Source organism: Pseudomonas sp. WHRI 8519, from assembly GCF_040224055.2.
Lineage (GTDB): Bacteria > Pseudomonadota > Gammaproteobacteria > Pseudomonadales > Pseudomonadaceae > Aquipseudomonas > Aquipseudomonas putida_X.
Genome location: NZ_CP167996.1, coordinates 5,468,631 through 5,924,668, shown reverse-complemented (window position 1 = coordinate 5,924,668; position 456,038 = coordinate 5,468,631). Strand labels below are relative to the sequence as shown.

At 61.3% G+C, this 456,038-nt stretch carries 401 protein-coding genes, 11 tRNA genes, 3 rRNA genes, 1 other RNA gene, 7 pseudogenes and 1 riboswitch (2 of these 424 cut by a window edge); of the genes and pseudogenes, 261 read left to right on the top strand and 162 right to left on the bottom strand.

Annotation, left to right across the window (positions count from 1 at the left end):
• From ABRP30_RS27135 to ABRP30_RS27110, 6 genes are all read left to right on the top strand, one after another.
• Positions 1-4,672: the final stretch of an immunoglobulin-like domain-containing protein gene (locus ABRP30_RS27135; protein WP_372490376.1), read on the top strand. It extends 19,883 nt beyond the left edge of the window; the window shows 4,672 of its 24,555 coding nt (coding positions 19,884-24,555); its start codon lies beyond the left edge, outside the window; it ends in the stop codon at positions 4,670-4,672.
• Between the two features lie 156 nt (positions 4,673-4,828).
• A complete protein-coding gene (locus ABRP30_RS27130) occupies positions 4,829-5,170 on the top strand; it encodes a tryptophan synthase subunit beta (protein WP_241805699.1) in 342 nt (113 codons plus the stop codon).
• Positions 5,171-5,387: 217 nt separating this feature from the next.
• Positions 5,388-6,287: a TauD/TfdA family dioxygenase gene (locus ABRP30_RS27125; protein ID WP_349976026.1), complete on the top strand. Its 900-nt coding sequence runs from the start codon at positions 5,388-5,390 to the stop codon at positions 6,285-6,287.
• A gap of 17 nt (positions 6,288-6,304) precedes the next feature.
• Positions 6,305-7,324, top strand: coding sequence for an ABC transporter substrate-binding protein (locus ABRP30_RS27120; protein WP_267819609.1), 1,020 nt, complete (start codon positions 6,305-6,307; stop codon positions 7,322-7,324).
• A gap of 6 nt (positions 7,325-7,330) precedes the next feature.
• Positions 7,331-8,194 (top strand): ABC transporter ATP-binding protein, encoded by an 864-nt coding sequence (locus ABRP30_RS27115; RefSeq protein WP_267819608.1) that lies wholly within the window; start codon positions 7,331-7,333, stop codon positions 8,192-8,194.
• Between the two features lie 14 nt (positions 8,195-8,208).
• Positions 8,209-9,072 (top strand): ABC transporter permease, encoded by an 864-nt coding sequence (locus ABRP30_RS27110; RefSeq protein ID WP_349976025.1) that lies wholly within the window; start codon positions 8,209-8,211, stop codon positions 9,070-9,072.
• Between the two features lie 13 nt (positions 9,073-9,085).
• Here ABRP30_RS27110 and ABRP30_RS27105 read toward each other — a convergent pair whose 3' ends face one another.
• Positions 9,086-9,643: a WYL domain-containing protein gene (locus ABRP30_RS27105; protein WP_267819603.1), complete on the bottom strand. Its 558-nt coding sequence runs from the start codon at positions 9,641-9,643 to the stop codon at positions 9,086-9,088.
• 206 nt (positions 9,644-9,849) lie between these two features.
• Here ABRP30_RS27105 and ABRP30_RS27100 point away from each other — a divergent pair, with 206 nt between their 5' ends.
• From ABRP30_RS27100 to ABRP30_RS27070, 7 genes and pseudogenes are all read left to right on the top strand, one after another.
• A complete protein-coding gene (locus ABRP30_RS27100; RefSeq protein ID WP_349976024.1) occupies positions 9,850-10,647 on the top strand; it encodes a tetratricopeptide repeat protein in 798 nt (265 codons plus the stop codon).
• A 102-nt stretch (positions 10,648-10,749) separates the two neighbouring features.
• On the top strand, positions 10,750-11,202 hold the full coding sequence (locus ABRP30_RS27095) for a MarR family transcriptional regulator (RefSeq protein WP_349976023.1): 453 nt from the start codon (positions 10,750-10,752) through the stop codon (positions 11,200-11,202).
• Entirely contained in the window at positions 11,199-13,286 is a 2,088-nt protein-coding gene (locus tag ABRP30_RS27090; protein ID WP_349976022.1) for an FUSC family protein, read from the top strand. Before ABRP30_RS27095 ends, ABRP30_RS27090 begins: the two co-directional genes overlap by 4 nt.
• A complete protein-coding gene (locus tag ABRP30_RS27085; RefSeq protein ID WP_209862598.1) occupies positions 13,283-13,495 on the top strand; it encodes a DUF1656 domain-containing protein in 213 nt (70 codons plus the stop codon). The genes ABRP30_RS27090 and ABRP30_RS27085 overlap by 4 nt, the downstream gene beginning before the upstream one ends.
• The gene (locus ABRP30_RS27080; RefSeq protein WP_241805469.1) at positions 13,492-14,367 is read left to right on the top strand and encodes an HlyD family secretion protein; all 876 of its coding nucleotides are present in this window, start codon (positions 13,492-13,494) and stop codon (positions 14,365-14,367) included. Before ABRP30_RS27085 ends, ABRP30_RS27080 begins: the two co-directional genes overlap by 4 nt.
• A complete protein-coding gene (locus ABRP30_RS27075; protein ID WP_349976021.1) occupies positions 14,364-15,782 on the top strand; it encodes an efflux transporter outer membrane subunit in 1,419 nt (472 codons plus the stop codon). The genes ABRP30_RS27080 and ABRP30_RS27075 overlap by 4 nt, the downstream gene beginning before the upstream one ends.
• Positions 15,758-15,862 (top strand): annotated as a pseudogene (locus tag ABRP30_RS27070) (hypothetical protein); the annotation flags it as partial. The gene ABRP30_RS27075 and the pseudogene ABRP30_RS27070, both read left to right, overlap by 25 nt.
• 14 nt (positions 15,863-15,876) lie before the next feature.
• On the opposite strand, the gene ABRP30_RS27065 reads toward ABRP30_RS27070, so the two are convergent.
• The gene (locus tag ABRP30_RS27065) at positions 15,877-16,332 is read right to left on the bottom strand and encodes a transposase (RefSeq protein ID WP_267819591.1); all 456 of its coding nucleotides are present in this window, start codon (positions 16,330-16,332) and stop codon (positions 15,877-15,879) included.
• 519 nt (positions 16,333-16,851) lie between these two features.
• Between ABRP30_RS27065 and ABRP30_RS27060 the strand changes: the two genes are divergently transcribed.
• From ABRP30_RS27060 to ABRP30_RS27050, 3 genes are all read left to right on the top strand, one after another.
• Complete coding sequence (locus ABRP30_RS27060) at positions 16,852-17,115, top strand: hypothetical protein (protein ID WP_267819589.1); 264 nt, start codon at positions 16,852-16,854, stop codon at positions 17,113-17,115.
• Positions 17,112-17,360, top strand: coding sequence for a DUF3077 domain-containing protein (locus ABRP30_RS27055; RefSeq protein ID WP_267819587.1), 249 nt, complete (start codon positions 17,112-17,114; stop codon positions 17,358-17,360). Before ABRP30_RS27060 ends, ABRP30_RS27055 begins: the two co-directional genes overlap by 4 nt.
• Before the next feature lie 345 nt (positions 17,361-17,705).
• A complete protein-coding gene (locus ABRP30_RS27050; RefSeq protein ID WP_241805471.1) occupies positions 17,706-18,158 on the top strand; it encodes a YaiI/YqxD family protein in 453 nt (150 codons plus the stop codon).
• On the opposite strand, the gene elbB is transcribed toward ABRP30_RS27050, so the two are convergent.
• Complete coding sequence (gene elbB / locus ABRP30_RS27045; RefSeq protein ID WP_349976019.1) at positions 18,159-18,824, bottom strand: isoprenoid biosynthesis glyoxalase ElbB; 666 nt, start codon at positions 18,822-18,824, stop codon at positions 18,159-18,161.
• Positions 18,825-18,937: 113 nt separating this feature from the next.
• On the opposite strand from elbB, the pseudogene ABRP30_RS27040 reads away from it, so the two are divergent.
• Positions 18,938-19,516 (top strand): annotated as a pseudogene (locus ABRP30_RS27040) (sterol desaturase family protein); the annotation flags it as partial.
• A 549-nt stretch (positions 19,517-20,065) separates the two neighbouring features.
• Here ABRP30_RS27040 and ABRP30_RS27035 read toward each other — a convergent pair.
• The gene (locus ABRP30_RS27035; protein ID WP_241805473.1) at positions 20,066-20,710 is read right to left on the bottom strand and encodes a DedA family protein; all 645 of its coding nucleotides are present in this window, start codon (positions 20,708-20,710) and stop codon (positions 20,066-20,068) included.
• A gap of 275 nt (positions 20,711-20,985) precedes the next feature.
• Between ABRP30_RS27035 and ppk1 the strand changes: the two genes are divergently transcribed.
• Complete coding sequence (ppk1, locus tag ABRP30_RS27030; RefSeq protein ID WP_372490516.1) at positions 20,986-23,166, top strand: polyphosphate kinase 1; 2,181 nt, start codon at positions 20,986-20,988, stop codon at positions 23,164-23,166.
• On the opposite strand, the gene ppx is transcribed toward ppk1, so the two are convergent.
• The gene (ppx, locus tag ABRP30_RS27025; RefSeq protein WP_349976018.1) at positions 23,153-24,655 is read right to left on the bottom strand and encodes an exopolyphosphatase; all 1,503 of its coding nucleotides are present in this window, start codon (positions 24,653-24,655) and stop codon (positions 23,153-23,155) included. The genes ppk1 and ppx overlap by 14 nt on opposite strands.
• A 243-nt stretch (positions 24,656-24,898) precedes the next feature.
• Here ppx and trxA point away from each other — a divergent pair, with 243 nt between their 5' ends.
• The 5 genes from trxA (at position 24,899) to ABRP30_RS27000 (ending at position 30,251) form a co-directional block, all read left to right on the top strand.
• Positions 24,899-25,228 carry a thioredoxin TrxA gene (gene trxA, locus ABRP30_RS27020; RefSeq protein WP_009684153.1) on the top strand — a complete coding sequence of 110 codons (330 nt, stop codon included), beginning with the start codon at positions 24,899-24,901 and terminating at the stop codon, positions 25,226-25,228.
• Positions 25,229-25,456: 228 nt separating this feature from the next.
• Entirely contained in the window at positions 25,457-26,716 is a 1,260-nt protein-coding gene (gene rho / locus ABRP30_RS27015; protein WP_003253661.1) for a transcription termination factor Rho, read from the top strand.
• 204 nt (positions 26,717-26,920) lie between these two features.
• Complete coding sequence (ubiD, locus tag ABRP30_RS27010; protein ID WP_012316791.1) at positions 26,921-28,387, top strand: 4-hydroxy-3-polyprenylbenzoate decarboxylase; 1,467 nt, start codon at positions 26,921-26,923, stop codon at positions 28,385-28,387.
• Positions 28,387-29,355 (top strand): CDP-6-deoxy-delta-3,4-glucoseen reductase, encoded by a 969-nt coding sequence (locus ABRP30_RS27005; protein ID WP_241805476.1) that lies wholly within the window; start codon positions 28,387-28,389, stop codon positions 29,353-29,355. Before ubiD ends, ABRP30_RS27005 begins: the two co-directional genes overlap by 1 nt.
• A gap of 245 nt (positions 29,356-29,600) precedes the next feature.
• A complete protein-coding gene (locus tag ABRP30_RS27000; RefSeq protein WP_349976017.1) occupies positions 29,601-30,251 on the top strand; it encodes a gamma-glutamylcyclotransferase in 651 nt (216 codons plus the stop codon).
• A 70-nt stretch (positions 30,252-30,321) separates the two neighbouring features.
• Here ABRP30_RS27000 and ABRP30_RS26995 read toward each other — a convergent pair whose 3' ends face one another.
• Complete coding sequence (locus tag ABRP30_RS26995) at positions 30,322-31,299, bottom strand: NADPH:quinone oxidoreductase family protein (protein WP_267819571.1); 978 nt, start codon at positions 31,297-31,299, stop codon at positions 30,322-30,324.
• Positions 31,300-31,455: 156 nt separating this feature from the next.
• On the opposite strand from ABRP30_RS26995, the gene ABRP30_RS26990 reads away from it, so the two are divergent.
• Positions 31,456-31,860: a flagellar basal body-associated protein FliL gene (locus ABRP30_RS26990; RefSeq protein WP_241805479.1), complete on the top strand. Its 405-nt coding sequence runs from the start codon at positions 31,456-31,458 to the stop codon at positions 31,858-31,860.
• A gap of 33 nt (positions 31,861-31,893) precedes the next feature.
• On the opposite strand, the gene ABRP30_RS26985 is transcribed toward ABRP30_RS26990, so the two are convergent.
• On the bottom strand, positions 31,894-32,346 hold the full coding sequence (locus tag ABRP30_RS26985; RefSeq protein ID WP_267819568.1) for an EVE domain-containing protein: 453 nt from the start codon (positions 32,344-32,346) through the stop codon (positions 31,894-31,896).
• A gap of 178 nt (positions 32,347-32,524) precedes the next feature.
• Here ABRP30_RS26985 and ABRP30_RS26980 point away from each other — a divergent pair, with 178 nt between their 5' ends.
• Complete coding sequence (locus tag ABRP30_RS26980) at positions 32,525-32,674, top strand: hypothetical protein (RefSeq protein ID WP_241805481.1); 150 nt, start codon at positions 32,525-32,527, stop codon at positions 32,672-32,674.
• Positions 32,675-32,694: 20 nt separating this feature from the next.
• Here ABRP30_RS26980 and ABRP30_RS26975 read toward each other — a convergent pair whose 3' ends face one another.
• The 4 genes from ABRP30_RS26975 to ABRP30_RS26960 all read right to left on the bottom strand — a co-directional run bounded on the left by ABRP30_RS26975 (position 32,695) and on the right by ABRP30_RS26960 (position 34,067).
• On the bottom strand, positions 32,695-33,303 hold the full coding sequence (locus ABRP30_RS26975) for a 5-formyltetrahydrofolate cyclo-ligase (protein WP_349976016.1): 609 nt from the start codon (positions 33,301-33,303) through the stop codon (positions 32,695-32,697).
• A 67-nt stretch (positions 33,304-33,370) separates the two neighbouring features.
• Positions 33,371-33,550: non-coding RNA, 6S RNA (ssrS, locus tag ABRP30_RS26970), on the bottom strand.
• Between the two features lie 17 nt (positions 33,551-33,567).
• Positions 33,568-33,888, bottom strand: coding sequence for a cell division protein ZapA (locus ABRP30_RS26965; RefSeq protein ID WP_012316783.1), 321 nt, complete (start codon positions 33,886-33,888; stop codon positions 33,568-33,570).
• Positions 33,885-34,067: a TIGR02449 family protein gene (locus ABRP30_RS26960; protein WP_042112137.1), complete on the bottom strand. Its 183-nt coding sequence runs from the start codon at positions 34,065-34,067 to the stop codon at positions 33,885-33,887. Before ABRP30_RS26960 ends, ABRP30_RS26965 begins: the two co-directional genes overlap by 4 nt.
• 181 nt (positions 34,068-34,248) lie before the next feature.
• Here ABRP30_RS26960 and ABRP30_RS26955 point away from each other — a divergent pair, with 181 nt between their 5' ends.
• From ABRP30_RS26955 to gcvP, 10 genes are all read left to right on the top strand, one after another.
• Positions 34,249-34,803, top strand: coding sequence for a YecA family protein (locus ABRP30_RS26955; protein ID WP_241805484.1), 555 nt, complete (start codon positions 34,249-34,251; stop codon positions 34,801-34,803).
• Positions 34,804-34,825: 22 nt separating this feature from the next.
• Positions 34,826-36,160 carry a Xaa-Pro aminopeptidase gene (gene pepP, locus ABRP30_RS26950; protein WP_241805485.1) on the top strand — a complete coding sequence of 445 codons (1,335 nt, stop codon included), beginning with the start codon at positions 34,826-34,828 and terminating at the stop codon, positions 36,158-36,160.
• Positions 36,157-37,356 (top strand): 2-octaprenyl-6-methoxyphenyl hydroxylase, encoded by a 1,200-nt coding sequence (gene ubiH, locus ABRP30_RS26945; RefSeq protein WP_267819563.1) that lies wholly within the window; start codon positions 36,157-36,159, stop codon positions 37,354-37,356. Before pepP ends, ubiH begins: the two co-directional genes overlap by 4 nt.
• Positions 37,353-37,835 carry a DUF4442 domain-containing protein gene (locus ABRP30_RS26940; protein ID WP_241805487.1) on the top strand — a complete coding sequence of 161 codons (483 nt, stop codon included), beginning with the start codon at positions 37,353-37,355 and terminating at the stop codon, positions 37,833-37,835. The genes ubiH and ABRP30_RS26940 overlap by 4 nt, the downstream gene beginning before the upstream one ends.
• Before the next feature lie 9 nt (positions 37,836-37,844).
• Positions 37,845-39,062 (top strand): 2-octaprenyl-3-methyl-6-methoxy-1,4-benzoquinol hydroxylase, encoded by a 1,218-nt coding sequence (locus ABRP30_RS26935; protein ID WP_349976029.1) that lies wholly within the window; start codon positions 37,845-37,847, stop codon positions 39,060-39,062.
• A gap of 155 nt (positions 39,063-39,217) precedes the next feature.
• Positions 39,218-40,219, top strand: a complete 1,002-nt coding sequence (locus ABRP30_RS26930) for an extracellular solute-binding protein (RefSeq protein WP_267819559.1) — start codon at positions 39,218-39,220, stop codon at positions 40,217-40,219.
• 90 nt (positions 40,220-40,309) lie between these two features.
• Positions 40,310-41,932: an iron ABC transporter permease gene (locus ABRP30_RS26925; RefSeq protein ID WP_349976015.1), complete on the top strand. Its 1,623-nt coding sequence runs from the start codon at positions 40,310-40,312 to the stop codon at positions 41,930-41,932.
• Positions 41,933-42,055: 123 nt separating this feature from the next.
• A complete protein-coding gene (gene gcvT, locus ABRP30_RS26920; RefSeq protein ID WP_267819555.1) occupies positions 42,056-43,138 on the top strand; it encodes a glycine cleavage system aminomethyltransferase GcvT in 1,083 nt (360 codons plus the stop codon).
• Between the two features lie 47 nt (positions 43,139-43,185).
• Positions 43,186-43,569 (top strand): glycine cleavage system protein GcvH, encoded by a 384-nt coding sequence (gene gcvH / locus ABRP30_RS26915; protein WP_267819553.1) that lies wholly within the window; start codon positions 43,186-43,188, stop codon positions 43,567-43,569.
• 131 nt (positions 43,570-43,700) lie between these two features.
• Positions 43,701-46,574, top strand: coding sequence for an aminomethyl-transferring glycine dehydrogenase (gene gcvP / locus ABRP30_RS26910; RefSeq protein ID WP_349976014.1), 2,874 nt, complete (start codon positions 43,701-43,703; stop codon positions 46,572-46,574).
• 34 nt (positions 46,575-46,608) lie between these two features.
• Here gcvP and ABRP30_RS26905 read toward each other — a convergent pair whose 3' ends face one another.
• Positions 46,609-46,923, bottom strand: coding sequence for a DUF2388 domain-containing protein (locus tag ABRP30_RS26905; RefSeq protein WP_267819549.1), 315 nt, complete (start codon positions 46,921-46,923; stop codon positions 46,609-46,611).
• Between the two features lie 89 nt (positions 46,924-47,012).
• Positions 47,013-48,698 (bottom strand): GspE/PulE family protein, encoded by a 1,686-nt coding sequence (locus ABRP30_RS26900; protein ID WP_349976013.1) that lies wholly within the window; start codon positions 48,696-48,698, stop codon positions 47,013-47,015.
• A 198-nt stretch (positions 48,699-48,896) separates the two neighbouring features.
• Here ABRP30_RS26900 and ABRP30_RS26895 point away from each other — a divergent pair, with 198 nt between their 5' ends.
• From ABRP30_RS26895 to ABRP30_RS26860, 8 genes are all read left to right on the top strand, one after another.
• Complete coding sequence (locus tag ABRP30_RS26895; RefSeq protein ID WP_349976012.1) at positions 48,897-49,646, top strand: GntR family transcriptional regulator; 750 nt, start codon at positions 48,897-48,899, stop codon at positions 49,644-49,646.
• On the top strand, positions 49,643-51,367 hold the full coding sequence (locus tag ABRP30_RS26890) for a fumarate reductase/succinate dehydrogenase flavoprotein subunit (protein ID WP_349976011.1): 1,725 nt from the start codon (positions 49,643-49,645) through the stop codon (positions 51,365-51,367). Before ABRP30_RS26895 ends, ABRP30_RS26890 begins: the two co-directional genes overlap by 4 nt.
• A 69-nt stretch (positions 51,368-51,436) precedes the next feature.
• A complete protein-coding gene (locus tag ABRP30_RS26885) occupies positions 51,437-51,682 on the top strand; it encodes a ferredoxin family protein (RefSeq protein WP_267819540.1) in 246 nt (81 codons plus the stop codon).
• Positions 51,683-51,802: 120 nt separating this feature from the next.
• Positions 51,803-53,209: an ABC transporter substrate-binding protein gene (locus ABRP30_RS26880; RefSeq protein ID WP_267819538.1), complete on the top strand. Its 1,407-nt coding sequence runs from the start codon at positions 51,803-51,805 to the stop codon at positions 53,207-53,209.
• 15 nt (positions 53,210-53,224) lie between these two features.
• Entirely contained in the window at positions 53,225-54,010 is a 786-nt protein-coding gene (locus ABRP30_RS26875) for an ABC transporter permease (protein ID WP_349976010.1), read from the top strand.
• Positions 54,007-54,864 (top strand): ABC transporter ATP-binding protein, encoded by an 858-nt coding sequence (locus tag ABRP30_RS26870; protein WP_267819534.1) that lies wholly within the window; start codon positions 54,007-54,009, stop codon positions 54,862-54,864. Before ABRP30_RS26875 ends, ABRP30_RS26870 begins: the two co-directional genes overlap by 4 nt.
• Positions 54,861-55,826 (top strand): HEAT repeat domain-containing protein, encoded by a 966-nt coding sequence (locus ABRP30_RS26865; RefSeq protein WP_349976009.1) that lies wholly within the window; start codon positions 54,861-54,863, stop codon positions 55,824-55,826. Before ABRP30_RS26870 ends, ABRP30_RS26865 begins: the two co-directional genes overlap by 4 nt.
• Positions 55,826-56,125 (top strand): gamma-butyrobetaine hydroxylase-like domain-containing protein, encoded by a 300-nt coding sequence (locus tag ABRP30_RS26860; RefSeq protein ID WP_349976008.1) that lies wholly within the window; start codon positions 55,826-55,828, stop codon positions 56,123-56,125. Before ABRP30_RS26865 ends, ABRP30_RS26860 begins: the two co-directional genes overlap by 1 nt.
• 5 nt (positions 56,126-56,130) lie before the next feature.
• Here ABRP30_RS26860 and ABRP30_RS26855 read toward each other — a convergent pair whose 3' ends face one another.
• The gene (locus ABRP30_RS26855; RefSeq protein WP_267819528.1) at positions 56,131-56,994 is read right to left on the bottom strand and encodes an ABC transporter ATP-binding protein; all 864 of its coding nucleotides are present in this window, start codon (positions 56,992-56,994) and stop codon (positions 56,131-56,133) included.
• Positions 56,991-58,577: an ABC transporter permease gene (locus tag ABRP30_RS26850; RefSeq protein WP_349976007.1), complete on the bottom strand. Its 1,587-nt coding sequence runs from the start codon at positions 58,575-58,577 to the stop codon at positions 56,991-56,993. The genes ABRP30_RS26855 and ABRP30_RS26850 overlap by 4 nt, the downstream gene beginning before the upstream one ends.
• A gap of 298 nt (positions 58,578-58,875) precedes the next feature.
• Here ABRP30_RS26850 and ABRP30_RS26845 point away from each other — a divergent pair, with 298 nt between their 5' ends.
• Complete coding sequence (locus ABRP30_RS26845) at positions 58,876-59,919, top strand: ABC transporter substrate-binding protein (protein WP_267819525.1); 1,044 nt, start codon at positions 58,876-58,878, stop codon at positions 59,917-59,919.
• Positions 59,920-59,956: 37 nt separating this feature from the next.
• Positions 59,957-60,862 carry a TauD/TfdA family dioxygenase gene (locus ABRP30_RS26840; RefSeq protein WP_349976006.1) on the top strand — a complete coding sequence of 302 codons (906 nt, stop codon included), beginning with the start codon at positions 59,957-59,959 and terminating at the stop codon, positions 60,860-60,862.
• Positions 60,863-60,909: 47 nt separating this feature from the next.
• Here the strand turns inward: ABRP30_RS26840 and ABRP30_RS26835 are convergent, their stop codons facing one another.
• Positions 60,910-61,824, bottom strand: coding sequence for a LysR family transcriptional regulator (locus tag ABRP30_RS26835; protein ID WP_267819520.1), 915 nt, complete (start codon positions 61,822-61,824; stop codon positions 60,910-60,912).
• 191 nt (positions 61,825-62,015) lie between these two features.
• Between ABRP30_RS26835 and ABRP30_RS26830 the strand changes: the two genes are divergently transcribed.
• From ABRP30_RS26830 to ABRP30_RS26810, 5 genes are all read left to right on the top strand, one after another.
• The gene (locus ABRP30_RS26830) at positions 62,016-64,352 is read left to right on the top strand and encodes a TonB-dependent receptor (RefSeq protein ID WP_349976005.1); all 2,337 of its coding nucleotides are present in this window, start codon (positions 62,016-62,018) and stop codon (positions 64,350-64,352) included.
• A 16-nt stretch (positions 64,353-64,368) separates the two neighbouring features.
• Entirely contained in the window at positions 64,369-66,045 is a 1,677-nt protein-coding gene (locus ABRP30_RS26825) for an aryl-sulfate sulfotransferase (RefSeq protein ID WP_267819517.1), read from the top strand.
• Between the two features lie 264 nt (positions 66,046-66,309).
• A complete protein-coding gene (gene gabD, locus ABRP30_RS26820) occupies positions 66,310-67,752 on the top strand; it encodes an NADP-dependent succinate-semialdehyde dehydrogenase (protein WP_349976004.1) in 1,443 nt (480 codons plus the stop codon).
• Positions 67,753-67,930: 178 nt separating this feature from the next.
• On the top strand, positions 67,931-69,208 hold the full coding sequence (gene gabT / locus ABRP30_RS26815) for a 4-aminobutyrate--2-oxoglutarate transaminase (protein ID WP_349976003.1): 1,278 nt from the start codon (positions 67,931-67,933) through the stop codon (positions 69,206-69,208).
• Between the two features lie 137 nt (positions 69,209-69,345).
• Positions 69,346-70,605: a response regulator gene (locus ABRP30_RS26810; protein WP_349976002.1), complete on the top strand. Its 1,260-nt coding sequence runs from the start codon at positions 69,346-69,348 to the stop codon at positions 70,603-70,605.
• A 36-nt stretch (positions 70,606-70,641) separates the two neighbouring features.
• On the opposite strand, the gene ABRP30_RS26805 is transcribed toward ABRP30_RS26810, so the two are convergent.
• Positions 70,642-71,628: a sensor domain-containing diguanylate cyclase gene (locus tag ABRP30_RS26805; RefSeq protein WP_267824130.1), complete on the bottom strand. Its 987-nt coding sequence runs from the start codon at positions 71,626-71,628 to the stop codon at positions 70,642-70,644.
• A gap of 141 nt (positions 71,629-71,769) precedes the next feature.
• Positions 71,770-72,954 carry a delta-9 fatty acid desaturase DesA gene (gene desA, locus ABRP30_RS26800; protein WP_349976001.1) on the bottom strand — a complete coding sequence of 395 codons (1,185 nt, stop codon included), beginning with the start codon at positions 72,952-72,954 and terminating at the stop codon, positions 71,770-71,772.
• 146 nt (positions 72,955-73,100) lie between these two features.
• Between desA and dibA the strand changes: the two genes are divergently transcribed.
• Positions 73,101-74,996 (top strand): phosphodiesterase DibA, encoded by a 1,896-nt coding sequence (gene dibA, locus ABRP30_RS26795; protein ID WP_267819509.1) that lies wholly within the window; start codon positions 73,101-73,103, stop codon positions 74,994-74,996.
• Between the two features lie 24 nt (positions 74,997-75,020).
• Here the strand turns inward: dibA and ABRP30_RS26790 are convergent, their stop codons facing one another.
• From ABRP30_RS26790 to tcyJ, 9 genes are all read right to left on the bottom strand, one after another.
• Complete coding sequence (locus ABRP30_RS26790) at positions 75,021-75,665, bottom strand: methionine ABC transporter permease (protein ID WP_349976000.1); 645 nt, start codon at positions 75,663-75,665, stop codon at positions 75,021-75,023.
• Complete coding sequence (locus ABRP30_RS26785) at positions 75,655-76,764, bottom strand: methionine ABC transporter ATP-binding protein (RefSeq protein WP_349975999.1); 1,110 nt, start codon at positions 76,762-76,764, stop codon at positions 75,655-75,657. The genes ABRP30_RS26790 and ABRP30_RS26785 overlap by 11 nt, the downstream gene beginning before the upstream one ends.
• 1 nt (position 76,765) lies before the next feature.
• On the bottom strand, positions 76,766-77,566 hold the full coding sequence (locus tag ABRP30_RS26780) for a MetQ/NlpA family ABC transporter substrate-binding protein (RefSeq protein WP_267819503.1): 801 nt from the start codon (positions 77,564-77,566) through the stop codon (positions 76,766-76,768).
• Positions 77,559-78,950 carry an LLM class flavin-dependent oxidoreductase gene (locus ABRP30_RS26775; RefSeq protein WP_267819501.1) on the bottom strand — a complete coding sequence of 464 codons (1,392 nt, stop codon included), beginning with the start codon at positions 78,948-78,950 and terminating at the stop codon, positions 77,559-77,561. The genes ABRP30_RS26780 and ABRP30_RS26775 overlap by 8 nt, the downstream gene beginning before the upstream one ends.
• Positions 78,950-80,131: an SfnB family sulfur acquisition oxidoreductase gene (locus ABRP30_RS26770; RefSeq protein WP_267819499.1), complete on the bottom strand. Its 1,182-nt coding sequence runs from the start codon at positions 80,129-80,131 to the stop codon at positions 78,950-78,952. The genes ABRP30_RS26775 and ABRP30_RS26770 overlap by 1 nt, the downstream gene beginning before the upstream one ends.
• Before the next feature lie 73 nt (positions 80,132-80,204).
• Positions 80,205-81,446, bottom strand: coding sequence for an SfnB family sulfur acquisition oxidoreductase (locus ABRP30_RS26765; protein WP_349975998.1), 1,242 nt, complete (start codon positions 81,444-81,446; stop codon positions 80,205-80,207).
• 270 nt (positions 81,447-81,716) lie between these two features.
• Positions 81,717-82,475 carry an L-cystine ABC transporter ATP-binding protein TcyN gene (gene tcyN, locus ABRP30_RS26760; RefSeq protein ID WP_267819495.1) on the bottom strand — a complete coding sequence of 253 codons (759 nt, stop codon included), beginning with the start codon at positions 82,473-82,475 and terminating at the stop codon, positions 81,717-81,719.
• Between the two features lie 2 nt (positions 82,476-82,477).
• Entirely contained in the window at positions 82,478-83,146 is a 669-nt protein-coding gene (gene tcyL / locus ABRP30_RS26755; RefSeq protein WP_012316742.1) for a cystine ABC transporter permease, read from the bottom strand.
• The gene (tcyJ, locus tag ABRP30_RS26750) at positions 83,143-83,937 is read right to left on the bottom strand and encodes a cystine ABC transporter substrate-binding protein (protein ID WP_267819493.1); all 795 of its coding nucleotides are present in this window, start codon (positions 83,935-83,937) and stop codon (positions 83,143-83,145) included. Before tcyJ ends, tcyL begins: the two co-directional genes overlap by 4 nt.
• A gap of 269 nt (positions 83,938-84,206) precedes the next feature.
• On the opposite strand from tcyJ, the gene epsC reads away from it, so the two are divergent.
• Together epsC and betT are read left to right on the top strand one after the other, a co-directional pair.
• A complete protein-coding gene (epsC, locus tag ABRP30_RS26745; protein WP_267819491.1) occupies positions 84,207-85,139 on the top strand; it encodes a serine O-acetyltransferase EpsC in 933 nt (310 codons plus the stop codon).
• 322 nt (positions 85,140-85,461) lie between these two features.
• Positions 85,462-87,423 carry a choline transporter BetT gene (gene betT, locus ABRP30_RS26740; protein WP_267824128.1) on the top strand — a complete coding sequence of 654 codons (1,962 nt, stop codon included), beginning with the start codon at positions 85,462-85,464 and terminating at the stop codon, positions 87,421-87,423.
• A gap of 81 nt (positions 87,424-87,504) precedes the next feature.
• On the opposite strand, the gene tauD is transcribed toward betT, so the two are convergent.
• From tauD to tauA, 4 genes and pseudogenes are all read right to left on the bottom strand, one after another.
• Positions 87,505-88,338 (bottom strand): taurine dioxygenase, encoded by an 834-nt coding sequence (gene tauD / locus ABRP30_RS26735; protein ID WP_349975997.1) that lies wholly within the window; start codon positions 88,336-88,338, stop codon positions 87,505-87,507.
• Positions 88,339-88,389: 51 nt separating this feature from the next.
• Positions 88,390-89,229 carry a taurine ABC transporter permease TauC gene (gene tauC / locus ABRP30_RS26730; RefSeq protein WP_349975996.1) on the bottom strand — a complete coding sequence of 280 codons (840 nt, stop codon included), beginning with the start codon at positions 89,227-89,229 and terminating at the stop codon, positions 88,390-88,392.
• The gene (gene tauB, locus ABRP30_RS26725; protein WP_349975995.1) at positions 89,226-90,014 is read right to left on the bottom strand and encodes a taurine ABC transporter ATP-binding subunit; all 789 of its coding nucleotides are present in this window, start codon (positions 90,012-90,014) and stop codon (positions 89,226-89,228) included. Before tauB ends, tauC begins: the two co-directional genes overlap by 4 nt.
• A gap of 13 nt (positions 90,015-90,027) precedes the next feature.
• Positions 90,028-91,006: pseudogene (tauA, locus tag ABRP30_RS26720) on the bottom strand (taurine ABC transporter substrate-binding protein).
• A gap of 500 nt (positions 91,007-91,506) precedes the next feature.
• On the opposite strand from tauA, the gene ABRP30_RS26715 reads away from it, so the two are divergent.
• From ABRP30_RS26715 to ABRP30_RS26680, 8 genes are all read left to right on the top strand, one after another.
• A complete protein-coding gene (locus ABRP30_RS26715; RefSeq protein ID WP_349975994.1) occupies positions 91,507-92,820 on the top strand; it encodes an OprD family porin in 1,314 nt (437 codons plus the stop codon).
• 166 nt (positions 92,821-92,986) lie between these two features.
• Complete coding sequence (locus ABRP30_RS26710; protein WP_267819480.1) at positions 92,987-93,625, top strand: peroxiredoxin; 639 nt, start codon at positions 92,987-92,989, stop codon at positions 93,623-93,625.
• Positions 93,626-93,820: 195 nt separating this feature from the next.
• Positions 93,821-94,414 (top strand): NADPH-dependent FMN reductase, encoded by a 594-nt coding sequence (ssuE, locus tag ABRP30_RS26705; protein ID WP_349975993.1) that lies wholly within the window; start codon positions 93,821-93,823, stop codon positions 94,412-94,414.
• Positions 94,415-94,507: 93 nt separating this feature from the next.
• Positions 94,508-95,473, top strand: a complete 966-nt coding sequence (locus ABRP30_RS26700) for a sulfonate ABC transporter substrate-binding protein (protein WP_349975992.1) — start codon at positions 94,508-94,510, stop codon at positions 95,471-95,473.
• A gap of 60 nt (positions 95,474-95,533) precedes the next feature.
• Positions 95,534-96,682 (top strand): FMNH2-dependent alkanesulfonate monooxygenase, encoded by a 1,149-nt coding sequence (ssuD, locus tag ABRP30_RS26695; protein WP_267819474.1) that lies wholly within the window; start codon positions 95,534-95,536, stop codon positions 96,680-96,682.
• Positions 96,683-96,692: 10 nt separating this feature from the next.
• Positions 96,693-97,490 carry an aliphatic sulfonate ABC transporter permease SsuC gene (gene ssuC, locus ABRP30_RS26690; RefSeq protein WP_267819472.1) on the top strand — a complete coding sequence of 266 codons (798 nt, stop codon included), beginning with the start codon at positions 96,693-96,695 and terminating at the stop codon, positions 97,488-97,490.
• The gene (gene ssuB / locus ABRP30_RS26685; RefSeq protein ID WP_267819470.1) at positions 97,487-98,299 is read left to right on the top strand and encodes an aliphatic sulfonates ABC transporter ATP-binding protein; all 813 of its coding nucleotides are present in this window, start codon (positions 97,487-97,489) and stop codon (positions 98,297-98,299) included. The genes ssuC and ssuB overlap by 4 nt, the downstream gene beginning before the upstream one ends.
• Positions 98,300-98,343: 44 nt before the next feature.
• Positions 98,344-98,559, top strand: a complete 216-nt coding sequence (locus tag ABRP30_RS26680; RefSeq protein ID WP_008095172.1) for a molybdopterin-binding protein — start codon at positions 98,344-98,346, stop codon at positions 98,557-98,559.
• A gap of 139 nt (positions 98,560-98,698) precedes the next feature.
• On the opposite strand, the gene ABRP30_RS26675 is transcribed toward ABRP30_RS26680, so the two are convergent.
• From ABRP30_RS26675 to ABRP30_RS26660, 4 genes are all read right to left on the bottom strand, one after another.
• Entirely contained in the window at positions 98,699-99,337 is a 639-nt protein-coding gene (locus ABRP30_RS26675) for a TetR/AcrR family transcriptional regulator (protein WP_349975991.1), read from the bottom strand.
• Positions 99,337-100,914 (bottom strand): glutamate--cysteine ligase, encoded by a 1,578-nt coding sequence (gene gshA, locus ABRP30_RS26670; RefSeq protein ID WP_372490371.1) that lies wholly within the window; start codon positions 100,912-100,914, stop codon positions 99,337-99,339. The genes ABRP30_RS26675 and gshA overlap by 1 nt, the downstream gene beginning before the upstream one ends.
• A gap of 154 nt (positions 100,915-101,068) precedes the next feature.
• Complete coding sequence (locus ABRP30_RS26665; RefSeq protein WP_267819463.1) at positions 101,069-101,452, bottom strand: PaaI family thioesterase; 384 nt, start codon at positions 101,450-101,452, stop codon at positions 101,069-101,071.
• Positions 101,452-103,776 (bottom strand): Tex family protein, encoded by a 2,325-nt coding sequence (locus ABRP30_RS26660; RefSeq protein WP_349975988.1) that lies wholly within the window; start codon positions 103,774-103,776, stop codon positions 101,452-101,454. The genes ABRP30_RS26665 and ABRP30_RS26660 overlap by 1 nt, the downstream gene beginning before the upstream one ends.
• Positions 103,777-104,004: 228 nt before the next feature.
• Here ABRP30_RS26660 and ompR point away from each other — a divergent pair, with 228 nt between their 5' ends.
• A complete protein-coding gene (ompR, locus tag ABRP30_RS26655; protein WP_241805515.1) occupies positions 104,005-104,745 on the top strand; it encodes a two-component system response regulator OmpR in 741 nt (246 codons plus the stop codon).
• A 13-nt stretch (positions 104,746-104,758) separates the two neighbouring features.
• On the top strand, positions 104,759-106,072 hold the full coding sequence (locus ABRP30_RS26650; RefSeq protein WP_012316722.1) for an ATP-binding protein: 1,314 nt from the start codon (positions 104,759-104,761) through the stop codon (positions 106,070-106,072).
• A gap of 43 nt (positions 106,073-106,115) precedes the next feature.
• Here the strand turns inward: ABRP30_RS26650 and rimK are convergent, their stop codons facing one another.
• Positions 106,116-107,021, bottom strand: coding sequence for a 30S ribosomal protein S6--L-glutamate ligase (rimK, locus tag ABRP30_RS26645; RefSeq protein WP_012316721.1), 906 nt, complete (start codon positions 107,019-107,021; stop codon positions 106,116-106,118).
• The gene (locus ABRP30_RS26640; RefSeq protein WP_372490515.1) at positions 107,018-107,434 is read right to left on the bottom strand and encodes an ATP-dependent zinc protease; all 417 of its coding nucleotides are present in this window, start codon (positions 107,432-107,434) and stop codon (positions 107,018-107,020) included. Before ABRP30_RS26640 ends, rimK begins: the two co-directional genes overlap by 4 nt.
• A 175-nt stretch (positions 107,435-107,609) precedes the next feature.
• On the opposite strand from ABRP30_RS26640, the gene ABRP30_RS26635 reads away from it, so the two are divergent.
• Positions 107,610-108,011, top strand: coding sequence for a S4 domain-containing protein (locus ABRP30_RS26635; protein WP_349975987.1), 402 nt, complete (start codon positions 107,610-107,612; stop codon positions 108,009-108,011).
• Positions 108,012-108,038: 27 nt separating this feature from the next.
• On the opposite strand, the gene ABRP30_RS26630 is transcribed toward ABRP30_RS26635, so the two are convergent.
• A complete protein-coding gene (locus ABRP30_RS26630; RefSeq protein ID WP_349975986.1) occupies positions 108,039-108,833 on the bottom strand; it encodes a phosphatase PAP2 family protein in 795 nt (264 codons plus the stop codon).
• 119 nt (positions 108,834-108,952) lie between these two features.
• Here ABRP30_RS26630 and hslO point away from each other — a divergent pair, with 119 nt between their 5' ends.
• The 3 genes from hslO (at position 108,953) to ABRP30_RS26615 (ending at position 112,244) form a co-directional block, all read left to right on the top strand.
• Complete coding sequence (hslO, locus tag ABRP30_RS26625; RefSeq protein ID WP_241805520.1) at positions 108,953-109,852, top strand: Hsp33 family molecular chaperone HslO; 900 nt, start codon at positions 108,953-108,955, stop codon at positions 109,850-109,852.
• 179 nt (positions 109,853-110,031) lie between these two features.
• A complete protein-coding gene (locus ABRP30_RS26620; protein ID WP_241805526.1) occupies positions 110,032-111,573 on the top strand; it encodes a phosphoenolpyruvate carboxykinase in 1,542 nt (513 codons plus the stop codon).
• A 230-nt stretch (positions 111,574-111,803) separates the two neighbouring features.
• Positions 111,804-112,244 (top strand): thioesterase family protein, encoded by a 441-nt coding sequence (locus ABRP30_RS26615; RefSeq protein ID WP_267819450.1) that lies wholly within the window; start codon positions 111,804-111,806, stop codon positions 112,242-112,244.
• A gap of 54 nt (positions 112,245-112,298) precedes the next feature.
• Here ABRP30_RS26615 and ABRP30_RS26610 read toward each other — a convergent pair whose 3' ends face one another.
• The 3 genes from ABRP30_RS26610 to fdhD form a co-directional block, all read right to left on the bottom strand.
• The gene (locus ABRP30_RS26610; protein WP_241805529.1) at positions 112,299-112,778 is read right to left on the bottom strand and encodes a glycine zipper domain-containing protein; all 480 of its coding nucleotides are present in this window, start codon (positions 112,776-112,778) and stop codon (positions 112,299-112,301) included.
• 213 nt (positions 112,779-112,991) lie between these two features.
• Positions 112,992-115,337, bottom strand: coding sequence for an FdhF/YdeP family oxidoreductase (locus ABRP30_RS26605; RefSeq protein ID WP_349975985.1), 2,346 nt, complete (start codon positions 115,335-115,337; stop codon positions 112,992-112,994).
• A gap of 5 nt (positions 115,338-115,342) precedes the next feature.
• Positions 115,343-116,173 carry a formate dehydrogenase accessory sulfurtransferase FdhD gene (gene fdhD / locus ABRP30_RS26600; RefSeq protein ID WP_241805536.1) on the bottom strand — a complete coding sequence of 277 codons (831 nt, stop codon included), beginning with the start codon at positions 116,171-116,173 and terminating at the stop codon, positions 115,343-115,345.
• A gap of 192 nt (positions 116,174-116,365) precedes the next feature.
• On the opposite strand from fdhD, the gene lysM reads away from it, so the two are divergent.
• Complete coding sequence (gene lysM / locus ABRP30_RS26595; protein ID WP_349975984.1) at positions 116,366-116,806, top strand: peptidoglycan-binding protein LysM; 441 nt, start codon at positions 116,366-116,368, stop codon at positions 116,804-116,806.
• Between the two features lie 262 nt (positions 116,807-117,068).
• Here the strand turns inward: lysM and yrfG are convergent, their stop codons facing one another.
• Positions 117,069-117,731, bottom strand: coding sequence for a GMP/IMP nucleotidase (gene yrfG, locus ABRP30_RS26590; protein WP_349975983.1), 663 nt, complete (start codon positions 117,729-117,731; stop codon positions 117,069-117,071).
• A 64-nt stretch (positions 117,732-117,795) separates the two neighbouring features.
• On the opposite strand from yrfG, the gene nudE reads away from it, so the two are divergent.
• Positions 117,796-118,362, top strand: a complete 567-nt coding sequence (nudE, locus tag ABRP30_RS26585; RefSeq protein WP_241805538.1) for an ADP compounds hydrolase NudE — start codon at positions 117,796-117,798, stop codon at positions 118,360-118,362.
• Positions 118,359-119,186: a 3'(2'),5'-bisphosphate nucleotidase CysQ gene (gene cysQ, locus ABRP30_RS26580; RefSeq protein WP_267819441.1), complete on the top strand. Its 828-nt coding sequence runs from the start codon at positions 118,359-118,361 to the stop codon at positions 119,184-119,186. The genes nudE and cysQ overlap by 4 nt, the downstream gene beginning before the upstream one ends.
• Here cysQ and ABRP30_RS26575 read toward each other — a convergent pair.
• From ABRP30_RS26575 to rfbC, 5 genes are read right to left on the bottom strand one after another with little or no spacing between them, the layout of a single operon-like run.
• On the bottom strand, positions 119,175-119,630 hold the full coding sequence (locus ABRP30_RS26575) for a YiiD C-terminal domain-containing protein (protein WP_349975982.1): 456 nt from the start codon (positions 119,628-119,630) through the stop codon (positions 119,175-119,177). The genes cysQ and ABRP30_RS26575 overlap by 12 nt on opposite strands.
• A complete protein-coding gene (locus tag ABRP30_RS26570) occupies positions 119,627-121,036 on the bottom strand; it encodes a sigma-54 dependent transcriptional regulator (RefSeq protein WP_349975981.1) in 1,410 nt (469 codons plus the stop codon). Before ABRP30_RS26570 ends, ABRP30_RS26575 begins: the two co-directional genes overlap by 4 nt.
• The gene (locus ABRP30_RS26565; RefSeq protein WP_267819435.1) at positions 121,033-122,847 is read right to left on the bottom strand and encodes an ATP-binding protein; all 1,815 of its coding nucleotides are present in this window, start codon (positions 122,845-122,847) and stop codon (positions 121,033-121,035) included. Before ABRP30_RS26565 ends, ABRP30_RS26570 begins: the two co-directional genes overlap by 4 nt.
• A gap of 38 nt (positions 122,848-122,885) precedes the next feature.
• Complete coding sequence (gene rfbD / locus ABRP30_RS26560) at positions 122,886-123,746, bottom strand: dTDP-4-dehydrorhamnose reductase (protein ID WP_349975980.1); 861 nt, start codon at positions 123,744-123,746, stop codon at positions 122,886-122,888.
• Positions 123,743-124,285 (bottom strand): dTDP-4-dehydrorhamnose 3,5-epimerase, encoded by a 543-nt coding sequence (rfbC, locus tag ABRP30_RS26555; RefSeq protein WP_349975979.1) that lies wholly within the window; start codon positions 124,283-124,285, stop codon positions 123,743-123,745. The genes rfbD and rfbC overlap by 4 nt, the downstream gene beginning before the upstream one ends.
• Before the next feature lie 191 nt (positions 124,286-124,476).
• Between rfbC and ABRP30_RS26550 the strand changes: the two genes are divergently transcribed.
• The 6 genes from ABRP30_RS26550 (at position 124,477) to ABRP30_RS26525 (ending at position 131,996) form a co-directional block, all read left to right on the top strand.
• Complete coding sequence (locus ABRP30_RS26550) at positions 124,477-127,377, top strand: aminotransferase (protein ID WP_349975978.1); 2,901 nt, start codon at positions 124,477-124,479, stop codon at positions 127,375-127,377.
• A gap of 153 nt (positions 127,378-127,530) precedes the next feature.
• Positions 127,531-128,637 carry an agmatine deiminase gene (gene aguA, locus ABRP30_RS26545; protein WP_349975977.1) on the top strand — a complete coding sequence of 369 codons (1,107 nt, stop codon included), beginning with the start codon at positions 127,531-127,533 and terminating at the stop codon, positions 128,635-128,637.
• Between the two features lie 180 nt (positions 128,638-128,817).
• Positions 128,818-129,015 (top strand): hypothetical protein, encoded by a 198-nt coding sequence (locus ABRP30_RS26540; protein WP_241805553.1) that lies wholly within the window; start codon positions 128,818-128,820, stop codon positions 129,013-129,015.
• A gap of 474 nt (positions 129,016-129,489) precedes the next feature.
• Positions 129,490-130,779 (top strand): OprD family porin, encoded by a 1,290-nt coding sequence (locus ABRP30_RS26535; protein WP_267819426.1) that lies wholly within the window; start codon positions 129,490-129,492, stop codon positions 130,777-130,779.
• A gap of 519 nt (positions 130,780-131,298) precedes the next feature.
• Positions 131,299-131,478, top strand: coding sequence for a type II toxin-antitoxin system HicA family toxin (locus ABRP30_RS26530; protein WP_267819423.1), 180 nt, complete (start codon positions 131,299-131,301; stop codon positions 131,476-131,478).
• Between the two features lie 110 nt (positions 131,479-131,588).
• Positions 131,589-131,996, top strand: coding sequence for a type II toxin-antitoxin system HicB family antitoxin (locus ABRP30_RS26525; RefSeq protein ID WP_349975976.1), 408 nt, complete (start codon positions 131,589-131,591; stop codon positions 131,994-131,996).
• A 343-nt stretch (positions 131,997-132,339) separates the two neighbouring features.
• Here ABRP30_RS26525 and ABRP30_RS26520 read toward each other — a convergent pair whose 3' ends face one another.
• From ABRP30_RS26520 to ABRP30_RS26505, 4 genes and pseudogenes are all read right to left on the bottom strand, one after another.
• Positions 132,340-132,987: a hypothetical protein gene (locus ABRP30_RS26520; protein WP_349975975.1), complete on the bottom strand. Its 648-nt coding sequence runs from the start codon at positions 132,985-132,987 to the stop codon at positions 132,340-132,342.
• Between the two features lie 509 nt (positions 132,988-133,496).
• Positions 133,497-135,368 carry a hypothetical protein gene (locus ABRP30_RS26515; protein ID WP_349975974.1) on the bottom strand — a complete coding sequence of 624 codons (1,872 nt, stop codon included), beginning with the start codon at positions 135,366-135,368 and terminating at the stop codon, positions 133,497-133,499.
• The gene (locus ABRP30_RS26510; protein WP_349975973.1) at positions 135,365-141,241 is read right to left on the bottom strand and encodes a hypothetical protein; all 5,877 of its coding nucleotides are present in this window, start codon (positions 141,239-141,241) and stop codon (positions 135,365-135,367) included. Before ABRP30_RS26510 ends, ABRP30_RS26515 begins: the two co-directional genes overlap by 4 nt.
• Positions 141,242-142,524: 1,283 nt before the next feature.
• Positions 142,525-142,845 (bottom strand): annotated as a pseudogene (locus ABRP30_RS26505) (tyrosine-type recombinase/integrase); the annotation flags it as partial.
• 173 nt (positions 142,846-143,018) lie between these two features.
• Between ABRP30_RS26505 and ABRP30_RS26500 the strand changes: the two are divergent.
• The gene (locus ABRP30_RS26500) at positions 143,019-143,369 is read left to right on the top strand and encodes a type II toxin-antitoxin system RelE/ParE family toxin (protein ID WP_349976028.1); all 351 of its coding nucleotides are present in this window, start codon (positions 143,019-143,021) and stop codon (positions 143,367-143,369) included.
• On the opposite strand, the gene ABRP30_RS26495 is transcribed toward ABRP30_RS26500, so the two are convergent.
• The 3 genes from ABRP30_RS26495 to ABRP30_RS26485 form a co-directional block, all read right to left on the bottom strand.
• Positions 143,366-143,689 carry a helix-turn-helix transcriptional regulator gene (locus ABRP30_RS26495; RefSeq protein ID WP_349975972.1) on the bottom strand — a complete coding sequence of 108 codons (324 nt, stop codon included), beginning with the start codon at positions 143,687-143,689 and terminating at the stop codon, positions 143,366-143,368. The genes ABRP30_RS26500 and ABRP30_RS26495 overlap by 4 nt on opposite strands.
• Before the next feature lie 288 nt (positions 143,690-143,977).
• Positions 143,978-144,053 (bottom strand) — tRNA-Thr (locus ABRP30_RS26490).
• Between the two features lie 98 nt (positions 144,054-144,151).
• Positions 144,152-144,406, bottom strand: a complete 255-nt coding sequence (locus tag ABRP30_RS26485) for a hypothetical protein (protein WP_349975971.1) — start codon at positions 144,404-144,406, stop codon at positions 144,152-144,154.
• Between the two features lie 543 nt (positions 144,407-144,949).
• Between ABRP30_RS26485 and ABRP30_RS26480 the strand changes: the two genes are divergently transcribed.
• Both ABRP30_RS26480 and ABRP30_RS26475 read left to right on the top strand, forming a co-directional pair.
• Positions 144,950-145,225 carry a hypothetical protein gene (locus ABRP30_RS26480; RefSeq protein ID WP_349975970.1) on the top strand — a complete coding sequence of 92 codons (276 nt, stop codon included), beginning with the start codon at positions 144,950-144,952 and terminating at the stop codon, positions 145,223-145,225.
• On the top strand, positions 145,222-145,494 hold the full coding sequence (locus ABRP30_RS26475) for a DUF3077 domain-containing protein (RefSeq protein WP_241805570.1): 273 nt from the start codon (positions 145,222-145,224) through the stop codon (positions 145,492-145,494). The genes ABRP30_RS26480 and ABRP30_RS26475 overlap by 4 nt, the downstream gene beginning before the upstream one ends.
• 282 nt (positions 145,495-145,776) lie before the next feature.
• On the opposite strand, the gene ABRP30_RS26470 is transcribed toward ABRP30_RS26475, so the two are convergent.
• The 5 genes from ABRP30_RS26470 to ABRP30_RS26450 all read right to left on the bottom strand — a co-directional run bounded on the left by ABRP30_RS26470 (position 145,777) and on the right by ABRP30_RS26450 (position 150,041).
• Positions 145,777-146,982: a methyltransferase gene (locus tag ABRP30_RS26470; RefSeq protein ID WP_349975969.1), complete on the bottom strand. Its 1,206-nt coding sequence runs from the start codon at positions 146,980-146,982 to the stop codon at positions 145,777-145,779.
• 84 nt (positions 146,983-147,066) lie between these two features.
• Positions 147,067-147,756 carry an ABC transporter permease gene (locus tag ABRP30_RS26465; RefSeq protein ID WP_012316687.1) on the bottom strand — a complete coding sequence of 230 codons (690 nt, stop codon included), beginning with the start codon at positions 147,754-147,756 and terminating at the stop codon, positions 147,067-147,069.
• Positions 147,753-148,448 (bottom strand): ABC transporter permease, encoded by a 696-nt coding sequence (locus tag ABRP30_RS26460; RefSeq protein ID WP_241805573.1) that lies wholly within the window; start codon positions 148,446-148,448, stop codon positions 147,753-147,755. The genes ABRP30_RS26465 and ABRP30_RS26460 overlap by 4 nt, the downstream gene beginning before the upstream one ends.
• 55 nt (positions 148,449-148,503) lie before the next feature.
• Positions 148,504-149,256, bottom strand: coding sequence for an ABC transporter substrate-binding protein (locus ABRP30_RS26455; RefSeq protein WP_115273105.1), 753 nt, complete (start codon positions 149,254-149,256; stop codon positions 148,504-148,506).
• Between the two features lie 11 nt (positions 149,257-149,267).
• On the bottom strand, positions 149,268-150,041 hold the full coding sequence (locus ABRP30_RS26450) for an ABC transporter ATP-binding protein (RefSeq protein ID WP_012316684.1): 774 nt from the start codon (positions 150,039-150,041) through the stop codon (positions 149,268-149,270).
• A gap of 640 nt (positions 150,042-150,681) precedes the next feature.
• Here ABRP30_RS26450 and gabP point away from each other — a divergent pair.
• The gene (gabP, locus tag ABRP30_RS26445) at positions 150,682-152,067 is read left to right on the top strand and encodes a GABA permease (protein WP_241805574.1); all 1,386 of its coding nucleotides are present in this window, start codon (positions 150,682-150,684) and stop codon (positions 152,065-152,067) included.
• Between the two features lie 442 nt (positions 152,068-152,509).
• On the opposite strand, the gene ABRP30_RS26440 is transcribed toward gabP, so the two are convergent.
• The 6 genes from ABRP30_RS26440 to ABRP30_RS26415 all read right to left on the bottom strand — a co-directional run bounded on the left by ABRP30_RS26440 (position 152,510) and on the right by ABRP30_RS26415 (position 157,950).
• Positions 152,510-152,953 (bottom strand): hypothetical protein, encoded by a 444-nt coding sequence (locus ABRP30_RS26440; RefSeq protein ID WP_241805575.1) that lies wholly within the window; start codon positions 152,951-152,953, stop codon positions 152,510-152,512.
• A 74-nt stretch (positions 152,954-153,027) separates the two neighbouring features.
• Positions 153,028-154,017, bottom strand: coding sequence for a polyphosphate kinase 2 (ppk2, locus tag ABRP30_RS26435; protein WP_267819397.1), 990 nt, complete (start codon positions 154,015-154,017; stop codon positions 153,028-153,030).
• Positions 154,018-154,207: 190 nt separating this feature from the next.
• Positions 154,208-154,283 (bottom strand) — tRNA-Phe (locus ABRP30_RS26430).
• Between the two features lie 90 nt (positions 154,284-154,373).
• Positions 154,374-154,646 carry an oxidative damage protection protein gene (locus ABRP30_RS26425; protein ID WP_125924973.1) on the bottom strand — a complete coding sequence of 91 codons (273 nt, stop codon included), beginning with the start codon at positions 154,644-154,646 and terminating at the stop codon, positions 154,374-154,376.
• Complete coding sequence (mutY, locus tag ABRP30_RS26420; RefSeq protein WP_349975967.1) at positions 154,643-155,710, bottom strand: A/G-specific adenine glycosylase; 1,068 nt, start codon at positions 155,708-155,710, stop codon at positions 154,643-154,645. Before mutY ends, ABRP30_RS26425 begins: the two co-directional genes overlap by 4 nt.
• Positions 155,707-157,950, bottom strand: coding sequence for an AsmA family protein (locus ABRP30_RS26415; protein ID WP_349975966.1), 2,244 nt, complete (start codon positions 157,948-157,950; stop codon positions 155,707-155,709). The genes mutY and ABRP30_RS26415 overlap by 4 nt, the downstream gene beginning before the upstream one ends.
• Positions 157,951-158,320: 370 nt before the next feature.
• Here ABRP30_RS26415 and ABRP30_RS26410 point away from each other — a divergent pair, with 370 nt between their 5' ends.
• The 6 genes from ABRP30_RS26410 to hisF all read left to right on the top strand — a co-directional run bounded on the left by ABRP30_RS26410 (position 158,321) and on the right by hisF (position 163,602).
• A complete protein-coding gene (locus tag ABRP30_RS26410) occupies positions 158,321-159,979 on the top strand; it encodes an OFA family MFS transporter (protein ID WP_241805579.1) in 1,659 nt (552 codons plus the stop codon).
• Positions 159,980-160,477: 498 nt separating this feature from the next.
• Positions 160,478-161,071 (top strand): imidazoleglycerol-phosphate dehydratase HisB, encoded by a 594-nt coding sequence (gene hisB, locus ABRP30_RS26405; RefSeq protein WP_012316676.1) that lies wholly within the window; start codon positions 160,478-160,480, stop codon positions 161,069-161,071.
• Entirely contained in the window at positions 161,072-161,710 is a 639-nt protein-coding gene (hisH, locus tag ABRP30_RS26400; protein WP_241805581.1) for an imidazole glycerol phosphate synthase subunit HisH, read from the top strand.
• Complete coding sequence (locus tag ABRP30_RS26395) at positions 161,711-161,971, top strand: DUF2164 domain-containing protein (protein ID WP_241805582.1); 261 nt, start codon at positions 161,711-161,713, stop codon at positions 161,969-161,971. It abuts the gene before it with no gap.
• A 112-nt stretch (positions 161,972-162,083) separates the two neighbouring features.
• On the top strand, positions 162,084-162,821 hold the full coding sequence (gene hisA, locus ABRP30_RS26390; RefSeq protein ID WP_003255731.1) for a 1-(5-phosphoribosyl)-5-[(5-phosphoribosylamino)methylideneamino]imidazole-4-carboxamide isomerase: 738 nt from the start codon (positions 162,084-162,086) through the stop codon (positions 162,819-162,821).
• A 10-nt stretch (positions 162,822-162,831) separates the two neighbouring features.
• A complete protein-coding gene (gene hisF / locus ABRP30_RS26385; protein ID WP_267819386.1) occupies positions 162,832-163,602 on the top strand; it encodes an imidazole glycerol phosphate synthase subunit HisF in 771 nt (256 codons plus the stop codon).
• 235 nt (positions 163,603-163,837) lie between these two features.
• Here hisF and choV read toward each other — a convergent pair whose 3' ends face one another.
• The 3 genes from choV to ABRP30_RS26370 form a co-directional block, all read right to left on the bottom strand.
• The gene (choV, locus tag ABRP30_RS26380; RefSeq protein WP_241805586.1) at positions 163,838-165,016 is read right to left on the bottom strand and encodes a choline ABC transporter ATP-binding protein; all 1,179 of its coding nucleotides are present in this window, start codon (positions 165,014-165,016) and stop codon (positions 163,838-163,840) included.
• A complete protein-coding gene (choW, locus tag ABRP30_RS26375; protein ID WP_267824124.1) occupies positions 165,013-165,861 on the bottom strand; it encodes a choline ABC transporter permease subunit in 849 nt (282 codons plus the stop codon). The genes choV and choW overlap by 4 nt, the downstream gene beginning before the upstream one ends.
• Positions 165,862-165,940: 79 nt before the next feature.
• The gene (locus ABRP30_RS26370) at positions 165,941-166,888 is read right to left on the bottom strand and encodes a choline ABC transporter substrate-binding protein (RefSeq protein ID WP_349975965.1); all 948 of its coding nucleotides are present in this window, start codon (positions 166,886-166,888) and stop codon (positions 165,941-165,943) included.
• 441 nt (positions 166,889-167,329) lie between these two features.
• Here ABRP30_RS26370 and ABRP30_RS26365 point away from each other — a divergent pair, with 441 nt between their 5' ends.
• The 8 genes from ABRP30_RS26365 (at position 167,330) to ABRP30_RS26330 (ending at position 179,422) form a co-directional block, all read left to right on the top strand.
• Positions 167,330-168,706, top strand: a complete 1,377-nt coding sequence (locus tag ABRP30_RS26365; protein WP_241805588.1) for an L-serine ammonia-lyase — start codon at positions 167,330-167,332, stop codon at positions 168,704-168,706.
• A 39-nt stretch (positions 168,707-168,745) separates the two neighbouring features.
• Positions 168,746-169,003 carry a hypothetical protein gene (locus ABRP30_RS26360; RefSeq protein WP_349975964.1) on the top strand — a complete coding sequence of 86 codons (258 nt, stop codon included), beginning with the start codon at positions 168,746-168,748 and terminating at the stop codon, positions 169,001-169,003.
• A 93-nt stretch (positions 169,004-169,096) separates the two neighbouring features.
• Entirely contained in the window at positions 169,097-170,203 is a 1,107-nt protein-coding gene (locus tag ABRP30_RS26355) for a GlxA family transcriptional regulator (RefSeq protein ID WP_241805589.1), read from the top strand.
• A 197-nt stretch (positions 170,204-170,400) separates the two neighbouring features.
• Positions 170,401-170,901 carry a sigma-70 family RNA polymerase sigma factor gene (locus ABRP30_RS26350; protein WP_267824122.1) on the top strand — a complete coding sequence of 167 codons (501 nt, stop codon included), beginning with the start codon at positions 170,401-170,403 and terminating at the stop codon, positions 170,899-170,901.
• Between the two features lie 88 nt (positions 170,902-170,989).
• Positions 170,990-171,952: a FecR family protein gene (locus ABRP30_RS26345; RefSeq protein ID WP_349975963.1), complete on the top strand. Its 963-nt coding sequence runs from the start codon at positions 170,990-170,992 to the stop codon at positions 171,950-171,952.
• A gap of 165 nt (positions 171,953-172,117) precedes the next feature.
• Positions 172,118-174,949: a TonB-dependent receptor gene (locus ABRP30_RS26340; RefSeq protein ID WP_349975962.1), complete on the top strand. Its 2,832-nt coding sequence runs from the start codon at positions 172,118-172,120 to the stop codon at positions 174,947-174,949.
• A gap of 25 nt (positions 174,950-174,974) precedes the next feature.
• A complete protein-coding gene (locus ABRP30_RS26335) occupies positions 174,975-177,758 on the top strand; it encodes a pitrilysin family protein (RefSeq protein ID WP_349975961.1) in 2,784 nt (927 codons plus the stop codon).
• Positions 177,755-179,422, top strand: a complete 1,668-nt coding sequence (locus tag ABRP30_RS26330) for an ABC transporter ATP-binding protein/permease (RefSeq protein WP_349975960.1) — start codon at positions 177,755-177,757, stop codon at positions 179,420-179,422. The genes ABRP30_RS26335 and ABRP30_RS26330 overlap by 4 nt, the downstream gene beginning before the upstream one ends.
• A 120-nt stretch (positions 179,423-179,542) precedes the next feature.
• On the opposite strand, the gene ABRP30_RS26325 is transcribed toward ABRP30_RS26330, so the two are convergent.
• The 5 genes from ABRP30_RS26325 to choX form a co-directional block, all read right to left on the bottom strand.
• A complete protein-coding gene (locus ABRP30_RS26325; protein WP_039604371.1) occupies positions 179,543-179,800 on the bottom strand; it encodes a hypothetical protein in 258 nt (85 codons plus the stop codon).
• A 366-nt stretch (positions 179,801-180,166) separates the two neighbouring features.
• The gene (locus ABRP30_RS26320; protein WP_267819370.1) at positions 180,167-180,637 is read right to left on the bottom strand and encodes a thioesterase family protein; all 471 of its coding nucleotides are present in this window, start codon (positions 180,635-180,637) and stop codon (positions 180,167-180,169) included.
• A gap of 10 nt (positions 180,638-180,647) precedes the next feature.
• A complete protein-coding gene (locus ABRP30_RS26315; protein WP_267819368.1) occupies positions 180,648-181,613 on the bottom strand; it encodes an L-carnitine dehydrogenase in 966 nt (321 codons plus the stop codon).
• Between the two features lie 18 nt (positions 181,614-181,631).
• Positions 181,632-182,516: a 3-keto-5-aminohexanoate cleavage protein gene (locus ABRP30_RS26310; RefSeq protein ID WP_267819366.1), complete on the bottom strand. Its 885-nt coding sequence runs from the start codon at positions 182,514-182,516 to the stop codon at positions 181,632-181,634.
• Positions 182,517-182,639: 123 nt separating this feature from the next.
• Entirely contained in the window at positions 182,640-183,584 is a 945-nt protein-coding gene (choX, locus tag ABRP30_RS26305) for a choline ABC transporter substrate-binding protein (RefSeq protein ID WP_349975959.1), read from the bottom strand.
• Positions 183,585-183,730: 146 nt separating this feature from the next.
• Here choX and ABRP30_RS26300 point away from each other — a divergent pair, with 146 nt between their 5' ends.
• Positions 183,731-184,675 (top strand): GlxA family transcriptional regulator, encoded by a 945-nt coding sequence (locus ABRP30_RS26300; protein WP_349975958.1) that lies wholly within the window; start codon positions 183,731-183,733, stop codon positions 184,673-184,675.
• A gap of 248 nt (positions 184,676-184,923) precedes the next feature.
• Here ABRP30_RS26300 and ABRP30_RS26295 read toward each other — a convergent pair whose 3' ends face one another.
• Positions 184,924-185,340 carry a lysozyme inhibitor LprI family protein gene (locus tag ABRP30_RS26295; RefSeq protein WP_267819361.1) on the bottom strand — a complete coding sequence of 139 codons (417 nt, stop codon included), beginning with the start codon at positions 185,338-185,340 and terminating at the stop codon, positions 184,924-184,926.
• Positions 185,341-185,624: 284 nt separating this feature from the next.
• Between ABRP30_RS26295 and ABRP30_RS26290 the strand changes: the two genes are divergently transcribed.
• The 3 genes from ABRP30_RS26290 (at position 185,625) to dgcA (ending at position 189,285) form a co-directional block, all read left to right on the top strand.
• Positions 185,625-186,602: a dipeptidase gene (locus ABRP30_RS26290; RefSeq protein WP_016392223.1), complete on the top strand. Its 978-nt coding sequence runs from the start codon at positions 185,625-185,627 to the stop codon at positions 186,600-186,602.
• A 76-nt stretch (positions 186,603-186,678) separates the two neighbouring features.
• On the top strand, positions 186,679-187,209 hold the full coding sequence (locus ABRP30_RS26285) for a DUF5943 domain-containing protein (RefSeq protein ID WP_267819358.1): 531 nt from the start codon (positions 186,679-186,681) through the stop codon (positions 187,207-187,209).
• A 15-nt stretch (positions 187,210-187,224) separates the two neighbouring features.
• Positions 187,225-189,285 carry a dimethylglycine demethylation protein DgcA gene (dgcA, locus tag ABRP30_RS26280; protein ID WP_349975957.1) on the top strand — a complete coding sequence of 687 codons (2,061 nt, stop codon included), beginning with the start codon at positions 187,225-187,227 and terminating at the stop codon, positions 189,283-189,285.
• 14 nt (positions 189,286-189,299) lie between these two features.
• On the opposite strand, the gene ABRP30_RS26275 is transcribed toward dgcA, so the two are convergent.
• A complete protein-coding gene (locus ABRP30_RS26275) occupies positions 189,300-189,488 on the bottom strand; it encodes a hypothetical protein (protein WP_267819354.1) in 189 nt (62 codons plus the stop codon).
• Here ABRP30_RS26275 and dgcB point away from each other — a divergent pair.
• The 4 genes from dgcB (at position 189,487) to ABRP30_RS26255 (ending at position 195,172) form a co-directional block, all read left to right on the top strand.
• Positions 189,487-191,439, top strand: a complete 1,953-nt coding sequence (gene dgcB / locus ABRP30_RS26270; RefSeq protein WP_349975956.1) for a dimethylglycine demethylation protein DgcB — start codon at positions 189,487-189,489, stop codon at positions 191,437-191,439. The two genes, ABRP30_RS26275 and dgcB, sit on opposite strands and share 2 nt — an antisense overlap.
• Positions 191,439-192,671 carry an electron transfer flavoprotein subunit alpha/FixB family protein gene (locus ABRP30_RS26265; protein ID WP_349975955.1) on the top strand — a complete coding sequence of 411 codons (1,233 nt, stop codon included), beginning with the start codon at positions 191,439-191,441 and terminating at the stop codon, positions 192,669-192,671. The genes dgcB and ABRP30_RS26265 overlap by 1 nt, the downstream gene beginning before the upstream one ends.
• A 10-nt stretch (positions 192,672-192,681) precedes the next feature.
• The gene (locus ABRP30_RS26260; RefSeq protein ID WP_019096849.1) at positions 192,682-193,452 is read left to right on the top strand and encodes an electron transfer flavoprotein subunit beta; all 771 of its coding nucleotides are present in this window, start codon (positions 192,682-192,684) and stop codon (positions 193,450-193,452) included.
• Between the two features lie 811 nt (positions 193,453-194,263).
• Positions 194,264-195,172, top strand: a complete 909-nt coding sequence (locus tag ABRP30_RS26255; protein WP_349975954.1) for an RHS repeat-associated core domain-containing protein — start codon at positions 194,264-194,266, stop codon at positions 195,170-195,172.
• On the opposite strand, the gene gbcA is transcribed toward ABRP30_RS26255, so the two are convergent.
• Complete coding sequence (gbcA, locus tag ABRP30_RS26250; protein WP_241805609.1) at positions 195,166-196,458, bottom strand: glycine-betaine demethylase subunit GbcA; 1,293 nt, start codon at positions 196,456-196,458, stop codon at positions 195,166-195,168. The two genes, ABRP30_RS26255 and gbcA, sit on opposite strands and share 7 nt — an antisense overlap.
• 296 nt (positions 196,459-196,754) lie before the next feature.
• On the opposite strand from gbcA, the gene gbcB reads away from it, so the two are divergent.
• On the top strand, positions 196,755-197,855 hold the full coding sequence (gene gbcB, locus ABRP30_RS26245) for a glycine-betaine demethylase subunit GbcB (protein ID WP_267819346.1): 1,101 nt from the start codon (positions 196,755-196,757) through the stop codon (positions 197,853-197,855).
• 209 nt (positions 197,856-198,064) lie between these two features.
• Here gbcB and ABRP30_RS26240 read toward each other — a convergent pair whose 3' ends face one another.
• Positions 198,065-199,690, bottom strand: coding sequence for a methyl-accepting chemotaxis protein (locus tag ABRP30_RS26240; protein ID WP_349975953.1), 1,626 nt, complete (start codon positions 199,688-199,690; stop codon positions 198,065-198,067).
• 277 nt (positions 199,691-199,967) lie between these two features.
• Here ABRP30_RS26240 and ABRP30_RS26235 point away from each other — a divergent pair, with 277 nt between their 5' ends.
• From ABRP30_RS26235 to ABRP30_RS26225, 3 genes are all read left to right on the top strand, one after another.
• Positions 199,968-200,198, top strand: coding sequence for a hypothetical protein (locus ABRP30_RS26235; RefSeq protein WP_012316647.1), 231 nt, complete (start codon positions 199,968-199,970; stop codon positions 200,196-200,198).
• Positions 200,195-200,497 (top strand): cell division protein ZapA, encoded by a 303-nt coding sequence (locus ABRP30_RS26230; RefSeq protein ID WP_012316646.1) that lies wholly within the window; start codon positions 200,195-200,197, stop codon positions 200,495-200,497. The genes ABRP30_RS26235 and ABRP30_RS26230 overlap by 4 nt, the downstream gene beginning before the upstream one ends.
• Positions 200,498-200,634: 137 nt before the next feature.
• A complete protein-coding gene (locus ABRP30_RS26225) occupies positions 200,635-202,572 on the top strand; it encodes a methyl-accepting chemotaxis protein (RefSeq protein WP_349975952.1) in 1,938 nt (645 codons plus the stop codon).
• A gap of 103 nt (positions 202,573-202,675) precedes the next feature.
• On the opposite strand, the gene ABRP30_RS26220 is transcribed toward ABRP30_RS26225, so the two are convergent.
• Positions 202,676-203,158: a hypothetical protein gene (locus ABRP30_RS26220; RefSeq protein ID WP_349975951.1), complete on the bottom strand. Its 483-nt coding sequence runs from the start codon at positions 203,156-203,158 to the stop codon at positions 202,676-202,678.
• Between the two features lie 170 nt (positions 203,159-203,328).
• Positions 203,329-204,369 (bottom strand): low specificity L-threonine aldolase, encoded by a 1,041-nt coding sequence (locus ABRP30_RS26215; protein ID WP_241805616.1) that lies wholly within the window; start codon positions 204,367-204,369, stop codon positions 203,329-203,331.
• A gap of 469 nt (positions 204,370-204,838) precedes the next feature.
• On the opposite strand from ABRP30_RS26215, the gene ABRP30_RS26210 reads away from it, so the two are divergent.
• The 6 genes from ABRP30_RS26210 to purU all read left to right on the top strand — a co-directional run bounded on the left by ABRP30_RS26210 (position 204,839) and on the right by purU (position 212,402).
• Positions 204,839-206,092 (top strand): serine hydroxymethyltransferase, encoded by a 1,254-nt coding sequence (locus ABRP30_RS26210; protein WP_349975950.1) that lies wholly within the window; start codon positions 204,839-204,841, stop codon positions 206,090-206,092.
• Positions 206,093-206,107: 15 nt separating this feature from the next.
• A complete protein-coding gene (locus tag ABRP30_RS26205) occupies positions 206,108-207,358 on the top strand; it encodes a sarcosine oxidase subunit beta family protein (protein WP_241805618.1) in 1,251 nt (416 codons plus the stop codon).
• Between the two features lie 14 nt (positions 207,359-207,372).
• Positions 207,373-207,708, top strand: a complete 336-nt coding sequence (locus tag ABRP30_RS26200) for a sarcosine oxidase subunit delta (RefSeq protein WP_241805619.1) — start codon at positions 207,373-207,375, stop codon at positions 207,706-207,708.
• A complete protein-coding gene (locus ABRP30_RS26195; RefSeq protein ID WP_267819337.1) occupies positions 207,705-210,722 on the top strand; it encodes a sarcosine oxidase subunit alpha in 3,018 nt (1,005 codons plus the stop codon). Before ABRP30_RS26200 ends, ABRP30_RS26195 begins: the two co-directional genes overlap by 4 nt.
• Before the next feature lie 179 nt (positions 210,723-210,901).
• Complete coding sequence (locus ABRP30_RS26190) at positions 210,902-211,534, top strand: sarcosine oxidase subunit gamma (protein ID WP_267819335.1); 633 nt, start codon at positions 210,902-210,904, stop codon at positions 211,532-211,534.
• 10 nt (positions 211,535-211,544) lie between these two features.
• Positions 211,545-212,402, top strand: coding sequence for a formyltetrahydrofolate deformylase (purU, locus tag ABRP30_RS26185; RefSeq protein ID WP_241805625.1), 858 nt, complete (start codon positions 211,545-211,547; stop codon positions 212,400-212,402).
• Positions 212,403-212,543: 141 nt separating this feature from the next.
• Here the strand turns inward: purU and ABRP30_RS26180 are convergent, their stop codons facing one another.
• Positions 212,544-213,497: an IS110 family transposase gene (locus ABRP30_RS26180; RefSeq protein WP_372490323.1), complete on the bottom strand. Its 954-nt coding sequence runs from the start codon at positions 213,495-213,497 to the stop codon at positions 212,544-212,546.
• Between the two features lie 391 nt (positions 213,498-213,888).
• Here ABRP30_RS26180 and fdhA point away from each other — a divergent pair, with 391 nt between their 5' ends.
• Entirely contained in the window at positions 213,889-215,088 is a 1,200-nt protein-coding gene (gene fdhA, locus ABRP30_RS26175) for a formaldehyde dehydrogenase, glutathione-independent (RefSeq protein ID WP_241805626.1), read from the top strand.
• Between the two features lie 42 nt (positions 215,089-215,130).
• Here the strand turns inward: fdhA and ABRP30_RS26170 are convergent, their stop codons facing one another.
• From ABRP30_RS26170 to ABRP30_RS26155, 4 genes are all read right to left on the bottom strand, one after another.
• A complete protein-coding gene (locus ABRP30_RS26170) occupies positions 215,131-215,340 on the bottom strand; it encodes a hypothetical protein (RefSeq protein WP_241805628.1) in 210 nt (69 codons plus the stop codon).
• 153 nt (positions 215,341-215,493) lie between these two features.
• Positions 215,494-215,757, bottom strand: a complete 264-nt coding sequence (locus tag ABRP30_RS26165; protein WP_267819330.1) for a DUF3077 domain-containing protein — start codon at positions 215,755-215,757, stop codon at positions 215,494-215,496.
• Positions 215,758-215,853: 96 nt separating this feature from the next.
• Positions 215,854-216,096 (bottom strand): hypothetical protein, encoded by a 243-nt coding sequence (locus tag ABRP30_RS26160; protein ID WP_267819328.1) that lies wholly within the window; start codon positions 216,094-216,096, stop codon positions 215,854-215,856.
• A gap of 456 nt (positions 216,097-216,552) precedes the next feature.
• Positions 216,553-217,281, bottom strand: a complete 729-nt coding sequence (locus tag ABRP30_RS26155; protein ID WP_372490369.1) for an RHS repeat-associated core domain-containing protein — start codon at positions 217,279-217,281, stop codon at positions 216,553-216,555.
• A 221-nt stretch (positions 217,282-217,502) separates the two neighbouring features.
• Here ABRP30_RS26155 and ABRP30_RS26150 point away from each other — a divergent pair, with 221 nt between their 5' ends.
• Together ABRP30_RS26150 and ABRP30_RS26145 are read left to right on the top strand one after the other, a co-directional pair.
• The gene (locus ABRP30_RS26150) at positions 217,503-218,081 is read left to right on the top strand and encodes a DUF2780 domain-containing protein (RefSeq protein WP_349976580.1); all 579 of its coding nucleotides are present in this window, start codon (positions 217,503-217,505) and stop codon (positions 218,079-218,081) included.
• A gap of 194 nt (positions 218,082-218,275) precedes the next feature.
• Positions 218,276-218,455 carry a hypothetical protein gene (locus ABRP30_RS26145; protein ID WP_267819325.1) on the top strand — a complete coding sequence of 60 codons (180 nt, stop codon included), beginning with the start codon at positions 218,276-218,278 and terminating at the stop codon, positions 218,453-218,455.
• Here the strand turns inward: ABRP30_RS26145 and ABRP30_RS26140 are convergent.
• The gene (locus ABRP30_RS26140; protein WP_372490514.1) at positions 218,452-219,345 is read right to left on the bottom strand and encodes an RHS repeat-associated core domain-containing protein; all 894 of its coding nucleotides are present in this window, start codon (positions 219,343-219,345) and stop codon (positions 218,452-218,454) included. The genes ABRP30_RS26145 and ABRP30_RS26140 overlap by 4 nt on opposite strands.
• Positions 219,346-219,664: 319 nt before the next feature.
• A complete protein-coding gene (locus ABRP30_RS26135) occupies positions 219,665-220,552 on the bottom strand; it encodes an acyltransferase (RefSeq protein WP_349976582.1) in 888 nt (295 codons plus the stop codon).
• 182 nt (positions 220,553-220,734) lie between these two features.
• Here ABRP30_RS26135 and ABRP30_RS26130 point away from each other — a divergent pair, with 182 nt between their 5' ends.
• The 4 genes from ABRP30_RS26130 to creD all read left to right on the top strand — a co-directional run bounded on the left by ABRP30_RS26130 (position 220,735) and on the right by creD (position 225,058).
• Positions 220,735-221,235 (top strand): ATP-dependent zinc protease, encoded by a 501-nt coding sequence (locus ABRP30_RS26130; RefSeq protein WP_267819320.1) that lies wholly within the window; start codon positions 220,735-220,737, stop codon positions 221,233-221,235.
• Positions 221,236-221,346: 111 nt separating this feature from the next.
• The gene (gene creB, locus ABRP30_RS26125) at positions 221,347-222,027 is read left to right on the top strand and encodes a two-component system response regulator CreB (RefSeq protein WP_241805638.1); all 681 of its coding nucleotides are present in this window, start codon (positions 221,347-221,349) and stop codon (positions 222,025-222,027) included.
• Positions 222,027-223,460 (top strand): two-component system sensor histidine kinase CreC, encoded by a 1,434-nt coding sequence (creC, locus tag ABRP30_RS26120; protein WP_349976583.1) that lies wholly within the window; start codon positions 222,027-222,029, stop codon positions 223,458-223,460. Before creB ends, creC begins: the two co-directional genes overlap by 1 nt.
• A 269-nt stretch (positions 223,461-223,729) precedes the next feature.
• A complete protein-coding gene (gene creD, locus ABRP30_RS26115) occupies positions 223,730-225,058 on the top strand; it encodes a cell envelope integrity protein CreD (protein ID WP_241805643.1) in 1,329 nt (442 codons plus the stop codon).
• Between the two features lie 229 nt (positions 225,059-225,287).
• Here the strand turns inward: creD and ABRP30_RS26110 are convergent, their stop codons facing one another.
• From ABRP30_RS26110 to aceE, 5 genes are all read right to left on the bottom strand, one after another.
• Positions 225,288-225,911: a glutathione S-transferase gene (locus ABRP30_RS26110; RefSeq protein WP_267819312.1), complete on the bottom strand. Its 624-nt coding sequence runs from the start codon at positions 225,909-225,911 to the stop codon at positions 225,288-225,290.
• A gap of 3 nt (positions 225,912-225,914) precedes the next feature.
• On the bottom strand, positions 225,915-226,583 hold the full coding sequence (gene msrA, locus ABRP30_RS26105) for a peptide-methionine (S)-S-oxide reductase MsrA (RefSeq protein WP_267819310.1): 669 nt from the start codon (positions 226,581-226,583) through the stop codon (positions 225,915-225,917).
• 165 nt (positions 226,584-226,748) lie between these two features.
• Positions 226,749-229,439 carry a bifunctional diguanylate cyclase/phosphodiesterase gene (locus ABRP30_RS26100; RefSeq protein ID WP_241805649.1) on the bottom strand — a complete coding sequence of 897 codons (2,691 nt, stop codon included), beginning with the start codon at positions 229,437-229,439 and terminating at the stop codon, positions 226,749-226,751.
• Positions 229,440-229,707: 268 nt separating this feature from the next.
• Positions 229,708-231,357, bottom strand: a complete 1,650-nt coding sequence (aceF, locus tag ABRP30_RS26095) for a dihydrolipoyllysine-residue acetyltransferase (RefSeq protein WP_349976584.1) — start codon at positions 231,355-231,357, stop codon at positions 229,708-229,710.
• A 13-nt stretch (positions 231,358-231,370) separates the two neighbouring features.
• The gene (aceE, locus tag ABRP30_RS26090) at positions 231,371-234,016 is read right to left on the bottom strand and encodes a pyruvate dehydrogenase (acetyl-transferring), homodimeric type (protein ID WP_349976585.1); all 2,646 of its coding nucleotides are present in this window, start codon (positions 234,014-234,016) and stop codon (positions 231,371-231,373) included.
• Positions 234,017-234,399: 383 nt separating this feature from the next.
• Between aceE and glnE the strand changes: the two genes are divergently transcribed.
• The 8 genes from glnE (at position 234,400) to ABRP30_RS26050 (ending at position 244,493) form a co-directional block, all read left to right on the top strand.
• Positions 234,400-237,333, top strand: coding sequence for a bifunctional [glutamate--ammonia ligase]-adenylyl-L-tyrosine phosphorylase/[glutamate--ammonia-ligase] adenylyltransferase (glnE, locus tag ABRP30_RS26085; protein ID WP_349976586.1), 2,934 nt, complete (start codon positions 234,400-234,402; stop codon positions 237,331-237,333).
• Between the two features lie 199 nt (positions 237,334-237,532).
• The gene (gene waaF / locus ABRP30_RS26080; RefSeq protein WP_267819302.1) at positions 237,533-238,582 is read left to right on the top strand and encodes a lipopolysaccharide heptosyltransferase II; all 1,050 of its coding nucleotides are present in this window, start codon (positions 237,533-237,535) and stop codon (positions 238,580-238,582) included.
• Positions 238,583-239,641: a lipopolysaccharide heptosyltransferase I gene (gene waaC, locus ABRP30_RS26075; RefSeq protein WP_241805654.1), complete on the top strand. Its 1,059-nt coding sequence runs from the start codon at positions 238,583-238,585 to the stop codon at positions 239,639-239,641. It begins immediately after the preceding gene.
• Positions 239,641-240,765, top strand: coding sequence for a glycosyltransferase family 4 protein (locus ABRP30_RS26070; RefSeq protein WP_349976587.1), 1,125 nt, complete (start codon positions 239,641-239,643; stop codon positions 240,763-240,765). Before waaC ends, ABRP30_RS26070 begins: the two co-directional genes overlap by 1 nt.
• Positions 240,762-241,568: a lipopolysaccharide core heptose(I) kinase RfaP gene (gene rfaP / locus ABRP30_RS26065; RefSeq protein ID WP_241805656.1), complete on the top strand. Its 807-nt coding sequence runs from the start codon at positions 240,762-240,764 to the stop codon at positions 241,566-241,568. The genes ABRP30_RS26070 and rfaP overlap by 4 nt, the downstream gene beginning before the upstream one ends.
• A complete protein-coding gene (locus ABRP30_RS26060; protein ID WP_349976588.1) occupies positions 241,568-242,302 on the top strand; it encodes a lipopolysaccharide kinase InaA family protein in 735 nt (244 codons plus the stop codon). Before rfaP ends, ABRP30_RS26060 begins: the two co-directional genes overlap by 1 nt.
• Complete coding sequence (locus tag ABRP30_RS26055; RefSeq protein ID WP_241805658.1) at positions 242,299-243,051, top strand: lipopolysaccharide kinase InaA family protein; 753 nt, start codon at positions 242,299-242,301, stop codon at positions 243,049-243,051. Before ABRP30_RS26060 ends, ABRP30_RS26055 begins: the two co-directional genes overlap by 4 nt.
• A complete protein-coding gene (locus ABRP30_RS26050) occupies positions 243,051-244,493 on the top strand; it encodes a lipopolysaccharide kinase InaA family protein (RefSeq protein WP_349976589.1) in 1,443 nt (480 codons plus the stop codon). The genes ABRP30_RS26055 and ABRP30_RS26050 overlap by 1 nt, the downstream gene beginning before the upstream one ends.
• Here ABRP30_RS26050 and ABRP30_RS26045 read toward each other — a convergent pair.
• The 8 genes from ABRP30_RS26045 to ABRP30_RS26010 all read right to left on the bottom strand — a co-directional run bounded on the left by ABRP30_RS26045 (position 244,454) and on the right by ABRP30_RS26010 (position 255,587).
• Entirely contained in the window at positions 244,454-247,255 is a 2,802-nt protein-coding gene (locus ABRP30_RS26045; protein WP_349976590.1) for a dermonecrotic toxin domain-containing protein, read from the bottom strand. The genes ABRP30_RS26050 and ABRP30_RS26045 overlap by 40 nt on opposite strands.
• Before the next feature lie 66 nt (positions 247,256-247,321).
• Positions 247,322-247,498, bottom strand: a complete 177-nt coding sequence (locus ABRP30_RS26040) for a hypothetical protein (protein WP_267819288.1) — start codon at positions 247,496-247,498, stop codon at positions 247,322-247,324.
• The gene (locus ABRP30_RS26035; RefSeq protein ID WP_349976591.1) at positions 247,495-248,607 is read right to left on the bottom strand and encodes a PepSY-associated TM helix domain-containing protein; all 1,113 of its coding nucleotides are present in this window, start codon (positions 248,605-248,607) and stop codon (positions 247,495-247,497) included. The genes ABRP30_RS26040 and ABRP30_RS26035 overlap by 4 nt, the downstream gene beginning before the upstream one ends.
• Before the next feature lie 55 nt (positions 248,608-248,662).
• Positions 248,663-251,098: a TonB-dependent siderophore receptor gene (locus ABRP30_RS26030; RefSeq protein WP_349976592.1), complete on the bottom strand. Its 2,436-nt coding sequence runs from the start codon at positions 251,096-251,098 to the stop codon at positions 248,663-248,665.
• A gap of 217 nt (positions 251,099-251,315) precedes the next feature.
• Entirely contained in the window at positions 251,316-252,272 is a 957-nt protein-coding gene (locus ABRP30_RS26025) for a FecR domain-containing protein (RefSeq protein ID WP_241805664.1), read from the bottom strand.
• On the bottom strand, positions 252,269-252,787 hold the full coding sequence (locus ABRP30_RS26020) for an RNA polymerase sigma factor (RefSeq protein WP_241805665.1): 519 nt from the start codon (positions 252,785-252,787) through the stop codon (positions 252,269-252,271). Before ABRP30_RS26020 ends, ABRP30_RS26025 begins: the two co-directional genes overlap by 4 nt.
• 155 nt (positions 252,788-252,942) lie before the next feature.
• Entirely contained in the window at positions 252,943-253,653 is a 711-nt protein-coding gene (locus ABRP30_RS26015) for a PolC-type DNA polymerase III (protein WP_267819281.1), read from the bottom strand.
• Positions 253,650-255,587, bottom strand: coding sequence for a putative nucleotidyltransferase substrate binding domain-containing protein (locus ABRP30_RS26010; RefSeq protein WP_349976593.1), 1,938 nt, complete (start codon positions 255,585-255,587; stop codon positions 253,650-253,652). The genes ABRP30_RS26015 and ABRP30_RS26010 overlap by 4 nt, the downstream gene beginning before the upstream one ends.
• A 185-nt stretch (positions 255,588-255,772) precedes the next feature.
• On the opposite strand from ABRP30_RS26010, the gene ABRP30_RS26005 reads away from it, so the two are divergent.
• A complete protein-coding gene (locus ABRP30_RS26005) occupies positions 255,773-256,216 on the top strand; it encodes a response regulator (RefSeq protein WP_241805668.1) in 444 nt (147 codons plus the stop codon).
• Between the two features lie 129 nt (positions 256,217-256,345).
• Here the strand turns inward: ABRP30_RS26005 and ABRP30_RS26000 are convergent, their stop codons facing one another.
• Positions 256,346-258,523, bottom strand: a complete 2,178-nt coding sequence (locus ABRP30_RS26000) for a malate synthase G (RefSeq protein ID WP_241805669.1) — start codon at positions 258,521-258,523, stop codon at positions 256,346-256,348.
• 446 nt (positions 258,524-258,969) lie between these two features.
• Here ABRP30_RS26000 and ABRP30_RS25995 point away from each other — a divergent pair, with 446 nt between their 5' ends.
• Positions 258,970-259,488, top strand: a complete 519-nt coding sequence (locus tag ABRP30_RS25995; RefSeq protein ID WP_241805670.1) for a glycine cleavage system protein R — start codon at positions 258,970-258,972, stop codon at positions 259,486-259,488.
• Positions 259,489-259,716: 228 nt separating this feature from the next.
• On the opposite strand, the gene rarD is transcribed toward ABRP30_RS25995, so the two are convergent.
• The 4 genes from rarD to ABRP30_RS25975 all read right to left on the bottom strand — a co-directional run bounded on the left by rarD (position 259,717) and on the right by ABRP30_RS25975 (position 263,242).
• On the bottom strand, positions 259,717-260,604 hold the full coding sequence (gene rarD, locus ABRP30_RS25990; protein ID WP_267819278.1) for an EamA family transporter RarD: 888 nt from the start codon (positions 260,602-260,604) through the stop codon (positions 259,717-259,719).
• A gap of 64 nt (positions 260,605-260,668) precedes the next feature.
• Entirely contained in the window at positions 260,669-261,643 is a 975-nt protein-coding gene (locus ABRP30_RS25985) for a serine/threonine protein kinase (RefSeq protein ID WP_241805672.1), read from the bottom strand.
• Between the two features lie 70 nt (positions 261,644-261,713).
• Positions 261,714-262,478, bottom strand: coding sequence for a TOBE domain-containing protein (locus ABRP30_RS25980; RefSeq protein ID WP_267819276.1), 765 nt, complete (start codon positions 262,476-262,478; stop codon positions 261,714-261,716).
• Between the two features lie 26 nt (positions 262,479-262,504).
• Positions 262,505-263,242 (bottom strand): ComF family protein, encoded by a 738-nt coding sequence (locus ABRP30_RS25975; RefSeq protein ID WP_349976594.1) that lies wholly within the window; start codon positions 263,240-263,242, stop codon positions 262,505-262,507.
• Between the two features lie 89 nt (positions 263,243-263,331).
• On the opposite strand from ABRP30_RS25975, the gene bioB reads away from it, so the two are divergent.
• From bioB to ABRP30_RS25925, 10 genes are all read left to right on the top strand, one after another.
• Positions 263,332-264,390 carry a biotin synthase BioB gene (bioB, locus tag ABRP30_RS25970; protein WP_039602863.1) on the top strand — a complete coding sequence of 353 codons (1,059 nt, stop codon included), beginning with the start codon at positions 263,332-263,334 and terminating at the stop codon, positions 264,388-264,390.
• Position 264,391: 1 nt separating this feature from the next.
• On the top strand, positions 264,392-265,564 hold the full coding sequence (gene bioF, locus ABRP30_RS25965; protein WP_349976595.1) for an 8-amino-7-oxononanoate synthase: 1,173 nt from the start codon (positions 264,392-264,394) through the stop codon (positions 265,562-265,564).
• Positions 265,557-266,288, top strand: a complete 732-nt coding sequence (locus tag ABRP30_RS25960; RefSeq protein ID WP_267819269.1) for an alpha/beta fold hydrolase — start codon at positions 265,557-265,559, stop codon at positions 266,286-266,288. Before bioF ends, ABRP30_RS25960 begins: the two co-directional genes overlap by 8 nt.
• Positions 266,281-267,099, top strand: coding sequence for a malonyl-ACP O-methyltransferase BioC (gene bioC / locus ABRP30_RS25955; RefSeq protein WP_267819267.1), 819 nt, complete (start codon positions 266,281-266,283; stop codon positions 267,097-267,099). Before ABRP30_RS25960 ends, bioC begins: the two co-directional genes overlap by 8 nt.
• Before the next feature lie 10 nt (positions 267,100-267,109).
• Positions 267,110-267,790 (top strand): dethiobiotin synthase, encoded by a 681-nt coding sequence (bioD, locus tag ABRP30_RS25950; protein ID WP_241805678.1) that lies wholly within the window; start codon positions 267,110-267,112, stop codon positions 267,788-267,790.
• A gap of 118 nt (positions 267,791-267,908) precedes the next feature.
• Positions 267,909-268,205 carry a pyrroloquinoline quinone biosynthesis protein PqqE gene (locus ABRP30_RS25945; RefSeq protein WP_267819264.1) on the top strand — a complete coding sequence of 99 codons (297 nt, stop codon included), beginning with the start codon at positions 267,909-267,911 and terminating at the stop codon, positions 268,203-268,205.
• A 305-nt stretch (positions 268,206-268,510) separates the two neighbouring features.
• A complete protein-coding gene (locus tag ABRP30_RS25940; RefSeq protein WP_241805680.1) occupies positions 268,511-270,316 on the top strand; it encodes a phenylacyl-CoA dehydrogenase in 1,806 nt (601 codons plus the stop codon).
• Between the two features lie 482 nt (positions 270,317-270,798).
• On the top strand, positions 270,799-272,220 hold the full coding sequence (gene ltrA / locus ABRP30_RS25935) for a group II intron reverse transcriptase/maturase (RefSeq protein WP_372490368.1): 1,422 nt from the start codon (positions 270,799-270,801) through the stop codon (positions 272,218-272,220).
• Between the two features lie 228 nt (positions 272,221-272,448).
• A complete protein-coding gene (locus ABRP30_RS25930) occupies positions 272,449-273,732 on the top strand; it encodes a GGDEF domain-containing protein (protein WP_267819259.1) in 1,284 nt (427 codons plus the stop codon).
• A 123-nt stretch (positions 273,733-273,855) separates the two neighbouring features.
• A complete protein-coding gene (locus tag ABRP30_RS25925; protein ID WP_349976511.1) occupies positions 273,856-275,634 on the top strand; it encodes an acyl-CoA dehydrogenase C-terminal domain-containing protein in 1,779 nt (592 codons plus the stop codon).
• A gap of 259 nt (positions 275,635-275,893) precedes the next feature.
• Here ABRP30_RS25925 and ABRP30_RS25920 read toward each other — a convergent pair whose 3' ends face one another.
• Positions 275,894-276,817: a LysR family transcriptional regulator gene (locus ABRP30_RS25920; RefSeq protein WP_349976510.1), complete on the bottom strand. Its 924-nt coding sequence runs from the start codon at positions 276,815-276,817 to the stop codon at positions 275,894-275,896.
• A 208-nt stretch (positions 276,818-277,025) separates the two neighbouring features.
• On the opposite strand from ABRP30_RS25920, the gene ABRP30_RS25915 reads away from it, so the two are divergent.
• Entirely contained in the window at positions 277,026-278,306 is a 1,281-nt protein-coding gene (locus ABRP30_RS25915) for an aminotransferase class III-fold pyridoxal phosphate-dependent enzyme (protein ID WP_349976509.1), read from the top strand.
• Between the two features lie 227 nt (positions 278,307-278,533).
• Entirely contained in the window at positions 278,534-278,692 is a 159-nt protein-coding gene (locus ABRP30_RS25910) for a YqaE/Pmp3 family membrane protein (protein ID WP_012316587.1), read from the top strand.
• A gap of 31 nt (positions 278,693-278,723) precedes the next feature.
• Here ABRP30_RS25910 and ABRP30_RS25905 read toward each other — a convergent pair whose 3' ends face one another.
• From ABRP30_RS25905 to ABRP30_RS25860, 10 genes are all read right to left on the bottom strand, one after another.
• Positions 278,724-280,547 (bottom strand): S9 family peptidase, encoded by a 1,824-nt coding sequence (locus tag ABRP30_RS25905; RefSeq protein WP_349976508.1) that lies wholly within the window; start codon positions 280,545-280,547, stop codon positions 278,724-278,726.
• Positions 280,513-281,661, bottom strand: a complete 1,149-nt coding sequence (gene pqqE / locus ABRP30_RS25900) for a pyrroloquinoline quinone biosynthesis protein PqqE (RefSeq protein WP_241805686.1) — start codon at positions 281,659-281,661, stop codon at positions 280,513-280,515. Before pqqE ends, ABRP30_RS25905 begins: the two co-directional genes overlap by 35 nt.
• Positions 281,633-281,908 carry a pyrroloquinoline quinone biosynthesis peptide chaperone PqqD gene (gene pqqD, locus ABRP30_RS25895; protein WP_012316584.1) on the bottom strand — a complete coding sequence of 92 codons (276 nt, stop codon included), beginning with the start codon at positions 281,906-281,908 and terminating at the stop codon, positions 281,633-281,635. Before pqqD ends, pqqE begins: the two co-directional genes overlap by 29 nt.
• The gene (pqqC, locus tag ABRP30_RS25890; RefSeq protein WP_012316583.1) at positions 281,905-282,660 is read right to left on the bottom strand and encodes a pyrroloquinoline-quinone synthase PqqC; all 756 of its coding nucleotides are present in this window, start codon (positions 282,658-282,660) and stop codon (positions 281,905-281,907) included. Before pqqC ends, pqqD begins: the two co-directional genes overlap by 4 nt.
• Positions 282,661-282,669: 9 nt before the next feature.
• Complete coding sequence (gene pqqB / locus ABRP30_RS25885; protein WP_349976507.1) at positions 282,670-283,581, bottom strand: pyrroloquinoline quinone biosynthesis protein PqqB; 912 nt, start codon at positions 283,579-283,581, stop codon at positions 282,670-282,672.
• An 89-nt stretch (positions 283,582-283,670) separates the two neighbouring features.
• Positions 283,671-283,742 carry a pyrroloquinoline quinone precursor peptide PqqA gene (gene pqqA / locus ABRP30_RS25880; RefSeq protein ID WP_008365141.1) on the bottom strand — a complete coding sequence of 24 codons (72 nt, stop codon included), beginning with the start codon at positions 283,740-283,742 and terminating at the stop codon, positions 283,671-283,673.
• 169 nt (positions 283,743-283,911) lie between these two features.
• Positions 283,912-286,197 (bottom strand): pyrroloquinoline quinone biosynthesis protein PqqF, encoded by a 2,286-nt coding sequence (pqqF, locus tag ABRP30_RS25875; RefSeq protein WP_349976506.1) that lies wholly within the window; start codon positions 286,195-286,197, stop codon positions 283,912-283,914.
• A gap of 46 nt (positions 286,198-286,243) precedes the next feature.
• Positions 286,244-287,038, bottom strand: coding sequence for a carbon-nitrogen hydrolase family protein (locus ABRP30_RS25870; protein ID WP_349976505.1), 795 nt, complete (start codon positions 287,036-287,038; stop codon positions 286,244-286,246).
• 14 nt (positions 287,039-287,052) lie between these two features.
• Positions 287,053-288,735 carry an NAD(P)/FAD-dependent oxidoreductase gene (locus ABRP30_RS25865; RefSeq protein WP_349976504.1) on the bottom strand — a complete coding sequence of 561 codons (1,683 nt, stop codon included), beginning with the start codon at positions 288,733-288,735 and terminating at the stop codon, positions 287,053-287,055.
• 190 nt (positions 288,736-288,925) lie between these two features.
• Positions 288,926-289,387 (bottom strand): Lrp/AsnC family transcriptional regulator, encoded by a 462-nt coding sequence (locus ABRP30_RS25860; protein ID WP_012316578.1) that lies wholly within the window; start codon positions 289,385-289,387, stop codon positions 288,926-288,928.
• Between the two features lie 124 nt (positions 289,388-289,511).
• Here ABRP30_RS25860 and ABRP30_RS25855 point away from each other — a divergent pair, with 124 nt between their 5' ends.
• The gene (locus ABRP30_RS25855) at positions 289,512-290,069 is read left to right on the top strand and encodes a serine acetyltransferase (RefSeq protein WP_267819235.1); all 558 of its coding nucleotides are present in this window, start codon (positions 289,512-289,514) and stop codon (positions 290,067-290,069) included.
• Between the two features lie 75 nt (positions 290,070-290,144).
• Here ABRP30_RS25855 and ABRP30_RS25850 read toward each other — a convergent pair whose 3' ends face one another.
• The 7 genes and pseudogenes from ABRP30_RS25850 to rpsU all read right to left on the bottom strand — a co-directional run bounded on the left by ABRP30_RS25850 (position 290,145) and on the right by rpsU (position 300,332).
• Entirely contained in the window at positions 290,145-291,299 is a 1,155-nt protein-coding gene (locus ABRP30_RS25850; protein WP_349976503.1) for a Fic family protein, read from the bottom strand.
• A gap of 421 nt (positions 291,300-291,720) precedes the next feature.
• Positions 291,721-291,924, bottom strand: a pseudogene (locus ABRP30_RS25845) (site-specific integrase); the annotation flags it as partial.
• A 33-nt stretch (positions 291,925-291,957) separates the two neighbouring features.
• Positions 291,958-292,034: transfer RNA gene (locus ABRP30_RS25840), tRNA-Ile, on the bottom strand.
• A 16-nt stretch (positions 292,035-292,050) separates the two neighbouring features.
• Complete coding sequence (locus ABRP30_RS25835) at positions 292,051-295,794, bottom strand: EAL domain-containing protein (RefSeq protein ID WP_349976502.1); 3,744 nt, start codon at positions 295,792-295,794, stop codon at positions 292,051-292,053.
• Positions 295,795-295,915: 121 nt separating this feature from the next.
• The gene (gene rpoD, locus ABRP30_RS25830; protein WP_241807057.1) at positions 295,916-297,766 is read right to left on the bottom strand and encodes an RNA polymerase sigma factor RpoD; all 1,851 of its coding nucleotides are present in this window, start codon (positions 297,764-297,766) and stop codon (positions 295,916-295,918) included.
• A 67-nt stretch (positions 297,767-297,833) separates the two neighbouring features.
• A complete protein-coding gene (dnaG, locus tag ABRP30_RS25825) occupies positions 297,834-299,816 on the bottom strand; it encodes a DNA primase (RefSeq protein ID WP_349976501.1) in 1,983 nt (660 codons plus the stop codon).
• A 300-nt stretch (positions 299,817-300,116) separates the two neighbouring features.
• Complete coding sequence (gene rpsU / locus ABRP30_RS25820) at positions 300,117-300,332, bottom strand: 30S ribosomal protein S21 (RefSeq protein ID WP_003255575.1); 216 nt, start codon at positions 300,330-300,332, stop codon at positions 300,117-300,119.
• A gap of 204 nt (positions 300,333-300,536) precedes the next feature.
• Here rpsU and tsaD point away from each other — a divergent pair, with 204 nt between their 5' ends.
• Positions 300,537-301,562, top strand: coding sequence for a tRNA (adenosine(37)-N6)-threonylcarbamoyltransferase complex transferase subunit TsaD (gene tsaD, locus ABRP30_RS25815; RefSeq protein WP_241807059.1), 1,026 nt, complete (start codon positions 300,537-300,539; stop codon positions 301,560-301,562).
• 16 nt (positions 301,563-301,578) lie between these two features.
• On the opposite strand, the gene plsY is transcribed toward tsaD, so the two are convergent.
• Complete coding sequence (gene plsY / locus ABRP30_RS25810; RefSeq protein WP_267819226.1) at positions 301,579-302,148, bottom strand: glycerol-3-phosphate 1-O-acyltransferase PlsY; 570 nt, start codon at positions 302,146-302,148, stop codon at positions 301,579-301,581.
• Between the two features lie 74 nt (positions 302,149-302,222).
• Here plsY and folB point away from each other — a divergent pair, with 74 nt between their 5' ends.
• Both folB and folK read left to right on the top strand, forming a co-directional pair.
• Positions 302,223-302,579: a dihydroneopterin aldolase gene (gene folB / locus ABRP30_RS25805; protein WP_241807061.1), complete on the top strand. Its 357-nt coding sequence runs from the start codon at positions 302,223-302,225 to the stop codon at positions 302,577-302,579.
• Complete coding sequence (folK, locus tag ABRP30_RS25800; RefSeq protein ID WP_241807062.1) at positions 302,570-303,079, top strand: 2-amino-4-hydroxy-6-hydroxymethyldihydropteridine diphosphokinase; 510 nt, start codon at positions 302,570-302,572, stop codon at positions 303,077-303,079. The genes folB and folK overlap by 10 nt, the downstream gene beginning before the upstream one ends.
• Positions 303,080-303,138: 59 nt before the next feature.
• Here folK and ABRP30_RS25795 read toward each other — a convergent pair whose 3' ends face one another.
• The 11 genes from ABRP30_RS25795 to ABRP30_RS25745 form a co-directional block, all read right to left on the bottom strand.
• Positions 303,139-304,251 (bottom strand): multifunctional CCA addition/repair protein, encoded by a 1,113-nt coding sequence (locus ABRP30_RS25795; protein ID WP_267819223.1) that lies wholly within the window; start codon positions 304,249-304,251, stop codon positions 303,139-303,141.
• 58 nt (positions 304,252-304,309) lie between these two features.
• Positions 304,310-305,878, bottom strand: a complete 1,569-nt coding sequence (locus tag ABRP30_RS25790) for a SpoVR family protein (RefSeq protein ID WP_241807064.1) — start codon at positions 305,876-305,878, stop codon at positions 304,310-304,312.
• A complete protein-coding gene (locus ABRP30_RS25785) occupies positions 305,875-307,146 on the bottom strand; it encodes a YeaH/YhbH family protein (protein ID WP_012316567.1) in 1,272 nt (423 codons plus the stop codon). The genes ABRP30_RS25790 and ABRP30_RS25785 overlap by 4 nt, the downstream gene beginning before the upstream one ends.
• Positions 307,147-307,323: 177 nt before the next feature.
• Positions 307,324-309,246: a PrkA family serine protein kinase gene (locus ABRP30_RS25780; protein WP_012316566.1), complete on the bottom strand. Its 1,923-nt coding sequence runs from the start codon at positions 309,244-309,246 to the stop codon at positions 307,324-307,326.
• A 281-nt stretch (positions 309,247-309,527) separates the two neighbouring features.
• The gene (gene glpE, locus ABRP30_RS25775) at positions 309,528-309,857 is read right to left on the bottom strand and encodes a thiosulfate sulfurtransferase GlpE (RefSeq protein ID WP_241807065.1); all 330 of its coding nucleotides are present in this window, start codon (positions 309,855-309,857) and stop codon (positions 309,528-309,530) included.
• Between the two features lie 15 nt (positions 309,858-309,872).
• Positions 309,873-310,739: a symmetrical bis(5'-nucleosyl)-tetraphosphatase gene (locus ABRP30_RS25770; protein WP_241807066.1), complete on the bottom strand. Its 867-nt coding sequence runs from the start codon at positions 310,737-310,739 to the stop codon at positions 309,873-309,875.
• Positions 310,739-311,119: a Co2+/Mg2+ efflux protein ApaG gene (apaG, locus tag ABRP30_RS25765; protein ID WP_012316563.1), complete on the bottom strand. Its 381-nt coding sequence runs from the start codon at positions 311,117-311,119 to the stop codon at positions 310,739-310,741. The genes ABRP30_RS25770 and apaG overlap by 1 nt, the downstream gene beginning before the upstream one ends.
• Before the next feature lie 157 nt (positions 311,120-311,276).
• Positions 311,277-312,077: a 16S rRNA (adenine(1518)-N(6)/adenine(1519)-N(6))-dimethyltransferase RsmA gene (gene rsmA / locus ABRP30_RS25760; protein ID WP_241807067.1), complete on the bottom strand. Its 801-nt coding sequence runs from the start codon at positions 312,075-312,077 to the stop codon at positions 311,277-311,279.
• Positions 312,074-313,063, bottom strand: coding sequence for a 4-hydroxythreonine-4-phosphate dehydrogenase PdxA (gene pdxA, locus ABRP30_RS25755; RefSeq protein ID WP_267819217.1), 990 nt, complete (start codon positions 313,061-313,063; stop codon positions 312,074-312,076). The genes rsmA and pdxA overlap by 4 nt, the downstream gene beginning before the upstream one ends.
• Complete coding sequence (surA, locus tag ABRP30_RS25750) at positions 313,060-314,385, bottom strand: peptidylprolyl isomerase SurA (RefSeq protein WP_241807069.1); 1,326 nt, start codon at positions 314,383-314,385, stop codon at positions 313,060-313,062. The genes pdxA and surA overlap by 4 nt, the downstream gene beginning before the upstream one ends.
• A complete protein-coding gene (locus tag ABRP30_RS25745; RefSeq protein WP_267819214.1) occupies positions 314,360-317,164 on the bottom strand; it encodes an LPS-assembly protein LptD in 2,805 nt (934 codons plus the stop codon). The genes surA and ABRP30_RS25745 overlap by 26 nt, the downstream gene beginning before the upstream one ends.
• Before the next feature lie 130 nt (positions 317,165-317,294).
• Here ABRP30_RS25745 and ABRP30_RS25740 point away from each other — a divergent pair, with 130 nt between their 5' ends.
• The 3 genes from ABRP30_RS25740 to ABRP30_RS25730 are packed head-to-tail and all read left to right on the top strand — an operon-like array spanning position 317,295 to position 319,748.
• Positions 317,295-318,314: an aminoglycoside phosphotransferase family protein gene (locus ABRP30_RS25740; protein ID WP_267819212.1), complete on the top strand. Its 1,020-nt coding sequence runs from the start codon at positions 317,295-317,297 to the stop codon at positions 318,312-318,314.
• Positions 318,311-318,982 (top strand): N-acetylmuramate alpha-1-phosphate uridylyltransferase MurU, encoded by a 672-nt coding sequence (gene murU / locus ABRP30_RS25735; RefSeq protein WP_267819210.1) that lies wholly within the window; start codon positions 318,311-318,313, stop codon positions 318,980-318,982. The genes ABRP30_RS25740 and murU overlap by 4 nt, the downstream gene beginning before the upstream one ends.
• Before the next feature lies 1 nt (position 318,983).
• The gene (locus ABRP30_RS25730) at positions 318,984-319,748 is read left to right on the top strand and encodes a TerB family tellurite resistance protein (protein WP_241807073.1); all 765 of its coding nucleotides are present in this window, start codon (positions 318,984-318,986) and stop codon (positions 319,746-319,748) included.
• 78 nt (positions 319,749-319,826) lie between these two features.
• On the opposite strand, the gene ABRP30_RS25725 is transcribed toward ABRP30_RS25730, so the two are convergent.
• Positions 319,827-320,822, bottom strand: coding sequence for an alpha/beta hydrolase family protein (locus tag ABRP30_RS25725; RefSeq protein WP_267819207.1), 996 nt, complete (start codon positions 320,820-320,822; stop codon positions 319,827-319,829).
• Positions 320,823-320,917: 95 nt separating this feature from the next.
• On the opposite strand from ABRP30_RS25725, the gene ABRP30_RS25720 reads away from it, so the two are divergent.
• From ABRP30_RS25720 to trpE, 9 genes are all read left to right on the top strand, one after another.
• Complete coding sequence (locus ABRP30_RS25720; protein ID WP_267819205.1) at positions 320,918-323,305, top strand: PAS domain S-box protein; 2,388 nt, start codon at positions 320,918-320,920, stop codon at positions 323,303-323,305.
• 7 nt (positions 323,306-323,312) lie between these two features.
• Positions 323,313-323,945, top strand: a complete 633-nt coding sequence (locus ABRP30_RS25715; protein WP_267824111.1) for a response regulator transcription factor — start codon at positions 323,313-323,315, stop codon at positions 323,943-323,945.
• A 211-nt stretch (positions 323,946-324,156) separates the two neighbouring features.
• Positions 324,157-325,281 (top strand): ABC transporter ATP-binding protein, encoded by a 1,125-nt coding sequence (locus ABRP30_RS25710; RefSeq protein ID WP_241807076.1) that lies wholly within the window; start codon positions 324,157-324,159, stop codon positions 325,279-325,281.
• A gap of 40 nt (positions 325,282-325,321) precedes the next feature.
• Entirely contained in the window at positions 325,322-326,356 is a 1,035-nt protein-coding gene (locus ABRP30_RS25705; RefSeq protein WP_267819202.1) for an ABC transporter substrate-binding protein, read from the top strand.
• Between the two features lie 67 nt (positions 326,357-326,423).
• Entirely contained in the window at positions 326,424-327,671 is a 1,248-nt protein-coding gene (locus tag ABRP30_RS25700; protein ID WP_241807078.1) for an ABC transporter permease, read from the top strand.
• An 11-nt stretch (positions 327,672-327,682) separates the two neighbouring features.
• Entirely contained in the window at positions 327,683-328,510 is an 828-nt protein-coding gene (locus ABRP30_RS25695) for an ABC transporter permease (protein ID WP_012316549.1), read from the top strand.
• A 156-nt stretch (positions 328,511-328,666) separates the two neighbouring features.
• Positions 328,667-329,341 (top strand): ribulose-phosphate 3-epimerase, encoded by a 675-nt coding sequence (rpe, locus tag ABRP30_RS25690; protein ID WP_136912648.1) that lies wholly within the window; start codon positions 328,667-328,669, stop codon positions 329,339-329,341.
• Positions 329,338-330,156: a phosphoglycolate phosphatase gene (locus ABRP30_RS25685; RefSeq protein ID WP_241807080.1), complete on the top strand. Its 819-nt coding sequence runs from the start codon at positions 329,338-329,340 to the stop codon at positions 330,154-330,156. The genes rpe and ABRP30_RS25685 overlap by 4 nt, the downstream gene beginning before the upstream one ends.
• Positions 330,157-330,223: 67 nt before the next feature.
• Positions 330,224-331,705, top strand: a complete 1,482-nt coding sequence (gene trpE / locus ABRP30_RS25680; RefSeq protein ID WP_267819197.1) for an anthranilate synthase component I — start codon at positions 330,224-330,226, stop codon at positions 331,703-331,705.
• Between the two features lie 36 nt (positions 331,706-331,741).
• Here the strand turns inward: trpE and estP are convergent, their stop codons facing one another.
• The gene (estP, locus tag ABRP30_RS25675) at positions 331,742-333,631 is read right to left on the bottom strand and encodes an esterase EstP (RefSeq protein WP_267819195.1); all 1,890 of its coding nucleotides are present in this window, start codon (positions 333,629-333,631) and stop codon (positions 331,742-331,744) included.
• A gap of 373 nt (positions 333,632-334,004) precedes the next feature.
• On the opposite strand from estP, the gene ABRP30_RS25670 reads away from it, so the two are divergent.
• Genes ABRP30_RS25670 through ABRP30_RS25655 form a run of 4 tightly spaced genes read left to right on the top strand, consistent with a single transcriptional unit; the run spans position 334,005 to position 337,237 of the window.
• Positions 334,005-334,598 (top strand): aminodeoxychorismate/anthranilate synthase component II, encoded by a 594-nt coding sequence (locus tag ABRP30_RS25670; protein ID WP_267819192.1) that lies wholly within the window; start codon positions 334,005-334,007, stop codon positions 334,596-334,598.
• Between the two features lie 9 nt (positions 334,599-334,607).
• Positions 334,608-335,657: an anthranilate phosphoribosyltransferase gene (gene trpD / locus ABRP30_RS25665; protein ID WP_267819190.1), complete on the top strand. Its 1,050-nt coding sequence runs from the start codon at positions 334,608-334,610 to the stop codon at positions 335,655-335,657.
• Positions 335,654-336,487, top strand: a complete 834-nt coding sequence (gene trpC / locus ABRP30_RS25660) for an indole-3-glycerol phosphate synthase TrpC (protein ID WP_267819188.1) — start codon at positions 335,654-335,656, stop codon at positions 336,485-336,487. Before trpD ends, trpC begins: the two co-directional genes overlap by 4 nt.
• 45 nt (positions 336,488-336,532) lie before the next feature.
• Positions 336,533-337,237: a lipoate--protein ligase family protein gene (locus ABRP30_RS25655; RefSeq protein ID WP_267819186.1), complete on the top strand. Its 705-nt coding sequence runs from the start codon at positions 336,533-336,535 to the stop codon at positions 337,235-337,237.
• On the opposite strand, the gene crp is transcribed toward ABRP30_RS25655, so the two are convergent.
• The gene (crp, locus tag ABRP30_RS25650; protein ID WP_241807087.1) at positions 337,234-337,878 is read right to left on the bottom strand and encodes a cAMP-activated global transcriptional regulator CRP; all 645 of its coding nucleotides are present in this window, start codon (positions 337,876-337,878) and stop codon (positions 337,234-337,236) included. The two genes, ABRP30_RS25655 and crp, sit on opposite strands and share 4 nt — an antisense overlap.
• A 192-nt stretch (positions 337,879-338,070) precedes the next feature.
• Between crp and ABRP30_RS25645 the strand changes: the two genes are divergently transcribed.
• On the top strand, positions 338,071-338,493 hold the full coding sequence (locus tag ABRP30_RS25645; RefSeq protein ID WP_004376171.1) for an OsmC family protein: 423 nt from the start codon (positions 338,071-338,073) through the stop codon (positions 338,491-338,493).
• Between the two features lie 33 nt (positions 338,494-338,526).
• On the opposite strand, the gene ABRP30_RS25640 is transcribed toward ABRP30_RS25645, so the two are convergent.
• The 6 genes from ABRP30_RS25640 to hemJ all read right to left on the bottom strand — a co-directional run bounded on the left by ABRP30_RS25640 (position 338,527) and on the right by hemJ (position 342,958).
• Positions 338,527-339,567 (bottom strand): DUF2157 domain-containing protein, encoded by a 1,041-nt coding sequence (locus ABRP30_RS25640; protein ID WP_267819183.1) that lies wholly within the window; start codon positions 339,565-339,567, stop codon positions 338,527-338,529.
• A 10-nt stretch (positions 339,568-339,577) separates the two neighbouring features.
• On the bottom strand, positions 339,578-340,225 hold the full coding sequence (gene coq7, locus ABRP30_RS25635) for a 2-polyprenyl-3-methyl-6-methoxy-1,4-benzoquinone monooxygenase (protein ID WP_012316538.1): 648 nt from the start codon (positions 340,223-340,225) through the stop codon (positions 339,578-339,580).
• A 66-nt stretch (positions 340,226-340,291) separates the two neighbouring features.
• Positions 340,292-340,630, bottom strand: coding sequence for a histidine triad nucleotide-binding protein (locus tag ABRP30_RS25630; RefSeq protein WP_012316537.1), 339 nt, complete (start codon positions 340,628-340,630; stop codon positions 340,292-340,294).
• Positions 340,631-340,695: 65 nt separating this feature from the next.
• Positions 340,696-341,478 (bottom strand): SDR family oxidoreductase, encoded by a 783-nt coding sequence (locus ABRP30_RS25625; protein WP_241807089.1) that lies wholly within the window; start codon positions 341,476-341,478, stop codon positions 340,696-340,698.
• 70 nt (positions 341,479-341,548) lie between these two features.
• The gene (locus ABRP30_RS25620; protein ID WP_267819179.1) at positions 341,549-342,502 is read right to left on the bottom strand and encodes a nitronate monooxygenase family protein; all 954 of its coding nucleotides are present in this window, start codon (positions 342,500-342,502) and stop codon (positions 341,549-341,551) included.
• 30 nt (positions 342,503-342,532) lie between these two features.
• Positions 342,533-342,958: a protoporphyrinogen oxidase HemJ gene (hemJ, locus tag ABRP30_RS25615; RefSeq protein ID WP_267819177.1), complete on the bottom strand. Its 426-nt coding sequence runs from the start codon at positions 342,956-342,958 to the stop codon at positions 342,533-342,535.
• 142 nt (positions 342,959-343,100) lie between these two features.
• Here hemJ and argC point away from each other — a divergent pair, with 142 nt between their 5' ends.
• The gene (argC, locus tag ABRP30_RS25610) at positions 343,101-344,135 is read left to right on the top strand and encodes an N-acetyl-gamma-glutamyl-phosphate reductase (RefSeq protein WP_196997117.1); all 1,035 of its coding nucleotides are present in this window, start codon (positions 343,101-343,103) and stop codon (positions 344,133-344,135) included.
• Between the two features lie 153 nt (positions 344,136-344,288).
• On the top strand, positions 344,289-344,639 hold the full coding sequence (erpA, locus tag ABRP30_RS25605) for an iron-sulfur cluster insertion protein ErpA (protein ID WP_046787605.1): 351 nt from the start codon (positions 344,289-344,291) through the stop codon (positions 344,637-344,639).
• 60 nt (positions 344,640-344,699) lie between these two features.
• On the opposite strand, the gene ABRP30_RS25600 is transcribed toward erpA, so the two are convergent.
• Together ABRP30_RS25600 and ABRP30_RS25595 are read right to left on the bottom strand one after the other, a co-directional pair.
• Positions 344,700-345,791 carry an anhydro-N-acetylmuramic acid kinase gene (locus tag ABRP30_RS25600; protein WP_267819173.1) on the bottom strand — a complete coding sequence of 364 codons (1,092 nt, stop codon included), beginning with the start codon at positions 345,789-345,791 and terminating at the stop codon, positions 344,700-344,702.
• A 3-nt stretch (positions 345,792-345,794) separates the two neighbouring features.
• Positions 345,795-347,213 carry a peptidoglycan DD-metalloendopeptidase family protein gene (locus ABRP30_RS25595; RefSeq protein WP_267819171.1) on the bottom strand — a complete coding sequence of 473 codons (1,419 nt, stop codon included), beginning with the start codon at positions 347,211-347,213 and terminating at the stop codon, positions 345,795-345,797.
• A gap of 217 nt (positions 347,214-347,430) precedes the next feature.
• On the opposite strand from ABRP30_RS25595, the gene tyrS reads away from it, so the two are divergent.
• The 56 genes from tyrS (at position 347,431) to bfr (ending at position 391,046) form a co-directional block, all read left to right on the top strand.
• A complete protein-coding gene (gene tyrS / locus ABRP30_RS25590) occupies positions 347,431-348,630 on the top strand; it encodes a tyrosine--tRNA ligase (protein ID WP_267819169.1) in 1,200 nt (399 codons plus the stop codon).
• A 574-nt stretch (positions 348,631-349,204) separates the two neighbouring features.
• A 16S ribosomal RNA gene (locus tag ABRP30_RS25585) occupies positions 349,205-350,741 on the top strand.
• Between the two features lie 86 nt (positions 350,742-350,827).
• A tRNA-Ile gene (locus ABRP30_RS25580) sits at positions 350,828-350,904 on the top strand.
• Between the two features lie 26 nt (positions 350,905-350,930).
• A tRNA-Ala gene (locus ABRP30_RS25575) sits at positions 350,931-351,006 on the top strand.
• A 242-nt stretch (positions 351,007-351,248) separates the two neighbouring features.
• A 23S ribosomal RNA gene (locus ABRP30_RS25570) occupies positions 351,249-354,140 on the top strand.
• Positions 354,141-354,274: 134 nt separating this feature from the next.
• A 5S ribosomal RNA gene (rrf, locus tag ABRP30_RS25565) occupies positions 354,275-354,390 on the top strand.
• Together the 16S, 23S and 5S rRNA genes with 2 tRNA genes alongside form the textbook arrangement of a ribosomal RNA operon.
• 154 nt (positions 354,391-354,544) lie before the next feature.
• Positions 354,545-355,504 carry a bifunctional biotin--[acetyl-CoA-carboxylase] ligase/biotin operon repressor BirA gene (gene birA, locus ABRP30_RS25560; RefSeq protein WP_267819167.1) on the top strand — a complete coding sequence of 320 codons (960 nt, stop codon included), beginning with the start codon at positions 354,545-354,547 and terminating at the stop codon, positions 355,502-355,504.
• Positions 355,494-356,243, top strand: a complete 750-nt coding sequence (locus ABRP30_RS25555; RefSeq protein ID WP_267824109.1) for a pantothenate kinase — start codon at positions 355,494-355,496, stop codon at positions 356,241-356,243. Before birA ends, ABRP30_RS25555 begins: the two co-directional genes overlap by 11 nt.
• Positions 356,244-356,250: 7 nt before the next feature.
• Positions 356,251-356,676, top strand: coding sequence for a hypothetical protein (locus ABRP30_RS25550; protein ID WP_267819165.1), 426 nt, complete (start codon positions 356,251-356,253; stop codon positions 356,674-356,676).
• A gap of 152 nt (positions 356,677-356,828) precedes the next feature.
• Positions 356,829-356,912 (top strand) — tRNA-Tyr (locus ABRP30_RS25545).
• Positions 356,913-356,936: 24 nt separating this feature from the next.
• Positions 356,937-357,010: transfer RNA gene (locus ABRP30_RS25540), tRNA-Gly, on the top strand.
• Between the two features lie 29 nt (positions 357,011-357,039).
• Positions 357,040-357,115, top strand: a tRNA-Thr gene (locus tag ABRP30_RS25535).
• A gap of 78 nt (positions 357,116-357,193) precedes the next feature.
• Positions 357,194-358,387 (top strand): elongation factor Tu, encoded by a 1,194-nt coding sequence (gene tuf / locus ABRP30_RS25530; RefSeq protein ID WP_003255489.1) that lies wholly within the window; start codon positions 357,194-357,196, stop codon positions 358,385-358,387.
• Between the two features lie 54 nt (positions 358,388-358,441).
• A tRNA-Trp gene (locus ABRP30_RS25525) sits at positions 358,442-358,517 on the top strand.
• Between the two features lie 44 nt (positions 358,518-358,561).
• Entirely contained in the window at positions 358,562-358,930 is a 369-nt protein-coding gene (gene secE, locus ABRP30_RS25520; protein WP_008089117.1) for a preprotein translocase subunit SecE, read from the top strand.
• A 9-nt stretch (positions 358,931-358,939) separates the two neighbouring features.
• A complete protein-coding gene (gene nusG, locus ABRP30_RS25515; RefSeq protein WP_012316525.1) occupies positions 358,940-359,473 on the top strand; it encodes a transcription termination/antitermination protein NusG in 534 nt (177 codons plus the stop codon).
• Between the two features lie 119 nt (positions 359,474-359,592).
• Complete coding sequence (rplK, locus tag ABRP30_RS25510) at positions 359,593-360,024, top strand: 50S ribosomal protein L11 (protein WP_003255500.1); 432 nt, start codon at positions 359,593-359,595, stop codon at positions 360,022-360,024.
• Entirely contained in the window at positions 360,024-360,719 is a 696-nt protein-coding gene (rplA, locus tag ABRP30_RS25505; protein ID WP_012316524.1) for a 50S ribosomal protein L1, read from the top strand. The genes rplK and rplA overlap by 1 nt, the downstream gene beginning before the upstream one ends.
• A 196-nt stretch (positions 360,720-360,915) precedes the next feature.
• Positions 360,916-361,416 carry a 50S ribosomal protein L10 gene (gene rplJ / locus ABRP30_RS25500; RefSeq protein ID WP_012316523.1) on the top strand — a complete coding sequence of 167 codons (501 nt, stop codon included), beginning with the start codon at positions 360,916-360,918 and terminating at the stop codon, positions 361,414-361,416.
• A 78-nt stretch (positions 361,417-361,494) separates the two neighbouring features.
• Positions 361,495-361,860 carry a 50S ribosomal protein L7/L12 gene (gene rplL / locus ABRP30_RS25495; RefSeq protein ID WP_003255496.1) on the top strand — a complete coding sequence of 122 codons (366 nt, stop codon included), beginning with the start codon at positions 361,495-361,497 and terminating at the stop codon, positions 361,858-361,860.
• Positions 361,861-362,079: 219 nt separating this feature from the next.
• On the top strand, positions 362,080-366,153 hold the full coding sequence (gene rpoB / locus ABRP30_RS25490; protein ID WP_039601743.1) for a DNA-directed RNA polymerase subunit beta: 4,074 nt from the start codon (positions 362,080-362,082) through the stop codon (positions 366,151-366,153).
• A gap of 64 nt (positions 366,154-366,217) precedes the next feature.
• On the top strand, positions 366,218-370,417 hold the full coding sequence (rpoC, locus tag ABRP30_RS25485; RefSeq protein ID WP_241806277.1) for a DNA-directed RNA polymerase subunit beta': 4,200 nt from the start codon (positions 366,218-366,220) through the stop codon (positions 370,415-370,417).
• A 211-nt stretch (positions 370,418-370,628) separates the two neighbouring features.
• Positions 370,629-371,000: a 30S ribosomal protein S12 gene (gene rpsL / locus ABRP30_RS25480; protein ID WP_003255492.1), complete on the top strand. Its 372-nt coding sequence runs from the start codon at positions 370,629-370,631 to the stop codon at positions 370,998-371,000.
• Positions 371,001-371,106: 106 nt separating this feature from the next.
• Positions 371,107-371,577, top strand: coding sequence for a 30S ribosomal protein S7 (gene rpsG / locus ABRP30_RS25475; RefSeq protein ID WP_003246741.1), 471 nt, complete (start codon positions 371,107-371,109; stop codon positions 371,575-371,577).
• Positions 371,578-371,607: 30 nt separating this feature from the next.
• Positions 371,608-373,755 carry an elongation factor G gene (gene fusA, locus ABRP30_RS25470; RefSeq protein ID WP_267819157.1) on the top strand — a complete coding sequence of 716 codons (2,148 nt, stop codon included), beginning with the start codon at positions 371,608-371,610 and terminating at the stop codon, positions 373,753-373,755.
• A 27-nt stretch (positions 373,756-373,782) separates the two neighbouring features.
• Positions 373,783-374,976, top strand: a complete 1,194-nt coding sequence (tuf, locus tag ABRP30_RS25465; RefSeq protein ID WP_003255489.1) for an elongation factor Tu — start codon at positions 373,783-373,785, stop codon at positions 374,974-374,976.
• 141 nt (positions 374,977-375,117) lie between these two features.
• Entirely contained in the window at positions 375,118-375,429 is a 312-nt protein-coding gene (rpsJ, locus tag ABRP30_RS25460; RefSeq protein ID WP_003186070.1) for a 30S ribosomal protein S10, read from the top strand.
• 80 nt (positions 375,430-375,509) lie between these two features.
• Positions 375,510-376,145, top strand: a complete 636-nt coding sequence (rplC, locus tag ABRP30_RS25455) for a 50S ribosomal protein L3 (RefSeq protein ID WP_012316519.1) — start codon at positions 375,510-375,512, stop codon at positions 376,143-376,145.
• Positions 376,146-376,157: 12 nt separating this feature from the next.
• Positions 376,158-376,760, top strand: a complete 603-nt coding sequence (gene rplD, locus ABRP30_RS25450; RefSeq protein WP_003255485.1) for a 50S ribosomal protein L4 — start codon at positions 376,158-376,160, stop codon at positions 376,758-376,760.
• Positions 376,757-377,056: a 50S ribosomal protein L23 gene (gene rplW / locus ABRP30_RS25445; RefSeq protein ID WP_003255484.1), complete on the top strand. Its 300-nt coding sequence runs from the start codon at positions 376,757-376,759 to the stop codon at positions 377,054-377,056. The genes rplD and rplW overlap by 4 nt, the downstream gene beginning before the upstream one ends.
• Before the next feature lie 14 nt (positions 377,057-377,070).
• Positions 377,071-377,895, top strand: coding sequence for a 50S ribosomal protein L2 (rplB, locus tag ABRP30_RS25440; protein ID WP_012316518.1), 825 nt, complete (start codon positions 377,071-377,073; stop codon positions 377,893-377,895).
• 16 nt (positions 377,896-377,911) lie between these two features.
• The gene (gene rpsS / locus ABRP30_RS25435) at positions 377,912-378,187 is read left to right on the top strand and encodes a 30S ribosomal protein S19 (RefSeq protein WP_010486981.1); all 276 of its coding nucleotides are present in this window, start codon (positions 377,912-377,914) and stop codon (positions 378,185-378,187) included.
• 11 nt (positions 378,188-378,198) lie between these two features.
• Positions 378,199-378,531 (top strand): 50S ribosomal protein L22, encoded by a 333-nt coding sequence (gene rplV, locus ABRP30_RS25430; protein ID WP_003103908.1) that lies wholly within the window; start codon positions 378,199-378,201, stop codon positions 378,529-378,531.
• Between the two features lie 13 nt (positions 378,532-378,544).
• Positions 378,545-379,231: a 30S ribosomal protein S3 gene (rpsC, locus tag ABRP30_RS25425; protein ID WP_003255481.1), complete on the top strand. Its 687-nt coding sequence runs from the start codon at positions 378,545-378,547 to the stop codon at positions 379,229-379,231.
• 12 nt (positions 379,232-379,243) lie between these two features.
• On the top strand, positions 379,244-379,657 hold the full coding sequence (rplP, locus tag ABRP30_RS25420) for a 50S ribosomal protein L16 (protein ID WP_003255479.1): 414 nt from the start codon (positions 379,244-379,246) through the stop codon (positions 379,655-379,657).
• Positions 379,657-379,848, top strand: a complete 192-nt coding sequence (gene rpmC, locus ABRP30_RS25415; protein WP_002555481.1) for a 50S ribosomal protein L29 — start codon at positions 379,657-379,659, stop codon at positions 379,846-379,848. Before rplP ends, rpmC begins: the two co-directional genes overlap by 1 nt.
• Before the next feature lie 2 nt (positions 379,849-379,850).
• On the top strand, positions 379,851-380,117 hold the full coding sequence (gene rpsQ, locus ABRP30_RS25410) for a 30S ribosomal protein S17 (protein ID WP_008089812.1): 267 nt from the start codon (positions 379,851-379,853) through the stop codon (positions 380,115-380,117).
• Positions 380,118-380,140: 23 nt separating this feature from the next.
• Positions 380,141-380,509 carry a 50S ribosomal protein L14 gene (gene rplN, locus ABRP30_RS25405; RefSeq protein WP_008089810.1) on the top strand — a complete coding sequence of 123 codons (369 nt, stop codon included), beginning with the start codon at positions 380,141-380,143 and terminating at the stop codon, positions 380,507-380,509.
• 11 nt (positions 380,510-380,520) lie between these two features.
• Positions 380,521-380,835: a 50S ribosomal protein L24 gene (gene rplX / locus ABRP30_RS25400; protein ID WP_003255476.1), complete on the top strand. Its 315-nt coding sequence runs from the start codon at positions 380,521-380,523 to the stop codon at positions 380,833-380,835.
• A gap of 20 nt (positions 380,836-380,855) precedes the next feature.
• Entirely contained in the window at positions 380,856-381,395 is a 540-nt protein-coding gene (rplE, locus tag ABRP30_RS25395) for a 50S ribosomal protein L5 (protein ID WP_012316517.1), read from the top strand.
• Between the two features lie 13 nt (positions 381,396-381,408).
• Positions 381,409-381,714, top strand: a complete 306-nt coding sequence (gene rpsN, locus ABRP30_RS25390) for a 30S ribosomal protein S14 (protein ID WP_012316516.1) — start codon at positions 381,409-381,411, stop codon at positions 381,712-381,714.
• 208 nt (positions 381,715-381,922) lie between these two features.
• Entirely contained in the window at positions 381,923-382,315 is a 393-nt protein-coding gene (gene rpsH, locus ABRP30_RS25385) for a 30S ribosomal protein S8 (protein WP_008089805.1), read from the top strand.
• Between the two features lie 12 nt (positions 382,316-382,327).
• A complete protein-coding gene (rplF, locus tag ABRP30_RS25380) occupies positions 382,328-382,861 on the top strand; it encodes a 50S ribosomal protein L6 (protein WP_009681972.1) in 534 nt (177 codons plus the stop codon).
• 10 nt (positions 382,862-382,871) lie between these two features.
• Entirely contained in the window at positions 382,872-383,222 is a 351-nt protein-coding gene (rplR, locus tag ABRP30_RS25375; protein ID WP_008089801.1) for a 50S ribosomal protein L18, read from the top strand.
• Positions 383,223-383,225: 3 nt separating this feature from the next.
• Entirely contained in the window at positions 383,226-383,726 is a 501-nt protein-coding gene (gene rpsE / locus ABRP30_RS25370) for a 30S ribosomal protein S5 (protein WP_003255465.1), read from the top strand.
• A gap of 2 nt (positions 383,727-383,728) precedes the next feature.
• Positions 383,729-383,905, top strand: coding sequence for a 50S ribosomal protein L30 (rpmD, locus tag ABRP30_RS25365; protein WP_008089798.1), 177 nt, complete (start codon positions 383,729-383,731; stop codon positions 383,903-383,905).
• A 3-nt stretch (positions 383,906-383,908) separates the two neighbouring features.
• The gene (gene rplO / locus ABRP30_RS25360; protein ID WP_349976290.1) at positions 383,909-384,343 is read left to right on the top strand and encodes a 50S ribosomal protein L15; all 435 of its coding nucleotides are present in this window, start codon (positions 383,909-383,911) and stop codon (positions 384,341-384,343) included.
• Complete coding sequence (gene secY / locus ABRP30_RS25355; protein ID WP_003255459.1) at positions 384,344-385,675, top strand: preprotein translocase subunit SecY; 1,332 nt, start codon at positions 384,344-384,346, stop codon at positions 385,673-385,675.
• A gap of 28 nt (positions 385,676-385,703) precedes the next feature.
• Positions 385,704-385,820 (top strand): 50S ribosomal protein L36, encoded by a 117-nt coding sequence (rpmJ, locus tag ABRP30_RS25350; RefSeq protein ID WP_002555468.1) that lies wholly within the window; start codon positions 385,704-385,706, stop codon positions 385,818-385,820.
• Positions 385,821-385,951: 131 nt separating this feature from the next.
• The gene (gene rpsM / locus ABRP30_RS25345) at positions 385,952-386,308 is read left to right on the top strand and encodes a 30S ribosomal protein S13 (protein ID WP_012316515.1); all 357 of its coding nucleotides are present in this window, start codon (positions 385,952-385,954) and stop codon (positions 386,306-386,308) included.
• 18 nt (positions 386,309-386,326) lie between these two features.
• Positions 386,327-386,716, top strand: coding sequence for a 30S ribosomal protein S11 (rpsK, locus tag ABRP30_RS25340; RefSeq protein WP_003255454.1), 390 nt, complete (start codon positions 386,327-386,329; stop codon positions 386,714-386,716).
• 15 nt (positions 386,717-386,731) lie between these two features.
• Complete coding sequence (gene rpsD, locus ABRP30_RS25335; RefSeq protein WP_012316514.1) at positions 386,732-387,352, top strand: 30S ribosomal protein S4; 621 nt, start codon at positions 386,732-386,734, stop codon at positions 387,350-387,352.
• 22 nt (positions 387,353-387,374) lie between these two features.
• Positions 387,375-388,376, top strand: a complete 1,002-nt coding sequence (gene rpoA / locus ABRP30_RS25330; protein ID WP_003255452.1) for a DNA-directed RNA polymerase subunit alpha — start codon at positions 387,375-387,377, stop codon at positions 388,374-388,376.
• Positions 388,377-388,418: 42 nt separating this feature from the next.
• Positions 388,419-388,805 (top strand): 50S ribosomal protein L17, encoded by a 387-nt coding sequence (rplQ, locus tag ABRP30_RS25325; protein WP_003255451.1) that lies wholly within the window; start codon positions 388,419-388,421, stop codon positions 388,803-388,805.
• 172 nt (positions 388,806-388,977) lie between these two features.
• A complete protein-coding gene (locus tag ABRP30_RS25320) occupies positions 388,978-390,417 on the top strand; it encodes a catalase (RefSeq protein ID WP_349976289.1) in 1,440 nt (479 codons plus the stop codon).
• Positions 390,418-390,581: 164 nt separating this feature from the next.
• Positions 390,582-391,046, top strand: a complete 465-nt coding sequence (bfr, locus tag ABRP30_RS25315) for a bacterioferritin (RefSeq protein WP_012316512.1) — start codon at positions 390,582-390,584, stop codon at positions 391,044-391,046.
• A gap of 67 nt (positions 391,047-391,113) precedes the next feature.
• On the opposite strand, the gene uvrA is transcribed toward bfr, so the two are convergent.
• Positions 391,114-393,948, bottom strand: coding sequence for an excinuclease ABC subunit UvrA (gene uvrA / locus ABRP30_RS25310; protein ID WP_241806274.1), 2,835 nt, complete (start codon positions 393,946-393,948; stop codon positions 391,114-391,116).
• Positions 393,949-394,077: 129 nt separating this feature from the next.
• Between uvrA and ABRP30_RS25305 the strand changes: the two genes are divergently transcribed.
• Positions 394,078-395,472, top strand: a complete 1,395-nt coding sequence (locus tag ABRP30_RS25305) for an MFS transporter (RefSeq protein WP_241806273.1) — start codon at positions 394,078-394,080, stop codon at positions 395,470-395,472.
• A gap of 9 nt (positions 395,473-395,481) precedes the next feature.
• Entirely contained in the window at positions 395,482-396,033 is a 552-nt protein-coding gene (locus ABRP30_RS25300; RefSeq protein WP_012316509.1) for a single-stranded DNA-binding protein, read from the top strand.
• Positions 396,034-396,175: 142 nt separating this feature from the next.
• On the opposite strand, the gene ABRP30_RS25295 is transcribed toward ABRP30_RS25300, so the two are convergent.
• Positions 396,176-397,609, bottom strand: coding sequence for a TolC family outer membrane protein (locus ABRP30_RS25295; protein WP_241806272.1), 1,434 nt, complete (start codon positions 397,607-397,609; stop codon positions 396,176-396,178).
• Between the two features lie 161 nt (positions 397,610-397,770).
• Positions 397,771-397,877: riboswitch (TPP riboswitch) on the top strand.
• 156 nt (positions 397,878-398,033) lie between these two features.
• Between ABRP30_RS25295 and thiC the strand changes: the two genes are divergently transcribed.
• Both thiC and cytX read left to right on the top strand, forming a co-directional pair.
• The gene (thiC, locus tag ABRP30_RS25290; protein ID WP_267819146.1) at positions 398,034-399,920 is read left to right on the top strand and encodes a phosphomethylpyrimidine synthase ThiC; all 1,887 of its coding nucleotides are present in this window, start codon (positions 398,034-398,036) and stop codon (positions 399,918-399,920) included.
• Between the two features lie 86 nt (positions 399,921-400,006).
• A complete protein-coding gene (cytX, locus tag ABRP30_RS25285) occupies positions 400,007-401,290 on the top strand; it encodes a putative hydroxymethylpyrimidine transporter CytX (protein ID WP_241806270.1) in 1,284 nt (427 codons plus the stop codon).
• Here cytX and ABRP30_RS25280 read toward each other — a convergent pair.
• Positions 401,259-402,005, bottom strand: coding sequence for an RsiV family protein (locus ABRP30_RS25280; RefSeq protein WP_241806269.1), 747 nt, complete (start codon positions 402,003-402,005; stop codon positions 401,259-401,261). The two genes, cytX and ABRP30_RS25280, sit on opposite strands and share 32 nt — an antisense overlap.
• 185 nt (positions 402,006-402,190) lie before the next feature.
• Here ABRP30_RS25280 and ABRP30_RS25275 point away from each other — a divergent pair, with 185 nt between their 5' ends.
• The 9 genes from ABRP30_RS25275 to ABRP30_RS25235 all read left to right on the top strand — a co-directional run bounded on the left by ABRP30_RS25275 (position 402,191) and on the right by ABRP30_RS25235 (position 411,471).
• Positions 402,191-402,808, top strand: coding sequence for an NUDIX domain-containing protein (locus ABRP30_RS25275; protein WP_241806268.1), 618 nt, complete (start codon positions 402,191-402,193; stop codon positions 402,806-402,808).
• Positions 402,799-403,251 (top strand): DUF1249 domain-containing protein, encoded by a 453-nt coding sequence (locus tag ABRP30_RS25270; RefSeq protein WP_042111790.1) that lies wholly within the window; start codon positions 402,799-402,801, stop codon positions 403,249-403,251. Before ABRP30_RS25275 ends, ABRP30_RS25270 begins: the two co-directional genes overlap by 10 nt.
• An 85-nt stretch (positions 403,252-403,336) precedes the next feature.
• Positions 403,337-404,140, top strand: a complete 804-nt coding sequence (gene cpdA / locus ABRP30_RS25265) for a 3',5'-cyclic-AMP phosphodiesterase (RefSeq protein ID WP_349976288.1) — start codon at positions 403,337-403,339, stop codon at positions 404,138-404,140.
• Between the two features lie 130 nt (positions 404,141-404,270).
• Positions 404,271-404,879: a YqiA/YcfP family alpha/beta fold hydrolase gene (locus ABRP30_RS25260; protein WP_349976287.1), complete on the top strand. Its 609-nt coding sequence runs from the start codon at positions 404,271-404,273 to the stop codon at positions 404,877-404,879.
• Between the two features lie 35 nt (positions 404,880-404,914).
• Positions 404,915-406,819 carry a DNA topoisomerase IV subunit B gene (parE, locus tag ABRP30_RS25255; protein ID WP_012316499.1) on the top strand — a complete coding sequence of 635 codons (1,905 nt, stop codon included), beginning with the start codon at positions 404,915-404,917 and terminating at the stop codon, positions 406,817-406,819.
• Positions 406,816-407,802 carry an esterase-like activity of phytase family protein gene (locus ABRP30_RS25250; protein ID WP_241806265.1) on the top strand — a complete coding sequence of 329 codons (987 nt, stop codon included), beginning with the start codon at positions 406,816-406,818 and terminating at the stop codon, positions 407,800-407,802. Before parE ends, ABRP30_RS25250 begins: the two co-directional genes overlap by 4 nt.
• Positions 407,799-408,317 (top strand): TIGR02281 family clan AA aspartic protease, encoded by a 519-nt coding sequence (locus tag ABRP30_RS25245; protein ID WP_046788114.1) that lies wholly within the window; start codon positions 407,799-407,801, stop codon positions 408,315-408,317. Before ABRP30_RS25250 ends, ABRP30_RS25245 begins: the two co-directional genes overlap by 4 nt.
• Before the next feature lie 10 nt (positions 408,318-408,327).
• Positions 408,328-410,586 carry a DNA topoisomerase IV subunit A gene (gene parC, locus ABRP30_RS25240; protein ID WP_267819132.1) on the top strand — a complete coding sequence of 753 codons (2,259 nt, stop codon included), beginning with the start codon at positions 408,328-408,330 and terminating at the stop codon, positions 410,584-410,586.
• Between the two features lie 174 nt (positions 410,587-410,760).
• Entirely contained in the window at positions 410,761-411,471 is a 711-nt protein-coding gene (locus ABRP30_RS25235; RefSeq protein ID WP_241806263.1) for a membrane integrity-associated transporter subunit PqiC, read from the top strand.
• A gap of 73 nt (positions 411,472-411,544) precedes the next feature.
• Here ABRP30_RS25235 and ABRP30_RS25230 read toward each other — a convergent pair whose 3' ends face one another.
• Entirely contained in the window at positions 411,545-413,011 is a 1,467-nt protein-coding gene (locus tag ABRP30_RS25230; RefSeq protein WP_267819130.1) for an AhpA/YtjB family protein, read from the bottom strand.
• Positions 413,012-413,146: 135 nt separating this feature from the next.
• Here ABRP30_RS25230 and serB point away from each other — a divergent pair, with 135 nt between their 5' ends.
• Positions 413,147-414,361 (top strand): phosphoserine phosphatase SerB, encoded by a 1,215-nt coding sequence (gene serB / locus ABRP30_RS25225; RefSeq protein WP_241806261.1) that lies wholly within the window; start codon positions 413,147-413,149, stop codon positions 414,359-414,361.
• Positions 414,362-414,430: 69 nt separating this feature from the next.
• Here serB and asd read toward each other — a convergent pair whose 3' ends face one another.
• Genes asd through ABRP30_RS25210 form a run of 3 tightly spaced genes read right to left on the bottom strand, consistent with a single transcriptional unit; the run spans position 414,431 to position 417,693 of the window.
• Entirely contained in the window at positions 414,431-415,294 is an 864-nt protein-coding gene (asd, locus tag ABRP30_RS25220) for an archaetidylserine decarboxylase (RefSeq protein ID WP_267819128.1), read from the bottom strand.
• 9 nt (positions 415,295-415,303) lie between these two features.
• Positions 415,304-416,113, bottom strand: coding sequence for a rhodanese-like domain-containing protein (locus ABRP30_RS25215; protein ID WP_267819126.1), 810 nt, complete (start codon positions 416,111-416,113; stop codon positions 415,304-415,306).
• Positions 416,114-416,157: 44 nt separating this feature from the next.
• Positions 416,158-417,693, bottom strand: coding sequence for an HDOD domain-containing protein (locus ABRP30_RS25210; RefSeq protein ID WP_349976286.1), 1,536 nt, complete (start codon positions 417,691-417,693; stop codon positions 416,158-416,160).
• A gap of 130 nt (positions 417,694-417,823) precedes the next feature.
• On the opposite strand from ABRP30_RS25210, the gene motA reads away from it, so the two are divergent.
• Together motA and motB are read left to right on the top strand one after the other, a co-directional pair.
• Complete coding sequence (motA, locus tag ABRP30_RS25205) at positions 417,824-418,675, top strand: flagellar motor stator protein MotA (RefSeq protein ID WP_267819122.1); 852 nt, start codon at positions 417,824-417,826, stop codon at positions 418,673-418,675.
• A gap of 3 nt (positions 418,676-418,678) precedes the next feature.
• Complete coding sequence (gene motB, locus ABRP30_RS25200) at positions 418,679-419,698, top strand: flagellar motor protein MotB (RefSeq protein ID WP_267819120.1); 1,020 nt, start codon at positions 418,679-418,681, stop codon at positions 419,696-419,698.
• Between the two features lie 29 nt (positions 419,699-419,727).
• Here motB and ABRP30_RS25195 read toward each other — a convergent pair whose 3' ends face one another.
• Both ABRP30_RS25195 and rsgA read right to left on the bottom strand, forming a co-directional pair.
• Positions 419,728-420,207, bottom strand: coding sequence for a molecular chaperone Tir (locus ABRP30_RS25195; protein WP_267819118.1), 480 nt, complete (start codon positions 420,205-420,207; stop codon positions 419,728-419,730).
• A gap of 114 nt (positions 420,208-420,321) precedes the next feature.
• Positions 420,322-421,353, bottom strand: a complete 1,032-nt coding sequence (rsgA, locus tag ABRP30_RS25190; protein WP_241806254.1) for a small ribosomal subunit biogenesis GTPase RsgA — start codon at positions 421,351-421,353, stop codon at positions 420,322-420,324.
• A 160-nt stretch (positions 421,354-421,513) separates the two neighbouring features.
• Between rsgA and orn the strand changes: the two genes are divergently transcribed.
• Positions 421,514-422,056, top strand: coding sequence for an oligoribonuclease (gene orn / locus ABRP30_RS25185; RefSeq protein ID WP_241806253.1), 543 nt, complete (start codon positions 421,514-421,516; stop codon positions 422,054-422,056).
• A 93-nt stretch (positions 422,057-422,149) separates the two neighbouring features.
• Positions 422,150-422,761 carry a trimeric intracellular cation channel family protein gene (locus ABRP30_RS25180; protein WP_003249516.1) on the top strand — a complete coding sequence of 204 codons (612 nt, stop codon included), beginning with the start codon at positions 422,150-422,152 and terminating at the stop codon, positions 422,759-422,761.
• A gap of 27 nt (positions 422,762-422,788) precedes the next feature.
• On the opposite strand, the gene queG is transcribed toward ABRP30_RS25180, so the two are convergent.
• Positions 422,789-423,853, bottom strand: a complete 1,065-nt coding sequence (gene queG / locus ABRP30_RS25175) for a tRNA epoxyqueuosine(34) reductase QueG (RefSeq protein WP_349976285.1) — start codon at positions 423,851-423,853, stop codon at positions 422,789-422,791.
• Positions 423,854-423,918: 65 nt separating this feature from the next.
• On the opposite strand from queG, the gene ABRP30_RS25170 reads away from it, so the two are divergent.
• From ABRP30_RS25170 to ABRP30_RS25105, 14 genes and pseudogenes are all read left to right on the top strand, one after another.
• Positions 423,919-424,779: an NAD(P)H-hydrate dehydratase gene (locus tag ABRP30_RS25170; protein ID WP_267819115.1), complete on the top strand. Its 861-nt coding sequence runs from the start codon at positions 423,919-423,921 to the stop codon at positions 424,777-424,779.
• Positions 424,767-425,240, top strand: a complete 474-nt coding sequence (tsaE, locus tag ABRP30_RS25165) for a tRNA (adenosine(37)-N6)-threonylcarbamoyltransferase complex ATPase subunit type 1 TsaE (protein ID WP_267819113.1) — start codon at positions 424,767-424,769, stop codon at positions 425,238-425,240. Before ABRP30_RS25170 ends, tsaE begins: the two co-directional genes overlap by 13 nt.
• Positions 425,241-425,251: 11 nt before the next feature.
• A complete protein-coding gene (locus tag ABRP30_RS25160; RefSeq protein ID WP_267819111.1) occupies positions 425,252-426,685 on the top strand; it encodes an N-acetylmuramoyl-L-alanine amidase in 1,434 nt (477 codons plus the stop codon).
• The gene (gene mutL / locus ABRP30_RS25155; protein ID WP_267819109.1) at positions 426,682-428,583 is read left to right on the top strand and encodes a DNA mismatch repair endonuclease MutL; all 1,902 of its coding nucleotides are present in this window, start codon (positions 426,682-426,684) and stop codon (positions 428,581-428,583) included. The genes ABRP30_RS25160 and mutL overlap by 4 nt, the downstream gene beginning before the upstream one ends.
• Position 428,584: 1 nt before the next feature.
• Positions 428,585-429,556 (top strand): tRNA (adenosine(37)-N6)-dimethylallyltransferase MiaA, encoded by a 972-nt coding sequence (gene miaA, locus ABRP30_RS25150; protein WP_241806247.1) that lies wholly within the window; start codon positions 428,585-428,587, stop codon positions 429,554-429,556.
• A 94-nt stretch (positions 429,557-429,650) separates the two neighbouring features.
• Entirely contained in the window at positions 429,651-429,911 is a 261-nt protein-coding gene (hfq, locus tag ABRP30_RS25145; RefSeq protein WP_003258160.1) for an RNA chaperone Hfq, read from the top strand.
• Positions 429,912-429,923: 12 nt separating this feature from the next.
• A complete protein-coding gene (gene hflX, locus ABRP30_RS25140; protein WP_267819103.1) occupies positions 429,924-431,225 on the top strand; it encodes a ribosome rescue GTPase HflX in 1,302 nt (433 codons plus the stop codon).
• A 96-nt stretch (positions 431,226-431,321) separates the two neighbouring features.
• Positions 431,322-432,503 (top strand): FtsH protease activity modulator HflK, encoded by a 1,182-nt coding sequence (gene hflK, locus ABRP30_RS25135; RefSeq protein ID WP_267819101.1) that lies wholly within the window; start codon positions 431,322-431,324, stop codon positions 432,501-432,503.
• Entirely contained in the window at positions 432,503-433,372 is an 870-nt protein-coding gene (gene hflC / locus ABRP30_RS25130) for a protease modulator HflC (RefSeq protein ID WP_267819099.1), read from the top strand. Before hflK ends, hflC begins: the two co-directional genes overlap by 1 nt.
• 290 nt (positions 433,373-433,662) lie before the next feature.
• Positions 433,663-434,850: an ATP phosphoribosyltransferase regulatory subunit gene (locus ABRP30_RS25125; protein ID WP_349976284.1), complete on the top strand. Its 1,188-nt coding sequence runs from the start codon at positions 433,663-433,665 to the stop codon at positions 434,848-434,850.
• Between the two features lie 56 nt (positions 434,851-434,906).
• Positions 434,907-436,199, top strand: coding sequence for an adenylosuccinate synthase (locus tag ABRP30_RS25120; protein ID WP_241806242.1), 1,293 nt, complete (start codon positions 434,907-434,909; stop codon positions 436,197-436,199).
• A gap of 524 nt (positions 436,200-436,723) precedes the next feature.
• Positions 436,724-437,416 (top strand): annotated as a pseudogene (locus ABRP30_RS25115) (methyl-accepting chemotaxis protein); the annotation flags it as partial.
• A 21-nt stretch (positions 437,417-437,437) separates the two neighbouring features.
• Complete coding sequence (locus ABRP30_RS25110) at positions 437,438-438,322, top strand: methyl-accepting chemotaxis protein (protein WP_372490513.1); 885 nt, start codon at positions 437,438-437,440, stop codon at positions 438,320-438,322.
• 1,212 nt (positions 438,323-439,534) lie between these two features.
• Positions 439,535-439,909 (top strand): hypothetical protein, encoded by a 375-nt coding sequence (locus ABRP30_RS25105; protein ID WP_349976282.1) that lies wholly within the window; start codon positions 439,535-439,537, stop codon positions 439,907-439,909.
• 63 nt (positions 439,910-439,972) lie between these two features.
• On the opposite strand, the pseudogene ABRP30_RS25100 reads toward ABRP30_RS25105, so the two are convergent.
• The 5 genes and pseudogenes from ABRP30_RS25100 to ABRP30_RS25080 form a co-directional block, all read right to left on the bottom strand.
• A pseudogene (locus ABRP30_RS25100) lies at positions 439,973-440,396 on the bottom strand (ABC transporter permease subunit); the annotation flags it as partial.
• Between the two features lie 855 nt (positions 440,397-441,251).
• On the bottom strand, positions 441,252-442,817 hold the full coding sequence (locus tag ABRP30_RS25095) for an ABC transporter permease (protein WP_372490365.1): 1,566 nt from the start codon (positions 442,815-442,817) through the stop codon (positions 441,252-441,254).
• Positions 442,817-443,830, bottom strand: a complete 1,014-nt coding sequence (locus ABRP30_RS25090; protein WP_349976281.1) for an extracellular solute-binding protein — start codon at positions 443,828-443,830, stop codon at positions 442,817-442,819. Before ABRP30_RS25090 ends, ABRP30_RS25095 begins: the two co-directional genes overlap by 1 nt.
• Positions 443,831-444,013: 183 nt before the next feature.
• Positions 444,014-444,100 (bottom strand) — tRNA-Leu (locus ABRP30_RS25085).
• An 86-nt stretch (positions 444,101-444,186) separates the two neighbouring features.
• Positions 444,187-444,273: transfer RNA gene (locus ABRP30_RS25080), tRNA-Leu, on the bottom strand.
• A 271-nt stretch (positions 444,274-444,544) separates the two neighbouring features.
• On the opposite strand from ABRP30_RS25080, the gene rnr reads away from it, so the two are divergent.
• The 8 genes from rnr to ABRP30_RS25040 all read left to right on the top strand — a co-directional run bounded on the left by rnr (position 444,545) and on the right by ABRP30_RS25040 (position 454,217).
• Positions 444,545-447,133 carry a ribonuclease R gene (gene rnr / locus ABRP30_RS25075; protein ID WP_241806237.1) on the top strand — a complete coding sequence of 863 codons (2,589 nt, stop codon included), beginning with the start codon at positions 444,545-444,547 and terminating at the stop codon, positions 447,131-447,133.
• Positions 447,130-447,876 carry a 23S rRNA (guanosine(2251)-2'-O)-methyltransferase RlmB gene (gene rlmB / locus ABRP30_RS25070; RefSeq protein WP_349976280.1) on the top strand — a complete coding sequence of 249 codons (747 nt, stop codon included), beginning with the start codon at positions 447,130-447,132 and terminating at the stop codon, positions 447,874-447,876. Before rnr ends, rlmB begins: the two co-directional genes overlap by 4 nt.
• Positions 447,877-448,231: 355 nt before the next feature.
• Complete coding sequence (rpsF, locus tag ABRP30_RS25065) at positions 448,232-448,657, top strand: 30S ribosomal protein S6 (RefSeq protein WP_003249557.1); 426 nt, start codon at positions 448,232-448,234, stop codon at positions 448,655-448,657.
• A 28-nt stretch (positions 448,658-448,685) separates the two neighbouring features.
• Positions 448,686-448,916 carry a 30S ribosomal protein S18 gene (rpsR, locus tag ABRP30_RS25060; RefSeq protein ID WP_003249563.1) on the top strand — a complete coding sequence of 77 codons (231 nt, stop codon included), beginning with the start codon at positions 448,686-448,688 and terminating at the stop codon, positions 448,914-448,916.
• 33 nt (positions 448,917-448,949) lie between these two features.
• The gene (locus tag ABRP30_RS25055; protein ID WP_241806236.1) at positions 448,950-449,813 is read left to right on the top strand and encodes a hypothetical protein; all 864 of its coding nucleotides are present in this window, start codon (positions 448,950-448,952) and stop codon (positions 449,811-449,813) included.
• A 20-nt stretch (positions 449,814-449,833) separates the two neighbouring features.
• Entirely contained in the window at positions 449,834-450,280 is a 447-nt protein-coding gene (rplI, locus tag ABRP30_RS25050) for a 50S ribosomal protein L9 (protein WP_012316464.1), read from the top strand.
• Between the two features lie 113 nt (positions 450,281-450,393).
• A complete protein-coding gene (gene dnaB / locus ABRP30_RS25045) occupies positions 450,394-451,791 on the top strand; it encodes a replicative DNA helicase (RefSeq protein WP_241806235.1) in 1,398 nt (465 codons plus the stop codon).
• Between the two features lie 122 nt (positions 451,792-451,913).
• Positions 451,914-454,217, top strand: a complete 2,304-nt coding sequence (locus ABRP30_RS25040; RefSeq protein ID WP_349976279.1) for a YgiQ family radical SAM protein — start codon at positions 451,914-451,916, stop codon at positions 454,215-454,217.
• A 160-nt stretch (positions 454,218-454,377) separates the two neighbouring features.
• Here ABRP30_RS25040 and ABRP30_RS25035 read toward each other — a convergent pair whose 3' ends face one another.
• Positions 454,378-454,965: a TIGR00730 family Rossman fold protein gene (locus ABRP30_RS25035; protein ID WP_349976278.1), complete on the bottom strand. Its 588-nt coding sequence runs from the start codon at positions 454,963-454,965 to the stop codon at positions 454,378-454,380.
• A gap of 348 nt (positions 454,966-455,313) precedes the next feature.
• On the opposite strand from ABRP30_RS25035, the gene azu reads away from it, so the two are divergent.
• A complete protein-coding gene (azu, locus tag ABRP30_RS25030; RefSeq protein WP_267824107.1) occupies positions 455,314-455,763 on the top strand; it encodes an azurin in 450 nt (149 codons plus the stop codon).
• Between the two features lie 108 nt (positions 455,764-455,871).
• On the opposite strand, the gene nadE is transcribed toward azu, so the two are convergent.
• On the bottom strand, positions 455,872-456,038 hold the 3' end of the coding sequence (gene nadE, locus ABRP30_RS25025; RefSeq protein WP_267819080.1) for an ammonia-dependent NAD(+) synthetase. Its footprint extends 661 nt past the window's final position; only the last 167 of its 828 coding nucleotides appear in the window; its start codon lies beyond the right edge, outside the window; the stop codon is at positions 455,872-455,874.

Sequence of the window (456,038 nt, the reverse complement as noted above, 5' to 3'; positions counted from 1 at the left end):
GCAAGCCGTGACTAACGTCAGCGACACGCTCGACACGTCGACCGTCACGTTGACCGCCACTCCAAGCGTGGTCGAGGGCGGCACCGTGGTGTACACCGCGTCCGTGTCGGCCCCAGTCACCGGCAGCCCACTGGTGGTCACCCTGGCCAACGGCCAGAGCATCACCATCGGTGTCGGTGAGTCGTCCGGCTCGGTCAACTTCACCGCGCCGAACAACGTCTACAACACCAACACCGCGCTGACCAACAGCATCACCAAGGTCGACGGCGGCAATTACGAGAAGTTGGTCACCGCTGGCTCCCCGTCAACGACGGTAACGGATGTGGCAGGCACCAAGGACACCACGAGCCTTGTCCTGAGCGCGACGCCAACGGTCGCCGAAGGCGGCAAGATCACCTACACCGCAACCTTGTCCAACAAGGCCGGTTCTGACATGACCATCAAATTGAGCAATGGCGAGACCATCTCAATCGCCAAAGGTCAGACCGAGGGCAGCATCACCCTCAACGCGCCAGGCGATGACCCCTACATCGATGCTGGCTCGGTACAGGTCAAGATCGACGGCAGCACCGGCGGCGATTTCGAATTGCTGGCCGTTGACGGCGCTTACGCGGTCACCAAGGTCTCCGACACCATCGACAATACCAGCCTGACCCTCAGCGCCACGCCCACGGTCGCCGAAGGTGGCCAGATCACCTATACCGCCACGTTGAGCAACCCGGCGGGCACGGCGATGACGGTCACCCTGAGCAATGGCCAGACCATCAACATTGCAGCAGGCAAAACGTCAGGCTCGGTGATTGTCGCCGCGCCCGCCGAGGATGTGTACATCGATGCAGCGGACGTGTCGGCGAAAATTACCGGCACTTCAGGGGGCAACTTCGAAAACCTCGTCGTCAGTAACACGCCAGCGGTCACCGCCGTGACCGACACCATCCAGACGACCACCCTGAGCATCAGTGGTACAACCGCTGTTGCCGAAGGTGGCAACGCAACTTACACGCTGAACCTCAGCAACAATGCGCAAACCGATGTGACGGTGAAGCTTTCGTATACCGGCACCGCCGCCAATGGCGCCGACTACACCGGTGTGGCCATCGTCACGATCAAAGCGGGCAGCAACTCAGCCACCTTCACCATCCCGACCATCAAGGACAACGTCACCGAAGGTACCGAGCAGTTCACCGTCAAGATCGACTCGGCCACCGGCGGCAACTTCGAAAACCTGGCGGTCAGCGGCAGCGCTGGTAGCGTCACCACCCAGATCTTCGAGCCGGCGCCCGTCCTGGACCTGGACGCCAACAATTCTAGCGGCAAGACCGGCGCCGACTACCAGACCACGTTCACCGAGAACCAACCAGGCAGCGGTGTTTCGATCGGCGATATCGACGTGTCGATCACCGACTTCGACAGCTCGATGCTGACCGGCGCGACGGTGACCCTGACCAACCGCCAGCCAGGCGATGCCCTGAACCTGGGCAACAGCGTCAATGGCATATCGATCAACGCCAACAGCACCGATGGCAAGGTGGTCCTGACCCTGAGCGGCACCGCTTCGCTGGCTGACTACATCCAGGCGATCAAGAACATCACCTTCATCAACACCAGTGAAGACCCGAGCACCGTCCCTCGGATCATCACGGTCACGGTGACTGACGGTGTGAACACCTCGAACACGGCCACCACCACGGTCAACGTCGTGGCGGTCAATGACCTGCCCACCACTACCGGCGGAGCGGTCACCGGCACCGAGGACACCGACTTGGTGCTGGGTTGGAGCGACTTCAACATCAGCGATGTCGACTCCTCGCTTAGCAGCCTAGGGGTGACCATCACCCAGCTGCCAGGGGCCGGTACCTTGAAGCTGTACAACGGCACCAGCTGGGTCGATGTGAAGGCAGGCCAGACCATCAGCCAGGCCGACATCGCCGCCGGCAAGCTCAAGTTCGTTCCTGTGGCTAACCAGTCGGGTGTCGACGGTTACGGTGGTACCGGTGTGGGCAACAAGCAGGCGGACTACGCGCAGATCAAGTATGCGCCTACCGATGGCAAGGGCACGGGCAGCGAAGCCACGCTCAAGGTCGATATCACGCCGATGGCCGACAAGCCGGACCTGAGCATTGGCAGCAACAACGTCAATTCGCTGGGCCTGACCAAGGAAACCTGGACCAGCCTCAACGGCCTGGGCACCAACGGCAATGGCATCACCGGTGACGCGCTGAAGAACGTGTTCGCCAACTCCGGCAGCGCCGGCAAGAGCGAACAGGTGACCACGGTCGACACCACGGCCACCGTCACCCCGGGGTCGGGCTCGAAGACCTCAGGCCTGATCTACCTGGAGGCTGGCAAGACCTACACCTTCAGTGGCACCGCTGACGACAGCCTGCAAATCGTCATCGGCGGCAAGAACGTCGCCGGCGGTACCTGGGGCTCGGCCAGCGGCAGCATTTCCGGCAGCTACACCCCGACCACCAGCGGCTATTACACCCTGGAGATCTACAACGCCAACCAGGCCGGGCCAGGCAGCCTTGACGTCAACATCAAGGTGGGTAATGGCGCAGTCACAGACCTTAGCAGCGCCAACATCCCGATGTACCCGAACGTCGCCGCGCTGGCCAACGCCGGTGTCACGGTGTCCGACCTGCATGGCAGCAACGGCGTGGGTTACTACGACGGCTACAAGCTCAACGAAGGCGGCGAGAATGGTGCGCCGGTCAAGCTGGTAGGCATCAGTACCGCACTGACCGACACCGATGGTTCCGAGAGCCTGAGCGTCAAGCTCAGCGGCATCCCGACAGGCTCGGTAGTGGCCGACAATGCAGGCCATACCTTCACCGTTGGTGCCAGTGCGGTGGATGTCACGGGTTGGAATCTGGGCAGCCTGACCATCAAGCCGCCGGCCTACTACTCCGGCCAGTTCGACGTGAAAGTCACTTCGACGTCCACCGAAAGCGTTGGCGGCAGCACTGCCACCAGCGAAGGCAGCATCAAGGTCACGGTCTACCCGCAGTCGTACACCACCAGCAACCTGTCGTCCGACAGCGATACCATCACCGGCACCGATGGCAATGACATCGTGGTCGCGGATGTCAGCGGCCTGCACGTGGTACCAGGCAAGGACTACAACATCGCCTTCATCGTCGACACCTCGGGCAGCATGGGCTCTGCGGGCGTCGATGCCGCGAAGCAATCGCTGGAGTCGGTGTTCAAGACCTTGGCTGCAAGCGTCAAGGGCGCACAGTCCGGGACGGTGAATATTCTGTTGGTCGACTTTGCTACCCAGGTAAAGAGCAGCGTATCGGTGACCCTCAACGATGCGGGCCTGAAAACCCTGCTGAGTGCGCTGGGCACGTTGAACTCCAATGGCGGCACCAACTATGAGGATGCCTTCAAAACGACAGCCAACTGGTTCGCCAACCTCAAGGCTGCAGGTAGCACCGGTAGTAACCAGACATTCTTCATCACTGACGGTGAGCCGACCTACTACCAGACCAGTGAACAGGGCAACCCGAACCTGGGCAACACCAACGTCAAGCTCGATACGTTCCTGTCGTCGATCAACTACAAGATGGGCGATACCGTTACCAACTATCAGTTGGATACCAACAACCGTCTCTCGATCGACAGCAGCGGCAAGTTGACCATGCAGGTTCGCGAGTTGGACTGGAGCTGGAACTCGGGTTACTACTACAAATGGTCCACCCAGAGCACAGCCACTATACGTGCCGAGGGTAATGGGGGTTATGAGCTGTCGACCCGCGACGGCACGGGCAACTCGACTGACCGGGCAACCACCAACAACTCGACTGACAGCTTCAAGATCCTCGCTGGTTTGTCCGACGTCGAGGCGATTGGCCTCAACAGCGGCGTGAACAAGGATGACCTGAAGCCCTATGACTCCGATGGCAAGCCACAGGCCAACATCGACCCGAGCAAACTGGCAGATGCCATCCTCGGCCACACCGAAGTCACCCAGCCGGGCAACGACACGGTCAACGGTGGTGATGGCAACGACATCATCTTCGGCGACCTGCTGACCTTCCCGACGGTCGCCGGCACGGGTGTAGAGGCGATCCAGGGTTACGTGGCGAACAAGCTCGGTGTGGATGCGGGCGATGTCGACGCGCGGGCAATGCACAAGTACATCTCCGAGCATTACACCGAGTTCGATATTGCGGGCAGCAATGATGGCGCCGACACCCTGATGGGGGGCGCAGGCAATGACATCCTCTTCGGCCAGGGGGGTAATGACACCCTCGATGGTGGCAAAGGTAATGACATCCTGCTGGGCGGCACTGGCAACGACACCCTGATCGGCGGCCAAGGCAATGACATGCTGATCGGTGGCAGCGGTGCCGACACCTTCGTGTGGAAGTCCGGTGACATTGGCAGTGACGTGATCAAGGACTTCAAAGTCAGCGAGGGTGACCGCCTGGACTTGCGCGACCTGCTGCAAGGTGAGAAGGCCAGCACTATCGACAACTTCCTGAAGATCACCACCGTCGATGGGTCCTCGACCTTGCAGGTCAGCACCGAAGGCAAGCTCAACGCAGCCGGTGGCCTGGCCAATGCCGATGTGTCTATCAAGCTGGAAGGGGTCAACTGGTCCAACACCACGGTCAACTCGTTGATCAGCGGTGCCGACCCCACCATCAAGATCGACAACGCCTGATCCCGTCTGCGCGGTGGCCACCCCGGCCACCGCGCAGCGCGGTCTTTTCTGTCATCCTCGTGCAGCGCATACTTCTGCGCCGGGCTGTCATGCCCGATGAACTTTGCCTATGCTGCTGACTACCAACAAGGAACCATCGTGACGAGGGATGACGCCATGTTCTACGTGCAACGCGACGCCGAGGGCCAGTTGCTGCGGGTAGAAGCTGCACCTTATGCCGAACACACGGAGATCCTCCCAGCAGATCATGCCGAGATTCAGGAGTGGTTTGCTGACGATGTCGTCGAAAATAGCCTCAAGCAGCTGAAACAGAGCGACTTGGACATGATTCGGGTGCTTGAGGACTTGATCGAGGTGCTCACTGCCAAAGGTGTCTTCAGCATCACCGACCTGCCGCCTGGCGCCCAAGCCAAGCTGCTCAGTCGCTCCACCGCGCGAAAGGCGCTCGGCAGCTTGAACAACCTGATCGAAGAGGAGGAGGAGGGCGGGCTGATTTAATCCTCCGTGCTTGTCTGCTTGGCCGGCAGACAACTGCCCTCTCATATCGTTATTCCTTAAAGGTATTTAAAATATTATTTTAATTACCTTATAGTCACTCCACTGCGTACCCGTCGACCAATCGATGCGCCGCACGACTTGAACCCACACGGGTAAACCCCCGTGCGTTTCTGATCGTTGCGCGTCATTGAAGTCGCGCACTGCGTGGGAGTGAAAAATGTCCGCCGCCTCGAACGCCTTGCCGTCCAACCACAGCGCTCAGCCGCAAACCTTTGAAATCCGCCCGTTCTCGGGTGCCGTTGGCGCCGAGATCATCGGCCTGGACCTGACTAAACCGGTCAACGCCGAGGACTTCAGCCTCATTCATCGCGCCCACCTCGACCACCACGTACTGGTGCTGCGCGACCAGCGCATCAGCCCTGAACAGCAGATCGCTTTCAGCCGCCGTTTCGGGCAACTGCAGATCCATGTGCTGAAGCAGTTTCTGCTCACAGGCCACCCCGAGATACTGATCGTCTCCAACATCATCGAGAACGGCCAAAACATCGGCCTGGGCGATGCCGGCAAGTTCTGGCATTCAGACCTCTCATACAAAGCGCTCCCCAGCCTGGGGTCCATGCTGCATGCCCAAGAGTTGCCCAGCGAAGGTGGCGACACCCTGTTCGCCGACATGCACAAAGCCTGGGACGCGGTACCTCAAGCACTGCGCAAGCAGGTCGAGGGCCGCAGCGCCGCTCACTCCTACACCGCCCGTTATGCCGAGACCAAGTTCGCAGGCAACTGGCGCCCGACCCTTAGCGCCGAGCAGCTTGCACAGGTGCAGGAAGTGATCCATCCGGTGGTGCGTACCCACCCGGAAAACGGCCGCAAGGCCCTGTTCGTCAGCGAAGGGTTCACTACCCGGATCATCGGCCTGCCGGATGATGAAAGCCGCGATGTGTTGCAGCAGCTTTATGCCCTGAGCGTGCTCGAACAGAACATCTACCGCCACCAGTGGCAGCCACACGACCTGGTGTTCTGGGACAACCGCTCGCTGATCCACCTTGCCACAGGCTGCCCGGCCCACCTGCGGCGCAAGCTTTTCCGCACCACCATCCAGGGCGATGCCCCGTTCTGACGACTGAGGAAACCATCATGCGCAAATCCATCAGCCGCCTGGCGGCAAGTATCAGCCTGGGCGCAAGCCTGGTCGTGGGCAGCCTTGCGGCCCCCACCCTGGCCCATGCCGAAGGCAAGATCCGCATCGCCGAGCAGTTCGGCATCGTCTATCTGCTGCTCAATGTGGTGCGTGACCAACAACTGATTGAAAAGCACGGCAAGGAGCAGGGCATCGACATCGATGTCGACTGGGCCCAGCTATCCGGGGGGGCTGCGATCAACGACGCGCTGTTGTCCGGCTCGGTGGACATCGCCGGTGCCGGCGTTGGGCCATTGCTGACCGTATGGGATCGCACCAAAGGCCGGCAGAACGTCAAAGCAGTGGCCTCGCTGGGCAATTTCCCGTACTACTTGGTCAGCAGCAACCCGAACGTGAAGACCATCGCCGACATTTCCGATAAGGACCGCATTGCCGTGCCGGCCGTGGGCGTGTCGGTACAATCACGCTTGCTGCAGTACGCCGCTGCCCAGCAGTGGGGCGACACGCAATACAACCGCCTCGACAAGTACACCCTGGCCGTACCGCACCCAGATGCCACCGCCGCGTTGCTCGCTGGCGGCACCGAGCTCAATGGGCACTTCTCCAACCCGCCGTTCCAGGACCAGGTGTTGGCCAACAAGGACGTGCACGTGGTGCTCAACAGCTATGACCTGCTCGGCCCCAACTCGCCGACCTTGCTGTTTGCCACCGAGAAATTCCGCAACGACAACCCCAAGACTTACAAGGCGTTCGTCGATGCCCTGGCCGAGGCTGCGGACTTTGCCCAGAAGGACAAGGCGGCGGCTGCCGATACCTATATCCGCGTCACCAAGGCCAAGATTGATCGCGATGTGCTGATCAAGCTGATCGACAACCCCCAGTACGAGTTCACGGTAACCCCGAAGAACACCTACAAGCTGGCCGAGTTTCTCTACCGGGTAGGCGCCATCAAGCACAAGCCAGAGTCGTGGAAGGACTATTTCTTCCAGGATGAACGCCCACTGCAGGGGAGCTGATCGACCATGACCGCCCCATTGCCAGGCCACACGGCCAGCAACCTTAGCCGTGTGGCCACACCGCCCTTGCTCAAGGTGGATAACCTGAGCCTCGAATACCGTACTGCGCAGCGCGTGGTGCGGGCCACCCATCAGGTCAGCTTCGAAGTCGACCGTGCCGACCGCTTTGTCTTGCTGGGCCCCTCGGGGTGTGGCAAGTCCACGTTGCTCAAGGCCGTGGCCGGGTTCATCAGCCCGCAACAAGGGCAGATCCTGCTGCAGGGCCAGCCGGTCAACGGCCCTGGCCCCGATCGCATCGTGGTGTTCCAAGAGTTCGACCAGCTGCCGCCGTGGAAGACGGTGAAGCAGAACGTCATGTTCCCGCTGCTCGTTTCCGGCCAGCTCAAGCGAGCCGAGGCCGAAGAGCGCGCGTTGCATTACCTCGACAAGGTTGGCCTGGCGGCGTTTGCCGACGCTTATCCGCATACCCTGTCGGGCGGCATGAAAGCACGCGTGGCAATTGCCCGTGCACTGGCCACGCAACCGAAGGTCCTGTTGATGGACGAACCGTTCGCCGCGCTCGATGCGCTGACCCGGCGCAAGATGCAGGAAGAGCTGCTGCTGCTGTGGGAGGAAGTGCGCTTCACCCTGTTGTTCGTCACCCATTCCATCGAAGAGGCGCTGGTAGTGGGCAACCGCATTCTGTTGCTGTCACCTCATCCGGGGCGGGTGCGGGCCGAGGTGCACAGCCATCAGTATGATCTCGGCAGCCTCGGCGCCAGTGACTTCCAGGCCAGCGCCCGGCGCATCCATCGGCTGTTGTTCGACGAGGCCGATGCCCCCGGGCCGGCCGAAGAGCTGGGTTTCAACGACATCCGCATCGCCTACTGACAGGAGCTTGAGCCATGACCACTACACCTGTACGACAGGAATACGAGGTGCAGCTCGAGCCGCTGCTCAGTGTGCCTCTGGAACGCAACCTGCCGCTGGCGCAACGCTTGTGGCAGCACGGCTGGTTACGCAAGGCGGTGATCCTGGTGGTGATCGCAGCATTGTGGGAGGCCATTGCCCGCTACCAAGGCAACGACCTGCTGCTGCCGAGCTTCTTGCAGACTACCGCAGCGCTGTGGGACGGCCTGCTCAGCGGTGAGCTGCCGGCCAAAGTCGGCGTGTCGCTGGTGATCCTGCTCAAGGGGTACGTGCTGGGTATCGTGCTGGCGTTCGGTCTTACCAGCCTGGCGGTATCCACCCAGTTGGGCCGTGACTTGCTCGGTACCTTGACCTCAATGTTCAACCCGCTGCCGGCGATTGCCCTGCTGCCTCTGGCTTTGTTGTGGTTCGGCCTGGGCGACAACAGCCTGATCTTCGTGCTGGTGCATTCAGTGCTCTGGGCGCTGGCGCTCAATACCTACGCAGGCTTTCTGGGGGTGTCGGAGACGTTGCGCATGGCGGGGCGCAACTATGGCCTAAAGGGGCTACGGTTGGTGCTGCACATCCTGGTGCCCGCGGCACTGCCGTCGATCCTGTCGGGGCTGAAGATCGGCTGGGCCTTTGCCTGGCGCACGTTGATCGCCGCCGAGCTGGTGTTCGGTGCCAGCAGCGGCAAGGGCGGGCTGGGCTGGTACATCTTCCAGAACCGCAACGAGCTGTATACCGACAAGGTTTTTGCCGGGTTGGCGGTGGTGATCCTGATCGGGCTGCTGGTCGAAGGGCTGGTATTCAATACTCTGGAACGGGCGACCGTGCGGCGCTGGGGGATGCAGCGCTGATCTGCAGTGGCCCCTAATTCTGGTACTGCGCAGCCGCCTTGCTCAGGGTCTGGGCAATCTCACTGCGCAGTTCATCCGGCTGTTCGACCTTCACGGCGTCCCCTTGGCTCAACACCCACCAGCGTAGCGCCCAGCCATCTTCCATCGTCGCCTGCAGCCGATGCCCATGCTCCAGGGCAGTCAGCTGCATGTCTGCACTCAACGGCTGATCGCGCAACTGCCGCGCCACCCTGTCGTTGACCCAGGCTTGCAGCACCAGCCCATCACCTTGCGCCGGTTGTAGCGCCTCACCGCGCAAGTAGCCCTGCAGGTCGAAATTCCCGCGCAGCTCCCCCGCAGCGTTGACCGACCAGTGCCAGCCGAACGGAATGCTCTTGTCATTGCGCTCCAGCGGAAAGATCAACGACAGCTCATTGAGGTCGCGTTCAACCGTGCGTTTACTGACGCTGAAACCCACATCGCGCAGGCGCCACACCAGTTCTGCGCTGGTAATGCCCGGGGAACGGCTGGGTAGCTGGCGCAACAGCGCCCACTGACGGCTGAGGGTGGCGCGGGTGGTGGCGAACGGCAAAAGGTAACGTCCTTGTCTAGGCTTGCCGCATCAGGATGGCGGCATTAGCGGGTCATGGCAATTAGCCACGATCCGATCAGATCAAGCAGCCGCCAATTGGTTGCCTGGCGTCGAATCGTTCGCGACAGGTTTTGACGTGACGTCGCGCAGAATCACGCCTCATCACAGCCGCAGTAAGGCCTGTGGGTCGTTCAATGAGGATGAACATGTCAGCTGTCAGCAATATCCACTCGCTGCTCGCCCGTCTTCTGCCTGAGCAGGTCATTTCCGCGCCGACCCCCGCTGGCAGGCGACAGCGGCTGTTCGCCGGGGTGGGGTTGCCCAGCCAGCGGGCGCTGCTGGTCAACCGCCTGGACGAAGCCGCGGACCTGCAAGCGGTGTATGCCGACCTGCGCCATCAAGCGCTGGCTGGCCATGTGGCGGCGCTCAATGACCTGGGTTGGGTCTGGCTCAACGGCAAGTACTGGCGTGCCGACACCGTGTTGGCTGGGCACCTGCTGCGCATGGCGGCCATGCAGGGCAATGCCGCCGCCTGGTTCAACCTGGGGCAGCAACACTACTTCGGCAAGGGCGTGGAGGTTTCCTACGCCCAGGCCGCAGAGTGTTATCGCCATGCTTTTGACCGCGGCCTGCTGCATGCCGCAGCCGCACTCGGCGATTTGTACGAAGAAGAAGTCTGCGATGCGCAACTGGGCTGGCAGGTCGATCTTGCGCAGGCTTACCAATGGTTTCTTCGTGGCGCCGAACGGGGCGAGGTGCGTTGCCGCTTCGAGGTGGGCTACCGCTTGTTGCATGGCTTGAGTGTGCAGGCCGATATCAAGGCCGCGCTGTATTGGCTGGAGCTGGCGGCGGCGACCGGGGTCATGCAGGCGGCCGAGGAGCTGGCCGTGCATTTCAGCCGTAGCGATGCGGCGCGCTATCTGGATTGGCGGGATCGGGCCGTGCAGATGGGCAGTACGCTGGCATTGGCGATGAAGTTGGAGGACCAGGTACAGCCTCGATGAACAACAATTCATGTACACCCCCCGTCGCCCGCGGTTGACGACAGGGGGAGGGCCAGGCGTATATTGATAGTTAGCAAACTATGAATATCCCTGGTTCTTTACATGACACTTGATTCACTGCGCCTGCAAGTCAGCACTGGCATGATCGTTTCCGCTCGCCATTGGCGGCGCATCTGCCATACGGCGCTGACCAGTTACGGCATTTCCGAAGCCTGCGCCGCACCTTTGCTGATGATCGTGCGCCTGGGCGATGGAGTGCACCAGGTAGCCGTGGCTCAGGCCGCGGGCCTGGAAAGCCCGTCGCTCGTGCGCCTGCTTGACCAGCTGTGCAAGGCCGGCCTGGTATGCCGTAGCGAGGATCCGCTGGACCGCCGTGCCAAGGCCCTGAGCCTGACGGGCGAGGGTCGGGCTTTGGCCGAAGCCATCGAAGCTGAGCTGGTGCGAGTCCGCCACGAAGTGCTGCAGGGCATCGATGAAGCTGACCTGCATGCCGCCTTGCGCGTGCTTCGTGCCTTCGAGGCGGCAGGCCTTGGAAGCACTGGCGGGGTGGCATGAACGGTTTCTTCAGTTCCCTACCGCCGGCCCGCGACTGGTTCTATGGTGTGCGTACCTTTGCCGCGTCGATGATCGCGTTGTACATCGCACTGCTCATGCAGCTGCCACGCCCGTACTGGGCGATGGCGACGGTCTATATCGTTTCCAGCCCGTTCGTTGGGCCTACCAGCTCCAAGGCCCTGTACCGCGCACTTGGCACGCTGCTCGGCGCTGGCGGGGCAATCTTCCTGGTACCGCCGCTGGTGCAGTCGCCATTGTTGCTGACCGTCGCGATCGCCCTGTGGACCGGCACATTGCTGTACCTCTCGCTGAACCTGCGCACCGCGAACAACTACATGCTGATGCTGGCAGGCTATACGTTGCCGATGATCGCCCTGGCGGTGGTCGACAACCCGCTGGCAGTGTTCGACGTTGCGTCTTCACGTGCTCAGGAAATCTGCCTGGGGATCGTCTGCGCCGCTGTGGTCGGCGCCATTTTTTGGCCGCGACGCCTGGCGCCTGTCGTGGTCGGCTCGACCGGCACCTGGTTCACCGAGGCGATTCGTTACAGCGATACCTACCTCGCCCGGGATATGGCTGCCGACAAAGTAGGGGGTATGCGCGGTGCCATGGTCACCACCTTCAACTCGCTGGAGTTGATGATTGGCCAGCTGGGCCATGAGGGGGCAGGCCCGCATATGGTAAAGAACGCACGCGAACTGCGTGGGCGGATGATCCACCTGTTGCCGGTCATAGACGCCCTCGACGACGCCCTGGTGGCCCTCGAAGGCCGCGCTCCTGCGCAGTTCGCCCAATTGCAGCCTGTGTTGGCCGCCGCTCGCGAATGGCTCAAGGGCACCGCCGACAGTGCCTCGGTAGCACGCTGGACCGCCTTGCATGAACAGATCGACCGCCTGCAGCCCGGAGCCGCCGCCCTCGACCAGCGTGCTGAGTTGCTGTTGTCCAATGCACTGTATCGCCTGACCGAGTGGGCCGACCTCTGGCAGGACTGCTGCACCTTGCAGCATGCCCTGCGCATGGATGACCCCAAGCCTTGGCGCGCAGTTTACCGCCACTGGCGCCTGGGCCGCCTGACGCCCTTCTTCGACCGTGGCTTGATGCTGTATTCGGTAGTTTCCACCGTGCTGGCGATCATCGTCGCCTGCGGCCTGTGGATTGGCCTGGGCTGGAACGACGGCGCCAGTGCGGTGATTCTCGCCGCCGTGTCATGCAGCTTCTTCGCCGCCATGGACGACCCCGCACCGCAGATCTACCGGTTCTTCTTCTGGACCCTGATGTCGGTCATCTTCTCCAGCCTGTACTTGTTCCTGGTGCTGCCCAACCTGCACGATTTCCCGATGCTGGTGCTGGCATTCGCCGTGCCGTTCATATGCGTCGGCACCCTGACCGTGCAGCCCCGCTTCTACCTTGGCACCTTGCTGACCATCGTCAACACCTCCACCTTCATCAGCATCCAGGGCGCCTACGACGCTGATTTCTTCACCTTCCTCAACTCCAACCTGGCAGGCCCGGCAGGGCTTCTGTTCGCGTTCATCTGGACCCTGGTGATGCGCCCCTTCGGGGTGGAACTGGCCGCCAAGCGCATGACTCGCTTCGCCTGGCGGGACATCGTCGAGATGACTGCACCGGCGACCCTGGCCGAACGTCGCCAGCTCGGCGTGCAGATGCTCGACCGCCTGATGCAGCACCTGCCGCGCCTGTCGCAGACCGGCCAGGACACTGGCGCAGCCCTGCGCGACCTGCGCGTGGGGCTGAACCTGCTCGACCTGCTGGCCTACCTGCCGCGCGCAGGCACCCAGGCCCGCGAACGCCTGCAAACGGTGATCAAGGAAGTGGGCGGCCACTACCAGGCCTGCCTGCGCGCCGGTCAGCGCCTGCATGCCCCTGCGGCGCTGCTGCGCAACATGGAGCGGGCACGCCTGGTGCTGAACCTGGATGAGCTGTACGAACGCGGCGATGCCCGCACGCACCTGCTGCATGCCCTGAGTGGCCTGCGCCTGGCATTGCTGCCGGGTGTCGAGGTGATGCTCGAGCCTGCCGAACAACCGCAACTGCCCCCCGGCCTCGACGGAGCGCCCCTGTGATCGGTGAACTGGATATCAGCGGGGTGTTCCTGCCCACGCTGCTGGTGATGATGGTCTGCACTTACGTGCTGTTTCTCGGGGTGCACGCGGTGCTGGTGCGCCTGCACTTCTACCGCCTGGTCTGGCACCGGGCGTTGTTCAACGTTGCTCTGTATGCCGTGCTGCTTGGCGCGGTGGACCATTTTTGCCGAAGCCTGATGCTGCCATGAAAAAACCTTTGCTGACCCTGGGCCGTGTGGTCCTGACCTTGCTGGTAGTGACCTTCGCCGCTGTGCTCGTGTGGCAGATGGTGGTGTACTACATGTTCGCCCCCTGGACCCGCGACGGCCATATCCGCGCCGACGTGATCCAGATCGCCCCGGATGTTTCCGGGTTGATCCAAAAGGTCGAAGTGCATGACAACCAGACCGTCAAGCGCGGCGACGTGCTGTTCACCATCGATCAGGACCGCTTCACCCTGGCGCTGCGCCAGGCCAAGGCGACCCTTGGCGAACGCCAGGAAACCCTGGCCCAGGCCTCTCGCGAAGCGCAGCGCAACCGTAAGCTGGGCAACCTGGTGGCAGCCGAGCAACTGGAAGAAAGCCAGTCCCGCGAGGCCCGTGCCCGTTCGGCGGTGAGCGAGGCCCAAGTGGCGGTCGACACCGCCCAGCTCAACCTTGACCGTTCGGTGGTGCGCAGCCCGGTGGACGGCTACCTCAACGATCGCGCGCCACGTAACCACGAATTTGTCACGGCTGGCCGCCCAGTGCTTTCGGTCGTCGACAGTGCTTCGTATCACGTCGATGGCTATTTCGAAGAGACCAAATTGGGCGGCATCCACATTGGCGATGCCGTGGACATCCGTGTGATGGGCGACAACACTCGCCTGCGTGGCCATGTGCAGAGCTTTGCCGCCGGCATCGAAGACCGCGACCGCAGCAGCGGCAGCAACCTGCTGCCCAACGTCAACCCGGCGTTCAGCTGGGTGCGCCTGGCCCAGCGGATCCCAGTACGCATCGCCTTCGATGAAGTGCCGCAAGACTTCCGCATGATCGCCGGGCGTACCGCCACGGTCTCGATCATCGAGGGCCCGCGCCCATGAAACAGCTGATCCTGGCTGGCGTTTGCCTGTCGCTTGGGGCCTGCATGATGGTCGGCCCGGACTATGAAGTGCCCAAGGATGCGGCAGTGCAGCGCAGCGACCTCAGTGGGCCACTGCGCCAGGATGCTGCCAGCGTGGTGTCGGCGCCGGTACCTGAGGACTGGTGGCAGCTGTATCAGGATCAACGCCTCAATGAGCTGGTGCGCCAGGCATTGAGTGCCAACACCGAACTGCGCGTGGCGGCGGCCAACATTGCCAAGGCCCGTGCGCAGGTCGAGGTCGCGCAGTCGCAGGGTGGCTTCAATGGCGGCATCAAGGCCGGCGCCCAGCGCTTGCAGGAGTCTGGCGAGGCGTTCCTGCTGACCGAGAAGGTGCCAGTGGCCAACATCGGCGAGGCGATCATCAGTGCCTCCTACCAGTTTGACCTCTGGGGCACCTTCAAGCGCGGCACCGAAGCCGCCAAAGCCAATGCCGACGCTGTGCAGGCCGCCGCCGATACTGCCCGCATCACGCTGGTGGCCGATGTGGTCAAGGCTTACACCCAGGTGTGTTCGGCCAACGAGGAATACCACATCGCCCGTGAGTCGCTCGATCTGCAGCAGCAGAGCGTGCAGCTCAACCAGCGCCTGCGTGATGCTGGCCGGGGTGACGAAACCCAGGTCACCCGCTCGCAGACCCAGTTCAAATCGCTGCGCGCAGAGTTGCCGCGCTTCAAGGCCGAGCGGGAAACTGGCTTGTATACGTTGGCTGCGCTGCTGGCCAAGCCTGTGGAGCAACTGCCGGCCGGCACTGCCGATTGTGCCGAGCTGCCACATCTGAACCAGCTGTTGCCGGTCGGTGATGGCGCCGCGCTGCTCAAGCGCCGCCCCGACGTGCGCCAGGCCGAACGCCAGTTGGCGGCGTCTACAGCGAATATCGGCGTGGCCACGGGCGCGCTGTATCCCGACATCAGCATCGGCGCCCAGGTCGGTACCATCGGTATTCTCGAAAACCTGGGGGAGCCTGCAACCAACCGTTGGGGCTTCGGCCCGCAGATCAGCTGGAGCATCCCCACCAACGGTACCCGTGCGCGCATTCGCATGGCCGAGGCCTCGACCCAGGCGGCGCTGGCGCATTTCGACGGCGTGGTGCTCAACGCCATTCGCGAAACTCAGACCCGCCTGGCCCAGTACAGCGCCTTGCTCGACCGGCGTGATGCGCTGGCCGAGGCGGAAAAATCGGCGAAAGAAGCGGCGGACCAGACGCACCGGTATTACCAGGCGGGGCGTGAGTCATTCCTGGCGGACTTGCAGGCGACACGGACGTATACCGATATGCGTGCGCAGCTGGCTGCGGCCAACAGCCAGGTAGCCATGGGGCAGATCGGGGTGTTCCTGGCGTTGGGCGGTGGGTGGAAGGATACCGCCAAGCCTTGAGGCCCCATCGCCGGCAAGCCGGCCACAGGAATTGCACTGAACCTGAGGGCAGCGCTTTACCTGTTGGAGCCAGGTGGCGATGTGGCCATGGCCGTCAAACCCAGATCGCGTCCCAATGCGGATAATCCCCCACCCGCTCAACCAGACCTGCGCGCTTAGGATTCATGACGATATACCGCGCCACAGCCTGCAAATCCTCTTCTCGCCGCAACGCCCTGTCATGAAAGCTCTTCTGCCAAAGCCGCCCATATCGCCCGAGATGGCGGTTGATGGCACAGGTGCTGCGCGACTTCACTCGGCGCATCAACGTTTTCAGGCTCACCGGCCCCAGCTCGATCAACCAGTGGAAATGATCAGGCATTACAACCCAGGCTAAAGACCGCGCCGCACCTTCTGCCTCGGCCTCGCGCAGCTGGCTGACCAACAAGCGGGCCGAGTGAAACTCACCCAGTACAGGGGCCCTGTGCAATGTGGTGCTGGTGAGAAGGTACAACCGATTCCTTTCTGAGAACCTGCCAACCCTTAGCTGATTTGAATGGGGACGATCCATGTTCCCTGCCTCCTGATGGTTTGCTCATGAGGCTAGTAGCGACGGTTCCACAAGGTTGGGCTCAATTGGTTACCTGCTGTTTCTGCAGGGCCATCGCCGACAAACCGGCCAATGGGCTTCGGCAGTTCTTGAGGCTTGCACCGTATTTGTGGGAGCCGGCTTGCCGGCGATCGAGGGCGAAGCCCTCGCAGCCGCCGCAAAGCCGTAAGACATTTCCGAACCTGAAACCAAATGCTTCAGTTCTTTCACTCTGGCGACTTATCCTACGACGCCTATCGGAAGGTGCCGTCTTGGCTGGCAAGCGCTCCGGGAATAATGTCCTCGGGTCGCCGCACAAGGCGATCGGGCGTGAGACACCCGGTTCACATTCGGTAGCGCCGCTCCATGGCGGTCGTGCGCGGGCAGACTTCGGTCTGGCCGGGGTTACCGTATGTCCCGGGTCTCACCCCGTGCACGACTGCCACCCAAATCCGTGAGACGAGGAGGAAGGCAGGTCAGTCCAACATACGGAGATCCGCCATGAAAAAGCTCGTCCCAGACCCACCTCCATCTGCCCTGCTTCTTCTCGACCCTCCCGCCATCTCGCTCCCCGAACCGCCCAACACCCAAGAGTGCACCGCACTCATCTGCGCTTTGACCCTGACCATAAAACAGACCTCCAGCGTGCTGCTCGACAGCCCTCAAGGCCCTGTGCGTGACGCCATGGGCATGAGCATCCGCCTGCTGTGCCGGATGATCAATGCGCTGAACGAGCACGCCGGTGCGCAAGGAGCGTCACAATGAGCGAGGGCCTCAACCAAGCATCAACGGCAGGCGTAGAAACCTTCGACCTGTTCAGCCTCAGGCCTGATGTCCCGTTCGATCATGCGTTCTCGCAGCTTTCCATACTGCTAGGCTGCATCCGCCACCTCACCACCGAAGCGGAAATGGAAAACGACCGCATCGCTGGCAGCGCCGCGCGGATCCTCAGCGAGATGGCCAAGGCATTGATCGATGATCTGGAGCGGGGGATGAACAAGGCTCACTGAGGCCTTGCAGTCATGGCAGGCAGCGAGCGGCGTTAGTGCTGCTTGCTCTGCGCACTCCACGTGGCCATTGAAATAGATGTGCCATTGCGTGTTTCTTTCGCCGGGACGAGTAACATGACCCTAGTCGCGAAAGGAGAGCGCAGGCTTGATGCCAGTCGTTAGGGTTTCGGGGCTGCTCTGCAGCCCATCGCCGGCAAGCCAGCTCCACCGGTACCTCGCCGTTCCTAAGCTGTGCGTCCATACCTGTGGGAGCCGGCTTGCCGGCGATGGGCCGCAAAGCGGCCCCAAATCGCGCAACCGAACGGCATCGGGCACTGCCCCACCTGCTTCAAGAGGAAAAATGCAATGCGCATATGGATCGACGCCGACGCCTGCCCCAAGGCAGCCAAGGACCTGATCGTCAAATTCGCCCTCAAGCGCAAGCTCGAGGTGGTAATGGTGGCCGGGCAGGCCGTGGCCAAACCGGCCTTCGCCGTGGTGCGGCTGATCGTGGTACCCAGCGGCATGGATGCCGCCGATGATTACCTGGTCGAGCACGCCGTGCCAGGTGAGCTGGTCATCTGCAGCGATGTGCCGCTGGCCGACCGCCTGATCAAGAAGGGTGTAGCGGCACTGGACCCACGTGGCCGTGAGTTCGACGAACGCAACATGGGCGACCGCCTGGCAGTGCGCAACCTGTTTACCGAGTTGCGCGAGCAGGGCCAGGTCGGCGGCGGGCAGGCGCCTTATGGCGAACGCGAGAAGCAGGCGTTCGCCAATGCGCTGGACCGTATTCTGGCCCGCTTGGCCAAGGGCTGATCAGTCAGCCTCGTGGGTCATTTCCAGCACACGATCCACCAACTTGTAAATGCCGCCAGCCGCCTCGCTGATCGACTGGGCCAGCATGTACGCCGGCGTAGTCACCAGCTTGCGCTGGGTGTCTTCGACAATGTCATGCACATCGCACTCTTCATGGGTGCCACCCATCTTGACCACCGCAGCGGCAGTATCGGCATCGTTACCGATGGTGCAGACCACGCCAGGGCCGTAGATCTTCGCCGCCAGTGCCGGTGAAATGCACATCAGGCCAACCGGCTTGCAGGCTTCGGCAAAGGCTTCGGCCAAGGCCAGTACCTGAGGGTTGACCGTGCATTCGCTACCTTGGGTGGCAAAGTCGGACAAGTTCTTCGCCGCGCCGAAACCACCTGGCACGATCAGCGCGTCGAAGTCCTCGGCCCTGGCCTCGCTGATGTCCTTGACCTCACCGCGGGCGATGCGCGCCGATTCCACCAGCACATTGCGCGACTCAGCCACCTGCTCACCGGTGAGGTGGTTGATCACATGCATCTGCGCGATGTTCGGCGCGAAGCACTGCACCTGTGCGCCGCGCTGGTCGAGGCGCAGCAGGGTGATCACGCTTTCATGGATTTCGGCGCCATCGTAGACGCCACAGCCGGAAAGAATCACCGCTACTTTTTTCGTCATGCTCATTACTCCAGTGTCGAGGCGCTAAATGTCCTCTAGTTTGGCAGATGTGGCCATAGGGGTTGCCATGGGAGCATCCTAATCTCTCTGGGTACCCTTGGAGGCAGCTGTCCATGGACCTGATTCTGCTGGCCGTACCGTTCTTTTTCGTGCTGATCGCGGTTGAACTGGTCGCCGACCGTGTGCGCGGCCAGCGTAATTTCACCGTGGCCGATTCGATCAACAGCCTGAGCACTGGCGTGCTTTCCACCAGCACCGGCCTGCTGACCAAGGGGGTAGGGGTGGTGACCTATGCACTGGCGTGGGAGCATCTGGCGCTGCTGCACTTGCCGGACCACGCCCTCTGGGTCTGGTTGCTGGCGTTCGTGCTGTACGACTTCTGCTATTACTGGCTGCACCGCTTGGGCCATGAGCGCAATGTGCTGTGGGCAGCCCATTCGGTGCATCACCAGAGCGAGGAGTACAACCTCACCACCGCGTTGCGCCAGACCAGCAGCGGTTTCCTCTTTTCGTGGATCTTCTACCTGCCGCTGGCGCTGCTCGGCGTGTCGCCCTGGGTGTTCATAACGGTGGCGTCGCTCAACCTGCTGTACCAGTTCTGGGTGCATACCCGGCACATTCCCAAGTTGGGCTGGCTCGAATGGATACTGATCACTCCGTCCAACCATCGCGTCCACCATGCGCAAAATCCTGTTTATTTGGATCGCAACTACGGCGGTGTGTTCATTCTTTGGGACCGTCTGTTTGGCACATTCAAGGAGGAAGATCCGGCCGAGCCCGTGGTGTTTGGCGTGACCACGCCGCTGGCCAGCTGGAACCCGTTATGGGCCAACCTGCAGTTCTATGCCCAGCTCTGGGATGATGCCCGGCGCACCGAAAGCCTGTGGGACAAACTGCGTATCTGGTTCATGCCCACGGGCTGGCGGCCGGCGGATGTGGCTGCGCGTTATCCACAGGCCAAGCAGAACCTGGCGCTGTTCCGGAAGTTCGCGGTAGCACTGGGGCGGGCGCAGCAGGTTTACGTGGTGCTGCAGTTCGCTGTTTACGTGGCATTGGGCAGCTACTTGATGAGCGTTGCCGAGCAGGTGCCGACAGCGGCCCTGGTGCTGGGCTGGGCGGTGATGGCGTTGGGCCTGTCTGCCTTGGGCGCGGCCTTGGAGAACCGGCCGTGGGCAGCGCGCCTGGAGCTGGTGCGCCTGCTATTGAATGCGCCCGCACTGTATCTGGCTGGCGCTCTGGGCTTAGGGGTTGTCACGCCCTTGGTCTGGGCCATGCTCGCGCTTTACAGTTTGCTCAGCCTCGTCGGCCTGGGCTTGTGCGGCGGCCTTGCGCTCGGCGCGCAAGGTGCGAAAACGCCGGCGCAGCCACAGCAGGGCACCGAGCAGCAGCAGGCCACCGAGCACCCATAGCTCGTACTTCTTCACGTTGCCCAGCATGCCTTCCAGAATGGCGCCGAAGTGGTACGCGGCAGCGCCCAGGGCCAAGGCCCATACGGCTGCACCGATGCCGTTGAGCAGCAGGTAACGCCGGGGTGGGTAGCCAGACAGGCCGATAGCCACGGGCATCACCGTGCGCAGGCCATAGACGAAGCGGAAGCTCAGTACCCAGATGTCGGGGTGGCGGCGGATATGCTCCAGCGCCCGGTCGCCCATCGCCTGCCAGCGCGGCTTGCGCGCAAGGATCTTGCGCCCGTGCCGGCGGCCCATGAAGTACCACAGCTGGTCGCCGGCATAGCTGCCGAAGAATGCCACGATCACCACCAGGCTGATGTCCATGTACCCGCGGAACGCAAGGAATCCTGCAAGCACCAGGATGGTCTCGCCTTCAAAGAAGGTGCCTAGAAAAAGGGCAAAATAGCCGAAATCCTGCAGGAATTGTTGAAGCATTTTCTGAGGTGCTGGCGAAATGAACGCGCAGCCTACCCCTTCACGCGCGTTCGTGAAAGTGCCCAGGCGCGTCTCGACGTGAACAATTGGTAGAAGGACAATGGCTTGAGCCACAAGTCGCGGGCTTGCCTATAGATGTAACACAGACGTCATAATGGCCGCTTATCGTCCCGCTCAATTGATGATAGGGCGTTAACGTCCTCCAGGAACGCCAGATGAATAATGAAGTGCTAACCCCTGTCGCGATCAAGGATGCTCAGGCAGTCCCTGAAGAGATGGTGCAGACCCCGCCAGATCTCCCAGAGGCCCCGGAGCCTGCAGCAGAGGCCGCCGCCCCCGCGCCCGTGCATGCTGCCCCCGCGCCGGCCATCGCCATCCCAAGCCTGGACGACAGCAGCCTGTACATTCATCGCGAGCTGTCGCAACTGCAGTTCAACATCCGCGTGCTGGAGCAGGCGCTGGATGAGTCCTACCCGCTGCTCGAGCGCCTGAAATTCCTGCTGATCTTCTCCAGCAACCTCGATGAGTTCTTCGAGATCCGCGTCGCGGGCCTGAAGAAGCAGATCAACTTCGCCCGTGAACAGGCCGGTGCCGACGGCCTGCAGCCGCATCAGGCGCTGGCGCGCATCAGCGAGCTGGTGCACACCGAAGTGGAGCGCCAGTACGCCATCCTCAATGACGTGCTGCTGCCGGAGCTGGAAAAGCACGCGATTCGCTTCATCCGCCGCCGTTATTGGACGCCCAAACTCAAGACCTGGGTGCGCCGCTACTTCCGTGACGAAATTGCGCCGATCATCACCCCGATCGGTCTGGACCCGACGCACCCGTTCCCGTTGCTGGTGAACAAGAGCCTGAACTTCATCGTCGAACTCGAAGGGGTCGATGCCTTCGGTCGTGATTCGGGCCTGGCGATCATCCCGGCGCCGCGCCTGCTGCCGCGGGTCATCCGTGTGCCGGAAGACGTCGGTGGCCCTGGGGACAACTACGTGTTCCTGTCCTCGATGATCCACGCCCATGCCGATGATTTGTTCCAAGGCATGAAGGTCAAGGGTTGCTACCAGTTCCGCCTGACCCGTAACGCCGACCTGGCACTGGATTCGGAAGAAGTCGACGACCTGGCGCGCGCCCTGCGCGGTGAGCTGTTCTCGCGCCGCTACGGTGATGCCGTGCGCCTGGAAGTGGCTGACACTTGCCCCAAGCACCTGTCCGACTACCTGCTCAAGCAGTTCAGCCTCAGCGAAAGCGAGCTGTACCAGGTCAACGGCCCGGTCAACCTGACCCGCCTGTTCAGCATCACCGGGCTGGACAGCCACCCGGAGCTGCAGTACACGCCGTTCACCCCGGCGATCCCCAAGCTGCTGGCCAACGCCGACAACATCTTCAGTGTCATCAGCAAGCAGGACATCCTGCTGATGCACCCGTTCGAGTCCTTCACCCCCGTGGTCGACCTGCTGCGCCAGGCCGCCAAGGACCCGCACGTGCTCGCTGTGCGCCAGACGCTGTACCGTTCAGGGGCCAACTCGGAAATTGTCGATGCGCTGGTGGATGCGGCACGTAATGGCAAGGAGGTCACTGCGGTGATCGAGCTGCGTGCGCGTTTCGACGAAGAGTCCAACCTGCAGATGGCCAGCCGCCTGCAGGCCGCCGGTGCCGTGGTCATCTATGGCGTGGTGGGCTTCAAGACCCACGCCAAGATGATGCTGATCCTGCGCCGCGAGCAGGGCGAGATCGTCCGCTACGCCCACCTGGGCACCGGTAACTACCACGCCGGTAATGCCCGCCTGTACACCGACTACAGCTTGCTGACCTCCGACGACGCCCTCACCGAGGATGTGGGCAAGCTGTTCAGCCAGTTGATCGGCATGGGCAAGACCTTGCGCATGAAAAAGCTGCTGCACGCGCCGTTCACCCTGAAAAAGGGCATGCTCGATATGATTGCCCGGGAAACCCAGTTCGCCCTGGAAGGTAAACCCGCGCATATCATCGCCAAGTTCAACTCGCTGACCGATGCCAAGGTCATCAAGGCCCTGTACAAGGCCAGCCAGTCGGGTGTGAAGATCGACCTGGTGGTCCGTGGTATGTGCTGCTTACGCCCAGGCATTCCGGGGGTTTCGCATAATATCCAGGTGCGTTCGATCATCGGCCGCTTCCTGGAGCATACCCGTGTGTTCTACTTCCTTAACGGCGGCGACGAGCAGATCTACCTGTCCAGCGCCGACTGGATGGAGCGTAACCTCGACAAGCGTGTGGAGACCTGCTTCCCGGTGGAGGGCAAGAAGCTGCTGCTGCGGGTGAAAAAGGAACTGGAAGGCTACCTGACCGACAACACCCACGCCTGGACGCTGCAGCCGGACGGGCGCTATGTGCGCAGCACGCCGACCGGCAACCAGAACCCGCGCAGCGCCCAGGCGACCCTGTTGGAGCGCCTGAGCAACCCGGTACTTAACGTACGCTGAGGACGAAGTTGACCCGGTCCAGCCACTCCGCCTCGTTGGCGAAGTCGGCCTGGGTCAGCTGGTTCTGCTCCAGCCAGCCGGCCGGGAAGGCCACGTCGAGGCTATTGTCTGCGGCATGCAGTTGCACCTTCGGCATCTGTTGGGTGCCGCGGATGTGATGGAACAAAATGGCGAAGCGCAGCAGTACGCAAAGACGCAGCAGTTTCACCCCTTCATCGCCCAGTTCGGCGAACTTTTCCTTGGGGATGTTGCGCCGATGGCCACGGACCAGCAGCGCCATCATCTGCTGGTCTTCACGCGAGAAGCCCGACAGGTCGGAGTGTTCGATCAGGTAGGCGCCATGCTTGTGGTAGTGATAGTGGGCGATGTCCAGGCCGATTTCGTGAATTTTGGCAGCCCAGCCCAGTAGATCGCGCCAGTTACCCTCTTCAAGGTCCCAGGCTTTGGCCACCTGGTCAAAAGCATGCAGCGCCTTGCGCTCGACGCGCGCCGCCTGGCCCTGATCGACGTGGTAGCGTTCCATCAGCGAGTTCAGGGTGCGTTCGCGCACGTCTTCGTGGTGGTGGCGGCCAAGCAGGTCGAACAGCACGCCTTCACGCAGCGCGCCATCGCAATGGTCCATGCGTTGCAGTTCCAGCGCGTCGAAGATCGCTTCGAGAATCGCCATGCCGGCTGGGAAAATGGCGCGGCGGTCGGGTTTGACCCCGTCGAAGTCGATCTTGTCGGTGTCGCCCAGCTTGAACAGCCTGCGTTTGACCCATGCCAGCCCCTCGGCGTTGACTTCGCCATTGCCCAGGCCAGCAGCCTTGATCGCGGCGCCGATGGCGCGGATGGTACCGGACGAGCCAATCGCTTCATCCCAGGTCAGGCGGTGCAGGGCGTTCTCGATGCTCATCAGCTCCAGGCGCGCTGCCGTGTAGGCCTGGGCGTAGCGGGCCGGGGTGATCTTGCCATCGCGGAAATAGCGCTGGGTGAAGCTGACGCAGCCCATCTGCAGGCTTTCACGCAGCAGCGGCTCAAAGCGCTGGCCGATGATGAACTCGGTGCTACCGCCGCCGATGTCAGCGACCAGGCGTTTACCGGGGGTGTCGGCCAGGGTATGGGACACGCCCAGGTAGATCAGGCGCGCTTCTTCGCGGCCGGAGATCACTTCCACAGGGTGGCCGAGGATCACTTCGGCACGCTGGATGAATTCGTTGCGGTTGCGCGCCTCGCGCAGGGCGTTGGTGCCAACGATGCGCACGGCGCCTGCAGGCATGCCGTTGATCAGTTGGGCAAAGCGTTTCAGGCATTCCAGGCCCCGGACCATGGCTTCTTCACTGAGCATGCGTGCTTCGTCGATGCCAGCGGCGAGCTGAACCTTTTCCCCAAGCCGTTCCAGAATGCGGATTTCGGTATGGTGAGCCTTGGCCACGACCATGTGAAAACTGTTGGAGCCCAGGTCGATGGCGGCAATCAGGGACAGGTTCTTCGCTAAGGTATGCGGCATGATCTGAGTAGTCTCGGTCGGTAACCCGGCAATCGTGCCACGTTAGCAGGCTGTCGCCAACGCGCGACTCGCCAGGGCTTGATGCAAGGCAATGTGCCAGTCGATGCTATGACACTTCTGTGACAGTTTCGATTCGCGGCGTCTTGCACAACTATAGTGACACTCAATCGTCCGTGACTTCCTGTAGCGCGTGGGTGCGGCTATGATGGGCCACGATTTTTGCTTACGACCCTGGAGATATCCATGAGCAGCGACCTTATCAAACACGTCACCGACGCCACCTTTGAGGCCGAAGTCCTGCAAGCCCAAGGCCCGGTGCTGGTCGACTACTGGGCTGAATGGTGCGGCCCATGCAAGATGATCGCTCCAGTTCTGGACGACATCGCCAGCACCTACGAGGGTAAACTGACCGTCGCCAAGCTGAACATCGACGACAATCAGGAAACCCCGGCCAAGCACGGCGTGCGTGGCATCCCGACGCTGATGCTGTTCAAGAACGGCAACGTCGAGGCCACCAAGGTCGGCGCCCTGTCCAAATCCCAGCTGGCTGCGTTCCTCGACGCCCACCTGTGATGTGAAAAAGCCCCGGAATTTCCGGGGCTTTTCTTTTCCAACCCACTAGACGTCTAAAAAAGCAAGTGTTACATTCGGCCTCGCACTGTTTCTCCAGTGCCCCCTGCACGCCGTCGCCGACGCACTCCTAATTAGAATCTGTGCGCGATCCTATCGCCTTCTAGCGGCGCGGCTTCATTAAGCCAGAAGCTTAATCCTCCCTTCATACATGATTACGTCATTCCCCTTATGAACCTGACTGAACTCAAGCAAAAGCCGATTACCGATCTGCTGGAAATGGCCGAACAGATGGGCATCGAAAACATGGCCCGTTCGCGCAAACAGGACGTGATTTTCGCCCTGCTGAAGAAGCACGCGAAAAGCGGCGAAGAGATCTCAGGTGACGGCGTGCTGGAGATTCTCCAGGATGGTTTCGGTTTCCTGCGTTCGGCTGATGCGTCCTATCTGGCCGGCCCCGACGACATCTACGTCTCGCCTAGCCAGATCCGCCGCTTCAACCTGCGTACCGGCGATACCATCGTCGGCAAGATTCGCCCGCCGAAGGAAGGGGAGCGTTACTTCGCGCTGCTCAAGGTCGACACGATCAACTTCGATCGCCCGGAAAACGCAAAGAACAAGATCCTCTTCGAAAACCTGACGCCGCTGTTCCCGAACAAGCGCCTGAAGATGGAAGCCGGCAACGGTTCCACCGAAGACCTGACCGGCCGCGTCATCGACCTGTGCGCACCGATCGGCAAGGGTCAGCGTGGCCTGATCGTCGCCCCGCCGAAAGCCGGTAAAACGATCATGCTGCAGAACATCGCGGCCAACATCACCCGTAACAACCCCGAGTGCCACCTGATCGTTCTGCTGATCGACGAGCGCCCGGAAGAAGTGACCGAAATGCAGCGCACCGTGCGCGGTGAAGTGGTTGCTTCGACCTTCGATGAGCCGCCAACCCGCCACGTGCAGGTTGCCGAAATGGTCATCGAGAAGGCCAAGCGCCTGGTCGAGCACAAGAAGGATGTGGTCATTCTGCTCGACTCCATCACCCGTCTGGCGCGTGCCTATAACACCGTGATCCCGAGCTCCGGCAAGGTACTGACCGGTGGTGTCGATGCCCACGCCCTGGAGAAGCCAAAGCGCTTCTTCGGTGCTGCGCGTAACATCGAGGAAGGCGGTTCGCTGACCATCATCGCCACCGCGCTGGTAGAAACCGGTTCGAAGATGGACGAAGTGATCTACGAAGAATTCAAGGGTACCGGCAACATGGAGCTGCCCCTGGACCGTCGTATCGCCGAGAAGCGTGTGTTCCCGGCCATCAACATCAACCGCTCGGGCACCCGCCGTGAAGAGCTGCTGACCGCCGACGACGAACTCCAGCGCATGTGGATCCTGCGCAAGCTGCTGCACCCGATGGACGAAATCGCCGCCATCGAGTTCTTGGTCGACAAGCTCAAGCAGACCAAGACCAACGACGAGTTCTTCCTGTCGATGAAGCGCAAGTAAGCGCTCAGATCGTCCAAGCAATGATTGGGGCTGCTTCGCGCCCCATCGCCGGCAAACCGGCTTCCACAGGTCCTCTGCGACCCTTGTGGCGGCCGGCCTGCCGGCGATGGGGCGCGAAGCGGCCCCAAGTCATTTTTGGCCATTGAGCACTGAACGGCGCTACACTCTGCACCCCGACCGATACGGCCAACACGAGGCTCATGCATGCAGTATCGCGACTTGCGCGACTTCATCCGTGGCCTGGAACAGCGCGGTGAACTCAAGCGCATCCAGGTTCCGATCTCCCCCGTCCTGGAAATGACCGAGGTGTGTGACCGCACCCTGCGTGCGAAGGGGCCGGCGTTGTTGTTCGAAAAGCCCACGGGCTTCGATATCCCGGTGCTCGGCAACCTGTTCGGCACCCCGGAGCGGGTGGCCATGGGCATGGGCGCCGAATCGGTCGAGGAGCTGCGCGAGATCGGCAAGCTGTTGGCCTTCCTCAAGGAACCGGAGCCGCCGAAAGGCCTCAAGGATGCCTGGTCGAAACTGCCGATCTTCAAGAAGGTCGTGTCCATGGCACCGAAGGTGGTCAAGGATGCCGTTTGCCAGGAGGTGGTGGTCGAGGGCGATGACGTCGACCTTGGCCAACTGCCGATCCAGCACTGCTGGCCGGGCGACGTGGCGCCGCTGATCACCTGGGGCCTGACCGTGACTCGCGGGCCTAACAAGGACCGCCAGAACCTGGGCATTTATCGCCAGCAGGTCATCGGACGCAACAAGGTCATCATGCGCTGGTTGAGCCACCGCGGTGGTGCGCTGGATTATCGCGAGTGGTGCGAGAAGAACCCCGGCCAGCCGTTCCCGGTCGCCGTTGCCCTGGGCGCTGACCCGGCAACCATCCTCGGCGCCGTCACGCCGGTGCCCGATACGCTTTCCGAGTACGCCTTCGCTGGCCTGCTGCGCGGCAACCGCACCGAGCTGGTCAAATGCCGAGGCAGCAACCTGCAGGTGCCGGCCACCGCCGAGATCATCCTTGAAGGTGTGATCCACCCGGGCGAGATGGCCCCGGAGGGCCCCTATGGTGACCACACCGGCTACTACAACGAAGTGGACAGCTTCCCGGTGTTCACCGTCGAACGCATCACTCACCGGCAGAAACCGATCTACCACAGCACCTATACCGGTCGGCCGCCAGATGAGCCAGCCATCCTTGGCGTGGCGCTCAATGAAGTGTTCGTGCCAATCCTGCAAAAGCAGTTCCCGGAGATCGTCGACTTCTACCTGCCGCCGGAAGGGTGCTCGTACCGCATGGCGGTGGTGACGATGAAGAAGCAGTACCCGGGCCACGCCAAGCGCGTGATGCTGGGTGTGTGGTCGTTCCTGAGACAGTTCATGTACACCAAGTTCGTTATCGTCACCGATGACGACATCAACGCCCGTGACTGGAATGACGTGATCTGGGCCATCACCACGCGCATGGACCCCAAGCGTGATACGGTGATGATCGACAACACGCCGATCGACTACCTGGACTTTGCGTCGCCGGTATCGGGCCTGGGGTCGAAGATGGGCCTGGATGCCACCCACAAGTGGCCGGGCGAGACTACACGCGAATGGGGCCGGGTCATCGTCAAGGACGAGGCCGTCACCCGCCGCATCGATGAGTTGTGGGACCAGTTGGGAATAGATTGATGCAGGTAACGTTGCAGCCGTCCGGGGCGGTGCTGGCGCTCGAACCCGGGGAACGGATCCTGGATGGAGCGCGGCGGCTGGGCTATGACTGCCCGAACAGCTGTCGCAATGGCAATTGCCATGTGTGCGCCGCATTGTTGGTCGAGGGTCGCGTTCGCCAGAATGGTGAGGTGCGCGACCATGGTGAGCTGTTCACCTGCATCGCCGAACCACTGGAGGACTGCGTGCTGCTCTGGGATGGTGTGCTGGCCTTGGGCGAGCTGCCAGTGCGCAAGCTGGCATGCAGCGTCACTGAATGCGTCGAGGTAGGTGGCGACGTCTGGCGCGTGCGCTTGCGTGCGCCGGCGGGCAAGCCACTGCGCTATCACGCCGGGCAGTACCTGATGATCGAGCGCGAGGGCGGCAAGCCGGCGGCCTTCTCGCTGGCGTCTGCCCCCCACAGTGGGCGCGACCTTGAGCTTCACGTGCTGGTCCGCGAAGACAGTGCCAGGCAGCTGTTGGCGCAGTTGCAGCGCGACCCTGTCGCGCGCATCGAGATGCCATTCGGGGACACCCACCTGGCCGAGCTGCCCGATGGGCCCCTGGTGCTCATCGCTGCGGGGACCGGCATGGGGCAGATGCACAGCCTGGTCGAGCATTGCCGCGCCCAGGGCTTCAAGCACCCGGTGCACCTCTACTGGGGGGTGCGACGCCCTGAAGATTTCTACGCCATCGAGCACTGGGCCGAGTGGGAGCGCCTGCCCAACCTGTTCCTGCACAAGGTGGTGAGCGACTTGTGTGGCTGGGAAGGCCGTTGTGGCATGTTGCACGAGGCGGTATGCGAGGACGTGCAAGACCTCAATACGGTTCACGTTTATGCCAGTGGCTCGCCCAACATGGTTTATGCCACGCTCGACGCCCTGGTCGAGGCCGGTATGGATGCGCATCGCATGCGCGCTGATGTGTTTGCCTACGCCCCGCGTGGTTAATAACCGAAGTTCCAAGTACTGGGTATAAGGCGGTAATTCCTGCCGCCTTGCCTAATAACTTTCACTATACTTTGCAGCAAGGCTCTCCAGTCGTCGGAAGTTCGCGTGAAACTCAGGCTTCAGGGCTTGAGTGTTGGCGCGCTTCTTCTTAAGGTGATTGCAGCTTCCAAGGGCATCGGCGCAAGCCCCGCCCTACAGGGCTTTTCGCGCTATCAGTAGTTCACAGGGAATAATGGCGGCAGCTTATGTCGGCACTTGAAAGTTTATCCTGGAAAAGCACTTATCCTCCGGCACTCGACTTCGGCCAGCAACTGACCCGCGAGCAATTGATCAACTCGATGCATACCACCATGTCGCGCCATCACGGCGGCCCGGTCTGGTTATTTGCCTATGGTTCGTTGATATGGCGCCCGGAGTGCAGTTCGGTCGAGCGCCAGCGTGCACGGGTGCATGGCTATCACCGTGGCCTTTATCTGTGGTCGCACGAGCATCGGGGCACGCCGGAAACGCCAGGCCTGGTGTTCGGCCTCGACCGCGGCGGTTCGTGCAGCGGTTTTGCCTACCGCCTCGATGAAAGCAACCTCGACGACTCGCTGATGGCCTTGTGGCAAAGAGAGATGCCGTACCCGGCGTACCGGCCACACTGGCTCAGCTGCCGGCTGGGTGATGGCAACAAGGTGCAGGCCTTGGGCTTCGTGCTTGAGCGACACCTGCCGTGCTACGCCGGCAATTTGCCCGATACGCTGCTTAGCCAGATTCTTGCCAGTGCCAAAGGGCGCTATGGCACCACGCGTGAGTATGTCGAGCAGACGTTGAACGCACTGCGCAGCCACCAGATGCCCGACCGCAACCTCGAAGCGCGCTTCAGGCGCTGCCACAACCTGCGTGAGGTCTGATCGGGCGGTGCAGCGCTCTTCGCGGGCTCATCCGCGAAGAACGCTGCGGGGTCAGCCTTTTCTCAAATGATCATCTGGCCTGTACCACCAACTTACCTACCGCTTTCCTTTGGCCCAGCTGCTCGATCGCCGCGCCCGCCTCGGCCAGCGGGTAAGTCTTCGATACCAGGGGCTTCAGCTTGCCCTCGGCATGCCAGGCAAACAGCTGGCTGAAGTTGGCCGCATTGTCCTGCGGCTGGCGCTGGGCAAAGGCCCCCCAGAATACCCCCAGCACCGCGGCGCCCTTGAGCAGTACCAGGTTCGCCGCCATCTGTGGAATCGTCCCGCTGGCGAAGCCGACCACCAGCAACCGCCCGTTCCACGCCAGCCCGCGCACGGCCTGGTCGAACAGTTCACCGCCGACCGGGTCGTAGATCACATCTACCCCTTGGCCGCCGGTCAGACGCTTGATTTCCTCCTTGAGGCTGGCCTGGCTGTAGTCGATCAGCTCGTCCGCACCTGCAGACTTGGCCACAGCCAGTTTCTCGGCGCTGCTGGCAGCTGCGATCACCTTGGCGCCCATCGCCTTGCCGATCTCCACGGCCGCCAGGCCGACGCCACCGGACGCACCTAGCACCAACAGGGTTTCCCCTGGCTGCAACTGGCCGCGCTGCTTGAGCGCGTGCATCGAGGTGCCGTAGGTCATGCCAAAGGCGGCAGCGGTGGTGAAGTCCATGCTTTCGGGGATGGGCAGCACGTTGTAGAACGGCACGGCCACCTGTTCGGCGAACGCCCCCCAGCCGGTCAGGGCCATCACTCTGTCCCCGACCTGGAAGGCACCGGCGCGCTCGCCCACAGCGGCGACCACACCCGCCGCCTCGCCACCTGGAGAGAACGGTAGCGGTGGCTGGAACTGGTATTTGCCTTCGATGATCAGGGTATCTGGGAAGTTGACCCCGGCCGCATGCACCTCGAGCAGAATCTCGTTTTTCTTCGGTACCGGGCTGGCCACCTCTTCCAGAACCAGGTTGCGTGCGGGCCCCAAGGTTTTACACAACACAGCTTTCATCGGGCTATTCCTTTGCGGGTAGTGGCCGATAAGTGTAGGAGGGCGACCTGCCGGGTCAACGAGCATGGCTCGCCCTGATGGGGTGGCATAAGCCCGGGCTTGGGTTTGGGTCGCATGCTGGGTAAGCTGGCGCCAATTGTTTTGAGGAGCGAATTCGTGAAAGCGTGGATCTTGATGGTGCTGGCCCTGATGCTGCCAGCGGCGGCTCTGGCCGAAGAAGCCAAGGAAGGAGCCCCCAAGGTCTCCTATATCAGCCTGAGCCCGCCCTTTGTAGGCAACTATGCCCTCGATGGTGGCCCCAGGTTGCGCGTGTACAAGGCTGACGTGGCCCTGCGCGTGACTGGCGACGAGGCAGCCAAGGCGGTCAAGCACCACGAGCCGTTGATTCGCAACCAGCTGGTGGCGCTGTTCACCCAGCAGGGTGTGGATAACTTGAGCAACGTCGAAGCGAAGGAAAAACTGCGCCAAGAGGCACTCAAGCAAGTGCAGCAGGTGATGGAAGCAGAAGAGGGCAAGCCGATTGTCGAGGACCTGCTGTTCAATAACCTGATCGTGCAGTGAGCGAGAACCAGGCTGGCCCCTTCGCGGGGCCGGTCATTTGTTTAGCGCAATGATCGCCGCCCACTGCTCTGCGGTCACCGGCATCACCGACAGCCGAGTGCCTTTCTGGACCAGCGGCAATTCCTCCAGCGCGCTTTGCTGCTTGAGTAAGCCCAGCCCCAGTACCTGCCTGAATGTCTTCACGTGCGCCACATCCACGGCGCTCCAAGGGTTCTTTTCGGCAGTGGCCTTGGCGTCGTAGTAATGGCTCTGAGGGTCCAGCGCAGTCGGGTCCGGGTAGGCCGCTGCAGTGATTCGGGCGATCCCGGCAATGCCAGGTTGAGGGCAGCTGGAGTGGTAGAAGAAAAACTCATCGCCTACCTTCATGGCGCGCAGAAAGTTGCGCGCCTGGTAGTTGCGCACGCCGTCCCAGCGAGCTTCCCCCAAGCGGCCCAGGCCTTCGATCGAAAGCTCATCGGGCTCGGATTTCATCAGCCAGTAGGCCATGGATACTGCTCCTGAAAAGGTTTGAAATAACCTGTTGCACGAAACCGACAGCCGGTTGGCGTCAACGTTTGCGTGTCGACTCAGGTTGTCGGAAAATGCGCCGATTTTAACGTCATATGCTCCGGCGGCACCAAGAAGGTCGCCGAGCCAGTAAGTATGCCTAGGGGGGCATTCTTCGATGAATCAACGCAAACCGGACCTGCTCTGGGTCCTAGTCTTCATTTTTGGTCTGGGTGTGGTTACCACCGGTTACGCGCAAGGTATCTGGGAGCGCAAGCTCGATACCGCGTACCAGACACCGGTCGAAGCCGGCCAGCAGCAGCGCTGAACCTTCCCCGCTGACGCCGGTTATTTCGGCGCCAGGTACCAGGCACGGTCCGAAACCGTGCCCTGCAGTGGTACATCCCAGCTGGCCTGCGCCAGTCGTTCGACCTTCTGGCATTCATGGGCCAGCCCCAGCAGCAGGGGTTTTTTCCATGTCTTGCGTCGCGCCTGGTAAGCCAGGCTGCGATCGTAGAAGCCCCCGCCCATGCCTAGCCGCCCGCCGGCTTCATCGAAGCCCACCAGTGGCAGCAGGATCAGGTCCAGCGACCAGATCGGGCGCTGGCGCTTGCGGTCAGTCAGCGGCTCGGGGATACGGAAACGGTTGCGCTTGAGCCGTTCACCCTGCTCGAACCGCTGGAACACCATGCGCGTACGCGGCCAGGCGTGCAGTACCGGCAAGTAAGTACGTTTGCCGCGCCGTTGCGCCTCGCGCAGCAGCAGCTGCGGGTCGATTTCACCGTCGTTGGGGAGGTACAGGGCGATGTGCCGGGCGCGGCGGAAAAGCGGGTTTTGCGCCAACTGCCGATACAGCCCAAGGGAGGCCTGGCGTTGCTGGGCTGGCGTGAGTGCGCGGCGGGCATTGCGAAGCAAGCGACGAAGCTGGGGGCGTGTGAGCGGCGCGGTGTCGGTCATGGCACGGGCGTTCCCAGGTGTCGAAGCTCAAAGCGAGAACTGCCCACCGGGGTGGGCAATCGAAAACAGGCTCCCCGATAAGACCGCTATCGGTGTAGCCCTTGAACCCGAAAGTTCAAGGTGGAGATTGCAGGGGGCGTTAAGGCTTTCCGTCGGGCGGACATGCACACCGGCCCCAGCGTGCAACCCCCGTGGTTGTGCGTATCGGCTCAGGGACATAACCGACTGGCGCATCCACCAGGGAGTGGCGCCAGTATACCAACCTCAGCCGATTTTGGTATCCGTGTCGTCGGACAAAGCCTTGTCGACGCGATCGAGCAGGTCGCGGACCTGTTCGCGGGTGGCGCTGCCAGCGGGGGCGTCGGTGCGGTCTTCCTGGCGGTGGAGCATCTCGTGGGTGATGTTCAATGCGGCCATCACCGCGATCCGGTCGGCACCGATCACCTTGCCGCTGCTGCGGATCTCGCGCATCTTGCCGTCCAGGTAGCGTGCGGCGCTGACCAGGTTGTTGCGTTCTTCCGGCGGGCAGATGATCGAGTATTCCTTGTCCAGGATCTGCACGGTGACACTATTGCTTGAGCTCATGAGTCTTGCTCCAGGGCCTTGAGGCGTAAGATCATCGACTCGACCTTGCGCTTGGCGATCTCGTTCTTTTCGATGAGGTGGGCGCGCTCTTCGCGCCAGGATTTTTCCTGAGCTACTAGGAGTGCATTTTGCCGTTTTAGTTGCTCGACCCGCTCGATCAGCGACTCGAACCGGCTCATCAATGCTTGCAGGTCGTTCTCTTGCGTGGGTTGCACTCGATTCGCTCCGTCATGAATCACCCGTCGATGATGCCTCTCCCTGAGCGGTGACGGCCAGTGCCGATGGTCTTGGCGCGCCTGCCGGTGCTAGGATACAAGGCCTTCATTCTAGTCAAATGCGCCGTCTGGCGCCTAGCCGCCCATGCCTAATACCCAATCGCCCTACACCGCATTCGCCGCACTGCTCTCGAGCAACGGCCACCCTGTTTCCCCCGCCGAGCTGCACGGCCTGCTGATTGGCCGCAGTTGCGCCGGTGCCGGCTTCGACGCCGATGCCTGGCTGGCCGATGCTGCCGGGGTGCTGGAAAACGAACCTGAAGACAATGTGCGCGCTGCACTGATCGGCCTGCAGGAGATGGTCAAGGCCGAGCTGACCGGCGAGGACATTGCCATCGTGCTGCTGCTGCCAACCGATGAAACCTCGCTGACCGAGCGTGCCACGGCCCTGGGCCAGTGGTGCCAGGGCTTCATCGCCGGCTTCGGGCTGAATGCTGGCGGCAAGGACCTGTCCACTGATGCCAAGGAAGTGCTCCAGGACCTGGTGGCCATTTCCCAGGTCCAGGAAGCGCTGGAGGAATCCGAGGACGGCGAAAGCGACTACATGGAAGTCATGGAGTATCTGCGCGTTGCGCCGCTGTTGCTCTACACAGAGCTGGCTGCGCCCGCCGCGCCCGCGCCAAAACCTTCGCTGCACTGATCAACCGGGGGTAGTCCTGCCCATGAGCCGCATACCCAAGGCCGAATATGCCCGTCGGCGCAAGGCGCTGATGGCGCAGATGGTCCCCAACAGCATTGCCATCCTGCCGGCTGCCGCGGTCGCCATTCGTAACCGCGATGTCGAACACGTGTACCGCCAGGACAGCGATTTCCAGTACCTGAGCGGCTTCCCGGAGCCGGAGGCGGTGATTGCGCTGATCCCGGGGCGCGAGCATGGCGAGTACGTACTGTTCTGCCGCGAGCGTAATCCCGAGCGTGAGCTATGGGACGGCCTGCGGGCCGGCCAGGAAGGTGCCATCCGCGACTTTGGCGCGGACGATGCCTTCCCGATCACCGACATCGACGAGATCCTCCCAGGCCTCATCGAAGGTCGCGAACGGGTCTACAGCGCCATGGGCAGCAACCCCGAGTTCGACCGCCGGCTGATGGACTGGATCAACGTGATCCGCTCCAAGGCGCGCCTTGGCGCCCAGCCTCCCAACGAGTTCGTTGCCCTGGATCATCTGCTGCACGACATGCGTCTGTATAAATCAGCGGCGGAAGTGAAAGTGATGCGCGCCGCTGCAGACATTTCCGCACGCGCACATGTGCGGGCCATGCAGGCCTGCCGGGCAGGGCTGCACGAGTACAGCCTGGAAGCCGAGCTGGACTACGAATTCCGTAAGGGTGGGGCAAGAATGCCAGCCTACGGGTCGATCGTCGCGGCTGGCCGCAATGGCTGTATCCTGCACTATCAAGAAAACAATGCCGCGCTCAAGGACGGTGACCTGGTGCTGATCGACGCCGGTTGCGAAATCGATTGCTATGCCAGCGACATCACCCGCACCTTCCCGGTCAGTGGGCGTTTTTCGCCTGAGCAGAAGGCCATTTATGAACTGGTGCTCAAGGCCCAGGCCGCTGCCTTCGCCGAAATTGCTCCCGGCAAGCACTGGAACCACGCCCATGAAGCGACCGTGCGGGTGATCACCGAAGGGCTGGTGGAGTTGGGGTTGCTCAAGGGCAAGGTGCAGGCGCTGATCGAAAGTGAAGCGTACCGCGCCTTCTACATGCACCGTGCCGGGCACTGGCTCGGCATGGATGTGCACGATGTGGGCGAGTACAAGGTCGGCGGCCAGTGGCGAGTGCTGGAGCCCGGCATGGCGCTGACCGTCGAACCGGGTATCTACATTGCCGCCGACAATCAGCAGGTCGCGAAGAAATGGCGTGGCATCGGCGTAAGGATCGAGGACGACGTGGTGGTGACCAGGCAAGGTTGTGAAATTCTGACGTCGGGCGTGCCCCGGACGGTCGCCGAGATCGAGGCGCTGATGCTGGCGGCACGTAAGGACGCGGCATGAATCGAGTCAACCTGGCGATCATTGGTGGCGGCCTGGTCGGCGCCAGCCTGGCGCTGGCCCTGCAGGCTGGCGCCAAGGCGCGTGGCTGGAAGATCCTGCTGATCGAGCCGTTCGCCCCGGGCGACAGCTTCCAGCCCAGCTATGATGCACGCTCCTCTGCGCTATCGTTCGGTACCCGGCAGATCTATCAGCACCTGGGCATGTGGCAAGCGATCAGCCCGCGCGCCGAGCCGATCCGGCAAATTCAGGTCTCCGACCGTGGGCGCTTTGGCTGCACCCGCCTGGATGCGCTGGAGGAGGGTGTGCCAGCGTTGGGCTACGTGGTCGAGAACGCCTGGCTTGGCCAGTGCCTTTGGCAAGGGCTGGACAGTGAGGTGGTGAGCTGGCGCTGCCCGGCCGAAGTGAAGGCGATGCAGGCTGTTGCCGGTGGTTATCGCTTGCAGCTGGACGATGACACCAGCCTGGAGTGCGACCTGGCAGTGCTGGCCGACGGTGGCCGCTCGGGCTTGCGCGAGCAGTTGGGCATCCATGTGCGCCGCACGCCGTACGAGCAGAGCGCGCTGATCGCCAACATCACCCCAGGCGAATCCCATCGCGGGCAAGCCTTCGAGCGTTTTACCGAGCAAGGCCCCATGGCACTGCTGCCGCTGCCCGAGAATCGCTGTGCGTTGGTCTGGACCCGTCAGGGTATGGACGCCAAGCGCCTGGCCGAGATCGACGAGCGCAGCTTCCTGCGCGAGCTTCAGGATGTATTCGGCTATCGCCTCGGCGCCCTGCGCCAGGTCGGCGCACGGCATCTTTACCCGCTGGCACTGGTCGAAGCCCAGGAGCAGGTGCGCCCTCATCTGGTTGTATTAGGCAATGCCGCGCACAGCCTGCACCCCATTGCCGGGCAGGGCTTCAACCTGTCGCTGCGTGACGTGCAGTCGCTGGCCGATGCGCTGCTGGCCGGCCCGCAGCAGCCAGGCGATCTGGCCACCCTGCAGGCGTACCATCGACGCCAGCAACTCGATCAGGCCATGACCATCGGTTTTTCCGACCAGGTCACCCGCCTGTTCGGCAGCAACCAGCCATTGTTGGCCGCTGGGCGCAACATCGGTTTGCTTGGGCTCGACTTGCTGCCGCCGGCAAGAAGCTGGTTCGCCCGCCAGGCCATGGGCTTGGGCACCCGCCCTGATCCGCGGGGTCAGGCATGAGCAACCCGCGCAAGCTGGCGCGCCGGGCGCGCATGTTGCGCTGGCTGCTGAACCTTTACCCACCGTACCTGGGTGCTGGCATTCGCATTCAGCACATCAGCCCAGACATGCGCAGTGTCAGGGTGCGCATGAAGTTGACGCGCTGGAACCGCAACTACGTCGGTACCCAGTTTGGCGGTAGCTTGTATTCGATGGTCGATCCGTTCTACATGCTGATGCTGATCGAACTGCTGGGCCGTGAGTACATTGTCTGGGACAAGGCTGCCAGCATTGATTTCATCACACCCGGCAAAGGCCCGGTGTACGCCGATTTCCACATCGAAGACGCCCTGCTGGATGAGATCCGCCAGCAGACCGCCGGCGGCAAGAAATACCTGCCACGTTTGCAGGTCGATGTCCGTGACGGTGCCGGCGAGCTGGTGGCGCGGGTCGATAAAACCCTATACGTGCGGCTAAAGCCGCAAGCGAGGCAGGCGTAAGGCATGGAAATGCGCGCAGATCTGTTGGTTGTCGGTGCTGGTATGGTCGGCAGCGCCTTGGCCTTGGCGTTGCGCCACAGTGGCCTGGAAATACTCCTGCTCGACGGTGGTTCGCTGACGGTGAAGCCGTTTGACAGCGATGCGCCATTCGAGGCGCGGGTCAGCGCCCTCTCGGCGGCCAGCCAGCGCATCCTCGAGCGGTTGGGCGCCTGGGAAGAAATTGCCAAACGGCGTGTTTCGCCCTACTCGGACATGCATGTCTGGGACGGCAGCGGCACTGGGCAGATTCACTTCTCCGCCGCCAGCGTGCACGCGCAGGTGCTTGGCCATATCGTCGAAAACCGGGTGGTGCAGGATGGCCTGCTGGAGCGCCTGCATGACAGCGATATCGGCCTGCTGCCCAACGCCCGCCTGGAGCAGATGCGCCGTTCTGGCGATGAGTGGTTGCTGACCCTGGCCGATGGTCGCCGCCTGCGGGCGCCGCTGGTGGTGGCTGCCGACGGTGCCAATTCGGCGGTGCGGCGCCTGGCCGGCTGCCAGACCCGTGAATGGGATTACCTGCACCACGCCATCGTAACCAGCGTGCGCTGCAGCGCTGCACACCAGGCCACTGCCTGGCAGCGCTTCACCGATGAAGGGCCGCTGGCCTTTTTGCCCTTGTCGCGAGACGGCCAGCAGGGCTGGTGCTCGATCGTATGGTCGACCACGCCCGAGCAGGCCGAGCAGTTGATGGCGCTGGATGATCACGCTTTCCTCAAGGCCTTGGAGCGTGGCTTCGAGGGGCGACTGGGCCAAGTGCTGCACGCCGACCCTCGGGTCTGTGTGCCGTTGCGTCAGCGCCACGCCAAGCGCTACGTGGATGAGGGGCTGGCACTGATCGGTGATGCCGCGCACACCATTCATCCGCTGGCTGGGCAAGGCGTGAACCTGGGCTTTCTCGATGCAGCGGTACTGGCTGAGGTGCTGGCGAAGGCGTGCGAGCGTGGTGAACGGCTGGCCGATGTGAAAGTGCTCAGCCGTTATGAGCGCCGACGCATGCCGCACAACCTGGCGTTGATGGCTGCGATGGAGGGCTTTGAGCGGCTGTTCCAGGCCAACCCGCTGCCGTTGCGCTGGTTGCGTAACAGCGGCCTGAAGCTGGTGCAGCAAATGCCCGAGGCCAAGGCGCTGTTCGTGCGCCAGGCGTTGGGGCTTTCAGGCGACTTGCCGGACCTGGCCAAGCCTTGAGATTGAGGGGCCGCTTTGCGGCCCTTTCGCGACACAGGGCCATTGCTGGAAGCAGCAGGGTACCCTTGCAACATCTGGTAACGGCTGGGTAGGTGAGCCAGAAAATGGGATTCACTACCATTTGCGCCTCTCATACGATTCGAGGAGTGCATCCCATGTTGCCACGCAAGCCCCTACTGGCCGCCCTGGCCCTGACGCTGTTGGGCGGCAACGCCCAGGCGGCGGACGAAGTAGTGGTGTACTCCTCGCGCATCGACGAGCTGATCAAGCCGGTGTTCGACGCCTACACCGCCGAGACCGGCGTCAAGATCAAGTTCATCACCGACAAAGAAGCCCCGCTGATGCAACGCATCAAGGCCGAGGGCGACAACGGGGTGGCCGACCTGCTGCTGACCGTCGATGCCGGTAACCTGTGGCAGGCCGAGCAGATGGGTATCCTGCAGCCCATCGAGTCGACCATCATCGACCAGAACATCCCCGCTCAGTATCGCGCCTCGTCCCATGAATGGACCGGCCTGAGCCTGCGTGCACGGACCATCATCTACTCCACCGAGCGCGTCAAGCCTGAAGAGCTGAGCACCTACGAGGCACTGGCAGACAAGCAGTGGGAAGGGCGCCTGTGCCTGCGCACGGCGAAGAAGGTCTACAACCAGTCGCTGACCGCCACCCTGATCGAGAACCATGGCGAGGCCAAGACCGAACAGATCGTCAAAGGGTGGGTCAACAACCTGTCTACCGACGTGTTCTCTGACGACAACTCGGTTATCCAGGCCATCGAGGCCGGCCAGTGCGATGTGGGGGTGGTGAACACTTACTACTACGGCCGCCTGCACAAGCAGAACCCGGACCTGCCCGTGAAGATCTTCTGGCCTAACCAGGGTGACCGTGGCGTGCACGTCAACCTGTCCGGTATCGGCCTGACCAAGCACGCACCGCATCCGCAAGCGGCCAAGAAGCTGGTGGAGTGGATGACCGGGGAGCAGGCGCAAAAGCTGTTCGCCGACATCAACCAGGAGTTCCCGGCCAATCCGAAGGTCAAGCCATCGGACGAGGTCCAGGCATGGGGCAGCTTCAAGGCTGACAGCATTCCGGTCGAGGTGGCGGGCAAACGCCAGGCCGAGGCCATTCGCTTGATGGATCGGGCTGGCTGGAACTAAGCCCCAGGCTTTATCCTTCTGAGGCCCGCAGGGGCCTCTTCGCGGGGCAAGCCCGCGCAGCGGTTGCCATCTGCCACAGAGACAGTTGCCTTGCCCCACGCTCCTCAACGCCGCTGGTACCTCCCGGTCATCCTGATCGCCGCCCTCGTGCTCCTGCCCTTGAGCGTCTTGCTGCTGTCCTGGCAATCGATCGACGTGCAGATCTGGTCGCACCTGCTCGACACCCAGATGAGCCGCCTGCTCGGCAACACATTGACCTTGGTGGCGGGCGTAGGCGCAGGCGTCACCGTGCTCGGCGTGAGCCTGGCCTGGCTCACCAGCCTTTGCCAGTTCCCCGGCAGGCGCTGGCTGGACTGGGCACTGATGCTGCCGTTTGCCATCCCCGCCTATGTCTTGGCGTTCGTCTTCGTCGGCCTGCTTGATTTCGCCGGCCCCGTGCAGAGCGCCTTGCGTGAAGTGTTCGGGCCCATGCGCCTGCCGCGGGTGCGCTCCACCGGCGGGGTGATTGTGGTACTGGTGCTGGTGTTCTACCCGTATGTCTACCTGCTCGCACGCACGGCATTCCTGGCCCAGGGCAAGGGGCTCATGGAAGCGGCGCGGGTGCTGGGCCTTTCGCCGCTGCAAGCCTTCTGGCGGGTTGCCCTGCCCATGGCGCGGCCGGCCATCGGCGCAGGCATCGCCCTGGCCCTGATGGAGACCTTGGCAGATTTTGGCGCGGTGGCGGTGTTCAATTTCGACACGTTCACCACTGCCATCTACAAGACCTGGTATGGCTTCTTCAGCCTGTCCAGCGCGGCCCAGCTGGCCAGCCTGCTGTTGCTGGCGGTCATGCTGGTGCTGTACGCAGAGCGCCGCGCTCGTGGTGCCTCGCGCAGCGCCAATGAACGCCCTCGGGGTCAGGCCCTCTATCACCTGCGCGGGGTGAAGGCACTGCTGGCCAGTGGCTGGTGCCTGCTGGTATTTGCCTGTGCCTTCGTCATCCCGGTGCTGCAGCTGCTGGTATGGTTCTGGCAGCGTGGGCGGCATGACCTGGACGAGCGCTATTTCGGCCTGGTGCTGCACACCCTGTACCTGGGCGCCATGGCAGCCCTGATCACGGTGTGCGTCGCGCTGGTGCTGGCCTTTGCACGGCGCCAGGCGCCGACTGGCGGCATCCGTGCCGGGGTCGGCCTGGCCAACCTGGGCTATGCCTTGCCCGGCTCTGTGCTGGCGGTTTCGATCATGCTGGCCTTCAGTTACCTGGACAACCACCTGGTGATTCCCCTTTCGACGTGGCTGGGCGGGGCAGGCAAGCCCTTGCTGCTGGGCAGCCTCGCGGCATTGCTGGTGGCCTATCTGGTACGTTTCATCGCCGTGGCCTATGGGCCACTGGAAGGCAGCCTGGAGCGCATTCGCCCGTCGTTGCCCGAGGTTTCACGGAGCCTGGGTGTGGGAGGGGCGAGATTGTTTTTCAAAGTGTATATGCCGCTGCTGGTTCCCGGTGCACTCAGTGCCGCACTGCTGGTGTTCGTCGATGTGCTCAAGGAAATGCCCGCGACATTGCTGATGCGGCCCTTCGGCTGGGATACCCTCGCCGTACGGGTGTTCGAGATGACCAGTGAAGGCGAGTGGGCCCGTGCCTCACTGCCTGCCTTGACCTTGGTGCTGGTTGGCCTGCTGCCGGTCATCGGCCTGATTCGTCGTTCAGCCAGGCGCCCAGGTCACAGTCACTGAGGGTGCCAGCCCGCGCCCATGCGGCTACAATGCGCGGCATTCGCGCGACGGGTCCTACAAGAAGAGCTGACGACCAAACGTCATCGACCGCCGCCGCTTCGCCACGCCCGGAAGGAGAAACCCATGGGACAGCGCACGCTTTTGTACGACTTGCACCTGGCGCTAGGCGCCAAGACAGTCGATTTCGGTGGCTGGGACATGCCCCTGCACTACGGCTCGCAAGTCGAAGAGCACCATCAGGTGCGCAGTGACTGTGGGGTGTTCGATGTTTCCCACATGACCGTGATCGACATCGATGGCACCGATGCCACCGTCTGGCTGCAGCATTTGCTGGCCAACGATGTTGCCCGCCTCGGCAGTGTCGGCAAGGCGTTGTACAGCCCGTTGCTCAACGAGGAGGGCGGGGTGATCGATGACCTGATCGCCTACCGCACGGCAAATGGCTACCGGCTGATCACCAATGCCGCTACCCGCGCCAACGTACTGGCGTGGCTGGAGGCCCACAGTAGCGGCTTTTCGGTCGGGTTCAAGGTGCGCCCTGACCTGGCCATCCTCGCCATCCAAGGGCCCCAGGCCCGCGATAAGGTCGCTGCCTTGCTCAGCGCTGCGCGCGCTGCGCTCATCCGTGAGCTGCGCCCGTTCGAAGGGGTGAGCGAGGGCGACTGGTTCATTGCCCGCACCGGCTATACCGGTGAAGACGGGTTGGAAATCATCCTGCCGGGCCATGAGGCCGTGGCCTTCTTCAACGACCTGGTCGGCGCTGGCATCGCCCCCAGTGGCCTTGGCGCCCGCGACACCTTGCGCCTGGAAGCCGGCATGAACCTGTACGGCCAGGACATCGACGAAGCCCACACCCCGCTTACCTCCAACTTGGGCTGGAGCATCGCCTGGGAGCCGGCCGAGCGCGATTTCATCGGCCGCGCTGGCCTGCTGGCGGAAATCGAGCGCGGCGTACAGGACAAATTGGTCGGCCTGGTGCTGGAGGAGCGCGGTGTTTTGCGCGCCCATCAGGTGGTTCGCGTTGCCGGCATTGGCGAAGGGGAGATCACCAGTGGTAGTTTCTCTCCTACGCTGAGCAAATCCATTGCCCTGGCGCGTGTACCCATGGCCACCGGTGATCGCGCCGAGGTCGAGATCCGCGGCAAGTGGTACCCGGTGCGGGTGGTCAAACCGACCTTCGTGCGTCACGGCAAGATTCTGATCTGAACAATCAACGGCGGGCCGACCGCTGACCCAATCGAGGAATACAAGACATGAGCAATATCCCCGCCGAACTGCGTTTTGCCGAAAGCCACGAGTGGGCGCGCCTGGAAGCCGACGGCACTGTGACCGTGGGCATCAGCGACCACGCTCAAGAGGCCCTGGGTGATGTGGTGTTCGTGGAGCTGGCAGAGGTTGGCAAAGTATTCGCTGCCGGCGATGCGGCTGGCGTGGTCGAGTCGGTCAAGGCCGCTTCGGATATCTATGCCCCGGTGGGTGGCGAGGTGATCGCGGTCAACGAAGAGCTGGCCGACAGCCCGGAGCTGCTCAACGAAGACCCTTACGGCGCCTGGATCTTCAAGCTCAAGCCAAGCGACAAGGCCGAGCTGGACAAGCTCCTGGATGCTGCTGGTTACCGCGCCGCTATCGGCGAGTGATCATTCTGGCCTCATCGCGGCCTTGCCAGCGATGAGGCCGGGACTGGCGAAGCAAGTTTTCCCGCAGTATCGGCAATCCTTCCTAGACTTATAAGTCTCCACGAGGCCTGGTCTAGGAAGAGAGCGTCGTCATGTCCCAGTCGCCGTCCCTGCATCAACTGCAAGAGCTCAGCCCATTCCTGCGTCGTCACCTGGGGCCTGATGCCTCGGAGCAGCAGGCCATGCTCAGTGCCCTGGGCTTGAGCAGCCGCAGCGAGCTGATCGAGCAGACCGTCCCCCCGGATATCCGCTTCAACCGCGCCCTCGACCTGCCCGCCGCCCTGGATGAACAGGCCGCGTTGGCCAAGCTCGCCAGTTATGCCGAGCAGAACCAGGTGTGGACCAGCCTGATCGGCATGGGTTACCACGGCACCGTCACGCCAACCGTCATCCTGCGCAACGTGCTGGAGAACCCCGGCTGGTACACCGCCTATACGCCTTACCAGCCAGAAATCGCCCAAGGCCGGCTGGAAGCCCTGCTCAACTTTCAGCAAATGGTCATCGATCTGAGCGGCCTGGCCCTGGCCAATGCCTCACTGCTCGATGAAGCCACCGCCGCAGCCGAAGCCATGGCCTTGGCCAAACGTGTGGCGCGCAACAAGAGCAATGCTTTCTTTGCCGATGAACACTGCCACCCGCAGACACTGTCGGTGTTGCGAACCCGGGCTGAAGGTTTTGGTTTCGAACTGATCGTCGACGCTGTGGATAACCTTGCCCAGCACCAGGTATTCGGCGCGTTGCTGCAGTACCCGGATACCCATGGGGAAGTGCGTGACCTGCGCCCGCTGATTGACCAGTTGCACGGCCAGCATGCCCTGGCATGCGTGGCGGCAGACCTGTTGAGCCTGGTGCTGCTCACGCCGCCGGGTGAACTTGGTGCAGACGTGGTGCTTGGCTCGACCCAGCGCTTTGGCGTGCCCATGGGCTACGGCGGCCCGCACGCGGCCTATTTTGCCTGCCGTGACGACTACAAGCGGGCGATGCCGGGGCGCATCATCGGTGTGTCGCGTGACGCCCGTGGCAACACCGCCCTGCGAATGGCCCTGCAGACCCGCGAGCAACACATCCGCCGCGAAAAAGCCAACTCCAACATCTGCACGGCCCAGGTACTGCTGGCCAACATCGCCGGTTTCTACGCGGTGTACCACGGCCCTGAAGGCTTGCAGCGCATCGCGCAGCGCGTGCACCGGCTGACCGTCGTGTTGGCTGCCGGCCTTGAGGCCAAGGGCATCAAACGCCTCAACCCGCATTTCTTCGACACCCTTACCCTGGAGGTCGGCGGTGCCCAGGCGGCCATCATCGAAAGTGCGCAAGCGGCGCGCATCAACTTGCGCATTCTGGGCCGCGGCCACCTGGGTGTGAGCCTGGACGAAACGTGCAGCGAAGACACTGTGCTTCGGCTGTTCGACATCTTCCTTGGCGTGGATCACGGTCTTGAGGTCACCGCGCTGGACCAGCAGGCCCTGGCAGGCGGCATTCCCGCCGGGCTGCAACGGCGCACGCCGTTCCTTTCCCACCCTGTGTTCAACCTGCATCACAGCGAAACGCAGATGCTGCGCTACCTCAAGCAGCTGGAGAACAAGGACCTGGCGCTGAACCAATCGATGATCCCGCTGGGTTCCTGCACCATGAAGCTCAACGCCAGCAGCGAAATGATCCCCATTACCTGGCCCGGGTTCGCTCAGCTTCATCCCTTTGCGCCCGAAGCTCAGGTCGTGGGTTACAAAACGATGATCGACGAGTTGGAGCGCTGGCTGTGCGCTCTTACCGGTTTCGACGCCATCTGCATGCAGCCCAACTCGGGTGCCCAGGGCGAATACGCCGGGCTGATGGCAATCACCCGTTACCACCGCAGCCGTCATCAACACCAGCGCACGCTGTGCCTGATCCCTTCGTCGGCCCACGGCACCAACCCTGCTTCGGCGCAGATGGCAGGCATGGACGTGGTGATCGTCGACTGCGATGACCACGGCAACGTTGACCTCGACGACCTCAAGGCCAAGGCCCATGCTGCAGGCGAGCGTCTTTCCTGCCTGATGGTTACCTACCCGTCGACCCATGGTGTGTATGAGGAGGGCATTCGGGAAATCTGTGAAGTCGTTCATAAGCAGGGCGGGCAGGTGTACATGGACGGCGCCAACCTCAATGCCCAGGTCGGCCTCACGCGGCCGGCTGACATTGGCGCCGATGTCTCGCACATGAATCTGCACAAGACGTTCTGCATCCCGCACGGCGGCGGGGGCCCCGGCATGGGGCCGATTGGCATCCGCGCGCACCTCAAGCCGTTCGTCGCCAGTCATCCGGTGGTGCCGGTGCCGGGCCTGGACCCGAACAACAGCGCGGTCAGCGCCGCGCCCTGGGGCAGCGCGAGCATCTTGCCGATCAGCTGGATGTACATCGCCATGATGGGGCCGCAACTGGCCGATGCGAGCGAAGTGGCCATCCTGTCGGCCAACTACCTGGCCAGGCAGCTCGAGGGTGCCTTCCCGGTGCTTTACAGAGGCCGAAACCAGCGGGTGGCGCATGAGTGCATCCTTGACCTGCGGCCGCTCAAGGCCATTACCGGGATAACGGAAGAGGATGTGGCCAAGCGCCTGATGGACTATGGCTTCCATGCCCCCACCATGTCATTCCCGGTTCCTGGGACCTTGATGATCGAACCGACAGAGAGTGAGTCCAAAGCCGAGCTGGACCGGTTCGTCGAAGCCATGCTGGCGATCCGGGCGGAGATTGAAGAGGTACAAGAGGGTCACTGGCCGGCGCAAGACAATCCGCTCAAACATGCCCCGCATACCCTGGCCGATGTGCTGGCGCCGTGGAACCGGCCTTACAGTCTTGAGCAGGCGGTGGCCCCCAGCGCTCACGTGCGCCAGCACAAGTACTGGCCAGCGGTGAACCGGGTCGACAATGTGTACGGGGACAGGAATCTGTTTTGTGCGTGTGTACCGGTGGAGGCGTATCGCTGAGTTGAAGCTGGGGCTGCACGGCAGCCCCAGGGCCTTACTCGGCTATCGCATTCTTCGCCAGGATGGCATTTGCCAGTTCCATGTCGCTGGCTTGCATGCCTGGGTTCTCAGCCCGCACCTGGCGCATTGCCGCCTCCAGGAACGGCCCACGAATAGCTCCTTCACTGGCCACGAAGCTGCCGGCGTCTTCCTGCGCCGCGACGACCAACTTGTGATCTTTGGAGGTCAGGTAGGTCGATCCCGTGGTCGCGCCGGAAGAAATCACGTTGCGCCAGAAGGTATCGGCCATGGCGGAGCCAATGGGCAGCGAAAGCAGGGCAGCGGCGGCGATGGCGGTTGGGAGACGCATGATGAAACACCTCGAAGGGTGAGGGCTGATGGAGCCCGATTTGATTGTGCCTGCGGGGCGCAAGTTCCTCGAAAACAAGGGTTTTTTGCTCACGCGCAGACCCGCAGCACTTCCTCTTGGCAGGTCAGCCCACGGGCCACTTTGGCTTCCCCGCAGCGTTTCAGGTCCAGCAACCCTTCGCTCAACGCCTGTAGCCGCAAGCTGGCAAGGTCCGCCCCAGCGCCTATCCGGGCGCGTAGGTTTTCGCTCGGCACCAGCAGCTCGAACAAGCCCGTTCGGCCATGAAAGCCGGTGCCCCGGCACATCAGGCAAGGCTGGCCGCTGGCCGATGCTGCGCGGCGCTGGCACTCACGGCAAATCAAGCGCACCAAGCGCTGCGCCATCACCCCACCGAGGGAGGCCTTGATCAGGTAATCGGGCACGCCAAGCTCCAACAGGCGGGTAATGGCAGCACAGCTGTCGTCGGTGTGCAGCGTCGAGAGCACCAGGTGCCCGGTAAGGGCAGCTTGCACGGCTACCAGAGCCGTCTCGCGATCACGGATCTCGCCGATCATGATGATGTCCGGGTCTTGGCGTAACAGCGCGCGTACGCCGTTGGCGAAGCTGAGGTCCAGTGTGGGCTGCACCTGCAGTTGATTGAATGCCGGCTCCAGACGTTCGATCGGGTCCTCGATGGTGCACAGGTTGACCTCGGGCGTGGCCAACTGCTTCAGGCTCGCGTAAAGCGTGCTGGTCTTGCCTGAGCCGGTAGGGCCGGTGACCAGCAGGATGCCTTGACGGCGCTGCAGCAGGGCCAGCCACTGGTGCAGTTGTTCACCTTCCAGCCCCAGGCGGTCGAAGTCTTCCTGTAGCTGTTGTGGGTCGAACAACCGCAGCACCAGCTTTTCGCCAAAGGGGGTGGGCAGCGTAGACAGGCGTAGCTCCACTTCGCGGCCACCTGGCAGGCTGCACTTCACGCGGCCATCCTGCGGGCGGCGTTTCTCCGCGACATCCATGCGGCCCAAGTGCTTCAGGCGGCTGACGACCGCCAGGGTGACGCCGGCCGGGAAGGCGTAGACCGTATGCAGGAGGCCGTCTATGCGATAGCGCAAGCGGCCCTGCTCGCGGCGCGGCTCAAGATGGATGTCACTGGCGCGCTGTTCGACAGCGTACTGCAGCAGCCAGTCGACGATGTGCACGATATGCGCGTCATCTGCCGTGGCGTTGCCCAGGCGCTTGTCCTGCTCCAGCAATTGCTCGAGCTCACCGAGGCTTGCCGACTGCTGATGCTGGGCGCCTTGCACCGAGTGGGCAAGGCGAAACAGTGACTGGCCCACCTGGCGCAATTGCAGGGGGCTGGCGAACACGCGGCGGATCGGCTTGCCCAGGCTGCGGGCCAGATCGGTTTGCCAGTCACACTGGTAAGGCTGCGCGCTGGCCACGGTGATGCTCAGGCTGTCGCTGGCCAGGATGAGTATGCCGTGGCGCTGGGCGAACGCTGGCGATATCAGCCCGTTGACCTTGGACAGGTCGAGTTGCAGTGGGTCGATACGTTCATAGGGCTGGCCGACTGTTCTGGCGAGCCATTGGCACAGGCCGTCCAGATCCAGGCGCTGGCCGGGGTGCCGGCGGTCTTGGAGTTCCAGCGCCGCTACGGCTTCGAGCGGATGGCAAGGTGGCCGTGCGTTGGCGTATTCGAGTACTTGCCGGGCGTCGCTGGCGCTCAGGAGCTGGTCGGCTTGCAACGCGCCCAGCACGCGCTTGAGGTCGAGGGATTGATCGTCAGGGTTGTGCATGGCGGCGTCCGTGCCAGGTTATGAGGTCCTCATCAAGGCTAGCCGGGCCCGGCATCCCTGCGCCGATAAAGGATTTCTGGATTTTGCCCGCAAACCTCTCTATGCATATGCAATAACAGTATTTCACCCGTAATTCTTATGCCGGCTATTCTCTGGTCACAACTTGTTATAACAAGTGCACAATCAGTGAAGATAACCATGGCCCAACTGCTCCCACTTTCACCGGTACCGCTCTACACCCAGCTCAAGGAATTGCTGCGCGAGCGCATACTCGACGGCACCTACGCCCCCCACAGCCGCATGCCTTCGGAAAGCGAACTGGGCAAAGCGTTCGACGTCAGCCGCATCACTGTGCGGCAGGCCTTGGGCGACCTGCAGAAGGAGGGCCTGATCTTCAAGATTCACGGCAAAGGCACCTTCGTCGCCAAGCCCAAGGCGTTTCAGAACGTGAGCACCCTGCAAGGTTTGGCCGAATCCATGACGCAGATGGGCTACGAAGTGCTGAACCGGCTGCGCAGCTTTCGCCATGTGCCCGCCAATGCGTTGGTGGCGGCACGCCTGCAGGTCGAGGAAGGCAGCCTTGTGACTGAGATTCGCCGGGTGCGCCTGATCAACCGTGAGCCGGTATCGCTGGAGCTGACCTGGTTACCAAAGGCGGTGGGGGAGAAGCTGGAAAAAGCTGACTTGGTTACCCGCGACATTTTCTTGCTGCTGGAAAACGACTGTGGCATCGCGCTTGGCCATGCTGACCTGGCCATCGATGCGGTTCTGGCCGACAGCGACCTGGCCCAGGCACTGGAAGTGGAAGAGGGGGCGCCGATCATGCGCATCGAGCGCCTCACCCATGCCGCTGATGGCACACCGCTGGACTTCGAACACCTTTACTACCGCGGCGATGCCTTCCAGTACCGCCTGCGCATCGACCGTCAGAAGGGGGGCAAGGCATGAGCATCGAGACCCATGACTACGACATCATCGTCATCGGCGGTGGCACTGCTGGCCCGATGGCCGCCATCAAAGCCAAAGAGCAGGACAGAAGTCTGCGCGTGTTGCTGCTGGACAAGGCCAACGTCAAGCGCAGTGGCGCCATCAGCATGGGCATGGATGGCCTGAACAACGCGATCATCCCTGGGCACGCTACACCCGAGCAGTACACCAAGGAAATTACCATCGCCAATGACGGGATCGTCAACCAGGCCACAGTACATGCCTATGCCACCCACAGCTTCGCAACCATTGAACAGCTCGATCGCTGGGGCGTGAAGTTCGAGAAGGACGAGACTGGCGACTACGCGGTGAAGAAGGTCCATCACATGGGCGCCTACGTGCTGCCCATGCCAGAAGGCCATGACATCAAAAAGGTGCTCTACCGCCAGCTCAAGCGGGCCCGTGTCGAGATCACCAACCGCATGGTTTGCACCCGTGTGTTGCTCGACAGCGAGGGGGCGGCTGGCGGAGTACTCGGGTTCGACTGCCGCACCGGCGAGTTTCGCGTCGTGCGGGCCAAGGCGGTGATCCTTGCCTGCGGTGCTGCCGGGCGCCTGGGCCTGCCGTCTTCGGGATACTTGATGGGGACGTACGAGAACCCCACCAATGCGGGTGATGGATACGCCATGGCCTATCACGCAGGTGCCGAACTGGCCAACCTTGAGTGCTTCCAGATCAACCCATTGATCAAGGACTACAACGGCCCTGCCTGCGCCTACGTGACGGGCCCACTGGGGGGTTATACCGCGAATAGCAAAGGCGAGCGCTTCATCGAGTGCGACTACTGGAGCGGGCAGATGATGTGGGAGTTCCATCAGGAGCTCGAAGGCGGCAATGGCCCGGTGTTCCTCAAACTGGATCACCTGGCAGAGGAGACCATCCAGAACATCGAACATATCCTGCACAGCAACGAGCGCCCCAGCCGTGGCCAGTTCCATGCCGGGCGCGGTACCGACTACCGCCAGCACATGGTCGAGATGCACATCTCCGAGATCGGTTTCTGCTCCGGGCATTCGGCTTCGGGCGTGTGGGTCAACGAGAAGGCCGAGACCAGCGTCAAGGGCCTGTACGCCGCGGGAGACATGGCTGCGGTGCCGCACAACTACATGCTCGGTGCATTCACCTATGGCTGGTTTGCTGGTGTCAATGCCGCGCAGTACGTGGCCGGGCGCGAGCTGGCCGAGGTCGATGCGGCCCAGGTCGAGCGCGAACGTGAACGCGTGTTCGCGCCGTTGCACCGCGAGTACGGCCAGCCGCCAGCGCACGTCGAGTACAAGCTGCGGCGCATGGTCAACGACTATCTGCAGCCCCCCAAGGTGACCAGGAAAATGGAAATCGGCCTGGCGCGCTTCGCCGAAATCGAGCGTGACCTTGACCAGATCAAGGCCAACAACCCTCACGAGTTGATGCGTGCGATGGAGGTGTCGGTGATCCGCGACTGTGCCGAAATGGCCGCCCGCGCTTCGCTGTTCCGCGAAGAAAGCCGCTGGGGGCTTTACCACCATCGGGTCGATTATCCCGAGCGCAACGATGGTCAGTGGTTCTGTCATTGCCACCTGAAAAAGGGCGAGGACGGTGAAATGATCAGTTTCAAGAAAGCCGTCGAACCCTACCTCATTGCATTGGATGCCGAGGAACAGACTGCCTATGACCGGCTACGGGTGAAGGCCGATGCCGCGTGAGTGGGGTGGCGTACAGCGGCCCCGGCGATCAATCACAACGAGGGCCGAAGGCCCCGAGGAATCCGTGAAATGGCCTACCAACCCCAAGAGATTTTCTTTCGCAGCAGCGCCCCGGTGACCATCGATGAAGACAAGTGCATCGCTGAAAAGGGCTGCACCGTGTGCGTTGACGTCTGCCCAATGGACCTGCTGGCCATCAACCCGGCCACCCAGAAGGCCTATATGGCCTTTGATGAATGCTGGTATTGCATGCCCTGCGAAAAAGATTGCCCTACCGGTGCAGTAAAGGTCGACATCCCTTACCTGCTGCGCTGACCCTCTCAGGCCACCCGGCACGCCACCGGACGCCCTCTGCAATGCCCCTCGTTTCCCACCACCACAAGCCTGGTGGCGGAGACGATGCCAATACTTCAAACGATTCGAGGGGAAGCACCCATGCGCCTTGTAGCAAACTTGGCCGGCCTTGCGCTGGCGCTCGCTGGCCTTAACGCCAGTGCCGAGACCATCCGTGTCGCCATCGGCACCCAGGACACTACCATCAACTGCGCCACCGGCGGCTTGCTGATTCGCGAACTTGGCCTGCTGGAGAAGTATCTGCCGCATGATGGCAGGTACAAGGATGCCCAGTACCAGGTCGAGTGGAAGAACTTCACCAGCGGTGCGCCACTGACCAACGAAATGGTCGCAGGCAAGCTCGATTTCGGTGCCATGGCCGACTTCCCTGGCTCGTTCAACGGTGTCGCCCACCTGGATGCAGGCAAACGCAGCCTGTTCATCAGTGTGCTGTCGGGCAGTGTGCACGGCAGCGGCAACGGCATCGTCGTGCCAGCGGCCTCCGCCGTGCAATCGCTGAGCGAACTCAAGGGCAAGACCATTTCTGTGCCGTTTGCCTCCACGGCCCACGGTATGCTGCTGCGCGCCATCGCTGCCCAGGGCTGGGACCCGCACAAAGACGTGCGCATCATCGCCCAGGCCCCCGAGATCGCCGGCTCCGCCTTGCGCAGCAACCGCATCGACGCCCACGCCGACTTCGTGCCGTTCGCCGAACTGTTCCCCAACCGAGGGTTCGCTCGCAAGATCTATGACGGTGCCCAGGCCAACGCGCCGACCTTCCATGGTGCCTTGGTCGATGCCCAATACGCCCGCCAATACCCCGAGGTCGTCACCGCCTACCTGCGTGCCAGCCTTGAGGCTGACCGCCTGATGGCCGCCGAGCCGGAGAAGTACAGTGAGCTGATCGAGAAGGTCACCGGGATTGAAGCCGAGGTCAATTACCTGTTCCATGGGCCGCTGGGCCTGCAAACCCGCGATCTGACCTGGAAGCCCGAGTACCGCAAAGCAGTCGCCACCTCCATCGACACCCTCAAGCTGCTGAAGAAGACCGATCGGGAGCTCGACACCCGCCAGTTCATCGATGACCAATACATCCGCGCCGCCTTCAAGCAGGCGGGTGTGGACTACGACAAGGCGCTGCAGGACTACGATCCGCTGCCGCTCAAGGCTGCTGATGCGCTGACCGGCAAACCGATCACCGATTTCAGCCGCCTGGCGCAGATCTGGGTGCGGGGGGAAGACAAGGTTCGCCACTATGCCTCGCCTGAGGCTGCCCTCGGTGCCCTTGCCCAACTTGAGCAGGAGGGCAAGGACATCCGCGCCATCTACGCCCAGGCCGCCGACAGTGGCATCAAGCTGCTGGCCAACCAGGCCTGGTTCGCGCGCAACGCCAAGGGTGAGCTGGCCGCCTTTCTGCTGAAGGATCAGGCCGAGCGGTACGCCAAGGCTCACGACGCAGAAGTGCTGGACTTCGTCAGCGCCAACCAGAAGCTGGTTGCCCAGCGCTGACCGGGAGGCATGGTAATGACCCCTGAACTCAAACGTTGGCCTCTGCGCCTTGCTTCGCTGCTTGCCTGCCTGTTGTTCTGGCAGGTGGCAGCCAGCGCCAAGCTCGACCTCGGTCTGTTCATCTTCACCTATGTGCCCACCCCCAAAGCGGTGCTGGATGCCGCAGGGCAATTGCTCACCTCCAGTGCCCTGCCGGAGCACCTGGGCAGCAGCCTGTCGCGGGTTTTTGCCGGCTATGGCGTGGCGGCGCTGCTGGGTGTGGCGCTCGGGCTGTTGATCGGCCGTTCGCAATGGGCCGAAGACACGCTGTTGCCGCCTCTTGAGGTGCTGCGGCCAATTCCGGCGGTGGCCTGGATACCGTTGGCGATCCTGATGTTCCCTTCTTCGGAGCTGTCGATGGTATTCATCACCTTTACCGGCGCGCTGTTCCCCATCTTGCTCAATACCGTGCATGGCGTAGAGGCCGTCGACCCGCGCCTGGTGGCCTCGGCGCGTAGTTTGGGCGCCGGGCGCTGGGCGATCCTGCGTGAAGTGATATTGCCTGGTGCGCTGCCCAGTATCGTCACAGGGCTTGCCATCGGCATGGGAACCTCGTGGTTCTGCCTGGTCACTGCCGAGATGATCTCAGGGCAGTTCGGCATTGGCTATTACACCTGGGAGTCATACACCTTACAGAACTACCCGCAGATCATCGTTGGCATGTTGCTGATCGGCGTGCTGGGCATGGGCAGCAGTACACTGGTCAAGCAGCTCGGGGCACTGGCAACGCCTTGGTATCACACGCGCAGGGCCGCCCGATGAACCGCTATCGACAGGCCTTGGAGCCTGGGCGCATCGAAGGGCGCGGCCTGTCCATTCGTCTGGGCCAAGGTGCTGAAGCGTTCGAGGCAGTGCAGCGTCTGGACTTCGCCGTCGCGCCGGGTGAGTTCGTGTGCATCCTTGGGCCTTCCGGTTGTGGCAAATCAACGTTGCTAGGCGCGCTTGCCGGGCACTTGGTCCCCAACAGTGGCTCACTGACAGTGGATGATCAGGCCATCAATGGGCCGTCGCCGCAGCGCGGCATGGTGTTTCAGCATCACACCCTGCTGCCTTGGCGCAGGGTGCTCGACAACGTCGCGTTCGGCCTGAAGATGCAAGGCATGGGCAAGGCCGAGCGCCAGCGTCAGGCGCGCGAGATGCTGCAGCTGGTGGGCCTGGCCGACTTTGCCGGGCGTTGGCCCAGCCAGCTGTCCGGTGGCATGCAGCAGCGCGCTGAAATCGCCCGTGTGCTGATCAATCGTCCGCGCCTGTTACTCATGGACGAACCTTTCGGCGCCCTGGACGCACAAACCCGCTCACGCATGCAGGAACTGTTGCTGGAAGTCTGGGCGCAGATCCGCACCACGGTGGTGTTCGTCACCCATGACATCGATGAAGCCTTGTTCCTCGCCGATCGCATCCTGGTGATGAGCCCGCGCCCTGGGCGTTTCATCGAGGACCTGCCGCTGGACTTCCCGCGGCCACGCCGCGCCAGCGTGTTGACCAGCCCGCAATTCACCCATCTCAAACGTCATTGCCTGGCCTTGCTGCGCCACGAAGAAGGGCGCGAACTGCCGCGCCTGACCCCGTTGGGCCTGCCGGACACCGACCACCCTCCGCTACGGATCGCGCTATGACTGAACGCAACATCGACAACCCGGCCATCATTGCTCTGCTGCCTCGCCTTGAAGACGTCGACGCAGGTGTGCGGCGCATCGCGCTGATCGAACTGGCCGACCTGGAAGACCCTGACGGTTTGCCCTGGCTCACCGATGCGCTGCTGGCCGATGTGGCCGATGAGGTCCGCACCGAAGCCGCGCGGCTGCTCGAAGCGTGGGAAGAGGCAGAGGTGGTCCAGGCGCTATGCGCTGCGTTGGCCGACCCCGCCGAGCCGGTGCGGCTGGCCGCAGCGCAGAGTCTCAGTGAACTCAAGAGCCTGGAAGCCGGGCAACTGATACTGCCCTGGGTCAACCACGCAGCGGCCTTTGTTCGCACCAGCGCCCTGCGTGCGTTGCGTGAGCTGCGCCTGGAGGATGCCGCGGCGCCTGCGCTGCTGGCGCTGGCGGATGACGATGCGGCCGTGCGGCGTGAGGCGGTGGGCATCCTCGGTTGGCTCAAGCATCACCCCGCGCTGCCGGCGCTGGCAAGGCTGGCCGAGGGGGAGCCGGACACGGACGTGCGTCGTGCAGCTATTGGTGCGCTTGGGCTTGCGCGTGACAGCTGCGTGCTGCCTGCGCTGGTGGCAGCGTTGAACGATACGGCCTGGCAAGTGCGTGAAGAAGCCGCGACCACCCTGGGCAAGGTAGGTCAGGCTGAGGCTGGGCCGGCGCTGGTGGATGCACTGGCCGATGGTTTCTGGCAGGTGCGCCTGCGTGCAGCGCGTTCACTGGGCCGCCTGCGCTACGCCGCTGCAGTGGATGCCCTCGGCGAACTGCTCGGCCATGGCATCGCCAACCTGCGCAAGGAGGCGGCCTTGGCCCTCGGCGAACTGGGCCAAGCGCGTGCCTTGCCGATGCTGCAGGCCGCGGAGGCTGATAGCGACCCGGAGGTGCGAAAGGCGGTGCGCATTGCCTTGGCGCAATTGCGCGGGGTGGCGTAATGAACGCGCCGGGTGCAATCAGCAACCTGCGCAGTGCTGGGCAGTTGCTATTGGAGTGGGGGGATGGGGAGCAGAGTATCAGCCATGCTCGCTTGCGCGGTGCATGCCCTTGCTCGCAATGCCGCGCCGCGCGCTTGCTGGGCGGCATTGCGGTGGTTGCCGCCGATGTCCGCATCGAACGGATCGAAACGCAGGGGTATGGCGTGCAGTTGGTATTCAGCGATGGCCATGAGCGGGGGATCTATCCTTGGGCGTACTTGTACGGTCTGTGCAGATACTGCTCCACAGCTACTGCCTGATTCAGTCAGAGCGCAATCAGCTCCGGCCGCAACCCCTCCACCCGCCGCGTTGGCGGCGGCAGGTAACCGCCATCACCGGTGATCAGGTGCAGCACCTGCTCACGCAGCCCATGCAGCGCCACGCCTGTGCGCAGCCGCGGGTGCGGTAGATCAATCTCGACCACCGACTTGATTCGGCCCGGGCGCGGCTCCAGCACCACTACGCGGTCTGCCAGGTAAGTTGCTTCCTCGGCGTCGTGGGTGACCAGCAACGTGGTGATGCCGGCACGTTCGCGGATGGCCAGCAGTTCATCCTGTAACTGCTGGCGGGTCAACGCATCGAGCGCACCGAACGGCTCGTCCAGCAGCAGGATGCGAGGGCTGGCCACCAAGCCTCGGGCGATGGCCACGCGTTGGGCCATGCCACCTGAAAGCTGATGCGGGTAGGCAGACTCGAAGCCGACCAGGCCTACCAGCAGCACGAACTCATGCACGCGGCGGGCACGCTCGCCCTGAGTCAGCTGCTCATTGACCAGCCCCAGGGCGATGTTCTGCTCCACCGTCAGCCACGGGAACAAACGATGCTCCTGGAATACGATGCCACGCTCGCCACCGATGCCGCTCACCGGCTGGCCATCGACACGAATGCTGCCGCTGTAGTCCGTGTCCAGCCCGACCAACAAGCGCAGCAGGGTGGACTTGCCGCATCCGGAGGCGCCGACGATGGCGATGAACTCGCCCTCGTTGATCGATAAATTGAAATTGCGGATGGCTTCCAAGGCGTGTCCATCGACGGTGAAAACCTTACCCACCCCGTCAAAGCTCACCAACGCTGGCGTGGTATCAGGTTGGTTGGCCGCAAGCAGCTGTGAAGTGTTGAAAGCGTTCATGCGGTTCTCCAGCGCGTGGCGCGCAGTTCGAGGCGTTGTCCAAGGTTGCCCAGCAGGGCGCCGACCAGGCCGATCACGAGCATGGCGGCCATGACCTGGTCCATGCGGAACAGCTGTTGTGCGCCTATCATCAGGCTGGCGATGCCGCCGTCTGAAGGCATGAAATATTCAGCCCCGATGGTGCCTAGCCAGGCATAGATCAGCGACAGACGCAGCCCGGCAAAGATGGCCGGAGCAGCGCCGGGCAGCACCAGCAGGCGCAGGCGTTGCCACAGGTTCAGGCGCAGCGTGCGGCCAGCTTCGCCCAGTTGTGGCGAGAGGCTGGCTATACCGCGCTGCGTAGCGATCAGCAGGGGGAAGAATGCTGCCAGGCCGACAAATACATTCTTGGCGCCCTCACCCAGGCCGAACCAGGCCGTCAGCAGCGGCACCCAGGCGAACAACGCCACCTGGCGCAACGCCGAAAGGCTTGGTCCGAACAGGCGCTCGGCGTTGCGTGAAAGCCCCAGCAACAGGCCCCACAGCAACCCCGCACTGCCGCCAAGCACCAAGCCGATCAAGGTGCGCTGCAGGCTCAGCAGCATGGCTTCAGGCAGCGAGCCATCGGCCAGGCCTGTGAATAGCGTGCGCACGACATCCAAGGGCGAGGTCAGAATGTTTTGATCGATCCAGCCGAAGCTGCTGCTCGCCTGCCAGAGCAGCAGGAGGGCCACGGGCAGCAATAGGCTCAGCCAGCCTGTGGGCAGTGGCACACGCTGGTGTTCGCCCGTGGCCGGTTGCGGCCAATACAGCAGGCGCTTCTCCAGCGTCGAAAAGCCTCGGTCCATGAGCCCACCGACCAGTCCGATCACCAGGATGCACAGCAGCACCAGGTCCAGCATGAACAGTTGCCTGCCCCATACCATCAAATAACCGATGCCTTCGCTGGAGGCCAGCAGCTCAACGGCCAGCAACGAGGTCCAGCCGGTAGCCAGAGCCAGGCGTACGCCAGTGAGGAAAGCGGGCAGGGCGGCGGGCAGCAGCAGGCGGAGCAATAGCAGATGAGGCGGCAGGCGCAATGCCGCAGCCGCTTCACGCAGCTTGGGTTGGGCATCGCGTACGCCGACCAGCGTATGCAGGGTCACCGGCACCACCACGGCTTTTACCAGTACGACCAGTTTGAGCAGTTCCCCGATACCGAAAAACAGCATGAACAATGGGATCCACGCCAAGGTAGGGATCTGTGCCAGCGCCACGAAGGTCGGCAGCACCAGCGTCTGCGCATGGCGCGAAGTCCCGAGCCACGCTCCCAGCAGCAAGCCGCTGGCAATTCCCACCAGCAATCCCCAGCACAGCCGCTGCAGACTTATCCACAAATGCCCCCAAAGTTCACCAGAGCCAAATTCCCCGGCGCTTTGCCAGACCAGTGAGGGCGCAGGCAGTACCTGCTCGCTCATCCAGTGCTGCCGGCTCGCCGCCACCCACAACAGTGCGATCAGCATCGGCAACAACACCGCAAGTACGCGGGAGCGGCCTTGGGCCGTGGATGGGCTGTGTAGCGGCCCTCTCCGTCGCCACGCTCCTTTGCTCAGAATTCCATTCATCGGGCCATCTCTCGAAGAGTTTGAAGGTTATTCATTTATGGAATTAAAAATTCACATATGCGTACTTCAAGAGATAAGAGCATGCGCAACTTGCATACGGAAGCCTCATGTCATTGCGTTTTCGTCATATTTTCCATGCGTTTTCCGCAAGCCGTCCGCCAAGCCGCGTACTGCGTGGTTTATGCCTTTGAGCTACTGAAAAATGAGGTTTTGATATTTGTAGCTTCTAACCAGACCTGCCTAGCTTCTGGCCAAAGCGCCGGCCATCGCCGGTGGCAGCCTGCCAAGGAGCCTTGCCATGAAAACCCCGCTGCGCCACCTGACCACCGCCCTCGGGCTGCTCGTTTTGTTCGCCTCCAGCGCTCAAGCAGCCGATTCGGCCAAGCCTGAGAGCATCCGCATCGCCGTGCCCGATCTGAGCGCTGGCAGCAAGCACAGCGCTGGCGGTGTCGTCGATGTGCTGCGTGACCAGCAGCTGCTGGAAAAGGAATTTGCCAAGGACGGTATTCGTATCGACTGGCGGTTCTTCAAGGGTGCCGGGCCGGTGGTCAACGAGGCACTGGCCAATGGGCAGGCCGACTTCGCCTACCTGGGGGACCTGGCCGCGATCGTCGGCAAGGCCAATGGCCTCGACACCCGTGTGCTGGCTGCCGGTGTGCGTGGGGTGAAAAGCTATTTGGGCGTCGTACCAGGGTCGGGCATCAAGACCTTGCACGACCTCAAGGGCAAGCGCGTCGCGGTGTTCCGCGGCACAGCCAACCAGCTGTCGTTTGCCAGCGCCCTCGCCAGCCAAGGGCTGTCTGAGCGCGATTTGAAAGTGATCAACCTCGATTTCAATGCAGCCAACGCCGCGCTCGCCGCCAAGCAGATCGACGCCACTTGGGGCCTTGCCAGCCTGCTTTCGTTGCGTGAGCGCGGCCTGGTCGAGCTACCGGTCAACTCCCGCGACCTGGAAGGCGCCGGTAGCACTCAGGCGGTATTGCTGGGTACCGGCGAGTTCATCGGCAAATACCCCGAGCTGGTTCAGCGGCTGGTCAACGCCCAGCAGCAGGCAACCCGCTGGCTGCGCGACGAACACAACCGCGATGCCTTCGTCGATCTGGTGGCAAGCAATGCAAGCTGGCCGCGCAGCATCCTCAGTGACGACCTGGCCAAGGAAGACCTTGCCCACTACTTCGACCCGCGCCTGGATGCCGACTTCCTCGCCCAGTTGCAACAAGGTGTCGACCTTGCGGCGCGGGAGCGCCTTATCCGCCGCAGCTTCCAGGTAGCTGACTGGGTCGAGCCGCGCTTCCTCGATAGCGCGTTGCAACAGGAACAACCCGTACAAGCCGCCCGCTGAACGCTTGACCCCAACAATGACCGTGAGGACCACGACCATGAGTACTGCTGCACTGGCCACTGCGCCGCAAGCCCTCGAACTCGATATCCAACCTGTCGCCGGTCGTATCGGCGCGCACATTCGTGGCGTGAAGCTCTCCGCCGACCTCGACGCCGCCACGGTCGCGGCTATTCAGGCTGCCCTTGTGCAGTACAAGGTGATCTTCTTCCGCGGCCAAGCTCATCTGGATGACCAAAGCCAGGAAGGCTTCGCCAAGCTGCTGGGCGAGCCGGTCGCTCACCCCACCGTACCGGTGGTCGACGGCACCCGCTATCTGCTTCAGCTCGACGGTGCCGAAGGTCAGCGGGCCAACTCCTGGCATACCGACGTGACCTTCATCGATGCCTACCCCAAGGCCTCGATCCTGCGCAGCGTGGTCGCGCCAGCCTCAGGCGGGGATACCGTGTGGGCCAATACGGCTGCCGCCTATCAGGAGCTGCCCGAGCCGTTGCGCGCTCTGGCCGACGAACTCTGGGCGGTGCACAGCAACGAATATGACTACGCCAGCATCAAGCCGGATGTGGACCCAGCCAAGCTCGAGCGTTATCGCCAAGTCTTCACCTCGACGGTGTACGAGACCGAGCACCCGGTGGTGCGGGTGCACCCGATCAGTGGCGAGCGGGCGCTGCAGCTGGGGCACTTCGTCAAACGCATAAAGGGCTACTCGCTGGCCGACTCACAGCACCTGTTCGCGGTGCTGCAAGGACATGTCACTCGCCTGGAAAACACCGTGCGCTGGCGCTGGGAAGCGGGGGATGTGGCGATCTGGGACAACCGAGCGACGCAGCATTATGCGGTGGATGATTACGGCACCCAGCCGCGCATCGTGCGCCGGGTGACCTTGGCCGGTGAGGTACCGGTTGGGGTTGATGGGCAACGGAGCCGGACTACGCGCAAAGGCTGATAGCGTCAGGGCCGCGTTGCGGCCCTTTCGCGGCGCCAGGTCGCTGCTTACTCTTCGGCATCACAGGCCACCAACTGCCTGACCATTCCCTGCGCCAATGGCGACAACCCATACCCCACCCGGCTCACCACGCCATAGCGAGTGTAGAAAGACTCCTCCTGCTCCGGCGCCAGGTCCGCCAACCGCAGCGGCGTCAGCCCCTGCCCCGACTGATAAGGCCGCAAATTGGCACTGCAGGCAATGCCGATGGTGTCCGAGTGCATCACCACGTTGAGCAATGCATAACCATGCTCGCACTCTACCGAGGGTAGAAAGTCCTGCCTGCCGCTCAGTTCACTGAGGATCTTTCGGATGTTCGGCGGGCGGAAAGTGGTCGCCAGCGGGTAATCGAATACATCCCGCGCATTAACCCAGGGGCGCTCGGTCAGTGGGTGTCCGGCGCGGCAGCAAAAGTGCCAGCGCTGTGGTGTCAGCTTGTGAACCCGGTAGTCCGGGTCGGACTCGAACTGGCGGGTGTCGGCAACGAAGAATTCGATCTCCTCGGCAATCAGCTTGCGGTTCAAGGCCTGCCAGTTATCCACCTGAAAGCAGGTACGTGCCGCCGGGAATTCGGCGACGAAGCGCGCGACTGCCCGTGGTACCAGGCCACCCGCGGGGGCAGGGCCCGATCCGAAGCGCACGACGCCCGTGGTGGCGCCATTGAACTGGTGGATTTCGTTGACCAGATTGTGCGCGCCATGCACCAGCCGGCGGGAGTGCTCCAGCACCAACAGGCCCTGACGGGTGGGTGAAAGATCCTTGCTGGCGCGGTCGACCAAGCGGCAGCCGACGTTGTGCTCCAAGGTCTGGATGCTGCGGCTGAAGGCCGATTGCGACAGGTTCACCGCCGCCGCCGCAGCGACGAAACTGCGGTGTTCGACAAGGGCGATGAAGTGGCGGAGCTGGCGAAGGTCGATATGCATTTTTTACATGAAAACTTTCGGTCGAATGCAATTGATGAACAGGCTGAGCACCCTTATAAAGGCTGTTACTTATTCCTCAAAATATGAATAGAACATATTTATATCTCTTAAAAGAATATAAGCCCCTCTAGCCGCGATTCGGTTCCGCCAACGGAAATGCTCGCCAGGGCAATGCCTCAAGGAGCATTTGCATGTCCCGAATTTCCCGTTGGCCTGCGCGCGCGTCGCGCTTTACCTTGCAGCCTTTGGCCGCCGGCGTTCTGCTGGCGGCTTCCAGTGCCAGCTTCGCCGAAGAGCCGGTCGACACTGCCCCCGCCGTGGAGCAGAACGCCAAGCTTGGCACTGTCACCGTCAATGCCCGTCGCCGTGAGGAAACCGCGCAAAGCGTGCCCACGCCGATCAGCGTGCTCGACAGCGAGACCCTGGAAACACAGCGCATCTACCGTGTCCAGGACCTGCAACAACTGGTGCCCAGCACCAACGTGTCCTATGTGCATGCTCGCCAGTCGAGCATCTCGATCCGCGGCCTGGGCAACAACCCGGCCAGCGATGGCCTGGAAGGCAGCGTCGGCATCTACCTGGACAACGTCTATCTCGGCCGCCCTGGCATGGCGGTATTCGACCTGCTGGATGTCGAACAACTGGAAGTACTGCGGGGTCCGCAAGGTACGCTGTTCGGCAAGAACACCACGGCAGGCGTGCTGAACATCGTCTCGCGCAAACCGACCTTTCACCGTGAGGGCAGCATCCAGCAGTCCATTGGCGAGGATGGTTACCTGCAGACCCAGGGCAGTTTTTCCGGGCCGATCAGCGACACCTTGGCCGGGCGCATCAGTGCCTACCGAACCGAAGACGACGGCTATGTGAAGAACATCCACAACGGCGATCATCTGAACGGGGGCAAGCGGCAGGGCTTTCGGACCCAGTTGCTGTTCCAGCCGAGCGAAACCTTCAACCTGCGCTGGATCGGCGAGTACAACGAAGAGGATTCCAACAACGGCATCCTCAGCCTGTACAGCTCCGGGCCGACCATCAATGGTGTCAATCGTTACGAAAGCCTGGCTGCCCAGGCCGGTGCCACACTGGTTTCGGGCAAGGACCGCAAGGTCAATTTCGATTCCGACCAGCAGGTAACAGTGTTCCAGGGAGGCACCTCGGTGGAAGCCAACTGGACCCTGCCCAACGACTTCACCCTCACCTCGATAACCGCCTACCGCTGGTGGGACTTCACCCCGCGCAACGACGATGGTCTCAACGTGCCGGTGGCCTACAACGCCGGGGTCGCGGTGCGCGACAAGCAGTATTCACAGGAAATCCGCCTGGCGTCGCCCACCGGGGGGCTTTTCGATTATGTGCTCGGTGCCTATTACTTCAAGCAGGACCTGGACAACAAATCGTTCACCTATTACGGCCCGCAGGCCGACGTCTGGAACGCTACGCCCGCCGGTGCCCTGAACGACGTCACAACACTGGGTGACGGGCACATCGATACCGACAGCTATGCCCTGTTCGCCCAAGGCACCTGGCACATCACCGACCGCCTCGACTTCACCGCCGGTGTGCGCGGCACCTACGAAGAGAAGAGCGCCTCGGTGACACGGGATGCGCCGGTGGGCGGTGCGCCGGTGACCGGCGCCGCTGCTGCGGCGCGCCAAGGCAGGGTAGGGGCCTACGACTCGGGTGACCTCAACCAGTACAGCTTCAGCCCCTCCGGGCTGCTCGGCCTGAGTTACCGCTTCAACGAGCAACTGCTGGGCTACGCCACCCTGACCCACGGTGAAAAATCCGGAGGGATCAACCTGACTGTCGGCGCGGCGCCGCGGCTGGGCACAGATTCCTTGGTGGTCGGTACAGAGCGGGTCAACAACGCTGAAGTCGGTCTCAAGAGCACCCTGTTCGATGACCGTCTGCAGCTCAATGCCAACCTGTTCTGGGCCGAGGTGCATGGCTACCAGGCCAACGTCTACGACCAGACCAACCGCGTGCAGTACCTGGCCAATGCCGGGCGCGTGCGTTCGCGGGGGCTTGAGTTCGAGGCTACCGCGCTGCCGATCCGTGGGCTGACGGTCAACTTCAATGGCTCGTGGAATGACGTGCGTTACACCGAATACGACGATGCGCCATGCCCGCCCGAGGTCAGCCTGGTCAATGCCACCGCCACTTGCGACCTGTCCGGCCACCAGGTGGTCGGCGCCTCCAAGTACATCGCCAACCTCAACGGCCAGTACAAGTGGCAGTTGACCGAGCACATCGAGCCTTACGTCACCGCCAGCTATGCCTTCCGCTCCAAGGCGGTCGGCACCATCGATGATTCCGACTTCGGCCAGATCCCCAGCTACGCGCTGGTCAATCTGTCCACGGGTGTACGCCTGGACCAGGGCGACGGGGTACTCGATCTGTCGCTGTGGGTGAAGAACGCCGGCGACAAGACCTATTTCACCAGTTTGTGGAATTCCGCCAACGGCGGGTATGCCGGCGTGCTCGGCACCCCGCGCACCTTCGGCGCCACCGCCCGCTACGATTTCTGAGCACAAGGAGCTTTGCATGAACGCCAAGACCGAAACCCACGCACTGCCCGAGGGCGCCTGCCTGACTGCCACGGTGCCGCAGCGTGATGAAGCGCTGCTCGGCGATGTGGTGGTCAACCCGTATCGCCTGGCGCCGTTGACCGCAATCGTCCGCGATGGCGGGCGCACCCTGACCGCTGCCCATGTTCGCGTGCTGGGCCGCGGTGAACGTGGTGTGGATATCGCCTATGAGGTGTCCGACCGTTCGCTGTGGACCTACGGGGGCATCCCCGTGTTCGGGTTGTACCCTGACCATGTGAACCAGGTGGAAGTAACCTACAAGCTCGACGGTGAGCGTATTCGTGAGCGCTATCAGATCTACGCCCCGGCAGTGCGCTTGCCGGTAGTGGCCAAGCAGACCGCCGCACTGCCCGAAGTCGAGCCAGTCAAAGTTGCCCCCGGTTTTGCGAACCGTCTTTACCTGTTCAACCACTTGCTCGGTGACATTCCCGGTGGCCGCGCCTTCAAGTGGAATGGCCTGGGTGGTGCCGCCGAGTGGGACCAGGTTGGCAACAACTGGATCGCCGACAGCAACGGCGATGTGCGTTGGTATCTGGACATCGAACAAATCCACGATTCCAACCGCCGCGACGGCCTGGGCGGCACCATGGGCTTCCAGCAGACCCGCGACGGCAAGCTGATCTGGGGCCAAGGCCAGACCTACTCCAAGTACGACCTGCTGGGCCGGCGCATCTGGCAGCGCAGCTTGCCGGACAAGTTCGCTGACTTCTCCCACGAAATCCGCGAAACGGCCAACGGCACCTACCTGCTGCGTGTCGGTACCAGCGATTACCGTCGGCCTGATGGCAAACGGGTGCGCTCGATCCGCGACCACATCATCGAGGTCAATGAAGCCGGGGATGTCCTGGAATTCTGGGACCTCAACCAGATTCTCGACCCTTACCGCGGCGACCTGCTGGAGACGTTGGGCAAGGCCGCCATTCAATTGCCCGAAGGGGTACAGAAGCAGGACGACCGCCTGGCCAATGAATTGGCTGAAGGGGACCTGCCGTTCGGTGACACCCCGGGGGTGGGCACAGGGCGCAACTGGGCGCACGTCAATGCCATCGACTACGATGCCGATGACGACAGCATCATCGTTTCAGCGCGCCATCAGGGCGTGGTGAAGATCGGCCGTGACAAGGCGGTGAAGTGGATTCTGGCTTCGCCGCAGGGCTGGCCGCAGCGGCTGCAGGATAAGGTGCTCAAACCTGTTGGCAGTGAGGCCTTCGATTGGTCGTGGACCCAGCACACTGCCTGGCTGACCGGCAAAGGCACGTTGACGGTATTCGACAATGGCTGGGGGCGTGATTTTGCGCCGACAAAGCTTACCGGCAACTACAGCCGTGCGGTGGAGTACAGAATCGACGAAGCCAAGGGCACGGTCGAGCAGGTGTGGGAGTACGGCAAAGAGCGGGGCGACGAGTGGTACAGCCCGGTGACGTCGGTGGTCGCTTACCGTCCTGAAACCGATACCCAGTTCATCTATTCGGCATCGGTTGATTTCCTCACCCCCGAGAAGCTCACCACTACGGTGCTCAACGAGGTGCGCCGCGGTAGTCAGGAGGTACTGGTGGAGCTGAAGGTGCATAGCCGTCAGCCGGGCAGCGTCGGGTACCGCGCACTGGTGATCGACCTGGCCAAGGCCTTCTGATTATTCCCCTCGGGAGGGCCGTCGGTCCTCCCTTCACATTTCTTTCAGTTCATTCGTCTAACCTGTACTGGCTTTGGCGACGCTAAGGCCGGTTCGCTTAACCATTCATCCAGATCGAGCGCCGGCCTGTTCAACCATTCGTTCTTTTTTTCGAACAGCCTATTGTCCTATACCCCAGCAGCCGCTTAGCATTCGTTTGAGATTTCAAACGCTCGATGCCCTGCCTTGGGCGCTTTTCAACAATCAACAATTCGGGAAGCCGACATGCAGCTCAAAGACGCTCAGTTGTTCCGCCAGCAAGCCTTCATCAATGGTGAATGGCTGGATGCGGACAGCGGCCAGACCATCAATGTGACCAACCCGGCCACTGGTGAAGTCATCGGTACCGTGCCGAAGATGGGCACTGCGGAAACCCGCCGCGCCATCGAAGCTGCCGACAAGGCCCTGCCGGCCTGGCGTGCTCTGACCGCCAAAGAGCGCTCGAACAAGCTGCGCCGCTGGTTCGAACTGATGATCGAGAACCAGGACGACCTGGCTCGTCTGATGACCACCGAACAAGGCAAGCCACTGGCCGAAGCCAAAGGCGAAATCGCTTACGCAGCCTCGTTCATCGAGTGGTTCGCCGAAGAAGCCAAGCGCGTTTACGGTGATACCATCCCAGGTCACCAGCCTGACAAGCGCCTGATCGTCATCAAGCAGCCGATCGGTGTTACCGCCGCCATCACCCCGTGGAACTTCCCGGCGGCGATGATCACCCGTAAAGCCGGCCCGGCCCTGGCCGCTGGCTGCACCATGGTGCTCAAGCCTGCTTCGCAAACCCCTTACTCTGCCCTTGCCCTGGTCGAGCTGGCTACCCGTGCCGGCATCCCGGCTGGTGTGCTGAGCGTGGTGACCGGCAGCGCTGGCGAAGTCGGCGGCGAGCTGACCGGCAACTCCCTGGTGCGCAAACTGTCCTTCACCGGCTCGACCGAAATCGGTCGCCAGCTGATGGAAGAATGTGCCAAGGACATCAAGAAGGTTTCCCTGGAGCTGGGTGGCAACGCCCCGTTCATCGTGTTCGACGATGCCGACCTGGACAAGGCGGTAGAGGGCGCGATCATCTCCAAATACCGCAACAACGGCCAGACCTGCGTTTGCGCCAACCGTATCTACGTGCAGGACGGCGTCTACGATGCCTTCGCCGAGAAGCTCAAGGCCGCTGTGGCCAAGCTGAAGATCGGTAACGGCCTGGACGACGGCACCACCACTGGCCCGCTGATCGATGGCAAGGCCGTCGCCAAGGTTCAGGAGCACATCGAGGACGCCGTCTCCAAAGGCGCCAAGGTGCTGTCCGGTGGCAAGCTGATCGAAGGCAACTTCTTCGAGCCGACCATCCTGGTCGACGTGCCGAAGACCGCTGCCGTCGCCAAGGAAGAGACCTTCGGCCCGCTGGCGCCGCTGTTCCGCTTCAAGGACGAGGCCGAAGTCATCGCCATGTCCAACGACACCGAGTTCGGCCTGGCCTCGTACTTCTATGCCCGCGACATGAGCCGTGTGTTCCGTGTTGCCGAAGCGCTGGAATACGGCATGGTGGGTATCAACACCGGCCTGATCTCCAACGAAGTCGCGCCGTTTGGCGGTATCAAGGCTTCGGGCCTGGGCCGTGAAGGTTCCAAGTACGGTATCGAGGACTACCTCGAAATCAAGTACCTGTGCATCAGCGTCTGATGCGCTGAAGGCTTTACCTCTGCCAGCGGGGCGCGAGAGCGACGTCTCGCTGGCTTTTTTGACATCGCAGCACCTGGTGGCCAGGGCGTTCACGGCAGTCGATCAACGAATACTGTTCGCGAGCACTCCCAGCCACCCCCGAATAAAAGCGCCGCTGATCGGCGCAAATGAGGGCATTATGAGCAAGACCAACGAATCCTTGATGCAACGTCGTGCAGCCGCCGTCCCGCGTGGCGTAGGCCAGATCCACCCGATCTTCGTCGAAAGCGCGAAGAACTCGACCGTGATCGACGTTGAAGGCCGCGAACTGATCGACTTCGCTGGCGGCATCGCAGTCCTGAACACCGGCCATCTGCACCCTAAAGTGGTTGCCGCTGTTCAAGAGCAGCTGACCAAAGTCAGCCACACCTGCTTCCAGGTACTGGCTTACGAGCCTTACGTAGAGCTGTGCGAGAAGATCAACAAACTGGTCCCAGGTGACTTCGACAAGAAGACCCTGCTGGTTTCTACCGGCTCCGAAGCCGTTGAGAACGCCGTGAAAATCGCCCGTGCCGCCACTGGCCGTGCTGGCGTGATCGCCTTCACCGGCGGCTACCACGGCCGCACCATGATGACCTTGGGCCTGACCGGCAAGGTTGTACCGTACTCCGCTGGCATGGGCCTGATGCCGGGCGGCATCTTCCGCGCCCTGTTCCCGAGCGAACTGCACGGTGTCAGCGTTGACGACGCCATCGCTTCGGTCGAGCGCATCTTCAAGAACGACGCCGAGCCGCGCGACATCGCCGCGATCATCCTCGAGCCGGTACAGGGCGAAGGCGGCTTCCTGCCAGCGCCTAAAGAGCTGATGAAGCGCCTGCGGGCCCTGTGCGACCAGCACGGTATTCTGCTGATCGCCGACGAAGTACAGACTGGCGCTGGCCGTACCGGCACCTTCTTCGCCATGGAACAGATGGGCGTAGCGCCGGACCTGACCACCTTCGCCAAATCCATTGCTGGCGGCTTCCCGCTGGCCGGTGTTTGCGGCAAGGCCGAGATCATGGACGCCATCGCTCCGGGCGGCCTGGGCGGTACTTACGCCGGTTCGCCGATCGCCTGCGCCGCGGCTCTGGCCGTCATCCAGGTGTTCGAGGAAGAGAAGCTGCTGGACCGCAGCAAGGCAGTAGGTGAGCACCTGACCACCGGCCTGCGCAAGATCCAGGAAAAGCACCCGATCATTGGCGATGTCCGTGGTCTGGGTTCGATGATCGCTGTGGAAGTCTTCGAAAAAGGCACCCACACCCCGAACGCCGCCGCCGTTGCTCAAGTGGTTGCCAAAGCGCGCGACAAGGGCCTGATCCTGCTGTCCTGCGGCACCTACGGCAACGTCCTGCGTATCCTGGTTCCGCTGACCGCCGAAGATGAGCTGCTCGACAAGGGCCTGGCCATCATCGAAGAGTGCTTCGCTGAACTGGCCTGATGTGACAGGCTTCATAAAAAAACCCGCCTAGGCGGGTTTTTTTTGTGCCTAACAAAGGGCTGTGGCGCTATGGTTGTCACAGGACTTGCCTTGGAAGCTGCAACGGATTGCGTGTCAGGGATATTCAGGAGTTGGCCATGAGCGCTGCAGACCCCACCCCACCTTGCGTACTGATTGCCGAAGGCGACCCTTGGGTGCGCGACATGCTGCGTGAGATGTTGCTCAGCGTGCGTTGTGATGCCCGGCTGCAGGTATGCGCCGATGGCTCCCAGGCGCTCACGGCATTGGCCAGCAAGCCTGACCTGATCATCGCCGCCCGTGAGCTTGCAGGTGTCGATGGCCTGGACCTGTTGCGCAAGGTGCGCGCCAAGGGGCCGGGGTTGCCGTTCATTCTCATGAGCAACCGCAGTGACAGTGCCAGCGTGCGTGAGGCGCTGCCGCTGCACCCCACGGCTTACCTGAGCAAGCCACTGAACATGGACAACCTGCGCAAGCGTCTGGAAGAGCTGCTGCTTGAAGTGGGTGAGCAGATCGCCTGCCCGGTGCCGCCGTTGCAGCCTGGGGCAAGCCTGCCGGCCTTCCTTGAGCAGCGCCGCGCCACCGCCGATGGCGGGCCGCTGTTCGCGGATGTGCAGGTGGCGATCAAGCGCGCGCTGAACCCTCAGGGGCTGGACCTCAAGGTGCTCGAAGAGGAGGTGCGCAACGACCCGCAGGTGACTGCCGTACTGATCGCTGCCGCCAACAGTGCTGCCCTGCACCGCGATGCACCGGTGCAGACCTTGCTACAAGCCCTGCACAAGCTTGGCAGCACGCAGAGCATGAACCTGATCCTGGGCCTGGCCCTCAAACGCAGCGCCCGCCTGACCGATCCACTGCTGGCGCAGCAGGCGGCGCATTTCTGGAACTTGTCGCTGCATACCGCCGAATACGCGCGTTCGCTGGCGCGCATGCTCGAACTCGACGAAGAGCTGTGTTACTGCGCCGGGCTGTTGCACTGCCTGGGTGACCTTGCGGTGCTGCGCTGCCTGCAGGAATGGCGGCTGGCCGGTGGGGAACTGCACGATGGCCTGGTGCAGGCGTCACTGAGCGACTTCGGCGCAGCGTTCGGCTCGGCACTGCGAACCCGCTGGCGCTTGCCGCTGGGCCTGCGCGAGCTGATCGCGGCAATCTATCAGTTGGGTGGTGGGGTTTATTCTCGGGAGATCCTGGCCATGAACCTCGCCGGGCAACTGGCGCGACTGCCGGCGAGCCAAGAGTTGGAGAGGGTTGCCGAGAGCAAGACCGCGCGCTTGCTCAAGGTTGGGTTGGCGCAGTTGAGCCGGTTGCGCAAGGTGGAGAATCCAGAGGTAAAACCGCCGGAGCAAGAGCCGCCTGTGGCTGAGGAGAGGGGTACGTAACTGAGTTTTTGGGTGCCGCTGTGCGCACCCAAGGGTTCAGCCCCGCACGATCTGGTTCTTTCCCTGCCGCTTGGCCCGGTACATCGCCGCATCAGCCCGGGCGAAGAGGCTGTCCAGTGAGTCATCCTCTTCCGTGAGCCCGGTCAGCCCCTGGCTTACCGTCACGCCATACACCTGCTCGCCATGGCTGAAGCTCAGCCGCTGAATCTCGCGCTGCAGGCGCTCGGCGATCTGCTCGGCGACCTGCGCATTGCAGCCAGGGAACACCGCAGCAAACTCCTCGCCACCAATACGCCCGAACAGGTCGCCGCGGCGCAGCACCGCCTTGCCGCTGTCGGCAATGCGTTGCAGCACCTGATCGCCCTCCTGATGGCCATAGTTGTCGTTGATCTGCTTGAAATCGTCGATATCCAGCAGCAGGAATGCCAGGGGTGTGCCGTCTTCGCGTGCGTTGTCGAAGGCTTGGCCTGCACATTCGAAAAAGTGCCGGCGGTTGCTGCTTTGGGTCAGCACGTCGGTGGTAGCCAGGCGATGCAGTTCGCCTTCAAGCTGCTTCTTTTCGGTGATGTCCTCGGCAATGCCGACGATGATCACCCGCTCACCTTCATGCTGCTGGTTGATGTAGCACTTGTCACTCAGCCAGCGCACTTGGCCGTTTGCGTTGAGGATGCGGTATTCGCGGTCTTCAACCGCGCCTTTGATCAGCACCTGGGCCAGGCTGCGCTCGGCGTACTCCAGGTCATCGGGGTAGATGCTATCGCGCCACTCGTTGAAGTCGGCCAACACCAGGCTGGTAGGCCGGCCGAAAATGCGTTCGTAGGCGGGGCTGACGTAGAGCACCTGGCGTGTTTCCCAGTCGAACGCCCAGAGCACCGCATTGACGCTGTCGAGCAACGAGCTGAAGAGCTGTTCACGTTCGCTCAGGCGAGCCACTTCGCCTTGGGCATGCAGCAAGGCCAGCAGAGTTTGGGCTGCCTCGGGAGCTGAATTGCCGGGCAACGTTGGATGGATGTTCTTGGCCATGTGCACGGAGTGGCTCTCGACGGGTAAGCGTGCGGCCACAGACCGGCCCGCCACGCGGGCGATGTGCCGGGTTTGAGTGGTTTTTCAGAGGGGAAGTTCCAGCGGGCACGCCCCGTTGCAGGGCGTGCCGATCAACGGTGGTCAGGCGCCGTGCGGGCGCAGGGAGTAGGTTTTCAATTGCGCTGCAAAGTCGTGCAGTGCATGAATGCCACTGGCCTCCGCCTCGTGTACCCAGTCTTTCATGGCGGCGAGCATGTCGTGGCCGTTGGCGCTGGTACGGGCCCAGATCTGCTGCAAGGCCAAACGCTTTTCATAGATGGTCTTGAGTGCCTGGCTCTGCGCCAGCAGGGACTCGATACGCACATGGTGACGCTCTTCGAGCAGGCTGGGCTCCCGCGATAGCAGGCGTTTGGCCCGGCGGAAGCGATGGCGTACCGAGGCGTCGACCTTGGCCAGTTCCTGCTTGACCAGGGGGCCGATCACCAGCTTGCGGTATTGGGCCATGATCTGGAAGCGGTTGTTGAGGATGGCCATGGTGGTGTCCATGTCCAGGTTGGCCTTGCCCTCGACGCGGTGGGCGATGGGGGCCACTCGTTGCACTTTGGCCAGGCGCAGCAGGCACAACAGGCGTATCCAGGCCCAGCCCATGTCGAACTCCCAGCGCTTGACCGACAGCTTGGCCGAGTTGGGGTAGGTGTGGTGGTTGTTGTGCAGTTCTTCGCCACCGATGACGATGCCCCATGGCACCAGGTTGGTCGCCGCGTCACGGCACTCGAAGTTGCGGTAGCCCACCGCATGGCCCAAGCCGTTGACCACCCCCGCTGCCCAGAACGGAATCCACATCATCTGCACCGCCCAGATGGTGATGCCGATGGTGCCGAACAGCAGCAGGTCGAGCACTGCCAGCAGGGCGATACCGCCATGTTTGTAGCGTGAGTAGAGGTTGCGCTCGATCCAGTCATCCGGGCAATTTTTGCCATAGATCCGCAGGGTTTCGGGGTTGAGCGCTTCTTCCCGGTAGAGTTCGGCGCCCTTGCGCAGCACCGTGCCCAGGCCTTTGTGCACCGGGCTGTGCGGGTCGTCCGGGGTTTCGCACTTGGCGTGGTGCTTGCGGTGAACGGCTGTCCACTCGCGGGTGTTCTGCGCCGTGGTCAGCCACAGCCAGAAGCGGAAGAAGTGCTTGAGCGCGCCATTGAGCTCCAGGGCGCGGTGGGCCGAGTAGCGGTGCAGGTAGATGGTGACACTGATGATGGTCACGTGAGTCATCAGCAGGGTAACGCCAACCAGTTGCCAGGCCGACAAGTCGAGCAGACCGTAATACCACATAGGTGTAAAAGCCCTCGAAGAAACAGGGAAAGGCCTGATTATCCCTTGGTAGGGAAATAAAACCAGTCACCCTTTCAGATAGGACGTCACTGCATGTTTCTGCCTCTATAATGCCCCATCATTTTTCATGGACTTTTGTTGCCGACATGTCTGTTTCCGTTCGCGACGCCTTGCGCATGGCCGCGCTGTATCTGGTGCTCTCGATCCTCTGGCTGGTGCTGTCAGAGGTGGTTTTGCGCAGTATGTCTGAAGATCCCCTGGCCTTGGCCGTAGGGCGGCAGATCAATGTTGTCCTTTGGGTGCTGGCCAGTGCGGCGCTGATTTTCTTCACCCGGGCCCGTCTGCTCAATTTCATCGGTGTCGGCGCCCGTCTTCGCAGCGAGGACCGCGCCCGTCTGCGTATGGCCGCAGCCGTGTTCGACTGTACCCTGGAGGGCGTGCTGGTCACCGACCGCCAGGGGCTGATCGTGCACGTCAACCGCGCGTTCATGCGGATCACCGGCTACCAGCAGGAAGAAGTACTCGGCCAGCGCCCGAGCAAGTTCAAGTCCGGCCGGCATGGCGTGCCGTTCTATCAGCAGATTTATGCCACCCTGGCAGAGAAAGGCGAGTGGAGCGGGGAGATATGGAACCGGCGCAAGAGTGGTGAAATCTACCCGCAATGGCAGACGATCCGTGCCATTCACGACGATGACGGCGAGCTGACCCATTATGTCGCGGTATTCAGCGACATCAGCGCAATCAAGCATACCGAGCAGGAATTGGCCTACCTGGCCCACCACGACCCCCTTACCGGCTTGCCCAACCGTTTGCTGTTCAACGACCGGGCCGAGCAGGCACTGGCTTCGGCACAGGCCAACAAGCGTGGATGTGCGTTGTTGCTGCTCGATCTGGACCACTTCCAGAGCATCAACGATGGGCTAGGCCACACCATCGGTGATCAGCTGCTCAAGCTGGTAGGCGAGCGTCTGGCCGAGGTGGTTGGCAATGGTGTGACCTTGGCGCGCCTGGGCGGTGACGAGTTCGGTGTGCTGGCGGAGAACTGCCAGCAGGTCGGCCAGGCCGGCAAACTGGCACAGGCCCTCATCGAACGCATGCGCGAACCGTTCGAGTTCGATGGGCATCGGCTGTTCATCAGCGTCAGCGTTGGTATCAGCCTGTTCCCCAGTGATGCGTTGAGCGCCGAACAGCTGCTGCGCAACGCCGACTCGGCGCTGTACAAGGCCAAGCACAATGGCCGCGCCTGTTACGCGCTGTACACCGAAGAGCTGACGGCGCACGCCCAGCACCGTGTGGAAACGGCAGGCGAACTGCGCCGCGCGCTGGCCCAAGACGAGCTGCGGGTGTTCTACCAGCCGGTGTTCGACCTGTTCACGTCGAAGATGGTTGGGGTGGAGGCGCTGGTGCGTTGGCAGCACCCGCAACGTGGCTTGGTGCCGCCAAGCGAATTCATTCCTATCGCCGAGCGCACTGGGCTGATTGCCGACATCGACGCCTGGGTGATGCGCGAGGCGTGCCGGCAGATGGTCAGTTGGCAGGCTGACGGGCGCCTGCTCGAGTTCGTTGCAGTCAACATTTCCAGCCGGCTGTTCGGCCAGCGTGAGCTTTACCGGCAAGTGGCCGGTGTGTTGCACGAGACCGGCCTGGATCCGTCGCTACTGGAGGTGGAGGTGACCGAGAGTGCCGTCATGGAAGACCCCGAAGTCGCGCTGGAGCAACTGCACCGGTTGCGTGAGCTGGGCTTGAACCTGGCAATCGACGACTTTGGCACCGGCTATTCGTCGTTGCTGCGGCTCAAGCGCCTGCCAGTGCAGAAGCTGAAGATCGACCAGGGCTTCGTCGCCGGCTTGCCGATGGATGACGATGACGTCGCCATCGTGCGGGTGGTCATCGCCCTGGCGCGGAGCATGGGCATGCAGGTGCACGCCGAAGGCATCGAGCAGGCGGAGCAAGCCAGGTTCCTGCTCGAGCAGCAGTGCCAGTTGGGGCAGGGCTACTGGTTCGGGCGGCCCGTGCCGGCTGAGGGTTTGCGCTGGCACTGAGCCGGGCGCGAAGCGGTCCTTGCTTCAGCGCTTGTTCAACCCTTTCGCCAACCTGTCCCCACCCACTTGAATCACCGCCACCAGCGCCACCAGCATGGCAATCACCGTCAGCATGATCTGGCTGTCGAAGCGTTGGTACCCATACCGGTAGGCAATATCCCCCAACCCACCTGCACCGATCGCCCCAGCCATGGCGGAGGAGTTGATCAGCGTCACCAAGGTAATGGTGAAACCGCCGACGATCCCTGGCAGTGCCTCGGGCAGCAATACATGCCAGATGATGTGCCAACGTCGACACCCCATGGCCTGGGCCGCTTCCACCAAGCCGTGGTCCACTTCGCGAAGGCTGACTTCGGCAATCCGCGCGAAGAACGGCGTGGCGGCGATGGTCAGCGGCACCACGGCGGCCCACACACCATAAGTGGTACCGACCAGCAGGCGGGTGAACGGGATCAGCGCGACCATCAGGATCAGAAACGGGATTGAACGGAACAGGTTGACGAAGGCACCCAGCACCCGGTTCAGCAGGTGCGCCTCGAAAATGCCGCCTTTATCACTGGTCACCAGCAGCACGGCCATCGGCACGCCCACCAGCAGGGCGATAAATGACGACACGCCGACCATCAGCAGGGTGTCGAGCAAGCCTTCGAGCAAGCGGTCAAACCACATGGCCCAATACCTCCACATCTTCGGCCCAGCGGCGGGCATGTTCGAGCAAGTGATGGGTGTCGTGCGGGGAGCCGTGTACCGACAGGATCAGTTGCCCAAGGGCATGCTCGCCGATTGTTTCGATCCCGCCCTGCAGCAGGCGCACACGCCCACCCAGGTCGCTGAACAAGTCGGACAGCGCCGGCTCGCCAAGCACCGTGAGCTTGAGCACGACGGCGGCGTTGCGACTTGCCGGGCTGGCTTGCAGGCTCGCCTGCAAAGCTGCAGGCAGCTTGGCCTGCAAGGGCGCGAGCAAGGTGCGGGTGACTTCATGGCGGGGTGTGCCAAATACTCGCCAGACTTCACCCTGTTCGATAATTTCACCGCGTTCGAGCACCACCACGCGCTGGCAGATATCGCGGATGACGGCCATTTCGTGGGTAATCAGCACCACTGTGAGGCCCAGGCGCTGGTTGATGTCGCGCAGCAGCTCGAGGATAGATGCCGTGGTCTCTGGGTCCAGCGCCGAGGTAGCCTCGTCGCACAAGAGGATTTCGGGGTCATGTACCAAAGCCCGGGCGATGCCCACACGCTGCTTTTGCCCACCCGACAGCTGTGCCGGATACATGTGATGTTTTTCCTGCAGGCCCACCAGTTCGAGCAGCGCACGGACCTTGTGCTGGCGTTCGGCCTTGGCCACGCCAGCCACCTTCAGCGGCAGCTCGACGTTCTGCCATACGGTCTTGGCCGACATCAGATTGAAATGCTGAAAGATCATGCCGATCCGGCGGCGCAGCGCTACCAGGCGGTCTTCGTCGAACGCAGCGATGTCGACCTGATCGATCAGTACGCGGCCTTGGCTGGGCTGTTCCAGCCGGTTGATGGTGCGCAACAGTGACGATTTACCTGCGCCGCTGCGGCCGATGATGCCGAAGATCTCGCCACGGCGAATATTCAGGTCGATGCCCTGCAACGCCGGCTGCTGCTGGCCCGGATAGGTCTTGCCAAGGCCGATGAAGCGTACATGCGCGTCATTGACTTCCTGGCGCAAAGGCTGCTCCCGCGCAGGTGGCGGCGCGGGTTGAAGGGAGGGCGCCCTGAGGGCGCTGGCCTGACTCATTTCAGCCTTCCCAGCCGGCTTGGTAGAGGTTGCCGTGGGCTTTGTTCAGTGCTGCACGCACGGCAGGTGAATGCTGGTAGATGTCGACGAACTTGGCCAGGCGCGGATCGTCCTTGCTCTGTGGGCGTATGACGAACTGAATCACGTACTCCTTGTTCTCCAGGCCGTCGAACAGCAGCGCCGAGGTGGCATCGAAGGTGTTGGCCAGGCGAATGTAGGCCGGGTAGCCCTGCACCAGGTCGGCGTCGTCGTAGGCGCGTACCAGTTGTACGGCTTCGACTTGCAGGATTTTCAGCTTCTTGGGGTTGGCGACGATGTCGTCCTCGGTCGCTTTGTAGCCCACACCCGGTTTGAGCGTGATCAGCCCGGCCTTGGCGAGCAACTGCAGCCCTCGGCCACTGTTGATCGGGTCATTGGCGATGGCGACGCTGGCACCTTCGGGCAGCTCAGCAAAGCTTTTGTAGTGCTTTGAATAGAGCCCGACGTTGTTGATGATGCCGGGAGCGAAGGGCACCAGGTTGAAACCGGCTGCGGCCTTGGCGTTTTCCAGGAAGGGGATGTGCTGGAAGTAGTTCACGTCGATGTCGCCGCTGTTCAGGCTGACATTGGGCGCAATCCAGTCGCTGAATTCGATCAGCTTCACCTCCAGGCCTTGCTTGTGCGCTTCTTCCACTGCCGCCTCCAGCGGTATGGCGAAGGCAGACGTGGTGCCGATCTTCAGCGGTTCGGCAGCGCAGGCACCTGCGCTCAGGCTGAAGGACAGGGCAATGGCCGCGACGGGCCGGAACAGTTTCTCAAGCATGGTGCGCAACTCCAGTCGTGGCAGGGGTAGAGGTGTGGCGATAGGTAGCGCCTGGATGGTCGGCGGGCAGGTGCGGGTGATCGCTCTGGAACAGCTTCTCGCGCAGGGTGCCTTCGGCGTAGGCGGTTTTGTAGCGGCCGCGCTGTTGCAGGTGCGGGACCACCAGGTCGATGAAGTCCTCATAGCTTTCCGGGGTGACGGTGCGGGTCAGGTTGAAGCCGTCCAGGCCCGTTTCGTCGACCCAGGCGATCAGCTGTTCGGCCACAGCTTCTGGGGCACCGACCAAGGTCACGTAGCGCCCGCCCAGGGCGTGCTGTTCCAGCAGGCGGCGGCGGGTCCAGGCGTTTTCCTGCAATTGACGGGTGGCCGACTGAATAGCGTTGCCCGTGCTGGCGCCAATCGGCTCATCCAGCTCATAGGCGGCAAAGTCGATACCGGTCGAGGCGGCGAAGTGGGCCACACCCGCTTCCGGACTGGCATAGCGCAGGTATTCGGCGTACTTGGCCTGCGCCTGCTGCTCGGTGGGCGCGACGATCACCGTAATGCCCATGAACACCTTCACCCCCTGGGGGTCGCGGCCGGCAGCCTGTGCTGCGGCGCGTACCTTGTCGACCTGGGCACGGGTGGCAGCCTTGTCCTGGCCGCTGATGAACACGCATTCAGCATGGTTACCGGCGAAGGCCAGACCGCGGGGTGAACTGCCCGCCTGGAACAATACCGGGGTGCGCTGTGGCGAGGGCTCGCACAGGTGGTAGCCCTCGACCTTATAGAACTCGCCGTGGTGATGGATCTTGCGTACCTTTTCGGGGTCGGCATACACCCGTCGCGCGCGGTCTTCGACCACCGCATCGTCGGCCCAGCTGCCTTCGAGGAGTTTGTACAGCACTTGCAGATACTCATCGGCCTGGTCGTACCGGCGATCGTGCTGCGGCTGCTGCTCCAGGCCCATGGCGCGGGCGGCGCTGTCGAGGTAACCGGTGACAATATTCCAGCCAACCCGGCCATTACTCAGGTGATCGAGCGTGGACAGGCGCCGCGCAAAAAGGTATGGCGCCTCGTAAGTCAGGTTGGCGGTAAGGCCGAAGCCAAGATTTTGGGTGACGGCGGCCATGGCCGAAACCAGCAGCAGCGGGTCGTTGACCGGTAACTGGATCGATTCCTTCAGTGTCACGTCCAGCGACTTGCCGTAGATGTCGTAGGTGCCGACGATATCGGCGATGAACAGGCCATCGAACAGCCCACGCTCCAGCAGGCGCGCCAGGTCTGTCCAGTAGCTGATGGACGTGTATTGGTTCGAGGTGTCCCGTGGATGCGTCCACAAGCCGTGGTTGATATGCCCGATGCAATTCATGTTGAAGGCATTGAGCAGGATCTGCCTGGCCATCAGATGGTCCCCCGGCGCGGTGGGTTTTCATCATTGAGGTAGTAGTTGCCGATGGCGTGGTACTTCCAGCGCACCGGGTCGTGCAGGGTGTGCACGCGGGCGTTGCGCCAGTGGCGGTCGAGGTTGTGTTCGGCCAGGGTGGCCTGGCTGCCGGCCAGCTCGAACAACGTGGTGCCTGCCGCGAGGGCTATTTCGGTGCTGAGCGCACGGGCTTGTGCAACGGCGATGGAGGCAGCGGCGACGGTGTCGGTGGTGCTGTCGGCCTGGGCGCGGTCGAGGAATTCGCCGGCGCGCTCGAGCAAGGCCTCGGCGGCGTGCAAGCGGATGGCAAGGTGGCCGAAGCTCTTTAGCGTCAGCGGATCTTCACAGGCCTTCTCTTGGCCGGAGTCGACCCACGGCCGGCTGCGTGTGCGCACGAAGTGCAGGGCATCCTCATAAGCGGCGCGCGCGATCCCGGTGTCGATGGCGGCGTGAAGAATCTGCGCCAGCGGGCCGACCGGAGTAGGGCGCTCGAAGGCCGACTGGAAGGGCACCACGTCTTCAGCGCGGACCAGCACGTTGTCGAACACCACCGAGCCACTGCCTGTGGTGCGTTGGCCGAACCCGCTCCAGTCGTCGATCACTTGCAATCCTTGGCTGTCGGCCGGGACGAAGGCCAACTGCTGCACGCCGTGATCATCGATCACCGACGTCGGTATGCGCTGTGCGTAGAGGGCCCCCGTTGCGTAAAACTTGCGGCCGTTGATGCGGTAGCCGTCGCCTTCGCGGGACAGGCGGGTGGTTCGGTCATGGGCGGTCTTGGTGCCCAGCTCTGCCAGGGCGTTGCCCAAGCGTTGACCGGCCAGGACTTCGGCGTAGAGGCGTTGCTGTTGGTGCGGGCTGCCGTTCACTCGCAGTACTTCCAGGGCGTAGAAGTGGTTCTGAGGGATCTGCCCGAGTGAGGCGTCGGCCTGGGCGATGCGAGCGATGACGTTGGCCAGGGTGACGTTGGAAACACCGGCGCCGCCGAATGCCTTGGGTACGCTGATGGCCCACAGGCCGGATTGGCTGAACAGGTCCAGCTCTGCGTGTGGCAGGCGGCGCTCACGGTCGCGCAATGCGCTGTCGCGGCGTAGTTGCTGAGCGACGTGTTCGGCAACGGCCAGGGCTTGGCTGTCGCTGGTGATAACGGATGTTGTCATGGTGTGCTCCGGGGCCTTGGGCCGCTGTGCGGCCGGTTCGAGGGGCAAGACTGCTCCCCCGAAAAGGCAGAAATCAGATCCAGGAATGCCGCGCAGGCAGGGTGCCGTTCAGGTGGTAATCGCCCACCGCGTGATACTTCCAGCGCACCGGGTCATGCAGTGTGTGCACCCGGGCGTTGCGCCAGTGGCGGTCGAGGTTGAACTCGGCAAGGGTGGCGCGGCTGCCGGCCAGCTCGAACAACTTTTCACTGGCCTGCAGTGCTATCTCGGTGGTCAGCACCTTGGCCTCGGCCACTGCAATCGAGGCGCGTGCGGCTGCGGCTGCGTCGATCGGTGCAGCGTTGACTTCATCGAGTACCCGCGCAGCCTTGCGCAGCAGTGCTTGGGCAGCATGCAGTTCGAGTGTCAGGCGGCCGATGTCAGCAATCACATAGGGGTCATCGCTGGCGCGCTCGACCTTGGCCTCGATCCACGGGCGCGATGTTTCGCGCACGAAGCGTATTGCGTCTTCAATCGCGGCTTCGGCAATGCCGGCATCGATGGCTGCCTGGATCAGTTGCGAGCCTGCGCCCTGGATATTGGGGATATCGCGCTGGCGCCAGTTGTCGATCACCAGGTCGGCATCGACCGGTACCTGATCGAGCAGCACGGTGCCACTGGCGGTGGTGCGCTGGCCGAAGCCTGACCAGTCATCGACGATGCGCAGCCCGGGGGCGCCGCGGCGGACGAAGGCCAGGCGCTGGCGGCCGTCGTCGTCCAGTGCCTTGACGGCCACCCAATGGGCGAACAGCGCACCGGTGGAATAGAACTTCTCACCGCTGATGCGAAAGCCGTCGCCGGCCCGGGTAATCGTCGCCTTGAGCGTCAGGGTGTCCTTGGTGCCGCGCTCCGGCCCGGCGTTGCCGATGCGCCAGCCGTCCAGCACGCGGCGGAAGATCAGCGCCTGTTGGGCTTGTGTCGCGGTCAGGCGCAGCAGCAGCAAAATGCCGAACTGGTTCTGTGGGATCTGCCCCAGGGCCGGGTCCGCGGCGCTGATGATACGGAACACTTCGGCGATGGTTTCGAACGAGACGTCGGGGCCGCCATACGCCTTGGGCACACTGATGCTGCCCAGGCCGCTACGGGTGAATTGTTCGATTTCTGCCCAAGGCAACTTGCGCTGCTGGTCGCGGCGGGCGGCCTGCTGGCGAGCGGTCTCGGCAAGTTCGCGGGCCGCTTGCAGGGCTTGTGCGTCGTTACGCAGTATTTTCGCTGGTAGCAGCTGCGGGGAGCTGTCGAGATCGCTATGGAATTGGGTGTTTGGCTGGCTGGACATCAGTGCTGCTCCTTGGCTGCACGCGATGCCCTGGTGTTACGCACTGGGGGGGTGATGATCCTGACCATTCCTGACCTCACAAATTGAATATGTCGCTACAGCTGATGGCGACTGACGTTTGCTGGTCCGGTGGTCCGGTTCATATACCCTAATGGCCTATTAATTGATTATGAAATACCCTTTTTGAATATATATAGAAGTGGGGATTCGTACGAAGGACACCGCCCCATCGCCGGCTTGCCGACAACAGGGAAGTGAACCGAAGGCAGATTATTCGGAAGCCGCAGTCCCGAGAAACTTGCGCAAGAACTGTCGAGTCCGCTCCTGCTTGGGGTGGGCAAACAGGGCCTTGGCCTCGCCTTGCTCGACGATCACCCCCTTGTCGAAGAAGATCACCCGGTTAGCCACATCACGCGCAAAGCTCATCTCGTGGGTGACGATGATCATGGTGCGCTTTTCTTCGGCCAGGCCGCGGATGGTCGCCAGCACCTCGCCGACCAGCTCAGGGTCCAGCGCCGAGGTGGGTTCATCGAACAGGATCACCTCAGGTTCCATGGCCAGCGCCCGGGCGATTGCAACGCGCTGTTGCTGCCCGCCGGAAAGGCGTTTGGGGTAGGCGTCTTCCTTGCCCGCCAGCCCGACCTTGGCCAGCAGCGTGCGGCCCAGCTCCATGGCTTGGGCACGGGGTGTCTTCTTGACGATCACCGGGCCTTCCATGACGTTCTCCAGCGCGGTGCGATGAGGGAACAGGTTGAAGCTCTGGAACACGAAGCCGGCCTGCTGGCGCAAACGGCGAATGGCACTTTGCTGGTTGCCAAGCGGACGGTTGGCATCGATGCTGATGGCACCGATCTGGATGCGCCCGGCGTCAGGCGTTTCCAGAAGGTTCAGGCACCGCAGGAAGGTAGTCTTGCCCGAGCCGCTGGGGCCGATGATGGCCACCACTTCGCCCGGTTGCACGGTCAGGTCGATGCCGTTGAGCACGGTCTGGCCTTTGAACTGCTTGGTCAGGCCTTCTACTACGATCATCTTCAGTGCTCCTGATCGTGCTGGTTGACCCGCGCTTCCATGCGGTTCTGGAAGTGCGCGAGGATGCTGCAGAGAATCCAGTACACCACTGCAACGGCCAGGTACATGGTGAAAACTTCGAAGGTCCGTGCAGTAATCAGCTGCGCCTGGCGGAACAGTTCGGGCACCTGGATGGTCGCCGCCAGGGCGGTATCCTTGACCAGCGAGATGAAGCTGTTCCCCAGCGGTGGCAGTGCCGTGCGCAGGGCTTGCGGCAGGATCGCCCGGCGCATGGCCTGGGTGCGGGTCATGCCGATACTGGCGGCTGCTTCCCACTGGCCACGGTCGATCGAGGAGATCGCCGCACGCAGGATTTCGCAGATGTACGCTGCCATGTTCAGCGACAGGCCAATCAGCGAGGCCGGGATGGGGTCGAGTTCGATGCCGATCTGCGGCATGCCGAAATAGATCACGAACAGCTGCACCAGCAGCGGCGTGCCCCGGAAGAACGACACATAAATGCGTGCCAGCCAGTCCAGCGGCAGGATCTTCGACAGGCGCATCAGTGCCAGGGCAAAACCCAACACCAGGCCGAAGAACATGCCGCCGACACTCAGCAGCACTGTATAACCCGCGCCCTTGAGCAGGAAGGGCGCGGAGTCGACAACGAGTTGCAGGCTTTCAGCGATCATTGGGTGACATCGGCACCGAAGTATTTCTCGGACAGCTTGGCCAGGGTGCCGTCGGCCTTGAGCTTGTCGATGGCCTTGTTGATGGCTGCCAGCAGCTCAGGCTCACCCTTGCGCAGGGCCACGCCGCTTTCCAGGCGCGAGAAGGCGTCGCCGGCAAGCTGGGTATCCTTGGCTTTTTGCGCGTATTCCAGGGCGGCCAGGCGGTCGATCAGGATGGCGTCGATCCGGCCGTTGCGCAGATCGGCGAACTTGCTCGGGTCATCTTCATAGGTGCGCACTTCAGCGTTCGGAACGTCCTGCTTCACCCACTGTTCATAATTGGTGCCCAGGCCCACGCCGACTTTCTTGCCGGCCAGATCCTGCGCGGTCTTGATGTTCAACTGCTCGGCTTTTTTCTTCAGGATCAGCGCCTGGATGCCGGAGACGGTGTAAGGCTCGGAGAAGTCGTACTTCTTCTTGCGCTCCTCGGAGATGGTCACTTGGTTGACCACCACGTCTAGGCGTTTGGATTCCAGCGCTGCAAGGATGCCATCCCATTTGGTCGGCTGAATCTTGGCCTTGACGCCCAGCTCCTTGGCCAGCAGTTCCGAAAGCTCGACCTCGAAGCCGGCAAGCTTGCCGTTTTCATCCTGGAAACTGAATGGCGGGTAGGTGCCTTCGAGGCCGACGTTGATCACGCCTTTTTCCTGGATGGTTTTCAGTTGCTCGCCGGCGAATGCCTGGCTGAACAGACCGGTGCCCAGCAGGATGGCCAGGCTGGCATTGAGAAGCGGTTTGGCGAATTTCGACATGTCAGGCCCCGCGCTTGTTGTGGGAGTGGTGGGTGGCGACTATAGGGTTGGCTTCATAGGCCAGGAAATAATAAAAACTTGTTTTGTTATTTCCTTTTTTATCTCTGCCAGGGTTCGGCTGCTTTGAGGGTAGGCGACGATGCCGGGTACGTCGTCGCAGCTTATGCCCGACTTAGTGCAGGATGGAATAAAGCGTTGTTTTTTCCAAGGGGCTGATTTGCCGTAAAGTGGATTGCAAACTATCAGCTTGGCCCTGCCAGGAGATCACCGTGAGCGAACACCCTTCATCCGCGCATTGGCAGTTGCACAGTATCGTCAGTGGCTTGCGCAGCGCCCGTGAGCAGTGGCGCAGCCGCAATGGCCGCAGTATTGGCGAGCAGGGCGGGCGCGAGTTGCCGTCGCGCGAGGCGATGCGGCACATCCTTGAGCAACTGTGCGGCGCACTGTTCCCGATGCGCCTGGGGCCGGTAGACCTGCGCGAGGAGAGTGAGGACTTTTACGTTGGCCACACCCTGGATGCCGCGCTGACTGCGTTGCTGGCCCAGGCACGCCTGGAGCTGCGTTATGCCACACGCCAGAGCAAGGCTGACCTGACGGCCGTCGATGCCCAGGCGCTGCGCTTGATACAGGATTTTGCCGCGGCGTTGCCGGCCCTGCGTGTGCTGCTCGATACCGATGTGCTGGCGGCGTACCACGGTGACCCAGCAGCGCGTAGTGTCGACGAAGTCTTGCTGTGCTACCCGGGTATCCTGGCAATCATCCACCACCGCCTGGCCCACCACCTGTACAAGGCTGGCTTGCCGCTGCTGGCACGCATCAGTTCGGAACTGGCGCACTCGGCCACCGGCATCGACATCCATCCAGGGGCGCAGATTGGGCAGAGCTTCTTCATCGACCACGGCACCGGTGTAGTGATCGGTGAGACTGCGATCATCGGCGAGCGGGTGCGTATCTATCAGGCCGTGACCTTGGGGGCCAAGCGCTTCCCGAGCGACGAGTCGGGCTCGCTGCACAAAGGCCTGGCGCGGCACCCGATCGTCGAAGACGATGTGGTGATCTACGCCGGCGCGACCATTTTGGGGCGCATCACCATCGGCAAGGGTTCGACCATTGGTGGCAACGTGTGGCTGACCCGCAGCGTGCCGGCGCAAAGCAACATTACCCAGGCCAATCTACAGTTGGATTGCCAGGACAAGAACTGACCTTTATTCGGCGGTGTTCGTACCGGCCCCATCGCCGGCAAGCCGGCTGCCACGGGTTCACCGCCACACCTGAGTGCAGTGGCGTGGCTGTGTGCGGCTTGCCCGCGACAGGGCCGGTACGAACACACCGATCGGCGCCCCGGGTCGCATCGAATCCCGATCCATGGTTAACTTGAACGCTTGTTCAACGAAAAAACGCTGGTCCGTTGCCGGTGTTCAACAGGAGGATTCCTTTGCTGAACCCGTTCATTCCGAACCTCACGTCAATCGACGAGGTGCATGCCCCATGAGTGCACCGACCCCTTCCAACAGCCAGATCCGCATGAACCCTCCGGTGTTCTATTTTGCGGCAAGTTTCATCCTCATCTTCGGCCTGGTGGTCATCGCCCAACCTCAAGCAGCGGGCGACTGGCTCTTGGCGGCGCAGAACTGGGCGGCCAATACGGTCGGCTGGTACTACATGCTGGCCATGACCCTGTATCTGGTCTTCGTGGTGGTCACCGCCTTGTCCGGCTACGGCAAGATCAAGCTCGGTGCCGACCACGACGAACCCGAGTTCAGCTACCTGTCGTGGGCCGGCATGTTGTTCGCCGCCGGTATCAGCATCACCCTGTTTTTCTTCTGCGTTTCCGAACCCCTGACCCACATGCTCCAGCCCCCCCAGGGTGAGGCGGGCACGGCGGAAGCAGGGCGCCAGGCGATGCAGATACTGTTCCTGCACTGGGGCCTGCATGGCTGGGGCGTGTTCGCCTTCGTCGGCATGGCGCTGGCCTATTTCGCCTACCGCCACAACCTGCCGCTGGCGTTGCGTTCGGCGCTGTACCCGTTGATTGGCAAACGGATCAACGGGCCGATCGGCTATGCGGTGGACGGCTTCGGCATTATCGCTACGGTGTTCGGCCTGGGGGCCGACATGGGCTTCGGCGTGTTGCACCTGAATGCCGGCCTGGACTACTTGTTCGGCATCAGCCATAGCCAGTGGGTGCAGGTGATCCTCATCGCCCTGATGATGGGCGCGGCCGTGGCGGTGGCAGTCGCTGGGGTGGAGAAGGGCGTGCGGGTGATGAGCGACATCAACCTGTTCCTGGCCTGCGCGCTGTTGCTGTTCGTGTTGTTCGCCGGCCCAACCCAGCACCTGTTCAACACCCTGATCCAGAACCTGGGTGATTACCTCGGCGCGTTACCCCGCAAGAGCTTCGACGTGTATGCCTACGGCGAAAACCGTGACTGGCTGGGTGGCTGGACGGTGTTCTACTGGGCCTGGTGGATTGCCTGGGCGCCGTTCGTAGGGCTGTTCATCGCCCGTATCTCGCGTGGCCGCACCATCCGCGAATTCGTCTTCGGTGTGCTGCTGATCCCGCTGGGCTTCACCCTGGCGTGGATGTCGATCTTCGGCAACAGCGCGCTGGACCAGGTACTGAACCATGGCATGACGGCGCTTGGGCAGTCGGCCATCGATAACCCGTCGATGAGCCTGTATCTGCTGCTGGAGACCTACCCGTGGAGCAAGGTCGTCATCGCGGTGACGGTGTTCATCAGCTTCGTGTTCTTCGTCACCTCGGCAGACTCGGGCACGGTGGTGCTGTCGACCTTGTCCGCCAAGGACGGCGGTGCTGATGAAGACGGCCCGAACTGGTTGCGGATCTTCTGGGGCGCGATGACTGCGCTGATCACCAGCAGCCTGCTGTTCGCCGGCAGCATCGATTCGCTCAAATCGGCGGTGGTGCTGACCTCGTTGCCGTTCTCGTTGATCCTGCTATGCATGATGTGGGGGCTGCATAAGGCGTTCTACCTGGAGTCGCAGCGCCAGATCGCCCAGCTGCATTCGCTGGCCCCGTTCGCCCAGTCCCGCCGTGGCCGTGGTGGCTGGCGCCAGCGCCTGAGCCAGGCGGTGCATTTCCCGTCACGCGATGAGGTGTACCGCTTCATGGACGATGTGGTGCGCCCAGCGATTGCCGATGTGCGCGAGGTGTTCGAGCAGAAAGGTCTGGTGCTGGTGACCCAGGATGATCCCAGCCACGACAACGTCAGCCTGAAAGTCGGCCACGGTGAGGAGCAGCCGTTCATCTATCAGGTGCAAATGCGTGGGTATTTCACACCGTCGTTCGCGCTGGGTGGGTTGGGCTCGCAGGACTTGAAGAACCGCCGTTATTACCGCGCGGAGGTGCATCTTAGCGAGGGCAGCCAGAACTACGACCTAGTGGGCTACAGCAAGGAGCAGATCATCAACGACATCCTCGACCAGTACGAACGGCACATGCAGTTCTTGCACCTGGTCCGCTAGAGCGCCGGGGCCGCTGCGCGGCCCTTTCGCCGGCAAGCCGGCTCCACAAGGATCCTGTAGGAGCCGGCTTGCCCGCCACCCTCAGAACGGCGCATCCCCCAAGATGGTCGCCCGATGCATCACCCGCCGGTTGGGTCGGTAATCATCCACCGCAAAATGCTGGGTGACGCGGTTGTCCCAGAACGCCACGTCGTTTTCCTGCCAACGCCAGCGGATGCTGAACTCCGGCCGCGTCGCATGGGTGAACAGCAGCTTGAGCAATGCTTCACTCTCCAGTTCGCTGAGCTCATTGATGCGTGTGGTGAACCCTTCATTGACGAACAACGCCTTGCGCCCGCTCACTGGGTGGGTACGCACTACCGGGTGCGACAGCGGCGGGTTGTTACGCCGGGTGGCTTCCCAGCGTGCCAGGTCTTCAGGCGTAGTGCCGAAGCGCTCGAGCGGAAACGACTTGGTGAAATCGTGCGTTGCAGTCAGGCCATCGAGCATCTCGCGCAGCGGCGCCGACAGGGCTTGGTACGCGGCAATGCCGCTGGCCCACAGGGTATCGCCGCCATAGGCCGGCAACTGCTTGGCACTGAGCACCGCACCCAGCGCCGGGGTCGGCAGGAAGGTCACGTCGGTGTGCCACACGGCATTATCGCGTACGTCGGTGACCGCAGTGTCGAGGATCAGCACCTGCGGGGTTTGCGGGACGTTGGGATATATCGGGTGGATGTGCAGGTCGCCGAAGCGCGCGGCGAAGCGCGCTTGCTGCTCAGGCGTGATCGGCTGGTCCCGGAAGAACAGCACCTGGTGTTGCAGCAGTGCCTGCTCGATGGCATCGCGCTGCTCGGCAGTAACCTCGCGGCTGATGTCCACACCGCTGATCTGGGCACCAAGGGCCGGGCTGAGGGGGGTAACGGTAAGCGTCATGTCTTTTTCACTCCAGGCGCCGGGTAGTCGGCGTGGTCGGTCAGCAATCCGTCAGTGGCTTTGCCCATGCCAGGGCACCAGCTTGCGCTGCAAGGCGCGCAGGCCCATCTCCAGGGCGAAGGCGATGAGGGCGATCAGCAGGATGCCCAGCACTACCACGTCAGTCACCAGGAACTGCGCCGCCGACTGCACCATGAAGCCCAGGCCGCTGGTGGCAGCGATCAGTTCGGCGGCTACCAGGGTCGACCAGCCCACACCCAGGCCGATACGGATGCCGGTGAGGATATCGGGCAGGGCACTAGGCAGGATCACGTGGCGGATCAGTTGCACCTTGGTCGCCCCCAGCGATTGCGCAGCGCGCAACCTGGCCGGGTCGACGGTGCGCACGCCGGTAGCCGTGGCGATCGCGATCGGGGCGAAGATTGCCAGGTAGATGAGCAGCACTTTGGACAGCTCGCCGATACCGCACCAGATGACGATCAGCGGCAGGTAGGCCAGGGGCGGTATGGGGCGGTAGAACTCGATCAGTGGGTCGAGAATGCCGCGGGCTACACGGTTGTAGCCGATGGCGATACCAACCGGGATGGCGGTCAGGGTCGCAGCAACCAGCGCCAGGCCGATGCGCCCCAGGCTCGCGCCCAGGTGTTGCCACAGGCTGGCGTCCATGTAGCCTTGGGTGAGCAAGCTCCAGGCTTTGGCCAGGATGTCGCCGGGCGCAGGCAGGAACAGGGGCTCTATCCAGCCGGCGGCGGTCACCAGCCACCAGACCAGCAGCAGGCTGGCCAGGGTTAACGTGCTGATCCAGCGGGTGGAAAGCTGGCGGCGCGCTTTTTCGACGGGCCGCGCGTGGCTGTCGCGCTTGCTGGCGACCGGCAGATCGAGGCTGCTCATGCGTGCTCCTGCAGGCTTTGGCGTTGGGAGAAAACCCGCGCCAGCACATGCTCGCGGGTTTCAATGAAGCGGGGGTCAGACTTGATCGCCCGAGCCGACTCGCCAGCGGCATAACGTTGGCCGAAGTCCAGCTGCAGGCGCTCGACCACACGGCCCGGGGCTGGGGCCAGCAGCACCAGTTCGGTTGCAAGGAATACCGCTTCCTCAATGTCGTGAGTAATAAGGAAAACCGGTTTGGCAGTGCGCTGCCAGACTTGCAGCAGCAGTTCCTGCATCTGCTCGCGGGTGAATGCGTCAAGGGCGCCGAACGGCTCGTCCATCAGCAGTACCCTTGGGTCGGCCGCCAGCGCGCGGGCAAGGCCCACACGCTGCTTCTGGCCGCCGGACAGTTGCCAGATGCGCCGCTCGCCAAAGCCATCCAGATCGACCAGGGCCAGCAGTTGCCGTGCCTTGGCCTCCCGCTCTGCGCGGGCCACACCGGCCAGCTCCAAACCGAAAGCGACATTGCCCAGCACGTTCTGCCACGGCAGCAGGGCATCGTCCTGAAACACCACGCCGCGTTCGGCGCCGGGGCCTTGCACCGCAACGCCGTCAAGGGTGATACGCCCGCCGCTGGGGGTGACGAAGCCCGCGATAAGGTTGAGCAGCGACGTCTTGCCACTGCCGGAGGGCCCCAGCGCGACCAGCAACTGGCCTGGGCCCAGGCTGAGGTTGATGTCCGCCAGCACAGGGGTGCTGGCGCCGGGGTACTGTGCGCTGATGCGCTCCAGTTCTAGCAAGGCCATGACGAGCTCCGGATCAATTGGGCAGGAACTTGGCGCTGACGTAGGCCGAGTAGTCCGGCAACACGGCGTCGACCTTGCCTTGCTGCTTGAGGAAGGTGGCGGTGTCGGTCAGTGCTTGAGTGGTCGGTGCGCCCAGGGCGTTGGCCTGGTCGGCGGCCAGCGGGTAGACGTTACCCTCCAACAGCACCGGGATATCGCTGGCCTTGGCGCCGGACAGCTTCACCAGCTTGGCCACGTTGTCTTTGTTGGCCAGCCAGGCCGCCGGGTCTTTGCGGTAGTCGGCGTAGGCGTCGAGGGTGACCTTGGCAAAGGCTTTGACCACCTCGGGGTGCTTGTCGGCGAAGTCCTTGCGCACGATCCAGGCATCGAAGGTGGGTGCGCCTTTTTCTGCCAGTTCCCCGGAGGTGATCAGTACCTTGCCGTTTTCCTTGGCCACGCCCAGTGCCGGGTCCCAAACGTACGTGGCATCGATGTCGCCGCGCTTCCAGGCCGCGATGATCGCCGGTGGGGCGAGGTTGAGGATCTGCACCTTCGGCCTTGGACGGGTCGATGTTCCAGCTTTTGAGCGCGGCCAAGAGGCTGTAGTGGCCGGTCGAAACGAAAGGCACTGCGACCTTCTTGCCGATCAGGTCTTGTGGGGTCTTGATGCTGTCGCGGGCCACCAGCGCCTCGCCGGCGCCGATCTGAGTGGCGATCAGGAAGGTTTCCACCGGCAGCTTGCGGCTGGCAGCAGCGGCCAGCGGGCTGGAGCCCAGGTAGCCGATCTGCACGTCGCCGCTGGCCACCGCAGTGATCACATCGGCGCCGTTATCGAACTTGCGCCAGTCGATGCTGGCCTTGCTGGCTTTTTCGTAGTCGCCATCGACCTGGGCCACCTTGGCCGGGTCGACGGTGGTCTGGTAGGCGACGGTGAGGTCGGCGGCTTGGGCGAACCAGCTGGTGCCGGCGAGGGCCAGGGGAGCGAACAGGCGCAGTGGAGCGTGCGGGATCATGGTCGGACCTCTTGTCAGACAATCGAAGTGATGAATGGCAAGAAGGCTAGATGATCTAAGAAATATAAAATAAATAACTTTTTGGAATTAGCATAGGAGCCATTCGCTTTAAGCCCAGGAGTTCGGCGAGGCTTCAGGAGCAAAACCGAGTGCAGCGCTAGGTTTTTATCGGCTGCACAGATCAGTTAGGAATAAGGATATGAGCAAACGTTTGCAAATAACCTAAAGCTATTACAGGCTTGTGCCGATACAGTTTTTGGCAGTAAAGGTTTCAACCATATGCCTTAAAAATCTTAGAAATTCATAAAACGGTCATTTTGGATTTATAGGATTGTCATTATCCTGTAGCGCAGGTGGCGTCTTAGACCAAAGTCGTGAAATGTTCAGTAACGATTGACTTGTTGGTCATTCTTTGTGACTAAATCGCCAATCCACGGTGAGCGGGGCATCAGATCCTGCCGCCAGAGATACACAAAAATTAGAACGTAGAGGAGCAAAACATGTACAAGTCCAGCCTGGCTCTGGCCGTGGCACTGGGGGTTCTCGCCCAGCAAGCAGGCGCTGCCGGTTTCGTTGAAGACAGCAAACTGTCGCTTAGCTCGCGCACCATGTATTTCAATGGCGACAACCGTGACGGTGGTGCTGACAACCGTGAATCGGGTCAGGGCTTCAAGCTCGACTATCTGTCCGGTTTCACTGAAGGTACCGTTGGGTTTGGTGTTGATGTCCAAGCTCTGTGGGGCATTCATCTGGACGGCGGCCGTGGCAAGCATCCAGACACCAGCAGTTTCTTCCCAAGCGACTCCGACGGGTCCGCTGAGAGCCAGTGGGCACGTCTCGGTGCTAACGCCAAAGCTCGCTTCTCCAAGACTGAAGTCCACTACGGCAGCGCTCTGGCGCCAAACCTGCCAATCCTCGTTTCCAACGATGGCCGTCTGCTGCCCCAGACCTTCGAGGGTGGCACCATCCAGTCGAAGGAAATCGACAACCTGACCATCAACGCCGGTCAGTTGACCCACGCCATGGGTCGTGCATCGAGCAACCGTACCGGTCTTTCGGTACAGGGTGCTACTGAGGAGAGCAACAAGTTCCGCTACGCCGGTCTGGATTACAAGCTCACTCCCGACCTGACCTTGCAGTACTACTACTCGAATCTGGAAGACTTCTACAAGCAGCACTTCCTGGGTGCCACTCACGTCTTCAAGATTGCTGACGATCAGTCGTTCAAAACCGACCTGCGCTACTTCGATAGCAGCAAGGACGGTCGCAATGGTGAGGCTGGCTACGAGTTCAAAAACAACAACGGCTATGCCAAGAACCCAGGTGAAGTGGACAACAAGACTTGGTCCGCCATGTTCACCTACACGCTGGGCGGCCACGCTCTGATGTTGGGTCACCAGCAGGTCAGCGATGACGGTGGCTTCGTCTGGCTGAACCAAGGCAGCCTGGTCGATGAAGGCGCTGGCGGTTCCAGCTTCTACCTGTTCACCGACAGCATGATCAACCAGTTCGCCAAGGCCGGTGAGAACACCACCTTCGGTCAGTACTCGTATGACTTTGCTCGCCTGGGCGTGCCTGGCCTGAAAGCGTCCGTTTCCTACCTGCGTGGTGAAGACGGTCGCAGCACCAATGGTAACGGGACCTTCAGCGAGTGGGAGCGTGATGCTCGCGTTGATTACGTCCTGCAGGAAGGCACCCTTAAAGGTCTGGGCTTCAGCCTGCGTCAAGGCGTCTATCGCGGCACCGGTTCTGGCTCTTCTAACGATCAAGACCAGACCCGCTTCATCGTGAACTACACTTACAACTTCATGTAAGACGTAGTTGCGCAAAAGAGCCTCGCCTAGTGCGAGGCTTTTTTTTGCCCATCGATTTCTTTATTTTTTGGTTATAAATAAAGCGTTATTTATTCTTTTTGTTTTTATCTGAATGAAGGCACATTGAACCCCACTAGGCCAGTCCACAGCACAGGAGCCGCACCCTATGAGCCTCAAACTCGGCGACATCGCCCCCGATTTCGAACAGGATTCCAGCGAAGGCAAGATCCGCTTCCACGAGTGGCTCGGTAGCAGCTGGGGCGTGCTGTTCTCTCACCCGGCCGACTTCACCCCGGTGTGCACCACCGAGCTGGGCCTGACCGCCAAGCTCAAGGACGACTTCGCCAAACGTGGGGTCAAGGCCATCGCCCTGTCCGTGGACCCGGTCGACTCGCACCACAAATGGATCGAGGACATCAACGAGACCCAGAACACCGTGGTCAACTTCCCGATCATCGCCGACGCCGACCGTAAGGTTTCAGACCTGTACGACCTGATACACCCGAACGCCAGCGACACCCTGACCGTGCGCTCGCTGTTCGTCATCGACCCGAACAAGAAGGTGCGCCTGACCATCACCTATCCGGCCAGTACCGGGCGCAACTTCAACGAAATACTGCGGGTAATCGACTCGCTGCAGCTCACCGACAACCACAAGGTCGCCACGCCAGGTAACTGGCAGGACGGCGACGAAGTAGTGATCGTGCCTTCGCTGAAGGATGAGGAAGAGATCAAGCAACGCTTCCCAAAAGGCTACCGCGCCGTAAAACCCTACCTGCGACTCACCCCGCAACCTAATCGCTGAGGCGAGCTGCAAGCTGCAAGCTACAAGCTACAAGCTACAAGCTGGGCCAGTTTTTCTTGAAGTTTGCGGCTTACAGCTTGCAGCTTGCAGCTTAAAACTTGAAGCTAAAAAGCATAAGCAAATGAATAAATATGATTTCTAGGAATATGTGAGGGCTGGTAATGTCAGCTCAACAGAACACGAGGAAGCACTTCAATGCTGGTCGTCTCAATCGGTGGTAGCCCAAGTCTCCGTTCACGCTCCGGCGTGCTGCTCCAGCGCTCGCGCCAGTGGCTGCAGGAGCGTGGTGCCGAGGTGGTGACCTTCCAGGTACGAGACTTCCCCGCTGAAGACCTGCTCCACGCCCGCTTCGACAGCCCACACGTGCAGCACTTCCAGCAACTGGTGGCTCAGGCCGACGGCCTGATCGTCGCCACCCCGGTATACAAGGCATCGTTTGCCGGGGCACTGAAAACATTGCTCGACCTGCTACCCGAACGCGCCCTGGCCCACAAGATCGTACTGCCAATCGCCACCGGCGGCAGCATCGCCCACATGCTCGCGGTCGATTACGCGTTAAAGCCGGTGCTGTCGGCACTCAAGGCGCAAGAGACCCTGCAAGGGATCTTCGCCGACGACAGCCAGGTCGCCTACGCAGAAGGCGCCCAGCCGGCACAGTTGTCACCCGCTCTGCAAGAGCGGCTGCAGGACGCGCTGGAGACCTTCCACCTGGCCCTGGCCCGTCGGCCGCGGCCCGTGGCCCCCGGCGTACTCAACGAACGCTTGATCAGTGCCCGCTGGAGCATCTGACCCGCCACAACGGCTTTATCGCGTCACCCACCTTACTCGCCCGTCAACGAGGCAAGCAGGTGCAACCCGAACCTACTCGCACAGGAGAGCGCCATGCGCACAGTCTTCTTGCGTCGTGGTCTGGTCGCCCTGTTTGCGGCGGCTGTGTCCTTCGGCGCCATCACTCAAGCCCAGGCTGAAAGCCTGCGCATCGGCTATCAGAAATACGGCACCCTGGTGCTGCTCAAAGCCAAGGGCACGCTGGAAAAGCGCCTGGCCGATCAGGGCGTCCAGGTGCAATGGACCGAATTCCCCGGTGGCCCGCAGCTGCTCGAAGGCTTGAATGTCGGCTCCATCGACTTTGGCGTAACCGGTGAAACGCCCCCGGTATTCGCTCAGGCTGCTGGGGCCGATCTGCTCTATGTGGCCTACGAACCGCCTGCGCCGCACAGTGAAGCGATCCTTGTGCCAAAGGGTTCGCCGATCCAGTCAGTGAAGGAGCTCAAGGGCAAGAAGGTTGCCCTCAACAAAGGCTCGAACGTTCATTACCTGCTGGTCCGCGCCCTGGAAGAAGCGGGCCTCAAGTACAGCGACATACAGCCCGTCTACCTGCCGCCGGCCGATGCCCGCGCCGCGTTCGAGCGTGGCAGCGTCGATGCCTGGGTGATCTGGGACCCGTACCAGGCTGCCGCCGAACAGCAGTTGCAGGCACGCACCCTGCGTGACGGCAAAGCGCTGGTCGACAACCACCAGTTCTACCTGGCCACCCGCAACTACGCGACCCAGCATCCGGCTGTGATCAACGCCCTCATCGAAGAAGTACGCGCCGTGGGCAGATGGTCGCAGGCCAACCCTCAGGAAGTGACCGACCAGGTCGCTCCGCTGCTCGGGCTGCCCGCCGATATCACCCTGACCTCAGTCAAACGCCAAGGCTACGGTGCCGCGCCGCTGACACCCGAGGTGGTGGCCGCACAACAGAAAATCGCCGACACCTTCCACGCGCTGAAGCTGATTCCCAAGCCGCTGAGCATCAAGGACGTGATCTGGACACCCCCGGCCAAGGTCGCCAGCGCGCCTTGATCGATTCGCCTGTGCCGGGGCGCCGCTGTGGCCCTCGCCACCTTTGAGGAGACAACTCCAATGAGCCTTAACATTTTCTGGTTCCTCCCGACCCATGGTGACGGCAAGTACCTGGGCACATCCGAGGGCGCCCGCGCGGTCGACCACGGTTACCTGCAGCAGATCGCGCAGGCCGCCGACCGCCTTGGTTTTGGTGGGGTGCTGATCCCTACCGGGCGTTCCTGCGAGGACTCGTGGCTGGTGGCAGCGTCGCTGATTCCCGTGACCCAGCATCTGAAATTCCTGGTTGCCCTGCGCCCAGGCATCATTTCGCCGACCGTGGCAGCACGTCAGGCTGCAACGTTGGACCGCCTGTCCAATGGCCGTGCGCTGTTCAACCTGGTGACCGGTGGCGACCCCGATGAACTGGCGGGTGATGGGCTGCACCTGAACCACCAGGAGCGCTACGAAGCCTCGGTCGAGTTCACCCGTATCTGGCGCAAGGTGCTGGAAGGCGAAAACGTCGATTACGACGGCAAGCACATCCAGGTGAAGGGCGCCAAGCTGCTCTACCCGCCGATCCAGCAACCACGCCCGCCGCTGTATTTCGGCGGTTCGTCGCAGGCCGCTCAGGACCTGGCCGCCGAACAGGTCGAGTTGTACCTGACCTGGGGCGAGCCGCCAGCAGCCGTGGCCGAGAAGATCGCCCAGGTGCGCGAAAAAGCCGCTGCTCAAGGCCGCGAAGTACGCTTCGGCATTCGCCTGCACGTGATCGTGCGCGAAACCAACGAACAAGCATGGGCTGCGGCTGACCGCCTGATCTCGCACCTGGACGATGACACCATCGCCCGTGCCCAGGCCTCGCTGGCGCGCTTCGACTCGGTGGGCCAGCAGCGCATGGCTGCGCTGCACGGCGGCAACCGCGACAACCTGGAAGTCAGCCCCAACTTGTGGGCAGGCGTTGGCCTGGTGCGTGGCGGTGCCGGCACCGCCCTGGTGGGCGATGGCCCGACTGTCGCGGCGCGGGTGAAGGAATATGCCGACCTGGGGATCGATACCTTCATCTTCTCGGGTTATCCACACCTGGAAGAATCGTATCGGGTTGCCGAACTGCTGTTCCCGCACCTCGATGTACAGCGCCCGGAGCAACCGAAAACCGGAGGCTACGTAAGCCCGTTCGGCGAGATGGTGGCCAACGACATCCTGCCCAAGTCCGTGTCGCAGAGCTGAGGGCCGGGCCATGAGTCGTGCAACATCCTCCACCCTGACCCAGCGCCTGGCGCCGTGGGCACTGCCGGTGCTGCTGTTGGCAGTCTGGCAACTGGCGGTCAGCGCTGGCTGGCTGTCGACGCGCATCTTGCCAGCACCTAGCGCAGTGGTCAGCGCAGGTGTCGAGCTGGTGCGTAGCGGCGATATCTGGACCCACCTGGCCATCAGCGGCTGGCGTGCCGGCCTGGGCTTTCTGATCGGCGGCAGCATTGGGCTGGTGCTGGGCTTCATCACCGGCCTGTCGAACTGGGGCGAGCGCCTGCTCGACAGCTCGGTGCAGATGATCCGCAACGTGCCGCACCTGGCACTGATCCCGCTGGTGATCCTGTGGTTCGGTATCGACGAGTCGGCAAAGATCTTCCTGGTCGCGCTGGGCACGCTGTTCCCGATCTACCTGAACACCTACCACGGCATCCGCAATGTCGACCCGGCGCTGGTGGAAATGGCGCGCAGCTACGGCTTGTCCGGCTTCAGCCTGTTCCGTCAGGTGATCCTGCCGGGTGCACTGCCATCAATCCTGGTGGGCGTGCGCTTCGCACTGGGTTTCATGTGGCTGACCCTGATCGTGGCCGAGACCATTTCAGCGAACGCCGGCATCGGTTACCTGGCGATGAACGCCCGTGAGTTCCTGCAGACCGACGTGGTGGTACTGGCCATCGTTCTGTATGCCGTGCTCGGCAAACTTGCCGACCTCGCCGCCCGTGGCCTGGAGCGTGTGTGGCTGCGCTGGCACCCGGCCTATCAAGTGGCCAAGAAGGAGGGCGCATGACCGTGCTCAAGGAACAGCCGCCACGCCTGTTGCGTGGCATCCCGCTGGCCTGCGACGGCCTGCGCAAGACCTTTGGCCAGCGCGAAGTCTTGAAGGGCATCGACCTGCACATTCCGGCGGGGCAGTTCGTGGCCATCGTTGGCCGCAGCGGCTGCGGCAAAAGCACCCTGTTGCGGCTGCTGGCCGGGCTCGACCAGCCTACGGGCGGGCAGTTGCTGGCCGGCGCTGCGCCGCTGGAAGAGGCCCGTGAAGAAACCCGCCTGATGTTCCAGGACGCTCGCTTGCTGCCGTGGAAGAAGGTGATCGACAACGTGGGCCTGGGCCTGTCGGGTGACTGGCGCCCCCGTGCGCTGCAAGCGCTGGAGGCGGTTGGCCTGGCTGACCGCGCCAATGAATGGCCGGCAGCCCTGTCGGGTGGCCAGAAACAGCGCGTGGCCTTGGCGCGTGCGCTGATCCACCAGCCACGCCTGCTGCTGCTGGACGAGCCGCTGGGTGCGCTGGATGCATTGACCCGCATCGAGATGCAGCAACTGATAGAACGCCTGTGGCGTGAGCACGGCTTCACCGTGCTGCTGGTCACTCACGATGTCAGCGAGGCGGTTGCCGTGGCTGATCGGGTGATCCTGATCGAGGACGGCGAAGTCGGGCTCGACCTCACCGTCGACCTGGCACGGCCCCGCGCGCGCGGTACACACCGCCTGGCCGCGCTGGAAAGCGAAGTGCTCAACCGTGTTCTGTCGGCACCGGGCACTGCGCCCGAGCCGGATCCTGTAGCCCCTCTGCCCACGCAATTGCGTTGGGCGCATTGAACGACTCACTCACCAGACTGAAGCCATAGTGAAGGAAGACCATCATGACCATCAAAGCTATCAACGTCCGTAACCAGTTCAAAGGCACCGTCAAAGAAATCCTCGAAGGCCCGGTACTGTCGGAAATCGACGTGCAGACGGCCTCAGGTATCGTCACATCCGTGATCACCACCCGCTCGGTAAAAGAGCTGGAGCTGCAGGTGGGCAGTGAAGTGATTGCGTTCGTGAAGTCCACCGAGGTGTCCATCGCCAAGCTGTAATGGCCGTGGCGGCGCTGTGCGACCCAGTCGCGGCTTGGCCCGCGAATGGGCCGCCATAAGGCGTCAGGCGAGTCCCAGCCCGCGTGACCAATCGCTCCGCACCGCGCCTCGCTCTTGCAGCTACAGCTGAGGGCCTGGCTCAGGGCGCTGTGTGGCGTTTACCCAGAAACGGTGGCAGGTAGAGCCCCAGATACGCCTCGCATACCCGCATACCTTCCTCTGCCATGCGCGGCGTGATCTGGTCATGCAGCTGCATCGAGCGGGCATAGACCCGGTCACTGAGCTCCATGGCCAAGGCAAACACATCCACATCCAGCGGCATCGCCGGCAGATGGAAATGCTGGTCGAACAGCTTGTGCATCAGGTCGCCCAGTTCCATGTCGTGCTGCCGGTCGGCCTGCACCACCTCGCTCAGGCCATGCTGCGCCAGAATCAGCTGCCGCGCCGCCGCATCCTCGTTGTAGATGGCAAGCATGCGCTCTTCGATCAGCCGTGACAGTTGCTGCCAGGTGCTCAATGCGCTGCTGTCGATCGGTGCGCTCAGGGCTTCGCGAAACGCCCGGTGCACATCGGCTGTCAGGGCTTCCAGCAAGGCCGGCACGCTGGCGAAGAAGTGATACACCGACGAGGGTGGAATCTGCGCCCGCTCGGCCACGCTGTAGATGGAAAGTGCCGCCACCCCTTGTTCAGCCAGCAGTTCGCGCGCCGCCGCCAGGATGGCTTCGATCCTGGCCTGGCTGCTGGCGCGCGGCTTGCGCGGGGTGGTCGAGCGGTTCATCAGTTGCTGATTGCCAGGATACTGGCCTGGTAGGCGCCGACGAACAGGTCGAAGTCACCGACTTCGTCTTGCTCCAGCTCGGACTGCTTGGCGAGCGATTCGCGTGCCAGCGTTTCGAATGCCTGCTGCTTGTCGTTGCTCAGTGGCTGCTCGCGGAAAGCCTCGGCGTGGAGCCGGCTTTGGCGAAGCGAGAACTGGACGAAGCTTTCGTCATGCTCGGCCATGCGTGCCAAGACCTGGGCAGAGGGGGTCAGCGACGCGTCGTCGACCTTGGCCTGCTGGGCATCCAGGGCCTTGGCGTGCTCATCAGAGCCTTGCGCCTGGTCGAGCAGGTTGGCCAATAGCCGGATACGCTCGATCAGTTCACTGGCCCAGTCTTTCAGGCCGATCGGCAGGCCATTGCGGTGCAGCTCAAGGCCTGGGCGACGGCCTTCCTTGACCACGGTCAGGAAGTTGTCGGTGCACTGGCCGCATTCGCCGTTGTCCAGCTGCGGGCTGTCTTCCAGCGCACAGAACAGCAGGAACGCATCGATGAAGCGCGCCTCGGTGAGGTCGATGCCTACCGGCAGGAACGGGTTGATGTCCAGGCAACGCACCTCGACATACTGCACGCCGCGGGAGGTCAGGGCCTGGATCGGCCGTTCGCCGGTGTAGGTGACACGTTTGGGACGAATGTTCGAGTAGTACTCGTTCTCGATCTGCAGGATGTTGGTGTTCAACTGCACCCATTCGCCGTCGACATGCGTGCCGATCTCGACGTAGGGCGGGTAGGGCGTGCCCACTGCCTTGCGCAGGCTGTCGGTATAACTGGCCAGGTTGTTGTAGCAGGGCGTCAGGCCCGCCTGAGCATTGCTCTGGTAACCCAGGTCGCTCATGCGCAGGCTGGTGGCGTAGGGCAGGTACAGGGTTTCGGCGTCCAGCTCTTCGAGCTGGTGCGGGCGACCGCGCAGGAAGCCTTTGTCCAGGACTGGCGAGGCACCGAACAGGTACATCAGCAGCCAGCTGTAACGGCGGAAGTTGCGGATCAGCGCAATGTAAGCCGCCGATTGATAGTCGCGGTCGCTCTGATCGTTGCCTTCGGCGGCGCGCAGCAGGGGCCACAGCGCTTCAGGCAACGAGAAGTTGTAGTGGATGCCGGCGATGCACTGCATGGTGCGGCCGTAGCGCAGGGCCAGGCCCTTGCGGTAGACGTGCTTCAGCTTGCCGATGTTCGAGGTCCCGTACTCGGCGATCGGGATGTCCTCCTCGGCCGGCAGCGTGCACGGCATCGACGGGCTCCACAGCAGTTCGTCGCCAAGCTTGCTGTAGACGAAACGGTGGGTTTGCTCGAGGCTTTCCAGCACCTGGGCCGGGTCAGCCAGGGCCGGGGTGATGAACTCCAGCAGCGACTCGGAATAATCGGTGGTTATCTGCTCGTTGGTCAGCGCCGAACCCAGGCTTTCCGGGTGTGGGGTCTGAGCCAGGCGACCTTCGTCGGTGACGCGCAGGCATTCGCGCTCAATACCGTGCAGGCACTGCTTGAGCAGGGGAAGATTGGCGCCGAGCAGGCTCAGGCGGCGGTTGAGGAGGTCGCTCAAGATGGTTTCCTTCACGCATCAGTCGCCCCAATATGGGGGTAGAGTTGACGGTCTACAAGGGTAGGAGGAAAGGAACTGGCGTTGTCGCCTGGTTTACGCGGTTACGGCAGTGCCAGCGCACTGCCGCAAAATACCGCAGATACCATTTGGTGAGCTAGAGAACTGCGAAGGTTCCCTGCGCTTTGGCGACCAGTTTGTCGCCTTGGACTACGTCGGCGTCGACCACCAAGGTACGCCGCCCGGCGTGCAGCACCCGCGCCGTGCACAGTACCTCGCCGTCACCGACCGCGCGCATGTAGTTGATCTTGCATTCGATGGTCACGCTCTGCTGGTCAAAACCATGGCTGGCCGAGCAGGCCAGGCCCATGGCGATGTCCACCAGGCTGAATATCGCCCCGCCGTGCAGCTTCTGGCCGCGGTTGCGCAGGTGCGGCTCAAGCGCCAGAGCCACCTCTGCCACGCCGGTGTCCAGGCGTTGCAGGCGGCAGCCCAGCAGCTGGCTGTAGGCACTTTCAACCAGCGCCTTGGGGATCTCCATCACTTCTTCTTCAACTGCTTGGCGTTGGCAAAGAGCGCAGCCATGGCGTTGTTCGCCGGTGCGGCGCTAGCGGTTTCGCGCTGGCGCGGTGCCTGCTGCTGGCGGTTGCCGCCATTGCCACGGTTGCCACCGCGGTTGCCTTCGACTTTTTCGCCCGGGGTATCGCTCATGCGCATGGACAGGCCGACACGCTTGCGCGGGATGTCCACTTCCATGACCTTGACCTTGACCACGTCGCCGGCCTTGACCGCCTCGCGCGGGTCCTTGACGAATTTCTCGGACAGCGCCGAGATGTGCACCAGGCCGTCCTGGTGCACGCCGATGTCGACGAACGCACCGAAGTTGGTGACGTTGGTGACCACGCCTTCGAGAATCATGCCAGGCTCCAGGTCCTTGAGGTCTTCGACGCCGTCCTGGAAGGTGGCGGTCTTGAACTCGGGGCGCGGGTCACGCCCGGGCTTGTCCAGTTCCTGGAGGATGTCGGTGACGGTGGGCAGGCCGAAGGTTTCGTCGGTGAACTGCTTGGGGTCCAGGCGCTTGAGGAAGCCGCTGTCGCCGATGAGCGAGCGGATGTCACGGCCGGTGTCGGCGGCGATGCGTTTCACCAGCGGGTAGGCCTCCGGGTGCACGGCGGAGGCATCCAGCGGGTTGTCGCCGTTCATGACGCGCAGGAAGCCGGCGGCCTGCTCGAAGGTTTTCTCGCCCAGCCGGCTGACCTTCTTGAGTGCGGCACGGGTGGCGAACGGGCCATTGGCATCGCGGTGCGCGACGATGTTCTGCGCCAGGGTGGCGTTGAGGCCAGAGATACGGGTCAGCAGCGCGACCGAAGCGGTGTTGACGTCCACACCCACGGCGTTCACACAGTCTTCGACCACTGCGTCCAGCCCGCGCGCCAGCTTCACCTGGGATACATCGTGCTGATACTGGCCGACACCGATGGATTTGGGGTCGATCTTCACCAGTTCGGCCAGCGGGTCCTGCAGGCGGCGGGCAATCGACACGGCGCCACGGATCGAGACGTCCAGGTCAGGGAATTCACGGGCAGCCAGCTCCGATGCCGAGTACACCGACGCTCCGGCTTCGGACACCATGATCTTGGTGATCTTCAGCGCCGGGTATTTTTTAACCAGCTCAGCGATCAGCTTGTCGCTTTCGCGGCTGGCGGTGCCGTTGCCAATGGCGATCAGCTCCACCGAGTGCTTGGCGCACAGCGCGGCCAGTACCGAAATCGTGCGGTCCCAGTCGTTGCGTGGCGCGTGCGGATAGACCGTCGCGGTGTCCAGCAGCTTGCCGGTGGCATCGACCACTGCGACCTTGCAGCCGGTACGCAGGCCCGGGTCGAAGCCCAGGGTGGCACGCGGGCCGGCCGGGGCGGCCAGCAGCAAGTCATGCAGGTTGTGGGCGAAGACATTGATCGCCTCGCTTTCGGCGTTGTCGCGCAACTCACCGAACAGGTCGGTTTCCAGGTGGGTGTACAGCTTGACCTTCCAGGTCCAGCGCACCACCTCGCCCAGCCACTTGTCAGCCGGGCGGTTGCGGTTTTCCACGCCGAAGTGCCCGCCAATCATCATTTCGCAGGGGTGCAGGGTGCCCGGCAGCTCTTCGCCGACTTTCAGCGATGCGCTCAGCACGCCTTCGTTACGGCCGCGGAAAATCGCCAGTGCGCGGTGCGACGGGCAATTGCGCAGCAGTTCGTCATGGGCGAAATAGTCGCGGAACTTGGCGCCTTCCTCTTCCTTGCCAGCCACCACGCGGGCACTGAGCACCGCTTCCTGCTTGAGGAAGTTGCGCAGCTTGTCGAGCAGGGCAGCGTCCTCGGCGAAGCGCTCCATGAGGATGTACTTGGCGCCCTCGAGGGCGGCCTTGACGTCGGCGACACCCTTTTCGGCATCGACGAAGCGCGCCGCTTCGCTTTCCGGCGCCAGTTGCGGGTCGTTGAACAGGCCGTCGGCCAACTCGCCCAGGCCCGCTTCCAGGGCGATCTGGCCCTTGGTGCGGCGCTTTTGCTTGTAGGGCAGGTAAAGGTCTTCGAGGCGGGTCTTGGTGTCGGCCAGCTTGATCTCGCGGGCCAGTTCAGGGGTCAGCTTGCCCTGTTCCTCGATGCTGGACAGGATGCTCGCACGTCGCTCGTCCAGCTCGCGCAGGTAGCGCAGGCGCTCTTCCAGGTGCCGCAACTGGGTGTCGTCCAGGCTACCGGTCACTTCCTTGCGGTAACGGGCGATGAAGGGCACGGTCGAGCCTTCGTCCAACAGGCCCACGGCCGCCTCGACCTGCTGAGGGCGTACGCCCAGTTCCTCGGCGATACGGCTGTTGATGCTGTCCATGTAAACCACCTGACAATTGTGAATACGGGGGCTGCGAGGCGCTTGTTCCGCCCGGCGGCGCTGGATGAAAGCCGCGCATTATACCCATCGGAGAAGGCTTGCGGTGATGGCGCCAGGCCAGTCGCCGAGGCCGGGAACTGGCGCCGGGGGAAAAATCTGCTAACAATGCTCACGGCACGCGTGGCAATGGCTACGCCATAATGCGCGGCGATCTCAGAGGAGTTATTCATGACCGGCACCGCAAATACCGCTGAAGGTGACAAGATTCTCATCGTCGACGACGATCCGGGGCTCAGCAGCCTGCTGGAACGTTTCTTCACCAGCAAGGGCTACCGTGCCCGTGCGGTGCCCAACACCGAACAGATGGACCGCCTGCTGCAGCGCGAGGTGTTCAACCTGGTGGTGCTCGACCTGATGCTGCCCGGCGAGGATGGCCTGTCAGCGTGCAAGCGCCTGCGCCAGTCGAACAACCAGATCCCGATCATCATGCTCACCGCCAAGGGTGACGAGCTCAGCCGCATCAAGGGGCTTGAGCTGGGCGCTGACGATTACCTGGGCAAGCCGTTCAACCCGGACGAGCTGATGGCGCGGGTCAAGGCCGTGTTGCGCCGTCAGGCACCGACGGTGCCGGGCGCCCCGGGCAGCGAGGACGAGTTGGTCACCTTCGGCGATTACGAGCTGTCGCTGGCCACCCGTGAACTCAAGCGTGGTGAAGAAGTGCACATGCTCACCACCGGTGAGTTCGCCGTGCTCAAGGCGCTGGTCATGCACGCCCGCGAGCCGTTGACCCGCGACAAGCTGATGAACCTGGCCCGTGGCCGAGAGTGGGATGCCCTGGAGCGCTCGATCGACGTACAGATCTCGCGCCTGCGCCGCATGATCGAACCGGACCCGTCCAAACCGCGGTATATCCAGACTGTGTGGGGCGTAGGTTACGTCTTCGTACCGGACGGAAACGCCAGCAAATGAACGCTGGCCTTCGATGAAAACTCCGGTCTGGTTCCCGCAGAGCTTCTTCGCCCGTACCCTGTGGCTGGTGCTGATCGTCGTCCTGTTCTCCAAGGCGTTGACCCTGGTCTACCTGCTGATGAACGAGGACGTGCTGGTCGATCGGCAATACAGCCATGGTGTGGCGCTGACGCTGCGCGCCTATTGGGCGGCCGATGAAGAAAACCGCGACAAGATTGCCGAAGCCGCAGGCCTGATCCGGGTGACCGGCTCTGGCGTGCCAGAGGGCGAGCAGCACTGGCCCTACAGCGAAATCTATCAACGCCAGATGCAGGCCGAGCTGGGCGAGGACACCGAAGTGCGCTTGCGCATCCACGCACCGCCGGCGTTGTGGGTCAACGCGCCAAGCCTCGGCCCAGGCTGGCTGAAAGTGCCGCTTTATCCGCACCCGTTGCGGGGCCAGAAGATCTGGAACGTGCTTGGCTGGTTCCTGGCCATCGGCCTGTTGTCCACCGCCTCGGCATGGATCTTCGTGCGCCAGCTCAACCAGCCGCTCAAACGCCTGGTGTTCGCTGCCCGCCAGTTGGGCCAGGGCCGCAGTGTGCGTCTGCCGATCAGCGATACGCCGAGCGAAATGACCGAGGTGTATCGCGCGTTCAACCAGATGGCCGAGGATGTCGAGCAGGCCGGGCGTGAGCGCGAGTTGATGCTGGCGGGGGTGTCCCACGATTTGCGCACGCCACTGACGCGTCTGCGTCTGTCGCTGTCCTTGCTCAACAGTGACAACGACCTGAGCGACGACATGGTCCGCGACATCGAGGACATGGATGCGATTCTTGACCAGTTCCTGGCTTTCATTCGCGATGGCCGCGACGAGCCGCTGGAGGAGGTCGACCTGGCCGACCTGGTGCGCGAAGTGGTGGCGCCCTACAACCAGCCGCAAGAGCGTGTGCGCTTGTGCCTTGAGCCTATTCCGCCATTCCCGCTGCGACGGGTTTCGCTCAAGCGCATGCTGGGCAACCTGATCGGTAATGCGCTGCATCATGCGGGCAAGGGGGTCGAGGTGGCCGCCTATGTGTCGGGCGATGAGAGCGCGCCTTATGTGGTGCTGAGCGTGCTGGACCGGGGCGCGGGGATCGATGAGTCTGAGCTGGAGACCATCTTCAACCCGTTCATTCGTGGGGACCGGGCGCGGGGTGGCAAGGGCACCGGGCTGGGGCTGGCGATCGTCAAGCGGATCGCCGCCCAGCATGGCGGTAATGTCGAGTTGCGCAACCGCTCCGGGGGCGGGATCGAGGCGCGGGTGAGGTTACCGTTGGGGCTGTTGCTACCGCGTAACGCGGTGTGACCTTTCGCTGCCGACGATGGGGCTGCACGGCAGCCCCGAAACCTCAGCCCTTGCCCTTGGTCCGGGTCTGATTCGGCCCGCCATTTTTCTCCAGATGCTCGATGATCATACCGGCCACGTTCTTGCCGGTTGTCACCTCGATACCTTCCAGCCCCGGTGAGGAATTCACCTCCATCACCAGCGGGCCGTGGTTGGAGCGCAGAATATCCACCCCCGCCACACTCAGTCCCATCACCTTGGCCGCACGAATGGCGGTTATACGTTCTTCGGGGGTGATTTTGATCAGGCTGGCCACCCCGCCCCGATGCAGGTTGGAGCGGAACTCGCCTGGTTTGGCCTGGCGCTTCATCGAAGCAATCACCTTGTCGCCTACCACGAAGCAGCGGATATCGGCACCGCCGGCCTCCTTGATGTATTCCTGAACCATGATGTTCTGTTTCAGGCCCATGAACGCCTCGATCACTGACTCGGCTGCTTGGGTGGTCTCGCACAACACCACGCCGATGCCTTGCGTGCCTTCCAGCACCTTGATGACCAGTGGGGCGCCATTGACCATCTGGATCAGGTCGGGGATGTCATCCGGCGAGTGGGCGAACCCGGTAATGGGCAGGCCGATGCCGCGCCGGGACAACAACTGCAACGAACGCAGCTTGTCACGCGAGCGGGCGATGGCCACCGACTCGTTGAGCGGGTAAACGCCCATCATCTCGAACTGGCGCAGCACCGCGCAGCCGTAGAACGTCACTGAGGCGCCGATGCGCGGGATCACTGCATCGAAACCCTCCAGCGGCTTGCCGCGGTAATGGATCTGCGGCTTGTGGCTGGCGATGTTCATGTAGGCGCGCAAGGTATCGATCACCACCATTTCATGGCCACGCTGAGTGCCGGCTTCGACCAGCCGGCGGGTGGAATACAGACGCGGATTGCGCGACAGCACAGCGATCTTCATGCAGCACCTGTGACAGGAGATAGGGTGGCCGGGTAGGCCGGTTTGTCTTGCACGTACTTGAGCCCGGGGTTGACCACCAGCTGGCCGTGAATGAGCGCCTTGGAGCCAAGCAGCAGGCGATAGCGCATGTTCTTGCGGCAGGCGAGGGTGAACTCTACCTCCCAGACGCCATCGCCCAACGCCAACGATGTGCGGATCACGTAACGGGTCTGGGCGTGGCCGTTGGAGCTCTTGATGGTCTTCATCGTCACCAGTGGGGCTTCGCAGCGGCGGTGGCGCAATTGCACGACCGAACCCAGGTGAGCCGTAAAGCGCACCCACGGCTGGCCGTCGCGTTCGAAAGGCTCCACCTCGGTAGCGTGCAGGCTGGAGGTGCTGGCACCGGTATCGATCTTGGCGCGCAGGCCCGCCACACCGAGGTCGGGCAAAGCGACCCACTCACGCAGGCCGATTACAGTCAGATGGTCAAATGTCTTCACGAAGCACACCCTGCGAATGAGGTGGTGAACTGTAAGCACGGCGGGGACTTTTTGCATCCGTCAGTTACGGTAGTACAGTTCGGTTAAAGACAGAATTCGAGGTAACGGGATGGCACACAAAGCGGAAGAGGACGACAAGGTACGCCTGGATAAATGGTTATGGGCGGCGCGGTTCTACAAGACCCGGGCGCTGGCCAAGGCCGCCATCGAAAGTGGCAAGGTGCATTGCCGTGGCGATCGCTGCAAACCCGGCAAAGAGCCGAGGGTGGGTGACGAGTTCGTGCTGCGTACCGGTTTCGACGAGCGTACCGTGGTGGTCAAGGCGCTGTCGGCGGTACGCAGGGGCGCGCCTGAAGCGCAGGCCCTGTACGCAGAAACCGAGGAGAGTGTGCGCCGCCGTGAGCAGGCAGCCGAGCTGCGCAAGGCCGGGGCGATGGGCGTGACCACCGACGGCCGGCCGAACAAGAAGCAGCGGCGGCAGATTCACCAACTGCACGGCCATTTTGACTGAAAGGGGCTGAGCAGCAGCCCCTGGCCTCTAGCGGAACACCGCCAGGCGCCCGACCAACGGTAGCCTGGCCCCGATGGCAAACAATGGCGCCGTCCACCGCACCAGCAATGCGCTACCCTTTGCCGCTAGCGGCGTATGGCAGCTCCAGCCCAAGGCCAGCACTGCCATCAGCACGCCACCGATGTAGTCATCCTGCCCCCAGTGCGCGCCTGCGACCAGCCGTGGCAGCATGAACAGCAACGCCAGGCCCCAGATCACCAGATGCTGGACCAGGCGCCGGCTGAACAGGCTCATGAACAAGGCCCAGATCAGCAACACCGAGGCGTGGTCGCCCGGGAAGCTGTTGCTGGAACGGTCCTTCAGCTCCCATGCCTTCTCAAGGTTCGGGTAGTAGTCGCTCAGGTGCACAGCGTTGGTGAATACCATCGATGGGCTGTCATGCTGCCAGCCCATTGCATCCACCCACTTGGAAAACAGCGCGCGAATCACCACTAAGAGGATTAGCGTAACCAGAAAGCCGAAGAAGGCTTCACGCACCTGGCTGGCTTTGAACACCCAGTCGCCGCGGATCAGCACGGCCAGAAGGACCAGGCCAACGACGATGTCGAAGGGCCGCAGGCTGCCGATGGTCCAGACATAGCGCCAGGCGGTGTTGTCGGCCAACGGTGCATTGAGGCTGTGGAACAGCCATTCGTCGAAAGTCAGGCACAGGATCTGGCCAAAGGGCCATAACCAGAAACACAGTAGAGCCATGGGCAGCAACGTGCAGGCTGCCAAGGGGCCCCAGGACCACGTTGCTTTTAACAGTGGTCGATTGTCCATAAAATACCTCTATTGCAATCAGGAATCGGAGCGCCTTGTGAGCGCTCTGTCACGGAGTCTCGCAACTGTCAGACATCCCGTGTAACCATTTTGTCATCATTTTTAGATAGCCAAAACCTATGAGCGATTTGCCGGATACCGATTTCACCCAACGTTTCATCTTCGACGACCGCGATATTCGCGGCGAGTGGGTGGCACTCGATGACAGCTACGCCGCAGTGTTGGCTCGTCACGCCTACCCACAGCCCGTTGCCACATTGCTCGGCGAACTGATGGCCGCTACCTCGCTGTTGGTAGGCGCGTTGAAGTTCGATGGCCTGCTGATCCTTCAGGCCCGCTCTGCCGGCCCCATCCCACTGTTGATGGTGGAGTGCTCGGGCGAGCGCGACATCCGGGGCATGGCGCGATACGAAGCGGACCAGATCCCCGCCGACGCGACGTTGGCTCAGCTGATGCCGGACGGCCATCTGACCCTGACCATCGACCCGGTCAAGGGCCAGCGCTACCAGGGTACCGTCGAGCTCGACGGCAAAAACCTGGCCGAGTGCTTCACCAACTACTTCGTGCAGTCGCAGCAACTCAACACGCGCTTCTGGCTCAACGCCGAAGGCGGCAAGGCCCGCGGCCTGTTGCTGCAGCAGTTGCCTGTTGATCGCCAGCGTGACGAAGAAGAGCGCGAGGACAGCTGGCAGCATGTGATTGCCCTGGCCAACACCCTCAAGCCGCAGGAGTGGGCCGAGGCCAACGAAACCTTGCTGCACCGCCTCTATCATGAAGACGCCGTGCGCCTGTTCGACATCCAGCCGCTGCGTTTCAAATGCAGCTGCTCGCGCGAACGTTCCGGCAATGCGCTGGTCAGTCTTGGCGAGCAGGATGCCAAGCAGCTGGTCGAGGAGTGCGGGGGCAAGGTCGAGATCGATTGCCAGTTCTGCAACGAGCGTTATTTCTTCGATGCCAGCGATGTGGCACAACTGTTTGCCGGTGGTGGCACCGACACGGCGTCAGAAACTCGCCACTGAAACGTTTAATTTCAGTGAATTCTCCTGTCGAATTGCGCAAAAGGGCAGTTACGACAGGAGGGGCCTACTTTTTTTGGGCGTTTCTGGCATAATCCGGCCACTTTTTTCGCTGTAGTAGTTTTTTTTAGACAACTACAAAACGTTTGGAGCACTCGGCCTCGGGCCGGATGGGGTATCTCATGACGCAAGCCAACAACACCGTGTACACCGACCTGAGCGTCGATGAGCTGGTAAAAGAAGCGCTGCAACGCGGTGAAGGCGTGCTAGCCGATACCGGCGCACTGGTCGTCGAGACCGGGCACCGTACTGGCCGTTCGCCGGCTGACCGTTTCATCGTCGAAGAACCTTCCACCCAGGACGCCATCGCCTGGGGCCCGATCAACCGCAAGTTCCCGGCCGACAAGTTCGATGCCCTGTGGGACCGCGTCGAGGCGTTCAACAACGCCCAGGATCACTTCGTTTCCTACGTTCACGTAGGGGCTGCCGCCGAGCACTACCTGCCGGTGAAGATGACCACCCAGACCGCCTGGCAGAACCTGTTCGGCCGTTGCCTGTTCATCAACCCTGAGCAGTTCAACCCGGCTGGCCGCGACCAGTGGCAGGTCCTCAACGTTGCCAACTTCGAGTGCGTGCCTGAGCGTGACGGTACCAACTCCGACGGTTGCGTCATCATCAACTTCGCCGCCAAGAAGGTGCTGATCGCTGGCATGCGTTATGCCGGCGAAATGAAGAAAGCCATGTTCTCGGTGCAGAACTTCCTGCTGCCAGCTGCCGACGTGCTGCCAATGCACTGTGCCGCCAACATCGGTGAAGAAGGCGACGTCACCCTGTTCTTCGGCCTTTCCGGCACCGGCAAGACCACCCTGTCGGCTGACGAAAGCCGTTACCTGATCGGTGATGACGAGCACGGTTGGGGCGAAGGCGTTGTCTTCAACATGGAAGGCGGCTGCTACGCCAAGTGCATCGACCTGTCCGAGAAGAACGAGCCGGTCATCTGGAAAGCCATCAAGCATGGCGCCGTGCTGGAAAACGTCGTCCTCGACGGCAACAAGCACGCCGACTACGCCGATGTCAGCCTGACCCAGAACAGCCGCGCCGCCTACCCACTGGAGCACGTCGCCAAGCGCGCCGAAGCCAACCTGGGTGGCGAGCCTAACGCGGTCATCTTCCTGACCTGCGACCTGACCGGTGTTCTGCCGCCAGTTTCGATCCTGAACAACGAGCAGGCGGCCTACCACTTCCTGTCTGGCTACACCGCGCTGGTCGGTTCTACCGAAATGGGTTCGGGCGGCGGCATCAAGTCGACCTTCTCCACCTGCTTCGGCGCACCGTTCTTCCCGCGCCCGGCAGGCGAATACGCCGAGCTGCTGATCAAGCGTATCAACGCCTTCGGCTCCAAGGTGTACCTGGTCAACACCGGTTGGACCGGTGGTGGCTATGGTGTCGGCAAGCGCTTCAGCATCCCGACCACCCGTGGCGTGATCGCTGCCATCCAGAGCGGCGCGCTGGTCGGTACCGAGACCGAGCACCTGGACATCATCAACCTGGACGTGCCGAAGGCCGTTCCGGGCGTCGAGACCGAGCTGCTCAACCCGCGCAACACCTGGGCTGACAAAGCTGCCTACGACGAAGCTGCAAAAGGCTTGGCCAAGCTGTTCACTGAAAACTTCAAGAAGTTCGACGTGTCCGACGCCATCAAGGCTGCTGGCCCACAGCTGTAAGCTGAGCCAGTCGAGTCAGCGTTAGCAGGGCTGCTTCGCAGCCCATCGCCGGCAAGCCGGCTCCCACAGGTACAACGCAGCGCTTGAGTTTTGCGCTGACCTTTGGGAGCCGGCTTGCCGGCGATGGGGCCCAATGGCTTTTCTCGCTGCCCTCTGCGCGGTGAAATACCACCGCTTCCCGAATTTCTGTTTCACTGATGGCATCCCCTGCGATCTTGCGAGACAGACAGATGACCGAATGCCCTCAGCGCAGCGCTTTCTCCCACTTCCACCCCATCCTCACCCGCCCCCAAGACAATGACCATAACGGCCACATTGCTGGCGCCACCGTGCATGGCTTCTTCGAAACCGCCATCCAGGCGTTTCTGGTCGAGCAGGCTGAAGTCGACCTGCGTGAAGGTGAGCTGGCCGCGTTCGTGGTCAGTTCGGCGGCAGACTTTTTCGCGCTGCCGGGCTTCCCGGATGTGCTAGAGGTGGGTTTGGGCGTAACTCGCCTAGCAGGTAGCACGGTGGAGTTCCGGCTGGCGCTGTATCGCCCGGGCGAGCCCGATGCTTGCGCGGCAGGGACCGTGGTACAGGTGTTTATCGAGCGCGCCAGCGGTCGGCCGGTACCGTTGCCGCAGGCGCTGCAGGTGATCTTGTCGGGCCTGCAGCTCGCGCCGCAGGCATGAAAAAGCCCCGCGGGTGAGGGCGGGGCTTTTGCTGCCTGAGGAGGGTCTCAGGTATCAGTGGCGCCAATGGCGCTTGTGCTTGCGGTGGCCGTAGTGGCGGCCACGGTCGTAATGACGGCGGTCGTCGTAGCCGCGACGGTAGCGGCGATCGTCGTGGCGCTCGTCATCATCGGCCTTGTTGCCCAGGTAGTTACCGAGCGCGCCACCGGCGCCGCCGCCTGCGGCTGCACCAATGTAGCTGCCGGTGGTACCGCCCACCGAACGACCGACCACGTTACCGCCCGCAGCGCCCAGCGCGCCACCGATGGCGGCCTCACCACGCTGACGCTTGTCGGCACCCAGGGCACCGCCGGCCGCACCGCCAAGGCCGGCACCAATGGCGCCGCCGGTGCTACCACCGATGGAGTTGCCCACTACGGAGCCGAGTACCCCACCCAATGCGCCGCCAATGCCGGCTTCGGTATTGCCACCGGCCATGGCAACGCCGCTTAGCAAGCTGAAAGACAACAACAGAATCGAGGAGTACTTCTTCATCAAGAGAGCCTCATAAGGATGACGAGGGCGAATTTGCAGTTCCTTGAGGCGGCTGGCAACGGAAAACCGACGAGTAGCACGAGTTGTACACAATTTTCTAAGTTACTGATTTAACGGTGAAACTTTATCGTTTTTCATGTGTCTGAGGTAATTGTGACAAAGCCCTGAACCCCTGTGGAACAGGGCTTTTTGCGTTTTTACCGTACCGTTCGGTTACACGATTCGCCCGTAGTCGCGCGCCCGCTCCAACTTGATGGCGACGAACTTGGAGGTCGGTGTATGGCTGCCTTGGCCAATGCTTTCCAACGGGATCAGCGGATTCACTTCCGGGTAGTACGCCGCCGCTTGCCCAGCCGGGATATCGAAAGGCAGCAGGGTGAAACCCTGCACACGGCGCACATGCGCATCACCCCACAACGATACGATGTCGACCTTCTGCCCTGGCTGGAAGCCCAGGCGGATGATGTCGGCCTCGTTGACGAACAGCACGTCACGCTGGCCACGCACGCCACGGTAGCGGTCGTCCAGGCCATAGATGGTGGTGTTGTACTGATCGTGCGAGCGCATGGATTGCATGATCAGGTCGGGTACCTGGCCGCTGGCGCGTACCCGCTCGTCGAGCAGGGTGTCCGGCAGCAGGTTGGCCTTGAAGTTGGCGCGGCCGTTGATGGTCTTCCACTGGCGGCTGGCTGCACTGTTGCCCAGGTAGAAACCGCCTGGGTGGCTCAGGCGCTGGTTGAAGTCGGCAAAGCCTGCAATGGTGTCGCCGATCAGGTCGCGGATACGGTTGTAGTCGGCCACCAGCCAGTGCCAGTCGACCGGGTTTTTGCCCAGTGTGGCCGCGGCGATGCCGGCAACCACTGCCGGCTCCGAGCGCATGTGAGTCGACAGCGGCTTGAGCTGGCCGTTGGAGGCGTGGACCATGCTGAAAGAGTCTTCAACGGTGACCGCCTGCGGCCCGTCGGCCTGTAGGTCGATGTCGGTGCGGCCCAGGCACGGCAGAATCAGCGCCTGTTTGCCATGGACCAGGTGGCTACGGTTGAGCTTGGTGCTGATGTGCACGGTCAGCGCGCAGTTGCGCAGGGCCTGGGCGGTACGCTCGGTATCCGGGGTGGCCTGGGCGAAGTTGCCACCCAGCCCGATGAACACCTTGGCGCGACCGTCGAGCATGGCGTGGATCGCTTCGACGGTATTGTGGCCATTGTGCCGCGGCACCGGGAAATTGAAGCGTTTTTCGATGGCATCGAGCAGCGCCACCGGCGGACGCTCATTGATACCCATGGTGCGGTCGCCCTGCACGTTGCTGTGGCCACGTACCGGGCACAGCCCTGCGCCAGGCACACCGATGTTACCGCGCAGCATCTGCAGGTTGACGATTTCCTGGATGGTAGGCACCGAGTGGCGGTGCTGCGTGATACCCATCGCCCAGCACATGATCACCCGCTTGCCGCGGCAGTACATGCGTGCCGCCAGCTCGATGTCCGCAAGCTCCAGGCCGGACTGCTCCTGGATGTGCGCCCACGAGGTGGCGTCTACCGCCGCCAGGTACTCATCGACGCCGTGACCATGCTCGGCGATGAATACGTGATCGAACACCGCCGGCTCACCTTTGGCCTGCGCCTCACGCTCCCATTGCAGCAGGAATTTGGCCATGCCGCGCAGCAGCGCCATGTCGCCTCCCAGCGCCGGGCGGAAGAACGCAGTGTTGGTCGGCCGGTCGCTGTTGGTCAGCATCTCCAGCGGGTTCTGGGGATGCTGGAAACGCTCCAGGCCGCGCTCCTTGAGCGGGTTGATGCACACCACCTGGGCGCCACGCTTCACGGCATCGCGCAGCGGGTCGAGCATGCGCGGGTGGTTGGTGCCGGGGTTCTGGCCCCAGACGAAGATTGCGTCGGCGTGCTCGAAGTCATCGAAAGTGACCGTCCCTTTGCCCACACCGATGCTTTGCCCCAAGGCTACGCCGCTGGCCTCGTGGCACATGTTGGAGCAGTCGGGGAAGTTGTTGGTGCCGTATGCACGCACGAACAACTGGTACAGGAACGCCGCTTCGTTGCTGGCCCGCCCGGAGGTATAGAACTCAGCCTGATCGGGGCTTGCCAGGTTGTTCAGCTCACGGGCGATCAAGGCAAAGGCTGCATCCCAGGCGATCGGCTGATAGCGGTCGCTGGCCGGGTCGTAGACCATCGGTTCGGTCAGGCGGCCTTGGTACTCCAGCCAGTAGTCGCTCTGCTCGAGCAGCGCGCTGACGCTGTACCGGGCGAAGAATGCCGCATCGACGCGGCGCTTGGTGGCTTCCCAGTTGACCGCCTTGGCGCCGTTCTCGCAGAACTTGACCATGCCGCTCTCGGGCGAGTCGCCCCAGGCGCAACCGGGGCAGTCGAAGCCGCCATTCTGGTTGGTCTTGAGCAGGGCGCGAAGGTTCTTCAGCGCATTGTCGCTGCCCACCCAGGCCTTGGCCACGCTGCGCAGTGCGCCCCAGCCGCCGGCGGGGCCGTGGTAGGGCTTGTAGCGTGGTGGGGAGGCTGGGGCGTTGTCTGGAAGAGGTTGGTACGAGGTCACGGCTATTACGACTCCGCCGCTGGGCTGTAGACCCGCGGTGCACTGTGTTTGGGCAGGTGAATGAGGTTGAGGTTGTGCTTGCGCGCCCATTGCAGGGCAAGCCCGGTAGGGGCCGAGAGGCTGACCAGGGTCTGGATGCCGGCACGCAGGACTTTCTGGATCAGCTCCAGGCTGCAGCGGCTGGTGACGATGGCCAGGCCACCTGCGGTGGCGATGTCTTGGCGCAGCAGGGCGCCGATCAGCTTGTCCAGCGCGTTGTGGCGGCCAATGTCTTCACGGCCGAGCAGCAACTCGCCCTGGGCGTTCATGAACAATGCCGCATGCACGGCGCCGCAGTGCTGGCCCAGCGGCTGGAAGGCATCGATGCGCTCACGCAGGCCCACCAACCACTGCGCCGGGGGCAATGGCGCGCCCGGCAGCTCGGCAAGCTCTGGTAGCGCTTGCTCCAGGGCTTCGACGCCACACAGGCCACAACCGCTGGTGCCAGCCAGTTGGCGACGCTGGTTTTTCAGGTTCCAGAATGCGCGGCTGGAAATTTCCAGGTCGGCGTACAACGCCGAGCCACTGCCGGAAAGTTTCAGGTCGTAGATGTCTGCGGTGCCTTCGACAATGCCGCTGCCAACGCTGAAGCCGACCGCAAAGTCTTCAAGGTCGGTGGGGCTGACGAGCATCACGGCCTGATTGAGGCCGTTGTAGACGATGGCCAGGGCGACTTCTTCGGCCAGCGGTGTGCTGGCCCGCGCAGCGTCGTCGAGCTGGACGTAATCATAGGTGTTGCTGGCGGCAGGCAAGGCCAGAGGCGTCGAGGCCGCGCAGACCGGTGGCTTGCTGTTCATCGGGGCTGGTTGTTCATCGGCGCTGACTACCGGCGGCTTTTTGATAGCACCAGCCTAGGCCTGTGGGCCGGTCACGTCTAATCGCTAGGGTCTATGCCTTGATAGACCGCGTCGATTGGTCGCAGTGGGGCGGGGGAGGAAATCCTGGCCTAGACTCGTGATTCCGAGGTTAACGTCAACATGGAGAACGCAATGAGCCTTTTCAGTTTCGTGAAAGAAGCCGGCGAGAAGTTGATCGACCTACTGACGCCAGGCAATGCCAATGCCGAGGAGCAGTTGAAAAAACATGTGGAGAACGTCGGCCTGGGCAACCCGAACATCACCGCTACGGTAGACGGTGACAAGATCACCCTCAAGGGCGAGGTTGCCAGCCAGGAGGAGAAGGAGAAGATCATCCTTGCGGCCGGTAACATAAGTGGTGTGGCCAGCGTTGACGATCAGATCACTGTAACAGGGCCGGTCGTTAAGGCTGCGCGGTTCATTACCGTTAAAACGGGTGACACGCTGTCAGCCATTGCCCTGGTCGAGTATGGCAACGCCAGCCAGTACCGCAAGATCTTCGAAGCCAACAAGCCGATGCTCAAGCATGAGGACAAGATCTATCCGGGCCAGGTGCTGCGTATTCCGGACTGACAGATCGCTATCGTCTGCCCCGGCCAATCGCCGGCAAGCCGGCTCCCACTAGACGGTGGACTGCCCCCCAGATGTTGGACTCCCATCCAACCCTGGGGGGCTGCCAGAACAACCACAGCGCTCGAAAGCGGTGCAGTACCGGTGCAACCACCTGCCTCCCAATTCCCAGAAGCCAACACCATTGCTGTGAAAGCAACTGTCTTACCTCATTCCTAAAAGCTAACACCTTCCTTGTGGGAGCCGGCTTGCCGGCGATTTGGCCCTAAAGACCGACCAGCAACTCCCGGTAATCCTCGACTGCCGCAAACTCATGGGTATCGCGCGGCGCGGCCTGGCTATCGGGCTGGCGCACTGCCAGCAAATGCCCCACGCCAAACCGCCGGGCACTGCGCAGGATAGCCAGGGTGTCGTCGATGAACAGGCTGCGCCCAGGCTCGAAGCCGATATCGGCCTGCAACGCGTCCCAGAACTGCGGGCTTTCTTTCGGGTAGCCATAATCATGCGAACTGATCAGCCGCTCGAAATACGGCGCCAGTTCCACCCGCTCCAGCTTCAACGACAGCGAATCGCGGTGTGCATTGGTGATCATCACCACGCGCTTGCCGGCCTGGCGGATCGCCGCCAGGAAGGTATCGGCGTCTGGGCGCAGGGCTATCAGGTCGGCGATCTCGCGCTTGAGTTCGCGGATCGGCAAGTTCAGCTCACGGCTCCAAAAGTCCAGGCAGTACCAGTTGAGCGTACCGGCATTGCGCTCGAACAGCGGCTGCAGCTCCATCTCAGCCATTGCCCGGCTTACGCCGTGCACCTGTGCGTAGCGCTGGGGCAGGTGCTCCAGCCAGAAGCGGTTGTCGTAATGCAGATCGAGCAGCGTGCCGTCCATATCCAGCAGGACAGTATCGATGGCAGACCAGGGAAGAACAGGCATGGGAAACTCTCGTTCAGTCGGCAAGCCACGGTATAGTAACCCGTTCACGCCAAGGAGCCGCCCCATGCGCCAGAAACCCACCGTTCTCAGCCGCGAGATCGTCGCCAGCAGCCGCTTGTTCCGCGTCGAGGCCGTGCAGTTGCGCTTCAGCAATGGCACCGAGCGTACCTACGAGCGTCTGGTCGGGCGCGGCAATGGCTACGGCGCGGTCATGATCGTGGCCATGCTCGATGCCGAACACGCCGTGTTGGTCGAGGAATATTGCGGTGGCACAGATGAATACGAAGTGTCCCTGCCCAAAGGCCTGATCGAACCGGGCGAGGATGTGCTGGCCGCGGCTGACCGGGAGCTCAAGGAAGAAGCCGGCTTTGGCGCGCGCCAGCTGGAACATTTGACCGAGCTGTCGCTGTCGCCCGGCTACATGAGCCAGAAGATCCAGGTGGTGCTGGCCACCGACCTTTACGAAGAGCGGCTGGAGGGCGACGAGCCGGAGCCGATGCGGGTCGACAAGGTCAACCTTCGCGAACTCTCGGCGCTGGCCATGCACCCCCAGTTCAGCGAGGGGCGGGCGTTGGCGGCGTTGTACTTGGCGCGCGACCTGCTGATCCAGCGGGGGCTGCTCGAGGTATGAACGACCAGCAACTGATGCATGCAGTGGTGCAACTGGCCGGCCTGGCAGGGCAGGCGATCCTGCCGTTCTGGCGCGCCGACGTCGCGGTGACCAACAAGGCGGATGATTCGCCGGTGACCGCCGCCGACCTGGCCGCACACCGGGTAATCGCCGACGGGCTGCAGGCCCTCGCGCCGCAGATCCCGGTGCTGTCCGAGGAAGACTGCAATATCCCGTTGGCCGAGCGCCAGGGCTGGCAGCGCTGGTGGCTGGTCGACCCTTTGGACGGTACCAAGGAGTTCATCGCAGGCAGCGAAGAGTTCACCGTCAATATCGCGCTGATCGAAAACGGCGAAGTGGTGTTTGGCGTGGTTTCGATGCCGACCAGCGGCCGCTGTTACTTCGGTGGCCACGGCCTGGGCGCCTGGCGGGCAGAGGCCGGCGGCGAGCCCCAGCCGGTCCAGGTGCGTAACGCGCCGCCTGCCGATGGCCGTTTCACCGTGGTCGCCAGCCGGCGCCACTCCAGCCCACAGCAGGAGGCGTTGCTGGCTGGCCTGGGCGCTGCTGTCGGCGAGCTGGAGCTGGCCAATATCGGCAGCTCGCTCAAGTTCTGCCTGCTGGCCGAAGGCAGCGCCGACTGCTACCCGCGACTGGCGCCGACATCGCAGTGGGACACCGCTGCGGCGCAAGGTGTGCTGGAAGGGGCTGGCGGCGAAGTGATTGGCGTGGACGGCCAGCCGTTTTGCTACCCGCCGCGCGAATCCCTGCTCAACCCCTTCTTCCTGGCTTTGCCCGCAGCGGCAAGCTGGCGTCAGGCGCTGATCCAGCTCGCCTCAGCGATGTAACACATACTGCCCGCTGAACCTCACGGCGGGCTCGTCGCTGCCAGCATTGCACACCGTGGTGTCCAGCGTCAGGCGCGCACGGCCGCGGCGCTGATACAGCGTCACGAAGCGCTCCCAGGTTTTTTCGTCCGGTGCGGCGCAGCGTGCCACGGCCGTGCCGGTGACCGGCAGCGGGTAGCTGATCTGCCCCTCCTGAATGACGATATGCCCGTCGTCGATGCCCAGTTCGCGCAGGCGCAGGTGCAGCCAGCCCCAGCCCACCAGAACGGCGGCGCAGTACAGGCTGCCGCCGAACATGGTGCTCTTGTGGTTGACGTTGGCGGCCAGCGGCAGTTGCAGGCGCAGGTTCTGGCCTTGCCAATCGATGACCTGCAGGCCCATTTCACGGGTCAGGGGAATGTCGCTGTGCAGTACGTCCTGCAGGTACTGGCTGTCGCTGTTCATGGGCGGTTGTCCTCTTGGTCGTCGGGCCCGCTGTGGCCACCGTCAAAACTGAGGCCGTGCTTGCGCAGCTTGTCATGCAAGGTTTTACGCGGGATACCGAGGGCCTCGGCCAGGCTGCGCATGGAGCTGTGCGGCTGGCCCAGTTCGGCGGCAATCAACGAACGCTCGAACTGCTCGACCTGTTCGCTGAGGTTGCCCAGCTGATGCGCTGTTGTGGGTGCTGCGGCAGCGGGAGCCTGGTTATCGAGCGCCAGCTCCAGGCCCAGGGCGAAACGCTCGGCGGCGTTTTGCAGTTCGCGCACATTGCCTGGCCAGGCATGGCGCAGCAGCATGGCCCGGTGCGCCGGCTGCAGGGTTTGCGGTGGCAGGCCGTGACGCTGGCTGGCGGTATCGGCGAAGTGCTGGAACAGCACCAGGATGTCATCCCCACGCTCGCGCAGCGGCGGTATGCGCAGCGGCGCCACGTTCAGGCGGTAATAAAGGTCGGCACGGAAACGGCCCTGGTCGGCAGACTGGCGCAGGTCTTCCTTGGTTGCGGCAATGATGCGGATGTCCAGCGGGATCAGTTGGTTGCCGCCCAGGCGCTCGACCACCCGTTCTTGCAGCAGGCGCAGCAACTTCACCTGCACGTCCAGGCTCATGCTCTCGATTTCGTCGAGGAACAGCGTGCCGCCATTGGCGAACTCGAATTTGCCGATGCGGCGCTTCTGCGCGCCGGTGAAAGCACCGGGCTCATGGCCGAACAGCTCGCTTTCGACCACCGACTCTGCCAGGGCGCCAGCATTGATGGCCACGAATGGCCCATCGCGGCGGCTGGACAAATCGTGCAGGGCGCGGGCGACCACCTCTTTGCCAGCGCCGGTTTCACCGAGGATGAGCACATCGGCGCGGGTGCCGGCCAGGGCACCGATCTGTTCGCGCAGGCGCTGCATGGCGGGCGACTGGCCGACCAGGCGGGTAGAGAGTTGCTGGCGGTCGCTCAAGGCCAGGCGCAGGCTGCGGTTGTCGAGCACCAGCCGGCGCAGGGCCAGGGCGCGGCGCACGCTGTCGAGCAGGGCTTCACTGGCAAACGGTTTTTCAAGGAAGTCGTAGGCGCCGGCACGCATGGCCTGCACTGCCAGGGGCACATCGCCGTGGCCGGTGATCAGCAGCACTGGCAGTTCGTTGTCCCGCCCGTGCAACTGTTCGAGCAGTTGCAGGCCATCGATGCCGGGCATGCGGATATCGCTGACGACCACGCCAGGCCAGTCGGGCTCCAGGCGCTCGGCCAGGCCTTGGGCGTCGCCCAGGGCAACCACCTTCAGCCCCGCCAGGTCGAGGGTTTGGCTCAAGGCCTGGCGCAGGTGTGGGTCGTCGTCGACCAGCAGCACCTGGGCCTGGCTGTCGATCTGTATCTCGGGGGTCATGCCGAGGGGTCCTCCGATGGTTGCAGGTTGGCGCCGGGGGCTGCCACGCGCATTTGCAGGGTGAGCAGGGCGCCGCCTTCCGGGTGGTTGGCCAGCAGCAGTTCACCGCCCAGGGCACGCATCAGGCTTTCGCAGATGGCCAGGCCCAGGCCCAAGCCCTGGGTGCGGGTCTTGGTGGTGAAGAACGGCTCCTTGGCATGCTCAAGGGCCTGCCGGCTGAAGCCCGGGCCATTGTCGCGGATGAACAGGTAGACGTAGTCATCGCGCTTTTCGGCACTGAGCCACAGGCGGCGCGGGTTGGCTTTTTCAGTCAGGGCATCGAGGGCGTTGGCCAGCAGGTTGCCGAGCACCTGGCGCAGGCGGGTTTCCCCGGCCTGCACCCACAGGGTGGCATCGGGCAGGTCACGGATCAGTTCCACGGCCATCGCCCGGCGGCGTTTGGCCAGAAGCGCCAGGGCGTCGTCCAGCGCCGGCTGCAGGGCCACGCTTTCCGGCGCGTGGCGATCACGCCGGGCGAAGGCCCGCAGGTGAGCGATGATCGAGGCCATGCGCCCGGTCAGTTCGCCGATCAGCTTGAGGTTGCCACGGGCATCTTCAGTGCGCTGGTGATCGAGCAGGATCTCGGCGTTTTCCGCGTAACTGCGGATGGCTGCCAAGGGCTGGTTGAGTTCGTGGCTGATGCTCGCCGACATGGTACCGAGCACCGACAGCTTGCCCGCCTGCACCAGCTCGTCCTGGGCGCGTACCAGCTCCTGCTGGGCATTCTCGCGCTCCAGTACCGCGCTTTTCAGGCGGTTGTTGAGGCCTTCGAGGTCGGCGGTGCGCTGAGCCACACGATTTTCCAGCTCCTGACGGCCCCGGGCTTCGAAGTCGATGCGGTCGATATAGTGCCGACGGCGTTGCATCACCAGCCCGGCCAGCAGCATCAGCACCAGCAGTGCGCCGCCACCGATGGCCATGACGGTTTGCACCGAGCGGTCGACCAGCATGCGCGGTGCGAGGATGCTGACCTGCCAGCCGGTCTCCTTGATGTCACGGGTCTGCGCCAGCCAGGCGTTCGGGTTGAGGTCCAGCGGCTGTGGCGCCTGGGTCGGGTAGGGCTGGATGGCGATGATCGCCTGGCGCTCGGCCTCGGTCAGCTCGCGGGTGGCGCGAAAACGCCAGTCGGGCCGGGAGGTGAGGATCACCACACCGTTGTGGTCGGTCAGCAGCAATTGCTCAGGCGTATTGCCCCAGAGGGTCTCGGTGTGGTCCAGGTCGACCTTGACCACCAATACCCCGACGATGCGTTCACGGTCATGTACTGCCGCGGCAAAAAAGTAGCCGCGCTTGGCCGACGTGGTGCCTTGCCCGAAGAAGCGCCCAAGTTGCCCGGCCATGGCTTCGTTGAAGTACGGGCGGAAGGCGAAATTACGGCCCACGAAGCTGTCGCGCTTGTCCCAGTTGGAAGCGGCCAGGGTATTGCCGCTGACGTCCATCAGGTACATCACCTCGGCACCGGTCTGGTGGGCGATGTCTTTGAGCAGGCGGTTGGCGTTGGTGACCGCTTCGAGCTTGAACGGGTCGGCCAGCACGCCACGCAGCGCCGGCAGTTCGCCAAGAATTTGCGGCAGGGTTTCGTAGCGGTGCAGTGTGCCGAGCAGGTTGGCGACGTACAGGTCCAGGGTCTGGCGATTCTGCGACGCCAGTTCGTCCTGGTAATAGCGTTCGGCAAGGTGATGCAGCGGCCACAGCAAAGGGGCCAGGCACAGGGCCAACAGGGCCAGGCTGCGCCAGCGGGGACGGCGTGGGTGCGTGGGTTTTGCAATCATCGCGTAAATGCGCCAGAAGAGTCTGGCGCAATTATGCGCTACTTGAGGCAGTCGATCAGCGCCTGCTGCCAGTGCGGCAGCGTCACGCCCCATTCGTGGGCCAGGCGCGAGCAGTCCAGGCGCGAGTTCGCCGGCCGGCGCGCGGGCGTGGGGTAGTCGCTGGAGGGGATCGGCAGCAGCTCGGCGCAGGGCAGGCCACGGGCCTTGAGCTGCTCGCCGATGGCCTGAGCAAAGCCGAACCATGACGTCTGGCCTTGGGCGGTCAGGTGATAGGTGCCCCAGGCTCCGGCCCCGCCGGCCTGCCAGCGTTCGATCAGCAGGCGAGTGCTGTGGGCGATGGTCGTGGCCCAGGTCGGCGCGCCGATCTGGTCGTCGACCACGCGCAGTTGCGGTTTTTCCTGCAGCAGGCGTTGCATGGTCAGCAGGAAGTTGCGCCCATGCAGCGAGTACACCCAGCTGGTACGCAGAATCAGGTGGTCGCCCCCCACGGCAGCGATGGCCTGCTCACCGGCAAGCTTGCTGCGCCCATAGACGCCGAGCGGGTTGGGTACGTCCTGCTCGGTGTAGGGCGTGGCCTTTTCCCCGTCGAACACGTAGTCCGTGGAATAGTGAATCAGTGGTGCGCCAAGGCGCAGCGCTTCTTCGGCAAGCACGCCTGGGGCCTGGCCATTGATCGCGAAGGCGGTGTCTGGCTCGCTTTCGGCCTGATCCACCGCGGTATAGGCGGCCGCATTGATGATCAGCGCGGGGGCGAGCTGGCGCAGCGGTTCGCGCAAGGCCTCGGGCTGGGCCAGGTCCAGCTGGTCGCGGCCCAGCAGGTGCACCTCGCCCAGGCCGGCCAGCTGCGTTTTCAGCGCCTGGGCGACCTGGCCGTTGTGGCCACACACGAGCACCCTCATGGGAACAGGTCCGCGTCTGCCAGCCGCGCGCCGGCCTGGTCCTTGGCCGACAGCAGCGGCGCTTCCACGCCCCAGTCGATGGCCAGCTGTGGGTCATCCCAGCGGATGCAGCGCTCGGCGGCGGGGTTGTAGTAGTCGGTGGTCTTGTACAGGAAGTCAGCCGACTCGCTCAACACCAGGAAACCATGGGCGAACCCTGGTGGGATCCAGAATTGGCGGTGGTCTTCGGCACAAAGGCGGGTGGCCACCCAGCGGCCGAATGTCGGTGAGCTGCGGCGGATATCCACGGCCACATCCAGCACTTCGCCCTGAACGACCCGCACCAGTTTCCCCTGGGGGTTGTCGATCTGGTAGTGCAGCCCGCGGAGCACGCCGCGCTGTGAGCGGGAGTGGTTGTCCTGGACGAAATGGGCGTCAAAGCCTGTCAGCCTGGCAAACTCGCGGGCATTGAAGCTTTCGAAGAAAAAGCCGCGGCTGTCACCGAAGAGCTTGGGCTCGATGATCAGTACGTCGGGAATGTCTGTAGCGATTATGTTCATGGCATTTTTCTGACCAGTGTACTCAGGGGTGGACCGTACCGGCCTCGTTCAATGTAGCCGCGTTGGTGCTTTGCAGCCCGGATTGCCATCATGACCGAGCGTGGACGCACGATCATCATTTCATCACTGCCACTTGTGTATCGGCTTCGGCAGTGGCGAGATAAGCGAAAAGTAAAAGAGGTTCCATCTTCATGCCCCTCAGTACCCTTATCCAGCGTTCCAGCTTGCCAAGCCCTTCGCTCAGCGAAGCCCAGGCGCATGCCTTGCTCCAGGCGCATTACGACCTGGCCGGCAGCCTGTCCAGGCTGGGCAGCCAGCAAGACCTGAACTTGCGGCTGGATACGGGCCAGGAGCGGTTCGTGCTCAAGGTTTGCCACGGCAATTATGCCCGGATGGAACTGGAGGCGCAGCATGCAGCGCTGGCGTACCTGCGCGCGCAAGGCTTGCCGGTACCTGCCGTACGCCCGGCACGCGACGGCCAGTCGTTGTTGGCATTGGACATCGATGGCCAACCGCTGCGCGCCCGCCTGCTCGATTATATAGAGGGGCAGCCGCTGACCCGCCTCAAGCACATGCAGCCGCGGCTGATGGCCGAACTGGGCGCGCTGTGCGCCCGGGTCGACAAAGCCTTGGCCGATTTCGACCACCCAGGCCTGGTGCGCACCCTGCAATGGGACCCGCAGCACGCCCAGGCGCTGATCGAGCATTTGTTGCCAGTGCTGCAGGATGCCGGGCAGCGCGCCCGCGTGGAACAGGCCACGCGCCTGGCGGCCGCAAACCTGGCACCGCTGGCGGACGCTTTGCCGAGCCAGGCCGTGCACCTGGACATCACCGATGACAATGCCGTCTGGGCCCGCGATGAGCAGCGCCAGTGGCAACTGCAGGGCATCATCGATTTCGGTGACCTGGTGCGTACCTGGCGCATCGCCGACCTGTCGGTTACCTGCGCGGCCCTGCTGCACCACGCCGAAGGCGACCCGCTGCGCATCCTGCCGGCCGTGAGCGCCTACCAGGCCCTCAACCCGCTGAGCGAAGCCGAGTTGCGCGCCCTGTGGCCGCTGGTGCTCAACCGCGCAGCCGTGTTGGTACTCAGCAGTGAGCAACAACTGGCCGTGGACCCCGACAACCAGTACATCCTGGACAACATCGCCCATGAGTGGGAGATCTTCGACACTGCCACCGCCGTGCCTTTTGCCCTGATGGAAGCGGCCATTTTGCAGGCCGCCGGCATCGAGCCGAGCCGACCGGACCTGACCGATTGCACCCTGTTGCTGCCGGACCTAGCGCTCGAGGCAGTAACCCGCGTCGACCTGGGCGTGCTCAGCCCCCTCTGCGAAGCGGGTAACTGGGAGCAGCCTGGCTTCGATCAGCGTCAACTGACGGCGCAACCCGCGCCTGCCTGCAGCCTGCATGGCCAGTATCGTCTGTCGCAAACCCACATCGACCGCCCCGATGAACCGGCCACCTGCGCCCTGGGCGTCGAACTGCATGTGCCCAACGGCAGCGAGGTACAGGCACCGCAGGCCGGGACCTGGCAGCGCCATGGCGATGGCCGTGGCTGCTTGCGCACGGCGCAGTGGGCCTTGTGGCTCAGTGGCCTGGAAGATACCCCCGCAGACGGCCAGGCCGTGGCCAAGGGGCAGGCGCTGGGCACCAGCTGTGGTTTTCTCAGTGTGCAGCTGTGCCTGGATGCCAGCATCCAGCCGCCACTGTTCGCTGCACCTTCCCAGGCTGCCGCCTGGCTGGCGCTGTGCCCCTCGCCTGCAGCGTTGCTGGGCTTCGATTGCGATGCCGAGCCGCTGGCCGACCCGCAGGCATTGCTGGCCCGCCGTGACGCCAGCTTCGCCCGCTCGCAGAAGCACTACTATGCACAGCCACCCCACATCGAACGCGGCTGGCGCAACTACCTGATCGACATGCAAGGCCGCTCCTACCTCGACATGCTCAACAACGTCGCGGTACTGGGCCATGGCCACCCTCGCATGGTGGCCGAGTCGGCACGGCAGTGGTCGTTGCTCAATACCAACTCACGCTTCCATTACGCGGCCATTGCCGAGTTTTCCGAGCGCCTGCTCAAGCTGGCGCCGGCGGGCTTTGACCGAGTGTTCCTGGTCAACAGTGGTACCGAGGCCAACGACCTGGCCATCCGCCTGGCCTGGGCCTACAGCGGCGGGCGCGACCTGCTCAGCGTGCTGGAGGCCTACCATGGCTGGTCGGTAGCCACCGATGCCATTTCCACCTCCATCGCCGACAACCCGCAAGCCCTGGAAACCCGGCCCGACTGGGTACACCCGGTCGAGGCGCCGAATACCTTCCGTGGCCGCTACCGCGGCGCAGACAGTGCCGGTGACTACCTGCGTGACGTCGATGCCAAGCTCGCTGACCTCGATGCCCGGGGCCGTCAGTTGGCCGGCATGATCTGCGAACCGGTTTATGGCAACGCCGGTGGCATCTCGCTGCCGGCGGGTTACCTGAAAGAAGCCTATGCCAAGGTCCGTGCCCGCGGCGGTGTGTGCATCGCCGATGAAGTGCAGGTGGGCTATGGCCGCCTGGGCGAGTACTTCTGGGGCTTCGAGGAGCAGGGTGTGGTGCCCGACATCATCACCATGGCCAAGGGTATGGGCAATGGCCAGCCACTGGGGGCCGTGATCACCCGGCGCGAGATTGCCGAGGCGCTGGAGGCGCAGGGCTACTTCTTCTCCTCGGCGGGCGGCAGCCCGGTGAGTTGCCGTATTGGCATGGCGGTGCTGGACGTGATGGACGAGGAGGGCTTGTGGCAGAACACCCGCGAAACCGGGCGCTATTTCAAAGCGCGCCTGCAAGCGTTGGTCGATAAACATCCGCTTGCTGGTGCCGTCCATGGTTCGGGCTTCTACCTGGGGCTGGAGCTGGTGCGTGATCGCCAGACCCTGGAGCCGGCCACCGAGGAAACCATGGTGCTGTGCGACCGCCTGCGTGACCTTGGGATCTTCATGCAGCCGACCGGCGATTACCTGAACATCCTCAAGATCAAACCGCCAATGTGCACCACGCGGGCCAGCGTGGACTACTTTGTGAACAGTGTGGACCGCATCCTGTCCGAAGAGCTGTAAGCATCAGCGATGCCGCTCACGTCGATTGTTATCGGCTTGGGCGGCATTTTTATTAGCCGTTCGGCTGTTTCAGGCTTTTAATGCCGATATATATCGGTTATAAAATTGCCATCCACATTGACCATCGGCCTAGGGCCTTTGCAGAGGTTACCCATGAAAACCCTCAACTCCACCCCCCGCGCCGACGGTTTCCACATGCCCGCCGAATGGGCGCCGCAAAGCCAGGTATGGATGGTCTGGCCCGAGCGTTCGGACAACTGGCGCCTGGGCGGCAAGCCTGCCCAGGCTGCCCACGTCACCCTGGCCAAGGCCATCGCCCGCTTCGAGCCAGTGACCGTTGCCGTTTCTGCCGGGCAGTACGAAAACGCCCGCCGTCAGCTCGACCTGCCCAACATCCGTGTGGTGGAAATCAGCAACGACGACGCCTGGGTGCGTGATACCGGCCCGACCTTCGTCATCAACGATGCGGGCGAAGTGCGCGGTGTGGATTGGGGCTTCAACGCCTGGGGCGGCTTCGACGGCGGCCTGTACGCGCCATGGAACCGCGATGAAGAACTGGCAGCCAAGGTGCTGGAGATGGAGCGTTGCCAGCGCTACCAGACCGAAGGCTTCGTGCTGGAGGGCGGCTCGATCCATGTGGACGGCGAGGGCACCCTGATCACGACCGAAGAGTGCCTGCTCAACCGCAACCGCAACCCGCACCTGAACCGTGAGCAGATCGAAGAGATCCTGCGTGAGCACCTGGCGGTGGAGACCATCGTCTGGCTGCCCTATGGCCTGTACAACGACGAAACCGACGGCCACGTCGACAACTTCTGCTGTTACGTCAGCCCAGGCGAAGTGTTACTGGCCTGGACCGATGATTCCAACGACCCCAACTACGCGCGCTGCCATGCCGCCTATGAGGTGCTGAAAAACAGCCGCGATGCCAAAGGCCGCGAGTTTGTGGTGCACAAGATGCCCATTCCCGGGCCGCTGTTCGCTACTGAGGAAGAGTGTGCCGGTGTCGACCACGTGGCCGGTAGCCAGGAGCGAGACCCATCGGTACGCCTGGCCGGGTCTTACGTGAACTTCCTGATCGTCAACGGCGGCATCATCGCGCCAAGCTTCAATGACCCGGCAGATGCCCAGGCCAGAGCCATCCTGGCCAAGGTTTTCCCGGACCACGAGGTGGTGATGATCCCCGGGCGTGAACTGCTGCTGGGGGGTGGCAACATCCACTGCCTGACACAGCAGCAACCGGCGCCGGTCAAGCGCTGACGCAACGCTTCCGAAAAAGCCCGTCGCCTGACGGGTTTTTTTTCGGCCGCGACGTGCGGCATGTCGGTATGGCATATGTTTTGTATTGTTTTCAGAGGGTTAACTCGCAGTACGGTCACTCCGTTCTGTAACAATCAAGCCGTAGATTAGCCGCTCACGGGGTAAGGAGTACGTGTAGACATGAACGCAGCAAGTGAGACGGCTTTGCGCCCATTGGCAGTAAACCACCAAGCGCTGAAGACCTTGGCACATTGGTTGAAACACCATGGAAGCAATCGGGTCAGGACGACCGACCCACGACGTTTGCTGGTTGGCCGCTATCCGCAGGGCCTGATCAGCGATGCGGAGCTGGAAGCGCTGCTGGGCGTGTGGCACTGAACAGGGCAGGAGCCCAAACCACCCTCTAGAAACGCCACCGCACTCGCGGTGGCGTTTTCATTTCTGCCGGGCCAAGGCCTGCCTGCACTCCAGAAGCTGCACATGAGCGTGCCACTGACGGCGCCGTGCTGAGCCTTCATTTCAGAATTGCCCTACGCAATAAAGCGGCCTATCCCACCAGAGATAAATTGCCCGCCGATAGCGCGATCATGCAAGGAATTGCCCTGCTCGATGGCCTTATTTTGGTTATATCGTTCTGCATTTCACGAATTTTTGACATTTGTAATCGCACGCGGCTAGGATTCGGCCAACGCCTGCTGGCCATGACCTGGCCATGCTGCTGCACAAGGCCCGCCCCACGACCACTGGCGGGCCTTATCAGTTCGGATCCGCATAGCGTCGAACCTACGAAGGGGCGTTGGTTCCTGGCGTCATATTGCAGAGCGTTTTTGATTACGAAACAAGGAAAACAAGATGTTGAAAACCAGGATCAGCCTGGTCGCTTTGGCGATGATCGCCGCGACCCAGGCCCAGGCCAACGAGCAGGCCGAAAGCAAAGGCTTCATCGAAGACAGCCACGCAAACATTCTTCTGCGTAACGCGTACATGGACCGTGACAAGAAACACGGCACCAAGGACCAGAGCGAGTGGGGCCAGGCGTTCATCGGCAACTTCTCCTCCGGCTTCACCCAGGGCACCGTGGGCGTAGGCGTTGACGCCTTCGGCCTGTATGCCGTGCGCCTGGACGGCGGCAAAGGCCGTAACGGCGCTGCCGGCGTCGACTTCTTCAAGGCCAGCGACACTGCGCCGGCAAACTCGCCGCACAACCTGGCGCGTGCCGGTGCCGCGATCAAGTTCCGCGTATCCAACACTGTACTGAAGTACGGTGACATGATGCCTGCGCTGCCAGTGCTGCAGTACGACGACAGCCGTCTGCTGCCAGAGAGCTACACCGGTACCTTCATCACCTCCAAGGAGATCGAGGGCCTGGAACTGAATGCCGGTCACTTCACCCAGGAGGCGCGCAAGAGTGCCGAGGGTCGTGACAGCGGCCACCTGAAGTCGATTGATGTGTTCGGTGGCAGCTATAAGTTCACCGACAACTTCACGGCCTCTGCCTACACGTCCAACATCGAAGACGTGATGAAGAAGCACTACCTGGGCCTGAACTACGTCTTCCCGATCGCGGCAGACCAGTCCCTGACCCTGGACTTCAATGGCTACAAGTCGGACATCAACAGCAAGTACGTGCAGAAAGCCGACCTGACTGGCGACGACAACACCATCTGGAGCCTGGCGGCCACCTACGCGTTCGGCCCGCACTCGGTGACCCTGGCGCACCAGCGCAGCACAGGCAGCACTGGCTACAACTATGGCTGGTACCAGGACCGCGGTGGCGTGGGTGACGGTGGTTCGACCATCTACTTGGCCAACTCCTACTGGTCTGACTTCAACGCCGAAGACGAGCGTTCCTGGCAGGTTGCCTACGGTCTGGACTTTGGCGCCTACGGCGTTCCGGGGCTGACCTACAAGATCGCTTACGTGCGTGGTGACAACATCAACACCCACGGCTACGGCGAAGGCAAGGAGCGTGAAATCTTCAACCAGCTTCGCTACGTGGTCCAAGACGGCCCGGCCAAAGACCTGTCGGTCAAGCTGCGCGGCTCCTGGCTGCGCACGTCGGAAAGCGTTCGCCAGAACGGCTACTTCGACGACGGCAACGAAGTCCGCGTATTCGTCGAGTACCCGATCAGCATCTTCTGATACTGACCTGGCTTAGGGCTGCCCTGCAGCCCATTCGCCGGCAAACCGGCCTCCCCAGATCCAAGTGGGAGCCGGCTTGCCGGCGATGAGGCCGGCACAGATGCACGGCATTCTGCCCCATGAGCAGGCTCTCCTTCCTTCTCGAGCCGCTTTTCGCTACAGCCACTTCCCCTGTCTCTAGTGCAAAGCTCTCGCCGCGCTCCATCAGCCACATTCGCGCCTATAACTCGCTTTCGCTGATCTCACCCCCTGCGCTGATGCGGATGGTCGAGCGCAGTTCAGGCCTATCAAGACGCTGTGTACATACATCACGCCTTCGCGCAAAGGCACGCCCATGTTGTCGCTGGACTTATCGCCTGCCTGACCCTGGCCGCGGGGATGAAATGCAGACCAACCGCCGCCCAGCCGGGCAGCCTTGGAACGGTGCGGCAAACAGCTAAACCACCGGTGGGTATAGTGTTGACAGTCGCAAGATCGGTGGTTATGGTAACCACCAGTGGCGCAGCGAAAGGAGGTGATGTGAATAGCCGCGAGCTGATAGCGAGGATCGAAGCGGATGGCTGGGTCGAGGTACGGGTGAAAGGGAGTCATCACCACTTCAAACACCCAACGAAACCGGGGTTGGTGACAATCCCACATCCAAAAAAAGATCTGCTGCTGAAAACGATCAACAGTATTTTGAAACAAGCCCAACTGTGAGAAGGAGGGCCTTTCAACCGCTTGATCTCCATTGAGTCCAGCGGTTGAATCTGACCTAGCTGATGTCGATAGCTAGGGGATACATCACAGCGTCCGAGGAGGACAAATCAGTGCTTTATCCAATTGCGATTCTTCCTGGCGATGAGCAACACGCTTGGGGTGTCGAAGTTCCAGATATTCCGGGCTGCTTCTCAGCGGGTGATGATCTCGACGATGCTCTGGCGATGGCCAAAGAAGCGATCGAGGGTCACTTGGAATTACTGGCCGAGGATGGAGCGGTGATTCCTACCGCAAATAAGTTAACCGTCCATTCGGCTAATCCTGAATATGCAGGCTGCACCTGGGCAGTGGTCGATATTGATATAACGAAGTATCTAGGCAAGGCTGAGAAGCTGAATATAACCTTGCCTGGGCATTTGCTTAATCGCATCGACGAGTATGTAAAACATCATCCTGAGCAAAAAAGCCGGTCTGGTTTTTTAGCCTCAGCTGCACTTAGAGTATTGCAAGAAGCCTAGTTGGGTTGTGGATGTTAGCCAGTTTCTGGGAACGAAAGACCTAGAAAGCAGATGTCTGAACAGGATGTTCGCCAGGCTCAGAGGTAGTCTGGGTCTTAGGAGATGAGGCAGCAACTGCATGGCATGCGTGTTTAGACTGCATGCCTATGCCCGCCCCTCGTGGCGGGCTTTGTTTTTCGGGCGGCGGCGGAAGATACAAATTAGGTTATTGTCAGGTGACTTCAGTACACAAGAACCGGGCGGAGAGGGGCTGTAATCACCCTCAGCGGCCACAGCCACGATGAATTACGCCACCGCTCGGGACAGGTTCCGCATCGGCGGGCCTATAGAGGGCTGGCAAATGTCACTGGCGTGAACCGCTGTGGCGTGCTGCCAACGTGTCATACCCATTGGGTAGCCGGTGAGCGTCCACAAAATGTCGGGTCTGCAGTTCAAGGACCATACTCATCAGGTGTCCCACAGGTTCAGCCACGCCCCATGCGACGGCAACCTTGTCGTATCGATTGAGTTGCTGCGCCTTTGCCAGCAGCCTTTCGTTCACGTTGCGCGACAGACTTTGCCATTTGGCGACCAGTTCCTTCATCTGATCGGCCCGCTCCGGTTCCATGCAGGGGAATCGGCGAAGCCGATCCACCAGATACATGAGTCGGCGCTTCCTGACGGGAGCGAGCCCAGGCGTTTTGAGGCGGTCTTCCAAGGCTTCATGCATATCTTCGTTTTTGTACCAAAACAAAAGCGCGAAGGTTTCTGCAACGGCCCTATCAACCTTCTCCAAAGGCATTTTGGTCGCTTGCACGACCAGGTAATCCAGTTCTTGACGGACGTGCTGGTCGTGAACCGGCAAATCTGGCGATGCAAACGCCCAGAGCTTTCCAAGACGGCTATCGGGCTGAACGGTACCCAAAGCCTTGGATACTGGCGTTTCCTTCAGGCTGGAAGCCTGAGGGCTACAGCCTTTGTCAGGGGTTTGGGTCTTGCTCTTGCGCTTCATTGAGGATTAGCCTCAGACAGCTGGTTACGTTGGTGTCGCGTGGTGGTGCTGGCGCTATGGTGTGTGATCCTTGGGCTGCCGGCCTTGTATAGGTCTGTTCCGGCCGCACGCTCGCTCAGAATCGCCCGATGAAACTAGACCAGATTTAGACGCTCCTGCACAGGTCAATGCCGAGGCCAAGTTGTTCATCTATATGGTGGCACCAGGAGTCGAAATTATATACAAGAATATGATTTCCATAGCTTTAATGTTGAGATGTGAAGGTGAACTATCTCTAAAACTATCCTTACCCGCTTACCCGCTTACCCGCTTACCCGCCTCTTGAACGCTCTGGCTGTTATAACTCCAGCGATCGCCTGGTCCTCTTTATTTCAGAAGAGGCGATCGCATTGGTATATTTTTAGCTGGCTTCGAACGAGGCAGTGGTTGCCAAGATTGCTGAGTTTTTATTACTAATTATAAAAAAATTCGCTAATTCAGCAAAAGCCTACTCGAAGGAGTCAATTGGATTAGGCTCGTGCAATGCTTTTTAAAGAAGACAGTGCTGACCTAAGAATTGAATCAGTCGAAGGTAGCGCTATATCTTTAGCTCTTTCACCGTAAATTGTGGAAACTCTTTCAAGCATTTCTCTGCAAAGATCTGAGTAGTTACTCCAATCGCTCGCGCTCACGAATGAAGTACTATGTACCTGCCGCTTCCTCACCTCATATAGTTCTAAATATTCTTGCATTTTGTGATAGTTAGGTACTAGTCTTAATTCCGGTGGGAGTTCAGACTCCCGAGTCGAGCTGATAAAAATTAACTCTGCAAAGCCAAGAACTGCGTTGTTCGCTGAAGGGCGAAATTGCATTTTGATGAAGTCAGATATCTTGGTGACCTCTTGCTCGCCCAGCTTCTCAGATTTCCAGAAGCAGATGCCAAACTTCTCATTAGCATAAACCTGTAGAATAGCTTCTGGGTGTGTCACTACAGATTGCAATGCTTGGAAAGCAGGCATTTCCTTAGCGTTCTCAAGTCTAGCATGTAGTAGCTGCCAAAAAGCTAAGGTTCCTCTATTTTTTAGTTCGTCGCAAACGTACTGTTCAAATCGAAGTTTTCCATCAAGCTTATACTTAAGAAAATAGTCGGACATTAAATCCGTAAGGTCCTCCCAGCGAAGAATGGCATTTATTGATTCGTCAAATCCAAATTTCTGGGAGTTTTCTAGAAGTTTAAGTTCGTTGATTATGGTTTTAGCGGATCGCCAGTCTTCATCAGTCCCAAATATATTGCTTAATATTTTGCATGCTGACAATATTTTCCCCATTAGGAGCCATGCTGGAGAGTCTATAGAGTCTCCAGTTTGCTGTAATCTGATAATGTCAGCAGCGCCCTGATAATTATTCGTGGATATTAGTTCTTCAATAGATAGTACAGCGTGGTTGTCAGCGATCGAAGAAAGCCTGGCCAAACACTCCCATCCAAGCATTTTAAAAACTAAAATGCCATCTTTGCCAAGAATGAGATTCCCCCAGTCATGACTGAGCACAGTTGCAGCTTCTTTGGGGTCAAGCTTTTTAGTCAACGATTTCGCGACAAGTTTCTTATATGTATGACTTTCCTCTGATGAGTCCAGCCAGTCGACTAGGCGTTCGCAGAGTTCCTTTGTTCGGCTCTTTATGTATGGTTCTACACCACCGCGCCTCATACGCGCTAAGTCCTCTGATATATCGTTTACTATTTCGGATAAGCCACCGGTAATTTTGAGCACATCAGACGCTAGATCCGGACTTCCCCCGTTCTCCTTTAATAGAGTACTAATCTCTGCCTCATTCAAGCCTTTTAAGCATTTACTCCGATGTCCTTGTCCCCAATCAGAGGCTAAGAATGGGGCCTTAAATTTATTAGATAGCTCCCAACGCTCTCTAAGAACTGGCAGCGATATTGGCAGCTCAACGACAGTTTTTAGCCCCATGTCGTGCTCAAGATTTCGAAGCACGGTCCCAATTCTTTCGCCTAGGTTTTGTAGCGCTTCATGAAATCTGTGAATTATAATTATTGGGATACGATTTTTTTCAATGACGGCTATAGTCGCAGCATTTAATACGGTGACCGGATCATCTTCTGAGGCGCTAGACGAATCAGTGACTCCCCACTTATTTGCGACTTTGCGCGCAAACAATATCTCACTACGGAAGTCGTCAGTATCCATTTTTGCAATTGCTAGTGAATATAGCTCTTTTCCAATAAAGGAAAATATTGTTTTGTCTTCAGAAAGCTTATTAAAAAAATGGCGTGACGCACTCATTGGTGGAGCAACTACAATATAATTGCTCTTTCTCTTTAGCCAAGACTCGATTATCTCTTTGCACAACACTATATGAGCTTCTGGGATTTTCATTGTTTGGCTCCTTCCAAAGTATTTGGCGAAATCGCGCTCAGTTCATGATCAATTAAAGCCCAATGCCGAGCGGAAGAATTTCTCAACGACTCCCCTAGTATAGGGATTGCAAAGAATAGCTCTTGGGCCGAAGCTGACGCCGATAGCCTCAGCAACCCGAGCTTGAGGCAGATTTCAATCCCTCTCTCTATCAGTTCTTTTGGGATTCGATATTGTTTAGAGAGCTTACTTTCCTTTGATGTTATTCTTCCTCTTAATACACGGTGGCCACTTATCGGGCTATGTAGATCCGCGACAGCGTAAAGCACTGCCCTTACAAGAACACCATCACTGTTCCGCTCTAGGGTGACGGTAGTCCTCAAATCGTCTGCTCCTGGATCACCACCCATGTCATCTAGCTTGGAGATTTTCGTGTTTTTTGAAAGCAGAGCACGTAATCCGGAGTTAATATCAGAGACCAAAATATGTGACTGAGTTGCTACCGCAAAAGTAGCACCCGCAACTAACTTCATGTAGTAAGGTATGCCTGAGCATACCCATATTAGATGTTCTAGGCTCTCTTTCGGAATTACATGACGATAGCGGATTTGGCCAGGCTCAATTATCTGCCTGCTACTTGTCTCTTGTTGCTTGGTTTTGCACGAGAATGGGGATAATTCTAAGTGTTCAATGCTGTTATAGAATGGAGACTCTGGATTGGAAATGAAAATTTCCCGGGCGGCTGACGAACCTGCAAAGACAATCCCTATATCTCTTCGTTCGGCAATGAGGTGGCGTATTTGCCAAAGGATGTCGGTGGCAAGCTTCTTTCGGCTGCCTCCTTCAAAATACATAGCTGCAAATCGGTCTATCTCGTCTATCAAGAATATTACACGGCTTCCTTGAGTGCAGTTTGAAATTAGAATGTCCGAAAGTTGGCCAATAAAGGTTCCCGCATCGGCATCAAAAGTCAAGCTTCTTCCCATGGAATCGAAGTCATTATAAAGATCCCGCAGCTCCTTGTTTGCCAAGATGCTGCAAGTCCGCTTCCATATCCACTTGTTAAATTCAAGTCCTGAAGAGAAGCTTTCATCAATAGTTAGATATATAACGAAATTGTCTCGCCCAACTTTGTGCGAAAAAGCATCTAGAATTCGGTACAGCATTGATGTCTTTCCAGACCGGCGCGGACTAGATATCCAAAGACTTCGAACAACTTTGCTGTTAAATAGCGCCTTTTCGATTTTTTGCTCGTCGTCAGCCCTTGATACGTATGCGTCATAGCGCATTTGTTGCTCAGGAAAGCTATCAAAAGCTTCATCAATGAAGTCAGGTGATAACGGTTCAAATATTTCACGTCCGGCTACTTTCAAATATAGACTTTGAGTGAATTTTGATCTCACCCCTGTAAGTGACGTCGATTCACAGTCTACATCAAGGCGAAATTGTTCGGCATTTTTGTCTAGTTGCTCGAACTCTATAGGGCGAGATGTCTCTGAGAAAAAAGGTCCTACTAGATCCCACTTAAGAGCTCCACCTTTAAATCTTATTGGTGCAGTGGGGTTGAGAGTAATTTCAATTAAGTCTGGGCAATCAACTTTGCGAGGTGTAATGTTCAATGTTCCCCTGAGTACACCATCGGCAATGAACTCTAGGCTGCCAGCCATTGACAATTTTGCTTGAGTTTCTATATGTATCGGGGCGCGCCGCATTACCATCTCAACAAAAACCTGGAATGGTTTTGCTTGGATGCTTTTACGTAAATCTACGAAACCTTGAAGAAGCTCATGTTTTCCATCAACAAGGGCTTTGTGAGATATTTCGGCCAGAGCAGATGCTCTCCTTCGATCCATATCAATAGGCGAGTATGCTAAGCAAGCAGCGGTTACGGCTGGAGCATGAAGCCTCCAAGCTATATTCATGAAAGAGGCCCTCGCCTCAGCCTGGCGACTGTCACCGGAAAAGTAGTCCCAAATCCCCCTAGTAGTGGCAGTATCGCCATTGTCTTTCAATGTGAAAGCAAATCTGAATTCTTTCGCAAACTGAGACAATAAATCGGTGTTGTTAGAAACACTTTGAAGCTTTTCTGAGGTTGTAGCCTTCGCATTTGACTCGGCGTCACCAGATGCTTCATGCAACATAAGCGTAAGAAAATCACAAGCGAACTCCCCAATCATCCCCTTCATGTTTTTCGTTGGCGTAATTGCTTTTACAACTGTGGAGCCTTTTATGTTATTAATTAGGTACAAACAAGCGGAGTACTCAGCAACGTTAAATTTAATTTTGTTCCCCAAAAGAGAACTTACACTCCAGTCAGCCAGTGACTCAAGCCAGCCTGCTGAGTGCTCTGGGTGCTCGACTAACATGCCATTTAAAGCGATATAGCTAGCGTCTTCCCAGTTCCTCATTTTGACAAGCTCATCCAATGATGTAGATGAACTCTGATGCTTTGGTCTGTGAGTAGCTAAAGCCTTAGCTTTTTTAACAAGTTGATCAAGCTGTACAGTGTTCCTTTCCTCATCTTCATCTTCTTTGTTCTTTTCTACTATTACAGATTGACTTTTCTCAGGTGGGTTGGAGGATACAGGAAATACATCTATTTCAGAATAATTCTTAGCATCTAAGCCCTTCGAATCGAAGACCCTCAGGATATCATCAACGCAACTTTCGCCCAGAATTCCCAGCTCTTTCCACATTTCAGCTGTGTCAATCAGTGCTGATACCAGATTTGAATTTTCGTCTAAGCTGCTCTCATTTGTGACAATGTTGTGAAGAAAATTAAATGTAAGTAATTTTAGTTTTTTTCCGTAAGAAGGTAAGAGGGTTCTGATGCGTCCAAGTTCAAGTGAAAGTGGGTCAACTGCTTGCTGGAAGTAATAGGCTAATAGGTCTGATGTCTGAGCATCTGGATATGGCAGGCGATCATCTAGTTGAGATACGCAACTGGTAACTTTATTTAGTAATAGTTCGTCTAGGTTTTTAACTCTAGATAACTTGCTAATTTGCTCAATATGTAGGCGGCGAGGTTGGTTTTCTTTGATTAGTGCATTTAAGAGTGAGCGCAACGAAGAAATGCTATCGTTTGGCCCTGGAGTTCTACCAAGCTTTATTATGCGGGCAGCCACTGCCTCTCGCTCTCTAGCTTCGAGATCTTCGCTTTCTGCCAAGTATAAATATTGTTCAGCGTCCGCCAACTCTTTTTCTAACTTTTTCCACTGCTGAGTGTTAAGTAGCTCTTCAGATTTTTTAATGCTATTAGTGAGGTCGTTGAAAGAACTGGTAAGGGCGTCGACTCGCTGTTTAAGAAGGCTGATTTTTGCCTGCTGCGCCGCTTCTATCTCTTCAATATTTCTTTCTACAATTCTTTCTATACTTGGGGGTACTTCTTCGTTCGACTCGCTTACAAGAGCCGCAAACGCTTCAAAAAACTGTTTATCAGCATATAACTTGATTAGTTGTGAATGTGTGTTGAAACCAGCTTCTGAAATAATAGTGTCGCCAATTATGCTGGCGTAAGTCACAATCCCATGCTCTAAATTCTCGCAGAATGCACGGGGATAGAATGCGCTAACATCATCTGCTTCGAATGATGTACCAAATGAGCCTTCTAAGCTCCTTTCGAAACATGGATACTTGACATGTTCTTTCTGTACGTGCAAATCGAGTAACCACGACTTAAGCAGTAATGCCTCAGTATCCGACGACTCAAGTATTAAACAAATGGTTTTTACAAGTTGCTCGTGTCTAGGAGCCTTGCAATTAGATTTTTTGGAGGTCGAAGTCACGTACAGTGAGAGCCAATCATTCAACTCAGAAATTTTAATGCTAACTTGATTTCGAATAAATTTATCATACTCAGATCTTTTCTTCAGGTGTTCGGGTATTTCTTGCTTCCAGCTTGCGAGATGGTTTTCTATCTCGAAGTTATTAACAAACTCCTGATAGGTTTTTGCAAACTCTGACGCACCTTTATCTTCTGCAATATTATACAGAGGCAAAAAAATGTCGTTGTAAGCAGCATTCCAAATGTGCGAGTAAGTATTGCTTCCACCTTTTTGGTGGCGCTCCAACACATTCAACAGTCGATTTTGCATCTCGACTTCTGGACTGGTGGCATTCTTTTTTTCGCTATTTGTGATCACAGCCTTAGCGACTTGCTGCACCAAAAAGCGCAGATCAACTTCTGAGCCTGGCTCAGTTGTGCAAATGTATAATGACGAAAAGAAGTCTCCAAATAAATCCACAGGGTTACTTATTAAATCATGTAGTGGATATGCACTCCAGTAGGAGTAACGATCAATGTGGCTTATTTGGTCGCTGTTCAAATATCCATGGAGTTGTGCCATGGCAATAACCGCTATGCAGTTCTCATTGTTCCGGGCAATCTCTTCTTTCTGGCCTAATGTAAGCCAAGAAGCTGCAGAGATAACCTTCGGTATTTCATCCTTTTTGTAGTCTTTTACTAAAGATGCTACCAAATCAGAAAAAGGCTGCAGCAGAAGTTCAAACTCTTTTCTAACACAGATGCCCATGAGATCATTTATGTTAGCCCTTCTGATGATCAGAAGTCCAAATTGCTTCCAAACATGGCTCAGAGATTTATCCGACAATGGATTCCATTCTAAGTCATAGTATTTCTCTTGAACTGCATCGTAGAGATAGCTTTCAGCTTGAATGCCTCGCTCAATAATATCTGCGGATTTAGCTAAAGTGTCGAGTATGTCATCGCCGGAGGGGGAGGGACCCCACACCTCTTTATGCATAACCAATTCTCGAATAGTTTTCTCACTTTTGCTCAGGATGAGATTTAATTTTTCTATTTTCTGTGAAACATCCTCTTTCGCGGAATTTACTATCTGAATCCAATCATTAAATCCATTCATGCAGAAGGAGCTAGCGATCGAAGGTGGATCAGGTAGGTCTAATGCTGCATAACCCAGCCTCAATGGAGTATTCAACTTTTCGATGATGCTTTGTCGGCGACTGTCAACCACTTCGATAAGAGCGCTTATTGACTCTGCTGATTCATGGATTCCATCGGCAATAGACTTAGCATTGTGGCTGCTCATTAAGATTGTTGCTTTTTGAGCAACGTTTTCGCTGTAAGATTTTATTTTGCTTATTGCTTCTTTAGCTTCTAATATGTCCGCACTTAATTCTTCTTGAAGCGGGTGCGTGTGCTTTACAAATTCTATATCTTCAGGATTTTCAGGCTTTTGGATATTCGCAATAGAACTTTCAGCAATAGAAGCCTTGGTCTTGCTGACCTCTAAAGGCTTCTTCCACGAGCCAGTCGAAAGTAGATCTAATATTTCAGATTGTTTATTCTTCGCTAAATCTGCAAGCAGTGCTTCTTCAAAATTTTGAAGAGAGGTTTCTCTAGGTGACTCAAATAAATTTAGAGTGCATGACTCAAACATACTCCATGCTAGGAGTGCAGAAGATACAGGATCAACTGAAGTGGAGCATAATTGTTCTGTAAATAATCCTATTTTGGTTAAGATAGGATAGCTTTTCTTAGCTTTTGAGACTTTGCAGTCACGCTTCTCGTAAAAGTCTACTAGTTCCGAAGCGTCAAAATGAAGGTTCTTATGTTTATGGGTTACGTACAGGTAAACCAGCCTGTCGAAGGTTGGGAATCCGCTTTTTTTTGAATCTTCCCATGTCTTGCGGAATTCAGCTAAAAATACAAAATTACTTAAAAATATGTAAGTATCATCTTTTGGTTTTAGCTTTTCTCCGGTGAAGCTTTCAATAATGCCCCGGATGTTGCTTGAAGATTTTGGCCAAACACTGCAGATTTGTTTTAGAAGGGAAATATTAATTTCGCCCGGTTCGCGTTCAAATACTTTCGGCAGGTCCTTCAAGCTTAAACTTTGGGTGGCCTTACTCATGCGCTCTCCATTTGGTGAACCTATCCTATTGCGAGTTGCACCTAGCAATAATAGTGCCAACGCCCGCTATTGGTTTATCGTTTCAGGTTTTGGCGTTCTGGCTCTGTGAAGGTGCCCGATACTGTTCAGTAAAAGCAGAAATACTCGTCTAGGTAATGGCTTTATGCCTTCCTCAAGGAGAAAGGTCAAATATTGTGCTCGACATGCATACGTAATCCGCCTACTGTTTCCTGCTAGCTCTTCGCTAACGCTTGATACTGAGCTTCATCCGCTAAAATATTTCGTTGAATGCAAGTGGCCCCGCGTAGCTCATTCGTCTGTCGTAGTCGAGGGCCTACCCACTAATGCCAAGTCCACCTCATCTTCCGATCTTCGATCCTCGCCCCACGTCATCCCGCCAAGAATGCTGAGTGTTATCAGCGATCAAGGCCCCTGCGACCTGTGGGGAATGTCCTCTACGCGGGACTGGCGGCTCCTTACGTCCGGGAGCAAGGGCATCTCATGATCTGCCTCCTGAGTACCGTTACCGGTGGGCGGGTGGAGGCTGCATTGGCTGACGAGGCCAGTGCCGCGAGATCCTGAGCCGGGTTAACGCAGCAATGCGATGACCGGGGCATGCCTGACTGTCAGTCAGGTGCAGTCCATTCCTTGGTCTGCGGCACCATCATCTGCATGGTTGTTGCTGGTGACATCGGCGTTTGTCACGCCGATTGTCACGAGGGGAATTGCCGCTGAGCCATGTGCGATCAGGGCTGCAGCAGTGTCAGGAGCGCCCGTCTCTTTCCAGAAGAAAGAGACGGGCACAGGTTGGCGCAAGATTCGGCCAAGCGGATAGGTTGCTGCAGGGCAGCGCAATAGGGACTTTCGTCTGGCGCACGAGGGCCATGATCTGAAGTAGGCATCCATCACCGGGGAGGTGACCGGGCGAGCTGCCCGATGCGAATCGCCCTTGGGGAGAACCACCGCGGGAGCGGCGTGACCTTTGAGGTTCGGGTCACCTGGGGTGCTGTCATCGATAGCGCTTGCAACCCCCGGTCTACGCCTGTGGACAATATTCGTCAAGCAAAGAGATTTCAGGGATTTAGCGCCTGTGGATAAAACGATCCCCCCGGTGGACATCAGTGGTTTTCCACAGACGTACGCTGTGCCAGCGGTTTTTTTCTTAGGTATGGTCCTTTCAAACGGGGCGGCTTTGCAGCCCCGTTTGAAAGGACCCGCGCGGAGGAGCTTCATGCGGTGCTGTGGGTAACTTCACAGCGAGTTTGTGATGGTGGTGCGGCGGGTTACTCGGTCCTCTTGGCACTGCGCAGGCGCGTGACGTTCTCGCCCGCCTGCCTGGCAAACTCATGCGGCGTCACATGGTCCTCGCGGTTTGCCTCCAGAAACCGGCTCCACCAGGTCATGATCATCCGGCGCTCTTCGAGGAACTCGGCCTTATGGGTATAGGCGGCGCGCACGTTGTTGCGTTCCTTGTGGTTCATCTGCCGCTCGATAGCCGTCTCCGACCACAGTCCGGACTCGATCAGCGCACTGCACGCCATGGCTCGGAATCCATGACCGCAAATATCCACCTTGGTGTCGTAGCCCATCGTCCTGAGTGCGGCAAACCCCGGCCCCAAATGAGGTCGAACTGATTTCAGCGGGCGAGAGAAACACGATATTTCAGCGTCAAACCGCGAAACATTTCTAATTCCGCCAGCTGCAAGCCACTGCGCTAGATTCCCTTCTCCTGGCATCCATGCCGTCCCCAATCCAGCATCTCGCCGTGGGTACACCGTTGAAAAAGTTTGCGTTTGTGAGTGCAGCTGCTGAGCGTGAATACAAAGACCTTCCCAAAGACGTTCAGGACGATTTTGGTAAAGACCTGCGACGCATCCAGTATGGCCAGGACCCAGAGCGGCCGATCACGTCGTTGTCCGAGTCGGTAGGGGCGGGTGCGATTGAGCTCATCATCAACGGCAGCCCTGCATTCCGATGCGTGTATGTGGCCAAATTTGCAGACATGGTCGTCGTGTTGCATTCGTTCGTAAAAACGACCAACAGGTCCGACCGGCACGCGATGCAGGTCGCCGAACAGCGGATGAAAGAGTTGAAGCAAGAACTGAGAAAAATGGGATACAGGGTTTAGCTGTCAGGCGTTTGGGTGATCACGATCTGGGGCGGTGAACCTGCATCGTTTGAGGGCAGGGTCAGGGTTGTGCGAAAGCCGAGCTTGTCCAGCATGTCCATCATGGCGTCCAAGGTGAATTTCTCGATCTTGCCATTTGCAAGCTCGGATATGCGGGATTGGGTTACGTTCAGCTTGGCTGCGGCATCATGCTGTTTGAGGCCCATTTTTTTGATGCAGTCAGTGATGAAAATGGACAAGTCCATTTTCAAGGCCATTTTGCTGGCGGTATCTGCGTCGTGGGTGGCGTGGAAAGGGCTTTCGTGGAATTGAAGCGCCATTGGCTTGCCTCGACAGAAATATCTAAAATTTTCGATAAATCGTAGTGGGGATTGGTTGGCTAGTCAAAGCGTTTGTGTTGGAGGGTGTGTCTGTTTGTGAGCTGGGCTGGTGATCAGAGAATTGCTTCTGCTTGGGGTGGTTGGGGCTGCTGCGCAGCCCATCGCAGGCAAGCCAGCGCCTACACCGATCGTGGTGGCTTCAGCGCATCTGTAAGGCAGGGGATTGGGCGCTGCGGGGGGAAAACAAAAAAGGCCCACCTTTCGGTGAGCCTTTTTTGATACTGCGTATGGTGCCGGCACCAGGAATCGAACCCGGGACCTACTGATTACAAGTCAGTTGCTCTACCATCTGAGCTATACCGGCAATGGGGCGTCATTATAACGATCGGTTGGCGCCTGTAAACCACTTCCTTGCGATTGTTTGAAAATGACCTAAGTCACCGGCCTAAAAGGAGAAATTTCCTACCAGCCGCGGTGGATGGTGTTGACGTTTGGTTCGGTCTTGCCGGGGTTGAAGAACAGCTTGTCGTTGTCGCAGCCACGCTTGCGGCAGGGGCTTTCTACGCGCAGGGGCAGACCGTTGTCGCCGCCCAGTTGCATGCCGGGGGTGTTCCAGTCCAGGTTGCTGGTGTGCTGTGGCGTGGTGCCGCTGCCATTGGCGCAGGCAGTCAGGGCCAGGGAGAAGGTCAGCAGGGCAAGGGATTTGGCGTGAGGCACGATGTCGAGGTCCGTTAGTCCATGTCGATTCTGGCGCAACGCCAGACGGTCGCGGGGCTGGCGGGGCAGCGCGCGACGTAGCTTTTTAGTGATTTGGGAGGCGGATCATACACCGTCGGGCCGGGCTCGCGGTGGATCTGCGTCGCATTGTGATCACTGTGCAGGCCTTTTCTTGGTTAAACACCGCTCCCCAAAAATACGGTGGTGCTCTTTCGCTGAGAGCGCAGCTGTAAGGTATTTCTGAATCTAAAACCAAATGCTTCAGTAACGGAGCACTTGGGAATTATCCTACGAGCGCTACCGAAGCTTCACTGTTGGCGGAAAAGTGCCTCAGGGATACCGTTCCCGGGTCGCGGATTCCTGGTGACAGGGTGTGAGAACCCAACTGTGAATAAGTGGTAGCCCTATGGCTGCCGTACGTGGGCAGACTTCGGTCTGGCCGGGCTTCCTTATTCACTCGGTTTCTCACCCCGCGTACGGCTGCCACCCAAATCCGTGAGAAAGATTTGGTGGCATCCATTTTCAGTGAATAAGGATTAAGCCATGAAGAAAATCGTTCCAGACCCACCTCGCCCTCTCATCACCACCCCGTACTTCACCATCCACAGCGACATTTCCCCAACCGACGCCATCGCCCACGCCGGTGAACTCCTGCGTGCCGTAGTCGAAACCCTCGACGACCACTGCCGTGACCACGCAGGCGAGCCCGGCCTGAACCTGCTGGCAAACGCCAACCACGCGGCCTACTCAGCCTATGTATTGATCCAGCACGCCAAGCGGAGCTGGGACGATACGCAGAATGGGGGGGCGTTCACATGAGCCTTGAAACAAAGCCCCTCACCACAGCCGGTGTCGAAACGTTTCTCGAAGTCGGCAACCCGCCCGTGAAGCTCTTGCGCGTACAACCCGGCATCCCTGTAGACCACGCCTATGAACAGGTTTCGATATTGCTGGGCTACATCAAACACCTGGTGCGCGAAGGCGATATGGAGGATGACCACAAGCTGTTGGGCGCCGCCGATTACCTCAGCGTGCTGGCCAAGGCGTTGATGAACGATATCGAGATGGCCAAGAACAAACTGCACTGACTTGCAACGCACCCGTGGGCCCGGCAAGCCGGCGCCCACAATCAGGCAGTAGCCGCACCAATCCAGCGCTATTTGCCTAATCGAATATTTGTTTATGCACAAGAGGCATCAGCCCCATGCGCGAAAGGCGTGCCGATCCCATGCACCGCTGGTCTTTGCGCAAAGGCCTGTTTTTACTGGGGTTGCAGCTGCAGCGGGAATAAGCCGAACGGTTGAAATAACGCTTGGATCCAACCATTCATCACAAGCTTGTTCACAGACTTATCCACAGGTTGTGCCGCGCTAATGATCGCGCTCGGCAAGCAGCATCAGGTTACGTGGGGTGAGTGGATAATCGCAGAACGTGCCCAGTCGTACGGCGTAGCCTTGGGCTTCGAGAAACAGGGCGCGGTCGAGCACCAGCCACATTTCCAGTGGCCTTCTGAACAAGTTGCGTACCCGTTCCAGGTTGCGCACCTGGGCAAGGCGTTGCCAGCCCTCGGCTTCTAGGGCATCCCAGTCGGGGTTGATGGTCAGGTCCAGCTCGCGCAGGTCGGCCAGATCGCGGCAGTACTGCTCGAAGGGTTTGGCCAACCAGGCCACCGGCAATGACGGTGTGGGCAGGTACTCATCACGCTGGCGCTGGCGGCGCTGCAGCAGGTCGAAGCCAAGGCGCCTGGCCATCGAGCAGTCGCGCTGGTGGCGAACCCGGGCGCCAGCGGTGACGGTTTCGCTCAGAGGCAGGCCAAGGTCCAGCAGCGACAGTTGCAGCGATGAGTGCTGCGCAGCTGTGGATAACGGCTGGTAGTGCTCGCCTTGGATGCGGTTGTAGCAGCAGGGCGCCACGGCAAGATGGCGGCAGCCTTGCTCACTGGCCACACGCAGCAAGTGCACATGCAGGTCGCCGCAGGCGTGCAGGGCGACCACGCTCTTGTCGCTGCCTAGGTGGCGGCGGCTGTCCGCTGCCATCACATCCTGGTGCACATGGGTTGCCGGTAGCTGGTGGTGGTCACTCAGCGCTTGGCCGGCGCTGACCAGTTGGGCGTCGTACTCCAGGCAGGTCAGCTGCTGGCCGGGCTGCAGCAGGCGGCGGCCGAGGTAGCCTTTGCCTGAGCACCAGTCCAGCCAGTGCTGGGTCTGCGTGTGGAAGCTCAGGCGGCGGCTGAAGGCCTCGATCTGCTGCCACTTACGGCCTGGAACATTGACGTCCAGGCGGTGTGCGGCGGGCGGCAGGCCGATGTCGGGCAGCTCGCCCAGGGCGCTCAGCCGTTGGGCTTGTTGGGCAAGGTGTGGAAACGGTGCGGGCACGCCTTGCGGGTCGAGGTCGGCTTCGGCATCGCTCAGGCTGCATTGGCGCAGGTGGGCGGACAGTGCGGGGTGTTCGGCTTCCCAGGGCAGGCGCAGGGTGGTGAACGGCCTGGGTTTCCACAGCGGCTGGTGCTCGGTCAGGAACTGGTCGAGGGCCAGGAAGCGGTCGCGTAGTTGGTGGCTGTGGAGAAAAGGGGGCATGGCGCTAGGCATTGGTTGAGGTGAAGGGCCCACCGCCGTCAAACCGGCGTGACGGCGGTGGGTAGCAGAGCAGCCCGGTGGTCGTTAACGCCCTTGGCAGGCATCCACCCGCAACCAGCGTTCCAGCAGCTTGAAACCTTGCACCAGCAGGAACGAGATCACCAGGTAGAACACCCCGGCAGCGAAGAAGATCTCCACCGGCAGGTAGGTACGGGCAATGATGGTCCGTGCCATGCCGGTCAGCTCCAGCAGGGTCACCGTACTGGCCAGGGCGCTGGCCTTGAGCATCAGGATCACTTCGTTGCTGTAGGCCGGCAGGCCGATGCGCGCAGCGCGGGGCAGCATGATGTAGAACAGCGTCTTGCCACGGGACATGCCCAGCGCCCGCGCCGCTTCAATTTCACCCTTGGGGATCGACTGCAGCGCGCCGCGCAGGATCTCGGCGATATAGGCGGCAGTGTGCAGGGTCATGGTCAGCACCGTGCACCAGAACGGATCGCGCAGGTAGGGCCAGAGGCTGCTCGAGCGCACCGCGTCGAACTGCGCCAGGCCGTAATAGACCAGGAACAGCTGCACCAGCAGCGGTGTACCGCGGAAGAAGAAGATGTAGCTGAAGGGCAGGGCGCGCACGTACCAGTGCCGCGACGAGCGGGCGATACCCAGCGGTATCGCCAGGATCAGCCCGGCAACGACCGCGATGGCTACCAGCTCCAGGGTCAGGGTGGCACCCTGGGCCAGGCGCGGCAGCCACTTGATGATCACTTCCCAGTTCATTGTTCGGCCCTCGCAAAGCCGCGAGCGGCGCGTTTTTCCATGAAGTGCATGCCGGTCATGGCGACCACGGTCAGGCCCAGGTAGATGCAGGCCGCGACCATGTAGAAGGTGAACGGCTCCTTGGTCACGGTCACGCCGATCTGCGCGTGGCGCATGATTTCTTCAAGGCCGATCACCGATACCAGGGCGGTGTCCTTCATCAGGATCATGAACAGGTTGCCAAGGCCCGGCAGGGCGATGCGCCACATTTGCGGGAGGATGATCCGCGAAAGGATGCGCCCTTTGGAAAGGCCCAGCGCCAGGCCAGCTTCACGGTGGCCCTTGGGGATCGCCAGGATGGCGCCACGGAATACCTCAGTGGCGTAGGCACCGAAGCACAGGCCCAGGGCGATCACGCCGGCGGCGAAGGCACTGAGTTCCAGGCCGGGCATGTTGAGGGCTTCGCCGAGGCTGTTCATCAGGCCGACGGTGCCGAAATAGATAAGCAGGACCCAGAGCAGTTCGGGCACGCCGCGAACCAAGGTCGAGTAGAAGCCGCCAAGCCATTGCAGGGGCTTGAGCGGGGAGGTCTTGGCCAGGGCGCCGAGCAGGCCCAGGACCAGCCCCAGCAGCAGGGCGCAAAGCGCCAGTTTTACGGTCATCAAGGTGCCAGCCGCCAGGGCCGGACCGAATCCGTGCAGGTCGATATTCATGGGCAGGGTCGTTCTAGGGACCGGCGCGCCGCAAGGGCGCGCTGGTCGGGGCGAATCATTCGATGCTGAATGGGAAGTACTTGTCGTTGATCTTCTTGTACGTTCCGTCAGCCTTGATTTCTGCCAGGGCCTTGTTCAGCTTCTCGCGCAGCGGGTCGCCCTTGCGTACGGCGATGCCGATCTTGTCGCTGTCGACCACAGGCTCGCCTTTGAACTCGAAGTTCATGCCGTCCTTGCTCTTGAGCCACTCGTACTGCACGTACTTGTCGGCCAGGATGCCGTCCACTCGGCCAGAGATCAGGTCGAGGTAGGCGTTTTCCTGGGTGTCGTACAGCTTGATGTCGATATCGCTGCCGTAGGTGTCTTCCAGCCAGGTGCCGGCCAGCGTGGCGCGCTGGGTGCCGATGATCTTGCCTTTGAGGTAGGACGCGTCGGTCTTGAAGTCGACGTTCTTCGGCGCGATGAACTGCAGCTTGTTGGAGTAGTACGGGTCGGTGAAGTCGACGGCCTGCTTGCGCTCGTCGGTGATCGACAGCGACGACACCAGGAAGTCGAACTTCTTGGCGTTGAGGGCCGGGATGATGCCGTCCCAGTCGGAGGTGACGACCGAACACTCGACTTTCATCTTGGCGCACAGGGCGTCGCCGATGTCTTTGTCGAAGCCGACCACGTTACCGCTGGCGTCCTTGTTGTTGAACGGCGGGTAGGCCGCTTCGATACCCATGCGCAGTTTTTCTGCAGCCATGGCGTTGGCCGAAAACACCAGCGTGGCGGCAGCTGCCAGGAGGAATTTCTTGTAAGTCTGCATGTGTTGCTCCGTTAGCGGTGGCTGGACATGAATTGCTTGCAACGCGCCGAGGTCGGGTTTTCGAAGACCTGCTGCGGCGATCCTTGCTCTTCAACCAGGCCCTGGTGCAGGAAAACCACTTCACTGGACACCTGGCGGGCAAAGTTCATCTCGTGCGTCACCAGCAGCATGGTACGGCCTTCTTCGGCCAATGCGCGGATAACGTTAAGCACTTCCTGGACCATTTCCGGATCGAGCGCCGAGGTGGGCTCATCGAACAGGATGACTTTAGGCCGCATGGCCAGGGTGCGGGCGATAGCAGCACGCTGCTGCTGGCCACCGGAAAGCTGGGCGGGGTAGCTGTGGCGTTTGTCGTAGATGCCGACTTTGTTCAGCAGTGCTTCGGCCGCTTCGGTGGCTTCGGCCTTGCTCTGGCCGAGCACGCGGCGTGGCGCCTCGATGATGTTGTCGAGGATCGACATGTGCGGCCACAGGTTGAAATTCTGGAAAACGAAGCCGATTTCGCTGCGCAGGCGGTTGATCTGGCGGTTGTCGGCAGCGATCAGGTCGCCGTTCTTGGCGGCCTTGAGCTTGAGAGCCTCACCGGCAACCAGGATTTCGCCCTGGTGCGGGTTTTCCAACAGGTTGATGCAGCGCAGCAGGGTGGACTTGCCGGAGCCGGACGATCCCAGAATGGAGATCACGTCACCGTCACGCGCGGTCAGCGAAATGCCCTTGAGAATTTCCTGGTCGCCGTAGCGTTTGTGCAGGTTGCGGATTTCCAGCGCGGGCGTGGCCTGGGCCATGTGCGGTCCTCATGTGTTCGGGTGCGTTCCCAGCTGTTGGCGGCCTTCCTGGCGTGCGCCAAGCTAGCATAGCGGCATCAGGGCGGCCAACAGGGTCGCAAGGGGCTTTGGGCAATGCTGGGGCAGTTTGTCGCATCGCTGCAGCGCAACGTCGCGCAGATGTCCGCGAGGGTCTCGCCCAGCGCCGTAGCCTTGATGAAAAAAGGCGCGATGGTGCCAGCTTTGGGCGGCACTGGGAAGCGCTTTTGGGCCGTTTGCGGCTAAAGGTGCTGTCGCTGGCGAGCATTCGGGGGCTACCCAACGAGAGGCCAACCGCAGCGAAGGGTTGTACCGCAGGGTTGCACTTTTTTGCATTGCAACGGTGCAAAGGTGTTACCGAGGAGCACCTTTGGTGCGATTGTAAGTGGGTATTTCTGTAATCTTACCCTTCCTGCCGCTTTTGATGGCCTTTCGGGCAGGACTTGGCCGAATGGCCTGCAGACCGCTCTTTTTGCGGCCTGCCAGCTCCATACGACGAATGTCCGGGGCAGGTGGCCCGCTTATTGCCCTATCCAACCCGCCGATTGCAGTGACGCCTTAATCAACCCCGGGCGCGCTTTAACCCACAGTCGGGCGGTCCACTCCTTACAAAGGTAGTTTTATGAGCGGTAACAATTCCAATGACCTCGCTCAGGGGCTCAAACAACGGCATGTGACCATGCTGTCCATTGCTGGCGTTATCGGCGCCGGCCTGTTCGTCGGCTCCGGCCACGCCATCGCTGCTGCAGGCCCTGCCGTGCTGCTGGCCTATGCCGCTGCGGGCACCCTGGTGGTGCTGGTGATGCGCATGCTGGGTGAAATGGCGATCGCCTCGCCGGATACCGGTTCCTTCTCCACTTACGCCGACCGCGCCATTGGCCGCTGGGCCGGTTTCACCATCGGCTGGCTGTACTGGTGGTTCTGGGTGCTGGTGATCCCGCTGGAGGCTAACGCCGCCGCCGCCATCCTGCATGCCTGGTTCCCCGCCGTGGACCTTTGGGCCTTCTCCCTTTTGATCACCTTGGCGCTGACCCTGACCAACCTGTGCAGTGTGAAGAACTACGGTGAGTTCGAGTTCTGGTTCGCCCTGCTCAAGGTGCTGGCGATCATTGGCTTCATCGTTGTTGGCTGTATCGCCATGTTCGGCCTGATGCCGAGCAGCCAGGTCAGCGGTGCCAGCCACCTGTTCGACACTCAGGGCTTCATGCCCAATGGCCTGGGCGCTGTGCTGGCGGCCATGCTGACCACCATGTTCTCGTTCATGGGTACCGAGATCGTCACCATCGCTGCTGCCGAATCCAAAGACCCGGGCAAGCAGATCAGCCGTGCCACCAACTCGGTGATCTGGCGTATCTGCCTGTTCTACCTGGTGTCGATCTTCCTGGTGGTGGCCCTGGTGCCGTGGAACGATCCGGCGCTGGCCGAGGCCGGTTCCTACCAGACTGTGCTGAGCCGCATCGGCGTGCCGAATGCCAAGCTGATCGTCGACATCGTGGTGCTGATCGCTGTAACCAGCTGCTTGAACTCGGCGCTGTACACCTCCTCACGCATGCTGTTCTCGTTGAGCAAGCGCGGTGATGCTCCGGCCATCGCCCAGCGCACCACCAAGGCGGCGACCCCGCATGTGGCCGTGTTGCTGTCCACCGCGGCGGCGTTCCTGTGTGTGTTCGCCAACTACGTGGCGCCTGCCCAGGTGTTCGAGTTCCTGCTGGCGAGCTCCGGCGCCATCGCGCTGCTGGTTTACCTGGTGATCGCCGTTTCGCAGCTGCGCATGCGTAGCCAGCGTGAAGCGCGTGGTGAAAAGATCGTCTTCAAGATGTGGCTGTTCCCAGGGCTGACCTGGGCGAGCATTGTCTTCATCGTTGCCGTGCTGGTGGTGATGGCGCTGCGTGAGGATCACCGAGCGGAGATCATTGCGACTGCACTGCTGAGTATTGGTGTGGTGGCGGCTGGCTTGCTGGTGCAACGCAAGCGCCAGGTTGCCGGGCGGGTGGCGCTGGATCACTGATCCGCGCTGGCTTCAAGGCAAAGGCCGCGCCCTGTGAAGGGTGCGGCCTTTTTTGTGTGCCTGGGCTGGCCCTATCGCCGGCTAGCCGGCTCCCACATGGATTGCGCGGCTTTTAGAAATTGGGCAAGACGGTTGCTTGTACAGGCAAAGCACAGGCCTGAAGAGCTGCGCGGTCGTGGTGGGAGCCGGCTTGCCGGCGATGGGCTGCGCAGCAGCCCCATAGCGGAGTGTAATAGCCTGAGCAGGCTCGACGGGGCCCGCGAGCATCTGGGGCCGCTTTGCGGCCCATCGCCGGCAAGCCCGGCTCCTACATGGACTGCGCCGGCTTTTGGAAATTGGGCAAGACAGTTGTTTCCAAAGGGTTAGGCAGCGCAGCACAGACGGTGGCGCAAAGAACTCACCGGCAAGGGCATCGAATTGCGCTGACAAGGCCGGTGAACATTCAGCCGAACTGTTTCTGCTGCTGTTGCTGCTTGGCCACCAATTCGGAAGCGGCGATATAGGCTTCCTGGAACTCGTCGCTCTCCAGCCAGGCCATGGTGGTGTCTTCGTCGGCGCCATCGAGCCAGGTGCGATAAGCGTTGAATACCAGCACGATGTAGTCGGTGGCGTGCTCTTCCTTGTGGCCCTTGAGCACCAGTGCCAGCAGCGGGTCCACCAGGAACACCGAGATCATCGAAACCAGGCTGGTCTCCTGGGCGGCCTTCATCTTCACGAACAGCTCTTTGTAGCTGTCGGTTTCCATGGCCTTGTTGAACACCTGCTCGACACTGGCGCTGTCACCGGCGCTGGGTTTCACGGCCTGGCCGCTGCGTACCATGCGGTTTTGCTTGGCCTTGCTGGCGGCGCGTTTGGCGCGTTTCTGTTGCTTGGTAGTGGTGGCCATGGGGCTGGAAATCCTTGGGGGCGAAAATGTGCGTATTGAAGCCTAATTGCCCGGGAAACCCAAGCCCCGGCCATTCAGCGCTCAGGCGCACAACTTTCATCCTCCTCGAACCCGCGCGAAGCCCGGCCAACCAGCAAGTCATCCGGCGCGTACGCCACGCTGGGGTCCTTGCCCGGGTAATCCAGCGAATGCAGGAAATGCCGGATGCAGTTGATCCGCGCACGCTTCTTGTCATCGGACTTGATCACCGTCCACGGTGCATCGCCAGTGTCGGTGTGGAAGAACATCGCCTCTTTGGCGGCGGTGTAGTCCTCCCACTTATCCAGTGACTTGATGTCGATAGGCGAGAGCTTCCAGTGCTTGAGCGGGTCGTCCCGGCGTGAGATGAAGCGGCGCAGCTGCTCCTCGCGGTTCACCGAAAACCAGTACTTGAACAGCAGGATGCCGCTGTTGCACAGCATGCGCTCCAGGTCCGGCGCCTGGCGCATGAACTCCAGGTACTGCAGCGGTGTGCAGAACTCCATCACCTTCTCGACCCCGGCGCGGTTGTACCAGGAGCGGTCGAAGAACACCATTTCACCAGCCGTGGGCAGGTGTTGGATGTAGCGCTGGAAATACCACTGGCCCTTTTCCTGCTCGGAAGGTTTCTCCAGCGCGACGATGCGCGCACCCCGTGGGTTCAGATGCTCCATGAAGCGCTTGATGGTGCCGCCCTTGCCTGCCGCATCCCGCCCTTCGAACAGCACCACCACGCGCTGGCCGGTGTCCTTGACCCAGCTTTGTACCTTCAGCAGCTCGATCTGCAGCGCGTGCTTGGCCTTTTCGTATTCCTGGCGGCGCATGCGGGTCGGGTAGGGGTAGCTCGCCGGCAGCCGGGCAGAGGTGCTGTCCTCGTTGCTGCCTTTCGGCGCGCTGGCCACTTCCAGGGCGGCCGGTTCCTGGCTGACCTGGGTGATGGAGGGCTCAGGTTTGCGCTGACGGGCGCGGCGGGCGCGAGGCTTTGGTGCGGTGCTGGGCGTCGGTTCTGCGGGGGCGGGGAGCAGGAGGGGGGATTCTTCGCTCATGGAGGTCCTTGCGAGGTCGATTCGAATGTTCGCCTGCAATTGTGGGTTTGAGCGAGAGGGGATTAGTTGATGCGGGTCAACTCTACGGGGTAGGCAAACAGGCTGAAAAATTCCAGACAACAAAAAACCCGCACTGGGCGGGTTTCTTGTTGTCGCTTCGGGTAACTTTGCAACCACCAGAAGCTGAAGGTGGTGCCCAGAGACGGAGTCGAACCGCCGACACGAGGATTTTCAATCCTCTGCTCTACCGACTGAGCTATCTGGGCGACGAGGTGAATTAAATAGATTTCCAGACCGCTCGTCAACGACTTTTTGAAAAAATTTTAAATTAATTCCGTCGCTTACGATTTTCAGGGTCATTCGGCCGGTGGAACGTAGCCTTCCGCCTGCGCGTAATCTTCGCCGGCGAAAAACTTGTCCATCTCGCCCTGAAGGAACTTGCGGTCCTCGGCGTTCATCATGTTCAGGCGCTTCTCGTTGATCAGCATGGTCTGGTGCTTCTGCCAGTCGGCCCAGGCTTGCTGCGAGATGTGCTCGAAGATGTCCTGGCCCTTGGCGCCGGGGTAAGGCGGGCGCTCCAGGCCTGGCAGTTGTTCTTTGTATTTGCGGCACATCACGGTGCGGGTCATCGGGCATCTCCTGCAATCAGTTCGTCGGCCGCGCGTTTGAGCAGCTTTTTGACCGGGGCGGCGAGGCCCAGGCGCGGCGGGGTGGCGAGGTTATACCAGAGCCAGTCGGCCTCGGCCACGTGCTGGCCGACGGGGTCGACACGCACCAGCCATGGCTCGATCGCCAGCTGGAAATGGCTGAAGGTATGGGTCAGGCCGTCCAGCGCGCGGCTTTCGGCCAGGCGCAGGCCATGCTGGTAGGCCAGGTCATCGAGCTGCTCGATGGCGTCCAACTCCGGCAGGCTCCACAGGCCGCCCCACAGGCCGGTGGACGGGCGCCGGTACAGCAGGATGGCGCCTTCATGGTTGGCCAACAGCGGCATCAGCGTGCGCCGCTGGGGCAGCGCCTTGCGCGGTTTGGGTTCGGGGTAGCGCGTTTCTTCGCCATGCAGGTGCGCTTCGCAGCCGCTGCGCACGGGGCACAGCAGGCAAGTTGGCTTGCTGCGGGTGCACAGCGTGGCGCCCAGGTCCATCATCGCCTGGGTATAGTGGTTGGCGCGTTGTTGCGGGGTGAAGCGCTCGGCAGTGGCCCATAGGGCATTGGCCACCTTCGGCTCGCCCGGGTAACCGGCCTGGGCGGTGAAGCGGGCCAGCACGCGTTTGACGTTGCCGTCGAGGATCGGCGCACGGATACCCATGCTGATGCTGGCAATGGCACCGGCGGTGGAGCGGCCGATACCTGGCAGCTCGGTAAGCTGTTCGACACTGCGCGGGAACTCGCCGCCGTGTTGCTCGACGACGATCTTCGCGGCCTTCTGCAGGTTGCGTGCGCGGGTGTAGTAACCCAGGCCGGTCCACAGGTGCAGCACCTCGTCCTCCGGTGCTTCGGCCAGCGCCTGCACGGTGGGCAGGGCCTGCATGAAGCGGTCGAAGTAGTTCAGCACGGTGCTGACCTGGGTCTGTTGCAGCATGATTTCCGACACCCACACCCGGTAAGGGTTGATGCCTTGCTGCCAGGGCAGGTCGTGCCGGCCGTGCTGGTCGTACCAGTCCAGCACGGCGCTGGAGAACTGCGCAGGGCTCATCGCTTGAACAGCCCCTTGAGCGCGTCTTTCAATTCTGGGCTCACTTTGTCTCCGAGTTTTTCATCAAGTTTTTCATCGATCTTGTCTTTGAGGCGGTTGCCGGCCAACTTGGCGGCAACCTTGCCCAGGCCGTCCTGGTCAAGGCGGCAGGCCTTGGCGCCAAGCTCCAGCGGGCCACGGCAACGCAGCGGCAGTTCGACGCCAACGTAACGCTCGTTGACCTGGCAGGCCGGGTCGGGCATGGCGCGCTGGTCACCTTCGACGATCACCCCGACGTTGTAGTCCATGCCGAGCACGCGCAGGTCCAGGTCGCCGTGGCCGTTGACGGTCAGGCCTGGGATGCGTGCCTTGAGGTCCGGGTTGCTGGCCACGCCGTTGCGCACCACCAGGCTGCCGCGCAACTCCTGGAACGGTGTGTCCTTGCCGCGTGGCTCGCCGCTGAGGGTCTTGCGGTTCAGCGTAGCGATGGCCTGGCAGAGCTGCTGTTCCAGGTTGGCGTTGACCAGCACGCCGTCGTTGATGGTGAAGTTTGCGTTGCCGTTGAGGGTGTCCACCAGTGCCTTCTGGCTGTTACCGGTGGCTGTCAGGTCGCTGCTGAGGGTCAACAGGCCTTTGACCGGCGGGGCCTGGTCTTTGTCTTCAGCCTTGATGAAGTGCTCGACCGGCACGCGGTTGATCTTGGTGTTGACGCCAATCTGCGGCACGGCTGGGCGTACATCGACAGTGCCTTTGGCTTCGAAGCTGCCGTTATAGAGGCCGCCGCGCAGGGTTTGCAGGGTGATCAGGCCGCCCTGGCCGTTCGCTTGCAGTTGCGCGTCGTTGATCGGCAGCTTGTCCAGGGTCAGTGAGCCGAAGGCCAGGTCGGCCTGCAGGTCGAGCGTGCGCAGGCGGTCCACCGGCAGCAGCTTGTCGTTGCTCCAGGCGACCTGGGTGGGGGCGTTAGGCAGCGGGGAACTGCCGGCACCGGCGATGGCGCTGGCTTCCTGTTGCTTGACCTCGTTCTGGCGCGCTGCGGTGGCACCCTTGGCTTCATCGCTCTTGGCCGGCATGTAGCGGTCGGCGTCGAACTTGTCGGCCTTGAGCTGCAAGCGCAACGCTTGCTTGGCAAAGTCCTCGACGGCAACGCGGCCGGTGAAGGTGCTGTCGTCGAGTTTTACCGCGAGGTCTTCCAGGGCCAGGCTGTTTGGCGTGCCCTGCAGGCGGCTGACCAGCTCCAGCTTGTTGAAGGCGGCGGGGTCGCTGGTGGCCGGCAGGGGGTGGCCGATGCCGTCGAGGAAGGTGCGCAGGTCGAACTGCGCGATGGACAGCCCACCGCTGAGCTGTGGTGTCTTGTCCAGGTCGCGCAGGTTGAGTTCGCCCAGGGCGCGCAGTTGGTTGGCCGAGATTTTCAGGCCGTTCCAGGTGGCGACGTTGGCTGCCATGTCGACCAGCAGCTGGCCTTGGGCCGCGAAGGTCATGGTCTTGCCGGCCAGCGGCTCGCCCGAGGTTTCGCCGGACAGGCGCATGTCCTCGAAGTTGTAGCGCTTGAGCTTGCGGTCAAAGCGCAGCTCGCCGGCAAGTTCGGTGCGTGCCTTCATGTTCGGCTGGCTGGCGCTGAGGAAGGCGCTGGCCTTGAGCGGGATGTTCGCACCTTCGTGAATCGGGCCGGTGCTCAGCTGGATGCTTTCGGCGCTGTAGCTCTGGCCGGTCTTGGCATCGCTGTAGTGCACGCGGGCGTTGTTCACGGTCAGGCTGTCGATGTCGAGCTTGACCGCACGTTCGCTGCTGCTCTCTGCAGAGGCGTTGGGCTGATCTGCAGGCGCAGGTGCACTGGCGGTTGCGCCGGTTTGCGCAGGCAGCGGTTTGCCGATGTCTTCCCAGTTGCCATGGCCCTGTTCATCACGGTTCAGGGTCAGGTTCAGGCCTTCGACGCGCACATCGCTCATCTGCACTTCACGGCGCAGCAAGGGCAGCACGCGGACCGACAGGCCAAGCATCTGCAGGTCGGCGAACGGCTCCTTGGGCTTGTTCAAGGTGGCGATGCTGGCTTCGTGAAGCTCCAGGCCCAGCCAGGGGAACAGGCTCCAGCCGATGTCGCCATTGAGGGTCAGCTCGACGTGGGCCTTGTCGCGCGCCAACTGGCGGATCTCGTCTTTATAGTCGTTGGGATCGAAGAGGTGGGTCAGGGCGAAGCCCAGCGCCACGATGATCAGCAGCAACCCGAGAAGCCCCAGTCCCAGGAGTTTGCCGAACGCTTTCATGGGCGAGTCCTTGTAGTCCGTATTTGATTTTCAAGCGCCAGAGTATAGCGCCGCAGTGGTATGCCCAGAGTATTCGACAAGAGATACAGAGCATTTCCTACCGATTGATCAGGTGTTGTGGCTTTCGACAGTTGTGGCTTGGGCAGTTCCTTTTAGCTGTACCGCCAGCAATACCGATTCAGCCGTGCGAAAAATAACGATATCAGATTGCTTTCATGTCATAGGCGAACTGGTACTCTTTCGGCGCCTGCGAAGCGGCCGCGACGTATTGTCGCGGAACGTTGCCATGAAACGGCCGAGCCTTACGTGCCAGCAAAAGAGCCGGGCATTCAATGCGCACGCATCGTCTACCTACAAAAGGATCACATCCATGAACAGCAGTATCACGGCAGGAGCGGTGGCCAGCGCGCCCAGCTTCTTGTCGAAGGAGCGCATCATCGCCCGCCCCGGTTTCAACCGCTGGCTGGTACCCCCGGCCGCGCTGGCCATTCACCTGTGTATCGGCATGGCCTACGGTTTTTCCGTGTTCTGGTTGCCGCTTTCCCAAGCCATCGGCATTACCGCTCCGGTAGCGTGCTCGGCGGACATGGGCTTCATTGCTCGCATGTTCAGCGCCGAGTGCGATTGGCCCATTTCCATGCTGAGCTGGATCTACACCCTGTTCTTCGTGTTCCTGGGTTGCTCGGCAGCGGTGCTGGGCGGTTGGTTGGAGCACGCAGGGCCGCGTAAGGCGGGCCTGGTGTCGGCCCTGTGCTGGTGCGGCGGCATGCTGATTTCGGCAATTGGCGTGAAGACCCATCAGCTGTGGCTGATGTGGCTGGGCTCCGGCGTGATCGGCGGTATCGGCCTGGGCCTGGGTTACATCTCGCCGGTTTCGACCTTGATCAAGTGGTTCCCGGACAAGCGCGGCATGGCCACTGGCATGGCGATCATGGGCTTTGGCGGCGGTGCCATGGTCGGTGCACCGCTGGCCACAGCGCTGATGGGGCACTTCGGCAATGAGCATGAAGTCGGCGTATGGCAGAGCTTCGTGGTCATGGCAGCGATCTACTTCGTGTTCATGACCGCTGGCGCCCTGGCGTACCGCGTGCCGCCGACCGGCTGGAAGCCAGAAGGCTGGACTGCGCCGGTGAAGAAAGCCAATGCGATGGTCACCGACCGTCACGTGCACGTCAGCGTTGCCTGGAAAACCCCACAATTCGCGCTGATCTGGCTGGTGCTGTGCCTGAACGTTTCTGCAGGCATCGGCATCCTGGGCATGGCGTCGCCGCTGCTGCAGGAAGTGTTCGCTGGCAAGCTGCTGGGCAACGAGCTGAGCTTCAGCGAGCTGAACGCCGCACAATTGGCGCAGATTGCCGCCATTGCCGCTGGCTTCACCGGCCTGCTGAGCCTGTTCAACATCGGTGGGCGGTTCTTCTGGGCATCGTTCTCGGACTACATCGGCCGCAAGAACACCTACTTTGCCTTCTTCGCCCTGGGTGTGGGCCTCTACAGCCTGGTGCCGAACATGGGCCATCTGGGCAATGTGGCACTGTTCGTGGCGGCGTTCTGCATCATCCTGTCCATGTATGGCGGTGGCTTCGCCACGGTGCCGGCCTACCTGGCTGACCTGTTCGGCACGCAGATGGTCGGTGCCATCCACGGCCGCCTGCTGACGGCCTGGGCCGCTGCTGGCGTGCTGGGCCCGGTGCTGATCACTTACCTGCGTGAGTATCAGTTGGCCGCGGGTGTGGAGCGTGCGGCGGCTTATGACATGACCCTGTACATCCTCGCTGGCCTGCTGGTGCTGGGCTTCGTCTGCAACTTGCTGGTGCGCCCGGTAGCCGACAAGCACTTCATGAGCGATGCCGAGCTTGCGGCCGAGCGTGCCCTGAGCCACGACAAAGGTGCCGATGGCGCGCGTGCGCTGGAGTGGCATGCAGCGCCAGGCAGCCTGCCGCTGGTGCTGATCGCGTGGGCGGTAGTGGTGATTCCGCTGGCCTGGGGGGTGTGGATTACCCTGCAGAAGACGGCGGTGTTGTTCCACTAAGAGGTATGACAGCCAGCTGACTGGCTGGCTGTCCTGGCCTCATCGCCGGCAAGCCGGCTCCCACCTGGATTGCGCCGGCTTTTGGAAATGGGTAAGACCGTTGCTTGCGCAGGCAAAGCGCAGGCCTTAAGAACCGCGCGTTCGAGGTGGGAGCCGGCTTGCCGGCGATTGGGCTGCGCAGCAGCCCCCATAGCGGAGCTGCAATAGCCCGAGCGCGCTCGACGGGACTCGCGAGCATCTGGGTCCGCTTTGCGGCCCATCGCCGGCAAGCCGGCTCCCACTTGGAATGCGCTGACTTTTATAAGTTGAGCAAGCCAGTTGCCCCCACAGGCTTCTCCGCTGGGCTTGTGTTCTGGCGGGGCTTTGGGGGAGGCGTCTTGCCGGTGATCGGCCTGCCGATCAGCCCCGTGCAATGCCATATGTCATCCGCGTTCCAAGCTTGAGCGTTCTGGGCCTATAATGTAGCCCTTTTCGCCCAATGATTTTGCGGAGCTGGTGATGGTCGAACGTAAGGCTTCCGTCGAGCGCAATACCCTGGAAACCCAGGTCAAGTGCTCGATCAACCTCGATGGCAGTGGCAAGGCCCGATTCGATATCGGCGTGCCTTTCCTTGAACACATGCTCGACCAGATTGCCCGGCACGGGCTGATCGATCTGGATATCGAGTGCAAGGGTGACCTGCATATCGACGATCACCATACCGTCGAAGACGTCGGTATCACGCTGGGCCAGGCATTCGCCCAGGCCATCGGCGACAAGAAAGGCATCTTCCGTTACGGCCATGCCTATGTGCCGCTGGACGAAGCGCTGTCGCGTGTGGTCATCGACTTCTCTGGCCGCCCAGGCCTGCAGATGCACGTGCCCTACACCCGCGCCACCGTTGGCGGCTTCGATGTCGACCTGTTCCAGGAGTTTTTCCAGGGCTTCGTCAACCATGCGTTGGTTACCCTGCACATCGACAACCTGCGTGGCCACAACACCCACCACCAGATCGAAACCGTGTTCAAGGCCTTCGGTCGTGCCCTGCGCATGGCCGTGACCCAGGACGAGCGCATGGCCGGGCAGATGCCATCCACCAAGGGATGCCTGTAAATGCAGACGGTAGCCGTGATCGACTATGGCATGGGCAACCTGCACTCGGTAGCCAAGGCGCTCGAGCACGTCGGCGCCGGCAAGGTGATGGTCACCAGCGATGCTGCGGTGATTCGCGAGGCTGACCGTGTGGTGTTCCCGGGTGTGGGCGCGATCCGCGACTGCATGGCCGAAATCCGCCGCCTGGGCTTCGACAGCCTGGTGCGTGAAGTCAGCCAGGACCGGCCGTTTCTGGGCATCTGTGTAGGCATGCAGGCGCTGCTGGAGCACAGCGAAGAAAACGACGGTGTGGACTGCATCGGCCTGTTCCCTGGCCAGGTGCGCTTCTTCGGTAAAGACCTGCAGGAAGGTGGCGAGCACCTGAAAGTGCCGCACATGGGCTGGAACGAAGTCACTCAGGCCGTCGACCACCCGCTGTGGCACGACATCTCTGATCGTGCGCGCTTCTATTTCGTGCACAGCTACTACATCAATGCCGGCAAGCCGGGGCAAGTGGTCGGTCGCGGCCATTATGGCGTCGACTTCGCTGCCGCGCTGGCCGAGGGCTCGCGCTTTGCCGTGCAGTTCCACCCGGAGAAGAGCCATACCCATGGCCTGCAACTGCTGCAGAACTTCGTTGCCTGGGACGGGCGCTGGTAAATGAGCAGGTCGAAGACCAAGGCCCCCGTCATCACCCTGGCCCCCGAGCAGGAGCGCGAAGCGCTCGACACCCTCAAGCGCTTCCTCGAAGACCGCTTCGAGCTGCAGCTGGGGTCGTTCGAGGTGGCTGAGGTCCTCGAGCTGTTCAGCAAAGAGATTGCACCCCATTACTACAACAGGGCGATTGCCGATGTTCAGCTGCACCTCAAGGAGCGGTTCGAGAGCATCGAGAGCGACCTGTGGGCGTTGGAAAAAAGCTGAAAGCTTCAAGCCTCAAGCTGCAAGCCAAAGCTGGACCGCCATCGAAAACACGACGCGCATGCTTGCAGCTTGTCGCTTGCAGCTTGCCGCTTGAATTGACGAAGGAAAGAGCATGCTGATTATCCCCGCTATCGATCTGAAGGACGGTGCCTGCGTGCGCCTGCGCCAGGGCCGCATGGAAGACTCCACGGTATTTTCCGACGACCCGGTGAGCATGGCCGCCAAGTGGGTCGAGGGTGGTTGCCGCCGCCTGCACCTGGTCGACCTCAACGGCGCCTTCGAAGGCCAGCCGGTCAACGGTGAAGTGGTCACTGCCATCGCCAAGCGTTACCCGAACCTGCCGATCCAGATCGGCGGGGGTATCCGTTCGCTGGAAACCATCGAGCACTACGTCAAGGCCGGCGTCAGCTACGTGATCATCGGCACCAAGGCGGTCAAGCAACCTGAGTTCGTCGCCGAAGCGTGCAAGGCCTTCCCCGGCAAGGTCATCGTCGGCCTGGACGCCAAGGACGGTTTCGTCGCCACCGACGGCTGGGCTGAAGTGAGCTCGGTGCAGGTCATCGACCTGGCCAAGCGCTTTGAGGCCGATGGCGTCTCGGCGATCGTCTACACCGACATCGCCAAGGACGGCATGATGCAGGGCTGCAATGTGCCGTTCACCAAGGCACTGGCCGAAGCCACCCGCATTCCGGTGATCGCTTCGGGCGGTATCCACAACCTGGGTGACATCAAGGCCCTGCTGGACGCCAAGGCCCCGGGCATCATTGGTGCCATCACCGGCCGTGCCATCTACGAAGGCACCCTCGATGTCGCCGAGGCCCAGGCCTTCTGCGACAACTACCAAGGCTGAGGACTGAACCATGGCACTGGCCAAGCGCATCATCCCTTGCCTGGACGTGGACAACGGCCGGGTGGTCAAGGGCGTCAAGTTCGAGAACATTCGTGATGCCGGCGACCCGGTGGAAATTGCCCGTCGCTACAACGAGCAGGGTGCCGACGAAATCACCTTCCTCGACATCACGGCAAGCGTCGATGGCCGCGATACCACCTTGCATACCGTCGAGCGCATGGCCAGCCAGGTGTTCATCCCGCTGACCGTGGGCGGTGGCGTGCGTACCGTGCAGGACATCCGCAACCTGCTCAATGCCGGTGCCGACAAGGTTTCGATCAACACCGCCGCGGTGTTCAACCCTGAGTTCGTGGGTGAGGCTGCCGACCGTTTCGGTTCGCAGTGCATCGTGGTGGCCATCGATGCCAAGAAGGTGTCTGGCCCCGGTGAAGCGCCGCGCTGGGAAATCTTCACCCATGGCGGGCGCAAGCCGACCGGGCTGGACGCGGTCGAGTGGGCGAAGAAGATGGAAGGCCTGGGTGCCGGTGAGATCCTGCTGACCAGCATGGACCAGGACGGCATGAAGAACGGTTTCGACCTGGGTGTGACCCGTGCCATCAGCGATGCGCTGGGGATCCCGGTGATCGCTTCGGGTGGTGTGGGTAACTTGCAGCACCTGGCTGACGGGATTCTGGAAGGGCATGCCAGCGCGGTACTGGCGGCTAGCATCTTCCACTTTGGTGAGTACACGGTGCCGGAAGCCAAGGCCTACATGGCTGCCCGCGGTATCGTCGTTCGCTGAGGGATTGATGGGGCTGCTTTGCAGCCCATCGCCGGCAAGCCGGCTCCCACAGGGATCGCGCCAGCTTTTAGAAATTGAGCAAGACAGTTGTTCCTACAGGGCTAGGTGCAGGAGCTAGCGCGGTGGTGGCGGCGAGCATCTTCCACTTCGGTGAGTACACAGTACCGGCAGCTGGCTCACACCAGCTGTGGGAGCCGGCTTGCCGGCGATGGGCCGCACAGCGGCCCCGGTTGCATTAGCCGTGGCTCTTGCCGAGCAGCGCGTGGTATAGCTCGGTATCCCCAAGTATCCCCACTACCTTGTCGTTATCCTGCAGCACCAGCTTGTTGCCAGTCTGGTAACGGATCTGCAGCGCTTCGCGCATGCCGATATCGGCATTGACCAGCGTCGGCCGTCGCTCCAGCAGCTCGACGTCCTCTCCAGGTGCCCAGTTCTGCAGGTCCAGCCCGTTCTGCCCTTGGCGTGCACGCTTGAGCGAGCCACCTTCGCCCAGGTCCAGCCACGAATCGATGCCTGGGTCCAGGCACACCGAACCGTTGATCCGTTTGCAGTTGTCCAGGGTGCGCATCAGGCTGCGGCCGCACAGCACGTTCAGCGGGTTGGTGTGGGCCACGAAGGTGCGTACGTAGTCGTCCGCCGGGTTGAGCACGATCTCCTCGGGCTTGCTGTACTGAACGATCCGCCCATCCTTCATGATGGCGATGCGGCTGCCCAGCTTGAGCGCTTCGTCCAGGTCGTGGCTGACGAACACGATGGTCTTGTTGAGCTTGCGCTGCAGCTCCAGCAGCTCGTCCTGCAGGCCCTGGCGGATCAGTGGGTCGAGGGCCGAGAACGGTTCGTCCATCAGCAGGATGTCAGCGTCCATCGCCAGTGCCCGGGCCAGGCCCACGCGCTGCTGCATGCCGCCGGAGAGTTCGTCCGGCTTCTTGTTGCGCCACTGGGTCAAACCCACCAGCTCAAGCTTCTCGTCCACCAGCTTGCGCCGTTCCTTTTCAGGGCGGCCCTGCATCTCCAGGCCAAAGCTGATGTTCTCGCGCACCGTCAGCCAAGGCATCAGGGCGAACTTCTGGAACACCATGGCGATGCGCTTGGTGCGCATCATCTTGAGCTCTGCCGGGGTGCAGTGGGCAATATCGATGTGCTTGCCTTCGTGCTCGACGAACAGCTTGCCGCGGCTGACGGTGTTCAGGCCGTTGATGCAGCGCAGCAGGCTCGACTTGCCCGAACCAGACAGGCCCATCAGCACGCAGATCTCGCCCTTGTTGATATCCAGGTTGGCCTTTTCGACACCCACCACCAGCCCGGTCTGCTTGAGGATCTGCTCCCGGGTCTTGCCCTGATCGAGCAGTGCCAGCGCTTCACGCGGCTTGTTGGAGAAGATGACGTCGACATCTTCGAAACGAATGATGCTCATGCTTCACCCCTTACCGTGACTTCCGGTTGCTTGCAGATACGGTCGAGCATGATGGCCAGCAGTACGATCGCCAGGCCCGCTTCGAAGCCCAGGGAAATGTCGGCGGTGTTCAGTGCGTTGACCACAGGTTTGCCCAGGCCATCGGCGCCCACCAGGGCCGCGATCACCACCATCGACAGCGACAGCATGATGCACTGGGTAACGCCGGCGGCGATGCTCGGCATCGCGTGGGGCAGTTCGATGCGGGTCAGCAACTGGCGCCGCGAGCAGCCGAAGGCCTTGCCGGCGTCCAGCAGCTCCTGCGGGACGTCGCAGATGCCCAGGTAGGTCAGGCGAATCGGCGCGGCGATGGCGAACACCACCGTGGAGATCAGCCCAGGCACCACACCCAGGCCGAACAGTGTCAGGGTTGGGATCAGGTAAACGAAGGTGGGCACCGTCTGCATCAAGTCGAGCACCGGGCGCATCGCGGTATAGAACATCGGTTTGTGCGCGGCAACGATCCCCAGCGGTACGCCGATGGCCACACAGACCACGGTGGCAAAGGTGACTTGCGCCAGGGTTTCCATGGTCTCCTGCCAGTAGCCCAGGTTGAGGATCAGCAGGAAGGAGAGGGCGACGAACACAGTCAGGGCCCATTTGCGCTGGATCAGGTGCGCGAGGGCGGCGAACAGGGCGATGAGGACGAACGGGTTGAACCAGGTCAGGGTGCTGGTGACGCCATGGATCATGAATTCCAGGCCTTGAGCGATGGCGTCGAAGTAATCGGCGCCATTCTGGGTCAGCCATTCGACGAATGACGCGATGTACTCACCCAGGGGTATTTTCTGATCGATAAGCATGATAGCGAGCTTCCACCTGCAAAGATTGAAATCAGTCCGGGGCGAGCACGGTCCCGCCCCGCGGTGTTGCCTTCGTCTTGCGTTATTGCGTCAGTTTGGCTTTGGCCGCCTCAAGGCCCGGTTTGCCGTCCACGGTGGTCACCCCGGCGAGCCAGGCGTCCAGCTTGCCTGGGTTGTCCTTGAGCCACTTCTTGGCAGCTGCCTCGGGTTTCATCTTGTCGTCCAGGACATAGCCCATCATGGTGCTTTCATCCTTGAGCTCGAACGACAGGTTCTTGAGCAGTTGGCCTACGTTGCTGCACTCCTGCACGTAGCCCTTGCGGGTATTGGTCAGCACGGTTGCCTTGCCCAGTTCGGGGCCGAAGAAGTCGTCCCCGCCGGTCAGGTACTGCATCTTGAAGCGGGTGTTCATCGGGTGAGGTTCCCAGCCGAGGAACACGATCGCCTCCCCGCGCTTCTGCGCCCGGTCCACCTGCGACAGCATGCCGGCCTCACTGGACTGCACGATCTTGAAACCGGCATCCTTCAGGCCGAAGGCGTTCTTGTCGATCATGCTCTGGATGGTGCGGTTGCCGTCGTTACCCGGCTCGATGCCGTAGATCTTGCCTTCCAGTTCCTTCTTGAACTTGGGAATGTCGGCAAAATCCTTGAGGCCCTTGTCGTACAGCGACTGGGGTACGGCCAAGGTGTACTTGGCGTTTTCCAGGTTGGCGCGCACGGTTTCGACAGTCCCGGCGTCGCGGTACTGCTTGATGTCGTTTTCCATGGTCGGCATCCAGTTGCCGAGAAACACGTCCAGGTCCTTGCCGGCGGCCAGCGACTTGTAGGTCACCGGTACCGAGATCATGGTGGTGTGAGTCTTGTAACCCAGTGCTTCGAGCACAACGCTGGTGGTCGCGGTGGTTACCGTGATGTCGGTCCAGCCGACATCGGAAAAACGTACCGTCTGACACTGCTCGGGTTCTGCGGCCTGGGCCAGCAAGGGGGCGGACAGCAACGCGGCCAGCAACAGCGAGGGTGAACCTTTCATGGATGGACTCCTGTGATTTTATCTTCGGGTTCGCGAGGGCTGCCGGGCTTTCTCAGGGTCCGGTCAACCAGGCCTGCAGAGGGCAGGATGCGAGGCCGTGCAATACGAGTCGCTTTCGATAATCCACCAGCGCCGGGCAATCGCCTACTGGTGGGGTCGTAACCAGTACGGAACGGGTCGCTTTGAGTACTGGCGATGTCGCATATGGCATTTTCCTCCCCTGGGTCCGTATTTTTCCGTCATCGGAGCGCCCGAAAGCGGCGCACCTGCAGCTGAAACGGCGCGGCGCTGCTGGACAAAAGTACGTCGGTTGCAGACGGCGAGGGGGGGCGCAAAAGCCTGATGATGCGTGCATTCGTGGCGGCTCGCAGCTTCAGCCTAGCAGTTGCCCCGCCCTGCGCATGGCGCGCAGAGACAAGCCCAGCAAGAGGTGTAGCGACAATGGCCATCAGCGTGTTCGACCTGTTCAAGATCGGAGTCGGGCCCTCCAGCTCCCATACCGTCGGCCCCATGCGTGCGGGCGCCCTGTTCGTCCAGGGCCTGCGTGAGCGCGGCGAGCTTGAGCAGGTGAAAAGGGTGCAGGTGCGGTTATACGGCTCGCTGTCGGCCACCGGTATTGGCCACGGTTCCGACCACGCCACCATCATGGGCCTGATGGGCGAATGGCCGGACGCCATCGACCCGGCCCAGATCGTCCCACGCATCGCTGACCTGCGCGAAACCAATACCCTGAAGCTGGATAACCGCCTGCCCATCGAGTTCGTCTGGGCGCGTGACATGCTGCTGCTGGACGAGAACCTGCCGTACCACCCCAATGCCATGACCCTGATCGCCGAAGGCGAGCAGGGCGAGCTGCACCGTGACACCTACTACTCGGTGGGTGGCGGTTTCGTGGTCGATGCCGCCCAGGCCGCCAGTGGTGTGCTGGATGCCGACCAGACGGTGCTGCCGTACGATTTCAACAGTGCCGCAGAGCTGCTGCGCCTGTGCAAGCAAAACGACCTGAGCGTGTCGCAATTGATGATGGCCAACGAGAAGGTCTGGCGCAGCGAGCAAGAGATCCGCGCCGGCCTGCACACGCTCTGGCAAGCCATGCAGGAATGCGTGCACAACGGCCTCAAGCATGAGGGCACGCTGCCCGGCGGGCTGAATGTGCGCCGCCGCGCCGCCAGGCTGCACCGCAGCCTGCAGGAGATCGGCAAGCCCAATGTGATCGGCTCGACCATGAGTGCCATGGAGTGGGTCAACCTGTTCGCCCTGGCGGTCAACGAAGAGAACGCCGCTGGCGGGCGCATGGTCACCGCGCCCACCAATGGCGCGGCCGGCATCATCCCGGCTGTGCTGCACTACTACATGCGTTTCAGCGATGCGGTCGACGAGTCCAACGTGGTCGACTTCTTCCTGGCCGCCGCTGCAGTGGGCATCCTGTGCAAAAAGAATGCATCGATTTCAGGTGCCGAGGTGGGTTGCCAGGGTGAAGTCGGTTCAGCGTGCGCCATGGCGGCGGCTGGCCTTGCCGAAGTGCTGGGGGCGACCCCGGCGCAGGTGGAGAACGCCGCCGAGATCGCCCTGGAGCACAACCTTGGCCTGACGTGCGACCCGGTCGGTGGCCTGGTGCAGGTGCCGTGCATCGAGCGCAACGCCATTGCCGCAGTCAAGGCCATCAACGCCGTACAGATGGCCCTGCGCGGTGACGGCGAGCACTTCATCTCCCTGGACCAGGTGATCCGCACCATGCGCGACACCGGCGCCGACATGCACGACAAGTACAAAGAGACCTCGCGCGGCGGTTTGGCGGTCAGCGCCATCGAATGTTGATGCGCTGACGGTGAGCTATTCTCGTCAGGACGCCCCGTTTTGGGGCGTCTTCGTATCAGCCGGTCGTCGGGTGTCGCGATCAGTGTCGCCATTGTCGGTGACACTAAACAGTGTCGTTTCTGGGCAACCTGCCTTGAGCGTGTCACCAAAGTGCTCATGAGTGACACGCAAAGGCGCTGGCCCGCCGGTTTGGGTTTTATCAACAACCCGATCGGCGAGCCGGAATTGCTGAAAAAAGGCGTCGTTTTTGGGTTTTTTTGGATGGCCGTTCAATTTCAGGCACGGCCCTTGCGTTGAGATTGGCAAAGCCCCTGCAAATGAATTGGGGCCATTACAAAAAATCAGTGCCCGCCTGAGGCACACCCTGTTTTTGTGTGAGGAGAAATCGCGATGACGTCGTACACCTCCGGGAATCCAACCCAGAACCGCACAGCACCCCAGTCCATCGGGTTTCTCCTTCTGGACAACTTCACCCTGATTTCCTTGGCCTCGGCCGTGGAGCCGCTGCGCATGGCCAACCAGCTTTCCGGCCGTGAGCTGTATCGCTGGCACACGCTGACCGTCGATGGCGGCCAGGTGTGGGCCAGCGATGGCTTGCAGATCACGCCAGACGCCTCCATCGCCAACGCCCCTCCCATCGATACCGTTATCGTCTGCGGTGGCGTGGGGATCCAGCGTTCGGTTACCCGTGAGCATGTCACCTGGCTGCAGGCCCAGGCGCGTCAGTCGCGCCGTTTGGGTGCTGTGTGCACCGGTAGCTGGGCGCTGGCCTGTGCCGGCCTGCTCGATGGTTTCGACTGCAGCGTGCATTGGGAATGCCTGGCGGCGATGCAGGAGGCGTTTCCGCGGGCCAACATGAGCACACGCCTGTTCACCCTCGACCGCAACCGCTTCACCAGCTCTGGCGGCACTGCGCCGCTGGACATGATGCTGCACCTGATCAGCCGCGATCATGGTCGCGAACTGTCGGCGGCGATCTCTGAGATGTTCGTCTACGAGCGCATTCGCAACGAGCAGGACCACCAGCGCGTACCGCTCAAGCACATGCTGGGAACCAACCAGCCGAAGCTGCAGGAAATCGTCGCACTGATGGAGGCCAACCTCGAAGAGCCGATCGACCTGGACGAACTGGCCGTGTATGTGGCCGTGTCGCGTCGCCAGCTTGAGCGGCTGTTCCAGAAGTACCTGCACTGCTCGCCGTCGCGCTATTACCTGAAGCTGCGCCTGATCCGTGCGCGGCAGCTGCTCAAGCAGACGCCGATGTCGATCATCGAAGTGGCCTCGGTGTGCGGCTTCGTCTCCACGCCGCACTTCTCCAAGTGCTACCGCGAGTACTTCGGCATTCCGCCGCGTGATGAACGAGTAGGTTCAAACACCGCACAGCAAGTGGCAATGATGCCGATTCCGCAAGCCATGACCCTGTCGCCGCACAGCGGGCCGATGGCTGCACTGAGCCAGGCGCGCAACGAGTCGACCTTTGCCAGTGTGAGGCTTTAAAGCATCGGGGCTGCTTTGCAGCCCTATCACCGGCAACCTCGCTCCCTCAGATCACCGCCAGGCCTGAGACCGCGCGGTACCTGTGGGAGACGGCTCGCCGGCGATGAGGCCTGGAAGGCAACAGCATATGATTGGTTGATAATGATTCTCGACTACAGGTAACATTTCCGCCCCGAAATCGCTTGGCATACCACCCCGTGGCGGACGACAAACTGCAGCTCTACCTGGCCCACCGGGCAGCATTGGTCGACTACGCCTCGCCAATCGTCGGCTGCCGCGCCCGTGCCGAAGATGTGGTGCAGGAGGCGTGGCTGCGCTTCAGTCGCCAGCAGGACGATGCCGACATTCGCCACCCGGCCAGTTACCTGTACCGCATCGTGCGCAACCTGGCCCTCGACCAGACCCGCCGTATCGCCACCGAAAAAGCCCAACCCAACGGTGATGAGATTCTCGCCGAGCTGCCCTCGACCAGTGTGTCGCCCGAGCAGGCGGTCACCCAGCAAAATGAACTCAGCGCCATCAGCCGCGCCCTTGAGGAATTGCCTCAGCGCACCCGCGTGGCGTTCGAAATGCACCGCCTGGGCGGCCATACCCTGCAAGAAGTGGCCAACCACCTGAATGTATCGGTCAGCCTGGTGCACCAACTGGTGCGCGATGCCCTGAGCCACTGCATGGCGCGCCTGGAGGATGATCTGTGAAAAAACGCGAGGCTGGTGCGTCCTTTGCCGAGCAGGGTAGCTCTGTGCGACCCTGCGCGCCCTTCAGCCCTCAGGAGACTTGCCCGACATGACGTCCGCAGCCCCGCTATCCAGCCGCCGCGAGCAGGCCCTGGAATGGCTCCTGCGCCTGCAGCAGTCACCTGACGACCCTCAGCTAAGGGATGAGTTCGAGCAATGGTGCGCCAGCGACGCGGCCAACGCCCAGGCCTTCCACAAGGCCGAACGGGTGTGGCAGCTCACCGGCCAGCTGGCGCCGACCACCCGCGAACTGTGGCCCAAGGCCGAAGTGCTGCCGCTACCGGTCAAGCGCAAGCCCCAGCGGCGCTGGTGGCTGGGGGCGGCGGTGGCAGCCTGTTTATGGGTAGCTGTCGCGCCTTCCCTGAGCCTGCGCTTGCAGGCTGACTATCGCACCGCACAAGGCGAGACCCGCGACGTCACCCTGGCTGATGGCAGCGTGGTGCAGATGGACAGCGGCACCGCCATTGCCGTGGACTACAGCGGCGATCACCGGGATGTGAAGCTGCTCGCCGGCCAGGCGTTTTTCGAGGTCATGCCCGACACGGCCAAGCCGTTCCATGTGCGTGCCAACGATGTGCAGGTGACGGTCACCGGCACGGCGTTCAATGTCGAGCTGCGGTCGGGGCGGGTAGGGGTGGATGTGCAGCATGGCTCGGTACGGGTCGAGGACACGGCCGATGCACAGGTACTGGCTGCTGCACTGACGGCGGGGCAGCGGCTGCGTTATGTGGACGGGCATGTGCAACTGCGTACTTTCGTGCCCACGCAAGCCGCCGCCTGGCGCCAGGGGCAGCTGATTGCAGACGACCAGACGGTGGCCGAGCTAGTACAGGCGCTAGCGCCGTACATGCCAGGCAAGGTGATGCTGCGTGACGATGCACTGGGGGCCAAGCGGGTGACGGGTGTGTACGACCTGCGTAAGCCCGAGGCGGCGCTGCGTGCAGTGGTCCAGCCGCACGGTGGCGAGGTGCGCAGCTATGGGCCCTGGCTGTTGGTGTTGAGCAAACCTTGACGTTGCCGGGGCCGCAAAGCGGCCCCAAAAATCCCCGCCGAAAATTAATTTCACAATTTTCTGAAAATCCCCCGCACTGCCCCGTCTTCTCCTCCGCGCGCAACAACTGATATCGATTCGTATTCTATTTTGCAGTCCGGCGCTTGCCGGGGGTGGGGATGTGGGATGACTGAAACATCAAGCCGGAAGCCGCGCAGTGCGTGGGATTGGTCGTTGCGCCTGAAACATGTTGGCGGCGCGGGCATGTTGGGGCTCTGTGCCTTGCTGGATCAGCCGCCAGCTCATGCACAGACAGACGCTGAGCATGCCCAGCTCACCCAGGTACACCCGTTCACCATTCCCAGCCAGGATCTGGCCATCGCCCTGATCACTTTCGGCCAGCAAAGTGGCCTGCAGGTCAGCGTCGACCCGGACCTGCTGGAGGGCCTGGAGTCCACCGCGGTCAGTGGCAACTTCAGCAGCGAGGCGGCGCTGTCGCGACTGCTGCAAAGCAGTGGCATCACCTGGGAGTTCGAGGCGGGCACGTTCATCTTCCGCCTGTTGCACAGCGACGGCCAAGGCCCGCTGGAGTTGCACAACACCGTGGTGCTGGGGCAGACCGAAGAGAACAGCTACATGGGCGCTACGGTCATCGGCAGCAAGGCGATCAAAGCTTTCCCGGGCGCCAATGGCGACATCACCACACTGCTGCAGATGCACCCCAGCGTGCAATTCAGCACCCGCCAGCAAAACTCCAACACGCCGGGCGAAATTGCCCCGGCGGATATCAGCATCAACGGCGCCAAGTACTACCAGAACAATTTCATGATCGACGGCATCTCGATCAACAACGACCTCGACCCTGGCGCCCATGACTTCAACGATGTGCGTCAGTTCGATTCCACCCCCAGCCGCTCCCACGGTATTGCGCTGGATGCGGACTTGCTGCAGGAAGTGAAAGTCTACGACAGCAACGTACCGGCGGAGTACGGCGGCTTCAACGGCGGCGTGGTCGATGCGATCACCCGCCGACCGAGCAAGGCGTTTCACGGCAAGGTCTCTTATGCCCTCAGCCGTTCGGCGTGGACCCGCTACCACATCACCGAAGCCGATCAGGAAAACTTCGATCAGGCCTCGGACGAGCAGTACCAGCCAGAGTTCGAGAAAACCACTGTTCGCGGCATGCTCGAAGGCCACCTGACCGATGACTTCGGCGCCATCCTGGCGTTCTCGCAGAAACGCTCGGTGCTGCCACTGAACGCCTACAGCGATGGCTACGAAAGTGGCAACGGGCCTTCGCGCAAGGACCAGACCCGCGAGCTGACCAATTACATGCTCAAGACTTACTGGAACATGAATGACCAGCTCACCCTGGATAGCTCGTTCATCTACGGCCCCGGCGAAAACACCTACTTCCGCGCCAACCAGCGCAACTCCGAGTTCGTCACCGAAGAGGGCGGCTATCAAGGCTCGGTAAAGGCCACCTGGTTGGCTGACAACGCCACGTGGACCCACACCCTGGCGGTGACGCGGCTGACCAGCTCGCGCGATTCCGAGCAGGACGACTACATCAACTGGTACTACTCCGACGTCAAGAACTGGGGCAAGTCGCTGAGCAACACATCACGCAGTGCCGAGGGTGCCTACGGCGACCTCGACCAGACCCAGGACGGCCTGGACTACGCGGTGAAGGCCCAGTGGCTGCCGGTGTGGTTCGGTGGTGTGGCGCATTCATTGGTCACGGGTATCGACCTCTCTTACAAGCGAGCTACCTGGGAGCGGTCCACCCAAGCCAGCAGTGTCACCATGAACAAGCGTGACGACGGTAGCAGCTGCGGTGACGATCCTTACTGCTCGGTTGGCCAGCTGCTCAATGGCAACACCCGGCAATGGGCCAACTCACGCATGGTGTATGAAGCAGGCAAGATCAGCCAGGACGAGAAGAAATACGCGTTCTACCTCCAGGACAGCATTCAGCTGGGCAACTTGGGCCTGCGCCCGGGTGTTCGGGTGGAAGGCGACGACTACATGGAGAAAAAGACCGTTGCCCCGCGCTTTGCCGGCGATTACGACTTCTTCGGTGACCGCTCAACGGTGCTGACCTTTGGTGCCAACCGCTACTATGGGCGCAATCTGTTCAAGACCCGCCTCAACGACGGCCGCGGCCAGCTGAATGTGCGCTACCTGCGCGCCGATCAGGACTCGCCGTGGATCGAGGCTACCCGAGTAGCCAATGACACGCGCTTCTCGACCCTGAACATCCCGTATGACGATGAGCTCACGCTCGGCCTTGAGCAGCTGTGGCTGAACACTCTGTTCGACCTCAAGTATGTCAACCGCAAGGGGCGCGACAAGATCGTGCGCTCCTACTCCAGTGTCGAAGACCTGCCAGCACTGCCCGGTTACCGCAGCAACTACTACATCTACACCAACCAAGGTCGCAGCGAGAGCGACACGGTGACGCTGACCGTTACCCCCCAGCAGGAACTCAAGCTGTTTGGCACCAGCACCAGCGCCCAGTTCGCGGCGGGCTGGCAGCGCAGCGAAGACTCGTACACCGACTACGACTCGATCCTCGACAGTGAAGAATATGACGGTAGTGCCGTGCTCTACGACGGCAAGCGAATGGACTTCGTCGAACTGCCGCCGAACAACTTCAACCGCCCATGGACCGCACGGCTGACGACCATTACCGAGATCCCCGCCTGGCACATGAGCATCAGCAACTTCCTGCGTTTTCGCAGCAAGTACAAGCAGATCATCGATACCGGGCGCACGGTCGACCTCGATAACGAAACCCTCAGCGTGTACGAGGCGGCGGCGGTCGGCAGCGCCATGACCTGGGACATGCAAGTTTACTGGGAGCTGCCAACGGCCAAGGACCAGGCCGTGTTCGCCTCGGTCGACATCACCAATGTCGCCGACAAGACCAACCCGACCGTCAGCGCCGGCAGCCAGGCCGTGACCCGCTACGAAGTCGGCCGCCAGTACTGGCTGGAAGTCGGCTACCGCTTCTGACTTTATAAAAACCGTGGATACCCTGATGAAAAAGCTCATCGCGGGCCTGCTCGGCCCGCTGTTGCTCGGCGCCTGCGCGTCGATCCCTGAACCCGATGCACCTTTGCCCTGGGACCGCCAGGTCATCCAGGGCAAGCTGGCCAACGGGCTTGCCTACCGGATGGTGCGTGAAACGGCTCAGCATGGCCGCCTGGACCTGCGTTTGACCGTCAAGGCCGGTTCGGTCGACGAGGAAGACGACCAGGTTGGCGTTGCCCACATGGTCGAACATCTGGCCTTTCACAGCCGCGCGGGCCGCCAGCAGAACGTGCGCCAGCGCATGACCGACCTGGGCTGGGTACAGGGCCGGCACTTCAATGCCATGACCAACTACGAACGCACCCAGTACCTGATTGCCCCACCCGCTGGCGTGCGCCAGGCGCCCCAGGCATTGCAGGCCCTGGCCGACCTGGCGTTCGCCGGTGACTACAACGCCCAGGACCTGGAGCGGGAGCGGCCCATCGTGATCGAGGAATGGCGCGGCGGCCTGGGTGTGGCCCAGCGCATGAACGAGCAGCGCACTGCCTCGCAGCGGGTGGGCTCGCGCTACCCCGGGCACCGGACCATCGGCAACGAGGCGGCGATCCGCGCGGCCAGCCTGCAGAACCTGCAGGCCTTCCAGAACCGCTGGTACCTGCCCAACAACATGGTGCTGTCGGCAGTCGGCGATTTCGACCCCCAGGCCATGCGCGCCCAGATCGAACAGGCCTTCGGCGCGGCCAGGGCTGGCGAAGTGCCGCGGCGCGAGCATCGGGAGCTGGTGCTGGACGACACGCTGAAAGTGTTCCGTCTGCAGGACCCGCAATCGGGCAGCAACCAGGTGGCGATGCTGTTCCGCTTGCATGAGCCGGATAGCCGCGGCACTACACGCGCCGCATTGCGCGAGCGGCTGATCGACCGCATGACCCTCGCTGCAATGCTCGACAGCCTGCGTCGCCAACCGCACGCCGCTGGGGTGCGCAGCCTCACCGCGCAGAAAACCTTGATCGGTGAACACTCCACCGTGCTCGGTATCGCCGCCGGCGTCGAAGGCCAGGCGCACGACCAGGCGCTGCAGCAACTACTGACCGAGATCGAGCGCTTGCGCCAGCATGGCTTCACCGAAACGGACCTGCAACGTGAGCGCGAGCATATCCAAGCGCTGGGCGAGAAGACGCTGGCCAAGCAAGACCCGCGCACCTTCGAGCAGTGGGTGGAACAACTCAACAACGCTGCCGTGCAGGGTAATGCCGTCACCGAGCGGCACGCCGCCGCTGCGCGCTATCTGGAAGTGTTGGGCAACATCTCGCGTGATGACCTGAACGAGCGCCTGCGTCGCTGGCTGGCCAGCGCTGACCGGGTATTGCAGGTGAGTGCGGCGGGCAACTCCGAAATCGCCTTGCCGACCGTCGCGCAGGTTGAGGCGAGGCAAGTCGAACTGGCCGGCAGATCGCTTACGGCCCCTGTGCAGACGGCGCCAGAAAAGGCGTCGGTAGCCATCCTGGAAATGCCCGCTGCGGTGCCGGCGGCTGATATTGTCGAGCGCGAGATGTTCCCTGAGCAGCATGTGCAACACTGGCAGCTGAGCAACGGTGATCGCGTGGTCTGGCTCAAGCGCAACGGCCCGGATGGCAAATGGCTGTTGCAGGTTGACTCGTCGGCCGGCTACTCCCTGCAAGGGGTACCGGCCTGGCGACTGCAGATGGCCGCGCAGCTTGGCGCGCGCAGCGGGCTGCCGGGTATGGACCCAGCGGCGCTGGCCACATGGCGCCAGACGCATCGCGCCACGCTCAGCCTCGATCATCAGCCCCACCGTTTGACGCTCAACCTTGGCGCCGAACCAGAGTACTTGTTGGCGCTGATGCAAAGCTATCGCACGAGTCAGTTGGCCAGCGTAGACCAGGCTCTGTTCACCCAGTCCCGTGACGAGTTGCTGCAACGTCTGCGCAGCCGACCGGATGACGTTCGCGAGGTGCAGGAAAGCCGCCAGCGCGTGCTCAAGTACGGTGTGGATCACTGGCAGTCGCCGGATCCGCGGGCGCTCGTCCAATTGACCGCCGAACAGCTGAGCGCCGACTGGAAGCTTTTGGCCGGTGCTCCAGTGACCTATTACCTGATGGCGGATACAGCGCCTGAACCGCTGGAGAAAATGGTCCGGGAAATGCTCGCGACCCTCCCGCGCAGCGTTTCGCTGGCCAGCCAGCAGGCCTTGCAGCAGCCCGGTCAACGCCGTGAGGACCTGGCCATCGCGCCGGAACCGCGTGTGGTATTGCGGGCCAGCAGCTTCCACCCGCAAGCCTGGAGCCCCGAGGCGGCGGTGCGGGTATCGGTGCTGCGCGACCTGGCGAACCAGCGGCTGAAGGCGCAGCTGCGTGGCGAGGCCTCAGGCGTATACCGCCTGCGTTTCGACAGCGAGCTGAATGCCGAGACGCAGCGCGTCGAAAGCAGCCTCAGCTTCACCTGCGACCCGGCGCGAGCCGATGAGCTGTGGGCCATGGCGCAGAAGACGCTTGCCAGCCTGCAGCCAGAAGCCGAGTGGGTGCTGGCCGAGCGGCGCCAGCTGCTGCGTCAGGAGAGCAAGCGCCGTGAAGACCCGCAAACCCAGTTCAAGCGCCTGATCCTCAGCGACCGCCGCTGGCACGACCCACGCTACCTGCAGACCCAGGTCCGATTGCCTGAGGCATTGACTCTGCCAGCGCTGCAACGACAGGCAGGGCAGTTGTTCCCTCGGGGCAACCAGGTACAACTTCGCCTGCTGCCCTCTGAGGCGGCGCTGGAGCAGGCACTGTGAACACCCTGCGCACCTTCTACCGCCTCAGCCGCCCGTTCTGGCACGACCGTGGGCAATGGCTGGCCTGGCTCATGTTGGCGGCGGTGATCGGCCTGGGGTTGCTGGTGGTGCAGATCAATGTGCTGATCAACAGCTGGAGCAAGGTCTTCTACGACACCCTGGCCGCGTTTGACACTGCGGGGCTGTATGGCCTGGTGGCTGAGTACGCGCTGTATCTGGGTAGTTATGTGCTGATCGTCGTGGCCATGGACTATATCCGCAAAGGGCTGGAGCTGCGCTGGCGCCAGGCGATGACCGGGCGCCTGACCGATGCCTGGCTTGCCGATCAGGCTTTCTACCGGCTGGGGTTGACTGGCGAGCCGGACAACCCCGACCAGCGCATTGCCCAGGACATCGACCTGATGGTCGGGCTGAGCATCGAACTGGTGGCCTCGCTGGTGATCAACCTTGCGCAGGTCGGCGCGTTCATGGTGATCCTGTGGAACCTGTCGGGGGTGCAGACCTTCAGCCTCTTGGGCGAGTCATTCACGGTTCAGGGCTACCTGGTGTGGATCGTGCTGGGCTACACCTTGGCCGGCAGCTGGGTGACACACCTGATCGGCAAGCCGCTGCATGCGTTGAATTACGAGCGTGAACACCGCGAAGCGGACTTTCGTGCCAGCCTGCTGCGCAAGCGCGACCATGCCGAACAGATTGCGCTCTACCGGGGCGAGGCGGTCGAACGCGAGCACCTGGCCGAGCGCTTTCGCGCCATCGCCGGCAACTGGCGCCAACTGATGGGGCGTGAACGCAATCTCAGCCTGTTTACCGTCTCTTATGAACGCTTGAGCCTGATCATCCCGGTGTTTTCCGCCTTGCCAGCCTTTATGGCCAAGACCATCACCCTGGGTGGGCTGATGCAGATCCGCAGTGCCTTCAACGCGGTGCACGGTTCGCTGAGCTGGTTCATCAAGCTTTACCACAAGCTGGTGCGTTGGAGCGCTGCATTGCAGCGGCTGGAGCAGTTCGAGCAGGCGATCACTGCCAGCCGTAGGCAGGCCGTCACTGCCACGCAGGGTGATTGCCTGTGTACGCGGGGGCTGACGCTCTGCCGGCCCGATGGCAGTGCCATGCTGCGCGATCTGGACCTGCAAGCAGGGCGGGGCCAGTGGCTACGGCTGGGTGGGCGCAGCGGGGTTGGCAAGTCGACCCTGCTGCGCACCTTGCAGGGGCTTTGGCCCTACTGCCTGGGCGAGTGGCAGCTGCCGCCGGGGCGCAGCTTGCTGCTACCGCAAAAGCCCTACATGCCGCACATGAGCCTGCGCGCGTTACTGGCTTATCCACAGGTGCAGTCGATAGACGATCTGCAGTTGATCGATGTGCTGGGCAAGGTGGGGCTGGGAGCTCTGACGGGGCAACTGGACAAGCAGGCTGAGTGGGCACGCGTGCTTTCCGGCGGGGAGCAGCAGCGGTTGAGCCTGGCGCGGGCGTTACTGTACCGGCCGGATACCTTGTACCTGGATGAGGCGACCAGCCAGCTGGATCTGGGCAGTGCCCGGGGCTTGCTGGAAATGCTCAGGCGGGAGTTGCCGGGGTGTACGGTGGTGGGTGTGACTCACCAGGAAGGGCTGGCGCGGCTGTTCGACCGCACTGCAGCGCTGGAGAAACTGGCCGAGCCTGTGTAGGGCAGGCCTGCCCCTATTGCCGGCAAGCCAGCCCCCACAGGTGCTGCACAGGCCTGGAGCTTCGTGTCATCACTGTGGGACTTGGTTTGCCGGCGATAGGGCCAGTACAGAAAACATGAATCAGGCCCGCTTGTTGAAACTCGCAAGCGCTGGCAACAACTGCTTATCGATGGCCTGGCGCACCGCCGGCAGAATCGTCGCACTGCCGGTATACATCTGCTCGACCATGCCCTTGAGTGCGCGCGCATTGGGCTCGGTCAACCCACGCACTACCGCCTCGCAGGCCTGCTCGGCACTGGCCCCGGCTGGGATATCGAACCCGCGCGCGCGCAGTTGGCCGGCGAGGTCGTCCTGATCAATCAAATCCGCATGCATCATGGCTGTTGTCCCTTTTATCGCTAAGAGAGTGCTGCTGTGATTTACGACTGATTCTGTGACGAGTGCGACATACCCGCAACAACAGAATACCGGCATGGCTGCTTTGGCTAAGAACAGGTCGTTTACGGCTAAATTCGCCGGGTCGCAACTGCGCACACTCACGCCATCTACCGCAACGGAGGGTTTGGTCACCTTCTTCATGCACAGTGGATGTTGCTCGCTCTTGGCCCCGGATGCTCACGGCTTTCCGGGGCAATTTTTTTGGGCTCATGCCAGTTGTCTACTCGTCAGCGATTGGGTCCACTGCGGGCAAACCACGGGGAGTCAACGGTATTAATGCGACCCGCTGAATACCTGGCGAAGCCTCTACCGGGCAAGACGCATCACTCTGGCAACGTGCTCGGGTGACGCCAAGTCCTTCTGTGAATCCAGGATGCTTTGCAGAGCCGCCTCGGCCTTCTGGTTAAATGGCGCAGATTTAGGCCCGGCCAAGTCTACGTGCAGCAGCATCTGCTCACTGGCCGCCAGCACGTCTTCGAACCCCGCCCTGTGCAGGCTGTGATAAACGTGCAGACGCTTACGATCAAAGCCCAAGATGTGCGTTTGTACCCACACCTCGGTACCGAGTTTCACCTCGTGCAGGTAGTTGATATGCGCTTCCAGGGTGAACAGCGAGTTGCCGCTTTGCCCACGGCTATCGGTATCCAGGCCAATGCGCTCCATCAGCGCGTCGGTGGCGTAGCTGAAAATGAGCATGTAGAAGGCATCGCGCAGATGCCCGTTGTAGTCGACCCAGTCCTCCTGGACTGGGGTGCGGTAGGTGATCAGTGCGGGCATCGCTTGCTCCTCAATCGCCAAAGGCCATGCCGTGTGTGGCTTTGCTGGTCTTCACCGCCTCCAGCACTGCCAGCAGGGTGTCATCACGATAGCGCTCCAGCGCGGCGATGCTGCGCTCGCCCAGTTGCTCGGAGGTGCCGTCGACCACATCGTCGATCAGCTTGTCGGTCAGCTCCGGCGCTGGCAGGTAGGTCCAGGGCAGCTTCAGGGCAGGGCCGAACTGCGACATGAAGTGGCGCATGCCGGCATCGCCACCGGCCAGGGTGTAGGTGAGGAAGGTACCCATGAACGACCAGCGCAGGCCGGCGCCGAAGCGGATGGCATCGTCGATCTCACCGGTGGTCGCCACACCGTCGTTGACCAGATGCAGCGCCTCGCGCCACAGCGCTTCGAGCAGGCGGTCGGCGATGAAGCCTGGCACTTCCTTGCGCACGTGCAGTGGGCGCATGCCGAGTGCGGTGTAGATGGTTTTGGCGGCTTCAATGGCATCGGGTGAAGTGCGGGAACCGCCGACGATCTCGACCAGCGGCAGCAGGTACACCGGGTTGAATGGGTGGCCGACGACGCAGCGTTCAGGGTGGGTGGACGACTCGTAGAACTCGCTGGGCAGCAGGCCCGAGGTGCTTGAACCGATGATCGCGTCAGGCTTGGCTGCGGCGCTGATTTTGGCGTGTAGGTCGAGTTTGAGGTCCAGCCGCTCTGGCGCGCTTTCCTGGATGAAGTCGGCGTTGCGCACGCACGCTTCGATGGTGCTGACGAACGTCAGCCGGCCCTGGGAGGCACCTTCGGCCAGGCCTTGCTTTTCGAGCGCTGGCCAGGCGTTGGCGATCCGCTTGCGCAGTGCCTGTTCGGCGCCGGGAGCCGGGTCCCAGGCCACCACGTCCAGGCCGTGGGCGAGGGCGCGGGCGACCCAGCCGCTGCCGATCACGCCGCTACCCAGGGCGGCAAAGGTCTTTATCTCGGTGATGAAAGGCATATCGGTCTCCTGAAGGAATCAGCGGCGCTTGAGGTTCATTTTTTCCCGGCCTTCTGCCGGGCTGAGTACACGGCCGCCCATGCGGGTAATGATCTCGGCAGCGCGTTCCACCAGCTGGCCGTTGCTGGCCAGCACGCCGCGGTCCAGGTACAGGTTGTCTTCCAGGCCGACCCGCACGTTGCCGCCCAGCAGCACAGCCTGCGCAGCCATCGGCATTTGCATGCGGCCGATGCCGAAGCCGGCCCAGGTGACATTGGCTGGCAGGTTGTCGACCATCGCCTTCATGGTGGTGGTATCGGCCGGCGCGCCCCATGGGATGCCCAGGCACAGCTGGAACAGCGGGTCGTCCAGCAGGCCTTCCTTGATCATCTGTTTGGCGAACCACAGGTGGCCGGTGTCGAAGATTTCCAGCTCGGCCTTCACGCCAAGCTCGGTGATGCGTTTGGCGCCGGCGCGCAATTGCGCCGGCGTGGAAACATAGATGGCGTTGCCGTCGCCGAAGTTGAGGGTGCCGCAATCGAGCGTGCAGATCTCCGGCAGCAGGGCTTCGACGTGGGCCAGGCGCTCCAGCGGGCCGATCAGGTCGGTGCCGGGGCCGAACGCCATGGGCGACTCGCCCGGGCCGATTTCCAGGTCGCCACCCATGCCGGCGGTGAGGTTGACGATGATGTCCACGTCGGCTTCGCGGATGCGCTCCATGACCTCGCGGTACAGGTTCACGTCGCGGCTGAAACGGCCGGTTTGCGGGTCACGGACATGGCAGTGGACCACGGTGGCGCCGGCTTTGGCGGCCTCGACGGCGGCCTCGGCGATCTGCTTTGGGGTGACCGGGACCAGGTGGCTCTTGGCGACTGTGTCGCCGGCGCCGGTGAGGGCGCAGGTGATGATGACGTCGTTATTCATGGTTGGGTTCCTTTTCTGGTCTGTGGTGGCCCAATCGCCGGCAAGCCGGCTCCCACAAGGTTCGCGGTGAACCCTGGTGGGAGATGACGCTGGGGGAGCCGGTTTGCGGGCGATCAGGCCCTGTCAGTTGGCGGTAAGCTTGAGGTTGTCCGCCGCAGGCTTGCCATCGAAGGTGGTGACCCCTTCAAGCCAGCGCGCCTTGTCCTCGGGGTGGTCCTTGAGCCACTGGCGCGCTGACTCCAGCGCGTCCTTGTGGTCGAGCAGCGGCTGCATCATGCGGCTCTCGTCTTCGGCGCTGAATTTCAGGTTGGCCAGCAGGCGATGGGCGTTGGGGCAGCGTTGGGCGTAGTCCGGCGCGGTGACGGTCCACACCGTGGCGCGGCCTTCGTCAGGGCCCAGGGCATCCTGGCTGTCGCCCAGGTAGACCATGTCGATGTTCACGTTCATCGGGTGCGGCGCCCAGCCGAAGAACACCACCGCCTGCTTGCGGCGCACGGCGCGGTCGACTGCGGCGAGCATGCCGGCCTCGCTGGACTCGACCAGCTGGAACTTGCCCAGGCCGAACTGGTTCTTGGCGATCATCGCCTTGATCTGGGTGTTGGCGCCGGACCCGGGTTCGATACCGTAGATCTTGCCGCCCAGCTCTTTCTCGAACTTGTGGATATCTGCGAAGCTTTTCAGGCCTTTGTCGGCCAGGTACTTAGGTACGGCCAGGGTGGCCCTGGCATCCTCCAGGCTCGGTTGGTCGAGCACCTTGACCTGCCCGGCATCGATGAACGGTGTAATGGTCTGGGTCATGATCGGGTTCCAGTAACCCAGGAACATGTCCAGGCGCTTGTCGCGGATGCCGGCGAAGATGATCTGCTGCGAGGCGCTGGTCTGTTTGGTCTGGTAGCCCAGGCCGTCGAGCAACACTTGCGCCATGGCGCTGGTGGCGATGACGTCGGTCCAGTTGACCACGCCAAGGCGCACGTTCTTGCAGGCCTCAGGTTCGGCGGCGAAAAGCGGTGTGACAACGATGCTGCTCAGTGCAAGGGACAACAGGCTGCGGCGGATCAAGCTGTGCATGGTGGCTCTCCATCGGCAGTGCATATTGTTATTGAGGGCGGCCTCTGCGGACCGTGTGAATACGCTACGCTGGCGGCAGGGTGGAAAATCGCACCCTGGCGACCAACATTTGCACGGAAGCGACCACCTGCGACGTGGAGCACGCAATGCCGCAACTGATCCATTTCCTGCTGCTGCCGGGGTTCTCGGCCATGGGCTTCATCAGTGCCCTGGAGCCGCTGCGCGTGGCCAACCGGTTCAAAGGGCCTTCGTACCGCTGGCGTGTGTTGAGCCTGGATGGCGGCGCAGTGGCGGCCAGTAACGGCATGTCGGTGAATGCCGATGGTGCGCTGGGGGAAGGGGAGGCGGGTGCAATACTGTTGATCGTCGCCGGCTTCGAGCCGTTGCGGTGTTGTGGCCCGGCGCTGCAGCAGGCGTTGCGCCGCCTCGATCACGAAGGCGTGATTCTCGGCGGCATCGATACCGGCCCCGTGGTGCTCGCCGAAGCGGGCCTGCTCGACGGCCACCGCGCTACGTTGCATTGGGAAGCGCTGGACGCCTTCAAAGAGCGCTACCCTCGCTTGCATGCGACCCAGGAGCTGTTCGAGATCGACCGTCGGCGCATCACGTGCGCGGGCGGCACCGCCTCCATCGACCTGATGCTCGACCTGATTGCCCAAGCGCATGGCAGTGAGCTGGCCGTGCAGGTGTCTGAGCAGTTCGTACTCGGGCGAATCCGCCCGCGCCAGGACCACCAGCGCATGCAGATCGCCAGCCGCTATGGCATCAGCAACAAGAAGCTGGTGAAGGTGATCGGGGAGATGGAGCGCAATACCGAGCAGCCACTCAATACCCAGGTGCTGGCCGATGCGGTGCAGGTGACGCGGCGGCAGCTGGAGCGGTTGTTCCGCTTGCACCTGGATGACACGCCGAGTGGGTTTTATCTGCGTTTGCGGTTGGACAAGGCGCGGCAGTTGTTGCGCCAGACTGACATGAGCGTGTTGGAGGTGGCGGTGGCGTGTGGGTTTGAATCGGCTTCGTACTTCACCCGTTGCTACCGGGCACGGTACGAACGGTGCCCAAGGGAAGATCGGCTTATCAGGGCGGTTTGACTACACCTGGGTGATGCCGTGGAAGGATCATCTTCGAGAGGTGCGCGAATGGGGGGGCAGCAGGGCACACAGGAGCCCCGATCAATTTTCCGCCCGTGGGGTAGAGACTGATCGGGAGCGCTCAAGCATCAGGGTTGAGCAACACCAGGCTTGGCGTTTGCAGCCTCTGGACGCACTCGCGAGAAAGCAGGGCATGATCAGCAGCATAGGGTTCCTATGGCGTTGATCGTTCACGCACGCGTGCCTGATCAATCCTCAGGGGCTGGTTCATCACTGTTTTGCGAGCCCAGGCTGCGCAAATACTCCGATCGCTCATCGCTACGCTGCGCAATACAGCTATTCCAGGCTATCTGGAACGCCTTGCTACCCGCTCGCTCACCGTGGGTTTCGATTTTGCAATCGGCATCGCGCAATTGAGCCCAGACCTTTCTGGCAGCCTCAATCTGCGACTGCAGGCCGGCGTCATCACCATACTGATCGAGCATCCGCTGCACCATGTCGTCATAGGCCGAGTTCAGTTCACGTTCGGCGGTCTGCTTGTTGAATTCCGCGCAGGCGAACGTCTGCTGGTCGGTGTCGACATTGTCGCAAGGCGTGCTTTCTTCCTCACCGGCCTGGGCCCCGCTCATGAAGGCCAGCAGCACCAGCCATGCCATTGATTTCATCCGTTTCTCCTCAACAGGCTGTTGAATCGCCGAGATTCTCGCTCAGGCGCAGGCTCGGCGATAGCTCCCCGGGCAAATGTTCATGCAACGGCCGAAAAGGGTCGTTATCGAGACTGTCTCGCATCCCCTGACGGCGTCCCAGACCCGCCATGTCGCGCATTGACGCTTTCGGCAAACCCCCTGTCGTTTTTGCATCGGGGCGCCCGCGGACACAGGCATATGCTGGCCCCAAAGCGCCGGCACAACGTTCGGTGCGAACCCACTCAATAAAAGGGGACAGCCTGATGAGCCCAGCCGAGCTTCACGCCGACAGCATCGTCATCGACGGTTTGATCATCGCCAAGTGGAACCGCGAACTGTTCGAGGATATGCGCAAAGGCGGGCTGACCGCAGCCAACTGCACGGTGTCGGTCTGGGAAGGCTTCAAGGCCACCGTCGACAACATCGCTGCGAGCCAGAAGCTTATCCGCGACAACAGCGACCTGGTGATGCCGGTGCGCACCACCGCCGACATCCGCAAGGCCAAGGAACTGGGCAAGACCGGGATCCTCTTCGGCTTCCAGAATGCTCACGCCTTCGAGGACCAGATCGCCTACGTGGATGTGTTCAAGCAGCTGGGCGTGGGCATCGTGCAGATGTGCTACAACACCCAGAACCTGGTCGGTACAGGCTGCTACGAGCGTGATGGCGGGCTGTCGGGTTTCGGTCGCGAAATCGTCGCCGAGATGAATCGCGTGGGCATCATGTGCGACCTGTCCCACGTTGGCTCCAAGACCTCCGAAGAGGTCATCCTGGAGTCGAAAAAGCCAGTCTGCTACTCCCACTGCCTGCCCTCGGGCCTCAAGGAGCACCCGCGCAACAAGTCGGACGCGGAGCTCAAGTTCATCGCCGACCATGGCGGTTTTGTCGGCGTGACCATGTTCGCGCCGTTCCTGGCCAAGGGCATCGACTCCACCATCGACGACTACGCCGAAGCCATCGAGTACACCATGAACATCGTCGGTGAAGACGCCATCGGTATCGGCACCGACTTCACCCAGGGCCACGGCCAGGACTTCTTCGAGTACCTGACCCACGACAAGGGTTACGCCCGCCGCCTGACCAATTTCGGCAAGATCATCAACCCGCTGGGCATCCGCACCGTCGGCGAGTTCCCCAACCTCACCGAGACCTTGCTCAAGCGCGGCCACTCCGAGCGTGTGGTGCGCAAGATCATGGGCGAGAACTGGGTAAATGTCCTCAAGGACGTCTGGGGCGAGTAAGCCGCTCTCCAAGCCTCAAGGCCCCGGCCAGCAACGTCGGGGCAATCACACAAAATTTTTATGGAGTTGAGTTTCCATGGCCAAGATCGCCCCGCAATTGCCAATCGAAGTCGACAGCGAAACCGGTGTCTGGACCAGCGACGCCCTGCCGATGCTGTATGTACCGCGCCATTTCTTCGTCAACAACCACATGGGTATCGAGGAAGTGCTGGGCGCCGACGCCTACGCCGAGATCCTCTACAAAGCTGGCTACAAGTCCGCCTGGCACTGGTGTGAAAAAGAAGCCGAGTGCCATGGCCTGGAAGGCGTGGCGGTGTTCGAGCACTACATGAAGCGCCTGTCCCAGCGTGGCTGGGGCCTGTTCGAAATCCAGGATATCGACCTGGACAAAGGCACCTGCAGCGTCAAGCTCAAGCACTCGGCGTTCGTGTACGTGTATGGCAAGTGCGGCCGCAAGGTCGACTACATGTTCACCGGCTGGTTCGCCGGCGCAATGGACCAGATTCTCGCTGCCCGTGGCAGCGCGATCCGCACCGTGGCCGAGCAGGTCTACGGCGGGTCGGAAGAAGGCCACGAAGATGGCCTGTTCGTTACAAAGCCGTTGTAAGCCGGAGATAGCGTCATGGCATTCGAAGCAATGTTCCAGCCGATCCAGATCGGCAAACTGACCATCCGCAACCGCGTGCTCAGCACCGCGCACGCCGAGGTCTACGCCACTGACGGCGGCATGACGACCGACCGCTATGTGAAGTATTACGAAGAAAAGGCCAAGGGCGGCATCGGCCTGGCGATCTGCGGCGGCTCGTCGGTGGTGGCCATCGACAGCCCGCAGGAATGGTGGTCATCGGTCAACCTGTCGACCGACCGCATCATCCCGCACTTCCAGCACCTGGCCGACGCCATGCACAAGCATGGCGCCAAGATCATGATCCAGATTACCCACATGGGTCGCCGCTCGCGCTGGGACGGTTTCAACTGGCCGACCCTGATGTCGCCTTCCGGCATCCGTGAGCCCGTGCACCGCGCCACCTGCAAGACCATCGAGGTGGAAGAGATCTGGCGGGTGATCGGCAACTACGCGCAAGCTGCGCGGCGCGCAAAAGAGGGCGGCCTGGACGGTGTCGAATTGTCCGCTGTGCACCAGCACATGATCGACCAGTTCTGGAGCCCGCGGGTCAACAAACGTACTGACGAGTGGGGCGGCACCTTCGAAGGCCGCATGAAGTTCGGCCTGGAAGTGCTCAAGGCGGTGCGCGCCGAAGTCGGCGATGACTTCTGCGTGGGCATGCGGATCTGTGGTGACGAGTTCCACCCCGATGGCCTCAGCCACGAGGACATGAAGCAGATCGCCGCCTACTACGACGGTACCGGCATGATCGACTTCATCGGCGTGGTCGGCTCGGGTTGCGATACCCACAACACCCTGGCCAACGTCATCCCCAACATGAGCTACCCGCCAGAGCCGTTCCTGCACCTGGCTGCCGGCATCAAGGAAGTGGTCAAGGTCCCGGTGCTGCACGCGCAGAACATCAAAGACCCGAACCAGGCCACGCGCATCCTCGAAGGCGGCTACGTGGACATGGTCGGCATGACCCGTGCGCACATCGCTGACCCGCACCTGATCGCCAAGATCAAGATGGGGCAGATCGACCAGATCAAGCAGTGCGTCGGTGCCAACTATTGCATCGACCGGCAGTACCAGGGCCTGGATGTGCTGTGCATCCAGAACGCTGCGACCTCCCGTGAATACATGGGCGTGCCGCACATCATCGAGAAGACCACCGGCGTCAAGCGCAAGGTGGTGGTAGTCGGTGCCGGCCCGGCCGGTATGGAGGCAGCCCGCGTGGCAGCCGAACGCGGCCACGACGTGACCCTGTTCGAGAAGAAGGACCAGATCGGCGGGCAGATCACCATCGCCGCCAAGGCGCCGCAGCGTGACCAGATTGCCGGTATCACCCGCTGGTACCAGTTGGAGCTGGCGCGCCTGAAGGTCGACCTGCGGCTGGGCACTGCCGCTGATGTGGCCACCATCGAGGACCTGCGCCCGGACGTGATCGTGCTGGCAGTAGGCGGGCACTCGTTCCTGGAGCAGAACGAGCACTGGGGCGCTGCCGAAGGCTTGGTGGTCAGCAGCTGGGACGTGCTCGACGGCAAGGTCGCGCCGGGCAAGAACGTGCTGGTGTACGACACCATCTGCGAATTCACCGGTATGTCGGTGGCCGACTTCATCGCCGACAAGGGCAGCCAGGTCGAAATCGTCACCGACGACATCAAGCCGGGCGTGGCCATGGGCGGCACGACCTTCCCGACCTACTACCGCAGCATGTACCCCAAAGAAGTGATCATGACCGGCGACATGATGCTGGAAAAGGTCTACCGCGAAGGCGACAAGCTGGTGGCGGTGCTGGAAAACGAATACACCGGCGCCAAGGAAGAACGCGTGGTCGACCAAGTGGTGGTCGAGAACGGTGTGCGTCCTGACGAAGCACTGTACTACGCGCTCAAGGAAGGCTCGCGCAACAAGGGCCAGATCGATGTGGAGGCGCTGTTCGCCATCAAGCCACAGCCGATCCTCAGCCAGCCGGGCGAAGGTTACCTGCTGTACCGCATCGGCGACTGCGTGGCCCAGCGCAACGTGCATGCGGCGATCTACGACGCCTTGCGGCTGTGCAAGGATTTCTGAAGCAGCGGCAAGCTTCAAGCGGCAAGCTGCAAGAAGAAGCCATCGTTGTCGCCTTCGCTTGCAACTGAAGTCTTGAGAGTTGCTTGGGAATGACTCTGTAACGCAGAGGTGATCTGCAAGGTACAAGCGGTAGGCAGAAGCTCCCCGGGCTTCTGCTTGCAGCTTGCGGCTTGCAGCTTGCAGCTGAAAAAGGTGCCTGCCATGTTGAACACCCTATTACCCATCCTGCTGTTCGCTGCCCTTGGCCTGGCGGTGCTCGGCGCCCTGCGCCGGGTGCGCATGTGGCGGCGTGGCCGAGCCTCCAAGGTCGATCTTCTCGGCGGCCTGCTGGCCATGCCGCGCCGCTACCTCGTGGACCTGCACCACGTGGTCGAGCGCGACAAGTACATGTCCAAGACTCACGTGGCCACTGCGGGCGGCTTTGTGCTGTCGGCGGTGCTGGCAATCCTGGTGCACGGCTTTGGCCTGCAGAGCAAGATCCTTGGCTACGCCTTGCTGGTGGCCACCGTGATCATGTTCACCGGTGCCATCTTCGTCTTCAAACGCCGGCTCAACCCGCCATCGCGCCTGTCCAAAGGCCCGTGGATGCGCCTGCCGAAAAGCCTGCTGGTGTTCGCCGCAAGCTTCTTCATTGCTACCTTGCCGGTAGCCGGCATCCTGCCAGCCAACACGGGCGGCTGGGTGATGGTCGCGATACTTGGCCTGGGCGTGCTGTGGGGCGTGTCGGAGCTGTTCTTCGGCATGACCTGGGGCGGCCCGATGAAACACGCCTTTGCCGGCGCCCTGCACCTGGCTTGGCACCGCCGCGCCGAACGCTTTGGCGGTGGCCGTTCGACCGGCCTGAAACCGCTGGACCTGGAAGACCGCAATGCCCCGCTGGGCGTGGAAAAGCCGGTGGACTTCACCTGGAACCAGCTGCTGGGTTTCGACGCCTGCGTGCAATGCGGCAAATGTGAGGCGATGTGCCCGGCGTTCGCCGCCGGCCAGCCGCTGAACCCGAAAAAACTCATTCAGGACATGGTCATCGGCTTGGCCGGTGGCACCGACGCCACGTTCGCCGGCAGCCCGTACCCTGGCAAGCCGATCGGTGAACACGGTGGCAATCCACACCAACCGATCGTCAATGGCCTGGTCGACGCCGAAACCCTGTGGTCGTGCACCACCTGCCGTGCCTGCGTCGAGGAATGCCCGATGATGATCGAGCACGTCGATGCCATCGTCGACATGCGCCGCCACCTCACCCTGGAAAAGGGCGCGACCCCGAACAAGGGCGCCGAGGTGCTGGATAACCTGATCGCTACCGACAACCCGGGCGGCTTTGCCCCTGGGGGCCGGATGAACTGGGCGGCAGACCTGAACCTGAACCTGCTGTCTGACGTGAAAACCACCGAAGTGCTGTTCTGGGTGGGTGACGGCGCGTTCGACATGCGCAACCAGCGCACCCTGCGCTCGTTCGTCAAAGTACTCAAGGCCTCGGGCGTGGACTTCGCCGTGCTCGGCCTGGAAGAACGTGACAGCGGCGACGTGGCGCGCCGCCTGGGTGACGAAGCGACCTTCCAGCAACTGGCCAAACGCAATATCCAGACCCTGGCCAAGTACAAGTTCCAGCGCATCGTCACCTGCGATCCGCACAGCTTCCATGTGCTGAAGAACGAGTACGGCGCACTGGGCGGCGACTACCAGGTGCAGCACCACAGCACCTACATCGCCGAGCTGATCGCAGCCGGGAAGCTCAACCTCGGGCAGCACAAGGGCGGCAGCGTCACCTATCACGACCCATGCTACCTGGGCCGCTACAACGGCGAATACGAGGCCCCGCGCCAAGTGTTGCAGGCGCTGGGCATCGAAGTGCGCGAAATGCAGCGCTCGGGGTTCCGTTCCCGCTGCTGTGGCGGTGGTGGCGGTGCGCCGATTACCGACATCCCGGGTAAGCAGCGTATCCCCGACATGCGCATGGATGACATCCGCGAGACCCAGGCTGAACTGGTGGCGGTCGGGTGCCCACAGTGCACTGCGATGCTCGAAGGGGTGGTCGAACCGCGCCCACAGATCAAGGACCTCGCCGAGTTGGTAGCCGATGTGCTGATCGAAGAGGAAACGCCCGCGGCCCCAAAGTCGCTAACGGTTGAACGTGAACCTGCGGAGGTGCACTGATGAGCGACATCATCCGCCGCGACCCTCGCGCCGAGTGGATCGCCCGTAACCGCCTGCACCCGCTGCATGCAGCGCTGCAGACGCAACAGACTCGCTGGATGGGGCCCAGTGGCCTCACGCGCAAAAACCCGCATGCCATCGCCGCCGGTTTCATCGGCCCCAATGGCCTCAAGCGTATCGACCGCAGCGGTGCCCAACAGGGCACCGGGGGCGGCGGGCGGCGTAGCGCGCCGGCCGAAGTGCAATTGCCGCTGCATCAGGTTGCAGCGCCTGCGTTCTACATCGCCGTGGTGCCCGACATGGTCGGTGGCCGCCTGAGCAGCCACGACCGCGACTTGCTCGGCTTGGCCCATAGCCTGGCCGGCAGCGATGGCGCGGTGTTGGCCGTGGTGTTTGGCGAGCACAAGGAAAGCACGTTTTCCACAGCCGGGGTCGATCGCCTGCTGGTTATGGAAGGTGAGGCGTTCGAAGGCTATGCACCTGAGCAACTGGTGCAAGGGCTGCGGGCTGTGGATAACCAGTTCACGCCACGCCACTGGCTGTTGCCCGATAGCCGCACCGGTGGTGGCGAACTGGGCCGGCGCTTCGCTGCCGCCGTGGGCGAGCGCCCGGCGACGCGGGTTTGGCAGGTCAAGGACGGCCAGTGCATCGGCCGTGCCGGCGCGGGCCAGCAGGACCTGCAACGCGCCATGCCACGGTTGATCCTGGCTGCGGCGGAATGTGCCGAACCTGTCAGCGAAACCCGTCATGAAGCGCTGCCAGTGGAGTTGTCCACAAGCGTTGCACGCAGCCTGTCGCGTATCGAGGACCTCGGCTCGGTGGCCGTGGACCCGGCCACCATTGCCATGGCCGAATCCGAGTTCATCGTTTCGGGCGGTAATGGCGTCAAAGACTGGGACCTGTACCACAAGGCGACCGCAGCCCTCGGCGCTACCGAAGGCGCCTCGCGCGTGGCAGTGGACGACGGCTTCATGCCGCGTCACCGCCAGGTGGGTGCTACCGGTACCTGGGTCACCGCACGGGTCTACGTGGCGGTGGGTATCTCGGGCGCGATCCAGCATCTGCAGGGTATCGGCGCTTGCGACAAGGTGGTGGCGATCAACATGGACCCGGGCTGCGACATGATCAAACGGGCCGACCTGTCGGTGATTGGCGACAGCTCGGCGATTCTCAAGGCACTGATCGAGGCTGTGGACAACTACCGCAGCGGCGGCCAGCGCGACGCGGCATAAGGGCACGAGCATGAGTACGAAAGTGATCAGCCTGGTTTCCATCGGGGCCCACCCTAGCTCCGGCCGGGCCCGGCGCGCTGAGCAGGATGCGCGCGCGGTGGAACTGGGTTTGCAGCTGGCTGGGGATAACTTGCAGGTGGTGCATGCTGGCGACCCACAGGAGGAAGCATTGCGCGCCTACCTGGGCATGGGCCTGGATCACCTGGATGTGCTGGAGCAGCCCGCCGGAGCCGATGTGCTGGGCGTGCTGGGCGATTACCTGCGCGACGCCGGGGCACAGCTGGTGCTGACCGGCAGCCAGGCCGAGACGGGTGAGGGCTCGGGCATGTTGCCCTTCCTGTTGGCCGAAAAGCTTGGCTGGCCATTGATCGTGGGGCTGGCCGAGGTGGAGTCGATTGAAAACGGCACCGCCCAGGTATTGCAGGCGCTGCCGCGTGGTCAGCGGCGCCGGCTGAAAGTGCGCCTGCCGTTGCTGGCGACTGTGGATAACGCCGCGCCCAAGCCCCGCCAGAGCGCATTCGGGCCGGCGCGCCGGGGTGTGCTGGCGGCGCGCAATGTGGCGATCGTCGAGGATGATCTGCTGGCCGAGGCCGAGTTGCAGCCGGCACGGCCACGGCCCAAGCGGCTTAAGGTGATCAAGGCCAAGAGCGGCGCCGACCGGATGAAGGCTGCGACCGCCAAGGCCAGTGGCGGTGGCGGCAAGGTGCTGAAGGATGTTTCGCCACAGGAAGGCGCCGAGGCCATCCTCAAGCTGCTGGTGGAAGAGGGCGTGCTGCGCTGAAGCCTTACAGGCTCGCCGCCAAGGCCGCCCTCACGCTGTGGGGGCGGCCCATGAACACAGGCGCATGCGGTGCCATGCACCGCGGCTGCTTCGCAGGGTAACCCCGCTCCCACAACGACTCCTGATCTGCTGCATGCACCTTCTGCCTGTGCATAAGTCCATCTTGTTCCCCACCGCACCGCTGGCTGTGGCGAAACTGGCTCAACCGTCAGGTGCAACTCTGTTTTGCCCACGGAATCTGTTCGCCAAGGTGTGGATAAAGTGTTGGTGCATGGCTGGAGGCCATGTATATAGAGGCTTCCAGGGCTTTGATCATAAACTGATCAGGTCTGAGCCGGCTTATCAGACTCAGGTGCCCTATCTTCGAGTGGATTTGCCCACAATCGCTGTTAGCGGGTCTGTGGATAATCTGTTCGGCATTAGCTGTAAGCCTTGCAAATCAAGGGCTGTGGAGAATTGTTCAGAAAGCGATCAAATTAGATAAGACGTCTAATGTTGCAGGACTAACCGAGCTTCGAATCATTTATCCACAACCAGATTGCAGCGTTTGGCTCGATTGCCCACAATCTCTGTTGGTGTCTCTGTGGACAACGTGTACGGAGTAGCCTGGAGCCCACGAGATCCAAGGGCTTCATTGCTTTGATCAAGTATTGACCAATTGCTTCGTAATCTTGCTTACAGCAGTGCAAGTGCACGCTGCAATGGGTGACTCACATGCTGTGGGTAAGTCTTGCCGCCCCGTCATTTTTGTCAGTTAGCAGCATTGCTTGCAGCTGTTAAGGTGAGGTATCACAACCAGTTGGGCTGTCACATGCACCCTGCGCCGCGAACATCCACGCGAACCCGTGTAGACGGGCTTTCAAGGCCCTATCTGCCCTACGGTGCCCGCCTACTGGACGATGGCGCGTTCCTCGCCTTTACCGGGCAGCCTGTCGATCCTCTGACGGGCTGTTACCACTTGGGTAATGGCCGGCGGGCCTACAACCCGGTGTTGATGCGCTTTCAATCCCCTGATCCTTACAGCCCATTTTCAATCGGCGGGCTGAATCCCTACGCCTATTGTGGAGGCGACCCTGTCAACCGGGTAGACCCCAGTGGAGCGAGTTGGCTGAGCATGGTGATAAGTGGCGTCAGCCTATTTTCAAGCGCGGTCACTTTAAGCGGGGCTGTTACCCGGACGGCCCGAAATGTGGTCAATCGCCTGGCCGCCCAACATTCCCAGTCCATTTATAACCCGCCGGACTACAAAACCCGGCTAGGTAACATTGCCTTCGTATACACAGGAGGTATGGGGATATTAGGGACGGGGTTCAACAGTGTAGAGCAAGGGTGGGTAGGTAATGTGCTGACCAGCCCTGGCCGTCGGCTGGGGCTGGGTAACGCGGTAGGAAACATACTAGGTGGTGGTTTCTCCAACGCCGAGGCGGCGCAGGCCGTATGGCGGGGGGTGGGGCAGCCTGGTGTGTCGGCGGGCAGGGTGGCTTGGGAAACGGTCTATGAAGTCACTGGCGCGAGGATGGTGGTTGAAGGGGCTTCCTACGTATGGGGAAGCGCAAGGGCATTGGGGGCGCGGATACATTCGGCTTATAGAGCGGCTGCGGAGACTTGGCGAAGCTGGGGTCCCCGTCAAACTCCGAGTGCACCCCCTGACATGCCTATGCAGGACATCAGAGGCCGACACGGCGATGCGCCGTGCCAGCGGGGTGGGGCGGGTTACTGAGCCTTCACCTCTTTCAGGTAGGGAGCAGGCTCTGCGCCCAAATTGGCCAATACGCGGTCGCTGTACCAGTCAATGAAGTTCACCACACCGAACTCGTAAGTCTTCGAGTAAGGCCCCGGCTGATACGCCGTCGAGTTGATACCGCGCTGGTTTTCTTCGGCCAGGCGGCGGTCCTGGTCGTTGGTGGCGTCCCACACCTTGCGCATGCGCTCAGGGTCGTAGTCCACGCCTTCCACGGCATCCTTGTGCACCAGCCACTTGGTGGTGACCATGGTCTCCTGGGCGCTGATCGGCCACACGGTGAACACGATCATGTGGTCGCCCATGCAGTGGTTCCACGAGTGCGGCAGGTGCAGGATGCGCATCGAGCCCAGGTCTGGGTTCTTGATGCGGCCCATCAGTTTCTGGCACGCCTGTTTACCGTCCATGGTCATCGACACGGTGCCCTTGAGCAGCGGCATGCGCACGATGCGGTTACGCAGGCCATGGCTCTTGTGCAGGTACGGGATCTTCTCGGCTTCCCAAGCGGCGGCGGAGGCCGCCACGTGGTCCTTGAATTCCTGGCTGGCGCGCGGGTCGTTGGTGTCGTCCCACTCCAGCAGGGTTTGCAGCAACTCCGGGTGCGAGCCGGAGCAGTGGTAGCACTCGCGGTTGTTTTCCAGCACCAGCTTCCAGTTGGCCTTTTCCATCAAGGTGGTTTGCACTGCCACCTTGGTGTTCTCCATGTCATACGGTTCCATGTAGTGGTCCAGGGTGGCCAGGAACTCGTCGATCGCAGGTGGGTTTTCCGCCAGGCTGATGAAGATGTAGCCACCGGCGACTTTTACGTTCACAGGCTTGAGGCCGTACTCTTTCATGTCGAAGTCGGCGCCCATTTCAGTACCTGCGAACAGCAGGCGACCGTCCAGTTCATACGTCCACTGGTGGTAATGGCAGACCAGCTTTGCCACTTTGCCTTTCTCGTTGACGCACAGGCGCGAGCCACGATGGCGGCAGACGTTGTGGAAGGCATGCACCTTACCTTCGCTTCCGCGCACCACGATGATCGGGTTCTTGCCGATCTGCAGGGTGATGTAGTTGCCCTTGGCCGGGATTTCGCACGTCATGCCGGCAATCAGCCATTCCTTGTGGAAGATCTCCTGCATGTCGATCTGGAACAGACGCTCGTCGGTGTAGAACGGCTGGGGCAGCGAGTAGGTGCGCTCGCGGGTCTGCAGCATCTCGGCGGTGGCCTTGCGTGCAGCTTCCAGTGGATCGCCCAGGCTCAGGGTTGCGGTGACGTCCATCGTGTAATCCTCGGGGCCGTAGGCGGCCGGCAAAAGGTGGCTAATCGTTGTTGTGGTGCCGCAAGAGCATCTGTGAAAAAACAGCAGGTTCTTTTGCCGTGGAGTGTGCGTCCGAAGACGCCGCGAACCGTATCCATGGGCGACATGGCCGATTTGAATTACGACGCGCCAGCCCTTGTAGCACGGGGCTGGTCGCGATAAGCACGCCGATGTCGCAGGCAGGAATGTGCGACGCCTTCAGCTTGCGCATTATCGCAGCCATGAAAAGGGCCATTAGTCGGCCGCTGGAGATGAACATGTCCGATACTTTCCTCAATCCGGTCACCACCCAGACCTGGGCCAATGGCCGCCACATCGTGCGTTGCGTCAAGGTCATCCAGGAGACCTGGGACGTGCGCACCTTCTGCTTCATGGCCGACCAGCCGATCATGTTCTTCTTCAAGCCTGGGCAGTTCGTCACCCTGGAACTGGAGATCGAAGGCAAGCCGGTGATGCGCTCCTACACCATCTCCAGTTCGCCGTCGGTGCCCTACAGCTTTTCGATCACCGTCAAGCGGGTGCCAGGCGGGCATGTGTCCAACTACCTGCACGACACCATGCACGAAGGCTTTGAAGTGCCTGTGCACGGCCCGGTGGGGCTGTTCAACGCCATCGACTTCCCGGCGGGCAAGGTGCTGTACCTCTCTGGCGGTGTCGGTATCACGCCGGTGATGTCCATGGCCCGCTGGTTCTACGACACCAATGCCAATGTCGACATGGTGTTCGTGCACAGCGCTCGCTCCCCCAAGGACATCATCTACCACCGCGAACTGGAGCAGATGGCTTCCCGCATCCCCAACTTCAGCCTGCACATCATTTGCGAGAAGCACGGCCTGGGTGAGCCTTGGGCGGGTTATCGCGGCTATCTTAACCAACGGCTGATGGAACTGATCGCGCCCGATTACATGGAGCGCGAGGTGTTCTGCTGCGGCCCGACGCCCTACATGACTGCGGTCAAGCGCATGCTCGAGGCGGTCGGCTTCGACATGAAGAACTACCACGAGGAGTCGTTCGGCGCGACGCCGGCAGAGGCCAAGGCCGATGCCGTGGAGCATGCCGAGCAGGCGGCCGATGCGCCGGAAGTGGACGTGTCCGAGCTCAACCTGGTGGAGTTCATCGGCAGCGAGAAGAGCATCCGGGTCGTTCCTGGCGAGACCGTGCATGCGGCGGCGGCCAAGGTCGGGCTGATGATCCCCAAAGCTTGCGGCATGGGCATCTGCGGGACCTGCAAGGTGCTCAAGCTGGGTGGCGAGGTGGAGATGGAGCACAACGGCGGGATTACCGAGGAAGATGAAGCCGAGGGCTATATCCTGTCGTGCTGCAGCGTACCCAAAGGGGACGTGCGGATCGATTACTGATCCGCTAATGGCTGGGGCTGCCTTGCAGCCCAATCGCCGGCAAGCCGGCTCCCACAGGATGGACTGCCCCCAAGAGGTTGGACACCAATCCAATGTCCTGGGGCAGGCCATTTTTGGGAGCAATGGTTTTACCCGATTTCTAACGGCTGGCGCAGACCCTGTGGGAGCCGGCTTGCCGGCGATTGGGCCGCAAAGCGGCCCTGGTGCTCTCAGGTGCGAAAGCGCGCCACCAGCCCATTCAAATCCACAGCCAGGCGCGACAGCTCTGCGCTCGCTGCGCTGGTCTGATGTGCGCCGGTCGCGCTCTGCACCGACAAGTCATTGATGTTCACAAGGTTGCGGTCAACCTCACGTGCTACCTGGGCTTGTTCTTCCGCCGCGCTGGCGATTACCAGGTTGCGTTCATTGATCTGCGCCACTGCCCCGGCAATGGTGTCCAGCGCCATACCGGCGCCCTTGGCGATGTTCAGCGTCGACTCGGCGCGTTCGGTGCTGGTGCGCATCGATTCGACCGCCTGTTCGGTGCCGCCTTGGATGCTGCCGATCATCCGTTCGATTTCGCTGGTCGATTGCTGGGTACGGTGTGCCAGCGCACGCACTTCATCCGCCACCACCGCAAACCCACGGCCCGCTTCGCCGGCCCGCGCCGCTTCGATGGCCGCATTGAGCGCCAGCAGGTTGGTCTGGTCGGCCAGGCCGCGGATCACATCCAGTACCTTGCCGATGTCGCGTGATTGTTCGGCCAAGTGAGTGATCAGTTTGGCGGTGGCCTGCACATCACCGCTCATCCGCTCGATGGCGCCTACGGTTTCCAGCACCAGGTCACGCCCGTCGCCGGTCGAGCGGCTGGCTTCGCTGGAGGCTTCTGAGGTGCTCACAGCGTTACGCGCCACTTCCTCGACGGCGCTGGTCATTTCGGTCACCGCCGTGGCGGCCTGCTCAATCTCATTGTTCTGCTGTTGCAGGCCACGCGCGCTCTCGTCGGTAACGGCGTTCAGCTCTTCGGCGGCCGACGCCAGCTGGGTAGCGGAGCCAGCGATCTGCTGCAGGGTGTCGCGCAATTTTTCCTGCATGCGCCCCATCGCGCGCAGCAGGCGCGCGGCCTCATCGGTGCCTTCGGCGCGGATGGTATGGGTCAGGTCACCGTCGGCAATCTGCTCGGCGGCCTTGAGGGCTTCGTCGATAGGTTTGACGATGCTGCGGGTCAGCAGCAACGCGCAGAGGAAGGTCAGCACGGCTGCGGCAACCAGCAGGCCGACTACCAGGACGAAGGCCGCTGAGTACTGGTTGGCGGCGGTTTCGTTGGTCGCGCGGGTCTGGTCGGTGTTGATCCGCACCAGGGTGTTCATGACTTTGTTGATTTGCTCGGAGTTGGCCAGCAGGTCGCGGTTGAGCAGGTCACGCAGTTCATCAGTGCGGTTGGCCTGGCTCAGGCTGCGCATGCGCGATTCCAGCTGACGGTACTGGTTGAGCAGTTCGGTGTACTGGTCGAAGGCGGCCTGTTCGTCTGCCGCGCTGATCAGTGGCAGGTAGGCCTGGCGAGCGCGGTCGATCTCGGCGTTGCGCTGGTCCAACAGGTTGAGGGTGTCGCGCTGTACTTCCGGTTCGCGGTTGAGCAGCAATCGGTAGGAGAGGGTGCGCAGGCGCAGGTTGAGCGAGGTCAGCTCGTCCAGGGTCTTGATACTGGGCACGCTGATGTTTTCGATGGCAAGGCCCGCCTGGCGGATGTTGCCCATCTGCATGAGCGAGAAGATACCAAGGCCGAGCATGAGCAAGCCGATCAAGGCGAACCCGAGCAAGGCGCGGGGGGCGATATTCATGTTGCGTAGGGACATGGCGGGACGAATCCAGGCAAAAGGAGTGGACGCGTTCCCTGCGACGAAATATGACTTGCCTGGCTATCGGTCGTGACCGGCCAGTCTTGAGTGTGAACGGCAAAAATTGTGAGCCTGCTATCCATTTACCTGACCGGCGGTTGACCCAAGTCGGAACAAGGCGCCCGATACCCTGTCAATCTGCGGGTTAGAAACCTTGAGATTCCGATATTTAATGGCGAGTGCTCACACTTTTCTTTATCGTGTGCGCCCTTTGCAACAACCCGAGATAGACCCCATGCTGGAAGCCTCCCTGAATCAACTCGAGCAACTGGTCAGCGACCTGATGCAGAAAAACGCTCAACTCACCGAGCAGAACACCACGCTTGGCCAGGAACTGGCCCAAGCCAAGGAAGAGAACGAAACCCTGCAACTGTCGTTGATGGAGCAGGAAGAAAAGCACGGTGCCACCGCTGCGCGCATCCAGGCGCTGGTTGAACGCGCCAGCGCAGGTGTCGTCGGCGCATGAGACTGCAAGCGCAGCCGGTCAATGTCGTGTCGATCCTCGGCAACGACTATTCGATCAAGGCGCCCGAAGGCCAGGAAGAAACCCTGGCGCAGGCGGTACGCATGCTCAACACCGCCCTTGCCGAAACCAAACGTTCGTACCCGACCCTGATCGGCGATAAGCTGCTGGTGCTGGCCGCCCTGAATCTGTGTTCCAAGCAGGTTGAACTGCAGAAGGAACATCAGCAGACACTGGAGCGTACACAGGCACAGATCGACGCCACGGTGGACGCGATCGTTCGGACCATCGCCGAGCAGTAAAAGCACGCTGTCAGTACTGCGGGGACGGGTTTGCCTGCCCCCGCAGTGTCTTCAACCTTGTCGCAGGTCGCTGGTATTAATGGATACCTGAGTGTATACACTTTCCCCCAAACAATTATTCCTGGGGAGGAAGGGGCATGGGTATCTGGCGTCGAAGTATCCAGTGGCAATTGATCGCGAGCATGGGCGCGGCACTGCTGGCGAGCATCCTGGTGGTCGTGATCATTTTCACCGTAGCGCTCAACCGCCTCACCGATCGCTATCTGGTCGACACAGCCCTCCCGGCCAGCATCGAAGCCATCCGCAACGACATCGAGCGAATGCTCGGCAAGCCGCTGGTCGCCGCAGCCGACATCGCCGGCAACACGCTGCTGCGTGACTGGCTGGCCGCTGGTGAAGACGCCGGCGAAATGCCACGCTTTATCGAATACCTGCAGGCCGCAAAGCAGCGCAACCAGGCCTTCACCACGCTTTTCGCCTCGACCGAAACCGGCCACTACTACAACGAAAATGGCTTGGACCGCACCCTCAGCCGCGACAACCCCAAAGACACGTGGTTTTACGGCTACATCGACAGCGGCGCCGAGCGCCTGATCAATATCGATATCGACGGTTCCACGGGCGAGCTGGCGCTGTTCATCGATTACCGTGTGGAAAAGGACGGCAAGCTGGTCGGTGTGGCCGGCATGGGCCTGCGCATGACCGAGTTGTCACAACTGATCCATGACTTCAGCTTTGGCGAGCACGGCAAGGTGTTTCTGGTACGTAACGATGGCTTGATCCAGGTGCATCCGGACGCTGCCCTCAGCGGCAAGCGACAGCTCGCGCAGCAGCTCGATGAACAGGCGGCCAAGGCGGTGATCAGCGGTGAGCCGGGTTTGCGCACCAGCCGATTCCAGCGTGATGGTGAAGACTTTCTGGCCTTGGGCTTACCCCTGCGCGACCTGAACTGGACCTTGGTTGCCGAGGTGCCGGAGGCAGAGATCTATGCACAGATGCGTCAGGCGCTCTGGCTTACCACGTTGATCGGCGGTGGTGTGGCGCTGCTCTCGCTGTTGCTGGTGGTGGTGCTGGCGCGTGGCTTGGTACAGCCTGTGCGCCGAGTGACTGCCGCGTTGGTGCAGATTGGTAGTGGCGGCGGCGACCTCAGCCATCGTCTGGACGATTCGCGTCAGGACGAACTGGGCGAACTGGCCCGCGGATTCAACCGATTTCTCGACAGCCAGCGCGGCCTGATCGGCGAAGTACTGCGCACCACCGAGCGTTTGCATCGTGCGGTCGAGCAGGTGACGCAGGTGGTGGACAACACGGCTGAACGTTCCGGGCGGCAGCAGGAAATGACCGAAATGGTCGCCACCGCCGTGCACGAAATGGGGCTTACCGTGCAGGACATTGCCCGCAACGCCGGCGATGCTGCGCAAGCTTCGCAGTCAGCGCGCGAGGAAGCCTTGCAGGCGCGTGAAGTGGTACGCCGGTCGATCCAGGGTATCGAGGGCATGTCGGGTGATATCGGCAAGGCGGCGGATGCGGTGGCGCAACTGGCCGACGAAGTCGCCTCCATCGATGAAGTGTTGGCGGTGATCCGCAGCATCTCCGAGCAGACCAACCTTTTGGCGCTCAATGCTGCCATCGAGGCGGCGCGGGCAGGGGAGATGGGGCGCGGCTTTGCCGTGGTGGCCGATGAGGTGCGGACGCTGGCGCGGCGTACCCAGGTGTCCACGGATGAGGTTCAGCAGATGATCCAGCGCCTCAAGCACGGCGCAGGTTCGGCGGTGACGTCGATGCAGGCGGGGCAGCAGGCGACGGGGAGTGGCGTGGCGTCGAGCCAGCGAACCGGGGCCTCGTTGGGGGCGATTACCGACCAGGTCGAGCACATCAGCGACATGAACCACCAGGTGGCCACGGCGACGGAAGAGCAGTCGGCGGTGACCGAGGAGATCAACCGCACGGTGCAGGGGATTTCTGACCTGGCCAGGCAGACCGCGGCGGAAGTGCAGGGGTGTCGGCAGGAGTGCCAGGCGTTGCGCGGGCTGGCCGATGACCTGGCCCGGCAGATGGGTGGGTTCAAGCTTTAAACACGCAGGCCAGGTTACGGTCCATCGTGACCAATGCCGCTCCCGGAGTGCCGGCGCCAATGGAAGCGGCGTTGCTACGGTGGGCGGCTAACCCAAAAGATGCTCATGCTGAGTCTTTGGTTTCAGTGATCCACCAAGATATGTTGTCCAGCACTTTATACTCGAACTGCTGTTCTTTGACCGAGTACTTGAGTTCGTCGCCGTCGCTGATGATTTCTAACTTATCGTCCTGCAATAAATTGACGAGCATGTATTTATCGGAAATGCCTTCAATTTCATAGCTTTCATCATGCGGTGTGATGAGATACACGATGGTTTCAGTGCTGTTTGCAGTGCGTTGCTCAATGGTTGCCTTGAGCGCATTCCGGGTTCTTTCACTGATTGAAACTTTTGCCTTTTGGGATTTATCCAGCGTGATTGCCACGCTCTCGTCGCCGTTGAGCCGTTCCTGCGAGATCTTGACCACGGTGCCTGAGGTTCCATGGTGGCTAAAGTAGTGCCCAGGCTTGAGAGCGCGGAAGTACTTGAGGTTCGCGGCTTCAATACCTGGCAATTCGTTATCGTTGATCAATATTTTAGTGGCCATGATACGTCCTCGTAAAACTCAGCCACTGAGGGTTGTGGCCCCGAAGAACATAAAAGCTCTGTGACGGGCTGCAAACTGGCAGAACTGTCAGGTGACATTCAGTGCAAGGCTGTTGTAAGCGTTGTTGAACAAGCGGTTTGGCGGGCCGTAAGGCCCGCCATGCAATTACGTCAGGCGCCGATGACGCTACGGATATCCGCTGCCAGTGAGCGCACCCGTTCCTCTTCGGTATCCCATGAACACATGAACCGCGCCCCGCCGCTGCCAATGAAGGTGTAGAAGCGCCAGCCTCTGGCGCGCAACGCTTCCAACGCGGGCTCCGGCATCTGCAGGAACACCCCGTTGGCCTCTACCGGGAACATCAGCTCTACCCCCGGCAGGTCACTCACCAACGACGCCAGCAACTGTGCGCAATGGTTGGCGTGGTTGCCATGGCGCAGCCAGGCGCCGTTTTCCAGCAGCCCCACCCAGGGTGCCGACAAAAAGCGCATTTTCGAGGCCAGTTGCCCGGCCTGCTTGCAGCGGTAGTCGAAGTCTTCGGCCAGGTCGCGGTTGAAGAACAGGATCGCCTCACCGACCGCCATACCGTTCTTGGTGCCGCCAAAGCACAGCACATCCACGCCGGCCTTCCAGGTCAGCTCGGCCGGGCTGCAGCCAAGAAATGCGCAGGCATTGGTGAACCGCGCGCCGTCCATGTGCAGGTTCAGGCCCAGCTCTTTGCAGGTGGCGCTGATCGCCTTGAGCTCATCGGGGCGGTACACGGTACCTACTTCGGTAGCCTGGGTCAGGGTCACCACACGTGGCTTGGGGTAGTGGATGTCTTGGCGCTTGAGCGCCACTTCACGGATCGATTGCGGCGTCAGCTTGCCGTTGACGCTGGGCGCGGTGAGCAGCTTGGAGCCGTTGGAGAAAAACTCCGGCGCGCCACATTCATCGGTTTCTACGTGGGCGGTCTCGGAGCAGATCACGCTGTGGTAGCTCTGGCACAAAGAGGCCAGGGCCAGCGAATTGGCGGCGGTGCCGTTGAAGGCGAAAAACACTTCGCAGTCGGTTTCGAACAGCTCGCGGAAGTACTGGGCGGCGCGCTCGGTCCACTGGTCGTCGCCGTAGGCGCGGTCGTGGCCGATGTTGGCCTTTTCCATCGCTGCCCAGGCTTCGGGGCAGATACCGGAATAATTGTCGCTGGCGAATTGTTGGCTTTTGTCTGTCATGACACGGTCCTGTGAACGAAGCAGAACAGCACTCTAAACCATCGATTCAGCGGTTGCCTATACAAGCTCTGCACGGTTGCTGGTGTGGGGTTCTCATGCCGGTCGAACCGCCGGTGAGCGGTGCCTGGCGGGGCTCCAGTGGCCTTGGCAGCGGTGGGGCAGTCAGTCTGATCAGGGCTGCTGCGCAGCCCATCGCCGGCAAGCCGGCTCCCACCAATACGGTGCCAGCCTCAAGAACTGCCGCAGGCCAGCCCCCGCAGATAAGACCCAGGCCTCGAACACTGCCGCAGTCCGGTGGGCGCCGGCTTGCCGGCGATAGGGCCGTTGCGAGCAACAAAAAAGCGAATGTCGTAAACGCGCCATTGCAAGGCGTGCGCAGGCATCTGACCCTCCCCGGCCAGTCATACCATCGCCACAAAGGGCCACAGTGCCTTACAGACAAGAAACGATCGCTGCCGGGAGAACCACGATGTTCAGCAAGCAAGACCAGATCCAGGGTTACGACGACGCACTGCTGGCGGCGATGAATGCCGAAGAACAGCGCCAGGAAGATCACATCGAACTGATCGCCTCGGAAAACTACACCAGCAAGCGCGTCATGCAGGCCCAAGGCAGCGGCCTGACCAACAAGTACGCCGAAGGCTACCCAGGCAAGCGCTACTACGGTGGCTGCGAGCACGTCGACAAGGTCGAGGCGCTGGCCATCGAGCGCGCCAAGCAGCTGTTCGGCGCCGACTACGCCAACGTTCAGCCGCACTCCGGCTCTTCGGCCAACAGCGCGGTTTACCTGGCCCTGCTGCAGGCCGGTGACACCATCCTTGGCATGAGCCTGGCCCACGGCGGCCACCTGACCCACGGCGCCAAAGTGTCGTCTTCGGGCAAGCTGTACAACGCCGTGCAGTACGGCATCGATACCAACACCGGGCTGATCGATTACGACGAGGTCGAGCGCCTGGCCGTCGAGCACAAGCCGAAGATGATCGTTGCCGGCTTCTCGGCATACTCCAAGACCCTCGATTTCCCACGCTTTCGCGCCATCGCCGACAAGGTCGGTGCACTGCTGTTCGTCGACATGGCCCACGTCGCCGGCCTAGTTGCCGCTGGCCTGTACCCGAACCCGATCCCGTTCGCCGACGTGGTGACCACCACCACCCACAAGACCCTGCGCGGCCCACGTGGCGGCCTGATCCTGGCCAAGTCGAACGAAGAGATCGAGAAAAAGCTCAACGCCGCTGTGTTCCCTGGCGCCCAGGGCGGCCCGCTGATGCACGTCATCGCCGCCAAGGCTGTGTGCTTCAAGGAAGCTCAGGAGGCTGGGTTCAAGAGCTACCAGAAGCAGGTCATCGAGAACGCCCAGGCCATGGCCCAGGTATTCATCGACCGCGGCTACGACGTGGTCTCCGGCGGTACCGACAACCACCTGTTCCTGGTCAGCCTCATCCGCCAGGGCCTGACCGGCAAAGATGCCGACGCTGCCCTGGGCCGCGCGCACATCACCGTCAACAAGAATGCCGTGCCGAACGACCCGCAATCGCCGTTCGTCACTTCCGGCCTGCGCATCGGTACCCCGGCTGTCACCACCCGCGGCTTCAAGGTCGCCCAGTGTGTGGCCCTGGCCGGCTGGATCTGCGACATCCTCGACAACCTCGGTGACGCTGACGTCGAAGCCGATGTGGCGAAGAACGTCGCGGCCCTGTGCGCAGACTTCCCTGTTTACCGCTGAGTGGAGTAAACGACCATGCAACGCTACTCGGGCTTCGGCCTCTTCAAACACTCCCTCAGCCACCACGAGAACTGGCAGCGCATGTGGCGCACGCCGACCCCTAAAAAGGTCTACGACGTGGTCATCGTTGGCGGTGGCGGCCATGGCCTGGCCACGGCCTACTACCTGGCCAAGGAACATGGCATCACCAATGTCGCGGTGGTTGAGAAAGGTTACCTGGGCGGCGGCAACACCGCCCGTAACACCACCATCGTGCGTTCCAACTACCTGTGGGACGAGTCGGCGCAGCTGTACGAGCACGCCATGAAGCTGTGGGAGGGCCTGTCCCAGGACATCAACTACAACGTGATGTTCTCCCAGCGCGGCGTCTACAACCTGTGCCATACCCTGCAGGACATTCGTGACTCCGAGCGCCGCGTCAGCGCCAACCGCCTCAACGGCGTCGATGGCGAACTGCTCAACACCGCCCAGGTCGCGGCCGAAATCCCGTACCTGGACTGCTCGAAGAACACCCGTTACCCGATCCTCGGCGCTACCGTTCAGCGCCGTGGCGGCGTCGCCCGTCACGACGCGGTGGCCTGGGGCTATGCCCGTGCCGCCGACGCCCTGGGCGTGGACCTGATCCAGCAGACCGAAGTGATCGGTTTCCGCAAGGAAAACGGCGCAGTGATCGGTGTGGAAACCAACAAAGGTTTCATCGGCGCCAAGCGCGTCGGCGTGGTCACCGCCGGTAACTCCGGGCACATGGCCAAGCTGGCCGGCTTCCGCCTGCCGCTGGAATCGCACCCCCTGCAAGCACTGGTGTCCGAGCCGATCAAGCCGATCATCGACAGCGTGATCATGTCCAACGCCGTGCACGGCTACATCAGCCAGTCCGACAAGGGCGACCTGGTGATCGGCGCCGGTATCGACGGCTGGGTCGGCTACGGCCAGCGCGGTTCGTACCCGGTCATCGAGCACACCCTGCAGGCCATCGTCGAGATGTTCCCCAACCTCTCGCGCGTGCGCATGAACCGCCAGTGGGGCGGCATCGTCGACACCTCGCCGGACGCCTGCCCGATCATCTCCAAGACCCCGGTCAAGAACATGTTCTTCAACTGCGGCTGGGGCACCGGCGGCTTCAAGGCGACCCCGGGCTCGGGCAACGTCTTCGCCGCCAGCCTGGCCAAAGGCGAGATGCACCCGCTGGCTGCGCCGTTCTCCATGGACCGTTTCTACAACGGCGCACTGATCGACGAACACGGCGCCGCCGCCGTCGCCCACTAACCGGAGACACCGTCATGTTGCATATTTTCTGTCCCCACTGCGGCGAGCTGCGCTCCGAAGAAGAGTTCCACGCCTCTGGCCAGGCGCACATCGCCCGCCCGCTGGACCCTAACGCCTGCTCCGACGAAGAGTGGGGCACCTACATGTTCTTCCGCGACAACCCGCGCGGTATTCACCATGAACTGTGGGACCACGTTGCCGGCTGCCGTCAGTACTTCAACGTCACCCGCGACACCGTGACCTACGAAATTCTGGAAACCTACAAGATCGGCGAGAAGCCACAGGTGACCGCAGGCGGCAAGCAAAGCAACGCACCGTCGACCGTCAAAGGCCAAGGGGAAAAAGTATGAGCCAGACCTATCGCCTCGCCAGCGGCGGCCGTATCGACCGCAGCAAGGTCCTGAACTTCACCTTCAACGGCAAGACCTACCAGGGTTATGCCGGCGACAGCCTGGCCGCCGCGCTGCTGGCCAATGGCGTCGACATCGTTGGCCGCAGCTTCAAGTACTCGCGCCCACGCGGCATCATCGCCGCCGGTACCGAAGAGCCGAACGCCATCTTGCAGATCGGCTCCAGCGAAGCCACGCAGATCCCCAACGTGCGCGCTACCCAACAGGCGCTGTACGCAGGCCTTGTCGCCACCAGCACCAACGGCTGGCCCAACGTCAACAACGACGTCATGGGCATCCTCGGCAAGGTGGGCGGCAGCATGATGCCGCCTGGCTTCTACTACAAAACCTTCATGTACCCGAAATCGTTCTGGATGACGTACGAGAAGTACATCCGTAAGGCAGCAGGCCTTGGCCGTGCGCCGCTGCAGAACGACCCGGACAGCTACGACTACATGAACCAGCACTGCGACGTGCTGATCGTCGGCGCCGGCCCTGCAGGCCTGGCCGCTGCCCTGGCGGCGGCGCGCAGCGGTGCCCGGGTGATCCTGGCAGACGAACAGGAAGAGTTCGGCGGCAGCCTGCTCGACAGCCGCGAGACCCTCGACGGCAAACCGGCCGCTGACTGGGTAAACGCCGTGGTCAAAGAGCTGCAAAGCCTGCCGGACGTGACCCTGCTGCCACGCGCCACGGTCAACGGCTACCACGACCACAACTTCCTGACCATTCACGAGCGCCTCACCGACCACCTGGGTGACCGCGCCCCGATCGGCCAGGTTCGCCACCGCGTGCACCGTGTACGTGCCAAGCGCGTCGTACTGGCCGCCGGCGCCCACGAGCGCCCGCTGGTGTACGGCAACAACGACGTGCCGGGCAACATGCTGGCAGGCGCTGTCTCGACCTATGTGCGCCGTTATGGCGTGGCACCGGGCCGCAAGCTGGTGCTGTCGACCAACAACGATCATGCCTACCGCGCTGCGCTGGATTGGCATGACGCCGGCTTGCAAGTCGTCGCCATCGCCGACGCCCGCCACAACCCACGTGGTTCGCTGGTCGAGGAAGCCCGTGCCAAAGGCATCCGCATCCTCACTTCCAGTGCTGTGATCGAGGCCAAAGGCAGCAAGCACGTCACCGGCGCCCGCGTGGCGGCCATCGATGTGCAGGCACACAAGGTCACCAGCCCAGGCGAAACCCTCGACTGCGACCTGATCGCGACCTCCGGCGGCTACAGCCCTATCGTCCACCTGGCCTCGCACCTGGGCGGTCGCCCGGTATGGCGTGACGACATCCTTGGCTTCGTGCCCGGTGATGCGCCGCAGAAGCGCGTGTGTGTGGGCGGCATCCACGGTGTGTATGCGCTGGGCGATGTGATTGCCGATGGTTTCGAAGGGGGCGTGCGCGCAGCCACTGAAGCCGGCTTCAAGGCAACCACCGGCACGCTGCCAAAAACCGTTGCGCGCAAGGAAGAGGCCACCGTGGCGCTGTTCCAGGTGCCGCACGACAAAGGCAGCAAGGGGCCGAAGCAGTTCGTCGACCAGCAGAACGATGTGACCGCCGCCGGTATCGAACTGGCCACCCGCGAAGGCTTCGAATCGGTCGAGCACGTCAAGCGCTATACCGCGCTGGGCTTCGGTACCGACCAGGGCAAACTGGGCAACATCAACGGCCTGGCCATCGCCGCCCGTTCGATCGGTATCACCATTCCGGAAATGGGCACCACCATGTTCCGCCCCAACTACACACCGGTGACTTTCGGTGCGGTAGCGGGCCGTCACTGTGGCCACTTGTTCGAACCCGTGCGCTTCACTGCCCTGCATGCCTGGCACGTGAAGAACGGCGCTGAGTTCGAAGATGTCGGCCAATGGAAGCGCCCTTGGTACTTCCCCAAGGCGGGTGAAGACATCCACACCGCCGTGGCCCGTGAGTGCAAGGCCGTGCGCGACAGCGTGGGCCTGCTGGACGCCTCGACCCTGGGCAAGATCGATATCCAGGGCCCGGATGCCCGCGAGTTCCTCAACCGCATCTACAGCAACGCCTGGACCAAGCTCGACGTGGGCAAGGCCCGTTATGGCCTGATGTGCAAAGAAGACGGCATGGTCTTCGACGACGGCGTGACCGCCTGTGTCGGCGACAACCACTTCTACATGACCACCACGACCGGCGGCGCCGCACGCGTGCTGCAGTGGCTGGAGCTGTACCACCAGACCGAATGGCCAGAGATGAAGGTGTACTTCACCTCGGTCACCGACCACTGGGCCACGCTGACCCTGTCTGGCCCCAACAGCCGCAAGCTGCTCAGCGAGCTCACCGACGACATCGACCTGGACAAGGACGCCTTCCCGTTCATGACCTGGAAGGAAGGCACTGTCGGCGGCGTGCCGGCCCGTGTGTTCCGGATTTCGTTCACCGGTGAGCTGTCGTACGAAGTCAACGTGCAGGCCAACTACGCCATGGGCGTACTGGAAAAAGTCATCGAGGCCGGCAAGAAGTACAACCTGACCCCGTACGGCACCGAAACCATGCACGTGCTGCGTGCCGAGAAGGGCTTCATCATCGTTGGCCAGGACACCGATGGTTCGATGACCCCGGACGACCTCAACATGAGCTGGTGCGTGGGCCGTAACAAGCCGTTCTCGTGGATCGGCCTGCGTGGCATGAACCGCGAGGACTGCGTGCGGGAAAACCGCAAGCAGCTGGTGGGCCTCAAGCCGGTGGACCCGACCAAGTGGCTGCCCGAAGGCGCCCAGTTGGTGTTCGATCCGAAGCAGCCGATCCCGATGGACATGGTCGGCCACGTCACCTCCAGCTACGCGGCCAACTCCCTGGGGTATTCGTTTGCCATGGGTGTGGTCAAAGGCGGCTTGAAACGCATGGGCGAGCGCGTTTATTCGCCGCAAGCCGATGGCAGCGTGATCGAGGCGGAAATCGTGTCTTCGGTGTTCTTCGATCCGAAGGGTGAGCGGCAGAACGTTTGACTCCAGGCCCTGTGTCGAGCCGGCTGGCCCAATCGCCGGCAAGCCGGCTCCCACAGGTGCGATGCAGTCCTGAAGGTAGGTGCGGTCCCTGTGGGAGCCGGCTTGCCGGCGATGAGGCCGGCAAATACGCCCTGCAAGCTGCTTCGTATCGACGACCAAGAATTCAAGGCAGGTAAGAAATGAGCGCTATCAACGTCTTCCAGCAAAACCCCGGCGCCGACGCCAAGGCGCAGTCGCCGCTGCACCACGCCGACCTGGCCAGCCTGGTTGGCAAAGGCCGCAAGAACGCAGGCGTGACCCTGCGTGAAAAGAAATTCCTCGGCCACCTGACCCTGCGCGGTAACGGCCACGACCCGGAATTCGCCGCCGGCGTGCACAAGGCCCTGGGCCTGGAGCTGCCAGTGGCCCTGACCGTAGTCGCCAACAGTGAAATGTCGCTGCAGTGGCTCGGCCCCGATGAGTGGTTGCTGATCGTCCCAGGTGGCCAGGAGTTCGCCGTCGAGCAAAAGCTGCGCGCAGCCCTCGAGGGCCAGCACATCCAGGTGGTCAACGTCAGCGGCGGGCAAAGCCTGCTGGAGCTGCGCGGCCCGCACGTGCGCGAAGTGCTGATGAAGTCCACCAGCTATGATGTTCACCCCAACAACTTCCCGGTGGGCAAAGCGGTGGGTACCGTGTTCGCCAAGTCGCAACTGGTGATCCGCCGCACGGCCGAGGACACCTGGGAACTGGTGATTCGCCGCAGCTTTGCCGATTACTGGTGGCTGTGGCTGCAGGACGCTTCTGCCGAGTACGGCCTGAGCATCGAAGCCTAAGGAGCGCAACATGAGTCGGGCACCGGATACCTGGATTCTCACCGCCGACTGCCCGAGCATGCTCGGCACCGTCGACGTGGTGACGCGTTACCTCTTCGAGCAGCGCTGCTACGTGACGGAGCACCATTCGTTCGATGACCGGCAGTCGGGGCGCTTCTTCATTCGCGTCGAGTTCCGCCAGCCGGACGGTTTTGACGAGGTCGGTTTCCGTGCCGGCCTTGCCGAGCGCGGTGATGCGTTTGGCATGGTGTTTGAACTGACCGCACCGAATCACCGCCCCAAGGTGGTCATCATGGTGTCCAAGGCCGACCATTGCCTGAACGATCTGCTTTACCGCCAGCGCATCGGCCAACTGGGCATGGACGTGGTCGCGGTGGTGTCCAACCACCCCGACCTCGAGCCACTGGCACACTGGCACAAGATTCCCTATTACCACTTCGCACTGGACCCCAGCGACAAGGCCGGGCAAGAGCGCAAGGTATTGCAGGTGATCGAAGAGAACGGGGCCGAGCTGGTTATCCTTGCCCGTTACATGCAGGTGCTGTCGCCTGAACTGTGCCGGCGCCTGGATGGTTGGGCGATCAATATCCACCATTCGCTGTTGCCGGGGTTCAAGGGCGCCAAGCCTTATCACCAGGCGTACAACAAGGGTGTGAAGATGGTGGGTGCCACGGCGCATTACATCAACAACGACCTGGATGAAGGGCCGATCATCGCCCAGGGGGTCGAGGTGGTGGACCATAGCCACTACCCCGAGGACCTGATTGCCAAGGGGCGTGACATCGAATGCCTGACGCTGGCGCGGGCGGTCGGGTATCACATCGAGCGGCGGGTGTTCCTCAACGCCAATCGGACTGTCGTTTTGTAGAGGCCTTTCGGGCCTCATCGCCGGCAAGCCGGCTCCCACCTGGATTGCGCCGGCTTCAAGGAATTGGGCAACACGGTTGCTTCCTCAGGTAAAGCGCAGGCCTGAAGAACTGCGCGGTCGAGGTGGGAGATTCTATGGTTATCAGCAAGCCATTTTCCCGCCTTTGGTAACGTATTCGTCCTGATTTCTCATCAGGGCGAATGCCACTCGTGCGAGCTTCCTGGCCAGAATTACCAACGCCTGGGTCGTTGCCTTACCGCTGTTTCTGTACTGCTCATATACCCCTTTCCAAGCGGCCGACCTGCTGGCCGCCATTGCTGCGTTATGCAGCAAACGACGGATTTCCGAGCAGCCGCGCTTGGTGAGCCGACGACGTCCATTCTTCTCTCCAGAATCATTAACCCGTAGGTCCATTCCCAGGAATGCGATGTACGAATCACTGCTCTTGAACTCGCCCCTTACAAAAGCCATTACCAGGGCTGTAGCGGTAAGAAACCCAATTCCCTCTACCGCCTGACAGCGGGCAACTTGCTCGTGCAGCCCAGCCTCTCGTAGCACTTCCTTAATCTTTTTTTGTATCAGCTGATCCAGCCGATCTATCGATGTTACGAAGGTTTTGAAGGCGGCCTTCAGCAGGCTTTCGTTTGTCCAGCTCTGAGCTAATGCAGTGCGAGCAGTCACCAAGACAGCTCTGCGTCGAAGGAGGCTCTGAAGCTTGCCGTAGACAGCAGGAGGCGGGGTCCAAGGACGAAGATCGTCGCCCTCGTTTTTCAAAAATCGGGACAGCAACCGAGCATCAGAGGGGTCAGTTTTAACCCGCCCTCCAACACTTTTCCTGTAGTTGCTCAGTTGGAAACCATCGATGACATAAACGTCGAAACCGAAGCCATGGGCTAGCTCAACCAGGTCCAGATGGTAGACATTGGTCGCCTCAACAGCGATTGCAGTGCCGAGGGGCTGTTGCTTTAGCCAGCTTTTGATTTCGGGCTTGGTATTTTTCAGCCTGATAATTTCATCACGATCATCGTGATGAATCACTAATTCGGCTTTTGCGACATCCGCACCCACGATCAGTTTGTTTACCTGCATTGCCATGGGCGGCTCCTCGCGTTATGGTTTTTGAGCTTGAAGGGTTTTCACCAAGAGGCGCTGGCTTGCTTCTATCGTCGTTTGCAAACGATGCATTCTTTATCGGCGCTTTGGTGGAAGGGGTGGGGCGATGTCTCCCACAGTCTGTACTGCGTCAACAGTCAGAATCCGGCATTTAGTCCCACCACCCCTTCAAGTCTAACCATACAAGCCGGCTTGCCGGCGATTGGCCCCACCCCGTTCGGCCTGCCGTAAAAAGGCATTCCCCTGTCGCTTTCAGTCAGTGTCTCGCGCCCCATCAAGCCCACAATTCTCTGCATTCCAGTAACACATGTCGCCCATGGACGGCGGCGCTTCAACCAACGCTGCATAAATACAAATCAAGCGAGGTAAGAGCATGTCTGGCAATCGTGGAGTGGTGTACCTGGGCGCTGGCAAGGTCGAGGTGCAGAAGATCGACTACCCGAAGATGCAGGACCCGCGCGGCAAGAAGATCGAGCACGGCGTTATCCTCAAGGTGGTCTCCACCAACATCTGCGGCTCCGACCAGCACATGGTCCGCGGCCGCACCACTGCCCAGGTCGGCCTGGTCCTGGGCCACGAAATCACCGGTGAAATCGTCGAGATGGGGCGTGATGTCGAACGCCTGAAAATCGGCGACCTGGTATCGGTGCCGTTCAACGTCGCCTGCGGCCGCTGCCGCTCGTGCAAAGAGATGCACACCGGTGTCTGCCTCACCGTCAACCCGGCCCGCGCCGGCGGTGCCTACGGCTACGTCGACATGGGCGACTGGACCGGCGGCCAGGCGGAATACGTGCTGGTACCGTACGCCGACTTTAACCTGCTGAAGCTGCCGGATCGCGACAAGGCCATGGAGAAGATCCGTGACCTGACCTGCCTGTCCGACATTCTGCCCACCGGCTATCACGGTGCCGTGACGGCTGGCGTAGGCCCAGGCAGCACCGTTTACGTCGCCGGTGCCGGCCCGGTCGGCCTGGCCGCCGCTGCCTCGGCGCGTCTGCTGGGCGCTGCCTGCGTCATCGTCGGTGACCTGAACCCGGCCCGCCTGGCGCATGCCAAGGCGCAAGGCTTCGAAGTGGTCGACCTGTCCAAGGACACCCCGCTGCACGAGCAGATCGTCGACATCCTCGGCGAGCCTGAAGTGGACTGCGCCGTCGACGCCGTTGGCTTCGAGGCACGTGGCCACGGCCACGAAGGCGCCAAGCACGAAGCCCCAGCCACGGTGCTGAACTCGCTGATGCAGGTCACCCGCGTTGCCGGCAACATCGGTATTCCGGGCCTGTATGTGACCGAAGACCCGGGCGCGGTCGATGCCGCCGCCAAGATCGGTGCGCTGAGCATCCGCTTCGGCCTGGGCTGGGCAAAATCGCACAGCTTCCACACCGGCCAGACCCCAACCATGAAGTACAACCGTCAATTGATGCAGGCGATCATGTGGGACCGCATCAATATCGCCGAGGTGGTAGGCGTGCAGGTGATCAACCTGGATCAGGCGCCGGAAGGCTATGGCGAGTTCGACGCAGGTGTGCCGAAGAAGTTTGTGATCGACCCGCACAAGATGTGGGGCGCGGCGTGATCGCGTGAAGTAACAAAGAGCCCCTTAATATGAGGGGCTCTTTTATGGCTGCTCGCTTGCCTCTTGCACAACCAGGACAGAGCCTTTGTCATCGGTGGCCAGCAAGCCGCTGGTGTGGGTTCCTTCCGTATTCACCTCTGCCAACGGTTGTTCCGCATTACGGAAGATGGCGCGATGCTGGTCGCCTTGCTTCACGGTGATGAGCATGTCGCCCTGGTAGAAGTAAAGCGAACGCTTCGGTGCTTTGCTCATGGTTCAAGTCCCTGTCGAGCTGGATGAAGAGGCTTTGCTCAAAGCCCATTCTGACCAGCCGCAGGAATTTTGATACTGGCAAAAATAACAGTTTTCGAAGCTCACGCAGGCTGTGTGGGAGCCGGCTTGCCGGCGATGAGGCCAGCACAAGGCTCAGCGCATCATACCCAGCTCGGCATCATCCATCAGCGCCTTGGCCAGCGCGCTCAGATAATGTGAAGCCCACAGCAACTGCGGCTTGTTTTCCATCAGGCCGTCTATGGTCAAATCTCGTACATAGCCCAGTAGCTCCGATGCCTGTTCGCGTGCGCTCTGGCAGGGGATGCCCGGCGCAATGCAGAACAGCGGGTGGGTCTGGCCTTCGCCCTGGTAGAAAAAAGTCTTGCCTACGGTGGTCTTGGTGTCTTCGCTGGTCATATTTCAATCTCCCTGAAGGTTCTCGGCTGCCAGGCCCTGCGCAATCCTTGTAGAAGCGGATTTATCCGCGAAGGGCCAGCCCAGCCGATACAAGCCTCAGTGCAGCGTTCGCGGCTCCGCCGGCAGCTGCACTTGGACCAACGCCGTTTCAAGCAGCACCCGCAGCGTTTCGAGTTCATGCATCGTGGCCATCATCAATATCGAAACCGGCGACTTGGGCTGCAGCAGAAGCGCCTGATGCGCGACGGTGTGGGCGCACAGTGCGTAGTCCGTGGCCTGGATGAGGGTATCTTCGAGGGAAAGGGAGGTGTGGGGTGGATCGGGGACAATCTTAAGCATGATGGAACACCTTGAATGAGGGCCATCACCATCTGCTGTCAAACAATTGGTGGCAGCTGTACATGGGTTGACAGACCGGTAGGTGAACCAAAACCCGGCGCACACGAAGTGCCCCATGCACAGCTGCCATAAGAGCGAGCCATGTGATTCATACCAAGGCGGCCTGTCAAAGCCGGTCGCTGATTTCGCAGCGACCGCCCGAGACTAGTGCCGAGCCCAGATCATCGCAATGGCTCAAGCGGCTTGGGACTGTAATTCAGAAACGTCCTACACGTAAGCGGAAAAAACTGAAACCCAGTCGAAACTCGGGCTGGGTTTCTTATGCTCGGCCTAGTTAACGCATAGTAGGATCTCGCCAAGCAAACATGCTGCCCTCTGGGTACAGGAGGCAAAGCCATGTGGTTGACGAAGGCAGTCTGTCCAGGCCAGCTGCTGAGCATGTATGTGCTTGCGTTTCTAGTAAGGAGGCCTAATGGTTCTCATGTCATAAGCGTTAGGGATTTCCAGATCCATTCCGTCGCGGACCAAGTGGAGCAACTCTGAAGTAAACCTCACCCTCAGTTTCGGACTGTACAGATTTTGCACGGTCATACGCTGAATAACGTGTGTATAGCGGCTGGTGATCTTTCTGTTGAGTCCTTCAGCTATCTGATGGTGGCGGTTTTCCAGCGAAATAAAGCGTTTGGTAGCAGTGGCTGCAGTCGCCTCACTGGAAGCACTCATAATGGCAAGCTTGGCACCGTCTAATTCCGATTTTGATATTCTGAACACATATTGATTAGCGGAATAATTCATTTCCTGTAGGCTTGCTTTACTAAAGTGCTTGGGCGCTAACGTTGTGGGGTGCGTCGGCAACTTGAGTTCCGGGCCACGCCTAGGTAATTGGATTTTTGGAGCTTTTGCTGGGTACAGGAAGGAGGCGTGCCCCGTCGGATCGATTTGATTCACGGGGTCGCCTGAACAATAGGCGTAGCTGTTTATTCCCCCATCGCCAAACGGGCTCAAGCTGTCAGCGCTGTAAAAGCGAAGCAGGCTGGGGTTGAAGGCTCTGTAGCCAGAGCCCAGAATATAAAGTGACGTATGCGCTAGTAGGTGCTCGCCATTGAAACCAAGCGCAGTTCGTGCTCGCTGGGCCGTGGCAGAAAACCCGTAGGCGGTATAAACATGTTTTTCGCCTCTGTTCATACAATTGTATCTCCATCAGGCGGAGCGCTTTGTCGCTCCGATTATTCTGGCTTCCCTGAGTATCTCGATGCCTATCGCATGTAGCTACTGGCAAAAATGACAGGTGTTCGCTACTGATCGTGGCCGCCAGAGCGTCCCGACAAGCAGCTTGGAACAATAGCTTGAAACGCCAGTCAAACCCCTCGTTTCCCAGGCCATCCCGGCCTACGAGGTCCCTCCCGATGAAAGCATTCACCCTGGCAACCCTGATGACCCTGGCTGCAAGCCCGGTGTTCGCCTTCAACCTCAGCGATGCCGCCAATGCCGTCTCGGCCATGCAAAACCAGAATCAGCAAGCCCAGGTGCAGGCGCCTGAGGCGCAGGCCAATCTGCTCAATACCCTGGGCAGCGAACTGAACATCACCCCGGAACAGGCTGTGGGCGGCGCAGGGGCGATGCTGGGGCTGGCGCGCAACAACCTCAGTAGCGACGACTACGGCCAGTTGACCAAGGCCGTGCCGGGGCTCGAGCTGCTTTCCGGTGCCAATGCCCTCGGTGGCCTCAGTGGCCTGGGTGAACTGCTGGGCAACAACAGCGAAAACCAGTCGGCCCTGAGCCAGGCACTGGGCAACGATGTGGAAAATCGCACGGACCTGGATGCAGCGTTCAAGGCGCTAGGGATGGATACCGGCATGATCGGCCAGTTCGCTCCGCTGATCCTCCAGTACCTGGGCCAGCAGGGCATTGCCGGATCGCTGCTGCAGAACCTTGGTAGCCTGTGGACTACACCGGCGCCGCTGGTACAACAGCCGTCTGTCTAAGGTAGAAGCCGATTCGCAGAGTAGGCTAGGGCTTGGGCGCAACAGCACCAGGGATTGCCAGCGTCGGCGCCGACAGAGTGCTACACAGTCGATGCATGTGTGCCGAAGAGTCTCTTGATCGGCCCGCGCAAGTTGCGGGGCGCCGCTTGACGTATTGATGCTGCAAAGAGCCCCTCAGCGGGAAGGGCTCTTGTGTGGCTGTTCGGCTGGCCGTCCACGATGAAAATAAAGCCTCCGTCACCGGTGGCCAGCGGGCCACCATCTTGCGCCTGGTCTTTGCTGAGCTTTGCCAGCGGCTGGTGCCCAGTGCGGAAGATGGTGCAATGCTGATCGCTCTTTTTTTCAGTGATCAGATGATTTCCCTAGAGTTCTAAAAGGGTCTGGGTTGGAGGACATTCAAATCCGAAGGATCTTCGCCCCGTAAAAAATTAGGTTTTGGTATCGGATCATGCCTAGGGCTGTAGTAGGCACTTCTACGAACGCCGTCGACAATCTCCACGAAATAGGGCTTTGTACGCCTTAACATAGGACTGGGTGATCGGCTTTCAGGCGGAGTCGAGTCCCTGGACGTATGCCGGCTCTCGGCCTGGCTGGATTGTATCGGATCGATAGTAAATGTAGGGGCCGCGCTTCCATTCGCTGAAGCCAGTGTAGATTCGCTTGCGGAACGCGTTGTTGGCAGGCTGGACGCGTGCCCACGGTGTGATCGAAGCTCGGGGCCTACCCTGCTTTCGTGCGCTGAGGCAGTATGCGTTTGCGCTTGCCCGAGTAAAGGGAGTGTCGGTCGGCGGGGTAAAGGGAGTGCCGCTTGGGGGGGTGGGTTCGGAATATGGGGGAGCGAGCGAGATCTCCGGAGCATTCCTAACGGGGTTCTTCCACTGGGATCCACGTTGTTCACTGGGTCACCCTCGCAATAGCAATACGCATTCAGCCCACCACGTCCAAATGGGCTCAAACTGTCGGGTGAGTTAAAGCGCATCCTCTCAGGGCTATAGGATCGATAGCCATTCCCCAATGGGTAGTCGCAGCGTAATGAGATATACGCTTCTCCATTGAACCCTAGCAATGTCAATTGCGATGGCAGTCTCGGGTCATGGCCGTAGGCGGTGTAGAGGTGAGGTTCAGCGTGGCCAATTTGTTGGACCTGTAACACGGTGCCGTTATCTTCTACTGCCAGTAAGCAAGGGCCTTGGCCATCCGATTGTTGCTCGGCGAGTGGGATGGCGTACGCGCGGAGAATTGTGCGGTGCCTGTCGCCTAGCATGATCATGATTGGCCTTTCGGCGCGATAGAAATATAACGAGCGGGTTGATGCTGTAAGCATGACTCATGTCCCTGCGGCACTGAGTGAGAGGGGTTGCCAAGAGTCCATTCTGAGCAGGCGCAGGGATATTTAAAACTGGCAGGAATACTAGTTCTACAGCCCGCCGCGAAACCTGTGGGAGCCGGCTTGCCGGCGATGAGGTCGGCATGACTCCAGATAATGTCAGGCCCAAAGCAACCGCGGCTAACGCTGCTACAGGCCTTGCGCAATCTGAGTGGTGCGGGGAACCCGCGCAAGAGCCCTCACAGGTGCGCCACGCTCAATCCATCTCGCTTCGCAACCGCTCGATCCGCTGGTCCTTCTCGATCCACAGCTGATTCACCCAAGCCTGCACGGTCTGGCGGAATGCCGGGTCATTCTCGTAATCCCCGTCCCACAATGCCGGGTCCAGTTCACGCACCTGAATGTCGATAACCACGCGGCTGATGCTGCCGTTGAGCAGGTCCCAGAACCCCGGTGCCTTGTTGCCGGGGTACACGATGGTCACGTCCAGCAGCGCATCTAACTGCTCGCCCAGCGCCGCCAGTACAAACGCCACGCCCCCTGCCTTCGGCTTGAGCAGGTAGCGATACGGCGACTGCTGTTCCTGGCGCTTGGCCTCGGTAAAGCGGGTGCCCTCCAGGTAGTTCACCACGGTCACCGGCTGACGCTTGAACAGCTCACAGGCCGCTTTGGTGATCTCCAGGTCCTTGCCCTTGAGCTCGGGGTGTTTCTCCAGGAACGCCTTGCTGTAGCGCTTCATGAATGGGTAATCCAGGCCCCACCAGGCCAGGCCCAGCAGGGGTACCCAGATCAGCTCCTTCTTGAGGAAAAACTTGAAGAACGGTGTGCGGCGGTTGAGGCTTTCGATCAGCGCGGGAATGTCTACCCAGCTCTGGTGGTTGCTCACGGCGAGGTAGGAGGTGTCTTTACGCAGGTTTTCGACGCCTCGGATATCCCACTGGGTAGGAATGCACAAGGCGAAAATGGCCTTGTCGATTTCCGACCAGGCTTCAGCGACCCACATCACGGCAGCGGAGGCGTAGTCACGCCAACGGCCCGGCAGCACCAGTTTGAGCAGAGCGAAGACCAGCAGGGGGCAGATCAGCACCACGGTATTGAGCAGCAGCAGGGTGGTCGTAAGAATGCCGGTCAGCAGGCGACGCATAGGGAAACTCTTGTTGTGGGATTTGAACGGGCGGCAATGATAAGCAGCGCCGCAGCCTACGCCAAATGTCCAATGCCCAGCGGCCAGGACAAATGTTTCACATTATGTTGTTTACCCTTGTGACAGCGAACCTATCCTGCCTGCACAGTCTAAGCACACAACCCTTTCAAGGAAGCCTGCCTGTGAAACCAATGCTAGCCCTGTTGTCGCTGTTGGCGCTGCCGGTAATGGCCGCGGAACCTACGCTTTACGGCCGTTACGAGAACATTTCTTTGCCTGAACTGGGCGAAACCCTGAAGGCCAAGATGGATACCGGGGCTTACACCGCTTCGTTGTCGGCCAAGGACATCGAGCGCTTCACGCGCGACGGCGAGGACTGGGTGCGTTTCCGCCTGGCGACCAAGGCGTCCGACGGCAAGGTCTACGAGCATAAGGTTTCGCGGATCAGCAAGATCAAGAACCGCGCTGACGAAGACGACGAAGGCGATGCGCCCGAGCTGTCGCGCCGGCCGGTAATCGACCTTGAATTGTGCCTGGGTGATGAGAAGCGCACCGTGGAAGTGAACCTGGTCGACCGCAGCAGCTTCAACTACCCATTGCTGGTGGGTGCCAAGGCGTTGCGCGAATTCAAGGCCGCGGTAAATCCGGCAAAACGCTTCACTGCGGGCAAGCCTGACTGCTGAGCAGTCGCGAGCCGCAAGCTGCAAGCTACAAGCTGCAAGTTAAAGCAGATCGGTGTAAGTTCATGCGATCCGCTTTTACTTGAAGCTTGAAGCTTGAGGCTTGCAGCTCAGATGCCCCACATTCTCATCGTCGAAGACGAAGCCGCCATCGCCGATACCTTGGTCTACGCCCTGCAGGCCGATGGCCATAGCACCGAATGGGTCACCCTCGGTGGTGTAGCCCTGGAGCAACAGCGGCTGCGCCCTGCCGACCTGATCATCCTCGACATCGGTCTGCCCGATATCAGTGGTTTCGAAACCTGTCGCCAGCTGCGCCGCTTCAGTGAGGTGCCGGTGATGTTCCTCAGTGCGCGTGATGGTGAAATCGACCGTGTGGTCGGCCTGGAGATCGGTGCGGACGACTACGTGGTCAAACCCTTCAGCCCGCGTGAAGTGGCGGCGCGGGTTCGTGCGATCCTCAAGCGCATGGCGCCGCGGCAAGAAACCACCACCGAGGCGCCACTGTTCCAGCTCGATACCCTGCGCATGCAAATCAGCTATCGCGCTCAGCCACTGGTGCTGACGCGCCATGAGTTCCGCCTGTTGCAGTGCCTGCTCGAACAGCCACAACGTGTGTTCAGCCGCGAACAGTTGCTCGATGCCCTGGGGGTGGCCTCCGACGTCGGTTATGAACGCACCATCGACAGCCATATCAAGAGCCTGCGCGCCAAGCTGCGCCAGGTAGCTGCCGACGCCGAGCCGATCCAGACCCACCGCGGCCTGGGTTACAGCTACAGCCCGGAACACGCCTGATGCGCCTGGGCATTCGGATCTTTCTGGTGTACTTCCTGTTCGTCGGCTTGGCCGGTTACTTCCTGCTCAATACCGTGCGCGAGCAGATCCGCCCTGTGGTACGCCAGTCTTCCGAGGAAACCCTGGTCGACACGGCCAACCTCCTGGCCGAGATCCTCCACGATGACGTCAAGGCCGGTACCCTGGCCCAGAGCCGCCTGCCTGAGGTGCTCAAGGCGTACGGCTTGCGCAGCCCGGGCGCGCAGATCTGGGGCCTGGCCAAGAACCAGGTCAGCCACCGCATCTACGTGACCGATGCCAAAGGCATCGTGCTGCTCGATTCCAGCGGCCAGGACCTGGGCAAGGACTATTCGCGCTGGAATGACGTGTACCTGACGCTGCGCGGCCAGTACGGTGCTCGTTCCACCCGCAGCGTGGAAGAGGATGAAAGCACCTCGGTGATGCACGTGGCCGCGCCGATCGTTGACCAGGGGCAGGTTATCGGCGTGGTCACAGTGGCCAAGCCCAACAGCTCGCTGCAACCGTATATCGACCGCTCCGAGCAGCGCTTGCTTGGCCTGGGGGTGGGGCTGATCGGCATGGGCCTGTTGATCGGCGCTGCGCTGTCTTGGTGGCTGGCCCGCTCCCTGCGCCGGCTGGCCCGTTATGCGCAGGCGGTCAGCGAAGGCCAGCGCGCCGCGTTGCCTTACTACAAGGGCGGTGAGCTGGCGCACCTGGCCAATGCGGTGGAGCGCATGCGCACACAGCTTGAGGGCAAGGCGTACGTCGAACGCTACGTTCACACCCTGACGCACGAGTTGAAGAGCCCGCTGGCGGCTATACGCGGTGCGTCTGAATTGCTCCAGGGTGATATGCCTGCCGAACAGCGGGCGCGCTTTGCCGGCAACATCGAGCGTGAAAGCGAGCGGCTGCAGCAGATGATCGAACGCTTGCTCAACCTGGCGCGGGTCGAGCAGATGCAGGCGCTGGAAGAGGAGCAGCAGGTTGCCTTGGCCCCGTTGGTCGATGAGCTGCTGCTGGCGCATGCCGCACGCATCGACGCAAACGGCCTGCAGGTGCGCCAGCGGGTGCCGGCAGGGATGTGGCTGCTGTGCGATCCGTTTCTCATGCGCCAGGCGCTGGCCAACTTGCTCGACAATGCGCTGGATTTCACCCCGCCGGGCGGGGCGCTGCTGTTCGAGCTGGAGCGCGATGGCGAGCGGGTGGCGCTGAGCCTGTTCAATCAGGGGGAGGCGATACCCGCGTATGCCATCGGCCGGGTTGCCGAGCGTTTCTATTCGCTGCCGCGGCCGGGGAGTGGGCGCAAGAGCACCGGGCTGGGGCTGAACTTTGTGGATGAGGTGATGCAACTGCATGGTGGGTCGCTGGCGGTGGATAACGTCGATGGCGGGGTCCGGGTGCGGTTATGGCTGCCGGTGCGGCGCGTGAGCTGAGATTGTTGGGGCTGCTTTGCAGCCCATCGCCGGCAAGCCAGCTCCCACAGGTACTGCGCAGGGTTCGGGCTTTGCGTTGGCGCTGCTTTGCAGCCCATCGCTGGTAGGCCAGCCCGCAGGTACTGCGCAGGGTTCGGGCGTTGCGCTGGACCTGTGGGAGCTGGCTTGCCAGCGATTTGGCCCTCGAAAGTACACACGATCTCCACACACGCTCCTCGATGCCTCCATGCAAGGCGCAGACACTGCGCCCACTGCCAATGGAGGCCCCTATGAACAAGACCCTCGGTTACAAACTCGGCATGATCGCCGTGCTCATCATGCTGCTGCTCATCCCGTTGCTGCTGATCAACGGCCTGATCGATGAACGCCAGGCCCTGCGTGACAACGTACTGCAGGACATCGCCCGTAGCGCCAGTTTCGACCAGCAGATCAGCGGGCCGCTGCTGGTGGTGCCGTACCGCAAGGTGCAGCGCCGCTGGATCGACAAGGGCGGCCAGAGCGTGCAGGAAACCAGCACTGTCGCCGGCCACCTGTATTTCCTCCCGGAAACCTTCGATGCCGACCTCGGCGTGGACACCGAACTGCGGGCGCGGGGTATCTACCAGGCGCGGCTGTTCCATGCCAAAGGGCGACTTGCGGGCCGTTTTCAGCTGCCGGAGCGCTGGGGCATCGACAAGGACTTCGACGACTACCGCTTCGACAAGCCGTTTCTGGTGGTCGGCATAAGCGACATCCGCGGCATTGAAAATGCCCTGGAACTCGACATCGATGGCCAGCGCCTGGCGTTCGAAGCCGGGACCAGGCTGGACTGGTTGCGCAGTGGTGTGCACGTCGCGCTGCCGCAACTGGATGGCCAGCAGGCCCGCGCGTTCACCTACGGTTTCGATCTGGCACTGCAAGGCACCGGGCAACTGCACCTGTTGCCAGTGGGCCGCACCAGCAGCGTGGACATGCGGGCCAACTGGCCGCACCCCAGTTTCGTTGGCAGTTACCTGCCAAGCCGCCGCGAAATCGACGACAAAGGCTTCAGCGCGCACTGGCAGACCTCATTCTTCGCCACCAACCTTGAAGATGCCCTGCGCCAATGTGCCGGCAGCGGGCAGTGTGCGGAGTTCAGCGAGCGGACCTTCGGGGTAAGTTTCATCGACCCGGTGGACCAGTACCTCAAAAGTGAGCGGGCCATCAAATACGCGCTGTTGTTCATCGCCCTGACCTTTGCCGGTTTCTTCCTGTTCGAGGTACTGAAGAACCTCAGCGTGCACCCCGTGCAGTACACCCTGGTGGGGGTGGCTCTGGCGTTCTTCTACCTGCTGCTGCTTTCGTTGTCCGAGCACATCGGTTTCGGCTTGGCGTATGGCCTGTCAGCCTCGGCCTGCGTGTCGCTGCTCGGCTTCTACCTGAGCCACGTATTGCGCAGCCTGATGCGTGGCGTGAGCTTTGCGGCGGGGTTGGCGGTGTTGTACGCACTGCTCTATGGGCTGCTCAGTGCCGAGGACTATGCGCTGTTGATGGGCTCGCTGCTGTGCTTTGGCTTGCTGGGTGTGTTCATGGTGCTGACCCGTCGCCTGGACTGGGCCCGGGTGGGGAGGGCGGCATGAGGGAGGACAGAGAGATCGGGCGGTGGCTGGCTCACAGGATTGGGCAGCTGTTTCCTGTGATGCCCCGCTGAGGCCGATGGTTGCCATGCTGAGCAATCGCCGGCAAGCCCCACAGGTTCGCTGCAGTTCTGAAGGGCAGTCCACATCCCTGTGGGGGCAACTGTCTTGCTCAACGTGCAAAAGCTGGCGCGATCCCGGTGGGAGCCGGCTTGCCGGCGATTGCGGTGTATCAGGCGTTCGGTGCTGTGGCGACCATCGACGGCCGCTTGGCCACCTCGGCATACCACGCCGCCAACCCTGGCTGCTGCTCCCGCCAGCCGAAATCAGGCTGGCGCAAGTCCAGGTAGCCTAGCGCACAGGCCACGCCAATCGCGGCCAGATCAAAGCCGGATATCAGTTCAGCCAGGTGCTCCTGCTCCAGGTTGGCCAGGCTGCGGCGGATTTTCTCCCGCTGCGCTTCGAGCCAGCCGTCCCAGCGCTTGTCCTCAGGCCGCAGGACGCTCTCATAACGGCTGGAAACCGCCGCATCCATGATCGCATCGGCCTGCGACACCAGCGTCATGCGCCGCCAGCGCGCCGAGCCCTCGCGCGGCAGCAGCGGCAGGCCGACATGCTGCAGGTCGAGGTATTCGCAGATGACCCGGCTGTCATGCAGCACAGTGCCATCTTCCAGGCGCAGGGCCGGGATCTTGCCGATCGGGTTGCCGTGGTTGAGCTGGTCATCGCCGCTGACCGGGGTGATGTTCACCCCCTGCAGCGCCACGCGCTCAAGCTGCCCGGTCTCGTGCAGCACGACCATCACCTTGCGCACGAATGGCGACAGCGGTGAGTGGAACAGGGTCATCGTGCTCATGGTTCAGTTGCCCTGCAGGCTGGGTGGCAGGCACACACCGGTGCCGCCGATACCGCAGTAGCCATCTGGGTTCTTGGCCAGGTATTGCTGGTGGTAAGCCTCGGCGAAGTACACGGTCGGCGCCTGGTCGATTTCGGTGGTGATCTCGCCGAAACCGGCCTTGTTCAGCTCGGCCTGGAAGGCGTCGCGGCTGGCTTTGGCTTCTTCGAGCTGCTGGGGCGAGGTGCAGTAGATGGCCGAGCGGTACTGGGTGCCGACGTCGTTGCCCTGGCGCATGCCCTGGGTCGGGTTGTGCAGTTCCCAGAACATCGCCAGCAACTCGCGGTAGCTGACCTTGTCCTTGTCGAACACCACCAGGACGACTTCGGTGTGGCCAGTCAGGCCCGAGCAGACTTCTTCGTAGGTGGGGTTGGGGGTAAAGCCGCCCGCATAGCCGACCACGGTGCTGACCACGCCTTCACGCTGCCAGAAGCGGCGCTCGGCGCCCCAGAAGCAACCCAGGCCGAAGATCGCGAAGTCGACGCTGCCTTCAAAGAACGGGCCGAGCAGCGGGGTGTCTTTGAAGACGTAGTGGAACTCGGGCAGGGACATTGGCGTTTCGCGGCCAGGCAGGGCCTGTTCCGCGGTTGGCATGACGTTTTTGTTCACCAGGATTTCCGAACGCAGGACCATGGCCGTTCCTCTGTGTTTTCAGTTGGGCAGGATGTGGCCTCATCGCCGGCACGCCAGCTACACCAGCAACCCCACAGGCTTTGCTAACGGTGCCTACCTGTGGGAGCCGGCTTGCCGGCGATGAGGCCCGAATGGGCTCTATAGTGCCCGAGGATTACGCAGCTGTCAGGCCATTGGACCGCGCGGATAGCGCTTGAGTCGTTCGGCCAGCTCCCGCCCCGGGATCGGCCGGTCGAACAGATACCCTTGGCCCACATCGCAACGATGCCGGCGCAGGAAGGCCAGCTGTTCAGGCGTCTCGATCCCTTCTGCCACCACCTTGAGCTTGAGGTTGTGGGCCATGGCCACCACCGCCGAGGTGATCTCCATGTCGTCCTGGTTGTCGGGGATTTCGTTGATGAAGCTGCGGTCGATCTTGATGATGTCGATCGGGAATTTCTTCAGGTAGCTCAGCGACGAATAACCGGTGCCGAAGTCATCCATGGCCAGGGTCAGGCCCAGTGCCTTCAGCTCGTCGAGCTGACGGTGGGTATCCTCGGTAGCTTCCAGCAGCAGGCCCTCGGTCAGCTCCAGCTCCAGCAGGTGCGCAGGCAGGGCTTCTTCGTGGAGGATCGAGGCGATCGACGCCACCAGGTCGGGGTCGGAGAACTGCTTGGGCGACAGGTTGATGGCCACGTGCAGGTTGCCCATGCCGGCCTCGCGCAGTTGCTGGCTCATTCGGCACGACTGGCGCACCACCCACTTGCCGATGGGGATGATCAGGCCGGTTTCTTCCGCCACGCTGATGAACTGGTCCGGGCGGATCATGCCGCGCTCGGGGTGGTTCCAGCGCAGCAGTGCTTCGAGCCCCAGCAGGCGGCCACTGCGCAGGCACAGCTTGGGCTGGTAGAACACCTCCAGCTCGTTCTGGGTCAAGGCGCGGCGCAGGTTGTTCTCGACGAACAGCTTGTAGCTGGCTTCGGCATTGAGCACTTCGGTGAATACCTGCACCTGGTGCTTGCCGTTGGCCTTGGCCTTGTGCAGGGCAAGGCCGGCATTTTTCATGAGGGTGGTCGGGTCACTGCCGTGCAGCGGCGCGCAGGCCAGGCCTACCGAGGCGGTCACGTTGATCAACTGGTTGTCGACGAACATCGGCTTGTCGAGGGTGCGCAGCAGCTGCTGGGCGACGCCCTGACCGTCTTCCAGGCTGGTGTCGTCGAGCAGCACGGCGAATTCGTTACTGGCGAAGCGGGCCAGCACGCCGCCAACGCTCAGGCTGTTGCGCAGGCGCCGGGCCAGGCTGATCAGCAGCTTGTCACCGGTCTGGTGGCCAAGGCTGTCGTTGATCCGCTTGAAGTTGTCGATATCCACCAGCAGCAGGCAGATCGGGCTCTGCTCATCCCGGGCGAAGCGCTCGTCGAGGCTGCGGATGAACGCCGGGCGGTTGCCCAGGTTGGTCAGGTTGTCGGTGTAGGCCAGGCGCTCGATGCGCTGCTGGGCCAGCTTGGTCTGGGTGACGTCTTCGTAGATGCCGATGTAATGGGTGAGCTCACGGTTGTCGCCATACACCTTGGAAATCGACAGCTGGCCCCAGTAGGGCTCAAGGTTCTTGCGCCGGCTTTTGAATTCGCCCTGCCAGCTGTTGCCCATGGCCAGGCTCGACGGGGTGTCGAACAGCAGTTCGCTGAGATTCTCCAGCGCCGGCAACTCTGCCAGGTGGTGGCCTTGTACTTCATCGGTGCTGTATTGGGTGATCGCGGTGAAACTTGGGTTGACGTACTCCACCACGCCGTCGCGGTTGACCAGCAGGAAGGCGCTGGCGCTTTGCTCCACCGCGCGCTGGAACAAGTGCAGGGCGCTGGCGGCGGTGCGCCGGTTATGGTTGGTGATGACCTGGGCGAACTGGTCGGCCAACTCACCGGCGAAGGCGATTTCGTCCGACTGCCAGGTCCGCGGCTGGCCGGTCTGCTCCAGGCACAGCACGCCAACCACCTGGCCATCGACGCGGATGCTGGCATCGAGCATGGCATTGTTGTCGGCGTAGAGGCTCTCGGCCAGTTCACGGGTGCGCGGGTCGTGGTTGGCGTTGTGGGCATCGATGGCGCGGCTGGCGTGCAGGGCATCGAGGTAGTCGGGGAAGCGGCTGGCATCGATGGGCTCGGGCAGGCGATGCACTTGCTCGCTGCGCAACCAGGCGCTGATCGGCTCCAGGCGCTGGTCTTCCAGGTGCCAGATGCTGGCGCAGTCCACCTTGTAGATCTCGCAGGCGCTGCGGGTTATCAGTTGGGCGGCTTCGAGCAGCGAATTTTCCGCGCTGTAGCGCTGGCGGGCGAGGCGCAGGATCAGGTCCTGCTGGCTGCGCACGCGCTCGAGGTGTTCCAGCTGTTCCTGCTGGGCGCGCTGGTTCAGCTGCAGGGCAAGTTGCAGGCGGCTGTTACGCGATTCGAGGTCGTCGGCATCCACTTCGACAGCCTCTTCGGGCAGGTCGTCGAGTACCGTCAGAAACCCGCGCAACAGCTGGCGGTTGTGCTGCCTGTAGGCTTCACCCGCTTCGAGCAGGCGCAGCGAGCGCGGCTGGGCATGCAGGGTGTAGCGCACACGGTAATAGCCACGGGTGCTCAGTTGCCGCTGGATCTCGTCATGCAGCCGGTAGCGGGCCTCAGGCTCCATCAGGCTGGCATACGGTGAATCGACCAGCGCGCACAGCTGGGAAGCCGCTAGCCCGAACTGGCGTTCGCAGGCCGGGTCGAGGTAAAGCATTGCCCAAGTGGCTTCGTTGAGCCTTTCGAAACGCAGCATGCCGAGCCGTGAAGGCACGGGAAGCTGCGTGACGACCTCGGCCGCCACACGGCTGGCGGCATCGGGTTGGCTTTTCATCGAAGACTCGCTTGAAGAGGTGACGCGGCCTGGACGGCGGCGCATCTGGCAAGGTTGCATCATGTCCCGGAGGCTGGCAAGCGGCCATGAGGGGTGTCATGTATATGTTTTCGGCTGTGGTGGCCGATTCCTTAGCGATCCTGCAAAAGCAGGGGCTTCATCGCGCCCTTACAGGCAAAAAAAGCCCCGCCAGGTGGCGGGGTTGAGGTACGAGCGTGGCAGCTCGAAAAGGGTACCTGCCCCCAAGGGAGGGCAGGCTGGCTGCGTGTTACAGCAGCATGGTGCGGATATCCGCCAGCACGTCGCCCAGGCGCTTGGTGAAGCGCGCGGCGGCCGCGCCATTGATCACACGGTGATCGTAGGACAGCGACAGCGGCAACATCAGCTTCGGCTGGAAGGCTTTGCCATCCCAGACGGGCTGCATGGTCGCCTTGGACACACCGAGGATCGCCACTTCAGGCGCGTTGACGATCGGCGTGAAGCCGGTGCCGCCAATGTGGCCGAGGCTGGAGATGGTGAAGCAGGCGCCTTGCATGTCGTCAGCCGACAGTTTCTTGGTGCGTGCCTTCTCGGCCAGCGCTGCGGCTTCGGCAGCCAGTTGCAGCAGGCTCTTCTGATCGACGTTCTTGATCACAGGGACCAGCAGGCCGTCCGGGGTGTCCACGGCGAAGCCGATGTGCACGTACTTCTTGCGGATCACGGCTTTGCCGCTTGGCGCCAGCGAGCTGTTGAAGTCCGGCAGTTCCTTGAGCAGGAAGGCGCAGGCCTTGAGCAGCAGTGGCAGTACGGTCAGCTTGACGCCAGCCTTCTCGGCCACGGCCTTCTGCGCCACGCGGAAGGCTTCCAGCTCGGTGATGTCGGCGGAGTCGAACTGCGTTACGTGCGGCACGTTCAGCCAGCTGCGGTGCAGGTTGGCGGCACCGACCTGCATCAGGCGGGTCATTGCCACTTCTTCCACTTCACCGAACTTGCTGAAGTCCACCACCGGGATCGGCGGGATGCCGGCGCCGCCGGTCGCGCCAGCTGCTGCCGGTGCGTCCTTGGCCTTCTGCATGACCGACTTGACGTACACCTGCACGTCTTCTTTCAGGATGCGGCCGTGCGGACCGGTCGCGGTGACCGCGCCCAGGTCTACGCCGAACTCGCGGGCCAGCTGGCGAACAGCAGGGCCTGCGTGAACCTTGGCGTTGCTGCCGGCAGCCGGCGCGGTAGCGACCGGTGCAGGGGCAGCAGCTGGAGCAGCGGCAGCAGGTGCGGCGGCCGGAGCAGCCTCAGCCTCAGCCTTGGCCGGTGCAGCAGCGGCAGGCGCTGGTGCAGCAGCCGGAGCGGCGCCTGCAACTTCCAGCTTGAGGATCAGGTCACCGGTGCCGACTTCGTCGTCCAGCTTGGCGATCACTTCCTTGACCACACCTGCGGCGGGCGAAGGGATTTCCATGGAGGCCTTGTCCGACTCCAGGGTAATCAGCGACTGGTCGGCTTCGACGGTGTCGCCGACCTTGACCAGTACTTCGATGATCTTGGCCTTGCCCGACGAACCGATGTCCGGTACGTGGATATCCTGCACGCTGGCGGCAGCAGGGGCTGCAGCCGGCGCAGGGGCGGCGTCGGCAGCTGGCTTTTCAGCAGCAGCCGGAGCGGCGGCAGGCGCAGGTGCGGCAGCGGGAGCCTCGGCCGCCGCAGCGGCGCCCTCGGCTTCCAGTACCAGCAGCTCGTCGCCTTCTTTCAGGCGATCGCCCAGCTTGACCTTCAGTTCCTTGATGACACCGGCCTTGGGGGCCGGGATTTCCATGGAGGCCTTGTCGGACTCCAGGGTCAGCAGGCTCTGGTCAGCCTCGATACGGTCACCGACCTTGACGAACAGCTCGATGATTTCACCTTCACCGCTGCCGATGTCAGGTACGCGAATGAGTTCGCTCACTTAAAAATACTCCTCAGCAGTCCAGTGGGTTGCGCTTGTCCGGATCGATGCCGAACTTGACGATGGCGTCGGCCACCACCTTCGGTTCGATCTCGCCACGGTCAGCCAAGGCTTCCAGGGCAGCCAGCACCACGAAGTGGCGGTCGACTTCGAAGAAGTGACGCAGCTTCTTGCGGCTGTCGCTGCGACCGTAGCCATCGGTACCCAGGACCTTGAACTCTTTGCTCGGTACCCACTGGCGAATCTGTTCGGCGAACAGCTTCATGTAGTCGGTGGACGCGATGACCGGGCCTTTGCGACCGGCCAGGCACTCTTCGACGTAAGTCTGCTGAGGCTTCTGGCCAGGCTTGAGGCGGTTGGCGCGTTCCACGGCCAGGCCGTCGCGACGCAGTTCGTTGAAGCTGGTGACGCTCCACACGTCGGCACCGACGTTGAACTCTTCACGCAGGATCTTCGCCGCCTCGCGGACTTCGCGCAGGATGGTGCCGGAGCCCATCAGCTGAACGTGGTGCGCGGCTTCGCGGGTATCTTCTTCCAGCAGGTACATGCCCTTGATGATGCCTTCCTCGACACCGGCCGGCATGGCTGGCTGCTGGTAGGATTCGTTCATCACGGTGATGTAGTAGAAGATGTCCTGTTGCTCTTCGGTCATCTTCTTCATGCCGTCCTGGATGATCACCGCCAGCTCGTAGCCGTAGGTCGGATCATAGGTGCGGCAGTTCGGGATGGTGCCCGCCATCATGTGGCTGTGACCATCTTCGTGCTGCAGGCCTTCACCGTTGAGGGTGGTACGGCCGGCGGTGCCGCCGATCAGGAAGCCACGGGTGCGGCTGTCGCCAGCGGCCCAGGCCAGGTCGCCGATACGCTGGAAGCCGAACATCGAGTAGAAGATGTAGAACGGCAGCATCGGCTGGTTGTGGCAGCTGTACGAGGTACCGGCAGCGATGAACGACGACATGGCGCCGGCTTCGTTGATGCCTTCCTCGAGGATCTGGCCCTTCTTGTCTTCGCGGTAGAACATCACCTGGTCTTTATCGACTGGCTCGTAGAGCTGGCCGACCGACGAGTAGATGCCCAGCTGGCGGAACATGCCTTCCATACCGAAGGTACGGGCTTCGTCCGGGATGATCGGCACGATGCGCTGGCCGATGTCCTTGTCCTTGACCAGCTGCGCAAGGATACGCACGAAGGCCATGGTGGTGGAGATTTCGCGGTCGCCCGAGCCGTCCAGGATCGCTTTCAGCGTTTCCAGAGGCGGGGTCGGCACGCTGAAGCTCTTGGCACGGCGCTGCGGTACGAAGCCACCCAGGGCTGCGCGGCGCTCGGCCAGGTACTTGGCTTCGGCCGAACCTTCTTCGGGTTTGTAGAACGGCAGGTTCTCAAGGTCGGCATCCTTGACCGGGATGTCGAAGCGGTCACGGAAGTGGCGCAGGCTGTCGACGTCGACCTTCTTGGTGTTGTGCGCGGTGTTCTTGGCTTCGCCAGCACCGGTGCCGTAACCCTTGATGGTCTTGGCCAGGATGACGGTCGGCTGCTCTTTGTGGTTGACCGCCTGGTGGTAGGCCGCATAGACCTTGTACGGGTCGTGACCGCCACGGTTGAGCTTCCAGATCTCGTCGTCGGACAGGTCTTCGACCATGGCCTTGAGCTCTGGGGTGTTGAAGAAGTTCTCACGAACGTACGCGCCGTCTTTGGCTTTGTAGTTCTGGTACTCGCCGTCGATGACTTCGTCCATGCGGCGCTGCAGGGCACCGTTGGTGTCCTTGGCCAGCAGTGGGTCCCAGAAGCGGCCCCAGACGACTTTGTTGACGTTCCAGCCGCCGCCACGGAACACGCCTTCGAGTTCCTGGATGATCTTGCCGTTGCCGCGAACCGGGCCGTCGAGGCGCTGCAGGTTGCAGTTGATGACGAAGATCAGATTGTCCAGCTTCTCGCGGCCGGCCAGGGCGATGGCACCGAGGGATTCCGGCTCGTCGCACTCGCCGTCGCCCATGAAGCACCAGACCTTCTGCTTGCCGGCCGGGATGAAACCACGGGCTTCCAGGTACTTCATGAAGCGCGCCTGGTAGATCGCCTGGATCGGGCCCAAGCCCATCGAAACGGTCGGGAACTGCCAGAAGTCAGGCATCAGCCATGGGTGCGGGTACGAAGACAGGCCTTTGCCGTCCACTTCCTGACGGAAGTTGTTCATCTGCTCTTCGTTGATGCGGCCTTCCATGAAGGCACGGGCGTAAACGCCTGGCGAAGCGTGGCCCTGGAAGAAGATCAGGTCGCCGCCGTGTTCTTCGGTCGGGGCCTGGAAGAAATAGTTGAAGCCGATGTCATACAGGGTGGCACTGGAGGCGAAGCTGGAGATGTGGCCGCCCAGGTCCGAATCCTTCAGGTTGGTGCGCATCACCATGGCCAGCGCGTTCCAACGCACCATCGAGCGAATGCGGCGTTCCATGAACAGGTCGCCAGGCATGCGTGCTTCGTGGGTGACAGGGATGGTGTTGCGGTATGGCGTGGTGATCGCGTACGGCAGCTGAGAGCCACTGCGGGTGGCCAGCTCGCCCATGCGGGTCATCAGGTAATGAGCGCGGTCTTCGCCTTCTTTGTCGAGGACCGACTCCAGGGCATCCAGCCATTCCTGGGTTTCGATTGGATCGAGGTCTTGCATGGCTTGCTCCAGGGCGGAAAGGCCACCAGAATCGGGGGCCTGAGTTTGCGACTGGCCTTATGGGCAGACGTCGTGAATTCTTGGATTACCGGAGTGTGACCCGGCGGCGTGTAGTTTTACTACATTTGCTTTCGCATTTCATGCTTTTGCACGGGTGGGGTAGTAGTAAAACTACACAAATGCGACGTTTGGTCGCACCGTGGCTTGTGAGGAAAAACGTTCATGTTGGTTGGCGTTGTGCTACGAGCGGGTGATTCTTGATGTTTCTTGCCAATGATTCGTTTTTTTCAGCTATTTCCAACTTTTGTACGACAGTCCAACCGTGGTCCGGTTTCCTCGTGGCCGCTTTTTCCTCTCTCTTTCTCGCCGATCAAGGATAGACCATGCGCCTGCCTTTGCCGCTCGAACTGCCTGCCTCCCTGCAACCGCTGGTCGCCCGTAATCGGCAGTTTCTGCTCGATGCCCTGAGCAGCCACCCGGCGCTCGACCCGAACGCCTGGAGCCCGGCTCACCGGCAACAGTTCGACCAGGTGGCCGCCGCCAGCGACTTCGTGCTCGGCCTGGCCCAGCGTGAGCCGGCGATGCTGTTTGCCCTGCTGGCCAGCGGCGAGATGGACCGCCGTTATGCGCCGGGCGAGCTGCGTGGGCACATTGCGGCAGCCGCCCAGGCGGCGTCGAGTGAAGACGAGCTGGCACGCAACCTGCGCCGCGAGCGCAACCGCCAGCAGCTGCGCATCATCTGGCGCGATATCACCCGCCAGGCCGAACTGGGCGAGACCTGCCGTGACCTGTCCGACCTGGCTGACGCGGCCATCGACGAAGCGTATCAATGGCTGTATCCGCGCCACTGCCAGCAGTTCGGTACGCCGATCGGCAACCGCAGCGGCGAACCGCAGCATATGGTGGTGCTGGGCATGGGTAAGCTGGGGGCGGTCGAGCTCAACCTGTCATCGGATATCGACCTGATCTTCGCCTTCCCCGAGGGCGGTGAGACCGAAGGGGTCAAGCGCTCGCTGGACAATCAGGCGTTTTTCACCCGTCTGGGCCAGCGCCTGATCAAGGCGCTCGACCCGGTCACCGTCGATGGCTTCGTGTTCCGCGTCGACATGCGCCTGCGCCCCTACGGCTCGGCCGGTGCGCTGGTGCTCAGTTTCAATGCCCTGGAGCAGTACTACCAGGATCAGGGCCGCGACTGGGAACGCTACGCGATGATCAAGGCGCGGGTGGTGGCTGGCGACCAGGCGGCAGGCGCGCAATTGCAGGAGATGCTGCGCCCGTTCGTGTACCGGCGTTACCTGGACTTTTCGGCGATCGAAGCGCTGCGCACCATGAAACAGCTGATCCAGCAGGAGGTACGGCGCAAGGGCATGGCCGAGAACATCAAGCTCGGTGCCGGTGGCATCCGTGAAGTGGAGTTCATCGCCCAGGCCTTCCAGCTGATCCATGGCGGGCGTGACCTGAGCCTGCAGCAGCGGCCCTTGCTGAAAGTGCTGGCGACCCTGGAAGGCCAAGGCTATCTGCCGCCGGCTGTGGTGGCGGAGCTGCGCGAAGGCTATGAGTTCCTGCGCTATACCGAGCACGCCATCCAGGCCATTGCCGATCGCCAGACGCAGATGCTGCCCGATGATGAGACTGACCGTGAGCGCGTGGCCTATGTGCTTGGCTTTAGCGGCTGGCAGCGTTTCCACGACCAGCTGATGCACTGGCGCGGCCGTGTCGACTGGCACTTCCGCCAGGTCATCGCCGACCCGGACGAAGAAGACGGCGAGGGTGACCTGGTGGTTGGCGGCGAGTGGTCGCCCTTGTGGGAGCAGGCGCAGGATGAGGAGGCCGCCGGCCGTCAGCTGGAAGAAGCCGGGTTCCAGCAGCCCGCCGAAGCGTTGCGCAGGCTGGCGGGGCTGCGTGCCAGCCCACAGTTGCGGTCGATGCAGCGCATCGGCCGTGAACGCCTGGATGCCTTCATCCCGCGCCTGCTGGCCCAGGCGGTCGAGCATGACAACCCTGACCTGGTGCTGGAGCGGGTGTTGCCGCTGGTCGAAGCTGTGGCGCGGCGTTCGGCCTACCTGGTGCTGCTGACTGAAAACCCGGGGGCCTTGCGCCGCCTGCTGACCCTGTGTGCCGCCAGCCCGTGGATCGCCGAACAGATTGCCCGTTACCCATTGCTGCTCGATGAGTTGCTCAATGAAGGCCGCCTGTTCAGCCCGCCGCTGGCGCCGGAGCTGGCCGCCGAGCTGCGGGAGCGGCTGACGCGCATCCCCGAGGACGATCTTGAGCAACAGATGGAGGCCTTGCGCCACTTCAAGCTGGCCCACAGCCTGCGCGTGGCCGCTTCCGAAATCAGTGGCAACCTGCCATTGATGAAAGTCAGCGACTACCTGACCTGGCTGGCCGAAGCCATTCTTGACCAGGTGCTGGCCCTGGCCTGGCGCCAGACCGTGGCGCGTCACGGCCAGCCCAAGCGCACCGATGGCAGCCTGTGCGACCCGGGCTTCATCATCCTTGGCTACGGCAAGGTAGGCGGCCTGGAGTTGGGCCACGGCTCGGACCTGGACCTGGTGTTCATCCACGACGGTGACCCGCAGGCGGAAACCGATGGCGCCAAGCCGATCGACAGCGCGCAGTTCTTCACGCGGCTGGGCCAGCGCATCATCCATTTGCTGACCACGCAAACCAATTCCGGCCAGCTCTATGACGTCGACATGCGCCTGCGGCCCTCGGGCGCCGCGGGGCTTTTGGTCAGCTCGCTGGGCGCGTTCGAGCGCTACCAGCAGAACGAAGCCTGGACCTGGGAACATCAGGCCCTGGTGCGCGCCCGCGTGCTGGTGGGCTGCAAGCAGGTGGCGGCAGCGTTCGAGGCGGTGCGTGCCAAGGTTCTGGGCCAGGCCCGTGACCTGGACAAGCTGCGCAGCGAAGTCAGCGAGATGCGCGCCAAGATGCGCGACAACCTCGGCACCAAGGCTACCGCCGCAGGCACCGCGGGCAATGCCTTCGATACGGGGATGGCGTTCGATATCAAGCAGGATGCCGGCGGTATCGTCGATATCGAATTTATGGTGCAATACGCCGCTTTGGCCTGGTCACACGACCATCCGGCCATACTGCGCTGGACCGATAACATTCGCATTCTGGAAGAGCTGGAGCAGGCAGGCTTGATGCCGGCCAGCGATGCGGTTTTGTTGCGTGAAGTGTACAAGGCGTTTCGCTCAGCCTCGCACCGCCAGGCCCTGCAGAAGCAAGCCGGGGTGATCGATGCGGCACAGTTTATCGATGAGCGCCGCGACGTTCGAAGGATTTGGGCGCAGCTCGGTTTGACTTGAGGGCCAATCGCCGGCAAGCCGGCCTCCAGAGGGCGCTGCAGTACCTGAGGCCTGCATGCCCCCTGTGGGGCCTGCTTGGTGGCGATTGGGGCGCGAAGCGGCCCGGGTGGTACACTGTCCGCCACATAGCCTGAATATAAAGAGGGGAGGCCAGGCTGTACCGCAGCCTGTAGCCTCCCCGAGCGTTTCTGGACTAAGCATGAGAATACTGATCATTGGCCCCAGCTGGGTTGGCGACATGGTGATGGCGCAAACCCTGTTCCAGTGCCTGAAACAGCAGCACCCCGACTGCGTGATCGACGTGCTGGCGCCCGAGTGGAGCCGGCCGATCCTTGAGCGCATGCCCCAAGTGCGTCAGGCCTTGAGCTTCCCGCTCGGCCATGGCGCGCTGGAACTGGCCACGCGCCGGCGCATCGGCAAGTCCCTGGCCGGGCAGTACGACCAGGCGATACTGCTGCCCAACTCGCTGAAGTCGGCGCTGGTGCCGTTCTTTGCCGGCATCCCCAAGCGCACCGGCTGGCGCGGCGAAATGCGCTTCGGCCTGCTCAACGACGTGCGTAAACTGGACAAGGCTCGTTACCCGTTGATGATCGAGCGCTTCATGGCACTGGCCTACGCGCCGGGTGCCGAGCTGCCGCAGCCTTATCCTCGGCCGAGCCTGCAGATCGAAGCGCCGAGCCGTGAGGCCGCGCTGGCCAAGTTCGGCCTGGAGCTGGACCGCCCGGTGCTTGCGTTGTGCCCAGGCGCCGAGTTCGGGGAAGCCAAGCGCTGGCCGGCAGAGCACTACGCCAACGTTGCCGACGCCATGATTCGCCAAGGCTGGCAGGTCTGGCTGTTCGGCTCGAAGAACGATCACCCGGTCGGCGAACAGATCCGCGACCGGCTGATCCCGGGTTTGCGTGAAGAGTCCTGCAACCTGGCAGGCGAAACCTCGTTGGCCGAGGCGATCGACCTCATGTCCTGCGCCAACGCGGTGGTGTCCAACGACTCCGGGTTGATGCACGTTGCGGCGGCTTTGAACCGCCCTTTGGTTGCCGTCTATGGCTCGACCTCGCCGGGCTTCACCCCGCCGTTGGCCGAGCAGGTGGAGGTCGTGCGCACGGGCATCGAGTGCAGCCCATGCTTCGACCGCACCTGCCGCTTCGGCCACTACAACTGCCTGCGTCTGCTGGAGCCGGGCAAAGTCATCGCCGCCCTGCACAGCCTGGGTGGGCCGAACCTGATCGATACCGTGGCCGAGGTCGAGTAAGTGCGGGTACTGATCATCAAGACCTCGTCGCTGGGTGATGTGATCCACACCCTGCCGGCGCTCACCGATGCCGCCCATGCGATCCCGGGCATCCGTTTCGACTGGGTGGTAGAAGAAGGCTTCGCCGAGATCCCCAGCTGGCACCCGGCGGTCGACCAGGTGATACCGGTGGCCATTCGGCGCTGGCGCAAGAATGTCTGGCAGACCATCAAGAGCGGCGAGTGGAAGGCGTTCAAGCAACGCGTGCGCGAGCGCAAGTACGACCTGGTGATCGATGCCCAGGGGCTGGTCAAGTCGGCTTGGCTGACCCGCTACGTCAAGGCGCCGGTGGCTGGCCTTGACCGTTACTCGGCGCGCGAGGGCTGGGCCAGCCGCTTCTATGACCGGCGCCTTTCGGTCGCCGTCGGCCAGCATGCGGTAGAGCGCGTGCGCCAGCTGTTCGCCATGGCGCTGGCCTATGACCTGCCCGAAGGTATCGGCAAGTACGGCCTGGACCTGGACCGCCTGCAACTGCCGCCGGCAGCGCCGTACGTGGTGTTTCTGCACGGCACCACCTGGGCGACCAAGCACTGGCCCGAGGCCTACTGGCGCGAGCTGGCTGAACGCTTGGGCCGCAGCAGGCTGCAGGTATGCCTGCCATGGGGCAACCAGGCCGAGAAAGACCGCGCCGAGCGTATCGCCCAGGGCTTGAACAACTGCCAGGTGCTCCCCAGATTGAACCTTGCCGGTGTTGCCCGCGTGCTGGCGGCGGCAAAGGCCTGTGTTGCGGTGGACACTGGGCTGGGCCACCTGGCGGCGGCGCTGGATGTGCCTACCATTTCGCTGTTCGGCCCGACCAACCCCGGCCTGACCGGCGCCTATGGCCGTGTACAGGTCCATCAGGCCAGCGATTTCCCCTGTGCGCCGTGCCTGCAGAAAAAGTGCACCTACAAACCGAGCGCCGACGACCTGCGCCGGTTCGATCTCAAACGCGAGTGGCCACTGTGCTTCACTCGCCTGAATCCCGAGCATGTGGCGAGCCGCTTGAGCGCGTTGCTGCTGGCTGAGGATGTCCGTTGATGCAACTGGCTTTCGTGCTTTACAAATATTTCCCCTTCGGCGGGCTGCAGCGCGACTTCATGCGCATTGCCCTGGAATGCCAGAAGCGGGGCCACCAGATCCGTGTCTACACGCTGATCTGGGAAGGCGACGTTCCGCCCGGTTTCGAGGTGCTGGTGGCGCCGGTCAAGGCGCTGTTCAATCACCGTCGCAATGAAAAACTCAGTGCCTGGATGCAGGCCGATCTGGCCAAGCGCCCGGTAGACCGGTTGATCGGCTTCAACAAGATGCCGGGCCTGGACGTGTATTACGCGGCCGACGGCTGTTTCGAGGACAAAGCCCAGACCTTGCGTGGCGGCCTGTACCGCCGCTGGGGCCGCTACCGGCACTTTGCCGAGTACGAGCGGGCCGTGTTCGCCAAGGATGCGCGCACTGAGGTGCTGATGATTTCAGAGGTGCAGCAACCGCTGTTCATCAAGCATTACGGCACCCCTGTCGAGCGCTTCCACCTGCTGCCGCCCGGCATTTCCCAGGACCGCCGTGCGCCGGCCAATGCCGCCGAGATCCGCGCGGCGTTTCGCAAGGAGTTCAACCTGGGCGATGACGACCTGTTGCTGGTTCAGATCGGCTCCGGCTTCAAAACCAAGGGCGTCGACCGTAGCCTCAAAGCCTTGGCCGCTCTGCCGGCGTCTCTGCGCAAGCGCACCCGGCTGATGGTCATCGGCCAGGACGACCCCAAGGTGTTCCAGCTGCAGAGCGCAGCATTGGGCCTGGGCGAGCAGGTGCAGTTTCTCAAGGGGCGCAGTGACATTCCACGCTTCCTGTTGGGTGCGGACCTGTTGGTTCACCCGGCCTACAACGAGAACACCGGCACCGTGCTGCTTGAAGCACTGGTGGCGGGCTTGCCGGTGCTGGTTTCCAAGGTCTGCGGTTATGCCCATTACATTGCCGAGGCCGACAGCGGCCTGGTGCTGGACGAGCCGTTCGAGCAGGAACAGCTCAATGGCTACCTGCAGCGCATGCTCGAAGCGCCAACGGCGCGTGCGGAGTGGTCGCGCAATGGACTGGCCTTTGCCGATACCGCCGACCTGTACAGCATGCCGCAGCACGCCGCCGACGTGATTCTGGGGCAGGAGAGCGCATGAAGCTGATACTGGCCGAACCTTTCAAGCGCCTGTGGGCGGGGCGTGATGCCTTCGATGCCGTGGAAGCCCTGCAAGGCGAGGTGTACCGCGAGCTGGAAGGTCGCCGCACGCTGCGCACCGAGGTCGATGGCGAAGGTTTCTTCGTCAAGATCCACCGGGGCATTGGCTGGGGCGAAATCTTCAAGAACCTGCTCACCGCCAAGCTTCCGGTGCTGGGTGCCGGCCAGGAATGGCGGGCCATCGAGCGCCTGCATGAAGTCGGCGTGCCGACCATGACTGCAGTGGCCTACGGCGAGCGTGGCAGCAACCCGGCCACGCAGCATTCGTTCATCGTCACTCAAGAGCTGGCGCCGACCATCAGCCTGGAAGACTTCAGCATCGACTGGGTCAGGCAGCCGCCTGAGCCAGCGCTCAAGCACGCGCTGATCGCCGAAGTGGCGAAGATGACCGGCGGCATGCACCGCGCGGGGGTCAACCACCGCGACTGCTACATCTGCCACTTCCTGCTGCACACCGATCGCCCGGTGACGGCGCAAGACTTCAAGCTGTCGGTAATCGACCTGCACCGCGCCCAGACCCGGGCGAAAATCAGCCGCCGCTGGCGGGACAAGGACCTGGCCGCGCTGTACTTTTCGGCGCTGGACATCGGCCTGACCCGGCGCGACAAGCTGCGTTTCCTGCGTGGTTACTTCCAGCGCCCGCTGCGCCAGGTGCTCAGCGAGGAAGCCGCGCTGCTGGCCTGGCTGGATCGCAAGGCGCAGAAACTCTACGATCGCAAACAACGCTATGGGGATGCGCTCTGATGGCGGGTTGGACACTGGCGCCGGGCTATGAACACCTGGCGGCGGACTTCGGCACTCTTGATGCGGTGTTTGCCCTGCAGGGTGAACGCCTGACCCGTGACCCGCTCAGCGAGGTGGTCCGCGTCGAGCGTGATGGGGTCAACTATTACGTCAAGCGCTACACCGGCGCCGGCAAACACATGCGCCGTTACCTCGGCCGGCCGCGTATCAAGGCCGAATGGCAGAACCTCAAGCAGTTCGCCAAATGGGACATCCCCACCGCCGAAGTTGTGGCCTGGGGCCTGGAACGCAATGGCTTGGCGTTTGGCCGAGGTGCGATGATCACTCGCGAACTGCCCCGCACCGAAGACCTGTCGGCGCTGGCTGAGCGCAATGATCCGCGCCTGGCCGATCGCGCCTGGGTCGACCACATCAGCCAACAGCTGGCGCGCCATACCCGGGTCATGCATGAACATCGTTTCGCCCACAACGACCTCAAGTGGCGCAACCTGCTGGTCGATGACCGGGGCACGCTGTTCTTCATCGATTGCCCGACCGGCGACTTCTGGCGCGGTTTCATGTGGCGCCACCGGCTGATCAAGGACCTGGCATGCCTGGACAAGGTCGCCAAATACCACCTGACGGCGACCCAGCGCCTGCGCTTCTATTTGCAGTACCGCGGGCGTCAGCGCCTGAATGCACGCGACAAGCGCCGGGTCCGTCAGGTACTGAGCTTCTTCGAGGGAAGGGAATGACCGATTACCTGGCCAGCGCGGACCTCGCGCTGCTCAAACGCCATGGCCTGAATGACTTCGAAGCGCTGTGGGCGCTGCAGCTCGATGCCGTGGACGAACCCAACACCGGCCGAGGCGGCTGGAGCAGTGTCTATCGCCTGGAGCTCGAGGGTAAAGGGTATTACCTCAAGCGCCAGAGCGACTACCTGACCCGCACTTTGCACCGCCCGTTCGGCGAGCCGACGTTCGCCCGTGAGTTCCGCAACATCAGCCGTTACCAGAAGCTGCATATCCCGGCCTTGCAGGCAGTGTTCTACGGTGAGCGCAAGCACGCGGGCCAGCACCGGGCGATTCTGCTCACCCGTGCCCTGGATGACTGGAGCGACCTGGAAAGCCTGCTGGGCCAATGGCCGCAGCTCGGTGACGCTGAGCGCAACGGTATCCTCCAGGCCTGTGGCCAGCTGGCGCGCACGCTGCACAGCGCCGGCCAGGTGCACGGCTGCTTCTACCCCAAGCACATCTTCCTGCGCCAGCGCCGCGAAGGCTGGGACGCGCAACTGATCGACCTGGAAAAGACCCGGCCACTGCTGTTCGGCATGCGCGACCGCCTGAAGGACCTGGAGCCGCTGCTGCGCCGCGCCCCGGCCTGGAGCGAAGCGCAGGTGCGCACGCTGCTGGCTGCCTACCTTGCCCTGCCGGCCGACAGCGCGCTGGTCGGCACCTGGTTGCAGCGGCTGACACAACGCCGTCGTGAAAAAGAGGCCCGCTGATGCGTTTGTCTGAATTGAAAGATGCCGGGCGCAGCCCTTCACTGCCGCTCTCGATCAGCCTGGCCGACGCCGCTGGCAACGCCGAACTTCAGCTGCTCAGCCTGCTGCGGGTGTTGCCGGGCCAGCGCTATGTCGGTGCCGGGGTATGGCGCGGTACGCCGGTGTTGGCCAAGTTGCTGGTGGGTGGCAACGCCGCGCGCCATTTCCAGCGGGAGCTGGAGGGTGTGAAGCTGCTGGCCGCGCAGGGCCTGACCACGCCCAGGCTGCTTGCCGATGGGCTCAAGGACGGTGAGGGTGGCTGGCTGCTGTTCGAGTTCCTCGACGGCGCCCAGAGCCTGGCCGATGCCTGGGACAAAGTGGCAGGCTTGCCGGTGCTTGCCGACGAACAGCACCTGGTGCTTGGCGAAGCACTGACCGCCGTTGCCCAGATGCATGCCAAGGGCCTCTGGCAGGAAGATCTGCACCTGGACAACCTGCTGCGTCACGGCGGCAAGCTGTACCTCATCGATGGCGCTGGCATCAAGGCTGAAACACCCGGCCAGCAGCTGTCGCGCCCGCGTGTGCTGGAAAACCTCGGGGTGTTCTTCGCGCAGTTGCCCAAGCGCCTGGAGCCCTTCATCGAAGAGCTGCTGGTGCACTACTTGCTGGCCAATGCCGAGCACGCCTTGCCCATGGAGGCGTTGCAGAAGCAGGTGGACAAGGTGCGCAACTGGCGGCTGAAGGACTACCTGGAGAAGGCCGGTCGCGAATGCACGCTGTTCAGCGTCGAGCGCAGCCTTTCGGGCTTACGCTCAATCCGTCGCAGCGAAGTCCAGGCCATGTTGCCGGTGCTGGAACAGGCCGATACCTTGATCGACCAGGGCCACCTGTACAAGACAGGCGGCGCGGCCAGCGTGGCGCGTGTCGAAGTGGGTGTGCGCTCACTGGTGCTCAAACGCTACAACATCAAGAACACCGCGCACTGGTTCAAGCGCTTCTGGCGCCCGAGCCGGGCCTGGCACTCCTGGATCGAAGGCCATCGCCTGGAGTTCCTGGGCATCGCCACGCCGCGCCCGTTGGCGGTGCTGGAGCAGCGCGTCATGGGCCTGCGCAGCCGGGCGTACCTGGTCACCGAACATGTCGATGGGCCGGACCTGACTGCGTGCTTCGCGCCCTATGTGGAAAACGGCGATGCGCCTGAAGAGCAAGTCGATGCCTTGGTGGAGGTGATGCAGCAACTGATCCGCGAGCGTATCAGCCATGGCGACTTCAAAGGCCACAACCTGTTCTGGCACAACGGCCAATGGTCATTGATCGACCTCGACGCCATGTGCCAGCACGCCACGGCGCTCAGCTTCGCACCGGCCTACGCCCGTGACCGGGCACGGCTGTTGCGTAACTGGCCGAGCAGTAGTGCCCTGCATCAGCGCCTGGACCGGTTGCTGCCAAGGCTCGGCGAGTAGGCCTCCGGCAGCGCCAGCCAATCGCTGCTGCGCCCGGCCTGGCGTACCCGGATGCGCCACTGCTGGTCTTGCCAGCGCAGGATCGCCCACGGCACCACGCCGGCTTGCCGGGCGTGCGGGATCACCAGGTGGTAGCGCCCGGCGAGCAGGTGCGCACGCAAGGGCAGTTGCCCGGCAGGGGTTTGCAGGTAGAGCTGGTCGTCTGCCTGGCACAGCCCCGCCTGCGTGCCCACCGCTTCACCCTCCAACGGCGGCTGCAGGCGGCAGCTGGCCAGCAGCTGCGGTAGATCGGGCAAGCCGTCGTACCACAGCACCGGTGAGTCGATCACCCAGTTGCCATTGGCCAGGCGCTTGACTGGCTGCAGCAGGTAAGCGTCCGGCTGCGTAGGGTCGATGACACGCCAACGACGCCCGTCGAACGAGACCTGGTAATAGCGGCCGTGGGCGTCCTGGATGAAGTATTGGGTCAGCCCTTCGAAGGCTGATGATTTTTCAAAGACGCCTTCACCGTGCACACCGTCAATGGTGTAGCGCAGGTGTTCGAGCGCAGGCGTGATGCTGTAGCGCGAGGGCAGTGGCAGCGGTGGTTGCGTCGGCAGGCCACGCATCATACGGCGCATCAGGCCGGCGCTGACCGCGCCGGTACCTGCATCGTTGGCATAGCTCAGGGCGTTGTAGGTATGGGTCAGCACACCGTTGATATCGTCCTCGCTGAAGGCTTCCAGGCCAGCCCAGGTTTCGATCACCATGCGTCCCATGGCCAGGGGAATCTGTACACGCGCAGGCAGTACCAGGCTGATCAGGTCGAGCAGGCGCCACACCAGCGCGGTGCCCTGCTGAAGGTCTGCCTCCCCGGTGGTGCGGCTCCGGGCATCGACCACCGCCAACCAGCCGCGCACCTCGGCCATGTAGTAGGCGAAGAACAGGTCATCCTCGATTGCCAGGATGCGCAGTGCCGGCCCGAGCCGGCCCTTGTTCAGCAGTTTTTCGGTGCGTACAGGTGACAGCAGGGGCAGGCGGCTCGCGACGTAGGCGCGCAGGGCCGGTTGCTGGCGCAGCAGCCGCATCAGTTCGCGAGCATTGCTCAGCCGGCGCCAGGCGCGGCGGTCGGGTGCGTCCGGTGTGTACAGGACGAAGGCGCCTGTGCCAGAGCCTTCGGCGTTGATCAGCAGAACCCCTTGCAGGGTATGACCATGGATCGTCAATTGGCGCACGGTGATGCGGTGGTTGTCCACGGGCGGGCGCAGCGCGTTGTGTGGGTAGTCCAGTACCTGGCGTACCCAGCGGTAGCCTTGTTCACCCTGGGCGTTGCCAAGGTGCCCGGCATAACGCGCCTTGGCCACTTCGGCACGCATGCGGGCCCGGTTGATCAGGGCATGGGCATTGAGCCTCCAGCCCCCGACCGGGGAATCGATCAATTGGGTTTTCAGGTAAGCATCATAGCTGCCGCCGACATTCAGGTTTCTGATCATCGCCTTGATGTAGGCCGGGTTCAGGCCCTCGGGTAACGGCTTGTCTTGGCGATGGGTCACCCGGGCGGTGAGCCAATAGTCGTAGTCGAACCAGTTCAGGTTGCACAAAGCCAACTCGTCCAGCGGGTAACTCTCCCTGGTCAGCTCGACCATTACCCCACCGACCTGCTCGAAGCCCCGCCAGGTGACGTAGATCGAAGGGTTGAAGGGGTTCAGCTGCGGGCCGGCCTGACGGCTGTGCACCACATGGACCATGATGTCGGCAGCTGCGTAGCGCAGGCCATGATCGTGGCGCAGGCGTTCCTCTACACGGGCGCGGGCCCAGCCCAGCAAGCTGTCCTGCTCGCGAAACTGCGCCAAGGTGAGGATGCCTGGTGCGGCGATGCGATTGCCGGCGGCGACCAGTTGTTGCATGGCCTGCATGATGTGCGAAAGCGCCTGGGGCCCTGCCGTGGTCAACCAGTTGGGCAGGTTTTTTTCCAGCAGCAGGCCGTAGCGCGTGTCGAGCAACGCCTGCTTGCCGACATCGGCCGTCAGTGACAGGGCATCGCGCAGCGCCTCGGCCGTGGGTGCCAGCGCGCCCTGGGCAGTGGCCCAGGCGTGGTTGACACGCAGGCGCTGCGCTTCGATCAGGATGTCGATTTGGGCTTGCACCGGGTCATCGGCATACCATTCATAGCGCAGGCGGTCGGCCTTGGCGGCGTGCTCCATACGCTCGGCATCGACCAGCAGGCGCAGCAGTGGCGGGCCCTGAAGCGGGTCGTCGAGGCGTTCGCACAGCTCAAGGTGCAGGTCGGCCAGCGAGGCATAGGCCTCGATGCCTTGGGTCAGGCCGCACAGCAACGCCGCCCCGCGGGGTTGCTCCGGGGAGAGTTCGGCGGCCTCGTCAGTACCGGTGATGACCACGAACATCCCTGGTAGCACGGCGCGGCTGTGGGGCTGGCTACGGCTGAGGACCAGGCGGTAGACCTGGGCACGTGTGGCCATCGCTTGGGGGCGGCGTTGCCAGGCGTAGGGCAGGTCCAGGCACAGACTCAGGGCATCGGCCTGAGGGGTGGGCAAGGTTTGGTCGCCCAGGCGCAGGGTCAGCTCGGCATGCATCATGGCCCGGCGCAGATCGCACAGGCGCACCCTGCGCGAGCGGCCCTGGGTATCGCTGGCTGCCCAGTATTCCGCCAGCTCGCCCTGTAGCTGCTGACGGGTGAGCCGTGGCCGGTCGGGGCTCGGCATTTGCGCCAGGAGGGCGGTGATCTGATGGTCGAGGAATTCGATACGTTCCAGCGGTAGCATGTTGCGCTCCTTCGGTCAGGGAGGCGCAACGTTACGGCCCGGGGCAAGGGCCGAAGCGGTAGCCGGTTATCGCCGGCACAACCCGCGCAGGCTGAGGATGACGGGCACGGCCAGGCCCAGCCAGGCCAGGGCATCCCACGCACCGTCACCCAGCAAGGCGGCGAACAGGCCGGCTGCACCGAGCAGGCCGATGGCGGCTGGCCAGGTGAAAATGCGCAGGGTCGGTTGCGACGTGTGGCTCATGCCCGAGCCTCCCGGGGTTTGCGCTGTTTGCCCCACCACAGGTAAAGGCCGCTGCCGAGCACGATGATGGTCAACCCATCGAGCACAGCCCAGAGGATCTGCATCGGCCGCCCACCGTAGTCGCCGAAGTGCAGTGGCTGCGAAAGCCCCATGGCGTCCATGTACCAGGGGCGTTCGCCCACGGCGGTCACCTGCAGGGTGCGCGCATCGATCAGCACGGGTGTGAGCAGGTGCGAGGTAAGGTGGGTGGCGCCTTTCATGAACACGGCGTAGTGGTGCTCGCTGGAGAACCGCGTGCCGGGGAAGGCGATGAAGTCTGGGCGCATACCGGGCGCGGCCTGCTTGGCGATGTCCAGCAGTCGGCTGGCCGGAGCGCGCTCGGTGAGCGGCGGGGCGTCACGGTAGGGCGCGACCATGGTGGCCAGGCTGTCGTTGCGCCAGGCGGCGATGACCAGGTCGGACAGGGCGCTGATGACCCCGGTTACACCGACGGTCAGCGCCCACGCCAGGGTCACCACCCCGATCAGGTTGTGCAGGTCCAGCCAGCGCAGGCGCCGGGACTTGTCGTGGCGTACCGTGGCGAATTGCAGGCGGCGCATGAACGGTGCGTAGAGCACGGTGCCGGAGACGATCGCCACAACGAACAGTACACCCATGAACGCCAGCAGCAGCTTGCCGGGCAGCCCGGCGAACAGGTCGACGTGCAGGCGCAGCATGATCATCATGAAACCGCCGTTGGCGGCCGGCATGGCGACGGCCTCGCCGGTGCGGGCATCGAGCATGAAGGTGTGTGACGAATTGGGGTCGCTACCCGCCGTGGCAGCGGTGATGGCCACCACGCCGTTGCCTTCGTCCTCGTCATAGCCAACGTACTGCATTACCTCGCCGGGACGATGCTGCTCGGCCTTGAGCACCAGCTGTTGCAGGTCCAGGTGGGGGGTGCCTGCAGGCATTTCGCGCAGCGCGGGGGCGTCGCCGAGCAGGTGTTCGATTTCGTGGTGGAAGATCAGCGGCAGGCCGGTGATGGCCAGTAGCAGCAGGAACAGGGTGCAGACCAGGCTGCTCCAGGTGTGAACCACGGACCAGCGGCGGATGGTTTGGCTTTTCATCACGGTACCGATTGTGCCTGATGGAACCAGGGGCCGCACTGCGGCCCCGATTCGCTCAGAACTTATAATTGACGCTGGCCACTACGTTGCGTTCGTCGCCGTAGTAGCAGTAGTAACCGTCACAAGTCGACAGGTAATCCTTGTTGAACAGGTTCTTCGCATCCACGGCAACGGTTACGCCCTTGAGGGTTGGGTTCAGACGGCCCAAGTCGTAATGCACCGAGGCATCGTAGACGGTGTATGAGCCCACATGGCCCCAATCGGTATTGGTGGTGTTGCCATAGGTGTCACCCACATAGCGCACACCGACACCCACGCCAAAGCCATCGAGCGCGCCTTCGTGCCAGGTGTAGTCGGCCCAGGCAGTGGCCTGGTTACGAGGGACCTGGGCCATGCGCTTGCCCTTCTCCCCGTCGTTGCCTTTGGTGATCTCGCTGTCGTTATAGGTGTAGGAACCGATCAATTTCAGGTTCTTGGTGACATCCGATGTGGCTTCAAGCTCCAGGCCTTTGACGCGTACTTCACCGACTTGGCGAGTCACACTGCCCTCGGTTACCGACATGTTCTCTTGGGTCAGGTCGAATACCGCTGCGCTAAGCAGTGTCTTGCTGCCAGGGGGCTGGTACTTGATGCCCAGTTCGTACTGTTTGCCTTCGGTAGGTTTGAAAGCGTCGGTGCTGTTCACTGCGGCACCGGTTGCGGCCTGGAACGACTCGGCATACGAGAAGTACGGGGTAATGCCGTTGTCGAACACATAGCTCAGTGCTGCGTTACCGCTGAATTTCTTGTCACGCTGGGTATTGGTGGCGTCGCCCTGGTTGTGGAAGGTGGTGCCGGTGTGTACCCAGTCTTCACGGCCGCCCAAGGTCAGGCGCCAGTTGTTCAGGGCCATCTGATCCTGAACATACAGACCGGTCTGCTGGGTTTTCTGATCGTAGTCATACATGTCGAAGTACTGGACGTTCGAGAAATCCTGGCCGTAGATCGGGTTGTGGATATTGCTTGGCGGCACGCCGGCCGAACCCCAGCGCCAGCGGGCATTGCTGTCCGAGCGTTGGTGATCGAGCCCCAGCAGCAGGGTATGGGCGACCATGCCGGTCTGGAAGTCCGCCTGGAAGTTGTTATCCACCGCGAACTGGGAGATGTCTTCCTCGACGATGCCGGCAGTGCGTTGCACCGTGCCATCGGCGCTGACTGCTTCGTCCGGGCCTGCCGGCCAGATCGAACCGCCGGCGGTGATGCCCTTGAAGTCCAGTTCGTTACGCGCGTAACGCAGGTTCTGGCGGAACTGCCATGTGTCGTTCAGGCGGGTCTCGAACGCGTAACCCAAGTGATAGTAAGTGCGGTCGTAGGATTCCCAGTCCGGGTCGCCCAGGTTCTTGTGGTGGGAGATCTTGCCTGCAGGACTGTCCAGTTTGGTGCCCTGCAAGGGGAGGAACTGGCCGGTGATACCGGTATCGTCGCGGGTGTACTGGGTAATGAACGTCAGTTTGGTGTCGTCATTGATGTTCCAGGTCAAGCTGGGTGCGATGTTGTAGCGCTTGTCCGGAATATGATCGATCGGTGTGCCGCTGTCGCGCACGGTACCGCTCACACGGTAGAGAAACCGTCCGCTGTCATCGATCTTGCCAGTGCTGTCGAAGTTGATCTGTTTGTGGTTGTTGCTGCCAACCTGGGCTTCAACTTCGTGGCTGCTTACAACATCCGGGCGGCGGCTGGTCATGTCCAGCAAGCCGCCGGGAGGGGTCTGGCCGTAGACGGAAGAGGCCGGGCCACGCAGTACCGCAATGCGCTCCAGGTTCCAGGGCTCTATTTTCGGTGACGCGTAGTTACCTTTCGGCAATGGCAGACCGTCAAGAAACTGGGTGGGCACGAAGCCGCGTACCAGCAGCCAGTCGCTGCGCGAGTCGGAGCCGTAGCCGCTGCTCTGTACGCCAGCGGTGTAGCGCAAGGCGTCGTTGAGATTGAGGACCGGGCGGTCTTCCATCTGCTGGCGGGTGATCACCGTCACCGAACGTGGTAGTTCGGCAATGGCGGTGTCTGTCTTGGTGCCAGCGGCGGTGCGTGTTGCCGTGTAGCCGTCAACCGGCCCCCAAGCGCTTTCGTACGAGGCATCGGCATTGATCGCAGTCTCGGGCAACGCCAGGGTGCCATCAGGGACTGCCACCAGGCTGTAGCTGCCGACGGTGCTCTGCTGCAACTGCAAGCCGGTGCCGAGCAGGGCTGCCTGCAGGGCGCCGAGGCCGTCGTACTGGCCGTTGACCGGCGCCGAGTTGCGGCCGCTGACCAGTGCCGGGTCGATGGCCAGGGCGATGCCCGACTGGCTGGCGATCTGGTTCAGGGTGGTGGCCAGCGGGGCGCTGGGCAGGTCGTAGGCGCGCTGTGCGGACTGCTCGGCGGCGAACAGGGCAGGGCTGGCCAACGGTGCAGCCAGGGCGATGGACAAGGCCATCAGGCTGGGGCGCAGGATACGATCAACGGCACGGGACATGCAGCGGTTCCTCGACGGATAAGTGCTAATTGCTTCCTTGCCGAGCGAGATTTCAGAAGTGACAGGGGCCTCTGAAAAAAAATCGAAATGGTTTGTATTTGTACGCAGCCAGCTCAGCCTCATCACCGGCAAGCCGGCCCTCCACGGGGCGGCAATGCGTTGATCAACAGTGAAGGAACGCAGCACCGGGCTTGCCGGCGACGAGGGCGTTGAGGCCCTACTTGGGCACCACGTTGATCCACCACTGGGTATGCCGCTCGATCTTCACCGGCAACGCGGGGGCCAGTGAAGCCAGGGCCAGGTCGGTATCGGTCAGCGGGAAGCTCCCCGTCACGCGCAGGTCGGCCACTTCATCGGCTACGCCCAGGTGGCCGCTGCGGTATTGGCCCAGCTGCGCCACCAGGTCGGCAAGACGCACGTTGTCCACCACCAGCATGCCGCGGGTCCAGGCATCCGCACCGGTTTGCACGGGGGCGATACGGCCCAGGCCATTGGCGTTCATGAGCACCTGCTGACCCTCACGCAGGACCTGCTCGTCACCACTGTTGAGCGGCTGGGCTGCAACCGAGGACTGCAGCACTTCCAGGCGGGTGCCGTGGTTTTCGCGCCGCACCAGGAAGCGAGTGCCCAGGGGGCGCAGGCGGCCATCGTCGGTGCGCACCAGCAACGGGCGAGGGTCCTGGTGGCCGGTCTCCACCGAGATTTCCCCCTGGTGCAGCACCAGTACACGCTGGTCCCCTTCGTAGTCGATGTCGACTGCCGTGTGAGTGTTCAGGCTCAGCAGCGTGCCGTCCTCCAGACGCAGGGTCCGCAGTTCGCCGGTGGCGGTGCGCTGATCGGCCAGCCAGTAGCTTGCCGAAAGCGATGGCGCGCCGACCCAGGCCAACAGTGAGCCGAGCAGGAACATGCCAGCCAGCCCGCCGCCCACCTTCGCCACCCGCCGGCGCAACCCTGCGCGCGATTGCTGCAGGGCCTGGCGCGCGGGGCCGGCTGCGGCGCTGACCCGTTGATCGAGGGTGCCCAGCTGGCGCCAGGCGCGAGCGTGTTCTTCGCTGGCGGCATGCCAGCGCATGAACTCGCTGCGCTCGTCGAGTGTACCGGTGCCGCCGTCCAGGCTCAGTTTCCAGGCGATGGCCGCTTCAAGGACCCCGGCAGAAACCGGTGAGTTGTTCACGTCGGCTCCCCATACAGCGCCACATAGCACTGGCGCATGCCTTGGGCGATGTACTGGCGTACCCGCGATACCGATACACCCAGGCGCTCGGCGATTTCGGCGTGGCCCATGCCATCCAGGCGATTGTGCAGGAACGCTGTGCGTGCCTTGCTCGACAGCTTGCCGAGCAGGCGGTCGATGGCCTTGAGGTCTTCGAGGATCAGGTGTTGCAGTTCAGGGGAGGGCTGTTCGGCTTCTGGCAGGCGGGCGAGCTCGGCCAGGTAGGCCTGCTCCAGGGCAGCGCGGCGAAAATGGTCGAACATCAGCCCTTTGGCTACTGCGGCCAGGAATGCGCGCGGCTCACGGGGGGTGTCCAGGTGTTCGCGCCCGAGCAGGCGCACGAAGGTGTCCTGGCTCAGGTCTTCGGCACGCTGGCGGCAGGCCATGCTGCGTTGCAGCCAGGCGAGCAGCCAGCTGCGGTGGTCGCGGTACAGCGTACCGACCAGTTCAGCGTGTGGGCTCTGAGCAGAAGACAAGCAGTGTCCCCCCCGGAACGAATGCGTTAACTAACGATAATTATTCGCGATTGTTGCAGAGGCGGGGGGCAGGGCGCAATGGACGCTTATCGGGTTGCCACTATCAGGGGGGCTGCGCCCGATCTCACAGGGCAGCGCCTTCAACGCACAGGTTTCTAAAGCCCGTGCCCCTGCACATTGCGCCGGCGCCACCCGCGCAAGCGCTGCTCCAGCTGCAATGGGCTGTCCAACTGCTGGCGACGCGCCTGGCTGAACAGGATCAACGCCAGTTCAGCAGTGACTTGGGCATCGGCGCTGGCGTGGTGGCGCTCATCCACCTGCAGCCCGAAGCGTGCCACCCAGTCATCCAGCCCTGCTTCGCGCAGTACCGTGTCCGGGTTGAGCATGGGCGCCAGTTCAGCGACATCCAGGAACGGCTGCTGCAGGCGATGGCCAAGGGTTTCTTTCAACGCCCGAGCCAGCATGCGTTGGTCGAAAGGTGCATGAAACGCCAGCACCGGGCTGTCACCCATGAACTCGAGCAGTTCGAGCAACGCCTCGGCTGGGTCGCTGCCAGCAGCCAGGGCGCTCGGGCCCAAGCCATGGATGAGTACACTGGCGTTGGTTTTCTGGGCCGGGCGGTGCAGGGTGCGCTCGAACTGCTGGGAAAAGTCGATGGCGCCGTCTTCGATGGCTACGGCACCGATCGACAAGACCTGATCGCGGTTGGGGTTCAGGCCGCTGGTCTCAAGGTCCAGCACCACCCAGCGCTGCTCACGCAGCGAGCACACGCCCAGCGGTGCGGGTTTTGGCAGGCGCGCCAGGCGTTGATGCAGCGCATCGTCCAGGGCCGGGGCGGCAGGCCGTAGCCAGGCGAACAGGCTCATAGCTGGTACCGCAGGGCCAGGCTGCTTTGCAGGCGCTGCGCCTGGCGCAGGGACTCACGCAGGATACGCCGGTCCAGATGGTTGAGGCTGTCCGGATCGAGGCGGTTGGAATAAGGCTGATTGTCGCGGGTCTGGCGCTGGTGCTGCTGCATGCGCGTTTGCTGGATGAAATGGTAGGCCTCTTCGTAGGCCGCGCCGTCGAGCGCCTGGATAACGCCTTTGTCGACCAACTGGCGCAGGCGCTCCAGGGTGTTGCAGGCGCCGATGCCGTTGGCCAGGGCGAGCAGCCGCGCACCATCGACGAAGGGGGTCAGGCCTTGGACCTTGAGGTCCAGGGTAGCGGCCTTGTCGTTGCCTTGGCGGGTCAGGACGAATTCGCGCAGGCGGCCTACCGGAGGCCGCTGACGCAGGGCGTTGTCGGCCATCATGCGCTGGAAGATGCGGTTTTCGGCAACTTGTTCAAGCACGCTTTGGCGCAGCTGTTCGCAACCCTGTTCGTCGCCCCAGACCACACGCAGGTCGAAATAAATGCTCGAGCCGAGCAGGTTCTCTGGGCTGGCTTCACGGATGAAACCAGCGAAACGTCGTGCCCATTCAGCGCGCGACAGGCACAGCTCGGGGTTGCCCGCCATGACGTTCCCCTTGCACAGGGTGAAGCCACATTGGGCCAGGCATTGGTTGATGTAGTGGGCCAGCGGCAGCAGACGGGCGCGAATGGCTTCGGCTTCGCGGCTATCAGCCGCCTCGAACAGGATGCCGTTGTCCTGGTCGGTATGCAGGGTCTGCTCACGGCGCCCTTCGCTGCCAAAGCACAGCCAGCTGAATGGCACCCCAGGGTCGCCACGTTCGGCCAGAGCCAGTTCGATGACCCGGCAGACCGTGTGGTCGTTGAGCAGGGTGATGATCTGGGTGATCTGGGTCGAGGAGGCGCCGTGGGCAAGCATGCGTTCGACCAGCTGGCCGATCTCCCCACGCAGCGCTACCAGCGAGTCCAGGCGCGGTGCATGGCGGATGGTGCGGGCCAGGTGCACGAGGTCGACCCGTTGCAGGGAGAACAGGTCGCGCTCCGAGACCACGCCGCACAGGCGCTGGTTGTCCACCAGGCAAACATGGGCGATGTGCCGCTCGGTCATGGCCATGGCCGCGTCGAAGGCACTGGCCCGCGGGCTGAGGTAGAACGGTTTGGCGGTCATGTGCCGCTCGATGGCGCTGCCGAGGTCGGCATCGACAGTGGCCACCACCTGGCGCAGGTCACGCAGGGTGAAAATGCCCACCGGGTAACGCTGCGCATCCACCACCACGATGCTGCCGACCTGCTGCTCGTGCATCGACCGCACGGCGTCGCGCAGCGGCGTGTTCGGGGTGCAGACCACCGGGTGACGCATGGCCAGTTCACCCAGCGGGGTGTTCAGCGAGTATTGGGTGCCGAGCGTTTCCACCGCTTGCTGACGTACCTGTTGATTGACCTGGTCGAGCAAGCTACTGACGCCGCGCAGCGCAAAATCCCGAAACACATCCGACAGGGAGAACACACGGATGAAGGCGGCTTTGTTCAATTGCAGGCAGAACGTGTCCTCGCCTGCCAGGTGCTCGGTGCGGGTAGCGCGTTCGCCAAGCAGGGCGGCCAGCGGGAAGCACTCCCCGCTGGTGATCTCGAAGGTGGTTTCCACGCCGGGCTTGACCAGGTGCTGGCGCTCACCGACCACGCGGCCCTGCTTGACGATGTAGAAGTGCTCCACCGGGCCGTCGGCGGGTTTGATGATGCTTTCCCCGCTGGCGTAGAAACGCAACTGGCACTGTTCCACCAGGAACGCCAGGTGGCTGTGTTCCATTTGGTTGAACGGCGGGAAACGCTGCAAAAACTGCAAGGTGCCCTGAATGTTTTGCAGAACTGCGGTTCTGCCCGCCTGGCTGTAGGCGTCGTTTTTGCTCATGACACTGACCGTATCGCTACGCCGAACTATATATATCTATATATAGGTGCGGCCTTGTTGTTCTCGGCCCCCATGGTCGGCTGACGGCCGTGCGGTGCCCATTGGACGTAAGTCTATGAGCGTAATGTGATCAATATCGCAAGCTGCGGTCTTACCGATGAGCAAGACTATTTGATGAGACGACCATGGTTGAGCATGACGACATCCTGAGTGACGCCGAGCGCGAGGCATTGGCCGGTCTGAGTGCGCCCGTCGCATCCAGGCCGGTGGTATTGGTGGTTGATGACAACCCGGTGAACAGCGAGGCTTTGTGCCTTTACCTCAAGAGCAGAGGGATCGACTGCATGAAGGCCGATGGTGCCCAGGAGGCGATGTTCAAACTGCATTACGAACCGCGCATCGCCCTGATGATCACCGACCTGCGCATGGAGCCCAAGGATGGCCTGGAGCTGATTCGGCAGATTCGTGAGTCGGAACGCGCGGCGTTGTCGATCATCGTGGTGTCAGGCGACACCGATGTGAAGGAGGCGGTGGATGTGATGCACCTGGGGGTGGTGGACTTTCTGCTCAAACCGGTGGATCTGGGGAAATTGCTGGGGTTGGTGAAGAAAGAGTTGCAGCTAGGGTAGCTCAGGTGGCTGTTCTGGCCGTTCGCCGGCGAGCCGGCGCGCACAAGTTCATCACACCCTTTGAGGCCAGTGATGTGCCTGTGAGCGCCGGCTTGCCTGCGATCGGGCCGGCGAGCGGCCCGTTGCAGATTACAGCCCGTTACGCGCCTTGAACTCGCGGCGGCGACGGTGCAGGACCGGCTCGGTATAACCGTTCGGTTGCTTGGCACCCTCCACCACCAGTTCCACTGCAGCCTGGAATGCAATGTTGTCGTCGAAGTTCGGCGCCATCGGGCGGTACAGGGCGTCACCGGCATTCTGCTTGTCGACAACGGCTGCCATGCGCTTGAGGCTTTCCAGCACCTGCTCCTGGGTAACCACGCCATGGCGCAGCCAGTTGGCCAGCAACTGGGCCGAGATACGCAGGGTAGCGCGGTCTTCCATCAGGCCCACATCGTTGATGTCGGGCACTTTGGAACAACCCACGCCCTGGTCGATCCAGCGAACTACGTAGCCAAGGATGCCCTGGGCGTTGTTGTCCAGCTCGTTGCGGATCTCTTCGGCCGACCAGTTGGTGTCAGCTGCCAGCGGGATGGTCAGGATGTCGTCGACCGAAGCCGGGGTGCGGCTAGCCAGCTCGCGCTGACGCGCCTGCACATCGACTTTGTGGTAGTGCAGCGCGTGCAGGGTGGCGGCGGTCGGTGACGGAACCCAGGCGGTGTTGGCGCCGGCCAGCGGGTGAGCGATCTTCTGCTCGAGCATGGCGGCCATCAGGTCCGGCATGGCCCACATGCCTTTGCCGATCTGCGCACGGCCTTGCAGGCCGGTGGCAAGGCCAACGTCTACGTTGTTGTTCTCGTAGGCGCCGATCCACTTTTCATTCTTCATGGCGCCTTTGCGCACCACGGCGCCGGCCTCCATGGAGGTGTGGATTTCGTCACCGGTACGGTCGAGGAAGCCGGTGTTGATGAACACCACACGCTCGGCTGCCGACTTGATGCAGGCCTTGAGGTTGACCGTGGTACGGCGCTCCTCGTCCATGATGCCGACCTTGACGGTGTTGCGCGGCATGCCCAGCAGGTCTTCGACGCGGCTGAAGATCTCGGCGGCGAACGCCACTTCTTCAGGGCCGTGCATTTTCGGTTTGACGATGTAGACGCTACCGGTACGGGTGTTCTTGCGGCTGGTGTTGCCGTTGAGGTTGTGCAGGGCGATCAGGTTGGTGAAAAGACCATCCTGGATGCCTTCGGGAATCTCGTTGCCTTGGGCATCGAGAATTGCCGGGTTGGTCATCAAATGACCCACGTTACGCACGAACAGCAGCGAACGACCGTGGAGGGTTACGGTGCCGCCATTGGGCGCTGTGTACTCGCGGTCGGGGTTCATGGTGCGGGTGAAGGTCTTGCCGCCTTTGCTGACGCTCTCGGCCAGGTCGCCTTTCATCAGGCCCAGCCAGTTGCGGTAGACGATGACCTTGTCGTCGGCATCGACGGCAGCGACCGAGTCTTCACAGTCCATGATGGTGGTCAGCGCCGATTCCATCAGGATGTCTTTCACACCGGCGGCATCAGTGCTGCCGACCGGGGTGCTGGCATCGACCTGGATTTCCAGGTGCAGGCCATTGTGCTTGAGCAGCACGGCGGTTGGCGCGGCGGCATCGCCATGGAAACCGATCAGCTGGGCGTCGTCCCGCAGGCCGCTGTTGCTGCCGCCCTTGAGGGCAACGACCAGCTTGCCGCCTTCGATGCGGTAAGCGGTGGAGTCGACGTGCGAGCCAGCAGCCAGCGGCGCGGCTTCGTCGAGGAAGGCGCGGGCGAAGGCGATGACCTTGTTGCCGCGGACCTTGTTATAGCCCTGGCCTTTTTCTGCGCCACCTTCATCGCTGATGACATCGGTGCCGTACAGTGCGTCGTACAGCGAGCCCCAGCGGGCGTTGGCGGCGTTCAGGGCAAAGCGGGCGTTCATCACCGGCACGACCAGCTGTGGGCCTGCCATGTGGGCAATTTCTTCGTCCACGTTCTGGGTGGTGGCTTGGAAATCGTCGGCTTGTGGCAGCAGATAGCCGATTTCCTGAAGGAAGCTTTTATAGGCGACGGCGTCGTGTGCCTGGCCTTTGCGTGCCTGGTGCCAGGCGTCGATCTTGGCTTGCAGCTCGTCGCGCTTGGCGAGCAGGGCTTTGTTCTTTGGGGCGAGGTCGTTGATGATCTTTTCTGCCCCGGCCCAGAACGCATCGGCCTTGACGCCGGTTCCAGGGATCGCTTCGTTGTTGACGAAGTCGTACAGGGCCTTGGCGACCTGAAGGCCACCGACTTGAACGTATCCAGTCATTGCTTGCCTCACCTTTGCTCAGCTATTTCGCTTTCGCTCTTCTGTATTAAGCCTGTAGCGCTTCTCTAAACACGGCACCAGTACATGCTCTCACCACTCATGAGAGCGGCTGGGTGCGGCTCGCCAGACGGGCTGGTGAGCGGTTGGCGTATTTTCACAGGCGCCTTGGCAGACATCGTAACGACGTTTTGTAGTCCGCGCCGACGCATACTACATGAAGCAGCGGGCCGGTGAACATCAGACTAAAAGCGTCGCGCCGCGACCAGCAGGTCGCGGAGGGTCACGCTGGGAGTCGCTATGTTCGCAAAAAACCGGTGGATTGTTCCAGATAAATCTTGAAACAGTACACGATTAGTTCGCCAGACCGTCCTGCGGCAGGTTGCCGCGCCTTGCCTATACTGAACCAATTCCCGCCGCTGCAGGCGGCACGACGCAGAGGAAGGCCTGTGGATCATCTTGTACTGACCGTGATTGCTCCTGACAAGGCCGGCCAGGTCGAACGGATTGCCCAGTGCATAGCCGACCACAACGGTAACTGGCTGGAGAGCCGTATGTCGCGTATGGCCGGGCAATTCGCGGGCATCTTGCGGGTCGCCGTGCCGGCAGAGAGCTACGATGAGCTGGTGAAATCGCTTCAGGCCCTGGGGCAATACGATATCCGTGTGCTGATCGCAGAAAGCGGCATCGAGCCTTCCTGTACCTGGAAGCCGATCGCGATGGAGTTGGTGGGTAATGACCGCCCTGGCATCGTACGGGATATCACCCGTTTGCTGGCTGAGCAAGGGGTGAACCTTGAGCGTTTCACCACCGAAGTACGCCCGGCGCCGATGAGCAGCGAGCCGTTGTTCCATGCCGATGCCTTGCTGGCGCTGCCATTGACCTTGTCGCTGGACGACCTGCAGCACAAGCTGGAGAGCCTGGCGGATGACTTGATGGTGGAGTTGAAATTGCGGCCGCAAGAGTGAGCCCAAGCGCTAGCGGGTTATCCCGATTAATCGGGGAAGGCCCTGTGGATAACCTGGGGGCGCTCCGCGCTAACCCAGAGACGGCAAGCTCTCCCGCTGTTTGTTCAAAAAACAGCCACTAATCAATAGCTTGTGCACAAACCACGGGGACGAGGGTGTGGATAACCTCTGGAGATGTTCTGCCAGGCCACGAACGGCGTGGCCTGCAGAGTTTTGATCGTTTTTTGATCAGGTGCGCTTGCGCAGATTCAGCCAGGCATCGACGCTGTACAGCGCCAGGCCAGCCCAGATACACAGGAAAGCCATCAGGCTGCTGGATGACAGGTGCTCGTCAAATAGCAGTACCGCTTGCAGCAGCACCAGGGTTGGCGCCAGATACTGCAGGAAGCCCAGGGTGGTGTAGGGCAAGTGCCGCGCAGCGGCGTTGAAGCACACCAGCGGTATCAGGGTTACCGGCCCGGCGGCGATCAGCCATAGCGCCTCGCTGCTGGTATAGAAACTGCCTTGTGCACTCATCGCCGCGGGGTGCAGCAGCAACCAGCCTAGCGCCAGGGGCACCAGCATCCAGGTTTCCACCACCAGGCCGGGCAGCGCCGCCACCGGTGCCTGCTTGCGGATCAGGCCATAGAAGCCGAAGGTCAACGCCAGTACCAGGGACACCCACGGCAGGCTACCGACTTGCCACACCTGTTGCGCCACACCTACTGCGGCCATGGCCACTGCCAGCCATTGCAGGCGGCGCAGGCGTTCACCCAGCAAAAGCATGCCCAGCAGCACGTTCACCAGCGGGTTGATGTAGTAGCCCAGGCTGGCCTCGAGCATGCGCCCATTGTTGACCGACCACACGTAGGTCAGCCAGTTGCCGGCAATCAGGGCGCCACTGAGGGCAAGGATGGCCAGGCGGCGTGGGTTGTCGCGCAACTCGCGCCACCACCCTGGGTGCTTCCACACCAACAGCAGCAGCGAACCGAACAGGGCGGACCAGAGCACCCGATGGACGATGATCTCAACCGCCGGGACGCTTTGTATGGCTTTGAAATAGAGGGGGAACAAGCCCCAGATGATGTAGGCCGAGAGGCCAAGAATGTACCCGCGTCGCGGGTTTGCGGCGTGCATGCAGAATCCTTGCTTAGGTAGCTAAATACAGCGACGCCTATTGTAGACAGACCTTTGCAGGCATTTAGAACAATTTCAGTGGTTGCTCATCGAGTGCCGCCGTTTGCTCGCGCAGGGCCAGGATCTGATCGCCCCAGTACCGCGGCTGGCCAAACCAGGGGAAGCTGCGCGGGAATGCCGGGTCGTCCCAGCGCCGTGCCAGCCAGGCGCTATGGTGCAGCTGGCGCAAGGCACGCAGCGGTTCGATCAGGGGGAGCTCGCGCGGGTCGAAATCGTGAAACTCGTTGTAACCGTCGATCAGCTCTGCCAGTTGGCCCAGGCGTTCTTCACGGCTGCCGGCCAGCATCATCCACAGGTCTTGCACCGCCGGGCCCATCCTGCAGTCATCGAGGTCGACGACGTGGTAGACGTCGTCGCGGTGCATCAGGTTGCCGGGGTGCAAGTCGCCGTGCAGGCGCATCACCTTGTGCTCCGTGCGTGCGTAGATGTCTTCGACCCGCTTGAGCAGTTCGCGCGCTACAGACTCGAAGGCGGGCAGCAATTCCCGGGGTACGAAGTCGCCCTCCAGCAGGGTTCGCAGGGATGCGTGGCCGAAGTTGTCCACAGTCAAGGCCTCGCGATGCTCGAACGGGCGTGTGGCCGCTACCGCATGCAGGCGGCCGAGCAACTGGCCCAGACGGTAGAGCTGGTCGAGGTTGCCTGGCTCCGGTGCGTGGCCGCCGCGGCGGGGGAACAGCGTGAAGCGAAAGCCCTGGTGCTCGAACAGGGTCTGTTCATTGTGTTGCAGCGGGGCGACCACCGGCACTTCGCACTCGGCGAGTTCGGCGGTGAAGCGGTGTTCTTCAAGAATCGCTTCATTGCTCCACCGGCCTGGTCGATAGAACTTGGCGATCAGTGGTTGCTCGCCTTCGATACCCACTTGGTAGACGCGGTTCTCGTAGCTGTTCAGGGCCAGTACCCGGGCGTCGCTGAGAAAGCCGAGGCTCTCCACGGCGTCCAGTACCAGGTCGGGGGTGAGGGTCGCGAAGGGGTGAGACATGGTGGCTCCGGGGTGGGCTGCAGGGGCTCATGGTATCAGTGACGGCCCTCTGGCGGGTGGCGCGAGCAACCTACACCGGTACCCCCAGCAATACGTGGGAGGGATGGAACTGCGCCCGGACCTGGCTACCGGGTGCCAGTGCCGCTCGTGCCAGCCAGTGGGCCTCGGCAAACGCACAGAGTGTCTGCCCATTACCCAGCGCCAGCCTCACTTCACGGGTGTCATGCCCATCCGCGATCACCTGTTCCACCGTTGCCTTGAGCACATTGCTGCCTGCTTCGGCTTCATCTGCGGCGCTCAACAGCTGCACCCACCCGGCCTTGAGCAACGCCACCACCATGGTGCCGATCGCCAGCTCCAGGCGTGACGTGCTGTCATGGGTGATCAGTGCCTCGATTTCCAGCCCGCCACCCAGCGCCAGGCTCACGCGGTCGTGCCGCCCTTCGCGGCGCAAGCCGCTGACCTGGCCTTGCAGCTGGTTGCGGGCACTGGTGCGCAACATCAGGCGCCCAAGCAGGTCAAGGTCGCTGGACTCTTCGGCGGCCTCGAGAATCTGCGCCTGCAGGGCCTGCAAACGCTGATACAGGCGCAGTACCCGCTCGCCTTCGTCAGACAGGCGTGCGCCACCGCCGCCGCGCCCGCCGGTGCTGCGCTCGACCAACGGCTGGCTGGCCAGGTTGTTGAGTTCGTCTATGGCGTCCCATGCGGCTTTGTAGCTGATGCCTGCGGCCTTGGCGGCGCGGGTGATCGAACCTTGCTCAGCGATATGCTGAAGCAACGCGATGCGCTGTGGGCGGCGAGCGATATGCTGGGTGAGGAGAGCGGGCAGGGTCATGATGGCGCCTATCTGGGACTGACCGGTCAAGCTTGCCCCGGTTTTGCCGTGCGTGCCAGGCAATACACATCGACCCGACGTGCGCCGGCGCCGCGCAACAGGGCGGCGATGCTTTGCACCGTGGCACCGGTGGTCAGCACGTCATCGACCACGGCCACATGCAGGCCGTGCAACGCGCCTTGATCAACCACCGCAAAGGCCTGTTGCAGATTGCGCCGCCTGGCCTTGGCATTCAGGCTTTGCTGCGCCGGTGTTTCGCGGGTGCGCTGCAGCCATCGCTCGTTGCAGTCGATTGCCAGGGCCTTGGACAACCACCTTGCCAGCATGCCTGCCTGGTTGAAGCCACGCTCGCGCTGTCGACGCTTTGCCAGTGGCACAGGCAACAGCAGCGATGGCTTGGCCAGGCCATCGGTAAAGCGGTGGCGCAAATCCAGGCTGAGCATTTCGGCCATCAAGCGCCCCAATGGCCACTGGCGATTGTGTTTGAAGCGGCTGATCAGTGTGTCCACGGGAAAGCCGTAATACCACGGCGCTATCACTTGTTCGAAGGCAGGCGGACGGCGGCTGCACTGCGCGCAGGTCAGGCCGGCCATTGGCAGTGGTAGCGCGCACTGCATGCAGTACTCATTCAGCCACGGCAGTTCTTCCTCGCACGCCACGCAGATGGGGTGGCGCTGCTGGGCAGAAGCGCCGCAAAGCAAACAGTAGTGGTCAATATTCGTACACTTGTAAACCAGTGCTTTTAACCAAGGTTGACAGTTCATAGGCCTTCCATGACTATGCGAGCTATCCGTGATGCGCTGGCGGGCATTCCTGTCCCGGCGCCAGCTACAGCCTAAACAAGGAAACGCCGATGAGCGCCAGCACAACTGCAACAACACGTCACGACTGGTCCCTGGCCGAGGTGAAGGCCCTGTTCCAGCAACCGTTCAACGACCTGCTGTTCCAGGCGCAAACCGTGCATCGGGCGCATTTCGACCCCAACCGCGTGCAGGTTTCCACGCTGCTGTCGATCAAGACCGGCGCCTGCCCGGAAGATTGCAAATACTGTCCACAGTCGGGCCACTACAACACCGGGCTGGAAAAACAGAAGCTGATGGAGGTGCAGAAGGTGCTCGAAGAAGCGGCACGGGCCAAGGCCATCGGCTCCACCCGCTTCTGCATGGGCGCCGCCTGGAAGCACCCCTCGGCCAAGGACATGCCCTACGTGCTGGAAATGGTCAAAGGGGTCAAGGCCATGGGGCTGGAAACCTGCATGACCCTCGGCAAGCTCGATCAGGACCAGACCCAGGCGCTGGCCCAGGCAGGCCTGGATTACTACAACCACAACCTCGATACCTCGCCGGAGTTCTACGGCAGCATCATCACCACCCGCACTTACAGCGAGCGTCTGCAGACCTTGGCCTACGTACGCGATGCCGGGATGAAGATCTGCTCCGGTGGCATCCTCGGGATGGGCGAGTCGCTCGACGATCGTGCAGGCCTGCTGATCCAGTTGGCCAACCTGCCCGAGCATCCCGAGTCGGTGCCGATCAACATGCTGGTCAAAGTGGCCGGTACCCCGTTGGCCGAGGAAGAAGATGTCGATCCGTTCGACTTCATTCGCATGCTGGCGGTGGCGCGGTTGCTGATGCCCAAGTCGCATGTGCGCCTGTCCGCCGGCCGCGAACAGATGAACGAGCAGATGCAGGCCCTGGCCTTCATGGCCGGCGCCAATTCGATCTTCTACGGCGAGAAGCTGCTGACCACCGCCAACCCGCAGGCCGACAAGGACATGCAGCTGTTCGCCCGCCTGGGTATCAAGCCTGAAGCGCGTGAAGAGCATGCCGACGAAGTGCACCAGGCCGCCATCGAGCAGGCGCTGGTCGAGCAACGCAGCAGCGAGCTGTTCTATAACGCCGCGTCTGCCTGAGATGGCCTTCGATCTTGCAGCGCGTCTTGCCGAACGGCGCGCTGCAGACCTGTATCGGCAGCGGCCGCTGTTACAAAGCCCGCAAGGGCCGAACGTCGTGGTCGACGGCCAGCCGTTGCTGGCTTTCTGCAGCAATGACTACCTGGGCCTGGCCAACCACCCTGAGGTGATTGCCGCTTGGCAGGCCGGCGCCGAGCGTTGGGGCGTCGGTGGCGGGGCCTCGCACTTGGTTGTCGGCCACAGCACGCCGCACCATCAGGTCGAAGAGGCGCTGGCTGAATTGACCGGTCGCCCGCGAGCCTTGCTGTTTTCCACAGGCTACATGGCCAACCTCGGGGCCATCACCGCGCTGGTGGGGCAGGGCGATACAGTGCTGCAGGACCGCCTCAATCATGCCTCGCTGCTCGATGGCGGCTTGCTCAGTGGTGCCCGCTTCAACCGTTACCTGCACAACGATGCCGTCAGCCTGGCCAACCGCCTGGACAAGGCCTGCGGCAATACCCTGGTGGTCACCGACGGTGTGTTCAGCATGGATGGTGATCTGGCCGACCTGCCTGCGCTGGCCGAGGTGGCGCGTGCGCGCGGGGCCTGGTTGATGGTCGACGACGCGCATGGCCTGGGTACCTTGGGTGCCCAGGGCGGCGGTATCGTCGAACACTTCGGCCTGGGCATCGACGACGTGCCGGTGCTGATCGGTACGCTGGGCAAGGCGTGTGGTACCGCGGGCGCCTTCGTTGCGGGCAGCGATGATTTGATCGAGGCACTGGTGCAGTTCGCACGGCCTTACATCTACACCACCAGCCAGCCGCCGGCACTCGCTTGCGCCACGCTCAAGAGCCTGGAGCTGGTGCGCCGCGAGACCTGGCGCCGCGAGCACCTGGCCGGGTTGATCCTTCAGTTCCGCGAGGGCGCGGCGCAGATCGGGCTGCAGCTGATGGACAGCCCGACCCCGATCCAGCCGCTGCTGATCGGCGACAGTGCACAGGCACTGCGCCTGTCACAGATGCTGCGCGAGCGTGGCCTGCTGGTCACCGCCATCCGCCCGCCTACTGTTCCTGCTGGCAGTGCACGGCTGCGGGTAACCTTGAGCGCTGCGCACAGTGAGGCGCAGGTACAGCTATTGTTGAATGCATTGGCCGATTGTTATCCACAGCTGGAGGCCGCCGATGCGTAACCGATTGATCCTTCTACCCGGCTGGGGCCTGGGGACTGCGGCGCTTGAGCCGCTGGCCGCCAGCCTGCGTGCGCAGGACGCGCGCCTGCAGGTTGAGCTGGCGCCCCTGCCGGAGCTGGCCGACCCCGATGTACAGGCGTGGGTCGATTACCTTGACCGCAAACTGCCCAGTGATGCCTGGCTGGGCGGCTGGTCGCTGGGCGGCATGCTTGCCAGTGAGCTGGCGCGCAAGCGTGGCGATCACTGTTGCGGGCTGCTGACCCTGGCCAGTAACCCCTGCTTCGTGGAACGGGCGGATTGGCCGCATGGTATGGCCCATGACACCTTCGAGACCTTCCGCGACGGTTGCCGCAGCCACACCGGCGTAACCCTCAAACGTTTCAAGAGCCTGTGCAGTGACGGCGCCATGCAGCCGCGCACATTGCTGCGTCAGCTGGGCGTGGGCGTGCCAGAGACGGACCCGCTGTACCTGAGCACCGGGCTTGAGGTGCTGGCAAAGCTGGATACCCGCGAAGCGCTGCAGGCATACGCCGGCCCGCAACTGCACCTGTTCGCCGGCAGTGATGCGTTGGTCCCCCCCGAGGCGGCCAAAGCGCTGAGCGAGTTGTTGCCCGACGTTGAAGTCGGGCTGGTTGAAGAGAGTTCCCACGCTTTCCTGTTGGAGTATCCGCAGGAATTGGCGGCGGGTATCAAGAGTTTCCTGCATGAGAGTGGCGATGACTGACCTTTCCCGTCCAACCCTGCCCGGCGCGCTGCCGGACAAGCGCCAGGTAGCGGCCTCGTTCTCTCGTGCGGCAGCCAGCTACGACAGCGTGGCGGCCTTGCAGCGCGCGGTGGGCGTGGCCCTGCTGGAGCAGCTACCGAGCACACTGACGCCATCGCGCTGGCTCGACCTGGGCAGCGGCACGGGGCATTTCAGCCGGGTGCTGGCCGAGCGGTTCACGCTGGCGACGGGCGTGGCCGTGGATATCGCCGAAGGCATGCTGCGCCATGCCCGAGGCGAGCAGGGCGGGGCCCGCTACCATGTGGCAGGCGACGCCGAGCGCTTGCCGCTGCGTGATCACAGCGTCGATCTGGTTTTCTCCAGCCTGGCAGTGCAGTGGTGCGCGCAGTTCTCCAGTGTGCTGGAAGAAGCCCGGCGGGTATTGCGCCCGGGCGGTGTGCTGGCCTTCAGCAGCCTGTGTGTTGGCACCCTCGATGAATTGCGCGCCAGTTGGCAGGCTGTGGATGGCATGGTGCATGTCAACCGCTTCCGCCGGTTCGAGGACTATCAGCGACTGTGTGCGGCAAGTGGCCTTGAGCCGCTTGGCCTGCATCAGCAGGCGCATGTGCTGCACTACCCGCATGTGCGCGGGCTGACCCATGAGCTCAAGGCACTTGGCGCCCACAACATCAATCCTGGGCGGCCGTCGGGCCTGACTGGCCGTGCCCGCATGCAGGGGCTGCTGCAGGCGTACGAAGCATTCCGCCAGCCGCAAGGGCTGCCCGCCACCTATCAAGTGGTCTATGGTGTGTTGCGCAAGCCAACGGCGTGAGAGGAGCGAAATGAGCCAGGCCTATTTCATTGCGGGTACCGATACCGACGTCGGCAAGACCACCATCGCCGCCGGGCTGTTGCATGCCGCTCGGCTGCAGGGCCTGAGCACGCTGGGTGCAAAGCCGGTAGCGTCCGGCTGCACAGCTACCGCGAAGGGGCTGCGCAACGCTGACGCTCAGGCATTGATCGATGAGAGCACACTGAAACTGCCTTATGAGGCCATCAACCCTTTTGCCTTTGAACCTGCCATCGCGCCGCATGTGGCGGCGCGTGAAGCGGGTGTGACGCTGGAGGTGCCGGCCCTGCTCAAGGCCATGCGCCACGTGCTGGATCAGGGCGCGGATTTCACCCTGGTCGAAGGTGCGGGTGGCTGGCGCGTGCCGTTGTCTGGTCATGCCAACCTGTCCGACCTGGCGATTGCCCTCAAGTTGCCGGTGATTCTGGTGGTCGGGGTGCGTCTTGGCTGCATCAACCACGCCTTGCTCAGCGCCGAGGCGATCGCCAGGGACGGGCTGCAACTGGCCGGCTGGGTCGCCAATATCATCGAACCACGCACATCGCGCCTGGAGGAGAACCTCGCCAGCCTGGCCGAGCGCTTGCCGGCGCCTTGCCTGGGGCGGGTGCCCAAGCTCAAGCAAGCGGCTGCCGATGCGGTCGCGGAGCATCTGCAACTGGACTTGCTGGACTGAAGCACCATGCCTCACGTCTATCAGATAGCACGGGGCCATTAGCGATTTAAACGGGCCTTTATGGCCAAGGCCTGTTTTAATCAGGCCTGTTAACATCCAGCGTCATTGGAGTTTTGACATGGAAATCACCGGTAGCTCCGCGTATTACGCGGGCCTCAGCGCCATCCAGAGCGGGCAGAACCGCGTCGATCAGGCGGCCAGCCAGATCGCCAGCAACTCTGTCGAACGCGCCGCCACCAGCCAGTCCAGCGATTTTCAGGCCGAGCGCCTGCGTGCGGTCGACCGCAGCCAGCAGATGGACCTTGCCACCAGCACAGTGCAGCTCGCCCTGGGCAAGACCGAGGTGGAACTGGGCGTGAAAGTCGCCAAGGCTTCCGACGAAATGCTCGGTCGGTTCATCGATACCTACGCCTGAGGGCGACACATTCACAAACCTGCACAGGGCTTTGTGCAAGCGGGCCTGCCCGCGGATGCGTTTGATCAGGCTGCATTTTTTGCCTGAGCCGACGCCTTCGCGGCCAGGCCCGCTGCCTTTGTCATGGGTGTCTTTCAAGGTGATGGCATAAACGCCATCTTTCGCGGCGTAAATGGCACCATAGTCCCTCCTTGACATCGGTCAGTCCTAAACGTAAGTTTCAAACAACTGTTTGACCGAAAGCCGGCAAGAGCTGGTCGGTATCAGCGGTCTCCCCACCGGACTCATCACAGAGGTTCATCGCAATGCCTGATTACAAAGCCCCCTTGCGTGATATTCGCTTCGTGCGCGACGAGCTGCTTGGCTATGAGGCGCACTATCAGAGCCTGCCGGGTTGCCAGGACGCAACGCCCGACATGGTGGACGCGATCCTCGAAGAAGGCGCGAAATTCTGTGAGCAGGTACTGGCCCCGCTGAACCGCGTCGGTGACCTGGAAGGCTGCACCTGGAGCGAGTCCGGCGTGAAGACCCCGACTGGTTTCAAGCAAGCCTACGAGCAGTTCGTCGAAGGCGGCTGGCCGAGCCTGGCCCATGACGTCGCCCATGGCGGTCAGGGCCTGCCTGAGTCGCTGGGCCTGGCGTTGAGCGAGATGGTGGGCGAGTCGAACTGGTCGTGGGGCATGTACCCAGGCCTGTCCCATGGTGCGATGAACACCATTTCTGCCCACGGTACTGAAGAGCAGCAGGAAACCTACCTGACCAAACTGGTATCGGGCGAATGGACAGGCACCATGTGCCTGACCGAACCGCACTGCGGCACCGACCTGGGCATGCTGCGCACCAAGGCCGAGCCGCAAGCTGACGGCTCGTACCGCATTTCCGGCACCAAGATCTTCATTTCTGCCGGCGAACACGACATGGCCGACAACATCGTCCACATCGTGCTGGCCCGCCTGCCGGATGCCCCGGCCGGTACCAAAGGTATCTCGCTGTTCATCGTGCCGAAGTTCCTGCCCGACGCGCAGGGCGGGGTTGGTGAGCGCAACGGCGTGAGCTGCGGCTCGATCGAGCACAAGATGGGCATCCACGGCAACGCTACCTGCGTGATGAACTTCGACAGCGCCACCGGCTACTTGATCGGCCCAGCCAACAAGGGCCTGAACTGCATGTTCACGTTCATGAACACCGCCCGCCTGGGCACCGCGCTGCAAGGCCTGGCCCATGCCGAGGTGGCCTTCCAGGGTGGCCTGAAGTACGCCCGTGACCGCCTGCAGATGCGTTCGCTGACCGGCCCCAAAGCGCCTGACAAGGCTGCTGACCCGATCATCGTGCACCCGGACGTTCGCCGCATGCTGCTGACCATGAAGGCCTTCGCCGAAGGCAACCGCGCCATGGTCTACTTCACCGCCAAGCAGGTGGATATCGTCAAATACAGCCAGGACGAGGAAGAGCGCAAGAAGGCCGACGCCCTGCTGGCCTTCCTGACCCCGATCGCCAAGGCGTTCATGACCGAAGTCGGCTTCGAGGCGGCCAACCACGGCGTGCAGATCTACGGCGGCCACGGCTTCATCGCCGAGTGGGGCATGGAGCAGAATGTGCGCGACAGCCGTATTTCCATGCTGTACGAAGGCACCACCGGCATCCAGGCCCTCGACCTGCTGGGCCGCAAGGTGCTGATGACCCAGGGCGAGGCGCTCAAAGGCTTCACCAAGATCGTGCACAAGTTCTGCCAGGCGCAGGAAGGCAATGAGGCGGTCAAGGAGTTCGTCGAGCCGCTGGCTGCGATCAACAAGGAATGGGGTGAGCTGACCATGAAAGTGGGCATGGCTGCCATGAAGGACCGCGAAGAAGTAGGTGCTGCCTCGGTTGATTACCTGATGTACTCCGGTTATGCGTGCCTGGCGTACTTCTGGGCCGACATGGCACGCCTGGCTGCCGAGAAGCTGGCTGCCGGCACTTCGGAAGAGGCCTTCTACACTGCCAAGCTGCAGACGGCGCGCTTCTACTTCCAGCGTATTCTGCCGCGTACTCGCACCCATGTGGCGACCATGCTGTCCGGTGCCAACAACCTGATGGCGATGGACGAAGAGCACTTCGGCCTGTCCTACTAAGCCGCAAGGCTTCACAAAAACCCGCTTGCCTTGACCGGCAGGCGGGTTTTTTTGTTGTGCGCCAGGCATGGCGCGTTGCGCGTCAGCGCAACCCGCTTGGCTGTGGTGGCCGAGTGGGTGACTTGGAGGTGAAAGTCCTCTACACACCCGGCAAGGGGAAGTGTTAGCCAGAGGCAAGGGTGTCGCAGGCGACTGCGAATCTGAAGGAAGCCCGAGGCAAAATGCTGGCCTGACGAACAGGAAGCGGATTAGGCGGCGCAGCGGGGTAAGAAGGCAACAATCTTCAAAGCCCAATACTTGCACGGAACGCTGTGACGTAAATCCGACAGGCATAAGCAGGAAGGTCGCGCGAATTACCCTGGGAGATCTGCACGCTTGCCTTTGTGCTACCGAGCGTCGTAAGGCGACGGGATGAGCATGCAGAAGTCAGCCGAAGCCGTAGTAAGTGGCGGTTAACCGCGCCACCAAGGGCCGAACAGGTTATGCCGCCAGTAGGCGTCACTGTCTCGTTGGTAGCCGTAATGCAGAAATTTCCCACAGTGGAAACTGTCATCCCGAGTCCCGGCCAGAAGCTGAGGATGATGCCTGACAGCGCAAAGGTATCGACGGCGTCAGTAACGTGGACGAACGCGGAGCCGGACACGCTGATGGAGCGGGTGCTTGCACCGGCCAACCTCAGACGTGCGTATCAACGCGTGGTCAGCAACAAGGGAGCGCCGGGTGCCGATGGCATGACGGTCGCTGACTTGGCGGGCTACATGAAACAGTATTGGCCAACCCTCAAGGCCAGGCTACTGGCCGGTGAATACCATCCACAAGCAGTGCGAGCGGTTGAAATTCCCAAGCCGCAGGGCGGCACACGGCAACTGGGAATCCCCAGCGTCGTGGACCGCTTGATCCAGCAAGCCTTGCAGCAACAGCTCACGCTCATCTTCGACCCACTGTTCTCGGACTACAGTTATGGCTTCCGTCCGGGCAGAAGCACACATCAAGCTGTCGAGATGGCCCGTGCCCATGTGGCATCGGGGCATCGGTGGTGCGTGGAAATCGATCTGGAAAAGTTCTTCGATCGAGTCAACCACGACATCCTCATGGCCTGTATCGAGTGCCGGGTCAAAGATAAGTGCGTACTTAGGCTTATCCGTCGCTACCTTGAAGCGGGAGTCATGTCAGGCGGTGTCGTTAGCCCACGGCAGGAAGGGACGCCGCAAGGCGGCCCGCTCTCGCCGCTGCTGTCGAATATCCTGCTCGATGAATTTGACCGCGAACTGGAGCGGCGGGGCCATCGCTTCGTGCGCTATGCCGATGACGCGAACATTTATGTGCGCAGTCCTCGGGCTGGCGAGCGAGTACTGGTCAGTGTCGAGCGCTTCCTGAACCAACGTTTGAAACTGACGGTGAATCAGAAGAAGAGTCGAGTCGCGAGAGCCTGGAAGTGTGACTACTTGGGCTATGGGATGAGCTGGCATCAGCAGCCAAGGCTGCGGGTGGCAACGATGAGCCTGGGTCGCCTGCGCGACCGGCTCGCAGAGTTGCTACGCGGTGCACGGGGTCGCAAGATGGCAAATACCATCGAGCGGATAAACCCTGTATTACGAGGCTGGGCGGGTTACTTCAAGCTCAGCCAGAGCAAACGGCCACTTGAGGAACTGGATGGCTGGGTCAGGCACAAACTCCGCTGTGCCATCTGGCGCCAATGGAAGCAGCCCTCTACGAGGGCGCGCAACCTGATGCGTCTGGGCTTAAGCGAAGAGCGTGCCTGTAAATCGGCCTATAACGGCCGAGGCCCGTGGTGGAACTCGGGGGCGCCACATATGAATCAGGCGCTGCCGAAGAAACTATGGGATCGACTCGGACTGGTCTCGATACTGGATACGATCAACCGGCTTAGCCGCATAGCCTGAACCGCCGTGTACGGAACCGTACGCACGGTGGTGTGAGAGGACGGCGGGTGTGAACCCGCCTCCTACTCGATTCCGGGGGCCGCTGCGCGCCCCAAGATCCGGTTACAAGAAAAGCTCAAGCCCTCCGCCCCTGCTGCCGTTAACCCCCGTGCATTCATCTATTCATGTGCGCTGCCGATGAAGTAAGGGCACAATGCCATTATTGATCTGCCGGGTCGGAGATTACCCTTGTTTCGTTTAAACGCTGTACGCGCAAGCCACTTCCTGCCTTCACTGATCCTCTTGCTGGCAGGGCTTGCGGCGGCTTACGTAAGAGACCTCAGCGTCTTCTTCACATCACTGTTCAACGTCCTGCCTACCTTGGTGCTGCTGCTGGGCGGCGCTTACTGTGCGGTTTACCGTCGCCAGCGCGAGCTGTTCTTGATGGTCACGGTCTACATCGCCTATTTCCTGCTCGATACCCAGACCGACTACTACCGTGACAACGGCCGTGTGCGCGAGGACGCAGCGGTGATCTTCCATCTGGTCTGCCTGCTTCTGCCTGCATTGTTCGGGCTGTTTGGCGCCTGGCAGGAGCGTACCCACCTGGCCCAGGACCTGCTTGCCCGGTTCGCGGTGCTGTTCGCTGTGGGTAGCGTGGCCGTGGCGCTGGAGCAAAGCTTTCCCCAGGCTTTGCTGGCCTGGTTGGCGGAAATACGCTGGCCGTCACTGCATGGGCAGTGGATGAGCCTGATTCAGATGGTCTACCCGTTGTTCATGGGTGTTTTTATCCTGCTGGTGGTGCAGTACCTGCGTGAGCCAAGGCCCCTGCATGCAGCTCAGATCATCGGGCTGATCGGTATCTTCTGGATGCTGCCCAAGACGTTCATCCTGCCGTTCACCCTGAACATCATGTGCAGCCAGGTGATGTTGATGATCGCTGCGGCGGTTTCTCACGAGGCCTACCAGATGGCCTTCCGTGACGAGCTGACCGGCCTGCCCGGGCGGCGTGCATTGAACGAACGCATGCAGCGCCTGGGACGCAATTACGTGATTGCCATGACCGACGTCGATCACTTCAAGAAATTCAACGACACCCACGGCCACGATGTCGGTGACCAGGTATTGCGCCTGGTCGCCAGCCGGCTGTCGAAGGTCACCGGTGGCGGGCGCGCCTACCGCTACGGTGGCGAGGAGTTTGCCCTGGTGTTCGCCGGCAAGACCGCCGAGGAGTGCGTGCCGCATGTGGAAGCTGTGCGGGAAATGATCGCCAACTACACGATGCAGCTTCGTGACCAGAACAACCGGCCGCAGGACGATTCCGCCGGGCGACAACGCCGCAGCGGCAGTGGTGCAGGCACGGTATCGGTGACCATCAGTATCGGCGTCGCTGAACGCCTGATGGAGCATCGCAACCCCGAAGAGGTACTGAAGTCCGCCGACCAGGCGCTTTACAGCGCCAAAGGTGCCGGCCGCAACTGTGTCATGGTTTATGGCCAACAATCACGGCGCGGGGCCGTGCGTACTGCGTGACTGTAATTGACCATATGGTCGCTTGATGACCCTATGTCTCGCAAAAGTTGTTCGGTTACACTGGATTCAATCCCGTGCTGCGGTCCTTCGAGACCGCCCCGACCCTACCCGCGAGAGGTTGTCATGGCTGAATATAAAGCGCCGCTGCGCGACATGCGCTTCGTTCTGAATGAAGTCTTCAACGTGGCAGAGCTGTGGGCGCAACTGCCTGAGCTGGCCGAAACGGTCGATGCGCAAACCGCACTCGCCGTTCTGGAAGAAGCAGGCAAGGTCACCAGCAAGTCCATCGCGCCGCTCAGCCGCGCGGCTGACGAAGAAGGCTGTCACTGGGAGAACGGTGCGGTAAGTACCCCGGCTGGCTTCATCGAGGCCTACAACACTTACGCCGAGGGCGGCTGGGTAGGTGTGGGCGGCGATCCCCAGTACGGTGGTATGGGCATGCCCAAGGCGATTTCCGCCCAGGTTGAGGAAATGGTCAACGCTTCGAGCCTGGCGTTTGGCCTGTACCCCATGCTGACCGCTGGCGCCTGCCTGTCGATCAACGCCCACGCCAGCGAAGCGCTCAAGGAAAAGTACCTGCCGAACATGTATTCCGGCGTGTGGGCAGGCTCCATGTGCCTCACCGAGCCCCATGCCGGTACCGACCTCGGCATCATCCGTACCAAGGCCGAGCCCCAGGCCGATGGCAGCTACAAGGTCAGCGGCACGAAGATCTTCATCACCGGCGGCGAACACGACCTGACCGAAAACATCATCCACCTCGTGCTGGCCAAGCTGCCGGACGCACCGGCCGGGCCTAAAGGTATCTCGCTGTTCCTGGTGCCCAAGTTCCTGGTCAACGATGACGGCAGCCTCGGGGCGCGCAACCCGGCTACCTGTGGCTCGATCGAGCACAAGATGGGAATCCAGGCCTCGGCTACGTGCGTGATGAACTTCGATGAAGCCGTAGGTTACATCGTCGGTGAGCCGAACAAGGGCCTGGCGGCGATGTTCACCATGATGAACTACGAGCGCCTGGGCGTGGGCATTCAGGGCTTGGCCACGGCGGAACGTTCCTACCAGAATGCCGTCGAGTATGCCCGCGACCGTTTGCAGAGCCGCGCCCCTACCGGCCCGCAGGCCAAGGACAAGGCGGCCGACCCTATTATCGTCCACCCGGACGTGCGCCGCATGCTGCTGACCATGAAAGCGCTGATCGAAGGTGGCCGCGCCTTCTCGACGTACGTGGCAATGCAGTTGGACAGCGCCAAGTACAGCGAAGAGCCGGGTACGCGCAAACGCAGTGAAGAGCTGGTGGCACTGTTGACCCCGGTCGCCAAGGCGTTCCTCACCGATCTGGGCCTGGAGTGCGCGGTGCATGGCCAGCAGGTGTTCGGTGGGCATGGCTACATCCGTGAGTGGGGCCAGGAGCAGCTGGTTCGCGATGTACGCATTACCCAGATCTACGAAGGCACCAACGGCATTCAGGCCCTGGACCTGATGGGCCGCAAGGTGGTGGCCAGTGGTGGTGCTTACTACAAGCTGTTCTCTGAGGAAATTCGCCAGTTCATCGCCAGTGCGGGGGCTGACCAGGATGAGTTCGCCAAGCCGCTGGGTGCCTACCTCGATCAACTCGACGGGCTGACCGAGTGGGTACTGGAGCGGGCCAAGGGCAACCCGAATGAAATCGGTGCTGCATCGGTCGAGTACCTGCATGCCTTTGGCTATGTCGCCTATGCCTACATGTGGGCGTTGATGGCGCGTGCGGCCAAGGCGGGCGAGGGCGATGAGGCGTTCTACTCGGCCAAGCTGGGCACAGCGCGGTTCTACTTCGCCAGGCTTCTGCCGCGGGTGGATTCGTTGGTGGCTTCGGTCAAGGCGGGGAGCGAGTCGTTGTACTTGCTGGATGCCGAACAGTTCTGAGCAGTGGCATGTAGGCACCGCGTTTATTGATGGACGTTGCTTGTAAGCATTTTCCTACATAACGCGGTGACTTTTCGCCACTGGTGTCAGATTGGATCCACGGCTAATCTTTCCCCATGGACGTTGCGCAGGAAGCGCAAAGGACAGAACAGGGACAAACGAAGGATTTCCTGCCAGGACGGTAGGGCGATAAGGATGTCACAGGGAAAAAGTCTGGGAAAACCCCGCTTCGGCGGGGTTTTCTTTGCGCGCGTGTATTTCAGCCAAGCACATCCAGCGCTGAAGCCCCCAATTGCCGTGCGTCGGCCTCTTCCTCCAGCAGTGTACGCAGCAACTCAACCGATGCTTGCTGGCGCTGCGCATCACGAAATACCAGGCCAACCTTCAACGGCACCCGCGGTTCGCTCAAGGGTTTCCACAGCAGCCCTTGGTCATCTTCGGCAGCATCCTTGGCGCGGCCAGGCAGGATAGTGGCCAGTGCGGTATGGGCCAGGCTGTCGAGAATGCCGCCCATGTTGTTCATCTCTGCCTGAACCTGCGGCCTGCGCCCTAGGCTGGCCAGTTGTTGCTTCCAGATCTGGCGGACCTGGAACTCCTCGCCAAGCATCAGTATCGGCAGTTCAGCCGCTTGCCGGATAGAGACCTTCTTGAAGTCCTTCAACGGATGGGTATCAGGGATGACCAACTGCAGTTCATCTTCGTACAGCAGCAAGCCGTGCAGCCCTGGCTGGCGTGGCGGCAGGTAGCTGATACCGATATCAAGGTTGCCGTTGAGCAGGCGTCGTTCGATTTCCAACCCGGACAGCTCGTAGATCTGTACCACAAGATGCGGCTGGGCCTTGCGCAAGCGCTCTAGCAACTGCGGCACCAGGCTGGGGCGTACTGTCTGCAGCACGCCGATGGCCAGCGTGCGCAAGGATTGGCCCTTGAAGTTACGCATCGCTTCGTGGGCGCGCTGCAGCCCGTCGAGCAGGGGCAGGGCGTGGTTGTAAAGGGTGTGAGCCGCCAGGGTCGGCAGCAGGCGCTTGTTGCTGCGCTCGAAAAGGCTCAGGTCAAGGCTGTGCTCAAGCTGGCGGATCTGCTGGGAGAGGGCCGGCTGAGACAGTGACAGCCGTTCAGCGGCGCGGCCGACATGGCCTTCTTCATACACCGCGACGAAATAACGCAGTTGGCGAAAATCCATAAGTATTACTTATCGAAAAAGCTGAAAAAACGAAATGGCCGCTAGCGCCGCCTGAGCCTAGTCTATCGCTGTATTTCAGCGGCTTACAGCAATCAATTCGCGCATTGTTACCCCGTTCGAAAAACACTTTTGATAGGAAAGGCAAAATTATCAAGCGCCGGCGCCGAGACCGGACGCTGCCCCCTGCGGTGACTGGCTGGAGCCCCCCATGAACCTGTTCAACCTGCGCCGATCGGCCCCCGCCACGGCTGTCGAGCCAAAGCGCGCGCCGGTAATCGAGCCAGACGCATCGGCGTTGTCGCGTGAGCGCCTGATGCCCGGCACCGAGCGTGCGCCTCAAGTGTTCGTGCGCGGCCAAGGCTCCTGGTTGTGGGACCACGAAGGGCATGCCTACCTGGATTTTACCCAGGGCGGCGGGGTGAACAGCCTGGGCCACAGCCCTGGCGTGGTGGCGAAGGCGCTGGGCAACCAGGCCCAGGCGTTGATCAACCCGGGGGCGGGTTTCCATAGCCGTGGTTTGCTGGCGCTGGTCAACCGCTTGTGCCAGCGCACCGGTAGCGATCAGGGCTATCTGCTCAACAGCGGCGCCGAGGCCTGCGAGGGGGCGATCAAGTTGGCGCGCAAGTGGGGCCAACTGCACCGCAACGGCGCTTATCACATCATCACTGCCAGTCAGGGCTGCCATGGCCGTAGCCTGGGGGCCCTGTCGGCGTCCGATCCGCTGCCGTGCAACCGCTGCGAGCCCGGTTTGCCGGGCTTCAGCAAAGTGCCATTCAATGACCTTGCTGCCCTGCACGCCGCAGTAGATTCGCGCACCGTGGCAATCATGCTCGAGCCTGTCCAGGGCGGGGCGGGTGTCATCCCTGCCACGCAGGAGTACCTCAAGGGCGTGGAAACACTGTGCCGTGAGCTGGGCATCCTGCTGATCCTCGATGAGGTGCAGACCGGTATGGGTCGTTGTGGTGCGCTGCTGGCCGAGGAGCTTTATGGGGTGCGCGCGGACATCATCACCTTAGGCAAGGGGCTGGGCGGCGGTGTGCCATTGGCTGCCTTGCTTGCCCGGGGCACAGCATGCTGCGCTGCGCCTGGCGAACTGGAAGGCAGCCACCACGGCAATGCCCTGATGTGCGCCGCCGGCCTGGCTGTGCTGGACGCTGTGCTGGAGCCTGGCTTTTTCGCCCAGGTGCAGGATAACGGCCGCCACCTGCGCGAAGGCCTGAGCCGCCTGGCCGGGCGCTATGGCTTGGGTGAAGTACGCGGGCAAGGCCTGCTGTGGGCCCTGCAACTGAAAGAACACCTGGCCCGCGAACTGGTGGCAGCGGCCCTGCACGAGGGCCTGCTGCTGAATGCGCCGCAAGCGGATGTGGTGCGTTTTTCGCCAGCGCTTACCGTGAGCAAAGGCAACATCGATGAAATGCTGTTGCGCCTGGCCCGGGCGTTCGCCCGCCTGCACGCACAGCAGCAGGCCCGCGGTGAGGTCTCGGCCTGATACGAATTCTACGAACCGTCTCGCGTTTCTGCGCATCGCCCCTGGCCTGATTCATTTGGCCTGGGGCGTTTTTTTATGGGGAGTTTCTTGAGCCACTGGAGGAGGTCGTGCATATCTGGGTTTTCTGGCGCCCGTTCAAGGGCTTTGCAAAAAACCGCGCCATGCACCGGTGGAACCTCTGTGATGCCCAGCTAGTCTCTGTTTAGACCCTTTGAGGAGAAACTTGCATGGACATCATTCGCATCATTATCGCCATCATCCTGCCGCCGCTGGGTGTGTTTCTGCAGGTCGGTTTCGGCGGGGCGTTCTGGCTGAATATCCTGCTGACCTTGCTGGGGTACATTCCGGGTATCGTGCATGCGGTGTACATCATCGCCAAGCGCTGAATCTGCTGGGGCCGCAGCGCGGCCCCAGGTTTCATCGGGCTAGCACCCGGCAATAGAATCGCCATTCCTCTTCGAGGGCATGTGCAAGGTTTTCGGCCTTTCGAAAGCCATGTCGTTCGTCCGCATAGAAGTGCCCCACGGCTTCGATGCCATTGGCCTTTAACGCCTCAAGCATCGAGCGCGTCTGTTCCGGCACCACCACAGCATCCAGTTCACCCTGAAAGAAAATCACCGGCACGTTGATCTGCTCGGCATGCAGCAGTGGGGTGCGTTGGCGATAGCGTTCGGCATCCTGCTGCGGGTCGCCGATCAGCCAGTCCAGGTAATCCCCTTCGAACTTGTGCGTGGCACGGCCCAGCGCTAGCGGGTCGCTGACCCCATAGAGGCTGGCGCCGGCGCGGAACACGTCATGGAACGCCAAGGCGCACAGCGTGGTGTAGCCCCCCGCGCTGCCGCCGCGGATGAACGCCTTGTGCTTGTCGACCAAGCCCTGAGCGGCCAGGTATTCGACCGCCGCGCAAGCATCGGCCACATCGCTCTCACCCCAACGCAGGTGCAGTGCCTGGCGGTATTCCCGGCCATAGCCGGTGCTGCCCCGGTAGTTCAGGTCGGCCACGGCAAAGCCGCGTTGGGTCCAGTACTGGATGCGTGGGTCCAGCACGGGATAGCAGGCTGAGGTCGGCCCGCCATGTATGAACACCACCAGCGGTGCGGCGCCCTGCGACTGCGATGGCGGGTAGAAGAAACCATGGGCCTGTTCCTCGTCACTGCCATAGTGGAAGGACTGCGGCAGGCTGACCTGTTCTGCCGGCAGGATTTCGGCACCACCGGCCAGTACGCGCACCTCGTGGTGGCGGCGGTCAATGGCAATCACAGCCGGCGAGCTGATGGGCGAGGCGGCGATGGCATACAGGTGCTCGCTGTCCATGGCCAGGCTGCGAAAGCGTGTGTAGGCACTGGCGTAACGCGCCATGTGGCCATCCTCAGCCCGCAGCCCCAATTGCCCGAAGCCGTCTTTGAACCAGCTGGCCAGGTAGCTTTGCGGCCCCAGCGCCAGCCAGGTACAGGTGCCAAGCTGCCAAGGCGCGGCAGCGTGGTCCGCAAGCGCGGCAGGCAACGCCTGCCAGTGGCCCTCGACCTCACCCCAGGGCTGCCAGAAGCCGTTGCGGTCGGACAGGCAGTACAGGCGGCCTTCGGCATCGAAGCGCGGCTGTTGCAGGGATTCGTCAGCAGCGGCTACACGCTGCACCGGGCCCCAGTGGCCGCTGGCATCCCGGGTGCGACACATCAGCCGGGTGACGGTCCAAGGCTGTGCCGGGCGGTCCCATTCGACCCATGCCAGGCGTTGGCCATCGGCACTCACTGTGGGTGAGGCATAGAAATCGGCGCCTTCGGCCAGCACCTCGCGGCTGCATTCATCCAGCGCGACCAGGCGATGCTCTACCTGCTCGGCATGCCGCTCCTCGACGGCCAGCACCTGGCCAGCATGCCACTGCACATCGCCGTAGCGGCAGCTGGCATCCTGAGTCAGCGCGCGCGGTGGCAGGTCGTCCAGCGGCTGGGTGTAGACCTGTTGGTCCTTTTCGTTGACGAACACCAGCCCGTCGCCACCCAGGCAGAAGCTGCCACCGCCATACTCGTATACCCGGCTGCGCACGCTGAAGCCATCCGGGGTCAGGCAGCGTGCCTGGTGGTAAAGCCAGTGCCAGATGCGGCAAGCACCATCGGCCGGGCGAAATTCGATCCAGAACAACCCGTCGGCAGTGACTTTGAGTTCCGTGAAGTCGGTGCCGGCGGCAACCGCCTGGGCCGCACTGAATTCAGCCGCGGGCGATGACACGGGAGTTTCGATCATTGCGGAAGGTCATCTGTTCAATGGCAAGGTCGGCTGTTTCTGCCTCCTCGCGGGCTTTGAGGATGATGCCGTGGTCGGCCGACTTGGCGCACACCGGGTCGGCGTTGCTGGCGTCGCCGGTGAGCATGAAGGCCTGGCAGCGGCAGCCGCCGAAGTCCTTTTCTTTCTCGTCGCACGAACGGCAGGGTTCGGGCATCCAGTCATAACCACGGAAACGGTTGAAGCCGAACGAGTCGTACCAGATGTGCTTGAGGTCGTGATCACGAACATTTGGGAACTGCACCGGTAGCTGACGGGCGCCATGACAGGGCAGGGCAGTGCCGTCCGGCGTGATGGTCAGAAACAGGCTGCCCCAGCCATTCATGCAGGCCTTGGGGCGTTCCTCGTAGTAGTCCGGCGTGACGAAGATCAGCTTGCACGGGTTGCCTTCGGCCTTGAGCTTCGCACGGTACTCGTTGGTGATCCGTTCAGCGCGTTCAAGTTGCTCACGGGTCGGCAACAGGCCCAAGCGGTTGAGGTGCGCCCAGCCATAGAACTGGCAGGTGGCAAGCTCGACGAAATCGGCCTCCAGCGCCACGCACAGCTCGATGATGCGGTCGATCTTGTCGATGTTGTGCCGGTGGGTGACGAAGTTGAGCACCATCGGATAGCCATGGGCTTTCACCGCACGGGCCATCTCCAGCTTTTGTGCGAAGGCCTTTTTCGACCCTGCCAGCAGGTTGTTCACCTGTTCGTCGCTGGCCTGGAAACTGATCTGGATGTGGTCCAGACCGGCTTCCTTGAAGTTGGCGATACGGGCCTCGGTCAGGCCGATGCCGGAGGTGATCAGGTTGGTGTAGTAACCCAACCGGCGCGCTTCGCCGATCAGTTCGGCGAGGTCCTGGCGCACCAGCGGTTCGCCACCGGAAAAACCGATCTGCGCAGCGCCCATTTCACGGGCTTCGGCCATTACCTTGAACCACTGCGCGGTCGTCAGCTCCTTACCCTGTTCGGCGAAGTCGAGCGGGTTCGAGCAGTACGGGCACTGCAGCGGGCAGCGATAGGTCAGTTCGGCCAGCAGCCACAGCGGCAGGCCGACCGGTACCTCAGGCGAGGGTGATCCAGTGTTCGCCACGGGCCACCTCCATGAATTGCTCGATGTCATCAGCGACTTCGGGCACACCAGGAAATTGCTGTTCGAGCTCGGTGATGATCGCGTTCACGTCACGTTTGCCGTCGATCAGGCCGCCAATGAGGGAGGCACTGTCATTGAGCTTGATCATGCCCTCAGGGTAGAGCAGCACATGGCCTTTCTGCGCCGGTTCGTACTGGAAACGATAACCGGGGCGCCAGTTCGGCACTTGTTTGCGGTCGAAACTCATAGGGCAATCCCCTTGTGCCATACCCGTTGCTGGGTGACGGTGTGATACGGCGGGCGGTGCAGCTCATAGGCCATGCTCATGGCATCGAGCATGCTCCAGAGGATATCCAGCTTGAACTGCAGGATTTCCAGCATACGCTCCTGGGCCGCCCGGGTGGTGTAGTGCTGCAAGGTGATCGTCAGGCCGTGTTCGACATCGCGCCGGGCCTGGCCCAGGCGGGTGCGGAAGTACTCGTAGCCGGCAGGATCGATCCACGGGTAGTGTTGCGGCCAGCTGTCCAGGCGCGACTGATGGATCTGCGGGGCGAACAGTTCGGTCAGCGAGCTGCTGGCCGCTTCCTGCCAGCTGGCGCGGCGGGCGAAGTTCACGTACGCGTCGACGGCGAAGCGCACACCTGGCAGCACCAGCTCTTGGGAGCGCAGCTGGTCGGGGTCGAGCCCCACAGCCTGACCCAGGCGCAGCCAGGCTTCGATACCACCGTCTTCGCCCGGGGCGCCGTCGTGGTCGAGCAAGCGCTGGATCCACTCACGGCGCACTTCACGGTCCGGGCAGTTGGCCAGGATCGCGGCATCCTTCATCGGGATGTTCACCTGGTAGTAGAAGCGGTTGGCCACCCAGCCCTGAATCTGTTCGCGGGTAGCGCGCCCTTCGTACATCGCCACGTGGTAGGGGTGATGAATATGGTAGTAGGCGCCCTTGGCGCGCAGAGCCTGCTCGAATTCGGCAGGCGACAGTGGCAGTGCTTCGCTCATCGGGCCTCCTTACAACTCGATGCTCATGCCGTCGAAGGCGACTTCTACCCCTCGGCGCTGGACCTCGGCGCGTTCGGGGGAGTCTTCGTCCAGAATCGGGTTGGTGTTGTTGATGTGGATAAGTACCTTGCGCTGGCTTGGGAAGCCGTCCAGCACCTCAAGCATGCCGCCGGGACCATTCTGCGCCAGGTGGCCCATTTCGCGGCCAGTACGGGTACCGACCCCGCGGCGCTGCATTTCATCATCCTCCCACAGCGTGCCGTCGACCAGCAGGCAGTCAGCGTCACGCATCATTGCCAGCAGTTTGTCGTCGACCTGACCCAGGCCGGGCGCGTAGAACAGCTTGCCGCCGGTGCGGGTGTCTTCTACCAGCAGCCCCAGGTTGTCGCCCGGGTGTGGGTCGAAGCGGTGCGGGGAGTAAGGCGGTGCGGCGCTGCGCAGCGGGAAGGGGGTGAACTTGAGATGAGGGCAGGCCGGGATGACGAAGCTGCCCTCGAGCTCGATACGGTTCCACTGCAGGCCACCGTTCCAGTGGCTGAGCATGTTGAACAGCGGGAAGCCGGTGGTGAGGTCCTGATGGACCATGTCGGTGCACCAGACCTGATGCGGGCAGCCTTCGCGCAGACTGAGCAGGCCAGTGGTGTGGTCGATCTGGCTGTCGAGCAGGACGATGGCGTTGATGCCGGTGTCGCGCAGGGCACGGGCCGGCTGCATTGGCGCGAAGGCCTGCAGCTGGGCACGGATGTCGGGTGAGGCGTTGCACAGGATCCAGTGAACACCGTCGTCGGACAGGGCTATCGACGACTGGGTACGTGCCGTGGCGCGCAGGCTGCCATCGCGATAGCCTTTGCAGTTGACGCAGTTGCAGTTCCACTGCGGAAAACCGCCGCCGGCGGCGGAACCGAGAATCTGGATGTACATGGTTGCTCTCTATCCGAACTGTGCGAAGAACCGTAGCCTGAAAAACGACAACGCCCCGGCTGGCCGAGGCGTTGAGACGCAGGCAATGCTTAGCGGCTGGCGAAGTACATGGTCACTTCGAAGCCGATACGCAGGTCAGTGTATGCAGGTTTGGTCCACATGGTTTTTGCTCCTTCCGGGTCAGGGTAGAGGGTTCAGCTATTTGTTTGGCGTCGCCTCGCGCCGAAGGTTCCGGCGGCTGAGATAGCGTTATCTTACAAGAAAATCATGTACCGAAAGGTTAATTCTTCGAAACGCGCCCTTGCGGTATACGTAACAATGGATTCCGGGTCAGTGCCAGGCGCCCTCTGGCGCAGGCCCATTGGCCAGGCAGAGCAAGGGTGAATCGGCTGCGAGCAGGCCACCCAGCAAATCGTCCAGATGTGCTTGTTGCGTCTTGAGGATAGCCGCGCTTAATGTGGGGAGATCACCGGGTAGTGTAGCCAAGTGTGTCTGCCATGCCCAATCGGCAAGGTCCGCGTTGGCCATGGCTGGCTCGTCGAACTGTTCCGCCAACCTCTGGCGTGCAGCTGCGTCCAGGCGTACTCCCTGGCGCAGAAGGGTGAGCAGGTGACCGAGGATCTCAGCGTGGGTGGCATGGGGTGATTGCACGCCGAACAGCAGCCCGCCGATGCCCTCCACCTGACGAAAGGTACTGAATACGGCGTAACCCAGCTGCAATTCCACACGTAACTTTTGGTACACAGGCCCTTGCAGCATCTGGGCGAGAAGCCGGCCGCAGGCCTGCTGGTGCGCAGGCACGGGGCAGAACAGCAGCAGTGCGGGCTCGCTGCCCGGCACCTTGGCGTGGTGCCAGCGCCGGCCGTGCCAGGCGGGCGGCGGTACGGGCATGCCGAGCTGTCCGGGGCAGCCTTGCAAGGCTGCGCTCAGGGCTTGCAGGGCAGTTGCATCGAACCCCACCGCCAGGCCATGCCACCGGCTGTGCTGCCATGCATCATCGAGTGCCTGTTGATTGATCGCCCTGGTTGGCTCGGGCGTTGGTACTGCGCCTGTGAGTGCCTCTGGCAGTTGGTTGAGCAGGGCCCTGATTGGGATCAGCAAGGGGGCCTGTTGTGTAGGCGGATCCCAGTCAGCAGCGGGCGAACGCAAACACGCGATGGCGAGTTCGACGGCTTTTATGACCGTTGTGGGCAGGCCAGTGCAACGCAGCTGCCAATACTCGCCTGCGGCACTGAACTGCAGGTGCACAGCGGCACGCTCGCAGCGTGCCTGTAGCGGCTGCAGGGCGCGTTCCAGCACAGCATAGAGGCGCTGGCGCAGGGCCGAAGGCACTTGCCAGCGCAGATGAACTGCCCCGTACTGGCGCGCCGCTGGCAGTTGCTGATTGACCGTCAGCGCTGCAGGCAATTGCGGCAATTGCGTGGGAGGCAAGCCGGGAAGCAACAAAGGTTCGGCGGCTGGCAACTGCCATTGGCCATGCTTGCGCGATGGCAGGCCTTCGAGCAGTGCCTGAAATGCGCAGAGTGCTTGTGCATCAAGTGCCGCCAATGGCTGGCCTGCGCTGTCGCGGCGGGCCAGATCGAGGGGGCTGGCGTTGCGTTCGCGGCTCTGGTGCAAAAGGCCGAATTCGGCGTTCAGGTGCGCCGGATCGCATTGCCGGATGAAGCCGAACCATCCGTGCAGCAGGGCGTGAGCTTCTTCTGCACAGGCGTCTTTGCTGAGTTCGAGCTCGATGTGCCAGAGCATCTGCCCGGCGAAGGCATACAGCATTTCAGCCTTGAACGCTTGCAGCCAGCCGCGCTGGCGTAGTGCATCCAGCCAGGTGCCCGGCCTGCTGTCGCTCAAGCCGGCAATCAGCAGCTCCAATGCCCGTTCGGCACCAGGGGGCAGGTTTTCATGGGTGAAGACCAGGCCAGTGCTGGTGCTCGACAGGGCCGGTGGCGGTGTTTGTGGCCTGCGTTCGCCACACGCAAACGCACCGGCGTAGTGCCTGCCAAGCTGTTCGAGCTCATCCAGCGGTTGCGGCCCACACAGGCTCAAGGTGATCTGGCCGCCTTGGTAATAGCGTTGATGGAAATCTGTGAGCGCTCGCTGAAAGGCGGGGTCCTGCAACGCCAAGGTATACCGGTTGCCTGCATGAAAACCGCCTAGCGGATGGCCAGCCGACACTGACTGCAGCAGGGCCAAGCGCTGCTGTGCCTGCGGGTTGCGCGACCACGCGATGAATTCGGCATGAATCACTTCACGCTCGCGGCGCTGGCGTTCGCGACCCAGGTCTGGTTCGGCGAGCATCTGGCAAAGGCGGTGCAGCCCGCCGGCCAAGGCTGCGGGCGGCACTTCAAAGAAGAAATCCGTGGTGCGTTCGCGGGTGCTGGCGTTGACCTGCCCGCCAAGGGTCTGGACGTAGCGCATCAGGCCGTCATCCAGCGCAAAGCGGGGGGTGCCAAGGAAGAACAGATGTTCGAGAAAGTGCGCCAGCCCTGGCCATTTTGCCGGGGCATCGTGGCTGCCCGCGTGGACCTTCAGCGCCGCAGCCGAGCGCTTGAGCCGCGGGGCATGGCGCAGGGTGAGCTGCAGGCCGTTGGCTAAGGTGAGGTGGCGAGTGGCATCAGGCATGGGGGCTCCGGGTCAGGCACACATGCTAACAAATTTGTTGGCCCTCTCAGCCTCGCCGCAGATGCAACTCCTTGCGCAGATCGGTGAGGTAAGGAAATGCTTTACGTCCCTGCACCACCTGCTCTTGCGCCAAGTCCGCCAGCAACTGGCACTCCTCCCGGCCGGCCATGGCCAGCACGCTGCCATCCGGCGCGATGATGCTGCTCTGGCCGCAGTACTGGATTTCGCCCTCGGCCCCGCAATAGTTGGCATACACCAGGTAGCACTGGTTTTCCTGTGCCCGGGAGCGCACGGTTACCTGACAGACAAAATCATACGGTGCCATGTTCGCGGTCGGCACCAGGATCAGCTCAGCGCCGTCCAGCGCCAGGCGCCGGGCATTTTCCGGGAACTCGATGTCGTAGCAGATCAGCAGCCCGACCTTCCAGCCTTCCAGCTCGACCACCGGAAAGTGGTCGGCGCCCGCACTGAACATGCCGCGGTCCAGCTCACCGAACAGGTGCGTCTTGCGGTAGTTGCACAGGCTACGGCCATGAGCGTCGATCAGTTGCACGCTGTTGTAGATCGCGCCATCGTCAGTGCGCTCGGGGTAGCCATAGACGATGGCGATGCGATGCGCCTGGGCGATCTCCACCACCTCCATGGCCGCTGGGCCATCATTGGCCTGCGCCAGGCGCTCTACCTGTGCCAACCCGATGTTGTAGCCGCTCAGGAACATCTCCGGACACACCAGCAACTGTGCGCCACGCTCGGCCGCCAAGTGCGCCTGGTGGCGCAGCCGTTGCAGGTTGCCGGGCACATCCAACGGGTTGGGTGCACCCTGGAACAGAGCGATGCGCATGCTGCCTCCTTGTCTCAGTCTGCCAGGGCGATTGGCCCGATTTCGTCGAACACATCGCCCGGGCCTGGATTGTCCGGATGGGTCTGGCCACCGAAGTGGTTCATGATACCCCACACCGCATTGAGCGACGTCTGCACCGCCCCTTCGACCCAGGCCGGGGTCCACGATACGTCGTCGCCGGCGATGAATATCCCGCGTTGCTCGATGGGCATGTCCTGCTGCATGAAGTGCGCGTACATCCGTTGGTTGTAGCGGTAGTGGCCGGGCAGTGCGCCCTTGAAGGCACCGAGGAAGTGCGGGTCGGCCTCCCAGGAAATGGTGATCGGGTCGCCGATGATATGCCCGGCGATATCGGTCTTGGGGTAGATCTTCTTCAGTGCATCCAAGGCCAGCTGCACGCGTTTTTCCACGGGGTGCGGGAGCATCTTCAGGGCGTCGCTCATCCAGGCGTAGGACAGGCAGATCACGCCCGGCTTGTCGTCGCCGTTATCGAACAGGTAGGTGCCGCGGGTGAGCCGATCAGTGAGGGTCATGCTCATCAGGTCGCGGCCGGTTTGCGGGTCTTTGTCCTTCCAGAACGGCCGATCGACCATGACGAAGGTCTTCGACGACTGCATGTAACGGGTGCGGTCCAGGGCCATCCACATCTTTTGCGAGAACAGCGATTCTTCACAATCGATCTGGGTGGTCAGCAACCAGCTCTGGCAGGTGGCGAGCACGGCGCCGTAATGGCGAGTGTCGCCCCAGTTGTCGGTGACCGCGAGGCGCCCGTCGGCTGCGCGGGCAATGCGTTTCACCCCAGTGCGCGGTGCGCCGCCATGCAGCGCGCTCAGGCTGGTGCCCTCGGGCCAGTGGGCGCAGCGCTGCGGTACATGGCGCCAGATGCCCTGTGGTACCTGCTCCACACCGCCGACGATCAGGTGCTGGTGGTCGTCGCAGTTGGTCATCACCACCCGGAAGATTTCCAGCATCGAGTTGGGGAAGTCCGAGTCCCATCCACCTGTGCCGAAGCCGACCTGGCCGAACACCTCGCGGTGCTGGAAGCTCAGTTGGGCGAACGAGCGCGAGGTTGCGACGAAGTCGTAGAAGGTGCGGTCGTCCCACAGCGGTACCAGCTTGTTCCACAATGCTTTGAGGCGCGGAACATCGCGATCGCGGATCGCCTGCTGGATATCGGCGAACTGCGCGCCGCTTTCCAGCGCGTCGGCCCAGGCATCGGCCACTTCATGGAACAGTTTGGGCAAATCGCTGACTGTTTCGGCGTAGTAGGTCTGGCCTTCCAGGTCGATCACCGTGCTGCCGGATGCCGGAGTCAGTGGGTTGGGGAAGGGCTTGGTTTCCAGGCCCAGCTTGTCGACATAGTGGTAGAAGGCGGTGGAGGACACTGGAAAGCGCATGCCCCCGAGCTCGGCGATGATTCCGTCGGTGCCGTTGAAGGCCTGCGAGCGCAGTCGGCCACCCATCTTCGAGGCCTCATACACCACAGGCTTGAGCCCCAGCTTCATCAGCTCGTAGGCCGCCACCAGGCCTGCGATGCCGGCACCGACGATAGCGACTTCCTCACCGTGGCGATCAGCCGGAATGCTGCCCAGCCCTGCCGGGTGTTCCAGCCAGTCGTCGAAGCCGAACGGGAAGTCCGGGCCGAAGATGGTGATGGGTTTCTTGCCGTCGGCCGGGTGGCGGTTTTTCTTGTTCATTGCAGTGACCTTGCCAGAGCGGCTGCGCAGGGGCGGAGCCTGAGTATAGGAGATGCCTGGTGGTCATTTTAGGGCGACGGGTGTTCGTAATTAAGATGCAAAGCGTCGTCGTATTGGCGTTTTATTTGTCATAACGACATGTGTATCAATACTTTTGACGATTGATGCTTAGCGCCTGCACTGCTACCAACTAGACGGGCTGGCCGCGGTCCACTTTGCTGCTGAGGATGATCGAGGTGGTGGTCTTCTCCACGCCTTCTACGCTGCCAATCTGGTCCAGCAACTGGTCCAGTTGTTCTGGCGAGTCGCTGCGCAGCCAGGCTACGTAATCGAACTCGCCGCTGACCGCGCACAATTGCTGCACTTGCCCCATGGCAGCCAGGCGGCGCACGACCTCCTTGCCGGAACGCGGTTGCACCTTGATCCCGACATAGGCTTGCAAGCCACCATCGGCCAGGCGCTGGCCCAGGCGTACGCCATATCCGGTGATGACTTTGCCCTTCTCCAGGCGCGCCAGGCGCGAGTTGACGGTGGTGCGAGCGATACCCAGGTGGCGGGCAAGGGTGGCAACGCTTTCGCGGGCATTGATCTGCAGCAGGGCGATCAGTTGGTGATCGATGTCATCGAGGGCGATTTGGCGGGGATTCGACATGGCGAGTCTCTACAGTGGGCTTGCAAGCCTAGCCAGGCTGTAGCGACCAGGGCAAGACAAAGTGCTGATGCGTGGCTGGCTTGATTGCGGCATCATGGGTGGCTGATTCAAGTGGGCCCACGTCGTGAATTTCGAAACCTTGCTGGAATGCTGGCGACAGGAGGTCTCCAACAAGAAAAAGCCCGGACGCCGTATCAGCCTGTTGTGCAACGTGCTGCGTCGAGCGCGCAAGGACAACAAGCTGCGCTTTCTTTTCGCCTATCGCCTGGCGCAGTACCTCGATGGTCGCGGCGGCCTGAGCAGGCGATATGCCCGCGGCATGCAGCAGCGGCTCAACCTCAAGTACGCCGTGGATATCGACATCGGTGCGCAAATAGGCCCTGGCCTTCGTATCGCCCATCTGCCAGGTGTGGTGATCACTGGCAACGTAAGCATCGGGCGTAATTTTTTGATACGGCAGAATTGCTCGGTCGGCATCAAGACCCTTGGCCTGGACCATTACTCGCTGTGCATAGGCGAAAACGTCAGCCTCGGTGCCAATAGCTGCATCATTGCTGACCAGATCAGCATCGGCGACAACGTAATCATCGGGGCCATGTCTCTGGTGACTCAAGACATTCCTTCCGATAGCACCTTCTACAACCCGCGCCAGCGGCACATGCCGCGACGGCGGGATGCTTGAGCGCGTGATGCCATCTTCGCGCAGTACGTCGCACAGGCTCCAGCGTTTCTGGATGATGTCGGTGTTGGTCCTGGTTTACTCGGTGTCGATGCCAGAGAAGCGACTGCCGGGCTGGTTGATCTGATAGCGGGTACTGCGGCCTCCGCCGGGTAGGCGCCGTAGGCAGCCTTTCTCTAATAGGTCGCTCAAATGCCGAGTGGCGGTGGCCTTGGAGACCTGCGCCACGGACTGGTACTGTGCAGCGCTTATACCGGCCTCGAAGCCCTTCTCCCCGCCTTCGAGCAGTCGATTGAGTACTTTGATTTGTTCGGGCAGGAGCGAGTCTGTGCGATGTGCCTGCCAAAAGCGTGCCTTGGCCAGTACCCGGTCTATGCGGGTAAGGGCTTGCTCCAGGCTCTTGAGTAACGTGCCTAGAAACCACTGCAACCATGCTGTGATTTCTAGGCTGCCTTTCTGGCTCGCTTCGAGGACTCGGTAATAGCCGGCGCGGTCGTCGAGGATACTCGCCGACATGGCGTAAAAGCGGATAGCCTGCTGCTCACCCTGGGCCAGTGCCATATCTGTAATGGCGCGGGTAAGGCGGCCGTTGCCGTCATCGAATGGGTGTAGGGTGACGAACCAGAAATGGGCAATGCCGGCGCGTAGTAACGGGTCGAGACCGGCATCGTTGTGGCTGCTCCCGAACCAGGCAAGGAAATCTGCGAGCTGTTCTTCTAACCCCGCGCGCGGAGGGGCTTCAAAATGCACGGTAGGGCGGTCGAGCCGGCCAGAAACAACCTGCATAGGCTCTTCGCCGCGTAGCGTGCCAACCCGTAACCGGGGACCCAGCAGGTTGTCTTCACTAGGGAACAGCCAGCAGTGCCAGCGATATAACCTCTGTTGGTCAAGCGGCTGCTGGTGTGCGCTGGTAGCATCGAGCAGCAACTCCGCCAGGCCTTCGGAGCGCATGCTGACTCGGCCTTCATCGCTGATGCCCAACCGCCTTGCCAGGGAGGAGCGTACCGAGCCGACATTCAGCTGCTCACCCTCGATAGCTGATGAGGTGACAATGTTCTGTAGCAGGGCATCCAGGCTGCTCTGCGCCTCGGTATCACTACCAACAGCGCCGAGCATGCCGAGCAAGCGTCCCTGGGCCTGAGTGCAGGCGCGCAGCAGTGGGGCAAGTGGTTCGGTTTGCCAGGTGAAGATTGGCCAGTCGGGCTGCTGCCAGATCCAGAAGGGGTCATTCATGGGCTTGCTCGTCTGTGAGCCGATTAGCGAGCTTATTCGGCTCATGGTTTGAGCTGATAATGGCGGCTATTCGGCTCATTGTCTAATGCTCAAGCCAGGTTGTGTGGCTTGATCAGCGCACCTGGTCAGGGTTGTCGCTCCAGCTCTTGCAGGCGTATCAGTATTTCTTCCTGAGATTGAGGGGAGAAAATCCAGTTCCTGTATTTAGGGTTGTATTCGCCGCCCAGCTCATTTCGCCAGGATGTAACCAGCTGCGTGATCTGTGGATTAATGACCAAGATCGTACGGCAACTGAGCCTATAGGCAGTAGGCGGGCGGATAACCACATCCCCATGATCGTATAGCGGTGCTCGATACATTTGGCTTGGGTTTAGCTGCAGGGGGCGGGGCTTGAACAGGCACCTACGCTACGTCAATTATTGAGCAGCGGACTGGTTGTCCTTTTAGCCTGGATTACTCGGCCTGCTTCTTCTGCAGACAAGCGCCGGTCGCGGCCTTTGCCTGGGCCCGGTTTGCGGATGTTCAATATCGGGTGGAAGCTGAGGCCCAGACCCCATTCGTGAATCGCCACAGTGAGCAGGTGGCTGAGCAGGGCCAGTTCCAAGTGAACGGTGTTACTGCTGGTGAAAAAAAGCCGCGCAGTGCGCGGCTTTGAAGGTGGTGGGCCCACACGGACTCGAACCGTGGACCAAAGGATTATGAGTCCTCTGCTCTAACCAACTGAGCTATAGGCCCTCAGTAAGTGCCCGGATTATAACGAGGGTTTCGAAAGCGTGCCATCCGAAAGATCGGTTAGTGCTATGCGAAGAAACGTCGCTGCGAAATCATCGGGTGGCAGCGGCAGGCTGACGATATAGCCTTGGATCTGTTCACAGCCCTCTGCGGCCAGGAATCGTTGCTGCGGCTGGTTCTCCACCCCTTCGGCGATGATGGTCAACTGCATGCTGCGCCCCAGTGCGATGATGGCGCGCGCGATGGCTGCATCGTGCGGGTCGTCCGGCAAACCGCGGATGAACGACTTGTCGATCTTGAGGATGTCGAGTGGCAGGCGCTTGAGGTAGCTCAAGGATGAATATCCGGTGCCGAAATCATCAATTGCCAGTTGCACACCCAGCTGCTTTAGCTGGTGGAGCACGGCCAGGGCTTCTTCGGCCTGGCTCATGATGAAGTTCTCGGTAATTTCCAGCTGCAGGTCGCCCGCCTTCAGTTGGTAGGTCTTGAGCAACTGCTCGATGCGCCTGGCCAGGCCATGGTGGCGCAGCTGCGCACCTGCGAGGTTGATCGACAGCGGGCCAAAGGCTTGGTAGTGCTTCTTCCACTGGTGCATCTGCCGGCAGGCCTGCTCCAGCACCCAGTCGCCGAGCTGCAGGATGGTACCGTTCTCTTCGGCGAGGTGGATGAAGTGCTCTGGCGGCACTTCGCCGAAGGTGGGGTGGCTCCAGCGGATCAACGCTTCGGCGCCCACCAAGGTCTGGGTCTTGAGGCTGAACTTGGGCTGGTAGCACAGGCTCATCTCGTTGCGCTCTATGGCCCGGCGCAGCTCGTGCTCCAGGGCAATACGTTCGCTGGCCTGGGCTGTGAGGTCGCGGGTGTAGGCTTCGACACGGTTGCGGCCTTTGGCTTTGGAGCGGTACATGGCGGCGTCGGCGTTGCGGATCAGCGTGGCGACGTCGGTGCCGTCCTGAGGGTAGAGGCTGATGCCGATACTGGCACTGGTGAAAAACTCGTGTTCGCCGGCCTGGAAGGGCGCGCTGAAGCAGGACAGCAGTTTGTTGGCAATGGCGCTGGCATCACTGGGTTTGTGCAGGCCCGGCAGCAGGATGATGAATTCGTCGCCACCCAGGCGCGCCACGGTATCGACGTCGCGCACTTGCTCTTTGAGGCGCTGGGCGATGCCCTTGAGCAGCAGGTCGCCGACCGGATGGCCAAGGCTGTCGTTGATGTGCTTGAAGCGATCAAGGTCAAGGAACAGCACCGCGCCCTGGCGGTTGGATGCTTGCGGGCAGGTGAGCACGGCCTGCAGGCGGTTCTCGAACAGCGCGCGGTTGGGCAGGCCAGTGAGCGGGTCGTGGTGGGCCTGGTAATCGAGCTTGGCCTGGGCATGCTTGAGGCTTGAGATATCGGCGAATACGGCGACAAAATGCGTGATCTCGCGGTCGCTGTTGCGCACGGCGCTGATGGTCAACCAGCCCGGGTAAAGCTCGCCATTTTTGCGTTTGTTGTAGATCTCGCCCTGCCAATGGCCTTCTGCTGTGAGCTGATGCCACATGGCCGCGTAAAAGGCGCTGTCGTGCTGGCCGGAGGCGAGCAGGCGCGGGGTCTGGCCCAGGGCTTCCGTCTCGTTGTAACCGGTGATTTCGCTGAACGCACGGTTTACCGCGCTGATGCGCTGGTCGATATCGGTGATCAGAACGCCTTCGGCGGTGTTTTCGAAGACGGTGGCGGCAAGTTGCAGTTTTTCCTGCATCAGGTGGCGCTCGGTGATATCGCGGGCGATGGTCAGCATGCAATCGACGCCGGCAATCGGCAGTGGCCGTGCGGACAGTTCGCACAGGCGGATCTGCCCGTCGCTGCGGCGGATATGGCAGCTGAAATCGCGCACGAAACCATCACGGGCGAGTTGAGTGATCAGGCGTTTGCGTTCGTTGAGGTCGACCCAGATGCCCAGGTCGAAGGACGTCTGGTCAAGGGCAGGGTCCAGGTCGTAGCCGGTCAGCCGACAGAAACCCTCGTTGACCTCCATCAGCAGGCCATCGCTCTGGCGCGACAGCAGCAAGCCATCCGGGGAGGCGTGGAAGGCTTTGGCAAATTTCTCTTCGGAGGTTTGCAGTTGCTGTTGGGTTTCCTTCAGCTGGCTGATGTCGCGCACCGCGACGACGAAGGCCAGGGTGCCATCGAGCTCGAAGGTTTCGGCAGAGGTCAGGCCGGTGAACAATTGGCCGTTGCTGCGCCGGAAGCTCATTTCCAGGTTGCGGATGCCGCCTTGGTGCAAGCGTTCGAGCAGCAGTGGCCCGGCACCTTGCGTACCCCACAAGTTCAGCTCTGTGGCGGTGCGGCCAACGACTTGGCCTGGGGTCAGGCCGATCTGCTCTTCGAAAGCTTCGTTGACCTCCAGCAGGCACCCATCACTGTGGCGTGCAATCAACAGGATGTCGGGGCATTGCTGGAAGACCGAAGCGAACTTCTGCTCCGAAAGGCGCAGGGCGTCTTCGGTGCGCTTGGTTTCACTGATGTCGATCATAAGCCCGCGCATCACAGGCCGGTGGCCATGCTCGATCATGCTGACGATATTGCGCACCCAGAGTGAGTGGCCATCGGCACGCATTACCCTGTAATCGAGGCTATGGTCGCGCCCGGCTGCGGTTTCACTTTCGCAGTAGGCCTGAGCCCAGAGTGCATCCTCCGGGTGCAGGATGCTGCGCCAGAAACCCGGTTTGAGCCATTCGTGCAAGGGGTAGCCAAGCAGGTCTTCGGCATGGGGTGAGACGTAGCTATAGGTGAAGTCATTGGCGTCAGCTTCCCAGGCGATAGCTGAGAGGCTTTCGATCAGCCCACGGTAATGGTACTCGCTGCTGCGCAGTTCCTGTTCCAGGGCGATGCGCCTGGATATTTCCGAGCTGAGGCGGCGGTTGATGCGGATCACCACGGCCAGAATGGCGATCAGCAAAAGCACGGCGGGCAGGCCGTACATGAGCATGTCGTGCCAGAACGAGCGTTGATCGACCACATTGCCGACCCAGCGTTGCTGAATCTGCCTGATCTCGTCACTCGACATGTCGGCCATGACCTTGTCGAGGATGCCGACCAAGACCTTCTTGTCACGCGGTGCGGCCATGGCCAGCTGATAGCGGTAGGGTGTTTCGCCGCTGACATAAAGGCCGTCCAGTTTAAGCTGGCGCAGGCTCCAGATGCTCGAGGCGAGGTCGCCGACCACGGCATCCACCTCGTCGGTGGCCAGTGCTTGCAAGGTCGAGCTTACATTGGGCATGGCGACCAGGTTGAGATCGGGATGGTGGGTACGCAGCAGCTCATGTGGAGCGTAATTTTCCACCACGGCGATTTTCAGGCCGTAAAGGTCTTTCAGTGTGCGGGGTTGCTGGCCGCCTTCGTGGGCCAGGATGACGATGGGGAAATCCAGATAAGGGCGGGTGAAGGCCAGATAGCCCTGGCGTTCGGGAGTTGACATCACGCCGGGTAAAAGGTCGATGCGGCTTTCGCGCGCCTGTTGAAGCACCTCGGTCCAGGTGCTGGGTTCGACCGGTTTGAATGCCACGCCCAGGCGTTCCTGAAGCATGGCGATGTAATCGGCGGCCAATCCCTGGTACCGGCCTTCCTGGTCACGAAATTCGAACGGTGGCCAGGAGGCGTCGACGCCTAGCTTCAACTGCGGGTGGGCAGTGAGCCAGGTTTTTTCCTCGTCTGTCAGGGTCAGGGCGCCGGCCGTTGTGTTCCACAGGATCAGGAGCAGCAACAGAATGGCCGGCATTGGCGGCATGGCAGCCTCGTATTCAGGTGGTCTGAATTCGAGTGTAGACGGGCATTCACCCCGAAGGGTAGCTACTTGCCACGACCTTTTGTCACATAAGAAAAACCCCGGCCTGGGCCGGGGTTCGTCATCACTCGTCGAGGAAGGATCGCAGGTGCTCGCTGCGCGTAGGGTGGCGCAATTTGCGCAACGCTTTCGCTTCGATCTGACGGATCCGTTCACGGGTCACGTCGAACTGCTTACCCACTTCTTCGAGGGTGTGGTCGGTGTTCATGTCGATACCGAAACGCATGCGCAGCACCTTGGCTTCGCGTGCGGTCAGGCCCGAAAGCACGTCACGGGTCGCTTCCTTGAGGCTTTCGACCGTGGCCACATCGATCGGGGACTGCATGGTCGAGTCCTCGATGAAGTCGCCCAGGTGCGAATCTTCATCGTCACCGATCGGGGTTTCCATGGAGATCGGCTCTTTGGCGATCTTCAGGACCTTGCGGATCTTGTCCTCAGGCATCTCCATGCGCTCACCGAGCTCTTCCGGGGTCGGTTCGCGACCCATTTCCTGCAGCATCTGCCGGGAAATACGGTTGAGCTTGTTGATCGTCTCGATCATGTGCACCGGGATACGGATGGTGCGTGCCTGGTCGGCGATCGAGCGGGTAATCGCCTGACGAATCCACCAGGTGGCGTAGGTCGAGAACTTGTAACCGCGACGGTATTCGAACTTGTCCACCGCCTTCATCAGGCCGATGTTGCCTTCCTGAATCAGGTCGAGGAACTGCAGGCCGCGGTTGGTGTACTTCTTGGCGATGGAGATCACCAGACGCAGGTTCGCCTCGACCATTTCTTTCTTGGCGCGGCGGGCCTTGGCCTCACCGATGGACATGCGGCGGTTGATGTCCTTGATCTCGGCAACGGTCAGGCCGGTCTCGGTCTCAAGGTCGATCAACTTTTGCTGGCAGGCAACGATGGCGGCGTCCTTTTCACCCAGGGCGGCAGCCCATTTGGTGTTGCGCTTGGCCAGGTCACCGCTCCAAGTCTGGTCGGTCTCGTTGCTCGGGAACAGGCGCAGGAAGTCGGCACGCGGCATGCGCGCATCACGGACGCACAGTTGCATGATGGCACGCTCTTGCTGACGCAGACGGGCCAGGGCATCACGAACGCGCTCGACCAGTACGTCGAACTGCTTGGGCACCAGCTTGATCGGCATGAACAGATCGGCCAGGGCCTGCATTGCGCCAATGCTCTCGGCGTGGCTGCGGCCATGCTTTTTCAGCACCTTGAGGGTGATGGCGAGCTGATCCGATACCGCGCCGAAACGCTGGGCGGCAACGACGGGGTCCGGACCGCTTTCGGTCTCTTCCTCATCGTCACTGCTGTCGTCGCTTTCTTCCTCGTCGTCGGCCTCTTCCTTCGCGGCTGCGGCCTTGGCGCCAGGGATCGGCACTTCTTCGGTCGGCGCGGCGATATTGTCGTCAGGGTCGATGTAACCGCTGAGAACGTCGGACAGACGGCCACCTTCGGTGGTCACGCGATCGTATTCACTGAGGATGTAGTCAACAGTGCCCGGGAAGTGGGCGATAGCGCCCATCACTTCACGGATGCCTTCCTCGATACGCTTGGCGATTTCGATTTCGCCTTCGCGGGTCAGGAGCTCGACGGTACCCATTTCGCGCATATACATGCGCACAGGGTCGGTCGTGCGGCCGATATCGGTTTCAACGGCCGCCAACGCAGCAGCGGCTTCTTCGGCCGCGGCTTCGTCGGTGTCGGCTTCCGCCAACAGAAGGGCATCCGCATCCGGAGCACTCTCGAATACGTTGATCCCCATGTCGTTGATCATGCGGATGATGTCTTCCACCTGTTCAGGATCTGAAATATCCTCAGGCAGGTGGTCGTTGACCTCCGCGTAAGTCAGGTAGCCCTGCTCACGACCGCGGGTGATCAACTCTTTGATACGAGACTGCTGTTGCGCTTTTCCGGACATAACACCCTATCCACTGAAGGTCTTGGCGGGCAAAAAACAAGCCGAGGATTATACCCGAGCATGGGCCTCACGCGCCAGATGAGGTCGGCGTTTGTGCGGGAACATTCCGGCTCAGCAGGGCGAGAAGCTGAGATTTTTCCTCGCTGCTCAACTCGCTTTGACGTGCTTTCCTGAGCAGATGTTCCAGGCTGCGCTCGCGTTGGCGGGCGGACAAGCTAGTTATAGTGTCGAAAAACTGTTGTTCAAGGTTGTCGGCTACGATCAGCCATTCCTTTTCCGCCAAGGCTCGCAGCAAACGGCCCTGTTCGGTGCCGTGCCAGCGTGCGATCAGCTGCATTGAGCTTAGCCCAGGATTTTTTTGCGCGGCCTCGATCAGCGCCACCAGCAGCTGGCTGTAGAGGTGCTCTTCGTCGGCAAAATGGCTGGCGTCCTCGACTTTGCCGGCCAGCAGCGGGTGGTGCAGCAGTGTGCGCAAGGCCGCAAGGGTCGGGGGCTCCACTGGTGCTGGGGTGCGTGGCGGGGCGTCGTCGCGCTGCTGCCACGGCTTGCCTCCTTTGCGGTTCTTGTCCCAGGGCTTGTCACTCCACGGCTTCTTGCCGCCCCCCTTGTTTGGCTTCCACTGCTGCTCCTGCTGCGCCGGGGCGTAGTCGTGCTGCGGCATGTCGCCATAGTCGGGGGTGTAGCTGGCCATGGCATCGTAGTCGTAGCCCGGGTCGTAGTCCGGCACGCTGTTGCTGGCAGGCGCCTGCTGGGCCAACTGCTCGACCTGTTGAGGGTCGAGGCCGGTGATTTCCTTCAGGCGGTTGCGCATCAACTGACGCAGGTTGGCGCCTGGGATTTTTTCGATCAACGGTGCAGCGAGGGTGGCCATGTGCGCCTTGCCTTCAAGCGAGCGCGGATCGGCCTCGACGCTCAGTTGCTCGAAGAAATAGTCGGCCAGCGGCTGGGCGTGCTGGTTGATGCGTGCCATGAAGGCATCGGTGCCTTCTGCGCGCACCAGGCTGTCCGGGTCTTCGCCTTCGGGCAGGAACAGGAAGCGCGCGCGGCGCCCGTCCTGCAGTGCCGAGAGGGTCGACTCCAGGGCGCGCCAGGCGGCCTTGCGCCCGGCCTGGTCGCCGTCGAAGCAGAACAGCACGCTGGGCACCACGCGAAACAGGCGCTTGAGGTGTTCTTCGCTGGTGGCGGTGCCGAGTGTGGCTACGGCGTTGCGCAGGCCTTGCTGGGCCAGGGCGATGACATCCATGTAGCCTTCGACGACGATGATCTCGTCCAGGTTGCGGTTGTGCTTGCGCGCCTCGTACAGCCCGTAAAGTTCCTGGCCCTTATGGAATACCGGGGTCTCCGGGGAGTTGAGATACTTGGGTTTGTCGTCGCCCAGAACGCGGCCGCCAAAGGCGATGATGCGCCCGCGGCTGTCGCGTATCGGGAACATCACCCGGTCGCGGAAGCGGTCGTAGCGTTTGCCGCTTTCGGCGTTTTCGATCAGCAGGCCGGCGTCGATCATCACCTTCTGTTGCAGGGTGTCCGCGCCCAGGTGCTTGAGCAGGTTGTCCCAGCCAGGTGGCGCGAACCCCAGGCCGAAGTCGCGGGCGATTTCCCCCGACAGGCCGCGACCCTTGAGGTAATCCACTGCTGCCTTGCGGGTGGGGTGGCTGCGCAGGGCCTGGCGGTAGAATTCCGAGGCGGCATCCAGCAGCGGGTAGAGCGGGGAGTCTGTTGGCTGTCGCGGCTTTTGACCGCGCCGGCCTTCCTCGCGGGGTACTTCCATGCCTGCGGCACGGGCCAGCTCCTCGACCGCCTGGGGGAAGTCCAGGTTGTCGTGGTCCATGACGAACCCCAGGGCGTTGCCGCCAGCGCCGCAACCGAAGCAGTAGTAGAACTGCTTGTCCGGGCTCACCGTGAAGGAGGGGGTTTTCTCTTTGTGGAACGGGCAGCAGGCGGAGTAGTTCTTGCCGGTCTTTTTCAGCTGGACGCGCGAACTCACCACGTCGACGATGTCGAGGCGGTTGATCAGGTCGTCTATGAAGCTTTGGGGAATCAGCCCGGCCATGGCAGTCTCGTCATCTGGCAACTGGCAAGTCTAATCGCTAGCGCGCCGTTTGGGGCAAGAGCTGCTAGGGGATGTGCGAGGGAGTGTGTGCTCGTCGGTAGCCTCCAGGTCAACCAGGGGCTCGTCAGTGAGGACGTGCACGACTGGTCGGAACCAGCTCTGACGTTGTAATGCGCTTTGCCCATTGCAAGTTGCGATGGACGCCTTGAGCTAGCTGCTCAAGGTTGAAACAAACCGCTGCCATCGGCCCGGCGGTGAGCCGGGCAGGGCAGAAGCTTTGCGTAGAACGGCTGTACTGTATTAGTACAGACGAACGGCGCGGCGCTGTTCGCGCTGAACTTTCTTGGCGTGACGCTTAACAGCAGCAGCTGCTTTACGCTTACGCTCGGCGGTCGGCTTCTCGTAAAACTCGCGGCTACGAACTTCAGCCAGTACACCGGCTTTTTCGCAGGAGCGCTTGAAACGACGCAGAGCTACGTCGAAGGGTTCGTTCTCTTTAACTTTGACGGCTGGCATCCAGGGCTACCTTAATTCATTACCGGGGTAGACGTGCTCCTGGCAAAACAAAGGTGTGCTGGAGAACGTCGGTTTTCAAGGGTTGCGGATGTTAACCCTTAGCAAGCCGGAATGCAAAGCCTCTGATCGAAAACCGCTGGTCGGCACCCGGCACGGGGACTATCATGCGCGGCTTCGAAATCAGCCCCCACAAGGGACGAGCCCATGCTAGTACTGGGATTGGAAACATCCTGCGACGAAACCGGCGTCGCATTATACGACAGCGAGCGCGGTTTGTTGGCCGATGCGCTGTTCAGCCAGATCGACCTGCACCGCGTGTTTGGTGGGGTGGTACCCGAGCTTGCCTCGCGCGACCACGTCAAGCGCATGCTGCCCCTGATCCGCCAGGTGCTGGACGAGGCGGGCTGCGTGGCTACCGAGATCGACGCCATCGCCTACACCGCAGGCCCAGGCCTGGTCGGAGCGCTGCTGGTGGGGGCCTCCTGTGCCCAGGCGCTGGCGTTCGCATGGGATATCCCGGCGATCGGCGTGCACCATATGGAAGGCCATCTGTTGGCGCCCATGCTTGAGGAGAACCCTCCGCAGTTTCCGTTCGTCGCTTTGTTGGTGTCCGGGGGGCATACCCAGCTGGTTCGGGTCGATGGCATCGGCCAATACGAGTTGCTGGGCGAGAGCCTGGATGACGCTGCTGGCGAAGCGTTCGACAAGACTGCCAAGCTGATCGGCCTCAATTACCCAGGCGGCCCGGAAATCGCTCGCCTGGCCGAGCGCGGCGTGGCGGGGCGTTTTGTGTTCCCGCGGCCGATGACTGACCGTCCGGGCCTGGCCTTCAGTTTCAGTGGCCTCAAGACGTTCGCCCTGAACACCTGGCAGCAGTGCCGCGATGCTGGCGACGACAACGAGCAAACCCGTTGCGACGTGTCCCTGGCGTTCCAGCAGGCGGTGGTGGAGACTCTGACCATCAAGTGCAAGCGCGCACTCAAGCAGACCGGCCTCAAGCGCCTGGTGATCGCCGGTGGCGTGAGCGCCAACAAGGCATTGCGTGCGTCCCTGGAGGACATGCTCGGCAGTATCAAAGGCAACGTGTACTACGCCCGTCCCCAGTTCTGTACCGACAACGGCGCAATGATCGCCTACGCCGGTTGCCAGCGGTTGCTGGCCGGGCAGCAGCAGGACCTGGCGATCAGCGTGCAGGCACGCTGGCCGATGGAGCAGTTGCCACCGTTGTAAACCGCTTGCGCGTGCGTCAGAAGTGGCGTTCGCGCCCGGCTAGCAGGTCGCGCAGGTTATTGCGGTGGCGCCAGACGATCATCACGGTCAGTACGCTGATCGGCAGCAGGGCCGCTGGCTCGCGCCAGGCCAGCAGTGGCAGGGTCAGTGGTGTGGCGATCAGCGCGGCCAGCGAGCTGGTGCGGGTGAGGTAGAACGTCAGCAGCCAGGCGGCGATGGCCAGCAGTGCGGCGGGGAAATACAGGCCCATGAGCATGCCGGCCGCCGTGGCCACACCCTTGCCACCCTGGAAGCGGAAGTACACTGGGAACAGGTGGCCGAGCACCGCGCAGACGCCTACCCAGGCCTGCTCTTGCAGGTCGAGCCCGGCCAGGCGTGCCAGCATGACGGGCAGCAAGCCCTTGCACAGGTCGCCAAGCAGGGTCAGGATCGCCATTTTGCGGCCCGCCAGGCGTAGCATGTTGGTGGCGCCGGCATTGCCAGAGCCGCAGGAGCGCGGGTCCGGGCTGCCCGAGAGGCGGCTTAGGACAATGGCGAAGGACAGCGAGCCGAGCAGGTAGGCGAGCAGCGCCAGTAACCAAAACATGCTAACTATTCCGGGCGAGGACGCCCTGATTCTAACGGCGCCAGTCGCCCTTGTCGTGCTGTGGAGAGAAGTGCTTGGACAGAGTGTTCATCGAAGGCCTGGAAGTCGATACCGTCATCGGTGCCTATGACTGGGAACGGGATATTCGCCAGTGCCTGCGCCTGGACCTGAGTTTCGCCTGGGACAACCGCCCGGCAGCGGCTGGCGATGATCTGAACCTGGCGCTGGACTATGCCAGTGTTTCGGCGCGTATCCAGGCGTTTGCCGAGCAGGCGCGTTTCGAGCTGGTCGAGACGTTCGCCGAGCGGCTGGTCGCGGTCCTGATGGCAGAGTTCCACATCCCTTGGGTGCGGCTCAAGCTGACCAAGCCGGGCGCGGTGCCTGCGGCCCGTGGCGGTGTTGGTGTGGAGATCGAGCGCGGATGTCTCTGAGCACGGTTTACCTGGGCCTGGGCAGCAACATAGACCGCCATGCGCACCTGTGCGCCGGGCTCGATGCATTGGCGGCGATCCTCTGCGACCTGCGTTGTTCTCCGGCGTTCGAAAGCCAGCCGGTGGGGATCAAGAGCGGTCCATTCATCAACTTCGTGGTGACGGGCAAGACAGACCTTGGGTTGATGGAGCTGGACCGCCGGCTCAAGTTCATCGAGGCTGACAATGGCCGCTACGCGCCCGACCGCAAGGGCCTGCCGCTGGATATCGACGTGCTGATGTATGACGATCTGCATGGCACATTCGATGGGCTGGTATTGCCCAGGGCCGAGATTCTGAAGAACGCTTTCGTGCTATGGCCATTGGCGCTGCTGGCGCCCGAGCTGGTACACCCGGGAGAGGGTAAAAGCATGGCCCGGTTGTGGCAGGAAGCCAATATCGACCAGGTGCTGGCGCCGGTTGCCTTTGAATGGCGCGGTTTGCAGCTTACCAGCGCCTGAGCCCGGGTGCTTCGCGGCTCGTACTGACCCTACGTGGGTAAGTACGAGCCACTGAGCGATCAGTTTACGGCCGTGGTCTTGTAGGCTTTCAGTGCCTCCAGGCGCTTGTGCCTCAGCGCCTCTCCCAATGCCTGCCCGGTCAGCCCTGCTTCTACCAGCGGCTTCGCTTCTACCGCTCTGGCCGCCGCTGCCGCGGCGCGCAGGTAATCCGCCTGTGGATAAGCCTCTGCGTTCGCGTGTGCAACCATCTGGCACACGGCAATGAAATCCTCGAAGCGCTGTGGCCGCCGATACACGTCGAACTTCTGAAGTAGCGCCAACATCGCTTCAGGGTCGAGCTCCAAGGCCTTGTGGCCGAGACTGGCGCATTCGCTCACCAGCATGGCCATCTCCTGGCATTCACGCGGCGCCTTGAAGCGTTGGTTCAGTGCCTTGATTGCAGTTGTGCTCAGGTCATGCAGCAGGCAGGCCCAGCGAATATGCAGTGGCTGATGGTGTTTGGCTGCTTGCGTCAAGGCAGCCAGCGAAGCCGCACCTCCCTCAAGCTCAGGCATCAGTCGTTCAAGGGCTGTGCAGTCGCGCAGCACGTTGATGAACACCTGTGGCTCGTCTTCCATCAGCGCGCGCTCGATCTCTTTCCAGCTGCGTTCAGCCGTGAGCGCCTGCAGTTCGCCAGAACTCGCGATCTGCTTCATCAGCTCCAGTGTTTCATCGGCGACCCTGAACCCCAACGGGGCATAGCGTGCGGCGAAGCGGGCAACACGCAGCACGCGCAAGGGGTCTTCGGCGAATGCCGGAGACACGTGGCGTAAAATGCGCTGCTCAAGATCGGCTTGGCCGTTAAAGGGGTCCAGCACCTGTCCCTGATCATCCTCGGCCATGGCGTTGATGGTGAGGTCACGCCGGATCAGGTCTTCCTCAAGGGTCACCTCGGGGCTGGCATGGAAGGTAAAACCGCCATAGCCGCGCCCGCTCTTGCGCTCTGTGCGCGCCAAGGCATATTCCTCGCCCGTCTTGGGGTGCAGGAAAACCGGGAAATCAGCGCCGACTGGGCGAAAGCCCTTGGCGTGCATTTCTTCGACGCTGGTACCCACGACCAGCCAATCGATGTCACTGACGGGGAGCCCGAGCAGGCGGTCGCGCACGGCGCCGCCGACTTTGTAGATTTGCATGTGCAGCCTCCATTACTGCCCACAGGATAACCTGTCGGCAGCAAGGGTGGGGTGCAGGCTAGAGGTGGTGGATGACGGCCAGGTCCATTCGGCCATAGTCGCCGGCTTCGCCGTGCTCGCCCCGCGGTGGCATGTGGTGGGTCTTGACCACCTGATCGCCTTGCACGGTTTCCAGGTGGATATCGAAGCCCCAGAGGCGGTGCAGGTGCTTGAGCACCTCATCGGTGGAATCACCCAGCGGTTTGCGGTTGTGCTGCTGGTGGCGCAAGGTCAGGGACCGGTCGCCACGACGGTCGATGCTCCAGATCTGTACGTTGGGTTCGCGGTTGCCCAGGTTGTACTGGGCTGCGAGTTGCTCGCGTATGGCCCGGTAGCCGGCTTCGTCATGGATCGCCGGCACCAGCAGGTCGTCGCGCTGGTCGTCATCCAGGATGCTGAACAGCTTGAGGTCGCGGATCACCTTGGGAGACAGGTATTGCAGGATGAAACTCTCGTCCTTGAAGCTGCTCATGGCGAACTTGATGGTCGACAACCAGTCACTGCCGGCAATGTCGGGGAACCAGCGTCGATCTTCCTCGGTAGGGTTTTCGCACATGCGGCGGATGTCGGTGTACATGGCGAAGCCCAGGGCATAAGGGTTTATGCCGCTGTAGTAGGGGCTGTCGAAGCCGGGCTGGAACACCACGCTGGTGTGCGACTGAAGAAATTCCATGATGAAACCGTCGGTGACCAGGCCTTCGTCGTACAGGTCGTTCATCAGGGTGTAGTGCCAGAAGGTCGCCCAGCCTTCGTTCATGACCTGGGTCTGGCGTTGCGGGTAGAAGTACTGCGCGATCTTGCGCACGATACGCACCACTTCGCGCTGCCAGGGCTCGAGCAAGGGTGCGTGTTTTTCGATGAAATAAAGGATGTTTTCCTGGGGTTCGGCGGGGAAGCGTGCATCATCACGCTCGCCGCCTTTTTCCGCGCCTTTGGGAATGGTGCGCCACAGGTCGTTGATCTGGCGTTGCAGGTGCTCCTCGCGCTCCTTCTGGCGGCGCCGCTCCTCTTCGGCGGAGATCGGGTAGGGGCGTTTGTAGCGGTCCACGCCGTAGTTCATCAAGGCGTGGCAGGAGTCGATCAGGTCCTCGACAGCATCGATGCCGTGGCGCTCTTCGCATTGGGCGATGTACTGCTTGGCGAACACCAGGTAGTCGATGATCGAACTGGCATCGGTCCATGTGCGGAACAGGTAGTTGCCTTTGAAGAAGCTGTTATGGCCATAGCAGGCGTGGGCGATCACCAGTGCCTGCATGCACATGGTGTTTTCTTCCATCAGGTAGGCGATGCACGGGTCGGAGTTGATCACGATTTCGTATGCCAGGCCCATCTGGCCACGGCTGTAGGACTTCTCGGTGCTGAGAAACTGTTTACCGTAGGACCAGTGGTGATAGCCCAGCGGCATGCCGACGGATGCATACGCGTCCATCATCTGCTCGGCCGTGATCACTTCGATCTGATTGGGGTAGGTGTCCAGGGCATAACGTTCGGCCAGACGGCTGATTTCCCGATCGTAGGTCTGGATCAGCTCGAACGTCCACTCGGACCCGGTGGAAATGGGTTGGCGTCTCTGTGCTCTGGCGGTCATGTGGCTAACCTGCGCTGGAAGAGTTCACGGAAGACCGGGTAAATGTCACCGGCCGAAACCAACTGCTGCTGGGCGAACGTATCGGGGAAAGCTTCGCCGATACGCTCGTATTCGTACCACAGCGCCTGATGCTCGCGGGGGGTGATCTCCACGTAAGTGTAGTACTGCACATGCGGCATGATCTGTTTGGAGAGGATCTCACGGCAAATGGGCGAATCGTCGTTCCAGTTGTCGCCGTCGGACGCCTGAGCGGCATAGATGTTCCAGTCGCTGGCGGGGTAACGCTCGGCCATGATCTCCTGCATCATCTTCAGTGCACTGGAAACGATGGTGCCGCCGGTCTCGCGGGAATAGAAGAACTCTTCTTCGTCCACTTCGCGGGCGCTGGTGTGGTGGCGGATGAACACCACCTCGATGCGGTCATAGTTGCGCTTGAGGAACAGGTACAACAGGATGAAGAACCGCTTGGCGATGTCCTTGGTGGCCTGGGTCATCGAGCCGGACACGTCCATCAGGCAGAACATCACGGCCTTGGAGCTGGGGTTGGGCTGCTTGACCAGCAGGTTGTACTTGAGGTCGAAGGTGTCGAGGAACGGCAGGCGGTTGATGCGGGCTTTGAGCCGCTCGATCTCTTGCTCGACCTCCTGGATATCGGTGAAGTTGTCCGGCTCCTCGACCTTCAAACGGGCCAGTTCCTTCTGCGCCTCGCGAAGCAGTGCACGGCTGCTGCCGGTCAAGGCGATACGCCGTGCATGGGCCGAGCGCAGGGTGCGCACGATGTTGATGCGCGACGGGTTGCCTTCGTTGGCGATACCGGCGCGCACAGTCTTGAAGGTGTCGGCACCTGTCAGGTGACGTTTGACCAGGTTGGGCAGTTCGAGGTCTTCGAACATGAATTCGAGGAACTCTTCCTGGGTGATCTGGAATACGAAGTCATCCATGCCCTCGCCGGAGTTGCCTGCTTTGCCGCGGCCACCACCACCGCCCCCGCCCTGAGGCCGGGCGATATGTTCGCCTGCGGTGAATTCCTTGTTGCCCGGATGCACGATGGTCTGCTTGCCGCCGCGGCCATGGTGCAGCACCGGTTCGTCGATGTCGCGTCCCGGGATGCTGATCTGCTCGCCGTGTTCCATGTCCATGATGGAGCGACGGCTTACGGCCTCTTCGACGGCTTTCTTGATGTGTTCACGGTAACGCCGCAAGAAACGCTGGCGATTGACCGTGCTTTTGTTCTTGCCGTTCAGGCGTCGGTCGATAACGTAGCTCATGGTCCCTCCGGTGACTGGATGCAGCTGCAACTGCAAGCCACAAGCTTCAAGCCACAAGCTTCAAGAAAGAGCAGCCAGCGTGGCTGCAAGCTGTAGCGTCGGGGTTCAACCGAGCATCGGACAGCTTGCAGCGTGCCGCTGGCGGCTTGGAGCTTGCTGCAGGGGCAGCTTGCCGCTTTATTGCGATTTCCTGACCCGCAGGTACCATTCCGACAGCAGGCGTACCTGTTTGTCGGTGTAGCCACGCTCCACCATCCGCGTGACGAAGTCGTTGTGTTTCTGTTGATCTTCTTTGCTGGCCTTGGCGTTGAAACTGATGACCGGCAGCAGGTCCTCGGTGTTGGAGAACATTTTCTTCTCGATCACCACCCGCAGCTTCTCGTAGCTGAGCCAGCTAGGATTCTTGCCGTTGTTATTGGCACGGGCACGCAGTACGAAGTTGACGATTTCGTTGCGGAAATCCTTCGGATTGCTGATGCCGGCCGGTTTTTCGATCTTTTCCAGCTCTTCGTTCAGGGCAATGCGGTTGAGGATTTCGCCCGTTTCCGGATCGCGGTATTCCTGATCCTGGATCCAGAAATCGGCGTACAGCACGTAGCGGTCGAAGATGTTCTGACCGTATTCGCTGTAGGACTCCAGGTAGGCGGTCTGGATTTCTTTGCCGATGAACTCGATGTAGCGGGGCGCCAGGTATTCCTTCAGGTAGCGCAGGTAGCGTTCGCGCACTTCAGCTGGGAACTGCTCCTGTTCGATCTGCTGTTCCAGCACATAGAGCAGGTGCACCGGGTTGGCCGCCACTTCGTGCGGGTCGAAGTTGAACACCTTGGAGAGGATCTTGAAGGCGAAACGGGTGGACAGGCCGTTCATGCCTTCATCGACACCCGCTGAATCGCGGTACTCCTGGATCGACTTGGCTTTGGGGTCGGTATCCTTGAGGTTTTCGCCATCGTAGACCCGCATCTTGGAGTAGATGTTGGAGTTCTCCGGCTCTTTGAGGCGTGAGAGTACGGTGAACTGAGCGAGCATCTTGAGCGTATCGGGTGCGCAATGGGCCTTGGCCAGCGAACTGTTGACCAGCAGCTTGTCGTAGATCTTGATCTCGTCGCTCACGCGCAGGCAGTACGGCACCTTGACGATGTAGATCCGGTCGATGAACGCCTCATTGTTCTTGTTGTTGCGGAAGGTGTGCCACTCCGATTCGTTGGAGTGGGCCAGCAGGATCCCTGAATAAGGGATCGCGCCCAGGCCTTCGGTACTGTTGTAGTTGCCTTCCTGGGTGGCGGTCAGCAGTGGGTGCAGGACTTTGATGGGCGCCTTGAACATCTCGACGAATTCCATCAGGCCCTGGTTGGCCCGGCACAACGCACCCGAGTAGCTGTAGGCGTCGGCATCGTTCTGCGGGAATTCCTCGAGCTTGCGGATATCCACCTTGCCGACCAGGGCCGAGATGTCCTGGTTGTTTTCGTCGCCGGGTTCGGTCTTGGCGATCGCGATCTGGTTGAGTATCGAGGGGTAGAGCTTGACCACCCGGAACTTGCTGATATCGCCACCGAACTCCTGCAGGCGCTTGGTGGCCCATGGCGACATGATGGTGTTCAGGTAGCGCCGCGAGATGCCGTATTCTTCTTCGAGAATGGCGCCATCTTCAGTGGCGTTGAACAAGCCCAGCGGCGACTCGAAAACGGGCGAGTCCTTGATCGCGTAGAAAGGGACTTTTTCCATCAGCTGCTTGAGTTTTTCGGCCAGCGACGATTTACCGCCACCTACCGGGCCCAGCAGATAGAGGATCTGTTTCTTCTCTTCCAGGCCTTGAGCGGCGTGGCGGAAGTAGGAAACGATCTGGTCGATGCACTCTTCCATGCCGTGGAAGTCGGCAAAGGCCGGATACCGGCGGATCACCTTGTTGGAGAAGATTCGCGACAGTCTGGAGTTGCTTGAGGTGTCGATCAGTTCCGGCTCGCCGATGGCCAGCAACAGCCGTTCAGCCGCCGATGCGTAGGCACTGCGATCCTCTTTGCACAGCTCGAGGTACTCCTGCAGCGAGAGTTCTTCCTGGCGCGTAGACTCGAAACGTTGTTGGAAGTGGCTAAAAATACTCATGACGTCACCTCGCTCGATACGTGGAGACGACGCCGGATCAGTCAGCCGATGCTGGCATGCAACCGGGCTTGCCGATTGCTGTATACCCCCCAGAACACCCTGTAACGCTACCGATGACCCGCACGCCGGTGTACCGGCTCTCCCCTTTTTTGGATGGCCTGCGCTTAAGAATAGTTGGTTATCCGCAAGGTCAAGGGCAAGCGGCGCAGAAGTTGTCGGCGACCGTTCGTCAGGTGAGGCGCAAGCCCGCGTGGGGCGCGGGCTGGAGTGAAATTAAAAAATTATTCAGGGGTGCCTTGCGCGGTGTGGTCGGGGTAGGTGGCGCGCCACAGCTCGAAGCCGCCATCGATGCTGTAGACGTCGGAAAAACCTTGCCCGACCAGGTACGCGGCCGCGCTCTGGCTGGAGTTGCCGTGGTAGCAGACCACCAGGGTCGGGGCATCCAGGTCGGCATTGCGGATGAAGTCGGCGACCGAATGGTTATCCAGGTGCCTGGCCCCGGCGATGTGGCCGGCGGCATAGGCCTGCGGGTCGCGAATGTCGACGACGACTGCACCTTGTGCGCGCAAGGCCAGGGCCTGCTCGGGAGGGATGCGTTTGAATTCGCTCATGGGTAAGGCTTTCCTTCAGGGCTGGTCGTTGAGTTTAGTCGGTTGTGCCGGCTGGCGCAGGTTGCCGTCGTCGGCGCAGTCGCAGCGCAGGTATTCACCGCTGTCGACATTGTAGAGGGTCATGGTGCCACCCCAGACGCAGCCGGTATCGAGGGCAATGATGCCGGGCTCGTCGACACGCCCTTCGAGTGCGGCCCAGTGGCCAAAGATGATCTTCACATGCCGTGAGCGGCGGTCCTTGTGCGCGAACCAAGGCTTGTAACCCTTCGGTGCCGCGCCCAGCCCTTCCTTGCTCTTGAGGTCGAGTTTGCCTGTGCCCGTGCAGAAGCGCATGCGCGTCAGGTAGTTGGTGATCACCCGAAGGCGCTCTACGCCGCTGAGGTTCTTGCTCCACTTGTTCGGTTCGTTGCCGTACATGCCATCGAGGTACAGCTTCATGCGCTCGTCGTCGCGCAGCACCTCTTCGACTTCGCCCGCCAGTTCCAGGGCTTTGCCCAGTGTCCACTGGGGCGGGATGCCGGCGTGCACCAAGGCAATGCCGCGCGGCTCGTCGTAGTGGAGCAGCTTCTGTTGGCGCAGCCAGTCGAGCAGTTGGTCGGCGTCGGGTGCTTCGATGATTTCGCGCAGGGTATCGCTTTTCTTCAGGCGTTCGACATTTTGCCATGCCGCCAGCAGGTGCAGGTCATGGTTGCCCAGCACACAGGTCAGCGATTGGCGGATCGAGTAGAGGTAGCGCAGGGTCTGTAGCGATTCAGGCCCGCGGTTGACCAGGTCACCGACCAGCCACAGGCGATCGACGGCCGGGTCGAACTTGACGCGCTCCAGCAGGCACTTGAGGGGTTGAAGGCAGCCTTGCAGGTCACCGACGGCATAGGTAGCCATCAGTGCAGGGCCCCGGGTACCGCGAGGCGGAAGGGGGCGATATCGGCCTCGAAGCGTTTACCGTCCTCGGCGAACATCTGGTAGCTGCCCTGCATGGTGCCCACGCGGGTGCTGATCACTGCGCCACTGCTGTAGGTGTGGCTCTGGCCGGGTTCGATGGTCGGTTGTTGGCCGATCACACCTGCGCCGCGGACTTCCTCCACTTCGCCATCACCGTTGGTGATGAGCCAGTGTCGAGACATGAGCTTGGCTTTGATCGAGCCATTGTTCTGCACGGTGATGGTGTATGCGAACGCAAAGCGATCGCTTTCGGGGTCGGATTGGTCTTTCAGGTAGCGGGTCACGACGCTGACGTCGATCTGGTAACGGGGATCGGACATGCATGGGCCTTGGGCAAACAAGCGAATACGGCGATACATGCAGTCTAGGCCATTGGCGGGGGGGAGGGCCAGTGGTGTCGGGGAGGGAGTGGGCTTCAAAACCTTGCGGTGGGGCGGCGTCTTCGCAAGTTGACCGCGAAGACGCCGTGCTGCGTTGTCAGGCTTGCTGATCTGCCAACTGATCTGCCAGGCGCACGAATGCAGCCAGGTCCAGCTGCTCAGGGCGCAGGCTGCCATCCACGCCAGCGGCCTCGATAGCCTGGCTGTCGAGCAGGCCTTTGAGGGTATTGCGCAGCGTCTTGCGGCGCTGGTTGAACGCTTCGCGCACGACCCGTTCCAGCAGCAGGTGGTCCTTGGCCGGGTGCGGAAGCACCTCGTGCGGTACCAGGCGGACGATGGCCGAGTCCACTTTGGGCGGCGGGTTGAACGCACCTGGGCCTACGTTGAACAGGTGCTCGACGCGGCAGTGGTACTGCACCATGATCGATAGCCGACCCCAGTCCCCGCCGCCCGGGCCTGCGGCCATGCGCTCTACCACTTCCTTCTGCAGCATGAAGTGCATGTCGCGAATCAGCCCGGCATGGCTGAGCAGGTGGAAAATCAACGGGGTGGAGATGTTGTAGGGCAGGTTACCTACGACTTTGAGGCTGCGCTGCGGTACGCCCAGCTGGTTGAAATCGAACTTCAGGGCATCGCCCTGGTGCAGGCGGAAGTTGTCGCGCCCGGCAAACTTGTGCTGCAGGATCGGCACCAGGTCTTTGTCCAGCTCCACGACGTCCAGCTGTGCGCCGCTGCCCAGCAGGCCCTCGGTCAGGGCGCCCTGGCCCGGGCCGATCTCCAGCAGGTGTTCGCCGGCTTTGGCATTGATGGCGCGCAGGATGCGGTCGATGATGCCGGCGTCATGCAGGAAGTTCTGACCGAAGCGCTTGCGCGCCCGGTGTTGGTAATGCTCGTTCATGGTCGGTTCTCGGCCATCTGGTAGGCGGTTTCCAGGGCGACGCGCAGGCTGCCGGTGTCGACGTTGCCGGTACCGGCAAGGTCCAGGGCGGTGCCGTGATCGACCGACGTGCGGATGATCGGTAGGCCCAGGGTCACGTTGACTGCAGCGCCGAAACCTTTGTACTTGAGTACAGGCAGGCCTTGGTCGTGGTACATCGCCAGCACCGCGTCGCAGTGCTCCAGATATTTGGGGGTAAACAGGGTATCGGCCGGCAGCGGGCCGCGCAGGTCCATGCCTTCGGCGCGCAGGCGGGCCAGTGCCGGTTCGATGATGTCGATTTCTTCGCGGCCCAGGTGGCCGCCTTCGCCGGCATGCGGGTTGAGCCCGCAGACCAGGATGCGTGGGTTGGCAATGCCGAACTTGTCGCGCATGTCGGCGTGCAGGATGCGGGTAACCCGCTCCAGGCGCTCAGGGGTGATGGCGTCCGCGATGTCGCGCAGTGGCAGGTGCGTGGTGACCAGCGCCACGCGCAGGCCACGGGTCGCCAGCATCATCACGACCTGAGCGGTGTGGGTCAGTTCTGCCAGGAATTCGGTATGGCCGGAAAAGGCGATGCCGCTTTCATTGATCACGCCCTTGTGTACAGGGGCCGTGATCATTCCGGCGAAATGCCCTTCAAGGCAGCCTTGCCCGGCTCGTGTCAGGGTCTGCAGGACAAACGCCGCATTGGCCTTGTCCAGCATGCCCGGTACCACGGGGGCGGCTAGGGGGGTGTCCCAGACGTAGAGGCTACCTGCCGGGGCCGGCTGGTCAGGCCATTGGCCCGGCCCTACTGCCAGCAGGTTGACGGCCAGCCCCAGCCGCGTGGCCCGCTCGGCGAGCAGGTCACGGCTGGTGATGGCGATCAGGGGGTGAGGCTGGGGCTCGGCGGCGAGCAGCAGGCACAGGTCTGGGCCTATGCCGGCCGGTTCGCCGGGAGTGACGGCGAAGCGCAGCGGCTTCACTGTGCGGCCTGGTCAGCGCCAGGCAGCTTGATTTCAACGTAGGCTTCGTCGCGGATCTGGCGCAGCCAGGTCTGCAGCTCTTCATCGTACTTGCGGTTACGCAGTACGTTCATTGCCTGCTGCTCGCGTGCCTGTTCGGTGCTGTCGGTGGCACGACGGCCCAGCACTTCCAGGACATGCCAGCCGTACTGAGTCTTGAACGGTTTGGTCACGACACCCTGCTGGGCGTTGGCCATCTGCTCGCGGAACTCCGGTACCAGGCTGTTCGGGTCGACCCAGTTGAGGTCGCCGCCGTTGAGCGCTGAACCCGGGTCTTCCGAGAAGCTTTTCGCCAGCTCTGCGAAGTCTTCGCCGTTCTTGATGCGTTCGTACAGGCGCTCAGCCAGCTGCTCGGTGGCGGCTTCGCTGCGGATTTCGCTCGGTTTGATCAGGATGTGGCGTACATGCACTTCGTCACGCAGTACGTTTTCGCTGCCGCCGCGCTTCTCTTCGAGCTTGATGATGAGAAAGCCGCTAGGGATGCGCAGTGGCTGGGTGATGTCGCCAGTGGCCATGCCGCTGAGCAGCTTGGCAAATTCAGGTGGCAACTGGCCGGCTTTACGCCAGCCCATCTCGCCACCTTCAAGGGCGTTCTCGCTGCCTGAGTTGGCAATCGCCATCTGGCCGAAGTCCGCACCCTGGCGCAGCTGCTGGTACACGTCGCCGACCTTGCGCGCAGCCTTCTGGATGTCGTCCGAGTTGGCGCCTTCCGGGGTTGGGATGAGGATGTTGGCCAGGCGGTACTCTTCCGACATCTGCATCTTGCCCAGGTCCGAGGCGAGGAAGTTCTTCACTTCCTGTTCGGATACCTGGATGCGCTCGGCCACACGGCGCTGGCGCACGCGGCTGATGATCATCTCGCGTTTGACCTGCTCACGGGCGTCGTCGAACGACAGGCCGTCGCGGGCCAGCGCGGCGCGGAACTGGTCCAGCGACATGCCATTGCGCTGGGCAATGGTGCCGATGGCCTGGTTCAGCTCCTCGTCAGTGATGCGGATACCCGAGCGTTCACCGATCTGCAACTGCAGGTTCTCGACGATCAGGCGCTCCAGTACCTGCTGTTGCAGGGCGCTGGTCGGCGGCACGCCGCCGCCGCGCTTGGCGATGGTTTGCTGAACCTCCTGGACGCGCTGGTCCAGCTGGCTTTGCATGACCACGTCGTTGTCGACGATGGCCACCACACGATCCAGGGGTTGCACCGCGGCATGCACCGCGCCACTCAGCAATACAGCGCCCAGCAACACTGGGCGCAGACGATCAATAAGCTTGGTCTTCACGTTCACGGTAACCTTCAATGCCTTGGTCGAGGAAAGATTCGACCTTGTTGCCAACCACGCCACCGAGGCCTTTCAGCACGATTTGCAGGAAGATGCCATGGTCGCCTTTTTCGTTCTGCGGGGCGGCCTGGCTGAAATCGTCGTAGTCGATCCAGTAACGGTTGATCAGGCGCAGTTTCCAGCAGCAGTTGTCATATTCGAAACCGCCCATGGCTTCCAGGGTGCGGTTGCGGTTGTAATCGTGCTGCCAGCGGGCGATCACGTTCCATTGCGGCACGATCGGCCAGATCACCGAGAAGTCGTGCTGCTGGATCTTGTAATAGTCCTTGATGTAGTTCGGGTCGCCTGGGTTGCCATAGTCACCGCCACCCACTTTCCAGGTACCCGTCGTGGAATCGTAAGCGATGGTGTCGTTGCGGTAGCGATAGCCGAGGTTGACCACCTTGTTCGGGTTGTCTTCAGGCTGGTAGTGGAACATCGCGCTGCCAGAACGGGTGGTGCGGCTGTCCGGGTCCCAGTTGAAGTCCGAATTGAAGCGCCAGTCGCGGTTGAAGTAGTAGTTGTACACCAATGCGTATGGCGAGACGTCAGACTGCGCGTCACTGCGATCGCGGTAGTTGATGCCTGGCAGTTGGGCCTTGCGATCCTTGAAGTACAATGCTTGACCGATGCTGAAGTTCTGACGTTCGAAGCCGTCGTCCTGGATCCAGCGGGTGGTCACGCCCAGCGACAGCTTGTTCTCGTCACCGATACGGTCGGTGCCGCTGAAGCGGTTGTCACGGAACAGCGAATCGAAGTTGAACAGCGTTTCGCTGGTATCGAACAGCGGAATGTCCGTCTGGTCCTTGTAAGGAACGTACAGGTAGAACATGCGCGGTTCGAGTGTCTGGCGATAGTTGGTGCCGAACATCGAGGTGTTGCGGTCGAAGTACAAGCCGCTGTCAACACTGAAGATAGGAACGTCACGGCTGATGGAGCTGCTGTAACTGCCGTATCCTGGTTGCGACGCTTGCGCCAGCGCTTCTTGCTTGCCTTGACCATCAAGGTCAAGGTCATAGTTGGTGTAAACATACTTCAGCTTTGGCGTAACGTAACCGTAGCTGGCTTGCATGGGCAGGCTGATTGCCGGGGCAAAATTCAGGCGGTTGCCGTTGGCGCGCGCGATGCCGCTGACGTTTTGATCGAGACGTCGACCTGCTGCGCCGGCGGTGAAGTCCGGGTTGCCATCTTCGTCAGTGACAAAGTCATCCTTCAGATCACGATCGAAGCGCACGGCCTCGGTCTGGTAGCCGAAATCAAAGCCACCCGGGTGATACGGCAGCATCCCGTCAATTGTGATCTGTGGCAGCTTGTTGTACGGGGTGATCTGCGACAGGGTCGCCATCTCGTACGCTTGCGCATTCAGTCGAGCGGTATAGCTGTCGCCACGCCAGGTCAGTGCACCTTGCTGATTGACCACATCATTGCTTTGGACGCCAATCTGATCGGTTTCCAGGTCCTGGAAGTAGAACGGATCGCTGATGTCGGTGTAATCGACTTCAGTCATCAGGCGCTCGTCCAGGCCACCTCTATGCTGCCAGTTGATCATCCAGCGCTGATCTTCGTAATCAGTCTGGTCTTTGCGGTCGTCGTTCTTGTCGTTCAGGTACGCGCCGCCGACCTGGCCTTCGCTGGACTTGGTCAGGTAGCGGAATTCGCCTTCCATCAGCAAGCCACGCTTGGTCATGTAGCGCGGGTACAACGTGGCGTCGTAGTTGGGCGCCAGGTTGAAGTAGTACGGCGTGACCAGCATGAAGCCGGTGTCGCTGGTGCTGCTGAACGACGGTGGCAGGAAGCCGGATTGGCGACGGTCGTCGATCGGGAAGTAGATGTACGGTGTGTAGAACACCGGGAAATCTTTGACCCGCAGGGTGACGTTGGTCGCGGTACCGAAGCCGGTGGCCGGGTTCAGGGTGATGTTGTTGCCCTTGAGCTGCCAGGCGTTGCTGCCTGGTTCACACGTGGTGTAGGTACCATCCTTGAGGCGGATGATCGCGTTCTCGCTACGCTTGGCGTAGAGGGCGTTGCCGCGGATGTGCGACTTGTGCATCACGTATTCGGCGTTGTCGACCTGGGCTTCGCCCGTGTCGAGCTGGATCTGTGCCTCGTCGCCCACGACCAGCGAGCCGTTGTCGCGAATCCTGACGTTGCCCTTGAGCTCGCCACGGTTCTCGGCCTGGTAGAGGTTGGCCTCATCGGCTTCGGCCTGCATGCTGCCTTGGCGCATGACCACGTCACCGGCAAGGGTAGCGATCTGCTGCTCTTGCTGGTACTTGGAGACCTTGGCGTTGATGTAGGTCGGCGATTCGTCCTTGGGCGTGGTGTCGGCCATGCCAGGGCGAGTCGGCTCGATGTACGCGCCACCGCAGTACGGACCGGTTTCGGCCAGCTGGGCAGCGGTGAGCTTATCGCGCGGGACCCAATCGAGATGGCTGTAATCCTCGCTGCGCGACTTCAGGCCACGGCCTTTGCTCTCGGTGACCAGCACCGGCTTGTCAGCACTTTCGGCCTCGGCCGATGGGGCCTCGGTGCCGGAAGTGAGCGCAGCGCCGTCATGCACCGGGCGCGGTGGCAAGTTGTTGACTGGGCTCTTGGGCTTGCAGTCCCAACCACCGGAGGCGGACACTTGGCAGTCGAACTGCTCGGCTGCGACCACGTACGAGGTGGCAAAAGGTTGCAGGGCCAGCAGACCGCCGGTGACCAGCAACGGAAACTTTCTACGAAACGCGGGGGATTTCAATGCCATCTTATTAGTCCGGGCTTCCTGCGTGCCATCTGCCCGCGTGTGGGGCCGCACGCCTCTCGATGGTCTGAAAAAGATGCTGGATAATAAAGCATGACCCGCTTGACGGCTAGGGCCGTCGGAGACCCTTGTAATGCCTGAACACGATGTACGCCTGCAACAGCTGACTGTCTGGCTCGCCGAGCAGCTCAATGTTCTTTTCCGCAACAACGCCTGGGGCGAGGTGCCCGAGGGCAGCCTGACCCCCGCCAGCAGCGATGCGAGCTTCCGCCGTTACTTCCGCTGGCAGGGCGCCGGCCACAGTTTTGTGGTCATGGATGCGCCGCCACCCCAGGAAAACTGTAGGCCGTTCGTTGCCATCGACCACTTGCTGGCGAGCGCGGGCGTGCATGTACCGGTGATTCATGCCGAAGATCTGGACCGTGGTTTCCTGTTGTTGGGGGATCTGGGCCATCAGACATACCTCGACATCATTGAACCGGAAAACGCCGATGCATTGTTTGCCGACGCCATCGACGCCCTGCTGGCGTTCCAGCGCCTGCCGATGGACGCGCCGTTGCCCAGCTATGACGACGCCTTGCTGCGCCGCGAGGTCGAACTGTTCCCCGAGTGGTATGTCGGGCGTGAGCTCGGCCTGACCTTCAACGAGGCGCAGCAGGCCAGTTGGCAGCGCATCAGCCAGTTGCTGATCGACAGCGCCCTTGCCCAGCCGAAGGTGTTGGTGCACCGCGATTACATGCCACGCAACCTGATGCAGAGCGAGCCTAACCCCGGCGTGCTCGACTTCCAGGACGCTGTGTATGGCCCGGTGACCTATGACATAACCTGCCTGTTCAAGGACGCCTTCCTCAGTTGGCCACAAGCGCGAGTCGAAGGCTGGTTGCGCAACTACTGGGACAAAGCGCAGGCCGCCGCAATCCCGGTTCAGCCGGCGTTCGAAGATTTCCAGCGCGCCAGCGACCTGATGGGTGTACAGCGCCATCTGAAGGTGATCGGCATCTTCGCGCGTATTTGCCACCGTGACGGCAAGCCGCGCTACCTGACTGATGTGCCGCGGTTCTTCGCCTATATAGACGAAGTGATCGGCCGGCGCCCTGAACTGGCCGAACTCGGCCAGCTGATCGCCGAACTCAAGGATGGAGTGCGCGCATGAAAGCGATGATCCTCGCCGCTGGCAAAGGTGAGCGCATGCGCCCGCTGACCCTGCACACGCCAAAGCCGTTGCTGCCCGTGGCCGGCCAGCCGTTGATCGAGTACCACCTGCGTGCGCTGGCGACAGCCGGGTTCACCGAAGTGGTGATCAACCATGCCTGGCTTGGCCAGCAAATAGAGGATCACCTTGGCGATGGCAGTCGCTTCGGCCTGAGCATTCGCTATTCCCCTGAAGGCGAGCCGCTGGAGACGGGGGGCGGGATATTCCAGGCGTTGCCTTTGCTGGGCAACGAGCCGTTCCTGTTGGTCAACGGTGATGTCTGGACCGATTACCCGTTCGCGCTCTTGCGGGCACCGCTGCAGGGCCTGGCGCACCTGGTGCTGGTCGATAACCCTGGCCATCACGGGCGGGGTGACTTCCGCCTGCAAGGTGGGCAGGTGGTGGACGGTGACGACGGCCCTGGCACCCTGACCTTCAGCGGCCTCTCAGTGCTGCATCCAGCCTTGTTCGCAGGTTGCCAGGCGGGAGCCTTCAAACTGGCCCCGCTGCTGCGCCAGGCCATGGCGGCAGGCAAGGTGACCGGTGAGCACTACCGTGGCGACTGGGTCGATGTCGGCACCCAGGAGCGCCTGGCCGAGGCCGAGCGCCTTATACGCGAGCGTGCCTGAGATGTGGTGGCCAGGCACGGTGATCGGGCTAGGCGCGGGTTTCGCTGTCGCCAGCATCCCAGGTGCGCTGCTGGGGGCATTGCTTGGCCAGGCCATGGATCGGCGCTTGCGCGTGCAAGGCTGGGATGACATGCGCGAACGCTTGGGAGGCCGCCCGGCCCTGCGCGATGAGGAGTTGTTGTTCGTCCTGTTGGGGCGGCTGGCCAAAAGCGATGGGCGAGTGGCCGAACAGCATATTCAGCAGGCGCGCCAGGAGATGGTCCGGCTGAACCTTGCCGAGGCCGCGAGGATGCGGGCCATTGCCGCCTTCAACCGCGGTAAGGCGGGCAAGGACCGCTTGGCTCACCCTCTACGTCGCATTCGCCTGCAGCCACACGCGGCCGAGGGCACGTTGCGGGCGTGCTGGCGTATGGCCTGGGCTGACGGCAAGGCCGGGGCCCATGAGCGGGAACTGCTGCTGGACTGGGGGCAGAAACTGGGGCTTAGCCGGCGGCAGGTGCAGGCCATGTCGCTGGAATATGAGCCACGCAAAGTGAGCACGGCCAGTGGCACCATGACCTATGCGGCTGCGCTGCGCTTGCTGGGGGTAGATGCCGACACGGAAGGTGACCGGGTCAAGCACGCCTATCGCCGGCTGGTCAGCCGGCACCATCCGGACAAGCTGGCCGGGAGCGGGGCCAGTGAAGCGCAGGTCAGGGAGGCGACCGAGCGCACGCGTGAGCTGCACCAGGCTTATGCGCTGATCCGCAAACGGCGCGGGCTCTAAGGCTTCTGCCACCGGCAAGCCGCGCTGTCCTGGTGCCAGGCAGCCTGCCGGTGCAACGGCCAAAGCCGGCCGGTCACTTCATTCCTGCGGGCTCATCCAGCCCCTGGCCCGGCGGAACAACTGCTCCTGTTCCGCGCCCTTGTTCCCTGGCATCGCGATCAGCGACAGCTGTTTGTACTGGCTGTCCTTCTGACGCTTGCTGGCCTGCAGGCGTTGCATGGCGGCATTGCGGTCGCCGGTGCGGGTTGCATAGTAGAGATCGGCAGTCGGCACTTTGAGCGTCGGTGCCAGGCTTTCCAGGTCGTGCTCTACCCGTGCCGGGGTCTGTGCGGCGATCATCACCAGCTTCTGAACCTGCGGTGGTTGTTTCTCGCTCAGGTAGCGTGCTGCCCAGTAGGCGCCGCTGCCATGGCCGATCAGCACGGTGCTGCGGGAGTTATGTTGTTGAGCATACGCCACCGCGGCATCCAGCCGCGCGAAGATGCGTTCGGCGTCAGCCTGATCGTTCTGTTCGCTGGCCTGTTCGGCATCGGTGCTTTCTGCCGTGTCGGCATCCGCCGCGGTAGCCTGGGCTACATTGGCGTTGGCATCGGCGGGGGTTTGCTTGGCCGGTGCGCTCTCGCCCTGGTCTGGCTGCGGTGCGGGAGCTGGCGTGGCCTCCACCCGTGCTTGTGGGCTATCGGCGAGCAGGTCGGGCAGGCTCACGCTCAGGCTGTTCCAGCCGGCGTCAGGGAACTTGCGCCGCAACGGGCCGACCGCATTGGGCCAGTCGGCGGTTTCCCCGGCACCAGGGACAATGATCACCGTGCCTTGCGGATCGCTGTCGTTGGCTGGTTTCCACAAGGCCAGAAAGTGGTCGGAGCCGGCTTCCAGGGTTTGCTGCTCGTCTTTGGGCAACAGGCGTTCAAGGGCCTGCGCATCTTCCTGGCTACGCTCCAGCAACGGTGGGCGCGGCGCAGGTGCGGCGGCAGCCTCTGGGGGAGCTGGTTGTTCGGCGTCGGCGGCCAGGGCGCCAAGTGGTAGGAGCGAGGCGAGGCAGCACATTGCCAGCGTCGTGCGATAAAGTGTGAACATGAATCAACCCAAGGCCAGAATGATACCGGCAGCCTAATAGTATTTGCCCGCGACGGCCATGCTGCATGGCCGCCCTTGCCAAGACGAGCGTGTAGATGAAGCGATTGCGTCGCCTGTTGGTTATCGGCTGCTTGTGGCTACCCTTGATTGCCTTGGCAAGGCCCGAGGCGGCGCCTGCGGTGCTGCTCGACCCTGCCCAGCAGCAATGGCTGGACGCCCATCGCAGCCTGCGGGTCGGCCTTGTGCTGCAGGCGCCCTATGCCCAGTTCGACCGCCGTCTGCAGCGACTCTACGGGGCCAATGTCGACCTGGTGAACTGGCTGGGGCAGGCCCTCAAGCTGGACCTCACCTGGCGCAACTTCACTGATCAGGCCAGCCTTGAACACGCCCTGCAGGCAGGTGAAATCGACTTTGCGCCGGGGCTTACGCAAACACCGGTCAGCTTGCGCCTGTGGTTGTTCAGCGACCCCTACATGCGCGTGCCGCAGCTGGTGGTCGGGCTGCGCACCGGTGCGTTGGCCGTCGAGCTGGAAAAGCTTGAAGCCAACGAGCGCGTGGCGGTACGCATGCCAAGCGTGTTGGCCGATTACCTGCGAGGCAATTACGCCAACCTCAACCTGCAAGGTGTGCCCACCGAGCGCCAGGCCTTGCAACTGGTGGTAGGGGGCCAGGCCAGTTACGCGGTGCTGGATGAAGCTCAGCTGAGTCGGCTGTCCCGCGAGAGCGAGTTCGGTGAGCTGGCGGTGCTCGGCGACATCGGCTTACCGCAATTATTACGGGTGGGTTCGCGCCGTGACTGGCCGTTGCTGGCTGACGTGCTTGAACGGGGCCTGCAGGCCATGCCGGGCAAAGAGCTGGAGCAACTGCATCAGCGTTGGTTGCAGCCGCAATACCCGCGCCTGAGCGAATCCACCGGTTTCTGGCAGAACCTTGCGCTGCTGTTCGGCATGTTGCTGCTGTGTGCCGGGGCCACGCTGGTGTGGCAGCGCCGCCAGCAGCGTCAGCTCGAGCGTAGCCTGCTGGCGGCGCGGGAGCACCTGGCGGAGCGGCAGATACGGGAGGAGGCGCTGCGCGTGAGCCAGTTCGCCATCGACCAGAGCACGGTGGGCATCCTCTGGGTCAACTGGGACAGTCATGTGCGTTACGCCAACCAAGCGGCGGGGCGCATGCTGGGTTATGCCGAGGCGGCATTGCTGGAGCGTCCGCTGAGCGACTTCGAGCCGAACCTCAGTATGGACCGCTGGCTGCAGTTGTGGCGGGCGGCGCGCACCGGGGACGCTGGTGCTCGGCAGTTCGAGACCCAATGCCTGTGCGCCGATGGCAGCCTGTTGCCGGTGGAGTTGTCCTTGAGCTTCCTGCGTTTTCGCGATGCCGAGTACCTGGTGGTTTACCTTGCCGACGTCACCGAACGCCACCGTGCCCTGGCGGCGCTGCGTGAAAGCGAAGCACGGCTCAAGGGTATTGCTGGCAATGTGCCAGGGCTGGTGTTCCGCCTGGAGCCCGCGCCGGCGGAAGGGGCCCTGGAGTTTCCTTACATCAGCGAGGGCAGTGAGGCGTTGGTGGGCTATACGCCCGCGCAGATCCAGCACCCGCAGATGGGCTTGCGCAATCTGGTCCATCCGGATGACCGTGCGGACTACCATCAGGTGCAGGACCTGGCCATTGCCAACGATCAGGACTGGTCCTGGCAAGGGCGCATCCTTACCCGCGAAGGTGAGCAGCGCTGGGCCGACATCAAGGCCAGTACCCGCCGCCTGGCCGACGGCCGGGTCGTCTGGGACGGTATCGTCTGGGACATTACCCAGAGCAAGCGCGCAGAGCTGGCGCTTGCGAAGTCCCAGGAGCAACTGCGCGAGCTGTCGGCCCACCTGGAAAGTGTGCGCGAGGAAGAAAAGGCCCGCATCGCCCGCGAAGTGCACGATGAGCTGGGGCAGATGCTGACCGTGCTCAAGCTTGAAGTTTCGATGTGCGAATTGGCCTTTGCCGAGCTCGACCCTGCGCTGAACGAGCGTCTGGCCAGCATGAAGCGCCTGATCGCCCAGTTGTTCCAGTTGGTGCGCGATGTGGCAACGGCGTTGCGCCCGCCGATCCTGGACGCCGGTATCGCCTCGGCCATCGAATGGCAGGCACGGCGCTTCGAAGCGCGCACGCAGATCCCCTGCCTGGTACAGGTACCGGATAATCTGCCAGCATTGAGCGATGCAAAAGCCGTCGGCTTGTTCCGTATCCTGCAGGAAGCGTTGACCAACGTCATGCGCCACGCCCAGGCCCACAGTGTGGAGATAGAGCTGGTGCGCGAGGGCGAAAAACTGCGTATGACAGTCAGTGATGACGGCAGCGGATTCTGCCTGGACCAGGCCCGGCCAACCTCGTTCGGCCTTGTCGGTGTGCGTGAGCGGGTACTCATGCTCGGTGGCAGCATGGCGTTGAACAGCGAGCCAGGTGAAGGTACCAGCCTGAGCGTGACCATAGCGTTGGATTAGGAGAACGATCGTGATTCGAGTGCTGGTGGCCGAAGACCACACCATTGTCCGCGAAGGCATCAAGCAGTTGATCGGCCTGGCCAAGGATATGCAGGTAGTGGGGGAGGCCGGCAATGGTGAACAGTTGCTGGAAACCTTGCGCCGCACCCCCTGCGAAGTGGTGTTGCTGGATATCTCGATGCCCGGGGTCAGTGGGCTGGAGGCGATTGCGCGGATCCGCGCGCTGCACAACCCGCCGGCGATCCTGATGCTGTCGATGCACGACGAAGCGCAGATGGCCGCGCGCGCGCTCAAGGCCGGCGCTGCCGGTTATGCCACCAAGGACAGTGACCCTGCCTTGCTGCTGACCGCAATCCGGCGGGTGGCAGGCGGCGGGCGCTACATCGACCCGGCGTTGGCTGACCGCATGGTCTTCGAGGTTGGCCTGACCGAGACCCGGCCGCTGCATACGCTGCTGTCGGAGCGCGAGTTCTCGGTGTTCGAACGCCTGGCCCACGGCGCTAACGTCAACGATATCGCTCAGCAGCTGGCGCTCTCCAGCAAGACCATCAGCACCCACAAGGCGAGGCTGATGCAGAAACTCAAGGTCAACTCGTTGGCTGAGCTGGTGAAGTACGCCATGGAGCACAAGCTGGTCTGACTGTTCTGTTTGCGACAGAGGTTGCCCGCCGGGTACCGCTTTCCCTTTGGATGGCTGAAACCTGCATTCCAATAACGCCATCGCTGTAGGGCAATCCCTACACAAACGCTTCCAACCGGATGATGGCATTCTCTCAGTGCCCCCGATTTGCGGGCGCTTGCGTCTTCTTTAGTCTTTGCCTACGCAGTCATTCCAACAAGAAGGTGCAGGCATGAGCGAGGCGAATTCGAACGCGACCACCGGTGAGACGCTGGTCAGTTTCCGTGGTGTGCAGAAGAGCTACGACGGCGAGTCGCTGATCGTCAAAGACCTCAACCTGGACATTCGCAAAGGTGAATTCCTCACCTTGCTCGGCCCTTCCGGCTCGGGCAAGACCACCAGCCTGATGATGCTGGCCGGCTTCGAAACCCCGACCGCCGGTGAAATCCAGTTGGCCGGGCGCTCCATCAACAACGTGCCGCCGCACAAACGTGACATCGGCATGGTGTTCCAGAACTACGCGCTATTCCCACACATGACCGTGGCGGAAAACCTCGCTTTTCCGCTGAGCGTGCGCAACCTGAGCAAGACCGACATCAGTGAACGGGTCAAGCGGGTACTCAACATGGTGCAGCTCGATGCCTTCGCCAAACGCTACCCTGGCCAGCTTTCCGGTGGCCAGCAGCAGCGCGTGGCCTTGGCCAGGGCGTTGGTGTTCGAGCCGCAGCTGGTACTGATGGACGAGCCGCTCGGCGCGCTGGACAAGCAGCTGCGTGAACACATGCAGATGGAGATCAAGCACATTCACCAGCGCCTGGGTGTGACGGTGGTCTACGTAACCCACGACCAGGGCGAGGCGTTGACCATGTCCGACCGCGTGGCCGTGTTCCATGAAGGCGAGATCCAGCAGATCGCCGACCCGCGCACCCTTTATGAAGAGCCGCGCAACACCTTCGTCGCCAACTTCATCGGTGAGAACAACCGCATCAACGGCACGCTGCTGGCCAGTGACGGTCACCGTTGCCAGGTGCAGCTGGCCCGCGGCGAGCGGGTCGAGGCACTGGCGGTGAACGTCGGCCAGGCTGGCGAGCCGGTGACCCTGTCGGTACGCCCGGAGCGCGTGCGTCTCAATGGCCACAGCGAAAGCTGCGTCAATCGATTCTCCGGCCGCGTGGCCGAGTTCATTTACCTGGGCGACCATGTACGGGTGCGTCTGGAAGTCTGTGGCAAGGCTGACTTTTTCGTGAAACAGCCGATTGCCGAGCTCGACCCGGCGCTTGCCGTGGGCGATGTGGTACCGCTGGGCTGGGAGGTGGAGCACGCGCGCGCGCTCGATCCGATTGCCGAAGCCCACTGATGGATTGCTTCACCAACCCTGTACTGTGGAGAGAATAATAATGCGCAAGCAGCTGAAACTGACCGCCCTGGCCCTTGGCCTGTTCGCCGCCGGCCAGGCCATGGCGGCAGACCTGACCGTGGTGTCCTTCGGTGGCGCCAACAAGGCGGCCCAGGTCAAGGCGTTCTACGAGCCATGGGAGAAGGCCGGCAAGGGCAAGATCGTCGCTGGCGAGTACAACGGCGAAATGGCCAAGATCAAGGCCATGGTCGACACCAACAGCGTGTCCTGGAACCTGGTGGAGGTGGAGTCGCCAGAATTGGCCCGTGGTTGCGACGAAGGCATGTTCGAGGAACTCGACCCGGCTTTGTTCGGTAACGAAAGCGATTATGTGAAAGGCGCCATCCAACCGTGCGGCGTGGGCTTCTTCGTTTGGTCGACGGTGTTGGCCTACAACGCTGACAAGCTCAAGACAGCCCCGACCAGCTGGGCCGATTTCTGGGACACGAAGAAATTCCCGGGCAAGCGCGGCCTGCGCAAGGGCGCGAAGTACACCCTCGAGTTCGCCCTGATGGCCGACGGCGTTGCGCCCAAGGATGTGTACCAGGTGCTGGCCACCAAGGACGGCGTGGACCGCGCCTTCAAGAAACTCGACGAACTCAAGCCAAGCATCCAGTGGTGGGAAGCGGGTGCCCAGCCGCCCCAGTACCTGGCATCGGGTGATGTGGTCATGAGCTCGGCCTACAACGGGCGTATTGCCGCGGTGCAGAAAGAGAGCAACCTCAAGGTGGTATGGAACGGTGGTATCTACGATTTCGACGCTTGGGCCATCCCGAAAGGGGCCAAGAATGTTGAAGAAGCCAAGAAGTTCATCGCTTACACCGTTCAGCCCGAGCAGCAGAAGACCTACTCCGAGAACATCGCCTACGGCCCGGCCAACGCCAAGGCGGTACCGCTGCTGGCGGACGCGGTGAAGAAGGACATGCCGACCACGCCTGAAAACATCGCCAACCAGGTGCAGATCGATGTGGCCTTCTGGGCCGACAACAGCGAGCAACTGGAGCAACGCTTCAACGCCTGGGCGGCGAAGAAGTAAGGCGCCTCGAAGGAGCGCCGGCCGGCTGGCTGGCGCTCCCTGTTCCCCTGTTTTTGCGGAGTTCGCCATGGCCATTGCAGTGCCCCTCAACGAAGGCGCAGGTCCAAGTCTCAAGCAGCGCCTCAAGCACGCCGAGCGGGTCAACCGCTGGAAGGCGCAGGCGCTCATTGCGCCGCTGGCGCTGTTTCTTCTGCTGGTGTTCCTGGTGCCCATCGCGGCGCTGCTGTTCAAGAGCGTCGACAACCCGGAAGTGGTCAACGGCCTGCCGCGCACGGTCCAGGCTGTGTCGCAGTGGGACGGCAAGAGCCTGCCCGGCGAGGCGGTTTACAAGGCCCTGAGCCAGGACCTGGCCGAATCGCGCAAGAACCAGACCTTGGGCGACCTGTCCAAACGCCTGAACATGGAGCTGGCCGGCTACCGCAGCCTGCTCTCCAAGACCGCTCGGGCGCTGCCGTTCAAGGCTGAACCTGCTTCTTATAAAGAGGCCTTGCAGGCCCTCGATGAACGTTGGGGCGACCCGGCGTACTGGCAGGCGATCCGCCGCAACACCAGTAGCGTGACGTCCTATTACCTGCTGGCATCGGTCGACCACCGTATCGATGACCTTGGCGAGTTGGCCAAGGCCACCCCCGACCAGGCTATCTACCTGGATATCTTTGCCCGCACCCTGTGGATGGGTGTGGTGATCACGGCCATCTGTCTGGTGCTGGCGTATCCGCTGGCCTACCTGCTGGCCAACCTGCCAACCCGCCAGGGCAACCTGCTGATGATCCTGGTATTGCTGCCATTCTGGACTTCGATACTGGTTCGGGTGGCGGCGTGGATCGTGCTGCTGCAATCAGGCGGCCTGATCAACAGTGCCCTGATGGCAATCGGCATCATCGATCAGCCGCTGGAGCTGGTGTTCAACCGTACCGGCGTGTACATCTCGATGGTTCACATCCTTCTGCCGTTCATGATCCTGCCGCTGTACAGCGTGATGAAGGGCATATCGCCAAGCTACATGCGTGCAGCGATCTCCCTGGGTTGCCACCCGTTCGCCAGCTTCTGGCGGGTGTACTTCCCGCAGACCTACGCGGGCGTGGGCGCCGGTTGCCTGTTGGTGTTCATCCTGGCCATCGGCTACTACATCACCCCGGCGCTGCTCGGCAGCCCGAACGACCAGATGGTCAGCTACTTCGTGGCTTTCTATACCAACACCAGCATCAACTGGGGCATGGCCACCGCGCTGGGTGGGCTGTTGCTGCTGGCGACCGTGCTGCTGTACCTGATCTATAGCTGGCTGGTCGGTGCCAGCCGCCTGCGCCTGAGCTGAGGAGCCTAGTGATGCTTAGCCCATACATGTCGCCCGTGGAGCGGGTGTGGTTCTACAGCCTGCGTATCCTTTGCGGCCTGATATTGCTGTTTCTGGTGTTGCCGGTACTGGTGATCGTGCCGCTGTCGTTCAACAGTGGCAGCTTCCTGGTGTATCCACTGCAAGGCTTCTCTCTGCAGTGGTACCACGACTTCTTCGCTTCGGCCGAGTGGATGCGCGCCCTGCGCAACAGCGTCATCGTCGCCCCGGCGGCCACGCTGCTGGCCATGGTGTTCGGCACGCTGGCAGCGATCGGGCTTACCCGCGCCGATTTTCCGGGCAAGTCACTGGTCATGGCGCTGGTGATTTCGCCGATGGTGGTGCCGGTGGTGATCATTGGTGTAGCCAGCTACCTGTTCTTTGCCCCGCTGGGGATGGGTAACAGCTTCATTTCGCTGATCCTGGTGCACGCGGTGCTGGGTGTGCCGTTCGTCATCATCACCGTGTCGGCGACCTTGCAAGGCTTCAATTACAACCTGGTGCGTGCGGCTGCCAGCCTGGGGGCCTCACCGGTGGTTGCGTTTCGCAGGGTCACCTTGCCGCTGATCGCCCCCGGGGTCATCTCGGGAGCGCTGTTCGCCTTCGCTACCTCTTTCGATGAGGTGGTGGTGACGCTTTTCCTCGCCGGGCCAGAGCAGGCCACCCTGCCGCGGCAGATGTTCAGCGGCATTCGCGAGAACCTGAGCCCGACGATTGCAGCGGCGGCAACCTTGCTGATCGGTTTTTCGGTGGTGCTGTTGCTGACCCTGGAGTGGCTGCGCGGGCGCAGTGAAAAGCTGAGGACTCAGCAGCCCGCCTGAGCCATGTCGCCGGTACCGGCCCTTCACAGGCAAGCCCGCTAAGGGCCGGTAGCGGCGAGACGGCGACACCCGTCGCCACGCATTGATGCCAATCAGCCCCTATCCGGTTCCCTGAGTTACAATGCGCGCCACCTAGATTCTGCCAACAGGTGCGCCATGCAGCCCTACGCTATTGCCCCCTCCATTCTCTCCGCCGATTTCGCCCGCCTGGGCGAGGACGTCGACAAGGTGCTGGCCGCTGGTGCCGACATCGTCCACTTCGACGTGATGGATAACCACTACGTACCCAACCTGACCATCGGCCCGATGGTCTGCACTGCCTTGCGCAAATACGGTGTGACCGCGCCGATCGATGTGCATCTGATGGTCAGCCCGGTAGACCGCATCATCGGTGACTTCATCGAAGCAGGTGCCACCTACATCACCTTCCACCCGGAAGCCTCGCAGCACATCGACCGCTCGCTGCAGCTGATCCGTGACGGTGGCTGCAAGGCCGGCCTGGTGTTCAACCCGGCAACCAGCCTGGACGCGCTGAAATACGTGATGGACAAGGTCGACATGGTGCTGCTGATGAGCGTCAACCCAGGCTTTGGCGGGCAGAAGTTCATCCCCGGCACCTTGGACAAGCTGCGTGAAGCACGGGCGCTGATCGACGCCAGTGGCCGTGATATCCGCCTGGAAATCGACGGTGGGGTCAACGTCAACAATATCCGCGAGATCGCTGCCGCAGGCGCTGATACCTTCGTTGCCGGCTCGGCGATCTTCAACGCGCCGGATTATCAGGAAGTGATCGCCAAGATGCGCGCCGAACTGGCTCAGGCCCGGCCATGAGCGGCTTCGAGCAGCTGTTCCCCGGGACGCTGCCCAGGCTGGTGATGTTCGATCTGGACGGTACCCTGATCGATTCAGTCCCCGACCTGGCCGCAGCCGTTGACCGCATGCTGCTCGAACTTGGCCGCCCGGCCGCCGGCCTCGACGCCGTGCGGCACTGGGTAGGCAACGGCGCACCCGTGCTGGTGCGCCGCGCCCTTGCCGGCGGCCTGGACCACGCCACGGTAGACGATGAGCTGGCCGAGCGTGGCCTTGCACTGTTCATGGAGGCGTACGCCGAAAGCCATGATCTGACGGTCGTCTACCCTGGTGTGCGCGAAACCCTGCGCTGGCTGCGCAAGCAGGGTGTGGAGATGGCGCTGATCACCAACAAGCCGGAACGCTTCGTCGCACCCTTGCTCGACCAGATGAAGATCGGCCGTTATTTCCGCTGGATCATCGGCGGCGATACCCTGCCACAGAAGAAGCCCGACCCTGCTGCGTTGCTGTTCGTCATGAAAATGGCCGGCGTCGAGCCTGGCCAGGCGCTGTTTGTGGGGGACTCGCGCAGTGATGTGCTGGCGGCCAAGGCTGCCGGCGTGCAGTGCGTTGGGCTCAGCTATGGCTACAACCACGGCCGGCCGATCGATGAAGAAGCGCCCAGCCTGGTCTTGGGCGATCTGCGCCTGCTGCTGCCTGGTTGCGTAGTCACCGACACTGGGATAACGTTGGCGGACCTTCAAGCCTCACAAGACAGAGAGCCCTCCGTGGTGGTTACCGGCAAATTCTGGATGAAAGTCATCAAGGCCCTGGCCCGTTGGCGTTGGCGCGCCTGACTTCTGCCCGCCGGCCTTAGCCGGCCCGTCCGCTTGCCCGACTCTCATTGTTGCTCCGAGGCTACTCATGACCCGCGAAGAATTCCTGCGCCTGGCCGCTGCTGGCTACAACCGCATTCCCTTGGCCTGTGAAACCCTGGCCGACTTCGATACCCCGCTTTCCATCTACCTGAAGCTGGCAGACCAGGCCAACTCGTACCTGCTCGAGTCGGTGCAGGGTGGAGAGAAGTGGGGGCGGTATTCGATGATCGGCCTGCCGTCGCGCACGGTGATGCGTGTGCATGGCTATCACGTGAGCATCCTGCACGATGGCGTGCAGGTCGAAAGCCATGATGTCGAAGACCCGCTGGCATTCGTCGAAACGTTCAAGGACCGCTACAAGGTCGCTGACATTGCCGGCCTGCCGCGTTTCAACGGTGGCCTGGTCGGCTACTTCGGCTATGACTGCGTACGCTATGTGGAAAAGCGCCTGGGCGCTTGCCCCAATCCTGACCCGCTGGGCGTGCCGGACATCCTGCTGATGGTTTCGGATGCCGTGGTGGTGTTCGACAACCTGGCCGGCAAGATGCATGCGATCGTACTGGTCGACCCGTCCGAAGAGCAGGCTTTCGAGCAAGGCCAGGCGCGCCTGCAAGGCCTGCTGGCCAAGCTGCGTGAACCGATCACGCCGCGACGCGGCCTGGACCTGAGCGGCCCCATGGCGGCAGAGCCGGCGTTCCGCTCCTCTTTTACCCAGGAGGATTACGAGCGCGCTGTGGACACTGTGAAGGAGTACATCCTGGCCGGTGACTGCATGCAAGTGGTGCCGTCCCAGCGCATGTCGATCGACTTCAAGGCAGCGCCCATCGATTTGTACCGTGCGCTGCGCTGCTTCAACCCGACGCCGTACATGTACTTCTTCAACTTCGGGGACTTCCACGTGGTCGGCAGTTCGCCGGAAGTGCTGGTGCGGGTTGAAGACAACCTGGTCACCGTGCGACCGATTGCCGGTACTCGCCCACGGGGGGCCAACGAGGAGGCCGACCGAGCACTGGAAGATGACCTGCTGTCGGACGACAAGGAAATCGCCGAGCACCTGATGCTCATCGACCTTGGCCGCAACGATGTGGGCCGTGTGTCTTCCACCGGTAGCGTGCGCCTGACCGAAAAGATGGTGATCGAACGCTACTCCAACGTGATGCATATCGTGTCCAACGTCACCGGCCAGCTGGCCGAGGGCTTGACCGCCATGGATGCCCTGCGGGCGATTCTGCCGGCGGGTACATTGTCGGGTGCACCGAAGATTCGCGCGATGGAGATCATCGACGAACTGGAGCCGGTCAAACGGGGCGTCTACGGTGGTGCGGTGGGCTACTTTGCCTGGAACGGCAACATGGATACCGCCATTGCCATTCGTACGGCGGTGATCAAGGACGGCGAGCTGCATGTGCAGGCAGGTGGGGGCATCGTCGCCGACTCGGTGCCGGCGCTGGAGTGGGAAGAAACCATCAACAAGCGCCGGGCGATGTTCCGTGCAGTAGCATTGGCTGAGCAGTGTCCTGCCGAGTAACGCTCAGGCGTGGGGCCGCATAGCGGCCCCAATGGGTTAAAAGTCGACGCTGAGGCCCAGGCTTATTCCTTGCTGGGTCAACTCATCGCTCTTGCGCCAGTTGTAGTTCCCGCGCAGGTGTACCCCCGCCACCAGCTCATGGGTCAGCCCGAGGCTGGCGCGGGTCAGGTCGCTCTGCGGGGTGTACCCGGTCAGCGTGAAGTCATTGGCTGGCAGTGTGGTCAGGTGCAGGGTCACGTCCTGCTGGTCATCTTCGAACTCATGCTCCTGCGCCACCTCGGCAAAAAGCCTGGTGTTGGCCAGTACCTGCACGCTGCCGAGCAACCCAACGCCCAAACGACGTGACGTGCGTTCCTGGTCATCGAAGCCCAGGGCCGTCGAGCGTCCGCTCTTCTCGTCATAACCGTCCACCTTCACCCGTGCATAGTCGGCGCTGATGAAAGGGGCCAACTGCCATTGGCTGCTATCGGCTGCCAGGTTGTATCCCAGCCGGCCGGTCACAGCCCAGGCTTCGCCGTCGGTATCACCTTTTTCGCTTCGGTCATTCACGCCCAAGGCGAAGGTTCGCTTGAGGTCCCGGTAATCCAGGTGCCCGGCGCTCAGCGCTGCGTCCGCCCACCAGCGGTCCTGACGAAACTGGGCGAAGGCACTGGCCAGGTAGCTGTCGAGCTTGTAGTCCGAGTCTTGTTCGCCTGCCTCCAGTTTCTGGCGGTAGATACCGCCGGCAAGCCCCAAGCGCCAAGCGTCGTTGAGCCGATAGCTGCCGCCCAACGTGAGGTTGTAGCCGCGCCCGTCCCCGTTGGCAGAACTGCGCGCGCTGTCGAAGTCCAGGTCTTGCGCACCCGTGGCAACAAAGGCCTGCCATTGGCCTGCCGCTTGCCAGGGTGTCTGCCATTGATTACGCAGTTCGTCCTGATGCGCGCGCAGGCTGGCGTGGGCCATTTCCGGTAGCAGTGTCAGCTCCCAGGGTGCGGAGAGGATCGAGTAGCCGTAGTCGGCAATCAGTTGCTGGCCTGCGATGGTTGGGTGCACCGAGTCGTTGAACAGGAGCTTGGTGGGGTCAGGGGTGGTGCCGTTGATGCCGTACAGCGGGTTTTCCACACAACTGTTGCCGCTGTAGCAGGTACCGACCAGGTTCTGCCCGCTGGCCAGCCCGAACTGCGTCGGGCTGGCCAGTGCTTCGTTCAGCAGTACGGGAATGTTCAGTGGAATGATTTCGGCATCTATCTGGCCCAGTTGGCTGACCAGTGACTGGTTGAACACGCTGGAAAGTTGCGACAGCGCGCCTTGCTGCGGCGTGCCGCTGAAGTTCGGCGTTAGCCCGAGGTCGGGTAGCAGCCAGACCATGATGTAGCGGGCGCCGCCTTGTTGCAGGGCCTGGGCGCTGGCGGCCAGGCGCGACCCCGCGGCGGCCGCGTCGGCAGGGCTGCTCACCAGGCCCTGCAGGAAGTCGTTGCCGCCCCCGGTCAGGTAGTAGAGGGCGTTGGGGTCGGCGCGCAAGCCATTGGCCAGGTAACCGGCCTTCTCGCGTAGGACCAGGCCGGCAAAGTCTTGACCAGGCGGAATGATTGTCTGGGAAGTGTCGGTGACCGAATCCAGGATCTGCTGCGTGGTGTAGCCACCAACGGCCCAGTTGTTGCCGTCGGGGCGTATCCCGAGTGATGTGGACGGGTTCAACTCATCGGCATTCACACCCAGGCGGGCGCCGAGGATCATGGGCGAGACAGGTGCAAAGTTGCCATTCGCATCACGGTTGGTAAAGCGCATGCCGGCAGTGCCGCCGGTCAGGTCAGGGAATTGCCCGGCGTCGCTGAGGCTGTCCCCGAAGACGATCATTGTCGAGTAAGGCGAGGGCGCAGCGAAAGCTTGGCTGCAGGCGAGCGCCAAGGTAGCCAGGGTAAAACGTAGCAAGGGTGTTTTTCGCATGTGTGAACATCCTTTTCATTGTTTTTATGAGTACAGCCCGATCGACCATAGCAAATCGCGGGGCATGCCTTCCAAGTCCATTCGTTTCCCGTATTTACGGGCATATTGCGCCCGCCGCCCCGGTAGGCTACTGTGCCTGCAAGTATGAGCGAGACCTATCCCGTGTTGATCGTCAGCAAACTCTTGATGCGCGTTATCAAGGCCCACGCCCGTTGGCGTTGGCGCGCCTGACTTTATCTCTTGCCGGCCTGCCCGGCCCGCCCCCGTTTGCCTTCCTGTCCGTGTCCGAGCGCCCTTAGTGGCAACGCCGTGTCTGTTTATGGTGTAGGAAGGTTCGACTTTTAAAGTCAGTAGATTCTAGAGGTTTAGCCTGATGTTACTGATGATCGACAATTACGACTCATTCACTTACAACGTCGTGCAGTACCTTGGCGAGTTGGGTGCCGAGGTCAACGTCTTCCGCAACGACGAAATCACCGTTGCCGAGATCGAAGCCCTCAACCCTGAACGGATCGTGGTCTCCCCCGGCCCTTGCACGCCGAGCGAAGCCGGTGTGTCCATCGAGGCCATCCTGCATTTCGCCGGCAAGCTGCCGATCCTTGGGGTTTGCCTGGGCCACCAATCGATCGGCCAGGCGTTTGGCGGCGATGTCGTGCGTGCCCGCCAGGTGATGCACGGCAAGACCAGCCCGGTGTATCACCGCGACCTGGGCGTGTTCGCCGGCCTCAACAACCCGCTCACCGTGACCCGCTACCATTCCCTGGTGGTCAAGCGCGAGACCCTGCCAGAGTGCCTGGAGGTGACAGCCTGGACCGCACATGACGACGGTTCGGTCGACGAGATCATGGGCCTGCGCCACAAGACACTGAATATAGAAGGGGTGCAGTTCCACCCCGAGTCCATCCTGACCGAGCAGGGCCACGAGCTGTTCGCCAACTTCCTCAAGCAGACCGGCGGCCGCCGCTAAGGACCGAGCATGGATATCAAGAGCGCGTTGAGCCGTATTGTCGGCCACCTGGACCTCTCTACCGAAGAAATGCGCGATGTGATGCGCCAGATCATGACCGGCCAGTGCAGCGAGGCGCAGATCGGTGCCTTCCTGATGGGCATGCGCATGAAGAGCGAAAGCATCGACGAGATCGTTGGCGCGGTTTCGGTCATGCGTGAGCTGGCTGACAAGGTCGAGCTTAAAAGCCTTGATGGCGTGGTCGATATCGTCGGCACGGGCGGTGATGGCGCCAACATCTTCAACGTTTCCACCGCTTCCGCGTTCGTCCTGGCGGCGGCGGGTTGCACTGTGGCCAAACATGGTAACCGCGCGGTTTCCGGCAAGAGCGGCAGTGCGGACCTGCTGGAAGCTGCGGGCATCTACCTGAACCTCACGCCTACCCAAGTGGGGCGTTGCATTGACAGCCTCGGCATTGGCTTCATGTTCGCGCAGAGCCATCACACAGCCATGAAACATGCCGCAGGCCCGCGCCGCGACCTGGGCCTGCGTACCCTGTTCAACATGCTCGGCCCGCTTACGAATCCGGCTGGGGTGAAACACCAGGTGGTCGGCGTGTTCAGCCAGGCCTTGTGCCGCCCGCTGGCTGAAGTGCTGCAACGCCTGGGCAGCAAGCATGTGCTGGTCGTGCATTCCAAGGATGGCCTGGACGAGTTCAGCCTGGCCGCGCCTACCTTTGTCGCCGAACTGAAGAACGACCAGATCAGCGAGTACTGGGTCGAGCCTGAAGACCTTGGCATGAAGAGCCAGAGCCTGCATGGCCTGGCAGTCGAGAATCCACAGGCATCGCTGGAGTTGATCCGTGATGCACTGGGCCGGCGCAAGACCGAGAACGGCCAGAAGGCTGCCGAGATGATAGTGCTCAACGCGGGCGCTGCGTTGTACGCCGCTGACCACGCCATGAGCCTGAAGGCGGGTGTGGATCTGGCGCACGATGTGCTGCACACAGGGCTAGCGTGGGAAAAGCTGCAGGAGCTGGGTGCCTTTACAGCGGTATTCAAGGTGGAGAACGAAGCATGAGTGTCCCGACGGTGCTGGAAAGGATCATTGCCCGCAAGTTCCAGGAAGTGGCAGAGCGCAGCGCGCGCGTCAGCCTCGCCGAAATGGAGCGCCTGGCCAAGGAGGCGGATGCCCCGCGCGGGTTTGCCAATGCCCTGATCGAGCAGGCCAAGCGCAAGCAGCCAGCGGTGATCGCCGAAATCAAGAAGGCCTCGCCGAGCAAGGGTGTGATCCGCGAGAACTTCGTCCCGTCGGAAATTGCCGTCAGCTACGAAAAGGGCGGGGCGACTTGCCTGTCGGTGCTGACCGACGTGGACTACTTCCAAGGGGCCGATGAGTACCTGCAGCAGGCTCGCGCCGCCGTTTCGCTGCCGGTGATCCGCAAGGATTTCATGGTCGACCCTTATCAGATCATCGAAGCACGCGCCTTGGGTGCAGACTGCGTACTGTTGATCGTGTCGGCGCTCGATGACGTCAGGATGGCCGAGCTGGCTACTACCGCCAAGGACGTCGGCCTCGATGTGCTGGTCGAAGTACACGACGGTGATGAGTTGGAGCGCGCGTTGAACACCCTTGATACCCCGCTGGTGGGTGTCAACAACCGCAATCTGCATACCTTTGACGTCAGCCTGGAAACCACTCTCGACCTGCTGCCACGCATCCCCCGCGATCGCCTGGCCATCACCGAGAGTGGCATCCTCAACCGTGCTGATGTCGAGCTCATGGAAATCAATGACGTTTATTCGTTCCTGGTGGGCGAGGCGTTCATGCGGGCCGAGCAGCCGGGGCTGGAATTGCAGCGGTTGTTCTTCCCTGAACAAGTGAAGAAGACTGTTCAGCATCTGGACTAAGCAACGTTGAAGCCGGCAATCGCCGGCTTTATCTAAGGTGGATCAATGACCGATCAACCCCTGGCCCTTACCGTCGAGCAGGGCCTGCGCGCCGAGCAAGATCTTTTGGCTGCAGTCTGTCGTGGCGAAGCCGAGAGTGGTGTGCTGTTCTGGCGCCCGACGGATCATGCGCTGGTCATGCCTCGGCGCATGAGCCGCCTGGACAACTTCGAGGCAGCCTGCTCGGAATTGGCGATCGCGGGCTGGCCAGTGCTGCTGCGTGAAACCGGCGGTGAACCGGTGCCTCAGTCGCATTCGACGGTGAATGTGGCGCTGGTGTACGTAGCTCCCCGCAGCGAAGGCGACCATGGCCGTATCGAGAACGCCTATGAACGGCTCTGCCTGCCGTTGTGCGACGTGCTGCGCGAGTGGGGTGGTGTGGCTTCGGTAGGCGAGATCGACGGGGCCTTCTGCGATGGCCGCTACAACGTCAACCTCAATGGCCGCAAGCTGGTGGGTACTGCCCAACGTTGGCGCCAGGGGCTGGGTGGAAAACGGCCCGTGGTGCTGGTGCATGGTGCGTTGTTGCTGGATAACGAGCGCGAGTCCATGGTCGCGGCGGTCAATCTGTTCAATGAATGTTGCGAGCTCGAGCAGCGCTGCCGGGTCGACAGCCATATAGCCCTGCACGAAGTGGCGCCCGCTGTGCCGTGGTACGAGCGCCTTTCGCAGGCGTACAGGGAAGTACTTGCAGCGTTACCCAAGGATTAACGCGTACCGTAAACCACCATGGTCTTGCCCTTGACCTGGACCAGGCTGCGTTCCTCGAGGTCCTTGAGCACGCGGCCGACCATTTCCCGTGAGCAGCCGACGATACGGCCAATTTCCTGGCGGGTGATCTTGATTTGCATGCCGTCCGGGTGGGTCATGGCATCTGGCTGTTTGCACAGATCCAGCAGGCAGCGGGCGACCCGGCCGGTAACATCGAAGAAGGCCAGGTCGCCGACCTTGCGTGTGGTGTTACGCAGGCGCTGGGCCATCTGGCTGCCGAGGGAGTAGAGAATCTCCGGGTCCTGGCGGGCCAGGTCGCGAAACTTGTCGTAACTGATCTCGGCTACTTCGCACTCTGTCTTGGCGCGCACCCAGGCGCTGCGCTGCTGATCGCTGCCGGCGGGTTCGAACAAACCCAGTTCGCCGAAGAAATCGCCACTGTTGAGGTAGGCGATGATCATCTCGTGGCCTTCGTCATCCTCAATGAGGATAGTGACTGAGCCTTTGATGATGAACGACAGCGTTTCGGCTCGGTCACCAGCACAGATGATATTGCTCTTGGCGGTGTAGCGGCGGCGCTGGCAGTGCATCAGCAGCTTGTCGATGTTCTTGATCTTGGCGGGTAGGGCTGAGGCAACCATCACGAAATCCTGTTCGATACGACCCATGGGCTCTGGTGGGGAGTTGGCTGACATGACGCGTCAGTCAATTGGCGCCAGCTTATCAGACACTGCAAGATGTTTCGGCACAAATGGCGAACCTGTGGAGCTTTTCCGACAGCCACACAAGGCTTAAGCTGACACCCTTTTTGCTAGATCCAGGAGTACGGACAGATGAAGGCACGCATCCAATGGGCCGGTGAAGCGATGTTCCTTGGCGAATCGGGGAGCGGCCATGTGGTGGTGATGGACGGCCCGCCCGAGGCAGGGGGCCGCAACCTGGGCGTGCGCCCGATGGAAATGCTCCTGCTCGGCCTGGGTGGCTGCAGCAGCTTCGATGTAGTGAGCATCCTGAAGAAATCGCGCCAAGCGGTGGAAAGCTGCGAAGCCTTCCTTGAAGCCGAGCGCGCCAGCGAAGATCCGAAGGTGTTTACCAAGATACACATGAACTTCGTGGTCAAAGGGCGTGGGCTGAAAGAGGCTCAGGTCAAGCGTGCGGTGGAGCTGTCGGCGGAGAAATATTGCTCGGCGTCGATCATGCTGGAGCGGGCGGGTGTGGAAATCACCCACGGTTACGAGATCGTTGAGCTGGGGTAAGACTTCAGGGCCGCAAGGCAGCCCCGACGGCCATCAATTGCGCAACGCTGGGAGAGCCACCACCAGCCAACGGGGCACGCAACGCCTCAATGACTGGCTGAGGTGCTCCCGGCGCTTTTGGTAACCCAGCCCCAGGGCGATGACCCCGAGCCCGATCAAGGTCAGCACCACAGGGAACAGCAGCGAATCGGCAAACACCTCGTACGACAGATAACCCAGGTAAGCAACCACCCCCAGGGCCCCGAAGACCATGAACACTGGCCGGCGCAGCAGCACCGCCATGGCCATCAGCCCCAGGTTGATCAAGCAGTACAATGCCTTACCCAGCTCGCTGTCGCTTTCGACCAGCGTTAGCCCACCCCAGAACGCTGCCAGCCCGGCCAGGTAACCCCAGTGGGCGTAATCCTCACGCGTGCGCCCGTCGACCACCAGAAACACCAGCAGCAGCCCAAGCCCGAACCACAGCGAAACCGTGCGCCGCTGTTCCCAGCTGAACGGTGAGCCGAACACCCACTCGCTAAGGTCCATCGACATGAACCACAAGGCAACGGCAATCGGCATGACGATAAACGGGTAGGGGATCAGGCGCAGCATCAGCAAACCGGCGACTACCGTGGCCGCCTCCATCATCAGCCAGCCGCCCTGCACATAGGTGTAGTACTGGTGATAGTCCGTTTGCCGATCATCCAATGGCCACCAGCCGGCCAGGCGTTCGATGGCAAAGACTGCCAAGGGCACGATGCTTACCGCGACCGCCGCCAACACGCCAGAGGCGATAGGTTGCTGACGTTTTTGCAGGTTGAGGGCGAACAGGGTGAGAAGGCCGATGTAAAGGATGCCGATGGCCAGCAGCGCCCAATCACCGATTCGCATCCAGGCTTCGGTCAGCAGCCAGCCCATCGCCCCCATGATCAGTAGGGCGCCGAAGTAGAAGGCGACGTGCGCCAGCTGGAAGCTGCCACGAACTACCGGCTGCTGGTGCAGGAAGTCCAGCAGAGCCTTGTCCTGGCCCGGCTGGAGAATGCCTGCTTGTACGGCGCGCGCCAGGTCCTTGGCGTCGATACGGTCCGTCATTGGCGTGCCCTTAGATGCGGTAAGTGCTCTTGGTCATGACCTTGGCCAGCATGCTCATGCCGAAGCGTACCGGCGCGGGGAAGCGATAGCCACCTGCTTCAAGGGCCGAATCGGCGTGCTGCTCTTCGTCGACGCGCATCTGCTCGAGAATGGCACGGGACTTTTCGTCCTCATGGGGGATCTGCTCCAGGTGTTCGTCGAGGTGTTTGCACACCTGATGCTCGGTGGCGGCGACGAAGCCCAGGCTGACCTTGTCGCTGACCATGCCGGCGAGCGCGCCGATGCCGAACGACATGCCGTAGAACAACGGATTGAGCACGCTGGGGTGGCTGCCCAGCTGACGGATGCGCTGTTCGCACCAGGCCAGGTGGTCGATTTCTTCCTCTGCCGCATGCTCCATCGCCTTGCGCACCTGAGGCAATTTGGCGGTCAGGGCCTGGCCTTGGTACAGCGCCTGGGCGCAGACCTCTCCGGTATGGTTGATGCGCATGAGCCCGGCAATGTGGCGAGTCTGGCTTTCGTCGAGTTCGACGTCCGGCTGGACAATGGCCGGGGACGGCCGGGAGGGTTGGCCGCTGAAGGGCAGCAAGGTGCGCATGGCGGTATCGGCCTGCAGCAACAAGCGGTCGAGCGGCGAGTAGTGACGTTCGGTAGCCATCGGGCACCTCCGCTGAAGTGATGCCCGACAGTTTACCTCAATCGCCCGGGGTGGGCTTGCCTTGGGTCAGCCCGGTGGCCAGTGCATCTGGCGCTGGCCGAGCACATGCATGTGGATGTGGTAGACGGTCTGGCCACCTTGCTCGTTGCAGTTCATGACCACGCGGAAGCCATCCTCGCAACCCAGTTCCTTGGCCAGGCGCTGGGCGGTGAACAGGATGTGGCCGGCCAGGCCCTTGTCCTCTTCGGTCAGATCATTGAGCGTACGGATGTGTTTTTTCGGGATGACCAGAAAATGCACCGGCGCCTGGGGCGCGATGTCGTGGAAGGCCAGAACCTGGTCGTCCTCGTAGATGATCTTCGCCGGGATTTCCCGGTTGATGATCTTGATGAATAAATCGTCCACAGCACTTGCTCCATGGTGAGGGTCCTGGCCGAGTGTACTTAGCCAGGCGCCGCTCGCCCAGTGGGCTATTCCATTCCGACCGGGCAGTAACGGCGGTGGATGAAGCCCGCAAGCTTGCGCGACAACCAGCGGGGCAACAGGCGTGGGGCGAATGCCAGCCAGCGGTTGCGGCGAACCGGCATGATCAGCGCCCGGTTCTTCGCCAGTGCGCGCACGGTGTACAGCGCTACTTCTTCGGGGCTGAGGCAGCGGCTGCTGCCTTCTAGCCTGGGAATAGGCCGGCGCGAAGAGCGCACAGGCCCGGGGCAAAGGACCGAAACCTTGATGCCTGTGGGCTTGAGCTCTTCGCGCAGGGCTTCGGTGAAATGCATCACATAGGCCTTGCTGGCGGCATAGGTAGCCATCCAGGGGCCCGGCGCTATGGCGGCCAGGCCGGCGACGTTGAGGATCTGCCCACCACCCTGTACTGCCATGAGGTTGCCGATGGCGTGGCACAGGCGGCTCATGGCGAGAATGTTCACCTCCAGCAGGTCTTGCTCGTCTGCCCATTCGTGGGCGAGAAACGGGCCATAGGTACGCTGGCCGGCGCAGTTGACCAACAGGTCGATGCGCCGCTCGCCCTCTTCCAGTTCGAGTACGAAACCGGACAGGCGCAGTGGCTGGCTGAGGTCGCAGGCGCGTAGCAGTACTTCGACGCCGAAGCGCTGGGTCAGCTCTATGGCAACCGGTTCAAGGGTTTCGCGGTTGCGTGCCACCAGGATCAGATTGCGCCCGCGCCGCGCCAGCGCTTCCGCCAGGGCCAAGCCCAGGCCGCTGGAAGCACCAGTGATCATGGCGTAACGGGTCATGCAAGGCTCCTGAGGGCTAGAGAGGGCGCCTAGTGTACAGCGTGGCCGGGCCAGGTGTTGCCTTTTGCTGCTAGGCCTTGGCGCGTAACGCCTGGCTGCGCTCCAGGGCTGCTTTGTATTCACCGTGCAGGCGTTCGATCAGTGCTGCGGCGTCGGGCAGGTCATGGATATCTCCGACGCCTTGCCCGGCAGACCATACTGTCTTCCAGGCCTTGGCTTCATCATCGATTGGCTTGAGTTTGCCCTGCTCCTGGCCGGCCTTCAGTGCGGCCATGTCGTACCCGGCCTGTTCAAGGCTCTGACGCAAAAAGCTGGCTGGTATGCCGGACACCGCTGGGGTATGGACGATGTCCGCTGCATGCGCGCCGAGCAGCATCTGTTTATAGGCCTCTTGGGCTTGGCTCTCCCGGGTGGCGATGAAGCGAGTACCCATGTAGGCCAGGTCCGCGCCAAGCAACTGGGCGGCAAGTATTTCATGGCCGTGGTTGATGCAGCCGGCCAATAGCAGTGTCTTGTCGAAAAACTGGCGAATTTCGGCCACAAGGGCGAACGGGCTCCAGGTGCCCGCATGCCCGCCTGCACCTGCCGCCACCGCGATCAGGCCATCGACGCCGGCCTGTGCAGCTTTTTCAGCGTGACGCCGGGTGGTCACATCATGGAACACCAGGCCGCCATAGCCGTGCACGGCATCCACGACTTCCTTCACCGCGCCAAGACTGGTGATGACTATAGGCACCTGATGCTCGACACACAGGGCAAGGTCAGCCTGCAGACGCGGGTTGGATGGGTGGACGATCAGATTCACCGCATAAGGGGCTGGCGTTTGCAGCTGCCCAAGGCCCGCTTCGATCTCCTCGAGCCAGCCTTTGAAGCCGGCACTGTCGCGCTGGTTCAAGGCCGGAAAGCTGCCGACCACGCCATTGCCGCAGCAGGCCAGGACCAGCTGGGGATTGGAGATCAGGAACATCGGCGCCGCCACCACGGGCAAGCGCAGGCGTTGTTCGAGCGAAGCAGGCAAGGGCATGGGCGAGGCTCCTGAACAGTGCGTTCAACGTCAGAACGGTTTGACCACCACAAGGATCACGATGCCCAGCAGGAACAGCACGGGTACTTCGTTGAACCAGCGGTAGTAACCGTGGCTGCGGGTGTTGGCGCCGTTGGCAAAGCGTTTGCGCTGGGCGCCGCACATGTGATGGTAGCCGGTGAGCAGAATTACCAGGGTCAATTTGGCGTGCAGCCAGCCTTGGCTCAGCCAGCCCGGGGTGAGATAGAGCATCCAGGCGCCGAACACGTAGGTGGCAATCATCGCCGGGTTCATTATGCCGCGGTACAGCTTGCGCTCCATGGTAACGAAGCGGTCCCGGCTGATGCTGTCCTGGCTTTGGGCGTGGTAGACGAACAGCCGGGGCAGATAGAACAGGCCGGCGAACCAGCAGACCACGCTGACGATGTGCAGCGCTTTTATCCATAGGTAAAGCATGGAGAGAGTTCCTTCAGGTATTCACGGTCGTCAGATAGTAGAGGCCAAGCGCCCGAAGGGTCACCCGAAGAGTTGTTACAGGCGCCTTGCGCCCCTATCATCGTGCGCTTTCCAGACGGCTCGTTGATAAGGGGCAAGCGTTATGATCAAGGTCGGTATCGTCGGCGGCACGGGTTACACCGGCGTCGAACTGTTGCGTCTGCTGGCACAGCATCCACAGGCCGAAGTGGCGGTCATCACTTCGCGTTCCGAGGCGGGCGTAGCGGTCGCCGACATGTATCCGAACCTGCGCGGCCACTATGACGGCCTGGCTTTCAGTGTGCCGGACAGCAAGGCCCTGTCAGCCTGCGACGTGGTCTTCTTCGCCACCCCGCACGGTGTCGCGCACGCCCTGGCCGGCGAGTTGCTGGCTGCCGGAACCAAGGTCATTGACCTGTCCGCCGACTTCCGCCTGCAGGACGCTGCCGAGTGGGCGAAATGGTACGGTCAGCCGCACGGCGCGCCGGAGTTGCTCAAGGATGCGGTTTACGGCCTGCCTGAAGTCAACCGTGAGAAAATTCGCCAGGCGCGCCTGATCGCCGTGCCCGGCTGCTACCCGACCGCTACCCAGTTGGGCTTCCTGCCACTGCTCGAAGCGGGCCTGGCCGACCCGTCGCGCCTGATCGCCGATTGCAAGTCGGGTGTCAGTGGCGCCGGCCGTGGTGCCGCCGTGGGGTCGCTGTTCTGTGAGGCTGGCGAGAGCATGAAGGCCTACGCGGTCAAGGGCCACCGTCACCTGCCGGAAATCAGCCAAGGCCTGCGCCTGGCTGCGGGCACGGATATCGGTCTTACCTTCGTGCCGCATCTGACCCCGATGATCCGCGGCATTCACTCGACCTTGTACGCGACGGTTGCCGATAAGTCGGTCGACCTGCAGGCACTGTTCGAGAAGCGCTACGCAGACGAGCCGTTCGTCGACGTGATGCCAGCGGGCAGCCACCCTGAAACCCGTAGCGTTCGCGGTGCCAACGTATGCCGTATTGCCGTTCATCGCCCGCAAGGTGGTGACCTTGTGGTCGTGCTGTCGGTTATCGACAACCTGGTCAAGGGCGCGTCAGGCCAGGCGGTGCAGAACCTGAACATCCTGTTTGGCCTGGACGAGCGCATGGGCCTGTCCCATGCCGGCCTGCTGCCCTGACACCGCCGGCAATGTACAAGCTGCAAGTGAGCGTACTGCGTTCAGCTTGTAGCTTGTCACTTGCGGCTTACGAATTGTTGACCGATTTTCTCGGAGAAGCGGATAATGCGCGTCATCGAGTTTTATGGCGGCTACTGCGCCGGGAGAATCAACATGAGCGTCGAAACCTTCACCCCCACGGCTTTGGAATTCACTCACGGCGCCGCGCAAAAGGTGAAGACTCTGGTTTGCGAGGAAGGCAATGATCGTCTGAAACTGCGGGTTTTCGTGACCGGTGGCGGCTGCTCGGGTTTCCAGTATGGCTTCACCTTCGATGAAGATGTGGCCGAAGATGACACCATCGTCGAGCGCGAAGGTGTATCCCTGGTGGTAGATCCCATGAGCTTCCAGTATCTGGCGGGCGCGGAGGTGGATTACCAGGAAGGTCTTGAGGGTTCGCGCTTCGTGATCAAGAACCCGAATGCCGCTACCACCTGTGGCTGTGGATCTTCCTTCTCGATCTGAAGCCCGGTAGTACAAAAAACGCCGCGCATTCGCGCGGCGTTTTCGTTGGCGGTTGCAAGGTCAGGCTGGGTAGATCGCGCCCAGCACCCGGAGCCCCTTCGCTGCCGTAACGCTGGGCCGGTTGGCAGCGATGCCTTCCAGGCAGCAATGAGCCAGCCAGGCAAATGCCATACCCTCGACCCAGTCTGGGTCCACGCCATATGCCTGGGTGCTGGTGACCCGGGTATCGGGTAGCTGCGCGTCAAGGCGAGCCATCAATGCACCGTTGCGTGCACCGCCTCCACATACAAGCAGTGCTTCTGTGCCTTGCTGTGCATTACGCAAGGACTCCGTGATGGTTCGCGCCGTCAGTTCAAGCAATGTGGCCTGGACATCCTCGTCGCGATACTGCGGCATACGAGCGAGATGGCCATCCAGCCAGGCCAGGTTGAACACTTCGCGGCCTGTACTCTTCGGGCCGCTGCCGACGAAGAATGGATCACTCAGCAACGCGTTCAGCAAATCGGTCTGGGCCACGCCACTGGCCGCCCAGGCGCCGTCGGCGTCATAAGCCTGGCCGCGTTTACGCTCGATCCAGGCATCCAGCAGGACATTGCCGGGGCCACAGTCGAAGCCGTGGACCGGCTTGTCGTGCTCGATCAGGCTGAGGTTGCTGAAGCCGCCCACGTTGAGCACTGCCAGCCGCTGGCCAAGATGGGCGAACAGGGTTTCATGAAACGCAGGCACCAGAGGCGCGCCTTGGCCGCCAGCCGCCACATCGCGCCGGCGGAAATCGGCTACCACTGCGATCCCGGTGAGCTCGGCGAGCAATGCCGGGTTGCCGATCTGCACGGTAAACCCCCGGGCAGGCTCGTGGCGAATGGTCTGGCCATGGCTGCCGATGGCGCGGATGGCGGCAGGCTGCAGCTCCTGCTTTTTCAGCAACTGCTGTATGCCTTCTGCGGCCAGGCTGGCCCAGTGGTTTTCCGCCAATGCTGCACGTGCGATTTCGTCAGGGCCGCTGGCGCAAAGGGCAAGCAGTTGCTGACGCAGCTCGGCGGGCATCGGCAGGTAATGGGTGGCGAGCAGCTCCAGCCGCTCGCCTTGTTCGATCAGGGCAATGTCCAGGCCGTCGAGGCTGGTGCCAGACATTACTCCCAGGTAGAGCGCCATGGATCAGCGCTTGTTCGCTGCGAGCATGGTGGCCTTTTCCTGATCCATGCGCGCGATCAGTGGCTTGCTTTGCTGCAGGAACCGCTGGCGTTCGGCCTTGGCGATCGGGTCGGCCATCGGTACCTTCTGGCTCAGTGGGTCGACGTGGACGCCATTGACCTGGAACTCATAGTGCAGGTGCGGGCCCGTGGACAGGCCGGTGGTGCCGATATAACCGATGATCTGCCCCTGCTTCACGCTGCTGCCGGTCTTGATGCCTTTGGCAAAGCCCTGCATGTGCCCGTACAGGGTCTTGTACCTGTTGCCGTGGGCGATGATGACTGTGTTGCCGTACCCACCGCGGCGGCCGGCCAGCTCGATGCGGCCGTCACCGGCTGCTTTGATCGGTGTGCCGCGTGGCGCGGCATAGTCGACACCCTTGTGTGCACGGATCTTGTTCAGGATCGGGTGCTTGCGGCCTGCGGAAAACCGCGAGCTGATACGCGCAAAGTCCACGGGGGTGCGGATGAACGCCTTGCGCAGGCTGTTGCCGTCGGCAGTGTAGTAGCTGGTGTTGCCCTGCTTGTTGGTGTAGCGCACCGCCGTGTAGGTCTTGCCACGGTTGGTGAAGCGGGCGGACAGGATGTTGCCTGTACCAACCACCTTGCCATCCATGACCTTCTGCTCATAGACCACGTCGAATTCGTCACCCTGGCGGATGTCCTGGGCGAAGTCGATGTCGTAGCCCAGTACCTTGGCCATGTCCATGGTCAGGCTGTGGGACAACCCGGCACGCTGGGCCGAGGCCGACAACGAACTTTTGATCACGCCGTGGGCGTACGCGGTACGTACCAATGGCTTGCTGATTTCGCGGTCGAAGGTATAACCCTTGGCGGTCTTCGTCAGGCGGATGGTTTCGAGGGTGCTGACCTTGCTTTGCAGGCTGGCCAGTTGGCCGTCCTTGTCGAGCTCGAACTGCAATACCTGGCCATGCTTGAGTTGGCTGAACTGCTTGGCCTGCTTGCTGCTGGCCAACAGATCGTGCACAGCATTGGCTGGCAGGCCGACTTTTTCGAACAGCGTGGACAGTGTATCGCCACGTGCCACGGTGACTTCACGATGCCCAGGCGTTGTGGCTTCTGGTTTTTGCTCCAGGGCCGGAAGCTCTTGCGTAGCTTGCTCGGTTTTGCCATCGGCACCTTCGATTTGCGCGAACGGTGAACCTTGATCGGCTTGGGTCTGCACCAGTGGCGCGGCGGCAGACTCATCCTTGAGTTGCTCCGCCGGGCTTTCCAGCTCGAGGCTGAGGGTGGTCTTTTTGGCTTCGACTTCGCTGGACGGAAATACCAGCAGAGCCAGGCTGAGCAGGGCGGCGATGCCGCTGGCGGCCAGCAGGTGCGTTTTCGGATAAAGCGGGGGCGCTTTAGGCGTTTCGTCGGTCATAGGTAAGGTGACTTTTTGAAGAAAAGTGAATATGGAAAAGATGAATGACATGATGAAGATGAAATAACTGTATAAAATATAACCAAATCCATTTTCACGCAAGGGCGCGTAGACGCCGCGAGGCTGCGGTCAGGTCACATTCCGTTGCGAAACTTGTATTTGATGGCCGATCTTGTATGGTTGGCTCCCCTTGAATCTGAGCCTTGCGGGTCTGTCTATGAAGTCGGTTGAAGAGCAGCTGGCGCTTATCAAGCGCGGTGCGGAAGAAGTGTTGGTCGAGTCGGAACTGGTGGAGAAGCTCAAGCGCGGCCAGCCTCTGCGTATCAAGGCAGGTTTCGACCCGACCGCGCCTGACCTGCACCTGGGGCACACCGTGCTGATCAACAAGCTGCGCCAGTTCCAGGAGCTGGGTCATCAGGTCATCTTCCTGATCGGTGACTTCACCGGAATGATCGGTGATCCCAGCGGCAAAAGTGCGACTCGCCCGCCGCTGACGCGTGAGCAGGTGCTGGATAACGCCGAGACCTACAAGCAGCAGGTGTTCAAGATTCTCGACCCGGCCAAGACCGAGGTCGCGTTCAACTCCACCTGGATGGACAAGCTGACACCGGCTGATTTCATTCGCCTGGCGTCGCAGTACACGGTGGCGCGTATGCTTGAGCGCGACGACTTCGACAAGCGCTACACCACCAACCAGCCGATTGCCATTCATGAATTCCTCTACCCGCTGGTGCAGGGGTATGACTCGGTAGCCCTCAAGGCTGACGTGGAGCTCGGTGGTACCGACCAGAAATTCAACTTGCTGATGGGGCGCGAGTTGCAGCGCGCTTACGGCCAGGAAGCGCAGTGCATCGTGACCATGCCGCTGCTCGAAGGGCTGGACGGCGTGAAGAAAATGTCCAAGTCGCTGGGCAATTACGTCGGTATCCAGGAAGCCCCTGGGGTGATGTACAGCAAGCTGGTGTCGATCCCGGACACGCTGATGTGGCGTTACTTCGAGTTGCTGAGCTTCCGCTCCATGGAAGAGATCGAGCAGTTGCGTGCCGATGTCGCCAATGGTGCGAACCCGCGCGACATCAAAATCAAGCTGGCGGAAGAAATTGTTGCGCGTTTCCATGGTGAAGAGGCGGCTGCCAACGCCCACCGCGCGGCGGGTAATCGCATGAAAGAGGGTGAGTTGCCGGAAGATCTGCCCGAGATCGAGGTGGCAGCTGCTGAAGACCTGCCGATCGCTGCTGTATTGAACCGTGCAGGCCTGGTGAAAAACTCGGCGATGGCGCGCGATCTGCTCAATGGCGGTGCGGTCAAGGTCGATGGTGCGGTGGTTGGGCGTGACTTCATGTTTGCGATTGGTGCCACTCATGTGTGCCAGGCGGGCAAGAAGGCGTTTGCCCGGGTTACGCTCAAGGCGGAGTGAGTGCCTGGTGGTGTAGCTATATATAGAAGCGGGGAGGCCGGCAGGCCTCCCCGCTTTGTTTTGCAGCGATTGTGAAGTTTATTGGAATTAAGCCTTGACGCGTTCTCGAATCCCCTTATAATGCGCCCCACTTCCAGCGTAGTCGGAACGAGAAACTCCTTGAAATTCAATGAGTTGCTTAATCCAGGTAGTGCTGGAGGTGCTTCGGTCATCTGATCGATAGCGGTTGAAATGGTGGTTGACAGCGCTTTTAAACGCTGTATTATTCGCCTCCCGCTACGAGAGATCGAAGCGAGCCAAGTGTTTGAAGCTAAACGAGTTTCTCGCAAAAAACTTCAAAATAAACGCTTGACAGGCTCTGAGGAAAGCGTAGAATGCGCGCCTCGGTTGAGGCGAAAAGCTCTTAACCAAACGCTCTTTAACAAATCGAATCAAGCAATTCGTGTGGGTGCTTGTGAGTATGGACTGATAGTCAAAAAGATTATCAGCATCACAAGTGACCATGCGAGAAATCACATAGTCATTTGAGATTGCTGAGCCAAGTTTAGGGTTTCTTAAAAACCCAAGCAGTATTGAACTGAAGAGTTTGATCATGGCTCAGATTGAACGCTGGCGGCAGGCCTAACACATGCAAGTCGAGCGGATGACGGGAGCTTGCTCCTTGATTCAGCGGCGGACGGGTGAGTAATGCCTAGGAATCTGCCTGGTAGTGGGGGACAACGTTTCGAAAGGAACGCTAATACCGCATACGTCCTACGGGAGAAAGCAGGGGACCTTCGGGCCTTGCGCTATCAGATGAGCCTAGGTCGGATTAGCTAGTTGGTGGGGTAATGGCTCACCAAGGCGACGATCCGTAACTGGTCTGAGAGGATGATCAGTCACACTGGAACTGAGACACGGTCCAGACTCCTACGGGAGGCAGCAGTGGGGAATATTGGACAATGGGCGAAAGCCTGATCCAGCCATGCCGCGTGTGTGAAGAAGGTCTTCGGATTGTAAAGCACTTTAAGTTGGGAGGAAGGGCATTAACCTAATACGTTAGTGTTTTGACGTTACCGACAGAATAAGCACCGGCTAACTCTGTGCCAGCAGCCGCGGTAATACAGAGGGTGCAAGCGTTAATCGGAATTACTGGGCGTAAAGCGCGCGTAGGTGGTTTGTTAAGTTGGATGTGAAAGCCCCGGGCTCAACCTGGGAACTGCATCCAAAACTGGCAAGCTAGAGTACGGTAGAGGGTGGTGGAATTTCCTGTGTAGCGGTGAAATGCGTAGATATAGGAAGGAACACCAGTGGCGAAGGCGACCACCTGGACTGATACTGACACTGAGGTGCGAAAGCGTGGGGAGCAAACAGGATTAGATACCCTGGTAGTCCACGCCGTAAACGATGTCAACTAGCCGTTGGAATCCTTGAGATTTTAGTGGCGCAGCTAACGCATTAAGTTGACCGCCTGGGGAGTACGGCCGCAAGGTTAAAACTCAAATGAATTGACGGGGGCCCGCACAAGCGGTGGAGCATGTGGTTTAATTCGAAGCAACGCGAAGAACCTTACCAGGCCTTGACATGCAGAGAACTTTCCAGAGATGGATTGGTGCCTTCGGGAACTCTGACACAGGTGCTGCATGGCTGTCGTCAGCTCGTGTCGTGAGATGTTGGGTTAAGTCCCGTAACGAGCGCAACCCTTGTCCTTAGTTACCAGCACGTTATGGTGGGCACTCTAAGGAGACTGCCGGTGACAAACCGGAGGAAGGTGGGGATGACGTCAAGTCATCATGGCCCTTACGGCCTGGGCTACACACGTGCTACAATGGTCGGTACAGAGGGTTGCCAAGCCGCGAGGTGGAGCTAATCTCACAAAACCGATCGTAGTCCGGATCGCAGTCTGCAACTCGACTGCGTGAAGTCGGAATCGCTAGTAATCGCGAATCAGAATGTCGCGGTGAATACGTTCCCGGGCCTTGTACACACCGCCCGTCACACCATGGGAGTGGGTTGCACCAGAAGTAGCTAGTCTAACCTTCGGGAGGACGGTTACCACGGTGTGATTCATGACTGGGGTGAAGTCGTAACAAGGTAGCCGTAGGGGAACCTGCGGCTGGATCACCTCCTTAATCGACGACATCAGCCTGCTGATGAGCTCCCACACGAATTGCTTGATTCTTTGTATAAAGACGATGCTGTAACGCGACCCTGTTATAGGTCTGTAGCTCAGTTGGTTAGAGCGCACCCCTGATAAGGGTGAGGTCGGCAGTTCAAATCTGCCCAGACCTACCAATTACTTGGTGCGGCCTAGAAAATACGGGGCCATAGCTCAGCTGGGAGAGCGCCTGCCTTGCACGCAGGAGGTCAGCGGTTCGATCCCGCTTGGCTCCACCACTCTTTCAGGTTGTACAGCTTTCAGAACTTAGAAATGAACATTCGGTGATGAATGTTGATTTCTGGCTTTTGTCAGATCGTTCTTTAAAAATTCGGATATGTGATAGAAATAGACTGAACACCAGTTTCACTGCTGGTGGATCAGGCTAAGGTAAAATTTGTGAGTTCTGCTCGAAAGAGCAACATGCGAATTTTCGGCGAATGTCGTCTTCACAGTATAACCAGATTGCTTGGGGTTATATGGTCAAGTGAAGAAGCGCATACGGTGGATGCCTTGGCAGTCAGAGGCGATGAAAGACGTGGTAGCCTGCGATAAGCTTTGGGGAGTCGGCAAACAGACTGTGATCCAGAGATCTCTGAATGGGGGAACCCACTCAGCATAAGCTGAGTATCTTGTACTGAATACATAGGTGCAAGAGGCGAACCAGGGGAACTGAAACATCTAAGTACCCTGAGGAAAAGAAATCAACCGAGATTCCCTTAGTAGTGGCGAGCGAACGGGGACCAGCCCTTAAGTTGGTTTGAGATTAGTGGAACGCTCTGGAAAGTGCGGCCATAGTGGGTGATAGCCCCGTACACGAAAATCTCTTATCAATGAAATCGAGTAGGACGGAGCACGAGAAACTTTGTCTGAACATGGGGGGACCATCCTCCAAGGCTAAATACTACTGACTGACCGATAGTGAACCAGTACCGTGAGGGAAAGGCGAAAAGAACCCCGGAGAGGGGAGTGAAATAGAACCTGAAACCGTATGCGTACAAGCAGTGGGAGCCTACTTTGTTAGGTGACTGCGTACCTTTTGTATAATGGGTCAGCGACTTATATTCAGTGGCGAGCTTAACCGAATAGGGGAGGCGTAGCGAAAGCGAGTCTTAATAGGGCGTTTAGTCGCTGGGTATAGACCCGAAACCGGGCGATCTATCCATGGGCAGGTTGAAGGTTAGGTAACACTGACTGGAGGACCGAACCGACTACCGTTGAAAAGTTAGCGGATGACCTGTGGATCGGAGTGAAAGGCTAATCAAGCTCGGAGATAGCTGGTTCTCCTCGAAAGCTATTTAGGTAGCGCCTCATGTATCACTGTAGGGGGTAGAGCACTGTTTCGGCTAGGGGGTCATCCCGACTTACCAAACCGATGCAAACTCCGAATACCTACAAGTGCCGAGCATGGGAGACACACGGCGGGTGCTAACGTCCGTCGTGAAAAGGGAAACAACCCAGACCGTCAGCTAAGGTCCCAAAGTCATGGTTAAGTGGGAAACGATGTGGGAAGGCTTAGACAGCTAGGAGGTTGGCTTAGAAGCAGCCACCCTTTAAAGAAAGCGTAATAGCTCACTAGTCGAGTCGGCCTGCGCGGAAGATGTAACGGGGCTCAAACCATGCACCGAAGCTACGGGTATCACCTTTGGTGATGCGGTAGAGGAGCGTTCTGTAAGCCTGTGAAGGTGAGTTGAGAAGCTTGCTGGAGGTATCAGAAGTGCGAATGCTGACATGAGTAACGACAATGCGAGTGAAAAACTCGCACGCCGAAAGACCAAGGTTTCCTGCGCAACGTTAATCGACGCAGGGTTAGTCGGTCCCTAAGGCGAGGCTGAAAAGCGTAGTCGATGGAAAACAGGTTAATATTCCTGTACTTCCAGTTATTGCGATGGAGGGACGGAGAAGGCTAGGCCAGCTTGGCGTTGGTTGTCCAAGTTTAAGGTGGTAGGCTGAGATCTTAGGCAAATCCGGGATCTCAAGGCCGAGAGCTGATGACGAGTTGCCTTTAGGCGACGAAGTGGTTGATGCCATGCTTCCAAGAAAAGCTCCTAAGCTTCAGATAACTGGGAACCGTACCCCAAACCGACACAGGTGGTTAGGTAGAGAATACCAAGGCGCTTGAGAGAACTCGGGTGAAGGAACTAGGCAAAATGGCACCGTAACTTCGGGAGAAGGTGCGCCGGTGAGGGTGAAGGACTTGCTCCGTAAGCTCATGCCGGTCGAAGATACCAGGCCGCTGCGACTGTTTATTAAAAACACAGCACTCTGCAAACACGAAAGTGGACGTATAGGGTGTGACGCCTGCCCGGTGCCGGAAGGTTAATTGATGGGGTTAGCGCAAGCGAAGCTCTTGATCGAAGCCCCGGTAAACGGCGGCCGTAACTATAACGGTCCTAAGGTAGCGAAATTCCTTGTCGGGTAAGTTCCGACCTGCACGAATGGCGTAACGATGGCGGCGCTGTCTCCACCCGAGACTCAGTGAAATTGAAATCGCTGTGAAGATGCAGTGTATCCGCGGCTAGACGGAAAGACCCCGTGAACCTTTACTATAGCTTTGCACTGGACTTTGAATTTGCTTGTGTAGGATAGGTGGGAGGCTTTGAAGTGGGGACGCCAGTTCTCATGGAGCCATCCTTGAAATACCACCCTGGCAACTTTGAGGTTCTAACTCAGGTCCGTTATCCGGATCGAGGACAGTGTATGGTGGGTAGTTTGACTGGGGCGGTCTCCTCCCAAAGAGTAACGGAGGAGTACGAAGGTGCGCTCAGACCGGTCGGAAATCGGTCGTAGAGTATAAAGGCAAAAGCGCGCTTGACTGCGAGACAAACACGTCGAGCAGGTACGAAAGTAGGTCTTAGTGATCCGGTGGTTCTGTATGGAAGGGCCATCGCTCAACGGATAAAAGGTACTCCGGGGATAACAGGCTGATACCGCCCAAGAGTTCATATCGACGGCGGTGTTTGGCACCTCGATGTCGGCTCATCACATCCTGGGGCTGAAGCCGGTCCCAAGGGTATGGCTGTTCGCCATTTAAAGTGGTACGCGAGCTGGGTTTAGAACGTCGTGAGACAGTTCGGTCCCTATCTGCCGTGGACGTTTGAGATTTGAGAGGGGCTGCTCCTAGTACGAGAGGACCGGAGTGGACGAACCTCTGGTGTTCCGGTTGTCACGCCAGTGGCATTGCCGGGTAGCTATGTTCGGAAGAGATAACCGCTGAAAGCATCTAAGCGGGAAACTTGCCTCAAGATGAGATCTCACTGGGATCTTGAATCCCCTAAAGGGCCGTCGAAGACTACGACGTTGATAGGTTGGGTGTGTAAGCGCTGTGAGGCGTTGAGCTAACCAATACTAATTGCCCGTGAGGCTTGACCATATAACACCCAAGCAATTTGCTGCTGCAGATTGCGGTGGTGAAGATGATACGAACCGAAAGTTCGCAACGAACCACACATATCGCATATCCGGATTCGCTGGGCTGTCCATCTGGGCATTCTGGCTACAGAATTTCTTGACGACCATAGAGCATTGGAACCACCTGATCCCATCCCGAACTCAGTAGTGAAACGATGCATCGCCGATGGTAGTGTGGGGTTTCCCCATGTGAGAGTAGGTCATCGTCAAGATTCATTTCGCAAAACCCCTATCTGCGCGAGCAGGTAGGGGTTTTGTCTTTTCTGGCTCGATACACGGGATTTGGGTGGTGACGTGGGGCCCTTTTCCTATGCAAGCCCACTACCCATAGCTATCATGCCAGCCTTATTCCAAGTCGAGACTGGCATGCTGAAGTTGTTGAATCTCCTCAAGGATGGCCGGTTCCATTCCGGAGAAGCCTTGGGGGCAGCCCTCGGGGTGAGTCGCAGCGCCGTTTGGAAGCAGCTGCAGCATCTGGAGAGTGAGCTAAATCTCACAATTCACAAGGTTCGTGGGCGTGGCTATCAGCTAGCGGCGCCCCTGGCGTTGCTCGAAGCGAAGGCTATTGCCGAATTCGCTGATGCTGAGCAATGGCCAATGTTCATCCACGAAACCATCGACTCTACCAATGCTGAAGGCCTGCGGCTTGCAGGTCAGGGGCAGGCTGCTCCATTTCTGGTGCTTGCCGAGCGTCAGAGTGCTGGCCGTGGCCGTCGTGGTCGTCAGTGGGTCAGCCCATTCGCAGAAAACCTTTATTACAGTCTGGTGTTGCGGGTCGAGGGCGGCATGCGCCAGCTCGAGGGGCTGAGTCTGGTGGTCGGCTTGGCGGTAATGCGGACCTTGGAAGGCTTGGGTGTAAAGGAAGTCGGGCTCAAGTGGCCTAATGACGTACTGGTGCGTGGGCAGAAAATCGCGGGCATCCTGCTTGAGTTGGTCGGTGATCCGGCAGACGTCTGTCACGTTGTTCTTGGCATTGGCGTCAACGTGAACATGCAGTCAAATGTGCAAGTCGATCAGCAGTGGACCTCCATACGGCGTGAGGTTGGCGCTCCGATTGATCGGAATCGCCTGGTGGCAATGCTCAGCCAGCAATTGCAGCATGAGTTGGCGCGACACCGACGCTATGGTTTTGCCGCATTCCAGGAAGAATGGGAACAAGCACATCTATGGCAGGGGCGTAACGTGTCCCTTGTTGCCGGCAGTACCCAGATCAACGGGGTAGTGCTCGGGGTGGACGGGCAGGGCGGCTTGCGCCTGGAGGTCGATGGTGTGGAGAAGAGCTTCAGTGGTGGTGAGCTCAGTTTGAGGTTGCATGATGATTCTTGAGCTCGATTGCGGTAACAGCTTCATCAAATGGCGAGTCATCCATGCTGTTGACGCCACTATCGTGGGTGGCGGCATTGTGGATTCCGATCAGGCGCTAGTGGCCCAGGTCGGTACTTTGACTTCGCTTCGCCTGTCAGGCTGCCGTATTGTCAGTGTGCGTAGTGAGGAAGAAACGGCGGCGCTCTGTGGGCTGATCAATCAGGCGTTTTCTGTGGTGCCGCGGGTAGCGGAACCGGCCCGTGAGATGGCTGGGGTGCGCAATGGATATGAAGACTTCCAGCGCCTGGGCATGGATCGCTGGCTGGCGGCGTTGGGTGCTTTCCACCTGGCCAAGGGGGCTTGCCTGGTGATCGACCTGGGTACAGCTGCCAAGGCCGACTTCATTGGTGCTGATGGCGAGCACCTGGGGGGATACATCTGCCCGGGTATGCCGCTGATGCGCAGCCAACTGCGCACGCACACTCGCCGGATCCGCTACGACGACGCATCTGCTGAGCGTGCATTGACCAGTCTTGCTCCTGGACGTTCGACTGTTGAGGCGGTCGAACGGGGTTGCGTGTTGATGCTGCAAGGTTTTGCGCGCACGCAGCTGGAGCAAGCACGCTCGCTGTGGGGAGAAGCCTTTACAGTATTCCTCACGGGGGGGGATGCGCCGTTGGTACGTGAAGCTGCACCCCAGGCGCGCGTGGTTCCCGACTTGGTATTCGTTGGCCTGGCAATGGCCTGCCCTTTGAACTGAGGTGCTTATGCGTTGGTTGTTTCTGCTGTTGCTGGTGCTCAACGTCTTCTATTACGTCTGGCACCAACAGGAAGCCCCGCTGAAAGCCAAGGATGTCGCCCCGCTCTCGTTATACAAAGGTAATCAGCAGGAGATCCGTCTATTGCGTGAAGCGGGTGTGAACGCGCCTGCTCGTCGCCGTGATGAATGCTTGGTGGTAGGGGGGCTGACGGAGCGCGATCAAATCGACGCATTGCGCCAGCGCTTGCTGAGCCTGGATATCAACGCAGTACCGGTGTCTGGGCAGTTGCCCGGCGCCGATGGTCTCTGGCTCAAGATTTCCCCGGAAAGCGAGCGTTTACTGGATCAAATGGTCCTTGCCACTCTTTCCAACGATTTCAAAGACTTAAAACATAAAATTATTTTCTGCCAGGGTATTGCAACTGGCGAATAGCTTGATAGAATGGCGCCCGCTTCACAGGGAACACCACTGAGGTGGTAGAGCTGGAAGCAGTGTCAAAGCAGCTAAGTTTCAGATTTGATTGAAGAAATTTGAAAAAAAGCTTGACACTAGGACGGCAGACAAATAGAATGCCGGCCACATCTGGAGGGATTCCCGAGCGGTCAAAGGGGACGGACTGTAAATCCGTTGCGAGAGCTTCGAAGGTTCGAATCCTTCTCCCTCCACCAGTTTTAGCGAGAGCCGCAAGCTCCGCGGGTATAGTTTAGTGGTAGAACCTCAGCCTTCCAAGCTGATGATGCGGGTTCGATTCCCGCTACCCGCTCCAAGTTTGCTGGGTTTTGCACAAAGTGTTTCGCTCTTGTAGCTCAGTTGGTAGAGCACACCCTTGGTAAGGGTGAGGTCAGCGGTTCAAGTCCGCTCAAGAGCTCCATATAAACAAGGCAGATATGAAAATATCTGCCTTTGTTTTATCAGCGTAAGACTATTTCTTCTGCGGAGGATTGTATCGATGGCTAAGGAAAAGTTTGATCGTTCCCTTCCCCACGTTAACGTCGGCACTATCGGCCACGTTGACCACGGTAAGACCACTCTGACCGCAGCTCTGACTCGCGTTTGCTCCGAAGTTTTCGGTTCGGCAATCGTTGAGTTCGACAAGATCGACTCGGCTCCGGAAGAAAAAGCGCGCGGTATCACCATCAACACCGCTCACGTCGAGTACAACTCGACCATTCGTCACTACGCTCACGTTGACTGCCCAGGTCACGCTGACTATGTGAAGAACATGATCACCGGTGCTGCCCAGATGGACGGCGCGATCCTGGTTTGCTCGGCCGCCGATGGTCCGATGCCACAAACCCGTGAGCACATCCTGCTGTCCCGTCAGGTTGGCGTTCCGTACATCGTGGTCTTCCTGAACAAGGCCGACCTGGTAGACGACGCTGAGCTGCTGGAACTGGTCGAGATGGAAGTTCGCGACCTGCTGTCCACCTACGACTTCCCAGGCGACGACACTCCGATCATCATCGGTTCCGCTCGTATGGCGCTGGAAGGCAAAGACGACAACGAAATGGGCACTACCGCTGTCAAGAAGCTGGTAGAGACTCTGGACAGCTACATTCCTGAGCCAGTTCGTGCGATCGACCAGCCGTTCCTGATGCCGATCGAAGACGTATTCTCGATCTCGGGTCGTGGTACCGTTGTTACCGGCCGTATCGAGCGTGGTATCGTCCGCGTTCAGGATCCGCTGGAAATCGTTGGTCTGCGTGACACCACCACCACCACCTGCACCGGTGTTGAGATGTTCCGCAAGCTGCTGGACGAAGGCCGTGCTGGCGAGAACTGCGGCGTTCTGCTGCGTGGTACCAAGCGTGACGACGTTGAGCGTGGTCAGGTTCTGGTCAAGCCAGGTTCGGTCAAGCCGCACACCAAGTTCACCGCAGAAGTCTACGTTCTGTCGAAGGAAGAAGGCGGCCGTCACACGCCGTTCTTCAAAGGCTACCGTCCTCAGTTCTACTTCCGTACCACTGACGTGACCGGTAACTGCGAACTGCCGGAAGGCGTTGAAATGGTAATGCCAGGTGACAACATTCAGATGACTGTTACCCTGATCAAGACCATCGCAATGGAAGACGGTCTGCGCTTCGCTATCCGTGAAGGCGGTCGTACCGTCGGCGCCGGCGTCGTAGCAAAAATTATCGAATAAGTAGTTGATTTACTTGATCAGGCCGGTATAATGGCCGGCCTGATACAGCGTTACAGGTCAGTAGCTCAATTGGCAGAGCGACGGTCTCCAAAACCGTAGGTTGGGGGTTCGATTCCCTCCTGACCTGCCATTCACCTCAGTGTGATTGGCTTTCTTCTTACAGGATCCTCCTCGATGACTCCCAAAACTGAAGCCCAAGAATCGCGTTTTGATCTGTTCAAGTGGCTGGCTGTAGTGGCTTTGGTGGTTGTTGGTGTAGTGGGTAATCAGTATTACTCCGCCTCTCCAATCCTGTACCGCGTTCTTGCACTTCTCGCCCTGGCTGCTGTTGCGGGCTTTGTAGCTCTGCAGACCGCGAAGGGTAAGTCGTTCTTTGCGCTTGCGAAGGAAGCTCGTACTGAGATCCGTAAAGTCGTGTGGCCGACCCGCCAGGAAACCACCCAGACCACGCTGATTGTCGTGGCTGTCGTGCTGGTTATGGCACTGCTGCTGTGGGGGCTTGATTCCCTGCTCGGCTGGGCGGTCTCCCTGATCGTTGGCTAAAGGTGTCCCGTGGCTAAGCGTTGGTATGTTGTGCATGCTTACTCGGGTTACGAGAAGCATGTTATGCGCTCCCTGATAGAGCGCGTCAAGCTGGCAGGCATGGAAGACGGTTTCGGCGAGATCCTGGTCCCGACCGAAGAAGTCGTCGAAATGCGCAACGGCCAGAAGCGCAAAAGTGAGCGTAAATTCTTCCCTGGCTATGTTCTGGTCCAGATGGAGATGAACGAAGGGACTTGGCACTTGGTCAAAGATACCCCTCGTGTGATGGGCTTCATTGGTGGTACTGCTGATAAGCCTGCACCGATCACTGATAAAGAAGCTGAAGCTATCCTGCGTCGCGTAGCCGACGGTAGTGACAAGCCGAAGCCGAAGACGTTGTTCGAGCCCGGTGAAGTGGTTCGAGTCATTGATGGTCCGTTCGCTGACTTCAATGGTAACGTCGAAGAGGTTAACTACGAAAAGAGTCGCCTCCAGGTGGCGGTGCTCATTTTCGGTCGCTCTACTCCGGTAGAGCTAGAGTTCAGCCAGGTCGAAAAGGTCTAGGCGGACGAAGCATCCCATACCCCGCAGCCCTGTGTGCTGCGGGGTTTTGTCGTCACTGGGATAAAACGCAAGTCATCCGGGGAGCCATCTGGCGTTCGTACCCGATATTGGAGTAGCTCATGGCTAAGAAGATTCAGGCTTACATCAAGCTGCAAGTTAAGGCCGGCCAGGCCAACCCAAGCCCACCCGTTGGTCCAGCACTGGGCCAACACGGTGTGAACATCATGGAATTCTGCAAGGCCTTCAACGCCCGTACTCAGGGTCAAGAAGCCGGCCTGCCGACGCCTGTGATCATCACTGTTTACAGTGACCGTAGCTTCACTTTCGAGACCAAGAGCACCCCTGCCTCGGTTCTGCTGAAGAAAGCTGCTGGCCTGACCAGTGGTTCGGCTCGCCCGAACACCGTCAAAGTCGGTACCGTGACCCGTGCTCAGCTGGAAGATATCGCCAAAGCTAAACAGGCTGATCTGACCGCTGCTGACCTGGACGCTGCTGTACGCACCATCGCTGGCTCTGCCCGCAGCATGGGCCTGAACGTGGAGGGTGTGTAATGGCTAAGCTGACCAAGCGCCAAAAGGCTATTGCTTCGAAAGTCGAAGCTGGCAAAGTTTACAACTTCGAAGACGCAGCTGCGCTGCTGGCCGAACTGTCCACCGTGAAGTTCAGCGAATCTTTCGACGTTGCTGTTAACCTCGGTGTTGACCCGCGTAAATCCGACCAGGTCGTTCGTAGCGCTACCGTGCTGCCACACGGCACTGGCAAGACCGTGCGCGTTGCCGTCTTCACCCAGGGTCCAGCTGCTGAGGCCGCTCTGGCTGCCGGCGCTGACCGTGTAGGTATGGATGATCTGGCTGCCGAAATGAAGGGCGGCGACCTGAACTATGACGTCGTCATCGCATCGCCAGATGCCATGCGCGTTGTGGGTCAGTTGGGTCAGGTTCTGGGTCCTCGCGGCCTGATGCCTAACCCGAAAGTCGGTACTGTGACTCCTGATGTTGCCACGGCTGTGAAAAACGCCAAGGCCGGTCAGGTTCGCTATCGCACCGACAAAAACGGTATTATCCACACCTCCGTTGGCAAGGTCGGTTTCGAAGCTGGCAAGCTGAAGGAAAACGTTGAAGCCCTGATCGCTGATCTGAAGCGTATCAAGCCAGCTTCTTCGAAAGGTATTTACGTCAAGCGCGTTACCCTGAGCACCACTATGGGCCCAGGTCTGGTCATCGATCAGAGCTCGCTGAACGCGTAAGGCAATGATGGCGCGATTCGTCGCGCCATCAGCAAAATTGGGGTCCCTGCCTGGCGGGGGCTATCCAAGACCGTAGGCGGCGCAAGCCTTAAACCTCAAGCCTACGCAGATGGTGCTCCCGATTCGTTACCGAATCAGACACCAAAACGACATCCGGCTTCGGCCAGATGAAACGGTAAAAACCAGGAGTAAACCCGTGGCAATTAAACTCGAAGACAAGAAAGCCATCGTCGCTGAAGTCAACGAGGCTGCCAAAGTCGCTCTGTCCGCTGTCGTGGCCGATGCCCGTGGTGTGACTGTAAGCGCAATGACCGGACTCCGTAAAGAGGCCCGCGAAGCTGGCGTATACGTACGTGTCGTACGTAACACCCTGCTCAAGCGCGCAGTTGAAGGTACCGAGTATTCGATCCTCAACGACGCGTTCAAAGGCCCGACCCTGATTGCATTCTCCAACGAACACCCGGGCGCTGCTGCTCGTCTGTTCAAAGAGTTCGCCAAGGGTCAGGACAAGTTCGAGATCAAGGCAGCTGCGTTTGACGGCAATTTCATTGCCGCCAACCAGATCGATGTACTGGCTACCTTGCCGACCCGTGACGAAGCTATCGCACGTCTGATGAGCGTCATTCAAGGCGCTACCAGCAAGCTGGCTCGTACTCTGGCGGCCGTTCGCGACCAGAAAGAAGCTGCTGCTGCCTAAGGCCGCGTAACCTCTTTCAAAATCATATGTTTAATTTGATGGCTGCGTAGGCTGTCACCCCAATACAGGATTTAAGTCATGTCCCTGACTAACGAGCAAATCATCGAAGCAATCGGCCAGAAAACCGTTCTGGAAGTTGTTGAGCTGATCAAAGCTATGGAAGAAACCTTCGGCGTTACCGCTGCTGTTGCCGCTGCTGGCCCAGCTGCTGCTGCTGCCGTTGTTGAAGAGCAGACCGAGTTCAACGTTGTTCTGGTTGAAGCCGGCGACAAGAAAGTGAACGTGATCAAAGCCGTTCGCGAACTGACCGGTCTGGGCCTGAAAGAAGCCAAAGAGAAAGTCGACGGCGCTCCTCAGGTCGTAGCTGAAGGCGTTTCGAAAGAAGCCGCTGAAGACGCTAAGAAGAAGCTGGAAGAAGCAGGCGCTAAAGTCGAGCTGAAGTAATCTCGACCTTGCGACTCCAGCCGGAGCGTTGAGCAAAGGCTGATGGCTGGTGGCTTATGCCACCGGCCTTTTTCCGTTATTGGTGGCCGATCACGTCGGCCCCGATAACAAGCTGCAAGACACCCATGTGGGTGGCGCAAACCAAGGGGTTTGCACGATTTTCTGGCTGCTCCCGCCGGGAGAAGCCAAACAAGCAGGTGACCAAGCTGGGGAACGCTGATGGCTTACTCATACACTGAGAAAAAACGTATCCGCAAGGACTTTAGCAAGTTGCCGGACGTCATGGATGTGCCTTACCTCCTGGCCATCCAGCTGGATTCGTATCGCGAATTCCTGCAAGCGGGAGCATCCAAGGATCAGTTCCGCGACGTCGGCCTGCACGCGGCCTTCAAATCGGTATTTCCGATCATCAGCTACTCCGGCAATGCTGCCCTGGAGTACGTAGGCTATCGCCTGGGCGAACCCGCCTTCGATGTGAAGGAATGTGTCCTGCGTGGCGTGACCTTCGCGGTCCCACTGCGGGTCAAGGTGCGCCTGATCATCTTCGACAAGGAATCGTCGAACAAAGCGATCAAGGACATCAAAGAGCAAGAAGTCTACATGGGTGAAATCCCCCTGATGACTGAGAACGGTACCTTCGTTATCAACGGTACCGAGCGTGTGATCGTTTCCCAGCTGCACCGTTCGCCTGGTGTGTTCTTCGACCACGACCGTGGCAAGACGCACAGCTCCGGCAAGCTGCTGTACTCCGCTCGCATCATTCCGTACCGCGGCTCCTGGTTGGACTTCGAGTTCGATCCGAAAGACTGCGTGTTCGTCCGTATCGACCGTCGCCGCAAACTTCCGGCCTCGGTACTGCTGCGCGCCCTGGGTTACAGCACCGAAGAGGTTCTGAACACCTTCTACACCACCAACGTGTTCCATATTTCCGGCGAAAAACTCAGCCTGGAACTGGTGCCTCAGCGTCTGCGTGGTGAAGTTGCGGTCATGGATATCCATGACGAAACCGGCAAGGTCATCGTTGAGCAGGGCCGCCGCATTACCGCGCGCCATGTCAACCAGCTCGAGAAGGCCGGCGTGAACCAGCTGGACGTTCCGATGGAATACGTCCTGGGTCGCACCACCGCCAAGGCTATCGTGCATCCGGCTACCGGCGAGATCATCGCCGAGTGCAACACCGAGCTGACCGCCGAGCTGCTGATCAAGATCGCCAAGGCTCAGGTCGTACGCATCGAAACGCTGTACACCAACGACATCGACTGCGGTCCGTTCATCTCGGACACCTTGAAGATCGACACTACCAGCAACCAACTGGAAGCGCTGGTCGAGATCTATCGCATGATGCGCCCGGGCGAGCCGCCAACCAAGGACGCTGCCGAAACCCTGTTCAACAACCTGTTCTTCAGCGCCGAGCGTTACGACCTGTCGGCCGTGGGCCGCATGAAGTTCAACCGTCGTATCGGTCGTACCGAGATCGAAGGTTCGGGCGTGCTGAGCAAGGAAGACATCGTCGAGGTTCTCAAGACCCTGGTCGATATCCGTAACGGTAAAGGCATCGTCGACGACATCGACCACCTCGGTAACCGTCGCGTACGTTGCGTCGGCGAGATGGCCGAGAACCAGTTCCGTGTTGGCCTGGTGCGCGTCGAGCGCGCGGTCAAGGAACGTCTGTCGATGGCTGAAAGCGAAGGCCTGATGCCGCAAGACCTGATCAACGCCAAGCCGGTTGCGGCGGCGGTGAAGGAGTTCTTCGGTTCGAGCCAGCTCTCGCAGTTCATGGACCAGAACAACCCGCTCTCCGAGATCACCCACAAGCGCCGTGTTTCCGCACTCGGCCCGGGCGGTCTGACCCGTGAACGCGCAGGCTTTGAAGTCCGTGACGTACACCCGACCCACTACGGCCGTGTGTGCCCGATCGAGACCCCTGAAGGTCCGAACATCGGTCTGATCAACTCCCTGGCGGCCTATGCCCGCACCAACCAGTACGGCTTCCTGGAAAGCCCGTACCGCGTGGTGAAGGAAGGCGTTGTCAGCGACGACATCGTGTTCCTGTCGGCGATCGAAGAAGCAGATCACGTCATCGCCCAGGCTTCGGCCGCGATGAACGACAAGAAGCAACTGATCGACGAACTGGTTGCTGTTCGTCACCTGAACGAATTCACCGTCAAGGCGCCGGAAGACGTCACCCTGATGGACGTATCGCCGAAGCAGGTTGTTTCCGTTGCTGCCTCGCTGATTCCGTTCCTCGAGCACGACGACGCCAACCGTGCACTCATGGGTTCGAACATGCAGCGCCAGGCTGTACCAACCCTGCGTGCCGACAAGCCGCTGGTCGGTACCGGCATGGAGCGCAACGTTGCCCGTGACTCCGGTGTCTGCGTGGTTGCTCGCCGCGGTGGCGTGATCGACTCCGTCGACGCCAGCCGTATCGTCGTTCGCGTAGCCGACGACGAAGTCGAAACCGGTGAAGCAGGTGTAGATATCTACAACCTGACCAAGTACACCCGCTCCAACCAGAACACCTGCATCAACCAGCGTCCGCTGGTTAGCAAAGGTGACAAGGTTGCGCGTGGCGACATCATGGCCGACGGCCCGTCCACCGACATGGGTGAACTGGCGCTGGGTCAGAACATGCGCATCGCGTTCATGGCGTGGAACGGCTTCAACTTCGAAGACTCCATCTGCCTGTCCGAGCGTGTGGTTCAGGAAGACCGCTTCACCACGATCCACATTCAGGAACTGACCTGTGTGGCGCGTGACACCAAGCTTGGCCCAGAGGAAATCACTGCGGATATCCCGAACGTGGGTGAAGCTGCACTGAACAAGCTGGACGAAGCCGGTATCGTCTACGTGGGTGCTGAAGTCGGCGCTGGCGACATCCTGGTCGGCAAGGTCACGCCAAAAGGCGAAACCCAGCTGACGCCGGAAGAGAAACTGCTGCGTGCGATCTTCGGTGAGAAGGCCAGCGACGTTAAGGACACCTCCCTGCGCGTGCCGACCGGCACCAAGGGTACCGTCATCGACGTTCAGGTCTTCACCCGTGATGGCGTGGAGCGCGACAGCCGCGCACTGGCCATCGAGAAGATGCAGCTGGACGAGATTCGCAAGGACCTCAACGAAGAGTTCCGTATCGTCGAGGGTGCAACCTTCGAGCGTTTGCGTTCTGCCCTTAACGGCCAAGTGGTCGACGGTGGTGCGGGCCTGAAGAAAGGCACCGTGATCACTGACGAAGTGCTGGACGGTCTGGAGCACGGCCAGTGGTTCAAACTGCGCATGGCTGAAGATGCACTGAACGAGCAGCTGGAAAAGGCTCAGCAGTACATCGTCGATCGCCGTCGTCTGCTGGACGACAAGTTCGAAGACAAGAAGCGCAAGCTGCAGCAGGGCGATGACCTGGCGCCGGGCGTACTGAAGATCGTCAAGGTTTACCTGGCCATCCGCCGTCGCATCCAGCCGGGTGACAAGATGGCCGGTCGTCACGGTAACAAAGGTGTGGTCTCGGTCATCATGCCGGTAGAAGACATGCCGCACGACGCCAACGGTACTCCGGTCGACGTCGTACTGAACCCGCTGGGCGTACCTTCGCGTATGAACGTCGGTCAGATCCTTGAAACCCACCTGGGCCTCGCGGCCAAAGGTCTGGGCGAGAAGATCGACCGCATGATCGAAGAACAGCGCAAAGCCGCTGAGCTGCGTGGCTTCCTCACCGAGATCTACAACGAGATCGGTGGTCGTCAGGAGAACCTGGAAGAGTTCACCGACGAAGAGATCCTCGCCCTGGCGCACAACCTGAAGAAAGGCGTGCCTATGGCTACTCCGGTCTTCGACGGTGCCAAGGAGCGCGAGATCAAGGCCATGCTGAAGCTGGCTGACCTGCCAGAGAGCGGCCAGATGGTGCTGTTCGACGGCCGTACCGGCAACAAGTTCGAGCGTCCTGTGACCGTGGGTTACATGTACATGCTCAAGCTGAACCACTTGGTGGACGACAAGATGCACGCGCGTTCCACTGGTTCCTACAGCCTGGTTACCCAGCAGCCGCTGGGTGGTAAGGCGCAGTTCGGTGGTCAGCGTTTCGGGGAGATGGAAGTGTGGGCGCTGGAAGCATACGGCGCGGCATACACCCTGCAAGAAATGCTCACAGTGAAGTCGGACGACGTGAACGGCCGTACCAAGATGTACAAGAACATCGTGGATGGCGATCACCGTATGGAGCCGGGCATGCCCGAGTCCTTCAACGTGTTGATCAAAGAGATCCGTTCGCTCGGTATCGATATCGATCTGGAAACCGAATAACACGTGACGCGAAGGGGAGCGGGGCTGGTACAGCCCGCTTCCTGCTCCGCCAGGAGGAAAGGCCTTGAAAGACCTACTGAATTTGCTGAAAAACCAGGGTCAAGTCGAAGAGTTCGACGCCATCCGCATCGGTCTGGCGTCGCCTGAAATGATCCGTTCGTGGTCGTTCGGTGAAGTTAAGAAGCCGGAAACCATCAACTACCGTACGTTCAAGCCTGAGCGTGACGGCCTTTTCTGCGCCAAGATCTTTGGCCCGGTGAAGGACTACGAGTGCCTGTGCGGCAAGTACAAGCGCCTCAAGCACCGCGGTGTGATCTGCGAGAAGTGCGGCGTTGAAGTTGCCCTTGCCAAGGTTCGTCGTGAGCGCATGGCGCACATCGAGCTGGCCTCGCCGGTCGCCCACATCTGGTTCCTGAAGTCGCTGCCGTCCCGTATCGGCCTGCTGATGGACATGACCCTGCGTGACATCGAGCGCGTGCTCTATTTTGAGAGCTACGTCGTAATCGACCCAGGCATGACTACCCTCGAGAAGGGCCAGCTGCTGAATGACGAGCAGTACTTCGAAGCGCTGGAAGAGTTCGGTGACGATTTCGACGCCCGCATGGGTGCCGAGGCTGTCCGCGAGCTGCTGCACGCTATCGACCTGGAGCACGAGATCGGTCGCCTGCGCGAAGAGATTCCGCAGACCAACTCGGAAACCAAGATCAAGAAGCTGTCCAAGCGCTTGAAGCTGATGGAAGCCTTCCAGGGCTCGGGCAACCTGCCTGAGTGGATGGTTCTGACCGTTCTGCCGGTACTGCCGCCGGACCTGCGCCCATTGGTTCCGCTGGATGGCGGCCGCTTCGCGACCTCCGACCTGAACGACCTGTATCGTCGGGTGATCAACCGTAACAACCGTCTCAAGCGCCTGCTCGATCTGTCGGCGCCGGACATCATCGTGCGCAACGAAAAGCGCATGCTGCAGGAAGCGGTAGACGCCCTGCTGGACAACGGCCGTCGCGGTCGCGCCATCACTGGCTCGAACAAGCGTCCGCTGAAGTCCCTGGCCGACATGATCAAAGGTAAGCAAGGTCGCTTCCGTCAGAACTTGCTCGGCAAGCGTGTGGACTACTCCGGCCGTTCGGTAATTACCGTAGGCCCGACCCTGCGTCTGCATCAGTGCGGTCTGCCGAAGAAGATGGCCCTGGAGCTGTTTAAGCCGTTCATTTTCGGCAAGCTGGAAATGCGTGGTCTGGCGACCACCATCAAGGCTGCCAAGAAGATGGTCGAGCGCGAGCTGCCAGAGGTATGGGACGTTCTCGCTGAAGTGATTCGCGAACACCCCGTACTGCTGAACCGTGCACCGACCCTTCACCGTCTGGGTATCCAGGCGTTCGAGCCTGTGCTCATCGAAGGCAAGGCCATTCAGCTGCACCCGCTGGTCTGTGCTGCGTACAACGCCGACTTCGACGGTGACCAGATGGCCGTTCACGTGCCTCTGACGCTGGAAGCACAGCTTGAAGCGCGCGCGCTGATGATGTCGACCAACAACATTCTGTCGCCAGCCAACGGTGAGCCAATCATCGTTCCGTCGCAGGACGTTGTACTGGGTCTGTACTACATGACCCGTGAAGCCATCAATGCCAAGGGCGAGGGTCGCGTATTCGCCGACCTGCAGGAAGTCGACCGCGTATTCCGCGCCGGCGAAGCCGCTCTGCACGCGAAGATCAAGGTCCGTATCAACGAGACCGTGAAAGACCGTGATGGCAGCATCACCAAGAACACCCGCATCGTCGACACCACTGTCGGCCGTGCTCTGCTGTTCCAGGTTGTACCGGCAGGCCTGCCGTACGATGTGGTCAACCAGCCGATGAAGAAAAAGGCGATCTCCAAGCTGATCAACCAGTGCTACCGCGTGGTTGGTCTGAAAGAGACCGTGATCTTCGCCGACCAGTTGATGTACACCGGTTTCGCCTACTCGACCATTTCCGGCGTTTCCATCGGTGTGAATGACTTCGTCATCCCTGATGAAAAAGCACGCATCATTGGCAGCGCCACTGATGAAGTGAAGGAAATCGAGAGCCAGTACGCTTCCGGCCTGGTAACCCAGGGCGAGAAGTACAACAAGGTCATCGACTTGTGGTCCAAGGCGAACGACGAAGTGTCCAAGGCGATGATGGCCAACCTCTCGAAAGAGAAGGTCATCGACCGCGAGGGCAAAGAAGTCGAGCAAGAGTCCTTCAACTCGATGTACATGATGGCTGACTCGGGTGCGCGGGGTTCCGCAGCACAGATCCGTCAGTTGGCCGGTATGCGTGGTCTGATGGCCAAGCCGGACGGCTCGATCATCGAGACGCCGATCACCGCGAACTTCCGTGAAGGTCTGAGCGTACTGCAGTACTTCATCTCGACGCACGGTGCTCGTAAAGGTCTGGCGGATACCGCGTTGAAGACTGCGAACTCCGGTTACCTGACCCGTCGTCTGGTGGACGTTGCGCAAGACCTGGTTGTAACCGAGATCGATTGCGGTACCGACCAAGGCCTGCTGATGACTCCGCACATTGAAGGCGGTGACGTTGTAGAGCCGTTGGGTGAGCGTGTACTGGGCCGTGTCATCGCCCGCGACGTGTTCAAGCCAGGCACCGAGGACGTCATCGTTCCTGCCGGTACCCTGGTCGACGAGCAGTGGGTCGAGTTCATCGAGCTGAACAGCATCGACGAAGTTGTCGTGCGTTCGCCGATCAACTGCGAAACCCGCTACGGTATCTGCGCCAAGTGCTACGGTCGTGATCTGGCCCGCGGTCATCAGGTGAACATCGGTGAAGCTGTCGGCGTTATCGCTGCACAGTCGATCGGTGAGCCGGGTACCCAGCTGACCATGCGTACGTTCCACATCGGTGGTGCTGCAAGCCGTACTTCGGCTGCCGACAGCGTCCAGGTGAAGAACGGCGGTATGGTCCGTCTGCACAACCTGAAGCAGGTCGAGCGCGCCGATGGCAACCTGGTTGCCGTATCGCGTTCCGGTGAGCTGGCCATTGCCGATGAATTCGGTCGTGAGCGCGAGCGTTACAAGCTGCCTTACGGTGCGGTTATTTCGGTCAAGGAAGGTGACAAGGTCGAAGCTGGCGCCATCGTCGCCAAGTGGGACCCGCACACCCACCCGATCGTTACCGAGCTCAAAGGTACCGTGACCTTCGTGGGCATGGAAGAAAACATCACCATCAAGCGCCAGACCGACGAGCTGACCGGCCTGACCAACATCGAAGTACTGGACGTCAAGGATCGCCCTGCCTCAGGCAAGGAAATCCGTCCGGCAATCAAGATGGTCGATGCCAACGGCAAGGATCTGTACCTGCCAGGTACCGACGTACCTGCACAGTACTTCCTGCCAGCGAACGCCTTGGTAGGTGTTGCTGACGGTGCACAGATCGGTGTTGGTGACGTTATCGCGCGTATCCCGCAAGAAACGTCGAAGACCCGTGACATCACCGGTGGTCTGCCACGTGTTGCCGACCTGTTCGAAGCGCGTCGTCCGAAAGAAGCCTCGATTCTGGCTGAAGTCAGCGGCACCATCGCATTCGGCAAGGAGACCAAAGGCAAGCGTCGTCTGGTCATTACCCCGACCGACGGTAGCGATCCGTATGAAGAGCTGATTCCGAAGTGGCGCCACCTGAACGTCTTCGAAGGCGAACAGGTAAACCGCGGCGAAGTCATCTCCGACGGCCCGAGCGATCCGCACGACATCCTGCGTCTGCTGGGTGTGAGCGCGCTGGCGAAATACATCGTCAACGAGATCCAGGACGTTTACCGTCTGCAAGGCGTTAAGATCAACGACAAGCACATCGAGACCATCCTGCGTCAGATGCTGCGTAAGGTCGAGATCTCCGAGTCGGGCGATTCCAGCTTCATCAAGGGCGACCAGATGGAACTGACTCAGGTGCTGGTCGAGAACGAGCGTCTCGCCGCCGATGACAAGTTCGTATCGAAGTTCACCCGTGTACTGCTGGGTATCACCAAGGCCTCGCTGTCGACCGAGTCGTTCATCTCCGCGGCTTCCTTCCAGGAAACCACCCGCGTGCTGACCGAAGCGGCCGTAACCGGCAAGCGCGATTACCTGCGCGGCCTGAAAGAGAACGTGGTCGTGGGTCGTCTGATCCCGGCCGGTACCGGTCTGGCCTACCACAGCGAGCGTAAGCGTCGCCGTGATGCCGACAAACCGCTGCGCGTAAGTGCCAGTGAGGTGGAAGCCGCACTGACCGAAGCGCTGAACTCCAGCGGTAACTAAGTACAGGGCAGGGCCCCGGCAAGCTCCTCACGGTCATCGGCGACATGAAATGTTGCCGATGATCGGGCGGGGAGGGCCGGGGCCTTGTCTTGACTGGGTGCAAGATCCTCTTTAGACTTTTGTACCCTTAAATTTGGTGAGGCTCCGTCTCGCCAATTTTTGGCTTTCTTGCAAGACAATAGAGTCGCAAGACAATCAGTGGAGCTAGTAGATGGCAACTATCAACCAGCTGGTACGTCAGCCGCGTAAGCGTTCGGTCGAAAAGTCCGACGTTCCTGCGCTGCAGAACTGCCCGCAACGTCGTGGCGTGTGCACCCGTGTGTACACCACTACGCCGAAAAAACCTAACTCGGCACTGCGTAAAGTATGCCGTGTGCGTCTGACCAACGGTTTCGAGGTTTCCTCGTACATCGGCGGTGAAGGCCACAACCTGCAAGAGCACAGCGTCGTCCTGATCCGTGGCGGCCGTGTAAAAGACTTGCCAGGTGTTCGTTACCACACCGTTCGCGGCTCTCTGGATACTTCGGGCGTCAAAGGCCGTAACCAGGGTCGTTCGAAGTACGGTACCAAGCGTCCGAAGTAATCGGCCGTTTGCAGACATCCATTTTTTTGAGTCGATAAGAGTAAGGTCGGGCAGGGGTCGAAGACCCACGTCCCGGGCTAACCTGAAGACCGTTTGAGGGCTTATCATGCCAAGACGTCGTGTAGCAGCAAAACGTGAGATCCTTGACGATCCGAAGTACGGATCCCAGATTCTCGCCAAGTTCATGAACCACGTGATGGAAAGCGGCAAGAAGGCCGTAGCCGAGCGCATCGTTTACGGTGCCCTGGATACCGTCAAAGCACGCAAGAACAGCGACCCCCTGGAAATCTTCGAGAAAGCTCTCGACGCCATCGCTCCGCTGGTCGAAGTAAAGTCCCGTCGTGTCGGCGGTGCCACTTACCAGGTCCCGGTTGAAGTTCGTCCATCCCGTCGTAACGCTCTGGCAATGCGCTGGCTCGTAGACTACGCCCGCAAGCGCGGCGAGAAGTCGATGGCTCTGCGCCTGGCTGGCGAGCTGCTGGATGCTGCCGAAGGCAAGGGTGCTGCAGTCAAGAAGCGTGAAGACGTGCACCGTATGGCTGAAGCCAACAAAGCGTTCTCGCACTACCGCTTCTAATTCAAGCATCAATCATTTTGCGAGGGCTTTATGGCTCGTACTACAGCAATTAACCGCTACCGTAACATTGGTATCTGTGCCCACGTTGACGCGGGTAAGACCACCACTACCGAGCGGATCCTGTTCTACACAGGTCTGAGCCACAAGATGGGCGAGGTGCATGATGGCGCCGCGACCACCGACTGGATGGTGCAGGAGCAGGAGCGCGGTATCACCATTACCTCCGCTGCCGTTACCACCTTCTGGAAAGGTTCCCGTGGTCAGTACGACAACTACCGCGTAAACGTCATCGATACCCCTGGCCACGTTGACTTCACCATTGAAGTAGAGCGTTCGCTGCGTGTACTCGACGGCGCGGTCGTTGTGTTCTGCGGTACCTCCGGCGTTGAGCCGCAGTCCGAGACCGTATGGCGTCAGGCCAACAAGTACGGCGTTCCACGTGTTGTCTACGTGAACAAGATGGACCGTGCCGGTGCCAACTTCCTGCGCGTCGTAGGTCAGATCAAGAACCGCCTGGGTCACACTCCGGTTCCAGTACAGCTGGCTATCGGTGCTGAAGACGACTTCCAGGGTCAGGTCGACCTGATCAAGATGAAAGCCATCTTCTGGAACGACGACGACAAAGGCACTACCTACCGCGAAGAAGAAATTCCTGCGGATATGGTCGAGCTGGCCAACGAATGGCGCAGCAACATGGTCGAGGCTGCTGCCGAGGCCAACGAAGAGCTGATGAACAAGTACCTTGAAGAAGGTGACCTGTCCGTCGAAGACATCAAGGCTGGTCTGCGCGCCCGTACCCTGGCGAGCGAGATCGTTCCTGCTGTCTGCGGTTCCTCGTTCAAGAACAAGGGCGTTCCCCTGGTTCTCGACGCCGTCATTGATTACCTGCCTGCGCCAACCGAGATTCCTGCGATCAAGGGTATCCACCCTGATCTGATCGACGTGCCGAAGGATGAGGTTCAGCCAGAGCAGTACGACGAGCGTCCTGCTGACGACAACGCGCCGTTCTCGGCCTTGGCGTTCAAGATCGCTACTGACCCATTCGTTGGTACTCTGACCTTCGTCCGCGTCTACTCGGGCTTCCTGACCTCCGGTGACTCCGTCATCAACTCGGTCAAGGGCAAGAAAGAGCGCGTTGGCCGTATGGTGCAGATGCACGCCAACCAGCGGGAAGAAATCAAGGAAGTACGTGCAGGCGACATCGCTGCTCTGATCGGCATGAAGGACGTCACCACCGGTGACACCCTGTGCAACGCCGACAAGCCGATCATCCTTGAGCGTATGGACTTCCCTGAGCCGGTTATTTCGCTCTCCGTAGAGCCGAAGACCAAGGCTGACCAGGAGAAGATGGGCATCGCACTGGGCAAGCTGGCCCAGGAAGACCCGTCGTTCCGCGTCAAAACCGACGAAGAAACCGGCCAGACCATCATCTCCGGTATGGGTGAGCTGCACCTGGACATCCTCGTTGACCGCATGAAGCGCGAGTTCAACGTCGAGTGCAACGTCGGCAAGCCGCAGGTTTCGTACCGCGAGAAGATCACCAAGTCCAACGTCGAAATCGAAGGTAAGTTCGTTCGTCAGTCGGGTGGTCGTGGTCAGTTCGGTCACTGCTGGATCCGTTTCTCGGAGCCGGACGTAGACGAGAAGGGCAACATCACCGAAGGTCTGGTGTTCACCAACGAAGTCGTTGGTGGTGTGATTCCTAAGGAATTCATCGCCCCGATCCAGAAGGGTATCGAAGAGCAGATGAAAAACGGCGTTGTTGCCGGTTATCCGCTGCTTGGCCTGAAGGCCACGGTATTCGATGGTTCGTATCACGACGTCGACTCCAACGAAATGGCGTTCAAGATCGCCGCTTCGATGGCGACCAAGCAACTGGCCCAGAAGGGCGGTGGCGTGGTGCTTGAGCCGATCATGAAGGTCGAAGTTGTAACCCCGGAAGATTACCTGGGTGACGTGATGGGTGACCTGAGCCGTCGTCGTGGGATGATCCAGGGTAATGAAGACTCGGTGTCCGGCAAGGTAATCACTGCTGAGGTACCGCTCGGAGAGATGTTCGGTTACGCGACCGACGTTCGTTCCATGTCTCAGGGTCGCGCAAGCTACTCCATGGAATTCTCCAAATACGCCGAAGCTCCGTCGAACATCGTCGAAGCACTCGTTAAAAAACAAGGCTAATCCCCTTTAGGCAAGAGGTTCACTGTCGTGGCTAAAGAAAAATTTGATCGTTCCCTTCCGCACGTTAACGTTGGCACCATCGGCCACGTTGACCACGGTAAGACCACTCTGACCGCAGCTCTGACTCGCGTTTGCTCCGAAGTTTTCGGTTCGGCAATCGTTGAGTTCGACAAGATCGACTCGGCTCCGGAAGAAAAAGCGCGCGGTATCACCATCAACACCGCTCACGTTGAGTACAACTCGACCATTCGTCACTACGCTCACGTTGACTGCCCAGGTCACGCTGACTATGTGAAGAACATGATCACCGGTGCTGCCCAGATGGACGGCGCGATCCTGGTTTGCTCGGCCGCCGATGGTCCGATGCCACAAACCCGTGAGCACATCCTGCTGTCCCGTCAGGTTGGCGTTCCGTACATCGTGGTCTTCCTGAACAAGGCCGACCTGGTAGACGACGCTGAGCTGCTGGAACTGGTCGAGATGGAAGTTCGCGACCTGCTGTCCACCTACGACTTCCCAGGCGACGACACTCCGATCATCATCGGTTCCGCTCGTATGGCGCTGGAAGGCAAAGACGACAACGAAATGGGCACTACCGCTGTCAAGAAGCTGGTAGAGACTCTGGACAGCTACATTCCTGAGCCAGTTCGTGCGATCGACCAGCCGTTCCTGATGCCGATCGAAGACGTATTCTCGATCTCGGGTCGTGGTACCGTTGTTACCGGCCGTATCGAGCGTGGTATCGTCCGCGTTCAAGATCCGCTGGAAATCGTTGGTCTGCGTGACACCACCACCACCACCTGCACCGGTGTTGAGATGTTCCGCAAGCTGCTGGACGAAGGCCGTGCTGGCGAGAACTGCGGCGTTCTGCTGCGTGGTACCAAGCGTGACGACGTTGAGCGTGGCCAGGTTCTGGTCAAGCCAGGTTCGGTCAAGCCGCACACCAAGTTCACCGCAGAAGTCTACGTTCTGTCGAAGGAAGAAGGCGGCCGTCACACTCCGTTCTTCAAAGGCTACCGTCCTCAGTTCTACTTCCGTACCACTGACGTGACCGGTAACTGCGAACTGCCGGAAGGCGTTGAAATGGTAATGCCAGGTGACAACATTCAGATGACTGTTACCCTGATCAAGACCATCGCAATGGAAGACGGTCTGCGCTTCGCTATCCGTGAAGGCGGTCGTACCGTCGGCGCCGGCGTCGTGGCCAAAATCATCGAGTAATCACTCGACCGATTGAAAAAACCCCCGCTCAGCGGGGGTTTTTTTTATTGGGTTGACACTAAATAGGGGCGTCTATAGAATCACGCCTCCTTTTAGCGGGCGTAGTGCGTCCGTTGGGAACAGCCTGGAGTCTGAAATCCAATGCAAAATCAGCAAATCCGAATCAGGTTGAAGGCTTTCGACCATCGCCTGATCGACCAATCCACCCAGGAAATCGTGGAAACCGCGAAACGTACTGGTGCACAAGTGCGTGGTCCAATTCCACTGCCTACCCGCAAAGAGCGTTTCACCGTTCTGGTCTCCCCGCACGTCAACAAAGACGCGCGTGACCAGTACGAGATCCGCACTCATAAGCGTGTTCTGGACATCGTCCAGCCAACGGATAAAACCGTTGACGCGCTGATGAAGCTTGATCTGGCGGCAGGTGTGGAAGTGCAGATCAGCCTCGGCTAAGACTTCGGTCTTGTCGTGTAACGCTCTGAAATGGGCGGCCATAGCGGGTGAAAGCCCCGTACACTCATGAGGTTTACAACATGACTATTGGTGTAGTCGGTCGCAAGTGCGGTATGACCCGCATTTTCACCGAAGAAGGTGTCTCCATTCCGGTCACGGTCATTGAGATCGAGCCGAATCGCGTCACCCAGTTCAAAACTGAAGAAACCGATGGCTACCGTGCAGTGCAAGTCACTGTCGGCGAGCGTCGTGCTTCGCGTGTGACTGCCGCTCAGGCAGGTCACTTCGCCAAGGCCAACGTTGCCGCTGGTCGCGGTGTCTGGGAGTTCCGTCTTGAAGAAGGCGAGTTCCAGGCTGGCGACTCGATCAAAGCTGAACTCTTCACTGCAGGCCAGCTGGTAGACGTTACTGGTCAGTCCAAAGGTAAAGGCTTTGCCGGTACCATCAAGCGCTGGAACTTCCGTGGCCAGGACAACACCCACGGTAACTCCGTGTCGCACCGTGTCCCAGGCTCCATCGGCCAGTGCCAGACTCCTGGTCGTGTGTTCAAGGGCAAGAAAATGTCCGGTCACATGGGCGCCGAGCGCGTGACTGTTCAGTCCCTGGAAGTAGTTCGCGTAGACGCTGAGCGCAACCTGCTGCTGGTCAAGGGTGCCGTTCCTGGCGCTACTGGCGGCGACGTGGTTGTACGTCCAGCTGTCAAGGCTCGCGGTTAAGGGGAAACTGACATGCAACTTAATGTAAATGACGCTCAGGCGATCGAAGTTTCCGAACTGACTTTCGGTGGCGAATTCAACGAGACGCTGGTACACCAAGCAGTCGTGGCCTACATGGCCGGCGGCCGTCAGGGCACCAAGCAGCAAAAGACCCGTTCCGACGTGGCTGGTGGCGGTAAGCGCCCATGGCGTCAGAAGGGTACTGGCCGTGCTCGTGCTGGTACCACTCGTGGTCCGATCTGGCGTGGCGGTGGTGTAACCTTCGCAGCTCGTCCTCAGGATCACTCGCAGAAGCTCAACAAGAAGATGTATCGCGCAGCTCTGCGCTCCATCCTCGCTGAGCTGGTGCGTAGCGACCGTCTGGTCGTGGTTCAGGACTTCGCTGTTGAAGCACCGAAAACCAAAGATCTGCTGAACAAGCTGAACGGCATGGGTCTGAGCGACGTTCTGATCGTTTCGGACGCTGTTGATCAGAACCTGTACCTGGCTGCTCGTAACCTGCCGCACGTCGATGTACGTGACGTTCAAGGTTCCGACCCGGTCAGTCTGATCGCATACGAGAAAGTGTTGATCACTGTCTCGGCCGTGAAGAAATTCGAGGAGCTGCTGGGATGAACCAGGAACGCGTATTTAAAGTCCTCCTTGGCCCGCACGTTTCCGAGAAGGCTACCGTTCTGGCTGAGAAAAAAGGCCAGTTCGTATTCAAGGTTGCTACTGACGCAACCAAGCTGGAAATCAAGAAAGCTGTCGAAGGCCTGTTCAACGTAAAAGTTGAAAACGTGTCGACTGTTAACGTTCTGGGTAAAACCAAGCGTACCGCACGTGGTCTGGGCAAGCGCAATGACTGGAAGAAGGCGATCGTCTCCCTTCAGCCAGGCCAAGATCTCGATTTCAGCAGCAGTGCTGAGTAAGGAAGGGGTGCATCATGGCAATCGTTAAATGCAAACCGACTTCCCCTGGCCGCCGTTTCGTGGTCAAGGTGGTCAACCAGGAGCTGCACAAAGGCGCTCCTCACGCACCGCTGCTCGAGAAGAAATCGAAGTCTGGTGGTCGTAACAACAATGGCCGCATCACCACTCGTCACGTTGGTGGTGGTCATAAGCAGCATTACCGTCTGGTCGACTTCCGTCGCAACGACAAAGATGGCATCCCAGCCACTGTCGAGCGTATCGAATACGATCCAAACCGTACTGCTCACATCGCCCTGCTGTGCTACGCAGACGGTGAGCGTCGCTACATCATCGCCCCTAAAGGCGTGAGTGCTGGCGACCAGCTGATCGCAGGTGCTCTGGCCCCAATCAAGGCCGGTAACTCCCTGCAGCTGCGCAATATCCCAGTAGGTAGCACCATTCACGGCATCGAACTGAAGCCGGGTAAAGGTGCTCAGATCGCTCGTTCCGCTGGTGCTTCGGCTCAGCTGATCGCTCGTGAAGGCGTCTACGTGACTCTGCGTCTGCGTTCCGGTGAGATGCGTAAAGTACTGGCTGAGTGCCGTGCGACCCTGGGCGAAGTCTCGAACTCCGAGCACAGCCTGCGCTCGCTGGGTAAAGCTGGTGCCAAACGCTGGCGCGGCGTTCGCCCAACCGTTCGTGGTGTTGCCATGAACCCGGTTGACCACCCACATGGTGGTGGTGAAGGTCGTACCTCCGGTGGTCGTCATCCGGTATCGCCATGGGGCTTCCCAACCAAGGGTGCTAAAACCCGTGGTAATAAGCGTACCGACAACATGATCGTCCGTCGTCGCAAGTAACTAGAGGGATACGACAGTGCCACGTTCTCTGAAAAAAGGTCCTTTTATCGATCTTCACCTGCTGAAGAAGATCGAAGTGGCGGTGGAGAAGAATGATCGCAAGCCAGTTAAAACCTGGTCGCGTCGTTCGATGATCCTGCCACAAATGGTCGGTCTGACCATCGCGGTTCACAACGGTCGCCAACATGTCCCAGTTCTCGTGAACGAAGACATGGTCGGCCACAAACTGGGCGAGTTCGCCGGTACCCGCACCTATCGCGGGCACGTGGCTGACAAGAAAGCCAAGCGTTAAGGGGTAAGGAAATGGAAGTAGCCGCTAAGTTGTCGGGCGCTCGCATCTCCGCCCAGAAAGCCCGCTTGGTCGCCGACCAGATCCGCGGGAAGAAGGTGGGCGAAGCGCTCAACCTGTTGGCCTTCAGCAGCAAAAAAGCCGCTGAAATCATGAAGAAAGTCCTCGAGTCGGCCGTTGCCAACGCCGAACACAACGAAGGCGCAGACGTTGATGACCTGAAGGTCTCCACCGTCTTCGTCAACGAAGGGCGTTCGCTGAAGCGCATCATGCCACGTGCCAAAGGCCGTGCTGATCGCATCGTCAAGCGGTCTTGCCATATCACTGTCAAGGTTGCGGACAAGTAACGGAGTCGATCAGATGGGTCAGAAAGTACATCCCACTGGCATTCGCCTGGGAATCGTCAAGGAGCACACCTCCGTCTGGTACGCAGACGGTGCTACTTACGCAGATTACCTCTTGAAGGATCTGAAAACGCGTGAGTACCTCCAAGACAAACTAAAAAGCGCGTCCGTAAGCCGTATCGATATTCATCGTCCGGCTCAAACTGCACGCATCACCATCCACACCGCTCGTCCCGGTATCGTTATCGGTAAGAAAGGTGAAGATGTCGAGAAGCTGCGTCAGGACCTGACCAAGCAGATGGGTGTGCCTGTGCACATCAACATCGAAGAGATCCGCAAGCCGGAACTCGACGCTATGCTGGTTGCGCAGAGCGTAGCTCAGCAGCTGGAACGCCGCGTAATGTTCCGTCGCGCCATGAAGCGCGCCGTACAGAACGCCATGCGTATTGGTGCCAAGGGCATCAAGATCCAGGTGAGCGGTCGTCTCGGCGGTGCTGAGATTGCTCGTACCGAGTGGTATCGCGAAGGGCGTGTGCCTCTGCACACCCTGCGTGCCGATATCGACTACAACACCTACGAAGCTCACACCACTTACGGTGTGATCGGTGTGAAGGTTTGGATCTTCAAAGGCGAAGTTATTGGTGGTCGCCAAGAAGAACTGAAACCACAAGCACCAGCGCCTCGTAAAAAAGCTGCTAAGTAAGGGGTACGCCAAATGTTGCAACCAAAGCGTACAAAATTCCGCAAGCAGATGACCGGCCACAACCGTGGTCTGGCACTGCGCGGTAGCAAAGTCAGCTTCGGCGAGTTCGCCTTGAAAGCTGTTGCTCGCGGTCGCCTCACCGCCCGCCAGATCGAGTCGGCACGTCGTGCTCTGACCCGTCACGTTAAGCGTGGCGGTAAGATCTGGATCCGTGTCTTCCCGGACAAGCCGATCTCCAAGAAGCCTCTCGAGGTTCGTATGGGTAAAGGTAAGGGTTCCGTGGAATACTGGGTTGCCCAGATCCAGCCAGGCAAAGTCCTGTACGAGATCGAGGGTGTTTCTGAAGAGCTGGCGCGCGAAGCTTTCGCCCTGGCTGCTGCAAAGCTGCCTCTCGCCACCTCCTTTGTTAAGCGGACGGTGATGTGATGAAAGCGAATGAACTTCGTGAAAAATCTGCACAGCAACTGAATGAGCAACTGCTCGGCTTGCTGCGCGACCAGTTCAATCTGCGTATGCAGAAGGCAACTGGCCAGTTGGGGCAGTCGCACCTGCTCTCGCAAGTTAAGCGTGACATCGCTCGCGTGAAAACTGTGCTTAACCAGCAGGCAGGTAAGTGATCATGGCTGAAGCTGAAAAAACCGTCCGTACGCTGACTGGCCGTGTCGTCAGCGACAAAATGGACAAGACCATCACCGTTCTGATCGAGCGTCGCGTCAAGCACCCGATCTACGGTAAATACGTTAAGCGTTCGACTAAGCTGCACGCGCACGACGAATCCAACCAGTGCAAAATCGGCGACAAGGTTTCCATCCGTGAAACCCGTCCGCTGGCCAAGACCAAGTCCTGGGCACTGGTTGAAGTCCTCGAACGCGCTGTTGAAGTCTAAGGGCTAGGGGTCGGAGAAATTTTATGATTCAGACTCAATCCATGCTCGATGTGGCCGATAACAGCGGCGCTCGTCGCGTCATGTGCATCAAGGTGCTCGGCGGTTCGCACCGCCGTTACGCCGGCATCGGTGACATCATCAAAGTAACCGTCAAGGAAGCAATTCCGCGCGGTAAGGTCAAAAAAGGCCAAGTGATGACCGCTGTTGTCGTCCGTACCCGTCACGGTGTACGTCGCGCTGACGGTTCCATCATTCGTTTCGACGGCAACGCTGCTGTTCTGCTGAACACCAAGCAAGAGCCGATCGGCACTCGCATCTTCGGGCCAGTGACCCGTGAACTTCGTACTGAGAAGTTCATGAAGATCGTCTCGCTCGCCCCTGAAGTGCTGTAAGGAGATCCGACATGCAAAAGATTCGTCGTGACGACGAGATCATCGTGATCGCCGGCAAAGACAAAGGTAAGCGCGGTAAGGTGCTGAAGGTTCTCGCTGACGACCGTCTGGTCATCGGTGGTGTGAACCTGGTTAAGCGTCATACCAAGCCTAACCCGATGGCGGGCGTTCAGGGCGGTATCGTCGAAAAAGAAGCGCCTCTGCACGCTTCCAACGTTGCCATCTTCAATGGCGAAACCAACAAGGCTGACCGCGTTGGTTTCAAAGTAGAAGACGGTAAGAAAATTCGTGTCTTCAAGTCGACCCAAAAAGCGGTTGATGCTTGAACACTGCTAGGTAGAAGACCATGGCACGACTGAAAGAGATTTACCGGAACGAAATCGCTCCTAAGCTTAAGGAAGAACTTAAGCTGTCGAACGTGATGGAAGTTCCGCGCGTTACCAAGATCACCCTGAACATGGGTCTGGGCGAAGCGATCGGCGACAAGAAGGTCATCGAGCATGCTGTTGCCGACCTGGAAAAGATCACCGGTCAAAAGCCGGTTGTGACTTTCGCTCGTAAATCCATCGCGGGCTTCAAAGTCCGTGAAGGATGGCCGATCGGTGTCAAGGTGACCCTGCGTCGCGAAAAGATGTACGAATTCCTGGACCGCCTGCTGGCGATCTCCCTGCCTCGGGTCCGCGACTTCCGCGGCCTGAATGCCAAGTCCTTCGATGGTCGTGGCAACTACAGCATGGGCGTGAAAGAGCAGATCATCTTCCCGGAAATCGATTACGACAAGATCGATGCTCTGCGCGGTTTGGACATCACCCTGACCACCACTGCTCGTTCGGATGACGAAGGCCGCGCTCTGCTGCGTGCATTCAAATTCCCGTTCCGCAACTGATTGGAGTAGGAAAATGGCCAAGAAGAGCATGAAAAACCGCGAGCTGAAGCGTCAGCTCACGGTAGCCAAGTTCGCTAAAAAGCGTGCTGAGCTGAAAGCGACCATCGTCAATCTGAACGCCTCTCCTGAAGAGCGTTTCGCTGCCGTTGTCGCTCTGCAGAAGCAGCCACGTGATGCCAGCGCTGCGCGTCTGCGCAACCGTTGCCGCCTGACCGGTCGTCCTCACGGTGTTTACCGTAAGTTCGGCCTGGGCCGTAACATGCTGCGTCAAGCGGCAATGCGCGGTGACGTACCAGGTCTGGTCAAGGCCTCCTGGTAATCGCTGTAGGCGTGACGCTGGCGGAAGGGGAGTGATCTTCCGACCGCCGGTGTTCTCGCCAACAAACAAGCCCCTTCATGGGGCTTGTTTCGTTTCTGTCTTGTGTCTAGAATGACCGGCTCACCTGAGCCTGGGGTTTTACCCTGCCTGCTTGGGTGGTTGTGATAGCCGCAAGGCTAATAATTCTTGTATCAGGAGCATCTAGCCCATGAGTATGCAGGACCCGTTAGCGGACATGCTAACTCGCATCCGTAATGCCCAGATGGCTGAAAAGTCCGTCGTAAGCATGCCTTCCTCCACTCTGAAGGTCGCGGTTGCCAAAGTTCTGAAAGACGAAGGTTACATCGCTGGCTACCAGGTTACTGGTGAGGCCAAGCCGTCCCTGTCGATCGAACTCAAGTACTTCGAAGGCCGTCCGGTCATCGAGGAACTGAAGCGTTCCAGCCGTCCTGGCCTGCGCCAGTACAAGTCCGTCACAGACCTGCCGAAAGTTCGTGGCGGCCTGGGCGTGTCTATCGTCTCCACCAACAAAGGTGTGATGACTGACCGCGCTGCGCGCGCTGCCGGTGTCGGCGGCGAAGTTCTGTGCACAGTGTTCTAAGGGGAGATAGGCATGTCTCGCGTCGCTAAGAACCCCGTTAAGCTGCCAGCTGGTGTCGAAGTCAAATTCGCCGGTCAGCAGCTTTCGGTGAAGGGTGCCAAAGGCACTCTCGAACTGAACGTTCACTCGTCTGTTGAAGTTACCGAAGAGTCCGGCGAACTGCGTTTCGTCGCCCGCAACGGTGATCAGCAAGCTCGCGCCATGGCCGGTACTACCCGTGCTCTGGTCAACAACATGGTCCAGGGCGTAAGCCAAGGCTTTGAGCGCAAGCTCCAGCTGGTCGGTGTTGGTTACAAGGCACAGGCCAAAGGCACCGTCCTGAACCTGGCTCTGGGCTTCTCGCATCCAGTGGACTACGAACTGCCAGCCGGTATCACTGCTGAAACTCCCAGCCAAACCGACATCCTGATCAAGGGTATCGACAAGCAGCTGGTAGGTCAGGTGGCCGCTGAAATCCGCGACTTCCGTCCACCAGAGCCTTACAAAGGCAAGGGTGTGCGTTACGCGGACGAAGTAGTCCGTCGTAAAGAAGCCAAGAAGAAGTAGGGCCTAGCAAATGACCGACAAAAAAGTTACTCGACTGCGTCGCGCTCGCAAAGCACGTCTCAAGATGCACGAACTCGAAGTCGTGCGCCTGTGCGTGTTCCGCTCCTCGCAGCACATCTACGCCCAGGTCATTTCGGCCGACGGCAGCAAGGTTTTGGCAAGCGCCTCGACCTTGGACAAAGACCTGCGTGATGGCGCCACTGGCAACATCGACGCGGCCACTAAGGTTGGCAAGCTGGTAGCTGAGCGTGCGAAAGCCGCCGGTGTATCTCAAGTTGCCTTTGACCGTTCCGGCTTCAAGTACCATGGCCGCGTCAAAGCGCTGGCTGATGCTGCTCGTGAAGGCGGGCTGGAGTTCTAAGTTATGGCAAATAACGATCAAAAGCGCGACGAAGGCTACATCGAGAAGCTGGTTCAAGTTAACCGCGTAGCTAAAACCGTTAAAGGCGGCCGTATCTTCACCTTCACCGCGCTGACCGTGGTGGGTGACGGTAAAGGTCGCGTCGGCTTCGGCCGTGGCAAATCGCGCGAAGTACCTGCCGCGATCCAGAAAGCCATGGAAGCTGCTCGTCGCAACATGATCCAGGTTGACCTGAAGGGCACTACCCTGCAGTACGCCACCAAGGCCGCCCACGGCGCCTCGAAGGTTTACATGCAGCCTGCTTCGGAAGGTACCGGTATCATCGCCGGCGGCGCCATGCGTGCTGTCCTGGAAGTTGCTGGTGTTCAGAACGTCCTGGCCAAGTGCTACGGTTCGACCAACCCAGTGAACGTGGTTTACGCCACCTTCAAGGGTCTGAAAGCCATGCAATCTCCTGAGTCCATTGCTGCCAAGCGCGGCAAGAGCGTTGAGGAGATCTTCTGATCATGGCAACCGTAAAAGTAACGCTGATCAAGAGCGTCTCGGGCCGTATCCCTAACCACAAACTGTGCGTTAAAGGTCTGGGTCTGCGTCGCATCGGTCACACTGTAGAAGTCCAGGATACTCCCGAGAACCGCGGGATGATCAACAAGGCTTACTACATGCTGCGCGTCGAGGGTTAATCGATGAAACTCAATGATCTGAGTCCAGCGCCGGGTTCCCGTCGCGAAAAGCATCGTCCGGGTCGTGGTATCGGTAGCGGTCTGGGTAAGACCGGCGGCCGTGGCCACAAAGGTCAGACCTCCCGTTCGGGTGGTTCGATCGCTCCGGGCTTCGAAGGCGGTCAACAGCCGCTGCACCGTCGCCTGCCGAAGTTCGGCTTCGTTTCCCTGAAAGCCATGGATCGCGCAGAAGTGCGTCTGTCCGAACTGGCTAAAGTGGAAGGCGACGTGATCTCCGTGCAATCCCTGAAGGATGCCAACGTGATCAACCAGCACATTCAGCGTGTGAAAATCATGCTGTCTGGCGAAGTTGCTCGCGCAGTCACCATCAAGGGTATCGCAGCCACCAAGGGTGCGCGTGCGGCTATCGAAGCAGCTGGCGGCAAATTCGAGGAATAAATGGCTAAGCAAGGTGCTCTCTCTTCGCTCGGTAAGGGCGGGATGTCGGAACTCTGGGCTCGTCTGCGCTTTCTGTTCATGGCGATCATCGTCTATCGGATAGGTGCGCATATCCCGGTTCCAGGCATCAATCCGGACCGTCTGGCGGATCTGTTTCGGCAGAATGAGGGGACCATTCTTAGCTTGTTCAACATGTTTTCCGGTGGCGCGCTCGAGCGCATGAGCATCTTTGCATTGGGGATCATGCCGTACATCTCGGCATCGATCATCATGCAGCTGATGACGGCGGTCAGCCCGCAACTGGAGCAGTTGAAGAAGGAAGGTGAAGCTGGCCGTCGCAAGATCAGCCAGTACACCCGCTACGGCACCGTTATTCTGGCGCTGGTTCAAGCCATTGGCATGTCCATTGGCCTAGCCAACCAGGGCGTGGCGTTTTCTGCGGGCCTTGGCTTCCATGTCGTCGCGGTTTCCACGTTTGTGGCAGGCGCGATGTTCATGATGTGGCTGGGTGAGCAGATCACCGAGCGCGGTGTGGGCAACGGTATCTCGATGTTGATCTTCGCAGGTATCGTTGCCGGTCTTCCGAGAGCAATCGGGCAGTCTTTCGAGTCTGCGCGCACAGGCGATATCAACATTTTCGCCCTGGTCGCTATCGGTTTGCTGGCAGTAGCGATTATCGGCTTTGTGGTGTTCATTGAGCGTGGTCAGCGTCGTATCGCCGTTCACTACGCCAAGCGTCAGCAGGGCCGTAAGGTCTTTGCAGCGCAGACCAGCCACTTGCCGCTGAAAGTGAACATGGCGGGGGTTATCCCGGCCATTTTCGCGAGCAGCATTCTGCTGTTCCCGGCTTCGCTGGGTGCCTGGTTCGGTCAGTCCGAAGGTATGGGCTGGCTGCAGGACATCTCGCAGTCGATCGCTCCTGGTCAGCCGTTGAACATTCTGCTGTTTAGTGCAGGGATCATTTTCTTCTGCTTCTTCTACACAGCGTTGATGTTCAACCCGAAAGACGTAGCGGAAAACCTGAAGAAGTCCGGTGCCTTTATTCCGGGTATCCGTCCTGGTGAGCAGTCGGCGCGCTACATTGATGGCGTTCTGACTCGTTTGACCATGTTCGGTGCTCTTTACATGATGGCCGTCTGCCTTCTGCCCCAGTTCCTGGTGGTGGCAGCAAATGTGCCGTTCTACCTTGGCGGGACCTCGTTGCTGATTGTGGTAGTGGTTGTGATGGACTTCATGTCCCAAGTACAATCGCACCTCGTTTCGCACCAGTACGAATCCCTGATGAAGAAAGCCAACCTGAAAGGCTACGGTGGCAGCGGTTTGCTGCGCTGATACGCCCCTAAGGTTCGAGGAGTCGGTAATGAAAGTTCGTGCATCGGTGAAAAAGCTGTGCCGCAACTGCAAGATCATCCGTCGCGAAGGCGTCGTACGAGTGATCTGCAGCGCGGAACCGCGTCACAAACAGCGCCAAGGCTGAGTGTGATCTGCGTTTCAAACCCAGCAGCTAGTGTGCTGCTGGGTTGATTATTCGTTTCTACAGCGATATTATCTCGCGCCCTATTTCTTGGCTTCCGGGGCGTAGGTAGCTGTCAATTGGAGTCCCACTGAATGGCCCGTATTGCAGGCGTCAACATTCCAGATAACAAGCATACTGTTATCTCGCTGACCTACATCTATGGTGTCGGTCGCACAACTGCACAGAAGATCTGTGCAGATGCTGGTGTAAATCCAGCCGCTAAGATCAAGGATCTGAGCGACGAGCAAATCGAAACCCTGCGTGGCGAAGTTGCGAAGTTCACCACCGAAGGTGACCTGCGTCGTGACGTCAACATGAAGATCAAGCGCTTGATGGACCTGGGTTGCTACCGCGGCCTGCGTCATCGTAAAGGTCTGCCGGTTCGCGGTCAGCGCACCAAGACCAACGCACGCACCCGTAAGGGCCCGCGTAAGCCGATCCGCAAGTAATCGCCCAGGAATATAGACATGGCAAAACCTGCTGCTCGTCCTCGTAAGAAAGTCAAAAAGACAGTGGTTGATGGCATCGCCCACATCCATGCGTCTTTCAACAACACCATCGTGACCATCACCGACCGTCAGGGCAATGCTTTGTCCTGGGCGACCTCCGGTGGCTCGGGTTTCCGTGGTTCGCGCAAATCCACGCCGTTCGCAGCTCAGATCGCTGCTGAGCGTGCTGGTCAAGCTGCGCTGGAATACGGTCTTAAGAACCTCGACGTTAACGTCAAGGGTCCAGGTCCAGGTCGTGAGTCCGCCGTTCGTGCATTGAACAGCTGCGGCTACAAGATCGCCAGCATCACCGACGTGACGCCAATCCCGCACAACGGGTGCCGTCCGCCGAAGAAGCGCCGCGTGTAATCAGGAGACAGAAGAATGGCACGTTACATTGGTCCAAAATGCAAACTGTCTCGTCGTGAAGGCACCGACCTGTTCCTGAAGAGCGGCGTTCGCGCTCTGGAATCGAAGTGCAACATCGAAGCAGCCCCAGGTATCCACGGCCAGCGCCGTGGCCGTCAGTCCGACTACGGTACCCAGCTGCGCGAGAAACAAAAAGTCCGTCGTATCTACGGTGTTCTGGAGCGTCAGTTCCGCGGTTACTACCAAGCTGCTGCCTCGAAAAAAGGCGCAACCGGTGAGAACCTGCTGCAACTGCTCGAGTGCCGTCTGGATAACGTCGTCTACCGTATGGGCTTCGGCTCGACTCGTTCCGAGTCCCGTCAGCTGGTTTCGCACAAAGCGATCAGCGTCAACGGTAAGACTGTAAACATTCCATCCTACCAAGTTCGTCCGGGTGACGTGGTCGCGGTTCGCGAGAAGTCGTCGAACCAGCTGCGCATTGTTCAAGCCCTTGAACTGTGCGCCCAGCGTGGCCGCGTTGAGTGGGTAGACGTAGATTCCGCTAAGAAGTCGGGCGTTTTCAAGAACGTTCCTGCTCGCGGCGACCTCTCTGCCGACATCAACGAAAACCTGATTGTCGAGCTCTACTCCAAGTAAGGGCTAGAAAATAGGTGCATCCATGCAGATTTCGGTAAATGAGTTCCTGACTCCCCGCCATATTGATGTGCAGGTAGTCAGTCCGACCCGCGCCAAGATCACGCTCGAGCCTCTCGAGCGTGGCTTCGGCCATACCCTGGGCAACGCGCTGCGCCGCATCCTGTTGTCCTCCATGCCTGGCTGTGCAGTAGTCGAGGCCGAGATCGATGGCGTACTCCATGAGTACTCCGCGATCGAAGGTGTACAGGAAGACGTAATTGAAATCCTGTTGAACCTTAAAGGTCTGGCTATCAAACTGCACGGTCGTGACGAAGTTACGCTGACCTTGTCGAAAAAGGGTTCGGGGGTGGTTACCGCTGCCGATATTCAGCTGGATCACGATGTCGAGATCGTCAACCCCGATCACGTAATCGCGAACCTGGCGTCCAACGGCGCCCTGAACATGAAGCTCACTGTAGCTCGTGGTCGCGGTTACGAGCCGGCTGACTCCCGTCAAACCGACGAAGACGAAAGCCGTAGCATTGGCCGTCTGCAGCTGGACGCTTCGTTCAGCCCGGTGCGTCGTATCGCCTATGTGGTCGAGAACGCCCGTGTTGAACAGCGTACCAACCTGGACAAGCTGGTCATTGATCTGGAAACCAACGGCACCCTGGATCCTGAAGAGGCTATCCGCCGCGCTGCGACCATCCTGCAACAGCAGTTGGCCGCGTTCGTCGACCTCAAAGGTGACAGCGAGCCTGTCGTAGTCGAGCAGGAAGACGAGATCGATCCGATCCTGCTACGTCCGGTTGACGACCTGGAACTGACTGTACGTTCGGCCAACTGCCTCAAGGCGGAGAACATCTACTACATCGGCGACCTGATTCAGCGTACCGAAGTAGAGCTGTTGAAGACTCCTAACCTGGGCAAGAAGTCCCTGACTGAAATCAAGGACGTGCTGGCCTCTCGTGGTCTGTCTCTCGGCATGCGCCTCGACAACTGGCCGCCTGCAAGTCTTAAGAAAGACGACAAGGCGACCGCCTGATCGTCGTAATCACCGAACGTAGTGTTTGGTAAGGAATGAATCATGCGTCATCGTAAAAGTGGACGTCACCTGAGCCGTACCAGCTCTCACCGCAAAGCTATGTTCCAGAACATGGCTGTGTCGCTGATCGAGCACGAGCTGATCAAAACCACCCTGCCGAAAGCCAAGGAACTGCGCCGCGTTGCCGAGCCGCTGATCACCCTGGCCAAGGAAGACAGCGTTGCTAACCGCCGTCTGGCCTTCGACCGTACCCGTTCGAAGTCCGCTGTTGGCAAACTGTTCAACGATCTGGGCAAGCGTTACGCCACCCGTCAGGGCGGCTACCTGCGCATCCTGAAGTGCGGTTTCCGCGCTGGCGACAACGCGCCTATGGCGTACGTCGAGCTGGTTGATCGTCCAGTCGGTGGTGCTGTAGAAGCTGCCGAGTAAGACGTTCTGTCTGCTACAAAAAACCGGGACTAGTGCCCGGTTTTTTGTTTTCACAGGAATTGTTTTTTTCTATCGATACGACACGTGCAATGAATTTGTTCTGAATCGACCGCTCGTCGATACTCCTATCCAAGCCGATTCGCCGGCAGTTCAAAACCGATATGGAGAGCCCATGAGCAAGATTCTCACCACCGCCAGCGGTGCCCCCGTAGCTGACAATCAGAATTCCCGCTCTGCTGGCCCGCGCGGCCCGTTGTTGCTCGACGATTTCCACCTGATCGAGAAGCTCGCTCACTTCAACCGCGAGAACATTCCTGAGCGGCGTGTACATGCCAAAGGCTCGGGAGCCTACGGCACGTTTACCGTCACCCACGACATCACTCGGTACACCAAGGCCAAGCTGTTCGACACGATTGGTAAGCAGACGGAAACCTTCCTGCGCTTTTCCACCGTCGGTGGCGAGCGTGGTTCGGCTGACACCGAGCGTGATCCTCGCGGCTTTGCGGTAAAGTTTTACACCGAGGAAGGCAATTGGGACATCGTCGGCAACAACACGCCGGTTTTCTTCATCCGCGATCCGCTCAAGTTCCCGGATTTCATCCACACCCAGAAGCGCCATCCGCAATCAAACCTGAAGAACGCTCAGATGATGTGGGATTTCTGGTCGCACTCGCCTGAGGCGCTGCACCAGGTCACCATCCTGTTCTCCGATCGCGGTATTCCGGACGGCTACCGGCACATGCACGGCTTCGGCAGCCACACCTATAGCTTGATCAGCGCTGCTGGCGAGCGCACATGGGTCAAATGGCACTTCAAGACCCAGCAAGGTATCAAGAACCTTACGCCAGCCGACGCTGCGCGCCTGGCGGGTACAGACCCTGACTACGCCCAGCGTGACCTGTTCGAGGCCATCGAGCGCGCAGACTATCCCCGTTGGACCGTGTGCATTCAGGTCATGACCGAGGAGGAGGCAGCCAGCCGCGAAGAAAATCCGTTCGATGTGACCAAGACCTGGTCGCAGAAGGACTATCCGTTGATCGAGGTGGGTGTCCTGGAGCTCAACCGCAACCCGCTCAACTATTTCGCTGAAGTCGAGCAGGCTGCGTTTGGCCCGAGCAACATGGTGCCGGGCGTTGGGCTGTCCCCAGACCGCATGCTGCAGGGCCGCGTTTTCGCCTATGCCGATGCGCACCGGTACCGTGTGGGCACCAACCACCAGCAGTTGCCGGTCAACGCGCCACGTTGCCCGGTCAATAGCTACCAGCGTGATGGATCGATGGCGTTTGGCAACTATGGCAGTGCACCCAATTACGAGCCCAATAGCTATGGCGATGCGCCTAAGCAGTCGCCTGGCCATGGCGAACCTGCATTGGCCCTCAAAGGCGCTGCGGACCGCTACGATCACCGTGAAGACAATGACTACTACAGCCACGCCGGTGCACTGTTCCGCTTGATGAACGATGAACAAAAGGCACTGCTGATCAGCAACATCGCCACAACCATGGCAGGTGTCAGTCAAGATGTCATTCAGCGTCAACTGCAGTACTTCTTCAGGGCTGATCCGGCCTATGGTGAAGGCATTGCCAAGGCATTGGGCGTGAATCTCGCCTAACTCGAAGTGATAAGAAGAACCGCCCTCATTTGGGCGGTTTTTCAATGAATATCACTACTGTTTACCTGTTTTTTTGCCCCTGATTGCGCATTTTTCAGTGACCGTGGGCAATTCCTGGTTCAAACTATGTCTCATTAGACGTATCCACACGGAGAATCAGGGCGATGCAAGGTCACCCGGACGTAATCAATTATCTCGTCACGTTGCTGAAGGGCGAACTGGCCGCACGCGATCAGTACTTCATTCACTCGCGCATGTACGAAGACTGGGGCCTGTCCAAGCTCTACGAACGCATCAACCATGAGATGGAAGAGGAAACCCAGCACGCCGATGCGCTGATGCGGCGTATCCTCATGCTCGAAGGCACCCCCGACATGCGCGCGGATGACCTGGAAGTGGGTAGCACTGTGCCGGAAATGATCGAAGCGGACCTCAAGCTGGAGTACAAGGTTCGTGCCGCCTTGTGCAAAGGCATCGAGCTGTGCGAGCTGCACAAGGACTACATCAGTCGCGATATCCTGCGTGCGCAGCTGGCCGATACCGAAGAAGATCACACCTACTGGCTTGAGAAGCAGCAGGGCCTGATCAAGGCCATCGGCCTGGAAAACTACCTGCAGTCGCAGATGTAAGTTATCCACAGATAAAAAAGAGCCCCAGGCACCATTCGTGCCTGGGGCTTTTTCATGGGCTGCCAGATCAGGCCCTGTCACGCTCCAGAAGCGGTTTCAGGTAGTGCCCTGTGTACGACTGCTTCATCTTGGCCAGTTCCTCCGGGGTACCGCTGGCAATAATTTGCCCACCCTTCGAACCACCCTCTGGGCCCAAGTCGACCAACCAGTCCGCGGTCTTGATCACATCGAGGTTGTGCTCGATGACCACCACCGTGTTGCCGTGGTCGCGCAGGCGGTGCAAGACGTCCAGCAACTGCTGAATATCGGCGAAGTGCAGGCCCGTGGTCGGCTCGTCAAGGATGTACAGGGTCTTGCCAGTATCGCGTTTGGACAGCTCGCGTGAGAGCTTGACCCTTTGCGCTTCACCCCCCGACAGCGTCGTCGCCGACTGGCCCAGCTTGATGTAAGACAGGCCTACATCCATCAAGGTTTGCAGCTTGCGCGCCAGCGCCGGCACCGCATCGAAGAATTCGCGCGCATCCTCGATGGTCATTTCCAGGACCTCGTGGATGTTCTTGCCTTTGTATTTGATCTCCAGGGTTTCGCGGTTGTAGCGCTTGCTCTTGCACACGTCGCACGGCACGTAGATGTCCGGCAGGAAGTGCATTTCCACCTTGATCAGCCCATCGCCCTGGCACGCCTCGCAACGGCCGCCCTTGACGTTGAACGAGAAACGCCCCGGGCCGTAGCCGCGTGAGCGCGATTCCGGCACGCCGGAAAACAGCTCACGAATCGGCGTGAAGATGCCGGTATAGGTCGCCGGGTTCGAACGCGGTGTGCGGCCGATCGGGCTCTGGTCGATATCGACGACTTTGTCCAGGTGCTGCAGGCCATCCATGTTGCTGTGCGGTGCGGCTTCCAGGCTGCTGGCACCGTTGAGGGCAGTAGCGGCCAGGGGATACAGCGTGTTGTTGATCAACGTCGACTTGCCCGAGCCGGATACGCCAGTCACGCAGGTCAGCAGGCCGATCGGGATTTCCAGGTCAACGTTCTGCAGGTTGTTGCCTCGCGCGCCTTTGAGCTTGAGGGACAGCTTTTTGTCGCGGGGCGTGCGTTTGGCAGGGACAGCGATTTTCTTGCGGCCGGACAGGTACTTCCCGGTCAGCGAGTCGGGATGTGCCATGACTTCTTGCGGCGTACCCTCGGCAACGATCTGGCCACCGTGGACGCCGGCCCCTGGGCCGATGTCCACCACGTAGTCCGCCAGGCGAATGGCGTCTTCGTCGTGCTCGACCACGATCACGGTGTTACCCAGGTCGCGCAGGTGGTTGAGGGTGGCGAGCAGGCGGTCGTTGTCGCGTTGATGAAGACCGATGGACGGTTCATCAAGGATATACATCACCCCGACCAGCCCCGCACCAATCTGGCTGGCCAGGCGGATCCGTTGCGCTTCGCCGCCGGACAAGGTGTCGGCACTGCGATCCAGGGTAAGGTAATCCAGGCCAACGTTGACCAGAAACTGTAGGCGTTCGCAGATTTCCTTGAGGATCTTTGCCGCAATTTCACCGCGACGCCCGGTCAGGGTCAGCTCACCGAAGTAGCTGCTGGCTTCACCGATAGGCAGGTTGGTCACCGCCGGCAGGGTTTTTTCGCCAACCCAGACATGCCGTGCTTCCCGGCGCAGGCGGGTGCCGCGGCAGTCGGGGCAGGGCTGGGTGCCGAGGAACTTGGCCAGCTCCTCACGCACCGTGGCCGACTCGGTTTCGCGGTAGCGCCGCTCCAGATTGGGCACGATCCCTTCGAACGGGTGCGAACGCTTGACGATGTCGCCACGGTCGTTCAGATACTTGAAGTCAACGCTCTGTTTGCCACTGCCTTGCAGGATTACCTTCTGGTGCTCGGCCGACAGCTCGCCGAACGGTTCCTCCAGGCTGAACCCATAATGCGCTGCCAGCGAACCCAGCATCTGGAAGTAGTAGACGTTACGCCGATCCCAGCCGCGGATAGCGCCCTCGGCCAATGTCAACTCGCTGTTGACCAGGCGCTTGATATCGAAAAATTGCTTTACCCCCAGGCCATCGCAGGTCGGGCAGGCGCCGGCCGGGTTGTTGAACGAAAACAGCTTGGGCTCCAGTTCGCTGATCGCATGGCCGCAGACCGGGCAGGCGAAACGAGCGGAGAAGATCGTCTCTTCGCCTTCTTCATCGTCCATCGGGGCAACCAGGGCGATGCCGTCGGCCAGCTTGAGGGCGGTCTCGAATGACTCGGCAAGGCGTTGTTGCAGGTCGGCGCGGACCTTGAAACGGTCCACCACCACATCGATGCTGTGTTTCTTCTGCTTGTCCAGCTTGGGCAGTTCGTCGAGTTCGTAGAGCTTGCCGTTGACGCGTGCCCGAACGAAGCCTTGGGCACGCAGTTCGTCGAACACGGCCAGGTGCTCACCCTTGCGCTCGCGCACTACCGGAGCCAGCAGCATCAGCTTGCTGCCTTCCGGGCGCTCCAGCACCAGGTCGACCATCTGGCTGACGGTCTGCGCCTCCAGCGGAATGTCGTGGTCCGGGCAGCGCGGAGTACCCACGCGGGCATAAAGCAGGCGCAGGTAGTCGTAGATTTCGGTGATGGTGCCTACCGTCGAGCGCGGGTTGTGCGAAGTCGACTTCTGCTCGATGGAGATGGCAGGCGACAGGCCTTCGATCGTGTCGACGTCAGGTTTTTCCATCATCGACAGGAATTGCCGGGCGTAGGCCGACAGCGATTCCACATAGCGGCGCTGACCCTCGGCATACAAGGTATCGAATGCCAGGGAAGACTTCCCGGACCCGGACAAGCCGGTGATCACGATCAGCTTGTCCCGCGGCAGGGTCAGGTCGATGTTCTTCAGGTTGTGGGTACGTGCCCCACGAATAAGGATCTTGTCCACTGCGGCCTCGCTTGGCGGGCATAAACAAGGAAGTATACGGGGCGCTGCCAGTACGCGGCAAAGCGTCACGTAGATGCCGTCAAGCTGTCGGACTGATAGAATCGCCGCCGGTTCACACGAGGTTAATCCATGCACGACACCCACAACGAGCGCATGAGTGGCAGCGAAACGCGCGCCGCTGGCGGCCTGGCCCTGGTCTTTGCCTTTCGTATGCTGGGCATGTTCATGGTCTTGCCGGTGCTGGCCACCTACGGCATGGACCTGGCCGGTGCCACGCCCGCGCTGATCGGCCTGGCCATCGGTGCCTATGGCCTGACCCAGGCGTTTTTTCAAATCCCTTTCGGGATGATTTCCGATCGCATCGGCCGCCGTCCGGTGATCTACCTGGGCCTGGTGATCTTCGCTTTGGGCAGTGTACTGGCGGCTCAGGCCGACTCCATCTGGGGTGTGATTGCCGGGCGAATTCTGCAGGGCGCCGGGGCGATTTCCGCCGCAGTCATGGCGCTGCTGTCCGACCTGACCCGCGAGCAGCACCGTACCAAGGCCATGGCCATGATCGGCATGAGCATCGGCCTGTCGTTCGCTGTGGCGATGGTCGTTGGCCCACTTCTCACCAGCGCCTTCGGCCTGTCAGGATTGTTCCTCGCCACGGCAGGACTTGCCCTGGTAGGCATTTTGCTGATCGCCTTCATCGTGCCCAACACCCACAGCACCTTGCAGCACCGCGAATCGGGTGTGGCGCGCCAGGCACTCGGTCCAACCCTGCGCCATCCGGACCTTCTGCGCCTGGACGCCGGCATCTTCATCCTCCACGCGATCCTCATGGCGAGCTTCGTTGCGCTGCCTCTGGCCTTCGTCGAGCGCGGTGGCTTGCCCAAGGAAGAGCACTGGTGGGTGTACCTGACTGCGCTGTTCATCTCATTTTTTGCAATGGTCCCTTTCATCATCTACGGCGAAAAAAAGCGCAAGATGAAACGCGTATTGGCCGGAGCGGTCAGTGTGTTGCTGCTGGTGGAGGTGTTCTTCTGGCAGTGGGCTGACAACTTGCGCGGACTGGTGATTGGCACCGTGGTATTCTTTACTGCATTCAACCTGCTGGAGGCATCGCTGCCGTCGCTGGTTAGCAAGGTGTCGCCTGCTGGCGGCAAGGGGACGGCGATGGGGGTGTATTCCACCAGCCAGTTCCTTGGTGCTGCGCTGGGTGGGATCCTTGGCGGCTGGCTGTTCCAGCACGGTGGGCTGAACACGGTGTTCCTCGGTTGCGCGGTGCTGTGTGCCGTATGGCTGGTGGTTGCGTTACGCATGAACGAGCCGCCGTATGTGACCAGCCTACGCATGCCGCTGACGCCTGAGGCAGTCCGGGAAGCCGGCCTGACCGAGCGCCTGATGGCCGTGCCGGGTGTGACCGACGCCGTTGTGGTGGCAGAAGAAGCTGCCATCTATATCAAACTGGATACGAAAATTTTGGACCGTGCGACCCTCGAGCGTCTGGTGAACCCAGCCTCTTCGGCGTGCGAAGCCTAGGAGAACGTTATGGCCCGTGGGGTTAACAAAGTCATTCTGGTCGGCACCTGTGGCCAGGATCCCGAAGTCCGCTACCTGCCCAACGGTAACGCCGTGACCAACCTGAGCCTGGCTACCAGCGAGCAGTGGACCGACAAGCAGTCGGGCCAGAAGGTCGAGCGCACCGAGTGGCACCGTGTGTCGATGTTCGGCAAGGTTGCCGAAATCGCTGGCGAATACCTGCGCAAGGGTTCGCAGGTGTACATCGAGGGCAAGCTGCAGACCCGCGAGTGGGAAAAAGACGGCATCAAGCGTTACACCACCGAAATCATCGTCGACATGCAGGGCACCATGCAGTTGCTCGGCGGCCGTCCGCAGAACCAGCAAGGTGGCGGCGACCAGTACAACCAAGGTGGTGGTAACAACTACAATCAGGGTGGCCAGCAGCAACAGTACAACCAGGCGCCACCACGTCAGCAGGCCCCACGCCCGCAACAGGCCCAGCAGCGCCCTGCGCCGCAACAGCCCGCGCCGCAGCCGGCTGCTGACTTTGACAGCTTTGATGACGATATTCCGTTCTGAGCAACCTCAGGTCGGTAAGACGTCCAGCTTTATCGAAAAACCCAGGGCATTTGCCCTGGGTTTTTTGTGTCTTGCGGATTGCCGGGGATCGGGAAATGCATCCTCGAACGCTTTGTTTCGACGATTGCCGTGACCGCTTGCCTCAAGGCCTGCGTTCGAAGTTCTTCGCCGCTGCCGCCGCCAGGTCCGGTGGCAGGAAGTCCTTGTCCGGATTGTAGTCCGCCTTCAGGTACCGCTTGAGGTCCACCAGGTCCTGTGGGCTCAAAGTGCCAGCCGCTTGCTTCAGGCTGAGGTTGTCAAGAATGTAGTCGTACCGGCTGTTGTTGTAGTCGCGAACCGAGGTGTACAGCTGGCGCTGGGCATCGAGCACGTCGACGATATTGCGGGTGCCGACCTGGTAACCGATCTCGGTGGCTTCCAGCGCGCTCTGGTTGGAAATGATCGACTGCTTGCGCGCTTGCACCTGCTCCACATCGGTATTCACGGCACGGTGCAGGTTGCGTGTGTTCTCCACCACCTGGCGGCGCAGGCTCTCGCGTTGTTGTTCGCTCTGGCTCAGGCGCTGGTATGCCTCGCGTACTTGCGAGCTGGTCAGGCCGCCACTGTAGATCGGGATGTTCAGCTGCAGGCCGATGCTGGTCTGCTCCACGTCACCGCTGTAGCGCACGCCCAGTTGCGAAGGGTTGGAGAAGCCCAGGCTGTCATTGTCGCCTTTCTGGTATTTGGCTACCGCATCAAGGGTCGGGGCGTGGCCGGCCTTGCGCTGGCGTAGGGTTTCTTCGGCGGCATCGACTGCGTAGTTGGTTGCCAGCAGGTTGAGGTTCTGCCGCCCCGCAGTCTCGACCCAGGCCTTGGCGTCGTTGGGGGTGGGCACCTGTATCGGCAAGGTGTGAACAACGCCCTGGATCGAGGTGTATTCGCGGTTGGTGAGGGTCACCAAGGCCTCGAAAGCATCCTGCACCTGGCGTTCGGCAATGATCCGGTTGGCCCGAGCGGTGTCATAGCTGGCCTGGGACTGCAGCACGTCGGTCTTGTCGGACAGGCCGACATCGAAACGTTCGTTGGACTGGTCCAGCTGGCGCTTGAAGGCCGATTCTTCGGCTTTCGTGGCTGCCAGGTTGTCCTGGGCCCGCAGCACGGCAAAGTAGCTTTGCGCGGTCTGCAGGATCAGGTTTTGCTCAGTGGCAGACAACTCCAGCGCCGCCTGCTCGTTGACGGCCTCGGCGGCCTGCAACTGGAACCAGCGATCGGCGCGGAAGACAGGTTGCGCCAGTGTGGCGCTCCAGGAATTGCCGCTGCGGTTCGAGGTGATCGAGGGTTCGTCGAGTTTGGTGCGGGTGTTCATCATTTCGGCACCTGCCGACAGGTTGGGCAGCAGGCCGGCGCGGGCCTGGGGCACCACTTCGCGGCGCGCGCCATAATCGGCGCGAGCGGCGGCAAGATCGGCGTTGTTGTCGACCGCTTCCTGGTAGACACTGACCAGGTCAGTCTTCACCGTCATGGGCACATCCGCTGCCCAGGCCACTCCGTTGGACGCACAAGACACGGCAATCGCCAGTGAGAGTTTGCGCAGCATAGAGGCAATCCTTGTACGAAATTTAATTACTGAACTGTTGAGTATCGAGCGATGGGGCAGTGTAGTGCCATGCGCAATTGGCAACAATCGTTGGCGGTGCCTTTCATCATCCCCCCGTTTTACACGCTTGGCTTTGCCGGCCACTCCAGTCTAGACTGCGCACGTTCTTGTCGGGGTGCCTTGAAGCAAAGGCTGAGATCGCATAGGTGCGGATCCCGTTGAACCTGATCAGGTTAGCGCCTGCGTAGGGAACAAGATTGCTCGCCTTCCCGGGGAGCCTCTTGTGCCAGGTCCGGGAATGTCGCAGCTGCAAGCAGCTCAAGGCACTCCATGTATCCGGCACTGCATACCCGCCAAGGGGTGCGTCCGCGTCTTTCAGGTTCTCCCCGACATTCCACCGCTAGGAAGCTGTCTGGAGCCTGTGATGAGCAAACAAGAAAAAACGATCAACCTCAGCGAATCGGCGCAAGTCGATCAGCAGTCCGTGCAACCCTTCCCGCGTTCGCGCAAGGTCTATGTCGAGGGCTCGCGCCCGGACATCCGCGTGCCGATGCGCGAAATCAGTCTGCACGATACCCCAACCGACTTCGGCGGCGAAGCCAACGCCCCGGTACTGGTCTACGACACTTCCGGCCCCTATACCGATCCCGACGTCATCATCGATGTACGCAAAGGCCTGGCCGATGTGCGTTCGGCCTGGATTGACGCCCGTGGCGATACCGAGCGCCTGGGTGGGCTGAGCTCGAATTTCGGCCAGCAACGCCTGAACGACGCCGAACTGGCCAAGCTGCGCTTCAACCATGTGCGCAACCCGCGCCGCGCCAAGGCTGGCGCCAACGTCTCGCAGATGCACTACGCGCGCCAGGGCATCATCACCGCCGAGATGGAGTACGTCGCCATCCGCGAAAACATGAAGCTGCAGGAGGCACGCGCTGCTGGGCTGCTCACGCAGCAGCACGCCGGCCACAGCTTCGGCGCCAACATCCCCAAAGAGATCACTGCCGAGTTCGTGCGCGAGGAGATCGCCCGCGGCCGCGCGATCATCCCGGCCAATATCAACCACACGGAACTGGAGCCGATGATCATCGGCCGCAACTTCCTGGTGAAGATCAACGGCAACATCGGCAACAGCGCCTTGGGCTCCTCGATCGAAGAAGAAGTGGCCAAGCTGACCTGGGGTATTCGCTGGGGCTCGGACACGGTCATGGACCTGTCGACCGGCAAGCACATCCACGAAACCCGCGAGTGGATCATCCGCAACTCGCCGGTACCCATCGGTACCGTACCGATCTACCAGGCCCTGGAAAAGGTCGGCGGAGTTGCCGAAGACCTGACCTGGGAGCTGTTCCGCGACACGCTGATCGAGCAGGCAGAGCAGGGCGTTGACTACTTCACCATCCATGCTGGCGTGCTGCTGCGCTACGTGCCACTGACCGCCAAGCGGGTCACCGGTATCGTCAGCCGCGGCGGGTCGATCATGGCCAAGTGGTGCCTGGCGCATCACCAGGAGAACTTCCTGTACACGCATTTCGATGAGATCTGCGAAATCATGAAGGCTTACGACGTGAGCTTCTCGCTCGGTGACGGACTACGTCCAGGCTCGATTGCCGATGCCAACGACGCGGCGCAGTTCGGTGAGCTGGAAACCCTTGGCGAGCTGACCAAGATCGCCTGGAAGCACGACGTGCAGTGCATGATCGAAGGCCCTGGCCATGTGCCGATGCAGCTGATCAAGGAAAACATGGACAAGCAGCTGGAGTGCTGCGACGAGGCGCCGTTCTACACCCTCGGCCCTCTGACCACTGACATTGCGCCAGGTTACGACCACATCACCTCGGGCATCGGCGCGGCCATGATCGGCTGGTTCGGCTGCGCCATGCTGTGCTACGTCACGCCCAAGGAGCACCTGGGCCTGCCGAACAAGGATGACGTCAAGACCGGCATCATCACTTACAAGATCGCCGCGCATGCTGCCGACCTTGCCAAGGGGCACCCAGGCGCACAGATCCGTGACAATGCCCTGTCCAAGGCGCGTTTCGAGTTCCGCTGGGAGGACCAGTTCAACCTGGGCCTGGACCCTGACACCGCGCGTGCCTTCCATGACGAAACCCTGCCGAAGGAGTCGGCCAAGGTCGCGCACTTCTGCTCGATGTGCGGGCCGAAGTTCTGCTCGATGAAAATCACCCAGGAGGTCCGGGAGTACGCCGCCAACCTGCGCATCGATGCCGTGGATGTGTCGGTTGAGGAGGGTATGCGCGAGCAGGCCGAACGGTTCCGCCAGGAAGGCAGCCAGCTGTACCACAAGGTGTAAGCCGCTGTGATTGTTTGCAGGGGCGGCCCGGCAACGCCGCTCCTGCAACCACTGCGTCGATTGGATTTCTTTGTCGAGTGACAACAATGACAACTACCAGCCATTTTTCCCCCGACCACCCCGTCCCCGCCAGCCAACGCCCGTTCGGTGGCCGGGACCTGTTCTCGCTCTGGTTTTCCCTGGGCATCGGCCTGATGGTCCTGCAGGTGGGCGCGATGCTCGCCCCCGGCCTGGGCCTGGCCGGCGCGGTGCTGGCCATCATCTTGGGTACCGGCGTGGGCGTACTGCTGCTTGGGGCGGCAGGCGTGATTGGCAGCGACACGGGCCTGTGCGCCATGGCCACCCTGCGCCTGAGCCTGGGCAGCCACGGCGCGCGCTTGCCGGCGTTGCTCAACCTGCTGCAACTGATCGGTTGGGGGGCGTTCGAGATCATTGTCATGCGGGACGCCGCCAGCCTGCTGGGCGCGCGCACCTTCGGTGAAGGCAGCCTGTGGAACAGCCCAATGTTCTGGACCCTCTGCTTCGGTGGCCTGGCCACGCTGCTCGCGGTCAGCGGGCCGCTGGCATTCGTGCGCAAGGTGCTGCGTAAATGGGGGATCTGGCTGTTGTTGGGCGCTTGCCTGTGGCTGACCTGGAACCTCTTCGCCAAGGCTGACCTGAGCGAGCTGTGGCAGCGCAGCGGAGATGGCTCGATGTCGCTGGCCACGGGCTTCGACATCGTCATCGCCATGCCGCTTTCCTGGTTGCCGTTGATTGCCGACTACTCGCGTTTCGCCCGCAGCGCCAGGCGCGTGTTCGGCGGGACCGTGCTCGGTTACTTCATCGGCAATACCTGGCTGATGAGCCTGGGCGTGGCCTACACCCTTGCCTTTGCGCCGAGCGGTGAGGTCAATGCGCTGCTGCTGGCCCTGGCCGGTGCCGGGCTGGGTATTCCGTTGCTGCTGATTTTGCTGGACGAGTCGGAGAAGGCCTTTGCCGATATCCACTCGGCGGCGGTATCGACTGGCCTGCTGGTACGCCTGAAGGTCGAGCACCTGGCGTTGGCCATCGGTGTGCTATGTACGCTGATTGCTCTGCTGGCGCCGCTGGCCCAGTACGAGAACTTCCTGCTGCTGATTGGCTCGGTGTTCGCGCCGCTGTTCGGTGTGGTGCTGATGGACCACTTCGTGATCCGCCGCCGCCGCCTGCCAGCACAAATCGATGGTTTGCACTGGCAGGCGCTGCTGGCTTGGGCGGTGGGCGTGGTGGCCTATCACAGCATCGCTGCGCAAGCGCCAGAGGTCGGCGCTACCCTGCCGGCATTACTGCTGGCGGGTGGGCTGCATGCGCTACTGAGCCTCAGCCGCGGCCGGGGAACAGTTCGGGCTTGAGCACGCCATTCAGGCGAGGGTAGGGAAGCTTCAGTTCCACGTGGCCCATGGAGTAGGGCGCGATGGTATAGACCTCGTATTTGACAACCACTGCGCCGTACGTCAGAGCGATGTGCGGCGACTTCTTGAACGGCCAGGTTTTGACGAACTCGGCATCCTTGTCCATCCCCACGCTGATCAGCCAGGCGCGGTGCGATTCTTCTACCGTTTTCCAGAAGGTGTCTTCCTGGCCCGGGACCAGCATGTCCTGCAGGGTCAGTACCTTGTCCAGCTTGCGCGAATAGTTGATGAAGCCCCGGCCTGGCATGCCATGAGCGCCGCCGCTATCGAGGTAGCTGGACAGCTCGATGATCACCAGCCCGTCATGCTGTTCACGTACCTTGGCCTGCAGGTAGCTGCTGTTGCGTTTGTCGGCAGTTGCCAGGTATTGCTGCTCATACGCCTGCAAAGTGCTTGGTGCGGTGCCATGCTGGTTGTCTTCGGTCAGTTGCAGCAGGCGCTTTTCGACGATTGCGTCGAGCTTGGGCAGGTCTGGGAAGTGAATGGTGTCAATATTCACCAGTGGGCAGTCACTCTCGCTGCAACCTGGCTTTACGTGCTCCCAGGCGTCGCGCTTCACCTCCAGCGGGGCACGGTAATTCGGCGCGAACAGGCTCTGGCAGGCACCGAGGGCCAAGGCCAGCACCGCCACGGCAGTCAGTTTGACAAGTGTCATGATGATCCTTGCAATACAGGGAAAAGTCGGCCTTTGACCGCCTGCGCGGCCTTCAGTTCGCCACTAAGCTAACAGAGAGAACAGCCCCTGTCCCGACTGCGCGAATGGTTAACGGAAAGGGGTGAAACAGGCAGGCGTGCAGAGTAGGATGGCGCGAAGCGGTATTTGAGGTAATGAGGATTTCCATGTCAGACGCGTTGAATTCAGTGCCCAAGGGCTTCGACATCATCGAACGGGCCAATTGCTTCCAGGGCTTCTACAGGCTCGACAAGCTTCGCCTGCGCCATGAGCTGTTCGCCGGGGGCATGGGCCGTGAGATCAGCCGCGAACTGTTCGTGCGCCATGATGCCGTTTGCGTGCTGCCTTACGATCCGCTGCGTGATGAAGTGGTATTGATCGAGCAGTTTCGCGTCGGTGCGCTGGATAAAGTCGACAACCCTTGGCTGATCGAGATGGTCGCCGGCCTGATCGACAAGGACGAACAGCCTGAAGAGGTCGCTCATCGTGAAGCCGAAGAGGAAGCCGGCCTGACCTTCAGCGCCCTATGGCCGATGACGCGGTATTTCCCGTCGCCGGGCGGCAGTGATGAATACGTGCACCTGTTCCTTGGCCGCTGCAGCAGCGAAGGCGCCGGGGGGCTGCACGGCCTGGAAGAAGAGGGCGAGGATATCCGTGTGCGGGTCTGGTCGTTCGAAGATGCCTTGCAGGCTGTGCGCGATGGGCGTATCTGCAATGCGGCGACGATCATCGGCCTGCAATGGCTGGCGCTCAACAGAGATGAAGTACGAGGTATGTGGAAGTGAACCTGCTGCGTGAGCGTTATCGGGTCGATCTGGCCGGGCTGCAGGCAGCCTGTGAGGCCAACTACGCCCGGCTCATGCGCCTGCTGCCCGACATGCGTACCACCCAGAGTTCGCGCCGCATCGGCATGACCCAGGGCGACCAGATGCTCGGCGTGCTGGTGCTCGATGTAGTGCTGGCCTGCCCGTATACCACTACCCTGCGGGTGCGCCAGGAGCACAGCCTGCCTTGGCTGCCGGTGCCCCACCTTGAGGTGCAGGTGTACCACGATGCGCGTATGGCCGAAGTGGTCAGCGCCGAACACACCAGGCGCCTGCGCAGCATTTACCCGTATCCCAACCAGTCCATGCACCAGCCGGATGAAAAGGCCCAGCTCAACCTGTTTCTCGGCGAATGGCTGAGCCACTGCCTGGCGTGTGGTCACGAGCTGGCAAGTGTGCGCTGAAATGTGACCCAGGTCGGTTTCGACTGTTTTCTCGTAACCGATCCCCCGCCATAATTCGTGCTGAATTCCCCCGAGGAGACGGCCGGTGCCGCACCCAGACCCCTCTCAGGCACCCGTATGCGTGGTGCAATTGACTGACGCTCACCTGTTCGCTGACCCTGCGGGCACGCTGCTGGGGCTGCGCACGCGCGACAGCCTGCGTCATGTGATCGCCCAAGTGCGTCGTGAACAGCCGTGTATCGATCTGCTGTTGTGCACGGGTGACCTTTCGCAGGATGGCAGTGTTGCCTCGTATCAGGCGTTTCGTGATCTTACGGGCGAGATCGGCGTGCCGGCGCGCTGGTTGCCGGGTAATCATGATGAAGCCAGGGTCATGGCCGAGGTGGCGCCGGAGCTGGTGCAGGCAGTGACCGATATCGGCGCCTGGCGTGTCATCATGCTCAATTCTGCGGTGCAGGGCGCGACCCATGGGCTGCTTGAGCCGGCACAGCTGGCGCTGCTCGATGATGCGCTGGTGTCGGCCGGTGGGCGCCATTGCCTGGTCTGCTGCCATCATCAGCCGGTGGATATCGGCTGCGCCTGGATCGCACCGATCGGGTTACGCAATGCGGATCAATTGCTGCGCCGGCTTGAGGGTTATCCACAGGTGAGGGCGCTGCTTTGGGGGCATATCCATCAGGAGTGGGATGAGCTGCGTGACGGGCTGCGCCTGCTGGCCACGCCATCGACCTGCATACAGTTCGCCGCGGGTAGCGAAGACTTCAAGGTGAGTGAGGAGCAGCCAGGTTACCGCTGGTTGCGCCTGCATACCGACGGGCAGCTGGAGACCGGGGTGCAGCGGGCCACGGACTTCGAGGTGAAGCTCGATTTCGATAGCCCGGGCTATTGAAACCAGGGCAGCAGCATCGCAAAAATTGTTGCGAAAAACCCGCCGCTGCGCCAAAACACGGCGAACACGCTACACTGCGCATCCCTGCGCCTCCACCATGGGGCGCGAAGCCAAAGATTCCGGGGGCAGCATGTCGGGTTCCATCCTCTATATCCATGGCTTGAACAGCTCACCGCTCTCCACCAAGGCGCGTCAGCTCGACGCTGTGATGCAGCAGCTAGGCCTGTCCGGCCAGCTGCGCGTACCCGCCTTGCACCATCACCCGCGCCAGGCCATCGCACAGCTCGAAGCGGCCATCGCCGAACTGGGCGCGCCCCTGCTGGTCGGCAGTTCGCTCGGAGGCTACTATGCCACCCATCTGGCCGAGCGCCTGGGCCTCAAAGCCCTGCTGATCAACCCCGCGGTTACCCCGCACAAGCTGTTCGACGGCTACCTGGGCACCCAGCGCAACCACTACAGCGGCGAAACCTGGGAGCTGACCCACGATCATGTCCAGGCCCTGGCTGAACTGGAAGTGCCGGCCCCCGCGGACGCCAGCCGCTATCAAGTGTGGTTGCAGACCGCCGATGAAACCCTGGACTATCGCCACGCCCAGCATTATTACCGGGCATGCGCGTTGCGTATCCAGGCCGGTGGTGACCACGGCTACCAGGGCTTTGCCGAGCAGATACCAGCCCTGCTGGCCTTCGCCGGAATTGCCCGGGGGCAGTATGCGGCGCTCGATTTTTCTGTATTTTGATTTTTTCGCATTCACCAGACTGACGACGAGAACCCATGGCCAACCCCAGCGCTAGCGCCTATAACGCAGACGCCATTGAAGTCCTCTCGGGCCTTGACCCGGTCCGTAAACGGCCGGGCATGTACACCGATACCAGCCGGCCCAACCACCTGGCCCAGGAAGTCATCGACAACAGTGTCGACGAAGCCCTGGCTGGCCACGCCCGTTCGGTGCAGGTCATCCTTCATGCCGACCACTCGCTGGAAGTCAGCGATGACGGCCGCGGCATGCCGGTGGATATCCACCCCGAAGAGGGCGTATCGGGGGTCGAGTTGATCCTCACCAAGCTGCATGCCGGCGGCAAGTTCTCCAACAAGAACTACCAATTCTCCGGGGGCCTGCACGGCGTCGGCATCTCGGTGGTCAATGCCTTGTCGACCCAGGTGCGCGTGCGCGTCAAGCGGGACGGCAACGAATACCAGATGACCTTTGCCGATGGCTTCAAAGCCAGTGAGCTGGAAGTGGTCGGTACTGTCGGCAAGCGCAATACCGGCACCAGTGTGTACTTCAGCCCCGACCCGAAGTACTTCGATTCACCCAAGTTTTCCATCAGCCGCCTCAAGCACGTGCTCAAGGCCAAGGCCGTACTGTGCCCAGGGCTGTTGGTAAGCTTCGAGGACAAGGCCAGCGGCGAGAAGGTCGAATGGCACTACGAGGATGGCCTGCGTTCCTACCTGGTCGACTCGGTCAGTGAGTTCCAGCGCCTGCCGGACGAGCCCTTTTGCGGCAGCCTGGCTGGCAACAAGGAAGCCGTGGACTGGGCCTTGCTGTGGCTGCCCGAAGGCGGTGACAGTGTTCAGGAAAGCTACGTCAACCTGATCCCCACCGCCCAGGGCGGTACCCACGTGAACGGCTTGCGGCAGGGCCTGCTCGATGCCATGCGCGAGTTCTGCGAGTTCCGCAACCTGTTGCCGCGCGGGGTCAAGCTGGCGCCAGAAGACGTTTGGGAACGCATCACGTTCGTGCTCTCGATGAAGATGCAAGAGCCACAGTTCTCCGGGCAGACCAAAGAGCGTCTGTCGTCGCGCGAGGCTGCAGCATTCGTCTCGGGCGTGGTCAAGGACGCCTTCAGCCTGTGGCTCAATGCACACCCCGAGCTGGGCATGCAACTGGCGGAACTGGCCATCAGCAACGCCGGCCGCCGCCTCAAGGCCAGCAAGAAAGTCGAGCGCAAGCGCGTCACTCAGGGCCCTGCGCTGCCGGGCAAGCTGGCCGATTGCGCAGGCCAGGACCCAATGCGGGCCGAGCTGTTCCTGGTCGAGGGTGATTCGGCCGGTGGTTCTGCCAAACAGGCGCGTGACAAGGAGTTCCAGGCGATCCTGCCGCTGCGCGGCAAGATCCTCAACACCTGGGAAGTGGACGGTGGTGAGGTGCTGGCCAGCCAGGAAGTGCACAACATTGCCGTGGCCATCGGTGTCGACCCGGGCGCTGCCGACCTGTCGCAGCTGCGCTATGGCAAGATCTGCATCCTTGCCGACGCCGACTCCGACGGCCTGCACATCGCTACCCTGCTGTGCGCGCTGTTCGTTCAGCACTTCCGTCCGTTGGTCGAAGCAGGCCACGTCTACGTTGCCATGCCGCCGCTGTACCGTATCGACCTGGGCAAGGAAATCTACTACGCCCTCGATGAGGCTGAGCGCGACGGCATTCTCGACCGCCTGGTGGCCGAGAAAAAGCGTGGCAAGCCGCAGGTCACCCGATTCAAAGGGCTGGGCGAAATGAACCCGCCGCAGTTGCGCGAAACAACCATGGACCCTAACACCCGGCGCCTGGTCCAGCTGACCCTGGATGACTTGCAGGGCACGACCGAAATCATGGATATGCTGTTGGCCAAGAAACGTGCGGGCGATCGCAAGAACTGGCTGGAGACCAAAGGCAATCTGGCCGAGGTTCTGGTTTGATTCGTTCGTTTGTCGCGGTTTTCCTTACGCTGGTCGCGCTGCAAAGCCTGGCTGGCGACTGGCCGGAGCTGAAGCTGACATCCGAGCATCCGATCGACGGCATGCGCGGCGGCAATCTCTCCGGGCTGGCTTTTTGTCGGGGTGCGTTGTGGGGCGTTTCGGATCGCGATGATGACCGTATCTACCGCTTCGACCCGCACAATCAGGTCTGGCGCGCCCAGCCTTTGACGTTCTCCCCACCCCCGGTGCCGGACAGCGGTTTGCCTTGGGGGCTGAAGTCGCGCAACTGGGCGGTGTCGTTCATTCGTGGCGGGCAGTTTGATTACGAAGGCATCACTTGCGATCAGGCTGGTAACATCTACCTGGTCAGCGAAGCGCATGTGGCCGTGCTGCAATTGCCGGTCGTAGGCGCACCTGCCTGGCTCAGGGTTGACCCAGCGATGATTCGCCAGGCACGGGCCAGTGGCATGCTGCTGAACTTCAATGCCCTGTTCGAAGGCCTGGCGATCAACCCGGCCGGTGATCGCCTGTGGCTTGCGGCCGAGCGTGAGCGCCGGGGCTTGGTCAAGATAGAACGGCAGCAGTCGGTATGGACGTGCGGACGCAGTTGCGTACTGCTCAGTGAAGCCGGGGTCGAGATGCAACCGCCACAAATGCCTGAGGCCCGTGCGCTTTCGCGTGATTTTGCTGACCTGGCCTGGTTCGAGGGCAAGCTGTTCACCCTCGAACGTAATGCATACCGCGTGTGCCGGCGCCATGCCGACAACGGCGAGGTCGAGCGCTGCTGGTCATTCGCCGCCGATGCTCTGGTGCCCGAGCGCCGCTACGATCAGCCGTTCGGCCTGGCCGAAGCGTTGGTGATCGATGCCAAGGGCGCCTGGATCGGTCTGGACAACAACAACGCTGATCGCGCCGATGGTGAAAACCGCCCGGTCGTCTGGCGCTTCGCCGCACCGCAGGGCGGGTGGAGCGCCACACCATGAGCCAGCCACCGGGCAAGCGTGCGGGCAGGGTACTGATGATCGTCGCCTGGGCGGCGGCGATGTTCCTCGCGACGCGGTTTTTCGGTGAGTGGGAGGCGCGCGAGCGTAACCCCAATACCCAGGTGCAGTCCGAGCACGGCGAAGGCTTCATCGAGGTGCGTCTGCTGGGCAATGGCCAGGGCCATTTCGTGGCAGATGGCGCGATCAACGGCAAAGCTGTGCATTTCATGCTCGATACCGGCGCCACCGACGTGGCGATCCCCGAAGCGCTGGCCCGTGACCTGAGCCTGCAACGTGGCAGCCCGGTCATCCTCAGCACCGCCAACGGCCGCACCGAAGGTTACCGCACGCGACTGGACAGCCTGCAACTTGGCGATATCCGCCTGCAGGGCGTGCGCGCCCTGGTGGTGCCGGGGCTGGATGGGCAAACGGTGCTGCTCGGCATGAGCGCTCTGAAACAACTTGAATTTACCCAGCGCGGCGGCACCATGCTGCTGCGCCAGAACCTGAAATGACGAGGCCCGCATGAGCGACTCACTGGAACTCAGCCTCGACGGCGTCGAACGCCGTTCGCTGGCTGACTTCACCGAACAGGCCTACCTCAACTATTCCATGTACGTGATCATGGACCGGGCCTTGCCGCACATTGGCGACGGCCTCAAGCCTGTGCAACGACGTATCGTCTATGCCATGAGCGAGTTGGGGCTCGATGCCGATGCCAAGCACAAGAAGTCGGCGCGTACCGTCGGCGACGTGCTCGGTAAATTCCACCCCCACGGCGATTCGGCCTGCTACGAAGCCATGGTGCTGATGGCGCAGCCGTTCAGCTACCGCTACACGCTGGTCGATGGCCAGGGTAACTGGGGGGCGCCGGACGATCCGAAGTCGTTCGCGGCGATGCGTTACACCGAAGCGCGCCTGTCGCGTTATTCCGAGGTGCTGCTCAGCGAACTGGGCCAGGGCACCGTGGACTGGGTGCCCAACTTCGACGGTACCCTGCAGGAGCCTGCGGTACTGCCGGCACGGTTACCGAACATCCTGCTCAACGGCACCACCGGCATTGCCGTCGGCATGGCCACCGACGTGCCGCCACACAACCTGCGCGAAGTGGCCAGTGCCTGTGTGCGCCTGCTCGACGAGCCCAAGGCCACCCTCGAGCAGCTGTGTGAACACATCCAGGGGCCGGACTACCCGACCGAAGCTGAAATCATCACGCCGCGTGCCGAGATCCTCAAGATCTACGAAAGCGGCCGCGGTTCGATCCGCATGCGCGCCGTATACCGGGTCGAGGACGGCGACATTGTCGTCACTGCGTTGCCGCACCAGGTCTCCGGGGCCAAGGTGCTGGAGCAGATCGCCGCGCAGATGCAGGCGAAGAAGCTGCCCATGGTTGCTGACCTGCGTGACGAATCGGACCATGAAAACCCCTGCCGTATCGTGATCATCCCACGCTCCAACCGCGTGGATGCCGACGAACTGATGCAGCACCTGTTCGCCACTACCGAGCTGGAAAGCAGCTATCGGGTCAACGTCAACATCATCGGCCTGGACGGGCGGCCACAGCTCAAGAACCTGCGTGCCTTGCTTCTGGAGTGGCTGCAGTACCGTATCGGTACCGTTCGTCGTCGCCTGCAGCACCGCCTGGAGAAGGTCGAGCGGCGCCTGCACCTGTTGGAAGGCTTGCTCACTGCATTCCTCAATCTCGATGAAGTCATCCACATCATCCGTACCGAGGAGCATCCCAAGCAGGCATTGATCGCTCGTTTCGACCTCACCGAAATCCAGGCCGACTACATCCTTGAGACCCGCCTGCGCCAGCTGGCGCGTCTGGAGGAGATGAAAATCCGCGGTGAGCAGGACGAATTGCTCAAGGAGCAGGCCAAGCTGCTGGCCCTGCTCGGCAGCGATGCCAAGCTACGCAAGCTGGTACGCAGCGAACTGATCAAGGATGCGGAGACTTACGGCGACGACCGCCGGTCGCCCATCGTCGCGCGCGCCGAAGCCAAGGCACTGTCGGAAAACGAGCTGATGCCGACGGAGCCTGTCACCGTCGTGCTGTCGGAAAAAGGCTGGGTGCGTTGCGCCAAAGGCCACGACATCGATGCAACCGGCCTCTCGTACAAAGCGGGCGATGGCTTCAAGGCTGCAGCAGCGGGGCGCTCCAACCAGTTTGCCGTGCTCATCGATTCCACCGGGCGCAGCTACTCGGTGGCTGCGCATACCTTGCCATCGGCGCGTGGCCAGGGTGAGCCGCTGACCGGTCGCCTGACGCCGCCGCCGGGGGCTACCTTCGAATGCGTGCTGCTGCCGGACGATGATGCGCTGTACGTGGTGGCATCGGATGCCGGTTACGGCTTTGTGGTCAAAGGTGAGGATCTGCAGGCCAAGAACAAGGCCGGCAAAGGGTTGCTCAGCCTGCCTAACGGGGCCAAGGTCATCGGCCCGCGTCCTGTGGCAAACCGTGAACAGGACTGGTTGGCGGCCGTGACCACCGAAGGTCGCTTGCTGGTATTCAAGGTCGCCGACCTGCCGCAACTGGGCAAAGGCAAGGGCAACAAGATTATCGGTGTGCCCGGTGATCGGGTCGCCAGCCGTGAAGAATATGTTACAGATCTGGCGGTGATCCCCGAGGGCGCCACCCTTGTATTGCAAGCTGGCAAGCGTACCCTGTCTTTGAAGCCGGACGACCTCGAGCATTACAAGGGCGAGCGCGGGCGGCGGGGTAGCAAGCTGCCACGCGGGTTCCAGCGCGTTGACGGTTTGCAGGTGGAAAGTCCGGCGTAACCCGCAGAAATGTCTGGGGCGGCAATTTCAGCGCCGTTCCAGGCAGAAATGCTGGAGTCGGGCCGACATTTCGCGGATGATAGTGCCCCTGTGGTGCCGGCGTGGCCGTGTGCCCGATTGAATCTATATGAGTATCAATGCGGTTAGCTTGTGGCGACCGCCTGGATGGGATGAATGAAATTTCTGCGCCTTCCATTTGCGCTGTTGATGACGGGCCTGCTGGGGCTGAGCGGATGCAGCATGCATCAGCCGGTTGCCCTGTATCAGCTCGACAGCGGTGACCCTGGCCAGCCTTCGCAGAGTGCGGGCATGGCCGTGGTGCTCGGCCCGGTGTCGGTCGCCGATTACCTGCAGCGTGAAACCTTTTTGCAGCGCCAGCCGGATGGCAGCCTGAGTTCGGCGACGGACGGTCGTTGGGCCGGTAGCCTGTCGGCAGACATCGACCAACTGTTGGTGCGTCAGCTAGCCTGGCGCCTGGACAGCCAGCGGGTGGTCCTGGCACCGGCCAGCAGTGGCTTCTCGCCTGACGTACAGGTATTGCTGTCGATCACTCGTCTGGACTCGGGCAAGAACCAGCCGGCTATCCTCGACGCCCAATGGCGTTTGCTGGACCGTCGCGGGAATGTGCGTGACAACCGGATCGTGCACCTCGAGCAGCCGCACGAAGGCAGCGAGTCTTCGCAGGTACAGGCCCAGGGGCAGTTGTTGCAGAAGCTGGCAGAACAGTTGAGCGCTGCAGTCAAACCTTTGGCCAACCAGCCAGCGATCGCTGAAGAGTCGCGCAAAAAACCTGCAGCGCCGGTTCAGGTCAAGAAAGCACCGGAGAAGTCAAAGATCCCTATGGCTTCGCCTATTCGGACCGATATGGAAGTCTATCGGTTCTGATGCTTACCCCGGATACACAAAAGCCCGCACATGTGCGGGCTTTTTCATGGGTGTGAGATCAGGGCACTCGGTATCACGCCCTGCGTTCGTGCATCCGCGCCAACTGCCGCTCCAGCATTGAGGGGTAGGGCTCCATCAAGCGTTCGACACAGCAGGCCCCTTCAGGGCTGGCAATTGGCCGGATGCGCGCACGCTGGCGAATCAGCGAGTCGTCACTGATCTGCCGCTCCACCAGCAGTAGGTTGCGGCTGTGCTGGGAGAGCGCCAGGGCGTCCTGGGCTTTTTCGGTCATCAGCAGGTCGACCTGCTCCAGCCCCTGCAAGTCATCGCCCAAGGCCAGGCCCAGTTGCAGTTGCAGGGTGATGCCGCTGTCGGCGACCTCGATCTGCAGGGCGTGGCCGAGTGCGCGCAGCAGCTCGCCGCAGCAGATTGCATTGGTCAGGTAATCCTCGCCGCAGTCGCGGCTGTGGAACAGCACCAGCGTGCTGCCGTCGTTGAGCGTGTGGGTTTCGCCATCGTACAGCGATGCGGCCTGCTCCAGGCAGTCGCGGTAGCGCTCCAGCAACTCAGTCAGGCGGGTGCGCGGCAGCCGGCGCAGTTGCTCCTGCGATCCTAGCTGAACGGCCAGCACCGCAGTGCTCTGCGGCTCGTCGGACTCGACTGCTGCGGCCTTCGGCGCGCTTTCTTCGTGGTCCAGCAGGCCGGCAAAGGCTTCATCGTCGTCTTCGTCGTCTACCTGAGCAGCAGCCTTGGCCCGTGGCGCAGCTTTGACCGGCGCAGGGGCATCGTGCAGATCGTCGAAGTCGTCTTCATCTTCATATTCCTCCGGTTCAGGCTCTGGAGGCGGCGGCGGGGCCAGGCGCGCATGCAGCTGACGGGCGATATCGCCGATCTCATCCTGACGATCGATCGCCGGGGTGTAGGGGTGCGGGTCACGCAGCCATACGCGCAGTTGCAGCAGCGGCAGGGTGATGTGGCGGCCTTGGCGCAGGCTCAGGCTCAGTGCCAGGGCCAGCAGGATCGCGGCCAGGATGCCCATGCTCTGCAGGCTGATCAGCATCGGCTGCTGGAACTGGCTCATGTCCAGGCTGATGCGCAGTTGCCCGGCCGTCACGTCCTGGAAGGTGATCTTGGTCTGGTACAGGCCTTCGGCCTCACCCAGCAGGCTGTTGCGTGGGCGCTGCCCGGCTTCTGCCAGGATGCGGTTGTCCACGCTGTATATCGCCGCGTGGGCCACCAGCGGGTTCTTCACCAGGTTGCCCAACAGCACGTTGAGGCTGAGGATGTCGTTGGACACCAGCAGCTCGGTCGCCGATGTGGCTGTCTGGGTGGTCAGGCTCTGGCCAAGGGCGTCCGCCTGCTCGTGCATGGCCTGCTTGAACTGCAGACCCATCACGCAGGCATAGATCACCAGCGCCAGCGCAACCAAGAAAATGTTGGTGCTGGCGATGCGCAGTGCCAGGGGAACGCGACGTTGGCGCAGGGCACGGAAGATCATGAGGAAGAAGTTGTCTGGTTTGACGGGCGTGGGCCGGTTCACAGAGCGCGGCTCTTAATGGCATGAAAGTGCTGCGCAGTATAGCGACCCGAGTTTTGTCGGCAAAGTATCGTTGGCGCCCGATGGTCACGGAAAATCGGTAGAATGCGCATTTTTCATCGAAGTCGGAGCCAGGTTGTGCGCGAAATCGTTCTGATCAACATCACCGGTGAGGACCGTCCGGGTCTCACTGCCGCCATCACCGGCGTCCTTCTCCAGGGCGGTGTGAACATTCTCGACATCGGCCTGGCTGTCATGCATGGCACCCTGTCGTTCGGCATTCTGGTCGATATTCCGGACAACGAAGTGGCCACCAGCCTGTTGCAGAGCGTGCAGTCCAAGGCCCATGAGCTGAACCTGCAGGCCCGCTACACGCCGATTTCCGAGTCTGATTACCAGCACTGGGCCGATGGCCAGGGCGAAGCCCGCTATATCGCTACCGTTCTCAGCCGCAAGATCACCCCACAGCAACTGCAGCGTGTCAGTGCAGTCATCAGCCAGTACGGCCTGACCATCGAGCGTATCGAGCGGTTGTCTGCGCGTGTTGCGCTGGGCGTGCAGAGTGAGCATGGCAAAGCTGCCCTGGAAATTTCCGTGCGCGGAGAGCCAAGCGATGCCCAGGCCCTGCGTGCCGACTTCTTTGCCTTGTCCGAAGCGTTGAACATCGATATCGCCTTCCAGAAGGACGACCTGTTCCGTCGCAACCGCCGCCTGGCGGTGTTCGACATGGATTCGACCCTGATCGAAGCCGAAGTCATCGATGAACTGGCCAAGGCTGCCGGCGTCGGCGAGCAGGTGGCGGCGATCACCGAGCGGGCAATGCGCGGCGAACTGGACTTTCGTGCCAGCTTCAAGGAGCGCATGGCGCTGCTCAAGGGCCTGGACGTTGGTGTGCTGGACCAGATCGGTGCTTCACTGCGCCTCACCGAAGGTGCCGAGAACCTGTTCGCCGAGCTCAAGCGCATGGGCTACAAGACTGCGATCCTCTCGGGTGGATTCACCTACTTTGCCAAGCAGGTGCAGGCGCGCCTGGGCATCGATTATGTGTTCGCCAACGAACTGGAAGTGGTTGATGGCAAGGTGACCGGCGTGGCGGTCGAGCCCATCGTCGATGCCCAGCGCAAGGCAGAGCTGCTGCAGCAGTTGGCGAGCGAAGAGGGCCTGCAACTGGAGCAGACCATTGCCGTAGGCGACGGTGCCAACGACCTGCCGATGCTGTCGCTGGCCGGTCTGGGCGTCGCCTTCCGCGCCAAGCCGCTGGTACGTCAATCGGCCAAACAGGCCATCTCGACCCTTGGGTTGGACGGCGTGCTCTACCTGCTGGGGCTGCGCGACCGCGACGCGCGGGGCTGACACAAACCTCGCTGACAAAAAGGCCCTGCATGGCTACAGCCATGCAGGGCCTTTTGGTTTTGGGCAGAATCAAGCCTGCGCGGGAACCGCCAACAGCTCACCCATGCGCGTTGCCGAACCGGCACCCAGGGTTTCAGCCCACTTCACCTGCTCCGGCCCGAACAGCACGATAGCCGTGGAGCCCAGCTTGAAGCGGCCCAGTTCCGCACCCTTCTCCAGATGGATCGGCGCACGGCTGCCTTCGTCATAACGGAAGGTTTTAAGTTCGCGCTTAGGCGGGGTGACCAGGCCGGCCCACACGGTTTCGATCGAGGCAACGATCATCGCTCCCACCAGCACCACGGCCATCGGCCCGCGCTCGGTGTCGAACAGGCACACCACACGCTCATTGCGGGCAAACAACTCAGGGACGTTTTCTGCAGTGGTCTGGTTCACCGAGAACAGGCGACCTGGCACATAGACCATTTCGCGCAGGGTACCGGCCAGCGGCATGTGCACGCGGTGGTAGTCCTTCGGCGACAGGTAGATGGTTGCGAATTCGCCACCCATGAACGGGGCGGCCAGGGCCGGGTCGCCGCCGAGCAGCTCCAGGGCGCTGAAGCTGTGGCCCTTTGCCTGGAAGATGCGACCGTGTTCGATCGGGCCCAGCTGGCTAACAGCACCATCGGCCGGGCAGAGAATGGCCCCCGGCGTTTCGTCCAGCGGACGTGCACCCGGCTTGAGGGCCCGGGTGAAGAAGGCATTGAAGTGCTCGTAGGCGGTGAGGTCTTCGACCAGTGCCTCGCTCATGTTCACCTGGTAGCGCTTGGCGAACCAGGCGGTGAAGGCATTCTTGAACCAGCGTGCGCGGCACTCGGCGACGCAGCCGGCCAGCCGCGACAGCAGATGGTGCGGCAGCAGGTACTGGCTGATGATGAACAGACGGGATTTCATGCAGGTTCCTTAAACTTCTACAGGCGTGTCCGGATGGTTGCCCCATTCGCTCCACGAGCCGGCATAGGCCTTGACGCGTGGGTAGCCGAGGGCTTTGGCCACCAGGTAGGTAAAGCCGGAGCGGCGGTGGGACTGGCAATGGGTGATCACTTCTTTGTCAGGGGTGATGCCCAGTTGCTGGAGGACTTGGGCGATGTCCTTGCGGATGCGCAGGTGGTCGTTGAGGTCCATGCCTGCCGTCCACTCGAAGTTGATCGCGCCGGGTATATGGCCACCTTTGGCTGCCAGGACCTTTTCACCGGAGAATTCTTGCGGGCCGCGGGCATCCCAGATCACCAGGTCATCGGCGCCCAGGCGGCTTTGCAGGTATTCGCGGGTGGCAGTCGGTTCGCCATGCAGCTGCAGGCGTACCGGTACGGAGGCGGGCGGCGGCACCTCGGTCGAGAGCTTGTCCGCCGGCCAGGCCTGGATGCCGCCATTGAGGTAATGGCAGGCCTTGTGGCCGATGACGTCGAGCAGCCAGATGAAGCGCCCGGCCCAGCCGCCGCCCTCATCGTCGTACACCACGTAGACCGCGTCATCCCGGTGGCCGAGTTCGCTGAACAGTTTTTCCAGCTCGCCAATGGCCGGCAAAAGCCCCGGCGCGGGCGGCAGGCCCAGCTGGGTGCGCTTGCCTTCGACGAAGCGGGCGCCGGGGATATGACCGCTGACATAGCGGTTGGCGCTACTCAGGTCGACCAGGATCAGCTGGGGGGACGCCAGGCGCGCAAGCAGGTCCGCAGGCTCGATCACCAGCGGTAGTCCGGCAAAATCAGTCATCCACGGTCTCCAGTGTGGAAAGAGGGGCGATTGTAGCGCAAGGGTCAGGCATTGCGGTTGGCAAACGCCGCAAGGGCGCGCTCGATACATTGCGCGGTTTTACCGAATGCCTGGACACTCACATCTGCCATCGGTTTACCGCCTTGGTCGGCCACTGCCAGCATCAGCACTTGATTGTTCACGGCCAGCGAGCGCAGCAACAGGTGTTCGCCACGGAAGAACGCCCGCAATGGGGCGGGCAGCAGGGCCGCGAACTGGGCATGGTTGTCTGGCGACAGGCGCAGTTGCGCGGCCTGGCCGACCAGTTTCTGCAACAGCTTGCTCTGCGTGACGGGCAGGGCGATGGTTGCCGCCTCCTTGGGCAAACCGGCCGTTTGCTGTACGCGCAGGTAGTCACTGGCCTTGTCCAGGGTCAGCAGCATGATGCGCTGCATGCCGCAGGCCAACAGTGCTTCGCGGGCGTGGGTAGCCAGGTGCACGGCATTGGTGAAGGGGCTGGGCTGTGCCAACAGCGCTTGGCACAGCGTGCGCCAATGGCCGAGCGCCTCGCTGGAAGGCGGTGGCGGTGTCAGCATGTCTGGGTGCGGGCGACGCTGGTGCCAGGGCCAGATCAAGGCCTCGGCAGGGTGGAACAGGGCATGCCTGGCGTGCCGGCGGGCACTGGCGGCGGCCTGTTGGTGAACTTGCTGTTGCACGTCCTCCAGTGTGGTCTGCAGGTACAGCGCGGTAAGCAATTGCCAGCGCAGCAGGTGCGGGTTGTCCCAGCCTACCTGTGCCGCCAGCGCCAGGTTGTTGGCCAGCAGCACGGTATTGGCCGGCTGGTTGAACCAGCGGCTCAGTGCCGGCGCCTCATCCAGGCGGTGCTGCTGGCTAAGCAGGTCTTGGTCGCGGGCGATGCTCAGTATCTGCCCCAGTTGCTCACGCTCTTCAAGAAGCATGCGGTAACCCTGGGTGACCCATTGCGACAGGCGCCAGTGTTCGGCCATGGCTTGGCATAGCGCCAGGATGCGCACGCCAAACAGTTCGAGCTCGACCTCTTGCGCCTCTTCGCCCTTGTGGATAACCCGCAGTTCCCACGCGTCCAGCAGCTTGGGGTAGGCCAAGGCCAACGGCCATAGCGGCGAGAGGAACAGCAGGCTACCCCAGTGAATTTCCTGCCACAGCCGTGCAAGGCGGCTGGCGAACAGGCCGCTGGCCTGCTGCGAAGCATGTTGGCTGATCAGCAGGAACTGGCGCAGCACCGGCGGGATGTCCTCGTCCGGCAGCGCCGGCAGGCGGGTAAGCAATTCCCTGCTGCGTGCCAGGCCCAGCCTGTTCAGGGCGATTTCCAGGCTTTCGGCGGGCTCTGCCTGGCTGGCATTGGCGGGATGATTGGCCTCGCGCATCACCGACAGCACCAGGGCCGGGCTGTCCTGCATCAGTTCGGCGATATCGCGAAGCGAACGGCGGCTATCGTTGATAGCGCTCATGACCCGGTCATAACTCTGCTTCGGCACCGGTAGACGAATACCGTCCAGCAGCTTTACCCAGGCCTCTAGCGTACGCGGATTCTGAGTGGGCACCTTGGATTCCATTGGCATTTTGACATCAGTCCGAACTGGCTTTTCGCTTTGAGTGGCTATAGTCTGGCGCAGTTCTGCCGATAAGTAGAAGAAGAGTTTTAAAGCTCCCGTCCCTCATCCTGACCACGACAGCAAGTGCTTTGAACCTATGGCTAAAATTATCGGCATCATCGTCGTATTCGCGAGCGTGCTCGGCGGATATGTACTCTCCCACGGCAAGATCGCGGCACTGATCCAGCCGTTCGAAGTGCTGATCATCGGCGGTGCAGCCTTTGGCGCCTTCATGCAGGCCAACCCTGGTTACATGACCATGCATGTAGTCAAGAAGTCGCTGAAGATGTTCGGCACGCGCTTCACCCACACCTTCTACCTGGAAGTGCTGGGCCTGGTGTACGAAATCCTCAACAAGAGCCGTCGCGAAGGCATGATGGCGATCGAGAGCGACATCGAAGACGCCGCAGCCAGCCCGATCTTTGCCAAATACCCAGCGGTGCTGGGTGATGAACGCATGACCGCCTTCATCTGCGACTACCTGCGCATCATGTCCACCGGCAACATGGCACCCCACGAACTCGAAGGCTTGTTCGACATGGAGCTGCTGAGCATGAAGGAAGAGCTCGAGCACCCGTCGCATGCGGTCAACGGCATTGCCGACGGCATGCCCGGTTTCGGTATCGTCGCAGCGGTACTGGGCATCGTGGTGACCATGGCGTCTCTGGGCGAGGGCGACCAGGCCTCGATCGGCCTGCACGTCGGCGCGGCGCTGGTCGGTACCTTCTTCGGTATCCTTGCAGCCTATGGTTTCTTTGGGCCGCTGGCCAAGTGCCTGGAGCACGATGCCAAGGAAGAGCTCAACCTCTATGAGTCGATCAAGGCTTCGCTGGTCGCGTCTGCTTCTGGCATGCCACCTTCGCTGGCCGTTGAATTCGGGCGCAAGGTGCTGTATCCGAAGCATCGCCCGAGCTTTGCCGAGCTGGAACAAGCAGTTCGCGGTCGCTGAGTCATGGAAAACAATCAGCCGATAATCATCAAGCGCGTCAAGCGCTACGGTGGTGGCCACCATGGCGGCGCCTGGAAGATCGCTTTCGCTGACTTCGCCACGGCGATGATGGCGTTCTTCCTGGTGCTGTGGCTGCTGTCCACCGCCACGCCCGAGCAGAAGATCGCCATTGCCGGTTACTTCAAGGACCCGATCGGTTTCTCCGAGAGCGGAACGCCCTATGTGATCGATCTTGGCGGTTCGCCCCAGCTTGCGCCGGAAAAGACCATCAACCCGGAAGAAAAATCCGAGCCTACGCCCGATACCAGCATCCAGTTGGACCAGGATCAGGTCGAGACCATGGCTGATCAAGTTGAGCGAGAACGCCTCGAACTGCTGTTGCAGGAGCTGCAGAACAAGGTCGAGGAAAATCCGCAGCTGCAGAAATTCAAGGACCAGATTCTCTTCGAGATCACTCAGGACGGCTTGCGCATCCAGATCATGGATGCCGAGAACCGGCCGATGTTCGATATCGGCAGTGCCCGACTGCAGCCGTATTTCGAGGACATTCTGCTGGCCATGGCCGACACCATCAAGGCCGTGCCGAACAAGATCAGCGTCAGTGGCCACACCGATGCCAAGCCTTATTCTGGCAGCGGAGAGTTCGGCAACTGGGAGCTGTCGGCCAATCGCGCCAATGCCGCACGGCGGGCGCTGGTTGCCGGTGGCTATCCGGATGACCAGGTCGCGCGGGTAGTGGGTTATGCGTCGTCTTCGCTGTTCGATCGCAAAGACCCTTTCAACCCGGTAAACCGCCGTATCGACATCATCGTCCTGACCAAGAAGGCCCAGCGCAACATTGAGGGCGAGCAGGGTACGGCGCCTGCACAGCCTAGCCAGCCAGCGCCGCCTGCCGGCGCTGCGCCAGATGCGCCGGCGGCACCTGCTGCGCAGGATGCACCCATGCAACCGCGTGAACTGCGCCAGAAGCTGAACATCTTCGAGGAAGGGACCTTGAAGATGGACGAGCCCAAGGACCCGTGACGGAGGGGCCGCCCAGCGGCCCCAATGCATCAGAACCCCCGCCGGATCTTGGCCTTCAGATCCGCATGAAAGAAATCTGCATTGTCCCGGTCGGCACAGCTTCCGCGTCCCGGGGGTAACGTCATGGCACGGGTGAACGTGCACTCATCGTGATAGGCCCGCACAAACAGGTCGATGTGCTTGCGCTCGCGCATTACCGGCCATCTGCCAAAACACTCCGGTAGCGCGCCGCCGTTGCTTTGATAAAGGCTGACACGGCGGCTGCTCATGACTGCAGCCCCCAGCAGCCAGGGTGTCCACCAGTCGGCGGCGGCCCATTCGGACAAAAGGCCAATCCAGTGGGTTGCATCGCCCATGGATCGGCAGAAGTTGCCATACAGATCTTCGCGGGTCTGCCCTTGGCAGTCGAACAGGACCAGCTGCGTCGGAATGCTTTCGAGCAGCAGGCGTTCATTGAGGATAAAGGCGTCAAGCCGCTCTTCGTGGCGGTAAGTGATTAAAACCGGCATCGCGGTTGCCCTCCCTGATAGGAAGTCATGACCATCAGGGAAAGCAGCAGGCGGGGCAATAGATGACGGCGAAACCGGAAGAGCCCTACGAGGGCGGGTAATATTTCCTACGAATCAGTAGTTGTCATCCGGCAGGCTGGCAATGATCGAGCGGTAGCTGTTCATGCGCTGCTGCTTGATCCGGCCATCTTCGAGTGCCCTGAGCAGGGCACAGCCTGGCTCGCGATCATGCTTGCAGTCGCGAAAGCGGCAGGTGCCGAACAGGTCGCGGAACTCGATGAAGCCGTCTTCCACATCATCACGGCTGACATGGCCAAGGCCGAACTCTCGGATGCCTGGCGAGTCGATCAGGTCGCCGCCATTGGGAAAGTGGTAAAGGCGCGCAGTGGTGGTGGTGTGGGTGCCTTGGCCCGACCATTCGGACAGGTCGCCGACCCGGGTGTCGGCAGCAGGCAGCAGGCTGTTGACCAGAGAAGACTTGCCCACACCCGACTGGCCGACGAACACGCTGATATGGCCGTCCAGCATCTGCTGCAGGCGCTGCATGCCGTCGCCGTGGTGGGCAGAGACCTCCAGCAACGGGTAGCCCAGGTCTCGGTACACCTCGAGCAAGGCATGGAGTGCGGGGCCGTTCTCGTCGTTGATCAGGTCGGCTTTGTTCAGCAGTAACAGTGGGCGGATGCCCGCGTGCTCGGCGGCGACCAGATAACGGTCGATCAGGTTCGGATGCGGCTCGGGCGCTGGCGCGAAGACGATGACGATGAGGTCGACGTTGGCGGCAACCGGCTTGAGCTGACCGTGGTTGTTCGGCCGGCACAGCTCGGTGCTGCGCGGCATCTGCGCGACGATTACGCCAATGCCCTGGTTGCCGGCACGCCAGACCACGCGGTCACCGGTGACCAGCGCCGGCAGGTTTGCGCGCAGGTGGCAGCGCACGACCTGGCCTGCAGCCTCGCCGTCCTGAGCCTCCACCTCGACCTGTACGCCAAAGTGAGCGATCACCAGGCCCAGTTGCTCCGGCCCCAGGTCACCCCCTTCCAGCTCCTGCAGCGCATGCTGCTCGCGTTTGGCAGCGCGAGCGGCGCGTTCGTTCTGGATCTTTTCGATACGCCAGTTCTGGCGGCGATTGAGCTGGCGTTTGGCCATTAGTGTTCCGTGCGAGTTGCGTGAGAGAGCCGTGGTGGGGCATTGAAAGCGGCATGCAGTTTAGCACGACGGGCGGCGGACCATTCTGGTTACCTTTGCGCCGGGAATGCGCTGGCCCATGCCGCTAGGCTACTATGACGGCCTATACGAGGAGCCCTTCATGCAGAACCCACAGAACCTGATCTGGATCGATCTGGAAATGACCGGCCTGGACCCGGACACCGACGTCATCATCGAGATGGCCACCATCGTCACTGACAGCGAGCTGAACACGCTGGCCGAAGGGCCGGTGATCGCCATCCACCACAGTGACGAAGTGCTGGCGCGCATGGATGAGTGGAATACCCGCACCCACGGCGGCTCGGGGTTGACCCAGCGTGTACGCGAAAGCAAGGTCAGCATGGCCGAGGCCGAAGCGCAGACCATCGCCTTCCTGGAGCAATGGGTTCCCAAAGGCAAGTCGCCGATCTGTGGCAACAGCATCTGCCAGGACCGCCGCTTCCTCTATCGCCATATGCGCAGCCTGGAAAACTACTTCCACTATCGCAACCTCGATGTCTCCACAGTCAAGGAGCTGGCTGCGCGCTGGGCACCGGACGTGCGGGACAGCTTCAAGAAGGGCAGCACCCACCTGGCGCTGGACGATATCCGCGAGTCGATCGCCGAACTGCGCCACTACCGCACGCACTTCATCAAGGTGTGAGTTGGAAGTGGGCGCATAGAATGTGCGTGCGCCCTCTTTTGGTGCCTTGGGCAACTGGTTAGACTGCGCGCCTTTCCCGCACGGACCCGCGCCATGTTGTTGATGCTCTACCTTATCGCCATCACTGCCGAAGCCATGACTGGCGCTCTGTCCGCCGGGCGGCGCGGTATGGACTGGTTTGGCGTGGTGCTGATCGCCTGCGTGACTGCACTGGGTGGTGGCTCGGTGCGTGATGTGCTGCTCGGGCACTATCCACTGACTTGGGTGAAGCATCCGGAATACCTGGTGCTGACCAGCTTCGCCGCGCTGCTGACGATTTTCATCGCACCGATGATGCGCCGCCTGCGGTCACTGTTCCTGGTGCTGGATGCCTTGGGTTTGGTGGCTTTCACCCTGATTGGCTGCATGACTGCGCTCGAGATGGGGCAGGGCATGTTGGTGGCGTCGATCAGTGGCGTCATTACAGGGGTATTCGGCGGGATCCTCAGGGATATTTTCTGCAACGACATCCCGCTGGTGTTCCGGCGCGAGCTGTATGCCAGCGTATCGTTTGCCGCAGCGTGGTTCTACCTGGGCTGTGTGTATTTCAAGGTGCCGGCAGAGCAGGCCATGCTGCTGACCTTGTTTGGTGGGTTCCTGGTGCGGCTATTGGCGATCCGCTTCCATTGGGAAATGCCCAAGTTTCACTACAACGACCAGCAGTGAACGCCTGAGGCTGCTTCGCGCCCCCGGCTACCTAATGCCATGCCGCGCCAGCGCCCACTCCACATGTTCACGCACCAGTTCCGAAGGGTCTTCCCGGCGGGCCTTCAAGGCTTCCAGTACCGGAATCGTCGACGGCGCATTGCCCAGCCCCACTGCCAGGTTGCGTAGCCAGCGCTCATACCCGGCGCGCCGCAGCGGCCCGCCCTCGGTCTTGCGTAAAAATGTCTTTTCATCCCACATGAACATCTCGGCCAGCTCGGCATTCTCCAGGCCATGCCTGGGCTGGAAGTCGTTTTCCTGGGTGGGTCGTGCAAAACGATTCCACGGGCAGACGATCTGGCAGTCATCGCAACCGAACACCCGATTGCCCATCATCGCGCGCAGCTCCACGGGAATGGCGCCTTTCAATTCGATGGTCAGGTAGGAAATGCAGCGCCTGGCATCCAGCACATAGGGCCCGACAAAGGCCTTGGTCGGGCAGATGTCCAGGCACGCCTGGCAGCGCCCGCAATGCTCGCTGGCATGCGCCTCGTCTACCGGCAGCGGCAGGTCGACGAAAAGTTCGGCCAAGAAGAAGTAGCTACCGGCCTTGCGGTTGAGCAGCAGGGTGTTCTTGCCGATCCAGCCCAGCCCCGCCTGTTCGGCAATGGCCTTTTCCAGCACCGGGGCACTGTCGACAAATGCCCGGTAGCCGAACGGGCCGATGTCTTCCTGGATGCGATCGGCCAGGTGCTGCACGCGTTTGCGCACCAGCTTGTGGTAATCGCGGCCAAGGGCATAGCGCGAGACGTAGGCCTTTTCCGGCTGGGCCAAACGTTGCGCCATCTGTGTATCGCCGGGCAGGTAGTCCATGCGCAGCGAAACCACCCGCACGGTGCCAGGGATCAGCTGGTCGGGGTGGGCGCGTTTGCCATCGTGGGCGGCCAGGTATTCCATCTCGCCCTGGTAACCTGCGTCGAGCCAGCGCTGCAGGTGCTGTTCGTGCTCGCCAAGGTCCACACCGGCGATGCCGACGTGGGCAAAACCGAGTTCTCGGCCCCAATTTTTGATCGATTGGGCCAGGGCGGCGAGGTCAAGTGTGCAAGCGGACATGGATGGGCAAGGCAATACGGGCTCAGGTGCGTATAATTCTGCCAGACATTGGAGCCTTTGACCCCATGCCGCAGACCAAACACCCAAGCCATGCCCCGCTCCTGCTCAGCAGCGTGACCGTCACGCGTCTGCCCACCAGGCATCCGCACGCCCATAAAGGTGACTTCGGCCATGTGCTGGTGGTGGGCGGCGACCTCGGTACCGGTGGCGCAGTGCTGCTGAGCGCCGAAGCCTCACTGCGCTGCGGCGCTGGGCTGGTAAGTGTGGCAACGCGGCCCGAGCACGTTGCGCCAGCCCTTGCCCGTGTACCCGAAGCGATGTGCCTGGGCGTGAGCTCGGCCAACCAGCTGATGGGCGTGCTGGAGCGCGCTTCGGTGCTGGTGGTCGGCCCGGGGCTGGGCCAGGCCGCCTGGGGGCGCAGCCTGCTGTCGGCTGTCGCCAATGCCGAGCGGCCGCAAGTGTGGGACGCCGATGCACTCAACTTGCTGGCGCGCACGCCCCTGGCATTACCCAGTGGCAGTATCCTCACCCCGCACCCGGGGGAGGCTGCGCGTCTGCTGGGCATTTCAACCGAGGCGGTGCAGGCCGACCGGGCGGGCGCGGCGCGCAAGCTGGCGCGCCGCTATGCCAGTGTTTGCGTGCTCAAGGGCGCCGGTACCCTGGTGGCGGACCCATCGGGGCAGTTGGCGCTGTGCCAGCGCGGGCATCCGGCGATGGCGGGGGCCGGCTTGGGTGACGTGCTCACCGGTGTGCTGGCGGCGTTGTTGGCTCAAGGGCTGGATGCCTGGTGCGCCGCAGGTCTTGGGGTGTGGCTGCACGCCTGTGCCGGCGAGCGTTTGGGTGTGAAAGGTAGAGGCCTGGCGGCCAGTGATCTGGCGCCGGTCATTCGTGAGTTGTTGGAGGAGCATTCTGCGTGTCTGGCATAACCCTGTTTCTGGCCGATGAACAGGCCACCGTCACATTCGGCGCATCACTGGCCGAGGTGACCGGTGGTCGCGGCATCATCTTTCTCGAGGGGAACCTGGGTGCGGGCAAGACGACGCTGTCCCGTGGCCTTATTCGTGGCTTGGGCCATACTGGTGCAGTGAAAAGCCCGACCTTCACCGTGGTCGAGCCCTACGAGATTGGTGACGTACGGGCCTTCCATTTCGACCTGTATCGCCTGGCCGATCCGGAAGAGCTGGAGTTCATGGGCATTCGCGACTACTTCGAGGGAGATCCGCTGTGCCTGTTCGAATGGCCAGAAAAGGGTGCGGGCGTTTTGCCAAAGCCTGACCTGACCATTACCATAAGCCCCCAAGCGGGCGGACGCTCGCTGATCCTTTCGCCGCAGGGGGCTCGCGGCGAGGCCTGGTGCACTGCGCTGGCCAAACACTATAAACAGTAAGTGGGGTAGGTATGCGCATACGCGCACTGGTCGCTGTAGTTGGGCTGCTGCTGACAGCGGTGACCGTCGACGCTATGGCCGTCACTCAAGTCAAGAGCATGCGCCTGTGGCGCGCACCGGACAACACGCGGCTGGTCTTCGACCTGTCTGGCCCCGTGCAGCATAGCGTCTTCACCCTCAGCGCACCCGATCGCCTGGTCATCGATATCAATGGCGCGACACTGGCGGCGCCGTTGAACGTGTCCACCTCCAATACACCCATCAGCAACGTGCGCTCCGCCCAGCGTACGCCTAACGATCTGCGCGTGGTGGTCGACCTGAAAAAGTCGGTCACGCCCAAAAGCTTCACCCTGGCACCCAACGCCCAGTATGGCAACCGCCTGGTCGTCGACCTGTACGACCAGGAAGCCGATGCCATCGCCGCCTCGGCGCCTGCTGCACCGCCTGCGCCTGTGCAAACCCCGGCGACCACGCCAGCGGTACCGGTAAGCCCGGCCCAGCCCGCGATCAAACTGCCACCTGTCCCCAGCGGCAAGCGTGACATCGTAATCGCCATCGACGCGGGTCATGGCGGTGAGGACCCGGGGGCTTCGGGGTCGCGTGGCCAGCATGAGAAAGACATCGTGCTGCAGATCGCCAAGGAACTGCAGCGTCAGATAAATACCGAGAAGGGCTACCGTGCCGAGCTGACCCGTACTGGTGACTACTTCATTCCGCTGCGCAAACGTACCGAGATTGCCCGCAAAAAAGGCGCCGACCTGTTCATTTCGATCCACGCCGACGCCGCACCTTCGCGGGCTGCCTTCGGCGCCTCGGTATTCGCCCTGTCCGACCGTGGCGCTACGTCAGAGACCGCCCGCTGGCTGGCCGACGCGGAAAACCGCTCCGACCTGATCGGTGGCGCGGGTAACGTTAGCCTGGACGACAAAGACCGCATGCTCGCAGGCGTGCTGCTCGACTTGTCGATGACTGCAACGCTCAGTTCCAGCCTCAACGTCGGGCAAAAAGTGCTGGGCAACATGGGCCGCATCACCTCGCTGCACAAACAGCGTGTGGAGCAAGCGGGCTTCATGGTGCTGAAGTCGCCTGACATTCCATCGATCCTGGTCGAAACCGGGTTCATCTCCAACAACAATGAAGCTGCCAAGCTGGCCACGCGCAGCCATCAGCAGGCATTGGCCCGGTCGATCCACACCGGTGTGCGCCAGTACTTCCAGCAGAACCCGCCGCCTGGCACTTACATCGCCTGGATGCGCGACAGCGGCAAGATCGCCCAAGGGCCGCGTGAACACACGGTGCGCCCAGGTGAGACCCTGGCGATGCTCGCCGTGCGCTACCAGGTCAGCGTGGCTAGCCTGCGCAATACCAATAGCCTCAAGAGTGATGAGCTGAAGGTCGGCCAGCACCTCAATATTCCCTCAACGACCCTGGCTTCGCAGCAATGAGCGGCGGTTCACGCATCCAGCTGCTAAGCCCGCGGCTGGCCAACCAGATTGCCGCGGGTGAGGTGGTCGAGCGCCCGGCTTCTGTGGCCAAGGAGTTGTTGGAGAACAGTCTCGATTCCGGCGCCCGACGCATCGATGTCGAGGTGGAGCAGGGCGGCGTCAAACTGTTGCGGGTACGTGACGACGGCAGCGGTATTTCCGCCGACGACCTGCCATTGGCCCTGGCCCGGCATGCCACCAGCAAGATCCGCGAGCTGGAAGACCTTGAAGGGGTGCTGAGCCTGGGCTTCCGTGGTGAGGCTCTGGCCTCGATCAGCTCGGTGGCGCGCCTGACGCTCACCTCGCGCACCGCCAATGCGAGCGAAGCCTGGCAGGTCGAGACCGAAGGTCGCGACATGACCCCGCGAGTGCAGCCTGCTGCGCATCCTGTCGGCACCTCGGTGGAAGTACGAGACCTGTTCTTCAATACCCCGGCCCGTCGCAAGTTTCTCAAGGCCGAGAAGACCGAATTCGACCACCTGCAGGAAGTCATCCGGCGCCTGGCCCTGGCCCGCTTCGATGTGGCCTTCCACCTGCGGCACAACGGCAAGAGCATCCTCAGCCTGCATGAAGCGCATGATGAAACGGCCCGTGCGCGGCGGGTCGGCGCCATTTGTGGCGGGGGCTTCATGGAGCAGGCGCTGCCGATCGATGTCGAGCGTAACGGCCTGCGCCTGTGGGGCTGGGTCGGCCTGCCGACGTTCTCCCGCAGCCAGGCAGACCTCCAGTATTTTTTCGTCAACGGCCGTGCGGTGCGCGACAAGCTGGTAGCCCATGCGGTGCGTCAGGCTTACCGTGACGTCCTGTTCAATGGCCGTCACCCGACGTTCGTGCTGTTCCTTGAGCTTGAGCCCAACGGCGTCGACGTCAACGTGCACCCAACCAAGCACGAAGTGCGTTTCCGTGAGGGGCGTTCGGTTCACGACTTTCTCTATGGCACGCTGCACCGTGCCTTGGCCGACGTGCGCCCGGAAGACCATCTGGCCTCGGCGCCGGCCGCCGCTGCCGAGGTCGTCCGCCCGTCGGGGCTACAGGCGGGCGAGTTCGGCCCGCAAGGCGAGATGCGCCTGGCCTCGCCTGTGCTCGAGCAGCCCCAGGTGCCCCAGCATTCGATTTCCAACGGCGGCAGTGGCGCCGGTTACCAGTATCAGTACAGCCCCCGCCCATCGCAGCCGTTGCCCGCTGCCGAGGCCCAGGCGGTCTACCGCGAGTTCTACAAGCCACTGAACGATGACGCCGCTGCGCCTGCGTCGTTGCCGCAGAGCCAGGGCGACATCCCGCCATTAGGCTATGCCCTGGCTCAGCTCAAAGGCATCTACATCCTCGCCGAGAACGCTGCCGGCCTGGTCCTGGTGGACATGCACGCAGCCCACGAGCGGATCATGTACGAGCGGCTCAAGGTGGCGATGGCCAGCGAGGGATTGAGTGGGCAGCCGCTGCTGGTGCCCGAGTCGCTGGCGCTTAGCCAGCGCGAGGCCGATTGCGCCGAGGAGCATGCCCAGTGGTTCCAGCGTCTGGGCTTCGAGTTGCAGCGCCTGGGCCCCGAGACACTGGCGATCCGCCAGATTCCTGCGCTGCTCAAGCAGGCCGAGGCCAACCGCCTGGTGCAGGATGTGCTTGCCGACCTTATGGAGTACGGCACCAGCGACCGCATTCAGGCGCACCTGAACGAACTGCTCGGTACCATGGCCTGCCACGGTGCCGTGCGTGCCAACCGGCGCTTGGCGATTGCTGAGATGAACGCCCTGCTGCGTGACATGGAAAACACCGAGCGTAGCGGCCAGTGCAACCATGGCCGACCGACCTGGACCCAAATGGGCCTGGACGACCTGGACAAACTTTTCCTGCGCGGTCGATGACATGAGCGGCAAGCCCCCAGCAATATTCCTCATGGGCCCGACGGCGGCCGGCAAGACCGACCTTGCCATCGAGCTGACCAAGGTCTTGCCCTGCGAGCTGATCAGCGTCGACTCGGCGCTGGTCTATCGCGGCATGGACATCGGCAGCGCCAAACCCTCAAAAGAGGTTTTGGCTGCTCATCCACATCGTCTTATCGATATTCGCGACCCTGCCGAGAGTTACTCGGCTGCGCAGTTTCGCACCGATGCCCTTCAGGCCATGGCCGAGATCACCGCGCGAGGCAAAGTCCCGCTGCTGGTAGGCGGCACCATGCTCTATTACAAGGCATTGATCGATGGCCTGGCGGACATGCCGCCCGCCGATGCCGGGGTGCGAGCCGCGCTCGAGGCCCAGGCGCAGGCGCTGGGTTCGGCCGAGCTGCATCGCCAGCTCGCCGAAGTGGACCCGGAGTCTGCCGCACGCATCCACCCCAACGACCCCCAGCGGCTGATCCGTGCGCTGGAGGTCTATCAGGTGAGTGGCGAGAGCATGACAGCCCATCGCCAGCGTCAATTCGCGGAAAGTAGCGGCGCAGACGCATGCGCTGGTGGGCATTTGCCCTATACTGTCGCGAGTTTGGCGATTGCTCCCACAGATCGTCACATTTTGCATCAGCGAATTGCGTTACGATTTTCGCAGATGCTGGAACAGGGCTTCGTCGACGAGGTCCGATCGCTGCGAGCCAGAAGTGACTTGCACGCCGGGCTGCCGTCTATACGGGCAGTGGGGTATCGGCAGGTCTGGGACTACCTCGACGGCAAGCTGACTGAGAATGAGATGCGAGAACGCGGTATCATTGCTACTCGCCAGCTGGCCAAGCGGCAGTTCACCTGGTTGCGCGGTTGGTCCGACGTGCACTGGCTCGACAGCCTGGCCTGCGACAATCTGTCCCGCACCTTGAAATACCTTGGGGCCATCTCCATATTGAGCTGAGTCCCTGCTGATTGCCGTCTATTCTTGCGAAGGGGCGGCCTAACTTATCGATTTTTCTGATTTTCTACTATTTATCCTTACAGGAGTGCGGCATATGTCAAAAGGGCATTCGCTACAAGACCCTTACTTGAACACCTTGAGAAAAGAAAAGGTCCCGGTTTCGATCTATCTGGTCAATGGGATCAAGCTGCAGGGCTCGATCGAATCGTTCGACCAGTTCGTGGTGCTGCTGAAAAACACCGTCAGCCAGATGGTCTACAAGCACGCGATTTCGACCGTGGTTCCAGCCCGTCCGGTTCGCCTGCCAAGCCCGTCCGATTCCGAACACGGCGACAGCGAACCAGGCAACGCCTGATAGGAGCCTGCATTGTTCTTTGAGCGCCACGGTGGTGGTGAGCGGGCGCTGCTCGTTCACTTGGAAGGTCAGAACCCTGAGGCGCGCGAAGACCCGCAGGAGTTTCAGGAACTGGCATTGTCGGCCGGAGCCGACATCGTCTCGCTGGTCACAGTGGCAAGGCATCAGCCTACCGCCAAATACCTGATTGGCAGCGGCAAGGTCGAGGAATTGCGCGACCTGGTCAAAGCCGAACAGGTAGATCTGGTGATTTTCAATCACACCCTCACGCCCAGCCAGGAACGTAACCTCGAACGCGTCTTCGAGTGTCGCGTGCTTGACCGTACCGGGCTTATTCTCGACATCTTCGCCCAACGGGCGCGTACCCATGAAGGCAAGCTGCAGGTCGAACTGGCCCAGCTCGAGCACATGAGCACGCGGCTGGTGCGCGGCTGGACCCACCTTGAGCGTCAGAAGGGTGGTATCGGTATGCGCGGCCCGGGTGAAACCCAGCTGGAAACCGACCGGCGTCTGCTGCGGGTGCGCCTGCGCCAGATCAAGTCACGCCTGGAGAAGGTTCGCAGCCAGCGTGAGCAGGCCCGTCGGGGCCGTCGACGCGCGGATATTCCGTCGGTATCGCTGGTGGGCTACACCAACGCTGGCAAGTCCACGCTGTTCAACGCCCTGACCGAATCCGATGTGTACGCTGCCGACCAATTGTTCGCCACCCTCGACCCGACCCTGCGCCGGCTCCAGCTCGACGACCTTGGGCCAATCGTGCTGGCTGACACCGTAGGCTTCATTCGTCACCTTCCGCACAAGCTGGTCGAGGCATTTCGGGCTACGCTCGAAGAGTCGAGCAACTCCGACCTGCTGCTGCATGTGATCGATGCCCATGAGCCAGAGCGCATGGAGCAGATCGAGCAGGTGCTGGCAGTATTGGGCGAGATCGGTGCCGAAGGCTTGCCGATACTCGAGGTCTATAACAAACTCGACCTGCTTGAAGATGTCGAGCCGCAGATCCAGCGCAATGCCGATGGCAAGCCGGAGCGGGTCTGGGTATCGGCTCGAGATGGTCGTGGCCTGGACCTGGTTGGTCAGGCCATTGCCGAATTGCTGGGGGATGATCTTTTTGTCGGTACCCTGTGCCTGGAGCAGCGTTTTGCCCGCTTGCGCGCGCAATTCTTTGCCTTGGGTGCGGTGCAGAGTGAAGAGCATGACGAAGAAGGGCGCAGCCTGCTGAGTGTGCGATTGCCCAGGGTCGAGTTGAATCGCCTGGTCAGCCGCGAAGGCATGGAGCCGCAAGTGTTTGTCGAGCAACACACTTTGCAATAAATGCCCGCCGAGGTCGTCGGGCAGCAGTGGCAGGCATTCTGTAGCATTGGACGGCGCGCCGTGGGCGCGTCTTTGCTTTATCAGATGGAGAGCGCTATGGCTTGGAACGAGCCGGGTGGCAACTCGAACAATCAGGATCCCTGGGGCGGTCGCCGCGGTGGTGGTGGCGGCGGTGGCGATAAAAAAGGCCCGCCGGATCTGGACGAGGCCTTCCGCAAACTGCAGGACAGCCTTAACGGCATGTTCGGCAGCGGCAAGAAACGTGGCGGCGGTGACCGCAATGTCGGCAAGGGTGGCGGCTACGGCCTGCTGGGCATCGGCCTGGCGGTGCTGGCTGCCATCTGGCTGTACAGCGCCGTGTACGTGGTCGACGAGCAGGAGCAGGCCGTCGTGCTGCGCTTCGGCAAGTACTATGAAACGGTCGGTCCCGGCCTGAACATCTACTTCCCGCCGATCGATCGCAAGTACATGGAAAACGTCACGCGTGAGCGTGCCTACACCAAGCAGGGCCAGATGCTCACCGAAGACGAGAACATCGTCGAGGTGCCACTGACCGTCCAGTACAAGATCACCAACCTGCAGGACTTCGTGCTCAACGTCGACCAGCCCGAGGTGAGCCTGCAGCATGCCACCGAAAGCGCCCTGCGCCACGTGGTGGGTTCCACCTCGATGGACCAGGTGTTGACCGAGGGTCGTGAGCAGATGGCCGTGGATATCCGCGAACGCCTGCAGCGCTTCCTCGACAACTACCGTACCGGTATCACCGTCACCCAGGTCAACGTCCAGAGCGCGGCGGCCCCGCGTGAAGTGCAGGAAGCCTTCGACGACGTGATCCGTGCCCGTGAAGACGAGCAGCGTGCCCGTAACCAGGCCGAATCCTACGCCAATGGCGTGGTGCCGGAAGCCCGTGGTCAGGCGCAACGCATCATCGAGGACGCCAACGGTTACCGCGACGAAGTCATCGCCCGCGCCAAGGGTGAGGCTGACCGCTTTACCAAGCTGCTCGCCGAGTACCGCAAGGCACCTGACGTAACCCGTCAGCGTCTGTATCTGGAGACCATGCAAGAGGTCTACAGCAACACGAGCAAAGTCATGGTGGCAACCAAGGACGGGCAGAATAACCTGCTCTACCTGCCGCTGGACAAGATGGTCGAAAGCGGTCGCAACAAGTCCGCGCCGGCTACCAGTGTGTCGCCATCGGCCAATGATGCGGCCGCACGTGCGGCGCAGGACCTGCAACAGCAACAGCAGCAGATGCGCACTAGGGAGAGCCGCTGATGAGCAATAAATCGCTGATCGCCCTGATCGCAGCTGTGGTGCTGGCCGTCGTGGCCTGGAACAGCTTCTACATCGTGGCCCAGACCGAACGTGCGGTACTGCTGCAGTTCGGCCGTGTGGTCCAGGCGGATGTCCAGCCTGGCCTGCATGTGAAGATTCCTTATGTGAACCAGGTGCGCAGGTTCGACGCCCGCCTGATGACCCTCGACGCCCCGACCCAGCGGTTCCTGACCCTGGAGAAGAAAGCGGTGATGGTCGACGCCTACGCCAAGTGGCGTGTTCAGGATGCCGAGCGTTTCTATACCGCGACGTCCGGTCTCAAGCAGATCGCCGATGAACGTCTGTCGCGTCGTCTGGAAAGCGGCCTGCGTGACCAGTTCGGTAAACGCACCCTGCACGAAGTGGTGTCCGGTGAGCGCGATGCGCTGATGGCTGATATCACCGCATCGCTGAACCGCATGGCCAACAAGGAACTGGGTATCGAGGTGGTCGATGTGCGCGTCAAGGCCATCGACCTGCCGAAGGAAGTCAACCGCAGCGTGTTCGACCGTATGAGCACCGAGCGTGAGCGGGAAGCCCGCGAGCATCGTGCCAAGGGTAACGAGCTGGCAGAGGGTATCCGTGCCGATGCCGACCGTCAGCGCCGCGTGCTGCTGGCCGAAGCCTATCGTGAAGCGGAAGAAACCCGTGGTGATGGTGATGCTCAGTCGGCCGCCATCTATGCCAAGGCCTACACCCAGGACGCCGATTTCTATGCGTTCTACCGTAGCCTTCAGGCATACCGCGACAGCTTCACCAGCAAGAGCGATGTGCTGGTCCTGGATCCGAAGAACGAGTTCTTCCGCTTCCTGGACAAGAGCAAGCCCTGATGCTCTGATCGGGAAGTGCCCCGCCTGGCAGCTAAAATACCAGGCGGGGTGCATCCTGATTAAAAAGGGGTGTATGATGAGGCAGCCGGGAAATTTCCCGGCTTTTTTGCGTCTGCAAGGTTGATTGGCAAAGCGCCAGTTGACGGTTTGGTCAGTTCGCAAGGCAATTCGAGGGTATTGGGTACGGTGGCGGCGCTGGGATCAGTGCTGCCTGCTGCTGTGCGCCAATGCCTGCTTTACTGACGGCTCGCCTGCAGGCAAGCCGCCCGGACCAGAGGGGAAATGGCGTAATGGCAACGGTAGACCGCTGGCTACTGCCAGATGGCATCGAGGAAGTACTGCCACCTGAGGCTGCGCGTATCGAGATCGCGCGTCGTCAGGTGTTGGACCTGTTCCAGAGTTGGGGCTACGAACTGGTCGTCACCCCGCATATCGAGTACCTGGAGTCGCTGCTTACCGGCGCCGGCCAGGACCTGGATCAGCGCACCTTCAAGGCGGTCGACCCGCAGTCCGGTCGCCTGATGGGCTTCCGTGCCGACTTTACCCCGCAGGTGGCGCGCATCGACGCCCACACCCTGCGCCGCGAAGGCCCGAGCCGCCTGTGCTATGCCGGCAGTGTACTGCACGCCCAGCCGCGTGCCCTGTCCACCTCGCGCAGCCCGATCCAGCTGGGTGCCGAGCTGTACGGCGACGCCAGCCCTACCAGTGATGTCGAAGTCATCAGCCTGATGCTCGCCACGCTGCAACTGACCGACGTCGCGGATGTGCACATGGACCTCGGCCATGTCGGCATCTACCGTGGCCTGGCGCGCGCCGCCGGGTTGTCCGGCGCAGTCGAACAGCAGCTGTTCGATGCCCTGCAGCGCAAGTCGGTCGATGAAGTGCAGGCACTGACTGCTGACTTGCCGAAAGACCTGAGCAACATGCTGCGCGCGCTGGTCGAGCTGTGCGGTGGCCGCGAAGTGCTGGCCGAAGCCCGTGTGCGCCTGGGCCGCGCCCCAGCCAGCGTGCTGGCGGCGCTGGATGACCTGCTGGCGATAGCTGATCGCCTGGCCGCGCGCTACCCGGACCTGCCGCTGTATTTCGATCTTGGCGAGCTGCGTGGCTACAACTACCACACCGGTGTGGTGTTCGCCGTATTCGTGCCTGGCGAAGGTCAATCGATCGCCCAGGGCGGGCGCTACGACGACATCGGCGCAGATTTCGGCCGGGCCCGCCCGGCCACGGGTTTCTCCACGGATTTGAAGACCCTGGTCACACTGGGGCGAGCGGAGGTCGTATTGCCAACTGGCGGCATCTGGATGCCCGACAGTGGTGACGCGGCCCTCTGGCAGCAGGTCTGCCAGTTGCGCAACGAGGGCCAGCGTGTGGTTCAGGCTCTGCCTGGCCAGCCGTTGAGTGCTGCTCTCGAGGCGGATTGTGATCGGCAATTGATTCAGCAAGACGGGCGCTGGCAGGTTCTGCCGCTGACCCATTGAGTTTCTGCGTCGGCAGTAGGCCGGCAACCAAGTTTGCGTGAATGAGGACCAATGTAATGGGTAAGAATGTCGTCGTCCTGGGCACCCAGTGGGGTGATGAGGGCAAAGGCAAGATCGTCGATCTGCTGACCGAACATGCTGCCGCCGTAGTGCGCTACCAGGGTGGCCACAACGCTGGCCACACGCTGGTGATCAACGGTGAAAAAACCGTTCTGCACCTGATCCCGTCCGGCATCCTGCGCGAAGGCGTGCAGTGCCTGATCGGCAACGGCGTGGTCGTCGCGCCCGATGCCCTGATGCGTGAAATCACCAAGCTGGAAGAGAAGGGCGTACCGGTGCGTGAGCGCCTGCGCATCAGCCCGGCTGCTCCGCTGATCCTGTCGTACCACGTAGCCTTGGACCAGGCCCGCGAGAAAGCCCGTGGCGAAGCCAAGATCGGCACCACCGGCCGCGGTATCGGCCCAGCCTATGAAGACAAGGTCGCCCGTCGCGGCCTGCGCGTCGGCGACCTGTTCCACCGTGAGCGTTTTGCTGCAAAGCTCGGTGAGCTGCTGGACTACCACAACTTCCAGCTGGTCAATTACTACAAAGAGCCGGCCATCGACTTCCAGCAGACGCTGGACGAGTGCATGGAATACGCCGAGCTGCTCAAGCCAATGATGCTCGACGTCACCGCCGAGCTGCACAACCTGCGTCGTGCCGGCAAGGACATCATGTTCGAAGGCGCCCAGGGTTCGCTGCTGGACATCGACCACGGTACCTACCCGTACGTCACCAGCTCCAACACCACTGCTGGCGGTATCTCCACCGGTTCCGGCGTTGGCCCGATGTACCTGGACTACATCCTGGGTATCACCAAGGCCTACACCACGCGCGTGGGTTCCGGTCCGTTCCCGACCGAACTGTTCGACGAAACCGGTGCCGGCCTGGCCAAGCGTGGTCACGAGTTTGGCTCGACCACTGGCCGTGCCCGTCGTTGCGGCTGGTTCGATGCCGTCATCCTGCGTCGCGCCATCGACGTCAACAGCATCTCGGGTATCTGCCTGACCAAGCTGGACGTACTGGACGGCATGGAAACCATCAACATCTGTGTTGGCTACAAGGACGCAAACGGCGCCGTTAACGATGCCCCGTCCGACGCCGACAGCTACATCGGCCTGGAGCCGGTGTACGAAACGATGCCAGGCTGGAGCGAGTCGACCGTGGGCGCCAAGTCCCTGGAAGCCCTGCCAGAAGCTGCTCGCGCTTACATCAAGCGCATCGAGGAGCTGGTTGGCGCGCCGATCGATATCATCTCCACCGGCCCGGACCGCAACGAGACCATCGTGCTGCGTCATCCGTTCGCCTGATCTGCCACAGGCTGATCTGACGCCGCGCTCCTGAAAGGGAGCGCGGCGTTTTTGCATCGGCTTGGTGCTAATAGCACCGCTGCTCAACCTTGGCGTTTCTCCCTGCTGTGCCCGGCACAACCCTTGCTGTAAGAAGTTGCTGTAGATGCCATCAAAATAATGGCGCCAGAAAGCACGAGGGTTTTACCGTGTCTGCCATCCTCTCACTGTTACGAAGCCGCCTCTTGCGGCCTGTGTTTGTTGCCCTTGGTATCGCCCTTTTGGTGCAGGTGCTGGTCGCCGTTGCGCTGACCCGAAGCACTGTCACTGCCCTTGAGGCCGACTTGGGCGAGCGCCTGGGCAGCGATAGCCGTAAGCTTGCCAGCGAGCTTGAGCAAGCTGGGCAGGACGTACGCGCCGGCCTCGACAGCCTTTCCAGCAGTACGCGACAGCGCCTGAGTGCCGGGCTGTCCGAGCGGCTGCAAACCGAGCAGCAGCAACTGCGCGCAACACTGGAAAAAAACCTCAAGGACTCGGCCAACGACATGGCCCAACTGCTGGCATCGGTCGCCCCGCGGGCTATCTGGGACAACGATGTGCCGGTGCTTTCAGACTTCGCGCGTCGGGCCCAGCGCAACCCCAACGTCCTGTTCGTGATTTATGACGACGCCCAGGGTCAGCACCTGACCCGCTACCTGAATCGACAGAACCCGATCAACCAGGCCTTGATGGAAAAGGGCCAGGGTGAGCGGGCCTTGGACAAGGTACTGGATGCCGCTCGCCGCGACCCTTCGGTGTACTTCGTCGAAGCCTCGATCAGCCCCAACGGCGCGGAAATCGGCAAGGTACTGATGGGGGTATCCACTGCCGGTGTCGATCAGGAGCTCAAAGCCCTGGACCAGCGCTTCGCTGCCTTGATCACCAGTGGAGAGCAGTTGGTGGGTGACAGCCTCGGTGCCGCCGCAGCGGACAGCGGCAAGGCCCTGCGCGAGCGCCTGGAAACCGCACAGGGCAGTGCCACGGCGATGCAGGCCAATACCGCACAAACCGTGCGCCACGCTGCCGCAGAGCTGCGCTGGCGCATCGGGCTGGGTCTTGTGGTGGTAGGGGTGGGTGTTTTGCTGGTAGTGGCCTTGGTGCTAGGCCGTCGGGTGCTCAGCAAGCTGCGCCTGCTGATCACCGCACTCAACGATTTGGCTGCAGGTGAAGGTGACCTGACCAAGCGCGTCAACCTCGACAGTCGCGACGAGATTGGTGACATGGCCTCAGCGGTCAACCGCTTCGTCGACAAGTTGCAGCCGATTGTCCGCGAGGCCGGCGAGGTGGCACAGCGTACGGGGGTCGAGATCGGCAGCATGACCCAGCGCAATGCTGGCGCCGATGCTGCCGCAGCACTGCAACGCGACGAAGTGGCCGCCAGCCTGCGCGACCTGTCGAGCATGGCCGATGAGGCCCAGGCTGAAAGCCACGCCATGCAGGCGGCGCTGCAGCAGGTGGTCGACATCCGGCAAGCGACCGATGAGAACAGCCGCGCGTCAACCCAATTGGCCGGCATGATCGAGAACCTGGCAGGCCAAGTCGAAACCGGCTCGCAGGTGATCGAACGGCTGGCCAGGCAGAGCGAGCAAATCGAGGTGGTGCTGACCGTGATTCACGGCATCGCCGAGCAAACCAACCTTTTGGCGCTCAACGCCGCCATCGAGGCCGCGCGTGCCGGCGAAACCGGGCGCGGCTTCGCCGTGGTGGCCGACGAGGTGCGGGCACTGGCGAGCAAGACGCAAAGCTCGACCGGTGATATTCAGGCCCATATCGCAGCGCTGCAGAAGGGCGCCAAGGAGGCGGTGGCAACCATCGGCCAGGCGGGTCTGAAGGCCAGTGAAGGCCTGTCGGTGCTACGCGAGAACGAGCGCCGGCAGCAGTCGGTGCAGGCGGCAGTGGAGCAGGTGCATGCCGCAATCGGGCTGGCCACGCGGGCCGCTGAGCAGCAAGCGCATGGGGCGCAGGCGGTGCGTGGGCGGGTTGAGAATATCCATGCTCAGGCAGAGCGTTCGGCAGAAGTGGTGATGCAAACCACAGCGAGCAGCAAGGTGCTGGATGACTTGGCGGCGCAGTTGCGGGCGAGCCTGGGGCAATTCCGCGCCTGATCATGCGAATCAAGGCTTGGGAGAAGCTGTCTTGCTTAAAATTCGAAAGGCTGTGCGATCCCTGGGAGCAACTGTCTGGCTCAACTTCTAAAAGTTGCCGTAATCCAAGTGGGAGCCGGCTTGCCGGCGATGGGCCGCAAAGCGGCCCCAGATGCTCGCTGGCCCCGTCGAGCGCGCTCGGGCTATCACAGCTCGGCTATGGGGGCTGCTGCGCAGCCCATCGCCGGCAAGCCGGCTCCCACCGCGACCGCGCAGTTCCCCAAGCCTGCGGAGCAAACATCTGGAGCCCGTCAAAAAGACGCTAGGGGAGGTTGATGAACTGCATGAAGTCCCACTTGGGTGGTGGCTCGTTAAGCTAGATCTGTCGAGACCAGCGACCTGGTCGGTAGGATTTCTGGTACTGCCGGTGGAGGGCTCGTGGGAGGCGCGTTGCTAAGCTCTGTGTGTGTGGCGGTTGGAATTCCCTCAGCCGGATTTGGAGGGGTAACATGCGTCGTAATTGGCGCGGCCGTGGGTGGGAAGTATGGAGGGGATTACGGTGGTGAGTGGATGGGCGGTCTGGGGGAGGTGATTTATGAGAGTGTACGAGAGTGAGTTCCGTAGCAATGACAGTAATCGCGTCTATCCTAATAGCTTGTATGGGGGGCAGCGTGTGCATGATGGTTTATTTGGCTTGTCGTTATGTAAAGGATATTGAAGCGGCCCTGTCTAAATGCAGTTATATTCAGAGTAATAAGGATAATTTTTCATCGGCCGGACTTGTTGGGAAGGTGATGCGGACCTGCCTGGCGGCAAACATGCTTATGATTCCGGGGTTGTTCATTCGAAAAGGTGTGGCAGACGTTTCGGATGTAGAGAGCTTCCCAAAGCCTATTAAAAAAATCCTACTACCATCGTGGCTGGGGCTCGTATTGTCGACGATCTTGTTCTTTGCTTTCAATTGGATAATAAGGGTTTTAACGTGAGCCAATGATGTAGCCTCAAGTGCTCAGGCTGTTTTCCCAAATCGCTTGGTAGAAAGGCTGAGTGCGTCGAGAGGAGTTCGCTAGTTGCGGGCTTGGGAGTGGGCGATTGGTGGATATGTCGGGGCGTATGGAGGCAATAGCATTTGTTGCTGTAGGTATTCCCACCGATGGAATGGCAAATTCCGCATGCGTAATATTGCAAGTGTCGCTGGAGAAGAGGAGGGGAGGTTTTGTATGAGGCGGTGCGATGAGTAACTTGCACCTGGCGGTGCTCGGTGTGGCTGTGATTATTTCTCCATTTTTGATGTTTGGTGTGTGGATTTTTTTAGTGTATCGATATTTGGATCGTATCGAATCAATCTTATCAAATAGTCGAATGGTGGCTGTGAATAGAGAAATTTATTCTCATGCTGGGTTGCTCGGGAAAGTCATGCGGTTAGGTTCGATTTCTGCAATGCTATCTATGAAATATTTTAGCGTCCGAAAGAGTTTACTAGATAGCGATGACGTTAGTAAGGTTCCCATCGATTTGCACAGGCTGTTAGTGCTCTTGTGGAATATGCAAATATTGCTGATTGCACTGATTGTTCTGTTTTTTATTTGGATAGAGTACTGGAGGTAGGCTCCTGTGTGTCGTTCGAAAACCAAGGCTGCTCGCCAGCCTGGAGTCGTTCTGACGCCTTATTCAAATACATCGCGTGGTCAGCAGATAAACTGGCAAGCCCGAAACCACAATCAGCAATGCCGCATAGGGTGCCGCCGCCGCAAATTCGACGTTGGCGGTATGCGCCCAGAGCTCGGTGGCCAGAGTGGTCATGCCAGTCGGGCTAAGTAGCAGGGTGGCGGTAAGCTACTTCATGGCATCAAGAAACACCGTGGCGAACGCCGTCGTTAGCGTCTGGCCGATGGTCGGCAAGGTCACTCGGCAGAACGTCGCGAAACCGCTGGCGCCCAAGGTACGGGTTGCTTCTTCGAGGGTCGGGGAGGCCTTGTTTAGTGCGGTACGCACAGGCGCCTGGGCCAGTGGTAAGAACAGCAGCGGAGGCCTGCATTAGCAGCGCGGTAGTTTTTTAGAACGCTGACACGTAGTGCAGGGCAATGTCCATGAGGCGGGCGAAGTGGCGCAGCGGACCTGAGTCGAAATCGGCGCCATGGTCCTGCGTGATGCCGGTGCCGACCCCGACGCAGCTGCCGCGCTAAGGCGGGGCGAACTGGCCGGCAGCCTGCGCGACCTGTCGCGCATGGCATTGGCGGCAGCACCGTAGGGGAAGCCTTTGGAGGTGCTATTGCTATAGTGGTGTGTACGCCGGTCTTGGGTATTTCTACTGGAGGGAGCAATGCATAAGCTTTGCTGTATTGGGTGGGACTGTAGGTGCCAGGATTGGTGGAGACAAAGGTGGACAAGGCGGGGAATATTTTGCTGACATATTTTGGCGTAGTGTAAATCCATGGCAATCACTGTGGTGGATCTGGTTGTATTGAGCTGTTTTGTTTTAGCGGTATTATCCCTCTTGGTGTTGGTGTATTTATCGTATCGTTATCTAGAGTTTATAGAGTCTATGCTTTCCAACTCTAGTTTTGTGATGGGGAATAAAAACCTGTATTCGCGGGCGGGCTTGATCGGGCGTGTCATGCGGATCTGCACGGTCTCGATAGTGCTGACTATGCCAAAGATATTCATTAATAGAGGGCTGGTTGACTCAAGGGAGGTAGTTAGGTTTTCGGTGGCGATGCGGTGTATATTGGTTGTGCTATGGAATCTTATGCTCATCTCATTTTTAATTTTTGTCTGTATGAGTGAGTACTGATTAGGCCTTTGATACTTTCGTTTCCAGCATGTTCGCTGCGAGTTCAGAAGGTGACTTGCGCAGGCCGCGGTGAGCGTTTGCCGCTTGTCTTGATGACAGCTTCTTTTGCCCAGCGCCTAGTCACGGTCCAGGCTGCTCGCCAGCCTGGACAGGTTCTCACGCCTTGTTCAAATACATCCGCGTCGTGAGCAGATATACCGGCAATCCCGAAACCAAGATCAACAACGCTGCATAAGGCGCCGCCGCCGCGAACTCGACGTTGGCAGTATGCGCCCAGACCTCGGTGGCCAGGGTGGTCATGCCAGTGGGGCTGAGCAGCAGGGTGGCCGTCAGTTCCTTCATGGCATCGAGGAATACCAGTGCGAAGGCGGCCGCCAAGGCTGGGAAGATGATCGGCAAGGTCACCCGGCAAAACGCCGCGAAGCTGCTTGCACCCAAGGTGCGGGCCGCCTCTTCGAGTGTCGGTGAGGCTTTGTTAAGGGCAGTGCGCACCGGCGCTTGGGCCAGTGGCAGGAACAGCAGCGCATAAGCCAGCAGCAAAAGCGCAGTGGTCTGGTACAGCGCCGGCACGTAGTGCAGGGCGAACACCACCAGCGTTAGTGCAATCACCAGGCCGGGCAGGGCGTGCAGCAGGTAGGGCAGACGCTCGGCCCAGATCGCCAGGCGGCCTTTGTAGCGCACCACCAGGAAACTCACCGGCAGCGCCAGCAGTACACAGAAACCTGCGCCCCCCAGCGATACTGACAGCGAGGTGAGCAGCGCCTTGCTGATCGCCGCGACCGGGAACGCCGCCGACGAACCCACGCTCAGCCAGTAGCCGAGCATGGCCAGCGGAATCCCGCTACCCAGTATCGCCAGCGTCACGCAGAACAGCTGCGCCAGGGGCATCCATCGGCCCAGCCGCATCGGCTGCGCACGGCGTGCCACACCTTGGCCGATGCGCACGTGGCGCGCCTTGCCACGCACTTTCAGCTCCAGCCAGAGCATCGCCAGGCACAGCGCCAGCAGCACTGCCGAGAGCATGGCGGCGTTGGCGTTGCTGAACTCCAGTTCGAACTGTTGATAGATCGCCGTGGTGAAGGTCTGCAGGCCCAGGATCGACAAGGCGCCGAACTCCACCAGCATGTGCAGGGCAATCAGCAATGCGCCGCCGAGCATCGACGGCCACAGCAGCGGCAGGGTGACCTTGGTGAACACGCCCCAGCGGCTGCAGCCCAGCGTGCGCGCCGACTCTTCAAGCGAAGTGTCGAGGTTGCGCAGTGTGGCAGCCACCGGCAGGAATATAAGTGGGTACTTGGACAGGGCCATGACCAGAATGGCCCCTCCCAGCCCCTCGAAGTCCGAGCTCAGCGACACCCAGGTAAAGCTGCTGACGAACGATGGTACGGCGAATGGCAGGCACAGCACTACGCCCCACAGGCGACGGCCTGGCAGATTGCTGCGTTCGAGTAGCCACGCCAGCGCCAGGCCAACCATCATGCACGCCACCGTCACCCCGACCATCAGCATCAGGGTGTTGCGCATCAGGCCCCAGACGAATGGGCGCCAGAGCAGGTGCAAGGCTTCGCGCCAGCCGGCTTCCCAGGCTTTCATCGCGACGTACAGCAATGGCAGCAAGCTCATTGCAACCAGAAACAGTACAGGCAGCACCACCCAGATGGAGGGGCGCTTGCGGCGCGGTACGAAGCGTACCGGCACCGGCTCGGACAGGGCGGCGGTCATCAGAGCAGGCCGACCTCACGTTCAAGCTCCAGCGCTTCCTCGGCATTGCCCAGGTCGGCTGGCGAGATTTTCGGCGGGCGCAGGTCTTCGAACGGCTTCAGTCCACGGTCGGACACCATGCCTTTGTGCAGTGGGTATTCAGCAGTGGTCTGGGTGATCACGCGCTGACCTTCTACGCTGGCCATCCAGTTGAGCAGCGCCTGGGCTTCCTTCGGGTGCTTGCTGGCCTTGATCGCAGCGGCGCCGGAGATAGTCACCAGGTTGCCGGCGTCACCGTCGGCCAGGTAGTACAGCTTGGAGTCCAGTTTGCCGCGCTCACGCTCCAGGGCGTACCAGTAGTAGTTGTTCACCAGCACGGCGGCGACTTCGCCTTTTTCCACGGCTTTCAGGGCGACCATATTGTTGGTGTAGGTCTTGCCGAAGGCTTTCAGGCCGGTAAGCCATTCTTCGGTGGCTTCACGGCCGTGCATCTTGAGGATGGCAACAGCCTGTTCCTGGAAGGCACCGCTGGTCGGTACGAAACCGACCTTGCCGTCCCACTCGGGGTTGGCGAAATCCATTACCGTGGTCGGCAGGTCTTTCTCGTCGATCTTCTTCGGGTTGAACACCACCACGCGGGTACGCGCGGTCACGCCCATCCAGGAACCGTTGGCGGCAACGTATTCTTTGGGCAGCATGTTCAGTGTGGCGTCATCGATCTTCGCCAGCAAACCCAGCTCGCCCAGGTTGTTCAGCGGCGGCGATTCTTCGGTGTAGATGATGTCGGCCGGCGAGCGGTCGCCTTCTTCGATGATCTGGCTGGCCAGCTGGTTGCTGCTGCCTTTGCGAATATTGATATGGATGCCGGTCTTGGCCTCATAGGCCTTGGCGATAGCTTCGCCGATTTCCTTGTGCTGACCGTTGTACATGGTCAGTGTGACCGGCTCGTCTGCCATGGCGGCCGGGGCGCCCACCACCAGGCTAAGAACAGCGGCGGCCAGGGTGCGCATCAGCGGTTGCGGACGGATCGTCATGCGGGTACTTCCTCGCTTACGGCTACATATTTGGAAACAATGGTAAACGAAATCGTTTCTCAAGTGGCCGTGTGACGAGAAATTCATGGTCAGCCCATCGTCGGATGGTTCGCCATGCAGGGGAGGGCTGAAACAAAATCGCAGGCAAGAAAAAACCCACTAGCAAGCTAGTGGGTTTTTGTATGGTGCCCAGGAGAAGACTCGAACTTCCACGACCGTTAAGTCACTGATACCTGAAACCAGCGCGTCTACCAATTCCGCCACCTGGGCAAAGCTTTACATCATCTGATGAAGGCGACTATCGTTCGCTTCACACAGTAGTAACAGATCCTTGGTCATCTGTTACTTGAAATACTTGGTGCCCAGGAGAAGACTCGAACTTCCACGACCTTGCGGTCACTGATACCTGAAACCAGCGCGTCTACCAATTCCGCCACCTGGGCACACATTCGAGATAAAAAAGATGCTTTACAGCGCCGTTCATCTCTACTACAACTTCGGGGTTGTCCGTCGTTGTGGTGCGCACTATACGGACGCTCCCAAGGGCTGTAAAGCCCCTGATCAAAAAAAATTTCAAAAATTCAACCTGTTGATTCCACACGCCTATTGCCGCACTGCGGACATGCTGCTGGGGCTGTCCAAGCCCGACATTTCCGGTTTCAATAGGCCTATGCCAGAATTCATATCTATATACCCCAAGGTGAACCCCTTCTGATGGCCGATTGGCAATCCCTCGATCCCGAGGCCGCTCGCGAAGCGGAAAAATACGACAACCCTATCCCCAGCCGTGAGCTGATCCTGCAGCGCCTTGCCGACCGTGGCGAACCGGCCGCGCGCGAGGAGCTGGCGGCCGAGTTCGGTCTTTACGAAGAAGACCAGATCGAAGCCCTGCGCCGCCGCCTGCGCGCCATGGAGCGTGACGGCCAACTTATCTATACCCGGCGCGGCACCTACGCCCCGGTCGACAAACTGGACCTGATCTGCGGCCGGATCTCCGGCCACCGCGACGGTTTCGGTTTCCTCATCCCTGACGATGGCAGCGACGACCTGTTCCTCAGCCCGTCGCAAATGCGCCTGGTATTCGATGGCGACCGTGCCTTGGCGCGTGTCTCGGGGCTCGACCGTCGTGGCCGGCGTGAAGGTGTGCTGGTAGAGGTCATTTCCCGCGGCCACGAAAGCGTGGTCGGCCGCTATTTCGAAGAAGGCGGTATCGGCTATGTGACGCCGGACAACCCTAAGATCCAGCAGGAAGTGCTGGTGACCGCGGGCCGTAATGGTGGTGCCAAGATCGGCCAGTTCGTCGAAATCAAGATCACCCACTGGCCAACTCCGCGGTTCCAGCCCCAAGGCGATGTGGTCGAAGTGATCGGCAACTACATGGCGCCGGGCATGGAAATCGATGTCGCCCTGCGCAGCTATGACATCCCGCACGTCTGGCCCCAGGATGTGATCAAAGAGGCGCGCAAGTTCCGCTCCGAAGTCGAAGAGAAGGACAAGGAAAAGCGCATCGACCTGCGCCACTTGCCCTTCGTCACCATCGACGGCGAGGATGCCCGCGACTTCGACGACGCTGTTTATTGTGAGCCGCTTGGCAAGCTGCGGCTGTTCTCCGGTGGCTGGCGCCTCTATGTGGCCATCGCTGACGTGTCCAGCTACGTGCGTCTGGGTTCTGCCCTGGATGTCGAGGCGCAGCAGCGCGGCAACTCGGTGTACTTCCCCGAGCGCGTTGTACCGATGCTTCCGGAAGAGCTGTCCAACGGCCTGTGCTCGCTGAACCCGCACGTCGATCGTCTGGCCATGGTCTGCGAAATGACCATGAACAAGGCCGGCCAGATGGTCGACTACCAGTTCTACGAAGGGGTGATCCACTCCCATGCCCGCCTGACCTACAACAAGGTCAGCAGCATGCTCGAGCATGCCCGCACCCGTGAGGGCAAGGCGCTGCGCGAGGAATACAAGGAAGTCCTGCCAGACCTGAAGAACCTGTACAACCTGTACAAGGTGCTGCTGGATGCCCGTCACGCCCGCGGCGCCATTGATTTCGAAACTCAGGAAACCCGCATCATCTTCGGTGAGGAGCGCAAGATCGCGGAAATCCGCCCGACCGTGCGCAACGATGCCCACAAGCTGATCGAAGAATGCATGCTGGCGGCCAACGTCGCCACGGCCGAGTTCCTCAACAAGCATGGTGTGCCGGCGCTGTACCGCGTGCACGATGGTCCGCCACCGGAGCGCCTTGAAAAGCTGCGTGCCTTCCTGGGCGAGCTGGGCCTTAGCCTGCACAAAGGCAAAGACCCTTCGCCCAAGGACTACCAGGCGCTGCTTGCAAGCATCGCCGGGCGCCCGGATTTCCACCTGATCCAGACGGTGATGCTGCGTTCGCTGAGCCAGGCGGTGTACAGCACCGACAACAACGGCCACTTCGGTTTGAACTACGAGGCGTACACGCACTTTACCTCGCCGATCCGTCGCTACCCGGACCTGCTGGTGCACCGCGCCATCCGCAGCGTCATCCGTTCCAAGGTCGATACTCCGCACGTCAAGCGTGCCGGCGCCATGAGCATTCCCAAGGCGCGTATCTATCCGTACGACGTGAACACGCTCGACCAGCTCGGCGAGCAGTGCTCCATGACCGAGCGCCGTGCCGACGAAGCCACCCGTGACGTGGTCAACTGGCTCAAGTGCGAATTCATGAAGGACCGCGTGGGCGAGACCTTCCCTGGCGTGATCACCGCGGTTACCGGTTTCGGGCTGTTTGTCGAACTGACCGATATCTATGTCGAAGGCCTGGTGCACGTCAGTGCGCTGCCGGGTGACTACTACCACTTTGACCCCGTGCATCACCGCTTGTCGGGTGAACGTACCGGGCGCAGCTTCCGTCTGGGCGACACCATCGAGGTCAAGGTCATGCGCGTTGATCTTGATGAGCGCAAGATCGACTTCGAAGTGTCCGAGCAGCAGCTCGCCGCGCCGATTGGCCGCAAGAACCGTGGTGCTGCACCGGTTGCAGGCGCTGCAGAAAAAGCCGAGCAGCAGCCGGCGGTGGAGGCGCGGGCTACCCCGAAACCGCGCAGCCGCAAGAGCGAGGCCGCCGAGGCTTATTTCCCGAAAGACGCCGTGCAGCGTAACGCCGAAGTGCGCAAAAGCCGCGAAATGAAGAAGGCGCTGATGACCGACGCGCGCACTGGCGGCCACGCTGGCAGCAAGTCGGACAAAGGCGGCAAGCCCTCCGGCAAGCCCACCAAGCACCGTAAAGGCCCACCAAAGTCCGGTGCGCCGCGCAAGAGCAAGAACAAGTCATGAGTCAGCTGGAAAAAATCTACGGCGTGCATGCCGTGCAAGCGCTGCTGCAGCACCACCCGAAGCGGGTCAAGCAGATCTGGCTGTCGGAAGGGCGCAGTGAGCCACGCATCCAGGCGTTGCTGGCATTGGCCGCAGAAAACCGTGTGCAAGTCGGCCAGGCCGAGCGCCGTGAGCTGGATGCCTGGGTCGAGGGTGTCCACCAGGGCGTGGTTGCCGAGGTCAGCCCAAGCCAGGTGTGGGGCGAGTTGATGCTCGAGGAGTTGCTCGAGCGCACCGAAACGCCACCGCTGATCCTGGTGCTGGACGGTGTCACCGATCCGCACAACCTTGGCGCCTGCCTGCGCACCGCCGATGCTGCCGGGGCTACGGCAGTGGTAGTGCCCAAGGACAAATCCGCGACGCTGACGCCGGTGGTGCGCAAGGTGGCCTGCGGCGCAGCGGAAGTGATTCCGCTGGTGGCCGTGACCAACCTGGCGCGCACCCTGGAGAAACTTCAGCAGCGTGGCCTGTGGGTGGTGGGTACGGCCGGTGAGGCCGAGCAAGAGATCTATCAGCAGGACCTGACCGGCCCGCTGGTGATGATCATGGGCGCCGAAGGCAAGGGCATGCGCCGCCTGACCCGTGAGCATTGCGATTTTCTGGTCAAGTTGCCAATGTCGGGCAGCGTCAGCAGCCTGAACGTTTCGGTGGCTACGGGCGTTTGCCTGTTCGAGGCAGTGCGCCAGCGTCAGTCCAAGCGCTGATCTTGCGCCTGTAAGGCTCTACCACTGCCAAGCTGGCACTCCACGGATACCGCCATAGGTTCAATGCCTGTGGTGGTCCGGTGGCAGCAACTGTCGTGCTCAACTTCTACATAGCTGGCGCGATCCCTGTGGAAGCCGGCTGGCCGGCGATGAAGGGCGTGCAGGTCTAAAGTGTTTCCGGCTGTTCAAATAATCGCCAATCACCTTGCTTGTGCGCACCGCCTTCTCTACAATTGCGCCCCTTGCCGAGCTGGCAGGTGCGCATGTGCCTCCCCTCCATGGCAAGACATACAGTGTCATTCACTCCTTGTCTGACCAGATACGCTGGCAGACTACTAACCCGTAAGGAGCATTCATGCGTCATTACGAAATCATCTTCCTGGTTCACCCGGACCAGAGCGAGCAAGTCGGCGGCATGGTTGAGCGTTACACCAAGCTGATCGAAGAAGATGGTGGCAAGATCCACCGCCTGGAAGATTGGGGCCGTCGTCAACTGGCCTACGCAATCAACAATGTTCACAAGGCTCACTACGTGATGCTGAACGTTGAGTGCACCGGCAAGGCCCTGGCCGAGCTGGAAGACAACTTCCGCTACAACGATGCCGTGATCCGTAACCTGGTCATCCGTCGCGACGAAGCCGTAACCGGTCAGTCCGAGATGCTGAAGGCCGAAGAGAACCGCAGCGAGCGCCGTGAGCGTCGTGAGCGTCCTGAGCATGCTGACTCCGCCGAAGGCGACGACAGCAATGACAGCGACTCCAGCGATAACGCTGACGAGTAATCCACGGACCTTTTGAGGAGCCTATTACATGGCACGTTTCTTCCGTCGTCGTAAATTCTGCCGCTTCACTGCTGAAGACGTGAAAGAGATCGACTTCAAAGATCTCAACACCCTGAAAGCTTACGTATCCGAAACCGGCAAAATCGTTCCAAGCCGTATCACCGGTACCAAAGCTCGTTATCAGCGTCAGCTGGCTACCGCTATCAAGCGCGCCCGCTTCCTGGCCCTGCTGCCCTACACCGACAGCCACGGCCGCTGAGACCGGGTCGTCGACAAGTAGTAAGGGATAAGCATGCGAGCGTTGGCTGATTTCATCATGCGCGGTCGTGTGCAGGCCACCTTGGTGGTGGTCGTGAGTGCGGTATTACCGCTGCTGTTCTGGTTGAGTGCCGCTGCCGGGAGCCTTGTGCTGCTGCGGCGCGGGTTCAAGGACGCTTCAACGGTCATCGCTTTCGGCCTTTTGCCGGCGGTGGCCATATGGGCCTTCGGTGATCCAAGCACCTTGCTGGTGCTGGTGGGAACACTGGGGCTGGCCGCCTTGTTGCGTGCCGGGCATTCCTGGAGCCGGGTGTTGTTGTCCAGTGTTGTGTTGGGGTTGGTCTACAGCCTCATCCTGGACGCGGTACTGCGCGAAACCTTCGAGGTGTTGGCCAAGGCGCTTTCCGAAGCGCTGCCGCAAGTCGAAGGCAAGCCAGTCATTCCCGGTGAGCTGATCGGCCCTGTGCTGGTCGCTTCCACAGCGGTGATGTTGCAGTTGTTCAGTGTGCTGGCTTTGATGCTGGCGCGTTATTGGCAAGCAGCGTTGTACAACCCTGGAGGCTTCGGTCGCGAGTTTCGCGCCCTGAAGTTGCCGCGGGCAGTCATGCTGGCTCTGGTTGCCGCGATGGTGTTGGGTCCGTTCATCGGCCCGCAGTTCATCGTCCTGGCTTCCGCGTCCAGCCTGGTGCTCGTCCTGGCCGGCATCGCCTTGATGCATGGGCTGGTGGCACAGGGTCGGCTGGCCGGTTTCTGGCTGGTCGGCATGTATGTGACGCTGCCGCTGATAATGCAGCTGATTTATCCGTTGCTCGTGGTTTTGGCCATTGTCGACAGCCTGATTGATTTTCGCGGTCGCAAGTCCCCTGAGGGAAATGACTCCGCGAACGGTGAAGGTTAAAAGTTAAGAGGTTTTACCAAATGGAACTGATCCTGCTGGAAAAAGTCGCTAACCTGGGCAACCTGGGCGACAAAGTTAAGGTTAAGGCTGGTTACGGCCGTAACTTCCTGCTGCCATTCGGCAAGGCCACCGTTGCCAACGCCGCCAACCTGGCTGCGTTCGAAGAGCGTCGCGCCGAGCTGGAAAAAGCAGCTGCTGACCGTAAATCGTCGGCTGAAAGCCGCGCTGCCCAACTGGCCGAGCTGGAAGTGACCATCACTGCCACCGCTGGCGACGAAGGCAAGCTGTTCGGTTCGATCGGCACCCACGACATCGCTGACGCCCTGACCGCCTCCGGCGTTGAAGTGGCCAAAGCTGAAGTTCGTCTGCCGAACGGCACCATCCGTCAGGTTGGCGAATACGACGTAGCCGTGCACCTGCACAGCGACGTTGAAGCCACTGTACGTGTGGTCGTCGTAGCAGCCTAAGCTGCGCTGACTGGGTAGCTCCTTGCGGGCTGCCCGGTTAACATCGGGCACGTCCTGTTTCTGAACAGGCCGTGCCCTTTGTCTTTTTCATCCTCCAGAATTTTTTCGTGGCCATGAACGAGATCACCAATCCCGAACAGCTAGACCTGCAAACCGCTGCCCTCAAGGTGCCGCCGCATTCCATCGAGGCCGAACAGGCCGTGCTCGGTGGCCTGATGCTGGACAACAACGCCTGGGAGCGGGTGCTGGATCAGGTGTCGGATGGCGATTTCTATCGGCATGACCACCGCCTGATCTTCCGTGCCGTGCACAAGCTGGCCGACGCCAACCAGCCGTTCGACGTCGTTACCCTGCATGAGCAACTGGACAAGGAAGGTTTGTCGACCCAGGTTGGCGGCCTGGCGTACCTGGCAGAGCTTGCCAAGAACACCCCGTCGGTTGCCAACATCAAGGCCTACGCCGCGATCATTCGCGAGCGGGCAACGTTGCGCCAGCTGATCAGCATCAGCACCGACATTGCCGACAACGCCTTCAACCCGCAAGGGCGCAATGCCGCAGAAATCCTCGATGATGCCGAACGGCAGATCTTCCAGATCGCCGAGGCACGCCCTAAAACCGGCGGTCCGGTTGGGGTAAACGAACTGTTGACCCTGGCTATCGACCGGATCGACACGCTGTTCAACTCCGACAGCGATATCACCGGTGTTTCCACAGGTTTCACCGACCTGGACGAGAAAACCAGCGGCCTGCAGCCTGCCGACCTGGTCATCGTGGCCGGCCGTCCTTCGATGGGTAAGACCACCTTCGCCATGAACCTGGTTGAAAACGCCGTGTTGCGTACCGACAAGGCGGTGTTGGTGTTCTCCCTCGAGATGCCAGGTGAATCGCTGATCATGCGTATGCTCTCGTCCCTGGGCCGCATCGACCAGACCAAGGTGCGCTCTGGTCAGTTGGACGATGACGACTGGCCGCGCCTGACGTCGGCGGTCAACCTGCTCAACGACCGCAAGCTGTTCATCGACGATACCGCCGGTATCAGCCCTTCGGAGATGCGGGCCCGTACCCGCCGCCTGGCGCGTGAGCACGGTGAGATCGCCATGATCATGGTCGACTACTTGCAGCTGATGCAGATCCCGGGGTCGGCCGGTGACAACCGTACCAACGAAATCTCCGAGATCTCCCGCTCGCTAAAGGCCCTGGCCAAGGAATTCAACTGCCCGGTCATCGCCCTTTCGCAGCTCAACCGCTCTTTGGAACAACGCCCGAACAAGCGCCCGGTCAACTCCGACTTGCGTGAATCCGGTGCAATCGAGCAGGACGCCGACGTGATCATGTTCGTGTACCGGGATGAGGTGTACCACCCGGAGACCGAGCACAAGGGCGTCGCCGAAATCATTATCGGCAAGCAGCGTAACGGCCCCATCGGCTTCGTTCGCCTGGCGTTCATCGGCAAGTACACCCGCTTCGAGAACCTCGCACCGGGCATGTACAACTTCGACGACGACGAATAGAAGTCTACGCGGGTATCACAGCTCACTAGCGTATGAATCCGACGGCTATCGTCGGATTTGGTCAAAATTTGTGCTATATTTCGCGCCCGCGATTTTCCTGCTCAATAGAACCGGTCACTGACATGCAAGCAGCCAAACCACTCTACGACTATCCCAAGTACTGGGCCGAATGCTTCGGGCCAGCACCTTTCCTGCCGATGAGCAGGGAGGAGATGGATCTGCTCGGCTGGGATTCCTGCGACATCATCATCGTGACCGGTGATGCCTACGTCGATCATCCGTCATTCGGGATGGCCATCATCGGCCGCCTGCTGGAAGCACAAGGCTTTCGCGTGGGCATCATTGCCCAGCCGAACTGGCAGTCCAAAGACGACTTCATGAAGCTTGGTGAGCCGAACCTGTTCTTCGGCGTCGCGGCGGGCAACATGGATTCGATGATCAACCGGTACACCGCAGACAAGAAAATCCGCTCTGACGATGCCTATACCCCCGGCGGCATGGCGGGTAAGCGCCCTGACCGCGCCAGCCTGGTGTACAGCCAGCGCTGCAAGGAAGCCTACAAGCACGTACCGATCGTGCTTGGGGGCATCGAGGCATCGCTGCGGCGCATCGCGCACTATGACTACTGGCAGGACAAGGTCCGCCATTCGATCCTGATCGACGCCAGCGCCGACATCCTGCTGTACGGCAACGCCGAGCGGGCGATCGTCGAGGTCGCCCAGCGCCTGTCCAGTGGCCAGAGCATCGAAAGCATCACCGATGTGCGCGGCACCGCATTCGTGCGTCGTGACACGCCCGACGGTTGGTACGAGATCGACTCGACCCGCATCGACCGCCCTGGCCGCGTCGACAAGATCATCAACCCGTACGTCAATACCCAGGACACCCAGGCTTGTGCCATCGAGCAGGCCAAGGGCGACCAGGAAGACCCGAACGAAGCCAAAGTCGTGCAGATCCTCGACAGCCCGCGCATGACCCGGGAAAAGTCGGTGATCCGCCTGCCATCGTTCGAGAAGGTACGTAATGACCCGGTGCTCTATGCCCACGCCAACCGTGTGCTGCATCTGGAAACCAACCCGGGCAACGCTCGCGCCCTGGTGCAGAAGCACGGCGAAGTGGATGTGTGGTTCAACCCGCCGCCCATTCCCATGACCACCGAGGAAATGGACTACGTGTTCGGCATGCCCTATGCCCGTATTCCGCATCCGGCCTATGGCAAGGAGCGCATCCCGGCCTACGAGATGATCCGTTTCTCAGTGAACATCATGCGTGGCTGCTTCGGCGGCTGCACGTTCTGCTCGATCACCGAGCACGAAGGCCGGATCATCCAGAACCGCTCCCACGAGTCGATCCTGCACGAAATCGAGGAAATGCGTGACAAGGTGCCGGGCTTCACCGGCGTGGTCTCTGACCTCGGCGGGCCGACGGCCAACATGTACCGCATCGCCTGCAAAAGCCCGGAAATCGAGAAGCACTGCCGCAAGCCGTCGTGCGTGTTCCCCGGCATCTGCGAGAACCTCAACACCGACCACAGCTCGCTGATCGAGCTGTATCGCAAGGCACGCGCCCTGCCAGGTGTGAAGAAGATCCTGATCGCCTCGGGTCTGCGCTATGACCTGGCAGTGGAGTCGCCGGAGTACGTCAAGGAGCTGGTCACCCACCACGTGGGCGGTTACCTGAAGATTGCCCCGGAGCACACCGAGCGTGGCCCGCTGGACAAGATGATGAAGCCGGGCATCGGCTCCTATGACCGCTTCAAGCGTATGTTCGAGAAGTACTCGAAAGAGGCGGGCAAGGAGCAGTACCTGATCCCGTACTTCATCGCCGCCCACCCTGGCACCACCGACGAAGACATGATGAACCTGGCCCTGTGGCTCAAGGGCAACGGCTTCCGTGCCGACCAGGTGCAGGCGTTCTACCCCTCGCCGATGGCTTCGGCCACGGCCATGTACCACTCGGGCAAGAACCCGCTGCGCAAGGTCACTTACAAGAGTGAAGGGGTGGAGATCGTCAAGAGTGACGAGCAGCGCCGGTTGCACAAGGCGTTTCTGCGTTACCACGACCCGAAGGGTTGGCCGATGCTGCGTGAGGCGCTGGAGCGTATGGGCCGTGCCGATCTCATCGGCCCTGGCAAGCATCAGTTGATCCCGCTGCACCAGCCGCAGACCGATACTTACCAGAGTGCACGGCGCAAGAACTCGACCCCGGCCGGCAGCCACAAGGTGGGCAAGGATCAGAAGATCCTCACCCAGCACACAGGTTTGCCGCCGCGTGGCAGTGATGGCAGCAAGCCGTGGGACAAGCGTGAAAAGGCCAAGGCTGAAGCGTTCGCCCGTAATCAGCAGGCGGCCAAGGAGCGTAAGGAAGCGGCAAAAGGTGGTGGCAAAGGCAACAAGAAGCCGCGCCAGCCTGTCATCCCGCGCTAAGGCTCAAAGGGGCCGCTTTGCGGCCCATCGCCGGCAAGCCGGCTCCCACACTTACCGTGCAGCCCTTGAAGGCTGAGTTTGCAGTGCAGAGCTTGAATGCTGCGCCAAACCTGTGGGAGCCGGCTTGCCGGCGATGGGCTGCAGCGCAGCCCTTTTCGGATCAATCCGGTTGCTTGCCAACCCATTTGGGCTGCACCGGTGAGACAAACGAATTCATCCCATCCAGCAGGCGCTCCGCCTGCTGCTCCAGCAGCAACATCGCGCGATGCTGCGGCCGCACGAATCCTTCTTGGACGATATGGTCGAGGAACCCGCCCAACTTCTCATAGAAGCCATTGACATCAAGCAAACCTAGCGGTTTTGCGTGATACCCGAGCTGGCCCCAGGTCCATACTTCAAATAACTCTTCCAGCGTACCCAGGCCCCCTGGCAGGGCGATGAATGCATCGCTCAGTTCGGCCATGCGCGCCTTGCGCGCGTGCATGCCGTCAACGACCTCCAAGCGGGTCAGGCCCTTGTGGCCGATTTCGGCAGTCATCAGGCTCTGGGGGATGATGCCGATCACTTGGCCACCCGCCGCCATGGCCGCGTCGGCGACCGTGCCCATAAGGCCGACAGCGCCACCGCCATAGACCAACGTCAGGCCCCGGCGTGCGATCGCCTGGCCGAGGGCGATCGCCGCTTCACGGTAAGCGGGGTTGGCACCGATGCTGGCGCCACAGAACACACAAACGGAACGTACAGGCATTGCTCTTCTCCAGTCACAGGCGTGCACAGGGTACGGCCAATGCATGGCGGTTCCAAGGCAGCTTTCATTCCGGGCGGGAGAACTCGCAGATCGCACCACTGGCGCCGTGGGCGTAGGCGGCGAGCAGGCTGTTCATGAAACTTGAGAGGGACATTGCAGTAGCTCCTAAATGAGAGGTTGTCCCATCGTCTATTAAAAGGGCATGATGTGCTCTTAGATTGGTTGTATACAATCCATTGAACAATTCTACTGGCTGACCACTTGACGGCCCCTTGATGCACGTCAGCAAGGGGCTGAACGGTTTCAGGCAGTCTCGCAATTGATAAAACCCTGCCAAGGAGATTCATGATGTTTGCGAAAGCTGTAGCGGTATCTTTGCTGACCCTCGCCAGCGCCTCCGTCTTCGCCGCCGAGTGTTCGGTGACTGTCGACTCGACTGACCAGATGTCCTACACCACCAAGGAATTCACCGTCGACAAGAGCTGCAAAGCGTTCACCGTGAAACTGACCCATTCCGGCAACCTGCCGAAAAACGTCATGGGCCACAATCTGGTGATCAGCAAGACTGCCGACATGCAGGCCATTGCCACCGAAGGCATGAGCCAAGGCATCGACAAAGGCTACCTGAAGGAAGACAACGCCAACATCATCGCCCACACCGCGATGATCGGCGCACCAGAGAAAGAAACCGAAGTGAAGTTCGACACTTCCAAGCTGGAAGCGGGTGGCGATTACAGCTTCTTCTGCACCTTCCCGGGCCACATCTCGATGATGAAGGGCAAGGTCGTCGTCAAGTAACAGCTCGAAAGCAAAGGAGGGCTTTGCCCTCCATTCGCGACACGCGGCCGCCTCCACAGAAGATCGCACATCCCTGGAGAGGCGGCTGCGCAGCAGGCCCCATTGGCCTCAAGGGGCGAACGGCAGTTCGCGCTTGTGCTGGGTCTTGCGGTAGGTGGCGACGATGATGTCGAACGCTTCCTGCTCAACCGGCTGGCCATGCAGGAAAGCATCGATCTGCTGGTAGGTCACGCCATGCGAGGCCTCGTCAGGCTTGCCTGGCTCCAGGTCTTCCA

Excerpts from the sequence above, each read along its gene's own strand:
- ABRP30_RS27130 (WP_241805699.1), top strand. The coding sequence starts at position 4,829 with ATGTTCTACGTGCAACGCGACGCCGAGGGCCAGTTGCTGCGGGTAGAA.
- ABRP30_RS27125 (WP_349976026.1), top strand. The coding sequence starts at position 5,388 with ATGTCCGCCGCCTCGAACGCCTTGCCGTCCAACCACAGCGCTCAGCCG.
- ABRP30_RS27120 (WP_267819609.1), top strand. The coding sequence starts at position 6,305 with ATGCGCAAATCCATCAGCCGCCTGGCGGCAAGTATCAGCCTGGGCGCA.
- ABRP30_RS27115 (WP_267819608.1), top strand. The coding sequence starts at position 7,331 with ATGACCGCCCCATTGCCAGGCCACACGGCCAGCAACCTTAGCCGTGTG.
- ABRP30_RS27110 (WP_349976025.1), top strand. The coding sequence starts at position 8,209 with ATGACCACTACACCTGTACGACAGGAATACGAGGTGCAGCTCGAGCCG.
- ABRP30_RS27100 (WP_349976024.1), top strand. The coding sequence starts at position 9,850 with ATGTCAGCTGTCAGCAATATCCACTCGCTGCTCGCCCGTCTTCTGCCT.
- ABRP30_RS27095 (WP_349976023.1), top strand. The coding sequence starts at position 10,750 with ATGACACTTGATTCACTGCGCCTGCAAGTCAGCACTGGCATGATCGTT.
- ABRP30_RS27090 (WP_349976022.1), top strand. The coding sequence starts at position 11,199 with ATGAACGGTTTCTTCAGTTCCCTACCGCCGGCCCGCGACTGGTTCTAT.
- ABRP30_RS27080 (WP_241805469.1), top strand. The coding sequence starts at position 13,492 with ATGAAAAAACCTTTGCTGACCCTGGGCCGTGTGGTCCTGACCTTGCTG.
- ABRP30_RS27075 (WP_349976021.1), top strand. The coding sequence starts at position 14,364 with ATGAAACAGCTGATCCTGGCTGGCGTTTGCCTGTCGCTTGGGGCCTGC.
- ABRP30_RS27065 (WP_267819591.1), bottom strand. The coding sequence starts at position 16,332 with ATGGATCGTCCCCATTCAAATCAGCTAAGGGTTGGCAGGTTCTCAGAA.
- ABRP30_RS27060 (WP_267819589.1), top strand. The coding sequence starts at position 16,852 with ATGAAAAAGCTCGTCCCAGACCCACCTCCATCTGCCCTGCTTCTTCTC.
- ABRP30_RS27055 (WP_267819587.1), top strand. The coding sequence starts at position 17,112 with ATGAGCGAGGGCCTCAACCAAGCATCAACGGCAGGCGTAGAAACCTTC.
- ABRP30_RS27050 (WP_241805471.1), top strand. The coding sequence starts at position 17,706 with ATGCGCATATGGATCGACGCCGACGCCTGCCCCAAGGCAGCCAAGGAC.
- elbB (WP_349976019.1), bottom strand. The coding sequence starts at position 18,824 with ATGACGAAAAAAGTAGCGGTGATTCTTTCCGGCTGTGGCGTCTACGAT.
- ABRP30_RS27035 (WP_241805473.1), bottom strand. The coding sequence starts at position 20,710 with ATGCTTCAACAATTCCTGCAGGATTTCGGCTATTTTGCCCTTTTTCTA.
- ppk1 (WP_372490516.1), top strand. The coding sequence starts at position 20,986 with ATGGTGCAGACCCCGCCAGATCTCCCAGAGGCCCCGGAGCCTGCAGCA.
- ppx (WP_349976018.1), bottom strand. The coding sequence starts at position 24,655 with ATGCCGCATACCTTAGCGAAGAACCTGTCCCTGATTGCCGCCATCGAC.
- trxA (WP_009684153.1), top strand. The coding sequence starts at position 24,899 with ATGAGCAGCGACCTTATCAAACACGTCACCGACGCCACCTTTGAGGCC.
- rho (WP_003253661.1), top strand. The coding sequence starts at position 25,457 with ATGAACCTGACTGAACTCAAGCAAAAGCCGATTACCGATCTGCTGGAA.
- ubiD (WP_012316791.1), top strand. The coding sequence starts at position 26,921 with ATGCAGTATCGCGACTTGCGCGACTTCATCCGTGGCCTGGAACAGCGC.
- ABRP30_RS27005 (WP_241805476.1), top strand. The coding sequence starts at position 28,387 with ATGCAGGTAACGTTGCAGCCGTCCGGGGCGGTGCTGGCGCTCGAACCC.
- ABRP30_RS27000 (WP_349976017.1), top strand. The coding sequence starts at position 29,601 with ATGTCGGCACTTGAAAGTTTATCCTGGAAAAGCACTTATCCTCCGGCA.
- ABRP30_RS26995 (WP_267819571.1), bottom strand. The coding sequence starts at position 31,299 with ATGAAAGCTGTGTTGTGTAAAACCTTGGGGCCCGCACGCAACCTGGTT.
- ABRP30_RS26985 (WP_267819568.1), bottom strand. The coding sequence starts at position 32,346 with ATGGCCTACTGGCTGATGAAATCCGAGCCCGATGAGCTTTCGATCGAA.
- ABRP30_RS26980 (WP_241805481.1), top strand. The coding sequence starts at position 32,525 with ATGAATCAACGCAAACCGGACCTGCTCTGGGTCCTAGTCTTCATTTTT.
- ABRP30_RS26975 (WP_349976016.1), bottom strand. The coding sequence starts at position 33,303 with ATGACCGACACCGCGCCGCTCACACGCCCCCAGCTTCGTCGCTTGCTT.
- ABRP30_RS26965 (WP_012316783.1), bottom strand. The coding sequence starts at position 33,888 with ATGAGCTCAAGCAATAGTGTCACCGTGCAGATCCTGGACAAGGAATAC.
- ABRP30_RS26960 (WP_042112137.1), bottom strand. The coding sequence starts at position 34,067 with ATGAGCCGGTTCGAGTCGCTGATCGAGCGGGTCGAGCAACTAAAACGG.
- ABRP30_RS26955 (WP_241805484.1), top strand. The coding sequence starts at position 34,249 with ATGCCTAATACCCAATCGCCCTACACCGCATTCGCCGCACTGCTCTCG.
- pepP (WP_241805485.1), top strand. The coding sequence starts at position 34,826 with ATGAGCCGCATACCCAAGGCCGAATATGCCCGTCGGCGCAAGGCGCTG.
- ubiH (WP_267819563.1), top strand. The coding sequence starts at position 36,157 with ATGAATCGAGTCAACCTGGCGATCATTGGTGGCGGCCTGGTCGGCGCC.
- ABRP30_RS26940 (WP_241805487.1), top strand. The coding sequence starts at position 37,353 with ATGAGCAACCCGCGCAAGCTGGCGCGCCGGGCGCGCATGTTGCGCTGG.
- ABRP30_RS26935 (WP_349976029.1), top strand. The coding sequence starts at position 37,845 with ATGCGCGCAGATCTGTTGGTTGTCGGTGCTGGTATGGTCGGCAGCGCC.
- ABRP30_RS26930 (WP_267819559.1), top strand. The coding sequence starts at position 39,218 with ATGTTGCCACGCAAGCCCCTACTGGCCGCCCTGGCCCTGACGCTGTTG.
- gcvT (WP_267819555.1), top strand. The coding sequence starts at position 42,056 with ATGGGACAGCGCACGCTTTTGTACGACTTGCACCTGGCGCTAGGCGCC.
- gcvH (WP_267819553.1), top strand. The coding sequence starts at position 43,186 with ATGAGCAATATCCCCGCCGAACTGCGTTTTGCCGAAAGCCACGAGTGG.
- gcvP (WP_349976014.1), top strand. The coding sequence starts at position 43,701 with ATGTCCCAGTCGCCGTCCCTGCATCAACTGCAAGAGCTCAGCCCATTC.
- ABRP30_RS26905 (WP_267819549.1), bottom strand. The coding sequence starts at position 46,923 with ATGCGTCTCCCAACCGCCATCGCCGCCGCTGCCCTGCTTTCGCTGCCC.
- ABRP30_RS26900 (WP_349976013.1), bottom strand. The coding sequence starts at position 48,698 with ATGCACAACCCTGACGATCAATCCCTCGACCTCAAGCGCGTGCTGGGC.
- ABRP30_RS26895 (WP_349976012.1), top strand. The coding sequence starts at position 48,897 with ATGGCCCAACTGCTCCCACTTTCACCGGTACCGCTCTACACCCAGCTC.
- ABRP30_RS26890 (WP_349976011.1), top strand. The coding sequence starts at position 49,643 with ATGAGCATCGAGACCCATGACTACGACATCATCGTCATCGGCGGTGGC.
- ABRP30_RS26885 (WP_267819540.1), top strand. The coding sequence starts at position 51,437 with ATGGCCTACCAACCCCAAGAGATTTTCTTTCGCAGCAGCGCCCCGGTG.
- ABRP30_RS26880 (WP_267819538.1), top strand. The coding sequence starts at position 51,803 with ATGCGCCTTGTAGCAAACTTGGCCGGCCTTGCGCTGGCGCTCGCTGGC.
- ABRP30_RS26875 (WP_349976010.1), top strand. The coding sequence starts at position 53,225 with ATGACCCCTGAACTCAAACGTTGGCCTCTGCGCCTTGCTTCGCTGCTT.
- ABRP30_RS26870 (WP_267819534.1), top strand. The coding sequence starts at position 54,007 with ATGAACCGCTATCGACAGGCCTTGGAGCCTGGGCGCATCGAAGGGCGC.
- ABRP30_RS26865 (WP_349976009.1), top strand. The coding sequence starts at position 54,861 with ATGACTGAACGCAACATCGACAACCCGGCCATCATTGCTCTGCTGCCT.
- ABRP30_RS26860 (WP_349976008.1), top strand. The coding sequence starts at position 55,826 with ATGAACGCGCCGGGTGCAATCAGCAACCTGCGCAGTGCTGGGCAGTTG.
- ABRP30_RS26855 (WP_267819528.1), bottom strand. The coding sequence starts at position 56,994 with ATGAACGCTTTCAACACTTCACAGCTGCTTGCGGCCAACCAACCTGAT.
- ABRP30_RS26850 (WP_349976007.1), bottom strand. The coding sequence starts at position 58,577 with ATGAATGGAATTCTGAGCAAAGGAGCGTGGCGACGGAGAGGGCCGCTA.
- ABRP30_RS26845 (WP_267819525.1), top strand. The coding sequence starts at position 58,876 with ATGAAAACCCCGCTGCGCCACCTGACCACCGCCCTCGGGCTGCTCGTT.
- ABRP30_RS26840 (WP_349976006.1), top strand. The coding sequence starts at position 59,957 with ATGAGTACTGCTGCACTGGCCACTGCGCCGCAAGCCCTCGAACTCGAT.
- ABRP30_RS26835 (WP_267819520.1), bottom strand. The coding sequence starts at position 61,824 with ATGCATATCGACCTTCGCCAGCTCCGCCACTTCATCGCCCTTGTCGAA.
- ABRP30_RS26830 (WP_349976005.1), top strand. The coding sequence starts at position 62,016 with ATGTCCCGAATTTCCCGTTGGCCTGCGCGCGCGTCGCGCTTTACCTTG.
- ABRP30_RS26825 (WP_267819517.1), top strand. The coding sequence starts at position 64,369 with ATGAACGCCAAGACCGAAACCCACGCACTGCCCGAGGGCGCCTGCCTG.
- gabD (WP_349976004.1), top strand. The coding sequence starts at position 66,310 with ATGCAGCTCAAAGACGCTCAGTTGTTCCGCCAGCAAGCCTTCATCAAT.
- gabT (WP_349976003.1), top strand. The coding sequence starts at position 67,931 with ATGAGCAAGACCAACGAATCCTTGATGCAACGTCGTGCAGCCGCCGTC.
- ABRP30_RS26810 (WP_349976002.1), top strand. The coding sequence starts at position 69,346 with ATGAGCGCTGCAGACCCCACCCCACCTTGCGTACTGATTGCCGAAGGC.
- ABRP30_RS26805 (WP_267824130.1), bottom strand. The coding sequence starts at position 71,628 with ATGGCCAAGAACATCCATCCAACGTTGCCCGGCAATTCAGCTCCCGAG.
- desA (WP_349976001.1), bottom strand. The coding sequence starts at position 72,954 with ATGTGGTATTACGGTCTGCTCGACTTGTCGGCCTGGCAACTGGTTGGC.
- dibA (WP_267819509.1), top strand. The coding sequence starts at position 73,101 with ATGTCTGTTTCCGTTCGCGACGCCTTGCGCATGGCCGCGCTGTATCTG.
- ABRP30_RS26790 (WP_349976000.1), bottom strand. The coding sequence starts at position 75,665 with ATGTGGTTTGACCGCTTGCTCGAAGGCTTGCTCGACACCCTGCTGATG.
- ABRP30_RS26785 (WP_349975999.1), bottom strand. The coding sequence starts at position 76,764 with ATGAGTCAGGCCAGCGCCCTCAGGGCGCCCTCCCTTCAACCCGCGCCG.
- ABRP30_RS26780 (WP_267819503.1), bottom strand. The coding sequence starts at position 77,566 with ATGCTTGAGAAACTGTTCCGGCCCGTCGCGGCCATTGCCCTGTCCTTC.
- ABRP30_RS26775 (WP_267819501.1), bottom strand. The coding sequence starts at position 78,950 with ATGGCCAGGCAGATCCTGCTCAATGCCTTCAACATGAATTGCATCGGG.
- ABRP30_RS26770 (WP_267819499.1), bottom strand. The coding sequence starts at position 80,131 with ATGACAACATCCGTTATCACCAGCGACAGCCAAGCCCTGGCCGTTGCC.
- ABRP30_RS26765 (WP_349975998.1), bottom strand. The coding sequence starts at position 81,446 with ATGTCCAGCCAGCCAAACACCCAATTCCATAGCGATCTCGACAGCTCC.
- tcyN (WP_267819495.1), bottom strand. The coding sequence starts at position 82,475 with ATGATCGTAGTAGAAGGCCTGACCAAGCAGTTCAAAGGCCAGACCGTG.
- tcyL (WP_012316742.1), bottom strand. The coding sequence starts at position 83,146 with ATGATCGCTGAAAGCCTGCAACTCGTTGTCGACTCCGCGCCCTTCCTG.
- tcyJ (WP_267819493.1), bottom strand. The coding sequence starts at position 83,937 with ATGTCGAAATTCGCCAAACCGCTTCTCAATGCCAGCCTGGCCATCCTG.
- betT (WP_267824128.1), top strand. The coding sequence starts at position 85,462 with ATGAACCCTCCGGTGTTCTATTTTGCGGCAAGTTTCATCCTCATCTTC.
- tauD (WP_349975997.1), bottom strand. The coding sequence starts at position 88,338 with ATGACGCTTACCGTTACCCCCCTCAGCCCGGCCCTTGGTGCCCAGATC.
- tauC (WP_349975996.1), bottom strand. The coding sequence starts at position 89,229 with ATGAGCAGCCTCGATCTGCCGGTCGCCAGCAAGCGCGACAGCCACGCG.
- tauB (WP_349975995.1), bottom strand. The coding sequence starts at position 90,014 with ATGGCCTTGCTAGAACTGGAGCGCATCAGCGCACAGTACCCCGGCGCC.
- ABRP30_RS26715 (WP_349975994.1), top strand. The coding sequence starts at position 91,507 with ATGTACAAGTCCAGCCTGGCTCTGGCCGTGGCACTGGGGGTTCTCGCC.
- ABRP30_RS26710 (WP_267819480.1), top strand. The coding sequence starts at position 92,987 with ATGAGCCTCAAACTCGGCGACATCGCCCCCGATTTCGAACAGGATTCC.
- ssuE (WP_349975993.1), top strand. The coding sequence starts at position 93,821 with ATGCTGGTCGTCTCAATCGGTGGTAGCCCAAGTCTCCGTTCACGCTCC.
- ABRP30_RS26700 (WP_349975992.1), top strand. The coding sequence starts at position 94,508 with ATGCGCACAGTCTTCTTGCGTCGTGGTCTGGTCGCCCTGTTTGCGGCG.
- ssuD (WP_267819474.1), top strand. The coding sequence starts at position 95,534 with ATGAGCCTTAACATTTTCTGGTTCCTCCCGACCCATGGTGACGGCAAG.
- ssuC (WP_267819472.1), top strand. The coding sequence starts at position 96,693 with ATGAGTCGTGCAACATCCTCCACCCTGACCCAGCGCCTGGCGCCGTGG.
- ssuB (WP_267819470.1), top strand. The coding sequence starts at position 97,487 with ATGACCGTGCTCAAGGAACAGCCGCCACGCCTGTTGCGTGGCATCCCG.
- ABRP30_RS26680 (WP_008095172.1), top strand. The coding sequence starts at position 98,344 with ATGACCATCAAAGCTATCAACGTCCGTAACCAGTTCAAAGGCACCGTC.
- ABRP30_RS26675 (WP_349975991.1), bottom strand. The coding sequence starts at position 99,337 with ATGAACCGCTCGACCACCCCGCGCAAGCCGCGCGCCAGCAGCCAGGCC.
- ABRP30_RS26665 (WP_267819463.1), bottom strand. The coding sequence starts at position 101,452 with ATGGAGATCCCCAAGGCGCTGGTTGAAAGTGCCTACAGCCAGCTGCTG.
- ABRP30_RS26660 (WP_349975988.1), bottom strand. The coding sequence starts at position 103,776 with ATGGACAGCATCAACAGCCGTATCGCCGAGGAACTGGGCGTACGCCCT.
- ompR (WP_241805515.1), top strand. The coding sequence starts at position 104,005 with ATGACCGGCACCGCAAATACCGCTGAAGGTGACAAGATTCTCATCGTC.
- ABRP30_RS26650 (WP_012316722.1), top strand. The coding sequence starts at position 104,759 with ATGAAAACTCCGGTCTGGTTCCCGCAGAGCTTCTTCGCCCGTACCCTG.
- rimK (WP_012316721.1), bottom strand. The coding sequence starts at position 107,021 with ATGAAGATCGCTGTGCTGTCGCGCAATCCGCGTCTGTATTCCACCCGC.
- ABRP30_RS26635 (WP_349975987.1), top strand. The coding sequence starts at position 107,610 with ATGGCACACAAAGCGGAAGAGGACGACAAGGTACGCCTGGATAAATGG.
- ABRP30_RS26630 (WP_349975986.1), bottom strand. The coding sequence starts at position 108,833 with ATGGACAATCGACCACTGTTAAAAGCAACGTGGTCCTGGGGCCCCTTG.
- hslO (WP_241805520.1), top strand. The coding sequence starts at position 108,953 with ATGAGCGATTTGCCGGATACCGATTTCACCCAACGTTTCATCTTCGAC.
- ABRP30_RS26620 (WP_241805526.1), top strand. The coding sequence starts at position 110,032 with ATGACGCAAGCCAACAACACCGTGTACACCGACCTGAGCGTCGATGAG.
- ABRP30_RS26615 (WP_267819450.1), top strand. The coding sequence starts at position 111,804 with ATGACCGAATGCCCTCAGCGCAGCGCTTTCTCCCACTTCCACCCCATC.
- ABRP30_RS26610 (WP_241805529.1), bottom strand. The coding sequence starts at position 112,778 with ATGAAGAAGTACTCCTCGATTCTGTTGTTGTCTTTCAGCTTGCTAAGC.
- fdhD (WP_241805536.1), bottom strand. The coding sequence starts at position 116,173 with ATGAACAGCAAGCCACCGGTCTGCGCGGCCTCGACGCCTCTGGCCTTG.
- lysM (WP_349975984.1), top strand. The coding sequence starts at position 116,366 with ATGAGCCTTTTCAGTTTCGTGAAAGAAGCCGGCGAGAAGTTGATCGAC.
- yrfG (WP_349975983.1), bottom strand. The coding sequence starts at position 117,731 with ATGCCTGTTCTTCCCTGGTCTGCCATCGATACTGTCCTGCTGGATATG.
- nudE (WP_241805538.1), top strand. The coding sequence starts at position 117,796 with ATGCGCCAGAAACCCACCGTTCTCAGCCGCGAGATCGTCGCCAGCAGC.
- cysQ (WP_267819441.1), top strand. The coding sequence starts at position 118,359 with ATGAACGACCAGCAACTGATGCATGCAGTGGTGCAACTGGCCGGCCTG.
- ABRP30_RS26575 (WP_349975982.1), bottom strand. The coding sequence starts at position 119,630 with ATGAACAGCGACAGCCAGTACCTGCAGGACGTACTGCACAGCGACATT.
- ABRP30_RS26570 (WP_349975981.1), bottom strand. The coding sequence starts at position 121,036 with ATGACCCCCGAGATACAGATCGACAGCCAGGCCCAGGTGCTGCTGGTC.
- ABRP30_RS26565 (WP_267819435.1), bottom strand. The coding sequence starts at position 122,847 with ATGATTGCAAAACCCACGCACCCACGCCGTCCCCGCTGGCGCAGCCTG.
- rfbD (WP_349975980.1), bottom strand. The coding sequence starts at position 123,746 with ATGAGGGTGCTCGTGTGTGGCCACAACGGCCAGGTCGCCCAGGCGCTG.
- rfbC (WP_349975979.1), bottom strand. The coding sequence starts at position 124,285 with ATGAACATAATCGCTACAGACATTCCCGACGTACTGATCATCGAGCCC.
- ABRP30_RS26550 (WP_349975978.1), top strand. The coding sequence starts at position 124,477 with ATGCCCCTCAGTACCCTTATCCAGCGTTCCAGCTTGCCAAGCCCTTCG.
- aguA (WP_349975977.1), top strand. The coding sequence starts at position 127,531 with ATGAAAACCCTCAACTCCACCCCCCGCGCCGACGGTTTCCACATGCCC.
- ABRP30_RS26540 (WP_241805553.1), top strand. The coding sequence starts at position 128,818 with ATGAACGCAGCAAGTGAGACGGCTTTGCGCCCATTGGCAGTAAACCAC.
- ABRP30_RS26535 (WP_267819426.1), top strand. The coding sequence starts at position 129,490 with ATGTTGAAAACCAGGATCAGCCTGGTCGCTTTGGCGATGATCGCCGCG.
- ABRP30_RS26520 (WP_349975975.1), bottom strand. The coding sequence starts at position 132,987 with ATGAAGCGCAAGAGCAAGACCCAAACCCCTGACAAAGGCTGTAGCCCT.
- ABRP30_RS26515 (WP_349975974.1), bottom strand. The coding sequence starts at position 135,368 with ATGAAAATCCCAGAAGCTCATATAGTGTTGTGCAAAGAGATAATCGAG.
- ABRP30_RS26510 (WP_349975973.1), bottom strand. The coding sequence starts at position 141,241 with ATGAGTAAGGCCACCCAAAGTTTAAGCTTGAAGGACCTGCCGAAAGTA.
- ABRP30_RS26495 (WP_349975972.1), bottom strand. The coding sequence starts at position 143,689 with ATGGCGCTTCAATTCCACGAAAGCCCTTTCCACGCCACCCACGACGCA.
- ABRP30_RS26480 (WP_349975970.1), top strand. The coding sequence starts at position 144,950 with ATGAAGAAAATCGTTCCAGACCCACCTCGCCCTCTCATCACCACCCCG.
- ABRP30_RS26475 (WP_241805570.1), top strand. The coding sequence starts at position 145,222 with ATGAGCCTTGAAACAAAGCCCCTCACCACAGCCGGTGTCGAAACGTTT.
- ABRP30_RS26470 (WP_349975969.1), bottom strand. The coding sequence starts at position 146,982 with ATGCCCCCTTTTCTCCACAGCCACCAACTACGCGACCGCTTCCTGGCC.
- ABRP30_RS26465 (WP_012316687.1), bottom strand. The coding sequence starts at position 147,756 with ATGAACTGGGAAGTGATCATCAAGTGGCTGCCGCGCCTGGCCCAGGGT.
- ABRP30_RS26460 (WP_241805573.1), bottom strand. The coding sequence starts at position 148,448 with ATGAATATCGACCTGCACGGATTCGGTCCGGCCCTGGCGGCTGGCACC.
- ABRP30_RS26455 (WP_115273105.1), bottom strand. The coding sequence starts at position 149,256 with ATGCAGACTTACAAGAAATTCCTCCTGGCAGCTGCCGCCACGCTGGTG.
- ABRP30_RS26450 (WP_012316684.1), bottom strand. The coding sequence starts at position 150,041 with ATGGCCCAGGCCACGCCCGCGCTGGAAATCCGCAACCTGCACAAACGC.
- gabP (WP_241805574.1), top strand. The coding sequence starts at position 150,682 with ATGAGCGGTAACAATTCCAATGACCTCGCTCAGGGGCTCAAACAACGG.
- ABRP30_RS26440 (WP_241805575.1), bottom strand. The coding sequence starts at position 152,953 with ATGGCCACCACTACCAAGCAACAGAAACGCGCCAAACGCGCCGCCAGC.
- ppk2 (WP_267819397.1), bottom strand. The coding sequence starts at position 154,017 with ATGAGCGAAGAATCCCCCCTCCTGCTCCCCGCCCCCGCAGAACCGACG.
- ABRP30_RS26425 (WP_125924973.1), bottom strand. The coding sequence starts at position 154,646 with ATGACCCGCACCGTGATGTGCCGCAAATACAAAGAACAACTGCCAGGC.
- mutY (WP_349975967.1), bottom strand. The coding sequence starts at position 155,710 with ATGAGCCCTGCGCAGTTCTCCAGCGCCGTGCTGGACTGGTACGACCAG.
- ABRP30_RS26415 (WP_349975966.1), bottom strand. The coding sequence starts at position 157,950 with ATGAAAGCGTTCGGCAAACTCCTGGGACTGGGGCTTCTCGGGTTGCTG.
- ABRP30_RS26410 (WP_241805579.1), top strand. The coding sequence starts at position 158,321 with ATGAACAGCAGTATCACGGCAGGAGCGGTGGCCAGCGCGCCCAGCTTC.
- hisB (WP_012316676.1), top strand. The coding sequence starts at position 160,478 with ATGGTCGAACGTAAGGCTTCCGTCGAGCGCAATACCCTGGAAACCCAG.
- hisH (WP_241805581.1), top strand. The coding sequence starts at position 161,072 with ATGCAGACGGTAGCCGTGATCGACTATGGCATGGGCAACCTGCACTCG.
- ABRP30_RS26395 (WP_241805582.1), top strand. The coding sequence starts at position 161,711 with ATGAGCAGGTCGAAGACCAAGGCCCCCGTCATCACCCTGGCCCCCGAG.
- hisA (WP_003255731.1), top strand. The coding sequence starts at position 162,084 with ATGCTGATTATCCCCGCTATCGATCTGAAGGACGGTGCCTGCGTGCGC.
- hisF (WP_267819386.1), top strand. The coding sequence starts at position 162,832 with ATGGCACTGGCCAAGCGCATCATCCCTTGCCTGGACGTGGACAACGGC.
- choV (WP_241805586.1), bottom strand. The coding sequence starts at position 165,016 with ATGAGCATCATTCGTTTCGAAGATGTCGACGTCATCTTCTCCAACAAG.
- ABRP30_RS26370 (WP_349975965.1), bottom strand. The coding sequence starts at position 166,888 with ATGAAAGGTTCACCCTCGCTGTTGCTGGCCGCGTTGCTGTCCGCCCCC.
- ABRP30_RS26365 (WP_241805588.1), top strand. The coding sequence starts at position 167,330 with ATGGCCATCAGCGTGTTCGACCTGTTCAAGATCGGAGTCGGGCCCTCC.
- ABRP30_RS26355 (WP_241805589.1), top strand. The coding sequence starts at position 169,097 with ATGACGTCGTACACCTCCGGGAATCCAACCCAGAACCGCACAGCACCC.
- ABRP30_RS26345 (WP_349975963.1), top strand. The coding sequence starts at position 170,990 with ATGACGTCCGCAGCCCCGCTATCCAGCCGCCGCGAGCAGGCCCTGGAA.
- ABRP30_RS26340 (WP_349975962.1), top strand. The coding sequence starts at position 172,118 with ATGACTGAAACATCAAGCCGGAAGCCGCGCAGTGCGTGGGATTGGTCG.
- ABRP30_RS26335 (WP_349975961.1), top strand. The coding sequence starts at position 174,975 with ATGAAAAAGCTCATCGCGGGCCTGCTCGGCCCGCTGTTGCTCGGCGCC.
- ABRP30_RS26325 (WP_039604371.1), bottom strand. The coding sequence starts at position 179,800 with ATGATGCATGCGGATTTGATTGATCAGGACGACCTCGCCGGCCAACTG.
- ABRP30_RS26320 (WP_267819370.1), bottom strand. The coding sequence starts at position 180,637 with ATGCCCGCACTGATCACCTACCGCACCCCAGTCCAGGAGGACTGGGTC.
- ABRP30_RS26315 (WP_267819368.1), bottom strand. The coding sequence starts at position 181,613 with ATGCCTTTCATCACCGAGATAAAGACCTTTGCCGCCCTGGGTAGCGGC.
- ABRP30_RS26310 (WP_267819366.1), bottom strand. The coding sequence starts at position 182,516 with ATGAATAACGACGTCATCATCACCTGCGCCCTCACCGGCGCCGGCGAC.
- choX (WP_349975959.1), bottom strand. The coding sequence starts at position 183,584 with ATGCACAGCTTGATCCGCCGCAGCCTGTTGTCCCTTGCACTGAGCAGC.
- ABRP30_RS26300 (WP_349975958.1), top strand. The coding sequence starts at position 183,731 with ATGCCGCAACTGATCCATTTCCTGCTGCTGCCGGGGTTCTCGGCCATG.
- ABRP30_RS26295 (WP_267819361.1), bottom strand. The coding sequence starts at position 185,340 with ATGAAATCAATGGCATGGCTGGTGCTGCTGGCCTTCATGAGCGGGGCC.
- ABRP30_RS26290 (WP_016392223.1), top strand. The coding sequence starts at position 185,625 with ATGAGCCCAGCCGAGCTTCACGCCGACAGCATCGTCATCGACGGTTTG.
- ABRP30_RS26285 (WP_267819358.1), top strand. The coding sequence starts at position 186,679 with ATGGCCAAGATCGCCCCGCAATTGCCAATCGAAGTCGACAGCGAAACC.
- dgcA (WP_349975957.1), top strand. The coding sequence starts at position 187,225 with ATGGCATTCGAAGCAATGTTCCAGCCGATCCAGATCGGCAAACTGACC.
- dgcB (WP_349975956.1), top strand. The coding sequence starts at position 189,487 with ATGTTGAACACCCTATTACCCATCCTGCTGTTCGCTGCCCTTGGCCTG.
- ABRP30_RS26275 (WP_267819354.1), bottom strand. The coding sequence starts at position 189,488 with ATGGCAGGCACCTTTTTCAGCTGCAAGCTGCAAGCCGCAAGCTGCAAG.
- ABRP30_RS26265 (WP_349975955.1), top strand. The coding sequence starts at position 191,439 with ATGAGCGACATCATCCGCCGCGACCCTCGCGCCGAGTGGATCGCCCGT.
- ABRP30_RS26260 (WP_019096849.1), top strand. The coding sequence starts at position 192,682 with ATGAGTACGAAAGTGATCAGCCTGGTTTCCATCGGGGCCCACCCTAGC.
- ABRP30_RS26255 (WP_349975954.1), top strand. The coding sequence starts at position 194,264 with ATGCACCCTGCGCCGCGAACATCCACGCGAACCCGTGTAGACGGGCTT.
- gbcA (WP_241805609.1), bottom strand. The coding sequence starts at position 196,458 with ATGGACGTCACCGCAACCCTGAGCCTGGGCGATCCACTGGAAGCTGCA.
- gbcB (WP_267819346.1), top strand. The coding sequence starts at position 196,755 with ATGTCCGATACTTTCCTCAATCCGGTCACCACCCAGACCTGGGCCAAT.
- ABRP30_RS26240 (WP_349975953.1), bottom strand. The coding sequence starts at position 199,690 with ATGTCCCTACGCAACATGAATATCGCCCCCCGCGCCTTGCTCGGGTTC.
- ABRP30_RS26235 (WP_012316647.1), top strand. The coding sequence starts at position 199,968 with ATGCTGGAAGCCTCCCTGAATCAACTCGAGCAACTGGTCAGCGACCTG.
- ABRP30_RS26230 (WP_012316646.1), top strand. The coding sequence starts at position 200,195 with ATGAGACTGCAAGCGCAGCCGGTCAATGTCGTGTCGATCCTCGGCAAC.
- ABRP30_RS26225 (WP_349975952.1), top strand. The coding sequence starts at position 200,635 with ATGGGTATCTGGCGTCGAAGTATCCAGTGGCAATTGATCGCGAGCATG.
- ABRP30_RS26220 (WP_349975951.1), bottom strand. The coding sequence starts at position 203,158 with ATGGCCACTAAAATATTGATCAACGATAACGAATTGCCAGGTATTGAA.
- ABRP30_RS26215 (WP_241805616.1), bottom strand. The coding sequence starts at position 204,369 with ATGACAGACAAAAGCCAACAATTCGCCAGCGACAATTATTCCGGTATC.
- ABRP30_RS26210 (WP_349975950.1), top strand. The coding sequence starts at position 204,839 with ATGTTCAGCAAGCAAGACCAGATCCAGGGTTACGACGACGCACTGCTG.
- ABRP30_RS26205 (WP_241805618.1), top strand. The coding sequence starts at position 206,108 with ATGCAACGCTACTCGGGCTTCGGCCTCTTCAAACACTCCCTCAGCCAC.
- ABRP30_RS26200 (WP_241805619.1), top strand. The coding sequence starts at position 207,373 with ATGTTGCATATTTTCTGTCCCCACTGCGGCGAGCTGCGCTCCGAAGAA.
- ABRP30_RS26195 (WP_267819337.1), top strand. The coding sequence starts at position 207,705 with ATGAGCCAGACCTATCGCCTCGCCAGCGGCGGCCGTATCGACCGCAGC.
- ABRP30_RS26190 (WP_267819335.1), top strand. The coding sequence starts at position 210,902 with ATGAGCGCTATCAACGTCTTCCAGCAAAACCCCGGCGCCGACGCCAAG.
- purU (WP_241805625.1), top strand. The coding sequence starts at position 211,545 with ATGAGTCGGGCACCGGATACCTGGATTCTCACCGCCGACTGCCCGAGC.
- ABRP30_RS26180 (WP_372490323.1), bottom strand. The coding sequence starts at position 213,497 with ATGGCAATGCAGGTAAACAAACTGATCGTGGGTGCGGATGTCGCAAAA.
- fdhA (WP_241805626.1), top strand. The coding sequence starts at position 213,889 with ATGTCTGGCAATCGTGGAGTGGTGTACCTGGGCGCTGGCAAGGTCGAG.
- ABRP30_RS26170 (WP_241805628.1), bottom strand. The coding sequence starts at position 215,340 with ATGAGCAAAGCACCGAAGCGTTCGCTTTACTTCTACCAGGGCGACATG.
- ABRP30_RS26165 (WP_267819330.1), bottom strand. The coding sequence starts at position 215,757 with ATGACCAGCGAAGACACCAAGACCACCGTAGGCAAGACTTTTTTCTAC.
- ABRP30_RS26160 (WP_267819328.1), bottom strand. The coding sequence starts at position 216,096 with ATGCTTAAGATTGTCCCCGATCCACCCCACACCTCCCTTTCCCTCGAA.
- ABRP30_RS26155 (WP_372490369.1), bottom strand. The coding sequence starts at position 217,281 with ATGAACAGAGGCGAAAAACATGTTTATACCGCCTACGGGTTTTCTGCC.
- ABRP30_RS26150 (WP_349976580.1), top strand. The coding sequence starts at position 217,503 with ATGAAAGCATTCACCCTGGCAACCCTGATGACCCTGGCTGCAAGCCCG.
- ABRP30_RS26140 (WP_372490514.1), bottom strand. The coding sequence starts at position 219,345 with ATGCTAGGCGACAGGCACCGCACAATTCTCCGCGCGTACGCCATCCCA.
- ABRP30_RS26135 (WP_349976582.1), bottom strand. The coding sequence starts at position 220,552 with ATGCGTCGCCTGCTGACCGGCATTCTTACGACCACCCTGCTGCTGCTC.
- creB (WP_241805638.1), top strand. The coding sequence starts at position 221,347 with ATGCCCCACATTCTCATCGTCGAAGACGAAGCCGCCATCGCCGATACC.
- creC (WP_349976583.1), top strand. The coding sequence starts at position 222,027 with ATGCGCCTGGGCATTCGGATCTTTCTGGTGTACTTCCTGTTCGTCGGC.
- creD (WP_241805643.1), top strand. The coding sequence starts at position 223,730 with ATGAACAAGACCCTCGGTTACAAACTCGGCATGATCGCCGTGCTCATC.
- ABRP30_RS26110 (WP_267819312.1), bottom strand. The coding sequence starts at position 225,911 with ATGAGCACGATGACCCTGTTCCACTCACCGCTGTCGCCATTCGTGCGC.
- msrA (WP_267819310.1), bottom strand. The coding sequence starts at position 226,583 with ATGGTCCTGCGTTCGGAAATCCTGGTGAACAAAAACGTCATGCCAACC.
- ABRP30_RS26100 (WP_241805649.1), bottom strand. The coding sequence starts at position 229,439 with ATGAAAAGCCAACCCGATGCCGCCAGCCGTGTGGCGGCCGAGGTCGTC.
- aceE (WP_349976585.1), bottom strand. The coding sequence starts at position 234,016 with ATGCAAGACCTCGATCCAATCGAAACCCAGGAATGGCTGGATGCCCTG.
- glnE (WP_349976586.1), top strand. The coding sequence starts at position 234,400 with ATGCGCCTGCCTTTGCCGCTCGAACTGCCTGCCTCCCTGCAACCGCTG.
- waaF (WP_267819302.1), top strand. The coding sequence starts at position 237,533 with ATGAGAATACTGATCATTGGCCCCAGCTGGGTTGGCGACATGGTGATG.
- ABRP30_RS26070 (WP_349976587.1), top strand. The coding sequence starts at position 239,641 with ATGCAACTGGCTTTCGTGCTTTACAAATATTTCCCCTTCGGCGGGCTG.
- rfaP (WP_241805656.1), top strand. The coding sequence starts at position 240,762 with ATGAAGCTGATACTGGCCGAACCTTTCAAGCGCCTGTGGGCGGGGCGT.
- ABRP30_RS26060 (WP_349976588.1), top strand. The coding sequence starts at position 241,568 with ATGGCGGGTTGGACACTGGCGCCGGGCTATGAACACCTGGCGGCGGAC.
- ABRP30_RS26055 (WP_241805658.1), top strand. The coding sequence starts at position 242,299 with ATGACCGATTACCTGGCCAGCGCGGACCTCGCGCTGCTCAAACGCCAT.
- ABRP30_RS26050 (WP_349976589.1), top strand. The coding sequence starts at position 243,051 with ATGCGTTTGTCTGAATTGAAAGATGCCGGGCGCAGCCCTTCACTGCCG.
- ABRP30_RS26045 (WP_349976590.1), bottom strand. The coding sequence starts at position 247,255 with ATGCTACCGCTGGAACGTATCGAATTCCTCGACCATCAGATCACCGCC.
- ABRP30_RS26040 (WP_267819288.1), bottom strand. The coding sequence starts at position 247,498 with ATGAGCCACACGTCGCAACCGACCCTGCGCATTTTCACCTGGCCAGCC.
- ABRP30_RS26035 (WP_349976591.1), bottom strand. The coding sequence starts at position 248,607 with ATGAAAAGCCAAACCATCCGCCGCTGGTCCGTGGTTCACACCTGGAGC.
- ABRP30_RS26030 (WP_349976592.1), bottom strand. The coding sequence starts at position 251,098 with ATGTCCCGTGCCGTTGATCGTATCCTGCGCCCCAGCCTGATGGCCTTG.
- ABRP30_RS26015 (WP_267819281.1), bottom strand. The coding sequence starts at position 253,653 with ATGAGCCTGTTCGCCTGGCTACGGCCTGCCGCCCCGGCCCTGGACGAT.
- ABRP30_RS26010 (WP_349976593.1), bottom strand. The coding sequence starts at position 255,587 with ATGAGCAAAAACGACGCCTACAGCCAGGCGGGCAGAACCGCAGTTCTG.
- ABRP30_RS26005 (WP_241805668.1), top strand. The coding sequence starts at position 255,773 with ATGGTTGAGCATGACGACATCCTGAGTGACGCCGAGCGCGAGGCATTG.
- ABRP30_RS26000 (WP_241805669.1), bottom strand. The coding sequence starts at position 258,523 with ATGACTGGATACGTTCAAGTCGGTGGCCTTCAGGTCGCCAAGGCCCTG.
- rarD (WP_267819278.1), bottom strand. The coding sequence starts at position 260,604 with ATGCACGCCGCAAACCCGCGACGCGGGTACATTCTTGGCCTCTCGGCC.
- ABRP30_RS25985 (WP_241805672.1), bottom strand. The coding sequence starts at position 261,643 with ATGTCTCACCCCTTCGCGACCCTCACCCCCGACCTGGTACTGGACGCC.
- ABRP30_RS25980 (WP_267819276.1), bottom strand. The coding sequence starts at position 262,478 with ATGACCCTGCCCGCTCTCCTCACCCAGCATATCGCTCGCCGCCCACAG.
- ABRP30_RS25975 (WP_349976594.1), bottom strand. The coding sequence starts at position 263,242 with ATGAACTGTCAACCTTGGTTAAAAGCACTGGTTTACAAGTGTACGAAT.
- bioB (WP_039602863.1), top strand. The coding sequence starts at position 263,332 with ATGAGCGCCAGCACAACTGCAACAACACGTCACGACTGGTCCCTGGCC.
- bioF (WP_349976595.1), top strand. The coding sequence starts at position 264,392 with ATGGCCTTCGATCTTGCAGCGCGTCTTGCCGAACGGCGCGCTGCAGAC.
- ABRP30_RS25960 (WP_267819269.1), top strand. The coding sequence starts at position 265,557 with ATGCGTAACCGATTGATCCTTCTACCCGGCTGGGGCCTGGGGACTGCG.
- bioC (WP_267819267.1), top strand. The coding sequence starts at position 266,281 with ATGACTGACCTTTCCCGTCCAACCCTGCCCGGCGCGCTGCCGGACAAG.
- bioD (WP_241805678.1), top strand. The coding sequence starts at position 267,110 with ATGAGCCAGGCCTATTTCATTGCGGGTACCGATACCGACGTCGGCAAG.
- ABRP30_RS25945 (WP_267819264.1), top strand. The coding sequence starts at position 267,909 with ATGGAAATCACCGGTAGCTCCGCGTATTACGCGGGCCTCAGCGCCATC.
- ABRP30_RS25940 (WP_241805680.1), top strand. The coding sequence starts at position 268,511 with ATGCCTGATTACAAAGCCCCCTTGCGTGATATTCGCTTCGTGCGCGAC.
- ltrA (WP_372490368.1), top strand. The coding sequence starts at position 270,799 with ATGCCGCCAGTAGGCGTCACTGTCTCGTTGGTAGCCGTAATGCAGAAA.
- ABRP30_RS25925 (WP_349976511.1), top strand. The coding sequence starts at position 273,856 with ATGGCTGAATATAAAGCGCCGCTGCGCGACATGCGCTTCGTTCTGAAT.
- ABRP30_RS25920 (WP_349976510.1), bottom strand. The coding sequence starts at position 276,817 with ATGGATTTTCGCCAACTGCGTTATTTCGTCGCGGTGTATGAAGAAGGC.
- ABRP30_RS25915 (WP_349976509.1), top strand. The coding sequence starts at position 277,026 with ATGAACCTGTTCAACCTGCGCCGATCGGCCCCCGCCACGGCTGTCGAG.
- ABRP30_RS25910 (WP_012316587.1), top strand. The coding sequence starts at position 278,534 with ATGGACATCATTCGCATCATTATCGCCATCATCCTGCCGCCGCTGGGT.
- ABRP30_RS25905 (WP_349976508.1), bottom strand. The coding sequence starts at position 280,547 with ATGATCGAAACTCCCGTGTCATCGCCCGCGGCTGAATTCAGTGCGGCC.
- pqqD (WP_012316584.1), bottom strand. The coding sequence starts at position 281,908 with ATGAGTTTCGACCGCAAACAAGTGCCGAACTGGCGCCCCGGTTATCGT.
- pqqC (WP_012316583.1), bottom strand. The coding sequence starts at position 282,660 with ATGAGCGAAGCACTGCCACTGTCGCCTGCCGAATTCGAGCAGGCTCTG.
- pqqB (WP_349976507.1), bottom strand. The coding sequence starts at position 283,581 with ATGTACATCCAGATTCTCGGTTCCGCCGCCGGCGGCGGTTTTCCGCAG.
- pqqF (WP_349976506.1), bottom strand. The coding sequence starts at position 286,197 with ATGCCTGATGCCACTCGCCACCTCACCTTAGCCAACGGCCTGCAGCTC.
- ABRP30_RS25870 (WP_349976505.1), bottom strand. The coding sequence starts at position 287,038 with ATGCGCATCGCTCTGTTCCAGGGTGCACCCAACCCGTTGGATGTGCCC.
- ABRP30_RS25865 (WP_349976504.1), bottom strand. The coding sequence starts at position 288,735 with ATGAACAAGAAAAACCGCCACCCGGCCGACGGCAAGAAACCCATCACC.
- ABRP30_RS25860 (WP_012316578.1), bottom strand. The coding sequence starts at position 289,387 with ATGTCGAATCCCCGCCAAATCGCCCTCGATGACATCGATCACCAACTG.
- ABRP30_RS25850 (WP_349976503.1), bottom strand. The coding sequence starts at position 291,299 with ATGAATGACCCCTTCTGGATCTGGCAGCAGCCCGACTGGCCAATCTTC.
- ABRP30_RS25835 (WP_349976502.1), bottom strand. The coding sequence starts at position 295,794 with ATGCCGCCAATGCCGGCCATTCTGTTGCTGCTCCTGATCCTGTGGAAC.
- rpoD (WP_241807057.1), bottom strand. The coding sequence starts at position 297,766 with ATGTCCGGAAAAGCGCAACAGCAGTCTCGTATCAAAGAGTTGATCACC.
- dnaG (WP_349976501.1), bottom strand. The coding sequence starts at position 299,816 with ATGGCCGGGCTGATTCCCCAAAGCTTCATAGACGACCTGATCAACCGC.
- rpsU (WP_003255575.1), bottom strand. The coding sequence starts at position 300,332 with ATGCCAGCCGTCAAAGTTAAAGAGAACGAACCCTTCGACGTAGCTCTG.
- tsaD (WP_241807059.1), top strand. The coding sequence starts at position 300,537 with ATGCTAGTACTGGGATTGGAAACATCCTGCGACGAAACCGGCGTCGCA.
- plsY (WP_267819226.1), bottom strand. The coding sequence starts at position 302,148 with ATGTTTTGGTTACTGGCGCTGCTCGCCTACCTGCTCGGCTCGCTGTCC.
- folK (WP_241807062.1), top strand. The coding sequence starts at position 302,570 with ATGTCTCTGAGCACGGTTTACCTGGGCCTGGGCAGCAACATAGACCGC.
- ABRP30_RS25795 (WP_267819223.1), bottom strand. The coding sequence starts at position 304,251 with ATGCAAATCTACAAAGTCGGCGGCGCCGTGCGCGACCGCCTGCTCGGG.
- ABRP30_RS25790 (WP_241807064.1), bottom strand. The coding sequence starts at position 305,878 with ATGACCGCCAGAGCACAGAGACGCCAACCCATTTCCACCGGGTCCGAG.
- ABRP30_RS25785 (WP_012316567.1), bottom strand. The coding sequence starts at position 307,146 with ATGAGCTACGTTATCGACCGACGCCTGAACGGCAAGAACAAAAGCACG.
- ABRP30_RS25780 (WP_012316566.1), bottom strand. The coding sequence starts at position 309,246 with ATGAGTATTTTTAGCCACTTCCAACAACGTTTCGAGTCTACGCGCCAG.
- glpE (WP_241807065.1), bottom strand. The coding sequence starts at position 309,857 with ATGAGCGAATTCAAACGCATCCCTCCCGAGCAGGCCCTGGCCTTGCGC.
- ABRP30_RS25770 (WP_241807066.1), bottom strand. The coding sequence starts at position 310,739 with ATGGCTACCTATGCCGTCGGTGACCTGCAAGGCTGCCTTCAACCCCTC.
- apaG (WP_012316563.1), bottom strand. The coding sequence starts at position 311,119 with ATGTCCGATCCCCGTTACCAGATCGACGTCAGCGTCGTGACCCGCTAC.
- rsmA (WP_241807067.1), bottom strand. The coding sequence starts at position 312,077 with ATGAACGAGCATTACCAACACCGGGCGCGCAAGCGCTTCGGTCAGAAC.
- ABRP30_RS25745 (WP_267819214.1), bottom strand. The coding sequence starts at position 317,164 with ATGGCATTGAAATCCCCCGCGTTTCGTAGAAAGTTTCCGTTGCTGGTC.
- ABRP30_RS25740 (WP_267819212.1), top strand. The coding sequence starts at position 317,295 with ATGCCTGAACACGATGTACGCCTGCAACAGCTGACTGTCTGGCTCGCC.
- murU (WP_267819210.1), top strand. The coding sequence starts at position 318,311 with ATGAAAGCGATGATCCTCGCCGCTGGCAAAGGTGAGCGCATGCGCCCG.
- ABRP30_RS25730 (WP_241807073.1), top strand. The coding sequence starts at position 318,984 with ATGTGGTGGCCAGGCACGGTGATCGGGCTAGGCGCGGGTTTCGCTGTC.
- ABRP30_RS25725 (WP_267819207.1), bottom strand. The coding sequence starts at position 320,822 with ATGTTCACACTTTATCGCACGACGCTGGCAATGTGCTGCCTCGCCTCG.
- ABRP30_RS25720 (WP_267819205.1), top strand. The coding sequence starts at position 320,918 with ATGAAGCGATTGCGTCGCCTGTTGGTTATCGGCTGCTTGTGGCTACCC.
- ABRP30_RS25710 (WP_241807076.1), top strand. The coding sequence starts at position 324,157 with ATGAGCGAGGCGAATTCGAACGCGACCACCGGTGAGACGCTGGTCAGT.
- ABRP30_RS25705 (WP_267819202.1), top strand. The coding sequence starts at position 325,322 with ATGCGCAAGCAGCTGAAACTGACCGCCCTGGCCCTTGGCCTGTTCGCC.
- ABRP30_RS25700 (WP_241807078.1), top strand. The coding sequence starts at position 326,424 with ATGGCCATTGCAGTGCCCCTCAACGAAGGCGCAGGTCCAAGTCTCAAG.
- ABRP30_RS25695 (WP_012316549.1), top strand. The coding sequence starts at position 327,683 with ATGCTTAGCCCATACATGTCGCCCGTGGAGCGGGTGTGGTTCTACAGC.
- rpe (WP_136912648.1), top strand. The coding sequence starts at position 328,667 with ATGCAGCCCTACGCTATTGCCCCCTCCATTCTCTCCGCCGATTTCGCC.
- ABRP30_RS25685 (WP_241807080.1), top strand. The coding sequence starts at position 329,338 with ATGAGCGGCTTCGAGCAGCTGTTCCCCGGGACGCTGCCCAGGCTGGTG.
- trpE (WP_267819197.1), top strand. The coding sequence starts at position 330,224 with ATGACCCGCGAAGAATTCCTGCGCCTGGCCGCTGCTGGCTACAACCGC.
- estP (WP_267819195.1), bottom strand. The coding sequence starts at position 333,631 with ATGCGAAAAACACCCTTGCTACGTTTTACCCTGGCTACCTTGGCGCTC.
- ABRP30_RS25670 (WP_267819192.1), top strand. The coding sequence starts at position 334,005 with ATGTTACTGATGATCGACAATTACGACTCATTCACTTACAACGTCGTG.
- trpD (WP_267819190.1), top strand. The coding sequence starts at position 334,608 with ATGGATATCAAGAGCGCGTTGAGCCGTATTGTCGGCCACCTGGACCTC.
- trpC (WP_267819188.1), top strand. The coding sequence starts at position 335,654 with ATGAGTGTCCCGACGGTGCTGGAAAGGATCATTGCCCGCAAGTTCCAG.
- ABRP30_RS25655 (WP_267819186.1), top strand. The coding sequence starts at position 336,533 with ATGACCGATCAACCCCTGGCCCTTACCGTCGAGCAGGGCCTGCGCGCC.
- crp (WP_241807087.1), bottom strand. The coding sequence starts at position 337,878 with ATGGTTGCCTCAGCCCTACCCGCCAAGATCAAGAACATCGACAAGCTG.
- ABRP30_RS25645 (WP_004376171.1), top strand. The coding sequence starts at position 338,071 with ATGAAGGCACGCATCCAATGGGCCGGTGAAGCGATGTTCCTTGGCGAA.
- ABRP30_RS25640 (WP_267819183.1), bottom strand. The coding sequence starts at position 339,567 with ATGACGGACCGTATCGACGCCAAGGACCTGGCGCGCGCCGTACAAGCA.
- coq7 (WP_012316538.1), bottom strand. The coding sequence starts at position 340,225 with ATGGCTACCGAACGTCACTACTCGCCGCTCGACCGCTTGTTGCTGCAG.
- ABRP30_RS25625 (WP_241807089.1), bottom strand. The coding sequence starts at position 341,478 with ATGACCCGTTACGCCATGATCACTGGTGCTTCCAGCGGCCTGGGCTTG.
- ABRP30_RS25620 (WP_267819179.1), bottom strand. The coding sequence starts at position 342,502 with ATGCCCTTGCCTGCTTCGCTCGAACAACGCCTGCGCTTGCCCGTGGTG.
- hemJ (WP_267819177.1), bottom strand. The coding sequence starts at position 342,958 with ATGCTTTACCTATGGATAAAAGCGCTGCACATCGTCAGCGTGGTCTGC.
- argC (WP_196997117.1), top strand. The coding sequence starts at position 343,101 with ATGATCAAGGTCGGTATCGTCGGCGGCACGGGTTACACCGGCGTCGAA.
- erpA (WP_046787605.1), top strand. The coding sequence starts at position 344,289 with ATGAGCGTCGAAACCTTCACCCCCACGGCTTTGGAATTCACTCACGGC.
- ABRP30_RS25600 (WP_267819173.1), bottom strand. The coding sequence starts at position 345,791 with ATGGCGCTCTACCTGGGAGTAATGTCTGGCACCAGCCTCGACGGCCTG.
- ABRP30_RS25595 (WP_267819171.1), bottom strand. The coding sequence starts at position 347,213 with ATGACCGACGAAACGCCTAAAGCGCCCCCGCTTTATCCGAAAACGCAC.
- tyrS (WP_267819169.1), top strand. The coding sequence starts at position 347,431 with ATGAAGTCGGTTGAAGAGCAGCTGGCGCTTATCAAGCGCGGTGCGGAA.
- birA (WP_267819167.1), top strand. The coding sequence starts at position 354,545 with ATGCTGAAGTTGTTGAATCTCCTCAAGGATGGCCGGTTCCATTCCGGA.
- ABRP30_RS25555 (WP_267824109.1), top strand. The coding sequence starts at position 355,494 with ATGATTCTTGAGCTCGATTGCGGTAACAGCTTCATCAAATGGCGAGTC.
- ABRP30_RS25550 (WP_267819165.1), top strand. The coding sequence starts at position 356,251 with ATGCGTTGGTTGTTTCTGCTGTTGCTGGTGCTCAACGTCTTCTATTAC.
- tuf (WP_003255489.1), top strand. The coding sequence starts at position 357,194 with ATGGCTAAGGAAAAGTTTGATCGTTCCCTTCCCCACGTTAACGTCGGC.
- secE (WP_008089117.1), top strand. The coding sequence starts at position 358,562 with ATGACTCCCAAAACTGAAGCCCAAGAATCGCGTTTTGATCTGTTCAAG.
- rplK (WP_003255500.1), top strand. The coding sequence starts at position 359,593 with ATGGCTAAGAAGATTCAGGCTTACATCAAGCTGCAAGTTAAGGCCGGC.
- rplA (WP_012316524.1), top strand. The coding sequence starts at position 360,024 with ATGGCTAAGCTGACCAAGCGCCAAAAGGCTATTGCTTCGAAAGTCGAA.
- rplL (WP_003255496.1), top strand. The coding sequence starts at position 361,495 with ATGTCCCTGACTAACGAGCAAATCATCGAAGCAATCGGCCAGAAAACC.
- rpoB (WP_039601743.1), top strand. The coding sequence starts at position 362,080 with ATGGCTTACTCATACACTGAGAAAAAACGTATCCGCAAGGACTTTAGC.
- rpsL (WP_003255492.1), top strand. The coding sequence starts at position 370,629 with ATGGCAACTATCAACCAGCTGGTACGTCAGCCGCGTAAGCGTTCGGTC.
- rpsG (WP_003246741.1), top strand. The coding sequence starts at position 371,107 with ATGCCAAGACGTCGTGTAGCAGCAAAACGTGAGATCCTTGACGATCCG.
- fusA (WP_267819157.1), top strand. The coding sequence starts at position 371,608 with ATGGCTCGTACTACAGCAATTAACCGCTACCGTAACATTGGTATCTGT.
- rpsJ (WP_003186070.1), top strand. The coding sequence starts at position 375,118 with ATGCAAAATCAGCAAATCCGAATCAGGTTGAAGGCTTTCGACCATCGC.
- rplC (WP_012316519.1), top strand. The coding sequence starts at position 375,510 with ATGACTATTGGTGTAGTCGGTCGCAAGTGCGGTATGACCCGCATTTTC.
- rplD (WP_003255485.1), top strand. The coding sequence starts at position 376,158 with ATGCAACTTAATGTAAATGACGCTCAGGCGATCGAAGTTTCCGAACTG.
- rplW (WP_003255484.1), top strand. The coding sequence starts at position 376,757 with ATGAACCAGGAACGCGTATTTAAAGTCCTCCTTGGCCCGCACGTTTCC.
- rplB (WP_012316518.1), top strand. The coding sequence starts at position 377,071 with ATGGCAATCGTTAAATGCAAACCGACTTCCCCTGGCCGCCGTTTCGTG.
- rplV (WP_003103908.1), top strand. The coding sequence starts at position 378,199 with ATGGAAGTAGCCGCTAAGTTGTCGGGCGCTCGCATCTCCGCCCAGAAA.
- rpsC (WP_003255481.1), top strand. The coding sequence starts at position 378,545 with ATGGGTCAGAAAGTACATCCCACTGGCATTCGCCTGGGAATCGTCAAG.
- rplP (WP_003255479.1), top strand. The coding sequence starts at position 379,244 with ATGTTGCAACCAAAGCGTACAAAATTCCGCAAGCAGATGACCGGCCAC.
- rpmC (WP_002555481.1), top strand. The coding sequence starts at position 379,657 with ATGAAAGCGAATGAACTTCGTGAAAAATCTGCACAGCAACTGAATGAG.
- rpsQ (WP_008089812.1), top strand. The coding sequence starts at position 379,851 with ATGGCTGAAGCTGAAAAAACCGTCCGTACGCTGACTGGCCGTGTCGTC.
- rplN (WP_008089810.1), top strand. The coding sequence starts at position 380,141 with ATGATTCAGACTCAATCCATGCTCGATGTGGCCGATAACAGCGGCGCT.
- rplX (WP_003255476.1), top strand. The coding sequence starts at position 380,521 with ATGCAAAAGATTCGTCGTGACGACGAGATCATCGTGATCGCCGGCAAA.
- rplE (WP_012316517.1), top strand. The coding sequence starts at position 380,856 with ATGGCACGACTGAAAGAGATTTACCGGAACGAAATCGCTCCTAAGCTT.
- rpsN (WP_012316516.1), top strand. The coding sequence starts at position 381,409 with ATGGCCAAGAAGAGCATGAAAAACCGCGAGCTGAAGCGTCAGCTCACG.
- rpsH (WP_008089805.1), top strand. The coding sequence starts at position 381,923 with ATGAGTATGCAGGACCCGTTAGCGGACATGCTAACTCGCATCCGTAAT.
- rplF (WP_009681972.1), top strand. The coding sequence starts at position 382,328 with ATGTCTCGCGTCGCTAAGAACCCCGTTAAGCTGCCAGCTGGTGTCGAA.
- rplR (WP_008089801.1), top strand. The coding sequence starts at position 382,872 with ATGACCGACAAAAAAGTTACTCGACTGCGTCGCGCTCGCAAAGCACGT.
- rpsE (WP_003255465.1), top strand. The coding sequence starts at position 383,226 with ATGGCAAATAACGATCAAAAGCGCGACGAAGGCTACATCGAGAAGCTG.
- rpmD (WP_008089798.1), top strand. The coding sequence starts at position 383,729 with ATGGCAACCGTAAAAGTAACGCTGATCAAGAGCGTCTCGGGCCGTATC.
- rplO (WP_349976290.1), top strand. The coding sequence starts at position 383,909 with ATGAAACTCAATGATCTGAGTCCAGCGCCGGGTTCCCGTCGCGAAAAG.
- secY (WP_003255459.1), top strand. The coding sequence starts at position 384,344 with ATGGCTAAGCAAGGTGCTCTCTCTTCGCTCGGTAAGGGCGGGATGTCG.
- rpmJ (WP_002555468.1), top strand. The coding sequence starts at position 385,704 with ATGAAAGTTCGTGCATCGGTGAAAAAGCTGTGCCGCAACTGCAAGATC.
- rpsM (WP_012316515.1), top strand. The coding sequence starts at position 385,952 with ATGGCCCGTATTGCAGGCGTCAACATTCCAGATAACAAGCATACTGTT.
- rpsK (WP_003255454.1), top strand. The coding sequence starts at position 386,327 with ATGGCAAAACCTGCTGCTCGTCCTCGTAAGAAAGTCAAAAAGACAGTG.
- rpsD (WP_012316514.1), top strand. The coding sequence starts at position 386,732 with ATGGCACGTTACATTGGTCCAAAATGCAAACTGTCTCGTCGTGAAGGC.
- rpoA (WP_003255452.1), top strand. The coding sequence starts at position 387,375 with ATGCAGATTTCGGTAAATGAGTTCCTGACTCCCCGCCATATTGATGTG.
- rplQ (WP_003255451.1), top strand. The coding sequence starts at position 388,419 with ATGCGTCATCGTAAAAGTGGACGTCACCTGAGCCGTACCAGCTCTCAC.
- ABRP30_RS25320 (WP_349976289.1), top strand. The coding sequence starts at position 388,978 with ATGAGCAAGATTCTCACCACCGCCAGCGGTGCCCCCGTAGCTGACAAT.
- bfr (WP_012316512.1), top strand. The coding sequence starts at position 390,582 with ATGCAAGGTCACCCGGACGTAATCAATTATCTCGTCACGTTGCTGAAG.
- ABRP30_RS25305 (WP_241806273.1), top strand. The coding sequence starts at position 394,078 with ATGCACGACACCCACAACGAGCGCATGAGTGGCAGCGAAACGCGCGCC.
- ABRP30_RS25300 (WP_012316509.1), top strand. The coding sequence starts at position 395,482 with ATGGCCCGTGGGGTTAACAAAGTCATTCTGGTCGGCACCTGTGGCCAG.
- ABRP30_RS25295 (WP_241806272.1), bottom strand. The coding sequence starts at position 397,609 with ATGCTGCGCAAACTCTCACTGGCGATTGCCGTGTCTTGTGCGTCCAAC.
- thiC (WP_267819146.1), top strand. The coding sequence starts at position 398,034 with ATGAGCAAACAAGAAAAAACGATCAACCTCAGCGAATCGGCGCAAGTC.
- cytX (WP_241806270.1), top strand. The coding sequence starts at position 400,007 with ATGACAACTACCAGCCATTTTTCCCCCGACCACCCCGTCCCCGCCAGC.
- ABRP30_RS25280 (WP_241806269.1), bottom strand. The coding sequence starts at position 402,005 with ATGACACTTGTCAAACTGACTGCCGTGGCGGTGCTGGCCTTGGCCCTC.
- ABRP30_RS25275 (WP_241806268.1), top strand. The coding sequence starts at position 402,191 with ATGTCAGACGCGTTGAATTCAGTGCCCAAGGGCTTCGACATCATCGAA.
- ABRP30_RS25260 (WP_349976287.1), top strand. The coding sequence starts at position 404,271 with ATGTCGGGTTCCATCCTCTATATCCATGGCTTGAACAGCTCACCGCTC.
- parE (WP_012316499.1), top strand. The coding sequence starts at position 404,915 with ATGGCCAACCCCAGCGCTAGCGCCTATAACGCAGACGCCATTGAAGTC.
- ABRP30_RS25245 (WP_046788114.1), top strand. The coding sequence starts at position 407,799 with ATGAGCCAGCCACCGGGCAAGCGTGCGGGCAGGGTACTGATGATCGTC.
- parC (WP_267819132.1), top strand. The coding sequence starts at position 408,328 with ATGAGCGACTCACTGGAACTCAGCCTCGACGGCGTCGAACGCCGTTCG.
- ABRP30_RS25235 (WP_241806263.1), top strand. The coding sequence starts at position 410,761 with ATGAAATTTCTGCGCCTTCCATTTGCGCTGTTGATGACGGGCCTGCTG.
- asd (WP_267819128.1), bottom strand. The coding sequence starts at position 415,294 with ATGAAATCCCGTCTGTTCATCATCAGCCAGTACCTGCTGCCGCACCAT.
- ABRP30_RS25215 (WP_267819126.1), bottom strand. The coding sequence starts at position 416,113 with ATGACTGATTTTGCCGGACTACCGCTGGTGATCGAGCCTGCGGACCTG.
- ABRP30_RS25210 (WP_349976286.1), bottom strand. The coding sequence starts at position 417,693 with ATGCCAATGGAATCCAAGGTGCCCACTCAGAATCCGCGTACGCTAGAG.
- motA (WP_267819122.1), top strand. The coding sequence starts at position 417,824 with ATGGCTAAAATTATCGGCATCATCGTCGTATTCGCGAGCGTGCTCGGC.
- motB (WP_267819120.1), top strand. The coding sequence starts at position 418,679 with ATGGAAAACAATCAGCCGATAATCATCAAGCGCGTCAAGCGCTACGGT.
- ABRP30_RS25195 (WP_267819118.1), bottom strand. The coding sequence starts at position 420,207 with ATGCCGGTTTTAATCACTTACCGCCACGAAGAGCGGCTTGACGCCTTT.
- rsgA (WP_241806254.1), bottom strand. The coding sequence starts at position 421,353 with ATGGCCAAACGCCAGCTCAATCGCCGCCAGAACTGGCGTATCGAAAAG.
- orn (WP_241806253.1), top strand. The coding sequence starts at position 421,514 with ATGCAGAACCCACAGAACCTGATCTGGATCGATCTGGAAATGACCGGC.
- ABRP30_RS25180 (WP_003249516.1), top strand. The coding sequence starts at position 422,150 with ATGTTGTTGATGCTCTACCTTATCGCCATCACTGCCGAAGCCATGACT.
- queG (WP_349976285.1), bottom strand. The coding sequence starts at position 423,853 with ATGTCCGCTTGCACACTTGACCTCGCCGCCCTGGCCCAATCGATCAAA.
- ABRP30_RS25170 (WP_267819115.1), top strand. The coding sequence starts at position 423,919 with ATGCCGCAGACCAAACACCCAAGCCATGCCCCGCTCCTGCTCAGCAGC.
- ABRP30_RS25160 (WP_267819111.1), top strand. The coding sequence starts at position 425,252 with ATGCGCATACGCGCACTGGTCGCTGTAGTTGGGCTGCTGCTGACAGCG.
- mutL (WP_267819109.1), top strand. The coding sequence starts at position 426,682 with ATGAGCGGCGGTTCACGCATCCAGCTGCTAAGCCCGCGGCTGGCCAAC.
- miaA (WP_241806247.1), top strand. The coding sequence starts at position 428,585 with ATGAGCGGCAAGCCCCCAGCAATATTCCTCATGGGCCCGACGGCGGCC.
- hfq (WP_003258160.1), top strand. The coding sequence starts at position 429,651 with ATGTCAAAAGGGCATTCGCTACAAGACCCTTACTTGAACACCTTGAGA.
- hflK (WP_267819101.1), top strand. The coding sequence starts at position 431,322 with ATGGCTTGGAACGAGCCGGGTGGCAACTCGAACAATCAGGATCCCTGG.
- hflC (WP_267819099.1), top strand. The coding sequence starts at position 432,503 with ATGAGCAATAAATCGCTGATCGCCCTGATCGCAGCTGTGGTGCTGGCC.
- ABRP30_RS25125 (WP_349976284.1), top strand. The coding sequence starts at position 433,663 with ATGGCAACGGTAGACCGCTGGCTACTGCCAGATGGCATCGAGGAAGTA.
- ABRP30_RS25120 (WP_241806242.1), top strand. The coding sequence starts at position 434,907 with ATGGGTAAGAATGTCGTCGTCCTGGGCACCCAGTGGGGTGATGAGGGC.
- ABRP30_RS25110 (WP_372490513.1), top strand. The coding sequence starts at position 437,438 with ATGGCCTCAGCGGTCAACCGCTTCGTCGACAAGTTGCAGCCGATTGTC.
- ABRP30_RS25105 (WP_349976282.1), top strand. The coding sequence starts at position 439,535 with ATGAGTAACTTGCACCTGGCGGTGCTCGGTGTGGCTGTGATTATTTCT.
- ABRP30_RS25095 (WP_372490365.1), bottom strand. The coding sequence starts at position 442,817 with ATGACCGCCGCCCTGTCCGAGCCGGTGCCGGTACGCTTCGTACCGCGC.
- ABRP30_RS25090 (WP_349976281.1), bottom strand. The coding sequence starts at position 443,830 with ATGACGATCCGTCCGCAACCGCTGATGCGCACCCTGGCCGCCGCTGTT.
- rnr (WP_241806237.1), top strand. The coding sequence starts at position 444,545 with ATGGCCGATTGGCAATCCCTCGATCCCGAGGCCGCTCGCGAAGCGGAA.
- rlmB (WP_349976280.1), top strand. The coding sequence starts at position 447,130 with ATGAGTCAGCTGGAAAAAATCTACGGCGTGCATGCCGTGCAAGCGCTG.
- rpsF (WP_003249557.1), top strand. The coding sequence starts at position 448,232 with ATGCGTCATTACGAAATCATCTTCCTGGTTCACCCGGACCAGAGCGAG.
- rpsR (WP_003249563.1), top strand. The coding sequence starts at position 448,686 with ATGGCACGTTTCTTCCGTCGTCGTAAATTCTGCCGCTTCACTGCTGAA.
- ABRP30_RS25055 (WP_241806236.1), top strand. The coding sequence starts at position 448,950 with ATGCGAGCGTTGGCTGATTTCATCATGCGCGGTCGTGTGCAGGCCACC.
- rplI (WP_012316464.1), top strand. The coding sequence starts at position 449,834 with ATGGAACTGATCCTGCTGGAAAAAGTCGCTAACCTGGGCAACCTGGGC.
- dnaB (WP_241806235.1), top strand. The coding sequence starts at position 450,394 with ATGAACGAGATCACCAATCCCGAACAGCTAGACCTGCAAACCGCTGCC.
- ABRP30_RS25040 (WP_349976279.1), top strand. The coding sequence starts at position 451,914 with ATGCAAGCAGCCAAACCACTCTACGACTATCCCAAGTACTGGGCCGAA.
- ABRP30_RS25035 (WP_349976278.1), bottom strand. The coding sequence starts at position 454,965 with ATGCCTGTACGTTCCGTTTGTGTGTTCTGTGGCGCCAGCATCGGTGCC.
- azu (WP_267824107.1), top strand. The coding sequence starts at position 455,314 with ATGTTTGCGAAAGCTGTAGCGGTATCTTTGCTGACCCTCGCCAGCGCC.